Source organism: Gardnerella piotii (assembly GCF_003397585.1).
Lineage (GTDB): Bacteria > Actinomycetota > Actinomycetes > Actinomycetales > Bifidobacteriaceae > Bifidobacterium > Bifidobacterium piotii.
The window spans coordinates 173,014-634,386 of the sequence record NZ_QJUV01000001.1 but is presented as its reverse complement, the minus strand read 5'-3'; the positions used below and the strand labels follow the sequence as shown (position 1 = coordinate 634,386).

The 461,373-nt window shown below is 43.3% G+C and carries 389 protein-coding genes, 16 tRNA genes, 1 other RNA gene and 5 pseudogenes (2 of these 411 cut by a window edge); 108 read left to right on the top strand and 303 right to left on the bottom strand.

Going from position 1 to position 461,373, the window contains the following annotated elements; translation table 11 throughout:
* Positions 1–90, top strand: the final stretch of a protein-coding gene (locus tag D0T20_RS02940; RefSeq protein ID WP_016784782.1) for a DNA gyrase/topoisomerase IV subunit A. Its footprint begins 2,595 nt before the window's first position; 90 of the gene's 2,685 nt are visible here — the last part of the coding sequence; the start codon falls outside the window, past its left edge; the stop codon is at positions 88–90.
* Positions 91–156: 66 nt separating this feature from the next.
* On the opposite strand, the pseudogene D0T20_RS02935 reads toward D0T20_RS02940, so the two are convergent.
* The 5 genes and pseudogenes from D0T20_RS02935 to D0T20_RS02915 form a co-directional block, all read right to left on the bottom strand.
* Positions 157–2,089, bottom strand: a pseudogene (locus D0T20_RS02935) (InlB B-repeat-containing protein).
* A 197-nt stretch (positions 2,090–2,286) separates the two neighbouring features.
* Complete coding sequence (locus D0T20_RS02930) at positions 2,287–3,471, bottom strand: MFS transporter (RefSeq protein ID WP_020973678.1); 1,185 nt, start codon at positions 3,469–3,471, stop codon at positions 2,287–2,289.
* 69 nt (positions 3,472–3,540) lie between these two features.
* Positions 3,541–5,964 (bottom strand): DNA gyrase/topoisomerase IV subunit B, encoded by a 2,424-nt coding sequence (locus D0T20_RS02925; RefSeq protein ID WP_016784776.1) that lies wholly within the window; start codon positions 5,962–5,964, stop codon positions 3,541–3,543.
* 93 nt (positions 5,965–6,057) lie between these two features.
* On the bottom strand, positions 6,058–7,362 hold the full coding sequence (locus D0T20_RS02920) for an RNA polymerase sigma factor (RefSeq protein WP_020973680.1): 1,305 nt from the start codon (positions 7,360–7,362) through the stop codon (positions 6,058–6,060).
* Positions 7,363–7,497: 135 nt separating this feature from the next.
* A complete protein-coding gene (locus tag D0T20_RS02915) occupies positions 7,498–8,448 on the bottom strand; it encodes a hypothetical protein (protein ID WP_016635587.1) in 951 nt (316 codons plus the stop codon).
* A gap of 272 nt (positions 8,449–8,720) precedes the next feature.
* On the opposite strand from D0T20_RS02915, the gene D0T20_RS02910 reads away from it, so the two are divergent.
* On the top strand, positions 8,721–9,824 hold the full coding sequence (locus D0T20_RS02910) for a polyprenyl synthetase family protein (RefSeq protein ID WP_116438345.1): 1,104 nt from the start codon (positions 8,721–8,723) through the stop codon (positions 9,822–9,824).
* Positions 9,825–9,906: 82 nt separating this feature from the next.
* The gene (locus D0T20_RS02905) at positions 9,907–12,243 is read left to right on the top strand and encodes a protein kinase domain-containing protein (RefSeq protein WP_116438344.1); all 2,337 of its coding nucleotides are present in this window, start codon (positions 9,907–9,909) and stop codon (positions 12,241–12,243) included.
* A 1-nt stretch (position 12,244) separates the two neighbouring features.
* Here the strand turns inward: D0T20_RS02905 and D0T20_RS02900 are convergent, their stop codons facing one another.
* Entirely contained in the window at positions 12,245–12,949 is a 705-nt protein-coding gene (locus tag D0T20_RS02900; protein ID WP_116438343.1) for a lysophospholipid acyltransferase family protein, read from the bottom strand.
* A gap of 72 nt (positions 12,950–13,021) precedes the next feature.
* Here D0T20_RS02900 and D0T20_RS02895 point away from each other — a divergent pair, with 72 nt between their 5' ends.
* Positions 13,022–13,561, top strand: a complete 540-nt coding sequence (locus tag D0T20_RS02895) for a hypothetical protein (RefSeq protein ID WP_116438342.1) — start codon at positions 13,022–13,024, stop codon at positions 13,559–13,561.
* Positions 13,562–13,649: 88 nt separating this feature from the next.
* On the opposite strand, the gene secA is transcribed toward D0T20_RS02895, so the two are convergent.
* Both secA and hpf read right to left on the bottom strand, forming a co-directional pair.
* The gene (secA, locus tag D0T20_RS02890) at positions 13,650–16,421 is read right to left on the bottom strand and encodes a preprotein translocase subunit SecA (protein ID WP_116438341.1); all 2,772 of its coding nucleotides are present in this window, start codon (positions 16,419–16,421) and stop codon (positions 13,650–13,652) included.
* A 216-nt stretch (positions 16,422–16,637) separates the two neighbouring features.
* Complete coding sequence (gene hpf / locus D0T20_RS02885) at positions 16,638–17,312, bottom strand: ribosome hibernation-promoting factor, HPF/YfiA family (protein WP_016635580.1); 675 nt, start codon at positions 17,310–17,312, stop codon at positions 16,638–16,640.
* Between the two features lie 156 nt (positions 17,313–17,468).
* On the opposite strand from hpf, the gene rnpB reads away from it, so the two are divergent.
* Positions 17,469–17,840: RNase P RNA component class A (gene rnpB, locus D0T20_RS02880), an RNA gene on the top strand.
* A 50-nt stretch (positions 17,841–17,890) separates the two neighbouring features.
* On the opposite strand, the gene D0T20_RS02875 is transcribed toward rnpB, so the two are convergent.
* From D0T20_RS02875 to D0T20_RS02825, 11 genes are all read right to left on the bottom strand, one after another.
* Positions 17,891–18,523: an HAD family hydrolase gene (locus D0T20_RS02875; RefSeq protein ID WP_116438340.1), complete on the bottom strand. Its 633-nt coding sequence runs from the start codon at positions 18,521–18,523 to the stop codon at positions 17,891–17,893.
* A gap of 106 nt (positions 18,524–18,629) precedes the next feature.
* Positions 18,630–20,414 carry a DNA repair protein RecN gene (gene recN, locus D0T20_RS02870; RefSeq protein ID WP_116438339.1) on the bottom strand — a complete coding sequence of 595 codons (1,785 nt, stop codon included), beginning with the start codon at positions 20,412–20,414 and terminating at the stop codon, positions 18,630–18,632.
* A 9-nt stretch (positions 20,415–20,423) separates the two neighbouring features.
* Positions 20,424–21,476, bottom strand: coding sequence for an NAD kinase (locus tag D0T20_RS02865; RefSeq protein WP_116438338.1), 1,053 nt, complete (start codon positions 21,474–21,476; stop codon positions 20,424–20,426).
* 105 nt (positions 21,477–21,581) lie between these two features.
* The gene (locus tag D0T20_RS02860; RefSeq protein WP_116438337.1) at positions 21,582–22,364 is read right to left on the bottom strand and encodes a TlyA family RNA methyltransferase; all 783 of its coding nucleotides are present in this window, start codon (positions 22,362–22,364) and stop codon (positions 21,582–21,584) included.
* Positions 22,365–22,478: 114 nt separating this feature from the next.
* Positions 22,479–23,579 (bottom strand): HAD-IIA family hydrolase, encoded by a 1,101-nt coding sequence (locus D0T20_RS02855; RefSeq protein WP_116438336.1) that lies wholly within the window; start codon positions 23,577–23,579, stop codon positions 22,479–22,481.
* Positions 23,580–23,678: 99 nt separating this feature from the next.
* Entirely contained in the window at positions 23,679–25,220 is a 1,542-nt protein-coding gene (locus tag D0T20_RS02850) for a tetratricopeptide repeat protein (RefSeq protein WP_162862673.1), read from the bottom strand.
* Between the two features lie 81 nt (positions 25,221–25,301).
* Positions 25,302–26,621, bottom strand: coding sequence for a tyrosine--tRNA ligase (gene tyrS, locus D0T20_RS02845; protein ID WP_116438334.1), 1,320 nt, complete (start codon positions 26,619–26,621; stop codon positions 25,302–25,304).
* 65 nt (positions 26,622–26,686) lie between these two features.
* A complete protein-coding gene (argH, locus tag D0T20_RS02840) occupies positions 26,687–28,204 on the bottom strand; it encodes an argininosuccinate lyase (protein WP_116438333.1) in 1,518 nt (505 codons plus the stop codon).
* A 36-nt stretch (positions 28,205–28,240) separates the two neighbouring features.
* Complete coding sequence (locus tag D0T20_RS02835) at positions 28,241–29,455, bottom strand: argininosuccinate synthase (protein ID WP_116438332.1); 1,215 nt, start codon at positions 29,453–29,455, stop codon at positions 28,241–28,243.
* A gap of 265 nt (positions 29,456–29,720) precedes the next feature.
* Positions 29,721–31,127, bottom strand: a complete 1,407-nt coding sequence (locus D0T20_RS02830; RefSeq protein ID WP_116438331.1) for a sensor histidine kinase — start codon at positions 31,125–31,127, stop codon at positions 29,721–29,723.
* A gap of 6 nt (positions 31,128–31,133) precedes the next feature.
* A complete protein-coding gene (locus D0T20_RS02825; RefSeq protein ID WP_162862672.1) occupies positions 31,134–31,835 on the bottom strand; it encodes a response regulator transcription factor in 702 nt (233 codons plus the stop codon).
* 139 nt (positions 31,836–31,974) lie between these two features.
* Here D0T20_RS02825 and D0T20_RS02820 point away from each other — a divergent pair, with 139 nt between their 5' ends.
* The 3 genes from D0T20_RS02820 to D0T20_RS02810 are packed head-to-tail and all read left to right on the top strand — an operon-like array spanning position 31,975 to position 34,285.
* Positions 31,975–32,739 (top strand): ABC transporter ATP-binding protein, encoded by a 765-nt coding sequence (locus D0T20_RS02820; protein ID WP_116438329.1) that lies wholly within the window; start codon positions 31,975–31,977, stop codon positions 32,737–32,739.
* Positions 32,736–33,461: an ABC transporter permease gene (locus tag D0T20_RS02815; RefSeq protein ID WP_116438328.1), complete on the top strand. Its 726-nt coding sequence runs from the start codon at positions 32,736–32,738 to the stop codon at positions 33,459–33,461. Before D0T20_RS02820 ends, D0T20_RS02815 begins: the two co-directional genes overlap by 4 nt.
* A 59-nt stretch (positions 33,462–33,520) precedes the next feature.
* Entirely contained in the window at positions 33,521–34,285 is a 765-nt protein-coding gene (locus tag D0T20_RS02810; RefSeq protein ID WP_162862671.1) for an ABC transporter permease, read from the top strand.
* 384 nt (positions 34,286–34,669) lie between these two features.
* On the opposite strand, the gene D0T20_RS02800 is transcribed toward D0T20_RS02810, so the two are convergent.
* The gene (locus D0T20_RS02800; protein WP_240320592.1) at positions 34,670–35,431 is read right to left on the bottom strand and encodes a permease; all 762 of its coding nucleotides are present in this window, start codon (positions 35,429–35,431) and stop codon (positions 34,670–34,672) included.
* 76 nt (positions 35,432–35,507) lie between these two features.
* Positions 35,508–36,644: a hypothetical protein gene (locus tag D0T20_RS02795; RefSeq protein ID WP_240320591.1), complete on the bottom strand. Its 1,137-nt coding sequence runs from the start codon at positions 36,642–36,644 to the stop codon at positions 35,508–35,510.
* Between the two features lie 1,232 nt (positions 36,645–37,876).
* On the opposite strand from D0T20_RS02795, the gene D0T20_RS02785 reads away from it, so the two are divergent.
* Together D0T20_RS02785 and D0T20_RS02780 are read left to right on the top strand one after the other, a co-directional pair.
* The gene (locus tag D0T20_RS02785) at positions 37,877–38,080 is read left to right on the top strand and encodes a helix-turn-helix transcriptional regulator (RefSeq protein WP_116438323.1); all 204 of its coding nucleotides are present in this window, start codon (positions 37,877–37,879) and stop codon (positions 38,078–38,080) included.
* Positions 38,077–38,478, top strand: coding sequence for a DUF2178 domain-containing protein (locus D0T20_RS02780; RefSeq protein WP_116438322.1), 402 nt, complete (start codon positions 38,077–38,079; stop codon positions 38,476–38,478). The genes D0T20_RS02785 and D0T20_RS02780 overlap by 4 nt, the downstream gene beginning before the upstream one ends.
* 23 nt (positions 38,479–38,501) lie before the next feature.
* On the opposite strand, the gene D0T20_RS02775 is transcribed toward D0T20_RS02780, so the two are convergent.
* The 3 genes from D0T20_RS02775 to D0T20_RS06495 all read right to left on the bottom strand — a co-directional run bounded on the left by D0T20_RS02775 (position 38,502) and on the right by D0T20_RS06495 (position 41,186).
* The gene (locus D0T20_RS02775) at positions 38,502–39,146 is read right to left on the bottom strand and encodes a helix-turn-helix transcriptional regulator (RefSeq protein WP_116438321.1); all 645 of its coding nucleotides are present in this window, start codon (positions 39,144–39,146) and stop codon (positions 38,502–38,504) included.
* Positions 39,147–39,493: 347 nt separating this feature from the next.
* Positions 39,494–40,795, bottom strand: coding sequence for an MFS transporter (locus D0T20_RS02770; protein WP_116438320.1), 1,302 nt, complete (start codon positions 40,793–40,795; stop codon positions 39,494–39,496).
* 256 nt (positions 40,796–41,051) lie between these two features.
* Entirely contained in the window at positions 41,052–41,186 is a 135-nt protein-coding gene (locus tag D0T20_RS06495; RefSeq protein WP_275895744.1) for a hypothetical protein, read from the bottom strand.
* Between the two features lie 243 nt (positions 41,187–41,429).
* Here D0T20_RS06495 and D0T20_RS02765 point away from each other — a divergent pair, with 243 nt between their 5' ends.
* The 3 genes from D0T20_RS02765 to D0T20_RS02755 all read left to right on the top strand — a co-directional run bounded on the left by D0T20_RS02765 (position 41,430) and on the right by D0T20_RS02755 (position 42,780).
* Positions 41,430–41,729, top strand: coding sequence for a hypothetical protein (locus tag D0T20_RS02765; RefSeq protein WP_116438319.1), 300 nt, complete (start codon positions 41,430–41,432; stop codon positions 41,727–41,729).
* Positions 41,730–42,136: 407 nt separating this feature from the next.
* Positions 42,137–42,451 carry a type II toxin-antitoxin system RelB/DinJ family antitoxin gene (locus D0T20_RS02760; RefSeq protein ID WP_116438318.1) on the top strand — a complete coding sequence of 105 codons (315 nt, stop codon included), beginning with the start codon at positions 42,137–42,139 and terminating at the stop codon, positions 42,449–42,451.
* Positions 42,448–42,780, top strand: coding sequence for a type II toxin-antitoxin system RelE/ParE family toxin (locus D0T20_RS02755; RefSeq protein ID WP_116438317.1), 333 nt, complete (start codon positions 42,448–42,450; stop codon positions 42,778–42,780). Before D0T20_RS02760 ends, D0T20_RS02755 begins: the two co-directional genes overlap by 4 nt.
* Before the next feature lie 155 nt (positions 42,781–42,935).
* Here D0T20_RS02755 and D0T20_RS02750 read toward each other — a convergent pair whose 3' ends face one another.
* The 10 genes from D0T20_RS02750 to D0T20_RS02700 form a co-directional block, all read right to left on the bottom strand.
* Positions 42,936–43,895 carry a hypothetical protein gene (locus tag D0T20_RS02750; protein WP_162862670.1) on the bottom strand — a complete coding sequence of 320 codons (960 nt, stop codon included), beginning with the start codon at positions 43,893–43,895 and terminating at the stop codon, positions 42,936–42,938.
* 10 nt (positions 43,896–43,905) lie between these two features.
* Entirely contained in the window at positions 43,906–44,412 is a 507-nt protein-coding gene (locus tag D0T20_RS02745; protein WP_116438315.1) for a GNAT family N-acetyltransferase, read from the bottom strand.
* A gap of 404 nt (positions 44,413–44,816) precedes the next feature.
* On the bottom strand, positions 44,817–45,755 hold the full coding sequence (locus D0T20_RS02735; RefSeq protein WP_116438313.1) for an ABC transporter permease: 939 nt from the start codon (positions 45,753–45,755) through the stop codon (positions 44,817–44,819).
* On the bottom strand, positions 45,752–46,531 hold the full coding sequence (locus D0T20_RS02730) for an ABC transporter (RefSeq protein ID WP_116438312.1): 780 nt from the start codon (positions 46,529–46,531) through the stop codon (positions 45,752–45,754). The genes D0T20_RS02735 and D0T20_RS02730 overlap by 4 nt, the downstream gene beginning before the upstream one ends.
* Before the next feature lie 10 nt (positions 46,532–46,541).
* Positions 46,542–47,651, bottom strand: coding sequence for an ABC transporter ATP-binding protein (locus D0T20_RS02725; RefSeq protein WP_116438311.1), 1,110 nt, complete (start codon positions 47,649–47,651; stop codon positions 46,542–46,544).
* Positions 47,652–48,090: 439 nt separating this feature from the next.
* A complete protein-coding gene (locus tag D0T20_RS06380) occupies positions 48,091–48,525 on the bottom strand; it encodes a hypothetical protein (protein WP_162862715.1) in 435 nt (144 codons plus the stop codon).
* Positions 48,526–48,765: 240 nt separating this feature from the next.
* Complete coding sequence (locus D0T20_RS06375; protein WP_162862669.1) at positions 48,766–48,906, bottom strand: hypothetical protein; 141 nt, start codon at positions 48,904–48,906, stop codon at positions 48,766–48,768.
* 175 nt (positions 48,907–49,081) lie between these two features.
* The gene (locus D0T20_RS02710; RefSeq protein WP_116438310.1) at positions 49,082–49,636 is read right to left on the bottom strand and encodes a hypothetical protein; all 555 of its coding nucleotides are present in this window, start codon (positions 49,634–49,636) and stop codon (positions 49,082–49,084) included.
* Between the two features lie 425 nt (positions 49,637–50,061).
* Positions 50,062–50,358 carry a type II toxin-antitoxin system RelB/DinJ family antitoxin gene (locus D0T20_RS02705; protein ID WP_116438309.1) on the bottom strand — a complete coding sequence of 99 codons (297 nt, stop codon included), beginning with the start codon at positions 50,356–50,358 and terminating at the stop codon, positions 50,062–50,064.
* Positions 50,359–50,542: 184 nt separating this feature from the next.
* Positions 50,543–50,794, bottom strand: coding sequence for a restriction endonuclease (locus D0T20_RS02700; protein WP_240320590.1), 252 nt, complete (start codon positions 50,792–50,794; stop codon positions 50,543–50,545).
* A 250-nt stretch (positions 50,795–51,044) separates the two neighbouring features.
* Here D0T20_RS02700 and D0T20_RS02690 point away from each other — a divergent pair, with 250 nt between their 5' ends.
* Entirely contained in the window at positions 51,045–51,455 is a 411-nt protein-coding gene (locus D0T20_RS02690) for a hypothetical protein (protein ID WP_004128465.1), read from the top strand.
* A gap of 175 nt (positions 51,456–51,630) precedes the next feature.
* Here D0T20_RS02690 and D0T20_RS02685 read toward each other — a convergent pair whose 3' ends face one another.
* The 3 genes from D0T20_RS02685 to D0T20_RS02675 form a co-directional block, all read right to left on the bottom strand.
* Positions 51,631–51,954 carry a type II toxin-antitoxin system RelE/ParE family toxin gene (locus tag D0T20_RS02685; RefSeq protein WP_116438308.1) on the bottom strand — a complete coding sequence of 108 codons (324 nt, stop codon included), beginning with the start codon at positions 51,952–51,954 and terminating at the stop codon, positions 51,631–51,633.
* Positions 51,954–52,256: a type II toxin-antitoxin system RelB/DinJ family antitoxin gene (locus tag D0T20_RS02680; RefSeq protein WP_004133089.1), complete on the bottom strand. Its 303-nt coding sequence runs from the start codon at positions 52,254–52,256 to the stop codon at positions 51,954–51,956. Before D0T20_RS02680 ends, D0T20_RS02685 begins: the two co-directional genes overlap by 1 nt.
* A gap of 212 nt (positions 52,257–52,468) precedes the next feature.
* Positions 52,469–53,080: a CadD family cadmium resistance transporter gene (locus D0T20_RS02675; RefSeq protein WP_004120505.1), complete on the bottom strand. Its 612-nt coding sequence runs from the start codon at positions 53,078–53,080 to the stop codon at positions 52,469–52,471.
* Positions 53,081–53,512: 432 nt separating this feature from the next.
* On the opposite strand from D0T20_RS02675, the gene D0T20_RS02670 reads away from it, so the two are divergent.
* The 3 genes from D0T20_RS02670 to D0T20_RS02660 all read left to right on the top strand — a co-directional run bounded on the left by D0T20_RS02670 (position 53,513) and on the right by D0T20_RS02660 (position 54,822).
* Positions 53,513–53,785: a type II toxin-antitoxin system Phd/YefM family antitoxin gene (locus D0T20_RS02670; RefSeq protein WP_016837169.1), complete on the top strand. Its 273-nt coding sequence runs from the start codon at positions 53,513–53,515 to the stop codon at positions 53,783–53,785.
* A complete protein-coding gene (locus tag D0T20_RS02665) occupies positions 53,766–54,083 on the top strand; it encodes a type II toxin-antitoxin system RelE/ParE family toxin (protein WP_016837167.1) in 318 nt (105 codons plus the stop codon). The genes D0T20_RS02670 and D0T20_RS02665 overlap by 20 nt, the downstream gene beginning before the upstream one ends.
* 262 nt (positions 54,084–54,345) lie before the next feature.
* Complete coding sequence (locus tag D0T20_RS02660; protein ID WP_016837165.1) at positions 54,346–54,822, top strand: IS3 family transposase; 477 nt, start codon at positions 54,346–54,348, stop codon at positions 54,820–54,822.
* Positions 54,823–54,861: 39 nt separating this feature from the next.
* Here the strand turns inward: D0T20_RS02660 and D0T20_RS02655 are convergent, their stop codons facing one another.
* The 10 genes and pseudogenes from D0T20_RS02655 to D0T20_RS02605 all read right to left on the bottom strand — a co-directional run bounded on the left by D0T20_RS02655 (position 54,862) and on the right by D0T20_RS02605 (position 63,544).
* Entirely contained in the window at positions 54,862–55,137 is a 276-nt protein-coding gene (locus tag D0T20_RS02655) for a type II toxin-antitoxin system RelE/ParE family toxin (RefSeq protein ID WP_016837163.1), read from the bottom strand.
* The gene (locus tag D0T20_RS02650; protein WP_016837161.1) at positions 55,130–55,399 is read right to left on the bottom strand and encodes a type II toxin-antitoxin system RelB/DinJ family antitoxin; all 270 of its coding nucleotides are present in this window, start codon (positions 55,397–55,399) and stop codon (positions 55,130–55,132) included. Before D0T20_RS02650 ends, D0T20_RS02655 begins: the two co-directional genes overlap by 8 nt.
* A gap of 207 nt (positions 55,400–55,606) precedes the next feature.
* Positions 55,607–56,278 (bottom strand): ABC transporter ATP-binding protein, encoded by a 672-nt coding sequence (locus tag D0T20_RS02645; protein WP_116438307.1) that lies wholly within the window; start codon positions 56,276–56,278, stop codon positions 55,607–55,609.
* Positions 56,279–56,284: 6 nt separating this feature from the next.
* Positions 56,285–58,483 (bottom strand): hypothetical protein, encoded by a 2,199-nt coding sequence (locus tag D0T20_RS02640; protein ID WP_116438306.1) that lies wholly within the window; start codon positions 58,481–58,483, stop codon positions 56,285–56,287.
* A 535-nt stretch (positions 58,484–59,018) separates the two neighbouring features.
* Positions 59,019–59,102 (bottom strand): annotated as a pseudogene (locus tag D0T20_RS06525) (IS3 family transposase); the annotation flags it as partial.
* Between the two features lie 35 nt (positions 59,103–59,137).
* Positions 59,138–59,581, bottom strand: a complete 444-nt coding sequence (locus D0T20_RS06465) for a hypothetical protein (protein ID WP_240320589.1) — start codon at positions 59,579–59,581, stop codon at positions 59,138–59,140.
* Between the two features lie 424 nt (positions 59,582–60,005).
* Positions 60,006–61,484 carry an Lsa family ABC-F type ribosomal protection protein gene (locus D0T20_RS02620; protein WP_116438304.1) on the bottom strand — a complete coding sequence of 493 codons (1,479 nt, stop codon included), beginning with the start codon at positions 61,482–61,484 and terminating at the stop codon, positions 60,006–60,008.
* 107 nt (positions 61,485–61,591) lie between these two features.
* The gene (locus D0T20_RS06460; RefSeq protein ID WP_004114737.1) at positions 61,592–61,876 is read right to left on the bottom strand and encodes a hypothetical protein; all 285 of its coding nucleotides are present in this window, start codon (positions 61,874–61,876) and stop codon (positions 61,592–61,594) included.
* Between the two features lie 91 nt (positions 61,877–61,967).
* A complete protein-coding gene (locus tag D0T20_RS02610) occupies positions 61,968–62,561 on the bottom strand; it encodes a DUF4097 family beta strand repeat-containing protein (protein ID WP_004114736.1) in 594 nt (197 codons plus the stop codon).
* Positions 62,562–62,587: 26 nt separating this feature from the next.
* On the bottom strand, positions 62,588–63,544 hold the full coding sequence (locus D0T20_RS02605) for a recombinase family protein (RefSeq protein WP_032818478.1): 957 nt from the start codon (positions 63,542–63,544) through the stop codon (positions 62,588–62,590).
* Between the two features lie 518 nt (positions 63,545–64,062).
* On the opposite strand from D0T20_RS02605, the gene D0T20_RS02600 reads away from it, so the two are divergent.
* On the top strand, positions 64,063–64,335 hold the full coding sequence (locus D0T20_RS02600) for a type II toxin-antitoxin system Phd/YefM family antitoxin (RefSeq protein ID WP_016635625.1): 273 nt from the start codon (positions 64,063–64,065) through the stop codon (positions 64,333–64,335).
* Positions 64,316–64,633 (top strand): type II toxin-antitoxin system RelE/ParE family toxin, encoded by a 318-nt coding sequence (locus tag D0T20_RS02595; protein ID WP_016837167.1) that lies wholly within the window; start codon positions 64,316–64,318, stop codon positions 64,631–64,633. Before D0T20_RS02600 ends, D0T20_RS02595 begins: the two co-directional genes overlap by 20 nt.
* 242 nt (positions 64,634–64,875) lie before the next feature.
* Here the strand turns inward: D0T20_RS02595 and D0T20_RS06425 are convergent, their stop codons facing one another.
* A complete protein-coding gene (locus tag D0T20_RS06425; RefSeq protein ID WP_004110959.1) occupies positions 64,876–65,673 on the bottom strand; it encodes an LEM-3-like GIY-YIG domain-containing protein in 798 nt (265 codons plus the stop codon).
* 320 nt (positions 65,674–65,993) lie between these two features.
* Between D0T20_RS06425 and D0T20_RS02585 the strand changes: the two genes are divergently transcribed.
* Both D0T20_RS02585 and D0T20_RS02580 read left to right on the top strand, forming a co-directional pair.
* Entirely contained in the window at positions 65,994–66,269 is a 276-nt protein-coding gene (locus D0T20_RS02585) for a type II toxin-antitoxin system RelB/DinJ family antitoxin (protein WP_004110960.1), read from the top strand.
* On the top strand, positions 66,269–66,547 hold the full coding sequence (locus tag D0T20_RS02580) for a type II toxin-antitoxin system YafQ family toxin (protein WP_116438303.1): 279 nt from the start codon (positions 66,269–66,271) through the stop codon (positions 66,545–66,547). The genes D0T20_RS02585 and D0T20_RS02580 overlap by 1 nt, the downstream gene beginning before the upstream one ends.
* Positions 66,548–66,776: 229 nt before the next feature.
* Here D0T20_RS02580 and D0T20_RS02575 read toward each other — a convergent pair whose 3' ends face one another.
* Positions 66,777–67,016, bottom strand: a complete 240-nt coding sequence (locus D0T20_RS02575; RefSeq protein ID WP_004132045.1) for a restriction endonuclease — start codon at positions 67,014–67,016, stop codon at positions 66,777–66,779.
* A gap of 251 nt (positions 67,017–67,267) precedes the next feature.
* Between D0T20_RS02575 and D0T20_RS02565 the strand changes: the two genes are divergently transcribed.
* Complete coding sequence (locus D0T20_RS02565) at positions 67,268–67,678, top strand: hypothetical protein (RefSeq protein WP_116438302.1); 411 nt, start codon at positions 67,268–67,270, stop codon at positions 67,676–67,678.
* Positions 67,679–67,931: 253 nt separating this feature from the next.
* Here the strand turns inward: D0T20_RS02565 and D0T20_RS02560 are convergent, their stop codons facing one another.
* The 15 genes and pseudogenes from D0T20_RS02560 to D0T20_RS02490 all read right to left on the bottom strand — a co-directional run bounded on the left by D0T20_RS02560 (position 67,932) and on the right by D0T20_RS02490 (position 83,118).
* The gene (locus D0T20_RS02560) at positions 67,932–68,195 is read right to left on the bottom strand and encodes an integrase (RefSeq protein WP_116438301.1); all 264 of its coding nucleotides are present in this window, start codon (positions 68,193–68,195) and stop codon (positions 67,932–67,934) included.
* A gap of 157 nt (positions 68,196–68,352) precedes the next feature.
* Complete coding sequence (locus D0T20_RS02555; RefSeq protein WP_116438300.1) at positions 68,353–69,243, bottom strand: GIY-YIG nuclease family protein; 891 nt, start codon at positions 69,241–69,243, stop codon at positions 68,353–68,355.
* Between the two features lie 125 nt (positions 69,244–69,368).
* Positions 69,369–69,646, bottom strand: a pseudogene (locus tag D0T20_RS06455) (hypothetical protein).
* Between the two features lie 186 nt (positions 69,647–69,832).
* The gene (locus D0T20_RS06450; protein WP_116438299.1) at positions 69,833–70,012 is read right to left on the bottom strand and encodes a hypothetical protein; all 180 of its coding nucleotides are present in this window, start codon (positions 70,010–70,012) and stop codon (positions 69,833–69,835) included.
* Positions 70,013–70,501: 489 nt separating this feature from the next.
* Positions 70,502–71,908, bottom strand: a complete 1,407-nt coding sequence (locus D0T20_RS02540) for a class I SAM-dependent RNA methyltransferase (RefSeq protein WP_116438298.1) — start codon at positions 71,906–71,908, stop codon at positions 70,502–70,504.
* A 42-nt stretch (positions 71,909–71,950) separates the two neighbouring features.
* Complete coding sequence (locus D0T20_RS02535) at positions 71,951–72,724, bottom strand: DUF3159 domain-containing protein (protein ID WP_016797127.1); 774 nt, start codon at positions 72,722–72,724, stop codon at positions 71,951–71,953.
* A gap of 90 nt (positions 72,725–72,814) precedes the next feature.
* Entirely contained in the window at positions 72,815–73,612 is a 798-nt protein-coding gene (locus D0T20_RS02530) for a DUF3710 domain-containing protein (protein WP_016834664.1), read from the bottom strand.
* A gap of 69 nt (positions 73,613–73,681) precedes the next feature.
* Positions 73,682–74,560, bottom strand: a complete 879-nt coding sequence (locus tag D0T20_RS02525) for an exodeoxyribonuclease III (protein WP_162862668.1) — start codon at positions 74,558–74,560, stop codon at positions 73,682–73,684.
* A gap of 127 nt (positions 74,561–74,687) precedes the next feature.
* The gene (locus D0T20_RS02520; protein WP_016636269.1) at positions 74,688–75,230 is read right to left on the bottom strand and encodes an arginine repressor; all 543 of its coding nucleotides are present in this window, start codon (positions 75,228–75,230) and stop codon (positions 74,688–74,690) included.
* A 263-nt stretch (positions 75,231–75,493) separates the two neighbouring features.
* A complete protein-coding gene (pheT, locus tag D0T20_RS02515) occupies positions 75,494–78,112 on the bottom strand; it encodes a phenylalanine--tRNA ligase subunit beta (protein WP_116438296.1) in 2,619 nt (872 codons plus the stop codon).
* Between the two features lie 3 nt (positions 78,113–78,115).
* Entirely contained in the window at positions 78,116–79,183 is a 1,068-nt protein-coding gene (gene pheS / locus D0T20_RS02510) for a phenylalanine--tRNA ligase subunit alpha (RefSeq protein ID WP_032815474.1), read from the bottom strand.
* A 53-nt stretch (positions 79,184–79,236) separates the two neighbouring features.
* On the bottom strand, positions 79,237–80,226 hold the full coding sequence (locus D0T20_RS02505; protein ID WP_116438295.1) for a TrmH family RNA methyltransferase: 990 nt from the start codon (positions 80,224–80,226) through the stop codon (positions 79,237–79,239).
* Between the two features lie 95 nt (positions 80,227–80,321).
* Positions 80,322–81,323 (bottom strand): cation diffusion facilitator family transporter, encoded by a 1,002-nt coding sequence (locus D0T20_RS02500; RefSeq protein ID WP_116438294.1) that lies wholly within the window; start codon positions 81,321–81,323, stop codon positions 80,322–80,324.
* 151 nt (positions 81,324–81,474) lie between these two features.
* Positions 81,475–82,464 (bottom strand): tRNA (adenosine(37)-N6)-dimethylallyltransferase MiaA, encoded by a 990-nt coding sequence (miaA, locus tag D0T20_RS02495; protein ID WP_116438293.1) that lies wholly within the window; start codon positions 82,462–82,464, stop codon positions 81,475–81,477.
* 57 nt (positions 82,465–82,521) lie between these two features.
* Positions 82,522–83,118, bottom strand: a complete 597-nt coding sequence (locus D0T20_RS02490; RefSeq protein ID WP_128813736.1) for a CarD family transcriptional regulator — start codon at positions 83,116–83,118, stop codon at positions 82,522–82,524.
* Positions 83,119–83,264: 146 nt separating this feature from the next.
* Between D0T20_RS02490 and glgB the strand changes: the two genes are divergently transcribed.
* The 3 genes from glgB to D0T20_RS02475 are packed head-to-tail and all read left to right on the top strand — an operon-like array spanning position 83,265 to position 87,434.
* Positions 83,265–85,535 (top strand): 1,4-alpha-glucan branching protein GlgB, encoded by a 2,271-nt coding sequence (gene glgB / locus D0T20_RS02485; protein WP_162862667.1) that lies wholly within the window; start codon positions 83,265–83,267, stop codon positions 85,533–85,535.
* A gap of 41 nt (positions 85,536–85,576) precedes the next feature.
* Entirely contained in the window at positions 85,577–86,326 is a 750-nt protein-coding gene (locus D0T20_RS02480) for a response regulator transcription factor (RefSeq protein ID WP_004131998.1), read from the top strand.
* A 58-nt stretch (positions 86,327–86,384) separates the two neighbouring features.
* Positions 86,385–87,434 carry a sensor histidine kinase gene (locus D0T20_RS02475; protein ID WP_409256831.1) on the top strand — a complete coding sequence of 350 codons (1,050 nt, stop codon included), beginning with the start codon at positions 86,385–86,387 and terminating at the stop codon, positions 87,432–87,434.
* A 38-nt stretch (positions 87,435–87,472) separates the two neighbouring features.
* Here D0T20_RS02475 and D0T20_RS02470 read toward each other — a convergent pair whose 3' ends face one another.
* A complete protein-coding gene (locus D0T20_RS02470) occupies positions 87,473–88,210 on the bottom strand; it encodes a ComF family protein (RefSeq protein ID WP_116438290.1) in 738 nt (245 codons plus the stop codon).
* Between the two features lie 101 nt (positions 88,211–88,311).
* Entirely contained in the window at positions 88,312–89,124 is an 813-nt protein-coding gene (locus D0T20_RS02465) for an HAD-IIB family hydrolase (RefSeq protein ID WP_162862666.1), read from the bottom strand.
* Positions 89,125–89,242: 118 nt separating this feature from the next.
* Between D0T20_RS02465 and D0T20_RS02460 the strand changes: the two genes are divergently transcribed.
* A complete protein-coding gene (locus D0T20_RS02460; RefSeq protein ID WP_004131993.1) occupies positions 89,243–89,671 on the top strand; it encodes a metallopeptidase family protein in 429 nt (142 codons plus the stop codon).
* 23 nt (positions 89,672–89,694) lie between these two features.
* Here the strand turns inward: D0T20_RS02460 and D0T20_RS02455 are convergent, their stop codons facing one another.
* Both D0T20_RS02455 and D0T20_RS02450 read right to left on the bottom strand, forming a co-directional pair.
* Entirely contained in the window at positions 89,695–91,320 is a 1,626-nt protein-coding gene (locus D0T20_RS02455) for a DUF5719 family protein (RefSeq protein ID WP_116438713.1), read from the bottom strand.
* A 57-nt stretch (positions 91,321–91,377) separates the two neighbouring features.
* On the bottom strand, positions 91,378–94,689 hold the full coding sequence (locus tag D0T20_RS02450) for a glycosyltransferase family 2 protein (protein WP_116438289.1): 3,312 nt from the start codon (positions 94,687–94,689) through the stop codon (positions 91,378–91,380).
* A 100-nt stretch (positions 94,690–94,789) separates the two neighbouring features.
* On the opposite strand from D0T20_RS02450, the gene D0T20_RS02445 reads away from it, so the two are divergent.
* From D0T20_RS02445 to D0T20_RS02430, 4 genes are all read left to right on the top strand, one after another.
* Complete coding sequence (locus D0T20_RS02445; RefSeq protein ID WP_162862665.1) at positions 94,790–96,271, top strand: LCP family protein; 1,482 nt, start codon at positions 94,790–94,792, stop codon at positions 96,269–96,271.
* A gap of 133 nt (positions 96,272–96,404) precedes the next feature.
* A complete protein-coding gene (locus D0T20_RS02440) occupies positions 96,405–97,754 on the top strand; it encodes an LCP family protein (protein WP_162862664.1) in 1,350 nt (449 codons plus the stop codon).
* Between the two features lie 96 nt (positions 97,755–97,850).
* Entirely contained in the window at positions 97,851–99,626 is a 1,776-nt protein-coding gene (locus tag D0T20_RS02435) for an FtsK/SpoIIIE domain-containing protein (protein WP_116438288.1), read from the top strand.
* Between the two features lie 154 nt (positions 99,627–99,780).
* Positions 99,781–100,053, top strand: a complete 273-nt coding sequence (locus D0T20_RS02430) for a WhiB family transcriptional regulator (RefSeq protein ID WP_016636286.1) — start codon at positions 99,781–99,783, stop codon at positions 100,051–100,053.
* Positions 100,054–100,062: 9 nt separating this feature from the next.
* Here D0T20_RS02430 and D0T20_RS02425 read toward each other — a convergent pair whose 3' ends face one another.
* From D0T20_RS02425 to aroC, 9 genes are all read right to left on the bottom strand, one after another.
* Positions 100,063–101,547, bottom strand: coding sequence for a sensor histidine kinase (locus D0T20_RS02425; protein WP_004574649.1), 1,485 nt, complete (start codon positions 101,545–101,547; stop codon positions 100,063–100,065).
* 189 nt (positions 101,548–101,736) lie between these two features.
* Positions 101,737–103,764: a dipeptide ABC transporter ATP-binding protein gene (locus D0T20_RS02420; protein WP_116438287.1), complete on the bottom strand. Its 2,028-nt coding sequence runs from the start codon at positions 103,762–103,764 to the stop codon at positions 101,737–101,739.
* 23 nt (positions 103,765–103,787) lie between these two features.
* Positions 103,788–104,777 carry an ABC transporter permease gene (locus D0T20_RS02415; protein WP_162862663.1) on the bottom strand — a complete coding sequence of 330 codons (990 nt, stop codon included), beginning with the start codon at positions 104,775–104,777 and terminating at the stop codon, positions 103,788–103,790.
* Positions 104,778–104,789: 12 nt separating this feature from the next.
* Positions 104,790–105,716: an ABC transporter permease gene (locus D0T20_RS02410; protein WP_116438286.1), complete on the bottom strand. Its 927-nt coding sequence runs from the start codon at positions 105,714–105,716 to the stop codon at positions 104,790–104,792.
* A gap of 232 nt (positions 105,717–105,948) precedes the next feature.
* A complete protein-coding gene (locus D0T20_RS02405) occupies positions 105,949–107,580 on the bottom strand; it encodes a peptide ABC transporter substrate-binding protein (protein WP_116438285.1) in 1,632 nt (543 codons plus the stop codon).
* A gap of 561 nt (positions 107,581–108,141) precedes the next feature.
* Entirely contained in the window at positions 108,142–109,809 is a 1,668-nt protein-coding gene (locus tag D0T20_RS02400; protein WP_004131966.1) for a CTP synthase, read from the bottom strand.
* A complete protein-coding gene (aroQ, locus tag D0T20_RS02395; protein WP_032816848.1) occupies positions 109,802–110,284 on the bottom strand; it encodes a type II 3-dehydroquinate dehydratase in 483 nt (160 codons plus the stop codon). The genes D0T20_RS02400 and aroQ overlap by 8 nt, the downstream gene beginning before the upstream one ends.
* Positions 110,285–110,341: 57 nt before the next feature.
* The gene (locus tag D0T20_RS02390) at positions 110,342–112,045 is read right to left on the bottom strand and encodes a bifunctional shikimate kinase/3-dehydroquinate synthase (protein ID WP_116438284.1); all 1,704 of its coding nucleotides are present in this window, start codon (positions 112,043–112,045) and stop codon (positions 110,342–110,344) included.
* Positions 112,042–113,229, bottom strand: coding sequence for a chorismate synthase (gene aroC, locus D0T20_RS02385; protein WP_116438283.1), 1,188 nt, complete (start codon positions 113,227–113,229; stop codon positions 112,042–112,044). Before aroC ends, D0T20_RS02390 begins: the two co-directional genes overlap by 4 nt.
* A gap of 209 nt (positions 113,230–113,438) precedes the next feature.
* Between aroC and D0T20_RS02375 the strand changes: the two genes are divergently transcribed.
* The gene (locus tag D0T20_RS02375; RefSeq protein ID WP_116438282.1) at positions 113,439–113,942 is read left to right on the top strand and encodes an A24 family peptidase; all 504 of its coding nucleotides are present in this window, start codon (positions 113,439–113,441) and stop codon (positions 113,940–113,942) included.
* Positions 113,943–114,923: 981 nt separating this feature from the next.
* Here D0T20_RS02375 and mltG read toward each other — a convergent pair.
* The 12 genes from mltG to D0T20_RS02305 form a co-directional block, all read right to left on the bottom strand.
* Positions 114,924–116,081 carry an endolytic transglycosylase MltG gene (gene mltG / locus D0T20_RS02360; RefSeq protein WP_115761579.1) on the bottom strand — a complete coding sequence of 386 codons (1,158 nt, stop codon included), beginning with the start codon at positions 116,079–116,081 and terminating at the stop codon, positions 114,924–114,926.
* A complete protein-coding gene (gene ruvX, locus D0T20_RS02355; RefSeq protein ID WP_004131952.1) occupies positions 116,074–116,604 on the bottom strand; it encodes a Holliday junction resolvase RuvX in 531 nt (176 codons plus the stop codon). Before ruvX ends, mltG begins: the two co-directional genes overlap by 8 nt.
* Positions 116,605–116,667: 63 nt before the next feature.
* Positions 116,668–119,349: an alanine--tRNA ligase gene (gene alaS / locus D0T20_RS02350; RefSeq protein ID WP_116438281.1), complete on the bottom strand. Its 2,682-nt coding sequence runs from the start codon at positions 119,347–119,349 to the stop codon at positions 116,668–116,670.
* A gap of 52 nt (positions 119,350–119,401) precedes the next feature.
* Entirely contained in the window at positions 119,402–119,680 is a 279-nt protein-coding gene (locus D0T20_RS02345) for a hypothetical protein (protein ID WP_115756789.1), read from the bottom strand.
* Positions 119,680–120,114: a DUF948 domain-containing protein gene (locus D0T20_RS02340; RefSeq protein WP_004131946.1), complete on the bottom strand. Its 435-nt coding sequence runs from the start codon at positions 120,112–120,114 to the stop codon at positions 119,680–119,682. The genes D0T20_RS02345 and D0T20_RS02340 overlap by 1 nt, the downstream gene beginning before the upstream one ends.
* A gap of 141 nt (positions 120,115–120,255) precedes the next feature.
* Positions 120,256–120,930, bottom strand: coding sequence for a histidine phosphatase family protein (locus D0T20_RS02335; protein ID WP_116438280.1), 675 nt, complete (start codon positions 120,928–120,930; stop codon positions 120,256–120,258).
* A gap of 108 nt (positions 120,931–121,038) precedes the next feature.
* On the bottom strand, positions 121,039–122,367 hold the full coding sequence (galT, locus tag D0T20_RS02330) for a galactose-1-phosphate uridylyltransferase (RefSeq protein WP_162862714.1): 1,329 nt from the start codon (positions 122,365–122,367) through the stop codon (positions 121,039–121,041).
* 1,160 nt (positions 122,368–123,527) lie between these two features.
* Positions 123,528–124,154, bottom strand: coding sequence for a 30S ribosomal protein S4 (rpsD, locus tag D0T20_RS02325; protein ID WP_004113375.1), 627 nt, complete (start codon positions 124,152–124,154; stop codon positions 123,528–123,530).
* 253 nt (positions 124,155–124,407) lie between these two features.
* Positions 124,408–125,181 (bottom strand): ABC transporter ATP-binding protein, encoded by a 774-nt coding sequence (locus tag D0T20_RS02320; protein WP_162862662.1) that lies wholly within the window; start codon positions 125,179–125,181, stop codon positions 124,408–124,410.
* A 13-nt stretch (positions 125,182–125,194) separates the two neighbouring features.
* Positions 125,195–126,406 carry an ABC transporter permease gene (locus D0T20_RS02315; protein WP_016799959.1) on the bottom strand — a complete coding sequence of 404 codons (1,212 nt, stop codon included), beginning with the start codon at positions 126,404–126,406 and terminating at the stop codon, positions 125,195–125,197.
* Positions 126,407–126,427: 21 nt separating this feature from the next.
* Positions 126,428–126,862 carry a DUF4418 family protein gene (locus tag D0T20_RS02310; protein ID WP_116438278.1) on the bottom strand — a complete coding sequence of 145 codons (435 nt, stop codon included), beginning with the start codon at positions 126,860–126,862 and terminating at the stop codon, positions 126,428–126,430.
* 427 nt (positions 126,863–127,289) lie between these two features.
* Positions 127,290–130,337, bottom strand: a complete 3,048-nt coding sequence (locus D0T20_RS02305; protein ID WP_162862661.1) for an ATP-dependent helicase — start codon at positions 130,335–130,337, stop codon at positions 127,290–127,292.
* 397 nt (positions 130,338–130,734) lie between these two features.
* On the opposite strand from D0T20_RS02305, the gene D0T20_RS02300 reads away from it, so the two are divergent.
* The 4 genes from D0T20_RS02300 to D0T20_RS02280 all read left to right on the top strand — a co-directional run bounded on the left by D0T20_RS02300 (position 130,735) and on the right by D0T20_RS02280 (position 136,176).
* Positions 130,735–131,316: a xanthine phosphoribosyltransferase gene (locus tag D0T20_RS02300; protein ID WP_032816948.1), complete on the top strand. Its 582-nt coding sequence runs from the start codon at positions 130,735–130,737 to the stop codon at positions 131,314–131,316.
* A 358-nt stretch (positions 131,317–131,674) separates the two neighbouring features.
* Entirely contained in the window at positions 131,675–132,967 is a 1,293-nt protein-coding gene (locus tag D0T20_RS02290; protein WP_116438276.1) for a thiolase family protein, read from the top strand.
* A 313-nt stretch (positions 132,968–133,280) separates the two neighbouring features.
* The gene (locus D0T20_RS02285; RefSeq protein WP_116438275.1) at positions 133,281–134,687 is read left to right on the top strand and encodes a hydroxymethylglutaryl-CoA reductase, degradative; all 1,407 of its coding nucleotides are present in this window, start codon (positions 133,281–133,283) and stop codon (positions 134,685–134,687) included.
* Between the two features lie 151 nt (positions 134,688–134,838).
* Positions 134,839–136,176, top strand: coding sequence for a hydroxymethylglutaryl-CoA synthase (locus D0T20_RS02280; protein ID WP_116438274.1), 1,338 nt, complete (start codon positions 134,839–134,841; stop codon positions 136,174–136,176).
* 388 nt (positions 136,177–136,564) lie between these two features.
* Here the strand turns inward: D0T20_RS02280 and D0T20_RS02275 are convergent, their stop codons facing one another.
* The 10 genes and pseudogenes from D0T20_RS02275 to D0T20_RS02220 all read right to left on the bottom strand — a co-directional run.
* Positions 136,565–137,077 carry a Panacea domain-containing protein gene (locus tag D0T20_RS02275; protein WP_116438273.1) on the bottom strand — a complete coding sequence of 171 codons (513 nt, stop codon included), beginning with the start codon at positions 137,075–137,077 and terminating at the stop codon, positions 136,565–136,567.
* A gap of 73 nt (positions 137,078–137,150) precedes the next feature.
* Positions 137,151–137,235: transfer RNA gene (locus D0T20_RS02270), tRNA-Ser, on the bottom strand.
* Positions 137,236–137,320: 85 nt separating this feature from the next.
* The gene (locus tag D0T20_RS02265; RefSeq protein ID WP_032812822.1) at positions 137,321–138,082 is read right to left on the bottom strand and encodes a Bax inhibitor-1/YccA family protein; all 762 of its coding nucleotides are present in this window, start codon (positions 138,080–138,082) and stop codon (positions 137,321–137,323) included.
* Between the two features lie 379 nt (positions 138,083–138,461).
* Positions 138,462–139,268 carry a GTP pyrophosphokinase gene (locus D0T20_RS02255; RefSeq protein WP_116438271.1) on the bottom strand — a complete coding sequence of 269 codons (807 nt, stop codon included), beginning with the start codon at positions 139,266–139,268 and terminating at the stop codon, positions 138,462–138,464.
* Between the two features lie 255 nt (positions 139,269–139,523).
* On the bottom strand, positions 139,524–140,858 hold the full coding sequence (locus D0T20_RS02250) for a hypothetical protein (protein ID WP_116438270.1): 1,335 nt from the start codon (positions 140,856–140,858) through the stop codon (positions 139,524–139,526).
* A gap of 309 nt (positions 140,859–141,167) precedes the next feature.
* Complete coding sequence (locus D0T20_RS02245) at positions 141,168–142,328, bottom strand: class C sortase (RefSeq protein ID WP_116438269.1); 1,161 nt, start codon at positions 142,326–142,328, stop codon at positions 141,168–141,170.
* A gap of 296 nt (positions 142,329–142,624) precedes the next feature.
* Positions 142,625–144,361, bottom strand: a complete 1,737-nt coding sequence (locus D0T20_RS02240; RefSeq protein WP_322524484.1) for a SpaH/EbpB family LPXTG-anchored major pilin — start codon at positions 144,359–144,361, stop codon at positions 142,625–142,627.
* Positions 144,362–144,617: 256 nt separating this feature from the next.
* On the bottom strand, positions 144,618–149,738 hold the full coding sequence (locus D0T20_RS06370; protein ID WP_162862660.1) for a Rib/alpha-like domain-containing protein: 5,121 nt from the start codon (positions 149,736–149,738) through the stop codon (positions 144,618–144,620).
* Between the two features lie 1,539 nt (positions 149,739–151,277).
* Entirely contained in the window at positions 151,278–152,291 is a 1,014-nt protein-coding gene (locus tag D0T20_RS02225) for an Abi family protein (protein ID WP_116438267.1), read from the bottom strand.
* A 100-nt stretch (positions 152,292–152,391) separates the two neighbouring features.
* Positions 152,392–152,733 (bottom strand): annotated as a pseudogene (locus D0T20_RS02220) (ORF6N domain-containing protein); the annotation flags it as partial.
* Between the two features lie 370 nt (positions 152,734–153,103).
* Between D0T20_RS02220 and D0T20_RS02215 the strand changes: the two are divergent.
* Both D0T20_RS02215 and D0T20_RS02210 read left to right on the top strand, forming a co-directional pair.
* Positions 153,104–153,391, top strand: a complete 288-nt coding sequence (locus D0T20_RS02215; RefSeq protein ID WP_116438265.1) for a type II toxin-antitoxin system RelB/DinJ family antitoxin — start codon at positions 153,104–153,106, stop codon at positions 153,389–153,391.
* A gap of 94 nt (positions 153,392–153,485) precedes the next feature.
* Positions 153,486–153,764 (top strand): DUF6725 family protein, encoded by a 279-nt coding sequence (locus D0T20_RS02210; protein WP_116438264.1) that lies wholly within the window; start codon positions 153,486–153,488, stop codon positions 153,762–153,764.
* A 254-nt stretch (positions 153,765–154,018) separates the two neighbouring features.
* Here D0T20_RS02210 and D0T20_RS02205 read toward each other — a convergent pair whose 3' ends face one another.
* The 15 genes from D0T20_RS02205 to coaD form a co-directional block, all read right to left on the bottom strand.
* Positions 154,019–154,858, bottom strand: coding sequence for a ParA family protein (locus tag D0T20_RS02205; RefSeq protein ID WP_004121099.1), 840 nt, complete (start codon positions 154,856–154,858; stop codon positions 154,019–154,021).
* 63 nt (positions 154,859–154,921) lie between these two features.
* Positions 154,922–156,055 carry a tyrosine recombinase gene (locus tag D0T20_RS02200; protein WP_240320586.1) on the bottom strand — a complete coding sequence of 378 codons (1,134 nt, stop codon included), beginning with the start codon at positions 156,053–156,055 and terminating at the stop codon, positions 154,922–154,924.
* A 24-nt stretch (positions 156,056–156,079) separates the two neighbouring features.
* Positions 156,080–157,141: a prephenate dehydrogenase gene (locus D0T20_RS02195; RefSeq protein ID WP_116438263.1), complete on the bottom strand. Its 1,062-nt coding sequence runs from the start codon at positions 157,139–157,141 to the stop codon at positions 156,080–156,082.
* Complete coding sequence (locus D0T20_RS02190) at positions 157,135–158,196, bottom strand: prephenate dehydratase (protein WP_116438262.1); 1,062 nt, start codon at positions 158,194–158,196, stop codon at positions 157,135–157,137. Before D0T20_RS02190 ends, D0T20_RS02195 begins: the two co-directional genes overlap by 7 nt.
* 156 nt (positions 158,197–158,352) lie before the next feature.
* A complete protein-coding gene (locus tag D0T20_RS02185) occupies positions 158,353–158,787 on the bottom strand; it encodes an alcohol dehydrogenase (RefSeq protein ID WP_116438261.1) in 435 nt (144 codons plus the stop codon).
* A 55-nt stretch (positions 158,788–158,842) separates the two neighbouring features.
* On the bottom strand, positions 158,843–160,768 hold the full coding sequence (typA, locus tag D0T20_RS02180) for a translational GTPase TypA (RefSeq protein WP_004131886.1): 1,926 nt from the start codon (positions 160,766–160,768) through the stop codon (positions 158,843–158,845).
* Positions 160,769–160,834: 66 nt separating this feature from the next.
* Positions 160,835–161,611, bottom strand: coding sequence for a Fe-S cluster assembly ATPase SufC (sufC, locus tag D0T20_RS02175; RefSeq protein WP_020757535.1), 777 nt, complete (start codon positions 161,609–161,611; stop codon positions 160,835–160,837).
* Positions 161,612–161,620: 9 nt separating this feature from the next.
* Positions 161,621–162,997: a Fe-S cluster assembly protein SufD gene (sufD, locus tag D0T20_RS02170; RefSeq protein ID WP_116438260.1), complete on the bottom strand. Its 1,377-nt coding sequence runs from the start codon at positions 162,995–162,997 to the stop codon at positions 161,621–161,623.
* Positions 162,997–164,571 (bottom strand): Fe-S cluster assembly protein SufB, encoded by a 1,575-nt coding sequence (gene sufB / locus D0T20_RS02165; RefSeq protein WP_116438259.1) that lies wholly within the window; start codon positions 164,569–164,571, stop codon positions 162,997–162,999. The genes sufD and sufB overlap by 1 nt, the downstream gene beginning before the upstream one ends.
* A gap of 107 nt (positions 164,572–164,678) precedes the next feature.
* Positions 164,679–165,800 (bottom strand): tyrosine recombinase XerC, encoded by a 1,122-nt coding sequence (locus D0T20_RS02160; protein ID WP_116438258.1) that lies wholly within the window; start codon positions 165,798–165,800, stop codon positions 164,679–164,681.
* A 42-nt stretch (positions 165,801–165,842) separates the two neighbouring features.
* The gene (gene rnc / locus D0T20_RS02155; RefSeq protein ID WP_116438257.1) at positions 165,843–166,793 is read right to left on the bottom strand and encodes a ribonuclease III; all 951 of its coding nucleotides are present in this window, start codon (positions 166,791–166,793) and stop codon (positions 165,843–165,845) included.
* A 255-nt stretch (positions 166,794–167,048) separates the two neighbouring features.
* Complete coding sequence (rpmF, locus tag D0T20_RS02150) at positions 167,049–167,243, bottom strand: 50S ribosomal protein L32 (protein ID WP_004113441.1); 195 nt, start codon at positions 167,241–167,243, stop codon at positions 167,049–167,051.
* Between the two features lie 113 nt (positions 167,244–167,356).
* Complete coding sequence (locus D0T20_RS02145; protein ID WP_116438256.1) at positions 167,357–167,998, bottom strand: YceD family protein; 642 nt, start codon at positions 167,996–167,998, stop codon at positions 167,357–167,359.
* 1 nt (position 167,999) lies between these two features.
* The gene (locus D0T20_RS02140; RefSeq protein WP_020973228.1) at positions 168,000–168,971 is read right to left on the bottom strand and encodes a hypothetical protein; all 972 of its coding nucleotides are present in this window, start codon (positions 168,969–168,971) and stop codon (positions 168,000–168,002) included.
* 141 nt (positions 168,972–169,112) lie between these two features.
* Positions 169,113–169,667 (bottom strand): pantetheine-phosphate adenylyltransferase, encoded by a 555-nt coding sequence (gene coaD / locus D0T20_RS02135; RefSeq protein WP_020973209.1) that lies wholly within the window; start codon positions 169,665–169,667, stop codon positions 169,113–169,115.
* A gap of 168 nt (positions 169,668–169,835) precedes the next feature.
* On the opposite strand from coaD, the gene D0T20_RS02130 reads away from it, so the two are divergent.
* Positions 169,836–170,183, top strand: a complete 348-nt coding sequence (locus tag D0T20_RS02130) for a DUF3039 domain-containing protein (RefSeq protein ID WP_116438255.1) — start codon at positions 169,836–169,838, stop codon at positions 170,181–170,183.
* Positions 170,184–170,221: 38 nt separating this feature from the next.
* Here the strand turns inward: D0T20_RS02130 and D0T20_RS02125 are convergent, their stop codons facing one another.
* The gene (locus D0T20_RS02125) at positions 170,222–171,616 is read right to left on the bottom strand and encodes a nicotinate phosphoribosyltransferase (protein ID WP_116438254.1); all 1,395 of its coding nucleotides are present in this window, start codon (positions 171,614–171,616) and stop codon (positions 170,222–170,224) included.
* A 335-nt stretch (positions 171,617–171,951) separates the two neighbouring features.
* Here D0T20_RS02125 and cysS point away from each other — a divergent pair, with 335 nt between their 5' ends.
* From cysS to trmD, 7 genes are all read left to right on the top strand, one after another.
* On the top strand, positions 171,952–173,547 hold the full coding sequence (gene cysS / locus D0T20_RS02120; protein WP_116438253.1) for a cysteine--tRNA ligase: 1,596 nt from the start codon (positions 171,952–171,954) through the stop codon (positions 173,545–173,547).
* A 51-nt stretch (positions 173,548–173,598) separates the two neighbouring features.
* Positions 173,599–175,302, top strand: a complete 1,704-nt coding sequence (gene ffh / locus D0T20_RS02115; RefSeq protein ID WP_116438252.1) for a signal recognition particle protein — start codon at positions 173,599–173,601, stop codon at positions 175,300–175,302.
* A gap of 34 nt (positions 175,303–175,336) precedes the next feature.
* Entirely contained in the window at positions 175,337–176,422 is a 1,086-nt protein-coding gene (locus tag D0T20_RS02110) for an endonuclease/exonuclease/phosphatase family protein (protein WP_116438251.1), read from the top strand.
* 595 nt (positions 176,423–177,017) lie between these two features.
* On the top strand, positions 177,018–177,491 hold the full coding sequence (gene rpsP / locus D0T20_RS02095) for a 30S ribosomal protein S16 (RefSeq protein WP_116438250.1): 474 nt from the start codon (positions 177,018–177,020) through the stop codon (positions 177,489–177,491).
* Positions 177,492–177,493: 2 nt separating this feature from the next.
* Positions 177,494–177,727 (top strand): RNA-binding protein, encoded by a 234-nt coding sequence (locus D0T20_RS02090; RefSeq protein WP_016636230.1) that lies wholly within the window; start codon positions 177,494–177,496, stop codon positions 177,725–177,727.
* A gap of 8 nt (positions 177,728–177,735) precedes the next feature.
* Positions 177,736–178,320 (top strand): ribosome maturation factor RimM, encoded by a 585-nt coding sequence (rimM, locus tag D0T20_RS02085; RefSeq protein WP_162861497.1) that lies wholly within the window; start codon positions 177,736–177,738, stop codon positions 178,318–178,320.
* Positions 178,321–178,351: 31 nt separating this feature from the next.
* Positions 178,352–179,212 (top strand): tRNA (guanosine(37)-N1)-methyltransferase TrmD, encoded by an 861-nt coding sequence (gene trmD, locus D0T20_RS02080; protein ID WP_116438249.1) that lies wholly within the window; start codon positions 178,352–178,354, stop codon positions 179,210–179,212.
* Between the two features lie 15 nt (positions 179,213–179,227).
* Here trmD and D0T20_RS02075 read toward each other — a convergent pair whose 3' ends face one another.
* A complete protein-coding gene (locus D0T20_RS02075) occupies positions 179,228–179,818 on the bottom strand; it encodes an RsmD family RNA methyltransferase (protein ID WP_116438248.1) in 591 nt (196 codons plus the stop codon).
* Positions 179,819–180,060: 242 nt separating this feature from the next.
* On the opposite strand from D0T20_RS02075, the gene uriH reads away from it, so the two are divergent.
* Positions 180,061–181,008 carry a uridine-preferring nucleoside hydrolase UriH gene (gene uriH, locus D0T20_RS02070; RefSeq protein ID WP_004131838.1) on the top strand — a complete coding sequence of 316 codons (948 nt, stop codon included), beginning with the start codon at positions 180,061–180,063 and terminating at the stop codon, positions 181,006–181,008.
* Between the two features lie 123 nt (positions 181,009–181,131).
* Complete coding sequence (uriT, locus tag D0T20_RS02065) at positions 181,132–182,553, top strand: uridine transporter UriT (RefSeq protein WP_116438247.1); 1,422 nt, start codon at positions 181,132–181,134, stop codon at positions 182,551–182,553.
* Positions 182,554–183,239: 686 nt separating this feature from the next.
* Here the strand turns inward: uriT and D0T20_RS02060 are convergent.
* The 14 genes from D0T20_RS02060 to D0T20_RS01990 all read right to left on the bottom strand — a co-directional run bounded on the left by D0T20_RS02060 (position 183,240) and on the right by D0T20_RS01990 (position 199,080).
* The gene (locus D0T20_RS02060; RefSeq protein ID WP_004131834.1) at positions 183,240–184,388 is read right to left on the bottom strand and encodes a PfkB family carbohydrate kinase; all 1,149 of its coding nucleotides are present in this window, start codon (positions 184,386–184,388) and stop codon (positions 183,240–183,242) included.
* A gap of 108 nt (positions 184,389–184,496) precedes the next feature.
* A complete protein-coding gene (locus D0T20_RS02055; protein WP_116438246.1) occupies positions 184,497–186,908 on the bottom strand; it encodes an ATP-dependent DNA helicase RecG in 2,412 nt (803 codons plus the stop codon).
* Between the two features lie 304 nt (positions 186,909–187,212).
* Entirely contained in the window at positions 187,213–187,407 is a 195-nt protein-coding gene (gene rpmB / locus D0T20_RS02050) for a 50S ribosomal protein L28 (RefSeq protein WP_004105392.1), read from the bottom strand.
* 142 nt (positions 187,408–187,549) lie between these two features.
* Positions 187,550–190,003 carry a type 2 isopentenyl-diphosphate Delta-isomerase gene (fni, locus tag D0T20_RS02045; RefSeq protein WP_116438245.1) on the bottom strand — a complete coding sequence of 818 codons (2,454 nt, stop codon included), beginning with the start codon at positions 190,001–190,003 and terminating at the stop codon, positions 187,550–187,552.
* Entirely contained in the window at positions 189,996–191,150 is a 1,155-nt protein-coding gene (gene mvaD / locus D0T20_RS02040) for a diphosphomevalonate decarboxylase (protein ID WP_116438244.1), read from the bottom strand. Before mvaD ends, fni begins: the two co-directional genes overlap by 8 nt.
* 32 nt (positions 191,151–191,182) lie before the next feature.
* Entirely contained in the window at positions 191,183–192,328 is a 1,146-nt protein-coding gene (mvk, locus tag D0T20_RS02035) for a mevalonate kinase (protein WP_162862659.1), read from the bottom strand.
* A gap of 616 nt (positions 192,329–192,944) precedes the next feature.
* Positions 192,945–193,391 (bottom strand): 50S ribosomal protein L9, encoded by a 447-nt coding sequence (rplI, locus tag D0T20_RS02025; RefSeq protein WP_004112972.1) that lies wholly within the window; start codon positions 193,389–193,391, stop codon positions 192,945–192,947.
* Positions 193,392–193,406: 15 nt separating this feature from the next.
* A complete protein-coding gene (gene rpsR, locus D0T20_RS02020; RefSeq protein ID WP_004105399.1) occupies positions 193,407–193,655 on the bottom strand; it encodes a 30S ribosomal protein S18 in 249 nt (82 codons plus the stop codon).
* A 200-nt stretch (positions 193,656–193,855) separates the two neighbouring features.
* On the bottom strand, positions 193,856–194,497 hold the full coding sequence (ssb, locus tag D0T20_RS02015; protein ID WP_016806626.1) for a single-stranded DNA-binding protein: 642 nt from the start codon (positions 194,495–194,497) through the stop codon (positions 193,856–193,858).
* 162 nt (positions 194,498–194,659) lie between these two features.
* Positions 194,660–194,956 (bottom strand): 30S ribosomal protein S6, encoded by a 297-nt coding sequence (rpsF, locus tag D0T20_RS02010; RefSeq protein ID WP_004131822.1) that lies wholly within the window; start codon positions 194,954–194,956, stop codon positions 194,660–194,662.
* 196 nt (positions 194,957–195,152) lie between these two features.
* Positions 195,153–196,169, bottom strand: coding sequence for a ribose-phosphate diphosphokinase (locus tag D0T20_RS02005; RefSeq protein WP_115761538.1), 1,017 nt, complete (start codon positions 196,167–196,169; stop codon positions 195,153–195,155).
* A 67-nt stretch (positions 196,170–196,236) separates the two neighbouring features.
* The gene (locus D0T20_RS02000) at positions 196,237–197,259 is read right to left on the bottom strand and encodes a ribokinase (RefSeq protein WP_162862713.1); all 1,023 of its coding nucleotides are present in this window, start codon (positions 197,257–197,259) and stop codon (positions 196,237–196,239) included.
* Positions 197,260–197,402: 143 nt separating this feature from the next.
* Positions 197,403–198,767, bottom strand: coding sequence for a PFL family protein (locus D0T20_RS01995; RefSeq protein ID WP_116438242.1), 1,365 nt, complete (start codon positions 198,765–198,767; stop codon positions 197,403–197,405).
* Between the two features lie 19 nt (positions 198,768–198,786).
* Complete coding sequence (locus D0T20_RS01990) at positions 198,787–199,080, bottom strand: ACT domain-containing protein (protein WP_016836341.1); 294 nt, start codon at positions 199,078–199,080, stop codon at positions 198,787–198,789.
* Positions 199,081–199,540: 460 nt separating this feature from the next.
* On the opposite strand from D0T20_RS01990, the pseudogene D0T20_RS01985 reads away from it, so the two are divergent.
* Positions 199,541–208,464 (top strand): annotated as a pseudogene (locus D0T20_RS01985) (Rib/alpha-like domain-containing protein).
* A 433-nt stretch (positions 208,465–208,897) separates the two neighbouring features.
* On the opposite strand, the gene D0T20_RS01980 reads toward D0T20_RS01985, so the two are convergent.
* The 10 genes from D0T20_RS01980 to D0T20_RS01935 all read right to left on the bottom strand — a co-directional run bounded on the left by D0T20_RS01980 (position 208,898) and on the right by D0T20_RS01935 (position 216,087).
* Positions 208,898–208,970 (bottom strand) — tRNA-Val (locus D0T20_RS01980).
* 40 nt (positions 208,971–209,010) lie between these two features.
* Positions 209,011–209,082 (bottom strand) — tRNA-Val (locus D0T20_RS01975).
* 31 nt (positions 209,083–209,113) lie between these two features.
* Positions 209,114–209,184, bottom strand: a tRNA-Cys gene (locus tag D0T20_RS01970).
* 27 nt (positions 209,185–209,211) lie between these two features.
* Positions 209,212–209,284: transfer RNA gene (locus D0T20_RS01965), tRNA-Gly, on the bottom strand.
* A gap of 118 nt (positions 209,285–209,402) precedes the next feature.
* The gene (locus D0T20_RS01960; RefSeq protein WP_116438241.1) at positions 209,403–210,389 is read right to left on the bottom strand and encodes an acyltransferase domain-containing protein; all 987 of its coding nucleotides are present in this window, start codon (positions 210,387–210,389) and stop codon (positions 209,403–209,405) included.
* Positions 210,390–210,443: 54 nt separating this feature from the next.
* The gene (locus tag D0T20_RS01955; protein WP_116438240.1) at positions 210,444–211,970 is read right to left on the bottom strand and encodes a DUF4127 family protein; all 1,527 of its coding nucleotides are present in this window, start codon (positions 211,968–211,970) and stop codon (positions 210,444–210,446) included.
* 1 nt (position 211,971) lies between these two features.
* On the bottom strand, positions 211,972–212,814 hold the full coding sequence (locus tag D0T20_RS01950) for a carbohydrate ABC transporter permease (protein ID WP_016635532.1): 843 nt from the start codon (positions 212,812–212,814) through the stop codon (positions 211,972–211,974).
* A complete protein-coding gene (locus D0T20_RS01945) occupies positions 212,804–213,775 on the bottom strand; it encodes a carbohydrate ABC transporter permease (RefSeq protein ID WP_004131799.1) in 972 nt (323 codons plus the stop codon). The genes D0T20_RS01950 and D0T20_RS01945 overlap by 11 nt, the downstream gene beginning before the upstream one ends.
* Positions 213,775–215,058, bottom strand: coding sequence for an ABC transporter substrate-binding protein (locus tag D0T20_RS01940; protein ID WP_016635534.1), 1,284 nt, complete (start codon positions 215,056–215,058; stop codon positions 213,775–213,777). Before D0T20_RS01940 ends, D0T20_RS01945 begins: the two co-directional genes overlap by 1 nt.
* Positions 215,059–215,133: 75 nt before the next feature.
* Positions 215,134–216,087: an ROK family protein gene (locus tag D0T20_RS01935; protein WP_116438239.1), complete on the bottom strand. Its 954-nt coding sequence runs from the start codon at positions 216,085–216,087 to the stop codon at positions 215,134–215,136.
* A 278-nt stretch (positions 216,088–216,365) separates the two neighbouring features.
* Between D0T20_RS01935 and D0T20_RS01930 the strand changes: the two genes are divergently transcribed.
* From D0T20_RS01930 to D0T20_RS01920, 3 genes are all read left to right on the top strand, one after another.
* Positions 216,366–217,505, top strand: coding sequence for an ROK family protein (locus tag D0T20_RS01930; protein ID WP_016635536.1), 1,140 nt, complete (start codon positions 216,366–216,368; stop codon positions 217,503–217,505).
* Between the two features lie 99 nt (positions 217,506–217,604).
* A complete protein-coding gene (locus tag D0T20_RS01925) occupies positions 217,605–219,635 on the top strand; it encodes a family 20 glycosylhydrolase (RefSeq protein ID WP_116438238.1) in 2,031 nt (676 codons plus the stop codon).
* Positions 219,636–219,710: 75 nt separating this feature from the next.
* Positions 219,711–220,895: an SGNH/GDSL hydrolase family protein gene (locus D0T20_RS01920; RefSeq protein WP_230472059.1), complete on the top strand. Its 1,185-nt coding sequence runs from the start codon at positions 219,711–219,713 to the stop codon at positions 220,893–220,895.
* A gap of 303 nt (positions 220,896–221,198) precedes the next feature.
* On the opposite strand, the gene D0T20_RS01915 is transcribed toward D0T20_RS01920, so the two are convergent.
* From D0T20_RS01915 to D0T20_RS01870, 10 genes are all read right to left on the bottom strand, one after another.
* Positions 221,199–222,644: an MFS transporter gene (locus tag D0T20_RS01915; protein WP_116285565.1), complete on the bottom strand. Its 1,446-nt coding sequence runs from the start codon at positions 222,642–222,644 to the stop codon at positions 221,199–221,201.
* Between the two features lie 160 nt (positions 222,645–222,804).
* Positions 222,805–224,010, bottom strand: coding sequence for an iron-containing alcohol dehydrogenase (locus D0T20_RS01910; RefSeq protein ID WP_116438237.1), 1,206 nt, complete (start codon positions 224,008–224,010; stop codon positions 222,805–222,807).
* A gap of 2 nt (positions 224,011–224,012) precedes the next feature.
* On the bottom strand, positions 224,013–224,726 hold the full coding sequence (locus tag D0T20_RS01905) for an HAD family hydrolase (RefSeq protein ID WP_116438236.1): 714 nt from the start codon (positions 224,724–224,726) through the stop codon (positions 224,013–224,015).
* Between the two features lie 80 nt (positions 224,727–224,806).
* Positions 224,807–225,790 carry a nucleoside hydrolase gene (locus D0T20_RS01900; RefSeq protein WP_032813262.1) on the bottom strand — a complete coding sequence of 328 codons (984 nt, stop codon included), beginning with the start codon at positions 225,788–225,790 and terminating at the stop codon, positions 224,807–224,809.
* A 76-nt stretch (positions 225,791–225,866) separates the two neighbouring features.
* The gene (locus D0T20_RS01895; protein ID WP_018626217.1) at positions 225,867–226,835 is read right to left on the bottom strand and encodes a carbohydrate kinase family protein; all 969 of its coding nucleotides are present in this window, start codon (positions 226,833–226,835) and stop codon (positions 225,867–225,869) included.
* Positions 226,828–227,529 (bottom strand): phosphoribosylanthranilate isomerase, encoded by a 702-nt coding sequence (locus tag D0T20_RS01890; protein WP_116438235.1) that lies wholly within the window; start codon positions 227,527–227,529, stop codon positions 226,828–226,830. Before D0T20_RS01890 ends, D0T20_RS01895 begins: the two co-directional genes overlap by 8 nt.
* A gap of 5 nt (positions 227,530–227,534) precedes the next feature.
* A complete protein-coding gene (locus D0T20_RS01885) occupies positions 227,535–228,338 on the bottom strand; it encodes an energy-coupling factor ABC transporter ATP-binding protein (protein WP_004133370.1) in 804 nt (267 codons plus the stop codon).
* Complete coding sequence (locus tag D0T20_RS01880; RefSeq protein ID WP_116438234.1) at positions 228,335–229,207, bottom strand: energy-coupling factor ABC transporter ATP-binding protein; 873 nt, start codon at positions 229,205–229,207, stop codon at positions 228,335–228,337. The genes D0T20_RS01885 and D0T20_RS01880 overlap by 4 nt, the downstream gene beginning before the upstream one ends.
* Positions 229,204–230,025 carry an energy-coupling factor transporter transmembrane component T gene (locus D0T20_RS01875; protein WP_032815135.1) on the bottom strand — a complete coding sequence of 274 codons (822 nt, stop codon included), beginning with the start codon at positions 230,023–230,025 and terminating at the stop codon, positions 229,204–229,206. The genes D0T20_RS01880 and D0T20_RS01875 overlap by 4 nt, the downstream gene beginning before the upstream one ends.
* A gap of 91 nt (positions 230,026–230,116) precedes the next feature.
* Positions 230,117–230,773, bottom strand: coding sequence for an ECF transporter S component (locus D0T20_RS01870; protein WP_116438703.1), 657 nt, complete (start codon positions 230,771–230,773; stop codon positions 230,117–230,119).
* Positions 230,774–230,970: 197 nt separating this feature from the next.
* On the opposite strand from D0T20_RS01870, the gene D0T20_RS01865 reads away from it, so the two are divergent.
* Positions 230,971–232,863 carry a PfkB family carbohydrate kinase gene (locus D0T20_RS01865; RefSeq protein ID WP_116438233.1) on the top strand — a complete coding sequence of 631 codons (1,893 nt, stop codon included), beginning with the start codon at positions 230,971–230,973 and terminating at the stop codon, positions 232,861–232,863.
* A gap of 369 nt (positions 232,864–233,232) precedes the next feature.
* Here D0T20_RS01865 and D0T20_RS01855 read toward each other — a convergent pair whose 3' ends face one another.
* Positions 233,233–234,429 (bottom strand): hypothetical protein, encoded by a 1,197-nt coding sequence (locus D0T20_RS01855; RefSeq protein WP_116438232.1) that lies wholly within the window; start codon positions 234,427–234,429, stop codon positions 233,233–233,235.
* A gap of 651 nt (positions 234,430–235,080) precedes the next feature.
* Between D0T20_RS01855 and D0T20_RS06445 the strand changes: the two genes are divergently transcribed.
* Positions 235,081–235,251, top strand: a complete 171-nt coding sequence (locus D0T20_RS06445; RefSeq protein WP_223293480.1) for an ORF6N domain-containing protein — start codon at positions 235,081–235,083, stop codon at positions 235,249–235,251.
* 195 nt (positions 235,252–235,446) lie between these two features.
* Here D0T20_RS06445 and D0T20_RS01845 read toward each other — a convergent pair whose 3' ends face one another.
* The 4 genes from D0T20_RS01845 to trxA form a co-directional block, all read right to left on the bottom strand.
* On the bottom strand, positions 235,447–236,238 hold the full coding sequence (locus D0T20_RS01845; protein WP_016636371.1) for a DeoR/GlpR family DNA-binding transcription regulator: 792 nt from the start codon (positions 236,236–236,238) through the stop codon (positions 235,447–235,449).
* Positions 236,239–236,546: 308 nt separating this feature from the next.
* A complete protein-coding gene (locus tag D0T20_RS01840) occupies positions 236,547–238,205 on the bottom strand; it encodes an MDR family MFS transporter (RefSeq protein WP_116438231.1) in 1,659 nt (552 codons plus the stop codon).
* 229 nt (positions 238,206–238,434) lie between these two features.
* Positions 238,435–239,439, bottom strand: a complete 1,005-nt coding sequence (locus D0T20_RS01835) for an aggregation-promoting factor C-terminal-like domain-containing protein (RefSeq protein ID WP_116438230.1) — start codon at positions 239,437–239,439, stop codon at positions 238,435–238,437.
* A 254-nt stretch (positions 239,440–239,693) separates the two neighbouring features.
* Positions 239,694–240,071, bottom strand: a complete 378-nt coding sequence (gene trxA / locus D0T20_RS01830; protein ID WP_004133384.1) for a thioredoxin — start codon at positions 240,069–240,071, stop codon at positions 239,694–239,696.
* Positions 240,072–240,189: 118 nt separating this feature from the next.
* On the opposite strand from trxA, the gene serS reads away from it, so the two are divergent.
* Positions 240,190–241,476 (top strand): serine--tRNA ligase, encoded by a 1,287-nt coding sequence (gene serS / locus D0T20_RS01825; RefSeq protein WP_004131752.1) that lies wholly within the window; start codon positions 240,190–240,192, stop codon positions 241,474–241,476.
* Positions 241,477–241,618: 142 nt separating this feature from the next.
* Here serS and D0T20_RS01820 read toward each other — a convergent pair whose 3' ends face one another.
* From D0T20_RS01820 to pgi, 9 genes are all read right to left on the bottom strand, one after another.
* Positions 241,619–242,392 (bottom strand): HNH endonuclease family protein, encoded by a 774-nt coding sequence (locus D0T20_RS01820; protein ID WP_116438229.1) that lies wholly within the window; start codon positions 242,390–242,392, stop codon positions 241,619–241,621.
* Positions 242,376–244,949 (bottom strand): ABC transporter ATP-binding protein, encoded by a 2,574-nt coding sequence (locus D0T20_RS01810; RefSeq protein ID WP_162862658.1) that lies wholly within the window; start codon positions 244,947–244,949, stop codon positions 242,376–242,378. Before D0T20_RS01810 ends, D0T20_RS01820 begins: the two co-directional genes overlap by 17 nt.
* Before the next feature lie 330 nt (positions 244,950–245,279).
* Positions 245,280–245,963: a ribonuclease HII gene (locus D0T20_RS01805; protein ID WP_116438227.1), complete on the bottom strand. Its 684-nt coding sequence runs from the start codon at positions 245,961–245,963 to the stop codon at positions 245,280–245,282.
* A 76-nt stretch (positions 245,964–246,039) separates the two neighbouring features.
* The gene (gene lepB, locus D0T20_RS01800) at positions 246,040–246,993 is read right to left on the bottom strand and encodes a signal peptidase I (protein WP_016636362.1); all 954 of its coding nucleotides are present in this window, start codon (positions 246,991–246,993) and stop codon (positions 246,040–246,042) included.
* Between the two features lie 35 nt (positions 246,994–247,028).
* The gene (gene rplS / locus D0T20_RS01795) at positions 247,029–247,397 is read right to left on the bottom strand and encodes a 50S ribosomal protein L19 (RefSeq protein ID WP_004127473.1); all 369 of its coding nucleotides are present in this window, start codon (positions 247,395–247,397) and stop codon (positions 247,029–247,031) included.
* Between the two features lie 257 nt (positions 247,398–247,654).
* Positions 247,655–249,187: an ABC transporter ATP-binding protein gene (locus tag D0T20_RS01790; protein WP_116438226.1), complete on the bottom strand. Its 1,533-nt coding sequence runs from the start codon at positions 249,185–249,187 to the stop codon at positions 247,655–247,657.
* 138 nt (positions 249,188–249,325) lie between these two features.
* The gene (locus tag D0T20_RS01785) at positions 249,326–251,074 is read right to left on the bottom strand and encodes an ABC transporter permease (protein WP_116438225.1); all 1,749 of its coding nucleotides are present in this window, start codon (positions 251,072–251,074) and stop codon (positions 249,326–249,328) included.
* Positions 251,075–251,198: 124 nt separating this feature from the next.
* Positions 251,199–251,342: a hypothetical protein gene (locus D0T20_RS06365; protein WP_162862638.1), complete on the bottom strand. Its 144-nt coding sequence runs from the start codon at positions 251,340–251,342 to the stop codon at positions 251,199–251,201.
* A gap of 245 nt (positions 251,343–251,587) precedes the next feature.
* On the bottom strand, positions 251,588–253,282 hold the full coding sequence (gene pgi / locus D0T20_RS01780) for a glucose-6-phosphate isomerase (RefSeq protein ID WP_116438224.1): 1,695 nt from the start codon (positions 253,280–253,282) through the stop codon (positions 251,588–251,590).
* Between the two features lie 335 nt (positions 253,283–253,617).
* Here pgi and D0T20_RS01775 point away from each other — a divergent pair.
* Together D0T20_RS01775 and D0T20_RS01770 are read left to right on the top strand one after the other, a co-directional pair.
* A tRNA-Thr gene (locus D0T20_RS01775) sits at positions 253,618–253,690 on the top strand.
* Between the two features lie 36 nt (positions 253,691–253,726).
* Positions 253,727–253,807, top strand: a tRNA-Leu gene (locus D0T20_RS01770).
* Positions 253,808–253,877: 70 nt separating this feature from the next.
* Here the strand turns inward: D0T20_RS01770 and D0T20_RS01765 are convergent.
* The 3 genes from D0T20_RS01765 to D0T20_RS01755 all read right to left on the bottom strand — a co-directional run bounded on the left by D0T20_RS01765 (position 253,878) and on the right by D0T20_RS01755 (position 257,565).
* Positions 253,878–254,561, bottom strand: a complete 684-nt coding sequence (locus tag D0T20_RS01765; protein WP_032815653.1) for a non-canonical purine NTP pyrophosphatase — start codon at positions 254,559–254,561, stop codon at positions 253,878–253,880.
* Positions 254,562–254,636: 75 nt separating this feature from the next.
* The gene (gene rph / locus D0T20_RS01760) at positions 254,637–255,401 is read right to left on the bottom strand and encodes a ribonuclease PH (RefSeq protein ID WP_016805681.1); all 765 of its coding nucleotides are present in this window, start codon (positions 255,399–255,401) and stop codon (positions 254,637–254,639) included.
* An 85-nt stretch (positions 255,402–255,486) separates the two neighbouring features.
* Positions 255,487–257,565 carry an ABC-F family ATP-binding cassette domain-containing protein gene (locus tag D0T20_RS01755; protein WP_116438223.1) on the bottom strand — a complete coding sequence of 693 codons (2,079 nt, stop codon included), beginning with the start codon at positions 257,563–257,565 and terminating at the stop codon, positions 255,487–255,489.
* Between the two features lie 311 nt (positions 257,566–257,876).
* Between D0T20_RS01755 and D0T20_RS01745 the strand changes: the two genes are divergently transcribed.
* A complete protein-coding gene (locus D0T20_RS01745; RefSeq protein WP_116438222.1) occupies positions 257,877–259,031 on the top strand; it encodes a quinone-dependent dihydroorotate dehydrogenase in 1,155 nt (384 codons plus the stop codon).
* 43 nt (positions 259,032–259,074) lie between these two features.
* On the opposite strand, the gene D0T20_RS01740 is transcribed toward D0T20_RS01745, so the two are convergent.
* The 5 genes from D0T20_RS01740 to D0T20_RS01720 all read right to left on the bottom strand — a co-directional run bounded on the left by D0T20_RS01740 (position 259,075) and on the right by D0T20_RS01720 (position 267,814).
* Entirely contained in the window at positions 259,075–261,498 is a 2,424-nt protein-coding gene (locus D0T20_RS01740; RefSeq protein ID WP_116438221.1) for a transglycosylase domain-containing protein, read from the bottom strand.
* Between the two features lie 79 nt (positions 261,499–261,577).
* Entirely contained in the window at positions 261,578–262,297 is a 720-nt protein-coding gene (locus D0T20_RS01735) for a Crp/Fnr family transcriptional regulator (RefSeq protein ID WP_116285544.1), read from the bottom strand.
* Positions 262,298–262,327: 30 nt separating this feature from the next.
* Positions 262,328–264,904 carry a S9 family peptidase gene (locus D0T20_RS01730; RefSeq protein WP_116438220.1) on the bottom strand — a complete coding sequence of 859 codons (2,577 nt, stop codon included), beginning with the start codon at positions 264,902–264,904 and terminating at the stop codon, positions 262,328–262,330.
* Positions 264,905–264,999: 95 nt separating this feature from the next.
* On the bottom strand, positions 265,000–266,310 hold the full coding sequence (locus tag D0T20_RS01725) for an App1 family protein (RefSeq protein WP_116438219.1): 1,311 nt from the start codon (positions 266,308–266,310) through the stop codon (positions 265,000–265,002).
* On the bottom strand, positions 266,294–267,814 hold the full coding sequence (locus D0T20_RS01720; RefSeq protein WP_116438218.1) for a L,D-transpeptidase: 1,521 nt from the start codon (positions 267,812–267,814) through the stop codon (positions 266,294–266,296). The genes D0T20_RS01725 and D0T20_RS01720 overlap by 17 nt, the downstream gene beginning before the upstream one ends.
* 301 nt (positions 267,815–268,115) lie before the next feature.
* Here D0T20_RS01720 and D0T20_RS01715 point away from each other — a divergent pair, with 301 nt between their 5' ends.
* The 4 genes from D0T20_RS01715 (at position 268,116) to rpiA (ending at position 273,009) form a co-directional block, all read left to right on the top strand.
* On the top strand, positions 268,116–269,249 hold the full coding sequence (locus tag D0T20_RS01715; protein ID WP_116438217.1) for a diacylglycerol/lipid kinase family protein: 1,134 nt from the start codon (positions 268,116–268,118) through the stop codon (positions 269,247–269,249).
* A 30-nt stretch (positions 269,250–269,279) separates the two neighbouring features.
* On the top strand, positions 269,280–270,953 hold the full coding sequence (gene pgm / locus D0T20_RS01710; protein ID WP_116438216.1) for a phosphoglucomutase (alpha-D-glucose-1,6-bisphosphate-dependent): 1,674 nt from the start codon (positions 269,280–269,282) through the stop codon (positions 270,951–270,953).
* 126 nt (positions 270,954–271,079) lie between these two features.
* Positions 271,080–272,177 (top strand): ribonuclease H family protein, encoded by a 1,098-nt coding sequence (locus D0T20_RS01705; RefSeq protein ID WP_162862657.1) that lies wholly within the window; start codon positions 271,080–271,082, stop codon positions 272,175–272,177.
* A 133-nt stretch (positions 272,178–272,310) separates the two neighbouring features.
* Positions 272,311–273,009, top strand: coding sequence for a ribose-5-phosphate isomerase RpiA (gene rpiA, locus D0T20_RS01700; protein WP_016635466.1), 699 nt, complete (start codon positions 272,311–272,313; stop codon positions 273,007–273,009).
* 192 nt (positions 273,010–273,201) lie between these two features.
* Here the strand turns inward: rpiA and D0T20_RS01695 are convergent, their stop codons facing one another.
* The gene (locus tag D0T20_RS01695) at positions 273,202–273,291 is read right to left on the bottom strand and encodes a 30S ribosomal protein bS22 (RefSeq protein WP_004268639.1); all 90 of its coding nucleotides are present in this window, start codon (positions 273,289–273,291) and stop codon (positions 273,202–273,204) included.
* A gap of 170 nt (positions 273,292–273,461) precedes the next feature.
* Positions 273,462–274,094 (bottom strand): hypothetical protein, encoded by a 633-nt coding sequence (locus D0T20_RS01690; protein ID WP_032816110.1) that lies wholly within the window; start codon positions 274,092–274,094, stop codon positions 273,462–273,464.
* 91 nt (positions 274,095–274,185) lie between these two features.
* Here D0T20_RS01690 and radA point away from each other — a divergent pair, with 91 nt between their 5' ends.
* From radA to D0T20_RS01670, 4 genes are all read left to right on the top strand, one after another.
* On the top strand, positions 274,186–275,619 hold the full coding sequence (gene radA / locus D0T20_RS01685; protein WP_016796794.1) for a DNA repair protein RadA: 1,434 nt from the start codon (positions 274,186–274,188) through the stop codon (positions 275,617–275,619).
* A 19-nt stretch (positions 275,620–275,638) separates the two neighbouring features.
* Positions 275,639–277,195 (top strand): adenosylhomocysteinase, encoded by a 1,557-nt coding sequence (locus tag D0T20_RS01680; protein WP_116438701.1) that lies wholly within the window; start codon positions 275,639–275,641, stop codon positions 277,193–277,195.
* A 90-nt stretch (positions 277,196–277,285) separates the two neighbouring features.
* Complete coding sequence (locus D0T20_RS01675; RefSeq protein ID WP_116438214.1) at positions 277,286–278,707, top strand: amidohydrolase family protein; 1,422 nt, start codon at positions 277,286–277,288, stop codon at positions 278,705–278,707.
* Between the two features lie 51 nt (positions 278,708–278,758).
* Positions 278,759–279,295, top strand: coding sequence for a cupin domain-containing protein (locus tag D0T20_RS01670; protein ID WP_116438213.1), 537 nt, complete (start codon positions 278,759–278,761; stop codon positions 279,293–279,295).
* A gap of 1 nt (position 279,296) precedes the next feature.
* Here the strand turns inward: D0T20_RS01670 and D0T20_RS01665 are convergent, their stop codons facing one another.
* A complete protein-coding gene (locus D0T20_RS01665; RefSeq protein ID WP_116438212.1) occupies positions 279,297–280,148 on the bottom strand; it encodes a 5'-methylthioadenosine/S-adenosylhomocysteine nucleosidase family protein in 852 nt (283 codons plus the stop codon).
* Positions 280,149–280,533: 385 nt separating this feature from the next.
* On the opposite strand from D0T20_RS01665, the gene D0T20_RS01660 reads away from it, so the two are divergent.
* The 3 genes from D0T20_RS01660 to D0T20_RS01650 all read left to right on the top strand — a co-directional run bounded on the left by D0T20_RS01660 (position 280,534) and on the right by D0T20_RS01650 (position 283,354).
* Positions 280,534–281,403 carry an ABC transporter substrate-binding protein gene (locus D0T20_RS01660; RefSeq protein WP_020759301.1) on the top strand — a complete coding sequence of 290 codons (870 nt, stop codon included), beginning with the start codon at positions 280,534–280,536 and terminating at the stop codon, positions 281,401–281,403.
* Positions 281,404–281,579: 176 nt separating this feature from the next.
* The gene (locus tag D0T20_RS01655) at positions 281,580–282,530 is read left to right on the top strand and encodes an amino acid ABC transporter permease (protein WP_004131717.1); all 951 of its coding nucleotides are present in this window, start codon (positions 281,580–281,582) and stop codon (positions 282,528–282,530) included.
* The gene (locus tag D0T20_RS01650; protein ID WP_116438211.1) at positions 282,530–283,354 is read left to right on the top strand and encodes an amino acid ABC transporter ATP-binding protein; all 825 of its coding nucleotides are present in this window, start codon (positions 282,530–282,532) and stop codon (positions 283,352–283,354) included. The genes D0T20_RS01655 and D0T20_RS01650 overlap by 1 nt, the downstream gene beginning before the upstream one ends.
* On the opposite strand, the gene ribF is transcribed toward D0T20_RS01650, so the two are convergent.
* The 5 genes from ribF to nusA all read right to left on the bottom strand — a co-directional run bounded on the left by ribF (position 283,340) and on the right by nusA (position 290,664).
* Positions 283,340–284,620, bottom strand: coding sequence for a bifunctional riboflavin kinase/FMN adenylyltransferase (gene ribF, locus D0T20_RS01645; RefSeq protein ID WP_162862656.1), 1,281 nt, complete (start codon positions 284,618–284,620; stop codon positions 283,340–283,342). The genes D0T20_RS01650 and ribF overlap by 15 nt on opposite strands.
* Before the next feature lie 105 nt (positions 284,621–284,725).
* The gene (gene truB / locus D0T20_RS01640; RefSeq protein ID WP_162862655.1) at positions 284,726–285,961 is read right to left on the bottom strand and encodes a tRNA pseudouridine(55) synthase TruB; all 1,236 of its coding nucleotides are present in this window, start codon (positions 285,959–285,961) and stop codon (positions 284,726–284,728) included.
* The gene (rbfA, locus tag D0T20_RS01635) at positions 285,954–286,463 is read right to left on the bottom strand and encodes a 30S ribosome-binding factor RbfA (RefSeq protein ID WP_116438209.1); all 510 of its coding nucleotides are present in this window, start codon (positions 286,461–286,463) and stop codon (positions 285,954–285,956) included. The genes truB and rbfA overlap by 8 nt, the downstream gene beginning before the upstream one ends.
* 1 nt (position 286,464) lies before the next feature.
* Positions 286,465–289,362 carry a translation initiation factor IF-2 gene (gene infB / locus D0T20_RS01630; RefSeq protein WP_116438208.1) on the bottom strand — a complete coding sequence of 966 codons (2,898 nt, stop codon included), beginning with the start codon at positions 289,360–289,362 and terminating at the stop codon, positions 286,465–286,467.
* Positions 289,363–289,617: 255 nt separating this feature from the next.
* Entirely contained in the window at positions 289,618–290,664 is a 1,047-nt protein-coding gene (nusA, locus tag D0T20_RS01625) for a transcription termination factor NusA (RefSeq protein WP_004131711.1), read from the bottom strand.
* A 256-nt stretch (positions 290,665–290,920) separates the two neighbouring features.
* On the opposite strand from nusA, the gene D0T20_RS01620 reads away from it, so the two are divergent.
* Positions 290,921–291,862: a hypothetical protein gene (locus D0T20_RS01620; RefSeq protein WP_116438699.1), complete on the top strand. Its 942-nt coding sequence runs from the start codon at positions 290,921–290,923 to the stop codon at positions 291,860–291,862.
* A gap of 213 nt (positions 291,863–292,075) precedes the next feature.
* On the opposite strand, the gene D0T20_RS01615 is transcribed toward D0T20_RS01620, so the two are convergent.
* The 42 genes from D0T20_RS01615 to D0T20_RS01400 all read right to left on the bottom strand — a co-directional run bounded on the left by D0T20_RS01615 (position 292,076) and on the right by D0T20_RS01400 (position 323,602).
* Positions 292,076–292,161, bottom strand: a tRNA-Ser gene (locus tag D0T20_RS01615).
* A gap of 101 nt (positions 292,162–292,262) precedes the next feature.
* Positions 292,263–293,174 (bottom strand): tRNA pseudouridine(38-40) synthase TruA, encoded by a 912-nt coding sequence (gene truA, locus D0T20_RS01610; protein WP_116438207.1) that lies wholly within the window; start codon positions 293,172–293,174, stop codon positions 292,263–292,265.
* A 50-nt stretch (positions 293,175–293,224) separates the two neighbouring features.
* Positions 293,225–294,541: an Mbeg1-like protein gene (locus tag D0T20_RS01605; RefSeq protein WP_116438206.1), complete on the bottom strand. Its 1,317-nt coding sequence runs from the start codon at positions 294,539–294,541 to the stop codon at positions 293,225–293,227.
* A gap of 150 nt (positions 294,542–294,691) precedes the next feature.
* Positions 294,692–295,126, bottom strand: a complete 435-nt coding sequence (gene rplQ, locus D0T20_RS01600; RefSeq protein ID WP_004131707.1) for a 50S ribosomal protein L17 — start codon at positions 295,124–295,126, stop codon at positions 294,692–294,694.
* 78 nt (positions 295,127–295,204) lie between these two features.
* On the bottom strand, positions 295,205–296,200 hold the full coding sequence (locus tag D0T20_RS01595; protein ID WP_004131706.1) for a DNA-directed RNA polymerase subunit alpha: 996 nt from the start codon (positions 296,198–296,200) through the stop codon (positions 295,205–295,207).
* A gap of 79 nt (positions 296,201–296,279) precedes the next feature.
* On the bottom strand, positions 296,280–296,678 hold the full coding sequence (gene rpsK, locus D0T20_RS01590) for a 30S ribosomal protein S11 (RefSeq protein ID WP_004105468.1): 399 nt from the start codon (positions 296,676–296,678) through the stop codon (positions 296,280–296,282).
* 79 nt (positions 296,679–296,757) lie between these two features.
* Positions 296,758–297,135 (bottom strand): 30S ribosomal protein S13, encoded by a 378-nt coding sequence (gene rpsM, locus D0T20_RS01585; protein WP_004105472.1) that lies wholly within the window; start codon positions 297,133–297,135, stop codon positions 296,758–296,760.
* Positions 297,136–297,279: 144 nt separating this feature from the next.
* Positions 297,280–297,393, bottom strand: coding sequence for a 50S ribosomal protein L36 (gene rpmJ / locus D0T20_RS01580; protein WP_003842636.1), 114 nt, complete (start codon positions 297,391–297,393; stop codon positions 297,280–297,282).
* A gap of 21 nt (positions 297,394–297,414) precedes the next feature.
* Positions 297,415–297,633 (bottom strand): translation initiation factor IF-1, encoded by a 219-nt coding sequence (infA, locus tag D0T20_RS01575; protein ID WP_004105485.1) that lies wholly within the window; start codon positions 297,631–297,633, stop codon positions 297,415–297,417.
* A 147-nt stretch (positions 297,634–297,780) separates the two neighbouring features.
* Positions 297,781–298,341, bottom strand: a complete 561-nt coding sequence (locus D0T20_RS01570) for an adenylate kinase (RefSeq protein ID WP_115756918.1) — start codon at positions 298,339–298,341, stop codon at positions 297,781–297,783.
* A 66-nt stretch (positions 298,342–298,407) separates the two neighbouring features.
* Positions 298,408–299,748 (bottom strand): preprotein translocase subunit SecY, encoded by a 1,341-nt coding sequence (gene secY, locus D0T20_RS01565; protein ID WP_004131704.1) that lies wholly within the window; start codon positions 299,746–299,748, stop codon positions 298,408–298,410.
* Positions 299,749–299,959: 211 nt separating this feature from the next.
* Positions 299,960–300,415 (bottom strand): 50S ribosomal protein L15, encoded by a 456-nt coding sequence (gene rplO / locus D0T20_RS01560; RefSeq protein ID WP_004131703.1) that lies wholly within the window; start codon positions 300,413–300,415, stop codon positions 299,960–299,962.
* A gap of 2 nt (positions 300,416–300,417) precedes the next feature.
* Positions 300,418–300,600 carry a 50S ribosomal protein L30 gene (rpmD, locus tag D0T20_RS01555; protein ID WP_004131702.1) on the bottom strand — a complete coding sequence of 61 codons (183 nt, stop codon included), beginning with the start codon at positions 300,598–300,600 and terminating at the stop codon, positions 300,418–300,420.
* Positions 300,600–301,328, bottom strand: a complete 729-nt coding sequence (gene rpsE, locus D0T20_RS01550) for a 30S ribosomal protein S5 (RefSeq protein ID WP_004131701.1) — start codon at positions 301,326–301,328, stop codon at positions 300,600–300,602. Before rpsE ends, rpmD begins: the two co-directional genes overlap by 1 nt.
* The gene (gene rplR, locus D0T20_RS01545; RefSeq protein ID WP_004114376.1) at positions 301,325–301,696 is read right to left on the bottom strand and encodes a 50S ribosomal protein L18; all 372 of its coding nucleotides are present in this window, start codon (positions 301,694–301,696) and stop codon (positions 301,325–301,327) included. Before rplR ends, rpsE begins: the two co-directional genes overlap by 4 nt.
* Before the next feature lies 1 nt (position 301,697).
* Entirely contained in the window at positions 301,698–302,237 is a 540-nt protein-coding gene (gene rplF / locus D0T20_RS01540; RefSeq protein WP_004133436.1) for a 50S ribosomal protein L6, read from the bottom strand.
* A gap of 16 nt (positions 302,238–302,253) precedes the next feature.
* On the bottom strand, positions 302,254–302,652 hold the full coding sequence (gene rpsH, locus D0T20_RS01535) for a 30S ribosomal protein S8 (RefSeq protein WP_004131699.1): 399 nt from the start codon (positions 302,650–302,652) through the stop codon (positions 302,254–302,256).
* Positions 302,653–302,732: 80 nt separating this feature from the next.
* Positions 302,733–302,918 (bottom strand): type Z 30S ribosomal protein S14, encoded by a 186-nt coding sequence (locus tag D0T20_RS01530; protein ID WP_004114370.1) that lies wholly within the window; start codon positions 302,916–302,918, stop codon positions 302,733–302,735.
* Between the two features lies 1 nt (position 302,919).
* Positions 302,920–303,492 carry a 50S ribosomal protein L5 gene (gene rplE / locus D0T20_RS01525; protein ID WP_004114368.1) on the bottom strand — a complete coding sequence of 191 codons (573 nt, stop codon included), beginning with the start codon at positions 303,490–303,492 and terminating at the stop codon, positions 302,920–302,922.
* Positions 303,489–303,824: a 50S ribosomal protein L24 gene (rplX, locus tag D0T20_RS01520; protein WP_004114367.1), complete on the bottom strand. Its 336-nt coding sequence runs from the start codon at positions 303,822–303,824 to the stop codon at positions 303,489–303,491. Before rplX ends, rplE begins: the two co-directional genes overlap by 4 nt.
* A gap of 1 nt (position 303,825) precedes the next feature.
* Positions 303,826–304,194, bottom strand: coding sequence for a 50S ribosomal protein L14 (gene rplN / locus D0T20_RS01515; protein ID WP_004114366.1), 369 nt, complete (start codon positions 304,192–304,194; stop codon positions 303,826–303,828).
* A gap of 90 nt (positions 304,195–304,284) precedes the next feature.
* Positions 304,285–304,551, bottom strand: a complete 267-nt coding sequence (gene rpsQ, locus D0T20_RS01510; RefSeq protein ID WP_004114365.1) for a 30S ribosomal protein S17 — start codon at positions 304,549–304,551, stop codon at positions 304,285–304,287.
* 2 nt (positions 304,552–304,553) lie between these two features.
* Positions 304,554–304,805, bottom strand: coding sequence for a 50S ribosomal protein L29 (gene rpmC / locus D0T20_RS01505; RefSeq protein ID WP_004105502.1), 252 nt, complete (start codon positions 304,803–304,805; stop codon positions 304,554–304,556).
* On the bottom strand, positions 304,805–305,224 hold the full coding sequence (rplP, locus tag D0T20_RS01500; RefSeq protein WP_004114362.1) for a 50S ribosomal protein L16: 420 nt from the start codon (positions 305,222–305,224) through the stop codon (positions 304,805–304,807). Before rplP ends, rpmC begins: the two co-directional genes overlap by 1 nt.
* 4 nt (positions 305,225–305,228) lie before the next feature.
* Positions 305,229–306,044 (bottom strand): 30S ribosomal protein S3, encoded by an 816-nt coding sequence (gene rpsC / locus D0T20_RS01495; protein ID WP_004131698.1) that lies wholly within the window; start codon positions 306,042–306,044, stop codon positions 305,229–305,231.
* 2 nt (positions 306,045–306,046) lie between these two features.
* A complete protein-coding gene (gene rplV, locus D0T20_RS01490) occupies positions 306,047–306,406 on the bottom strand; it encodes a 50S ribosomal protein L22 (protein ID WP_004131697.1) in 360 nt (119 codons plus the stop codon).
* A gap of 16 nt (positions 306,407–306,422) precedes the next feature.
* A complete protein-coding gene (gene rpsS / locus D0T20_RS01485) occupies positions 306,423–306,701 on the bottom strand; it encodes a 30S ribosomal protein S19 (RefSeq protein WP_004114357.1) in 279 nt (92 codons plus the stop codon).
* 15 nt (positions 306,702–306,716) lie between these two features.
* Positions 306,717–307,547 carry a 50S ribosomal protein L2 gene (rplB, locus tag D0T20_RS01480; protein WP_004114355.1) on the bottom strand — a complete coding sequence of 277 codons (831 nt, stop codon included), beginning with the start codon at positions 307,545–307,547 and terminating at the stop codon, positions 306,717–306,719.
* A gap of 34 nt (positions 307,548–307,581) precedes the next feature.
* Positions 307,582–307,878 carry a 50S ribosomal protein L23 gene (gene rplW, locus D0T20_RS01475; RefSeq protein WP_004114354.1) on the bottom strand — a complete coding sequence of 99 codons (297 nt, stop codon included), beginning with the start codon at positions 307,876–307,878 and terminating at the stop codon, positions 307,582–307,584.
* A gap of 5 nt (positions 307,879–307,883) precedes the next feature.
* Positions 307,884–308,549, bottom strand: coding sequence for a 50S ribosomal protein L4 (gene rplD / locus D0T20_RS01470; RefSeq protein ID WP_004133440.1), 666 nt, complete (start codon positions 308,547–308,549; stop codon positions 307,884–307,886).
* A gap of 5 nt (positions 308,550–308,554) precedes the next feature.
* Positions 308,555–309,205 (bottom strand): 50S ribosomal protein L3, encoded by a 651-nt coding sequence (rplC, locus tag D0T20_RS01465; RefSeq protein ID WP_004116043.1) that lies wholly within the window; start codon positions 309,203–309,205, stop codon positions 308,555–308,557.
* Positions 309,206–309,220: 15 nt separating this feature from the next.
* Positions 309,221–309,529 carry a 30S ribosomal protein S10 gene (gene rpsJ / locus D0T20_RS01460; protein WP_003808013.1) on the bottom strand — a complete coding sequence of 103 codons (309 nt, stop codon included), beginning with the start codon at positions 309,527–309,529 and terminating at the stop codon, positions 309,221–309,223.
* Between the two features lie 320 nt (positions 309,530–309,849).
* Positions 309,850–312,555 carry a bifunctional acetaldehyde-CoA/alcohol dehydrogenase gene (adhE, locus tag D0T20_RS01455; RefSeq protein ID WP_116438205.1) on the bottom strand — a complete coding sequence of 902 codons (2,706 nt, stop codon included), beginning with the start codon at positions 312,553–312,555 and terminating at the stop codon, positions 309,850–309,852.
* A 376-nt stretch (positions 312,556–312,931) separates the two neighbouring features.
* Positions 312,932–313,420, bottom strand: a complete 489-nt coding sequence (gene rpsI, locus D0T20_RS01445; RefSeq protein ID WP_004131694.1) for a 30S ribosomal protein S9 — start codon at positions 313,418–313,420, stop codon at positions 312,932–312,934.
* Positions 313,421–313,440: 20 nt separating this feature from the next.
* On the bottom strand, positions 313,441–313,890 hold the full coding sequence (rplM, locus tag D0T20_RS01440) for a 50S ribosomal protein L13 (RefSeq protein WP_004131693.1): 450 nt from the start codon (positions 313,888–313,890) through the stop codon (positions 313,441–313,443).
* A 312-nt stretch (positions 313,891–314,202) separates the two neighbouring features.
* Positions 314,203–316,371 carry a 4-alpha-glucanotransferase gene (gene malQ / locus D0T20_RS01430; RefSeq protein ID WP_162862712.1) on the bottom strand — a complete coding sequence of 723 codons (2,169 nt, stop codon included), beginning with the start codon at positions 316,369–316,371 and terminating at the stop codon, positions 314,203–314,205.
* Positions 316,372–316,461: 90 nt separating this feature from the next.
* A complete protein-coding gene (locus D0T20_RS01425) occupies positions 316,462–317,154 on the bottom strand; it encodes an AbrB family transcriptional regulator (protein ID WP_116438201.1) in 693 nt (230 codons plus the stop codon).
* Positions 317,155–317,277: 123 nt separating this feature from the next.
* Positions 317,278–317,919 (bottom strand): IMPACT family protein, encoded by a 642-nt coding sequence (locus D0T20_RS01420; protein WP_116438200.1) that lies wholly within the window; start codon positions 317,917–317,919, stop codon positions 317,278–317,280.
* A gap of 136 nt (positions 317,920–318,055) precedes the next feature.
* Positions 318,056–318,349 (bottom strand): metal-sensitive transcriptional regulator, encoded by a 294-nt coding sequence (locus D0T20_RS01415; RefSeq protein WP_004131689.1) that lies wholly within the window; start codon positions 318,347–318,349, stop codon positions 318,056–318,058.
* 239 nt (positions 318,350–318,588) lie between these two features.
* A complete protein-coding gene (locus D0T20_RS01410) occupies positions 318,589–322,101 on the bottom strand; it encodes a peptidase (RefSeq protein WP_116438199.1) in 3,513 nt (1,170 codons plus the stop codon).
* 356 nt (positions 322,102–322,457) lie between these two features.
* Positions 322,458–322,544, bottom strand: a tRNA-Ser gene (locus tag D0T20_RS01405).
* A gap of 119 nt (positions 322,545–322,663) precedes the next feature.
* Positions 322,664–323,602 carry an EamA family transporter gene (locus tag D0T20_RS01400; RefSeq protein ID WP_116438198.1) on the bottom strand — a complete coding sequence of 313 codons (939 nt, stop codon included), beginning with the start codon at positions 323,600–323,602 and terminating at the stop codon, positions 322,664–322,666.
* Positions 323,603–323,732: 130 nt separating this feature from the next.
* Here D0T20_RS01400 and dinB point away from each other — a divergent pair, with 130 nt between their 5' ends.
* The gene (gene dinB, locus D0T20_RS01395) at positions 323,733–325,064 is read left to right on the top strand and encodes a DNA polymerase IV (RefSeq protein ID WP_116438197.1); all 1,332 of its coding nucleotides are present in this window, start codon (positions 323,733–323,735) and stop codon (positions 325,062–325,064) included.
* Here dinB and fdxA read toward each other — a convergent pair.
* From fdxA to D0T20_RS01345, 10 genes are all read right to left on the bottom strand, one after another.
* Positions 325,061–325,381 (bottom strand): ferredoxin, encoded by a 321-nt coding sequence (fdxA, locus tag D0T20_RS01390; RefSeq protein ID WP_004131685.1) that lies wholly within the window; start codon positions 325,379–325,381, stop codon positions 325,061–325,063. The two genes, dinB and fdxA, sit on opposite strands and share 4 nt — an antisense overlap.
* Positions 325,382–325,536: 155 nt before the next feature.
* A complete protein-coding gene (locus tag D0T20_RS01385; RefSeq protein WP_162862654.1) occupies positions 325,537–327,168 on the bottom strand; it encodes an APC family permease in 1,632 nt (543 codons plus the stop codon).
* A 211-nt stretch (positions 327,169–327,379) separates the two neighbouring features.
* Entirely contained in the window at positions 327,380–328,663 is a 1,284-nt protein-coding gene (locus tag D0T20_RS01380; RefSeq protein ID WP_116438195.1) for an FAD-binding protein, read from the bottom strand.
* An 87-nt stretch (positions 328,664–328,750) separates the two neighbouring features.
* Complete coding sequence (rpmG, locus tag D0T20_RS01375; RefSeq protein WP_004114322.1) at positions 328,751–328,921, bottom strand: 50S ribosomal protein L33; 171 nt, start codon at positions 328,919–328,921, stop codon at positions 328,751–328,753.
* Positions 328,922–328,971: 50 nt separating this feature from the next.
* Positions 328,972–329,045: transfer RNA gene (locus tag D0T20_RS01370), tRNA-Met, on the bottom strand.
* 4 nt (positions 329,046–329,049) lie between these two features.
* Positions 329,050–329,121: transfer RNA gene (locus D0T20_RS01365), tRNA-Thr, on the bottom strand.
* Position 329,122: 1 nt separating this feature from the next.
* A tRNA-Tyr gene (locus D0T20_RS01360) sits at positions 329,123–329,204 on the bottom strand.
* Between the two features lie 183 nt (positions 329,205–329,387).
* Complete coding sequence (gene hisC, locus D0T20_RS01355) at positions 329,388–330,482, bottom strand: histidinol-phosphate transaminase (protein ID WP_116438194.1); 1,095 nt, start codon at positions 330,480–330,482, stop codon at positions 329,388–329,390.
* A 182-nt stretch (positions 330,483–330,664) separates the two neighbouring features.
* Positions 330,665–330,958, bottom strand: coding sequence for a co-chaperone GroES (gene groES / locus D0T20_RS01350; protein WP_004131681.1), 294 nt, complete (start codon positions 330,956–330,958; stop codon positions 330,665–330,667).
* 156 nt (positions 330,959–331,114) lie between these two features.
* Complete coding sequence (locus D0T20_RS01345; protein WP_198684143.1) at positions 331,115–332,191, bottom strand: hypothetical protein; 1,077 nt, start codon at positions 332,189–332,191, stop codon at positions 331,115–331,117.
* Between the two features lie 181 nt (positions 332,192–332,372).
* Here D0T20_RS01345 and D0T20_RS01340 point away from each other — a divergent pair, with 181 nt between their 5' ends.
* Positions 332,373–332,549 (top strand): FmdB family zinc ribbon protein, encoded by a 177-nt coding sequence (locus D0T20_RS01340; RefSeq protein WP_016636054.1) that lies wholly within the window; start codon positions 332,373–332,375, stop codon positions 332,547–332,549.
* 368 nt (positions 332,550–332,917) lie between these two features.
* The gene (locus tag D0T20_RS01335) at positions 332,918–333,646 is read left to right on the top strand and encodes a CpaB family protein (protein ID WP_116438192.1); all 729 of its coding nucleotides are present in this window, start codon (positions 332,918–332,920) and stop codon (positions 333,644–333,646) included.
* A gap of 39 nt (positions 333,647–333,685) precedes the next feature.
* Here the strand turns inward: D0T20_RS01335 and D0T20_RS01330 are convergent, their stop codons facing one another.
* From D0T20_RS01330 to D0T20_RS01305, 6 genes are all read right to left on the bottom strand, one after another.
* Complete coding sequence (locus D0T20_RS01330; RefSeq protein ID WP_115756943.1) at positions 333,686–333,889, bottom strand: hypothetical protein; 204 nt, start codon at positions 333,887–333,889, stop codon at positions 333,686–333,688.
* Positions 333,886–337,755 carry a helicase gene (locus tag D0T20_RS01325; protein WP_116438191.1) on the bottom strand — a complete coding sequence of 1,290 codons (3,870 nt, stop codon included), beginning with the start codon at positions 337,753–337,755 and terminating at the stop codon, positions 333,886–333,888. The genes D0T20_RS01330 and D0T20_RS01325 overlap by 4 nt, the downstream gene beginning before the upstream one ends.
* An 18-nt stretch (positions 337,756–337,773) precedes the next feature.
* Entirely contained in the window at positions 337,774–339,192 is a 1,419-nt protein-coding gene (locus tag D0T20_RS01320) for an FHA domain-containing protein (RefSeq protein ID WP_162862653.1), read from the bottom strand.
* A gap of 198 nt (positions 339,193–339,390) precedes the next feature.
* On the bottom strand, positions 339,391–340,308 hold the full coding sequence (locus tag D0T20_RS01315; protein WP_198684149.1) for a class C sortase: 918 nt from the start codon (positions 340,306–340,308) through the stop codon (positions 339,391–339,393).
* A gap of 385 nt (positions 340,309–340,693) precedes the next feature.
* Positions 340,694–342,484 carry a SpaH/EbpB family LPXTG-anchored major pilin gene (locus D0T20_RS01310; protein WP_020973469.1) on the bottom strand — a complete coding sequence of 597 codons (1,791 nt, stop codon included), beginning with the start codon at positions 342,482–342,484 and terminating at the stop codon, positions 340,694–340,696.
* Between the two features lie 309 nt (positions 342,485–342,793).
* Positions 342,794–345,247, bottom strand: coding sequence for a hypothetical protein (locus D0T20_RS01305; protein ID WP_116438190.1), 2,454 nt, complete (start codon positions 345,245–345,247; stop codon positions 342,794–342,796).
* 355 nt (positions 345,248–345,602) lie between these two features.
* Here D0T20_RS01305 and D0T20_RS01300 point away from each other — a divergent pair, with 355 nt between their 5' ends.
* Positions 345,603–347,609, top strand: a complete 2,007-nt coding sequence (locus tag D0T20_RS01300) for a DUF6020 family protein (RefSeq protein ID WP_116438189.1) — start codon at positions 345,603–345,605, stop codon at positions 347,607–347,609.
* A 44-nt stretch (positions 347,610–347,653) separates the two neighbouring features.
* On the top strand, positions 347,654–348,760 hold the full coding sequence (locus D0T20_RS01295; protein WP_116438188.1) for a helix-turn-helix domain-containing protein: 1,107 nt from the start codon (positions 347,654–347,656) through the stop codon (positions 348,758–348,760).
* Between the two features lie 419 nt (positions 348,761–349,179).
* Here the strand turns inward: D0T20_RS01295 and rplA are convergent, their stop codons facing one another.
* The 20 genes from rplA to D0T20_RS01175 form a co-directional block, all read right to left on the bottom strand.
* The gene (rplA, locus tag D0T20_RS01290; RefSeq protein WP_004118314.1) at positions 349,180–349,875 is read right to left on the bottom strand and encodes a 50S ribosomal protein L1; all 696 of its coding nucleotides are present in this window, start codon (positions 349,873–349,875) and stop codon (positions 349,180–349,182) included.
* Positions 349,876–349,890: 15 nt separating this feature from the next.
* The gene (rplK, locus tag D0T20_RS01285) at positions 349,891–350,322 is read right to left on the bottom strand and encodes a 50S ribosomal protein L11 (protein WP_004112010.1); all 432 of its coding nucleotides are present in this window, start codon (positions 350,320–350,322) and stop codon (positions 349,891–349,893) included.
* Positions 350,323–350,724: 402 nt separating this feature from the next.
* Positions 350,725–351,108, bottom strand: a complete 384-nt coding sequence (rplL, locus tag D0T20_RS01275; RefSeq protein ID WP_004112006.1) for a 50S ribosomal protein L7/L12 — start codon at positions 351,106–351,108, stop codon at positions 350,725–350,727.
* 96 nt (positions 351,109–351,204) lie between these two features.
* A complete protein-coding gene (gene rplJ, locus D0T20_RS01270; protein ID WP_004112001.1) occupies positions 351,205–351,726 on the bottom strand; it encodes a 50S ribosomal protein L10 in 522 nt (173 codons plus the stop codon).
* Between the two features lie 438 nt (positions 351,727–352,164).
* Positions 352,165–353,559, bottom strand: coding sequence for an NCS2 family permease (locus tag D0T20_RS01260; protein ID WP_162862652.1), 1,395 nt, complete (start codon positions 353,557–353,559; stop codon positions 352,165–352,167).
* Between the two features lie 308 nt (positions 353,560–353,867).
* Positions 353,868–354,647 carry a phosphate ABC transporter ATP-binding protein PstB gene (gene pstB, locus D0T20_RS01250; protein WP_116438185.1) on the bottom strand — a complete coding sequence of 260 codons (780 nt, stop codon included), beginning with the start codon at positions 354,645–354,647 and terminating at the stop codon, positions 353,868–353,870.
* Between the two features lie 61 nt (positions 354,648–354,708).
* Positions 354,709–355,734: a phosphate ABC transporter permease PstA gene (pstA, locus tag D0T20_RS01245; RefSeq protein WP_060785846.1), complete on the bottom strand. Its 1,026-nt coding sequence runs from the start codon at positions 355,732–355,734 to the stop codon at positions 354,709–354,711.
* On the bottom strand, positions 355,731–356,717 hold the full coding sequence (gene pstC, locus D0T20_RS01240) for a phosphate ABC transporter permease subunit PstC (protein ID WP_116438184.1): 987 nt from the start codon (positions 356,715–356,717) through the stop codon (positions 355,731–355,733). Before pstC ends, pstA begins: the two co-directional genes overlap by 4 nt.
* Before the next feature lie 94 nt (positions 356,718–356,811).
* Positions 356,812–358,014, bottom strand: a complete 1,203-nt coding sequence (pstS, locus tag D0T20_RS01235; protein ID WP_116438183.1) for a phosphate ABC transporter substrate-binding protein PstS — start codon at positions 358,012–358,014, stop codon at positions 356,812–356,814.
* A 273-nt stretch (positions 358,015–358,287) separates the two neighbouring features.
* Positions 358,288–358,989 (bottom strand): 5'-methylthioadenosine/S-adenosylhomocysteine nucleosidase, encoded by a 702-nt coding sequence (gene mtnN, locus D0T20_RS01230; RefSeq protein WP_116438182.1) that lies wholly within the window; start codon positions 358,987–358,989, stop codon positions 358,288–358,290.
* An 8-nt stretch (positions 358,990–358,997) separates the two neighbouring features.
* Complete coding sequence (locus D0T20_RS01225) at positions 358,998–359,474, bottom strand: hypothetical protein (protein ID WP_116438181.1); 477 nt, start codon at positions 359,472–359,474, stop codon at positions 358,998–359,000.
* Positions 359,475–359,604: 130 nt separating this feature from the next.
* The gene (locus D0T20_RS01220; protein WP_116438180.1) at positions 359,605–360,789 is read right to left on the bottom strand and encodes a 3-deoxy-7-phosphoheptulonate synthase; all 1,185 of its coding nucleotides are present in this window, start codon (positions 360,787–360,789) and stop codon (positions 359,605–359,607) included.
* Between the two features lie 402 nt (positions 360,790–361,191).
* On the bottom strand, positions 361,192–362,526 hold the full coding sequence (locus D0T20_RS01210; RefSeq protein ID WP_116438179.1) for a C1 family peptidase: 1,335 nt from the start codon (positions 362,524–362,526) through the stop codon (positions 361,192–361,194).
* A 142-nt stretch (positions 362,527–362,668) separates the two neighbouring features.
* Positions 362,669–364,060 (bottom strand): coiled-coil domain-containing protein, encoded by a 1,392-nt coding sequence (locus tag D0T20_RS01205; protein WP_162862650.1) that lies wholly within the window; start codon positions 364,058–364,060, stop codon positions 362,669–362,671.
* A 106-nt stretch (positions 364,061–364,166) separates the two neighbouring features.
* On the bottom strand, positions 364,167–364,850 hold the full coding sequence (locus D0T20_RS01200) for a pyroglutamyl-peptidase I (RefSeq protein ID WP_016636472.1): 684 nt from the start codon (positions 364,848–364,850) through the stop codon (positions 364,167–364,169).
* A gap of 45 nt (positions 364,851–364,895) precedes the next feature.
* Positions 364,896–365,861 carry a purine nucleoside phosphorylase YfiH/LACC1 family protein gene (locus D0T20_RS01195; RefSeq protein ID WP_020757181.1) on the bottom strand — a complete coding sequence of 322 codons (966 nt, stop codon included), beginning with the start codon at positions 365,859–365,861 and terminating at the stop codon, positions 364,896–364,898.
* A 66-nt stretch (positions 365,862–365,927) separates the two neighbouring features.
* Entirely contained in the window at positions 365,928–366,791 is an 864-nt protein-coding gene (locus D0T20_RS01190; protein WP_020757182.1) for an aldo/keto reductase, read from the bottom strand.
* Between the two features lie 127 nt (positions 366,792–366,918).
* A complete protein-coding gene (locus D0T20_RS01185; RefSeq protein WP_116438177.1) occupies positions 366,919–369,678 on the bottom strand; it encodes a polyribonucleotide nucleotidyltransferase in 2,760 nt (919 codons plus the stop codon).
* A gap of 486 nt (positions 369,679–370,164) precedes the next feature.
* A complete protein-coding gene (gene rpsO, locus D0T20_RS01180; RefSeq protein ID WP_116438176.1) occupies positions 370,165–370,434 on the bottom strand; it encodes a 30S ribosomal protein S15 in 270 nt (89 codons plus the stop codon).
* A 120-nt stretch (positions 370,435–370,554) separates the two neighbouring features.
* Entirely contained in the window at positions 370,555–371,211 is a 657-nt protein-coding gene (locus D0T20_RS01175; RefSeq protein ID WP_032815353.1) for a hypothetical protein, read from the bottom strand.
* A 139-nt stretch (positions 371,212–371,350) separates the two neighbouring features.
* On the opposite strand from D0T20_RS01175, the gene D0T20_RS01170 reads away from it, so the two are divergent.
* Both D0T20_RS01170 and D0T20_RS01165 read left to right on the top strand, forming a co-directional pair.
* Positions 371,351–372,046, top strand: coding sequence for a DedA family protein (locus tag D0T20_RS01170; protein ID WP_016636020.1), 696 nt, complete (start codon positions 371,351–371,353; stop codon positions 372,044–372,046).
* Between the two features lie 95 nt (positions 372,047–372,141).
* Positions 372,142–372,214: transfer RNA gene (locus tag D0T20_RS01165), tRNA-Ala, on the top strand.
* A gap of 50 nt (positions 372,215–372,264) precedes the next feature.
* Here D0T20_RS01165 and D0T20_RS01160 read toward each other — a convergent pair.
* The 9 genes from D0T20_RS01160 to D0T20_RS01115 form a co-directional block, all read right to left on the bottom strand.
* Complete coding sequence (locus D0T20_RS01160) at positions 372,265–374,358, bottom strand: serine/threonine protein kinase (RefSeq protein WP_116438175.1); 2,094 nt, start codon at positions 374,356–374,358, stop codon at positions 372,265–372,267.
* A gap of 220 nt (positions 374,359–374,578) precedes the next feature.
* Positions 374,579–375,937: a UDP-N-acetylglucosamine 1-carboxyvinyltransferase gene (gene murA, locus D0T20_RS01155; RefSeq protein WP_050566871.1), complete on the bottom strand. Its 1,359-nt coding sequence runs from the start codon at positions 375,935–375,937 to the stop codon at positions 374,579–374,581.
* A gap of 99 nt (positions 375,938–376,036) precedes the next feature.
* Positions 376,037–377,482, bottom strand: a complete 1,446-nt coding sequence (locus tag D0T20_RS01150; RefSeq protein WP_116438174.1) for a metallophosphoesterase family protein — start codon at positions 377,480–377,482, stop codon at positions 376,037–376,039.
* 766 nt (positions 377,483–378,248) lie between these two features.
* Positions 378,249–378,320: transfer RNA gene (locus D0T20_RS01140), tRNA-Gln, on the bottom strand.
* A gap of 40 nt (positions 378,321–378,360) precedes the next feature.
* A tRNA-Glu gene (locus D0T20_RS01135) sits at positions 378,361–378,433 on the bottom strand.
* 181 nt (positions 378,434–378,614) lie between these two features.
* Complete coding sequence (gltX, locus tag D0T20_RS01130) at positions 378,615–380,177, bottom strand: glutamate--tRNA ligase (RefSeq protein ID WP_116438173.1); 1,563 nt, start codon at positions 380,175–380,177, stop codon at positions 378,615–378,617.
* Between the two features lie 27 nt (positions 380,178–380,204).
* Complete coding sequence (locus D0T20_RS01125; protein ID WP_116438172.1) at positions 380,205–381,176, bottom strand: hypothetical protein; 972 nt, start codon at positions 381,174–381,176, stop codon at positions 380,205–380,207.
* A 91-nt stretch (positions 381,177–381,267) separates the two neighbouring features.
* A complete protein-coding gene (locus D0T20_RS01120) occupies positions 381,268–381,900 on the bottom strand; it encodes a histidine phosphatase family protein (RefSeq protein ID WP_162862709.1) in 633 nt (210 codons plus the stop codon).
* 35 nt (positions 381,901–381,935) lie between these two features.
* On the bottom strand, positions 381,936–382,445 hold the full coding sequence (locus D0T20_RS01115; RefSeq protein WP_162862649.1) for a GtrA family protein: 510 nt from the start codon (positions 382,443–382,445) through the stop codon (positions 381,936–381,938).
* 137 nt (positions 382,446–382,582) lie between these two features.
* Between D0T20_RS01115 and D0T20_RS01110 the strand changes: the two genes are divergently transcribed.
* Entirely contained in the window at positions 382,583–382,930 is a 348-nt protein-coding gene (locus tag D0T20_RS01110) for a phenylpyruvate tautomerase MIF-related protein (RefSeq protein WP_016796989.1), read from the top strand.
* 268 nt (positions 382,931–383,198) lie between these two features.
* Here D0T20_RS01110 and brnQ read toward each other — a convergent pair whose 3' ends face one another.
* Together brnQ and argS are read right to left on the bottom strand one after the other, a co-directional pair.
* On the bottom strand, positions 383,199–384,713 hold the full coding sequence (brnQ, locus tag D0T20_RS01100) for a branched-chain amino acid transport system II carrier protein (RefSeq protein WP_116438169.1): 1,515 nt from the start codon (positions 384,711–384,713) through the stop codon (positions 383,199–383,201).
* A gap of 221 nt (positions 384,714–384,934) precedes the next feature.
* Entirely contained in the window at positions 384,935–386,731 is a 1,797-nt protein-coding gene (argS, locus tag D0T20_RS01095) for an arginine--tRNA ligase (protein WP_116438168.1), read from the bottom strand.
* 112 nt (positions 386,732–386,843) lie between these two features.
* Between argS and relB the strand changes: the two genes are divergently transcribed.
* Positions 386,844–387,083, top strand: coding sequence for a type II toxin-antitoxin system RelB family antitoxin (gene relB / locus D0T20_RS01090; protein ID WP_016840453.1), 240 nt, complete (start codon positions 386,844–386,846; stop codon positions 387,081–387,083).
* A gap of 159 nt (positions 387,084–387,242) precedes the next feature.
* Here relB and valS read toward each other — a convergent pair whose 3' ends face one another.
* The 4 genes from valS to D0T20_RS01070 form a co-directional block, all read right to left on the bottom strand.
* Positions 387,243–390,005, bottom strand: a complete 2,763-nt coding sequence (valS, locus tag D0T20_RS01085; RefSeq protein WP_116438167.1) for a valine--tRNA ligase — start codon at positions 390,003–390,005, stop codon at positions 387,243–387,245.
* Between the two features lie 69 nt (positions 390,006–390,074).
* Positions 390,075–391,658: an ABC transporter substrate-binding protein gene (locus tag D0T20_RS01080; RefSeq protein WP_116438166.1), complete on the bottom strand. Its 1,584-nt coding sequence runs from the start codon at positions 391,656–391,658 to the stop codon at positions 390,075–390,077.
* 133 nt (positions 391,659–391,791) lie between these two features.
* Entirely contained in the window at positions 391,792–392,418 is a 627-nt protein-coding gene (gene nth / locus D0T20_RS01075) for an endonuclease III (RefSeq protein WP_116438695.1), read from the bottom strand.
* A gap of 94 nt (positions 392,419–392,512) precedes the next feature.
* A complete protein-coding gene (locus tag D0T20_RS01070) occupies positions 392,513–393,328 on the bottom strand; it encodes a response regulator transcription factor (protein WP_116438165.1) in 816 nt (271 codons plus the stop codon).
* A 203-nt stretch (positions 393,329–393,531) separates the two neighbouring features.
* Here D0T20_RS01070 and D0T20_RS01065 point away from each other — a divergent pair, with 203 nt between their 5' ends.
* Positions 393,532–394,257: a hypothetical protein gene (locus D0T20_RS01065; protein WP_020759198.1), complete on the top strand. Its 726-nt coding sequence runs from the start codon at positions 393,532–393,534 to the stop codon at positions 394,255–394,257.
* Between the two features lie 187 nt (positions 394,258–394,444).
* Here D0T20_RS01065 and D0T20_RS01060 read toward each other — a convergent pair whose 3' ends face one another.
* On the bottom strand, positions 394,445–394,939 hold the full coding sequence (locus D0T20_RS01060; protein WP_004105658.1) for an inorganic diphosphatase: 495 nt from the start codon (positions 394,937–394,939) through the stop codon (positions 394,445–394,447).
* Between the two features lie 613 nt (positions 394,940–395,552).
* Between D0T20_RS01060 and D0T20_RS01055 the strand changes: the two genes are divergently transcribed.
* Genes D0T20_RS01055 through pgl form a run of 4 tightly spaced genes read left to right on the top strand, consistent with a single transcriptional unit; the run spans position 395,553 to position 401,322 of the window.
* Positions 395,553–397,832: an acyltransferase family protein gene (locus D0T20_RS01055; RefSeq protein WP_116438164.1), complete on the top strand. Its 2,280-nt coding sequence runs from the start codon at positions 395,553–395,555 to the stop codon at positions 397,830–397,832.
* 56 nt (positions 397,833–397,888) lie between these two features.
* A complete protein-coding gene (zwf, locus tag D0T20_RS01050) occupies positions 397,889–399,469 on the top strand; it encodes a glucose-6-phosphate dehydrogenase (protein ID WP_162862648.1) in 1,581 nt (526 codons plus the stop codon).
* On the top strand, positions 399,466–400,458 hold the full coding sequence (locus D0T20_RS01045) for a glucose-6-phosphate dehydrogenase assembly protein OpcA (RefSeq protein ID WP_116438162.1): 993 nt from the start codon (positions 399,466–399,468) through the stop codon (positions 400,456–400,458). Before zwf ends, D0T20_RS01045 begins: the two co-directional genes overlap by 4 nt.
* Positions 400,459–400,500: 42 nt before the next feature.
* On the top strand, positions 400,501–401,322 hold the full coding sequence (gene pgl, locus D0T20_RS01040; protein WP_116438161.1) for a 6-phosphogluconolactonase: 822 nt from the start codon (positions 400,501–400,503) through the stop codon (positions 401,320–401,322).
* 100 nt (positions 401,323–401,422) lie between these two features.
* On the opposite strand, the gene gndA is transcribed toward pgl, so the two are convergent.
* Entirely contained in the window at positions 401,423–402,883 is a 1,461-nt protein-coding gene (gene gndA / locus D0T20_RS01035) for an NADP-dependent phosphogluconate dehydrogenase (protein ID WP_116438160.1), read from the bottom strand.
* A gap of 426 nt (positions 402,884–403,309) precedes the next feature.
* Here gndA and D0T20_RS01030 point away from each other — a divergent pair, with 426 nt between their 5' ends.
* The 9 genes from D0T20_RS01030 (at position 403,310) to D0T20_RS00985 (ending at position 411,080) form a co-directional block, all read left to right on the top strand.
* Positions 403,310–403,561 (top strand): glutaredoxin family protein, encoded by a 252-nt coding sequence (locus D0T20_RS01030; RefSeq protein WP_016635882.1) that lies wholly within the window; start codon positions 403,310–403,312, stop codon positions 403,559–403,561.
* Positions 403,562–403,631: 70 nt separating this feature from the next.
* Positions 403,632–404,123: a class Ib ribonucleoside-diphosphate reductase assembly flavoprotein NrdI gene (gene nrdI, locus D0T20_RS01025; protein ID WP_116438159.1), complete on the top strand. Its 492-nt coding sequence runs from the start codon at positions 403,632–403,634 to the stop codon at positions 404,121–404,123.
* Between the two features lie 90 nt (positions 404,124–404,213).
* Positions 404,214–406,436, top strand: coding sequence for a class 1b ribonucleoside-diphosphate reductase subunit alpha (gene nrdE, locus D0T20_RS01020; protein WP_116438158.1), 2,223 nt, complete (start codon positions 404,214–404,216; stop codon positions 406,434–406,436).
* Positions 406,437–406,518: 82 nt separating this feature from the next.
* Complete coding sequence (gene nrdF, locus D0T20_RS01015) at positions 406,519–407,598, top strand: class 1b ribonucleoside-diphosphate reductase subunit beta (RefSeq protein ID WP_016635885.1); 1,080 nt, start codon at positions 406,519–406,521, stop codon at positions 407,596–407,598.
* A gap of 275 nt (positions 407,599–407,873) precedes the next feature.
* Positions 407,874–408,335 (top strand): hypothetical protein, encoded by a 462-nt coding sequence (locus D0T20_RS01010; RefSeq protein WP_116438157.1) that lies wholly within the window; start codon positions 407,874–407,876, stop codon positions 408,333–408,335.
* 34 nt (positions 408,336–408,369) lie between these two features.
* The gene (locus D0T20_RS01005; RefSeq protein ID WP_116438156.1) at positions 408,370–409,023 is read left to right on the top strand and encodes a response regulator transcription factor; all 654 of its coding nucleotides are present in this window, start codon (positions 408,370–408,372) and stop codon (positions 409,021–409,023) included.
* A gap of 34 nt (positions 409,024–409,057) precedes the next feature.
* Positions 409,058–410,230 (top strand): sensor histidine kinase, encoded by a 1,173-nt coding sequence (locus D0T20_RS01000; RefSeq protein ID WP_116438155.1) that lies wholly within the window; start codon positions 409,058–409,060, stop codon positions 410,228–410,230.
* A gap of 257 nt (positions 410,231–410,487) precedes the next feature.
* The gene (locus tag D0T20_RS00990; RefSeq protein ID WP_116438154.1) at positions 410,488–410,799 is read left to right on the top strand and encodes a type II toxin-antitoxin system RelE/ParE family toxin; all 312 of its coding nucleotides are present in this window, start codon (positions 410,488–410,490) and stop codon (positions 410,797–410,799) included.
* Complete coding sequence (locus D0T20_RS00985; RefSeq protein WP_116438153.1) at positions 410,793–411,080, top strand: addiction module antidote protein; 288 nt, start codon at positions 410,793–410,795, stop codon at positions 411,078–411,080. The genes D0T20_RS00990 and D0T20_RS00985 overlap by 7 nt, the downstream gene beginning before the upstream one ends.
* A 72-nt stretch (positions 411,081–411,152) precedes the next feature.
* On the opposite strand, the gene D0T20_RS00980 is transcribed toward D0T20_RS00985, so the two are convergent.
* Both D0T20_RS00980 and D0T20_RS00975 read right to left on the bottom strand, forming a co-directional pair.
* Positions 411,153–412,385 (bottom strand): sensor histidine kinase, encoded by a 1,233-nt coding sequence (locus D0T20_RS00980; protein ID WP_116438152.1) that lies wholly within the window; start codon positions 412,383–412,385, stop codon positions 411,153–411,155.
* Positions 412,379–413,119: a response regulator transcription factor gene (locus D0T20_RS00975; protein WP_116438151.1), complete on the bottom strand. Its 741-nt coding sequence runs from the start codon at positions 413,117–413,119 to the stop codon at positions 412,379–412,381. Before D0T20_RS00975 ends, D0T20_RS00980 begins: the two co-directional genes overlap by 7 nt.
* A gap of 192 nt (positions 413,120–413,311) precedes the next feature.
* Between D0T20_RS00975 and D0T20_RS00965 the strand changes: the two genes are divergently transcribed.
* Complete coding sequence (locus tag D0T20_RS00965) at positions 413,312–413,815, top strand: hypothetical protein (protein WP_116438150.1); 504 nt, start codon at positions 413,312–413,314, stop codon at positions 413,813–413,815.
* A 41-nt stretch (positions 413,816–413,856) separates the two neighbouring features.
* Here the strand turns inward: D0T20_RS00965 and D0T20_RS00960 are convergent, their stop codons facing one another.
* Entirely contained in the window at positions 413,857–414,204 is a 348-nt protein-coding gene (locus D0T20_RS00960; RefSeq protein ID WP_116438149.1) for a hypothetical protein, read from the bottom strand.
* 259 nt (positions 414,205–414,463) lie between these two features.
* Between D0T20_RS00960 and D0T20_RS00955 the strand changes: the two genes are divergently transcribed.
* A complete protein-coding gene (locus D0T20_RS00955; protein WP_162862647.1) occupies positions 414,464–414,700 on the top strand; it encodes a hypothetical protein in 237 nt (78 codons plus the stop codon).
* A 12-nt stretch (positions 414,701–414,712) separates the two neighbouring features.
* Here D0T20_RS00955 and D0T20_RS00950 read toward each other — a convergent pair whose 3' ends face one another.
* From D0T20_RS00950 to D0T20_RS00895, 11 genes are all read right to left on the bottom strand, one after another.
* Positions 414,713–415,336: an FMN-binding protein gene (locus tag D0T20_RS00950; protein WP_016635749.1), complete on the bottom strand. Its 624-nt coding sequence runs from the start codon at positions 415,334–415,336 to the stop codon at positions 414,713–414,715.
* 40 nt (positions 415,337–415,376) lie between these two features.
* Entirely contained in the window at positions 415,377–416,222 is an 846-nt protein-coding gene (locus D0T20_RS00945; RefSeq protein ID WP_198684147.1) for an ABC transporter ATP-binding protein, read from the bottom strand.
* A 75-nt stretch (positions 416,223–416,297) separates the two neighbouring features.
* Positions 416,298–417,611, bottom strand: a complete 1,314-nt coding sequence (locus D0T20_RS00940; RefSeq protein WP_116438147.1) for an ABC transporter permease — start codon at positions 417,609–417,611, stop codon at positions 416,298–416,300.
* Positions 417,601–419,025: an ABC transporter permease gene (locus D0T20_RS00935; RefSeq protein ID WP_116438146.1), complete on the bottom strand. Its 1,425-nt coding sequence runs from the start codon at positions 419,023–419,025 to the stop codon at positions 417,601–417,603. The genes D0T20_RS00940 and D0T20_RS00935 overlap by 11 nt, the downstream gene beginning before the upstream one ends.
* 12 nt (positions 419,026–419,037) lie before the next feature.
* Positions 419,038–420,309 carry a DUF2318 domain-containing protein gene (locus D0T20_RS00930; protein ID WP_116438145.1) on the bottom strand — a complete coding sequence of 424 codons (1,272 nt, stop codon included), beginning with the start codon at positions 420,307–420,309 and terminating at the stop codon, positions 419,038–419,040.
* 131 nt (positions 420,310–420,440) lie between these two features.
* A complete protein-coding gene (locus tag D0T20_RS00920; protein ID WP_060785822.1) occupies positions 420,441–421,073 on the bottom strand; it encodes an iron transporter in 633 nt (210 codons plus the stop codon).
* 74 nt (positions 421,074–421,147) lie between these two features.
* Positions 421,148–422,914 (bottom strand): FTR1 family iron permease, encoded by a 1,767-nt coding sequence (locus tag D0T20_RS00915; protein ID WP_116438144.1) that lies wholly within the window; start codon positions 422,912–422,914, stop codon positions 421,148–421,150.
* A gap of 328 nt (positions 422,915–423,242) precedes the next feature.
* Positions 423,243–424,277 carry an FAD:protein FMN transferase gene (locus D0T20_RS00910; protein WP_162862706.1) on the bottom strand — a complete coding sequence of 345 codons (1,035 nt, stop codon included), beginning with the start codon at positions 424,275–424,277 and terminating at the stop codon, positions 423,243–423,245.
* Between the two features lie 518 nt (positions 424,278–424,795).
* Positions 424,796–427,375, bottom strand: coding sequence for a leucine-rich repeat domain-containing protein (locus tag D0T20_RS06420; protein WP_205412667.1), 2,580 nt, complete (start codon positions 427,373–427,375; stop codon positions 424,796–424,798).
* A 288-nt stretch (positions 427,376–427,663) separates the two neighbouring features.
* On the bottom strand, positions 427,664–428,386 hold the full coding sequence (locus tag D0T20_RS00900) for a Fic/DOC family protein (protein ID WP_116438142.1): 723 nt from the start codon (positions 428,384–428,386) through the stop codon (positions 427,664–427,666).
* 28 nt (positions 428,387–428,414) lie between these two features.
* The gene (locus tag D0T20_RS00895; RefSeq protein ID WP_116438141.1) at positions 428,415–428,597 is read right to left on the bottom strand and encodes an antitoxin VbhA family protein; all 183 of its coding nucleotides are present in this window, start codon (positions 428,595–428,597) and stop codon (positions 428,415–428,417) included.
* 515 nt (positions 428,598–429,112) lie between these two features.
* Here D0T20_RS00895 and D0T20_RS00890 point away from each other — a divergent pair.
* Positions 429,113–430,396 carry an ATP-binding protein gene (locus D0T20_RS00890; RefSeq protein ID WP_116438140.1) on the top strand — a complete coding sequence of 428 codons (1,284 nt, stop codon included), beginning with the start codon at positions 429,113–429,115 and terminating at the stop codon, positions 430,394–430,396.
* 128 nt (positions 430,397–430,524) lie between these two features.
* Here D0T20_RS00890 and D0T20_RS00885 read toward each other — a convergent pair whose 3' ends face one another.
* The 9 genes from D0T20_RS00885 to atpB form a co-directional block, all read right to left on the bottom strand.
* Positions 430,525–432,402, bottom strand: a complete 1,878-nt coding sequence (locus tag D0T20_RS00885) for a hypothetical protein (RefSeq protein ID WP_116438139.1) — start codon at positions 432,400–432,402, stop codon at positions 430,525–430,527.
* Between the two features lie 298 nt (positions 432,403–432,700).
* Positions 432,701–433,015, bottom strand: a complete 315-nt coding sequence (locus D0T20_RS00880; RefSeq protein WP_004131539.1) for a F0F1 ATP synthase subunit epsilon — start codon at positions 433,013–433,015, stop codon at positions 432,701–432,703.
* Between the two features lie 2 nt (positions 433,016–433,017).
* Positions 433,018–434,505 (bottom strand): F0F1 ATP synthase subunit beta, encoded by a 1,488-nt coding sequence (atpD, locus tag D0T20_RS00875; protein ID WP_004133619.1) that lies wholly within the window; start codon positions 434,503–434,505, stop codon positions 433,018–433,020.
* Between the two features lie 6 nt (positions 434,506–434,511).
* Positions 434,512–435,516 (bottom strand): F0F1 ATP synthase subunit gamma, encoded by a 1,005-nt coding sequence (locus D0T20_RS00870; protein ID WP_004131536.1) that lies wholly within the window; start codon positions 435,514–435,516, stop codon positions 434,512–434,514.
* Between the two features lie 3 nt (positions 435,517–435,519).
* Entirely contained in the window at positions 435,520–437,196 is a 1,677-nt protein-coding gene (gene atpA, locus D0T20_RS00865) for a F0F1 ATP synthase subunit alpha (RefSeq protein ID WP_004131535.1), read from the bottom strand.
* Positions 437,197–437,212: 16 nt separating this feature from the next.
* Positions 437,213–437,794, bottom strand: a complete 582-nt coding sequence (locus tag D0T20_RS00860) for a F0F1 ATP synthase subunit delta (protein WP_004114200.1) — start codon at positions 437,792–437,794, stop codon at positions 437,213–437,215.
* Between the two features lie 78 nt (positions 437,795–437,872).
* The gene (locus tag D0T20_RS00855; protein ID WP_004133623.1) at positions 437,873–438,415 is read right to left on the bottom strand and encodes a F0F1 ATP synthase subunit B; all 543 of its coding nucleotides are present in this window, start codon (positions 438,413–438,415) and stop codon (positions 437,873–437,875) included.
* 60 nt (positions 438,416–438,475) lie between these two features.
* Positions 438,476–438,709, bottom strand: coding sequence for an ATP synthase F0 subunit C (gene atpE, locus D0T20_RS00850; protein ID WP_004105752.1), 234 nt, complete (start codon positions 438,707–438,709; stop codon positions 438,476–438,478).
* A gap of 100 nt (positions 438,710–438,809) precedes the next feature.
* Complete coding sequence (gene atpB / locus D0T20_RS00845; RefSeq protein ID WP_016635636.1) at positions 438,810–439,670, bottom strand: F0F1 ATP synthase subunit A; 861 nt, start codon at positions 439,668–439,670, stop codon at positions 438,810–438,812.
* 369 nt (positions 439,671–440,039) lie between these two features.
* On the opposite strand from atpB, the gene D0T20_RS00840 reads away from it, so the two are divergent.
* A tRNA-Met gene (locus D0T20_RS00840) sits at positions 440,040–440,113 on the top strand.
* A 97-nt stretch (positions 440,114–440,210) separates the two neighbouring features.
* Here D0T20_RS00840 and D0T20_RS00835 read toward each other — a convergent pair.
* The 3 genes from D0T20_RS00835 to D0T20_RS00825 all read right to left on the bottom strand — a co-directional run bounded on the left by D0T20_RS00835 (position 440,211) and on the right by D0T20_RS00825 (position 444,266).
* The gene (locus D0T20_RS00835) at positions 440,211–441,230 is read right to left on the bottom strand and encodes a tetratricopeptide repeat protein (RefSeq protein WP_016835943.1); all 1,020 of its coding nucleotides are present in this window, start codon (positions 441,228–441,230) and stop codon (positions 440,211–440,213) included.
* Between the two features lie 75 nt (positions 441,231–441,305).
* Entirely contained in the window at positions 441,306–442,325 is a 1,020-nt protein-coding gene (locus D0T20_RS00830) for a DUF8094 domain-containing protein (protein WP_162862646.1), read from the bottom strand.
* Positions 442,326–442,346: 21 nt separating this feature from the next.
* Positions 442,347–444,266 carry a hypothetical protein gene (locus D0T20_RS00825; protein ID WP_116438137.1) on the bottom strand — a complete coding sequence of 640 codons (1,920 nt, stop codon included), beginning with the start codon at positions 444,264–444,266 and terminating at the stop codon, positions 442,347–442,349.
* A gap of 261 nt (positions 444,267–444,527) precedes the next feature.
* On the opposite strand from D0T20_RS00825, the gene D0T20_RS00820 reads away from it, so the two are divergent.
* Positions 444,528–445,523: an FKBP-type peptidyl-prolyl cis-trans isomerase gene (locus D0T20_RS00820; protein ID WP_116438136.1), complete on the top strand. Its 996-nt coding sequence runs from the start codon at positions 444,528–444,530 to the stop codon at positions 445,521–445,523.
* A 587-nt stretch (positions 445,524–446,110) separates the two neighbouring features.
* On the opposite strand, the gene D0T20_RS00810 is transcribed toward D0T20_RS00820, so the two are convergent.
* Entirely contained in the window at positions 446,111–448,348 is a 2,238-nt protein-coding gene (locus D0T20_RS00810; RefSeq protein ID WP_004131519.1) for an RNA degradosome polyphosphate kinase, read from the bottom strand.
* 600 nt (positions 448,349–448,948) lie between these two features.
* On the opposite strand from D0T20_RS00810, the gene D0T20_RS00800 reads away from it, so the two are divergent.
* The 5 genes from D0T20_RS00800 to D0T20_RS00780 all read left to right on the top strand — a co-directional run bounded on the left by D0T20_RS00800 (position 448,949) and on the right by D0T20_RS00780 (position 452,291).
* Positions 448,949–449,680 carry an MIP/aquaporin family protein gene (locus D0T20_RS00800; RefSeq protein WP_016795912.1) on the top strand — a complete coding sequence of 244 codons (732 nt, stop codon included), beginning with the start codon at positions 448,949–448,951 and terminating at the stop codon, positions 449,678–449,680.
* A gap of 85 nt (positions 449,681–449,765) precedes the next feature.
* Positions 449,766–450,800: a glutamyl-Q tRNA(Asp) synthetase gene (locus D0T20_RS00795; RefSeq protein WP_116438134.1), complete on the top strand. Its 1,035-nt coding sequence runs from the start codon at positions 449,766–449,768 to the stop codon at positions 450,798–450,800.
* Between the two features lie 68 nt (positions 450,801–450,868).
* On the top strand, positions 450,869–451,141 hold the full coding sequence (locus tag D0T20_RS00790) for a hypothetical protein (protein ID WP_020757345.1): 273 nt from the start codon (positions 450,869–450,871) through the stop codon (positions 451,139–451,141).
* A complete protein-coding gene (locus D0T20_RS00785) occupies positions 451,138–451,446 on the top strand; it encodes a hypothetical protein (RefSeq protein WP_016636118.1) in 309 nt (102 codons plus the stop codon). Before D0T20_RS00790 ends, D0T20_RS00785 begins: the two co-directional genes overlap by 4 nt.
* A gap of 32 nt (positions 451,447–451,478) precedes the next feature.
* Positions 451,479–452,291, top strand: a complete 813-nt coding sequence (locus tag D0T20_RS00780) for a YggS family pyridoxal phosphate-dependent enzyme (RefSeq protein ID WP_116438133.1) — start codon at positions 451,479–451,481, stop codon at positions 452,289–452,291.
* A 49-nt stretch (positions 452,292–452,340) separates the two neighbouring features.
* On the opposite strand, the gene D0T20_RS00775 is transcribed toward D0T20_RS00780, so the two are convergent.
* Positions 452,341–453,156, bottom strand: a complete 816-nt coding sequence (locus D0T20_RS00775) for a fumarylacetoacetate hydrolase family protein (RefSeq protein ID WP_116438132.1) — start codon at positions 453,154–453,156, stop codon at positions 452,341–452,343.
* Between the two features lie 273 nt (positions 453,157–453,429).
* On the opposite strand from D0T20_RS00775, the gene clpB reads away from it, so the two are divergent.
* The 6 genes from clpB to D0T20_RS00745 all read left to right on the top strand — a co-directional run.
* Positions 453,430–456,024: an ATP-dependent chaperone ClpB gene (gene clpB, locus D0T20_RS00770; RefSeq protein WP_162861487.1), complete on the top strand. Its 2,595-nt coding sequence runs from the start codon at positions 453,430–453,432 to the stop codon at positions 456,022–456,024.
* Between the two features lie 179 nt (positions 456,025–456,203).
* Entirely contained in the window at positions 456,204–457,544 is a 1,341-nt protein-coding gene (locus tag D0T20_RS00765) for a DNA recombination protein RmuC (protein WP_116438131.1), read from the top strand.
* 58 nt (positions 457,545–457,602) lie between these two features.
* Complete coding sequence (locus D0T20_RS00760) at positions 457,603–458,451, top strand: type I phosphoribosyltransferase (protein WP_116438130.1); 849 nt, start codon at positions 457,603–457,605, stop codon at positions 458,449–458,451.
* Positions 458,452–458,508: 57 nt separating this feature from the next.
* Complete coding sequence (locus D0T20_RS00755) at positions 458,509–459,315, top strand: TrmH family RNA methyltransferase (protein ID WP_116438129.1); 807 nt, start codon at positions 458,509–458,511, stop codon at positions 459,313–459,315.
* A 118-nt stretch (positions 459,316–459,433) separates the two neighbouring features.
* A complete protein-coding gene (locus D0T20_RS00750; RefSeq protein WP_016810206.1) occupies positions 459,434–460,453 on the top strand; it encodes an ATP-binding cassette domain-containing protein in 1,020 nt (339 codons plus the stop codon).
* Positions 460,450–461,373 carry the 5' portion of an ABC transporter permease subunit gene (locus D0T20_RS00745; RefSeq protein WP_016810207.1) on the top strand. 66 nt of this gene lie beyond the right edge of the window, so the window shows 924 of its 990 coding nt (coding positions 1–924); its start codon is at positions 460,450–460,452; its stop codon lies off the right edge, out of view. Before D0T20_RS00750 ends, D0T20_RS00745 begins: the two co-directional genes overlap by 4 nt.

Genomic DNA, 461,373 nt, shown 5'->3' with positions numbered 1-461,373 from the left:
CGTGGAGCAAATGTAGAGCTACCTAAGCCAGATATGCGAAGGGATGCTTCGGGAACCGAGCTAGTCTCCCCTATTGCGCATATTGGTTAGTTACGTTGTGTAGTTACGCCATTTATGCCATTGTTTCAACGTATGCTATAGCTGCGATTTTCGTAACTAGTTTTTGCGAGCATGCTTGGAATAGCTACGAAGTGATTTTCTAGCTCCTACAAGTACGAAAATTCCTGCAAACACAGATGCAAACAAAGAATTCATGGCCATAGTCACTGAAGAGCCAGTTTCAGGCAAATGCTTAGCAGAATTAGCTTGAATCTGCATTTTCAATGGCGCTTCATCTTGTTTCTTTACATCAAACGAATAATCTTGATTCTTTGTATATTCTTGCACATGCGAAGGAACAAAATCTGTAATAGACGTAGAATCTGGAGCTGGAGTTTGCTCTTCATCTGTATCTGGCGTCGTATCTGGCGTTGGCGTTGGCATTGGCACAGGCGTTGGAATCGGAGCAGGAGCTGGCTTAGGTGTATAAATAGCATAAACCGTCATATCACTTTTTACTGGAGTTTGATCAGTAAATATTTTGCTTTTATCCTTACCTGTAGAGTCGGCATTCCACTCTACAAAAGTATAACCTTCTTTAGATGGTGCCGATGGCATCATCTGACCTGCAACACTGTTTTCACTTATGCTTTTGCCTTCCTTAACTTGCACAGAAGCATAATTAGAATTATTGCCATTTACAAAAGTAACAGTGTAGATCTTAGCCTTAGGAATAATGTTGTAGGTAAAGTGCGATCTACCAATCATCCTAGGCATATTATTAACAAAATCATAAAATATACACTGACCTTCAAGGGTGCCAGTCTTCACTGCTACATATTTGCCATCAGAGTTTTTCTTAAAATATGGCGAGCGGTCAATCGTTACGGGATTCCCATTCTCCTCAAAACCCTCCATAACACTGATTGTATGACCAGAGCTTTCTTGAGTAATTGTAATAGGGCGCTTATATTCCTCTCCTACCTCAATAGTAAAAGGTCCAGGATTTTGATTGTCAAACGGTGAATCATTTTCCCCTGAGCGAAACTTATATTGTCCTAAATTACCTTTTACAACAATTTCAGAAATTTTATTACCTTGGAAAGCAACACTACCAACTCCAGCAAGATAATACGGGTCAGCATCCGTATCATGCTCTTTGCCAGTTCCATCAATTACACCTTCAAACACAACTTTTTCAATTTCATTAGCAACAAAGGCTGCATTGCTTACTGAAATAACATTTTTTGGAATAACAACAGTTCCCTTAATTTTATTCCAACCGAAAGCGCCATATTCTATAATCTTAAGAGACTGCGGAAGAGTTACACCCTCAATATAAGTTTCGCCATCAATGTGTTCATGCTTATTCCCAACCTGCTTTGCACTTCCAGTAAAAGCACATTCATGAATAACTTCAATACCTTCAGGAATAACTATGTGATGATTTTTCTTAAGCTTTTCCTTGCCTTTGGCGCTAAGTCCATCCACATATTCATTTACTGTTTCATTCGTTTCAGGATGATAAACATCTTTCCTGCCACCAACAGTTTTACCATCGGCAGAAATATTAAAGTCGTCACGCGTCCAAGTTAAAGATGCATCATTTGTGCTACTTGAATCATTTGAAGCTTCCCTAGATTCTGCAGATTCATGTACATTTATACTTCCACGATTACTTGTTGGAAGATTAGTATTGCTTACATCTATAAGAGTTTGCGTAATCTTATTAGTTTCAAAATTTTCAGTATCAGTTACAGATTCAGAAGTTTTAGCAGATTTAGCATATTTTGTAGTTTCGTTAGTTTTTTCAGTTTCGTTAGAATTTGAAGAGTTAATACTTTCAGAAGGTTTTACGGAAGTGCTATCTAAAGCCCCCCCCCCCAATGGATGTTTTAGAATCTACCGCAGAAGAATTTACAGTCGTAGTAACACCAGAAGCAGTTGAAGTTTCAGCAGCATTCGCACTTTGCGCTACGCAAAAAGCACACGCAGCAGTAGCAATACCCATCATAGCGCTAGTCAAAATTATATTAGTTCTCTTACTCATTTTTTCCTCGTGCAAAACCAACTCTTCTAAAATTATTAGCGATTAAAACAAATATAATACATGTGCTTAACAGTATTAGTTTGAATCTTCACATATTCTACAACTTATACTTTCAATAGCAATAAAATGTAACTAAACTCACAATAATCTTAATAAATCTTAAACCAAAACCAGCAAACAATCACACAAAAATATTTTCATACTAAACTTTTGCAAGTCCGAATCAATTTCATATGCATAAACGCCATTATAGATAGCAAAATAATCAAATATGCTGGCAGCAAAGACATAGACACGTTTTGACCAATAAACCCAAAGATTGCAGGCATTAGCATTGATCCAATATATGCGCTAGCCATTTGCACGCCAACAATCGCTTGCGATTTATCAGCTCCAAAATAATGCGGTGTGGAATGAATAATGCATGGATAAATAGGTGCACAACCTAAACCAATAATCACAAATCCTGCAACCAATGCTATATGATTTGGCAATGGCAATAACAATACAATAATGCCTAAAATCATCACTAGTTGCCCAAGACGAATCATGGTTTCGTCATTAAAACGCATTGTCAAAAATCCGCTTATAAATCGTCCTGCTGTAATACCAACATAAAATAAACTTGCCCAACCCGCTGCAACAACGTGGTTAACGGACCCATGCAAAACCATGTAACTACTAGCCCATAATCCTGCAGTCTGTTCAATAGCGCAGTAGCAGAAAAACATTATAAAAATATTTTTAGCTCCAGGAATGCGCAAAACTTCTGCAAAAGATAGCGTTTTAGAATATTCTTTAGATATCTTAATAGGATTTAGTAATTTATGCGATTTACGATTATTCCACAATGGCAAACTTGCAAACAATATTACAGTTAATATAACTTGAACAATAGCAATATATTGATACCCTGCAGACCATCCAAATCCGCCAGAAAGCGCAAAACCCATAACGTAAGGCCCAGCTGAAGCTCCAATACCCCACATGCAGTGAAGCCAGCTCATATGACGGCTTTCGTAGTGCAAAGCAACATAGTTGTTAAGAGCAGCGTCTACTCCTCCAGCACCAAGTCCGTACGGAATTGCCAGAAAAATAAGCACAAGATAATTCGGCGCAAAAGAAAAACCCAATAATGACAACGCAGTTAAAGCAACAGATACAGAAGTAACTTTTCCTACGCCAAATCGCTTAGTTATTCTGTCACTCAATAGAGCAGACACAATAGTTCCTGCAGAAATAACCATTGATATTCCGCCAGCCCAAGAAATTTGCGCGCCAATATCGTGGCTCATAGTCGGCCAAGCAGATCCTAAAAGAGCATCTGGCAAACCCAAGCTAATAAATGCTAAATAGATAATTGCAAGAAGAAGGTTAATCATAAAATTCCCCAACCTAGTTCTTCATATTTGCAATGCGAACGCCCCTTCATAAAATAATACATAACAAAATCAGGTATCGATTTTGGAGCGATCAAAGTCGTCCGCATTATCAACAATAAACTGCTTGCGCGGAGGAACATCATCGCCCATTAGCAAATCAAATACTTCGCTCGCCTGCTGAGCATCTTCCATACGAATCCTTCTTAGCATTCGCGTTCTAGGGTCCATAGTTGTGTCTGCAAGCTGATCTGCATCCATCTCACCCAAGCCCTTGTAGCGCTGAATATCGCTGTTAAAATCAATACCCTTAGCTTGCAAGTCATCAAGCTTTCCAGCCAATTCGTCATCGGAATACGTGTAAATATACTCGCCTTTGTGCTTTCCAGCGAGCGCAATCCTGTGAAGCGGAGGCACTGCAGCATAAACGTGCCCGTGCTCAATAAGCGGACGCATGTAACGATAGAACAGCGTTAGCAACAAAATACGAATATGCGCGCCGTCAACATCTGCATCGGTCATCATAACAATCTTGTTATAACGCGCTTGCGAAATATCAAAACTTGCGCCCGACCCTGCTCCAACAACTTGAATGATTGCAGCGCACTCTTTGTTAGAGAGCATTTGCGCAAGACTTGCTTTTTGAACGTTCAAAATCTTACCGCGAATTGGCAAAAGCGCCTGGAAAGCAGAGTTTCGAGCAGCTTTTGCAGTACCAAGCGCAGAATCGCCCTCAACGATGAAAAGCTCTGCAACATCGTCGTTTCCAGGCTGGCAATCAGAAAGCTTCGGCGGCATAGAAGCAGACTCAAGCGCATTCTTTCTGCGAGTAACTTCCTTAGTTTTACGCGCTTGAATACGCGCGTGCATCTCGGAAACAATTTTCTCTAAAACTCTAGCAGACTGCTCTTTGAATCCTCGCTTAGACCCACTAATCATCTCGCCGAATTGAGCATCCGTCATTTTTGTAACGATTGGCTTAACTTGAGCAGTTCCAAGAACATCTTTAGTTTGACCCTGGAATTGAGGCTCTGCTATGCGAACTGTTACAACAGCCACCATTCCAGCTAGAATATCGTCTCGCTCAATCTTAGTGTTTGAATCTTTAAGATTTACTTTAAGCTTTCTAGCATTGTCTTCAACAGCCTTGCGGATTTGCTTAGTTAATCCTTGCAAGAATCCGTCTACGTGCATGCCTCCGCCAGGAGTTTCAACAACGTTCACAAAGCTAACAATCGTTGAATCGTAGCCGTTTACCCAGCGCATTGCAATGTCTACAGCGCATTTACGCGTTACTTGTTGAGCATGCAAATCTCCTGCAGCATCAACAGCTTGCGTTTCTTCCAAGTAAGTGTCTTGGCCTGTAATTCGCCAAATATCGGAGATTGCTTGACCTTTTGAAAGAAAGTCAACAAAATCTTTTACTCCACCATTGTGCAAAAATTCAACAACTCTAGGATGATGATTATTTTGCAATTCTCTAGCAGACTCACTATTTGCAACAGATTGCTCGGTGGATTCTTCTATTTCGCTATCGATTTCCCTATCTGATTCAGCTTCCGATTCAGCTTCCGATTCGTAATCTGATTCAGCTTCTTCTGACTCCGATTCAGTTTGATCTATCTCATTAGATTCACTATCTTCGGCTGCTTGCGATTCATCCTTAAACGTCAAATCATCTGTTAAATCGCTATCATTCGCATCAGCATTCGCATCAATATTCGCATCATCGCTAGAACTACTGTCAACTTCTTGAATATCGCTAAATTCGCCTTCTGGCACATGCTCGTCAATAACAGTAATTCGCAAGCCTGGAACCAAAAAGCTCGTTTGACGAACTCTATCAATCAACTGTTCGTAACTAAAGCGAGCTGTTGAATTAAAAATCTCGGGATCTGCCCAATATCGAACTCGAGTACCGGTAGTTTTTGGCGAAACTGTGCCAATAATCTCTAATTCAGTAGGCTTGTTCTTACGCGTGCGCTTAAACGGAGAAGCTGGAGACGGATTTTCTGGATCTGCATCGCTATACACACCAGGATGCCCCTGATGAAAAGCCATATGATGCGTTTTTCCGTCTCTATCTACTTCTACGTCTAATCTCAAACTCAACGCGTTTACAACAGAAGATCCAACGCCATGCAAACCGCCTGCAGCGTTGTATGAAGCGTTACCAAACTTTGCTCCAGCATGAAGCTTAGTTAAAACAACTTCAACGCCTGTAAGCTTTGTTTTTGGCTCCACGTCTACTGGAATGCCACGACCGTTATCTGCAACTTCAATAGAGCCATCATCGTGAAGAGTAACAACAATATGGTCACAAGCTCCAGCTAAAGCCTCGTCAACCGCATTGTCAATAATCTCCCAAAGGCAATGCATTAATCCTTGGCTGTCTGTAGTGCCAATATACATTCCTGGACGCTTTCTTACAGCATCCAAGCCTTCTAGCACTGTCAAACTGTCGGCATCATATTGCTCTTGCTCTTTAGAGACCACTTCTACCCCTTATATAAGCTAACTATTAAGCAATAAGTGTCGCATCTTAACTAAAGTAGAAACACGACACTTTTGCAATATAACGTTACAAAATCACTGATCTAAGAAGTCACGCAAGGTTTGCGACCTAGAAGGATGACGCAACTTAGACATTGTTTTAGACTCGATTTGACGAATGCGTTCGCGAGTAACGCCATACACGCGACCAATATCATCCAAAGTCTTAGGCTGACCATCTTCCAAGCCGTATCGCATTTTAATAACGCCAGCCTCCCGAGGAGCTAATGTTTCAAGAACCTGCCTGAACTGCTCTTGCAAAAGAGAGAATGCTACAGCATCAGATGGTGCAATTGCATCGGTATCTTCAATCAAATCACCAAACTCGGAATCGCCATCTTCGCCCAAAGGAGTGTGCAAAGAAATAGGCTCACGACCATACTTTTGCACTTCTTGCACCTTTTCTACAGGCATATCAAGCTCGCGTGCAAGCTCGTCTGGCGTAGGCTCGCGACCCAAGTCTTGAAGCATTTGGCGCTGAACTCTAGAAAGCTTATTAATAACTTCCACCATGTGCACTGGAACTCGAATTGTACGAGCCTGATCTGCCATAGCACGCGTAATCGCCTGGCGAATCCACCAAGTTGCATACGTTGAGAACTTAAAGCCCTTCTTCCAATCAAACTTTTCTACTGCACGAATTAAGCCAAGATTACCTTCCTGAATTAAATCAAGGAAAAGCATGCCCCTGCCTGTGTACCTTTTAGCAAGCGAAACAACAAGTCTCAAGTTTGCTTCTAGAAGATGATCTTTAGCTTTCTTACCATCTGCTGCAGCCCACTTAAGCTCGCGCTTGCGCTTAAACTCCATTTGGTCGATTTGCGTGTCAAGCAAATGCTGAGCATACAAACCAGCTTCGATTCTCTCCGACAAATCAACTTCCTGCTCCGCGTTAAGAAGGCTAACGCGACCAATCTGCTTTAAGTAGTCTTTAACAGGATCTGCCGTAGCTCCAGTAGCGATTACTCGACGCTTTGGGTTTCCAGAAGGAGTTAAATTATCGTCATCGTCGTCATCTCGAACAATAAAAGCGCCTTTTGCTTGAGGAACTTGCGGAGCTTCTGACTTGTTTTCGTCCGTTTCTTCGCCGTCTTCGTCTTCAGAGATATCGTCTAGATTATTAATGTCGTCAACATCGTCCAAGTTGTCTACGTCGTCTACATCAAGATCATCGTGAATTTCATCAAAATCTTCTAAATCCATGTGATCTTCGTCTGGATCCATTGGCGCATCAACATTAGCATCAACGTCTTGAGCATCAACGTCTTCATCAATCTTAAAGTCTTGTTGTTCTTCTTTGCTCGTCTTGGAATCGACACTTGCTTTATTTTCGCTCGCCAAACTTTTCCTCCTGTAGATTCCCCGCTAACACAAAGTAATCCGCCAAAATAGGGTATTTAATTTTGCTATACCCTAAAGGCACTCTACTATACCATAAAGGCATAGTTATGGCAAGGGCAACTTTTCATTAAGAAGTTAATCATCTTCTAAGGACGATTCCTTATTACTTTCTTCTTGCGGCGTGGCGAATTTTCTACACCACGCTGGCTCTACATGATTCCTATATGCGTTATCTACTATTCTAACCATTGAACAATCAGGGTCTATATCTAACGCCATTTCAACATATTTTTCAACATCACCTAGCCTAAACCACCAACTTATATAGCACATTAGAGCGTAAACTTGCACTTTTAATTCTGGTATTCCATCTACAACACAAGCCATAGCTTTTAGTAGATTTACAACGTCTAACGCTTTACAAATATCTGGAAGCTCGTGATCTTCGTTAAATTTTTCTTCTAGAAAACGTCTTAAATCTTTAGATATTTCTTTTGTTCTAGGCTCTAAAGCTAGAGTAAGCAACGAGTCGATATTGTAGTACTCTTCTTTAGAGTCCAGTAAAGCCACAAGCAAAGTGTCTCGAACGTTAATATTGTCAAACATTGCAATCGGCAGCATTATAAGGTCGTAACCTACAATGTTTCCTTCTTTTTTGCAAATCATATTATTCCAGTTGCGTATTGATTGATTTACAAAAATATCAAAAGCCGAGAATACTTCTTGCTTACATTTAACATCTAAATCTCTGTTTATGTAATCAATATACTTTTCAAAAAATTCTGGAGCTAAAGATCTAAGATTTTCAATCCAATTATCGTTGTAATCATGATGATTGTTAACATAATCTTTAGGAATGTCTAAAACTGCTATACACTCTTTTGGAAGATGATTAAGATCCACTTTTTCTATTGTTTTTCCAGAAGCATAACTCACAGCAAAATAGTCTTCGGATTTGTTACAAATCATACTTGCAGCATAAATATTCGTCATCTCTTTAAAAGTTGAATATTCATGATCTTTGTCTTCAAAAAATTGTGTCTCACTGATTTCGCAGCCTTTAGACTCGTTTTTTATTGTTTTCATAATTCCTCCCCTGTTTGTTTGTTGCTTGTTATTTGTTATTCGTTACTTGCTATTCGTTACTTGTTATTCGTTATTTGCTATTTGCAGTATTGATTTCGCTGTTTCTTTTAACTTTGTAAATAAGAGTTTTGCATTGCAAAAGCGATAGCGCAATAAAAACTAAGCAATGTGGTTAAAGGCTATAAATCCTAGAAAATACTGGAAAAGTCATATATAAATCCTAGAAAATACTCACTTTTATAATGTCTAAGGCATGTGAATAACTCGTAGATATGAGTTTAGATTCGCAAAAGTCATGCATCGATACGCGTATAGGCGAATTAATTTATAGTCAATTTGATTCTTTAGCTTGCATAAATCTTATTTCTAATTGCAATAAAACACTTAAAAACGTTGTTTCCCAAGCAATTTTGTCTAGCGAAGGCGGAAAACGACTTAGAGCTTTATTAGCACTGTATGCTTTTGACGCATCAAAAGAGAGCAACTCAGCTACACAAAGTGACGATTCTTACAAAAACTCAAAAAACACAATGCTAGACATTGCTTGCGCTCTAGAAGTATTTCAAACAGCAGCACTTGTTCACGACGATATAATCGACGAATCCGCTTTAAGACGAGGAAAACCAAGCGCATATTGCGCTCTATCTAAAGCCACAAACAGCAATCATATTGGAACTGGGCTTGGATTAATGCTCGGAGATATTCTAGCGTCTCAAAGCTTCGATATAGCTAGAAAAGCGTGCGAAAATTTGCAAAATCCTAATGAGGTTTTATGCGAGTTTGCAAATATGCAAAAAAACGTTGGAATTGGCCAAATTCTAGACCTTTCAATCGAAATGATGAGCTTAGATGATCCACAAAAACTTGCCGAATCTTCTATAAACGTTTTTAGGTGGAAAACTGCAAGCTACACAACTATTGCACCTCTTGCTCTAGGATTTTTGGCTGCTGGAATGCAAAAAGACTACGCAATCAACTTAGCAAATCAAATTGGAGATCCTTTAGGAATCGCATTCCAACTTGCAGACGATCTTTTAGATATTGTTTCGGATTCTGCTCACACAGGTAAGCCAATCGGAGGAGATATTCGAGAAGGAAAACGCGCTGTTCTTCTAGCAGACGCATTAGAACTTTGCACTCCCGAAGATAATCTCTTCTTAATAAACGCATACACTTCTAAAAACCGAAACGAAGATGACGTTAAAAGAATCATTGATATTTATAGTAAAAGTGGCGCTATAGGTAAGTCTAAAAAGCGCATTCACAATCTTTGGGTTGAATCGCAAGAAAAAATAGATACTAGTTCGCTAAGCAATCATAGTAAAGTCATTTTGCACAATATTTCTAGCATGTTTATTCCTAAAGAATGGCAATAAGCGCAAATTGCGACTATTCTTTACTGTATTACCTGTACACTTTTAAGTAGTGGGTTTAATACGCGTATAAGGGATTTACTACATGAGTGAAGTTCAAGCGCAACTGGGAATGTGTGTTGAAAATCGCTATCGCATAGTTAAAAAGATAGCGGAAGGTGGCATGGCCACTGTTTATAAAGCGCAAGATGAGCGTCTTAATCGCCCTGTTGCGCTTAAAATCATGCATACTCAGCTTGCTCAAGGAATCCACCGAGAACAATTTATTGCAAGGTTCCGCAGAGAAGCAACTTCTGCAGCGTCAATCGCAAATCCGCATATTGTTCAAGTTTACGATACTGGCGAGTTTGAAGGACTTGACTACTTAGTTATGGAATATGTTCATGGCGTAAATCTTAGATACGAGATGAACAAATACGGTACTTTTAGTGTAAAAGATACTTTGCGCGTGTTAGCTCAGACTTTAGATGGCCTTGCATCCGCACACCTTGCTGGCGTTGTACACAGAGATATTAAGCCAGAAAACATTTTGATTAACGACCGCGGAAACGTGCAAATCACCGATTTTGGACTTGCGCGTGCAATTTCTCAAGCAACTCTTTCTTCTACGGGTCTTCTTCTTGGAACTGCCGCATACCTTGCTCCAGAAATGATTGAGAAGAATCTTGCGACCCCTCAAGGAGATTTATATTCCGCAGGAATGATGGCTTGGGAAATGCTTGCTGGCAGAGTTCCTTTTAACGCGGATAATCCAGTAACTCTTGTTTTTAAGCATGTTCACGAAGACACTCCTTCTATAAAAACTGTTTGCAAAGATATCAATTCTTCGGTTGCTGATTTTCTTAGTTCGATTACTGCTCGAGAAATGGAAAAAAGACCAAGTGACGCTTCTAAAGCGCTTAATATTTTAAGAAGCGTGTGCTCTGGCTTAAGCGAAGAAGAGTGGCAATATAAGTTTGAAGTAGATTTAGACGCAGAAAATCAACCTCTTGAAGACTCAATAATCGCAAACAAGATTGAAGATAAAAACTCTAATCTAAAATCTCAAATACCGCTTCCGCCTAGCTTGAATAACAATACTTTGAGTGAAAATACTTTGAGTGATTCTGATTCGTCTAATGATGCATTGGCAAACAACACGCTTGCTAGTAACACGATTGCGAACACAGAAAAGCTAAATAAGACTACAAACATAGATAAAACTACAGACATAGATAAAACAGCTGATATTGACGCAACTCAAGCATTATCTACATTATCTACAAAAAGCTCCGATTTTAATGAAGTCTCTTCAAACTATTCAACTTCAACGAATAGCAATCCTCTAGAAGACTTTAACGATAACAATATGCTCACTGTTACAATGCGCGCACCGCAATTTATTAGTGAACGATTAAAAGCTAAAAGAAATAAGTCTAATAATGCAAACGACAATGGCAAAAAAACGCGTAAAAACATTATTATTATATCTGCAAGTTGCGCAGCGATCGCAGCAGCCGCAGTAGCATTTGGCGCGTACTGGTACTATTTAGGCCCTGGAAGCTATTGGTCTTTACCAAAACCAAACACGCAAGAATGCGCATCCCAAAGTGCATGCAAAATAACAAACGTTCCGTGGGCAGACTACGAGCGCACTCTTAAAATATCTAATATTCCTTATTCCGTTTCTAAAGACTTTAGCGACAACATACCCGAAGGAAACATTATTTTCACTAATCCAGATTTTAGTGGCAGCAAAATCTCTAAGCGAAATAATGGCCGCGTTAAAATTGTTGTTTCAAAAGGCGTACGCAAGTCAACCATTCCAGAAGATATTATAGATCCAACTTCCAACGCTGGAAAAGATCCTATAAAAGCATTAAAAAAGGCAGGATTTACTTCTATTACGCATAAACCAAGCGAAGACATTTATTCTTTGGAAATTCCTAAAGGATGCGTTGTTGAGATTTCGCCAACTCCTGGAATGCAAATGAATCACAATAAAAATATTACTGTGATTCTTTCTAAGGGGCCAATGCCTGTTTCTATGCCAGACGTTGTTAATCTTACAAAAGAAGAAGCAGATAAGGCGTTTAACGAAGCAAAATTAGTTCCAAACTACAGCGAAGAATTTAATGACAAAGTAGAAAAAGGCAAGATTATTAGCGCGTCCGTGCAAAAAGGAACGCAAATGCATTGGGGAGATAAACTCGATGTTGTTGTTTCTAAGGGACCAAAGACTATAACAATGCCAGATGTGCGCAATAAGAACGCTAATGAAGCTAGAAGAATACTTGAATCGCTTGGACTAAAAGTTAATATTTCTGCGCCTTTGGGCGATCTTATGCACACTGTTAGGTTCCAATCCGCAGCTCCTGGGTCTCAAGTTAGAGTTCTAGACGAAAGCGGAAATCCAACAACAGTAACGTTGACGATTATTTAGCTTAACGATTATTCGCTTTTGCTTGCGACTCTTCTAGCATGCGCTTTTTAACAGTTTGCGCATATTCGTCAACGTACTCTTGACCGCTCATTTGTTGGATTGCTTTTGTTACTTTATTAGTAAGATCTCGAAGAATATCGTGCGTAATTTCTTCTGGACTCATCTTGCTAACTTCAATCGGCTTTCCGTAAATCGCCTTAGTATTGCCCTTTGCAGGCATAATCTGGCCATGTTTTTGAAGTTCGCGAGTGCCAATAATCGCAACTGGAACAATCGGGCTTCCTGTTTCTAGAGCTAATCTTGCAGCGCCAGAATGACCCTTATATAGCTTTCCATCTGGGCTTCTTGTTCCTTCAATGTGAATTCCAAAAAGTTGACCTTTTTCTAGGATTTCTTTAGCATGATTCAGCGCACCAAGCGATTTTGATCCGCCAGAACGATCCACTGGAAACACGCCAACAGACGTAAACCACCACTTTTTAAAGCGGCCCTTTAACCCTTTGCCTTCAAAATACTCAGCTTTTCCCATAAAATGAATCATGCGCGGGCATGTAAGAGGCAAAAGCGCATCGTCAATAACAGCAAGATGATTTGCTGCAATAATCGCTCCGCCTGTTTTAGGAATATTGTTGACTCCTTGAGCAGTAGGATGAATCCTTAAGCGAGCAATGAATCCAAACCCCTTTACAAAGAACCAATACAACATGCTAATCCCCATTCTAGCAAGATTCACAAAATAGCATTCAAACTATCAAGCAGACTTGCTACAGTATAATTCATGACTTCTTCTAAGAATACCAACTCCCATAACCGTTTGTACAATAACGAAAACAGCAATGGTGACGATTCGTTTAGTCAAAACTTTAACGACGACTGGTCTCAATTCGTTAGCGAGCACAAAAAAGATTTTAATGATTTAGAAAAGTCTAAAAGCGCAAAAATCTTTAGAAAACGCATTAATCAAGCTGCAGAACCATTAAGAAACATAGCATTTAGCACTAAACCTGGTCCAAGAGATAACACAACATCAAGCTGGCTCGATGTTGATAAAACAATGGACGAATACGGAGACGACTTTGTTGCTCCAAACCCCCATTTTAAGAACGTTTCCATTACCCTTGTAGTTTTATGGAGCGTGTTTGTTTTGGGCGTTCTAGGCATGATTTTGAGCGTTCTAGTGCCATATTTTGCGATTTACACTGGCTCTGTTAGTGCTTTCCTATTTTTGATTGGTGGCGCAGGCCTACTTATGAGCAGAAAAAAGGACAATACTTCTAGCGAAGACTATAGCGATTTTGGAAAAGGCGCGCGAGTTTAGGTGTATTCGAGCAAAAAGAAAAGAATGAGGCTGATGCATTAACACCAGCCTCATTTTTATTAGACGTTTACTTTATAAAACGTTAACTTTAATCCTCATTTTGACCGTGGCAAAGCTTGTACTTTCTGCCAGATCCGCATGGGCATTCGTCGTTCTTATTTGTTCCAGGGAACGTACGACCATCGGCCCAAGGAGTCTTCCACTCCTCCGCCTTTGGACGCTTGCTTAATGGAACTTCGCCTTCTGCATGGCTCATAGGAGCAGGACCGACGATTCCAGAATGCTCGTCTTCTTCTTGCTCTTCTTGCTCAATGCTTTCGTCAATGTAAGAATCATCTTGATTTTCTGTTTCTGCAACAATCTGCTCAAGATTCATGCGGAACAGAAGCTGAATAGACTCTTCCTTAATGGCCTCAATCATAGAGTTGTACATTTGGAAGCCTTCGCGTTGGTACTCAACCAAAGGATCTCGCTGACCCATACCGCGCAAGCCAATGCCATCCTTTAAGTAATCCATCTCGTAAAGATGTTCACGCCACTTTCTATCAAGAACAGCCAAAACAACTCTTCGCTCAAACTGACGCAAGCTATCGGAGCCCATTCGCTCTTCAAACACTGCGTAAATAGTTGTTACACTATCTACAATCGTGTCTCTTAAAGTATCAACAGCTTTTTGACCCTTAAGAGGCTCAATTTGCAAGCGAAGCTGATCCCAATCAACAATAATTGGCATAACTGCGTTCACAGCATCTTTAAGGCCTTCCCAATCCCAATCCTTAGGCTTGTCAGAACCGTTCATTGCTCCACGAACGTAGCTATCTGCAGTATCTTTAATAAACTTTAAGATATCTTCGTGAATATCTTCGCCCTTAAGAACAGCTTGACGTTCCGAATAGATAACCGTACGCTGCTTGTTCATAACGTCATCGTACTTCAAAACGTTCTTACGCATTTCAAAGTTACGAGCTTCAACAGTCTTTTGAGCCGTGCGCACGCCATTAGAAACATACTTAGATTCGATTGGTTCACCTTCTGGCAAGCCCTTAGCCATAACACGCGCAACAAGCTGAGTGTTGAACAAACGCATTAAGTCATCTTCCAAGCTTAGGTAGAAGCGCGATTCGCCAGGATCTCCCTGACGGCCAGAACGGCCTCTAAGCTGATTATCAATACGACGAGATTCGTGGCGCTCAGTGCCTAAAACATACAAGCCACCAAGCTTCTTAACTTCTTCGTGCTCGTCTTTAACTTGTTCCTTAACTTCTGCCAAAACGCCTGGCCAACGCTTCTCGTACTCTTCTGGAGTATCGTCTGGAGAATAGCCTTCTGCTTTAAGCTTTGCATCTGCCAAAAACTCAACGTTTCCGCCAAGCATAATATCTGTACCACGACCTGCCATGTTTGTAGCAACAGTCACAGCACCCTTACGACCTGCAACAGCAACAACAGCTGCTTCCTTAGCGTTTTGCTTAGCATTCAACACTTGATGAGGAATACGAGCAACATCCAAAAGTGAAGAAACGATTTCGGAAGATTCAACCGATGCAGTACCAAGCAAAACAGGCTGACCCTTTGCATGACGCTGAGCCACGTCTCGAACAATCGCAGCAAGCTTTTCCTTCTTAGTGCGGAAGATCAAATCATCCTTATCCATACGAATAACTGGACGGTTAGAAGGAATTGGAAGAACGCCAAGCTTGTATGTTCCCATAAACTCGGCAGCTTCCGTTTCTGCAGTACCAGTCATGCCAGCGAGCTTGTCGTACATGCGGAAGTAGTTTTGCAAAGTAATAGTTGCAAAAGTCTGATTTTCTGCTTTTACTTCCACATTTTCTTTAGCTTCAATCGCTTGATGCAAGCCTTCGCTATAACGACGACCTGGAAGAACACGGCCAGTGTGCTCGTCAACAATCAAAACTTCGCCATTAGTAACAACATAATCGCGATCAAGAAGGAACAATTCCTTAGCTTTCAAAGCATTGTTCAAGTAGCCAATCAAAGCAGTGTTGCTTGGCTCGTAAAGATTATCAATACCTAAATAATCTTCAATCTTTGCAATGCCTGGATCCAAAATACCAGCAGTCTTGCGCTTTTCGTCAATCTTGTAATCAACATCGCGATCAAGCTTTAGAACAAGCTTTGCAAACTCGCGATACCAACGCGTAACATCGCCTTCGGCAGGTCCCGAGATAATAAGTGGCGTACGAGCCTCATCAATAAGAATGGAATCAACCTCATCGACGATTGCATAGTGATGACCACGCTGAACAAGATCGCCCTTTTCCCAAGCCATGTTGTCTCGCAAATAGTCGAAGCCAAACTCGTTGTTTGTGCCATACGTAATATCTGCGTTGTATTGCTTCCTACGCTCTGGTGGCTGCTGATCTGTAATAATGCATCCAACGCTCATGCCAAGGAACCTGTAAATACGACCCATAAGCTCACTCTGGTAGCTAGCAAGATAGTCGTTAACAGTAACAACATGAACGCCCTTGCCTTCCAAAGCGTTCAAATAGCTAGGCAGTGTTGCAACGAGTGTTTTACCTTCACCAGTCTTCATTTCTGCAATATTGCCCCAATGCAATGCTGCACCGCCCATAAGCTGAACATCAAAGTGACGCTGACCAAGAGTACGCTTTGAAACTTCTCGCACTGTAGCAAAGGCTTCTGGCATTAAGTTATCAAGCTTCGCACCATTGTCTAACTTTTGCTTGAATTTTGCCGTTTGTCCTTTAAGTTCCTCGTCCGAAAGCGCAGAAATCTGATCTTCAAGCGCATTCACAGCCTTCGCAACGTTCTCAAGGCGCTTCAATTGACGGCCTTCACCCATGCGCAAGGCTTTATCAACGATATCTACCACGTTTAGCTCCCTTAGGTCGTGTCTATTATTCGGCTAGCCAATATAGACGTAAACTGTGCCTATATTACGCGACGGCTACGATTTTTGCAGCTCGCGAGTCCAAAACAGCGTATAAAATGCCCGCCTAGCTTATTACTAGACGGGCATTGAACTCATATTAGTTATTCTATTTACCTTTATTTGCTTTTATTCTTTTATTATTTCTTTACTGTTTTGTTACTTCTTTTTAGCAACATTTTCTGGAGTATCAATCTCAAACACACCATAACTCCATCCATGCCTACGGTATACAACCGATGGACGCATGGTTTCTTTATTCACAAACAGGAAGAAATCATGACCAATAAGTTCCATCTCGTACAATGCTTCATCAATGCTCATTGGCTCGGCAATGTGGAGCTTACGACGAATCACAATAGGAGTATCTCCAACACTCACCTCTACAGATTCGCCAGGACCTAAGTCGGAAGCAACCGCAGCATCTGCGCTATTTGTTCCATCTTCTTGAACAACTTCTTCAACAGTTGTTTCAACTTCTGGCTCTACAACACCCAAGTCAACTGGAACCATCTGCTCGTAGCCACGACGATGATCCTTGCGGCGATCTCTAGTTCTACGCAAGCGAAGCGTCAACTTATCTAACGCCATATCTAATGCACTGTATTGATCTGTGCTAGACGCCTCTGCGCGAATAACCGTACTTCCTGCAACTACAGTAATTTCAACTCTTTTTGCAGTATCTGCCTGCCTTGGATTGCCCTCAGTGTTAAGCACAATCTGAATGCGCTGAGCATCTGGAGCAATGGCGGTCACACGATTCATCTTGCTTTCTACAACGTCACGGAATCTTTGCTTAATTTGCGTATGACGTCCAGTGATGACGATTTCCATGCGAACCTCCTTAAGTAATCCGATATAAATCGGTTTGTGTACACGTCAACGGCACCAGCGCCGCTGATACATCCATTATATCCGCTAAAAGCCGCCATTTTCTAGCGAGTCGTAAAATATGCGCAAAATTAAAACGTCTGCTATAATTGGGAAGGTTGAGGTTTCACGATGACCGCGGCTGCAATGTTCATTCGGAGTAGCTGAGGAACTTCCGGGCTCCGTAGAGCACAATGGCGGATAACGTCCGCCCAGGGCAACCTGAGAGATAGCGCAACAGAGAATAGACCGCCTAAACTTTTGTTTAGGTAAGGGTGAAACGGCGGTGCAAGAGACCACCGGGCTTCTGGTAACAGTTAGCCGCATGGCAAGCCTCATTGGGAGCAAGGTCAAGCAGAAGGTGTTTAAGGGCTGCTCGCCTAAGTCTTCGGGTAGACTGCTAGAGTTTGGCGGTAACGTCAAATCGAGATGGATGGTCATCCGTGTGCATTTTGCACGCGACAAAACCCGGGGTATGTGAAACCTCACCTCAACTTTTGGATTTTATTTAAGACTTTTACTTTGGCTTTTACTTAAGACTTTTACTTAAGACTCTTTGGCGCAAAATCAAAGTCGCCATTTATTAAATCCGCTACCCCACAAGTTTTCATTCCAGCTAAACAAGCTGACTTTAGTGCTGAATCAGAATCCTCAAAAACAGTGCAATCGCCTGGTTTTACGCCAATTTGCTTTGCTAAGTCAACGTAAGTTTTAGGACTATTTTTTGCATTACTTTCTAAATCTTCTCCAAAAATCATCAAATCAAAGTAATCATACAAGTCCGTACGCTTTAATGCAGCAACGCATAAAGACTTAGAAAGAGTAGTTATAAGAACTAATTTCGCACCCGTTTTATGCAAATAATCAACGTAATTTTTAGCGCCTTTTCTAAGTGGCAAATGCTTTGAGTATGCGTTAAAAGCCATGTCTTGCCACTCTTTCATTAAATCTTCGGGAGAATCCGTAAAACCAAAACGCTCAATAACGTAATCCGCAACTTGGCGAGGAGTCATTGTGGCAGTGGAATCGGCAAAATCGAGCGGCACTTTAATACCGCGTTTAGCAAAACTCTCTTCGTCTATCTTGTCCCAAACGTCTAACGAGTCAAGCAAAGTTCCGTCAAAATCAAAAATCGCAGCACAATTTGAATTATCAACTAATGCATTTTCGCTCATATTATTAATCCTGATTATCTTTGATATTAACCCTATTATTCTGTTTTAGAAAAATCTGTTTTAATCCTGTTTATAAAATTACTTTTAATTAGCTTAAGATTCTTCATTAAACTTTACTATTTTCAAGCAATTCTTTTGCATGATCCAAAGATGCTTGCGATTGGCTTCCCGAAAGCATTCTTGCGATTTCGCTTTGGCGACTAATTTCATCTAATTTGCTAACAGTTGTATCTGCAAAGCTAGAATTCTCGCCAGAATCCGCACTAGGATCAGCTTCAGAATCCGCCGCGCTTTTAATCTTTTTTCTAACAACAAATTGAACGTTTGCAAAAGCTGCTACTTGAGCCAAATGCGTTACAACAATCACTTGTGAACTTTTAGCAAGCAAAGCCAAGCGCTTGCCTAACTCTACGGCTGCCACTCCGCCAACGCCAGCGTCAACTTCGTCGAAGATAAACGTCATTGATTGATTATTGCTGTGGTTAAACTTTGCAGCAACAAGCTCCATTGCAAGCATAAGCCTACTGAGCTCACCGCCAGAAGCACTACTGCCCATTGGCAAATAGTTAGATGCAGGGAAAGGCTTAAAAAGAAACTCAACACTATCTAAGCCGTGCACGTTTAAATCAAATTTTCCGTCCTTGTTTTTAGCGCTCTTAGAAACATTAATCAAAAGTTGCGCATCTGGCATAGATAGTGATTCAAGCTCTTTGCTAACCTCGTCGCTAAACTTTTCTGCAACAACTTTGCGCGTGTTATAAAGAACTTCGGCAAGGTTTTCAGCGTCTTTATAAGTCTTTTCGCACAAGTCTTTAGCGCGCGAAATAGCTTCTGGCGAATCATCCAAATCTTCAAGCTCAAATTGCGCTTTTTTAGCCCACTCTAAAACATCTGCGATTTGCGGACCCCATCTGCGCGTTAAATCGCTTAAATCGTGAATACGATTGTTAATAGCGTCTAAATCTTCCTGACTCTCGTCAACATCTAACTGCTGCGCAAGTTGCATAACAATGTCGGAAATTTGGGAAGAAATATCGTCAAGTTGATTTGCAATAGCGCTATAATCTCCGTCAACTCGAATCGAACGAATTGCCCTAGCAGCATTGTCTACCAAATGCAATGCGTCAACTGAATCTATTGCGCCATAGTCAATTTGACTTGCGTCCAACGAAGAGATTGCTTCGCTAATAGCTCCAACGATTTGAGCAGCGTTTTCTATGCGATCTCTTTTAGCTTTAAGATTTTCATCCTCATTTGGTTTTGGATCAACTTGGCGAATTTTTTCTAACGATTCGCGCAAGTAGTCTGCGCGCTGCCTAGAAGACGATTGCTGATTTATAAGTCGATTATAGGCTTCAACAGCATTTTGCCACTTATTAAACGCTGATTCATAGTCTTGTAGTTCTTTAGAATTGCACGAGATTGAATCCAAGAATTCACGCTGTTTTGCGGCGGTTGCTATGCGAAGCTGATCGCTTTGACCATGAATTGTTATTGTGTGCGAGCAAACACTTTCTAGCAATGATTTTGGAACAGAATAACCAGAGATTACAGCTCTTGATCTACCATTTTTTGGAACAGACCTAGATACGTAAACGTCTTCTTTAGAATCGTCATCTTCACATTCTTCGGCATTAATCCCAGATTCTTGCAATATTTGCGCAACATCGCTAGATTTTGACACAGAAAACACGCCTTGAGCCCACGACTCATTTGCAAAAGATGATACTTTTGCCAAATCTGCTTTTCCTCCAGATATAAGCTTTATAGCGCTTAAAAGCATGGACTTTCCAGCACCCGTTTCGCCAGTTATTGCAGTCATTCCTTTAGAAGGAGTAATAATGGCATTAGAAATTGGGCCTAAATTACGAATCTCAAGTTCTTCAAGCACAAATACCCCCTATAGGTTTAGATTATTAGGGACGATTGGATAATCCGCGTTACAATCCGCGTTACCATCCGCATTTTTTACGCCTACACCATCTTCATAATTTCTATCGGTTTCATTATGAAGATTTGCTTCATAAATCTTAGGTCTAGCGTCCACTTTTCGGCGATTTTCACGCCATCCAACAACTGGCAAATCAAACTTTGTGACTAATCTTTGTGTAAACGGAACTCCAGAAAGTCGCGCTAAAAGCAACTCATCTTTAGATTGCCTAATTTGAATCCTAGAACCTTGCGGCAAAGCTCTTTGACGCCTTCCATCGCAGCAAATCCACCCACCAGAAGATGATTCTTGCAAAATATCAATCGTAAAAGTAGATCCTGCTCCAATTATTAGCGGCCTAGAAAATAGTGCGTGCGCAGCCAAAGGAACCAGTTGCAAAGCCTCAACGTTTGGCCACATAATCGGGCCGCCTGCCGAAAACGCGTACGCAGTAGAACCAGTAGGCGTAGAAACAATCACGCCATCGCATCCAAAAGACGACATTTCAACATTGTCAACGCGAATCGAAAGCTCCACCATTCGCCCGCGATCTGCCCTATCTAAAGTAATATCGTTAAGCGCCCAATCACTTAAAGGCTCGCTGGCTCCAGGAAGCCAAACGTCTACATGCGCTTCCATTCTATGCTCTAAGAAATAGTCTTTTTGCGCAATTCTTCGCACAGCTTCATCTATCTGGAAGCTCTCAAATTCCGCCAAAAAACCAACATGCCCAAGGTTTATTCCAATTATTGGAACAGGAGTGCAATGCACCAATTCTGCAGCCTGAAGCATTGTGCCATCCCCACCTAGCACAACAACAATTTCCGTATTTTTATCTACTCCTTGAGCGATTTTTTGCGCAAAATCCGACACTGCAGCACTATGAAACACGCTAACATTAAAACCAGCGTTTTTAAGCTGAGTAGTAACTTGATTTACAACAGCACTGTTGCCATCAAGACGCGCATGCGTAACCACAAGAGCATTGCGAGAAGCAGAATCACCTTCTAAACGTTCTTGCATAGCACCCCCTTTGTAGCTATTTGTAGATTAATCGTAGCTTATTTACAGATTAATCGTAGCCTAATCGCAGCTTTACAAACATTAATAGTTATTGTAATTGTTGCACTACATATTGCGATATTGCGCGTAAAGAAGATACTCAACGTTCCCGTGAGTTCCCTCTATAGGAGATTCATGAGTTGCAATAACGCTTAAACAATTGTTTTTAGCGCATTCTTTAATATTTTCTAAGGCTTTAAGTCTTAGATTTTTATCTGTTACAATTCCGCGCTTGCCAAGATTTCCCTTGCCAACTTCAAATTGCGGTTTTACAAGAAGAACAATATTCGCGTTATTTTGCGCAATACGTGCAATTACTGGAATAACAAAGCTAAGAGATATAAAAGAGACGTCGGAGACTATAAGATTCGGCTTGTATGGCAAATCTTGAGCGTAAACATTTCTAATATTTACGCCACTCATTTCAATAACGCGCGGATTGCTTGCGATTTTTGGGTGCAATTGACCATGCCCAACGTCTAAAGCTATAACGCTATTGACGCCATTTTGCAGCAAATAATCGCAAAAACCGCCAGTGGAAGCGCCAATATCTAATGCTTTAGTACTTGAATCAACTTTTAAGCCCAAATTATCAAATAAGCGGAATGCGCCTTCGAGTTTTAGCGCTCCTCTAGAAACGTATTTAATGCAAGAATTTTCTTCTTTTGATTCGTCAAGGCTTATTTTTTGCGATTTTTTCACTAAAAATGACGATTTTTTAACAATACGATTATCTACTTTTACTACTCCAGACTTGATTAAGCGTTGAGATGTAGTTCTACTTTTTACTAAACTGCGATTTACAAGCGCACAGTCTAAGCGCTGAGCTAAATCATCTTCGTCTAGCATTAAAAACCTCGCTTAAAGTCTAAAGTCGCAAAATCGTATGCCGTAAATCGCAAACTGTAAGCAACAAATCACAATCCACGAATGCACAAATCACAAATCACACAACGCATTACATCACAAAGAAAACTCTGGAAGAATGTAATCTTCAAGCGATTTTCCGCTATCCATTAAGCTCCAAGCAAGCGCACAAGCAGCTCGCAAAGCGTTGCAATCATTAGGATTGTTTACTTCAATAGTGTTGTTGCTAGCAACCTGCGCTCTAGAAGTTCCGCACGTAAACGTAGAATCGTCAACGCGCTTTGGAGCAACATGCACCTCGTTTAGTCCCCTTAAATCTTTAGAAACAAAGCTTGGTCGCAAGTGTTTTGAAGCTTCAAGCAACATGCGCGGATTTGTAACGCCCGTAAGCACTAGAAGAGACTCATACCCTCCTCTGGTACCTGCTTCAATGTCTGTGTCTAATCTGTCTCCCACAGCAAGCGAGCGCTCAATACTTATTACAGGATTTTCAAATTCGTCTTTTTGCGAATATTCTTTAACGTCTTCATCATTGTGCTTTGCGTTTGCAGCAACCAACAATCGCGCTTCGTCATACATTGCACACTCTGGCTTTCCTGCAGACGCAATAGGCTCTACTCCAGTGGCATTTACTACAGCTTGAATCATGGAACCGCATCCAGGAGCTATGCCAAACTCACGCGGAATTGTTAAATCGCGATTAGTAACAAAATACTTAGCTCCGCTCTCTACAGCAAAAGCGACTTGTGCCATTTCTTGCCAAGTCATTTGCGGATACCAGCCTTGAATTACAGCCTGCGGATTGTCTTTACAAGACTTTACTGGATTAAGACCAGCGCTACGAACCTCTTGCACAAGGTGATCTGCGCCTAGAACTAAAACGTTTGAACCGCTTGGAACATATCTAGCAACCATTCGAGCAGCTACAAGCGAAGACGTTATGATTTGCCACGGCTCTACTTTTAAGCCAAAACTTTCTAGCTGACTTGCTACAACTTCTTGAAAACGAGAAGAATTATTAGTTGTGTATTCAATAAACATGCCATTTTTTTGAGCATTTTCAATTGATTCAGCAGCGTATTCAACGGATTTTCCGCCTCTATACACTACGCCATCTAAGTCAAGCAAAGCTAAGCGAAAATCCTTGCTTAACGCAGATTTACTATTTGAAAAATTCGCTCGTTCATCAAGTTGCATAGAATATCCCCACATAATTTTAAAAATACCAAAGTAGAAAATGCCCAGCTTACTATACTTTTACAATACAGAAGCTGGGCTTAGAGAATGTGACTTGTACTATTCCTCTTTAGGCTTAACTGCATTCATCTCTACAGTTTCAGTATTATCTGCGACTTGCGAATCTTCATCCGAATCGTCTGAATCATCGTCTGAATCATCGTCCGAATCGTCTGAATAATCGTCCGAATCATCCGAGTCATCCAAATCATCATCTGGAGCAAATTGCGCATCATCTTCACTAATGCCAACTTCGTCCATAATCGCATCATTAAGATGTTCCAAATCGTAGTCAATCACAACATCTTCTGGATTTTCTTCGTCTTCAATATCTGCATACTGCTCTTCTAAGCGGTCAAGCAAAGAATCAAGCTCAATCGCTTCATCGCTTCGCCCAGCCTCCTCAAGGAAGTACTGCTCCGCTTGCACAGCGCGCATTCTATACTCGCCAGGCAAGCCCTTAGACCTGCCCATTGCGTGAACAAGCTCAATCGCCTTATCTGCATGGTTTGTATCCGCCAAAACGCCTGCATACACAAGGAACATTTCTGCCTTAACTTCGCCACTAACGCTTTTAGCTTCGTCCGACATGCAAATTTCCAGCGCTTTATCGAGGTTGCCCATACCGCGCTCGCAATCTGCAATAAATGGAAGATAATCCGTGTAACCATTCATTCGCATAGCCGTTCTAAACTCGCGCGCAGCAAGCTTATAATCGCCTTGGCGGTATGCAATAAATCCTAGCGTTTCGCGCGAAAAATCAATGCGAGATGCCTGCTTTGCAGCCCACTTTGCGTGTTCTAAAGCAAGCTCTGGATCTTCGTCTTGCAAAGCATAAGCTGCGAGAATATGCAAGCCAATGTTTTCGGAATGCTCCTTAGAAAGACCACGCAGACGCTCACGAGACTCCTTAGAAAGCATTGAATACTCTAGGCCCTTAGGCATTTTTGGCTCGCCCGGACGCCTATCTGTATACGGATTTTGAGATGGGTAAGAAACAGTTCCATCCGAGTTTCTACGAGGGCCATTCTCAAAGCGGAAAGACGACTTCGAATCGCGCTTTCTAGAATCGTTCTTCTTAAATCCACTCTTGTGGAATCCGCCGCGATTGTCATTATTATCGCGGTTAAACCTGCGCTCACCATCGCGATCAAACCTGCGCTCGCCACGTTCTGTGCGATTATCGCGATCAAACTTCTTGTATCTTGGATTTCCCGATTCTTTTGAATCAGACTCAAAACCACGATTCGTGCGCTTATTGTAATCGCTATGATTGTATCGATTATCGCGATTGCGCTTATCTTCGCGATTATACCTATCTTCGCGATTATCTTTTCTGTCAAACTTGCGATTATCGCGATCAAACCTGCGCTCACTATCGCCATTAAACTTGCGATCCGCGTTCTTCTTAAAACCGTTCTTCTTAAAGCCACTCTTGTGGAAACCATCCTTGTGGAAACCGCCGTGATTTTCCTCACCTTTATGGAACCCACCTTTGTGGAATCCTCCGCGATGTTCCCCGTTCTTACCGCCATTTTGACGGCTAAAATGGCCACGATTACCAAACGACTTACCACTACGCGATCCGCGTTCTTCGCCCATTATTGGCATACCTTTCAAAGTCTAAAAATACAAAATTATACTAAAATCTAATGCTAAAAACAAATCAAGCGCACTTAAAAACTACGCGTGCTCAACTGCACCAATAGCCTTCTTGCCTCTACGAATCAAAGCAAAACGACCGTGTAAGAATGAGCTATCGCTCAAAACGTCATCAACGCTTTCTACGCGATTATTGTTAACGTACAATCCTCCAGCTTCAATAGCTCTACGAGCCTCGGAAATAGTGCGGAACAATCCAGCAGCAACAGCGGCTTCAACAACACGATCTGCAACATGCGCTTTAGCAAATTCCAAAGTGCCATCTTGTGCTTTAACTTTAACACCATCCAAAGCAGCTTCAAGAGTTTGCTCGTCAATAGCGTATAAATCACCCTTACCAAAAAGCGCTCCAGAAGCAGCAATCGCCTGATTCGTAACGTCTTCTCCGTGAACAAAGCTTGTAACTTCCCAAGCAAGCACACGCTGAGCTTCACGACTTCCTGGATCTTCTTGAATCTGCTTTTCCAAACGCTCAATCTCGCTCTTAGGCAAGAACGTAAAAGCCTTAAGAAGCTTAACAACTTCATCATCTGGCTGATTAAACCAGAATTGATAGAAGCGATAAGGGCTAAGCATTGTAGGATCAAGCCACATTGCGTTACCCTCAGATTTTCCAAACTTACGACCTTGATTATCCGTAATAATTGGGCTTGTAAACACGTTTACAGAAGCTCCGCGAACCTTACGAATCAAATCCATGCCAGAAGTCAAATTACCCCACTGATCAGATCCGCCAAGTTGCAAAGTAACGTTGTAATTATCAAACAAGTACAAAAAGTCGTTTCCTTGCAAAACTTGGTAGCTAAACTCAGCGAAAGAAATGCCTTCGTCGGAGTTTAAGCGGCGAGCAACAATATCTTTAGAAAGCATTGTGCCAACTCTAAAGTTCTTGCCAACATCGCGCAAAAAGTCGATAGCAGACATTTTAGAAACCCAGTCGTAGTTGCTTACAAAACGAACAGGATTTTCTCCATCAAGAGGCAAAATACGGCCGATTTGCTTGCGCAAACGCTCCGCCCATCCAGCAACAATATCTTTAGAATTAAGCGTGCGCTCTCCGCTTTGGCGAGGGTCTCCAATCAAGCCCGTAGCACCGCCAACCAAAGCAATAGGATGATGGCCTGCAGCTTGCAAATGACGCATGTTAATAAGCTGAACAAGATTGCCAATATGAAGCGATGCAGCAGTAGGATCGTAGCCGCAATAATAAGTTAATGGTTCTCCGTCAAGTGCTTGAGCAAGTTGATTTTCGTCAGTAGATTGAGAAATCAATCCACGCCACTTTAGCTCTTCAAACAAAGAAGCAAATCCAGCTTCTTTGTAATTCCTCACCTGAGCCATTTATATCTCCTTATTATTGCAAAAATTACCGAAAGTATCGGGCGCATTTGCGCGCTACAAGCCTTTCAATTTTGGCAGCACATGGAGACACTCTTATAAGCTGTTCCGTCGCTTACAGATTCAGCGAATTTCTTATACTCGCTAATCGCAAGCTGAGCTTGATTAATTTGCTCTTTTACGCGCACAAAAGCTGTTCCACCTTTGCCGCATCTAGAAGAAACAGAGCCATAGCTAGAAAGAACAAGTCTAAGATCTGGTATTTTATTTGCATCAATAACGCCGTCTAAAATCGTTGCATAATCGTCGTTACTCAAATCGCTTAAATCGCATTTAATACTTTCGGCACGTTTTACGCATAATCCCGATAACGTATGCGCATTGCGGAAAGGAACGCCTTGTTTTACAAGCCATTCTGCAATGTCTGTAGCAAGAGCGAAACCAGTTGCAGACTGCTCAAGCAAGCGAGGCGTATTAAATCGCATTGTTCTAACCATTCCTGCAAACGCTGGAAGCAAAACTTCTAGAGTGTCGATTTGGTCAAAAACCGCCTCTTTATCTTCTTGCAAATCGCGCGCATAAGCGGTTGGAAGACCTTTAAGAGTGGCCATTAATCCAGTTAAATCTCCGATTAATCGCCCTGCTTTTCCTCTAGCAAGCTCCGCAATATCTGGATTCTTCTTTTGAGGCATAATCGAAGAGCCAGTCGAATAAGCATCGTCTAAAGTTACGAACGCAAACTCTTGAGTATTCCATATAATAATCTCTTCGCTTAAGCGAGAAATATCAACGCCAATCATAGATGCAATAAACGCAAATTCCGCAACAACATCGCGGCTTGCTGTAGCATCAATCGAGTTTGCACAAACAGCAGAAAAACCAAGCTCTTTAGCAACTTCTTCGGGGTCTAGTCCAAGAGTGTTGCCAGCCAATGCCCCTGCTCCGTATGGACTTTCGTTTGCGCGCAAATCCCAGTCCGCAAGGCGATTTACGTCTCGCAAAAGCGGCCAAACATGAGCCATTAGCTGGTGTGCAAGCAAAATAGGCTGAGCGTGCTGCATGTGAGTTCGCCCAGGCATTACAGCATCTTTTGCTTCTAAAGATTGAGCGACTAAAGCATTGCAAACATCTAGTACGAGTGCAGCTAACTCGCGCGCTGACTCACGTAAAAACATGCGTATTAAAGCTGCGATTTGGTCGTTTCTAGAGCGGCCAGCCCTAAGTTTTCCACCTAGTTCGCTTCCTGCAATCTCAAGCAGACCGCGCTCTAATGCTGTTGCTTCGTCCTCATCTTCTTCAATCGGCGCAAAAGTGCCATTATCTACGCGTTTTTGCAACTCGTCTAGCGCTTTGCAAAGATCTGTGTATTCTTGATTTGTTAATAAACTTGCACGATGCAATGCGTGTGCGTGTGCACGAGAGCCTGCAATATCATCATCCGCTAACCGCCAATCAAATTGCGTTGACTTGCTAAGCTTTGCGAGCTCTGCAGAAGGCCCCGAGCTAAAACGGCCGCCCCACAAGGCTATTGGATGGTTTGTGTTGGAATTTGCATCGGCGTTTGCATCGTCATTCGCATCGTGCATAGTTATTCTTCTTTCGCTTTCCTCTTTTAGTTGTTCTTAGTCGTTCTTTGCAACGCGCATATCTCGAGCCGCTGCAACCTTGCTAGACAATCCGTAGATTTCAATAAATCCGTTGGAAGCGTGCTGGTCGAAGGTATCGGAAGAATCGTAAGTAGCTAAGTTAAAGTCGTACAAAGACTCATTCGACTTTCTGCCTGTTACAACAGCCTTTCCTGCATACAAAGTCATGCGAATATCGCCAGAAACATGCTCTTGCGTTTCGTTTATAAACGCGTTCAAAGAACGCACAACTGGCGAGAACCACTGGCCGTCGTACACAAATTCCGCCCACTTTTTATCGAGATCACGCTTAAGCCTATGCTGTTCGCGCTCCAAGCAGCAATTCTCAAGCTCTTGATGAGCCGTAATCAAAGCTTGCGCGCCTGGAACTTCGTACAATTCGCGAGACTTAATGCCAACTAAACGATCTTCAATAATGTCGATTCTGCCGATTCCTTGAGCACCTGCCCTCTTGTTCATCTCTTCGATTGCTTGAAGCGCAGTTACGCTGTGGCCGTCAATTGCAACTGGCACGCCTTTTTCAAACGTGATTGTAACTTCGTCTGGAGTTGTAGCTTCCAAAGGATTCTTTGTGTAAGAGTAGCATTCTTCAGTTGGAGCGTTCCACGGATCTTCCAAAAAGCCTGTTTCAATTGCCCTTCCCCAAACGTTTTGGTCTATGGAATACGGGCTTTTCTTGCTTTGAGTAATCGGAAGATTATGGTCGTTTGCAAAAGCGATTTCCACATCTCTAGTAAGCGACAAATCACGAATTGGGCTAATTGCCTTTAATTCTGGGTCCAAAGACTGAATCGCAACTTCAAAACGAACTTGATCATTTCCTTTGCCAGTGCAACCGTGTGCGATTGTATCTGCGTCAAATTCGTGCGCTGCATGAACCAAGTGACGAGTAATAAGCGGCCTAGAAAGCGCAGAGACCAAAGGATACACGTCCTCGTACATTGCGTTTGCCTTTAGCGCAAGCATGCAATAGTTATCCGCAAATTCTTCGCGAGCATCAACTACATACGATTCAACAGCACCGCAAGCTAAAGCGCGGTTTTTAATCACTTCGAGCGCTTCTCCGCCTTGACCAACGTTTAGCGAAACAGCTACAACGTCTTGGCCTGTTTGCTCTTTAAGGTACGGAATTGCTACAGATGTATCGAGGCCACCCGAATACGCCAATACAATACGCTTCTTATTAGTCATAGCAACCTCCCACGGTCATATATTGAATAAATAATATTGAATAAATAAACAATACATAGTATATTATACAAGTCTAGATACATTCTCAACACGCGCAGAAATGCGCCATTTTTGAAGATTTGCGCTTAGAAGTATTTAATCAAAAGCCAAAACAAAGATAATACTTATACAGTTAACGGATATGATTATTAGGCATCATTTTTAAGGCATAATTTTATAAGCACAATTTTATAAGCACAATTTTATAAGCATCATTGCAAATGTGTTAGAAACATTTTTTACTAGGCAATGTTAACTCAACCTTAAACCCACCGTATTTGCTTCTACTTATATCAACTGTTCCATTATGAGCGCCAATAATCTGCTGAACAATCAGCAAACCCAAACCATGCCGTTGCTCTGCAGTACTTGTATCGCAAATCATATAGTGCGGTGCATGATTAAGCTTTTCGATTTTTTCATCTGAAACACCTATACCGTTATCTTCAACACAAATAATACAATTATTATTATTTGCAGCAACGGATACATAAATCGTACACCCATTTTCATTATGAGATATGCTGTTCTGAATAAGATTAGATATTGCTCGTTTTAATAAATCTTTGTCTACATTAATATTGCAAACAGTCAATTCTGCGTCCGTTTCCCATTTAATCGAAAACTCATCTTGCATACCCATATTCATAAAATCCACAACAACTTGCCTAACAACAGCAACAACATTTTCTTCTTTTTTCATAATTGGTTGCATATTGTATTCAAGTTTTGAAGCCAAATTAAGGTCATTAATCAAATTCTTCATTCTTGCACTTTGCTTAATAATCATCGTCGCTTTTTTACGATCTTCTTGCGAAATATGTAGAGAATTTTCTAACTGTCCCGCATATCCCATCACCATAGATAACGGCGTACGAATATCATGCGAAACCCCAGCTATCCAATTTGCTCTTGCAGTCTCTCTTTTTCTCAATTGTTCTTTTTGTATTTGCAAAATATCGGAAGCAGAATTTATGTTAGATGAAATTTCTGAAAGTGCTCCTGTTTCTGGAATATGCACGCTTTCTCCACTAGATAAACGTTGTATCCCTTTTGTAATCGGATTAATTGATTTTAGTAGTTTTATATTAGCTATTAAATAAATTCCAAGAATAAGCAAAATGTTGATGAAGAATACGCTTAAAACAATCTGCGGAAAATTTGAGATTAAACTGTAGTTCCAACTTGGTCGCGTATGTTTCCAAAAGCTGTTATGCGGAAATCCTACTACAACAACTCCATTCTTATTTTTGCCAGTGTAAGTTGGATAACCATCAATGTAGCCAACGCTCAAATTAGCTACATCAGACAAAGTATAATCGTTTGGAATAGTTGCAGGAACGTCCTTTGTTTTCCATACTACTCTTAACGTATTATTATCAATCAGAATTGCCCATGCGCCAGAATTTGTCAATTTGGAAGACATATTTTTTGATAATACATAATCCCCACTTGCGGATAATTGTAATGCTTCGCCTGTCTCTTTTGCTATGTTATAGGGAGACATCTCTTTATCGGGTGCGTAATTCCCTATAAGTACAACAAACGCAATAATATTCATTAATACTATTAGCACAGAGCTTAGTAGAAAAATACTTATAAAACGTTGTATTAGTTTTGGTATGCTTTTCATTCTGCTTTACTCCACAATCAGCTTGTATCCTAAGCCTTTTACTGTTACCAATGAAACAGGCTGCGATGGATTGAGTTCTATTTTTTCTCTGATACGACGTATATGTGCCATTAAAGAATTTTCATATCCAAAAGGATTATCACCCCATGCAGCTTCACATAACGCGTCAATTGTTACGATACGTCCCGCATTTCTATATAAAGCAGAAAGCAAATCGTGTTCTTTGGCTGTAAGCGGAATATGTTCGTTATTTTTTATTACTTGGGCAGAAGAAAAATCAATCTGACTATTTTTCAGTTTAACAATGGGATTTTCGCTCTTGTAGCTTCGTCTTAAAATTGCCATAATGCGAAAAGTTAGCTCTTTTGGAAGAAACGGCTTTACAATATAATCGTCTGCGCCTAAGTCAAATCCCTTAAACTTATCTTCATCTTCACCGCAAGCCGTAAGGAATAAAATAGGACAATCACTATATTGTTTTATCTTCTCCATTAACTCAAACCCATTACCGTCGGGGAGCATAACATCAAGGATTGCTAATTCTGGACGTAATGTTTGTGTTGCTTCTACGGCATCTTTCACGCTTTTTGCAGTCGTTATATTATAAAAACCGTATTCGTTTAATATGGATACAACCATATCTAGAAGTTCCTGCTCATCATCAACAAGTAGCAGATGCTTGTTCAATAAATAATCATTCCGATTCATGGAGAACCCCCTAACATATATTATGCCATGTGAATATTCATTTTTTGACCTCGCATAAAAATGTAAGGTAGATGTAAGGTGAAGAGAATGTTGTAGAAAGGTTGACGCAATATCATAAATCCCGAAAGGAGATATTGCCATGAACAATATTGTTACAACAGAACATTTAACAAAAAAATATAAATCATTTATTGCTGTTAATGATGTTTCACTTCATATTCGCAAAGGTAGCATTTACGGCTTTCTTGGACCGAATGGAGCTGGAAAATCTACAACAATGAAAATGCTCCTAGGACTTACAGCTCCAACAAAAGGCGTATTTACAATCGACGGAAAGCAGTTTCCAGCCGACCGCATACCTATTTTGAAAGAAATAGGCTCGTTTATTGAATCACCATCTTTCTATGCAAATCTAACAGGTAGAGAAAATCTTGACATTATACGTCGCATTTTAGAACTACCTAAGAGTGCAGTTGATGACGCATTAGAATTAGTAGGTCTTTCTGAGTTTGCAGACCGTCTTGCAAAAAAATATTCGCTTGGCATGAAGCAAAGGCTTGGTCTTGCTGGAGCATTGCTTGGTAGACCACCTATTTTGATTTTAGATGAGCCAACAAATGGACTCGATCCATCTGGCATACACGAAATCCGAAATCTGATTAAGTCGCTGCCAGATCTTTACGATTGCACGATTCTTATTTCTTCTCATATGCTATCCGAAATTGAGCTTATTGCAGATGATATTGGAATACTTAATCACGGACACTTGTTATTTGAAGGTAGTTTAGATGAACTACGACAGCATGCATTACAATCTGGTTTTGCTTCCGACAATTTGGAAGATATGTTCCTATCCATGATTGATGAAGACAATAAGATCAGGAAGCAGAGTTCAAGACTATGAAAACGCTTGTAATCGAACTAAAAAAATGCAAGAGAACTGGCTTTATAGCTCTTATGATTGCTATTGGCGTTATGGGAGCAGCGTACGCTTTTGTGAATTTTATTGTACGAAAAAATACATTATTAAACCTGCCTTTAGCTCCTATGGATATTCTTCTTACACAGCTTTACGGCATGATTATGGTGTTAAACATGTTCGGCATAATAGTCGCAGCATGCATTATCTACAACATGGAATTTAAGGGAAATGCAGTAAAAAAGATGCATATGCTTCCTATGAGTGTTCCAACTATGTACCTATGCAAATTTATGCTGCTGACCGTTCTGTTACTAATCGCTATTTGCATACAAAATTTAGCACTTGCAAAAATCGGTGTAACAGATTTGCCACAAGGCACGTTTAATGTAAGTACTCTTATATCTTTTGCCGCATATTCATTTATTACGTCAATGCCTGTATTGTCCTTTATGATTTTTGTATCATCGCGATTTGAAAACATGTGGGTAACGCTTGGAATTGGTGTAGCAGGATTTTTAAGCGGCATGGCATTGGCTTCTTCAGACATTGTGCTTTTTATGGCATCACCTTTTATAGTTATGCTAAAACCAGCAGTTGCCATGAGCGCGCAACCTAATACTACGGTCGTAATCGTATCCATAGTTGAAACACTTCTGTTTTTATGTTCTGGATTGTGGGCGGCTAAGAACCTGCACTATGAATAAAAACACGCACTATAAGTAAAAACTTGCACTATATAACTATGAATAAGGAGATTATGAAAATGAGATTTTTTGAACTTCTTAGAATCGAATTTAAGAAAGTAAAGCGTAGTAAAATTATTCCTTTGATTTTTATTGCGCCATTACTTGTGGTTGGATCTGGTGTAGCAAGCCTTCATAGCTACTTCACTCCAGAATATACACACGCATGGACTGCTATGTTTATTCAAAGCGCATTAGTCTACTCATATTATCTGCTTCCGCTTAGTATGATTGTTGTTTGCGTGATGATTGCAGGACGAGAAACAAGCAATAACGGCATATTAAAAATGTTGGCTCTGCCTGTTAGCAGATATGCGATTTCTGCTGCAAAATTTTGCGTACTGCTATTTTATTTGCTTATGGAAATGGTTGTATTTTTTGCCGTATTCGTTATAGCAGGATTGTTTGCAACCAGTAGCACGGGAGTTACAGAAACGCTACCAATTATGTATCTACTAAAATGGTGTTTAGATCTATTTTTGACTATGATTCCAAGCGTAATAGTCATGTGGGCGATTACTGTGCTTTTTGAAAAGTCAATGTTATCCGTTGGATTAAATATACTTCTTGTGATTCCTGGAGTATTAATAGCAAATACTCCACTTTGGATAGTTTATCCTTATTGTTACAGCGGATATATGGTTTCCCGCTCTCTACATGCAGTTACATCAACAGGATTAGGAAACGGATTTAATCTTATACCATTTTTGCCATGTGCAATTGCAATATCTGTGTTTGTATTTTTGATTGCAATAACACAATTTGGTAAAAAAGAAATGAGATAACAAGGGATATTAAATAACAATGCAGCGAAATAACAAATGCAGATATGACTTGCAAAATCGCGTATAAGGTTTTGGCTATACGCAAAAACGCGTAAAACGTTCAAAACGCAGTATGGAAACAAATAGAACAAAAACAAAAAGCTTTCGGTTTTGAATGCCCCTAGTAGCAAACAAAACCGAAAGCAACACACTCAAAGCTCTAATCTCTCAACAAGGTTCTAGCGACGAATGGATAAGAATAGCACAGATAATAACAGTAAAGACTAAATAAACAGAATTGAAGCCAATAAAACAGTGTTCCCGTGTATGCATAGCAACATGTTATGCATACACTGGAATCAAAGAACTACATAGCTATACTTAGCACGAACAACTTGCTACATTCTATAATAAACTAATAGAACTAATGCCTAATACAGATGTTAGGAATGTACAGAGCGCTGACATCATAAGATAATTCGTTTCCATTTCCTTATAATACTTTAAATAAGACTTCTTTTTAACAAGAAGTTCGCTCTCTTTTACATATTTTCTAATCTTAGAATACTTATTTGCTGTAGGCATATAGTCTATATCAATCTTAGTTAAAGCATATTTATTATTGTAAGATTTCACTTTAACACCAATACAACAAGTAACTAGCAGAATAACAAGTGCATTGATTTTAATATAATCATCTGACTTAATACAAGTAGATATAATACTCAATAAACCCACAAGTGTCGTTAGAATCAACATATATAAGTTATTAGGTTTTAAATCATCATAAATTTCTTTACATTCAACTTTTTCTGAATATGCATAAAAGCAAATAATAGTAATATAGGCAGCTAGCATAAAGAGAAGAATAGATAAACAACCAATAAAAGTATCGGTTTTATAAAATATAAATACCGCTGATACTGGTATAGCAGCTAAAAGCAAATAAAAGGATACTATCCAACAACTAATACTGTCTAAAGTTTTTTTATCTATGCACTCTTTACAATCGTCTATGCACTCTTTACAAGTTTTAACTTTAGAATCATTTTGCGAATTACGATTTTTAAAACACATAGGCCGCGTCGCCTCGATTCTAATAATTGTGATTAATTTATTGCAATTATTTATAAAAATGGTGGCTGCAGGAGAACCCACAACCACCATAAGTATAACATTAGCGTTTACAAAGCCACTACACTACAAGCGCTCGTAGCCGTGCATTAGCTAATGCGCGCAATGCTTAGTGACGAGCCTTGCGAACAGCAGCACCCATGCCAGCAAGCATGGTGGCAGCCAAAGCGGTCAAAGTTACGCCAACACCAGTACCAGTGTGGGTGTTACCGCGCTTGTCCTTGTCCTTCTTGTTCTCAACCTCAGCCTTAGCACCAGCAGCAGCGCCATTGGCACCAGCCTGGCCAGCAGCCTGACCTGGCTTGCCTGGCTTTGCAGCACCTGGCTTACCTGGCTGAACTGTTGCAGATGGAACAAAGTTGGTGCCATACTTGTAGTCAGTAGAAAGAGGAGCCAAAGAAGCTGGAGTTGCGTATGTAGAAACATCAGCCTTAGAATCCTGAGCATTCTTGTAAGCGCCAGCATATTCGCTCAAAGCCTTATTGAACTTAGTAGCAGCCTCATTGAAAGCCTTATCTGCATCAGCAAACTTGGTCTTTGCAGCAGCCAAAGCTTCCTTAGCCTCATTGATTACCTTCTTCAAGCTCTCAACTTCAGCATTGTAAGCACGAGAACCCTTATCCTTAGCATTCTCATCCTGGTAATCCTTAAGAGCACGCTGAGCCGCCTTTAAGTTATTCTCAGCCTCATGCTTAGCGTTGTAAGCAGCATCAGCCTCAGCAAAAGCCTTATCCTTGGCTTCCTGAGCCTTACCCAACTTCTCCTTAGCTTCATCCAACTTAGCAAGAGCAACACGCTTTGCATCCTTAGAAGGCTCAACTTTTGGAGTTGCAGCGTTTACAGCCTCCTCAGCAGTCTTTACAGCCTCAAGTGCAGCCTTGTATGCTGCAAGCTTTTCACGATAGGTATTTGCCTTAGTAGCTGCATCATCTTTAGAATCATCAGCCTTCTTTACAACTTCACCCTTATCATTAAGCTTGTAATCAGCTTTGTTCAAAAGCTCACCATTTTCATCTACAATAGTTGCATCAGCCTTAGCGTTCGTCTTTTCAGTTTCTGCAGTATCAGCATCATCATAAGCCTTCTTCAAAGCTGCCTTCAAAGTCTTAAGAGCAAACGAATCATCCTTAGCTTCATCAGTGCTGACAGGACGTGGAACCTTAGCGAATGCTGGGGTTGCCATTGCGAAGCCGGCAAGCAAAGTTGCGCCAGCAGCGAAAGCGGCGATAGCCTTCTTATTCATCATTTTAATTTCCTTTCTTCTTCTCCTATGCGTTAGGGGCGCATAGAAAAATTTGCCTTTGCGGTTTCCCGCGTAGTAACCGAGAACTAGGGATTCATCGGTAACTGACTTAAAAGATACAACATGCTCTACCTAAAATCAACTAAAACATTCAGCTAACATTAAGGTTTGTTCTAAATATTTTATTGTAATTTTACTAAACTAATACTATTTGCCGTAAATTTTACACATAAATTACTAACAAACCGTAAAAATACGCATTTCAAGGTTTTTGAAGAATTTTCCCAGGTTTTTTTAAGGTAAGCTTTTCGGGTGTGTCGTGTCGCTTGCGCGGTCTAAGCGCGAACGATTTTCCGCACTTTGTACCAAATTTGACCTAAATCACGTACAAAAAGCGGAACATAACTCCGCATTTTATACCAAATTTGAACTATAAAGCGGAAAACCTTCCGCTTTATGTAGTGCGTTTGTATCAAAAACACCGAAATTCGGTACAAACGCACTACAAGAAATCGGAATCTCGGCGATGGATGCTACGCAAAAGTTCAAGCACATAAGAGGGCTGGGTGATTCTTGGTCGAACAGTATAAGAGAGGCAGCCGATACCAAATAATCCAATGGCACACGCCTACAAACAAACTTCAACCAAAAACAAAATCAAAGCCAAATCGGAACAACCGCAACAACAATCAACACGTAAGAGGCGGAGCGTTGTGCGAATCGACGACTTCGAGCTGCATAGCGCGCGAGAAGTCACATCGATTCGCTGAGCTTGCTCAAAGTTGAAAGCACAGTGTGCTTTCAACGCAAGCGAGGGCGTGAGCGCGCTGTAACGCGCGAGCGTAGAATTAGCCAGCCCTCTAGCAACACCAAGCAAAGACGTGAGCTCGCGAAGGCAGGTCATATCGTTCGCGCGTTACAGCGCGCTAACGTCTTCGCCGCACGTAAAGTCCACTGGACTTTATGCCTTAAGCCAAATCACGCTTTGAAGGAGCTTGAAATGCGTTATGCAATTTCAAGCTCAGTCAAAGCGCAAACACACTACAGGTTTATCAATGCCAATCTCTTCATTTACTAGCAAACTATACTTTTCACACTCCTTCAGGCTTACCAATACGTATAATTCACATCCCACAAAATACATAAACCAATAATGGAAAGCTAACTTGACATTTGCTTTCAAAACAATTATCCTATATGTAAAGCTAGCTTTCCGTTAGGAAGGAGAATGTAATGTGAAAAATAGACTTGAACAAATTAGAAAAGAAAAAGGCATAACCCAAGAAGAACTTGCCGACGAACTCGAAGTATCAAGACAAACAGTCGGTTCTTTGGAAAATGGAAGATACAACCCATCAATCATATTGGCATACAAAATTGCTAAGTACTTTAATTTAACAATCGAAGAAATATTTATATACGAGGAAGATAAAAAATGAAAAAACAAAAAAACCAGAATTTTTGGTACATAGGATATGTAATAGGAATTTGCGGACTAATTCTTGCACTCACTCTTAAACTGAACGAATCCGTAGAAATTGTACTGTCAGTTGTTTTTGTTGCAACTATCTCACTTTCACACGTAAAGATCATGCACTATAAGATGATGGAAAAAGACCACACCTACAAAATAAATGTTAACGATGAAAGAAACGAGAAAATCAAAGATAAAGTAAATGCAACAATGGCATTCATACTAATGCACCTAATGGGAATAATTGCCATAATTGCATTTATCACAAAAGCATATTTGCCAGCTGCTCTTTTAGCTATTTCGATCGCCTTTTCTCCATTAATCATGTTTTTTATCAACAAATATTATGAGAAAAAATATTAAAACCAGACCCACCCACCCATTTACTACTTATTACGAAGCAAACCAACTTTCATAAATTCTTTATCTCCAATACGGAACTTTTTACTATTAAACGTCACTCCCATAATTCTGCTAATAATATACTCATCAGTTATAAGCACGAAATACTGCTTATCTTTTTTATCCACCAAATAATACTGATCAGCCCCAAGAGTGGAAACAGCTTTACTGAAATCATATATGCCAAACAATGGCAATCCTCCAAGGAGAGTAGAAAACCATCCAACAAAATTATCCACCATTTTCTCAGATGAACTGCTATAAGTCTTAACAACAGTTAGCATATTGATTTCTGAGTCAGGATATTCATCTAGGACAATCTGCTCTTTAATTTTCGACTTCTTAAAACCGCTCAACCTACCGTCGAAACCATATTTATTGAGATTAATAGGCTTCTTAATAATAGAAAAATCAACGCTATTGTTCTCATCCAAAAGATAATCAACACTCACGCTTAGAGCAGATGCAATAAATTTCAGATTCTCTATATCTGGCAAACCCCGATTCGTTTCCCATTTTGCTACAGCAGCACGAGATACCATCAATAATTCCGAAAGCTCCTCCTGCGTCAACCCAGCTTCCAGACGAGCCTTTCTAATTTTTTCCCCCAAAGATATAACACTACTCATGACACAACTCCTTTCAAATCACTTATTACACATCATGAAATTACTTGACGGAAACCAAAATAGTATTGAAACATTTGATTTATATACCGCCTAATTACAAACTAACAAATAATTTACAACGGAAAAAGAAACAAGGTGAAACACTATAGTTACCAACTGTAACAGCATGAGAAATCAAATAATGTAGGGAACTTTTTTACGATTATTTCACCGTTTTGTTCCCTAAAACATAAGCAACTAGAGCACGCAAATATGGATGCTACTATCTGACAATCACTATCTGGCAATCTTCAGATACTCTTCGATTTTGGCATCCAACCACTCTGCCCTACTACCAATCAACCCTACTACCAATATGCCCTACTGCTCTTTGCAATTAGCCCAGTGCTATATTCATAAGTATAGGTGTTCTGCATACAAGCATCACTCGGCGACCAGCTTCCATTTGAAGATTTTGAAGCCTTAAACAGAATATAAAGACCACATTTTCCATCCTGAGAGTCCCTGTTATACTGCAGATAAGTAATGTCCGAACGGCTTTCACTCAGAACAAAGTACATATCCCCCTTGGCGGTATAACTCTCCTTGAACGCAAAGCCTTTCGCCGCAAAATACTTATCAAATATCTTAAGCGCTGCATTTCTTTCCCTCTTTGATTCTAAATCACGCTCAGTGTCATCATGCAAATCGGAATTTTTCTCTGGCTCTTCAGCCTTTAATCTTGTATCTTTTAATCTTGTATCTTTCCTGTTATTGCGATTAATTCTGCTATACCATTCAGATTCACTTATTTTTGGATCAGTATCACTTGAATCTTTCATTGGTCGAAGATACTTAAGGAAAAATGGGCCTTCAGACTTATAAAGATAATACTCAAAAGGAGCATACATGTCATCCACGTGCTCTGTGTATGTACCATTATCATTTTGTTTCACAGAATATCTGCCAACAATAAACAAAACGTCAAAAAATCCAAGACCTAAGATAATCAATACACAAAGCAGAACATGTAGACAACGAAGTACAATTCTTATACCTATCTTCCGTACGAGTGAGATAAGATAAAGATTATAGAAGACACATACAAGAGAAATCGTAATCATCCAAACAACTGGCATTGCCGCGCATATAACATATACCCAAGTCTGCAAAAGCCACTGATTTGGAAGACGTACCGCAGTTATTCCAAAGAATGCAGTTAGAATACCACTTAACACAAAAAAGCAACAAAGAATCAGCGAGATTCTACCCTTCCACCGTTGCTTGCCATAGCTAAGAAAAGATTTGTTACAATCTACATTTTCACTACGAAAACGACTGTGTAGATTGCGTTGCCAAATAACACAAATAACCCAAATAAGAGAAACTCCAACAAAAAACAGAATTGCAAAACAATAGGTGATCCATCCAAAAAGCTGTAGCTTATTGGATGCCATAAAAGCAGTTCCAATAATCATTAAGATGGAAAAGATTTCCGCACTCAGCCGCAAAACCTTATACTTGGGCAATTCCTTATTTGCACTGTTAAGGTTTTCACACATTTGCTCATGTGATTCACAACATAGAGGATTTTTCTCATCTGTGGGAGTATGTTCCTGCTTTTCTTTCTCTTTCTCTCTTCTCCCTTGTAGATTATCTTTCTTTCTCAATTATTCTCCTTCAGCGCAAGTTCTATAAGTTTATCTGTATAATCAGTCTTTTCACGATTACTCACCTTTCATCTTGTATTACGCTATTAGATATTGCAGCCGTATTAACGCTTGGCTGTTTCCACGCTTAGTTTCACTGCTGTTCTGTTATATTTTGAGTTATCTTTTATCGCGTATCACATGTTTTGGTGCATTTAATCACATAATTATACATATTTTAGTGTTTTTTATCACATAATTCTACACATTGAACAGTTCACAACGCAGTGAGCACATCCATCTGTTTTGCACCCAAGATTATGCACCCAAGATTTACTCTATTCTTATCAGAAACCTCGGTAATACCATTTTCTAATTCATCATTCAAATCACCTGAGTTCACATCACTCAAGGTCTTATAAAACAATCTGCCTTAAGAAAATAAACCTCAAAAACCGTTTCTATGAACTTTTCTAATTAGATAGATTCTTGTTACGATCTTCAATACAATTGCAAATTAAATCTACAGCTTTAATACTTACAACATTTTAGCAACCCTCAATCATTTTCCCATCCACTCGCACCTGCTACATACCTACTTGTTGCCTTTGTTTCTACATTGAAGTATGTTATCAGCAATAGGAGGTACAAATTCATGGATAAAAATGAAAACATTAATTTACCTAAAACGGTCACCATTACTTTAGATCTTGACAAATTATACAATGAACTAAAAGAAAATGGTTGGAAACCTAATAGTACGGCTAAATACTACAAGCATTACATCCTTAAACATATTGACAAAGAAGATACTATTCTTGGGCCTGATGAAAGCGTGAGATATCTAATTGATCTGCTGACCACAATTTCATCCCGTCATTTCTTATCAATGATTGAACCAGGACCAGGTAAAGAAGCTCTTATAAAACGTGTTATACACGAATATGAAAAATAGGGATATACAAATATTATTTTCTTTCCAATAATGATTTAACGCGTAATAAATCATAGAAAACAATTCAAACTTATTCACAACTATTCCTCACGCGAATCATTATTTAATCCTGTCATATTATGCCCCCCATTAGTTTTTTCACTATGCTACTTCAATCTTCATATTCAACAAATTGAGTTTTCAAAAATATAGTTAATGAATGCCTTAATCATAATTGACAAATAAGCATATTAACAGCTCAAAAGCACGTTATTTGTTCGTCAATGCGCCTAATTACCGTCCTAAAAAGAACACCTATACCAACAACGGGAATCCATAATCTGAATAGTAGTTAAACTTTTGCTTTCATTTGCTTGCGTATGCTTGCAACTATTTTGTAAAATAAGGTCAGAAAGGATGCGAACACAATGACAAATACGAACGCTGTATATGCAAGAATCGATACAAATCTTAAAGAAAATGCTGAAAGCATATTGAACCAACTTGGAATAACACCATCTTCAGCAATCCAAATGCTTTATAGTCAAATCGTTTTACAAAATGGCATGCCATTTGAACTCCGCCTGCCAACTAATAAGCAGGAAAAGCCGCTTGCTTTAGGTAATTTAACTCGAGCCGAACTGGATGCAGAATTACAAAAAGGCATCGATTCACTTTCGACTGGAAAATCGTATAGTGCCAACGATGTTGATAAGTTATTCGCAAAGGAATACGGAGTATGAGCAAATCATACAGCGTCATTTATTCTCCACAAGCATTCCTTGATCTTACAGAACTATACAAATACATTCGCTTTAATTTACAAGTTCCTAAAACGGCGCAAAAACAAGTCAACCGCATTAAGAATGCTATACGTTCTCTTGAGACTATGCCTATGCGATATACACTTGTTAAGTGGGAGCCGTGGTGTTCTAAAGGAATACGCAGAATTTCAGTCGATAACTACACAGTTTTTTACCAAGTAGACGAAAATAAAACTACAGTTACTATTATTCGTATCTTCTACTCAGGCAGAAATATTGAAAACATTGCTAACGACTCAAACAACTAATGCGCGATTTGCGCAAGAATTGGGGCGAACAAAGTAGCATAATTCCAAACGTTACGAGATGCACCCACCTAATCAGCCCTAGACACCAACACGACACTCTCAACGTACGTAGAACCTTTTGCTCAAAAGAGAAGAAAACAGTCTTATAAAATCTTTTATGCAGATACTGCGGTTCTTCTCCATGGATGATGCTTTATAACAATAACAATATCGGTAAGCACAACGCCAACGACTACGCTTACCCATACTAAGCTCGGTGTAAGCAGCCAAGCGAGAACACCGAAGATAAGCAGTCGAAGCAGTACAACAATAACTAAGAAAGGCCAACTTTTTGTTAGGAATTTCTGTTGATCAGCCTTCAATGCGCCCATCAGAACCATAACCGCAGCCGCCGCGCAAGAAAATAGCATATTGCCCAAGAATATGACGAGTAGCGTGCTCCAGCCAACGATACTACCCAGCATCCACCATTGCAGTATCAGTGCAAGCAAAAATGTTGCAACATCGCATACTGCTTCAATCAGAATATTCGCAACAATTAACGAGGAGAATGTTAGAGACGTACCTCTAGGAGTGTCTGTTTTACCTTCGCTCGCATGCTGTAATGCAATTATGTTTCTCGCCTCGGCGCGCTTTACGCGCTCTTCTTCAAGCATTTGAACACCGAGCTCAACCGATTTCTTTGAAGCTTCCTGTAATTGCGCATCCGTCATACCTGGCTGCCAAGGCTTTTCAAAAACAAACAGCAACACACTAGTAATCGCTGCACCAATAATAATGCTTAGCAGCGTAGTATCAGAAACAAGCAATGAAGCAATACCAGAAGTCACCAGCAGCCTGAGCACAAAATCGATGATTCCTCTGAGTAAATCGCCAGACCTGTCATCTGGTCTACGATGCCTATTCCACTGAAGATACGCTGCACTTAGAAGCGAAAACACCACAACACTCAACGCGAGTATGACCACAGTTTCCCAACCTAGTACGCGGTGGCCTACGAACTGCTGTACAAGCAGCGCAATAATAAGCGTGCAAATACCAGCAACAGTTTCTGTAATCACATAACCCCAAAAAGCATGCTTGAAAAGCACTGGCCTTACATTCGTCTCACTCATCATCTTTCTCCTATATATTAATCCAATACCTTCTTGTTGTAACGTTTCCTCTTGATAAGCTATTTTTCACTTTGTTTTCCAAAACTCCACCATTATTTTCTATAACTTTTATCGATCCGATATTGTCATCATCGCATGTAATCAAAACCTTATGTAGATTCAAAGTCTCTTTACAATATGTAAGTGCCATAGAAAGCATTCTTGTTCCATAGCCCTTCATACATTCAGACTGTCTAATCTCGTACCCTATGTGACCACCATAGTTAATTAAAAAAGAATTTAATTCATGCCTAATATTAATTTCACCAATAAATTTTTCATTATCTATCAGCCAAAATGTAGTAGCTTTAACATAATTTTCAGGCAAATTTATACCATGTTCAATATTATAAGAACTCTCTATAATTGTCTCATAATTTCTAAAACGTCTTTCTGCATTCGGCCTAAAAATTTCATCTTCTTCATTTGCTTCTATATAACCTTGGATATATTTACTATCTGGTCTAATTAATTTCATAAGTTCCCCTTATTCTTAATATGTGATTCTATTAAAATTAGAGTCCATAATAGTCTGTTTAGCTTTAATAGTATTACTATTTAAAAAAAACCACACATACAAGCTTTATTAAAGAAAAATTTTTTTATTTTTCTAATAAGTGCAGGCTTTTCGCATCCATAAAATTTTTCTTCTCCATAAAGCACAGCTTCTACTAGAAAAATAATGTATGATACAGCCAAATATACAAACAAAAAGTGGGTGCACTTTTTAACGATAGGAAAAGCTATCGTTAAAAGGTTTAAGATTGGCTTAATAGCTTGCTGAACAATCTTACGCAATAATCAACATGCCACTAGTCTTACACCCACTATCCATACGCGAATTTAATCTTTATATAATTAACTAAATCCCATATTTATCAGCTAAAACCCTATATTTGTTAAAGTACCTTTACGCTGTTGAACCGCCACGCCAACATTCCATATTATTACACCAACAATTGCCCATAACATGCCAACAACAAGAATCACAAGTAGCGATACACCAACATTTACAGAACCATCAACTATACTACGAGATGCTTGAGTAACATGAGTTACTGGAATCACATATAACACGTATTGCATCATCTTAGGAAATACGCTAATCGGAGCAATCACACCACAAGCAATAGGAAGTATTGCACTAAGCGCGTTAGAAATAGTATAAACATCATTCATCATCATGCTTATAGCAGCTATAGCAATACCAAATCCCGTAGAAGCAACAGGAACAATAAGAAACAACAGCATCAACGCACTCATATTAATCATCAAGAAAGCACTCGGGCTTACTACAAGCATTGTTATGAACAAAGTCACAGCATCACTCACTAAAGAAATAGTAACGAGCGCAATAATACGACCAAACCATAATGGTAATGCAACTTTTGCGCTTGTAAGCACGAATGGTGTTGTGCCTTCAAAACGATCCCATGCTAGTGCTTCTGACACCGTCATACTTGTGGAAATAGAACACGCACCCATAACAGCAGCAAGAGTTGATGCAATCAAACTATGATTAAAACCCGCGCTAGTCGCATAACTAGCTGCTCCATTGAATCCTCCGCTTACAGCTCCAGCTAGAAAAACGTATAAGAACGTGGATAAAAGAGGCTCAACAATCATACGGATAACAGCAGTATTCCAACTATTTAAGCTAGGTATACTCTGTATACTCACTCTTGCACCAGTTCGTATACTAGATAAAACGCTTACGTGACCATACTGAGAATATTGATTATATTGATGCAATTCAGCGTACTTACTATTTTGAATAATTTTATTTCGCATAGTTTCAACCTGATTATTATTTCGTATCATATTATGTTCAAACTTCCATTAAGCGTTGCAAGTCGAATAGCATGACGTAACATAAAACCTGCAATAACAAGCAAAACGCTGGATAATACAACACATAACACAATCGCTAACACAGTAGTAGCATTAAACGCTTGCGCATGAGCCACCCACACTGCAGACGTAAGCGGATGAATAAACGCAATAACGCGAGCTGGCAATGGCATTGATTCTACAGGAATCACTATTCCACAAAGCATCCATACAGGAATTAAAATCAAACCTTCATAAACTGTAGCTTTACGGCATAATACAAAAATTCCAGATAATAATGCAGCAGAAGCTACGCAAGCAAGCATAGAAAGTAAGTATCCAACTAACTGCGTGAATGTTATCATAAAGAACCCATGGCAGAAAACAGCAACGGTAATAATCGCAAGCGGCATACCAATACAGCCAAGTAAAGCTGCGGATCCTACAATAGGAAGAAACACTGCAGAAGGTGAGATAACACTTAAAGTTAAATATTGCAATGTTCCTAAATAACGCTGGTATCCAATAATTCCAACAGCAGTAGTTGTAGCAGACCATAATCCAGCTATAGAAGAATCAACCCAAATATTATTAAGACAATTAGCGCAATCATGAGAAAAACCATAGTAGGCAACAATTTTCATCAACGCAAAACATACTGGAGCAAGTATCGCATTTTGCAAGAAAAACGTTGTTTTCGCTAAGCTTTTAAGCTGAAACCATAAGCCACGAATCACAGAAGCGTATGAATGAGTAGAAGTATTCATATTAAGCCTCCTACTTACTTAATGGGAGTGAGGACGGCGAAGAAGACGGCGTAACAGCAGAAGTAGAAGTAGAAGTATTTGACGCAGAAATATTATCATTTTGCACAATAGCAAGATACGTTTCTTCCAAACTTGCAGCGCGATCACCTAAACGCGTAATCCCATCAACAGGAATTTTAATATTTCGTTCTTGAGATAATGTTTTACTCCACGCGATAGTAATATTTAATACTCCGTGTGATTCAAAAACATCACACCACAACACTCCATCAAGTTTTTGCAATTCTTCCTTAACACTAGGAGTTCCACTTGATACTTCACCTTCATACGCGTACATTGTTACATGATCAATATGCTGCAAAGAAGCCAACTGCTGCACACTTCCCTGAGCGATAATATTACCGTGATTTATTACAGCAACAGTATCAGCTAATTTTTCAGCCTCACTCATCTCATGCGTAGTTAGCAAAATCGCTATTCCTTGATCTCGTAAAGCATGAATAATTTCACGTACTTTCCTAGCATTTTCAGGATCCAAACCAGTGGTAGGCTCATCTAAAAGCATAAGATCCGTTCTAGCAACCAGCGATCGAGCAATATGTAACCGCTGCCACATTCCCCTTGAAAAAGTTTGAACAGCATCATGAGCTTTATCAAGTAAATCAACTTGCTCAAGAGCATCGTGAATACGCTTTCCCTGCTCCCTATATGGAACAGCAGAAAGATCAGCAAAATAACGAAGATTATCTAATGCACTTAACTTTTGATAAAATCCTCGCTCACCTCCAAGAAGTAACGACACGTGCTTACGTGCTTCTCGAGGATTACTCACAGCATCAATATTGGCAATACGAACACTACCACTATCAGGAGCTAACAACGTGCCAACAATTTTCACGGTAGTTGTTTTACCTGCACCATTAGGGCCAAGCAAGCAAAATATTTCACCAGAATGAATATCAAAAGATACGTTATGTAAAACTTGGCGAGTTGTCTTCTTACGACCGAACCCACGAGAATAAGATCTTGTTACATTATCAATACGCAATATTAAGTTGCTAGCTGACTGCTTATTATTGTTATCGCGACTATTAGTTGCATTTTCTATATTATTATTCATTATTATTACTTCGTTCTTACGTGTTATTAAAGCTTAATTTTTACTGTTATTAAACCTTAATTCTTACTGTTATTGAATAAATTTCAACAATGAAAATCAGTTAGTCAGATAAGAAAAGATAACGCTTGCTTACAAGAACGATAAGAACGCGCAAAAACATGCAAAAAACGTGCAAAAACTAGCGCGCATGTGCAAACATAATGACAAAACATCATGCGCAATGCGTGTTTAATACTGCTAAAGAATATGTATCTTAAGCTGTTTTATGTGCTTTTATATGCCTTTCAAACCGTTCTTAAGACTAGCGATCATTTGGGCAGTCATAGCGCAACACCTCATAAACTTAAATGTGCTTTACGTGGAAAATTATATGAGCATTACGTCAAAAACTCAAATATAAGCAATCACAAAACATTTGTTTAACATTTGCAAAATACTACTATTTCTTCTTATAACCTATAGCAACATTACCTGCTTTATTAAGTCCTGGTACTTTAAGAACATCAGAACTTGACTTATCTTTTAAATCAAATTTTCCAACCAAAAATAAAGCTTTAAGCCCTGGACCAGGTAAATTGAACGATGAGTCAACTAACTTAATACGCTTATCTCCAAGAGTGACTTTAGACAAATCATAATGAGAATCCAGAATATCTCGTGACACAAAGAGATACAATTCATCCTTATTCATATAGTTTTCTGGTATACGAAACTCTTCTTGAGACACCGCTACTGTTTCCCAATGATACGACGCAAGCGCCGCCTTCTCATCATCATCAGCACATCCAGCAAGAGAAAAGAGAGTGCCTAGCAGCAGAAGCATAACAAGACAACTTTGAAAAATGGTTTTACAAAAAATAGTTTTACTTCTCATAACACTACTAGCCTCCTTTTCGTTAACACGACTCTGTATCAAATGATTATAAAACAGATTATTAAGCAAACAAGATCTACCATTCACTCTGATTACTGTAATAATCTTAATAAATATATTATTTTTTTTTATTAATTTGTCTAGATTATCGACACTAATCTCTTCATTTACTAGCAAACTATACTCTTTCATAAATAGCAAGATTCGCAGAGCCATAAGAACCAACACAATCGTGAGCGTTTAATGCTTCCAACAATATTCCCTCATAAACGAAGCAATCACCTGCGAATCTTCACCTTCATAATACTCAACAAGCAACTTCTTAAACTCAGGAACCTTATTTTCTGAAATAACCAACAAGCCATTACCATGAGAAATCAAACAGTGTATGGAACTTTTTTACAATTTCTACACCGATTTGTTACCCAAAACATAAACAACTAAATTAATAATCACTCGACAGCAAAATAGCCTTAATGCTCATTGCAGAATGAAAGTTAATATTGGAAATATTGTAGGAGTGTAAACATCCAAGACAATTGCAAACAGAGAGTTGTTAATTTTTTTGTTCAATAATCTTATCGGTAAATGCCTTTAAAAATTCTTTAGAATTGCTCCAGGAGAAATCAAACCCAGATATTTCATCTAAAACTTTACTACAAACCCATTCATACATTCCAGCCTGTTTGCTTTTATATATTATTAGGAACAATGGTTTCATTGCTTTTTTACCTAATAATATGACACTAATATATTGTTTAGAATATACTACATCGTTATACCATTGTCCTGTCAGCCAATAGAATTTATCTTTGCGCCCCTTTTCACCAATCTCATCGCATAGATTTTGTAATTGTTTAGCCACATACGTGAGAACCTTTTCATCTATGTTTTTTATTAGCAAAGTTTCATCAACACCATTTTTACTTATCTCTTTCCAGTCAACATCTTCATTATTTTCTGAGTGTATTTCATTCCTTGCAGACTTTTGATTTTCTGTTTTTAGTTCTCTATTATTATTGCTAAAACTATTCTGATTCTTACAACCTGAAATAAGTGATATAAGACAAACTACCATAGTCAAAAAAGCATAATGCTTGATATGCTTCATTTATACCTCCACCTACAACTTAATCTTTACCTAATTGCAGTTACGATTATCATGTTCAATCTTCACTCTGTTATTCACTATCATCTGCCCAATATTCATTCATCTCGTAGTACAAATCATCTTTGAGTCTAATAAAACTGACGGGATGTAAATTATGGACAAAGAATGCAGATATACAGCCTACAAAAATAACTATAGCTAAAAATCATCCGATAATCTACAGGATTTTATTTCCATACATAAACAAATGTGTGGCAAAATGAGTACACGCTTTAACGATAGAAGCGAGATATCGCAAAAGGTTTAATTGCCATTTATAACTTTCTCAATATCTCTTTTCCCATAAAGCACACGAGAAACCACAACTTCATACTTTTCTTCAAAAATAAAATAAAAAATAAGAAAATTATCACACGACACAAACCCTATGCCTTATGCAAGGACTCAAAAACCTTATCCGCAGGCTTCACATCACCAGATAAAACCGACTTATAACCCTTTTCCAACTCATCATTCAACTCACCTTGAGTCATAGAACTCACATCACGCGGCTCTCTATAACCCAATTTCACATCAAAAGGAAGCCCCTGCTGTAAAACAACCTGCTTATAAAACATGGTAATAGCACTCGAAGGAAGAAGACCCAAAGAATTCAATATATGCTCTGCCTGCTCTTTTAACTCTGGATCAATACGAGTATACAAGTTAGCTGTTTTCGCCATATAATCACCCCTTGTTTCTTACAACGATTACATGACATTGCATTGGCATTGCAATGTCACTGCATTAACATCAGCATTAACATCAGCATTTACACTTATACGTAATATTAAAAGCAAATTGCATTCAAAAACCGTAAGAAACCAGCTAATAAACTTAAAACATAACAAAATCAAGTCACAAAACTTACACAAAAACACTACTCATCTTGATATTCAAGCAAAGCATCAGTATCAATCGTTTTAATCTCAAACGTTTTCTTGTTGAAACACAAAAATTATGCTTAATCATAAGATTTGCAAGCTTCACACCATCAACCAAAATAATATGCTGATTGTAAGAATAATCTTTAGCTTTCTGCGAAAACCTAGACGTTGTAACAAAAAGACCATGCCCTTGCTTACCAGCTAGCCGAAAACCACGCTTGATTAACACCATTCTTCTTTTTCGGTGCCTTATAATTCGGCACATATCCAACCCTCACCTCATTGGGATATGTTTTCACGATATGATACTCAATGCCGTATTTATCCAGTTCTTTAAGTCCTGTCTGCCAATGACCGCTAGATTTTTTGGATATGATTATCCCAACTTTCCAAGTAAGATAAATTAACGTAAAATAAGTGAAAAATAGTCTGTCTATGACAGTAGGCATCCACTTGACTATATAAATTTAAGGAGGTTAGTTATGAAGAAATCTGTATATCAAGCTATACGATTATTCCTTTTTTCATTATTACTCCCTCTTTTAGGACTTATTATCAATTCTCTTAAATCACTCGATTGGGAAATTGTTTATGACTCACCCTTTTTACTCATTGTTATAGCTCATGCACTTGGTTTAACAAAAATTCTTCTTTACTCGATTGTTGTCAATCAAAAAACACTCGAAAACTTAGGAGTTTGTAAAACCATCGCTATCGCGCTTATCGCCCCTGCTATTGATTTATTGATATTACAAGAGTCTCCTCGGCAATTGGGTAGTAGCTGGACTTGCACGTACATTACATTTTTTATTACTCTTGAATGTATCCCAACTATAATTCCAATCATTGTTAAAGAGTTTTTACGAAGAAGAAACCAAAAGCATAAAGCCTAAAAATGCACCCACCTATTAAGCCCTTGACATCAAGACGACATTCTCCACGTGGATTGAGAGAACTCCAAATATAGCTACACTTTTTTGAGTGCACACTATGGATACTGGGTGCACTTTTTAACGATAGGAAAAGCTATCGTTAAAAAGTTTAAGATTGGCTTAATAGCGCGTTACATTACAATTCTTCCAGTTGTTTAGTCTGGTCTCTTCTCACGTAGATAACCGCGAGTATTTGAACTTCTTTTCTACTATCATCAACACAAAAATAAACGTAATAATTTTTTACGCGTATTCTTCTAAAACCAAGTTCACACCACGGCTGCTCACTAATTAACTTCACACAATAAGGCATCGTCTGCAAAGACATCATTTCCGACTTCAACAGCTCGAGCATTCTTTTAGCCACTATCGGTGCTTGTAACTCCGTGGCGATATATTCTCGAATAAGTGCAAGATGCTCTTTCGCCTGACGAGTAACTTTTATCTTATACTCATCCATTAAAGACCTCGTTCAAGATCTTCAAAAACATCATCTATCGGATAACTATCACCACGAACCGCCTGATCATAACCTTTAGCCATCAACGCGTTAAACGTTTTCTCATCCATATCATCTTGTGCTGGAAGAGACTTTGGAATAGTAAGCGAAAACGGAATACCCTTATTAAGAATGATTTGACGATAAAACATGTCAATAGCCGTAGCCCTAGGAACTCCAATCGTTTCCAGAATCTGCTCCGCCTGCTGCTTAATATTTTCTTGTATTCTCACATTCACATTCGCTGTCTTAGTAACTGCCATATAAACCAACCTCCATACACACATCATAAAATACTGTATCGCATATTGCAACACATTTGCACGAATAGGATTCCTCGACTGTCATACACGATTTTTATGTTCGCATTACTGCATCAGATAGCACAATCAAGCGCCGTGATGGTGGGAAGCACCACTTATTTTCTCGTTTGAGTTTGAACATAAAAATATCAGATAAAGGGAAGGAAATGAATTTACACCACTTTTAGGACTTGACCTATGAAATAATTAATCGTTCCATTTTCAATCAATATATAGAGACCGAGTCCAATAAACACGACAGGTACAATTACTTTTTCATACTTTTCCACAGTCTCTCCGATAGCAGAAATTGAGGCGAGATTTTGAGATAATTTGCATAGAATCAAAATCCCTAAAGCAAATATTACTAAACTTATACTAATCTCAATCAAACTCTTTCCTGTAAAATAGGGGATATAAATTCCTAAATTATCTCCACCCATTGCCACTGTTAAACTTGTAAATGCTAAGATTTTTGATCCATCTCCGGTAATTTTCCCCTCGATATCTTCTTCATCAATATCTTCATCCACAAAAATTGCTCTTATACCAAGACCTAGCGGAATTAGACCAAGGAGTCCTATAATCCAATCTTGTGGAATAAAATTTAAAAAGTAAGCGGCAATAAGACTAGCCAGTACAAGCAGTCCTGTACCTAAATACTGCCCCACATAAATTGATTTCAAACCTTTCTTTCCTTGACTAGCGAATAAAATAGTCAAAACAACTAAGTAGTCAATGGATGTAGAAACAAAAACTAATAAAGCGGATACTATTGTTTCCATTATTTCTCCTTTCAAAATGTTTAATGTTTACAGCCAATCAAAATTGACTGCACACACATTGTGCCTCGGCAGTTACCAATGGAGACATTTTAAGAAATAACTTCACAATTTTCCCACCTTTCCTTGAAATATTACTTGTGAAATTTACTTAAACTATATGATTTTGTCAAATATGCTGATAGATATCCACGCAAACTGTGAAGATTGAAAATATATAAAATTAGATAGACCAAACATTATTCATCTAAATAAAGCCATTGTTTTCAAAAGTCTTATAGTCTATTATTTTATTTTCTTGACAACAAACAAATTGATTCTAAATGGATTGAGAGAACGGGTAGTATAGCTACACTTTTTTGAGTACCAAGCCACTAATATAATTGTAATCTTGATAATATTATGATACTTTTTTGATAAAAGGAGGTTGATACTATGATTAATATTCGCCCAGTTTCCGACTTAAGAAATAAATTCCCAGAAGTAGAAGAAACAGTTATAAATTCAAATACACCAGTATTCCTTACAAAAAATGGTTATGGGACTATGGTTCTCATGAGCATCAAACAATACTCTGCCCTCACTGACAACATTGAAAGAAAACTCGACGAAGCAGATACTTTTGCCGCAAACACTTCTACGCGTCTTTCTAAAGACGATGTCTTTGATAGCGTAAGGAGAAGGATCAATGAGCAAGAACACGTATAAATTAACCTTTCTCCCACTATTCAAAGAAGATTTATTAGAAACAGTTGACTATATAACCAATACACTGCAAAATCCAAAAGCTGCTCACAAACTTGTTGACGATATAGAATCAGCAATCGATAAACGACTTGAATCACCCCTCTTATTTGCTCCTTACCAATCATCAACAACACGAGAACACCCCTACTACAGGATTAGCGTACGCAACTTTTCTGTTTTTTACGTTGTCATCGACGACACTATGGAAGTGCGCAGACTTCTATACTCAAAACGAAATATTGACGCACTACTGGAATAACTATTCTCAATAACTATCATTTATGTTAACGATTATTGAAAAAGCTATCGTTAAAAGGTTTAAGATTGGCTTAATAGCTTGATTCTTGAGCATAAAAAAACAGCCTAGAGAAACTCCCCCTAGGCTAGATTTGGTAACGTTTCAAACGCTCACAATCTTTTGACTTTTATGATGCCCTTTCAATATCCACACTAACTACTTTTAGTATTACCGTTAGAGCTTCTGATTAAAACACTTCAGATAAAACGTTCAAGTTATTACTATGCTAAAAATGCTCTTCAAAAAACCTGACAAATACGCACATATACGGGGTTGCATACACGAGATTGCAGAAGAAAACTTCTTTACTTATGGCTCTCTTAGAATATGGTTAGTGTTGAGAACTAAAGGTATTAAAGTATCTGAAAAAGTAGTAAGACGGCTCATGAAAGAAGAGTTAATTGAGGTTAGATATGCCAGGCGTAAAAGACGCTATTCAAGTTACATAGGAGAAATTACTCCCGCATGTAGTAACATTGTTAACAATAATTTTCATGCAGATTCACCTAATAAGATTTGGCTTACAGACATTACTGAGTTTTCAGTAAAAGAGTCAAAACTCTATTTAAGCCCTATGATTGACTGTTTTGATGGTAAAGTGGTCTCTTACGCTATTTCAAACCACCCAGATCAGTGTCTTGAAGATGAAATGCTAGAAGGGTCTTTAACTACGTTTGAAAATGTGATTCCTTTTGTATAACTATATTTTTAAGCAAGTTATCGTGGCAGTTTTTGCTATCTAGAATAAGTCGTCGTGAGATCCTAAGCGTAGGAATATAATGCAATCTTCTTTAACTTGATACAACAGTAGAACGTCTGCAGACACATGCAATTCATGCACGCCTTTGTATGAGCCTTTAAGAATATGATCTCTATAAGTTGTAAGCTCGCGAGAATCTGCACCATTGCAAATAAGTCTTACAATATTGATTACTTGCTCAATATCGTAATGCTTCTGCTTATATTTCTTAACATCTCGCAGATAGATTGGACTATAAAATGGCGGTTTAGGCATTGCGCATCAGCTCAGCAAAATCGTCAACAGTACCTGCAGCTATTGGTTTTTCTTTCATAGCTTCATCAAGAGCGTGCTCATATGGAGAACTTTCAAGTGAAAATGGGAAACGTTGCGTATTTACAATCTGATACAAAAATAGGTTGACTGCTGAACTCATATCAAGACCATAATGTTCAAGAACTTGCGATGCACTATCTCGTATTTCTGGATTAACTCTTACACTTAATCTGCCTATTCTAGCTGTTTTTGTAGAAGTCATGTTGTTTCCTTTAATCTTAAAAACATAAATTTGTTATTCATGCCTTGCTTTATTATAACAGACCTACAGCACCCAACGTAATACCAAAGTAGCACCATTGTGTACGCAATTATTACTAAATCACAAGTTATCGTGGCAGTTTTTGCCGATTTTGCGAATTTTGCCACGATAACCCGAAATTTAACGAAGAGAAGAGAAGCAATGCAACTACCGAGCTAACGCCTCAATATGCAACACACGATCACATCGCTGAGCAATCAAAGGATCATGTGTCACTACAAGCAATGTCTTGTTATATTCTTTATTCATCGCTTGCAATTGCGCAAACACTTTATCAGCAAGATCTCTATCAAGTGAACCCGTCGGCTCATCTGCCAAAATCAACGAGCCAGGTTTCAGCATTGCGCGAGCAATCGCAACTCGCTGCTGTTCACCACCAGAAAGCACAGCAATACGGTCATTTTTAGCATACTCAATATTGAGTTCAGCAAGAACTGCATCAATCATTTGGTGTTTAACAGACTTTGACTCTTTATTATATGCCATCGCAATCCACAAATTATCAAATACAGTTCTATTATTGAGCAATGCAAACGATTGAAATAAATAGCTAATATGATAACGACGTAACTTAGTAGCAGCAACAGAATTAATAGCTGGAAGTTCTTTGCCAGCAATCTTTATCTCACCTTTATCATAGGTTTCAAGCATGCCGAGAATGTTTAGAATAGTGGATTTTCCAGAGCCGGAAGCCCCCATGATTGCTAACGATTCTCCTTGTTGCACACTAAAACTAAGATTATTTAAAACCGGTCGATTCCCATATGATTTATAAAGATTGTGTACGCTTATTAAAGGTTCAATACTGTTATTTTGCATTATCGACTACTCCTTTACCATAGAAGTAATGTGTTTATTACTCAAATAATATGTTTGTATCGTTAATAATATGAGTTCAATAATTGCCGAAATCAGCACATATATCATGCCAGAACGAGTCCGTTCAATCGAAGCAATAACAAAAAGTACTCCTTGAACGAGTCCCACAAGCAAGAACGGCATAGAGAATATGCGTAATAGCGAAAAACCAAGCAATCGTTTCACCGCAATACTTTCTTGATAGCATGCTGCAAACATAGCAATAACTGCTATAAGCAATATCAACATAAGCAGAGTAATAAGCAGAATTACACTACCAAACAATTGCAACGTCTGCATAATCGTCTTTTGATAGCCTGCAATGCATTCTCCTACTTGTAAGAATTGAAGATGATTATCATCAAGATGATACCGTGCAGTATAAGCGTCGCTCAGATATCTAGCTGCTGCTTGATCATTCAATTTAATGTAGCTATTGTCAAGACCGCCAGCAAGTAATGATTCACTTTCAGACGCATTCAAATTATCACTCGTCGCATAAAAAATAATAGGATCTTTTACCATAACTTTATGATGAATATCCGTAGACCAGTTAAACCACTCACGAGAAGGATGATACGTGCGGAATGCGAATTGTGGATGCGCAGTAAACTTGGTCGAAACATCAGTAGACGTTAAGTTGTCTGACTCTTGAAGCCACTGCCTCATCAAAGTCTGCTCTTGAGGATTATACGTGTCGGGAATGAAGTAAATGCGCACACCCTGACGAGCAAGGTTTTTGACATCGCTATCTACAGTAAACCCTTGATCTTGCAAGTACTTAGGCGACGCCACAAACGACCAGAATGGCTTAGAAGGTACATGCTTATATACGCTACCATTGCGCCAATCTTGTAGTATATCCGCATCAAAGAAGCTTGTGTAAATAAGCCTTACTCCTGGCTTATCCTCAATAGAACGATACCATGCAAAAGCATCTTTGGCATACTGCGTCGATTGACCAGATACCGAAGCACCATCTTGCCCTACGAGGTGGTGATACATAATTCTCTGGTTTAATACAGGATGCCACATACGAGCAACTTCCACACTTTTCGCCAACTCGCCTATTGGCCCATCTATGCTATGCACACCTTCTAATACGCATGTTGATGCAATAGCATAAACGAGTGCAAGAGCAATAAGCATACCACGTTTGGTAATACGATTACGAATTGCATCTACTGGTTTTACAGAAATAATCATCAAAATGACTAATGCGCTGAGAAGCAACACAACTGCAATAACTGGCAACGCTATAATCAGCGCCTGCATTAACAATTGAATATTCCATATAAATCCGCGAGTAAATGAACTCATCACGATACAAACAAGAGGATATACGGCGAGCTCTGAAACAAGTATCGGCATAAGATGACGCAAAGCAAACGATGAACGCGACCAACCCAACAATAGATAGCTTCCCAATGTTCTATACGAAAGATACCCATCAGCGATTATCGTAATTCCAAGAAGCAACACTGTTACAATGCAGACAATAATAAAAGTAAGTTGATTAAAACTATTGGATCGTGCTATTCCAGATTTTCCACGTTGAAAATCTTGGTAGGTTGTACCAGCAATGCGAGCAGCTTGAGTAACTAATGCATGGTAGTCTCGGCTAGAAAGTCCCACAATCCTGTAATCGCCAAGCTTTGTTTTACTATTGTTGACGAGGGCATCTAATTGACGAACAACTAAACGCGAACCCTCAATGGAAATAGTGGGAAGATCAGCAAGCATATCTGCTTTTGCCATATCAAGTCCGAGCGTTTTGCTACTTTCGCTGTGCAATAATTGCGTAAAGGCATGCGATGTCAGAATCGGCGTTCCGAGATACGACAAAGTAAGCAAATCATCTTTACCTCGAGGATTGCCAAATATGCCAAGCTCAAAACCATCTACACCGGCGTCACTCGCTGCCAAGCGCATATCATTACGAACCACAAAAGCATTATGCTGAGCAACAGTATTCTTGAGTAATGCATAAATTTGATCAGCTTTGTCTTCTGTCACACCGCGTAATGAAAAAAGGCGACTCGTTTGCGGATATATAGCAATACAATCACCCAAGGAGTCGTTCATTTTTGTCAAACCTAACAGCGATGCAAATAATGCAAGCAGAAGAACAAGTGCGCATGACAATGAACGCAATAATCGAGACATCGCATACCCCTATAATAAGTTATTCATGCATACAGATTATTTGCAATCCCAATAGGCAGTAGCACATGGCACCAATGCCATGGAAACTACTAGTACTACTGTCGATGCAATACGTGAAATTTTTCTTCATCGTAAACCTCCAACTTATTTATTGGGGGGGGGGCAATGTGCCTCCCACTAACATGATAGATTTACTTGTTTGTTGCGTCAACAAGAAATGTTAAGGATGCGTTTTAATCGAGTATTTGGACGAAGCTTTGCGCAGCAGATGTAAGTAGGCGGTTAATCTGTGATACATAGTGCTGTTTCGTTGTTATTTTTGTGTTTTATAAGTCCCGTAACGCTATTCTTTTATCTTCTGCAGACTGCTTAGATGACGTATCGTCTTTCTTAAGAGAATGCGCATATCGAATAAGACTTCTTGCAATAAAGAACACCAATACACATATAACAGGTGCAATAAGAATGTCAATTATCGGACCAAAGGGGCTTAGGACAATTTTTTAGACATTTTGTGCAATCGTAGTACGATGTTTCATAATTGTCTTTTAAGCCCCATTTTAATTCTGTGATTGTTGTAAAAATCAATATAAGTATGAATAGCTTGACGTAACTCTTCTGTACTACCCCAGCTCTATGTTGCAAGAAGGTTTTCTATTGACAGAAGAAGACTATCTCCTTGATATTAAAAACCATAAATAGATTCAAAAATGCATGTTTAGACCATTTGAGCCAATCTGTTTCATTATTACTATTCTCTTTAACTACTCTAATCTTGCGCTCTAAAAGACCAATACGTTGCTTAAGTGGAATTATTTTGCCAGTTGTTGCATTATAACGACTAACTAAATAAGGAGCTTCTCCGCACGTTATTTCCATTCGACGTTCATCTACATATGTCATCCAATTTGTTGAGCGTTTCTCTGAAAACTCAATTTTTTCTGTGGTAGAAATCCAAATTTTATCTTTACTATGATTAAAAACACCTTTTCTACCAAACCACTCTTCTTCCCCCCCCCCATACAATACAGTACATTTCCTTCTGAGTAAATTTTCCCACTTCACAGGGTGGGTGCAAAGTGGCGAATCGACTTGCATGAGCGATTAAATATAATTCGCGAATGCACTTCGATTCGCTGAGCTTGCTCAAAGTTGAAAGCACAGTGTGCTTTCAACGCAAGCGAAGTACGTTAACATCCTGTGCACTCGACCCTAGAGCGTTGATATCTTCCCTCATACAGAAAAATAGCACTCAAAAATCACGCCAAGCCAGCCTAAAGCAGCCACACGCTAAACCTTTTAACAATAGCCCTCACTAAGCCTTGCTGCACAAGGGCAAAAATGCACCCACCTATTAAGCCCTTGACATCAATACGACAGTCTCACATGTTTCAAGACTACCCTGATGATAACCATGCATCAAAAAAGAGCCTTAACGTTCGTTGCAGTAAAGAAGCTGGCAAGGGTAATGTCGTATGATGATAAAAGTCTAAGGCACTACAAACTGGGATTTGGATCTTACTTAAAATTGTATTATTTTATTAGCGATATCTTCTACAAATCGCTTATCGTGTTCCACAAATATGAGTGTAGGCTTTGCTTCTTTTATAATTTCCTCAATCTGTATTCTTGATATTACATCTATATAATTCAGTGGTTCGTCCCAAACAAATATATGAGCTGGTTTTGAGAAACTTACAGCAATTAAAACTTTCTTTTTTTGTCCATCACTATAATTCTTCATATCCATTTCAAATAATTCTCTTGAAAAATCTAATTTTCTTAGAATTGTTTTACACAATGTTTCATCAACATCTTGCTTGTGAATATATTCATTTAGGCTACCTGTTAAATTAGATGTGTCTTGAGGAATATACGAGATTTTTAAATTACCTGCTAATTTTATCTCACCTGTATACTCGTGATTTATACCTAATAAAATTTTAATCAAGGTTGATTTTCCGCTACCATTACCCCCATATATAGCCACTATGTCGCCTTGCTTTATCTCGAAACTTACATTATTTAGGATCTGTCTCTCTCCATAGCATGATGATAAATTGCTAACCGATATTAGAGGATTTTTATGATGATGTAGCGGATGCAGTAATAGGCTTTCCTTTATTTCGATATCTTTTAGTAAACTCTGTTTTTCTTCTATTGCCTTGTTTTGTCTATTCTCCAAATTCTTAGATTTTTTCATCATCTTGGCTGATTGATGACCTATATGTCCTTTGTCTGGTTTTACACCTGATACTTTTACACCATTTTTAGTATTTTCAATTTTATCAGACCAAATTTGACTTTGTCTTGCAGACTCTTTTAATCGTTTAATATCTTTTCTTAATCTCTCATTTTGACTAATTTCAAATTGGTCTTTCATCACTTTGTTTTCATACCATGATGTAAAATTTCCCGATTGGACATCAATAGAATTCCTGTTAATAGAAATAACATGATTGATACAACCATCTAAAAAATCTCTATCATGAGATATAAGCAAAAATCCTTTTTTACTTTTCAGATATTCACTTACAATTTTTCTTCCGTCCATATCTAAATGGTTTGTTGGTTCATCAATAAGTAAAAAGCCATCTTCTCTTGTAAACAAAATAGCTAAAAGGATTTTTGTTTGTTCCCCTTTAGAAAGCGTTTCAAACTCTCTGTAAACAAGGTTCTCATCTACATTTAGCAAACTGAGTTCTCTAAATAACTTCCATTCTTCATCATCTGATATTAGTTCTTTATATAACTCAATTCCTAATTTTGAAGTATCGCTTATATTTGGTGGAAATTTAATAAATTCAACATCCTTGCTTATTTTACCTTGATAAGTTTCTTGATTTAAAAGTAACTTAAATAGAGTTGATTTACCGATTCCATTTCTTCCTATCAATCCCGTTTTCCAGTTTGTATCAAAGGAAAACGATACATTTTTAAATATGGGTTTTACATATCCATAATATGAGAAAGTGAGGTTTTCAATTTTAATTACTGACATAAAACGCCTCCCTAAATTATCATTTACCGCCCGGGTGCAAAGTGTGTGCACCTTTTAACGTTTAGTTTTTCATGTATTACTACGGTTATCACTGCTTTGCTTTTCAGTCATTTCAATTCTCGATTAGGCAATTTTCCAGTTCTCAAAGCGACAGTAACAAACTCAACCTCTTGCAAGCACTTCTCGCAAAGTTCATAACCTTCATTAAAGTTCACTCTTGACCTAAATGTGCTAGCAATGAATTCGCATGGTGAGGTAATCCTTTCAACCACACCGCACCGTTCGCACTCAGCATACACATTCCCATCCTTAATCGGAATAAACATTCCATGATCTTTCTCATTTCCCATGACGCTAACATCTTCGAAATCATCAAATTTTACATAGAGCATATACAGCTTCCTCCTTTATCGGTATGTCTATATACGCTCTAATTCCAACTTATATCAAGTTTTATTGCTTCTTTTTTGATCTATATGTCTGCTACTTCGCAATAGCTTTCCCATTAAGACAGTGCACCATGTAATGCGCAAATCCATCGTTTTTACAATTTACCTTCTTCTTATCTGAAACCTCGGTGACACCATTCTCACAATCTACTTCAAGGCTTGCATCCTTGGTGATTGTTCCTTCTAAAATACTCATGCCATTTAACGTATCAAGCGTACAAACATGAGTTACTTCTACGTTTGTTGCTGAAGCCAACCCATTATAACATTTAAGAAAGACATCATCCGCCTTCAAATTAACAACTTCTACCTTGCCATTGTTCACTTCTACATAAAGCTTACCAATCTCAATATCCGTGATGAGCACTTGATTAGAATCAGATTCAACCTCACAAACTTCCACATCATGTGGCAAACTCACAACAATTTCAGGCATACCCTGAGTAAACCACCTCAACCAATTCGAAGCTGAGACTTTTTTAGTTTGAATAAGCCTTATAACATTTTGCGCTTCCTCAACCCTCAATATATCTTGTTCACAGTTAACAAAGCTCACGCCAAAGGTATCAGCACGTTTCACCGTTAAACGAACATCTTTCGTCTCTGCGATAAACTTCTTATTATCCATTCCTTAAGCACCTCCTAGTGCACATACTAATAATCAGGTTTCATTTTACCTTTTGAGCTATATTTCTTAGACTTGCGTTTGACCGTTCCGTCCTCTCCAACTTCCAAATTACTCCGAGCCGCCATCTCAAGCTCAACCGCTTCAAACTTCTCTTTAGAAATAATGCCTGCATGATGATCTGTATTCAAATACTGACAATCCGCATTTCCCGGAACAGCAATCGCCACATCGCCTGTATATTTACGCCTAGTCAAAGTGCTCTCAACAGCCCGTTTACTCCAAACGTCTTTTCCCTTTGGAGACTTAACACCTTTACTTTTTAACCTTTTAATAATACCGCCGATACTTAATCCTTTTAAATACCAGTCAAAAATATCTCTTACCACTTGCGCTTGGTCTTCATCAATAATAAGCATTCCATGTTTATCTTTTTTATAACCATAACAAACTCTGCTATAAAGACCTGATGTGCCATCTTCTGCTCTACGTCTTAATCCCCAAACAATATTCTCACTACGCCAATCATTCTCTGCTTGACTACAAGCTTGAACCACACTGATTAAAAGTTCATCATCGACAGTTTCCGTATCAATTTTATCTGTCTCAAAAATAATTCTCGTGCCACATGATCGAATCTTTCTAATAGCCTCTAAGCCTTCTTTCGTATCACGACCAAAACGGCTCACACTTTTAGTAAGAATAATATCAAGATTACCTTTCTCGCATTCTTCAATCATTCGATTAAACTCGTTTCTTGAAGATCCAACCTTAGCTGAAGCAACATCAAGAAAAATATCTGCAACAAACCAAGTCATGTGAGCAGCAGCAAGACGAGTAAGACCAGACACCTGAACAGCAAGACTATCCAACTGTTCTTTACGATTTGTGCTCACACGAGCATAAACCCCAACTGCATAATCCTTAATTACACGCTGAGGATGGATGACTATCACATCTTTATTTAGCTCATCTATCTTATCCATAGCCATCTCTCCTTATTATTAGACTAACGAAACTTAGATTTCTTCTCCATGATAATTAGCCTAAACCTTATTTTCCCACTTCACCAGCTGGGTGCAAAGTGGCGAATCGACTTGCATGAGCGATTAAAACATAATTTGCGAATGCACTTCGATTCGCTGAGCTTGCTCAAAGTTGAAAGCACAGTGTGCTTTCAACGCAAGCGAAGTACGTTAACATCCTGTGCACTCGACCCCAGAGCGTAGACATGTTCCCTCATACAGCAAAATCGCACTCAAAAATCTCGAGAACACAGCTTAAAGCTGCTTCGCATTAAACCTTTTAACGATAGCCCTCGCTAAGCCTTGCTACACAAAGCCTTCAATGCACCCACCTATTAAGCCCGTGACATCAATACGACAGTCTCGACGTGGATTGAGAGAACGGGTAGTATAGCTACACTTTTTGAGTGCCAAGCCACTAATATAATTGTAATCTTGATAATATTATGATACTTTTTTGATAAAAGGAGGTTGATACTATGATTAATATTCGCCCAGTTTCCGACTTAAGAAATAAATTCCCAGAAGTAGAAGAAACAGTTATAAATTCAAATACACCAGTATTCCTTACAAAAAATGGTTATGGAACTATGGTTCTCATGAGCATCAAACAATACTCTGCCCTCACTGACGACATTGAAAGAAAACTCGACGAAGCAGATACTTTTGCCGCAAACACTTCTACGCGTCTTTCTAAAGACGATGTCTTTGATAGCGTAAGGAGAAGGATCAATGAGCAAGAACACGTATAAATTAACCTTTCTCCCACTATTCAAAGAAGATTTATTAGAAACAGTTGACTATATAACCAATACACTGCAAAATCCAAAAGCTGCTCACAAACTTGTTGACGATATAGAATCAGCAATCGATAAACGACTTGAATCACCCCTCTTATTTGCTCCTTACCAATCATCAACAACACGAGAACACCCCTACTACAGGATTAGCGTACGCAACTTTTCTGTTTTTTACGTTGTCATCGACGACACTATGGAAGTGCGCCGACTTCTATATTCAAAACGAAATATTGACGCACTACTGGAATAACTATTCTCAATAACTATCATTTATGTTAACGATTATTAAAAAAGCTATCGTTAAAAGGTTTAAGATTGGCTTGATAGCTTGATTTTAGGCATGATATCCATTCCTCTAACACCATGCCCATGCAATATTAAATTGTTGGCTGGAAGCCGTGGTGTTCTAATAATGGGCGTAAATTTCAAGTACAACTTCAAAACAAACGCATTTTCTAATAAATCATTTCCTACAATAAACTATAATTTATCTCACTTCTGCGGATTTAGGTATGTAATCGGATTCTGCGCCGACTGATTCAATTTCAATCTGATTATAGATTTCCCTAGATAAAAAGCTTCATTTTCATCAAGTGTAAATCCTTGTTCATATCTATCATCCACAAAAAATAATCTATTCGCCTTTTTTGGCTCAAGAATGATATCCTGCCTTGGAAGTCTGTCCTTTGCCTCTTTGCAAACAAACCACTTTGACGGCTTATATACAGCCACAATCAAAGAATTGTATACACCAAAAACATATTCAACGGTTTTTACTTTTTCTTTTGATACTCTCCAGATACCACGAACAGCATCATACAATACATTCTCATCCATGCATCTCCGATAAAGCCTATTTATTTTTATAACAAGAATTCTGTGCTTTATGTCTTTTTCTTCAAGTTCGACCGCGCCATTTATTCTTTCGTATTCATCAACCGATAATGCCTCTGCAGAATGATGCCCGGCAACAATATTAGTGAGGCCTGTGTCACTGACGTAATTAAATGCATTGATTAAAGACGCCTCTGACGCAAACGCCTCTTCTTCAGTAAGGTTTGAATTAATGATAATCTTTTCAACTTCAAGTCCAGCAGCCTTAATTTCTGATATTGTCTTAAGTTTCAGGTTCTCACTTTCAGAACTACCCAGGATTTTTTTCTCGTGTTCAAATACTCTGTTTCCTGCGCCTTTCCCAATATAGAAGATTCGCTTACTACGTGGATCGATAAGTCCATACACATAATAATCTCCAAGTGAAAGAAGACTTTTCTCTGAAAATCTATCCATCGTTTTCTCCTAATGAGCAGTTTCCCATTATTCGTATACAACTAAAATACGACTTAACAAAATCCAATACAATCATCTTCATCTGTTGATATAGCATAACTCTACATCCGTTTTTCTCTGAAATATTAAAGTCGAACAGCGTTTTTATCATAAAAATCAACAAATTGCATGATGTACTTCAAATTGTAATTTCCCATTGCAATTTTTTACTCTTTTAACATTAACACTAATCATTGAGTGCAAAATATTACTATTCCATCTTTATTGCTTGACAACGTATACTGATTGTATCATAATCGTCTTAAAAAGGAGCTAATACTATGGCAACAAGTCCTACTCAAATTCGTATCGATAGTAATGTAAAAACAGAAGCAAATGAACTGTTTAGCGAACTCGGCATCGATATGTCAAGTGCCGTAAACATCTTCTTACGCCAATGCGTTTTACACGGCGGCCTTCCTTTTAAAGTAGAAATCCCAAAGTTTAATACTGAAACACTGGCTGCTATGCAAGAAGCCAAAAGAATTTCCAGAGACCCTAACGTACCATCGTATTCTTCTATGGAAGACCTTAAGAAAGCGCTGTTGCAAGACTGATGTACAACGTTAAGTTCACGAATGCTTATAAGAAAAGCTATAAGCGTATGGCTAAACAAGGAATCAATCTTTCTCTTTTGGATGAAGTAGTAGATAATCTAAGACAATGTATTCCACTTGACCCTAAATACAAAGACCATATACTCAAAGGAAAATTCAACGGTTTTCACGAATGCCACATCAAGCCAGACTGGTTACTTGTTTATCTGCTAGAGGATGATATTCTCACCCTCACACTTATCGATACTGGTAGCCACGCAGACCTCTTCAACCTGTAATCGTAAAAAATGTACGATTAACCAATATCCACAACCAAAGCCAAAAGTAAAACAAAAAACAAACCAAGACTTTTCACCGCACACATCGCTTATAAGTGAAATTTAATGGCAAAATCGATAATTTATAATTTATAACTGATAAAATAGCAAATTCATATCTAAAATCTAAAAAAACTCAGTAACAAACTCAAAATCAACAAAATCAAGTCACAAAACTTACACAAAAACACTATTCATCTTGATATTCAAGCAAAGCATCAGTATCAATCGTTTTAATCTCAAACGTTTTTCTTGTTGAAACACAAAAATTATGTTTAATCATAAGATTTGCAAGTTTCACACCATCAACCAAAATAATATGATGATTGTCAGCATAATCCTTAGCTTTCTGCGAAAACCTAGACGTTGTAACAAAAAGACCATGCCCTTGCTTACCAGCTAGCCGAAAACCACGCTTGATTAACACCATTCTTCTTTTTCGGTGCCTTATAATTCGGCACATATCCAACCCTCACCTCATTGGGATATGTTTTCACGATATGATACTCAATGCCGTATTTACCCAAGCTCCTTAAACCCTGTCTGCCAATGACCGCCAGATTTTAATCGGATATGATTATCCCAACTTTCCAAGTAAGATAAATTAACGTAAAATGAGTGAAAATAGTCCGTCTACGACAGTAGTCATCTGCTTGGCTATATAAATTTGAGGAGGTTGTAATGAAGAAATCTGTGTATCAAGCTATACGATTATTTCTTTTTTCATTATTATTGCCTCTTTTAGGACTAATCCTTAACTCACTTAGATTGTTTAATCCAGAAATTGTTTATGACTCACCTGTTTTATTGATCGGTATAGCTCACGTATTTGGTTTAACAACGCTTGTCCTTTACTCAATCGTTGTCAATCAAAAAACACTCGAAAACTTAGGAGTTTGTAAAACCATTGCCATAGCGCTTATCGCACCAGCCATTGATTTATTGATATTACAAGAGTCTCCTCAACAATTGGGTAGTAGCTGGATTTACTTATACATTACGTATTTCTTAACCACTGAATGTATTCCAACTATAATTCCAATCATTGTTAAAGAGTTTTTACGAAGAAGAAATCAAAAGCATAAAGCCTAAAAATGCACCCACCTATTAAGCCCTAGACATCAACACAACACTCTCCACGTGGATTGAGAGAACAGGTAGTATAGCTACACTTTTTTGAGTGCACGGAATGGATACTGGGTGCACTTTTTAACGATAGAAAAAGCTATCGTTAAAAAGTTTAAGATTGGCTTGATAACTTGGTTTTTGAGCATAAAAACAGCCTAGAGATGATTCCCCTAGGCTGACTTTTGTAACATTTCAAATGCTCACATTCTTTCGGCTTTTACGATGCCCTTTCAATATCCACACTAATCTCTGATTTAAAAGTTATGCTGAACTTGTCCTCGTAAACTTTTATTTTCTTGATGTACTTTCTTACCAGCTTCTCGTCATACTCACTAATATCGTGACGCTCACTTTTCAGAAAATCTTCCATTTCTCTGATTCGTCTTTTAGCATCTTCTTGACCTGATTTTTCTATAAGAATCTGCTGTTTCTTACCTTTAAGCTCATCAATCTCGTTGGCAGTTTTCGTATATAGTTTCATAACGTATTGAATACAATGAAACCTTAGCCTTGAAATCTGAAACCTTGCACTTAAACTCTGGATTATAGGAATCCTGAATAGCTTAAAACTCTGAAACCTTTTTAGGCATCAAAAAAGACGGTATTACTACCGCCTTAATTATTTACACATAACGCTTTTAGATTTCCATTTCTTCTAAATCTTTAAGCGATTTGCCATCCTCCATTTTCCAGTCGGTCTTACCGTTTGTTGTCATTCCTAAAACAAATGAAGCGGCATAAGACGGGCTCTTAAACAAATAATTCTTGGTGAGCACGCCGTCTTTAATTTCGTTATTTTGTTTGCACCGCTGTCTTAGCTCTTTGATGGTATCTGGGATAGCATCAGAATCTGTTTCTTCAATCTGGCTTCCCATCAATACCACAAAACCCTCGTTCGTTCGTTTGCAATGTGCTTCTATGGTTTTATGCGATCGCTTAATCTTTCGAGAAAGACTTAATAACAGTTCATTATCGTCTTGCTCTTCAACTACAGATACTTGCGTTTTTACTAAAGGTACAAAAATCTTATAGCCTAAAACACCAAGCATCATCTTAAACTGATCAACGTAAACCTCTAACTCCGCTTCTTTTTCTTCCGTCACATTGCCAGGGTTAGGATCATTTCCATTTCTTACTTTATAACGATCAGTATCAATAGCAAGGTTAGTGAATTTGTTTTCTAGATAGCTTATTTCCGTTGGCCCCCACGAATTGTCACTCGTCGTAAACATAACCGCTTCACTAAAGTAAAAATCGTCTTTTAGGTGTTCATTAACTCTAAAAAGAACACCTTCACCGTTTTTTCTGATGCCAGCTTGCCCGATGTATACTTCATCTTCGTCATTGTCATTCTTGCCAAACAAAAAATAAACGCCACACTGCTTGAGTTGCTTTCTATCCTTACATTTATCTAGATAAGTTCTAGGAACTTTATAAGCTAAACCACTCCAACTAGGAAGCGTGCATTTAATACGCCCTGTGACCTCGCCGTCCATTAAAAATAGGTTAAAAGTTTTACTATTACTCATAGGAAATTCTCTCCATCGATACTCAACTAATCCTATTATACTCAACATGTAACTCTTTTAACAGAAAAAGCACGTCAGCACTTGCTGATGTGCTTTTATTTTGCCTTGCCACATTTCCTGTAAGATTAACGCTTTAGTTCTGTCTTGCTCCCATCAAGGAAAGTAAACTCAACCTTTCCATCTTGATGCACGGTTAGATAGTCAACCATGCTCAGCCAGACGTTTTCATCGAACGCTGTTAACAAGTCCTGTTTTTCAAATCCTCGGTAAAATATTCAACCTCATCATGTCTTGCTTGCTTGTCAACAATGATAGATTTGACTTCTTTAAGGCTTGATTCTCCAGTATTAAACCTGTTCACTAGACTCGCATATTTTTTCGCATACTCATCCTGATCCTGCAATTTCCGTGCATTTTCATTGATACAGTTGTTAACCTTTTAACGATTACCCTAACTAATCACCGGCTAAACAGGACGGACATTGAGCCTGACTTTAAGATTCATAAAAAGAAGTGACTATTACTGACAGAAATCAGTAATAGTCACACAACGTGAGATATTCAACTATTGACTTGAACCAAACAAAATTCAATCAGTCTTTCGAAGGACAGTCTTAAGCAAGATCACTGTGACACCAATAACAAAAGAGGTAAAACCAATTCTAATAGCAAGTGTGCCACCCCATATTAAGGCAACCAGCATCGCGATTAAGGCAACCGTCAAGCCGAATGTCACTACTTCACGGCAAAAACGAACGAGCTTGTCCATTTCCTTAAACACCTCCTCGTACACATACTAATAATCAGGCCTCATTTTAACTTTTGAGCTATATTTTACCACTTCACCAGCTGGGTGCAAAGTGGCGAATCGACTTGAATGGGCGCTTTGACAGAGCTTGAAATTGCATAACGCATTTCAAGCTCCTTCAAAGCGTGATTTGGCTCAAATGTAAAGTCCAGTGGACTTTACATGCCAAATCAGCCGAACGGCTACTAATAGCCGTGAGGAATAACATAATTCGCGAATGCACTTCGATTCGCTGAGCTTGCTCAAAGTTGAAAGCACAGTGTGCTTTCAACGCAAGCGAAGTACGTTAACATCCTGTGCACTCGACCCCAGAGCGTTGACATGTTCCCTCATACAGCAAAATCACGCTCAAAAATCACGAGAACACAGCTTAAAGCCACTTCGCATTAAACCTTTTAACGATAGCCCTCGCTAAACCTTGCTACATAAGGGCAAAAATGCACCCACCTATTAAGCCCTTGACATCAATACGACAGTCTCCACGTGATGAGTGTTGGGATATATGTCGAACGCGCGCAAAGACTGAACGCTGTATCCAAGCTCCTTAAACGTGCCAACATCGCGAGCAAGACTAGTAGGATCGCAAGCAACATACACAACGCTTCTAGCCCCAGACTTCGCAATCTGCTTACAAACTTGAGCTTTAGCACCAGCGCGAGGAGGATCCAACACAACAACATCTGGATGCGCAAATCGGCGCACAATCTTAGATGACTTACTCGCCTTAAACACCTGCGATTCAAGCGTTTGTGCAACATCACCTTGCAAAGCTTCAACAACATCCCTGCTAAGCCCTGCGCGCCCAATGTTTCGCCTTGCGTTCTTTACAGCAATCGGCGCACCCTCAATGCTAAGCACGCGAGCTGGCTCTGCAGCTCCAGCGAAACCTGCAGCACCAGCAGCATCTCCGCCAACATTAGCCAAAGTCGCAAGCGGAATCGTAAACAAACCCGAACCAGAATACAAATCCCACAAAACCGTATTCTTAGTGCGACCACCAAGCGCAGAACGAACTAATCCCAAAACGTAGTTCACTAAATGCTCTGGAGCTGCGCGATGAATCTGCCAAAAACCGCGCGCGTCAACATCGTAGTCAAAAGTGCGCATACGCGACGAATCGCAAGCAACCGCAACGCGCACGCGCTCGCGCAACAATGCCGAGCCTGCAATCAACTCATCATTTACTATAAGCGCATAATTTTCGCCAATCGCATTAAGTAGCGCAGCCCTGTCACTAAAATCCAAACCCTCAACCCGAGGCTCTGGAACAGCAAGACGAATTTGCGCATTTGGCGAAAAAGAACGATTCCACAAGTCCAAAGAATCCGCAACAGACAAAACTGCGCGCGACGCAAGTGGCATAGTATCAATCGCAATGCGATCATGCGACTCGCGCTTACGCATAGACAATCGCCCTTCATCATCTGCAACCAACTCCATGCGCGTACGCCAGTTAAATCCGTTAAGCTCCTCGTCCCCTGGAATGCGCTCAACACTAACATCGCTATCCGCAACATCCATATGCGCTAAACGTTGGAATTGATTGGCAATTACGGAAGCCTTCCAACGAATCTGACCAGGCAAAGAAACGTGAATTAAATCCGCGCCGCCAACTCCGCCGCCCTGAGACAGCGGGCCAGCAAGCTTCCATTGCGGCTCCACACGATCCGCGCTAGGCTCCAGAACTTCTACAACTTCTCCAGTAAAAAAGTGCGCTTTTGCACGCATCGGCTCATCCATGCGCACAACAACCAGCTCACCAGGGAGCGCAAATCGCACGAATACAACGCGTCCTTCGAGATGACCTACGCATCTACCTTGATCCGCATATCGCTCGATTCGCATCGTTACTTGCATGTACTACCCCTTAGTTTTGCGTTTTGTTAAGCTGATTTTTTGTTAAGCTGATTTTACTTCGCTAGAATTTGCTTCGCTAGAATTTACTTCACTCTGCTCTACTTCGCTCTGCTCTACTTCTCGATTTTTATGATGAAGACGCATAAATGGCGTTGCAATAATCAAGTAAGAAACCCAAATTGCCAGCGCCCAGAACGGCAATCCCATAAGCAATCGAACAGTGCCAAGCCACACAACGTGATTCGTCAAATATAATGGCACTTGCAAAACAAGCCTCAGCGCAAAAACACCAATCCACAATCCAGTAACATACATATACGCACGCTTAAGTGGCCTGTAATCAAGCCATTCGTGCAGCCACGCGCCAAAATTTTCCGTAGGCATTTTGCGAATCGACTCAATCACAAGCCCAAGAGCTGGCACGCGCGCAATCAGCGAAATCGCAAGAAGCGCACCATAAACAGCGTTTGTAATAAAGCCCATCATGTAGTAGTCGCGAGCTTGATGACTCGTCCACACCCAAATAAGGCAAATCCCTACAGAAACAAGCCCACTTAACGCGCCCATAATCGATTGGCGTTGAATAAGTCGCGCCACCACTTGCAAAACTGCAAGAGCTGCAGACGCAATAACCGTTGTTTGCACGTTTCGCGTTACAACAAAGCAAATAACAAACAGTAATCCTGGAAGCATGGATTCGATTACGCCTCGAACTCCGCCAAGTGAGTCAATCACAGAAAACGCTTTTCCATCGGATCCAATGGAAGCTAAAGAGGCTAATCCTGAGCGTTTTTTGCTGCTCGCATTTTTTTCCAAGACAATATCCTTTGCTACATGACTTTTGCTAACGACTTTTGCTATTCAACTATTCGACTTTTGCTATTCGACTTTTACTATAAAGCTTTACTAACGAACTTCAGAGAACATTGGACCGCGAGTTAGCGTAGTTTTGACTTCTACCTGCTGATCTGCGCCAAGTGGCCCCTTTGGACGGCCTGGAATTTCACCAGAATCGCCAGAACCACCATTGTCAGAATCTCTAGGAACCGAAACATCATGCATTGGAATCATATCTCGAGGAGCTAATGGCTCACTGCCTCGGTCTACAACAATGTCGCTAAACCACTTGTTAAGCAAAACTGCTTCATCACTCGCCTTTTTTGAATCGCCAGCAGCTACACCAGAAAAGACTCCGCGAAGCATCCAACGCGGACCGTCAACTCCAACAATTCGCGTATCTACAGTCTTATCTTCAACTTTAACTGGTAATATAATCTCTTTGCCAAAAACGCCATTCACTTCCCTGGCATCAGAATTCCCCTTAAGCAAATCCGCGCGAACTTCGCTCCAGATTCCTTCTGTTTTAGGAGCTGCAAACGCTTCAACTTCTACACTAGAAGACCTATACGTAACTGTTATGCCAAGAACTTGGTTAGACTCGCGCTGCTTTTTTACGCGCAACTCTATTCCTTGCAAATACGGAATACGAATAGCTCCGAAGTCAATATATGTACTTAAATCAGGAACTTTTTCGTCTGAAATATTCCAAGGACCTCTAAGATTTCCTCGACCCAAATACGTGTCTGCGCTGTATCCGCCTTCAATAAGCTCGTTTAAGGCCGAATTTTGGGATTGCAAATCCGCAAGATTTCCAGCATTTTTACTATCAGCTTTAGCCTTGCGCTTCGACTTAAACCATCCCATGATTCCTCTTTTCTAACGGCCAATGCCACTTTTACTCAACTTCACAAGATTACCACAAGCAAAGCAAAATCACACATTGTATCTTATGCTTAGCGCAGCATGATCCGACCAACGCGAATCGTAGCTTGGCGCGCGATCAATCACGAATCCGCAAGCAGTTTCCGCAAGCTCTGGAGTAGCAAATTGATAGTCTAAACGCCATCCAACATTGTTATCAAAAGCTTTGCCTCGCTGACTCCACCACGTGTATGGCCCTTGAATATTGCCAGCAAGCATTCGCATAACGTCTACAAACTCGTATTCGTTAATCCAGAGGTCGATGTACGCGCGCTCCTCTGGCAAAAATCCAGCACTTTTCTCATTCGCTTTAGCGTTTTTAATGTCTAGAGGAGTGTGAGCAATATTAAAATCACCACACAAAATCGCCTGATTTCCGCCACTTGCAGCAATATCTCTAAGCTCCCCTAATCGCGTAAGCATAGTGTCTAAAAAGCGGAATTTTTGATGCATTTTCTGCGGATCGTCAACATTTCCAGCGTGAACATACACGCACGCAACAGTAATATCATACCCTTCAGGCGTATGAACGTCGGTTTCTATCCAGCGGCCAGAATCCACGTCTTCGCTTAAACCAGGCAAACCGTAACGCTGCTCTACAACTGGCAAAGATGTTACAAGCGCTACTCCAGCACGCCCTTTTATATCGCAAATCTGATTTGTAACGCAAAATTGCTTGTCATCTTGCACAGATTCATCTTGCACAGATTCACCACTTTTAGACGCATACAAATCCTTGATTTTGCTCATAATCGGGTCAATCGCATCTTGCGGAGCGCGAACCTCTTGCATACACCACACATCTGGAGTGTGATTTTGCACCCAATCAAGCATCCCCTTGCGTTCGGCAGCGCGAATACCATTCAAGTTTGAAGTTGCAATAGTAATCATAAAATCCACTCTAATCGAATATGCATATTACAAATGAATATTACAAATGCATATTACAAAATAACGAATAATTGTATATTTATATCAATAATTGTATCTTTGCGCGCCACTTGCTACAGATTTTCAACTACCGTGACGCAACAGAAAGCATCCAATTTGCACGATTTTCCGCTTCTTCGTTAGAAACACAAACCATAAGCACGGTATCATCGCCAGCAACCGAACCTAAAATCCCCTTTAACGGCTGTCTATCAATAACACTAGCAACATATTGAGCAGCGCCCGAAGGAGTGTGAATCACAACAATATTATTAGCAAATCCAACTTCTGTAATAAGACCAGAAAGAGTTCTTGCAACTTGCTGATCAATCCTAACCGTATCCATTGCGTGACGGTTGCCAGTGCCATCCCCCAAGACGTACGCAATTCTGCCATCTGTAAGACGAATTTTAACAGCATTTATCTCGTCTAAATCGCGACTCAGAGTTGCTTGCGTAACATCAAAACCATTACGAGCCAAAACAGAAGCAAGCTGCGATTGAGAAGTAATAACCTCGCTTAAAAGCGCCTGCTCAATGGCGTTTAATCGCGCAGCCTTAGTTGCAGGACGCTGTTTGCCAGCAGAGTCATTATCATCAAAATTCCCAAAATTCTTCTTTGCATGAACCATAGCTGACAAACCTTTCTAAAAAAACTATTCCAATCTAATATACATGCATATATGCATAACTTTCCGTATATTTACCAAAATTGGCCAATATTTACTAATATTTATTGATATTTATTAATATTTGCATATTGGATATAACGAATATACTGAATAAAAATCACAATAAAATCACAATAAAATCACAATAAAATCACAATAAAAAATGCGGCCAAACAACTAAAGATAGTTATTCAGCCGCATTAATCAAAAGCTAGCTCACGATTTTACACGCGCAAAGTTGCATGCAAATCTTTAGCAGCTTTTGTAATAGCTTCTCGAACCGCTTCCATTTCTTCGCCAGAAAGCGTACGATCTGCAGCTCTAAACGTTACCGAATAAGCAAGAGAGCGCAAACCATCTGAAAGCTGCTCGCCTTCATAAACATCGAACAACTCTATAGACTCAAGCAAATCGCCAGAAGCTTTAACAATAGCTTTCTCTAAGTCGCTAGCACTCAAAGAAGAAGGAGCAACAAACGCAAAGTCCTGCTTAACAGGTGGGAATGTAGAAACAGGCTTTGCTTGAACAGGCTTAACTTGCATAGCATTAAACAAGGCGCTCAAATCAAGCTCGAATGCTGCAGAATGCTTTGGCAAATCCAAATTCTCATTCACGCTAGGGTGAAGCTCGCCAACAATGCCAATTTCCACATCGTCGCCGCCATCAACAGCAACAAACACTTTGGCAGTACGTCCTGGATGCCAAGAAGCAGGAGCATCGTTTGCACTAAGCTGACGAATCTTAAAATCAACGCCGATGCGCTTTCCTAAACGCTGAACAGCTTCTAGAGCATCGCTGTAGTCAACGTCTCGATGCGTACCAAGCCAACCAGTTTCTTCTGCTTTACCAGTAAAAAGCGCTGCAACGTGCAAAGGCTGCTTAGGCAAACCAGCATCCAAAGCTGCAAGTTGAGCATCCGTAGGACGAACCGAGCCAGGCAAAGCAGGAATTGCAGGAGCATTAGGATCTGCAAAATACACGTGGCCAAGCTCATAAAGCGAAACATTGCTCAAACCGCGGCGAATATTTCTGCGAACAGTTCCAGCTAAAGTGGTAAGAACATTCCTGCGAAGCCAAGGACGATCACCAGCCAAAGGATTTGCGATTTTTACGCTAACTTCAGCAACAGAATCAACATCTTCGCGGAAAGCATCAAAATCTTCCTTACCAACAAACGGGTAGCTCAAAGATTCAACTAAGCCCATTTCTGCAAGCTCGTAAGCAATAGCTCTACGAGTTGCTTGTTCCTGCGTTAAACCAGTTTTGCCAGTAACAGGAACAGCTGGAACCTTAACAGGAATCTCATCGTAGCCAACCAAGCGCGCGATTTCTTCAACCAAATCGCATGGATCATTCAAGTCTGGGCGCCAAGTTGGAGGCAAAACAGAGAACGAACCATTTCCGCCGCCAGCAACCGAGCAACCAATATCCGTAAGAATATCGCTAATGCGGTTCAAATCAATGCTTAATCCAGAAACGCGCTCTACCTCGCTAGCTTTGAAAACAATAACGTTTCTATCAACAGTATTGTTTACGTCTGTAGGCGTATTAGAAGGCTCTCCAGAGCCAAACTCGCTAAGCATTGTAACAGCCATTTGCGCAGCTGCAGGCTGAAGCTGAGTATCTACTCCGCGCTCAAAGCGGCGAGAAGCCTCGGTTGGAAGCTTGTGTCTACGAGCTGTACGCGCAATAGAAACGGGATCAAAGTGTGCAGCTTCAACAAGAATATTCTTTGTTTCGCTCGTCACTTCTCCATACATTCCGCCCATTACACCAGCAAGTCCAAGAACACGCGAACCGTGATTTCCCTTTGGAGAATCGCAAATAAGCAAGTCCTCAACGTTAAGCTCTCTATCTTTGCCATCTAAAGTTGTTAAATGCTCTCCAGCTTTAGCGCGGCGAACAACAATAGGACCTTCAATCTTATCTAAATCATAAGCGTGAAGAGGCTGACCCAAGTCAAGCATTACGTAATTTGTAACGTCTACTGCAAGAGATATTCCACGCATTCCAGCGCGAGTCAAACGCCTACGCATCCAATTAGGGCTTGCAGAATCTGGATTAAAGTTTCTAACTACACGCGCGTAGTATCGATCGCATCCAACAACGCCGTGAATAGGGTTTGTATCTTCAATGCTAACTTCAATATCTGTAGACGCGTTTTCAACAGAAACTTGACTTGCCTTATTATTAAGTTCCACTACAGGATCCGTGTATGCAGCACCAGTTGAATGGTGATATTCGCGCGCAACACCCCTGTACGAGAACGCGTATCCGCGATCAGGAGTGATGTTAATCTCTAGCAAAGGCTTGTTTAAGTGAAGAAGCGACATTGCGTCATCTCCAGGCTTTAACGCCTCATATTCTGCTTTAGAGAATCCATATTCGCGAAGCAAAATAATGCCATCGTGACTATCTCCCAAACCAAGCTCGCGCTCGGACGCGCACATTCCATTAGAAATGTGGCCGTAAGTTTTGCGAGGCTCAATCTTAAAATCGCCAGGCAAAACAGCGCCAGGAAGAGTTACAACAACCTTTTCTCCAGCAGCCATATTTGGAGCGCCGCAAATAATACCACGAGGAACCTTATTGCCATTTTCATCTACCTCGTTGTATTTATCTCCAACATCAACATGGCACCAATTAATAACCTTGCCATTCTTTTGTGGCTCTGGAGTAGCATCAACAACGTAACCTACAACAATAGGACCTGTAACTTGAGAATCGTGAATCTCTTCTTCTTCTAAGCCAACTCGCACCAAATCTTTAGCAAGCTGATCATAAGTCAAACCTTCTGGCACTTCAACATGATCTTTAAGCCAGTCAATATCTACCATTGGCATGAGTTACTCTCCCATCACAAACTGTTCTGCGAAGCGCTTATCGCCTTCAACCAAATCGTGCATATCGTTAATATCGTGACGAAGCAGCAAAGTGCGCTCCAAACCAACACCGAAAGCAAATCCCGTATAAACATCTGGGTCTAAGCCTGCAGACTTAAGAACGTTCGGGTTAACCATTCCGCATCCGCCCCATTCAATCCAACCTGGGCCACCCTTTTTATCTGGGAACCAAAGATCCAACTCCGCGCTAGGCTCCGTGAACGGGAAGTAGCTTGGGCGCAAACGGCTTTTTGCATCTGGGCCAAACATTGCAACAGCAAGGCGATCGAGCACACCCTTTAAATCCGCCATGCTTAAGTGCTTATCTACAGCCAAAGCTTCGCATTGATGGAAAACTGGCGTATGCGTTGCATCAAGCTCATCCGTGCGGAACACGCGGCCTGGGGATGCAATGTACAGAGGAACGCCTCGCTCAATTAACGCGCGAACCTGGTCGGAGGAAGTTTGCGTACGCAAAACCATGTTAGATCCAACAAATCCTGCAGCATCCTTTGCCTGATTTCCCTGCACGTAGAAAGTATCTTGCATTTGGCGAGCAGGATGATCTGGGCCAAAGTTCAATGCATCAAAGTCGAACCACTCTGTTTCAACTTCTGGACCTGCAGAAATCTGCCAACCCATAGACACAAAAAAGTCTTCAAAATCTTCAATAATACGCGCAATCGGATGGCGAGCGCCAAGCGGCTTACGATTTATTGGCAAAGTCATATCGACTGTTTCTTTTTGAAGCATATTTGCTTCTTCTTGAGCTTTAATACGCTCTTGAGCCGCCGCAAATTCCCTACCAAAATCAGCACGCAAAGCAGACATTACTTTGCCGGCTTCTTTCTTTTCTTCTACTGGAAGACTTCCAATAGCTTTGCTAGCAAGTGTCATTGCAGACTGAGCGCCAGCATACTTAGTTTTTGCCGCTTTTAGATCTTCCATTGTTTTAGCGGCTTGAACACAAGCAATGCCCTCTTTTACTACCTTTGTAATTGACTTTGCGTCAAATGGCTGACTCTTTGCCACAGCACCCTTCCTATCCGTGTATGCGTACTTTTGTGAAGCATTCAAAAAACGTCTCAAATCCCCATTTTTCGCTCATGACTAGACATAGCCAAGCCCATTAGCATTACCGCTGCACTGGTTGCTAAGTTCATTGATTCTGCTTTTCCGTAGATTGGTATTACCGATATTTCGTCTACTTTATTTAAGACTTCTTGCGGCAATCCTCTGGCTTCGTTTCCAAATAATATTGCGACATTAGAGGCATTATTAGAGGTGATATTATCGGCGATATTAGACTCATTTCTAAACGAATCTAAAACACGCGCAAACGACTTTGGCTTTTTATTTTCCGTTCCATAAATATCAGCAGCAATCACTTTAATCTTTGCATTTTTTGCCCAATCAAACCATTCGTTTTCGCTCATTTTTACTACTGGCAAATGGAATAACGATCCTGCACTAGATCGAACAAGCTTTGAGTTAAATCGACTTACACAATCGTCAACAAAAACAACAGCATTGCATCCAGCTACGTCTGCAACGCGAATAATCGCACCAGCGTTGCCTGGGTCTCTTACTTGCCAACATGATGCAATTAATATGTTTTTGTTTTTGCAAGATTTAGTATCATCGCCGCTCTCTAGCCCAGCTTTATTAGCCTCACTAATCTTATTAAATTCTTTACTAAATTCTTCGTCTAAAACCTTAGAATCACAAAGTGCAACAATCCCCTGGCAATCCGTGCTGATTTTGCGCATAACTTCTGCCGTTGCAGGGTGCACATAGCAATTATTTTTTAATGATTCGTCAACGATTTTAGCGATTACTTCTATAGGTCCGCCACTGGTGGCGCCACTATAACTACGATTACTGCCACTATTAACGGCATCTTGCAAAACATAAATGTCTAAAATCGATTTACGCGCGTACCTTACAGCTTCCCTAACGCTTTGCGGGCCTTCAACTAAAAAGCGCCCATCCACTCGCGATTTTGCGCGACTTATTGCACAAATGCGCTTAACGCGATCGCTATGCGCGTTGTCTATTAACTCTTTTAACGGCATAATATCACTCTACTTTACATGTATTTACATTTACATGTATTTACAACACGCGTAACTGTTGCAATACAAAACTACTCAAAAACTACTCAACAAAACTACTCGTGATGCTCCGACGAACTTTGAGTAGTATATCCCTCCGGCTCCAACTGGAACGTTGTATGCGAAACAGAAACTGGAAAATGCTCACGCAAACAATCTTGAAGCTGGCTCAAAATATCTGCACACTGCCCCATCGTCAAATCGCGCTCAACAACAACATGCGCCATAAAAATAGGCATTCCTGTAGAAACAGTACTTGCATGCAAATCGTGAACAGCAAGAACGTGCGGAACGTGCTCAAGATGGTCTCGAACTTTTTCTATATCCAATCCTTCTGGAGTTTGCTCAAGCAAAACTTTTACAGCATTTTTAAGCAAGTGCAACGCTCTAGGAATCATCAAAATTGCTATAATTCCGCCAGCTACAGCGTCGAAACCGCTCCAATTTGTAGCTATCATAACTAATGCAGAAACAACTACTGCTACAGAACCTAAAGCATCATTCATAACTTCCAAAAACGCTGCTCGCATATTCATATTGTCTTTAGATTGAGAAACAAGAATTATAAGCGAAGCAATATTTGCAAGAAGACCTAGAATACCAAAGAAAAGCAGCTGATTTACACTGTGAATTTCATTATGACTTGCGCCAAAAAGACGCATCCCCGACTCCACAATCGCATAAACGCCTACAAAAAGAAGCACAAGAGCGCCAGCTGCAGCAGTAATCACTTCTAGCCTTGCCCACCCCCAAGTGCGCTTTGCATTAGGCTTTCTGCGCATTAAAATCGCAGTAACCGTAGATGCAGCTAAAACGGAAATATCCGTTAGCATATGGCCAGCATCAATTAGCAAAGAAATCGAATTAGTTAAAATAGATCCGATTACTTCTGCCAAAAACACAATTGACGTTAACGCTAGCGTTAGCGAAAGCTTATGCTGATGCGCGTGACTTGCGCTAATAGCATCTTGCAAAGAAGCGGCATTAGTTCCAGAAGTACTTAAATCATTCTTCTCTAAGATTTCACTGGAAGAGTTTGACAAATGATGATTATTCACACAAATCTCCTATGTTCATACAAATAAGTATCTCGATATCGTTTCTCAATATCATTCCCAATATGCCTTATACGCAATGAACCCCAGCCTAAGCTAGGGTTCACGCATAAACATCTAAAGATTAATTATCTAAAAACTTATTCTATTATTACTATTCGACAATTAACGCGCCGAGATGATGGGAAGTTGATTCAGCAATCAAATCATCTTTAAAATTACCATTATCCGCCGCGTCGATTATTTCCATAGCATCGTCAACAACATTTGATTTCAAAGCATTAATCCAATGAATACGCGAGTCTCTTCCAAACCAGCCCATTTGCTTGCGCGCAAGCCGCCTAGTTTTTTGCGCAATATCATCAAATGCTTCGTCTTCACTACACAAACCGTCTAAATAGTCCATTATTTGCTTGTATCCCAAAGCCCTTATAGCAGTAACACCAAGCTTTGAGCGAATCTCTTTAACTTCGTTTACAAAACCATGCTCGCGCATCATTTTTGTGCGAAGATCCACTCGTGCATCTAAATCTTCTCTACTTAAGTCCAATCCGATTTGCACGCAATCAATCAAATACTTGTATTTTGGCAAAGTTGCAGAATACGGTTTGCCTGTTAGCTCAATAACTTCTAGCGCGCGAATTGTTCGGCGCGAATTTCTTGGATCCATATTTTTAGCAGCCACTGGATCCAGCTTTTGCAATTCTTCAAAAAGCGCCATTGCTCCTTGCGATTTTTCGCGCTCTTCCAAAGCCTTGCGAACATCAGGATTTGTGCCAGGAAAAGTTATATCATCTACAGCAGCGCGAGCATATAAACCAGATCCTCCAACAAGAATCGGGCGAATACCTTTTTCTTGCAAATCGCGTATGCATTGGCGCGCAAGCGTTTGAAACTTTGCAACGCTCATAGATTCTTGAGGATCAATAATGTCTATTAAATGATGCTTAACCGCGCTTTGCTCTTCTTTAGTGGCTTTTGCTGTACCAATATCCATATAACGGTACATTTGATATGCGTCTGCGTTAATAATTTCCGCTTTTACACCACGTTCAGCAAATTTCTTTGCAATCGCAATACCAAGACTCGTTTTGCCAGATGCTGTTGGTCCTACAATCGAAATCACTTTCGGCGGTTTGCACACAATGCGCTCCTACGTAGCAAATTTAAGCTAATAAAATTTAAGCTAATAAAAATAAACTTACTTCTTCTTAGCTTTTTTAGACTTTTCCGCAAGCAATCTAAGAGTATCTGCAGCTGCTTCTTCTGGAGCATGAGTATGGTGTTCCTCGTCTCCAGGCAAAGGATTAGCATATCCAAGATTCACATTAAGCAAACGTTCTGCTTGAGTCTCGTCAATCTTTTCCGATAATGCGATTTCCGATATAAGAATACTGCGAGCGCGCGCAAGCATGCGCTTTTCTCCAGCAGAAAGTCCGTGTTCGTCAACGTCTCGCTGCGACAAATCGCGAACAACCTCCGCAATCTTATTAACATCGCCCGTGGCAATTTTCTCAACGTTAAGCTTGTATCTTCTAGACCAATTCATTTCTTTTTCAATGATTGGCGTACGCAAAATCTCAAAAACTTTAGCAACTTCTTTGGCGCCAACAATGTCTCGAACGCCAACTTTTTTAACATTATCTACAGGAACGTTAATCTCTAAACCATCTGAAGACAATACGACTAAGCGCAAATATTGCCTAGTAACACCCTTAACAGTACGTTCACTAATTTCCTCGACTCTAGCCGCACCATGACGAGGATAGACGACCATATCGCCGACTTGATAACCCACAGAACCCTCCGTATGCACAGAAAAACTCATTTCAGTTTCCCATAAGGCAAAGACTTGAACGCTATTAAATTATTTTTTTGACTTATTAGTCAAACTTTGCTCAAAACACACAAGACATACGCAAATAATGTTGTATGATAGACAACATGAGTACAGTATCTAACATCAATGAAGATGCAATCGCAGTTGCCGTTCGTCAAGACGTGCTTGCTGCGGTGAGCAACGCAGAATATTACAATCCTCACGAGGTCCTTGGTGGACATCTCGGAACTGGCAAGGGCGCTGGTACTGCCACGGTTCGCGTTTTGCGACCAATGGCCAAGAAAGTAACAATTCTCACTAAGAGCGGCGAGTACGAAGCTCAGCACGAATACAATGGCATTTTTGTTGCCACTATTCCTGCAACTAAGCACGCTAAAAGCAAAGAATGGTCTGTTCCTAGCTATCGCATTCGTACCGTAGAAGTAGACGGCACAGAGTCTGTAGACGACGATCCGTACCGCTACTTGCCTCAAATCGGCGACATGGACATGTACCTGTTTGGCGAAGGCAGGCACGAAAAACTTTGGGAAGCACTTGGCGCTCATGTTAAAAGCATTACTGATTCTTGGGGTCTTGTAAGCCCAGAAACAGGCAAAATGGTTAAAAAAGTTACTGGAACATCCTTTACTGTGTGGGCTCCAAATGCTCGCGCTGTAAGAGTTGTTGGCAACTTTAACTATTGGAATGGCCGCCGTCACGCAATGCGTTCACTTGGCTCTAGCGGCATTTGGGAGCTTTTCATTCCAGGAGTAGGCGCAGGCGAGGTTTACAAGTTTGAGATTATGACTCAAGCTGGAAACTGGATTATGAAGGCAGACCCAATGGAGCGCTCGCACGAAGTTCCACCTAACACTGGTTCTGTTGTTGTTGACTCCGACTTTAAGTGGCACGATAGCGAGTGGCTTGAGCATCGCGCAAAGACGAATGCGCATGATGGCCCTGTTAGCATTTACGAAGTTCAAGCAAATAGCTGGAATCGCGATTACGACAATTATCGCGAGCTTGCAGATCACTTGGTTGATTACGTTCAGCAAGAAGGCTTTACTCACGTTGAGTTTATGCCTCTTACACAATATCCATTCTCGGGATCTTGGGGATATCAAGTTACTGGATATTATGCTGTTGATTCCAGACTTGGAAGTCCAGACGACTTTAAGTACTTAGTAAACAAGCTCCACAAGGCTGGCATTGGTGTGATTATGGATTGGGTTCCAGCACACTTCCCTAAGGATGACTTTGCTTTGGGCAGATTCGACGGCACTGCGCTTTACGAAGACCCAGATCCACTCCGCGGTGAGCACCCAGATTGGGGAACGTACATATTTAACTTTGGCAGACACGAGGTTCGCAACTTCTTGGTTGCTAACGCGTGCTTCTGGCTTAGCGAGTATCACGTTGATGCTTTGCGAGTAGATGCCGTGTCTTCTATGCTCTACTTGGATTACAGCCGCGAAGCTGGCCAATGGCGTCCAAATATGTATGGCGGACGCGAAAACCTTGAAGCTATTGACTTTATTAAGGAAGCAAACGCTACTGCATACAAGAATAATCCTGGAATTATGATGATTGCAGAAGAGTCCACTGCATATCAAGGCGTTACTGCTCCTACAGACATGGGCGGCTTAGGCTTTGGCTTAAAGTGGAACATGGGCTGGATGCACGACACTTTGCAATACCTTAAAGAAGAGCCGATTAATCGCCGTTGGCATCACAACGAAATCACGTTCTCTATGGTTTACGCGTATTCCGAGCATTACGTGTTGCCTCTTAGCCACGATGAAGTTGTATATGGCAAAGGATCTCTTCTTGGAAAGATGCCTGGAGACGAATGGCAACAGTTTGCTGGCCTTCGCGCACTCTTGGCGTATCAATGGTCTCACCCAGGAAAGAATCTTCTGTTTATGGGTGGAGAAATCGGCCAGTCTTGCGAATGGAACTTCAACAATTCGCTTAATTGGCACGAGCTTCAATGGCCATTCCATCAAGGAGTTCAAAAGCTGGTTGCAGATCTTAATGCTTTGTATAAGAGCTCTAGGGCATTCTGGAGCCAAGACTTTACGCCAGATGGATTCCAGTGGCTTACTAGCGACGATTCTGACCACAACACATTAAGCTACATGCGAATCGGAGACAACGGCGAAGAAATCGTTGTTGTTGTTAACTTCTCTGGTCAAGCTTGGCAAGATTACCAAGTGGCATTACCTAAGGGCGGAAAGTGGCAAGAGATTCTTACTACTGACGACGCTAAGTATTGCGGATCCGATATTCACAACGGCACATTTACTGCTGCCGCCGAAGAGTATCATTCCAGGCCGTATTCTGCAAGGATTACTGTTCCAGCACTTGGAGCTGTATTCCTTAAGCCACTAGATTAAGGTAATGATTAAATAGCTAAAAGGAATCTAAACTAGGTAAAATGTTGGACACTCCATTGCAAACAAGTGCTCCTCGAACAATTCTTGTTGTAGAAGACGAGCCAGATTTAGCTACAGCTATAGCACAAAGAATTGCTGCTAGAGGTTGGAAAGCTAGAGTTGTTTGCGATGGAGTGTCTGCTGTTAAAGCAGCGTTAAGCTTAAAACCAGACCTTATAATCATGGATATTATGCTTCCGCTTATGGATGGCATAGAAGCAACGCGAAGAATAGTATCTAAATGCCCGATTCCTGTTCTTATGCTTACAGCAAGAGACTCAGAAGCAGATAAGTTGGCTGGATTAAGCGCAGGTGCAGACGACTATGTTACAAAGCCATTCTCCCCTAGAGAGCTTATTGCAAGATGCGGTGCGCTTTTAAGAAGAGTTGAGCGCGCTGCAATAATCGCAAAAAGAGAACAATACAACACTTTAATTAAGTTTGGAAACTTGATTATTGACACAAAGCAAAGACTTGTTACGATTGGCGAAAAAGCAATCCACTTTACGCCTACAGAGTTTTCTTTACTTACGACTTTTGCAAATCACCCTCACGAAGTGTTAAAAAGAGAAACACTTTTAGAAAAAGTCTGGGATTGGCCAGATGCTTCGGGAACGCGCACAGTTGATTCCCACGTTAAATCTTTAAGACATAAGATTGGATCTGATTGGATTCGCACAATACATGGAGTAGGCTACGCTTTTGAGCCACCTAAAGAAGATTATGAGCCAGAATTTGATTCTCAAAAATAGCAAAGATCATAAGAACATAAAAAATAGCAATCTACTAAAGAGTTCATTAAAAAATTCGATGAAGAACACTCTAAAGAATCCACTGCCTCATCCTAAAAGCGCAATAGGATTTTTTACGTCATTAAAAGGCGAATTGTCTGCGATTATTGTTTTTGCAACAGCTATAGCATTTGTTATGGCATGGTTTTTACTAAAAGTTGGATTAAGTGGTTGGATTGCAATGCCACTAACTCTTGCAGTTGCATTAGGAATAACATACGCATTTTCTAGAGGATTAACTTCCCCACTTAGACAAATGCGCGATGCTGCAGAGACTATGGCAGATGGCGACTATTCTGTACGTGTTCAGATCGAAAGCAGAAAAGACGAAGTTGGAAAGCTCACTCTTGCTTTTAACGAGATGGCAGAAGAACTAGAGCACGCAGACAATATGCGCCGAGACCTTATAGCAAACGTTAGCCACGAGCTTAGAACGCCTGTTAGCGCTTTGCAAGCAATGGTGGAAAACCTTGCAGATGGAGTTGTGGAGCCAACGCCATCAAATATGGAAGCAATCGTAAATCAAACACATAAATTAGCTGATTTAATCACTTTTCTTCTTGACTTATCTAGAGTAGAAGCAGGCGCAGAGAGCCTTGTTATTACAAGCTTTGACTTTAAAGACTTTATTAACAACATTGTAGAAACAGTAAAAATCGCAGACGCGGGTCACAATCACAGCATAAGTCTTAATATTGAAAACAACATTATGCTTGTTGGAGACAAAAATCGCCTATCTCAATTGTTTACAAACGTAGTATCTAACGCAATCAAACATTCTGCAGACAACACAAAGATTCTTATAAGCGCTAAGTCGAATCACGAAAAAAATATTTTAGTTTGCAATGTTATTAATTTTGGAACGCAAATTCCTGAAGAAAATCGAGCAGACATTTTCCGCAGATTTGTTAAGGGAAATCAAGGAATTGGAACAGAGTCTGGCGGAACTGGATTAGGACTTTCGATTGCAAGATGGGCCGCGCTGCTTCATCACGGAAACGTTAGAGTTGTAGACGATAAGCGCGGAGTTAATTTTGAGATAACATTGCCGCTTACATACAGCGAATAGAAAGATTGCGCGAGTTTTAAGAGCATAATCACGCAAATCTAAGAGTATAAAACGCTTTCTTTAGACCACACTCCAGCCAGCGCAAAACACGCAAAAACAGCAACACCGCTTTTATTTAGCTCTTTAACACAGTTTTTTAGCGTAGACCCCGTAGTAATAATGTCGTCTATAATAATCACTTTGTACCCGTTTTTAATGCCACTTGCATCCACCAATAAACCTTTAGACGTGCGCAAAGATCTTTGCCTACTCCCCCTTAGTTGAACAGACTTTCCCCTTACATTAATCATTTTAATTGCTTTAACAAAAGTAGCATCGATGCCTTGTTTTTTAAGACTTTTAACAACATTTTTAGCTATTGGATCCATATGACTTCTACCACGCTTTCTTTTAGACGCAAAAGACGAAGGAACTGGAATAATGGCCACTTTGCTTGAGCTTCCAACAACACTAATAATCAAGCTAAAAAGCAAGTTAGAAAAAGGCTTATCTAAAAGTTGGTTTCCATGATCTTTCCATTGCAAAATACACCTTCTTACAGCCCATCCGTATGTTGCACAAGAATAGATGTTTTTGCAAAATACGCCACTAAACGGGTCTCTATGCCATTTACTAAACTTTGATTTGCATTCGTTGCAAAGCACGCAATCTGCCATTGAGCAGCCAGCGCAGCAAATTGGAAAAGCAAGATTAAAAATAGTCTTAAGCACATTTACCCAAGAAACGTTGGAAATAAGCCGATTTTGTTTGCTTTTGTTAAGGTTTTTGTAAATCATAAAAAGACGATAGCAACGTTAAAAACAAATGGCAATAAAATTAGAGCAATGTGGTTAAAGGCTTTTTACTTAAGACTTTAATTAAGTATTTACTTAAAACTTTACTTAAGACTTTCTAATAGCTTAGAGCACAATTCAAAAGTGTTACTAGGATTTTTTACGCAAATCGCAAGCGCTCCTGTTAAAGAAGTTGGATAATCGTTGCCGCCTTTGTACATGCGATCTCCCACAAAAGCAACAGATTTTAGCGAAATCCCGCAAATGTTACAAAGAGAATCAAGAGCATAAGCCTTGTTGTTTCCTTTGCAAACAATATCAACACTTGTCTCTCCGCCAGCTCGCACAGAAAAGTCGGGCAAATATGCAGAAATTTGTTCAGCTAGCTGCTCCTTTAGCTTGCCACTAGGATCCCAATCCTTTTTAAGTTCGATTGGAGCAAGCTGACCTAGTGCAGAAAAAGTGATTTGAGTACCACGATTTTCTATTTGACTACCCCAAAGATCTTTGTCTCCAACGCTTTTTAGCAATCCCATTTTTTTAGCGCAATCTTTAACAACACTAATAATTCGATTTGCGTCTTTTACGGAAATCGTGTGAGAATACACGCATTTAAGACTGCCATCAACAATTCGATAATAGCTTGTTCCATTAGTTGGCATAATGTGAAAATTGTCTAGATTTGTGCTCTTAGGCAAAACGCTTAAAACTTGGCTTTTGACTAATCGCAAGTCTCCACCCGTAATTAGCGCAACAGGAATTTTATTGATTAAATCGCCAAAAACCTTGCACATTGGGCTAGTCATAGGCTTTTTAGAACATGCAAGAGTGTTGTCTAAGTCAAAACCAATAAGTGAACACAAAGCAAGACGCTCACAAAGCCCCTGCTCATTGTACTCATAAATATTTGGCTCCAACGCTTTCCTCCTGTACAAACTATGCAATTCAAGTATTCCATATTATCAACATATTTACTACACCGTTTTGTGTTTGCACATTAATCAAATGCCCTAGCATACAAATAAAGTTAAGTGTATGACGTCTTTAGTATGGGAACAAAAAAGATACAGAAACCGCCACGGACGCGGCATGCGCGCGCCAATGTTTGGCACGCGACTTCCTAGATACAGAACAGCCAGCGGAATGTTCGATTCAATGGTAGCAGCTCAAATTAGAAGACTTAACAGTGCTTGGTCAAATCTTATAAAAGACGTTCAATTTGCTGTAGAAGATGTTCCTCCAAGCCAGCCAGTTTTGTGGGAAAGTAATAAAAGAATAATGTCTCAAGCTTTTCCTGCATCTAAAGGAATACCACAAAGAATAGTTTTATACAGACTTCCACTATGCACACACGTTACTAGCAGAGCGGAGCTTCAATACGCGATTAGAGACGAGATAGTGCAACGTTTAGCAGAATTGTACGGAAGAAGACCAGAAGAAATCGACCCGGATTGGGGATTGTAAATAACAGCCTAAAAGCCCTAAGTCTACTTTACAATCGAAGGATTTGAGCGAACTTTAACACTTATGCTATTAGGGTCAAGCGACTTAGAAGGAAGCCACGCAACGCTTGCAAAACCAGCGTCGTTTACTGCTTTTGACTGAATCCTAGATGCAAACGAAACTCCAGATTTAGACTTAAGAGTAAACATAACAGCTTTAGGATTAATATCTTTCGCTAAAATCGTGGAAACAGTATAAGACTTAACTTCAATAGTCTTAGACGCTACTTTTAAGCCAGAAGAATCGTAAGCACTAAGCTTTACATTGGCATTATCAACAGATCCGTTTGCAATATGTAGCGAAGTTTCGTCTGCAGAAAATGGGGAAACAAGCGCACTATTTGTAATAGAGTGAACAGCATTAACAAAAGCAATATCGCTTTGACCATCTTTGCCACTTTTTTCAACAGAAGCCATAGCAAAAATCGGAACGTTACTTTGAGCAAAAATCGCTCCAACGCCCTTAGGCACTTCTGGTAAATCAACAACTTGAATCTGTCTTGCACTAAAATCTACTTGCTTTATGCTCTTTTTTCCAGAATCATCGAGCCAATACAAATCGACTTTTCCGCTTTTATTAGACCAAATATAAGCTTTGGCTTGGTCACCTTCACTAACTCCTGGCAAAACAGGCTCTAAAGATGCTGATTCTTGCGGAGAAATAATATCCACGCCTTTAGAAACAAGACCAGATGAACTAATAAACTTAACAAACGACGAAACTGGAGCTTGCTCGCTTAAAACTTGAATATAAAGGCCATCCGACTTTGATGCAGCTGCAGAAATGTTAAAGTAAGCGTCACTATGCGCTAGAACAGTAAAAGTGCTTCCTGTAGAAAGATTTAGCTGCGCTCCCGATTTATTAGTTGACCATGCTTTAACGCTTACAACTGTAGGCTTAGACGAAAGATTAACAGAGTTTAATCTTACAGAAACACCTTCCGCTATTCTTGGAATAATAAAGTTTTGGCGCATTGAAGGAGATACGCAAGAAGTGGCAGATAAGCCTTTTAAGTCGCCGTTTGTAGCCCAAGACGCAACAGATGCAGCAGACCCAGTTCCAGATTGCGCACTTAAAAGACTACTTTCCAAAACTTGAGCGTCTTTATCTACATTACTTTCTGCAAAATAAGCTCTATCTTGGCTTTCGCTTGAATCACTAGGATCGCTAGAAGAACTAGAAGGATTGTTAAAAGATTTGTTGACTAAATCTTTAGAATCTCCAGCATATTTTACGCCGTTAAAAGTGGACTTATAAACGTTGCCAAAAGACGCATATCTGGCTATTGACTTTAAGTCTCCTTCGGATTCTTGAAACTCGCTATCGCCATATTTTGCTGAATCTGGTAAAGCTATTCTGCTAGGGCAAACTGTTTGCAAATTTGTAGAACTAACACGCTTTTCTACGCTTCCAATAGGAAAAATCGGGTCGTCTGTTAGCTGTTTGAGTGGGCATACGCAAGAAGCAACAACGGCGCAAGAAACAAGTATTGCAGCGCTTAAAATAGACAAAGACCACAGTTTGAATCTTCTAAAACGAACAGAAGCGCTAATTGAAGCAGCATCTTGTGCATGACGATGACTATTTTTAGAATTCGTATTTGACTTCATTAATCTACCTGCCATTTATCCGTCTAATCAATCATAGCTTCTAACTAATCATCCTAATTATTCACGCTCTATTACGTTATTGCTGTTAAAACGAGGCAAAGCAACCAGGCAATACAATAGCAGCACTAAAGCAAAAACAACAATCCATGGAATTCTCCAAGAAAGCGGACGCGAATGACTATAAATCGAAGTTTTAGAAGAAGACATGTCTGCTACATCGTCGAATCTGCAATACGTTCCATGACTAGATGAAACAACAAGCTGAGTTCCTTCCGAAGCGTTTACGTTTGCAATCAACTTTTCTGTTGCGTCTTTATTTGCGTCTCCTTCTAAGCTAATCATTGAATTATTAGCCGCTAAATCGTTTTTGGCTTTAGAATCATTAACAATGTAAATTCCGCCAATACCAAGCTGCTTTAAGGTTACAATCGACTCATCGCTTGCGTGAGAAAGAAGCTTAGAAGCCGCGTAATAAAGCGTATTCGTACTAGGAGAATGCCCATATAAAACATCTCTAACTTGTAAAGATGGAGATAAGTCAACTAAATCGCCACGAGCGGTACGCATAAGCGAAATATTCAACTCACGACTATTCACAGCTTTAATCGCAAGAACGCGATTTGCACTATTCTTATTTAAGTAGTCCGAAACAACCATCGGCAGGCCACTATCGCTTGCGTAAACGGAGGTTACAGGTCCGCTAATAATCGCAAATAATCCAAGCAAAGCAGCAACTGCAAAAATTCCAAAAGCTAAAATTCCTCTTGCAAGATGAATAAGCTTTTTCATCATTGCTTTAGCAGAACGATTCATAGCTGCACGCTTAGAAACTCGCGTAGTGTAATCGTCTGGATTATTGTCTTGATTAGCAGAATTAGATTTTCGCAAAGGTTCAAACCTACGAACAGCTTTTCCTGCAACCATGCACATGCATGCAAGAACACCAAGAGCGCTTAAGCTTACGCCTGGAAGAATACTTGCACTAATAGGACCGTCAAAATCGGATGCAACAACAACGCGGCAAGCGACTAAAGAAAGCACCATTCCACTAACTATTACAACCCACATCATTCTTGAAGCTCTTAAAGCAAACGGAAGAGCAAGCGCGCATAAAGCCATTAGTACAGCTAACGCAGCAAACACAATCATGATTATTCCGCGAAGTTGCAAAATTAACATTGAACCCGAAGAAAAATGATTCAAATCAATGTTAAACGCTCGAAGCAAAACGTCTATATAACTACTAGCCCTAGGAGCGCCATTTATTTTTTGAGAAGGCAAAGCCATACTAGCAAAAATTTGACGCCACATTCCAGTTCCAAAATAGCGCACAACGCTACCAAGAGTTGGCAAAAGAACCAAAACAGATGGAACAGGCATTAGCGCAAGCATAAAACGATGCGAGCGCACCATAATTATTGATGCAACAAAAATAACAAACATTGGCAGCAAAAGCTGAGGACTTGCCGCAAGCGGAACCATAAAGCACAAAGATGCGCAAGCTGCGCTTTGGATTGACGCAACTGGAACAACAGGGTCTTCTGTAACATACATTCCTACAGCGTGGAAAGCGAACGCAAATGCAGCTGGCAAAAATACCATTGTTAGAATCATTGGCAAATCGCCTCTAGCAAAAACGCCAAAAGCCATCGCAATCATTGTCCAACAAAGACCAGAGCACACTCGCACAATGTCTGATCTAGTAAAGACGCCTGCGAGCGCCCAAAAACTTAGTAGCATAGCGGGTGCAGCAAGGAAAAATATGGCGTTTATTGCAGCTAACGTATTTCCACCAAACACAATGGAAGCTAGCATCCAAATCATAAGAAGCGGAGATGGAGGAAGAGGAGACGCAAAACCGTCGTCTGGAATATATGCTCCAATCGCAGACTTAAACAAATCACTAAAACTTGTTCCAGTAGAAAGAAGCTGGCTTGAATAAAGCGATGATCCAGAAAGAATCTTATTAATTGGCGCTCCGTAAAGAAGTATTACGGTTGCAAAAACAAGTAGAGATGCACAAATTGCGGCGCTCCACCTAAACAAAACTCTTCTATGCAAGTGTTTTCTTGCAAGCGGACTTAAAATAACACCCTTTTTTTGAGTCTTAAAAGCAATAGTTTTGTCTTTCCAACGCGTAATTTGACTACGACTTGCTATAAGAGAAGTGAGTCGTTTTAAGGAAACTTTTGAAACTCTAGACACTCGTCTTCTTGCAAAAATAGCGCGAGGCAATTGCGCTAACGCAATCCAAGGAAGCATAAGACGCATAAACGCAACATACGGCTGCTTAGCAAACAAAGATTGCAGTGCTCGGATTATTGACATTGGAACAGAGCAAAGCCAAATAAGAGGCCACATAATAACGCTAACATCTGTATACATGTATCTTTGCTTTGCCATAATCGAATAAGCTAGACCGTAGCAAACATTGGTTTTTTCTGCATCGCGCTCTTCGCCGCTCCTAGTGCGAAGACCGTCAAAACGCGCTCTTCTATGCGCGATTCTGGCTTGTGGTACAACAACAACTCGCCCACCGCTTAAAACGACTCGCCTACAAAAATCGTTAGACTCTTCAAAAGTGGTAAGCCAAGGCTGAGTTCCTCGCATTGTTTGCCAAGTGCTAAGCGAAACTAAAGCGCCTGCAAGAGAAACAGAATAGACGTCTCCCCTAAAATCGTATTGCTCTTGATCTGGCTCGCCTTCTACGCTAAGCGAATGCACTTTATGCTTCCACGCATACATGCCAACGTTATGAAGAATTTTTCCTTGCCAATCAACTTGTTTTGCACCAAGAACGCAAGCTGTTGGAGTGTTTCGCCAAGTCTCTCTTAAAGCTTCCAAGCATTTTGAATCGCAAGGTTTTGAATCGTCGTGCAAAAGCCACAGCGACTTAACGCCTTGCAATGGCAAAAGTTTTCTTAAAGACTTTTCTACAGCATCGCCGAATGATTTTGCAGACTTAATTGGAAGAATAACAACTTTTACTTGCTTATATTGTTTGTAGGAATCAGCATTATTGCCACTGTACGCATTGCCATACGCATTACTAAAAGCTTGATTTCCGTTGGAAAAATCTGCACTAGAAATTAATCCCGATAATTGAGTTGGCTCTATTTGAACGTTAAAAGACTTTACTAACTCTTTTTGTGTTCTACTAGCACAATCAGCTACAACAATAGTTCCAGGAAGAACACTTTGATTTATAACCGCTTGCAAAGTTTCTTCGTAAAACCGCGTATCTTGCTCAACGCTCATTATTGAAACAATAGAAGAATCAACCTCGCGAGGCTTTATTCTATTCATAGCAGAAAAGACTTGTAAAACATCGTTTTCAAAAGTGCAAGTTTCAGCGGTTATTGAATCCATACATAACAGTTTACGCAAGGGGTATGTATTATGCATGTTAAAATCTCAATAGAATACACTATAATAGTGATTTATATGTGCATTTACGAAAGAAGGAAGCATGGCAGCCTCTCGGTATAATCAAGACCGTCGGTACCAAACTAACTATTGGGACTCATCTGCACCACACCATACTCTCAATAGTCAAATGCTTAATAATACTCGTAAAATCATTTGCATGGCAATTATTGCCGTTCTAGCCTTTTTAACTACAATAATCGCATCCGTATGGCTTGACTTTTCTTCTACTATTAGTTCGCGCGTTATAAAAACCATCTCAACAAGCACCAAACAGATTCAGTCAATAGACCCTAATGCTGGTAAAACTATTAATATTCTTGTTCTTGGTCAAGATACTCGAGAAGGTAAGAATCGCGCTTTTCAGGGCGGCGGAGAAGACGAAAATCATCAATCAGACACAGCAATGATTGTTCAAATCAGCGCAGATAGGTCTTATATAAACATTGTTTCAATTCCAAGAGATTCAATGGTTAAAGCCGCATCGTGCAATACGTCTAGAGGCAGAATTCCAGCTAGACGTAAAGTTATGTTTAACTCGATTTTCGCACTTGGCTACGCTAAAGGAGGCGACTTAGCAAGTGCAGCATCATGTACGCTTGCAACAGTAAACGAGATTACTGGCTTAAATATAACAGATTTTATTGTTGCAGACTTTAGCGGTTTAAGCGATATGATTAACGCGATTGGCGGAGTAACCCTGTGCATTCCTGTAAACACCAGGGATTATTACACGGGCGTTAACCTAAAGCGCGGACTCCAACACCTTGATGGCGTGCAAGCAACACAATATGCAAGAATGAGGCACGACAGCGCAAGCGACGGAAGCGATATTATGCGAACAACGCGCCAGCAATATCTTCTTAAGCAACTTATTCATCAAGCGCTATCTAAGAATCTTCTAACACAGTCGGGCCAGCTTTATCAACTTGCAAAGTCAGCTCTAAAGTCACTTAATATGAGCCAGGGTCTTGCAAACCCTACAACACTGGTTGGTTTAGCTGCAAGTCTTCGTAATCTAAAGCCTTCGCACATTTACGCACAAACAATACCGATTGCAACCGACCCATACGATGAAAATCGTGTTATTTTAGACGAAAGTGCTCAAGACGTTTGGGATTTAATGCAAGAAGATAAGCCGTTAACTAAAGATTTAGGCGAAAAACCAAGTAAAAGTAAAAAGTCTTCAAAAAAGAACGCAAAAAATGGCAAAAAGTCTGATTCTAAAGAAAACTCCGATTCTTCTAGTGCAGATTCTAACGACTCTGCGGAGTCTACAAATTCTGGCGAAAATAGCCTTAATTCCTCTAATTCCTATGCAGATCCAAATGCAGTTAAAATTGGGCGCGTGGATCCAAAAACTGGATTAGCAAAAGACAGCTTAGGCAGACTTATTGATCCAAATAGCGGCGGAATCGTTAACCCAGAAGACGGAACAATAAGAAACCCACAAACTGGTCACTACATGGGAATTGCAGATAAATACCTAAATAATACAATATGCGCTGTTCCAAAAGGAAAATAATACACTAGAAAAAGCACGTTGTTAAATAGTTTATAACTACGTTGTTTTATAATGCCATTGTTAGTTTTCACTAATAATTATGCATACATATAGACGCCATCAATATTGCAAACGCGTGGCTTAGGGAGGATAAATGAGCCAGCAACGTCCAGAAGACGCTTTGGGGAATCAAAATAATCCACCTAGCTTTGCTCCATCGAATAAACATAATAAAAACGCGAATTCAATACCGAGCTTTCCGCCTAAAAACGCACACAATAACGCGCATAAAAACAGCGAATTAAACAAGCAAGAGACTGTTCAGCGTGCACCGTCGTTTGAGCCAAAGCCTAGAAAAGTAAGCCAAAATTCGCAAAATTATCGCACGCAAAACACTGGCACACAAGCATATAGCGAGCAGTACTACCCCGAACAAAGTCAGCGTTTAAGCCAAAACAATGCAAGTGCATCTAGTTTTACTCCAAAAAGAATCCAAAACTTTAGTCAAAACGAAGTTAGACCAATAGCAAGTAATTCTTCTGTTGGAGCTCTTGCTTTTAGAAAAAAACATCGCTTACTAAAGTACTTATCCCTGCTTTTAGTAACAATATTGATTCTTGTAGGAGCACTAGGCGTTTTATCTTGGAACTGGGTTGACTCTCAAATTAAGCGAGATAATTGGCTAACGGATACTCCAGATACTCAAGAAACAACTTGGCTAATTTTAGGATCGGATCAACGAGAAGGCGAAGAAGCAAAAGAAATAACTGGATTTAGAACAGATACGATTCTTGTTTTAACAAAACCAGTAAGTGGGCACAGCTCCTTAATATCCATTCCAAGAGACTCGCTAGTTTCTGTAAACGGCCAGCAAATGAAGATTAACACAGTTGCACAAGATCTTGGAAATAGAGCACTAACAAAAACCGTTGAAAAAATTACTGGCCACAAAATAGACCACGTTGCAGAAATAAAATTCGCAGGACTTACAAACGTTGTAAACTCGCTTGGAACAATAGACTTATGCTACGATCGCACAGTTAGCGATGCCTACAGTGGGCTTAATTGGACTGCAGGATGCCACAGTGTAGACGGAAACGTTGCATTAGCATTTTCTAGAATGAGATATGCAGATCCTCAATCTGATTTTGGAAGAGCTGCAAGACAGAGAATGGTAATTAGCGCAATAATGAAAAAAGCTTTATCTAGCAGCACGCTTACAAACTTCTCGAAAGTAAAAGGTTTTGCAAAAGCATCGCTTGATTCTGCAATATTAGACGAAAACTCGAATCCTGGAACACTGCTGAACATGGGTCTTGCTTTTAAGGAAGCAACAGGAAAAGACGGCGTAACAGGAACAGTCTATTGGACTAATCCAGATTATTGGGTGTATTCAGTTGGATCATCCGTTTTGTTAGACGATGCTAAAAACATTGAATTATTCGATCAATTATCTGCTGGAACGCATGCGCCTGGAAACGTTGGAACGCTTGCAGAGCAATAAACATAATTTTAGCTAATCATATTTAGCCAATTTAGCCTTTAACCACATTTGTGGTTTTTACTTGCATATTTCTTAATCGCAATACACTATTGCGTTATGGAATACAAAAACAATGCAAACAATACTAAAAGCATAGCTTCAAAACCAATGTTTTGGATGCAAATAATGGCAAATATTGTGCCTATTTTAGCCAATGTTGCTCTTGCTATAATGGCGTTTTTGCAAAAAAGTTGGATGATGCTTGCAATGATTGTTCCTAGCATAATGATGTATATTGCTTGCTTAATACCGCAAATTGTTCAATACAATTCAAACAAAAACAACAAAAGTTTAGTAAAGAATAATACGAATCAAAGCGTTCACTTTAGCAAAACAACAGTCGACTCTCATATTAAAGGTGTTCCAGAAACTCTTGTTCCAATAAACCTGGAAGCAATGCTGATTAATAACGCAAATCAAATCGTTTCTACAAATTACTCTAAAAACATGCAAAATCGTGTTCCTCCATGGAAAAATGTTGTATACGCTTGGCTAGTGTCTTCTAAAAACTCTTTAGAAGCTCCAATCGGAATAAACAGCAGCGGTTACTTTTGTATAGATCTTGTTAAAAATGGCCCGCACGCGCTTGTAGCAGGAACAACTGGGTCTGGAAAATCCGTTTTACTAACATCTTTGTGTTTGGCTCTAGCTTTTAGATATTCACCTAAATTATTGCAATTTGTGTTTATGGACTTTAAGGGAGGAGCTACATTCGATTCTCTTTCCACACTTCCACACAGCGTTGGAAACGTTGGAGACTTAAATCTTAAGCATGCTGCAAGAGCATTGCGCGGATTAGAAATGGAATTAGACAGGCGAGAAAGATTGGTGGCAAATCAAGGCTGCCACGATATTAGTCAAGTAAAACCAAGCGAGCCTTCAATGGTGATTGTTATAGACGAGTTCCATGCTCTTAAAAATCAACTACCCGATTACATGAATCGCCTAATACGCATAGCTTCTGTTGGAAGATCCCTAGGAATGCATCTTATAGCGTGCACACAAAATCCAATGGGACAAGTAAATGCAGATATGAAAGCAAATATGTCTATAAACATTTGTTTAAGAGTTAGAGACGCAATGCAATCGCACGAACTACTTGGGTCTCCTGCCGCTGCAAGCATAAACCCGAATAATCCTGGAGCAGCATATTGCAATACGGGAGACGGAATAGTAGCGTTACAATGTTCACAAAGTCAAAACAAAAATTCGCTTATAAAAGCAATCGAATTGGCTGGAAAATTCTATTGCTACAAAACTCCTAAGCAATTGTTTAGCGCTCCCCTACCAAAATACTTAAATAATTCAACACTTAATAAATACTGCAAAAACACAAAAGATAGCGAGTTTGGACTTTTAATCGGCTTAAAAGACGACGGAATTAACTTAAGCGAAGCAATTTTGCCAACAAATCTTGGAAACATAGCAATTATTGGTGGAAGCAAACGAGGAAAGTCTAATCTTATAAATGTGATTAAAAATGCTATTAGTGTGCAAAATCTTGATTCAAAAAACATTCACATTCAAGACAACGCAGACTCACTTTTAGAGCCTTTTAACAGCGACGAAAAGTCTAAAGAATTGCAATGCAAACTAAAAGACACTAAAACAGCAGTAATATTTTGCTCTCAAAACGCAAGACACATACGCATACCAGAGCAAGCGCTAGTAAGAATAATCTTCCCAACAGGCGATGCTGCAACAGACTCAATGCTTGGAATACCTACCGACTTACTAAAAACACTAAGCGCAGAAGATTATCAAACACCAGGAAGATGCATAATGGTGATTCCTGGAAAAGCTAATTTGCTGCAAATATTGAGTTTTACATAAAAATATGACTTAAATCACTCAAAAAGATTAAAAAAATTTTGTAAAAGTCTTGAAAAAAAGTTATATTCATGCTTTCCTGGAGTGCGGATAGTTTTATACAAAATCTAGCAAATTTAGTAAAAATATACGCGTATTAAAAAGAGGTTATTTACTTATGAGTAGCGCATTCGACTGGCGTGCAAAAGCAGCTTGCCGAGATAAGGATCCTGAACTTTTCTTCCCAGTAGGAAATAACAGCTCATCCAATCAGCAAGTTGAAGAAGCCAAAGCAGTGTGCAGAACTTGTAATGTTGCCGACAATTGCTTAAGATGCGCTCTAGAAACAAGCCAAGATTACGGCGTTTGGGGCGGTCTTAGCGAAGATGAAAGGCGCTCGCTAAAGCGTAGAGCAATGCGAGCGCGCAGAAATCAAAACGCTGAATTTTAGTTAGATAGACTACTCTACTCCAGGAACGCGCAGCTTAATATCCAGCAAAACGCGAGTTCCGCCTTCTCTTCGCGATTCCCACTTAACAGTGCCACCAAAATCGTTAGTAACAAAAGTGTTGATTAGCTGAGTGCCTAATCCAGATCCAGAAGACTTTGCCATTCCATGCAAGGATTCGCTTTCGATTCCGCCGCCATTGTCTTCTACAACAATACTAAGATTGTCTCCTCCACGACCAACAGAAATCTTAATATGACCTTCACTCATGCCTTCAAAACCGTGCTCAACAGCATTTGTAACAAGCTCGGTTAAAACAAGAGAAAGAGGCGTTGCGTCTTGAGCTGCAAGCTTGCCGAATTTACCACAAAAATCAACTGTAATATTTTGATTTTGCGAAGCAAGTTCAATCGTCATTTTAAGCAAGCTAGAAATCACTTTGTCGAAGTCAACAACCTCATCGGCTGTCTGGCTTAAACCTTCGTGAACAAGAGCAATAGTTTGAACTCGCCTTTGAGCTTCTTCTAGCTCTTTTCTAACTTCGTACGACTTAGTTTTTCTAGCTTGAAGACGAAGCAAAGCAGAAACAGCTTGAAGATTATTCTTAACGCGATGATGAATCTCGGAAATAGTAGCGTTCTTAGTCTGAAGCTCCTTTTCTCTTCTAAGAACCTCCGTAACATCTCGGCAAAGAACAACTGCACCAGTTCTATCGTTAGGACCATAAAGCGGCAGCGAGCGCATAGAAACAACGGAATTATTTACTTCTAACTCGCAATCAACATCTGCTTTACCGCTTAATACCAAAGGCAAGCTTTCGGGAACAACATCGTTTGTGTGAAGAAGACGCGCTCCAAACTCGCACAAGAACTCGCCTTGCATAGTGTTTAATCCGCCAAGTCTGCGGAAGCAGCTGATTGCGTTTGGAGAAGCATAGCGAACAACACCGCTTTCTTCTAAAATAATAAAACCATCTGCAACTCGAGCATTGTGGCGCTGATTTAGCATTGAATCGTGGTACGGAAACTGCTCGCGCGCAATCATGTCGAACAACGTTTTGCCAGCATTAATGCTTTCCGTCTCGTACCTACCGTTTGATTCTCTTGTTGCAAGATTTGTTTCTCTAAGAACAAGACCAAGCGTTTTGCCATTGTGGCGAACTGGAGCGTAAACATTGCAAACAGTAGCTCTTCCAACAGTTCTTAAAACCGAAGAGTGGAAACTTGTTTCTTTACTCATTGCTGCTTCTAGCTCATTATGCATTGATTCGTCTAGCTTTACGCCGAGTAAATCTTCGGTTCTAAGCGTGATTGCTGTAGATGGACGGCATTGTTCTGCTACAACGTAATCTCCATTGCCATTTTGAATAACCAAAAGCAAGTCTGCAAAACTTAAATCTGCTATTACTTGCCAATCTGCTACAAGGTGATGCAACCATTCGCGATCCGACTCGTCAAAATCTGGACGTGTTGCAAGAATATGAGAAAAATCAGCCATGATTTAATAATATAAACACGCGAATATAAACACGCGAATATAAACAGACTAAATAAACAGACTAAGATTCTAAAGTCCATTAAAGCGCGTTATAAAACAAATAATTATAGACCAAAACAAAAGTGCAGAAGTTTTATCTCCTGCACTTTTATCTACATCTAATAGCTTGCACTAATACGAGTCTTACGACTAATCCAATCCAAGCTCCAAGTTTCCACCAGGAATTGCGTCGAGAAGATCGCGAGTATATTCCTTTTGAGGATGATCAAACACTTCGTCGGTTGTAGCATGCTCAACAAGCTTTCCGTGCTGCATAACAACAACCTCGTCCGCAATCTGACGAACCACTGCCAAATCGTGAGTGATGAACAAGTAGCTTAATCCGCGCTCTGCTTGCAAATCGTTAAGCAAGTGCAAAACCTGATCTTGTACAAGCACGTCTAATGCAGAAACAGCTTCATCGCAAACGATTACGTCTGGATCCAACGCCATTGCACGCGCAATCGCAATGCGCTGACGCTGACCGCCAGAAAGCTCGTTCGGGAATCGAGTCATAACAGAAGCAGGCATGCGAACCATATCTAAAAGCTCGCGTACGCGATTCTGTCTGCTCTTTTTACTTCCAATCTTATGGATTCGCAAAGGCTCTTCAATAGAACGATAAATCGAATACATTGGGTCTAGCGAACCGTAAGGATTTTGGAATACTGGCTGAACATGACGACGGAAATCAAGCAAATCCGCGCCCTTTAAGTCAGCAATATTCTTGCCCTCGTAGGTAACAGTTCCACTTGTTGGCTTTAGTAATCTCAAAACCATGTTTGCAACAGTAGACTTACCAGAACCAGATTCACCCACAATTGCCAACGTTGTTCCGCGCTTAATAGAGAACGAAACATCGTCAACAGCTTTGAAAAGTTCCTTCTTGCGCGGAAGCTTAAACTCGCGAGTTAAGTGGTCGACTGTAATAATATGCTCGCTCTTTTCAAGAGTTTGCTCACCTACTACGTGATGCTCAAGCAAATTATCCGCGTTGCCGCCATGCTCCTTAACGGAGATGATTCGCTGAGAAGCAAGGCTTGGAGCGGCAGCAACAAGTCGCTTAGTGTACGGATGCTGTGGATGTTGCAAAACGTCCAAAGATGGACCAGACTCAACAACGCGACCCTTATACATAACAACAACGTGCTGAGCACGAGCTGCAGCCAAACCTAAATCGTGAGTAATAAAGAGCACAGAAGTGCCGAGAGAATCGGTAAGCGTATGCAAATGGTCAAGAATACGCTTTTGCACGGTTACATCTAGTGCGGAAGTTGGCTCATCTGCAATAAGCAAATCTGGACGGCAAGCCAAGCCAATCGCGATTAACGCGCGCTGACGCATACCACCAGAAAACTCGTGTGGGAACTGACGTGCGCGAGTTGCAGCATCTGGCAAACCAGCTTCATCAAGCAAACCTGCAATGCGGTCTTCAACGCTTGCACCAACAACATACTTTTTGGCTATTTCCCAAGCTTTGTCGTCATCTACGCCATACTTGATTAAATCGTCTGCAACGCGCCAACGAGTTTCGGAACCTGGAACCCACTCTTTTTTGTAGTATTCCATAGCTTCATTAAACTTTTCGGCATTCGTTTGCTCGCTAAGACCAGCCTGTGCCAAAGCTCGCTTTGCTTCGTCCAATAATGCGCTCAGTTCTTTAGAGCCAAGGAAGATTTCGTCTTCGTTGCTTTTAACTTCTACAGCGTCTCCCGCTAAAGCTTCTGCCAAAGCGGAGCGCTTCTCATGGCTAACGTCAACGCCATTTGCAAGAAGAGCTTCTTTAACTTGAGTTCCAATTCGCCAAACAGGGTTCAAATTACTCATAGGGTCTTGCGGAACCAATCCCATTGCCGTTCCGCGCAAAGCCGCATAATCTTTAGGCTTTAGATTGCTTATTTCTTGACCTTTAAGCTTAATAGAACCACCTGTAACGTGACCTGTTCCAGGAAGTAAACCAAGAACCGCCATTGCAGAAGTAGACTTTCCAGAACCAGATTCGCCTACGATTGCAACCCACTGACCTGGGTAAACGTTAAAGCTTGCATCGCGAACAGCGTGTACGGCCTTTTTAGAATCCGTTGTAAAGTCAACTTGAAGATTTTTAACTTCCAGCAAAGGACCCTGCTCGCGTTGCATTGCAATAGTATCTACATTTTTACGTGTTGCTGTGTTCATAATCACTATTCCTCCACGCTAACTTACGCCTTACGGCTCTTTGGATCCAACGCATCTTTTACGGCGTCGCCCATCATAATAAAGGCGAGCACGGTAATGGCGAGCGCAATGGATGGATAGAACAAGACTTCTGGATTTGTAGTAAGAACATTTCTAGCGGTAGAAATATCTACACCCCAGCTAACTGTTGTTGTTGGCAAACCAATACCCAAGAAGCTAAGTGTTGCTTCCAAAACAATGTAAGAGCCGAGAGAAGTTGTACCTACAACAATGATTGGAGCCAGCGAGTTTGGAATAATGTGCTGGAACAAGTTTCGCATTGGAGTAGAACCTAAAGCGGTAGATGCTGTGTTAAATTCAAGATTCTTGGATTCCATAACAGCACTTCTTGCGATTCGAGCAACGCCTACCCATCCAAAGAGAACCATAACAAACACGATTTTCCAAATGGACTTAGATGTGCGGAACATTTGCAAAACTACGATTGCACCTAGCAGCATTGGCAAAGCCAAGAAGATATCGGTGATTCGGCTAAGAACCGCATCAATCCATCCTCCAAAGAATCCAGCCAAAGCTCCAATTAGCGAACCAACTAACACCACTAAAGCCGTTGCTAGCAAGCCAACGCTTAAAGATGTACGTGTTCCGTACACAACTCGAGCATAAATATCGCATCCTTGCATGTCGAATCCAAACGGATGCGCAGCAGAAGCTGGCTCAAGCGAGTGCTCCAAAACACAGTAATTAGGATTGTGCTTTGTAAGAGCGCCTGGGAAGAGCGCAACAAAAATAATCGCAATAATCAAAATTGCAGAAACAATAAACAATGGATTTCTGCGCAAAGATCGCCAAGCATCAGCCCACATGCTTGTAGCTGGAGCGGATTCGTCTACAGAATCAACTTCTTGAAGAGGCGTATCGTCAAGAGGAGCAACATAGCGTTCCTGACCTGGCAATGTATTGTAATTTGCATTATTTTTAATCAAATTATCTTCCATCAAATTATCTTCCATAATGTGCTCTCCTTACGCGTAACGAATGCGCGGATCTAGAGCCGCGTACAACATGTCAACAAGAAGATTGCTGACTACAAATATCAACATAAGAAGCGTAACTATAGAAACAACAAGGTTTCCTTCTCCCTTTAGAATTCCCTGATATGTAAGGAATCCAACGCCATGAATGTTGAAGATTGTTTCCGAAATCATTGCGCCGCTCATAAGAGTGCCCAAATCTTGACCTAAGAATGTAACAACAGGAATAAGCGAGTTACGCAAAATGTGTCGAACAATAACGGAGCCTTCTTTTAAGCCCTTTGCACGAGCCGTGCGCACGTAATCAAGCGATATGTTTGACGAAATTTCCGACCTTGTAAGTCGAATAATATATGCCATTGAAACAGATCCAAGAACTATTGCAGGAAGAAGAAGATCGTAGAATCCAGGATCATTGCTTGCAGTAACAGGCATAATATGCCACTTAACACCAAACAAATATTGGCCAATAAAGCCAGTAACAAATGTTGGCACAGAAATAAGAAGGAGTGATACAACCAGGATTACACTGTCGTACCACTTTCCTTTCTTTAAGCCAGAGATTATACCGAAAGCTACGCCGAACAAGGCTTCAAAAGCGAACGCCATCAACGCAAGCTTAATGGTTACAGGGAATGCGCGGCCAATCTCGTCAATTACTGGCTGGCCAGCAAAAGTATGACCAAAATCAAGAGTAAGCGCATTCTTTAAGAACAACAAATATTGAATAATAAATGGCTTATCCAAGTTATACTCGGCACGAATTTGCGCTTCTACAGCATGGTTAATTGGCTTATCGCCAAACATTGCTTTTACTGGATCTCCAGGCAAAGCAAACACCAAAGCGTATACCAACAATGTTGTGCCGAGAACCACAGGAATCATCTGCAAAACGCGGCGCAGAACATATTTACCCATTGGTTTCTCCTTATATATTTACTTAAAAATTCGCATAGCACACACCCAACTTGTGGCTTGCATATTGATTTAACCCAACCTAAGTAAAAACACAAAGTGCTGCCTCGAACAGCGGATAGAATTTTGTAATTTTATTCGCCATTCGAAGGCAGCAGCACGTTTTTACATGCTATTTAATTATGATTTATTTTTTAATAGCTACTTGATTTTAATAGCTACTTGATTTTGATCTTTACTTGTGGAGCTTGTAGTAAAGTGGCATATTCTGCCAATCCATTACAAAGCCCTTCAAGCTTGGAACCATAACAGCCTTAGCGTTCGAGTAGAACAGTGGGACGTATGGAAGATCCTCAAGAAGAATCTCGTTAGCCTGCTGATAAAGCTTAGTTGCCTCAGCTGGCTGAGAAGAAGAAGCCTTCTTAAGCAAAGCATCGAACTTAGGATTCTTGTAATCAGCTTCGTTGGAACCATTGCCATCCGCAGCAACGGAAGCAAATTCCTGAGTCAAGTAATTTTCTGGGCTTGGGTAATCTGGCATCCAGCCTGCACGCCATGCACCCTTAACCTGACGCTGTTCGCATGCGTTACGGAACTCTTGGAATGTTGGAACTGGAGTTGTTTCAGCATTGATTCCAAGATGATTCTTAATGGAGTTTACAACTGCGTCGAACACAGACTTAGCGTTGCCATCGGCGTTGTAAGTAAAGGTAAGAGGACCATCATACTTAGAGATCTTATCTGCCTTTGCCCAAAGTTCCTTAGCCTTTGCGGCATTAAACTTAAGGTTTTCATGTCCCTTAAGATCTGCCTTGTAGCCTGGAGTCAAAGGAGAAGTGAACTCGTTTGCAGGAGATGCAGTGTTGTTAAGAACCTTCTTGATGATGGTTTCGCGGTCGATTGCCATAGAAACAGCTTGACGACGCAAGCGGCCTTCTTCGGTAGTTACATCGAAGTGTGGCAAGGATGCAGGAATACCAAACTGCTGGATTACAGAACCTGGACGGTTGTATGCCTTAACAGTGGTGTCCTTTTGGAAAGTCTTTGTTTCGGTATCTGGAATGTTATCCGTCATATCAAGATTGCCAGACTGAACATCGCGGTAAGCAGCGGTGCCGTCGGTGTAAATCTTAAAGGTAACGCCGTCATTCTGAGCCTTACGTGGGCCATCGTAATCTGGGTTCTTTACAACTTCAATCTGCTTGTTGTGATCCCAAGACTTAAAGAGGTATGGACCAGAAGAAACTGGCTTTTCGCCATAAGCCTTTGGATTCTTGTAGAAGGATTCTGGAAGAGGAGCGAATGCAAGGTAACCAACCTTAATAGCAAACACAGAATCTGGCTGGTTCAAATCAACAGTAAAGGTGTACTTATCTACAACCTTTAAGCCAGAAAGCTGCTCGTCGCCCTTAGTGTCATTCTTCTGCAAGTCTTCGTAGCCCTTAATGGTCTGGAAGAAGGAAGAGCACTTCTGAGCATTCTTAGCGTTTGCTACAAAGCTCCAAGCCTTAGTAAAGCTTTCTGCGGTGATTGGAGTGCCATCGCTGAACTTCTTATCTTTTTTAAGCTTAACAGTGTATTGAGTTGCATCGGCGTTTGGAGTTACGCTCTCGGCATCTTCGTTTACAGTGTTGCCCTTTTCGTCAAAAGTGACCAACGTGGAGTTGACCAATACAGCAGGACGAGCACCAGCATTCTCGTTAATATTTCCTGGAACAAGCTCGTTCTGAGGCTCGGAGTCGTTTACGGTAATAACAACCTTGCCACCATTTGTTTGAGCGGTCTTCGAGGCAGAAGAACCGCATCCACCGAGCAGCATAGCAACCGAGCACGCAGCTGCGGCAAAAAGTAATGCCTTATTCTTCATATGTTTTCTCCTAACGTTGGGTATGGCAGGATTCCATTAATTATCACGAAAAAGTCTCATTACAAGCTTTGCAAAGCCTTTACGCTTTACAGGCTCTATAGGCTTAATAAATAAAATCCACCTAGTATTTATTGCCAGATGGATTCTTTGCAAAGCCAATAAGGAGGCCTCTTCGTTGATTAAAATTCAATCATACGGATTTTATTAAACAACGCAAGCTCAAAGTCTAAATGTAAAATTTACTGTTATTTTGTCTATAAACAGTAAAAACAACTATTGTAATAGAAAAATATTAGATTAAATCGTATTCTATGCGATATTTTGCCAAGTCTTTTACATCTGCAGTGATATTACAAAAATGTAAATTTGCATCTGGAATATGTAACAATCATGTTAAACGATGCAAAATATGCAACAAGATGATTAAGTATTAATCAAAATAAAAAGTGGTGTAAAATCGCACCCAAAGTCACGAGTTTACACCACTTAATAATTTAAGTCAAGTAGATAATCGAATCTAGTCAACTAGTTCGATTTAATCAAACAGCTAGTTTGATTAAATCACTTAGCGTTATTTGTTTGATGCTCAAGAGCAGCCGCCACTAATCCAGCAAACAAAGGATGAGGCTTAGTTGGACGAGACTTAAACTCTGGATGAGCTTGAGTTGCAACATAGAATGGGTGAACACTCTTTGGAAGCTCCACAAACTCAGTCAAATTACCGTCTGGGCTTTGGCCGCTAATACGCAAGCCAGCTTCGCGCAAACGATCCTTATAAGCCACGTTCACTTCGTAACGGTGACGATGACGCTCGGTAACATGCGTAGAGCCGTAAAGCTCAGCAACAATAGAGCCTTCTTCAAGAGTTGCAGGATAAGAACCGAGTCGCATTGTGTGACCCATATCTCCCTTGCCAGCAACAATATCTTTTTGCTCTTCCATAGTTGCGATTACTGGATCTCCACAATCCTTTTCGAACTCTGTGGAATTAGCATCTTCAAGCCCAAGCACGTGACGAGCATATTCAATAACCATAGATTGCAAGCCAAGGCAAAGACCAAGCGTTGGCAAGCCATGCTCGCGAGCGTAACGAAGCGCGCCAATCTTACCTTCAATGCCGCGAATACCAAATCCGCCTGGAATAACCATGCCGTCCATCTGGTCGAGAGCTGCAGCAGCGCCTTCTTGAGTTTCGCACTTATCAGCAGCAACCCATCGCACGTTTACCTTAGCCCAGTTTGCAAAACCGCCAGCCTTAATGGCCTCCGTAACGGAAAGATACGCATCTGGTAAATCAATGTACTTTCCAACAATTGCAATGTTTAGCTCATGCTTTGGATGATGAACGCGTTCAAGCAAATCTTCCCACTCGTTCCAATCAACATCGTGGAATGGAAGCTCAAGCTCGCGCACAACGTAAGCATCCAAGCCCTCGTTGAACAAAATCTTTGGAACATCGTAAATGCTTGGAGCATCCACGCAATTCACAACGCCTTCTGCATCAACATCGCACATAAGCGAAATCTTGTCTTTAATGCCTTGATTAAGAGGGCGATCCGAACGCAAAACAAGCGCGTCTGGAGAAATACCAAGAGAGCGAAGCATCATTACGGAATGTTGAGTTGGCTTAGTCTTCAACTCATGAGCTGCAGCAATATAAGGCACCAAAGAAACGTGCACAAACATGCAATTTTCTGGGCCCAAATCGCGGCGAACTTCGCGAGCAGCCTCCAAGAATGGCTGCGACTCAATATCTCCAACAGTACCGCCGATTTCCGTAATAATAACGTCTACATCGTCGCTAGCTTGCGCACGCATACGCGACTTAATTTCGCCAGTAATGTGTGGAATAACTTGCACGCACTGACCCAAATACTCGCCAGCGCGCTCTTTTCTAAGCACGGATTGATAAATCTGGCCAGTTGTAACATTAGCTTTTTGGCTAAGAAAAACATCGAGGAATCTCTCGTAGTGACCAATATCAAGATCTGTTTCTGCGCCATCTTCTGTAACGTAAACCTCACCATGTTGGAATGGGTTCATTGTACCTGGGTCAACATTGATGTAAGGATCAAGTTTTTGTTGCAAAACGTGAAGACCGCGGCTGCGCAAAAGCCTACCTAAAGACGATGCAGTAAGACCTTTTCCGAGGGACGAAACAACGCCACCAGTAACAAAAATATGCTTTGTAATATGCTCCTGAGAGTTACCATGTTTTCTTCTAACCATGGAACTCCATAGTATCTTCGAGCCTCGACTCGGGTGTTACACAATGAGCAACAGCTTCTAGTGCAAGCTTGTATCCATACAGACCCATGCCTGTAATAGTGCCAGTTGCAACAGCGCTAATAACGCTAATTTTACGAAAAGCATCGCGCGCAGAAGGATTAGAAATATGCACTTCCACTAGTGGCACTCCAGCATCCAAAACCATGTGAGCAGCATCCGCGAGCGCATAACTGTAGTGCGTAAAAGCAGCAGGATTCATAACAACAGGAGTATGCGTATCAGCTGCTTCGTGCATCCAGTGCACCATTTGTGCTTCGTCGTCGCTTTGGCGTACTTCTACTTGCAAGTTAAGCTTTTGCGCCCACTTTTTGCAAAGCAAGCACAGTGCTTCAAAATCTTGACTGCCATAAACGTCTGGCTGGCGAACGCCTAATCGCCCCAAATTTGGGCCGTTTACTACCAAAACTTTGCGCATATTTATAGCGTTTTTTGAATTTTCTGAATTTTGCGCGTTTTCTGCATCTACCATTTTCTAACCTCTAATCTTATTAAATGATTCGCGAATCGCCTCCAGCGGCGGATTATCTAAGTGAATCGGGTTTCCAATCCCGTCTAAAACAACAAATCGCAAAGTGTTGCCTCTAGCTTTTTTATCTTTATGCATTAAGTCAAGAACCTTGGCAAAAGCATCGTCACTACTGCCGCCGCCATTCCAAGATATTGGCAATCCAAGTGACTTTAAAAGTGAACGATGATACTCAACGTCTTCTGGACTTAAATAGCCCAAAATTTTCGCAAGCTCCGCCGCAAAAACCATTCCAACAGCAACTGCGTTTCCGTGACGCCAAGAAAAATGCTCTATTTGCTCAATTGCATGACCAAGAGTATGGCCGTAGTTCAAAAACTCGCGCAAACCTTGCTCTTTTAAGTCGTTAGAAACGTGGTACGCCTTAACGCGCACGCTTTTTTCTATTAAATCGCAAACCATATTGTTCAAGTGTGAATCGCTTAAAACAGAAGAGCCATCGAGAGTGCATAATTTGCTAGCATTTTGCGGATTTTCCAGAATTTTTAGGATGCTCGTATCGCCAATAAACCCTGATTTTGCAACCTCTCCTAAGCCTTCAACAAAAATATCGTTACGAAGCGTATAAAACGCGCAAGTATCTGCCAAAACACCTGCAGGCGTGTAAAAACTACCAACCAAATTCTTGCCAAACGCAGTATTTACGCCAGTTTTTCCGCCAGTCGAAGCATCTACCATAGCAAGAAGCGAAGTTGGGCAATTTACGTAGCGGATTCCGCGCATCCAAGTAGATGCAACGAATCCAGCCAAATCTGTGGCTGCTCCACCGCCCAAGCCAACAATCGCATCTGAACGCGTAAAACCAGCATTTGCAAGATGCGACCATACAAAATCCGCAACCTTAACGGTTTTGCCAGCCTCTGCGTCTGGAATAAGAATGTCGAAAACATCGTAGCCAGCAGCGCGCAAAATAGTTCTTGCTTTATCGCTATGCCTTTGAACAGGCTGAGTGTGAATCAAAGCTACTCGAACAGGCTCTTTTCCAAGCATTTGTGGCAAAAGACTCATAGCACCAGCGCCAATATGAACATTATAGTCTTCAATATCCTTGCCACTTACATGCACAATTCGTTGCATAATCATATCTTTCAGCTTTCTTGCGGCAGGTTTTGGCGTTAATCCGTAAACGCGAGCGTGCAAATTCGCTACTTTACAAAACACGGGGTCTCTTTTAGCAAACAAATCCAACCACCGTTTTGCTCCGTCTTTGCCGCTTAGCATAGGGCGATTTGAATTCCAGCTTACGCGCTCAATTGCATCGTTTGGATCCACTTGCAAGTAAACAACGCGGCCACCGAGTTTTGTATATTTTTTTAAGACTTCTTGCGTTTGTGGGCGCATTGGGGAGCCGCCGCCGAGGGCGATTATTGGGGAGGATTGCTCAGAATCTGCAAAAATAGCATCTTTAACAATTTGAGCTTCAATATCTCTAAAAGACTCTTCGCCAAAATCCTTAAAATATTGAGCAATCGGCATATTGATTTTTTGCTCAATTAAATCGTCTGTATCTATAAAAGGAACATTCAAAATATGCGCTAATTCCTTGCCAACACGCGTTTTTCCAGCTGCAGGCATGCCGATTATAACAGCTAACGGCATTTTGTATTTAGGCACACCTTGAGCAGCGCTTTGCAAAGATTCTTCGCTCATCTCATATGCTCTTTCCAAGATTGAACGTAATTCTTAGCATTCCTAGCAGTTTCTTCTAGCGAATCTCCACCAAACTTTTCTAGCGCATACTTTGCAAGCGTTAACCGAACCATTGCCTCTGCAACTACAGAAGCAGCTGGAACTGCCGTAAAATCGGAGCGCTGATTAATTGCCTGCGCTGGCTGGCCAGTAAGCACATCTACCGTTCGCAAAGCACGCGGAATGGACGGAATAGGCTTCATTGCAGCGCGCACGCGAATTGTCTCTCCATTTGACATTCCGCCTTCAATTCCTCCAGAACGATTGCTAAGGCGCGTAATGTTGCCATCTTCGCCTGTTACGATTTCGTCGTGAGCAGCCGAACCAGGGCGATTTGCTTCTTCAAAACCGTCTCCAATTTCCACGCCTTTAATGGCCTGGATTCCCATAAGCGCCGCCGCCAACGCCGCATCTAATCGGCGATCCGACTCAACATACGTTCCAACTCCAGCAGGCATGCCGTATACCAAAACCTCTACAACACCGCCAAGCGTATCTGCATTGGCCTTTGCTTCATCAATGCGAGCCATCATGCGCGCTTCGGCATCTTTATCTAGAGTACGAACAGGCGAAGCATCCAACGCCTCAATATCATCTGGTGTTGGCAGGGCTAAACTTTTGCTTACATATTCGCCGCCGATCCCAACAACGTGCGCAACTGTGCGCACACCCAACGCTTGGTGCAAAAACGCATCAGCTACAGCGCCTAAAGCCACGCGAGAAGCCGTTTCCCTGGCACTCGAACGCTCCAAAACCTCGCGCGCGTCACTAAAACCGTATTTACGCATGCCTGTTAAATCCGCATGCCCAGGGCGCGGCCTAGAAAGAGGCGCGTTACGGCCTTCTTTTGGCAAATCATGGTCTAGCGGATCTGCACTCATCACTTCAACCCACTTTGGCCACTCGCTATTTGCGATTTCGATTGCAATTGGAGACCCAAGAGTAACACCGTGGCGAACGCCTGTAAGCAAACGCACTTTGTCTTGCTCAAACTTCATTCGCGCTCCGCGACCATATCCAAGTCGTCTACGCGCAAGAGCAGAAACAATGTCTGCGCTAGTAATCTTAACTCCTGCTGGCATGCCTTCAATCATTGCCACCAGCGCTTCACCATGCGACTCCCCTGCCGTTTGCCATCTAAGCATGCCTTCTCCAATCGCGTTGTGCGTTATATTTATTGTTATACTTCTTGCACTTAATACTGTTCTTTATTTTAAATCAATACTCGATTCTAAATCTGTATTCTACTAACCACTAAGTATTGCTCACAATCCACGCAATCTATCACACAAGCCTTTAACCACATTGAGCAAAATTTGTTGCAATGCAATTTTCGCTTATTTAGCATAATCGAATGAGTAAGTTTATTATGGCGTGTTTATTTGCAACGCCAACTCTTGTATGCACGATTGCAGTGTGCGTAACGGATTTAACAAGCCGCATTGTGCCTAGACTTTGGGTTGCGCTAGCTGCTTTTGCGCAATCTGCAGCGAACCTTATTTTTTCGCTGATTACTTTGCACAATGTTAATTTTCTTTTGCGCGGCTGGCTTTGCGCAGTAACAGTTTTTGCATTCTACGTTTTGGTGCAAAAACTTTGCGTGCGCGGAGCACTCGGATTTGGCGACGTTACGTGCGCTTCTATGATTGCTCAAGCTTTGGCGCTATTTGGATTCGGCTGCATAATCTACTGGTTTGCATTAGTTGGAATATTTGGATTAATTTGGATTTTAGTGTGGAAAATCTGCTCTAAAGTCTGCTGGCGATTTTTCCGTGAGCATCTTGTGCAAAATGAACAAAATAAAATCCCGTTCGTACCCGTATTAGCTGCATCTGCAATCATCGCTGTTATGCTTTGAACTTTTTGCTGCGATTTTATAGCGTTAAGTAAGGTGGAGATTCGAGATTTTTCGCAGCGAATGAAGCGAACCTCAGCATGAAATGGTGATTCGCTGAAGTAGCAAGAAAAATCGAGAATCTCGGCGATTAAGTGATACGTAATTGTTCAAGCACGTAAGAGGGCTGGGTAATTCTTGGTCGAACAGTATAAGAGCGGCAGCCGATACCAAATAATACAATGACTCACCCTACAAACAAACTTCAACTCAAAAAACAAAATCAAAGCCAAATCGGAACAACCGCAACAACAGACTGCACGTAAGAGGCGGAGCGTTGTGAGACAAGAATTACCCAGCCCTCCTACAACGCTAAATAGGAAAGCATTGCAACAAATTTTGCTCAATGTGGTTAAAGGCTTTTTGTAATTACACAAATACGTCAAGCGAGGTAGAGATTCGAGATTTTTCGCAGCTATCGAGGCGAGCCTCAGCGTCGCTAGATGGTGACTCGCCGAGAGAGCAAGAAAAATCGAGAATCTCGGTGATAAAAACCACGCAAAAGTTCTAGATATTCAGAAGGTTTGATGTATTTCTCTACGAGCAATAAATAGCGCCAACCTGAAGCCTTAGAATATTAACGTCCATAAGCTATACGCAAAAGTGTTTCGTTCGCGCGGTCTAAGCGCGCGAACGTCTTCGCCGCACGTAAAGTCCACTGGACTTTACGTTTGAGCGGCTCAGCGCGCCAAATTGCCTTCTCGCGCTACGCTCTAAGCTCGAAGGCAGGTTGGCGCGCCTGCGAGGAGAGAAATACTCAAACCTCGCACAACGCTAAATAGGAAAGCGCACTACGCTTTAAGCGAAAAGGCAGGTCCTGTCGTTCGCACGGATTAGCCGTGCGAACGTCTTCGCCGCGCAGAAGCAGTGCTTCTGCTCTAAGCGGCTCAGCGCGCCAAATTGCCTTCGCACGCTACGCTTTAAGCGCTCCGGCAGGTTGGCGCGCTAGTTAGCGTTTTCGTTGGAACGCTTATACTCGTCGCGAATCTTTAAGAAATCGTCGTAGTTATCCGCAAACTTAGTTTCGCCTGTCTTTAAGTTAGTAGTAACAAAATAAATCCATGGACCATTTGCAGGATTAAGAGCCGCCAAAATCGCGTTATCTCCAGGAATGCTTATAGGAGTAGGCGTCAGCCCCTTGTGAATCCTAGTGTTGTACGGGTTGCTTGCATCGTCTAGCTGCGATTGCGTAAGGTTAATCGCCTTAATCCCAATTCCGTACGCAACCGTAGTATCCATTCCCAAAGGCATGTCTTTAGCTAAACGATTTAAGATTACGCGCGAAACTTTGCCGTAGTATTCACGATTATTGACTTCTGCTTCTGCAATGGAAGCAATTTTAAGAACTTTTTGACGCAAATCACCCTTAGGAACGCCTAGAGAATCAAGCTTTTCAATGCGCTTATCTACCATTTTTGCCAATATCTTGCTAGCTGATTTAATGGCTTTTACGTTGTAAACTCCAGGCTCCAACCATCCTTCAAAGCTTCCGCCCGCCTCTGGCGGCAAAATCCCCTCGCCGTCCGCTTTTTGAATCGCGTTAAATTGAGCAATGTCAATTCCCGAGATTTGTGCAGCCTTGCGAATAACCTCCGTTGCGCGCTCCCCTGCTTTAACGTCTAAGAATCCACCAGCCTTGCTTTGGTCGGAAAGAATTTCCACTACGTCCATTGAATTCATGTGTTTTTTAAGCGCGTAAATTCCTGGGTACAAAATCTTGTTATTTGCTGCAACAATATTAGAAAAAGTGGATTGCGACTTTACAACCTGCGCCTTAACAAGGTTATTTCCCACTTCTACAGATCCTTGACCTGGTTCAATCGTAAATTCAACGAACCCACTTCCAGGACCTGGCCAGTCTTCCATAATTGACGACTGACTATTGTTTCTTACATAAACTGCAACTCGATATAAGCCGTATCCAACAACAAATAGCAACGCAAAAACTAGCGTAAGAATAAATGCGATTATGCGATTCCGCTTGTTTCTGCGATTTTTACGCGCAGTTCTTGCTTTTCGCGATTTTGGCGGAACAGGAGGATTGGATGAATTGTGACTCCATTTAGCGTTTTGATTGAAAAAATCGTCTATATTCTCACTCATTAAACGCTTCCTTTCTGATGGAGTTACTTTGCGAGTCACTTTGCGAGTCGCCTTTTACATTTTTGCAAGCATTTCTGTAATCGTCAATCGCAGATTGCAAAATCAACACTGCCGATTGCTGATCAACCATTGGACGATGCTTTTTAGTGGAAAAATCAGCATCTAACAATTGCCTATGGGCAGTAACTGTTGTTAGTCGTTCGTCGTTAAAAACGATTTCTGGAATAAAATCAAGCGACCAATCGCCATAATCAAAAAGCGATTTAATGCGCTTGGCTAAATTAGCACCCCATCTGCGCGCTTTTTTAGCAGACTTTCCTTCGGATCCATCTAACTGTAAGGGCAAACCAACTACGACTCGGCTCACACTATTGTCTTCTATAACGTTAATAACGTCTTCAATCGCATTAAATGAGTCGCCATAAGCTTGAATATTACCGATTGGGTGCGCAAAAGTCAGCTCAGGGTCGGACTTAGAAAGTCCAACCCTGGCATCTCCTAAATCAACGCCAAGCCAAATCATACGAAAACTCTAACTTATTAATTCGGCTCGAGTGTTAAACATCTTAAACATTCAACCTTTTGACTATAGCTTCAAAACTTCGGCTTTCACGGCCTCGAGTGCTTCATCAATCTTAGAAGCATCCGCACCGCCACCTTGAGCAAAGTCTGGCTTGCCGCCGCCACCGCCGCCAAGCACCTTGGAAGCTGTACGCACCAAGTCGCCAGCCTTAGCGCCAGCCGAGCGAGCTGCATCGTTAGTAGCAACAGCAACCATTGGCTTATCGCTCTCGTTTACACCGCACAAAGCTACAACTACTGGCGCATCTTCGCCCAAGCGAGAACGAACGTCAAGAACAGTCTTGCGCAAAGCGTCGAAGGAACCGAAGTTTCCAACATTCTTTACAGCAAGCTTAATCTTTGAGCTGCTTTGCTTAGCTGCATCAACTAATTCTGGAACAGCCTCATTAAGCTGGGATTCGTAAACAGAAGCAAGCTTGCGATCGGAATCCTTCATCTTGTTAAGCAAAGACTCTAAGCGCTCAGCCAATTCGTCTGGACGCGCATTAACCATGTCTGCAAGTTGCGCAACCAAAGCATGCTCGCGAGCGCCATATTGGTACGCTTCTTCGCCGCAAAGCGCGTCGATTCTGCGCACACCAGAGCCAATAGAAGACTCAGAAAGGATTGTAACCATGCCAATCTTGCCAGTGCTCTTAGCGTGAGTACCGCCGCAAAGCTCGCGGCTCCAGCCATCGCCAATCTCTACAACGCGAACAATATCGCCATACTTTTCGCCGAACAAGTGCATTGCGCCAAGCTTAAAAGCGTCGTCAATTGGCATTTCCTTTGGAACAACTTGCAAGTCTTCGCGAATACGCTCGTTTACGCGAGCTTCTACGCGCAACAATGCGTCTTTATCAACAGCCTTTGGCCATTGGAAGTCAAAGCGCAGACGGTCTGGATCTACCACAGAACCGCGCTGAGTTGCCTGTGGGCCAAGCTCCTCACGCAAAGCCTTGTGAAGAGTGTGAGTTGCAGTGTGGCTTCTAGCCAAAGCAGCTCTACGAACCTGATCAATATTGGTGTTTACAGGAGCACCAACGCTAAGAGTTCCTTCAGTAAGTCGGCAGCTGTGAACAATCAAATCCTTGATTGGTCGCTGAACATCGTCAACTTCCAAAATTGCGCCGTCATCGGAAATAATCTCGCCCTGATCAGCAATCTGGCCACCGCGCTCAGCGTAGAATGGCGTGCGATCAAGAATAACTTCAACGTTTGCAGGAGCGCTAACGCTTTTAACGGAGCCTTTACCTGCTTCAACAATTGCCAAAACGTTTGAACGGCTGGAGAAGTCTGTGTAACCGAGGAAGTCGATTGGCTTTTCGAGTGCCTTCTTAATGTCGTCGTAAACGCTAACGTCCACATTGTGACGCTTCTTCAAAGCATCCGCGCGAGCGCGACCTTTCTGCTCGCTCATAAGCTCGCGGAACTTAGCTTCATCAACCTTAACACCCTGCTCAGCAGCCATCTCTAGAGTCAACTCAATTGGGAAGCCGTAAGTATCGTGCAAAGTAAATGCGTCGGAGCCACCAACAATAGGGTCATCCTTGTGTTCCTTCTTGGCTTTTTCAACAGCCAAGTCAAGAATAGTCGTGCCCTTTTCTAGAGTGCGGCGGAATGCATCTTCCTCACCGTATGCAGCTTCGCTAACCTCGTGGAAAGTGTTGTTAAGCTCTGGGTAGCTTGGCTCCATAGCGCCCTTAGAAACTGGGAACAAGGTTGGCAAAACTGGGTCTTGCACGCCAAGCATGCGCATTGCGCGAACAGTTCTGCGAAGAAGACGGCGAAGCACGTATCCGCGGCCAACATTGCTTGGACGCACGCCATCGCTCATAATCATCAACGCGGAACGCACGTGATCTGCCACAACGCGGAAACGAACATCCGCATCGGCATTGCTGCCGTACTTTACGCCGCTAAGCTTTTCTGCAGCTTCAATAACTGGATAAACTTCGTCAGTCTCGTAAATGTTTTCCTTGCCTTGCATAAGGTAAGCCAAACGCTCCAAACCAGCGCCTGTATCAATATTCTTTTGATCAAGCTCACCAACAATGTGCAAATCGGTCTTAGACTTTACGTTGTCTACCTGGAAGTTCTCAAAAACCAAATCCCAAATCTCAATAAAACGAGATTCGTCTGCAGCAGGACCGCCATCCTTGCCGTATTCTGGGCCACGATCCACGTAGATTTCGGAGCATGGGCCGCCAGGGCCAGGGCCACCAGTAGTCCAGAAGTTATCTTCCATGCCAAAAACTTGCATGTGCTCTGGGTCGAAGCCCTCATTCTTCCAAATTGCGCGAGCTTCGTCGTCATCTGTATAAGTAGTTACCCAAAGTTTTTCTGGGTCAAAACCATAGCCGCCCTTATCTTGCGGAGTTGTTAAAAGCTCCCAAGCGTAGTGGATTGCTTCTTCCTTAAAATAATCACCAAAGCTAAAGTTTCCAACCATTTGGAAGAAGGTGCCGTGACGAGTTGTTTTACCAACTTCGTCAATATCGAGCGTACGCACGCACTTTTGATTAGACGCCATTCTGCGAGAAGGAGGCGTTTGCTCTCCCAAAAGATACGGTATGAATGGAACCATGCCTGCAATCGTGAAAAGCGTCGTTGGATTTGGAGAAATCAGCGATGCCGAAGGTACAACCATATGGCCATTCTTGGCAAAATAATCAAGATAACGCTTTGCAATTTCTGCTGTGCGCATGGGTACGAACTCCTTTTTATTTATTTAGACTTAGTATAAGACTACTTAGTAACTACTTAGTATAAGACTTATTTGTAAACGAATCGTCACGCTTATCGGCATACTTACTAGCATACTTAGAGTTAATCTGCGACTCGTGGGCTTTTCTGCTGGAATTAAAATCATTGTACAAAGACAAAATCGTGCTTAAAGTAAGATTTTTTGGATCTTTATCGAAGAAGAAATTCCTAGCGTTTTGTGGGAACTTTTCCTTAACGTACGCGCGAGCTTTTGTAACAGACATAACTCCCATTACAAAACCGACGCAAATCCAAAATAAACGCTTAAACATCACTCCCCCTTAGGCGTAAACGACTCGCCAGAATTTGCCGCATGCCTAGCGGAAGATTCTGCAGCATCCGTTGGAACAGTAGCCTTATTAAAGAACGCATTAAAAGTGTCTTTAAGCGCATAGCAAGCAGATGCAATTTTAACAACTGGCTTTCCAAGAAAAGCGCCATACAAATCCGTAAGAGCGCCAACATTTGTAGCTGTAGTGCGAGCAGCATCTGTAACAGCATTAACGTCTTCAAGTGTTTTGTTCACTTGTTTTACTGTTGTAACAGATTCGTCGATAGCAGGCAAAGCGTGCTCGCCCGATTCCTTAACAGTTTGAGAAATCTGATTAAACATTTTACCCAGCCGAATAAGCGGATAAATCATAAATCCCGAAAGCACCGCAAACGAAATCGCTGCAATTAGAGCAGCAATGTCTCCAACGCTCATCGTAACCTCTTTCCTGCTGTTTTACACACGACTACCCACGCAATGTATTAAAAGATTAACGAAGAGTCAAGACTCTTTTTGTAAATTTAGCGAACATTTAGTGAACACTTAACGAACATTTTTTGCGCAAACTAATCGCATTTACTCGTTATATCCCTTAATTGTTATAGCTTGGTCAATCGGCTCTGCTGTGTTGAAATCAAGGCGAGTTACACTTCCATTTTGCGGGCGCTCACTCAAATCGTAGCCAACAGGTGCAAAACGATGCATAAGGCTTAAAAGCGTGTTTCCGTGGGAGATTTGCAAAACGTTGTCTCCATCTTTTAACTCTGGATTGCTTGCGATTATTTTAAAACTGCCTTCAACGCGCTTCCAATATTCAATATCTGACTCTGCATCGTGGAATGGGTCGGCCTCTTTAAGCATGTCTCGAGTTGCAGCAAGACCAAATTTTTCAACGATTTCGTTATACGTTTTTGCTCCATGAGGCGCACCTGCAGCCCACCAAGCCATATTCATATCTTGGCCTTCAAAATAGCCGTAGCATTGTTCGCGAAAATGCATATCGCTTACAAGATGCGGACGAATATGCGTATTCTTTTCGTTTTCGCTTAAAATACGATCAGCTGTGATTTGCGCGCGAGTTGTATCGGAACAATATGCGGCAGCAAAAACAATGTTCTTAAGCTTTTGAGCTGCTAAATCGGCGTCTTTAAGCCCTTTTGGAGTTAGTGGAGAATTGCTCCATCCTTGCAAGCGATTGTAGCAATTAAACATGGTTTGGCCATGACGAACTAAATAAAGATGCAACAACATAACTTAATCATCTCACTTTTTAAGTAAAACGCGTAAAAATCAGAGTAATTAAGACGAGACTAATCAAATTAAGGCAAGTCTAATCAAGCATGACTAATCCAAGTCAGATTAATCCAAGTCAACATCTCCTAATTCTTGGAATCTGCTTGCAATCAACTCTGGAGTAGTATCGGAAATCCAAGATGCCATCCCTGCTTCCGACCCAGCCAAATACTTGATTTTATTGGCATCTCGCATAAACGAGAAGAATTGCAAATTAAGGCGATAATGCGAACGGCGAGAATCATGCACAGGAGCTTGATGCCACGCTGCAACGTAAGGCAAATCGACGAAATCGCTGGAATTTGCATCACTCGCTCCAGAAGATAAGTCGAAAGCAGCCGAACTTGCAAACGATTTAGCACTCGAATCGCCCGCGTTTGAAGACGATAATCCAAAGAACTTATTAGCACGCTTAAGAAGTGTTATGTAGATTTGCGCCAAATCCCAACGCTCTTGATCGTCAAGCTGATCCAAAGTAAGAACGTCTCGAACAGGAGCAACATGCACCTCTAGCGGCCATCGAGCAGCAGCTGGAACATACGCAACCCAACTGTGATTATGCATAATCACGCGCTTTTTAGCCTCAATCTCTGAATTCATCAAATCCTTAAGAAGATTGCCGCCAGTGCGCTCAAAATAAGCCTCCGTGTGGCGCAACTCCTGCTCTAACCTAGGAGCAATAAACGGATATGCGTAAATCTGACCATGAGGATGATGCAAAGTCACACCGATTTGACTGCCGTGATTTTCAAACGGATAAATCTGCTCAATTCCTTCGATTTGGCTAATTTCTGCGGTTCTAAACGCCCACGCTTCAACAATCGTGCGCATGCGCAAAACAGAAAGATTAGCTGGAAGCATGTTCTCGTTGGAACTAAAGCAAATCACTTCGCATCGGCCAGCTGCAGGAGCCTGCTTCCATAATGGATTTCCGTCAACGTATGTTGTTGTATTTGGCACGCCTGCAACCTGAGCCATAGCTGGATAGCGGTTTTCAAAAACAACAACGTCGTAGTCTTCATCTGGTATTTCGCCATCTTGATACTCGCACTGCGCTTTTCTGCCAGCAAATGGGTCGATTCTTGATGGCGAAGAATCTTTCGCAGAACCATCCGCAGAACCATGATTATTTGAATCCTCACCAAGAATCGCAGCTGGCCGCTTTGCCCACAACCTAGACATTGGAATCCAGTCTCCTGTAAGCGGATCTTGGCGCATTTGCGGAACTTCACTAGGAACTTCGTTGCCTTCGCTATCAACATGCGAAGTAAAACGATACGCCAACTTTCTAGGGTCAATCAGCTCCCTTGTTTTGTGGCCGCTAACGTATTCTGGATTGTCATCTATGTAGAAAAAGTCGCGCCCGTCGGAAAGCTTTGTTGCCGTAATGCGCATATGCTCGCGCGCGTAAGTTCCAGGGCGATACAACTTATACGGATACTCGCCACCAAAATCGCGAATCGGAGATTGCGTTGCACGCGGCGGCTCTTGCGGCGTAATACCACTTAAAACCGCAGGCATGGCAGGCATTTGCTGAGTTACATACAACGAATCGCGCACATCGGCAGCAGCTTCTCCTTCGGCTTGAGCTACAAGGCTACTAAGAGACGAATCCCCAACACCCGTGCTTGTAATCTTGCTCATAACCGTTTCGTTTGCACCGCTAGCTTTGCTTCTAGCGCGAATCGCGTTAACGTCTATTGCGTCAAAAGCATCTGTGTCTTCTAAGCTTTTTTCAACTTCGCGTTCATCTGCCTTCTTATGCTTAGATGCGTCGTCAATCTCGAATCCTGCAGCAGCACCACCTTCAAAGCCGCCGCCTGGGCCAGCAAATCCAGCTGTAGTTGGAATATTGTGCAACCCGTCAATCTTTTTAGGCTCTACCACAAGACCACCCCTTCAAAAGTGTTATTGTTTAGCGCGTCTTTTGCGTGTTTGTTGATTGCGCATGCGGCAAGTTGTTGTGCTTTTAGCGCATTCGCTTTGGTATTTTGTTGAGACATCTTTGACTCCATCGTCTCTTCTACTCTCTAGTCTTCTTTTTATTGCGTATTCTGTTTTACTTGTATTTTGTATCTTCTTTTATTCTTTTGTATATTCTTTTATATCTTAATAACACGCTTTAGACGCTTAGTTATCTATTATATATTTTCTGATTCAACACTCGCACAATGTTATATTTTGTAACATAACGGGCATTGTTGTAATGATTATATGTGATTTTGTTTTATTATTAAAGTGTTTTGTTGCATAATGTTCGGTTGCTTGCGACCCTTCCCTAACAAAAGTTAATGCTCACCAACACGTAACCAGCTTTTAGCATAACTCAGATTGCTTTTATGCAAGCGCACTACAGCTTCCTGCTTTTGTTTACCATTTGACCAAAAAAGGAACAAACACGGGCAATCGTTCCTGCTTTTGTTTACCATTTGACCCAATACGTAAACAAACACGGGCAAAATTACAGCAAAAATCGCAAGCAAAACGCATTGACCCCCACTATGCAATGCACAGCAGGGGTCAAGCGGTATGTCCTTAAGAATGAAATCCAGAATTTAGCGAGCGTAGTACTCGACGACGTACTGGATGTTGACTTCAACTGGAATCTGATCAACTTCCGGCTTACGAGTCAAAGTAGCCTTCAAAGAGGCAAGATTCACATCGAGGTAACCAGGAACTGCTGGCAAAACGTCGCGATGAACGCCTTCCGCAGCCATCTGGAATGGCACCATTGTCTGGCTCTTAGCGCGAACCTGAATGGTCTGGCCTGGCTTAACACGGTAGGATGGGCGATCAACAAGATTGCCATCTACCAAGATGTGACGATGCACAACAAACTGGCGAGCTTGAGCGGTTGTACGAGCAAAACCTGCGCGCAAAACCAAAGCGTCAAGACGGGTTTCCAAATCGGTGAGCATTGCGTCACCAGTCTGACCTGCAGTGTGCGTACCCTTTTCGTAAGCTGCACGAAGCTGCTTCTCGGAAAGACCGTACTGAGCGCGAAGACGCTGCTTCTCGCGAAGACGTACTGCGTAATCGGACTCGGTACGACGACGAGTGCGGCCGTGCTCACCTGGAGCATATGGACGCTTCTCGAAAATACGCTGAGCCTTTGGGGTCAAAGCGATGCCGAGGGCGCGAGAAAGACGCACCTGACGGCGAGAACGCTGAATATTAGTCATTACTAATCCTTTATTCTGTCGTTATCTGAACGGAACGTGAACCAAACTTTTACGATTATTCACGCTGAGCCGGCCTCTCCAGTGCTTCTTCGTGTAAACACACGAACGCGAAAGCATTAAAACGCTGAAATAACGCCATAATTCTTGCGCGCCGACCCACTGATGGGCTAAGGCTCCAGATAATGCCTACGAAAATAGGCATCGTTTCCTATACTACTCCGCACTGTAGATAGTTGCGCTCGCCTCAACATCATCATTTTGCGCGAAGCACGCCAGAGTCCATTGTGTAAACACAGTCAGCGCTTGCAGCAACTGACTCATCGTGAGTAACCACTAAAACAGCCGCGCCAGAAGCCGCACAATCGCGCAGCAAAGACACAACAGTTTGAGTATTTTGCGAATCCAAATCGCCAGTAGGCTCGTCCAAAATCAACAAACGCGGCTTATTAATCAAAGCGCGCGCAATCATAACGCGACGCATTTCTCCGCCAGAAAGCTCGCGCGGATAGCAATGCGCAAGATCGTCCACGTTAAGTCGCTTAAGCAAATCCATAGCGCGTGAAGTCAAACTAGCATAATCATTCAGCTCAAGCTTTTGCGCTGAATCGTCTACTCGCTTAGAAGATGTGCGCGCAATCATAACAGGCAAAATAACATTATCTAGCACATTCAAATTAGCAAGAAGCGTTTGCGATTGCGTAACAAAACCAATGTTTTTTGCGCGAATCGCAGAAGTTTGCTCGTCGCTTATAGAAGGAAGCGAAATATTGCATCCAAAAATCGTAACGCTTCCACGAGTAGGCTTTAGAAGCCCTGCAATCATGTTTAATAGAGTTGACTTTCCATTTCCAGACTTGCCAACAATCGCAACAAAATCGCCAGCTTTAAGCGAAAAATCAACATTATCTACAGCAATAAACTTGCGATTTTTGCGCTTAAATTCGCGAGTAACATTTTTAAGATTTACGACTGAATCGACTGAATTAACTGAATCGCCTAAATCGTTGCCAATTACTTTTTTTGCCATATCGCTCGCCACTTCACTCGCCATCTCTTAAAGTCAAATACGCTTCCCTGCTTGCGATTCGCCCCACAATAATCGCAGAAGTTACCAAAACACTAGCGAGCGAAAACGCTACAGAAATCGCAGCAAGCGCGCACACAAGCCAAACATTCGACTCCAAATACGGCAATTGCAACTGACTAGAAATCGCAATATTGTATGGGAACAAAATAAGCGAAGCAAACGCAACACCAATCACGCCGCCTGCAACGCCAATCACAGCAGATTCACGCGAAATCATGCCAAAAAGCATGCGCTTATTTGCGCCCAAAATCCTCAATGAAGCAAATTCCCTCTTGCGCTCCGATGTAGATGCCGCAAAAACGCACACAAGAATCAGCACGCCCACAGCCCAAAACGCAAAAACGCCAAGGAAAATCGCCTTGTTTAGCACCTCTAAGCTCTTTTTAGTCTGCTCGGTAATTCCGCCAGGAAAAACCATTCCAAGGCTTTTAATTCCGCTAGTTTTACGAATATTTTCCGCAACGCTCTTAGCGCTAAAACCCTTACGCACTTTTACAAGAACCGCACTAACGGCCTTGCGCGCGTATTTTGCAGGAATCGCAGTGTGCCCAACTTTCGACGAATACTTAACAACCGCTGGAATCGTGTCTCTGTTTACAAACACCGAGTTATCTAAGCTAGTGCCCGTTTTAGCAAGTTGCGCAACAATCGGCCATTCGTGCCCATACAAGCGAACCGTGTTTTGGTAAGACACAAGCACGTTTGCGCCTGCAATCATCTGCCCTTTTTTAAGCTCGCTTTTGTGTTGCGAATAAATCCATGGCGCAATTACAAAGTCACTCGTAGGGTCAAAACCTATGATTTGCAGCTTTTCCGCGCAGCATCCAGCAGATAAAGAAGATATGTAAGTTTGTACGCTTGCTTTTTCAACGCCTTTTGATTTTCGTACAAAATCCTCAATATTATTCGTAAAATAAAACGTGCTAGATCCGCCATTAGTAAGCAACGCTTCCGCACGATTGTAAGTATTTTGCGGAATCACCATAATATCCGCGCCAAGGCGAGCGCGCATACTATTTAGGCCGTTTGAAAGATTCAGGGAGATTAGCGAGCCGCCAAAAAACACTGCAGCTAAGCACGCGGAAACCACGATTAACGCGGCGGTTCTTAGCGGCTTTTGCTTTAGGTTTTCTAGCGGCAATCGCTTTAATGTAATAGTTCGCATAGTAAATTACTTAGATGCGCACTAGCGAGCAGATTTAGTGTCAAGATACACGCTAACAGATGCAAACACCAACGCGAGTACAGATAACACAATCAACGTTGGACGCATAACAGATGCGCAATGCATCATTGGGCTTTTGCAAACACCAATAAGGAATGTTGTAGTAGCGATCATAAGCAGAGAGCTAGCGATTACAGCAATATTTAAGCCAGCGCGAACGCGCTCTTTAACAAATAGTGCAATAATGCCTAAAATCGCAATAACTACGCCAATTCCAATAGCCACGCGGCTTGTGTAGTAGCATGCCATAGGTTGCATCATCATAGGCATTTTAGCCATTTTAGACATTTTGTGCATTCCACCAGTTGAGCATGGTTTTGCAAATGTCAATGGCGCTATAGCAATAAGAATTCCAAACACAATTGCATGAAGCGATGCGAATAATTTGTTCTTCATAATAAATACCTCATTAAAACTAGTTATTATTTTTTAGTGTTGCTTTTCTTTAATGCAACACGCTTTACGGCACTCACGTTTGCAAGCGCCACGCCTTTTAAATCTCGTATAAATACAACTGCAAAGATTCAGAACTTAATCGACTTCCCCTTGAGTCACAAATCTTACACATTTGCAGTTTTTACTTTTATTCTTTTTTACTTTTATTCTTCTTGCGCTTATATTTTTCTTACACTTATATTTTCCTACTTTTATATTTTTTCGTATAGCTTAATAGAAAACAAGTCTTGAATATTTTGTTTTAGTGTATATAATCACGCACTAGTTATAACAACATCACAATTAACAATTTAAAGTAATCTTCAATAAGGTTGTATTATTTTGCATACAACATCTATAAAACGAAAAATTTTACAATTTTACAATTTTACAATTTCTCGATTGGTGCAACTCTTAGCATAAGTCGCTTTACGCCATCCGATCCAAAGTCAACTGTAATAATCGAGTTTCTGCCCTTGTCTTGTGTTTTAAGAACAGTTCCAAGTCCGTATGTGTCGTGCGAAATTTTATCACCTTCATGAAAATCGTTGATGTTTAGGTGATTATCTTTTTCTTGCAAACTTTGTTTTTTGTAAGATAATGACGATGCGGACGATTGCAAATTTGAGGTGGACGATTGACTCTGGTACGATGCGCTTGATTTTCTTGCGATTCGCGTGGTGACTTTGCCAGATTTTGAGCCATACGACTTGCCGTATGAGCTGCCATAAGACTTGCCGTATGAGTTGCCATACGAACTAGAGCCATACGACTTTGAGCCATACGACTTGCCATAAGACTTTGAAGAACCATACGAGCTGCCATAATGCGATTTGCTGTAGCGAGATCCGCTGTAACTCGAGCCTCCGTAAGTTGTGTACGAATCGTCACCCCAAACGCCGTCGTTGCCAAAATCGTCGGAGAAATCGCCAGCAAAATCGCCAGCAAAATCACGGTCAAAATCTCTGCCTGCTCCCCTTAGTCCAGCACGCATAACATCTGCTTCCGTGCGCTTCCAGCAAATCAAATCCGCAGGAATCTCGTCCAAAAACTGGCTTTGAATCATCTCTGCAGACTTTCCCCATTGAGATCGCTCAGCTGCCCAAGTAACGTACAAAATCTTCTTAGCGCGAGTTATGCCAACGTATGCAAGACGACGCTCCTCGCAAAGCTCCTTTTGATTGTCAACACAGCGCGAATGAGGGAAAGTGCCTTGCTCCATTCCAGTCAAAAACACAACAGGATACTCCAAGCCCTTAGCTGTGTGAAGCGTCATAAGCGTAACTTTTCCAGTATCTTCGCCCTGGTCTGGAAGCTGATCCGAATCCGCAACCAAAGCAGTAGTCTCCAAAAAACCAGCAACATTAGCATCAGGCGTATTCTGCTCATACTCGGCTGCAACCGATTGCAATTGAGACAAGTTATCTACTCTAAATTCATCTTGAGGGTCCTTAGATTCTCGCAAATCTTGCAACAATCCGCTTTCGTTAAGCACGTTCTCTACAACCTTAGAAGGCTTGGAATCGTTAGCTTTCATAAAGTCAATAAGCGAAGTCATAAGATCCCTAAAACTCTTAAGCGCGTTAAAAGTTCTAGATGAAATACCAATTTGCTCCGCAATCTTATCTATTTGACTAAGAGCAGACCAAAAACTTATAGAATTTTCTTTTGCATAAGACGTAATCTGCGACTCAGCACGCGCTCCAAGACCACGCTTTGGAACGTTCAAAATTCGGCGCATATTAACATCGTCATCAGGGTTTGCAATCGATTGCAAGTAAGCAAGCGCATCTTTGACTTCGCGGCGCTCGTAGAACTTAGTTCCGCCAACAAGTTGATAAGGCAAGCCAGACTTAATAAGCGCATCTTCTAAGCTACGCGATTGCGAATTTGCGCGATACATAATCGCAATATCCGAGTAGTTTACGCCATCTTCACTTGCCAAACGCGCGATTTCTTGAGCAACCCACATTGCCTCGCCTTGCGCGTTATCTGCTACGTAGCCGACGATTGGCGAACCTTTGCCTAAAGATGTCCACAACTTTTTAGGCTTGCGATTAGTGTTGTTAGAAATCACAGCATTTGCAGCATCCAAAATGGTTTGCGTAGAGCGATAATTCTGCTCCAACATAATTGTTGTAGCGTTTGGAAAATCCTGCTCAAAGTCTTGAATATTGCGAATATCTGCACCGCGGAAAGCATAAATCGACTGGTCGGAATCGCCAACAACCGTGATTGAAGATTGCGGAAGTTGAGTGGAATCTGGTGAAGCTGCGAAATCTGGTGAAGCTGCGGAAACTTGTGGAACTGCGGAATTATCACCCACACCTGCATCACCCACACCTGCAAGCTGGCGAATCAAAACGTATTGCGCGTGATTTGTATCTTGATACTCGTCAACCAAAATGTAGCGGAACTTTCGCTTGTAATACGCGCTAACTTGCGGATTTTGGCGCAAAAGCTTAACCGTTAGCATAATCAGATCGTCAAAATCAACAGCATTCGAAACGCTAAGCCTATTTTGGTACTCCGCGTAAACAGCGGCGTAAAGCGCATCGGCATTGCCAGCAGCATTAAAGCTAGATGCGCCAGATACAGACGCGCCTGGCTTATAATCTGGTGCGTAATTTTTAAGATTTTCCTGCCATGTAACCAAATTATTTTTGAAATCAGATATCTTAGACAATAAAAGTTTAGGCGTAAACTTTTTAATATCTATGTTCAATTCGGAGGCAATGATTTTAACAAGACGCTCGCAATCGGAAGAATCATAGATAGAAAAGCCTGATTTTAAGCCGATTGAATCGCCATGAGCGCGAAGAATTTTAACGCAAGCAGAATGGAAAGTAGAGACCCACATGCTATTTGCACTATTGCCGATTAAGCTCGCCAAGCGCTCGCGCATCTCCGCTGCCGCCTTGTTTGTAAACGTGATTGCAAGAATTTGGCTCGGCCACGCTTTGTGATTAGCCAAAATCCACGCGATTCGGCGCGTAAGAACACGTGTTTTGCCGCTGCCTGCGCCAGCTCCGATTAAAAGCGCGGGGCCAGTGTATTGGACTGCCTTGGATTGCTGGGGATTTAAGCCTTCTAACAGTGTTTGAGGGTTGATTTCGGGGAGGTTGGAAGATTGTGCGGATGTTTGAGCGTATTGGACAGCGGCAGAAGATTGAGCTGTTTGGGAAGATTGTGCGGAATTTGAATATTTTGCGGAAAAATCGAAAGCCGCCGTAGAAGCAGAAACTTCGCTCGTCATATCTTCATTAATAGGAGCATCACTAATAGGGGTATCACTAATAAGAGCATCACCAGTGAAGGCATCGCCAATGGGAGCATCACTCTGCTCGTCGAAAACTTCATTAATAGTAGCATCGCTCTGCTCGCTGGCAGCTTCTGGATTGCCAAACAAATCAAAATCGTAACCGTACTTGCTCAAAAGCCACTCTCCCCCGTGTTCCAAATCGCAAAAATTAAACTCTAACCAATTTTAACGGACGGCAGCCAAACACAAATCGTGCGTTTTGCACTGTACGCATTACGCAAATCTGTAGTGCGATTGCGCTTTGACTGAGCTTGAAATTGCATAACGCATTTCAAGCTCCTTCAAAGCGTGATTTGGCTCAAATGTAAAGTCCAGTGGACTTTACATGCCAAATCAGCCGAGCGGCTACTAATAGCCGCGAGGAATACACGGCTAATCCGCGCGAACGACGACCTGCCTGAGCGCTCAAAGCGTAGCGCAAAAAGGCAGGTCGGAGCGCGGTCAAAGCGGGGGGTAAGCTATACAGATACCGCTGCACACGCAAAATACGCGCAATTTGAAAGGAATAATCGTGCAAGAACTTGAAGAACGCATCCAAAAAGAAGGCATTGTTAAGCCAGGAAATGTTTTGAAAGTCGACGCATTCCTTAACCACCAGTGCGATTGCGCGCTTTTTGACGCAATGGGAGCCGCTTGGGCACAGCATTTTCAGAACACGCAAATCAACAAAATCCTAACAATCGAGTCTTCGGGAATCGGAATCGCGTGCGTTGCTGCGCGTCATTTTGGAAACATTCCAGTGGTTTTTGCAAAGAAAGCGCAATCAATCAACTTGGATGGCGATCAATACGTGTCTACCGTATTCTCGTTTACAAAGCAGCGCGAGTTCCCTGTAATTGTGTCTAGAAAATATTTGAGCGCAGACGACCGCGTTTTGATTTTGGACGATTTTTTGGCTAATGGCAAGGCTTTGCAAGGGTTGATTGACATTTGCGATCACGCTGGAGCCACGGTTGCTGGCATTGGCATTGCTATTGAAAAAGGCTTCCAAGGCGGCGGAGACGCGTTGCGCGAAGCTGGATATGACTTGGATTCGCTGGCGATTGTGGAGTCGATGGATCCTAGCGATGGCTCAATCACATTCCGCAAATAGCCATACTTTCGCATTTTATACCACACGATACTTCCGCATTTTGTACCAAATTCAGGCCAAAACACGTACAAAAAGCGGAAAAAATTGACGCACTTTGTACCAAAATCAACCCAAAACACGTACAAAAAGCGGAAAATGCGAAAAATGCGATTGTGCGCAAATTGTGAAAAAATTAAACATAATTCTTCACAAATCGCAATTTTGCGTAAAAATACGATAAAGTAGTTCGGTTGGTGTTTGAAACCTATTACTCTAAATGTGCTAGTTTTCAACATGCAATTTTTAATAATTTTCAATAAGATAGCTTGATCAAGATAGCTTTAATCGGCTAGTTTTCAACTGATTGGCGGCTAAACGTATGAGTGATGTTGTGATTGTAAGCGCAGCGCGCACACCGATAGGCAAATTCGGAGGCGCGTTGAAGTCGCTCACATCTGTTGAGTTAGGAACAATCGCAGCAAAAGCCGCAATCGAACGCGCAGGAATCAGCCCAAAATCCGTAGATCAAGCGATTTTTGGCAACGTACTTCAAGCAGGCAGCGGTCAAAACGTTGCGCGCCAAATCGCCCTTAGATCGGGGCTTGACGAGTCAAGTTGCGCAATGACAATCAACGAGGTTTGTGGGTCTGGTCTTAAAGCCATTCGCCTTGCGCAGTCGGCGATTTGCATGGGAGACGCACAAGTCGTAGTTGCTGGCGGCACGGAAAGCATGAGCAACGTGCCGTTTTACGCGCAAAACATGCGATTTGGTGGCATTCGCTACGGCAACAGCGCGCTGGTTGATGGACTAAAAAAAGACGGTCTTTGTGATGCTTTTACTGGCAAAGAAATGGGCGTTACTGCAGAAAACGTGGCTGCAAAGTTTGGAATAACGCGCGAGCAGCAAGACGCTTTTGCGCTAAAATCGCACCAGAAAGCCGTTTTTGCGCAAAACAACGGCGATTTTGACGCGGAGATTGCTCCCGTGCAGCTTGCGGATGGAACTTTGATTAGCCGAGACGAGCATCCTCGAGCCAACACTTCTATGGAGAAATTGGCTAAGCTTAAAACGTTGTTTGAGGCGGATTTTGGAACGCGCGAAGCTGATGGAATGCGTGGAGCGAACTGTGGCTTGAGTGAGGCGGATTCTGGCAGTCGCGAAACTGGTGGAATGAGCGAGGCAGATTCTGGCACAAAACACTCGCCTACCGTAACCGCTGGAAACGCAAGCGGCATCAACGACGGAGCAGCAGCACTCGTCTTAATGAGCAAAGACTACGCAATCGCGCACGGAATCGACTATTTGGCAGAAATCGTGGGATTTGCCGAGGGCGGAATCAGCCCAGACCTTATGGGATACGCGCCAAAACACGTTATGGAGCGCATGCTAAAAAACACGGGCTACACCGTTGAAAACATTGACCTTTTTGAGATTAACGAAGCGTTTGCTGCGCAAAGCATAGCCGTTTGCCAGCAGCTGAACATAAGCGAAAGCAAGCTGAATGTAAGAGGCGGCGCGATTGCGCTCGGTCACCCGCTTGGCGCTAGCGGAGCCAGGATTTTAACAACACTTCTTTACGCGCTTAAAGACAATCACATGCAAAACGGCGTTGCGGCGCTGTGCGTGGGAGGCGGAATTGGAGTGAGCATGCAAGTTAGGATGCGAAAGTAGACGTGCGATTGACTTGCGCGGTTGACGTGCGTGTGTTGCAACTGGAGTTGTGACGACTGAAGGATGCGTGTTGCGACACGCACGGAGTGTGCGTATACGAATGACACCACTTGCGGAGTGTCGCAAATCGCGCGGTTGCTGGCGACTTTGCGGATGCTTACAACACGCGCGACTGGTCGCAGTTATGCGGCTGCTAGCGAATGTGGCGGCTACTGGCGACTTGAAAAATGGCGTCAATGGCGTCAAAGAAACATTGCAAAAGTGAAAAACGTAAAAATGAAAATCGTGAAAATAGCGCAAAAAATGGAGAAACATGGCAGCTTTTCGAGAATTAAGCGTAGAACAGCGCATAAAAACGCTGGAATCAGAGTGCGCGCTTAGCGGCGATTTTGCGCAACTTCTGCTCGAGCAACTCGCGCAAAGCAGCGAAACAAACATTCCTGCAAGCGTTGCAAACAGCATGATCGAAAATCAAATCGGGCGATTCAGCCTGCCAGTAGGCGTTGTGCGCGGCCTAAAAGTAAACGGCGTTACTCGAAACGTGATGATGGCTACGGAAGAGCCGTCCGTAATCGCTGCCGCATGCAACGGCGCAAAAATCGCGTCGAAAAGCCTAGAAAACGGCGTTGTTGCACGCAACGAGCATTACGTTACGCGCGCGCAAATCGTTTTTGAAGACGCGGACGGAAGCGTAGCCCAAAAACTAGATAGCATAATGCGAGACGAGTCAAAACGCGCGGCGATTAGTGAGATTGCGCGCTCCGCGCACCCATCAATATACCAACGCGGCGGCGGATTAGAACGCGCGCAGGCGGCGGCGTTAACAGGCTTCGCCAAGCTAACACTAGACATAAACGCGTGCGATGCAATGGGCGCAAACATTGCAAACACCATTGGCGAAGCTGTTAAAACCCAGCTGGAAAGCTGGGTTGGGCGCAAGGCGCTGGTGGCAATTCTTGCCAACTCCAGCCGCGCGGCAACAGTCGCCGAAGTGCGCATACCCGTAGAAGCGCTTGTGCCTAGCGCAAAAACTGCCGCGGCTGGAGATGCCGACGAGCGCTGCGAGCGCATAGGCAGTGCTTGCGAGCAACACGAAGAACAGACCGCGGAACAGCACACCTCGCAGCGCACCGACGGCATGCGCCTTGCGCGCCGCATCGCCGCCTTAAGCTCCCTGGCCGCCGTAGACGCGGAGCGCGCTGCAACCCACAATAAAGGAATCCTAAACGGAATAGTGGCTGCAGCACTCGCATCGGGCAACGACACGCGCGCATTGCAAGCCGCCGCGCACGAATGGGCCGCAAAATCTGGCCGCTACATGCCTCTTTCAACGTGGACCTTGCAAAATAACGACCAAATCCTTTACGGCCGCATCGAAATCCCATTGCAAATCGGCACAGTGGGCGGCGCAATCGCCTCGCTCCCAATGTCAAAAATCGCGCTGCACCTTGCTAAAGTCAATAACGCCAACGATTTTCGAAACGTTCTAGCAGCCGTAGGACTCGTGCAAAACCTGGCGGCTCTTCGCGCACTCGCGGGCCCTGGAATCCAGGCTGGTCACATGCGCCTTCAGGCCGCAAACATCGCTATATCATGCGGAGCGCGCGGGGACGAAATTCAAAAGGTTGTGCACGCGCTTCTAAACAAAAATTCTTCCGATTTGAACACGAATTCTGCAAGAATAATTCTTGATGATTTGCGCAAGCGCAGGAACACGTAAAACCATAAAAACGCGCGGTTAATGGCCATTTTTCCGCGGAAAAGTCGCAAGCATCCGCGCCGTAAAATTTACACCACTAAAATCGTCCTTAAAAAATTTACACCACTAAAATTACACTTAAAAAATCGCAATTAAAAAAAAATAGGAAATCATGAGCAATACTTCACAAAACACGCCAGGCAACACGCCCCAAATTCCGCCAAAAGTTGGCATCGACCGCATAACTTTCGCAACCCCAAATTGCTACCTAAGCATGAAAGATCTTGCGATTGCGCGCGGAATTGACCCAAACAAATTCACAATCGGAATCGGCCAAAGTCAGCAAGCGGTGCCGCCAAATCATCAAGATATCGTAACGCTTGGCGCTCAAGCTGCGCTGCCACTGATGCCATACATCGATAGCAACCGCCTCAAAATGGTGATCGTTGGCACAGAAAGCGGCGTCGACGCCAGCAAATCCAGCGCGCTCTACATTCACAAACTGCTGAACCTTAGCGCTTGGGTGCGATGCGTGGAAGTAAAAGAGGCGTGTTATGGCGGAACTGCGGCGCTTATGATGGCTCGTGATTACGTTTTGGTGCATCCTGGCGCGCAAGTTTTGGTGATTGCTGCAGACATTGCGCGCTACGGCGTTGGAACTCCTGGCGAGGTGACGCAAGGCGCTGGCGCTGTGGCGATGCTTGTAAGCGAGAATCCGCGCGTGTTGCAAATCAACGATGACAGCGTTGTAAAATCGGCGGAAATCCAGGATTTTTGGCGGCCCGTATATCAAAGCACGGCTTTGGCGCGCGGAAAGTTTTCGACCGAGCAATACATTCGCATGTTTTGCGACGTCTGGCAGCGATACAGTGCGGAAAACGCCTGCAATTTCAACGATTTTGAGGCGATTTGTTTCCATCTTCCGTACACAAAAATGGGGCTTAAGGCGCTTCGAGCTGGGCTGGAGGAAAATTCGGGCGCGCCGCACTCATGCGATGGCGCGCCTACTACTGACGATACTCGCGAACGTCTTCTTGCGCGATACCAAGACAGCACACAATACAGTCGTCGAATCGGTAATATTTACACTGGCTCACTCTATTTAGGCTTAATTTCTTTACTTGATTACGATTATTTTAGGAATTCTTGCGATTCATCAGAGTCTGCTTGCGACTTATCTTCCGCAACGCACTCAAACGAATCGCCGACGCGCCCGTCTCCCCTACTCCCAGGTCAAAAAATCGGCTTATTCTCTTACGGTTCGGGCGCTGTAGCGGAATTCTTTAGCGCAACACTTGTTCCAGGATGGCGAAGCGCGCTGTTTTCCAATCAGCACATAAAAACATTAAACAATCGCACGCAATTAACCGTTTCGCAATACGAGGAGATGTTCAACAGCGCAGCGCCTTATTCTCCGCAAGATTTTGTAAGCAGCCAGAAGAATCGAAGTGGCGCGCGATTCGTGCTTGACTCCATCAAATCTCAAGAGCGCAACTATCGTTCTATCTAGCTGTAGTGCGATTGTACCTTAAAATACGGCAGGTCATGTCATTCGCGCGGTCTAAGCGCGCTATTCCTCACGGCTATTAGTAGCCGTGAGGCTGATTTGGCGCATAAAGTCCACTGGACTTTATGCCTTAAGCCAAATCACGCTTTGAAGGAGCTTGAAATGCGCTATGCAATTTCAAGCTCAGTCAAAGCGCCTTTCACGCTACGCTCTAAGCGAAAAGGCAGGTCGTCGCGCAAACACACTACACATACACACAAAATATTGAACAAAAAAGCAAAATAAACAGCAAGAAACAGAAAATGACACTGGAATATTGCTTGCTCGCTACAACACACGTGTTAACACCGTTGTGCGATTACATCATTCCAAACGAGAGTATCATACTTGCTCATGCATCACCAAGAATACGCAAAGTATTAGGATACTGTTTTTTCACAGCATCTACAGCACTGATAAACGTATTTTGCATAGTAGGATACGAAGCTATATCAGATGATTGAAGAATATCGTTAACTAAAATCGGTTTTTTCTGTGCAGAATCGTATACGTTATGCCATGCACCACCAAGGCGATGCGCATAGTTTACTAAATCGAACGCACTCATCCAACCATATTTTTCAACAACAGACTCTACAATCTGCGAAGCATACTGACTTGTTTCATGATTAGGCGCATGAGTAATGCGATTGCGACCAAATTGCTTAAACGCGTTATATACACTAGGTTCTACAGGACCATATTCCCACGCTTGAATCTCATCAGTAAATAAAGGTTTACTAGGATTATTACGTAAAGCCTCAACTTGCGCAAAATACACAAGCTTGTTCAAAGCGAGATTTGTTAATGCTAACGTCTTGCCATGCTTTTCAATGAAGATTGCTGCTATATCTAATGCTTTCATGTTCAATCTCCTTTCAACATATACAAGTATGTAAAAAGTCGCTAACACTTAACTTTTAATAGAATTCTAAAGGCGGATGAGGCGAGATTCGAACTCGCGGTAGGTTTCCCTACAACGGTTTTCAAGACCGTCTCCTTAGACCGCTCGGACACCCATCCATGTGTGCTCGCTACGCAATATGCACATCAATCACACAAGCGAATAGCCTACCATAATCCCTAGGAAGAACGCGCAGGCTCGCACCTAGTCGCGCCTATTTCCAAGCAACTCCAGCAAGTACACAAACATGTTGATGAAGTCCAAATAAAGATTAAACGCGCAAATAATCGAAACGCGCTTAATCATTTCTGGCTGATTAGCATAGGCTTCAAAAATCGCACGCGTTTTTTGTGCATCGTAAGCCGTAAGACCTGCAAAAATCAACACTGCAATCGCAGCAATAAATCGCATAGTTCCAGCGCTTGGAGCAACAAACATAAGAATTACCTGGCTCACGCACAACACCAACAAAGCCACCATAAGAATCGGGCCAGCCTTAAGCATATTCACTTTTGTAGTAAGCGCAAGCATTGTAAGACACAGGAAGAATCCAGCAGTTAAAGCCAGAACCATTGCAATAGAGCCTAGGCTAAACACAGTAAAGATCGTGCTAAGTGTAAAGCCTGTAAGTGCCGCATATGCATAGAACATTGCACGCGCAGCAAAAACGCTCATTTTCATAACGCGCATTCCAAGCACAACAGCAAGCACCACTTGCGCAATAATAATGCCGAAGAAACCAAACCTACCCGTAGCATACAAGTAAGAGTAAAGCGCACCCGTGCTTTGCGTAAACATTGCAACAAGCGTTGTAACTATTAAGCCAACGGTCATCTCTGCGTAAACGCGACGCACACTCACTCGCTCCGCCTGCTCGCGCACATAAGTAGCCTGCGAGTCTACAATTGTTGGGTTTTGCGCAAAATCGCCAGCATAATTGCCGTTAAAACTTCCAAAATCTCCCATATATCCTCCTAAATCCTTATAAAACACTATAAAACATTATAAAGCCCTATAAATCCTTAAGTATCTAATTATAGTACATTTGTACGACTATGCGTGTCGTGCTACAAAAAGCGGAAATGTAGGTCGTGTCGTTCGCGCAGATTAGCTGCGCTCACGTCTTCGCCGCCGTAGAAGCACACCGTGCTTCTACGCTAAGCGGCTCAGCGAGTCGAGGTGATTTCTCGCGCATTATGCAGCTCGAAATCGTCGTTCGCGCGGTCTACGCGCGCGAACGTCTTCGCCGCACGTAAAGTCCACTGGACTTTACGTTTAAGCGGCTCAGCGCTCCGAATTGCCTTTTCGCGCTACGCTCTAAGCGCGAAGGCAGGTCGTCGCGCGCTCACGACTCAGGCGCATCCTCCACTCGCGGCGCACCATTAATATCGCGATGAATCCCCTGCATCTTCGCCTCAATTGCCTGCAAATTCTGCGCGCACTCAAGCAGCGTCTTAGAATGCTCCGCCAACTTTGCGTCTGGCAAATCCGCCTTATAGCGCAACGCATGCTCCAAACTCGCCCAATAATCCATTGCAATTGTGCGGAATTGCACCTCAACAGGCGTGTAATGCGCGCCCGACGACAAAAACACTGGCACAGCGTAAATCACATGCAAACTGCGGTACCCATTCGGCTTTGGGTTTTTAATGTAGTCCTTAACTTGCAGCACCTGAATATCCGTTTGCTTGGAAAGGTATTGCGCAACCGCGTACACGTCGTCGCGATAGTTGCAAATCACGCGGATTCCAGCCACATCGAACAGGTTGTCGCGAATCGAACGCGTTGATATGCTTAGGTTTCTGCGTCGCAGCTTCTCAAAAATCGAGTGCACGGATTTTAGTCGCCGCTCCATGTGATGCACGGGGTTGTGCGAAAATCGCACCTGAAACTCGCCGTCCAAAATCTCCAGTTTCGTGCTGATTTCGTACATCGCGCCTTCGTACACTTGCATCATGTTTACGAATTCGTACATTTGCTCGGGCGGAAGATGCGGCGTTTCGCTTTTTATAGGTGATTTTTGCGCGGACTTTTCGTCGGCGGTTGCTTGCGACTTTTCCGCGGAAGCGTCTGGCGATCCACCATCGCCAGCCCCTTGCAAGCTGGCGTAAAGTTCGGCCAAATTTAAACGATTATGACGATCAAGTATCACGTCTTTTTATTTTACTCGCAATTTTGCTATAAGTCTGATAATCGCCTGAGAATATGCACAAGTGACAACATATAGTGCGATTGCGCGACGACCTTCCTTCGCGCTTAAAGCGTAGCGCGCGAACGACTTTCCGCACTTTGTACCAAATTTGACCTAAATCACGTACAAAATGCGGAAAAGATTGACGCACTTTGTACCAAAATCCGCCTAAAACACGTACAAAACGCGGAAAAGATTAATCGAGAATGTTGTAAATCACGCAACGGCCACAGGAACTCCCGCAGAAAGCAGCTTCTTCTTAAACTCAATCGGCTTCAAGATATCGCAATAATCAAATCGCACAACCCTAACAACTCCGCAATCCATAAGCCACCGCTCTCTATTGCGTTCTTTCCTAACTGCATCACGATTATATCTATATAAGTTATTTGTGCTGAAGTTGTTGATATTTTCAACACTTCCGTCAAAATCCTCAGTACGCAAGTCGTAAGCAGCCGAGCGGTTATCAAACAAAGTTCTATCTTCAATCAAATATTTATCAGTGCCATCCAGCTCGCCAACAATAATTTTTCCGTTAACTTTCCACATAAAATCTGCGCGATATGGGCTCTGTGGATAATTCGGGTTTGGAAACTCGTGCTGCAATTCTGGTTCCACAAAACCAAGCTCAAGCATTATCGCCCGCGCAAGTGACTCTCCGCCGTTCTCGCTCTTAGGGTTCGCATAGTTTACCAAAGTCTCCATTCGCGACAAAACATCAAATTCATCGGTGCCAAGAAAATTTGGATTGTTAATAGGCGAATAATTTACACCATAAAAATCCGCGTTTTTTGGATTCTGAACACTGTTCAAGAACTGCGGCGTATCGCTACAACAATCCATGGAGCCGTAAAATTTACGACAAACACGCAAAATTTTGTTAAGATCTTCACCTTTTCGAGCAGCAGAATCGAAAGTTGCTAGCGACTCGGCGAACGACCCCTTCCAAGCGCACACGTAGAGAACGTTGTAAATGCTGGCAACATGACTAATAGCAAGTTCTTCATCAGTCGCAATATGCCCAAATGACGACGCCGTCAAAAGATTCGTATTTTTTACTGTGCCGCTATTAGCGCTTGTGCCCTTGCCAATAATTGTGCCGTTGCTCACATTTTTATGTCTATTTTTAGTAAAATCATCTAGCCTTATACCAGATTCATCTTCTATTATGTTTGGAAGTTTTAGTCGGCTATATTTGTGTCTAAATGCACTTCGCACCGATTTTTTCCGCTCTAAATCAGATTTTTTCTTGTTCGAAGCAAATTTTTCCGCATAACTAGACGACACGTATATTTCGGTAAGCGAATGATGTATGTAAGGCAAGTGAACCACCTCCAACCCCAGGAGCACGGCGGCAGTTTCGCCAGTAAAATTCCACTTTTTTATCTTTATCTTGTTTGTAAGAGTGACTGCAATACGCTTAACTTTATCTTTGTACAGCAATTGATCCCAGTGATCACGAATAGCGTAGAAGCCGTAATATGGCTCGACTAATTTTCCTGATTCTAAGCAGCGTCGCAAGTCTGTTCGAGAATTGCTTTGAGAAGCCATAAGACATGACTTAGAATTCTCTGACTCAATAAGTTTTTTAAATAATTTATCGGGTATGCCGTTAATATTTATTTTCTTTGACATATGTTGATAATAAATAACGTTGTTTTTGTATGTAAAGAATTTTTTATCAATGTGGTTAAAGGCTATAAAACGTTGAAAAATCAGGAAAAGCGACGCACTTTGTACCACATTTGATCTAAATCACGTACAAAAAGCGGAACACAACTCCGCACTTTGTACCAAATTTGACCCGAATTACGTACAAAAAGCGGAAGTATCGCTCGCGCGCGGCCCACGCGCCGCGCATCACTTTGCGCGCAGTTTAATCTCGCCGCGCCCAACCCATAGTATATGCTTGCCGCGAATATCCCACTTGCGCCGCCTCTTACCAGCCGCCGCCGTAATCATCATGGAAAGAATCGCCGCCGAGAATATCATCGCTATAACAAACAGCGTCATCCAAAGCGGCCACTGCACATGGTCTTCTGGCGCCGCAACAGGGTCTGGCAGCACGCGATACCCCGTAACCAGCAGCCTATGCGAGTTAATTCCGTACGGCGTGCACGTAAGCAGCGTTGCCAAATCTCGCCCAGGCTCGCGCTGCAGCAGGCTTATATCGTGCGGATCCACCACGTTTATGCGAAACACCTTGTATCGCAAGGTCTCGCCCTGCACGTCTAGGTAAAAGTAGTCGCCCTTTTTAAGGTCGGTTAGCGAGTCGAACATGGTTGCGTTCGGCAAGCCCGTATGCGCGGTGATCACGGTGTGCCGCCCTTTGCCGCCCACTGGCAAATCCGTGCCGTACAAGTGCCCCGCGCCTCGCGCCAGCGTCTCTTGCATCGTGCCGTGGTAAATCGGCAGCTTTACGCCAATCTTCGGGATCTTAACAATGCCAATAATGCCCATCGGCTCCTCAAGCGTTTTAAGGTAGCGCTTGTAGCCAGGCGTATTGGTTATATCTTCCTGCCCATCGCCGCCGTACGGGTCTCGCGTGAGCATATCTTTGCGCGTTGCGTTGTAGCGCTTTGCGTCGCGAATGTGCGCGCGCCGCACGTCGCCAGCCTGGTCGTGATTGTACTTATCGTATGCAGTGGAAATCTCCTTAGAAACGTGATTGTTCCACAGCGTTGAGCACACAGGGTAGCTAAAGCACAGAATGCCTGCAAGAACCAGCGCAATCGGCTCTATAATGCGCATCAGTGCGCTTTTCTTTTTAGTTATTTTTTTAGTTGTTTTTTTAGTTTTAAGTGTATTTTGGTTTATATTTTTGTTTATTTTTTGGCTTGAGATTGAGCGTGGAGTTTGCTCTTCGGCTGCTTGCGATTCTTCCGCAGCCAAACCACTCGCGCCAGCCACATTGCTAGTGCCAGCCACATTGGAGGTACGCTTCGCCTTATTCTTAAACAATTTAGCAACCGCGCGCTCGCTCAATGAGCGGCACCAATTGCTAATATCGGCTAGCTTCATAACTCCTCCAAGCTCAAGCTATTGAATTAAATAACTCCGCACTTTGTACCACATTTGACCAAAATCACGTACAAAAAGCGGAAAAACTGACGCACTTTGTACCACATTTGACCTAAATCACGTACAAACTCGGGAAAGATTAGAGCACTTTGTACCAGAACACGCCAGCGTAGAAACAAAATGCTCAACGCATTTTGTTTTAAGCGCTGCAGCGTGTCTTCTGGTACAAAGTGCCTAAATCTTTTGCATGATTAAACCAAACGCCACCTAATCCAGCGTTGGCTAATCACGCACAATCACGCAGCCTGCTCTTCTTCCTTCTTGCGATTCTTAAGGAATACGAACATACCAGAGCCAACAAGACCGAGGCCAATAAGCGCAAAGATAATCACGCCAGCAGCACCAGTCTTTGGAAGCTTGAACCAGTTATCGCCACCATCAGGACCACCATTTGGAAGATCCTTAAAGGTGTAGGTAAAGGTAGCTTTGTCAGCATCATAATGACCACCATCAGTACTACCACCTGCAGGGTCAGCCGTATTTCGAGCAACAACCTGCTCAACCTTTGGAGAAAGAACAAAGCCCTTTGGAGCCACGGTCTCAACAACGTAGAATGGCTGTTGAGCATTTGTAACCTTTACCTCAAAAGCACTATTAGCGGCTGCACCAGTAGCAATACCGTCAGTTCCAGTTCCATTCTCAGCATTCACAAAGTTAGCAGTCGCACCAGTGCAATTAGTGCGGTCATTAGCCTTCACGCAAGCATCTGCCTGGTCTTTATTAGCGAAGATTGCAAACTTAGCGCCAGAAAGAGGAGACTTACCGTCGGTTCCATTAACCTTCTTAATCTGGAACTTAACAAACTTAGTTGTTTCGCTTCCGCCAGGAGTTGGCTTTGGTTCTATACCCTTGCCGTGACCTGGAATAAAGCCAGACTCGTTCTTAAGACCTTTTGCAATAAAGCTGCTTAAATCTTTTGCTAATGTAAACTTTACCGTAACATCAATTTCTACTGGTTTTGTATTAAGCGTATTTGCTTTTGCAGCAATAGCTTTAAGGCCTTTATCCTTAAAAGTAACCTTATAACGCGTACGACCATTCTCAATACCATTCGTACCAGTTCCAACTTCCGACGAAACGACATAATCTTCATCATTACCTTTCGTCATATCGTTTTGCTCACCATTAATTTTTACTTTATTAATGATTGCGTCACTAACATTTTGATATGCTGCAGTTTGAACATCATCGTAGATAGCGAAGTCCAGAAGATCATCTTTAGTAAGATCCTTACCATTAGTAGCCTTTGTCTTATTCAACTTAGCTTTAATAGTGTAAGTGATTTCATCTCCAGAACCAACCGTCTTAGTGGTATCTGCTGTCTTAGTAACATTATCCTTAATGTACGCGTTCTTTGGCTCGACCTTTACCTCATACTTGTAGCTGTTGTTCGTTGCCTTTTCAGCACGAGTGATTTCTGGAACAGTCATGAAGAATGGAGCAACATCGTTAGAATAATTCTCAGCAGCAGCAACTTCTTCAACCTTATACAAGCCGATTGGAAGATTGCTGATGGTTACTTTACCATTGGAGCCAGTTGTAAACAGAGTCTTATCAGTTTCACCAGCAGCTGGCGCAGGATTTTGTACTGCAGTTCCTAAATCGCCGTCTGACAAAGAACTAGGATTTGCATTAAGAGCTGATACTTTAGCAGCAACTTTTAACCAATCATCATACTGTTTAAGATTAATATCTGTGCCATTAATTTTGTTAACTGGAGTCACCCTAAACTTAGCGCCAGCAACACCAGTTTGTTTCGCCTGTTTATCTTGGCTATTGAGTTCATCCTTGTACTTATCAATCTCGATGGAACCAACGCATTTCTGATTTGTCTGATCCCATGGTGCCTTAGAAGCATCACATGCAGCTGGAGTCTCAGCCCAAGCGGAGCTACCAGCAACCACGGCGCCAGCAACGCACAGCGTGCCAGCCATCGCGAGCGAGGCCACCGCGGCCACGCACTGCTTTGTTATCTTATTAATAATTTCTCCTTGTTTGTTTTGTTCTTGCGAACACTTTGAGAGATATATGTTATGTTTTGTGTTTATATTAACTAGTTTCGTCAACCAACTTCCGCCAATCACAGCTTGCAACCAGCATCCGCCAGTTAAGCCAACTTGCAATTAACTTGCACTAGCTAATCTGTTTAGTTATCATTTTCAGTTTTGATTGAGCACAATCATGCGCCCAAACCCTCCCGCAGGTTTTACGCTGCAGAAAATATCTTCATCAGCATCGCCACCTTTCGGTTATCCACCATTCGATGCGCAGCATTACGCCGCCACACCACTCGGCAGTTTTGCGGATAAAAACTTTAATCAGTGCTTTGCGCAACAACACCTCAAGCATCGCGCGCCCCCACTTGGTCTGGTCAAGGAAGAACCCAGCCGCCATGGCGCCCGTGCCAATCACGCACACAACGCTCATAAGCATGTTCCAGTTCACGCAATCTTCCCCGCCCGTCTTTGGCAGGTTAAATGGCTCCACAACCTTAACTGGGAAGAACTTTGCGGCGTAGTCAATGCCCTTCGTTCCTTTAAACTTCATAGCGCTAACAATATCGCTGCCACTCGGAACGCTAATCGTAGTTCCATAGTTCATAGCAGCTTTATACTCGCCCAAAGCTTTTAACTTCAACGCAAACACTGCGCAATAGTACTTTCCAGTATCCGTAGGCGCTTTGGAGTTTGAAATAAATCCGCGCGAACGCTCCATAGTGTTGGCAGTGCTATCGAAAAGCAAAGGGTTCTTTAATACATCAGTATCGCAACCATCACCATTATTACTACCCTTACGGCATTTCTCCTGCTGCTGGAAGTTCGCTCGCCCCCACACCTTCTGATTATCGCCGCCGTTAAGCTTAAAGAACAACTTGTCGAGATTTTCGCTCCAAACCTGAGTTTGGTTCTTGCTGTTCGCATCCCTGCACAAAGTTCTTAGCGTAATGCCGTCGCGCTTGGCCGTAGACCACGAGTCAACACCAAGGTCGTGCAGCAATCCGATTCCGCGCATAACAGTAACGCCAACCTTTCTGTCAACATTTGCAATGTTATCTGTGGAGTCAACTTGGCCGTTATTGGTATCGGAATTATACACACTATGGTCAAAATACTTGTAAACGTTAACATGCAAATCGTTGTTACCAATAGCTGGTCTAGTAACCTTCACCTTTGCATAGATAGGGTGATCCTTGTTGATGGAGCCTTCGCCGTCCGAAGTAGAGCCGTCTGGGTAGTGCACAACAACCTCGGCCAAGTAATCGTCAGCGTCTTGCCACTTATCTGGGCGGAAGGTGACGGAGCCTTTGCCAGTGGCGTCCGCGCTGGCTTGCTGCTTCTTGCCATCTTTCAACTCTGGCTTGCCGTCTTTCATCTTAACGTTGTCTTCGCCATCCTCGAAGTTCGCCCAAGGCAAATTGGTTGCTTTCGAATTTGTAATATCGCGAGCCTTAACAAAGCGCTTAATCTCGTACCAAGTGCCTTTAGGCAGAGCGCCTTCCTTAACGTTTTGCAAGTCGTAATCAGGAACGCCGTTAGCATTAACCTCAGTGCTGCCTTCGGTAACCTTCTTCTTGCTTTGCGGCGCACCCGAGCTTATATCAGCCTTGTGATTATTAAGATTCTTGTCAAAAGTACTACCAGCCTGAATTTCTGGAATCTTCGTATAAGTAGGGTTATACAGCTGGTTGAGGTTATGAATACGCACATAGAATGTGTCGATTTTGTAGCCCTGGCCGTCTGTGCCGTATGGATTACCCTTAGCGTTCAGCACGCTTGGAGCTGGATCTTCGTTCTTCTTAGACTTGAGTTTAGCCTCAACAGCCTTCTTAAACTCATCAGACTTCTTATCGCCCCTTATAGCGTAGACCTTGCACTGGTAGTCTCCAGTCTTCTGAGCCTTTCCGCCAAAGAAGCCGCGGGTGCGCTCAGAAGTATTATTACTATTGCCGCCAGGAACCCAATCGTCATACAGCAAGTCATCAGGCTTGCAGTTGTTACGATCTTTGATACACGACTTTTGCTGATTGAAAGTAGCATGTCCCCAAATCGTTTGCTTCTTAAACCTTAAGCCGTCTTTTTCGATATCTTTCGCATTCTTAACTTTACTATCAACATGACCAGGCAGAGTGTTGTAAGTATAGTCGCTATACTTGCCATCCTTGCCCTTCTTGGAGCAGATTACGTGCTGATGAAGTTTGCCAACAGACTTAGTCATCCACGAGTCGAAGGTTGCATCGTTAGGTAACGACTCGCCTACTTTAAGGTCGTAACCATTGCCCATATACGCATTAGGGTAATTCTTATACAACGTAAGGCCGAACTGATTATTCTTGTCGTCGCGCGTAACCTTCACCTTTGCATACACAGGGTGCTTGTAGTTAATAGATTCTGGCTGATCCGTAGATGTGCCGTCTGGGTAGTGCACAACAACCTCGGCCCAATACTCGCCAGCGTCCTGCCACTTATCTGGGCGGAAGGTGACGGCGCCGTACTCGCGAATTGAAGTGGTATCATTTGGTTGAATCTTGTTATCTTTCTTAACAGGATTGCCTTTATCATCGCGCTTAACGTTATCTTCGTCACCCTCTAAGTTAGCCCAAGGGTACGTCTTGGCCTTATTGTTATCTTTATCTGCGCTCTTTATCAGCCTCTTAATCTCAAACCACGTGCCCTTTGGGAGTCTATCCACAACAATGTCATCTTGATCTTTCGTTGGAACGCCGTTGCCGTTCTTAATGCTCGTAGGCTGCTTCGAAGAATTGCCATTGCTATCAACAAAATCGCCAATCTTAAACTTACCAGCCTCAATAGTGCCAGTCTTCACATAAGTCGGGTTGTACTTTTGGTTGTCGTTAAGCTTTATCTTAAAGTGGAAGGAGTCTACAGTCCACTCTGTGCCCCTAGTGGATGCAAAAGTGTTGCCAATATCAAAAGCAAAGCCATAGTTTGCGCCTTGCTTAACTAAGCCATCAAACGTTTTAAGCGCATCATTATATTGCTTCCCTGCTCCAGTGTGAGCCTCGTGGAACGCAAACACCTTGCACTCGTACTCGCCCGCTTTTTTAGGCGTGCCGCCAATCAGCGCGCGAGAACGCTCCATAGTGCTGCTGTTCCACTCTCCCTTAGAAAGGTATTGATTGCCATCTGTGCAGTTACCATTCGCACACTTAGGGTCATTGTCTCGAATCCACTGGCGGAAGTCCTGGAATTGCAAGCCGTCAACGTCGCCGCTTGCTTTGTTCTTGCCCTCGGCAGGCTTAAGCAGCGTGTACGGAGCCTTAGGGTCATCCTTCTTATGGCACACGGCGCGGAAGGTAATAGGACCCTTTGCGTTAGTGGACCACGAATCCAGCACAATGCCGTCATCCTTGGCGCCTTTACCAATCGACTGGCCTTTTGTAAGCTCGCGCGGCTTTTGGCTACTCGCATTGTGGTAGTTAATATCGCCGCCAAATGCGTTATTATTTATGCTCTTGCCGTTAAGAAGCTTAAGATTCAAATCCTGCGGATTACTAGTAACCGTAAGGTCTTCCACCTTAACTGGGGCATACACTGGATTACCACCATTACCAGAATCAGGATCTGCCGAAGTAGAACCATCAAGATATGTAACTACAACAGGTGTTTTATAATCACCCGCATCCATTGGCTTTTCTGGACTAAAAGTAACTTTACCTGTTTTATCTCCACCGTTTGTAAGTGAAGACCACTTAAGAGGATCCTGACCCCATTTACCATATTTATTAAGCGTAAACGATTTAGCAGGCAACTTCTTTGCATACTTTGTGCCGCGCCTATCATCTTTTTTACTGTGAGGTTCAGTAGATTGTTTTGACGACCCAGCAGTAACAGTAGTATTATCCCACTCAGGATAGTAGAAGCGAGACATTGGTTCGACTTTGAATTTTGCTTGCAAATGCTCTATAAGACGATCGTTTGGGCTACGTTTACAGTTATACAGCGAAGGGTCAGGATATTTTACTTGCACATGGAAAGTTATTGTATGACGCTTATGTTCTGGACCAGGGTTAAAAGATACATGACCAGTAAGTGGATCTAGCCAAGCATGACCTGGCGAAAGGGTATGTGCAGTACCATAATTATCATCGTAAGTAACTTTTACCTTATTACCTTTTTCGTCTGTTGGCTCGCCTTCAAAGCTATATACAAGTCCAGCCTTAGTTGGCAGTTTATATGTCTTGCCACCATCTTTGACGAAGTGACCGTTTACTGTATCGCCATCCCAAGTACCAGTTTCAAAATAGTTTTTTGATTCAAAACTACTGAATGGTTCTACATTCTTAACCTCATCGTATTTCATACCACCTTTAGTAGTTTGGTCTACACCGTGATCAGGCCTATCTCCTATATTGTATTCCTCAAAATCTGGAATACCATCACCATCAGTATCATATGGACCTGAAACTGTATAATGTCGAACAGAACTTGCATTTTCTACATTTTCATTCATATCATCCGTATAACCCATTGCAAAGAATAACTGATAAGGGTCATACCTAGGATCAACATCAGCAGTTACTGTCCAACGATATACTGCCTCTTTTTCTTTCTCCCAAGACTGAAATATTCGCCCGATTTCTCCTCTATTTTTCCACGCATACAATTCACACATTGAAGTTCTATTAGAACCGCAGCCTTTATCTCCGAGCGTAATATCCCAAAAATGATTATATTTATCGCCATCGCTAGGAAGATAAGTATAGCGTTGCTTACCAGGATTATAAAACTGTCCTACTGTTTCGCTGCCGTTACTTTTATTATCCCAATTGTCTTGAGGCTTATGTACAAGAACAATTTTCCCATTATTATTTTCTCTAGCAATACTAATCCATTTTACTTCACGCGTTATTCTTATAGTATCGTCAACAAGACCACGTGGAGTAATCAAATAAAATACAGGTCGAGTATTAAACCTGTTTTTATCGAGCAAAGGATTAAACACACCACGAAAGGTAATTTTCGTACGTCCATCAGTACCTTTTCCAGGCTCGACAAGCGGATAATATTCATCTTTGCAAGTTCCTTTATCAAGCTCATACTTTGTGCAATCGCCAGTTTTCATGTTAACAAAAGCAGAACCAAGATTAGAATGATCAGCCGCAACAACTGCATTGCCAAATTTATCCCAATAAACTTGACCAGCACTTGCCTTCTGTGCAGGAACAACAAAAGTCGCGAGAAGCGTGGCGGCGACTACGAGCATTGCAAAGAGCGCGCGAAGTAGGGTGCGGGCTGGACGTGCGACGGCGCCACCCTTATTCCAAGCAAAAGCGCGCAACGCAAGACGCCCCACGCGTGATGCGAATCCACGTAACCCTGCTGGCAACATAGTCTACTCACCTTTCCTGGCACCGCGAATATCGTGGCAACCCCCAACAAAACTGCATGAAACCATTCCATGCGGCTTGTTCCTCGTTATTCTTAAGTTACTCTTCGCTCACTTGTTTTATGCATTTGCGCGCAACTCCCAAAACGGGCAGAGCACCAGACAAATCCAATACTCAAAAAGCGTTAAGCGCAACATGCCGAACGTTCCAACCAGCACCTGTACAAGCAAAGCCAGGTGACTCCCACTGCCCAACGCAGCATAAACGTTCAGCAATCACTTAACGCAGCGCTAAATGCGCGATTAACTCGGGTGTTAACTTCGCAATTAACTCTGCGATTAGCCCGAATATTAACCCGCGCGCAAAAACAAGATAGCAAAGCGCAGCTTTAACTAAAGCCTTTAGTATTTATACCCCCCCCCCCCCAGAACGAATTGCAAGTTAAAACCTCTACAAATTGCGGAGTGCGTAAAAGTTTTTATAATGATTGACTTTTGCAAAAAAATCTATTGAATACTAGATAATAACCGAATACTTTTATGTAGCAGGTGGAGTGTTTTTTGTGACCCGCGTGTCGCAAAAACCACAACATCTTGTGGTTTGGGTGTGCGCGAACCACAAGCGCATGCAAATCGTAAGGCTAAATCCAGTGCCCGAGCGCAAACATCGCAGCTAATCCGCGCTCAATGTAGTGCGATTGTACTGAATTTCAGTATTTTTTAATACAAACACACTACATCAAAGCGCGAAGACAGGTCGTCGCGCACATTTGGAGCAAAACACTAGAATATTATAAAACCCTAAAACTCTAACTCAGGATTCTTTAACAACTCATTAAACATCGCATTATACAAACGCAAAGGCAGGTCGTGTCGTTCGCGCGGTCTAAGCGCGCTCACGTCTTCGCTTGCGTTGAAAGCACACCGTGCTTTCAACCCTAAGCAAGCTCAGCGCTCCGAATTACCTTTGCGCGCTACGCTTTAAGCGCAAAGGTAGGTCGTCGCGCCCACGTTTGTTTACGTTTTGGCCAATTTTGGGAACAAACTCAGGCACACCTCCCCGCGTTCGTTCCATTTTCAGCGTGTACAGCTACATTTTCGGTAAATCGTTCGTGCGTTACACCGCGCTCACGTCTTCGCCGCGCAGAAGCAGTGCTTCTGCTTTGAGCGGCTCAGCGCTCTATTCCTCACGGCTATTAGTAGCCGTTCGGCTGATTTGGCGCATAAAGTCCACTGGACTTTATGCCTTAAGCCAAATCACGCTTTGAAGGAGCTTGAAATGCGTTATGCAATTTCAAGCTCAGTCAAAGCGCCTTCGCGCTACGCTCTAAGCGAAAAGGTAGGTCGTCGCGCCCACGTTTGTTTACGTTTTGGCCAATTTTGGGAACAAACTCAGGCACACCTCCCCGCGTTCGTTCCCTTTCCCCCACGTTTGTTCCCATTTCAGCGTGTACAGAAACATTTGGAGCAAAAAAAATCGGGGCAGATGCGCTCTCGCACTTCCGCCCCCCAAAACCCTAAGGTTTTCAAGCACTTTTAATTCTATCTTTCACATATCCAACTGTCAATAACAGTACAAATAAAAGCAAGCAATGAGTTAAATTTACTCGCTTTATCGTACTCTTTTGTGTACTCAGATGACTTTTTTATAAAACACCCTGCAATGTATTCAATAATGCTTTTTTGATCATTCACGCATTCATCACACTGATAATTCCTATGCAGAAATTTCTTATACATATATGCAGTTATCACTATTTCTTTCATCTTCGCATTACACATATTTGATCGCCTAGCACGCTTATTGAACCCTACAGTTTCAATAGCTTTACTTACTTCTTCAAGCACAAGCACGTTGTCAGAACTTTTTTCAGTAATTCCATCCAATATTGAATTAGAATGAGCACAAGCATTACGTACAGATTTTACCCTGCACAATAAGTGATGTTCCTTCTGCATCTCTCTACTACCCCATCTTTTTGCACAAAAACGATAAAATCTTAGCAATGTTCCAAATGTAACACCTTCAACAAATACCCAAATTGGCATTCCAACTGTATACTTTTCTGCCGATTCTCTGCTATATTTTCCATCTTTAAGTCGTTCTAATTCAACAATTAGTATTTTGCGGTCATCATTATCAAGACTAAACATATAATCTTCAACAATGGAGTATCCATCTTCTTCAGGATTTTCAGTAAACATTTTCATTAACTTAACTTTTGACTCATGCTCTATAATTAGAGTTATTAGAAGTAAAAGTTTTTGAAACATTCTATTAAGCTGCTCTATTTTGCATAATTGATCAAAATCCAAGTCAATATACTGGCCATCTCTAGACCCACCAACTCTCTTGTTAAACAATTTCTTATATGAACAAGTTTCAAAATAATATGAGAAGGTTGAAAGGTAGGAAATTGCAAAATCTTCAGATCGTTTGTTAAAAGTTATACCTTGCTTCTTAAGATGTTTTATCTGATCTATTGACGAAAGCTTCACGGGCAATTTATTAATTGCACATGTTTTCTTTGCACAAGAACAGTATCGATTATCCATTCCCCTATTCCTTCCCAACTATGGATAAATATCGTTTATTTTTGCGAATACTACCCCAATAGCATTCGATAACTATATCCGCGTAATAGTCAAAATTTTGCACCGTCATGAGCATATAGACGCCCTGCTCCGTAAAAGCATATGGAAGTGACCTGCTTTTAGAACTAATATTTGCGGTCAAAAAATTTGATTGCAAATATTCCAACTCAGATTTATTTAATTGAAACATAAAGTCGTTATCAAATTTTTCTATGTTATTTTTTACTTGTTGATTGAACGCTCTTGTACTGTATCCATATATCTCAGCTAAATCCACATCAAGCATGACTTTTTGATTGCGAATGTTATAAATTTTTTCTTTTATCGTTTTAGCGTCTATAAGCGCTTTAGATGGCACGCTTCTAGCGTCCGTGATAATTAAATTTTTATTCTGCTCTACCATAAGACACCTCCTAAAAATGTACGTAAAACCTAGCGCCGTGCAACAAAAACTACACTTCTGACACAAAACCCATAAATCACAAGCAAAATTACAAAATCAATCGCAAGCCATATAACATCTAACAACTAGCAAAACTAGCATGCATCAGCGCATAAATATAATTCTACAAGATTTCACAAATAAGAATCAACAAACTCGGATTATGATACAAACACACTACAAAAAGCGGAAATGTCCTTCGCGTGTTACTGAAAATCATCAACAATTGCTTGCATAATTAATGACATTTACGTTACATCATATATAATTGTCGTATATATTTATGCAAAAGTACAAAACTCCCCACTAAAACATAAGAGTAGGAACCAAGATGACTACAGTAACAACAGACGTGGTAAACGTAAACTTTCGAGCAAAGAAAGAAGACAAACTCAACGCTGAACGAGTTTGCAAAGAACTCGGAATCTCTATGAGCGCCGCGCTGAACGTGTTTATCAAAACGATTGGTCGCGAAAAGAGAATACCGTTAGATTTTTCGCTAGACCCATTTTACTCGCCGTCAAATCAAGCATATTTGAAATCGCAGATTGACGGAGTTAAAAATGGCACAATAAAGCTTGAAGAGCACAATTGCAAAGGCCACTACGACGATAAATAACGCAAAGACACGAATAACGCGGAGGCGCACTACGATTAGCTTAATTAGGCGGCAGATTCTACCAGAGTTTATACCAGTTGGCGCGCGAATTGTTGTGCGAACGTACAAAATCGCGCAATTAGGCGGCGGCGAAAGATTACAAAACGCTGGCAGCGCGCAAGCAAACAATGACAATGCTCAAACAGACGACGCCAGCACGCAAAAAATTGAATACCACGACGCGATTGGTCACGTAATCAGCTGGGACGGAGCAACATTGCACCTTATGCGCGATGCAGCAGCAAACGGAAGCCGACCCGAGCAAGAAATGTTCATTGACGCGCACACAATCGTAAGACTAAAGCCAATACCCGAGCGCAAACATCGCAGCTAATCTGCGCGAGTGTTACATATGTCTCATCACCGAGACAAATATAACGAATCTTTGGCAAAAATCGTTACATATGTCTCATCACCGAGACAAATATAACGAATCCAAGCCAAAAAACGTTACAAACGCCTCACGCGCGAGACAAATGTAACACGTATACGCGCACACAGCAGCGCCGAAGTGCAATCGCACTACATTGCAACACTCAAGCAGATCATCATTCGCGCGCTACGCTCTAAGCGAAAAGGCAGGTCGAATCACGCAACCACGCCGTTGGAAATCAGCTCGCGCGCAACCTCGCGATACTCCTTAGCAGTCTTATGCTCAGGAGCAAAAATCGTAATCGGAACCGCTGCAACAGTAGAATCCGGCAGCTTAATCGAACGCGAAATCACAGAATGCAACACGCGCCCCTGGAAAGCCTCGTAAATCCTTTGCAAAACCTCTTCGCTGTGCAAAGTGCGCGTAAACATAGTAACTAGCACGCCAAACACTTGCAAATCTGGGTTAATTCTGTGCTGCACTTTTTCAATCGATTGCATAAGCAGCGCCACGCCTCTAAGCGCAAAGAACTCCGCTGCAACAGGAATAATCACGCCATCTGCCGCCGTAAGCGCGTTGACGGTAAGCAAGCCAAGCGAAGGCTGGCAGTCAATAATAATAACGTCGTACTCGTTACGAACTTTGCGCAACACGCCAGCCAAAATCTGCTCGCGACCAACCTCGGTAACAAGCTGCACCTCGGCTGCAGAAAGATCAATGTTTGCAGGCATAACGTCAATATTTTCTGTGGCAGTGTGGCGAATCACATCGTGCACGTCTACAGAAGAATCAAAAAGCGCCGTGTAAACAGTGTTATCAAGCGCGTTCGCATTAATCCCAAGCCCCACCGTTGCAGCGCCTTGCGGATCGAAGTCAACAATTAAAACGCGCCTACCGTATTGACTCAGCGCACCAGCGATATTTATGGAGCTGGTAGTTTTACCAACGCCACCCTTCTGGTTACACATAGCAATAATGCGCGCAGGGCCGTGCGTTGTAAGCGCATCTGGCGCGCGGAAAGTCTCATATTCGCGTCCAAGTAAATCAGTAGGCATACGCTCCAGTTTATCAAAAGGTATGTTCAGTGGATTTGCGCGATGCGGCGGCGAATAAAACACCTACCTTGCGCGCGGATGACTCATAACATACGCCTCCATAAGCGCGTCTGGGCTTATATGCGTGTAAATTTGCGTTGTTGTAACAGACGCATGGCCAAGCAGCTCCTGAACCGTACGAACGTCGGCTCCACCCGAAATTAAATGCGTTGCAAAGGAGTGACGAAGCGTGTGCGGATGCAATTCTTTGCCGATTTTTGCCATCATGCCAGCGTGCGAAATCGCCTCCCACGCGGATTGACGAGAAAGCGCTTTGCCGCGTTTGTTTAGGAAAATCATGTGAGAATTTGCGGATTTTGATGCGGATTTTGAAGATGAGTTTAATGGCGATTTGAGTTGCAATTCTGCGGCTGCTTGCGACTTTGCGGTTGCTTGCGACTTTTGCGCGCGGCTTTCAAGAATCGGCCTAGCTTTATCTAAATAATCGCGCAACGCACGAACCGCGCACTTTCCAATCGGCACAAGCCTCTGCTTTTGCCCTTTTCCGCTAAGCCGCACAACCGATTCCGCTAAATCAATATCCTCAAATTTTATGCCAACCGCCTCGCTCACGCGCGCGCCCGTAGCGTACAAAAATTCCACAAGCGCACGGTCTCGCAAAGAGACGGCATCCGTACTACCAAAGCCGCCAGCAGCATCGATTACGCGCTCCACTTCGCTAATGCTGAGCACGTCTGGAAGATGCTCCGCTTGCTTTGGCGCTTTGACTTCTGCAGAAGGGTCGCTTGCGATTTGCGCGTTGGAAAGCATGAATTTGTTCCACTCGTGGATGCTTGCGATTCGCCGCGCAATCGTGCGAGGCCCTAAGTTTTGCGCTGCCATTGCTTGCGCTGCCATTGCTTGTGATGACATTGCGCGCACGTATTCTTCGATGTCTAGTTGCGTGATTTTGTTAACATCGTTGATTTTTCGGGCTTCGCGCAGCCAGTTCGTGTATTTTGTAAGATCCGACTCGTAAGCTTCAACGGTTTTTGGCGAAAGCCCGCGCTCCACGCTTATGTGGTTTAGAAATTGCTGGATTTTTGGAGAAAATGGCGATTCATGCGGTTGATTTGCATGCGATTGTTGCGATTGATTAGTGCTCGGCTGATGCGGTTTCTGCGATTGGTTCATGCTCGGCTGTTGCGATTCGGTCATATGTTAATTATATGCCGCTCGAATCTACCAGTTCGAGTTGCGCAAATCGCAAGTAACCGCAGAGTCATTCAGCGCAACCCCAACAATCTGCTCGCCACTTTGCGCGCTTTGAATCAGCTGACTTTGCCAATCGCCTGGGCAATCAATCGCAAATCGAAGCTCGCGCAAATCGCCAGCTGACTCATCGCAAGCAACCGCGCGCTCTTTATACTTGTATTCGCGCCAAGAATCAGCCTTAGCAAAAAACGCGCGCTCATCGCACTCATTGCACTCATCGCTCTCCTCAAGCATCTTCTTCGCAAAACTCAACTCCTCAATCACGCTACCCAGCAAATCCGCCACATTTCGCCGATTTTCCACAACCATCGCACGCGTGCGATTCGGGTCTGTAAGCGCCACTCGCGTCATATCTCTCCAAGAACCAGCCGACATTTGCAACGCAACATTGCGATTTTCGCTTCCGCACAAAACGTTCGCCAGCGCTGTAGAAACAACGTGCGGCATGTGCGAAATCAGAGCCGCCGAAGCATCGTGTATGGAATCGTTCAACACAAGCGCGCGATTGCCACACAACGCCACAATAACGCGCAAAACCGCCAAAAATCGCCAGAAATCGCTGCTCTCATCAACACTAATTGCCCAAAGCGCGCCGCGCAGCAACTCCGCACTCGACGCCTGCCAACCCGTAAACTCGCTGCCAGCCATAGGATGCGCGCCAATATAACAATCGCCAAGCCCCGCAGCCTTAACCTGCTCGCGCACAAGCCCTTTAACGCTGCCAACATCAGTCAAAGTTGTGCGCTGCTTGTTGATTCCGCGCGAAATCTCGCCAAGAACTTCTGGCATAGCAGCAAGCGAATTACACAAAATCAAAACATTTGGCTGCATACGCGCAAGCTCCGCAACGCTTTCAACGCAAGTGATTCCAAGCGCGCGCGCCTCGCTGTACATTGTTTGATGGCGATTATACGCGTACACTTTGCAAGAGCCCGCATCCACCAAACGCTTTGCGATTGATCCGCCAATAAGTCCAAGTCCAACAATACCAACAGAAAATTTTTGAGAAAATTCAGCATTTTCTACCATAATAATTCTCTTTCTGCATGCATTACGTTCAAAGTGCGCAAAGCGCCCGAAGCATCAACTGAAGCATCGCCTAGAGCCTCAACCGAAGCCTCACCTGCAGCATCAATACACACTCCACCATTAGGCAGCATCCAATCATTCATAATCGGATTATTGCGATTATTAGAAGGATACACCGCTAAAACTCGCACCCAATCACCATGTTCAACAACCTCTTGAATCATAGCTTTGCACGTAGAATCCCAAGGAGCAGCATCAACAGTGGCAATAAAACTATATAAACCATCTTGACCTTTAATCGGCCTAGACATAAAAGAAGTCATATTAAGACCATGATCGCGCACAACATCAAGCAAATTTGCTAGCACTCCAGCACCTGTACAACGCGGAATAAAAGCAATAATCGAAGAAAAAGATGAATAGCATTCGCGATGCATACTAACAAAACTTAAAGCCTCATCTCTAGGAGCTAACACTAAAAACTCAGTGCGAGCGCCAGAAAAATCTTCAACGCCTTCACTCACAATTTGCCTATTGTATAAATCAGCACAAATTTTAGGGCACAAAGCAACTTCGCCATTAACTAAATCCCTACAAGCAGCAGCGTTTGAAGACGCAGTTTTTTCTTTCAATCCATGCTTTTGAGCAAACTTACGACATTGCGCCAACGCGTGAGGATGAGCAACAATAGTCGAACAGTTATCGATTGAATCCGACTGGCAAACAACAGCATCAAAACTTATATCAACGCCCACGCGCGCAATGCCAACCATATTTTTTGCATCAATTAATAAATCTAAATTAGGTATTACTACGCCTTCAATATTGTTTTCCCACGCAATAATACCCAAATCGTAGCAATCTTCAATTTTGCTAGCAATATTACGAACATTCTCACACGCAGTTGGAATAAGACGCAAAGTATCTAACGATTTACATTGTTCTTTAACTTTTAAAGCAGCTTGATGAGTAAAAGAACCTTCTGGCCCTAAATAGCATAATTTGCGGTCACTACTGCTGTTCTTATTACTATTCATGACTATATTGCTATTCATGACTATTCCTCAAACTACTTTAAGACTATAAGACTAAGACTACTGTAAATAAGACTACTCTAAGACTATAAGTAAGACTACCTTACACTGATTTGGCACCACTTATTTAGCGCCACTACCACTTATTTAGTGCCACTACCACTGATTTAGCGCCACTTATTTAGCGCCAGAAATAACAAAAAATTTATTAGGCATACAAAGCAAAACTGCGTGAGCAATAATCACGCCATAAAGCCAAAAATATCCAGCATTTTGCGCAATCCACGGAAGATTATCCACGCCAAAGCCAATGGCAACTAGCACGCCGCGAAATGCGCCAAAAACTCTAAACCATCCAAGCGCAATCATCCACACAACCGAACAACACACAATTGCGTGCAAAATAAAGCCAAACATGCCACAAAGCATGCGAGCAAAACACGCGCTCAAAGTAACAAGCAAAAGCGCGATTACAATACCGTACGGAAAGCCGTACATAGCGCCCATTCGGTGCGCAAACGTGCCCAAAACCGCGCAAAATGCCGCCAAAACGCATAAAGCCGCACACTTGCTAGCCAATAGCACAGAATGCGACTTTATGTTAAACATCATTTTAAGGAATATTTTAAGCGATATTTTAAGAAATCACGCTAAATTTACGCAGCAATCACGCAGCGTTGTTGTTCTGCCTACGCTGCTTAGCGCGCCACTTATACCATTCATCACGGCTCAAAATAATCTTGCGCACGCGAATCGACTCAGGTGTAACTTCCACGCACTCATCTTCGTTAGCAAAGTCAAGCGACTCTTCCAAGCTCATCTTAATTGGTGGAGTCAAAGTCTCAAGCACATCTGCTGTAGAAGAACGCATGTTAGTCATATGCTTAGCAAGCGTAATGTTAACATCCAACTCGTCTGGCTTGTTGTTAATACCAACGATTTGACCTTCGTACACAGGGCTTTGCGGATCCACAAAGAACACGCCACGCGCCTGCAAACGCTGCATAGCATAAGGAGTTGCAACACCCTTACGATCACAAACCATGGAGCCATTCTGACGAGTTACAATCTGACCAGCCCAAGGCGCGTAGCCTGCAGAAATAGAGCTTGCGATTCCCGTTCCGCGAGTTGCAGAAAGAAGAGCCGTGCGGAAGCCAATAAGACCGCGAGAAGGAACAGTAAATTGCAAGCGAATCCAGCCAGATCCGTGATTGCTCATAGAATCCATGCGACCCTTGCGATCCGCCATAAGCTGCGTAACAGTACCCATGTATTCTTCTGGAACATCAATCGTAGTGTTTTCCATAGGCTCGTTAATTTGGCCATCAATTGTCTTAGTAACAACTTGAGGGCGGCCAACTGTAAGCTCATAGCCTTCGCGACGCATTTGCTCCGCCAAAACTGCCAACGCCAACTCGCCACGACCCTGAACTTCCCAAGCATCTGGGCGGTCTGTTGGAATAACCTTAATAGACACGTTACCAATAAGCTCGCGATCAAGCCTATCTTTAATCATGCGCGCTGTAAGCTTGTGATCCTTGCCTTCTGTGCCAGCAAGCGGCGAATCGTTAATGCCGAAAGTCATGGAGATAGCTGGGTCGTCAACGTGAATCAATGGAAGAGGCTTTGGATCGTTCTGATCCACAATCGTCTCGCCAATCATAATGTCGTTAACGCCTGCAACTGCAACAATATCTCCAGGACCTGCAGATGCAACAGGAGTGCGCTCCAAGCCTTGAGTGCGCAAAAGCTCGGAAACACGGAAGTTTTCAATCGAGCCGTCTACACGAGAAAGCCCGTAAGTCTTGCCCTTTTCCAAAATGCCATTGTAGATTCGCACTAAACCTAAGCGGCCAAGGAAGTCGGAAGAATCGATGTTTGCAACGTGTGCCTGAAGAGGCGCGCCTTCCTCGTATTCTGGCGCTGGAATGTTGGAAATAATGGAGTCAAAAAGAGGCTCCAAATTATCGTTGTCTGGCAAACCGCCGTTTTCTGGCTGATTCAAGGATGCATAGCCAGCTTTTGCAGCGCAATAAATAACAGGCAAATCAAGAAGCGAATCAATATCGAGGTCGATTCCTTCTTCAACAACGTCTTGTGCAAGACCGAGAAGCAAATCTGTAGCCTCGCTAACAACCTCGTCAATACGCGCATCTGGACGATCCGTTTTGTTAACGCACAAAATCACTGGCAACTTTGCCTCAAGAGCCTTGCGTAGAACGAATCGAGTTTGTGGAAGTGGACCTTCGGAAGCGTCAACAAGCAGCACAACGCCATCAACCATGGAGATGCCGCGCTCTACCTCGCCACCAAAGTCGGCGTGACCTGGGGTATCAATTACGTTGATTGTAATTCCCTCTGGATGACCGTACTTTTCTGCGAGCGGGCCAGTGTATTGCACGGCCGTGTTCTTGGCAAGAATGGTGATGCCTTTTTCGCGCTCGAGGTCGTTGGAGTCCATTACGCGGTCTGGCACTTCTTCTCGCTCGGAGAATACGTGCGACTGCTGAAGCATGGCATTTACGAGCGTTGTTTTACCATGGTCAACGTGCGCTACGATTGCCACATTTCTGATATCACCGCGAACAGTCATTACAAACCTCTTCCATTTGATTTAGCCAAACCTAAACGAGTTTACTCGCGGCTTTAGACACGCCGCTCATGCAATCGCAGACTCGCTGGCACCTTCTGGCAAATACTTGTCGTATCCTTCTTCTTCCAACTCGTCTGCAAGCTCTGGCCCTGCCGTCTTTACAAAGTGACCTTGCGCAAAAACGTGCACAATATCTGGCTTAATGTACTTTAAGATTCGCGTGTAATGCGTAACCATCATAATGCCCAAACCAGTGCTTTCTTTAGCACGATTTACGCCTTCCGAAACAATTCGCAAAGCATCCACATCTAGACCAGAATCCGTCTCGTCTAAAATCGCAAACTTTGGCTTTAGAATCTCTAGTTGCAAAACTTCCGCGCGCTTTTTCTCGCCGCCAGAAAATCCCTCGTTTACAGAACGAGATGCAAACTTTGGATCCATTCTTAAGCGCTTCATTGCTTCGTTAAGCTCTTTAACCCACGAGCGCAAAGTCGGAGCCTCTCCGCTCACTTCTGTTTTTGCTGTGCGCAAAAAGTTCGTCATCGAAACGCCAGGTACCTCTACAGGGTATTGCATCGCAAGGAACAGCCCAGCTTTTGCGCGCTCGTCTGGAGTCATCTTCAAAATATCTTCGCCGTCTAAAAGCACCTGGCCCGAATCCACTTCGTACTTTGGGTGACCTGCCAAAGTGTATGCGAGAGTAGACTTTCCAGAGCCATTCGGACCCATAATCGCGTGCGTTTCGCCAGAATTAACTGTAAGATTTACACCCTTTAAGATTTGCTTCTTGCCTTCTTTTGTTTCTACAGACGCGTACAAATCCTTAATTTCTAAAGTTGACATGTTTATCTCCTATTCTTCCGCATATTTCGATTCGCCGTCATTTACAGATTCGTCGGTTGCTTGCGACTTTTCGGTTGCTTGCGATTCGCGTGATGGTGCGACTGCTTGCGATTCTTCCGTCTTAGCTAAACGCCTCTCAATCGCAGCCATCAAATGATCTACGATTTGCGGCACGCCAATCTCATCAATAAGCTCGTTAAAGAATCCGCGCACAACAAGCTTTCTAGCATCCGCCTCGCTCACACCGCGAGATTGCAAGTAAAACAGCTCCTCGTCGTCGAATCTGCCAACAGAACTTGCGTGACCTGCGCCAATAATATTTCCGTTTTCGATTTCTAGATTTGGCTCCGAATCGGCAATCGCGCCAGGAGTTAGCACCAGATTTCGGTTCAACTCGTACGAATCCGTGCCTGGAGCTTCTGGCTTAATAAGCGCGTTTCCAACCCATGTAGAATGCGCTCCTTTGCCGTACAGCGCGCCCTTATACACTACTCGCGACTTGCATTCTGGGTGATTATGAACAACCATCGTACGATGCTCAACATGCTCGCCTGGGTCCACAAAATACATGCCAAGCATGTTCAAATCGCCCTTTTCGCCGCCAAAATCCTGGTCCATGCGGATTCGCACAACGTCTCCGCCGAGCGTGACCATTGTGTGACGTAAAGACGCGCCCGCACCCACGTGAATCCTATGATTTCCAACGTGTTTGCTGCCTGAATCCCACTCTTGAATAAACGTTGTAGAAACGTGCGCGTTCTCTCCAAGAATGATTTCTACGCCTTCAGCAAGCTTTGCAACTCCTGTGTGTTCTACGATAATATCCGCGTTTGTGTAAGAATCGGCTTCTATCACTAAGTGCAATGCGTCAAGTGGCAATGCGTCTAATGGCAATGCGTCTAGCGATTTCGCAGCGTCTAGTGATTGCAAGTTGTTTCCACGAATTTGCAATATTATTGGCTTTGTAACTTCGCCACAAACATGCAAAACGTACGCCGACTTTGCAGAATTCCACGCAACAGCAGCCACGCGATCCGAAGGCTTCATCTCTGTGTGCGGAGCCTCGTTTTTTGGCAAAATTTGTAGAGTTGCATGCGAATCGCCATCAGCGCCTTTTAGCACTACTGTAACGTTGTTAGACGGCTCAAAGCTATCAAAAAACTCATCGATTCGCTCAACTGGAGTGTATCGCCAATCTTCCTGCTTGCGCGTTGGAATCGCAAAGTCTTGCACGTTAAAAGAGCGCACGGATTTATCTGCACTAGAAGGCATTGCGGCAGGAACCGCGTAAGGATCGTTAGGGTCTGCTATAGGAATATTAATTTCTTTTTCCGTCATTTTATTGCCTAGATTATCGCTCAAATTCTTTTTCAGATCTTCGCTCATCACCCCACGGATCCTTCCATTTGCAATTCCACAAGACGATTAAGCTCCAGAGCATACTCCATTGGCAGCTGGCGACTAATCGGCTCCACAAAGCCGCGAACAATCATGCCCATAGCCTCTTTTTCTTCAAGCCCTCGACTCATCAAATAGAAAAGCTGATCTTCGGAAACCTTGGAAACAGTGGCCTCGTGAGCCATCGAAACGTTATCTTCGCGAACGTCAACATGCGGATAAGTGTCGGACCTAGAAAAATCGTCAACAAGCAAAGCGTCGCACACAACCGAAGAGCTGGAGCCACTAGCGCCCTTAACAATCTTCACAAGACCGCGGTAAGCCGAGCGACCGCCACCGCGCGAAATCGACTTAGCAACAATCGTGGAACTCGTGTGCGGAGCCAAGTGAATCATCTTCGCACCCGTATCTTGGTACTGACCGCGGCCAGCAAAGCTCAAAGACATGGTTTCTGCTTTTGCGTACGGCTCAGCAAGAATGCATGCAGGATACTTCATAGTAGCCTTGGAGCCAATGTTTCCATCAACCCACTCCATTGTGCCGCCTTCGCGCACGTAGGCTCGCTGAGTTACCAAGTTGTACACGTTATTTGACCAATTTTGCACGGTTGTGTAGCGCACGCGCGCATGCTTTTCTACAACAATCTCAACGTTTGCAGCGTGGAGCGAATCCGTGGAATAAATCGGAGCTGTGCAACCTTCAACGTAATGCACGTACGAGCCTTCATCTGCAATAATCAACGTGCGCTCAAATTGACCCATGTTCGGCGTGTTAATGCGGAAGTAAGCCTGCAGCGGAATATCCACATGCACGCCTTTTGGTACGTACACAAACGAGCCGCCACTCCAAGCCGCTGTGTTAAGAGCCGCAAACTTGTTGTCGTCAACTGGAATCACAGTTGCAAAATACTTTTTTACAAGCTCTGGATACTTTTGAACTGCCGTATCCGTATCAACAAAAATCACGCCTTGTGCAGCCAAGTCTTCACGAATCGAATTGTAAATAACTTCCGACTCGTACTGTGCTGCAACGCCCGAAACTAAGCGCTTTTTCTCCGCTTCTGGAATGCCAAGCCTATCGTAAGTTTTGCGAATGTCTTCTGGTAAATCGTCCCAAGTTTTCGCTTGATCGTGGACTGGGCGAACGTAATACTTAAAATCGTCTGCGTCAAAACCGCTTAAATCCACGCCCCAATCTGGCATCGGCTTTTGCAAAAACGCGCGGTAGCCTTGCAAACGAAGGTTTAGCATCCATTCTGGCTCATGTTTGTCGGCGGAAATTGCGCGAACAACCGACTCATCAATGCCTTTTTTCGCGGCCTCGCCTGCAGCATCCGAATCGTGCCAACCGTAATTGTATTCGCCAAATTCGGCAACGATTTGCTCGTCTTGGCGAATTTTATCTTCGTTTACGCGAGCGCGATCTGCTACGTATTGGCTCATTTCAACGTCTGCTGCGCTGGAGTCTGGAATACTGGAGTCTGCCGCGCTGAAGTCATTTTGATTCGCTACATTCTTATTCAATGATGCGCTTGATTCAGGCTTATTTGAATCATCAACCACTGTTTTACCCTCCTATCAAGCTTATAAGTCGATTATACATTTAGCCACGCGGCGGCATTAAGTGATTCAAATCACATCTTTTCATTCTCTGCATAAACCTTATTTTTCTAGGCACGAGGGAAGGCTTGCGAGTAGCGCTGCTTAAGAGCTTGAATAGAAACGTGCGTGTAGCGCTGCGTTGTGTTAAGCGACGAATGACCCAAAAGCTCTTGAACTTCGCGAAGATCCGCTCCACCGTTGAGCATATGCGTTGCAGCACTGTGGCGAAGCGCGTGCGGTGCAACATCTGGCACGTTTGCAGCAGCTGCAGCCTCGTGAACAATGCTTCTAACAATGCGCTGATCGATGCGCTTTGCTCGCGCGCCCAAAAACAACGCTTGCGAGGTTTCTGCGTGCTTTTCTAGCAGCTCACTTCGACCATGCTCAATCCACTCTTTGCACGCGTTTGCAGCAGGAACGCCAAACGGCACCACGCGCTGCTTGTTCCCTTTACCTGTAACTTTTACAGTGTGATTTTCAAAATCCATATCTTGCACATTAATGCTTGTAAGCTCCCCCACGCGCATGCCCGTTGCGTATAAAAGCTCTAGAATCGCAGCGTTTCTAAGGGCTAGCGCATGTTCTTGAGGGGATTTTTGGGGCGATTTTAGTGGCGTGTTTTCTTTACGATCGGAAGTTTGCGACTTTTGCGCGCGAGGCTTTTTTTGCGTGCTGCTTTGCTCAGTTGAATCCTGCGCAAAGTTATCGGCGCAACTATCCGCGCAACTATCCGCACAACTATCCGCATAATCAAGCAACTTTTGCGCTTGCGCTTCGTCTAAAACAGTAGGAAGCTCATTAGCAATCTTAGGAGTTGAAAGAATTTGCGCAGGATTTGCGCTAATCAAACCAACGTGCTTAGCCCACGCAAAAAAGCCGCGCACAGCTACCACTTTGCGCGCCAAACTTGAGCGCGCGTGATTCTTGTTAAGCCAATACATCCATTGGCGCAAAACACCCGTGGAAACCGCGCGCAAATCGCAAAAACCGTTGTTACTACACCACTCTAAGCATTGCAAAACATCCGCGCCGTACGCGCGCAAAGTGGCCTCTCCAAGGCCTTTGTTGGCACGCAAATAGTCAACGTAGCGCGCACAGTGGTAGCGTAAGTCGCAAAAGTCGCCAGCAACCGTTGATGATGCTGAATCATCGTCAAATAATAAATCATTATTATTACGACTGCTAGCCATAGAACCGCCTCAAATCGCCTATATAACAGCAATCAGAAAGACCTAATTACCGCTTTCTTCGCTCGCGCTCGATTTACGCCTTCTATCCAACACATGCCAAGCTTTATCTGCAGCAGCAAGCTGAGCCTTACGCTTGCTAGAACCAACCGCCTCGCCCAGCAGCTCATCACCGTTTTCGTGCGCCAAAACCGCGCGCGCATGGAACACGGGTGCGTAATCTGGGCCAGAAACCGACATTCTATATTGCGGCTCGTCAAGCCCCATCTCGTGCGCCAGAACCGTAAGCGAAGTCTTCCAATCCAAAGCTGGGCCTTCCGTAAGAACCTCCGCCAAAGTGTCGTCAATCAAGCGATGCACTACAGCGCGCGCCTCGTCAATTCCATGCTCAACAAAAGTCGCTCCAATAAGCGCCTCAACAATATCGCACAAAATCGAGTCTTTTTGAGCGCCGCCATGCTCCATCTCGCCATGACCCAAAAGAATATACGGCCCAACATGCAACTTATCTCGCGCAACCGCGCTCAAAGCCCACTCCGAAACAGCCTTAGCGCGAAGCTTAGCCAACTGACCTTCCGTCATATCTGGGTGCGCAGAAAAAAGCGTTTCTGTAGAGACAAGCTCCAAAACAGCGTCTCCCAAAAATTCTAGACGCTCGTAGTTTTTAGTGCCTGGATGCTCGTGCGAAAAAGATCGATGAGTGAGAGCCTCAACAAGCAAATCTGGCGAAATCGTAGTGCCGAGCGCGCGCAAAAGCTCCTGAGTGGGGTCACCATTTTGCGTGTGGCCATCTTGAGTGCGCGCAACGCCAATGCTGCCAGTTCTAGTATTTTCTGGATGATTTGTGTTCTTGTACGCGCTATTTTGAACGTCATTTTTGACGTCACTTTGAACGTCATTTTTGTCATTACTTTTGACGTCACTTTTTACATCATTATTGCCATAATGCTGATCTTTTGTATTGTTCCCACTCATATTTTCAACATTATAGCGCAAGCATTGAAGTCGTTGATTTGCGCTATATGCTTCCCGACTTTGTTGCTATAATCAGCGTGCAAAACAACAAAACCCGTCAACTTTTCCCGACTTTGTACCAAAAAACACCTAAATCACGTACAAAAAGCGGAACAAACTGACGCACTTTGTACCAAATTTGACCTAAATCACGTACATTTTCGGGAAACAACACAAACTAGTAAAAACGCAAAAACCCTGCCACCCGTCGATGGCAGGGTTCTCTTAAAATACAACCTACTTGGTGTGCGCAGAGCGAATTGCTTCGCGATACACGCGACCGCGGAAGTTACCGCAGGTTGGGCAAGCCATGTGAGACAACGCTGGCGAACCGCAGTTCGGGCAGGTAATAGTCTGCACGGCAGAAGCCTTCCAATTGGCGCGACGCGAATGAGTATTAGCGCGCGAGGTCTTGTACTTTGGCAGTGCCATAATCTTTCCTCTATTTCGTTCAACCGATTGAGCTTAAGCGTTCTGTATATTACAGCAAGCGCCATACATTATGTAAAAACGCACTACAATTTTGTGTGTTTATGTAGCGCAAATCAGTCGCGATTTTGCGAGTTTTCAAGCTTTTCCTTAAGACCTTCAAGCGCCGCAAAACGAATATCCGTAACGTCGTGATGATGCTCTGGATGCTCATTCAGATTCTCTCCGCACTGAGTGCAGAGACCCTTGCAATCTGGCTCGCACAAAGGCTTAAGTGGCAACTCGCTAACCATTGTGTCTCGAATCAGCGCCTCAATGTCGGCAAAATCGCCACCACCAACCAGCGGATACACATTTCCAGAATCGTCGCCTTCGTCCCAAATATCAGCATCTTCTAAATCATCATTAGAGTTATTAGAACGCGCGCCGCCATTTGCACCCTTGCTGCCTTTGCCGCTTTCCACGCGCGCAAAAAACGCGCACACATCAACAGGCCAATCCCTATGCAACGGCATCAAGCATCGCGAGCACTCTGCATGCACTCGCGCTGTAATCGTGCCCTGGAACATAAGCCCGTCCACAACGGAATCAAAATTGCCGTCTACTGTAACATCGCTCCCTGGCTGCACGCCAATAACACTGTCTCCAATGCCCTCTGGCGCTGGGAATGCGCGATGCAACTGCATGCTACTTCCCGCTCGCGCCGCCATTTGCGCAACTGGTACCGCCCACAAAGACTGGGAGGGATGCGATGTCATTTTAATTCCTTTCGTCACTTTTGCTTATTTCGCTGCTCTCGCTGTCAAATTCGTCATCTATCTTACTAGCAGCCTCATTTTGAACGTGTGCAGCAGCGCGTCTACGCTCTTCCAAAACGCGCTGACCTGCTTGAACGTCTTGCTCAAGCTTGTCTAATTGCTGCTTTAAGCCTTCCATAACCGTGGCACTGTACTGATCCGCACCGCGAGTAAGCTTTTCGGCCTTTGCTTGCGCATTGTTTACAATCTCGCGCGCTTGGTTTCTTGCAATCGCAACAACATTTTCTTGACCTGCTAAGAATCTGGCTCGCTCCTGAGCTTCCTCAACCATTTGCGCAGCCTGACTTTGAGCCGAACTCACAACAGAATTTGCTTGAGCTTGAGCCGTGCGCAAACGCCTCTCCGCCTCTCGCATTAACGCACTAGCGCGCTCCAGCTGAACAGGCAGCATGTCTTTTAATCTAGACAAGTAATCGCCAAATTCTTCGCGATCCACCTTTGCCATTCCAGCAGCAAAGAGAACTCCCTTTGCGCTGTTTAACACCGTTTCCATCGTGTCGATTATGTCGTACACAGTGGTGAACTCTTCGCGCGACTTTGTGCGCACTTCCTCACTAACGGTTTGCGGATCTGCTGCCTTAAACACGTTTTCTTCTTCGTCGTCAAACGCTATTGCACCGCCGTCTTCTCGCTCGCGCAAATCTGGCATTGGGAACAAGTTTTGCACATTATCGCCAGCCGCCGCAGAATCACCAGAAGAGTCGCTAGCCGCCGCTGAGTCGCTAGTAGCACCACTAGCAGCATCACTAGCATCATCATCGTTAGTCTTGCTTGCAGCAGGCACAGCGTCGTAAGCTTCAAAAGCAGCACTAGGCGAATCGTCACTGTTTGCAATCACTGGATTTAATGGCAACTTTTGGCTGCGATTTGCCGATACCTGGCTTTCCATTGTGTCATCTTCGTTTTCGCTCATTTGCGCTCCTTCGCTAAGTAGCTGCTCTCTTATCTCTTAACAATTTTATTGTACGTATTTTAGTACGTATTTATTTTAGTAATATTGTACTTATTTCGGTGATATTTAACTTGCCATTATAATATTTCGCTGATTTTATGATTACGATATTGCATTTGTTTTAGAAAAAACGCTTTGCAAAAGTGGTATCACATTATTTGGCACCATTCCCGAAACGTCTCCACCATGACGAGCCACATCTTTTACAACAGAGCTAGAAACATGCTCCAAAATAGGATCCGCTGGCAAAAACATGGTTTCAATGCCAGCCAGCTTGCGATTAACCAGCGCCATTCCAAGCTCCGCCTCGTAGTCGCCGTTTTGTCGCAATCCCTTAACGATTACGGTTGCGCCAACTTTTTTGCAATAATCTGTAATAAGACCATCTGTAGAAGAAACAACTATTTTACATGCTGGCGATTTAGCTGCACCGCGCAAAGGTGGCGCAAACTTGCCGATTGGCGAATCGTCTTTTAAGTCTTCCAGCGCCTTGCGAATAATATCCACGCGCTCCGACTCGGAAAACATGGGCGTTTTGGCCGCATTAACCGCCACTAAAACATGCACTTCGTTAAAAAGATGCGTACAACGTTGTATCACGTCTAAGTGCCCGGCTGTAACGGGATCGTAGGAGCCTGGGCAAACAGCTATAGTCATGCTTTTAGGTTACCACGTGTCTGGCACGAGCTAGACGTGAGCGCGCTGTAACGCGCGAGCATTTGTTGCGATTATGAATTATGCTTGTATAAACATAAATCGCAAGCAACAAAACACGATTTATGCAAACATGATTTGTGTGAAAAGGATTTGTACGAAAGGGATGCAATGACGTTTTCAAATGATTCAAAATATGGCGATAGCTCAAACGCTGCTAATTTGAACGCTGTTATGGAAGACGATTCGCAAAGCCTCCCAGATTCTGGGTCTAGCACAAACACAAGTGTGCTCGAAAAACCAGAAGTAGACGAATCCGCAAAAATGGACGATGGCGGCGACGCAGACCGCTTTGCGCACTATGTTTCCAAAGATCGCGTAATCGAATCGCGCTTGACTGGCCGCCCTGTTGTAGCACTGTGCGGAAAAGTGTGGATTCCAAAGCGCGAAGCAAATGACTACCCTGTTTGCCCAGAGTGCAAAAAAATCTACGAAGAGATGAACAATCTGGGCTTTTAGAGTAACTCAAATTAAAGCTGATTTATAAACTAGCAAAACTAGCCTAAAACGCTGATTTCTGTAGGAATCGCAGGGTCGCCGCGCATAAGACTTTGAGCAGAAATCGGAAGTCTGCTAAGCGCTTTGGCGCAATAATCCTGTGCGCGCATAATCGCGTCATGACCCATAAACTCCGTATTAAATTCGCCATTTTGCACGTAGTCAACTAGCAAATCTTCCCAAGAATCTTGCGGCTTAAAGGCGGCGAGCGCACTCTCCGATCCAGAAATCACGCGCTCGCAGTCAGCTACGCCATTGCCAGCAGCGCCACCATTCGCTCCACTAAAATCGTAGGAACGATACGCAAGTTTACGCCCTGGAACAGTCGCCTTATTCTTAGACTTCTTAGCAACAGGTTGCATAACGCCATCCGCGCCCTGGCGCTCCGTAAGCTTATAAACCATTGCGCAAGTAGGCGCTCCCGAACCTGTAACAAGCATTGTGCCAATGCCGTAGGAATCGACTGGCGCGTTTTGCAAAGACGCAAGAGCGTACTCGTCCAAATCGTTAGTAACTGTGATTTTAGTGTTTTTAGCGCCTAACGCATCGAGCTGCGCGCGCACGCGACGAGCCATAGCGCACAAATCGCCCGAATCAATGCGAACGCCGCCAAGATCCGCGCCAGCAACTTGCACGGCGGTTTTAACAGCCTCTTCTACGTTGTACGTGTCTACAAGCAACGTTGTGCCTTTGCCGAGCGCTGCAATCTGCGACTCAAAAGCATCGCGCTCGCGGTCGTGCACAAGCGTAAAGCAATGCGCGGCCGTTCCAATCGCCTTAAGACCGTAAAGCTTTGCCGCAAGCAGGTTTGCAGTGCCCTTAAAACCGCCGATTACCGCCGCGCGCGAGGCAGCCACCGCCGACCACTCGTTTGTGCGCCTGCCGCCCATATCCATGCACGGCCTTCCAGCAGAAGCGGAAACCATGCGAGCCGCAGCGCTCGCCACCGCGCAATCGTAGTTAAGCACGGAAAGCAGCAGCGTTTCTAGCAGAGTGCATTCGCCAAAAGTGCCTTCAACTTGCAAAATCGGAGAATCTGGGAAGAACATTTCGCCTTCTCTGTAACCGCGAATTTTGCCGCTAAAATGGTAGTTTTCTAGCCATTTAATGGTGTCTTTGCTTACGATTTTGCGATCTTGCAAAAATCGCAAGTCCTCGTCACTAAAGTGGAATCGCGCCAACTCCTCTAGGATTCTGCCTGTGCCTGCTACCACTCCGTAGCGTCGTCCTTGCGGAAGATGCCTCGTAAAAATCTCAAAAACGCATTTGCGGTCTGCTGTACCGTCTTTTAGCGCCGCGTCGAGCATTGTGTACTCGTACATGTCTGTCATGAGTACGGAAGAGTTTGTATAAGACTTTACTTCAGACTTTGCGAAATCAAAAGAATCAAGCATTTTTAATCCTTTCTTGCGATTTTAGTGGCGTGCATTCGGCGGGCGGTTAGTGGCCATTTTTCCGTAGCTGCGCTTGCATTTTCTATCTGCTTGCAATCATAGTCCTACGCCTATCTACGACCAAAGCTACAAAGTGCGTCGAATCGTTCGCGCGGTCTAAGCGCTCAGGCAGGTCGTCGCGCCCGAAAATGTACGTGATTTAAATCAAATCTGGTACAAAATACGGAGTTATTTTCCCGAGTTTGTACGTAATTTAGATCAAATATGGTACAAAATGCGTCAAATCGTTCGCGCGGTCTAAACGTGAGTTATTAGCTAAACATATAATTGAGATTATGCTTGAAAATACGAACAGAACTCTTACAGCAGCAGCCGCGCGATTGCGCTTATACAACACGGCAACTCACAGCACTAGCGAGTTTACAACCGTTACTCCTGGTCACGTTGGAATGTACGTGTGTGGCGCAACTGTGCAAAGCTCGCCGCACATAGGTCATATTCGCGCAGCAATCGCCTTCGACGTTGTTCGCCGATGGCTTTTGCGCCTTGGCTACAACGTTACTTTTGTTAGAAATGTTACCGATATAGACGATAAAATCATCAAAAAAGCTAGCGAAAATGGCCAAACATGGTGGCAGCGCGCCTACATTTACGAGCGCGAGTTTACTGAAGCTTACGATACGCTTGGCGTTATGCCGCCTACTGTGGAGCCGCGCGCAACCGGTCACATAAACGACATGGTGGAGCTTATACAGCGCTTGATTGATCGCGGCCACGCGTACGAAATAACGGATGCGAATGGCAATCCTACTGGAAACGTGTATTTTAGTGTTCCAAGTTGGCAAGATTACGGCGCGCTTACGCATCAAAATGGCAATTCAGATGGCAGCAATAGCGACGACAAATCCAGCAAAGACAGCAAATACAATCCGATTGACCCTGCCGACGCAAGCCCAGATAAGCACGATGCTCGCGATTTTGCTCTTTGGAAGGCACCTTGCGATTTTGACCAAAAAGACGCACGTTGGAACACGCCGTTTGGAGCAGGCCGACCAGGATGGCACATTGAATGCTCGGCGATGAGTCACCGCTATCTTGGCGATTCCTTCGACATTCACGGCGGCGGACTAGACTTGCGCTTCCCACATCACGAAAACGAGATGGCACAAACACTCGCTGCTGGATGGAAAAGCGCAAACGTGTGGATGCATTCCGCTTGGGTTACATCTAAGGGCGAAAAAATGAGCAAATCCCTTGGAAACGGCCTTTCTGTTCCATCGGTTCTGGCTCAAAAATCCGCGTGGGTTGTGCGATACGCGCTAGGCGGCGTGCAATATCGCGCAATGCTGGAGTGGTCGGATCAATCTTTGAACGAGGCACAATCTGCTTATGATCGCATATCTAACTTCCTCGAGCGCGCTGGCCGCGTAATCGAAAATCAGCCAGATTATGCGGAAGTTCAGGGCGTTGATGCAGATAATATTCCAGAAGATTTTACTAAAGCTATGAACGACGATATTAACGTTTCGGGCGCGCTGGCCGCGATTTTTACTGCGATTCGCTCTGGCAACGCGCTTTTGGACGACTATGCGCAAAGTCAAGATAACAGTCAAAACGATAGTATTAAAAACCTTCTTAAGACTTGTGTTTTGCAAGTTCGTGCAATGCTAGACACGCTTGGATTAGACCCTTACTCTCCACAATGGCGCAGTAACGCGCAAAAATCGCAAGATTTAGGAGAAGACGCAGATAATGGCGCAAGCGCAGAACACAAGGCTCTTGAATCTTTGATTACAAATCAGCTGGAACAAAGGGCGATTGCGCGCGCTGCTAAGGATTTTGCACGCGCAGACGCGATTCGCGACTCTTTAACTGCCGCTGGAGTTGTAATCGAAGATTCCGCACAAGGGTCATCGTGGCATTTGTCTTAAGCAAAAACAATATAACAAAACATTCCAAACAACCTGTAGAATAGAGCAATTATGGCAGCATTTAGTTCGTTAACAGAAAGACTTTCTGGCGCATTCAAGCACTTGCGCAGAAAAGGCAAATTATCCGATTCCGACATAGACGGCACGATTCGCGAAATCCGCCGCGCACTTTTAGACGCAGACGTGGCTCTAGACGTTGTGCGATCTTTTACCGCTAAAATCCGCGAGCGCGCACTAGGCGAAGAAGTTTCTAGCGCACTAAATCCTGCGCAACAGGTTGTGCGAATTGTAAACGACGAGCTTACAAACGTTTTGGGCGCAGGCGTTGAGCGACCGCTGAATTTTGCAAAATACCCTCCAACCGTAATCATGCTTGCTGGCTTGCAAGGCGCTGGTAAAACAACGCTCGCAGGAAAATTGGGCTACTGGCTTAAGGATTCGGGCCATACGCCTTTGCTTGTTGCGGCGGATTTGCAGCGCCCTAACGCCGTTACGCAGCTTGAGGTTGTTGCCGAGCGCGCAGGCGTGGCGATTTTTGCGCCAGAACGAGGCGTGCAAAGTGATGGCGGCAGCGAAGTCGTTTCGGCTGGTTTAGCAACTGGAGACCCTGTTAAGGTTGCGCGAGATTCCATCGACTACGCGCGCGCAAAAATGTACGACACGGTTATTATCGATACCGCTGGTCGCCTTGGCGTGGACGATGCTCTTATGCAGCAGGCGCGCGAAATTCGCGATACTGTTAATCCGCAAGAAATCCTGTTTGTTATAGACGCCATGATTGGTCAGGATGCCGTTCGCACGGCTCAAGCGTTTAACGAGGGCGTTGACTTTACGGGCGTTGTGCTTTCTAAGTTAGATGGCGATGCGCGAGGCGGCGCTGCGCTATCTGTTGCAAGCGTAACTGGCAAGCCGATTTTGTTCGCTTCTACTGGCGAAGGTTTGAAGGATTTTGAGATTTTCCACCCAGATAGAATGGCCTCCAGAATCCTAGATATGGGCGATATTCTAACGCTTATTGAGAATGCGCAAAAACAGTTTGACGAGGAAGAGTCTAGAAAAGCGGCCGCCAAAATATCTGAAGGAACTTTTGGACTAGATGACTTTTTGGATCAGCTTCAGCAGGTTAAAAAGCTTGGTTCTATGAAGAAAATTCTTGGCATGATGCCTGGAATGGCGGCGCACAGGCAAGAGCTTGAGCAGTTTGACGACCGCGAGATAGACCGCACAGAGGCGATTATTCGCTCGATGACGCCTAAGGAACGCAAAGACACCAAGATTATTGATGGTTCTAGGCGCGCGCGAATCGCAGCTGGCGCAGGCGTTTCAGTTTCCGCGGTGAATGCGCTTTTGCAACGCTTTGAGCAAGCAGCTAAGATGATGAAGCGCATGAGCAATGGCGGCGGCGCAGGAATGCCTGGAATGGGCGGAATTCCTGGGTTTGGCGGCGGAGCTGGAAAGTCTAAGCGTAAAGACAAAAAGAGCAAGAAGAAGGGCGGAAAGTCTGGCAATCCTATGCGCCGCGAGGCCGAAGAGCGCGCTCTCAGAGACCGCTTGTCTGGAAATTCTTATGCAAATAATGCAAATGATGGCGATGACGCTGGCGAGTCTGCCTTTATGAAGAAGAAGCAGGATTTGCCTAATAATTTGCCAGAAAATCTTCAAAATCTTATGAGTGGCGAAGGTGATTTTGCTGGCGGAATGCCTGATTTGCCGCCTAATTTGGGTGGCGGACTCGCAGGACTTTTCGGCAGATAATGCAAATAATGCGAATAATCCATATAACCAGTAGATGATTTACTCGATTTTACTTGCGATTTTATTTATTTCGCTTGTTTTGCTTCTAGTTTGGCAGCTGCTTAGGTGGCTGCCAGCTGGAGCGGATAAGCTAAAACCATTGCCATATGTTATTGCGCTGCTTCCGATTGCGCCGTTTTGCGCAGGGTTTGGGCTAATCGCCAGCGCTGTGGCTGCAGTTGCAACACGCTCGCAAAATGAATTTTATAAATCTTACGTATTTTTGTGCGTTGCATATGCACTGTTATTCTTAATCTCTTTGAAATCGTATACGCCGTATTTTGCAAGAAGATTGATGCGAATAAAACAGGAAAAATCGCCAGAACCATCACTAGAAAAATCACTAGAAATCCGCGTTATGACGCTTAATTGCAGATATGGCCGCGCAAACGCAAGTCAAATAATAAAACTCGCAAAAACGCATAAAATCGACACGATTCTTTTACAAGAAGTTAGCGAAAAACTTGTAAAAAACCTTGAAAAACTTGGGATTAGGCGCGATTTTGCGCATGTACAATTGGGAAATACAAACAACCACGAAAATGGCGGATTTAACGCGATTTATACGCGACTAAGCAATATTAAGGAATCTTTTGGCAAGTCGATTAAGATTGATGCAGCAAACGTGCCAATTGTTACGGCGGTTGCTTGCGACTCGTCTTTAGAAGCTGGCGATTCTTCCGCGGAAAATCTTCTAATAACATTTGCCTCAGCGCATCCAAAGTCGCCTATGCGCGGATGCGATGCTTGGAGCAGCGGAATAATGTCGCTTGCAAAAATCGGCGAAAATCACAATAAAAGCGGATGCAAAAAAGTCACAATAATCGGCGGAGACTTAAACTCTACTCCAGACCACCCAAGCTTTAGAAAGCTACTAAAATCAGGCTTTTTAGACGCATCAATGCAAATCGGCAAGCGACTAAAGACTTGGCCAACGTGGCAAAAATGGCCGAATCTTGCGCTTGACCATGTGTTAGTAAAATCAAGCGGATGCATCGCTATAGCCACAGAGCAACGCGCGATTCGCGTGGACGGCAGTGACCACTTTGCGCTAATCGTTTGCGTTTCAATCCTCCTCTAGCTCCTCCTCTATCTCCCCGCTTATTCGCCCGAATAACAATGCTCTTTGCGTACATTACTCCACTAAGCAAGGTAGAGATTCGAGATTTTTCGCGGCGAATGAAGCGAACCTCAGCATGAAATGGTGATTCGCTGAAGCAGCAAGAAAAATCGAGAATCTCGGCGATGAAAGATACGAAAAAGTTTAAGCATGCAAGAGGGCTGGGTGATTCTTGGTCGAACAGTATAAGAGCGGCAGCCGATACCAAATAATCCAATGACACACGCCTACAAACAAGCTTCAACCAAAAACAAAAAATTAAAGCCGAATCGGAACAACCGCAACTCTATACTACACGTAATAGGCGGAGCGTTGTGAGACAAGAATTAGCCAGCCCTCTCGCAACAGTAAATAGGAAATAGGAAATATCGTTCGCGCACTACGCTCTAAGCGCGAAGGCAGGTCGGAGCGTATAGTCCACGCAATCAGTCATAATAGAAAAGTTATTCGCGTGAATCGAAGCCCTCTTATCGACCACGCGAGGAACAGTGGAACTCGCAAGGAGTGCCCCACACCCGAGCGAAATTCTACGACTCTAGTTATAAGGAGAGCCATTTTGGCAACCAAGATTCGTCTTAAGAGATTGGGCAAGAAGTTCTACGCCTTCTATCGCGTTGTAATTTCTGATTCGCGCAACAAGCGTAACGGCAAGTCCATCGAAGAGATCGGCATCTACGATCCAAACAAGCAGCCATCTTTGATTCAGATTAAGTCTGATCGCGCACAGTACTGGCTTGGCGTTGGCGCACAGCCAACCGAACCAGTGTTGAAGCTGCTAAAGATTACTGGCGATTGGCAGAAGTTCAAGGGTCTTGAAGGTGCAGAAGGCACTTTGAAGACTTCCGAAGCTGGCCCAGATGCTCAGGCTCGCGTTGAGGCTGTAGAAGCCGAAGCTCAGAAGCTTAAGGCCGCTAAGTCCGAAGCCGCTGCAAAGGCTCAGGCTGCTGCAGAAGCCGCTAAGAACGAAGCCGAAGAAGCCACTGAAGAAGCTCCAGCAGCAGATGCTGAAGCCGAGGAAAAGGCTGAGTAATTATGCTGGCTCAAGCTGTGGAACATCTCATTAAGAACATTGTGGATTTTCCAGATGACGTATCCGTGCGTTCTCATTCAAACGCTCGCGGCGAACTTTTGCGCGTGCGCGTAAATCCAGAAGACATCGGTCGCGTTATTGGAAGAAACGGTCGTACCGCCAATGCTATTCGTATTGTTGTGCAGGCTCTAAGCCATCGCAACGTGCGCGTAGACATTATGGACGTACGTAAGTGAGATTGAACGTGGCTAAAAACCAACTTTTTGACAACCCTCAGCAAGGTGCAAACACCCTACTGAGGGTTTGTCGTATTGGAAAAGCGCAAGGATTAAAAGGCGAAGTCACGGTTCAAATCTTTACAGACGAACCTTATAATCGCTTTGAACCAGGCAATGTGCTTTACACGCAAGATGGCGAGCGCGAGTTTACAATCGAAGCTTCTCGCACTTTCAAAAACCGCTGGATTCTACTTTTTGAACAAAGCCTAAATCGTAACGACGCAGAGGCATTAAACGGCTTGGAGCTTTACACTAAGGCTCAAAGCGCGGAAGAGTTAGAGCAAGAAAACGCCTGGTATATTAAGGATTTAGTAGGCCTTAGCGCGCGCATTTGTAAGAATAATTCACTTGGTGTTGCTCCTCGCGAAATCGGCAAAGTCGTAGACGTTGTGGACGGCGCTCAGTCGCTGCTTAAAATCCGCCTTTTGGAGCCAGTTGGCGATGATAAAATTGCGCTAGTTCCTTTTGTTCAAGCGCTTGTTCCAGAAGTAAATCTTAAAGACGAATATTTAACTTTAGACCCTCCAGGCGGCTTAATCCCTGGGCTTTAATGCGCAGGATTTAAGCTTAAGGCTTATAAAAATGCAAATCGACATAATCTCCGTATTTCCAGAATATTTTCGCATGCTTGATTTAAGCTTGCTCGGCAAAGCGCAAGATAATGGCCTGCTTAAAATCAACGCGTACAATCTTAGAAGATGGACGCACGACGTTCATCAATCGGTTGACGATACACCAGTTGGCGGCGGCGCTGGAATGGTGATGAAGCCAGAGGTGTGGTCGGAGTGCCTGGATGAGCTGCTTTTTAGTGGCAATAATATCGCAGATAACAGCGGCGATGTCTGCGATGTCTGCGACGACAATAACTGCATCGCAAACAATAGCGTTGATAACGGCACAATTCTAATCTTCCCAAATCCTTCTGCACCACTGTTTTCGCAAAAAGACGCAACGCAATTAGCAAACGCAAAGCGACTCGTGTTTGGATGTGGCCGCTACGAAGGCTACGACGCGCGAATCCCAGAATACTACAAATCGCGCGGCTTAGATGTGCGCGAGTACTCTATTGGCGACTACGTTCTTAACGGCGGCGAAGTTGCTGTTAGCGTTATGGTAGAGGCCATTACGCGCTTGATTCCAGGCTTTATGGGTAACCCTGAGTCGATTGTGGAAGAGTCGTACACGGGCGCGGACGCGATTCTTGAGCATCACCAGTACACGCGTCCAACAACTTGGCGCGGCATTAGTGTGCCTGCGATTCTTACTTCGGGCGACCACGCTAAAGTGGATCGATTCCGTAGAGATGATGCGTTGGAGCGCACAAGTCAAATTAGACCAGATTTGATTGAGAAACTTGATTGCAAGTCGCTTAGTAAGCAGGATAGAAAAACGCTGATTAGCCTTGGATGGGAGGTTTCTGGCGATTCGCCAAAACGCCTATAGAATTTGCACGGTTTCTTATTTGCTGTTGCGCGAAGTTTGAATAAACATAACTGCAGTCTCACCATAGTTGCGCGTGTCGAAAATCTCCCACCCCGCGCAAATCTTAGGCACAACGCTGCGCGCGCTACGCTCCAAAACAATCAACGTATCTGCAGCAGCGCTCACAACGCCCCTATTAACCATGTTTTCAATCAAAAGCTCAACTTGTGCCGTCTCCAACGCGTACGGCGGATCTATAAACACCAAATCGAAAGCCTCGCCGCTGTAGTCTTGCACAAACTGCTCCGCACGCTTTTTATTTACGCGCACGCTTAAATCCTGGCTCCACGCGCTTTGACTTTCTAGCACTTTAACGGTTTTTGCAATTAGTGCCGCCGCAGCCGCGTTAGCCTCTACACACACCAGCTCGTTTGCACCCCTAGAAATCGCCTCTACACCCAACGCAGCGGTTCCAGCGAATAAGTCGAGTACGCGCGCTCCCCCGCACACTCCCCACGAGTCGAGTCTAGAAAAAATCGCCTCTTTTGTGCGGTCTGTTGTTGGTCTTGTACATGACTTTGCGGCGCATAATGGCGTGCCTTTAAATCTTCCTGCAATTACGTGCATATTTTAAGCATATCATTTTAATTTATTTTGCCTTATGCATCTTTTTTACTTGTGTCAAATTTTATCCTTGTTAAAATTGTATTGGTCATTTGTTTATTAACATCAACAAATGTTGCTTAGCACTGGTTTCTGGCGATTTATCCCAAACTACGCTAAACAATGAAGTTTGCTAAAAAGCCTAAGCATAAAATATCTAAATCCCAAATACAACTGACATACAACTAAACAACTAAGGAGCAGCAATGACTTCAATCATTTTAGATTGCGACCCTGGCCACGACGACGCGATGGCAATTCTTCTAGCGCTTGGCAACCCAAACATTGATTTGATTGGCGTAACAACAGTCGGCGGTAATCAAAGCCTCGAAAAAGTTACGTACAACGCGCGAGCAACGCTAGAAATGGCTCACGCAACAAACATTCCAGTTCACGCAGGATGCGATCGCCCAATGATTCGCCCGCTAGAAGTGGCTGCATCCATTCATGGCGAAACTGGCCTAGACGGAGTAACTCTCCCAAAGCCAACTCGCCCATTAGACGAAGGCCACGCAGTAAACTGGATTATCAACACGATTATGAACAGCGAGCCAGGCACGATTACACTTGTTCCAACTGGCCCACTTACAAACATTGCAATGGCTGCGCGAATGGAGCCGCGAATCGTTAGCCGCGTTAAGGAAGTTGTGCTTATGGGCGGCGGCTACCACGTTGGAAATTGGAGCGCGGTCGCAGAATTTAACATTAAGGTAGATCCTGAAGCCGCTCACGTTGTGTTTAATGAAGATTGGCCTATTACAATGGTTGGTCTTGATTTAACGCACCAAGCACTTTGCACACCGCAAGTACAAGCTAAAATCGACGCAATCGGCACACCTCTTTCTGCGTTTGCAAGCGGCTTGATGGACTTCTTCCGCAAAACATACCAAAACAATCAAGATTTTATTGACCCACCTGTGCACGATCCTTGCACGGTTGCGTACTTGATTGACCACAGTGTTGTACAAACTCGCAGATGCCCTCTAGACGTTGAAATTAAAGGCGATTTAACACTTGGAATGACGGTTGCAGACTTGCGCGGACCAGAGCCATCCGCAAGCGAATGCCACACGCAAGTGGCCACTAAGCTTGACTTTAACAAGTTCTGGGATTTGATTATCGACGCTCTAAAGCGAATCGATGGAATCAAATAAGTCAAGTAAGTCAAATAAACCAAATAGTCAAACAATATACATCAAACAAATAAATAAAAGATAATAGAGAAAATCCCTAACAAGAGAAGATCCCTAATAACCAAACAATATATAGGAGTTATTATGACTGAGGTTTCATCTCCAGCTCCACACATGTTAGACAAGGGCGGACGCTCAATCGTAGCACTTATGACCGCACTTCTAGTGGCCATTTTTGCGTTCCAGCTAAACGCATCCATGCTCTCCCCAGCACTCGCCACTATGACGCACGAGCTTAAAACAACGGATACGCAAATCGCGCTAACACAAACTGTGTTCTTTACTGCAGCAGCGCTGTTTTCGCTATTCCTACCTCGCTTGGCAGACCTTGTTGGCCGCAAAAAAGTACTTACAGGCATTCTGATTTCAACCATTTTAGGATGCGTGATTAGCGCCATTGCACCAAATGTTACGGTTCTTATGATTGGCCGAATCCTTCAAGGCGCAAGCGGTCCAGTTGTGCCAATGTGCTTGATTATGCTGCGCGTGCGCGTTAGCGAAGAAAAGCGTTACGCAAAGTTGATGGCAATTTTAACGTCTGTAAATGGCGGAATTGCAGGCGTTGACGCACTTGCAGGCGGCTGGCTCGCAGGCAACTTTGGATTTAGATCCGTGTTTTGTACTATGGCTGTAATCGGCGTGATTGCAGTTCTTTTGGTTATATTCCAGACCGAAGAATCGCACGCTCAAGACACTCCTAAGATGGATTGGGTTGGTGTTGTAACGCTTGGCATCGCGTTCTTGGCTGCATATCTTGCGATTAACGAAATCGGCAAGCTTGCTAGCGCCAACTTGACTCTTGTGGCAGTTCTTGTAGTTCTTGCAATCGTTTTCTTTGTAATCTTCTGGAACGTAGAGGGCAAAAACTCCGCTCCGCTTGTTTCTACAAAATATATGAGCCAACGCCGCACTTGGGGATTGCTTTCTTGCACACTTCTTACAATGACGGGCGTTTTTGCAATCATGAATGGCGTTGTTCCACAGCTTGCACAAGATGTTAAGTCTGGAGCTGCAATGAGCGCAAGTGTGGTTAGCTTTGCAACTCTTACGCCTTACGCAATCATTGGCTTTGTGTTTGGTCCTGTTGCTGGCATGCTTGCTGCAAAGTTTGGATACCGACTCGTTTTGCGCGCTGGAATCCTTGTAAGCGTTCTTGGCGTTGTATTTGGAATGTACGTTGCCGAAATGCCTTCTGTTTTCGCTCTTGTAGTGCTTTCTTTGTGGCTTGGAATTAGCTACGCAGGTGTTGCAAACATTATGCTTAACGGCCTTGGAATTGTGCTTTCTCCTAAAGATAATCCTGGATATTTGCCTGGCATGAATGCTGGCGCGTTTAACCTTGGAGCAGGATTGAGCTTTGCAATTCTTTACGCTGTTATGACCAATTTTGCGCAGAACGCTGGAGCCACCACTGGCTACGTTGCTTCGATGATTGCTGGAATCGTGCTGCTTGCGCTCGCGTTTGCATGCTCGTTCTTGATTCCTAAGCCAGAAGATTGCGAATAATGCTCGCTTTGACTGCGTTACAAATGTCTCAGCAGTGAGACATTTGTAATGTTTTTGGGCCAAAATTCGTTATATTTGTCTCACTCATAAGGCATTTGTAACGTTTTTTGGCCATTTTTCGTTACATTTGCATCATTGATAAGACAAATATAACGTAAGTGTAGCGCTTAGGCCACGCGAACGGCATGATCGATTTTCCGGGTTTTGTACCAAATTTGACCTAAAACACGTACAAAGTGCGGAAGTTTTTCCGCCAAGTGAAGTAGAGATTCGAGATTTTTCGCAGCGTATGAAGCGAACCTCAGCATGAAATGGTGATTCGCTGAAGTAGCAAGAAAAATCGAGAATCTCGGTGATGAAAGATACGAAAAAGTTCTAGATATTCAGAAGGTTTGATGTATTTCTCTACGAGCAATAAATAGCGCTATCCTAAAACCTTAGAATATTAACGTTCATAAGCTATACGTAAAAGCGCGCGTCACTTGCGAGGAGAGAAATACTCAAACCTCGCGCAACACCAAATAGGAAGCCGCGCGATATGCTCTAAGTGAAAAGGCAGGTAATCGTTAGCGCGGTCTAAGCGCGCTAACGTCTTCGCCGCACGTAAAGTCCACTGGACTTTACGTTTGAGCGGCTCAGCGAATCGAGGTGATTTCTCGCGCATTACGCAGCTCGAAATCGTCGATTCACGCGCGCTCATGAATGCTTTGCATACGCTCCTCAACAAGCTCTGGCGTCATCGCCTCGTGCACCGCTTCAACAGACTCCATGTTAAGCGCAGCAGCAGCAACCGCAAATCGCCCAGTCTTAGAATTGTCAAAGTGGTTGTATCGCGCGTAAATCAAAGCAGCAGTCGCAGTATCGCTAGAACCGTTGTCGTTGCCAACAGCCTTAGCGCCTTCGGATCCGTTTCCTCTAGAAACAATCATCCTTTGAACGCGCCGCAAAGGCACAGGATAAAACGCAATGCCTTCCCCAAGAATTCCATACGCAACGCCTTCTCGCCCAGAATTAACAAACACGCGCTTTACTCCGCGCTTAAGCAGCGCCTTTGCGCATTGAATGGCAGACCTTTCGTCTACAGCGCAAATTCCAGTAAGAGCTTGCGATTCTGCAGTGTCTAAAACAAGAGTATCAATGCAATTTAAGCGCGAAAGTATTCTCGGCGCTTTTGCATCCGTTATTGCGCGAACCATAATCGGCTTCTTGTAGTTATCGCATACCCATTCAAACGACTTTTGCGAAATGTTGGTGTCGAGCGCAACAATATCTGCGTTTTCTATGATTGATATTCTTTCACGCAAAAAGTCTGGCGTCATGTAATCGTAGATACTCATATCGTCTAGTGCCAAAAGCCTTTGACCAGAAGCGTCTCCAACGTACATGTAAGACGCTGTCATTGCGTCTGGCAGCTGCTTTGAGTAGCCTATGTCTAGTCCGTTTACAGATGCGTCAATTTTGAACAGTTCGCCATTATGGTCGCCTCCGTACACAGAGACCAGACTTGCGCGCGTGTTCATCCTCTCTAAAGCAACTGCGATATTTCGCCCAACTCCGCCAAGCGCGTAGCGCACTTTTGCAGCGTTCGACGTGTAGTCCATAAGATCTCCGCACGCGATTCCCAAAACATCCATGCTTATTCCGCCGATTACAGTCACGTAGCTTGGTGGCGTAACAATGTAACCTTTGCCTCTAAGGTATCCCTTGCGAATCAAATTAGAAATGTGCGCGGCCACGCCCGATCGCGTAATGCCAGCTAAATCTGCAAGCTCCTGCTGACTAATCATAGGATTCTGCTGAATCCACGACAATATTTGTTGTTCGCGTTCAGTCATCTTTGCCTCGTCTCTCGCGTTTTTACCTTATACTTCTAGAATATTCAAAAATTGTCTTTTTCGCACGTAAATTGTAAAAAATTGTGCGATTTTCTTCTCGATTTTCTTCTAATTGCTCAAAATCGCCGTGCTGCTTCCACGAGTAAAGTCTAAAACCGCTCCAGCGAGTTGCGTGTGATTTTGCAAAGTTGGGTCGCTTGCAAGAATCGAAGTTGCGCATTGCCTTGCGTCTGCAATAATATGCGCGTCTTTAACAACTCGAAGCAACTTTAAGCTTGATTTTCCGCCAGATTGACTATCTCCTAAAACGTCTCCAGCGTTTCTAAGCTCCAAGTCTTTTTGCGCTATTACAAAGCCATCTAGCGATTCTTCTACAACTTGCAAACGCTCTGCTGCCAACTCGTTGCCTTGAGCTGCAGATACCAAAAAAGCCCATGATTGCGTGCCAGAGCGCCCCACTCGTCCCCTAAGTTGATGAAGCTGCGCAAGCCCGAATCGCTCTGCGTTAAAAATCACTATGCAACTTGCTTTTGCAACGTCTACGCCAACTTCGATTACGGTTGTAGAAACCAAGATTTGCACTTTTCCGCTTTCAAAGTCGCTCATAATTTTGCGCTTCTCGTCGTCGCTTGTGCGGCCTGTGAGCTCAGCAAAATTGACGCCACTAAATTGAGCGAGGTTTTTAAGGCGGGTTAAAATTTGCGATACCGTGTGAATTTGTGAGTTTACTTGCGAATTTTCTTGCGAATCGTTTAGTGGATTAGATTCGTATGCGCCAAAATCGCCAGCAACCGCGCAATCGCCATTATCTCCGTTATCGTCATTATCTCCGTTATCGTCATCGTCTATTCGCGCACAAACAATGTACGCGCGCTCCCCTGCATCGATTCTAGAGCGAATGTGACTAAACATTGCGGCCATTTTTGCAAAGTCCATCTCGTTTATAACAAACGTGCGAATCGGCTTTCGGCCGCCTGGAAGCTCCGTTAAGTAAGACGCGTCTAAATCGCCAAACCAAGTCATTGCAGCGCTTCTAGGGATCGGCGTAGCCGTCATAACAAGAAGATGAACATCCGCATTATTGCTCATTTTGCGTATAAGCGAATCGCGCTGCTCAACGCCAAATCTGTGTTGCTCGTCTATAATCGCAAGCGCAAGGTTTGTGGGCTTAAAACTAGCGGAAAATGCGGCATGAGTGGCCACAATAATCGAAGGCTCGCCGCTTGCTACTTTTGCCAAAGCACTTCTTCGATCCGCCAGCTTCATTCCGCCCGTCACAAGCGTAATTTCAACGTTTATATGCGCGCGCGCAATCATTTTGCGCAAATTTTCGGCGTGTTGATGAGCCAGCACTTGAGTTGGCGCAACAAGAACCGCTTGGTAGCCCGAACCAACAGCTTGAAGCATTGCGCTCATTGCAACAACCGTCTTTCCAGAGCCGACTTCTCCTTGCAAAAGGCGACGCATTGGTTTTAATGGGGACTCTGCGGCTGCTTGCGATTCGCCCTGCGCATCTTGCAAGTGTTTGAGCGAATTGCCTTGCATATCTTCCGTAATCTCGCTAATAACGTTTTTTTGGCCTTCCGTCAACGCAAATGGCAAACTTTCTTCAAACTGCTGCCTTAAAGCGCCATTGTTGCATTTATAAGCAGATCCTAGACGCGAATTTTCGCGCGATTGCAAAACAGCAATTTGAGATATAAACGCCTCTTCAAAACGCATTGTGTTAATTGCACGCGCAAAATCCTCTTTGCTTTGCGGATTGTGGATTGATTCAAACGCATCCGTGCGGTGCATAAGATTTTTACTTGCGATTACGGATTGTGGAAGAATGTCTGGCAGGGATTCTGGCAAGGATTCAGGCGCAAAATCGCCACTATCACAACTCTTAAAAAGTTGCAATAATCCTAAAATCGTCTCGTGAATATGGTCGCTAGAAATACGCGAATTTGCGTGATAAATCGGCTGCGGAGCGCATAACTTTTCAAACGCTTCTTCAACACTTTGCGCAGCAAAATCGCCAGAAGATGTTCCAACAGACGCGCTAGATTTCTCATCGTTGCTCGACTCGCCATCATTGCTCACCGCCGCCAAAACGCTTATAACTTGCGGATGCGTAAATTGCAAAACGCCATTAAACGCGCCGCTCGTGCCGCCCACAACAACGGTTTGACCAACGCTCATGCGGCTGCTAACCCATTGCGCGTATTGCTTGCTTTTTGAAAAATAGACGATTTGAGCGCGCGACGTATCTTGCGCAACGTTTACATCTAGGCGATACCCTCTTCGCGCATTCATTTGCACTAAGTTGATGGACTGTATAATCGCACAAAACGCCACTTCTTGACCTGGCAAAATTTGGCTTAAATGCGCACGTTTTAGCGGATTTGTGACTCTAAACGGGTAGTACGTTAGCGCGTCTTTTACTGTGACTACACCTAGCGATTTTAGGGCAGACACGCGGCGCTTGTTGCCTACGATTGAAGATATTGCTGTGTTAAGTGTTATGCGTGCTGCCATACTTCGATTATAATCGTTGCGCTAAGATTTAAGCGCGCCGTAACGCTCGCACAACTTTCCGCACTTTGTAGCTCAAAACAGCATGTAGGACTACAAAACCCGTCAAACAACTCCGCACTTTGTACCAAATTCGACCCAAACACGTACAAAAAGCGGAACCAATTGACGCACTTTGTACCAAAATCGACCCAAAACACGTACAAAAAGCGGAAATGTCGCGAGCTACGCTCTAAGCGAAAAGACAGGTCGGAGCGAACAAAAAAAGCCCCGAGCACTGCTCAGGGCCTTACATTTAACACGCGATTCACGCTTCAACACGCTGAACCTTGCCTGCCTTAATGCATTTTACGCACACACGAAGGCGAACATTTTCGCCATCAATGGTGGTGCGAACTGGCTGAAGGTTCGGGCGGAAGGTGCGCTTATTGCGAATGTGCGAATGTGAAACACTGAAACCGGTCTGCGGTCCCTTGCCACATACTGCGCAACGAGCTGCCATAATGGACTCCTATTTTCTTTGACTTGCAAGTCTTGCGTCGCTCATCCATGCAAATCCAAACGCGACTAACCAATGTTAAATCGCATAAACAAATAAGCATGCCTGAACGCACAACTACACAAGTATATCACTACGCCAGACATTACAGCGAGAACGGCTTGCCATCAATCAAGATGCGCGAATTTTGGCGCAAATCCGCAACATTCTTGCATCCAAGCAACGCCATAATCACGCGAATCTGCGCCTTCCAATACTCAATTTGATCAACAAGCGCATCCTGTCCACAGCAAGTGAGCGTATGCAAGAACTCGCCCGCAACTCCAACCGCACTCGCCCCAAGCTTTAGCGCGCGCACAACATCAAGCGGCGTACGCACTCCTCCGCTTGCAAACACTTGCATTTGCGCACTATCGCAAGCAGCCGCACAATCGCAAGAATCGCGCAAAATCTCATCACATTGCGCTATGTCTAGTAACGATTCAACAGTGGTAAGCCCCCAGGAATCTAGGAACTCGTAGTCGCGCACACCCCCACGTCTTGCATTTTCAATCGCAACAAAATTCGTGCCTCCGCGTCCGCCAACGTCCACCGCACGCACGCCCACATTTTGCAACCGCAAAACATCTTTTGCGCTCATTCCGCATCCAGTTTCCTTAACAACAACTGGCACTTTCATTGCATCAAGCGCGCGCACAACAGCCTCAATATTGCTAAGCCACGCGCTAAAATCGCGGTCGCCTTCGCTCATAACAAGCTCTTGCGCCGCATTAAGGTGGATTTGCAACGCGTTTGCTTGCAAAATTTCAACAGCTTTAATCGCCTGCTCAACGCTTGCGCCTGCGCTCACATTCGCCATAACAAATCCGCGCGGATTAAAGCGCCGAATCACGCTAAAGGTTTCTGCAAGATGCGGATTTTTAAGCGCTGCGCTTAGCGAGCCACACGCCATTGCTACACCAGTTTTTGCTGCCACTCTAGCTAGCAACGCGTTTATATTTTCGCCATTCTTGCTGCCACCCGTCATTGCGTTAATGTACAGCGGAACGTCCCATTTTTCGGCGACACAAAACACACTCACGCTTGTATCTACGTCGCTTAGCGCCAATTGCGGCAACGCGTTTGGAATAAATCGCACTTGTTCAAAACCAGATTCCGCGTGCGATTTATATTGTTCGCACGCAAGTTTTATGTGATCGTCTTTGCGCTGCTCGATAAGCGAAGAGTCGCGATTTTCATCAAATTCCGCGACTTTCAGATTAAGCGCCTCAATCCCACTTTTTTGCCATTCGTCTTTAATTCGATTAGCCACTGCATCAAAATCTTGTGCGCGCGCAATCGCGATTCCGCAATCTCCTCCGCCTGCTCCACTTGTTTTGGATGGCAATCCTGCACTGTTGGCAACTTCGATTAGCTGCGTAAGTTTTTGTGTTTCGATTAGCGTTCCCGTGATTTCGCCAAGATCTTTTAGCAACGCACGATTTTGCGCGAATCCGCTTAATAACGCGTTAAAATCCCCATTTTCTAGCGCATTTGCGATTTTTTGCACACATTTTTCGCTTTGCACGCAAAAATCTTCGTATGCTTTAGCGTATGTTTTAGCGTATGTTTTATCAATATTATTCACGCTTAAAGTGCCGCTTGCCTCAGATTTCACGCCAGATTTTACTCCAGCTTTTACGCTTCCAACAAGCTCCGCGCTACTGGCAGGGCTCCCAGTCCACCCAACTAAAAGTCGAAAGCCTGCGCCCACTTTTAAGCGTTTTACAACAAACCGCGGCCACTTTTTTTGCAACAACTCGTGTAGGCTTGAGTCGCCGCTTTCAATCATTTCTACTTCTGCTTTAAGCCATTCGCGATTGTACGCGCGGTACAATACCCATCCGCCGTATGCGCTGGCTGCCACGTCTCCGCCGCTTCCCGACTTTTTTACTAGCGAAGACGCAATTATGGCTAATTTGCACAATTCTGACGTTGCAAGCGCCAATCCGTACCATTCGCACAGTGCGCGCACAGCCGCCACCGTTACTGCAGCCGAAGATCCAAGCCCGTATTTTTTGCCCGTTTTTTTATCGTCTAAATCGCTTTCAATGTGTACGTTGTATTCGCGCGTGTTGCCCAGTGCTTCCGCCGAACCCAACGCGCCCACCTCGCGCGCATATTCGTCCACTACGTTCATTGCGGAAATCACGTACGCGTAGTATTTTTTAATTTTTTCTACATTAGTTTGTTCTAGCAAATCGTTGGTTGCTGGCGATTCTTCCGCTGGCAAATCGCAAGCAGCCGCGCGATCACCGCATCCGCATCCATCATTTTTATCTAAAATAAATTCCTTGTTATTGCCAAAACGCGCGCCGCCAAACTTCCAATATAATGGCTCAAAATTTTTATCCTCACACGCAATTTTTCCGTAAAAATTCCTGCTGTAAAAATTCCTGCCACAGTCGGCATCTTCAGAAAAATCGCAAGCTCCAGCCGCGTCAACCGTAACTTTAACATAACGATTCACAGCTGCTACGATTGCCGCTCTTCCATCCACAACAGCGTATTCGCCTGCAATATAAAGCTTTCCAGGAGCTTCCGCTTGAAACTTAGTCATGATTTTCTCCGTACGCCGTTACGCTAACCGCATCGCCTGTGCGCGCAATAACAAACTGCGGATTGGATTGCGCTGATTCAACAGATTCCGCAAAATCCGCATGAGGCAAATCCGCCAAATCCGCCGATTTCTGCGACTCGCGCAAACTCTTAATCTCACTCAACACGCGCAGCCTCAACTCGTTTTTAACGCGCAAAACTTGCTCCGCACTAGTTAAAACCTTAACATTTGGACCTGCGTCCATTGTAGCCCAAACAGGCCACCCCTCGCCGCGCATTTGCAGCACAACTTTAAGCACGGCGTGCGATTCTTCGCTAAGGTAGTCAACGCTAGGATTGGCCGCGCGCATTGCAGCATGCATTCCTAAAGCGTTTCGCTCCGAGACCTCGCCCAACGCCTCTAAATCGCAGTTTTTAATCGCTTGCAGAGCCGTTGCAATGTCATCTTTACAACTTTCAATCCAACTTTTATAAAGCGGCGATGTTTCAACCGTTTGCCGCATTGCATTGCGGCTCGAAATCTTCTTTTTGCTTGGATTCAAAACAACAGCCACCATTGCAAGATTCAAATCTTTTGGCGATTCAATTGGCTCCGCGTAACTTGTTTCGCTACTCACGCCCGCGTTCCACAACACCAATCCGCCATAAATCGACCTGCATGCCGACCCCGACCCTTTGCGCGCTAAAATCGAAAGTTCGCGCGCGTTTAACCTAAGACCAGACGCATACGCTGCAGCCGCAGCCAGCGCTGCAAAACCCGAGGCGCTAGACGCAAGACCTGCAGCCGTTGGAACCGTGTTTTTGCTTACGACTCGCGCATGGATTTCGATTCCAGCCATTTTCCGCACCATGTCTAGCATTCTTACGATTCGCGCGCGCTCTTCGCTTTGCAATAAATCGCCACTAAGCTCTGTGTTGTTTAAGCAAACGGAGTCTTCTTTTAGAAAATCGTCAAAATGCACGCTAGTTTTAGTGGAAAATCCTCCTAAAGTCAAAGATAGCGAGGAAGAATACGGCAAAATAAGCTGCTCATCGCGCTTTCCCCAATACTTGATTAGCGCAATGTTGGCGTTTGCTTCCGTGATTGCGCAATGCGTTTGCATCGACTCGTCAAACGCTATTTTTGGCTCAATTTCAACGTTTTCCACAATAACCTTTCTAAAACCTTTCTATAACCTTTCTAACTGCCAATTTCCACAATCCACGTTTTGGCAGCACCTGCACGCTCTAAAGCCAGCGCCACTTTAAGCGCATCCTCGTAGTTTTGCGCAAGCGCGATAACGCATCCGCCGCCGCCGCCTCCAGTCAGCTTTGCTCCCAAAGCACCACTTTTGCACGCAGCACTAACCAACTCGTCTAATAGTGGCGTGCTCACGCCTAATTGCGCAAGAATCTTGTGCGCGCGGCTCATCTTAAGCCCAATTTCCAGCGGCCGCCCAAGCTCTAAATCATCTTGCGCGCTAATAGCGATTTTCCCAAGCTGCTCTAGCATCGCATCAACCGCATGCGGATTCAAATCGTGCTTTTTGCGCAATGCTTCAACCGTATCGCGCGTTTGACCCTTGCACCCCGAATCAGCCAAAACAAGCCACGCGTGCAATCGTATATTTATATTGCTAAATTCGCCGCGCAAAAATCGCACCGCACGCGCCGAAGCAGTAGCCTTAGCGTCTAATCCAGATGCCTTTCCATGAGCAATATTTTCTGCCTCCTGCGTAAGCGCAAAAAGCTGACCCTCGCTGGCTTCAATCGCGTAATAGTCTAGAATCGCGCGAATTACAGCACCTGCAGCTGCAGCCGACGACCCCAATCCTCGCTCTGGCGGAAAATCGCAAGCTGTTTCCACTTGTAACGCTTCGCCGTGCCAATTCGCAAATTGCAAAGCCTTATAAATCGCGGTTTTAATGGAGTTCAAACGCTTTGGTGCATTTTTTAATGGCCCGCAAAAATCCAACGCTTTAAGCGTTACGTAACTTTGAGCAAGCTCTTGCAAGCTGTTTTTATTAGGATTATTTTCGATTTGGGTAACTAGCTCGTCGGTTGCTTGCGACTTTTGCGCACCTGCGTTTAATTCGTTTTCTGCGTTTTGTGCGTTGTATGCCTTTTCTGCGTTTGCGCTACTAACTGTTGCGCGCATCTTAAGATTTTTCAGCGGAAGAGCCACTGCACTGTAGCCATAAACAACCGAATGCTCACCAAAAAGAATTACTTTTGCGCAAGTCTGCCCAACGCCAATGCGATTATGTACGCGATTTTTTGTGCGCTCATTATTGCAATCGCACGGATTAGACGCGTGGCGATTCGCTAAAGTATTGCACTCAGTCACTAATCCTCCTTTGCGACGCACTGGTTCACTTATTGGCATTGCTTAATTATTAGCATTGCATAATTGCGCAAATGCTCGCTTTTGCATGTTAAGTCTATTTATCAACTTTTATAATTTAGTAGCTAAAACGATTCAACACCACGATTTGCGCAATACGCACACAACACATTCACATTTCCGCTTCATGTAGTGCGTTTGTATCACAACACGCCATAAATCAGGTACAAACACACTACAGTTCTGCGTGTTTATGTAGTGCGATTGTACTAAAAAACACCAAAATCAAATACAAACACACTACATGACAGGTAATCGTTCGCGCGGTCTAAGCGCGCGAACGTCTTCGCAGCGCAGAAGCAGTGCTTCTGCCTTGAGCTGCTCAGCGCTCCGAATTACCTTTTCGCGCTACGCTTTAAGCGAAAAGGCAGGTCGTCGCGAATAAAAAAGCTCTGCGCAAATCGCAGCAAGTAAAACTCACCACAATTCGCACAGAGCCAATGCTTAAGATCAATCCAAATGGATTGCCTCCCATCGCAAATTCCGCAAAATCACAAGCAATCGCAAGAAAACTTGCAAGAACTCACAAAACCCACGTGGGAAGCTGGAACACGTTTAACTACTCAGCTACAACCTTAACAGTAAAGGAAGCGCTAATTTCTGGGTGAAGAGCCACAGTTGCTGGGAATTCGCCAGTGGTCTTGATTGCAGCAACGCTAATAGCGCGTGCTTCAACGGCGGCCTTTGGTGCCAAAGCAGCAGCAATCTTATCGGCGGAAATACCACCGAAGAGCTTACCAGACTCGCTCACCTTAGCGGCGATTTCTACAACAGTGCCTTCGATTGCGGCCTTAGCTGCAACAGCCTCTTCGCGAGTGGCAACAGCCTTAGCCAAGCGTGCGCGACGCATCGCTTCAATCTGGGAAGCAGCGCCCTTATTCCACGCAAAGGCCAAGCCCTGTGGAATCAAGTAGTTACGTGCGTAACCAGCCTTAACAGTAATAACGTCACCAGAGTGACCCAAGTTTGCAACGGTCTTGGTGAGAATAACCTTGGTTTCTGCCATGTTCTATCCTCTCAATCAGCGACCAGTAGTGGCGTATGGGAGCAAAGCCATCTCGCGAGCGTTCTTAACGGCCTTCGCGATCTTGCGCTGTTCCTGTACGGTTACACCAGTAATACGACGGGAACGAATCTTGCCGCGGTCCGAAACGAACTTACGCAACAAAGCAACGTCCTTGTAATCAATTTCAGTAATCTTGGCAGCCTTCAAAGGATTTGGCTTCTTCTTAAAAGGCTTGACCGGTGGTTGCGGCCTCTTACGTGACATAGGATGTCCTCTCTTAAATGCGTTAAACTTTTTGTTTTTGTTTATACGCTAAACTGATGTTTTTAATTGTAAAGTCGTATTTAGATTTTTACCAGCATTAGTTTTACAAGCAATAAGTCATATTCGCTAAACTATCTGCCCTAAAGCAGCGGCGACTAGACGCCATTAGCGCGCGCATAAAACTAGAAAAACTAGAAAAACTAGAACTCTGGCTCTTCGTCTGTTCCACCAAAATCGGAGCTAGCTCCAAACGTTGCAAATCCGCCGTTTGATGGAGCAGAAGCACTCCACGGGTCTTCAACGTTTACGCCCTGATTAGCGCCATTTTGCGCATTCATTCCAGCACCAGCAGCCGCACTATTCGCATAATTCGCGCCGCCAGCATAACCGCCAGTGTATCCACCAGCATTCATTCCAGCTCCAGCACCAGCGCCCTGATTGAATCCGCCATTGTTCCCAGCAAAACCGCCCTTCGAGCTCAAACGATTAACCTGAGCGGTTGCAAAACGCAAGGATGGCCCAATCTCATCAATCATCAAATCAATGCTGTATCGTTTTTCGTTGCTGTTTTTATCAACGTAGTTGTTTGCACGCAACCTACCCTGAATAATAACGCGCATTCCCTTAGTAAGTGTTTGTGCGCAATGCTCAGCTAAGTCGCCCCATGCAACGCATCTAAGCGATAATGGCGTGCCGTTAACGTAGCTGTTTGTTCTTCTGTCAAAAGTAGAGGAATTAGAAACAATCGTAAAAGACGTTCTAACACTACCGTTGGAACTGGTAGCAGTTTCTGGCTCTTTAGCCAAATTACCAATCACGGTTATAACAGTTTCTCCAGCCATCGTAGCCTCTTTTCTATTAAGACTTGGAACAATTTCGTGGAACAATTTAGAGCAAATCCAATTTGGCTATTTGACTATTTGACTATAAATTAATCAAACTAATCTAAATAAAATTTTGGATATTGTCCCTAAACTTTTGACTTTACTTTGCTTTACTTTGCTTTACTTTGCGTCCTTGCGAAGAATCTTCGTGCGGACTACAGATTCGTTAAGGTTCAAAACACGGTCAAGCTCGTCGCTAAGTGCTGGCTCGGCAGTGTAATTCACTACAACGTAGTTACCTTCGTTCTTGCCATCAATCTCGTAAGCAAGCTTACGGCGACCCCAATAGTCGGTACCATCAACGGAACCGCCCTCTTTGGTGACAAGCTCAAGATACTGCTCGGTCAACTTCTTAAGACCGCGCTCGTCAAGCTCTGGATCGGCAATGAACATCAGTTCATACTTGTGTGCAGACATCACCCACCTCCTTCGGACTATTCGGCTGCGGGCTTTCCACAGCAGGAGTGTGTTTGCAAAATCGTTCGTAAATCAAGTTATTACACAATTTATTACGCGATTATTACGCAATAATTTTTGCATATTTAATTTTACGAACAACCTACTAAGTCTACATCATGCTTGCGACTCACCGCCGCGCAGCTAATCAACAACACTAATGAGCGTAAATATTCCTGTGCTTCATGTCTTCTGGAAGCGCGTTTCTAAGCGAAACAAGCGATCCGGACCTAAACACAGACCTAATTCCAGCAGCCAAAAGAGGCGCAATCGAAAGAACCGTCATATTTTCTAAGCGCTTTTCTTCGGAAACAGGAACTGTATCCGTTAAAATGATTTCGCGCGCGCCACAACTCTTAAGTCGCTCTACTGCAGGGCCAGATAGCAGCGCATGAGTTGCAACCAAAGTAACGGATTTTGCACCAGCGCCTTTAAGTGTGCGCACAGCTTCGCAAATCGTGCCAGCCGTATCAATCATATCGTCTACAACAATGCAATCGCGGCCTTGAATATCTCCAATAATTCCATGCGCTTCCGCGTGATTTGGCCTTGTTATATCGCGCGTTTTGTGAATAAACGCTAATGGCAATCCGCCAAGCTTTGCAGCCCATTGCTCCGAAACCTTGATTCGCCCTGCGTCTGGAGAAACAATCGTAGTGTTTTCTAGGCTCATAGTATTGCGAACGTAGTCAATCAAAACTGGCATAGCTGTTAAGTGATCCACAGGACCGTCGAAGAATCCCTGCTCTTGAGCCGCGTGCATGTCTACAGTCAAAATACGAGTAGCTCCAGCAGATCGGAACAAGTCAAACATAAGTCGCGCTGTAATTGGCTCGCGGCCTTGATGCTTTTTGTCTTGACGCGAATACCCAAAGAAAGGCGCAACAACGTTTATGCTTCTAGCGGATGCTCGCCTTAAAGAATCCACCATAAGCAGCTGCTCCATAATCCAATTGTTGATTGGATCGGTGTGCGCTTGCAAAACAAAAACGTCTGCGCCTCTAACTGGCTGCGTAAAGCGCACATACATCTCCCCGTTTGCAAAATCGTAGGCAGTTGTTTCCAGCACGTCTATTCCAAGGTAGTTGGCGGTTTCTTCCGCAAGTTGTGGATACGCTCTACCCGTTACAAGCATCATTTGCTTTTTTGGAGTGCCTTCAAGAATTGTTGACATATTTGCCTTCCCGTTTGCAAAATCTGTAAAAACGCATACGCGACTAGTTTAGCAGCATACAACGCCACTACTCAAATGCGCGAACAACCTGCTGCGCACTTCCATACGAGCTTTGCGCTCCAAATCCCATTGCTGCATACGCCGAAACGTAAGTGGCAACTTGTGCGCTTTGCGCTAGACTAAAGCCAGCGGCAAGTCCTGCTAAAACGGTTCCCATAAACGCGTCTCCGCAGCCCGTTGTGTCTACTGCTTTAACGCGTTGAGGGCAAATTCGCACAGCCTTTTTGCCATCTTGCGCAGCGTAGTCTAAAACAACCGAGCCTTCTGCGCCAAGCGTTACAACCGCCTCGTCAAAACCATACTCGTGCATAATGCGCGCAGCATCGTGCCAGTCAAAATCATCCCAATTTCCGTCTTCTGGCTCGCTAATTTTAAGCAATTGCGCCATCTCGTGCTCGTTTACAAGAAGTATGCTTGCGTTTTCAATCAACTCGCGTGGCAGCTCGCTTACAAAAGGCGAATTATTTAGCAAAACTTTTACGCCAGCCGCACGCGCAATTTTTGCCGCCGCCGTTACGGTTTCCATTGGGCTTTCTAGGCATAATCCTAAAACGCTTGCGCTGCAAATTGCTTGCTTAACATCGTTTTGGCTAATGTATTCCACGCTCACTTTTGCATTAGACCCTGGAGCGTAAACGATTGTGTTTTCGCCACCTTTTGCGTCTACTGTTATTACTGTTGCGCCACTTTTTACGCCTTCTACGCGCAAAATTCTAGACGTGTCTACTCCAGCAGATTCTAGCGTGTTTAGTAGGAATTTTGCATTTTCGTCGCTGCCTACCGCGCCAAACATTTGCACGTTCGCGCCGATTTTCGCTGCAGAAACGGCCTGATTCCCCGATTTTCCGCCTGGAAGAACGCGCAAATCACTGCCATTTACGGTTTCTCCAGGATTTGGAAGACGATCTGCAACTATTGTGTAATCTGCGTTCATGGAGCCTACTACAGCAACGTGATTGCTTGATTCGCCTATCTTTTTTAGCGCGCTAGCAAGCATTTCGCCACTTAGTGGCGTAGTCTTTTCCATAATAAATCCTTTCGTAAAACTCCATTAATTCGTTATTTAAAAGTAATTAAGCAGTCATTCAAGCGTGACTTAAATCGCAATTTAAGCGCTAGCTAAGTCACAATTAAACCGTGATTAAACCGCGATTAAACTTACGATTAATTCGCCTAATTCTTAAAGCTATGTACAGGCGCTGGAATTCGCCCACCGCGCGAAACGAATTCCTCGCAGCTTTCGGTGTTTACCGGCATAATCGGCGCATATCCCATTAAACCGCCAAAATTGGCCATTTGCCCAACGCTTTTGCCTTCCACAGGAATTATTCGCACAGCAGTTGTTTTTTGATTTATCATGCCGATTGCTGCCTCATCCGCAATCATTCCAGATATTGTTGCAGCAGTTGTGCTTCCAGGAATCGCAATCATATCTAGGCCTACGGAGCATACGCACGTCATTGCTTCTAGCTTTTCTATTTTAAGGCAGACAGACTTTGCAGCAGCAATCATGTTTGCGTCTTCTGAAACAGGTATAAACGCGCCAGAAAGCCCACCAACGTAGCTGCTGGCCATTATTCCGCCCTTTTTAACTTGATCGTTAAGCATTGCAAGAGCGGCTGTTGTGCCAGGCGCGCCAACAGTAGAAAGTCCGATTTTTTCTAGGACTTCGCCTACGGAATCTCCCACGGCTGGTGTTGGCGCAAGCGACAAGTCGATTATTCCAAACGGCACACCAAGCCTTCTAGATGCCTCTTGCGCAACCAACTGGCCAACTCGCGTAATCTTAAAAGCTGTGCGCTTAATCGTCTCGCACAAGAACGCAAAATTCTTGCCACGCGCCTCGTCTAGCGCGCGCGAAACCACGCCTGGCCCAGATACGCCAACGTTTATTACAGCGTCTCCTTCGGTTACGCCGTGGAATCCGCCTGCCATAAATGGATTATCGTCTGGAGCGTTGCAAAATGCAACGAACTTTACGCATCCGTACGAATCACGGTCTGCAGTCGCGCGCGCGATTTGCTTGACTACTCGCCCAAGTAACTCCACGCAATCCATGTCGATTCCAGTTCGCGTAGACCCCACGTTTGCGCTCGAGCACACAATATCCGTCTCGTTCAAGGCTTTTGGCAGCGATTCTATAAGCATGCGATCGGCAGCTGTCATGGATTTTGCAGGCAGAGCGGAGTAGCCGCCAATCAAATCTACTCCAACTTTTTTAGCCGCTTTATCTAGCGCGTGCGCAATTTGCACAAAGTCGTCTGGGCTTTTGCACGCTGCTGCTCCAACTAGGCTTATTGGCGTTACGGTTATGCGCTTGTTTACAATCGGGATTCCGTAGTCGCGCTCAATCGCGCAGCCCGTGCTGACTAAGTCTTTTGCAAGGCGCGTAATCTTGTTGTATACGTTTTCGCACACTTTTTGCACGCTTGCGTCTACGCAGTCTAGCAGATTTATTCCCATTGTTATGGTTCTAACGTCGAGCTTTTCTTGCTCGATCATGGAGTTTGTTTCGCTCACTTCCATAATATTTAGCATGGGCTTCTCCTACTAATCCCTAGATTCTGTGCATGTTTGTAAAGATTTCTGCGCGCTGGCAGTGTATACTAACGCCTATTTCTTCGCCTAGCTTTGCCAATTCTTCGGCCAGCTCTCCAAACTCTACGCTTATTTCGTTTACGTCTACAATCATCATCATGTTAAAGAATCCGTTGACGATTGTTTGAGATATATCTAAAATATTCGCCTTGCTATTTGCTAAATGAGTCGTAACTTTTGCTATGATTCCTACAGCATCTTTGCCCACTACGGTGATTACGGCTTTGTTTTCATCATTATTAGTGGTGTTCATAATCACTCCCTATTGGCTATATGTGATTTTTGCTGCGCAACAGCTGTTCTATCTATTCTGCTTGCCATTCGCGCGCGTTTTGCTCCTTATTTATACTATTGCCCGCCGCGTATAATCGCCTAGTTGTGCAACACGCCAAAGTAGCATCTGAATAAATTTTCATAAAAGGTTAAAAATTTATAATAAAATCCTCCATATATTGTTATATCAACATAATATGCATCAAATACCCCCCCCCCATCAGTAAATTTTACACTTGTAGTCAACATCACGCTTAAAAAATTTCACTCAAAAAACAAAAATACGATATAATATCTTGAATTGATGAATATTTATCTGTTCATGTAATTGAGCAAAGCTTGAATGCATACATGTTAAGCACACATTAGCAATCGCAATGCATCGCATGCTCCACAAAGCGGCCGAATAAAAGAAGAACACAAAAAGAATGGGGATTATTATGGCAAAGAACACTCGCCAAAAGCACGCACGCAATCAAGAGTATCGCTCATTTGCAAATGTAAGCGCCGATTTTAACGCATCAACCGCGCGCAAACTGTCACTTAGCGCGCTTACAACAGTTCTTACTGCAGCAACCTGCTTGGGCGGTCAGCCACTACTCGCATCCTCTAATATTCTTCTTCCTCCAACTACAGCGGCTTTTGCATCTCAAGTGCGTAGCACAAGCGATGATCCTACTCCTTGGCTACATACACCAAACATTCTTGAGTATCAGCGCTACCGCTACCAAAATAGCAATGGTGACGCAGGTTACGTGAACACTGACGAAAATCATGATGACTACAACAAGGGCAACTACGACGACTTAAAGAACAAGACGGATATGTATGCGCATGTTAAAACGATAGGAAACGACCAGTACCTAGTCTTCGACGTGTTCTTTAACAACGACGGCAAGTCCATGCTTACATCGTCTAAAAAACAGCAATATGTGTGGCTAGTGCCTTATGCTGTTGCAGATTTAAACAATGGTGCTTATAAAGGCGATACCGTAACTGATTTACGATTTGATTTCTACAAGCGCAATGGCAGTTCACCTCAAACGTATGCAAACCTTTCTCATGATATTAAATTGTTTAATCATGAGGCAAGCAAATCGTTCGATCAGAATTTATTTAACAATGACCATGATTATAATGGCTCTACTTATAAGAATTCATTGAACGTTCGTAACGGAGGAAGTAGAGGACGAGATATATCCGATAACTTCCACGTTAACGAAAGAGATTTAGATGACGCTATTAAGAAGGCTATAGCTCCTGGACCAAGCCCTTATAGCGGATACAATTACGGCATTGGTATAACAACTGTTAATGTTGATTACGCTGTACGCATGCATTGCAAGGTAAAGCTGCGCCAAGGCGTAACAACAGACGACATTCAAAACGCTTTTACTTACGCAAACACAAGCTCTTACGGAAGAAATACACATTCTGCTTACACCTTCATTTCCGGACGAACTCACGACGAAAACTTCCCTCGCACAAAAAGCGATAATTTGCCTCCAAAGCTGTATTTTAATGGCAAGGAGCTTACAGACGACTCCAGTAGCATTACCGTATATCAGGGCGATAAGCAAAAGATTACTTTCGGCACTTCTGACAATAGCGAAAAGGTGACTAGTTTCTCTGTAAAGGGATTCCCGGATAGCATAAATGGCGCAAACTTTGAAAAGAATACAAAGAATAACGAAGACGGTTTTGACGCGACTGAAAAGAATCCTTACAAACACGAAATTAAAGACGTTAAGTTTGAGAACAAGAACGGCAATACGCCAGTAAACTCCGACTACACGATTACTGTTTCCGCAACCGACGCTTCTGGAAACACAGCAGAAAAGAAAGTCACTGTACATCTTAAGAACCTGAACCAGAAGTATCCATCCCCAACAGCCGAGGCACTTACTGTTGATTGGGGTCATAAGCTTACTGAAGCTGATCTCACGAAGCAGATAAAAAATAATGATGGACAAGGTAACAATGGCAATGGCAAGGTGACCTTTATTGAATCACCTTTGCCAAGCACGAATTTGGGTGACGATTATTACAAGTATCCTAATGCTAATAAAGTAAACGTAACTGCAAAAATTACGTATACTGACGGCTCTTATCATTTAGTGCCAATACCTGTAACAGTTAATAAGCCGCTTTCTTTGCAACATAAGCTTAATGGAAATACCGTTAATGCTACTGTTGGCGAAGATCTTAAAAAGGTAAGTGGCAGCAACAAGGTTGACGCTAAGGAATATCTTGGCAAGCTTGACGATGCTGCTAAGAAGAAAATCAAGAGCGCAGAGTGGGTTAATGGCGATCCTACCACGAGCGTTGCAGGAAAGAGAGAGTACACTGCTAAAGTCACGTTTAGCGATGACAGCACAGCGGAAGAAAAGGTCACTTTCACTGTGCGCCCTCAAAAGCCTAAGATTGAGACTGATTTGACTGGTGTTGCAGGCGTAAAGGGCAAGGAAGTTGTAGTTAATGCAGGCCCTGGCACCGAAGGAAGCACTGTAACTCTTAAGGATAACGGTAAGAAGGTAATCGGCACTGGAAAAGTTGGAGCCGATGGCAAAGTTACAATTAAGGTTGCTGACGGCATTCCTGCTGGAAATGTAACTGCCGTAACGTCTACAAATCCTGCAGATCCAACTAAGGAGCAGTCGGTTCAGTCGCCAGTAAGCGACCCTAAGAATGCTACTAAAGACGACAAAGCACCAACATTAACTGGTCCTGAGAATGTTACCGTAAAAGTTGGCGAAGATCTGAAGATTGAGCTTACAGCAAAAGATGATGTAAAGATTGACGACTTCAATATTGCAGCTCCATTATTACAACTTGTAAATAATGATTTTTCACGTTTGAAGATTGAATACCAAGGCAAACAAGATGATCCAAAAAATCGCAAAGTAAAAATTACGATACTCGGCATGAAAGAAAGCGAAATTGGAGAACACGAACTTAAGTTCTCAGTTACTGATGCTGCTGGTAACAAAGTAGAAAAAACTGTAAAGGTAACAGTTAAGAAGAAAGAGGAACTTAAGTCAAGGACGATTACTGTTGACTTAAAACACACGCTAAACGAAGAAGATGCCCAAAAAGCTATTGCCAGCGGAAAAAGCTTAAAAGAGCAGGTGCAAAGTTTGCATGGAGCACTGAAGCTGGCGGCACTCCAGACACTTCCACTGTTGGCAAGGAAAAGGATGGAACAGTTATTGTAACTATTCCTACTAAAGACCCAAAGAATCCTAAAAAGACTGAAACTGTTGTAGTTGACGTTAAGGTAACTGTTAGGGATAACGAAAGTCCTAAAGTTGCGATTCAGCAAAAAGACGGCAGTGACTATAAAGATATTAATATTGAAACTGAATCTGAATCTGGAGGAAAAACATTTATTCAAGTAGCAACTATTACTACGTACCGCGGCGATAAGAACGATATTAAGATTACTGCAACCGATAATAGTGGCAACGTTACAACTCTTACTTTAACGCCTAAAACTCCAGGAGAGACAGAAAAAGCTCCTACTGGAACTGGCACAACTGCAGCTCCTAAGACTTTGACGCTTGACGGCACTACTCCACTAGACATTAAGCCTGGCGAGTATACGCGTACCTTAAAAGCTGTTGATCCTTCTGGCAACACTACTCAGATTACTGTGAAGTTTATTGTTAAGACGCAGGCAAAGAAATATAGCAATATCACAAGCACGCCTGTTACTTACAAGATGAGTAGCGGCACAACGCATCCTAAGCCAGAAGATGGCATTGCGCAAGAAAGCAAGAATAAACTACCTAAGGACGCTACGTATTCTTGGGCTAAGGAGCCAAATTGGAATGAACCTGGCAAAGATACAGCCGCTAAAGTCCGCATAACTTTTGCAGACGGTTCCACTACGGACGTAGATACAAAAGTTACCGTTAAGGACGATATTGCGCCTGTTATTGAGAATCCTGCTACAAATCAGGTAAAACATAACGATAACCAAATGTACTACCAATTTAAGGTACATAAGGGCAATACTTTTGATATTGAAATTAAGTCTTACGATAACAGCGGAAAGATCAAGAGCGCAACAATACCATCATCATTCCCAGGTCATGATGGCAATATCGTTATTGACAATAAAGACGGGAATTCTGCTAATAATCCTGCTACTATTCATATTAATGGCACTGCACAGCGCACAGATCTTAATGTGCCAGAAAATAACAAATGGTCACGCATTCTTACTGTTACCGATAATGCAGGAAAGCAATCCACACTAAATATTCAGATTTCCGTGTACACGGATGCTGAGGAGCACAATGCTACTGCATCTAAAGTTGATAATCCTAAAAATAAAGATGCCATTAAAAATGCTATTAAAATCACTAAATACGACAATCCAAATACGCCAATCAATAAAGACGGCATAACATTTGATGTTGGCGATATTCCTACTAAGGATGGGAATTACACTATTCCTGTAACAATTCATTACAAAGATGGTTCTTCCAGCAAGATTGAAGTGCCTATTGTCGTTACTAAAGAGTCCAATAACTATGACCCTGTTGGTAAGACCATTACAGTTCAATGGAATTCCAAGGAAGATCTTGCAAAGAAGATTAAATCCTTCGGCAAAGATGGCGGACTTACCTGGAAAGACAACAATTCTCCAGCAGGTGCTCCAACAGTAGAAATCGTCAACAAAAACATTCCAAGCACCGATAAGCCTGGCGAAAGCCAAGTGCAGGTTAAGGTTACGTATTCGGATGGCTCTAGTGACGTTGCAACAGTAACTGTTAAAGTTTTGGATCCACAAAACAAGGATTACACGCCAGAAGGCCAAACTATTAAGGTTGACTACAATAAGACGAAGAACACTACCATAGAGGATAGCGTAAAGAAGAATGGCATTAAGCTAAAGAAGAATGGCGCTGACACGACTTTGCCTACTGACGCAACAGTGACCATTGACAGCAATAACACTATTCCAGATGGCACTCAGCCTGGCGATTTTACTGTTCCTGTAACAATCACCTATGGCGATGGTTCAACGGATCACGCAACTGTAACCGTTAAGGTTGGCGAGCCTCAGAATAAGAAGTATGAGCCAAATAAGCCTGATGGAATCAACGTTGGTTATGGTAAAACCAAACCTTCTCATGAAGAAATCACAGCTAAAGTCACTGTTCCAAACCAACCAACTGGTACAACAATTACAGTTGACGATGGTCAAACACCTATCGACACTAAGACCCCTGGAACCGTAAACGTTAAGGTTACTGTTACCTACCCAGACGGTTCAACGGATCACGTGGAAGTTCCTGTAACAGTTGGCGAACCAGATAACGTGACTCACAAGGCTTCTGCAACTCCTATAGAGTTGCATAAAGGCGATAAAAATCCAACAGAGCAACAAATCAGAGATAAAGTTAATACTGGTGTTAGCAGCAGTGAGGGTCAGCCAACCATTACTGTAGATACGGGTAAGATTCCAACTACAGATAAGACTGGCACAACTAACGTTCCTGTTACAATCACATATAAAGACAAAACGTCCACAACTGTGCAAGTACCTGTAATTGTTAAGGATTGGAATAAAGACGAGTACCCTCCAAGCGCTGATCCTGTTGAGGAGCCGTATGGCACTAGTAAAGAAAAGACCAAGGAAGCTATCAAGAATGCTGTGAATGTTGATTTGCCAGAAGACAAAAAGAATGAGTTGACTTTTGAGATTGTTGATGAGAAAACAATCCCAGACGGCACTGAACCTGGCACGAAACCTGTTAACGTTAAGGTGACTTATCCAGACACATCAACAAAAGAAGTTACTGTTTATGTGACTATTAAAAACAAGCAGTCGGATACTTTCGAGCCGAAGGTAACACCTGTTGTTAAGCCGTATGGCACTGATAAAGAAAAGACCAAGGAAGCTGTTAAGAAGGCTGTAACTGTTGATTGGCCAAAAGATTCAAAGAAACAGCCAACAGTCACCATTACCAGCAAAGATGACGATATTCCAGACGGCAAGACTCCTGGAAACTACCCTGTTGAAGTTAAAGTCACCTACCCAGATGACACGACTGACACTGTTGAAGTTCCAGTAACTATTAGCAACAAGCAGTCTGAACTTTACCCACCTAAGGCAGATAGCATTACCAAGAAGAATGGCGAAAAGCCTTCGGATGAAGAAATTATCGGCAAAGTAAGCGTTCCTACTTGGCCAGATGACGAAAAAGATAAGCCAACTTACTCTATTAGCAAGGAAGATGCTAAGAAGATTCCTACTGGAGATAAGGCTGGCAAGTTTGAGGTGCCTGTAACAGTTACGTATCCGGATGATGGATCAACAACTGTTATCAACGTGCCTGTAACTATTAATGCTCCAAAGCCACAAGCGAAAACTGGCATGACTGTGCCAAAGGGCGTGGAACCTAAGCCAGAAGACAGCATTGCTAATAAGGATAAGTTCCCTGATGGCACACAGTTCGAGTGGACCGAAAAACCAGACACGAACACGGAAGGCAACGACATAACAGGCAAAGTAAAGATTACTATTCCTGGGTCTGATACTCCTCAAGAAGTTGACGTAACTGTTAACGTGGTTGACCCAAGTGCATCTGAAGTCAACGTGCCACAGGGCACGAATTTGCCAGACGCTAAGGATGTTATTAATAACACAAGTGGAGACGGAAACAAGTATCCTGATAACACTAAGTTCGATTGGAAGGCTGAAGATAAACCAGTCACCAATAATCCGGGCACAAAGAATGGCAAGATTATTGTTACGATTCCAGGTCAATCCCCTGTAGAGGTGCCTGTAACAGTAAACGTTACGCCAAATCCAGAAACGAATGTTGTTAACGTGAAGGTTGGCGACAAACTTCCAGACGCATCGAAGGGTATTGCTAATAAAGATAAGTTCCCTAAGGGAACCACCTTCGACTGGAAGGATGGCGGGCCAAAGACCGACAAGCCAGTCACCACTACTGGAACTGTGCTCATTCATATCCCAGGTGTGAAAGATCCAGTGGAAGCCACAGTTCCTGTGAACGTAAACCCTGCGCCTATAGCGCAGGACACCACCGTTATTCAGAACAGCGATCCAGATCCTAAGAACAGCATTAAAGACAACGATAAGTTACCTAAGGGAACCACCTTCGAGTGGAAGAAAGATGCTGCTCCAAAGACCGACAAGACTGGTCCTACTACTGGCACTGTGATTGTAAAGATTCCAGGTCAAGATCCTCAAGAAGTGCCTGTAAAAATTACTGTTACAGCATCTCCTGAAGGAAAAGACGTAACCGTGTTGCAAAATACTGACGGCAAGGACAACACTCCTCAGCCAAAGGATGTTATTAAGAATCATAGCGATTTGCCTGAGAATGCTGAGGTTTCTTGGAAGAAGAAGCCTGATACATCAAAGACTGGCAACCAGCCAGGAATTGTGACTGTTACAGTGCCAGGCGAGCCAGCTGTTGACATTCCAGTCAACGTGCTTGTTGTGCCAAATCCAAAAGTCAAGACGGTGAGCGTGCCAGTAAACGCCAATCCAAAGCCAGAAGACAGCATTGCAAACAATGGTGACTTCCCAGATGGCACTACTTTCGAGTGGGAGAAAGGTGCTGCTCCAAATACTGACAAGCCAGGCAATGTTGACGGCACTGTGCTCGTCAAGATTCCAGGCCTAAAAGAACCAGTAAAAGTCAAAGTAACTCTAAAGGTTACAGACAAGCCATTTATCAACGATAGTAGCGCAAAGAATACGCCAGAAAAGCCTGGTAAAACCACTATTACGGGTAATGCAACACCTGGAGCAACTATTACGGTTCAAGATGATAGCGGCAAGACCTTGAAGGACGATAAAGGCAAAGACATAACCACTAAGGTGGACGATAATGGCCACTTTACAGTTGATGTTCCTAAGCAGAATCCTGACACAAAGCTCAAGCTTGTTCCAAGCAAGGACGGCAAGAGTGGCACTCCAGTAGAAGTAACCGTTATTGCAAAGCCAAAAGCTCCTACAATCACCGTTCCTTCGGAAAATAAAGACGGAAAGCCAGGAGACGGAAACGTAACAGTAACGCCTACAAGCGGTGACAGCGCAACAGTTGTTACGATTGTGATTACTGCTAAGCCAAATCCTCTTAACGGCCCAGAGCAGCCAGTTCGCACGATTGTTGTTAAGAAAGGTGACACCGACGGCAAGTGGAAGATTGACGGCCCTTATCCTAGCGGCGTAAAGGTTGATGAAACCACTGGCGAAGTTAAGATTCCAGCAAAAGACTTGGAGGACGGCAGCACGATTACTGCTGTTGCTAAGGATAAGGATGACCACTCTTCGGATAAAGCGGAGAAAACAACTGGCTTTAAGACTCCGCAGATTACCGGACAGTCTATAGCAGACGAGCCAAGCGGCAGCGGTAGCGAAAGCGGTGGAGATCAGGGCGGAAGCCATGGAAGTCAAAAGATTACTGGCAAAACCGATGTTCCAGGCGCAACTATTACTGTTACCGACAAAGATGGAAAGCAAATCGGAACCGGTAAAGCAGATAAAGATGGAAACTTCACTATTACTATCAACAAGCAAACGCCTGGCGCGATTGTAAACCTTACGCCTACAAACGGCGAAGGTGATTTTGCAAAGACTGGAAACACTGTTGAAGTAACGGTTGGCGGAGATATTGCCGTTCCACGCATAGACACGCCTGCAGACGGAAGCGCCACAATAACACCAAATCTTACGGATACGCGCGTAGATAAGGTTGTTATTACGTATACGCCTGAAGGCGACGGAAGCACGCAGCAAACTGTTACAATCACCGTTATCGCCGAGGGCGATATGCGCGTGTGGAAGATTGACGGCACTGCTCCTAACGGCGTAACTGTTGATCCAAAGACTGGCGTTGTTACGATTCCAGCTGCAAACGTTAAAGACGGAAGCACGATTACTGCTGTTGCAAAGAAAAGCGGAGATAGCACTGCTGGAGGCTCGTCTAGCACCGTTACAGGCACGATTGCGCAGCCTGGAGGCAGCGGTAGCGGTAGCGATGATGGTAGCGGTAGCAGCGATGATGGTAGCGATAGCGGCGAAAGCGATAGCGGCACAAACGAAAGCGGAAGTCACACCAATAATGGCAGCAACGCAAACAACACCAACAACGCAAACAAGAATGGCAACAAAAATGACGTAAGCGGCCACAATGGCGGCAATAATCATGGAAACCAATCTCGCAATAGTGGATCTAATAGTGAATCTAGAAGAGGTAAGGGTGCGCTAGGTAATACTGGCGTTGGTGTTGCATTAAGTGCTCTTGCGTCTGCGATGCTTGCTGGCATGGGTGCTGCAGGAAGGGCTGTATCTCGCCGCAAGAAGCGCAACTAGCTAGCACGCGCTAAGTAACTATAAACCAACAAGCAAAGGCCTGGAGCGATTGCTCTGGGCCTTTTCTTACCCGCTTTTTTGAATTCTGCAGCTAACCTGCCTGGGCGCGACGACCTGCATTCGCGCTTAGGTCGCGCTCACGACACGACCTGCCTTTCCGGGTTTTGTACCATATTCCACCTAAATTACGTACAAAACCCGGAAAAAATTCCGCATTTTGTACCATATTTGACCTAAAAATGGTACAAAGTGCGGAACAGCAAGTCGCGCGTGGTTGCGCCAAATGAGGTAGAGATTCGAGATTTTTCGCAGCGGATGAAGCATTTCGCTCGCGCGTTACAGCAAATAGAGAATGTCGTTCGCGCAGCCTAAGCGCGCTAACGTAAATGAGTAAAAAAAAACGCGGTAAAATACCGCGAAAACAAACATATTGTGGGTGATATAGGAATCGAACCTATGACCCCTTCCGTGTGAAGGAAGTGCGCTAGCCGCTGCGCCAATCACCCAAAATTTTTTTAATTATGCGTGAAAGGCAATCCTTTCGAGTGGGCGATACAAGGTTCGAACTTGTGACCCCTTCCGTGTCAGGGAAGTGCGCTACCACTGCGCCAACCGCCCAGGTTGTTTATTAAGCTAACACGCTCAATCGAGGTGGGTACGAGAGTCGAACTCATCTATACGGCTTTGCAGGCCGCTGCCTAACCGCTTGGCTAACCCACCACAAGGCCGATAACTCACCAGACCTAGAGCGGACAACGGGACTCGAACCCGCGGTCTCAACCTTGGCAAGGTTGCGCTTTACCAACTAAGCTATGTCCGCAATGCTTTCTCGCTAACTAATGCCAGTCCGAAGCACGAGTAACTACTATACCAGAAATATTTATAAATTCAAGTCCGCCGCCCGTTGGCGTGTCGAATAGCAAACACTGTTAAATTTTCTACCTAACATTCTTTAAAACTCCGTACCCAATCGCCATCCTTCCCCCATTTTCAACATATTCCCTAATATTTTTTTGCAAACTTGTTTCCGTTGTGACGATATCCTTGACACCATCCTTGGCGCCTTCATCGCCACTTTCCTTGCTACTCTCCTTGTGCACTTCCTTGCGCACTTCCCCACACGCTTCTACATTGTTTTCCTTGCCACAATTTACACCATTTTCACCACGCCCAAAAATCTTGCAATTTTCTCCAAAAACCCAACGCTTATAGTCGTCAGAATACGCAATTCCAAAAACTCGAAACATAGATCTAAATACTCGAATATTCGACTTTTCTGGTAGCAACTTATCTAAAGCAGGATCAAGCAGCCATGATATGCAATAAAAAGTGCAATTCTTTAACTCAGGAATGTACTTATCTATAAACTCATTAGCCAACATAAAACTTATCGTTAAATTTTCTATGCTTAACTTTGCATCAGACGGAATATGTACGCTTACCAGATTTTGCCTTTTGCAAAACTCAAATTCTAATTCACCTAATCTAAATATTTTCATAGAAAGAAGACGTGGAAACCAAAATTCTTCACTAAAAACAAAAGGATACTTGCCAACACGAAACTTCTTAACAAATCTTTTAATAAAACCAAAAGTACTTAAAAAGACTTCATCTTTAATTCCAGCTTGTTCATATCTTCTACGCACCAAAAGAACGCATACCATAAATATTGAAAGAATCCGCATTCCGCTATCATCAGCACAATATTCATTCAATTTTGCAACTGCTAGCTCTTGATTAAACCCGTCATTAAAAAGGTCTTGTATGCAATCCATCAAAACAGAAATATCTATATTTTTAAAAGATTGTACTATTATGCGCGTTAGGCAATCATCAAAATGCAATTCGTTACACAGATTTTCAACATCTTCTGCAGTCTGCGAAATCAGGTATGACTTTTCATCTTCTTTTAACAAATCACACATTTTTACCTCACAATAAGCCTCACAATAAGCCTCACAATAAACTCACAACAAGCCTCACAACAAATCAAAATTAACTTCAAACATCCTTTTCCATGGAAAATCTACATTATTGATTTTCAAAGGAAGCGCTTTTGATAAATTCAACTTGCTATACTCTTTCTGCAACAAGTTTTTAGCTTCGCACTTAGCCCACGCTTCGCATGGCTTTACATCAAAATAATTACCACCATAATTATCAATCCTATTAGCTATATTCCATCGAATATTTGATTGATATAACGCATCTTCGATTATTCTATATGCAATATTTTTCTTTATACTTTTTGAATCAATGCCTAAAATTGCTTGAGATAAAACTGTTCCCAAAGTATTGCAATTTGTATTCCATCCCGCATAACTAATAATTCTGTCTAAAACGTTATTATCATCTAGCAAAGTTAATAATTGCAAATCCCCACCGTTTGAATACGCACTATCGCATAACGCAACTTTCTTACCAGATTCAACTAGCGTGCAGATATGATTAGTAAAATAATTTAAATTTCTATACGTGTCATACGCTACATCATGATTAGATACAGAAAATTCTGCTTCTTGCATAACTTTTCCAGGAGCATTAATCATCAAACAAATGTTGTTTAGTCCACTTAAACCGCTTAAATCACCTAAATCGCTATCTTCCCAATTTTCTAAAAGCCTTGCTCCACAAGCTAAAACATGAGATTTTAGGCTTTCAAACATAGGCCTATCTTCGTAAGAAGGAACTATTGTTGGCCCTAATATAGACGAATACTCAACACTTATAGCAGGCTTTATTCTATGCGATTTACAAAACGCTCTTGCAAGCAGAGTCATGCCAACTTCATCTGATCCAGGATACATAGCAACTCTACTGTTTAACCTCTTAGAATAAACAGCTGATTGAAGTCTTCTTTGAGATACTGCAGTATATCCGTATGGACTAGAATCGTCTTGTGGAAAAATAAGATAATCAATAGTATTATTTGCTACTAAATCAAGAATTGATATATTAATACTAAGATTTTTATCACGACGATTTTCATAATCATCAATAACATATTGAGGAATATCAAAAGATTCTAACTCTTTCTCCTGCGATTGTGTTAGATCATTGCATCTAATCTTTTTATCACTCAGATATGCTCTTAAATAAAGACTCCTGCCATATTCTGCGTAATAATCAGGCTCCTCATCGCTGCTGTTATACGCAGGCGCGCGCATAACAGTGCAAAAAACAAATAAAGTCATATTTGGATTAACTTTTTTGAGCTTTTCTAATACGCGCAGGCGACTTTGCAAACAATCGCTTTGTAAATTATGTACTCTTGAAGGAACCAATCCCCCATACACAAGCATGTCTGCAGATATTATAGCAATATCACATTTTTTGGCGTTATCCATCAAGAAATCAACTATTCCATTAATATCTGCAGACTGTTTTTTATTACCTAATAATTCTAACGGCACATTTACAAGGTCAAAATCACTACTTTTAGCTAAAAGCTCTGGGAACTTATAGTTACAAGGTCGCTCGTCTAATGGAAGAAATAAGACTTTCATTTTAACCTTTCAACCCACCTTCTTGTAATCCTTTGTAAAGATGCTTTTGGAATAAAGCAAAGAATACAACTATAGGAACAAGCGATATTATTGCACCAGCCGCAACTAATCTAGGATCCGTATAGAACGTTCCTTGTAAACGATTCAAGCCAACAGTAAGCGTATATTTATCGTCATCGCTTAATGCAACCAATGGCCACAAGAAGTCGTTGTAGCTTCCAACAAATGATAATATTCCAATAACAGTAAGCGTTCCTTTTACCTGTGGCAATGCTACATACACGAATCTTTGCCAAATATTCGCTCCATCTACTTTTGAAGCTTCTAGTAAATCTTGCGGAACAGATTTAAACGCATTTACCATAAGCAATACGTTTAACGGGCCAATCAAACCAGGCAAAGCCAAACCAAACAGAGTATTCGTTAATCCCATACCTTTTACTAGAAGGAATGTAGAAACAAGAATACCTTCGCATGGCATGATGATTGCTGCAACAAAAAGCAAATAACCGATTTTACTAAACTTAAACTTTAAGCACCCAAAAGCATATCCAGCCATTGAGCATCCGATTATATTCCCCAAAACATTCATTGCTACAACAATCAAGGTATTGCACAAATAGTGAAGTATAGGAACTGTTCTAAATGCTTTTACAAAATTTTGCACTGTAAAATCATGCGGAATCAAATACGGAGGCATTGCAAAAACATTGTCATTAGGGCCCTTAAATGCTAGTGCAATTTCCCATACTAATGGACCAGCTAGCAATATGAACACTAATACAAGAATGCAATATTGAACTATCGTTCCGATTCTAACGCGATGAGTGTTATTAGTTTTCATCTCCAGCACCCCTGTGAACAAATATTTGCTGAATAACTGTTATAAAACCAACAATAATTAACAGAACAACGCTTATTGCGCTAGCATAGCCAGTACGAGCACTCAATCCTGTTCCTTCTTGCTGAATCAGCATTGTCATTGTTATGTCTTTTCCGCCTATTCCGCCTGTACCACGAGTAATTACATACACCTCGTTAAACACTCGGAATGCTGCTACAGACGAAAGCATCATTATTAGAGTCATTGTGGATCTAACTCCTGGTACTGTAATGCAGAAGAATTTGCGCATTATTCCAGCTCCGTCTATATCGGCAGCTTCGTACAATGATTTATTTATGTTAGCTAAAGCTGCTAAATAAATAATCATGTAATATCCAAGACCTAACCATATTGTTACAAACATTGCACTAAAAATTGTTAGCCATCTGTCTGTAAGGAATGGCAATGGCCCTGTTACTACGTGAATCATCTGTAGAATGGAATTAACTAATCCCCTTGTATCGAGCAAGTTAGTCCAGATAAGCCCTATTACCACTGCAGACAACACTACTGGGAAGTAGTAGGTTGTTCTAAAGAATCCTATTATTTTTGAATCTTTACTCACTAAAGCAGCAAGTATAAGAGGCAAAATAATCATAAACGGCACAACGCATACTGTGTATAAAGCAGAATTGAAAATAGCAGTTACAAAACGACTATCGCCAAATAGTTTTACGTAATTTGCAAATCCAACATTGTGCCCAGGTATAAGCATTCTAGCGTTTGTAAAAGATCTTAAGATGGTGTTTATAAACGGATAAATGCAAAACAATATAAGTATGATTAAAGCTGGCAGAACAAATAACCAAGATATGCACCCATCTTCGTTAAATTTTTTACGGAAGATGCCCCGAGGGGCAGGAGCCGCATTACTGCGACTCACTGCCGACTCGGTTTGTGGATTATTCATAGGAGAAATCATTACTTTAACCTGTCGTTTAGTGCAGCAACTGCTTTATCAAGTGCTTCTTTAACTCCCTTTTCTCCTTGAATTGCCTGAGTTAATTCAGGAGATAGATAGTTTACACCGTCAGTATCGGAAATCTCTGGTGGGAAGTTTGCAACAGTACCATTGTCAATTTCTTCCTTAGCAACTTTAAGAACCTTGCCTTCTATAGTAGATTCGTCAATGCTCTTAAAGAATGGATCATCCATTGCGCCAGCTGCAGAAGGATAAGTATTTGACTTCTTAGAAAACTCAACTTGATTCTTCTTGTTTGTTAAGAAGTTAGCGAGTTTCAAAGCCATTTTCTTATTCTTTGTTTGAGAATTTACTGCCATTAGCATTGGGTTAAGTGTATTCTTCTTGTTTGTTGCCAATGGTGCTACATCAAGTTGCTTATAGACTTGCGGAGCATTTGCCTTAAATGCGGCAACAGAAGAAGTTGAATCAAGCATATACGCTATGTTTCCTTGGAAATATAGTTTCTCTGCGTTAATTATGTTTGCGTTCATTCCATCTTTAGGAATAGCACCCTTCTTATAAAGATTTGCATAATGCTGAATATACTCAACACCCTTGCTAGAGTTAAAGGTAAACTTTGATCTGTCTTTACTCAAGAAGTTAACACCATACTCTTCAAACTGCGAAGGGAATACGTATGGAACAGCAATCATGTAGCTCTTACCACCGCATTTTTCATTAACCGTATTTGCCTGATCGAATAAATCATTGTAGGTTTTTGGCGGCTTATTAATGTCTAGACCGCAGTTAGCAAAAACATCCTTGTTCAAATAAGCAACATCAATATTTAAGTACCACGGGAATCCATAGACTCCTTCGTCAATACCATTGCCCGAGAATTTAGATCCATCCCAAACCTGAGGCAAATAGTCCTTGGCCATTCCTGCAGCTTCTTTACTAAGATTCAGCAACGCTCCAGACTTTGCAAGATTGTATGCTTGCTGTTCGTTAACATTTACAATATCTGGCAATTGACCAGCTGCAGCATCCGTAGATAACTTTGAATCATAGTTTTCTGCAGGCTGATCGACCCACTTGACTTTTACTCCAGGATTTTCTTTTTCAAACTCACTAATAAGTTTTGTAAAATATGGAGTGTAAGTATCGTTCTTAAGGTTCCAAGTTTGGAACGATACTGTAGAAGATTCGGAATTATTTGCAGAAGAACCGCATGCGCATAACGATAGTGCGGCTGCGATTGAGACGCATCCAGCAATAACACCTTTACCAATAGCATTCATAATGTTTCTCCTTTGAAATCAATTTATGTATTAACAGTTACGTATTAGCAATATCTAGTTGGAAAATGTATGTAATTAATTATTTCCCTCCTTTTTTATATCGTCATTGTGATTGCCGATAAGAGCTGCTCCTAACGCACCAAAAAACACCTCTTGATCTGCAATCACTAGACGATTAGATATATTTAATGAGGACAAAAATGGCGATTTTGTCTCAAGTCCACCAATAACTTTTTGTATATCCTTTAATAAAATTGTTCCTATCTTGCTTATGCCACCGCCGATAACAATAATTTTTGGGTCAAAAGTTACTGTGAGCATTTGTATTGTGCTTACAAGCGTGAATATGAATTTATGCCAGACTTTTTCAGCCTTTTCATTTTTATTGGAGACTTCTCTTAGTAACGATGCAATAGGATATCCATTTTTGGTAGGCCACATTTGCGCTAAAGCGCTTCCAGATATTATTGTTTCTACACACCCACGCTGACCGCATGGGCACATTGCACCATTTTTGTCTGCAACTATGTGTCCTATCTCTCCCGCAATCCCAGTTGAACCGTGGAAAAGCAACCCATTAATAACTACTCCTGCCGAAACACCAGTGCCTAAATTCAAGAACACTAAGCTGCTTGAATTTGCTCCATAATAATGGTATGCACCAAAGGCTGCAGCATTAACATCGTTATCAATGTAGGCATTTATTCCAAATCTATTTAAGATTTCAGATTTGAAATCTAGATTATGCGATCCCAAATTCACCGATTCACATACGCAACCAGTGTTTTGATTCACTAATCCAGGTACTCCAATACCGATACTTAAATCAACTTCCTTTCCATATATATTGTTAACTTGCTTAATCACTTTTGATATGAGATTACACACCTCATCAACGATTTCTTTTTCTCCTTGATGAGTAGACACTTGAGAATACGCAATAGGCTTATTGTGCGTGTCGAAAGCTGCACACAGCACCTTTGTGCCACCAACATCTACACCTATACGTATTGGCGAATCAAGTGCCATAATAAACTCCTTACAATTACCTCTACCTTGAAGTAAAGTCCATATTTATTGGATTAAGTACAATTATTGCACTAAAAAATAAAAAAGCAATACCGTTTATAATATTTATCAAAAAACATTGAAAATAAAGGCGTTTCGCAATATAACTTATTAATACAAAAAACGTAAATTCAAAAAAATAATTTCTAAAAACATCTTTTAGTATATGTTCCAAACTATATATTTATCTGATAATATGTAACATATAAAAATAAAAGGGCTTGAAGATGGGATGCAATATGGAAGATACCCAAATACCCCAGTCGATGATAAATCAGCTGATGACGGTTTCTCAAAAAACAATACCCGCAGACGCAAGAATAAATAATAGAATGTTAGTATTCAATTATTTATTCCCAAAGCAAATACTCTCTAGAGCAATGCTTGTAAGAAAGACCGAACTTTCAAAAGCATCAATCTCTACCGTTGTATCTGAAATGCTAGATGACCACATGCTTATAGAAAGTGGGCATGAATCAAAAATAGAACGTGGTAAAAGAGGAACATTACTAGAAGTTGATGCAACTTATTGGAATATTATAGCTATTGACATTTCTCAACCATGCTTAATACAAGGCGCAATCCTCAACCTATGCGGAGATATATTAAAACGATCAGAAATATCACTATACAAAAACACAGATGTTAGCGCAGACAAAATAGTTGAATTGTGCAAAACTCTTATAAAGCAATCAAACAATAATATATTAGGGATAGGCATTGCTGTTCCTGGAATTGTAGACAACAACGGAAAAGTTATACGTTCATTAAATCTTAAGTGGGAAAATATAAATCTTAAAGAAGAATTAAACAAATATTTTGACTGCCCTATTATTATTGACCACGATACAAATAGCGCACTTCTAGCAGAAAGATTTTTCGGCAACGGAGTATCAAACACTATATTTATACAATTATCACTAGGCGTTGGAGCATCTATATTAATAAATGACGCAATAATTACTGGCATAAACAATTCTGCAGGAGAAATCGGTCATATAACCATTGACCCTAATGGCCCAACTTGCACATGTGGAAAAAAGGGATGTTTAGAAACATATATATCTGCAGAAATATTGCATAAAAAAATGTTCACATCTAATCAAGCAAGAATAGACATACTAACAGAAGCTGGACATTATTTAGGAAAAGCTCTTACAACAACTATTAATCTTTTAGACTTAACAGATGTTGTTATTTATGGACCATCCGACATTGTAAACAAAGTCTTTATAAGCGCCACGGAAGAAGCCATACAAGAGTACGGCCCTTATAATCCAAAACATTCGTGCACAGTAAGACGCTGCACATGTAATAACGACATAACTCTTATTGGAGAATGCATTTCTGTTATTCAAAACAGAATTATGCATCTTTAATATACGAAAATATACCAATATTCACCAATAAAAATCTTTAATCATATTGTATGTATTAAAAGATAAAACTTAAACAAAAATAGCAAAGAAGCATTAATCATGGATATAAAAGAATCAACAATCATACTTGTGCCTTATCCACAAAAATTAGAAATTACAGGAAATGACTCCACAACTCTTCCAGAGTCAAGCTATATTAGTTTCAAAAATATTAAACCAGATACAAGAATTACTACTGCTGGAAAACAGTTATGCGTAGACTTAAAAAATCAATTTAATTTTGATTGGAATGTTAGCTACGGGGATGGCTATAAAAGCGCCATAAATGTATCAATAAACAAAGATCTTTGCGCACAAGAATATAAAATTTATACGTCATTAGCAAATAATCAACCAAGAATAAATCGTGCAATAATCACTGTAGAAGCTAAAGACATTCAGAGTATTTGTTTTGCAATACAAACTATAAGACAGTTAATTAAACAATTTGGAACAAGTATGCCTTTAATAGAAATTGAAGACTTTCCAAAAATACCAGTCAGAGCATACTCTTACGACGTTTCAAGAGGTAGAATACCTAAGCTTTCTTGGCTAAAGATTTTGGTAGATCAATTGTGCTTATACAAATATAACCAACTACAGCTTTATGTTGAGCATACTATTGATTTAGAAAATACTATTGAATCGTGGATTAAGCATACCCCACTTACATGCAGTGAAATTATTGAACTGGACGAATATTGCTACAACCGAGGAATTGAGCTTGTTCCTACTATGGCAACTTTTGGTCATATGTACGAAGTTTTAAGAAGTACGTCTTATAAAAATCTTGGCGAATTCCCTAGCCAATCACAAAGGCCGTTTAGCTTTGTAGAAAGAATGCTGCATCACACATTTAATCCTGTAAACCCACAAACAATACCATTCATAAGTAAAAGAATTAAAGATTATGCAGCATTATTTAGATCAAATAAATTCAACATTGGTGCAGATGAAACCTTTGATCTTGGCTGCGGAGAAAGCAAAGAAATTGCGCAAAAAGATGGCGTAGCAAACCTATATTCATCTTACGTTCAAAAATTATGCAATACGTTACAAGAAATAGGATCACAGCCAATAATGTATGCAGATATTGCATTAAAACATCCAAATATGTTATGCGCCATTCCAAAAAATGTTATTTTTGCAAACTGGAATTATGCAGCAAACGTTACAGAAGATAGTGTTAAATTAATACGTAATCAAAACGCACAGCAATACGTATGCCCTGGAACACAAACATGGAATAGGCTAATACCAGATTTTGATTGTGCAATTAGCAACATATCCAAAATGTGTAAATATGCTCACAAAAATAATGCTTGTGGATTATTACTCACAGACTGGGGAGATTATGGTCATATAAATGACCCAATTCTCTCTTTGCCTTATTTGATTATGACTGCTCAATACTCATGGGGATCTAGCAAGATAAGTAAAAACAATGTAGAACACGATTTTGCAGATATCAATTCGCTAAATACCTTATTAAAAGATATAAGCAATATTCTTACTGATAATGTTTGCCCTCAATTATGCAATATTCTTCAAGAATCATCACACTCACAAGCATTTAGCTGGTCAGACGCGGTGCAGTTTAAAGAGCTTGATGATAATGGCAATTCAAACAAAGATGTTTTATTCTTATTAGGATTCAAAAAAGACATATCTCTAAAAGAAGCAAGAAAACAGTTTTTGACTGATAGAAATCAACAAATATTAAATGCAGAAAAATACAACAACACATTGTACAAATGCATAAATGATCTTTATAAAACGTACTCTTGCTCCAAATGCTACACACTCAAAGAAAGAATAAATAAAGACTTTATAAACACAACAATTTTAAGCATTCAAGGCCAGCAAATACTTAACAGCCTTGGATTGTATATTCTTAACGCAAGCGCAGAATATTCAAATAGCAGCAGTAAAATAAGCAAAGACCAAGTAGCTTACTTTGTACAGACTATAAACAATTGGTTTGTTCAATATGCAAATAGGTGGAATTCTATAGGAAAATCTGCAGACTTGTACAGGATTCGACAAGTTTTTGATTGGCACATAGATTGGCTGCTAAAAAATTCCAATTAAATATATTACTTTTTATTACTGTTTATTATCCTATGACTATTTTATGAAAATTATAAATACAAGATGAAGGCTTTTATGAATAACACAAACTGCTCAATCAACGAACAAGCAATTCTAGACTCTGGATTAAAAATATCTAACATATTCGATGTAAAACATAGAGTTTTAGGAAGATATAATAATGTAAAAAATCCTTGTGGAAACAAAAAATACTATTCAACTTATTGGACTGGAAGCGGCGTTGAATTTTTGTATTCAGGAAACTCACTAAAACTTGTAATTGAGTCATCTTACACACAATATGAACCTTGGGTAAGCGTAGACATAGATGGATGCCAAATAAGCAAACAAGCACTTAACAATGGCATTAACTTAATCCAATTGTCTAACGATTTAGAAGATAACAAATATCATAAAATACGTTTGCTAAAAGAAACACAGTTTATGCACGAAGACCCAACCCAAACTTTTGTTATAGAAAAAGTCATATATGATGGAACTTTTAGGAATCCAGAAAAACCATCTTTAACCCTTGAATTTATAGGAGACAGTATAACAAGCGCAGAAGGAGCATGCGCGAATGCGAGTATACAGAAATATTGCTCTGCCATTTTTAGCGCTTGGAATGGATACCCTAGAATAGTGTCAGACGCCTTAAATGCAGATTTTAGCGTAATATCTCAAGCAGGCTGGGGAATAGTTTGCAACTGCGAAAATAATCCTAATTGCACATTAACAAATATATACTCAAAAATTTGTAAACCTGCTCAAGGGAGAAACATTGAATTTGGTTGCAACGATAGCTATAAACCAGTAATCAACACTGATTTTATTGTTATAAATCTTGGAACAAACGACGCCACAGCTTGCCTTGCAAACGAGTGGGAAGACCCGAAAACGCATAAAAAATTCAAGTTAAGTTTAGATAAAAATGCTCTAAACTCAAGCGAAAATGACTTCTTAGATAATGAGTCTGCAAAGATAGTTAAAAACGGCGTAAATAACCTATTAGAAACAGTTAGAAAGATTAACCCAGACTCAACAATAATTTGGTGCTATGGGATGCTTGGAAATAGGCTGGAGAATCTTATTAAACAATCCATTAATGATTTCTGCAATAAAACGAGCGACAAGAAAATATTCTATATTGAATTACAAAATACTAGCGATAATAATCTTGGCGCATGCAGTCACCCTGGAAAAATAGCACATAAAAATGCTGCGCAAATCTTAATCAATAAAATAAAACAGTTGATGTAAAGGATGACAATCAAAAAAGAAAGTATGCATTACAGGTTTATGTAGTCGCTCCGACCTGCCTTAGCGAAAACACACTACATGAAACCGCAAATCTTCCGCATTTTGTAGTTATAATCAGCGCATTAAGCAACAAAATAAAAGCCGCAACGAAAAATCCACTGCGGCTTTTATTACTTATAAACCTTTCTAAAATTTTCAACAATGCCTAATACTCTGCAATTTAACAATTACATAACAATTACAGTTAAATACGGCAATAAATAATTTATTTACTAAAATACCTGACTACAATACCTAACTCTACTACGCCTCATCTTTCTCAACGTGCGAATGGCTATAAATCATCTTCATAGAGAAGATGAAAATAACCATAGCTGCAAGAACGATAATTCCGCCTATCATAAACACGTTTGCATATGTGGAAGCAAGGCCGCTTGCTGTTCCAAACATAGATCCTCCGCTCATCGAGCCATTGGCCATAAGCTGTCCGAATAACGATACACCAATCGAACCAGTAATAGCTTGAAGCAAATCATTAAATCCTAAAGCTCTACCAGATTCTTCAGGTTCTACTGTCAAAGTTGCAGTATCAACAATTGGCTGGTAGAAGAATGAAGTGCCAAAGTAGTAGATGCACGGAGCAACAGCAAGCGCCCAAACCTGGCCTGCAGGAATCAAAATAGCTATCGCAATCAAGCCGCATCCCATGCACGCAAGAGCAAGAATTACCGAAGCTTTGCGTCCAATCTTTTGAATAATAGGACCAGCAACAAATCCCATAATCGCAGCTAAGATGATTGACCAAACAAGCCAATTAGACACTTGGGAAGAATCAATCTTATAAACATTTAATCCAATAGCATTGCATCCTGCATTCAAAGTGTAGCTAAAGAAGTATCCAACAAAGATTACAACCATAGTCATTGCAAATGCTGGATTTGTAAGCATCTTAGGTGTAATGAATGGGTTCTTAGCCTTATTTATATAAACAACAAATGCGATTAACGTCACCACGCAAGCAGCAAGCCAGAAATAATTCATATCTGTAAAGAACATAGTTACAGATGCTGCAAATAGACCTATAAGCGCAAAGCCAATAACATCAATCCTTGCGCCCTTGCAATGTTCATCTGGCAGATTCTTACGCAATACTGGCAGCAAGAACACTGCCAACACGCCAATGCCAAACAGAATTCTCCAATCAACTAGGGTCATATATCCTGCAAGGAACACACCTAAAGCGGCAGCAGCACGGAATACTGCAACAAATATTCCGTACCAAATAACTCGCTTCTTCTTTTCTACATACTTAGAAACCAGCACCAAGAATATAGAGCCAGAAACTTGCCATCCAGCAGATTGTAAAATCCTAGCAATAATTACAATCCAAATATTAAGATGACCAAAGCATCCAAGAACCGATGCAGCAACAAACACAACAGTTCCTAATGTCATCATCTTCTTTAGCGACACAAAATCACCAAGCGAACCATAAATAACGCACACAATACCCAAGACAATTCCTGGCAAAGACGTGATTAATGGAGCAAGGTTTGCTTGTTTTAGCTGGTCTCCAATATTTACGTAAATCATTCCAAAAGCCTGCTGCTGCAATACGCCAAGAGTAAAAATAGCGAGCACAACAGGAATTGCAACTTTTGCCATTTTATTCATTTTTGCGAACTCTTCAGTTCCCTCTTCAGGAACTGGAATGCCATTAGTTCGCTCACTGACTTCAACTTTAGTCATGGCTATTCCTTTCTTCTATTCTTCCAATTAAATGGAATATTTTTGCCACGCCTATATTTTTGACGCAGCATCGCTGGCACAAATCTTCATTTGACTTATGTCAACAACATTTACTTATAAATCAGCTAAATCAGCAATAACCCATTAAAAAACGAATTTTCTAACAGATTTCCCTATGCATAGAAAGCTGATATATTTTTTTACAATCATCTGGATTTAGCCTTGCAACGGAACCTATAGAATTATCTTCACCAAAGAACTCAATTTGACTCAGCATCTTATCGATTCCATCTTTCGGCAAACCAGCATCTTCAAAACTCGTAGGCATACCTAAGGATTTGAAAAACTTTTCAGTTTCCAAAATTCCCTTATTTGCTAAATAAGATTCACTATCTACAGTGCTAACATTTGCTTCAGTAGAAATGCCAAACACTTCTTTTGCGTATCTAGCAAATCTCTTAGCATTCTTGCTAGAAGCGACCTTCATCCATGAACACATGATTATAGATAATGTTGCACCATGAGGAGTGTTATATAGAGCACTAATCTCATTCGCTAACGTGTGCGTAGACCAATCTTCATTGCGACCAATACTAAAAGTATTATTCTGAGCAATTGTTGAAATCCACATAATCTGCGCACGCAAATCATAGTTTTCCAAATTTTCCAAACAGCGCGGACCTATGGAAATTAGAGTGCGCAGAACTCCCTCGCACATTGAATCCACTACCCCGAAATCGTTATCATCGCTAAAATATCTTTCGCAAATATGACTAAACATGTCTACTATTCCGCATGCTGTTGGATATGCTGGAACGCTAAGAGTTAGTTCTGGATTCATAAAAGCAACAACAGGTCTGACTATTGTATTAGATATAAGCAGCTTAAGATGCTCAGAGTCATTATTTATAACCACTACTTTGCTTGATTCACTACCCGACGCAGGCAAAGTAAGCACAGAAAACACTGGCAAACTAGACTTTACTTTCGCAAACCCAGTAAAATAATCCCATACATCACAATTACCAGCAGCTCCAATACCTATAGCTTTAGAAGAATCAATTACCGAACCACCTCCAATTGCAACGATGCCATCAATGCAATTATTTTTTACAATTTCAATACCTTTTCTAACTAGCGATAGCTTAGGATTTGGCTCAACTCCACCAAGATCAACAAAATCAATATTGTATTTATGCAAACTATTTTTAATATCAAAAAGAATATGTGAAAGGTATTCTCCCTCATCATAATGAAGAAGAACCTTAGATACACCTCTATCTTTTAATTCTTTTCCAACTTTACATTGAGCATTCCTGCCAAACACAAACTTAGTTCCAATACAAAGATCAAAATTATTAATCATGATTACTGAACCTCCAACAAAGAGTTTCTTTCTTCATTTGCAATATCAGAAGAAAATAGAACTGAAGAAATATCATTTACGCAGTTAGCTAAATACTTTGGCCTGGCCAACTTCAATGCAGAGATTTCACCGTCTCCATAAGATACAGCAATACAATCAACACAATTTTCTCTAGAAGACTCAACGTCGCTATAGGAATCTCCAATATATACACAATCAAAAGGGCTAATATTATATTTACTAATCATTAAAGAAATCATTTCTTTCTTGCTCATATAAACTTTCGATTCAGAATACAAAGAATCTGGAGAAATCCAACTGTCGAATAGCTCAATCCATTTTTTTATATTCAAAATCTTTTCCAATGCATCCAATGGCTTATTCGTAACTATTGCATTGATTACTCCGCATTTTTTAAGTTTCAAAATAAGCCGAGCAATACCCGCATACATGTGCGTACTATGAAAATTATTTAAATTCCTATAATGATTACTAATATCTGAATCGAATTTTTTATAAAATTCAAATCCAGGATATGGGATGAGGCACTTAAATATTTCTAATGTTGACTTACTCAAATTAGAACTATTAGATATAAATCCTTCAGGAAGCTTAGACCCACAAGCGCATGCGGCATAGTTTATGGAACGCCACACGTCTTCGCTTGTACTGGCTATGGTTCCATCAAAATCCCAAAGGATTAATTTATACCTCATCCCAAGCCCTTTCTTTATAGATTGTTAATAATGAACAATGTTTCTAAATAGCGCTTCTTAATACTGTTTCTAAAACTAAATTAGTTATAACTTTCAAGAGTCTTGTAAAGCATATCTACAAATCCAGGGAAATCTAGCTCAAGAGCTGCTTCTGCGTTAGGTTCCTTACCTCTTGGCTCCATAGTTGGAGTACGCTCTAAATCAACAGCTGGATTTTCGCCACGTAGATGTCTGTAATCACATACAGTCATTCCTCTTGTTAGCTTTCCATCAAGCTCAACGTCAATATGCATTGGCACAGCCTTAATAAGTTCAGGGAAAGCAACCCATGTTACAGCACAAGCATCATGCATTGTTGCGCCTGTTAGATTTGTTTCTTCAGCACATGTTCCTATAAAGAATTCAGTTAAATCAGCAGCTAACATTGCTGCTTTTGTTCCAATTTGCCTAAATTTAGCAACATGCTCTGCTTTAAGATCGCATTGACGAGTTAAATTAATTCCAGTCATTTTTACATGAATTCCAGAATTAAACACTCTAGATGCTGCTTCTGGATCAACAAAAATATTGAATTCTGCCGATGGAGTCCAATTTCCAAAAGTAACAGACCCACCCATGATGCATATTTCTTTGACTCTATCAACAATTCTAGGTTCTCTATTTATTGCAGATGCTATGTTTGTTAACGGACCTGTAGCTATAAGAGTTACATCATCTGTGCTCATAACTGTGTCAACAATAAAATCTACAGCATGCTTATTCTGTGGCTTATGAACAGGATCTGGAAGAACTGGACCATCTAAACCAGTAACACCGTGGAATTGAGGCGCAGTAACAAGAGGCGCAACCATAGGACAGCTATGCCCAGGGTAAACACCAATATTATCTGCCTCTCCTAAAACTTCAAGAATTTTAATTGCATTAGTCGTCACATTTTCTAATGGGCTATTGCCGCCAATTGTTGTAATTCCTAGAACATTAAGATGCTTAACCGCAATCATTATTCCAAATGCATCATCATGACCTGGATCACAATCCAAAATTACTTTCTTTTTATTACTCATTATTAATGACTTCCTTATCATATTGTTTGGTAACTTATTATTTATTGCATTATTTATTAATCAATAACCTCAATTGTTATTTGAAAGTTTTTACATCATAATGCAACAAAAATTCATTAATTTGATTGATATTAGGAGAATTCCTAGCACCTTTATGCGCTACTGAATACGCAGCAACAGCATTCCCATACAGTAAGGATCGTTCAATATTAGAACAATCCAACATAGATTTTATGTAACCAGCGTTATAAATATCGCCAGCACCTATAGTATCTACAACATCAACATTGAACGGTGGAGCAGATATAACGCTACTATTCTTAAATCCTATAGAACCGTTCGCACCATCTCTTGCAACAACTGTACGTCCGTTAACAGATAAATCTTTTGCATTATTTTCCCATGTATCATCTCCTAAATAAGAAAACTCGTCTGGACCAGAACCTAATAAATGAGTTACATATGGCATTATTCCCATCAAAGCATCATAAAAATCAGGATTTAATACGCCATTATCAACTCGTAAATTCAAATCGAATGAAGTAGGAATTCCGAGATTATAAGCCTCTCTAAATATGCGCGTAATGGAATCTCTTGCAGAAGTGTTATACACAAGGCACATACCAGAAGAATGAATCCAATCAGAGTTTCTAACAGCATTCATAATGCGATCATCAAGATCTAGCACCTTAAAGGATTGGCTCTCTCTTGGCCAGCCCCACAAATACCTTTCACCAAACTCATCTACAAACGCAAACACTCCAACGGTATTTAACTCAGCATGCGTGCGCAAATAGGTTGTGTCAACGCCTTCCTTAGCAAAATCATCTAAAACAAAACGACCATATTGGTCATTCCCTATAGAACCAACAAAAGATGTATTAACTGCTAATCTAGAAAGCGCAACAGCAGTATTGGCAGAAGTACCTCCACCCTGAATAGATACATCAGGATACTTAACAATAGTTCTTTGCTCATTCAAAAATCGCGGATAAGGAACTATAATATCTACATTTGCATCGCCAACAACAATAACATTATGCATTTAACGCCGCCTTAATAAAAGCTTCCACTTTTACAGGATCCTTACATCTTAACGTATTTGCACGCTCGTCTCTGTAATTTGTAAGACTAAATGAGTCAACACCATACGGGTTAGTATCATGAATCGCATCAGCAACGTTAGAAGCATCAAGGCCTCCAGCAATAATGCATTTAACAGATGTAGAGTCAATAATCTCCTTATCGATAGACCTATCGTGCTCAATTCCAGTTGCACCTATGTCGTTAGCATCTGGCGATTTTGTGTCTATTAAAAAGAAGTCGGAAACTTTTTCATAATCTTTAACATATTGGAGAACTTTTTGCTCTTCTAAAGGAACGCCTTTAAGAACAGGTATAGCTTGCATAATAAGAAGCTCAGGAAACCTACTTTTTAACTCACCAACTTGTTCAGGAGTTATACCTTCTATGTTTCCAGATAAATGCAAAACATCTGGCATTGCTAAATTTAAGTCTTCACTAATTTCGTCTATATTCTCTGAACATGTTAAGCCAATTCTTACGGCACCTGGTTGTACGCCATTAAAAATCTCTTTTGCTTGCGAGCAAGACAACTGACCTGGAGTATGTTGAATATGCCCATAGCTTACGCCAATATGCTTAGCGCCAAGACTTACAACCATACGCGCATCTTCCACAGTCCTAATTCCATAAATTTGTACAATAACGTCAGCCATATTATTCACCTTTCACTGTTAAACAATTCAACAAACGCTGGCACAGTAAATGGAGTGCCATTCATACCAACTTTTTGCGCAACTCTTGTAATCGGTGGAGGAGTTACAAAAGATAATCGCAAGATATCCGTTTGAGAAAACACCTTCTCTGCTGGCCCATCTAACAAAACTCTTCCAGACTGCATAACAATTATTCGACTAAAATTCTCCGTAACAAACTTCATGTCATGCGATATTGTTATGCACAATTTTCCTTGAGATTGCAGCGTCTTTATAATCTTCTTAAGACGTAGATTTCCTAAAACATCTTGACCACATGTAGGCTCATCAAAAATAATGACTTTTGGATCCATCATAAGTATTGCGCCAATAGTGCAGAATTTTTTCTCTGTTAAAGATAGGTCAAAAGGATGGATATCTAACTTATTGTTAAGACCAACAAGATTTGACACTAATTCCATGCGTTCTTCGATTAATTTTGAATCCATTTTTATTTGTTCTGGACCAAACGAAAATTCTTTACGAACACTCTCTAAAAACAGCTGGTCATCTGGATTTTGGAATACATACCCAACTTCGCAAGCCCATTCAGAGGTATCTTTAGTATCAACATTTATCCCATCAATTAAGACTTTGCCCGAAGTTGCTTTAAGAATACCGTTAAAATGCTTAACAAGCGTTGTTTTACCAGCGCCATTTTGACCAATTATTGCAACAGGCTCGTTGCCGCTAATGCTAAAAGAAACACCATCAAGCGCTTTGTGCCCCGATTTATATTCGTGCACAAGATTGATAACATCTAACTTCATGAGTTAACCTCACTTTTATTAGAACGTATGCTACTTTTAACAAGATCAACTGCCTGATTCTCGGCGATAGGAATTTTAGTCACATTTACTCCGCAATTAGCAATAGCAAAACCGAGTTTTACGTAATCTGGAGGTTCAATTCCGTGATTAGTAATATCTGGATTTGTAAATACTTCATAAGGCGATCCACTTGTAAAAACTTCGCCATTATCCAGCACCATAACAGTATCAGCGCACCTTGCAACGCGCTCCATATCGTGATCAACCATAATCACAGTTACGCCACTATTATTAAGACGTTTTACAATGTCAAAAATCTCCTCACTGCCAAGTGGATCAAGTTGTGTTGTACACTCATCTAAAACCAAAATCTTAGGTTCCATAATAAAAGTTGATCCAAATGCAACTCTTTGAATCTGTCCACCAGAAAGCTCAAGAGGATTTCGGTCTAAAATATCACTTATACGCATTAATTCTGCAACTTGAATAACTTTTTCAGTCATCTCCTTACGAGCAACACCTTGATTACATAATCCATATGCAAGCTCTTCTGCAACAGTGCCCGAAGTGTAGCTAAGCTGATTAAACGGATTTTGAAATACTAGACCGATTGTTTTAGAAAGTTTAGCTACACTAGAAGAAGAAACATCATTGCCGTCAACAACCACTTTCCCACGCGATTTGCCAACAAAATAATGCGGTATTAAACCAACTAATGCATTACATAATGTTGATTTACCAGATCCATTAGCGCCTATGATACATAAAAAGCTTCCCTCTTTAACATCAAAGCTTATATGTTTTAATGCACTTTTCTTACTACCGCTGTATCTATATGAAAAATCTTTTACGGAGAGAATATTATTCATTTTAGACCCCCATAATAAGGAATAATTCCAACATAGAAACAGGTAGACAAGACTAAAGAGATAGCAAGAATTAGTAATAACATGTAAGTCAAAACTGAGTCATAAACTCTCCATTGGACTTCTACTATGCTTGTTCTTTTTACTCCACTTACACCAAAGCCACGCGTTTCTAATGTCATTCCTCGCTCTTGAGCATCAGTCAAAGAGCTTAAAACAACAGGCCCAAGTAAAGGTATTAGCGCACGCAATCTGCCAATCGCACTTCCAGACATTTTTAACCCTCTAGCGCTTTGAGCCTGGCTAATAACAGACATTCGTCTTTGCATTTGCGGAACAACATTTAAGCTTGCTAAAACTAAGTAACCTATTTTTGCAGGAAGACCTATGCCAGTTAAAGCAGCGACCATACTGCCTATATAAGTAGTTTTATTCATAATGTAAAAACTGCCCAAAAATACTAGAACAGTAACTACTACTCTTCCCGCATAAATCATTCCTTCAAGGCCAAGTTTTGCAAATCCAAAATCCGCTATAAAGGTTTTATTACTGGGACTATATAGCCCTTGTATAAACATAAGCATTAATGTCATTGGTATTCCAAAGCCAAACATAAGTTTTACATATGGAACAACAATCCTTGCAATAATTGCTACAACAAAAAGAACTACAATAAATGCAATTCCTAGACAAGGATCTGGCCATGCCATAGATGAGATTCCTAAAGTAAAAATAGCAATTATTTTTGTTATAGGATTCAGCATAGAAACAGGATTATTATCGCAACGCTGCCATGTTAAACAACTTTTATTATCACTCATTGCAACATAACTCCCTCGTTAAACTTATGAAACCATAAAACCATGAAGCTGATTCAAGATTGTTAAATCAGCTTCTTCGCCAAAAAACTAATTAATCAACAGAATCTTCATCACATTCATCTGATTCATCAGAATTATCCGAATCATCTGAATTGCCTGCAGCATATTGACTTAAGAACCTCTTAGGCACCTTTTTAACAATAAAGTAGGAAACAGCAACAGCAATTCCCTTATCTAATAGGTTCTCAATAATTGATGATGAAAATACAGAAGCAAAAATATTTTTCATTGCTACAACAAGCGTTGCAGTAAGCACCGAGGTTCCATTAATGCCAGTTGCTCCACTAAAAACAAATACTGTTATAAGTGATGCAGAAACGGCGTTTACTAAGGTTACAACAACCCAAACAATTAGAACACCCCACCACTTTTTGAATAAACCTGCCTTAACCATATAACCAACAACAAGACCACATAAAACGCTAACTACCGCATAAGGTAAATTAACTGGATTTGCCACCAATGCTAAAAATACATTTGTTAAGAACCCAGTTAAGGCAGCAACCCACGGTCCCGATAAGCAGGCAACTACCATAGTTCCAATCATATCTAGAAACAGAGGGAGCTTTAGAGTTGAGCACAGAGTGCCGCCAATAAGATTTATACCTACTGCAATAGGAATCAAAACTAACGATTTAGTTGAGAATTGATTCTTAATATTCTCAATAAATAATAGCTTCTTTGCCATCATGCACCACCCTTCAACAAAATGTTGATAAGTCTTGCAAAGTTGTTAATTCTTTCAAAATTTCAACAAAACAACACTGTATGAAAATTGTTTCCTAAACAGTTTTCATAACTTATCTTAGAATAATAAATACTTATTGTCAATAATGCACAGTTATGAATAAACTATATCTTTGAAAACACAAAAGAAGGAATCAAATGAACATTAAAGACATAGCTCGCTTATCCAAAGTCTCAGCATCAACTGTGTCAAAAATTGTTAACAGTAAAGATGATTCAATCAGTTCTGAAACTCGCGAGCGCGTCTTATCTGTAATACGACAATATCACTACACTCCATATGCAAAAATATCGTCGCAATCAAAAACTTGGCATATTGCAGTAATTCTTAGATCTTCAATATCTTTTGATACAACTTTAGACGGAATAATACAAACAGCCCAACAATCAGGCTATGGAACAGTAGTTTTCAATAGCTATTCAAACATAGAACAAGAAAGTAAAAATATAAGCGCGCTTAGCAAACACAAAATAGACGGTGTTATATGGGAGCCAGTAAGCAAAGAAAGCTTTAATAAATTAAAAGGAATTGAACACGAAATACCATGGCTAACTATTGGATCAATAGGAGGCGACGAATCACTATTATTGCCCTATTCAGATGCAGCATATAAACTGACGGAACAACTAATATCGCATGGTCACACATCAATAGGATGTTTAATGACAGATGGAAGAAGAACAAAAGATTTTCTTAACGGATTCAAATCATGCTTATTTGACCATCACCTCGATTTTGACGAAAGCAGAATATTTTTTGACCTCAACGACAAATTAGTAGAAAAAATAAGCGATCACTCTATTACTGCGCTCGTGTCTTCTCATTATAGAAAAGCTTTAGAATTTCAACAGTTAATGACTTCTCTAAATAGAAGCATTCCCGAGGACGTGTCACTCGTATCCATAAAAAACGACACAAACGAACAGCCTATATTGGCAAAAAACTCTGAAATATCTACATATACAATCCGCAACGCTGATTTTGGGTCATACTTGTGCAGCAAGCTTATAGACGAAATAGAAAAAAGACATGAATCAAAGACTTCTTTCGTTCAAGAATTCCATCTGGACAACACAAGAACTATAGGATCACCATCTCAGCTAAGAAAACAAAAGATAACAATTATAGGATCTATTAACCTAGACACATGCCTATCTGTACAAAATTTGCCAAGTAAAAATGAAAGCATTAATGTTCAAACTTCTAAAACTTATCCAAACGGTAGCGCAATAAACCAAGCTATAGCAGTATCTAATCTTGGCCAACGCGTAACCCTAATAGGAAATGTTGGATACGACTTAGATGCAGACAAAATATATAAAACACTTTCACAATGGGCAATAGATTCATCTGGCGTAATACGCAAACATGAATCTCACACTGGAAAAGCGTACACATTAGTAGACGCTTGCGGAGATTCAATAACATCTGTAATATCTGGCGCAAATAGCACATTAAATCAATCAAACATACAAGATAGAGCTAATTTGTTTGAAAACACAGCATATTGCATAATTCAATCAGATATACCTGTCGATGCAATAATATCTGCGTGCAAAATCGCTAAAAAAGCTGGTGCAAAAATCATATTCAATCATGTTTCATCCGAAAACATACCGAAAGAAATAATAGATAAAATAGATATTTTATTTACGAATATAGATAGTAAAAACACTGATCGAATTGAGGAAATAGCAAAAGAAAAATCCTCATCTTTTATAAATAAAGGCGTAAAAACAGTAATTATAAATATGCTGCATAAAGGATACTTACTATCTGATTACAAAGAAGAAAAAATAGTAAAAAGCAACGAACCCAACATCGAGAAGTATAGCAACTGCAGTGATGCTTTTGTATCAGCACTAGCAGCATATATGCTATATGGTTACACTACAAACCAAGCAGCAGAAATTGCGGCCTACGCTGCAAATTATTCTAATTCCAGAGAAGAGATAACACCATCTTTTATAGACAAATATACTTTAGAAACAAGTATAACTATGCCTAAAAGCAGTTTGATAAACCAGTAGACGCTTCTTGTTGTTAGACACGCAGTTTAGAGCTACAAAAAGCGTAAACAGCCTATGCGGGAATATCACTAGCGCATCCAAAGCTCGAAGGCAGGTCGGAGCGAGAAAAGAAAAAGGCTTGTTAGAAACCTAACAAGCCTTTAATACTAAAGAATAGAATCCCGTCCCTAGCGGAAAACCATCTCTAGCAACAAGCATTAAGCACTTACAAGCAGAATAAAGAACCTACACGGTAAGAAAAGGAAATTTCGGCAAACCAAGCAAACTCTAAACCCCGCGTGCAAGCTGCAGCACAAAACACGCGCCGCCGCCTAACGCAAGCATAAAAAACGCGCACTCACACACTTAGCATAAGTGCGCGCGCAATGCTTAGTGACGAGCCTTGCGAACAGCAGCACCCATGCCAGCGAGCATGGTGGCAGCCAAAGCGGTCAAAGTTACGCCAACACCAGTACCAGTGTGGGTGTTACCACGCTTGTCCTTGCCATTCTTGTTCTCAACCTCAGTCTTAGCACCAGCAGCAGCGGAGCCATTGGCACCAGCCTTACCAGCGGCAGCGCCGTTAGCACCAGCCTGAGCACCATTCTTACCAGCTGGAGCAGCACCATTGGAGGTGCTTGGAAGATCAAGGAAGTCATTATCCAATGGATCTGCAGCAGTAGAAACAACTGGAAGCTTGGTTGGATCTACATCAAGAGACACAGCATGATCGTAAGCAGCGTGATACTCTTTTACAGCAGCCTTCCAAAGAGACTTTGCATCCGTAGCCTTCTGCTTAGCTTCCTTATACTCTCCCTCAGCCTTAGTCTGCTTGGTTTTAGCAGCAGTAAGCTTGGCATTAGCACGATTAAGAACATCATTAAGATGGTCTTCACGCTTAGAATCAGTTTCACCGCTCATCATAAAGTCATTCAAAGCATCCTCAGCAGCCTTAACAGCTTCCTTGCAGGCAGAAACCTTTTCCTTAGCTGCATTGTAAGCAGACTTCTTCTTGAGATACTCAGCATAAGTCTTCTGCTTCTTCTCAATCTTAGTCTGAAGATCAGCTGCAGCGGTACGAACACGAGCAATAGCAGCATCCTTCTGCTCATCGTCAGATGGAGTTGTAGGATCATCAGCAGCATCAGCTTGTTCACGAAGAGCCTTGTTGTAAGCATCCTCAAGCTTCTGAACCTCGTCAGCCTTCTTAGTGTAATCAACATGAGCATTGAATTGATTAATATAAGCAGTCACCTTAGGACCGACTGCCATAGTGAGCTTAGCAATTTCTGTATCAACAGGAGTAAGCTTACCATTCGCTTCCTCTTTGTAGCATTTCTTCAAAGCGTCAGCAGCTATATCAGAGGTAGCTGGTGCTTTTGCCTCTTCTTTACCTGCTTCTAAAGCCTTAAGCTCGCCCTTAGCCTTATCCCAATTGTCCTTAGCAGTCTTAACAGCCTTAGCAGCCTCAGACTTAGTAATCTTAGGAGCGGTTGGAGTCTCAGCGAATGCTGGGGTTGCCATTGCGAAGCCAGCAAGCAAAGTTGCGCCAGCAGCGAAAGCGGCGATAGCCTTCTTATTCATCATTTTATTTCCTTTCTTCTTCTCCTATGCGTTAGGGGCGCATAGAAAAATTTGCTCCACAATCCAAAAGCGAATCGTGGCACACGGCCAAACTAGGTGCGGCCATGTTTGCTATTAACATACCCCCCCCCCGTTTGAAAAAGTCAAGCCCCATCCACACATGCTAAACCGAAAAAAATGATGTTATACACAAACTAATCCACAATAAAGCCACACTCGCCGTAAAATTTGTAGATAAACAACACTTAAACCGTAAAAATACGCATTTCAAGGTTTTTGAAGAATTTTCCCAGGTTTTTTTAAGGAAATACTTTTCGTGCGTGTCGCGTTGCTCGCGAGGTCCAAGCGCGCAGTCTCGTCACTGCGGTCTTTTTTGTATCAAAAGCAATATCACTTTGCCGCGCGACGACCTGCCTTTTCCGCTTTTTGTACCAAATTTGACCTAATTTGGTACAAAGTGCGTCACATCTGCTGCGTCAATCGAGACGCAGCAGACCCCGCTTGCGTTGAAAGCACGGTGTGATTTTAACCTGAGCAAGCTCAGCGCTCCGGTCATAATTTATTGCAGTAAGTATGTTATTTTGTGCTTGATTTTGAGCTTGCTGAAATCTATGGGTACAGTACAAGAGAGTTCAATCAGCAAGTAAAAATAACATAGAAAAATTTGATAACAACTTTATGTTTCAATTAAACAAATCTGAGTTGAAATATTTGCAATCAAATTTTTTGACCGCAAATATTAGTTCTAAAAGCAGGTCAACACCTTATGCTTTTACTAATCAGAGTATTTATATACTAACGGCATTACAGAGTGGTCAGAAGTAGACTTCCAACTTGCGAAAGGCAGATCGTCGCGCGTACAAAACCCAGAAAATAACTCCGCACTTTGTACCAAATTTGACATAAATCACGTACAAAGTGCGGAGTTAATTTACTCGAGAATCGTTAGCGCAGGTTAGCTGCGCGAAGACAGATCGCCGCGAGCGTAGTCAAAGCGCACGCAAGCTATTCTTATGCAAGCTATTCACCAGTAACCGTTGGCGCAAGAACCAGATTCTTAACCAACTCGCGAGTGCGAAGCTGCGAATCCGCATCTAAGCAATCGTCTGTAATAACCGTGTCAACCTGGTCAAATCTCGCAAAAAGCGAAAGCGACGTGCAAGTCCACTTAGTATGATCCGTTAATATAATCGTGCGATCCGCAATATCCATCAAAGCCATATCTGTAGCGGCTTCCAGCGAATTTGGCATAAGGAACCCGCGAGGCAAACTAACGGAATGCGTGCCCAAAAATACTGTGTTTACGCGCAAAGACGAAACAACTTTATCGGCAATAGGCCCAACCAACGAGTTGGAACGCGTAATCACACCGCCCGTAACAATAACCTCAATATCTTTGGATTCAAGCGCTTGAACAAGCTCCGCAACTGGAATCGAATTTGTTAGAATCGTGATTCCAGACGCCCTGCGCGACTCAAGAAGATGCTGCGCAAACACGTATGCGGTTGTGCCGCCACCTATTGCAATCACATCCCCTGGCTGAACATAATCCACCGCCTTAGTAGCGATTGCATCCTTAAGACCCATATCCATCTGCGACTTTACGGAAAACAGCGGCTCTGAAAGAAGCGTGTTAGTTGTAACAGCACCACCGTGCACGCGTTTTAGAAGACCGCGATCCGAAAGCTCCGCAATATCCCTGCGAATTGTCATTGCAGAAACGGCGAGTTCCTTAGAAAGAGCAGTAATACGCACGGCTCCCCTGGTGCGAAGGCGGCTCAAAATCAATTGTTGACGCTGTGAAGAAATCATGTGAACATTATCGCACAAGTAAACGCAAAAAACAAACGCAGATGAGCGTTTCTAGGCTCAAAACGTTAGGTATTTAACAAAAATCACGTAAAATCTGGCAAAACTCAACAAAACGAACAAATGCTTGTAATAAAACAAACTAGGCTGTTAAGTGACATGCCGGTAAATGTACGTAAATTAGGCGGATTTTGGTACAAAAAGCGGAAGTTTTTTCCGGGTTTTGTACCATTTTTAGGCAAAATTTGGTACAAAAAGCGGAAATATCGTTCGCGCGGTCTAAGCGCGCTCATGCAAGCAGCAAGCGAATATCAGTATTGATGATGCGTATGATCGTGCATTACGTCTTTATGCTCCGATGCGTGCGGAATGTGCAAAACGCGCATACGGTCAATCGCCCTGCGCGCAAGCTGATGAGCAGAGCCAGCGCCTTCTCCCTTAACGCCAAAAATAACAATCAACGCCATAATAGCCGTAATAATCGCGCTAATTCGCAAAGTCCATTGCACGCCAAAAATACTAGCCGCAACATTATCCGCGCTTCCAACACCCGTAAGCACGTGATGCCATTGCGTAAAAGTAGCCATTGTTACAACAAGCACAGGCGCACCAATCGCACCCCAAAGCTGACGCATTGTATTAGTCACAGCCGACCCGTCGCCAAGCTCGCTTTGTTGCAAACAGTTTAACGACCACGTTGTAACAGGCATAAGCAAGAATCCCATACCAATTTGACGCGTAAATTGCCAAATAGAAATCCACCAAATCCATGTGTGCATGTCTATAAGGCTCATCATGATTGTGCCAAAAAGCAAAATCAATGAGCCAGCCATTGCCACTGGCCGCACGCCAAAACGATCGAGCATACGCCCGCCAAAGTATTGCGAAATGGCCATTCCAAACGCGCCAGGCAAAAGCACAAGGCCGCTCATAGTAGCAGAAAAACCGCGATCCGACTGAATATAAAGCGGAATAACAACCATAATCGAGCTAAACGCAAAGAACGTTAAGCATGCGCAAGCCGTTCCAATTGTAAAATAGCGATTTTTCAAAACGTTAATGCCAAGTAGTGGTTGCTTACCACTCGCGTGCGCGCGCAACTGCCTAGCAACAAACCATGCAACTCCGCACGCTCCAACAAGCATAGGCGCCCAAGAAAACGCGCTAGAAATTCCGTACGCTTCAATGTTTGTAAAGCCAAACATAACGCCGCCGAAGCCAATAATCGAAAGTCCAACGGAGAAAAAGTCGGCTTTTGCGCTGCGATCTTGCTCGCCAAAATTGTGCAAGAAGAACGCAGAAAGAACAATAGAAATTACGCCAATAATGCTAAGTGACAAAAAGATTGAACGCCACCCGTTGAAATCGGTTTGCATGCCACCAACAGTTGGTCCGATTGCCGGCGCAATGCTCATAGCCATGCCAACGCTGCCCATAGCCATTCCGCGCCGCGTTACTGGATACACAGAAAACACGGTGATTTGCAACACGGGCCACATAACGCCAGTGCCAATCGCCTCTAAAGTGCGGCCAGCCAACGCCATAATAAAATCATTGCTAAGCCACGCCATAATAGAGCCAAGCGTAAAAAGAATCATAGACGATATAACGATTTGACGCGTGGAAAATCGCCTAGTTAAAAACGCAGTAAGCGGCACCATAATGGCCATAATCAACTGAAAAATAGACGTAAGCCACTGACCTGTAGTAACGCTGATGTTAAATTCGCGAACAATCGTTGGCAGCGCGGCCGTAAGTTGCAATTGAGCAAAATTACCAATAAAAGTTATAAAAGTTAGAATTGCCAAAGAAACCAAGGCTGCTCGCGTAAGACGATTGTTCTTATACGCTTGCTCACCAACAAGAGCATGGCTAAGTTCACTCAAATTCCCAAAAGGCTTGCATTTATAAGACTTGCTAACAGAGTCACTACTCTTATTAAACCATGATTTTCTAGGCAATATTGTCACTTAAACTTCCTTCCATATTCGCAAAACACGCATAAAATAATCAGCGATTATTGCAAAACCAAGAAACATACTCGACTCTACAATAATCGCCTTAAAACAAGCCTATAAGTCTACTCCGTGAGTTTGTTGTTTACAAAGCTACAAACTACAAACTACAAACACACGATTCTCAAAAACCAACGATTCTCAAAATATTCATTACACGCCAAATCAGTATCTACGCGCCAAATCAGTAGCTTCTGTGCGATAGCCAATGCCTGTAGGCGCCTTGAATTGAGCCATAACGACCATTGCAATAATTCCAGAACCAACGAAGCTGAGTTTGATAATTAGTTGCCCAATCGGCTCCCATAGAAGACATCTTTCTTCCAGGCAAAGCTTGAGGCAAACCGTATGCGCCAGAAGGATTCATAGCGTTTACGCGCCAACCAGATTCATGCGAAATAATAAACACGGTAGCAGTAAAATCAGCCTCGTTGTACCCATTTGAAAGCAACCACGAATGAGCCCACTCTTGCATCTCGCCTGCTGGAACGGTGGTTCCAATCGAAGCAGCAAAATCAGAATCTACACTAGCGCCGCCAGTTCCAACAAGAACAACCCTATCTTTTGGAGCTTGCTTAACAAAAGACACAAAAACGTTGGAAGACACAATCTTTTTACCAGCGCGCGTAACGATTTTGCTCGTTTCCATAACGCCAGGTGCACCCTGCTCTTTAACCTTTTCCGTACCTTTTGGAAGAGCAGATGTCTCTTTTTTAACCGTATTAAACGCAATAGGCTCGTCGGAAGTTTCTAACTTTGCTCCCGCACGCTTAATAGTTATAACTGTAGACTCGCTAACCTTTGAATCAAGAGACGGCGTAACAACGTCGTGCGAATCCAAAGTTATGTCTCCCGCTTCTAAAACGGACTTAACATTTGTAAAATCTGTTCCAAAAACCGCGCGATGATGGCCATTTATATTTACAGTAATATAAGAAGTTGCGCCCTTTTTAGATGGTTTAAGCGAGTTTCTGTATACACCACGAGAAACCTGATTTTCGCTATCTGTAGCCGAATAGGCGGTTACATAAGACTTTGCGGAATTTGATTTGGAACCAGAATAAAAGTTTCGAGAAACAATTCCAAGAACTACAACAGCCACAATACTAACAAAAATCACTGCGACTCTTGCCCATTGACGCATGCTCAATGAAGTAAGCGTAACAGTTTTCTTTCTGTGACTTGTCATAACTCTCCTTGATAGAAGTTAGTGCAAAGTGTAAACCTAAAACGTTATACGACTTTTCGTTATATAACTTTTAGTCATACGACTTTTTGCACAAAGTATATATAATTGTAGTCTTACGTAAAGAGAAGCCCTAAAAATCAAGGTTTTGTGTGCTATTCGCGAATCGCCTATTGTCTACTTTGATTTGCTACTTTGCTACAAAACATAAAATGAGCGGTTGCTTGCGACTATTCCCCGCAATCCTTAAATTCGCTTTACTCGCTTACAGAATCACCTTCATTATCTTTATTATTTTCATCATCTTTACTAGGATCATAAGCCTTAGCTTGATTAACTAAATCTTCTAAATCAGCTGGAAGCAAAGCGCCAGCTTGACGATAAATAACATCTCCGCGCTTAATAACCATAACTGTTGGAACCGCTTTAATCGCAGCTGCACTCGCCAAATCTGGAGACTGATCAATGTCTACCTTAACAAACGGAACATCTTCAAACTTTGCGCTTACTTGCTCAAAAATCGGCCCAAAAGCACGGCAAGGACCGCACCAAGTGGCCCAAAAATCAACAACAACTACCTCGTTGGTGCTTGCAATCTTCTCAAAATCTTCTTGAGTAGCGTGAATAAGTGCCATTTTTACTCCTTAAAACAATATTTAATAAATTTTACACGCACACATGCTCATTTGCGTATGCCATTCGCACCATGCTCATACGCATTATCTGTCGCCTTACGGCACTAGGCTAGAAAACATGCTTGATATCCAATTTATTCGTGAACATGCCGACGTAGTTAAGGAGTCGCAACGCAAGCGTGGCGAGTCCGTAGAACTTGTCGATGAAGTGCTTCGCGCAGACGATTTGCGCCGCACAAGCTTAAAGGCATTTGAGGCAGCTAGAGCCGATCAAAAAGCAATTGGCAAAAAGGTAGCTGCCGCAAGCGCAGACCAAAAAGCCGAACTTATTGCACAAACAAAAGAGTTAGCGCAAAAAGTTGCACAGTTTAAGGCTCAATCCGAGCAAGCTACTGCCGACTACACAACAGCAATGTGGAAGCTTTCTAACATTGTAGAAGACGAAGCTCCAGAAGGCGGAGAAGACGACTACGTTGTTGTTAAGAAGGTTGGCACACCTCGCGACTTTGCAGCAGAAGGCTTTGAGCCAAAAGACCACTTGACTCTTGGAACTGGCGTTGCTGGAATCGATATGCGCAGAGGCGTTAAGGTTGCAGGCTCTCGCTTCTACTTCTTGCGCGGAGCTGTAGCTCGCTTGCAAATCGCAATGCTTACAATGGCTGTAGACCAAGCAGAAGAGCACGGCTTTACGCTTGCGATTACGCCAACACTTGTGCGTCCAGAAGTTATGCGAGGAACTGGATTCTTGAATTCGCACGCAGACGAGATTTATCGCCTTCGCGAGCCAGATGATCAATACCTAGTCGGCACATCCGAAGTTGCTCTTGCTGGCATGCATGAGGATGAAATCCTTGACTTAAGCAATGGCGCTTTGCGCTACTGTGGCTGGTCGAGCTGCTACCGCCGAGAAGCTGGTGCTGCTGGAAAAGATACTTCTGGCATTATTCGCGTGCATCAATTCGATAAGGTAGAAATGTTCGTTTATTGCAAGCAGGAAGATTCTCGCGCAGAACATCAAAAGTTGCTTGGAATGGAGCAAGAGATGCTCGCTAAGGTGGAAGTGCCTTACCGCATTATCGATACCGCTGCTGGCGACCTTGGCTCTTCTGCTGCGCGCAAGTTTGATTGCGAAGCTTGGGTGCCAACTCAGGGTCGCTACCGCGAGCTTACTTCTACTTCTAATTGCACTGAGTATCAGGCTCGTCGCTTGAATGTTCGCGAGCGCATAGAAGATGGCGGAACTCGCCCAGTTAGCACGCTTAATGGCACTTTGGCTACTACTCGCTGGCTTGTTGCTATTTTGGAAAATCATCAGCACGAAGATGGTTCGATTGACATTCCAAAAGCTATGCAAGCATACATGGGCGGCAAAGAGGTTATTGAGCCTACTAAGTGGGAAGCCTAAAAGCCTAACATAGCTTTAAGCCTTTAATATTAACTTTGATTAATAAGTGTGCAAATCAGTTTTGGTTTGCACACTTTTTTATTTGCACAGCACAACAACGCAACAGCGCAACAGCGCCACAACGCAACAACACAGCGCCACTCTACTTTGTAGGCAACTCTTGCGCAGAACACCCGTGCAAAACAGACGCCATACTCTGCTTTTCGGCGCTTGTAACGCTAAGATCGTACTTATACTTAACAGCAATCTGCCTAGCTACATAACCGCATCTAAAAGACTTATTAGATGGAAGCCAATAGGCTGCGGAAGCAGAGCCTTTTTCTTGATTTGCTGCTCCTTGCACGGCAAGAAGGTTTAGCATATCGTTACCAAACTTAAGTCGCTTAGCACGATTCCACTTCCAAGCACCCGACTGCCAAGCGTTTTCTAGAGCCACAACGTGATCAATTTGAACAAGCGCGCTAGTTTTTCTGCCTCGCACAAAGTTAATATCTAATCCTGTATATGGGTCGTGTAAAAGCCCAGACGCCACTTTGCAAGATCCCGCATACTTAAAGCGAACATGCGTTAAATCACGCGCAAGAACGTCTTCTCGAACATCACAACCGTTTTTATCATCGTCTGTTGTTCTATACCCAAAAACGCTTCTGTTATATCCAGAAGCATGCGACTTATCTACTTTTAACTTGCTAAGCTTTTCTGCAGCATCTCCACTGGCAACGTATTCTCCAGTGATATTTCCAACATCTTGGTTGATTTTAGGCAAAACTAAGCCAATAACAATTCCTACAAGAATCGCGAGCGCAATAAGCCATATAAAAGACGTTACGCTCCTAGAGATTGGAGCGTTGCTATAGCGCGCATCACCTACTCTACGGTTACTACGACCGCTACGGTTACTACGATTGCGCAGCATGATTAATATCTACAACCCAAGGAATACGACGTATAACAATGTTGAGCACTTGCTGAATAAGGCTAATAAGAATAATGATTGCCATAACTGCGTGCACAACGTTCCATTGTGGATTCTTAGTTACAAGTGGGTGGATTGTACTAGAAACAAGCATTATTGCGTTTGCGATTCCAATAAGAGAAACCGACATAAGAATCGCTTGCATTCTGCCGACTTTGCGCGATAATCTTACGCGTTGCTGAGCCAACTTCCGCATTGAGTCAACAACTCGCTTAACGCAATAGTCTCCTTGACGGAATGCCAATACTTCTTGCAAACCAAGTTCCACATCGTCTACTTCTAGTTCAACCATTTTTTGATCTAGATGAACTTTATTAATAAAGCTTTTAAGGCTCAAACTAAACAATCCTGGGATTACAAACACGATTAGCAAACAAATCACAGACGCAAAAATCGCGATTTGAACACTAAAATAGCTTAGCAAAACGATTGCTGGAATAATCGAAAGAATCATTCCAACGCTCATACTAAGACCTGCCTTGTGTAAGTGAGCGTGATGAAGGTCTAGTCCTGCAAAAGACGCAACAAGCGTTAAGCATCTTAAGCATGCGCAAACAACTACAACAAGAACGTAGTCTTTAACACCTAAGCCAAAAAGCGGCCTGCTTGCTATAGCAAACATTGCTGCGATTGCGCAAACAGGAATCAGCAAAGCACAAACAATGTTTATTACAGTTGAGAAGGCACTGAGAATGGCAAATAATGCTTTCTTTAAGTAAGACACTTTTGATTTTTTGCCACTATTATGCGCAATATTCTCACGCTCATTTTCACGCTCATCGCCACTTAAATCGCCATTTGAATCGCCACTTTGCGCGCGCAAATCGCCATTTGAATCGCCACTTAGTGTGCCTACAGATGCAGCTCGCGCACGCGAATCACTAAACACACTAACTTTAACTAAATTGTCTGCACTAGTGGCGTAGCTATCGCTTGGAAGGAATACAAGAATAGTTGCTTTTTTGGCAATTTTGCGCAAAATATCGCATAAGTTTTTAGCTTCTTTAGCGCTAATGTTTTTAGAAGAATAGTCAAAAATGTATACAGGCGTGCGGCGAATCAACGCGCGTGCCATAACAAGTCGCCTAAGAATGTCTTGCTTATTTTCGGCATGAATATTTTCTACGCGCAAGTCTAAACCGTTGTAATCTGCATAAACAACACCATCCGCGCGAGCGGCTCCAAGTGCCTGCCACATAGACGTTGTAGTAGCATTTTTAGACGCCATCAGTAAGTTTTCTCGCAAAGTGGCAGAAAACATGTGACTATTCTTGCGAACAATCGTTACAAGATCCGCCAATGCACCAGGATCTACGTTATTTAGAGTTATATAAGAAGGATTTCCCACAATATCGCCAAAATCAGATGCCACAAATGGCGAATCCGCACCCAAATCAGGCAAAGCGTAACTATCACTGTAAGATAGCGCAACGTTTGATTTAGAACTAAAAGTAACGCCATTAAGAACGTTATTCGCAACTAAATCGTAATACTCGCTTGGCATTACATTCAGTTTTCCACTAGAAACATTAAAGGAAGCTCGCAAAGGACGATTATTCTTAACAAAATTACAACGAACATGCAAAGAAACGTTGCTAGCGCCATCTGGAATACTCAAAGACGACTTATTGTCTATTTTTTCTAGCACGGATTGTGAATATTCGGAATCCAAAGTAGATGAATTATTGGAAGAACCACCATTAGCAGCAACACTTTTGAACAAATCGCCAATATTATTTAGCCCCAAAACAGCACGATTTTTAATATGCATGCAATTAGCAACTCTGCGAATTGGATCCACACTTAACATAAGCAGCGGCAAAGTTAGCATTGCTGCAGGAAGACCAACAGACCTAACCGAAAGAAGCCAAACCGTGCAAACAACAGCAACAGCAACCATAAAATACGTCAAAAAAGCGCACAAACAACGCAACAAAACACGAATGTTATAAAGCGCAGTACAAAGAGCTAAAGCAGAAAAAACGGCCGCAACGAGGCAAATACTCGCTAGATAAGTGTTGATTGAGAACAACGCAATGCTAACAGCAAAAGGCATAGGAAAAGCTGCAAAAATTTGCGGCAAAAGCAAACCAGCCCAACGCTGAACCCAAGCAATATCTTCATTTACGCAAATCGAAGAATATTCAACAGAATCATTACGGTTAGCCGAACTGAGCGAAATCATAGATCGCAACATCTTCGGTCGAAGCTTCATAGCTACGCGAGTGCCAATCTCGGTAGAAAAAATACAAGATTGATGGAAAGCAATGTATTTTATAATCAAAATACCAACAAGCGAAATCAAATAAGACGTTAACTCAACGGAGCTAAGCAAAGATTTACCAGTATATTTTGCTGGAATCAAAATAGGCGAAAGAATACCAACACAAACATACACAAAACCGATGTTTGCAAGAGAAGATATAGCAAGACACGCCGCTCTTAAGGCAACCAGATGTTTAACACCTGGAACAAAAGCAAAGAAACGACTAATCATTTAACTATCCTTTTCTTGTTCATAAAACCTACAAAATCAACGTAGTTATACTATGCATAAGAGCGAACACATTTAACCAGTGCAAACAAACACAAAAGCAGACAAACATCTAAATATCTAAACATCAAACATCAAACAAATCTAATACTCACAGCACATCTAACATCTAAACTCTTAAAGCACTATAAATCACTTTTCAAACCCGTAAAATGCACTTTTACAAGCACTCTCTAACACACAGATTCGCTACCTATTACAACACATAAGATTACGCTAAACGCCAGGCATCAACACGCCGAATTGTAGATTGCTAGCTACACAAAATGCGCACTACCCCAAATGCCAACTCAAACGGTGCAAATCGCTAGCGCCGTGCTCAAGAATCGCATCCCTATGCGCTTTAGAACCATAGCCCTTGTTATGCGCCCAATCGTAAACAGCATATTTTGGATTTTGTGCTAAATCAATCATCAACGAATCTCGAGTCACCTTTGCAATAACAGAAGCCGCCGAAACACTAGCACACTTTTGATCTGCCTTAACTAAAGTGTGAACTTTTACAGAAAATTGCATACTAGGTGCATCAAAAGCACCTAAAGCTTTGCCAACGTAATTGAACGGACCGTCCAAAATCGCAGCAATCCGCGCATCTTTAAGGCTAGAGCACATGCGATTTTGAACATCGTTAATTGCATTAATCGCAGCAACACCAAGAGCGTAGCTAATACCCCACTCGTCAATTTGACGATTTGTGCAAGAGCCAACAGCAAAAGCATTGCACCAATTTTCAATAGGATCCAGCAAACCCTCCCGCTTATGCGCATTAAGAAGCTTAGAATCCGCTAAACCTTGCGGAAAACTACCCGATTTAATCTTTTGCGCACTAAAAAGCGCTGCACCAACCATAACAGGACCAGCAAGACTACCGCGGCCAACTTCGTCTAAGCCAATAACCCAGTCAAATCCGCTGCTTATAAGGTTTTGTTCAAAGTCAAAAGATGGAATAATTGCCAAATTTGCCTACTCTTAACTACTTATTTGCACTACTTATTTGCGATATCTACTTATGCTTAATTACGTCTACTTACGTCTACTTATTTGCAGATTTAGCTTTTACATCGTCAAAAGCATCGCTGTGGTTTTCAAAAATACCCATACGATTAAGTGGCCAAAAACGCATAAACGCAACGCCTTCAATTTTAGAAATTGGCACTAAACCGTCGTCTCCATCGTTCTTATGGTACCTAGAATCCGCGGAATTAGCGCGATTATCTCCAAGAACAAAAACGTGACCTGGCTTAACTTTTACCTTAAACGCAAACGCGCTCGGACTTACGCCTGGTCTAATGTAAGCAGATTCAAGAACTGGAACGCCATTAACCAAAATCGGGTCGCCATCTCCCTTGCATTCAACTGTATCTCCAGGAAGACCAATAAGACGCTTAATCAAATCTTTGCCTGCAAGAATGCCACCACTGCTGCTTTCTCCACTTAGCCAATTAGCGGGATCTTCAAAAACAACAATATCCCCACGATTTAGCGGAAAAACCCTAGGAGTTAGTTTAGATGTAACAACGTAATCGCCTATATGAATTGTGTCTAGCATAGATCCCGACGGTATAAAATACACGCCAAGAATAAAAATACGCAAAAGAATCACAACAATAATAGGAACAAGATACCAAGCAATAAGCTCTTTCCAAGAAGTTTTGAAAAGCTTTACTGTTCTTGCTTTAGAGCCATTTTGCTCTTGAGAATTTTGACGATTATTTTGCTCCGAATTATTACCACGCAAAGCGTAATTCGTATAATCGCGATTATTCACGCAATTACCAGAAACGTGATTTCCCCTGATTTTGCAATGTTTAGAGTGCATACCAGCCCCAGCACTCTTAGAGCCAAAATTAAAAACGCTCATAACACCAAAGCCAGAAGCAAGATTACGCTTGACTTCTGGCTCGGGTGGAACAGGAGAAGGATTCAAGCCGTGACCTGCTACATTAACAATATGATTATCGCTATTTTGCAAGTCTTCGGAATGCATATTAATCCTTATGTAAATCCTTAACCTAAATAAATTTACTTAGCAGCGCTGTTGTCACGACGCTCGGCAATACGAGCAGCCTTGCCACGCAAAGCGCGCAAGTAGTAAAGCTTAGCGCGACGAACGCGACCACTACGAACCAGCTTAATCGAATCGATAGCTGGAGAATGAAGTGGGAAGCGACGCTCAACACCAGTACCAAAGCTAACCTTACGAACAACAAAAGTCTCGCGAACGCCAGCACCCTTACGAGCAATAACTACGCCAGTAAAGGTCTGAATACGAGTGTTGTTGCCTTCCTGAATCTTAACGTTAACGTCAACAGTATCTCCAGGACGGAAAGCTGGGATTTCTTCTGCAGCCTTAAGATGCTTAGCATCAAATGCTTCTACAGCATTCACCATAATAATTCCTCCATCGCCGCCGCATATCAGCGCAAGTTTTATCAAAGTAAATTGTCTAATTTTAATTTTGACTTTTTAACTTTACTTTGAATAATCTTTCCCAAAAAGTTTGCTTTTTGGGGCTTACATCCGCCAATCTTCAAAAGCTGGCTAGACTACTAATAAGCAGACTATGCGGCATCCGCTTATTGAAAGCATACGAACATAAATTTATGCTCAATAATGGACATTATTTAGCACTATTTCGCACTATTTTATCACGCAACGCCATTAAGCGGCGCTGTTTCAACAGTACGCGTTAACTCGTCGTCGTCTGCATCGTAGTCAAAAAGCTCACCATAACGGCCCCAGCTAATCGCAATATCAAATTGCTGACGAGCCAAAGCGTCCGTATGCTTACTGCGAAGCAAATCCAAAATCAACTCACCGCGAAGCTTGCCGTTGCGGTTTCGACTCAAAGCCTGGTCAATCGCGTGAACAAGAGGCGCATGCTCAATCGCAAGTCGCGCAAACACCTGCTTGCTGTGCAAAATGTCGGCATTATGCCACTCTTGACCAGCTTGCGTAATCGTAATATGGCCATTTTCTGCTGTTAGCAAATCAAGCATTGTTCCAGCATCCACAAGCGGGAACAAGTCATCGATTTCAAACGACAAATCCGCAGCCAAATCAGCCAAATCAATGCCATCTGGCTCTTCCGATATAACGTCTAGCAAACCAGCCATGCCTCCTGGCGTTGCATTAGGCAGCAAGCGCACAGCAACTGGCTCTGGCTTTTGCTCGCCCGCATCCGCTTGCTCTTCGTTTTGTTTAGCTTCCACTTCTGCATCGTGATGCTTTTGAATAAGCATATCTGCGATTGCAGCAGCCTCAGTTTCTTCCGCATCCGCTTGCTCCGCAGGCAAAGAGTCGCTAGCAGCACTAGACGAATCGCTAGCAGCCGACGAATCCGCATTCTGCGATTCAAGATCGCTTTCTGGATTCGAGCCAGTCAAAATAGCATAAAGATTATCTACCATCGCCTCAAATTCAGCACTATGCTTGTCTCTTGGTCGAGGCAAATCAACTTGCACATCTGCAATCAAATGACCTGGATGAGAGCCCAAAACTACCACGCGATCCGCCATTTGCACAGCTTCTTCAATATTGTGCGTAACGATTACAACCGACTTAATATCGCGTTCTTCGCTAGACCAAAGCTTAAGCACTTCTTGGCGAAGATTTTCTGCTGTAAGAACGTCGAGAGCCGAGAATGGCTCATCCATAAACAAAGCGTCTGGGCGCAAAACAAGCGCGCGAGCAATACCTACACGCTGGCGCATACCGCCCGAAAGCTCCTTTGGGTACGCTGTTTCAAAGCCGTCCAAGCCGATTGCATCTATTGCTGCGAGCGCAAGCTCCGTGCGCTTCTCTTTACTAACGCCTCTAGCGCGCAAGCCAAGCTCCACATTGTCTTGAACTGTAAGCCATGGCATAAGAGCAAAGGTTTGGAAGACGATTGCAACTCCTGGGTTTGGACCAGTAAGCTCGCGTCCGCGATATGTAACTGTTCCCTCTGTTGGCTGAATCAAGCCTGCCATTGTTCGCAAGAAGGTTGACTTTCCCGCGCCAGAACGCCCTAGAATTGCAACGATTTCGCCTTCGCGCAGCGTAAACGATATGTCGTGAAGTACGTGCTGAGTAGTGCCACTATCCGAAGTAAAGCTCTGGCTTATGTGCTTTGCGTCAATAATGTCGCTTGTAATTGAAGACTGCGCAGCCTTTTGCGCGTTTTTGTTCAAAGTGTTCATAATTTTGCCAATCTTTTCGTAAAGTTTGTAAGTTTATAAGTTTAATTTTTGAATTTATTGATTTTATTTATATTGATTTAGCGATTAATGGCAACTAACAAGCAACTAATCATCGGTTACTTGCGATTAGCCAATCGCTTAATTCAACACGAATCTTTTTGCGGAGTACCTTTGCAAAGGCGCCCAGAACAGTCGATTACTTAACACAACTATTAAGCTCATAACAGTTACTCCCACAAGCGTTTTTACAGAATCACCAACGGTTGTTGCATTCGTAATATACGCGCCCAAACCTTGAGTTGCCATGTGATTCTTGCCGTATTCAACAATCTCTGCAACAATCGAAGCGTTCCAAGCGCCGCCAGCGGCCGTAATTCCGCCGGTGCACCAAGATCCAAAAATCGCAGGCAAAACAAGAGTCTTCCACTTAAGTACACGATTTAATCTAAAGCTTCTTGTCATTTCTCGTAAATCGTCTGGAATCGCACTAGCGCCTGCAATAACGTTAAACAGAATGTACCATTGCGTGCCAAGTGCCATCAAAATAATACTTCCCCAGCCAAGGTCAATGTGCCAAGCCATAAACCACATCATTGCAAATGGGAATATAAAGTTTGCTGGGAAGCTAGCCAAGATTTGCACAACAGGTTGCATAACGCGAGAAATCTTAGGATTCATGCCAATATACACGCCTACTGGCACCCAAATCAGCGAGCTTACAAAAATCAACACTGCAACGCGCACAAAAGTCAAAGCGCCTAACGCTCCAGCTGTAACAAACTCTTGCAAACCCGTACGAGTTGCTACAAAGTAAAGCATTTGCGCAGCCGCAGCAATAATTAGAACAATCATTACAACGTTAAAAACTAAATCGCCAAGCTTGCGGGCAGACGCTTTACGAGGCCATTTTGCACCCGTGCGTCCGAATGGGCGCGTAGCCAATTCCAGCCACTCGCGAATAGGCGAAAACAGCTTGCTAATAACTTCGTCGGCATGCGAATGACGAATCAGCGTTAAAATCGCACTCTTTCGCTCTTCATCGGACGCGCTTTGCGTTATGCGGAATCGCTCTGCCCACGCGGTAAGCGGCTTCCAAAGGAAGAAGTCGATTGCAAGCACAACAATAATCATGGATAAAATGGCCCACCAAATATTTCCAAGCTTGTTTTCTGCAGCAGATTGCGCAACAAAGCTACCTACTCCAGGCAGCGCATAAGTGTGATTGTTTACGGAAATCATCTCGGAAGCAGTAAGGAAGAACCATCCGCCGCCAACGCTCATCATGCAATTCCAAAGCAGCGGAATCATTGCATTTGGCATATCCAGCACCCAGAATCTCTGCCAATGCGTAAGTTGCAAGCTGCGCACTGCCTCGTCTAACTCCTTAGGCTCACTTAAAAGCGAACGGTGGAATGAGAAAGTCATATTCCAAGCCTGGCTTGTAAAAATCGCAAAAATCGAAGCGGCTTCAACGCCCATCATCGATCCTGGGAAAATAACAAGCCAAATCGTTACTGTAGCCGAAAGGAAGCCAAGAATTGGAACGGATTGCAAAATGTCTAACAACGGAATAAGCACCTTGCCCAAGCGACGGCTGCGCGCTGCAAGAGATCCGTAAATAATCGTAAAAATCAGCGATGCTATAAGCGCAAGCATCATGCGGAACACGGATCTAAGCGTGTAATAAGGCAAATTAATAAGGTCTGTTGAAACCGCGGAAGGTATGCCACTAGGTCCAATCGGCTGGCTAATGCGCTGCAAAAGGAAAGCGCTTACTCCAAAAAGTGCGATTATGCCAACGCACACAATAATGTCGGACCAAAAACGAGTGTTTTCGTCTACTTGCGCGCTGGCACTACTTTTTCCAGATGTTGTAAATATTGTCATGATAAGTCCTCTGGTAACGCGTATTTTCTTTGAGAGCCGCTTATCACCACTATTTTGCGTAATACTAATAAGGCTAGTAAGCCCAATAAAGCTAGTAAGCCTAATCAGCTAAATCACTAAATCACTAAACGCAAGTATTTTGGCGGCGATTGCTGGCTTTTTTATATTCAGGAGGAACGTCCGTACTACTACTAACACTGTCTGAATCGTCACTAACAGCGTTAACAGTATTAGAACTTTGATTACAACCCGTACTGTCATGTTTCACAGCAATCACCTCCTTAAGTTCGTGCTAATTATAAAATATCGCCAATCTTGTGTCAAGCAACAAACTTTCCGCATTTTGTACCATATTTGGCCTAAAACACGTACAAAAAGCGGAACCAATCGACGCACTTTGTACCATATTTAACCCAAATCACGTACAAAAAAGCCCCTTGACAAGTAGACGCCAAGAGGCTTTTCAACAAGATGCTTTAAATCAACAATCAAATAAGATTGCTACTCGCTCACTTACTTGCGATGAGCGCGGTAGAAGCGAATCAAGCTCTGCGTAGAAGCATCTTGAGCTGCCAAAGCGCTATCATCCTTAGAGATTGCAGGAGTAATCTGCTTTGCAAGCTGCTTGCCAAGCTCCACACCCCACTGATCGTAAGAATCCAAGCCCCAAACAGTGCCTTCAACAAAGGTGATGTGCTCGTAGAGAGCAATCAACTCACCCAAGCTAAATGGAGTCAAAGCATCGCCAAAGATGGAAGTGGTTGGACGGTTGCCACTAAATACGCGAGCTGGAACAATCTCCTCTGGAGTGCCTTCAGCGCGAACTTCGTCTGCAGTCTTTCCAAAAGCAAGAGCCTTAGTCTGTGCAAGATAGTTGCCCAAGAAAAGCTCGTGCACATCTTGATCGCCATCTTTAGTAGGATTTGGCGTGTTTACAAAGGCAATAAAATCAGCTGGAATAAGCTGAGTGCCCTGGTGAATCAACTGGTAGAAAGCGTGCTGGCCATTGGTGCCTGGTTCGCCCCAGAAGATTTCGCCAGTTTCGCTGGTTACAGGAGTGCCATCCCAGCGAACCGACTTGCCGTTGGATTCCATAGTGAGCTGCTGCAAATACGCTGGGAAGCGATGCAAGTACTGATCGTATGGAAGAACAGCGTGGGAAGCAACCTTGTAGAAGTTGCGGTACCAAACGTTGAGCATACCAAGAAGAACAACAACATTCTTCTCGAATGGAGTCTCAACAAAGTAGGTATCGATTGCGTGGAAGCCCTTCAAGAATTCCTCAAAGCGCTCTGGTCCTAAAACAACAGCCAAAGAAGTGCCAACAGCGGAATCAACGGAGTAACGGCCGCCAACCCAGTTCCAGAAGCCAAAGGCGTTGGTTGGGTTAATGCCGAACTCTTCAACCTTCTCGAGGTTGGTAGAAACAGCCACAAAGTGCTTTGCAACAGCTTCTGCCTTCTTTGCGTCACTGCCGTCGATAGCACCGCTCTCCTGAAGCTTGTTAAGCAACCATGTGCGAGCGCTACGAGCGTTAGTCAAAGTTTCCAAAGTGGTGAAAGTCTTGGAAACGATGATGAAGAGCGTGGTTTCTGGATCCAAATCCTTGGTCTTTTCTGCCATATCGTTTGGATCAATGTTAGAAACGTAGCGAGCGCTAATACCAGCGTCAGCGTATGGCTTTAAGGCTTCGTAAACCATGACTGGACCCAAGTCGGAGCCGCCGATACCAATGTTTACAACAGTCTTAATGTTCTTGCCAGTAACGCCCTTCCAAGCGCCAGAACGAACTTCGTTAGCAAAATCGTAAATGCGACCCAAAACCTCGCGAACGTCGGCAACAGTATCTTGGCCGTCTACAATAAACTTGCCAGCGTCTTCTGCTGGGCGGCGCAAAGCAGTGTGCAAAACTGCGCGGTCTTCGGTGTTGTTAATGTGCACGCCAGTGTACATTGCCTTAGTGCGCTCGTCGAGCTTAACAGCCTTAGCAAGGTTTGCGAAAAGCTTAAGCGTTTCTGGCTTAATCAAATTCTTAGAAAGATCGAAGTGGAGATCTCCAGCTTCGAAGCTCAACTTATCCACGCGATTTGCATCTTCAGCAAACCACTTCTTCAGGCTCACGCCTTCGGATTGCAACTCATCATAGTGCTTTTGCAATGCAGCCCATTCTGGGGTCTTAACGGCGTCAACTGGTGGATTGATGGCCATTTCTAGGTCCTTTCATCTTTATTAAGTGATGTGATGATTTATAAATGTTTTATATAAATGTTTTAAGTCTAAGCACAATCTTTGGCACACTTAAACACAATGCAAAATCATCATGAATCGTAAGCAAAAATCATAATGTAAACAAGTGTAAAAATGAGCTAAAGCAAGGCGCTTGCATCACATCTTCCAATTGCCAAGATACTCACAAAAGCGGACAGAAATACACTTTGACTAGAACACATGCGAACATTACGGCGCGGCGCACTAGACAAAATCGAAATATTCATATATAGTATTTGATTTGTGCGCGAGTCGCGAATGCTTCTCGGGCAATTGCCACTTTAGCTCAGTCGGTAGAGCGTCTCACTCGTAATGAGAAGGTCGACAGTTCGATTCTGTCAAGTGGCTCTTAAAAACCCATTTTTTGCCTGTTTAGGCGATTTTGCGCGAGTGGCGGAATGGTAGACGCGCAGGATTTAGGTTCCTGTGTCTTACGACGTGTGGGTTCAAGTCCCATCTCGCGCACATTTTGTAGTTTAATCGCAAGCTAAAATCGTGAGTTTATCACCACTACTAATCGCAAATTAAATCGCAACTACTCAATAAACATCGCCTTTAACTCAGGCAAAATCGCCCTCAAAGCGTTGCCGCGATGAGAAATCGCATTTTTTTCTTGCTGACTAAGTTGCGCGCTAGTTAAATCGTGCATTTGAACGCCATCCCTAACGGGCTGATTATTTGGCACAAAAAGCGGATCGTAGCCAAAACCATTGCAACCTCTAGGCTCACGAATCAAGCGCCCAACCATCTCTCCCACGCGAACAGTCTCAAAACCGTTATTTTTCCACATAGCGTTTTCCAGATCCGCATCAACGCAGTCTTTAGGAACAGCAAGAGCCGCCGCGCATCTAAATCGCGCAGTTCGGCATTCGTCTGGAATATCTTCCAGCTGCTTAAGCAAAAGCGCATTATTTGCTTTGTCATCTCCATGAACACCGCTCCAGCGAGCAGAAAGTATGCCTGGAGCCGCGCCCAAAACGTCTACAATCAAGCCAGAATCGTCAGCAACCGCAGGTAATCCAGTTCTTTGCGCAACGTCTCTAGCCTTGATTAGCGCGTTTTGCTCAAAAGTCACGCCTGTTTCCACTGGGTCTGGAAGCCCCAAAGAGCCAGCAGTAACAAGCTCAATATGCTCCGATATTTCCGCAAACTCTTCGTTAAGAATCCGCTTAATTTCAACGAGTTTACCCTCATTATGCGTTGCCACAACAAGTTTCACGCTCGCCACTCCTTAGTAATTTATCGAATAAACAGACATAAATTTTTATAAATTTTATTTAATTTTGACTTTTATTTAATTTTGACTTAAAGCTGCACGCTGAGCCGCTTGAAGCTCACGATTCCCCTTAGCTGCCAAATCAAGCAAAACGTTAAGCTCATCGCGATTAAACGGGCGATGCTCCGCTGTGCCTTGAATCTCAATAAAATTGCCCGAACCAGTCATAGCAACATTCATATCTGTCATAGCTTGACTATCTTCTACATAAGGCAAATCAAGCATTGGAGTGCCATTAATCACGCCCACTGAAACAGCAGAAACAGAGTCTTTAATAACGTTTTTAGCGCTGCGAATATGCTTGTGCTTTTCGGCCCAATTTAGCGCATCCACAAGAGCCACATACGCACCCGTAATCGAAGCTGTACGCGTGCCGCCATCTGCTTGAAGAACATCGCAATCGATTTGAATAAGGCACTCGCCCATTGCCTTCATGTCTATAACGCCCCTAAGGCAGCGACCAATAAGACGACTAATCTCGTGCGTGCGTCCGCCGATTTTGCCCTTAACAGACTCGCGATCGGTGCGTTCGGCAGTGGCTCTTGGAAGCATTGAGTATTCGGCTGTAACCCAACCTAAACCAGTGTCTCGCCTCCAGCGCGGAACTCCAATAGTAAAAGTGGCAGTGCACATAACGCGCGTATTTCCGCACTCAATAAGAACGGAGCCTTCTGGAACGTTTGTAAAATTGCGCGTGATTTTTACTGGCCGCAACTCGTCCACGTCTCTGCCATCAAAGCGAATAGGTTTTACAGATTCCAACATATCCTTAATTTGAGCCATAATTCAACAATTTAGCACGCGGCATTAACTAGCACGCGGCATTAATCTTGAGCAAAATCGATCTGCAAAACTGTAGACTTTTGCATCAAATTTGCTCGCTAAGCGTAAGCCACTCTTCTTCTAACGCGCTAGATTCGCTTTGATTCGCCTGCAACTTCTCGTTAAGCTCTTGCAAGCCAACAAAATCGCTAGGATCGTGGCTTGCCATTTTTTGCTCAATCGCGCTTTTTTCTTCTTCAAGCTTTTCTAGCTTGCGCTCTATTGCAGCAACTCTTCTTGTAGCATCGTAATACGCTTTTCCGCTTAATTTTGCTTCATATTTTTGATTGGATTTTTGATTGGATTTTTCCGCAGAATCCGCATCTAGCAAATCGCCAGCAACCGCGCTGGAACCATCACTGGAACTCGCCGCAAAATCTGCCTTAGACTCTTGCATATTTGCGCGCTCATAGTCTTCCATAATATTTAAATACTCGTCAACTCCGCCTGGAAGATGGCGAATCTTGCCGTCAATCAATGCAAACTGCTGATCAGTCACGCGCTCAAGCAAGTATCTGTCGTGAGATACAACAATCAAAGTGCCTGGCCATGTGTCTAGTAAATCTTCCATAACTGCAAGCATGTCGGTGTCTAGATCATTTCCAGGCTCGTCCATTATCAACACATTTGGCTCGTTTAGAAGAATCAAAAGCAATTGCATGCGGCGTTTTTGGCCGCCCGAAAGGTCTGCAATCGGCGTCATAAGCTGCTCTGGCTTAAAACCAAGCCTCTCCATAAGCTGACCAGGAGTCACTTCTTTGCCGTCAATTATGTAGCTTGGCTTGTATCGGCTCAAAACCTCTTTAACCTTATATTTTCCAAGCTTTTCCAGCTCTTCTAAGCGCTGAGAAAGCACAGCAAATTTTACAGTTTTGCCAATATTTACATGACCTTTAGTTGGACGCAAAGATCCGTCGATTATGCTTAAAAGCGTTGATTTTCCAGCTCCATTAGCTCCGACTATACCGAATCGGTCTCCAGGTCCTATTAGCCACGTTTGATTGTCTAAAATCATGCGGCCGCTAATCGTTTTTTGTAATGCTGCACACGTTTCTTTTAATGACGATTCTTCTTGCGATAATTGCGATTCTTGCGACAAATCGGCAGCTGCTTGCGACTGTACGGCTGCTTGCGATTCGTCTACAGAAATCGTAACGCTACCATCATGCGTAGGCTGGGAAAATGGCGATTTTACAATATTTGCATCGGATCCAGCAGGCTTTGACGAATCCTCAAAAATTTGCGTAACGTCAATCAAATCAACAACTTGCTTGCCAAGTCGAGAAGTGGCCATTCGCTTTAACTCAAGCGTATCTCGCATTGGCGGAACGTCTGCTATAAGCTCGCGAGCTTGCTTAACGTGGAATTTTTGCTTTGTAGAACGAGCACGAGCACCTCTAGAAAGCCACGCAAGCTCTTTACGAGCCAAATTCCGCCTGCGCTCCTCGCGAACATCCGCCTGGCGTTCGCGCTCAACGCGCTGCATCATGTAAGCGCTGTAGCCGCCTTCAAACGGGTCGATTGCACCATCGTGAACTTCCCACATAGAAGAGCAAACTTCGTCTAAAAACCACCTGTCGTGCGTAACAAGCAAAAGCGCGCCCTGACCATCTTGCCATCTGTGCAAAAGATGCTCCGCAAGCCAATGAATTGTAAGCACATCAAGATGATTCGTAGGCTCATCCAAAGCCAAAATATCCCAATCATGCAGCAGAAGTCTTGCCAAATCCGCGCGCCTGCGCTGGCCGCCAGAAAGCGTACCAACCTTAGCTTCAAGGTTGATTCCACCCAAAAGAGCCTCCACAATTTCTCGCTGCTTTGAATCTGCAGCCCACTCGTAATCCTGGCGATTTTCTAGCGCAGCCTGGCGAACCGTAGCATTATCGTCTAGCGGGTCTCGCTGGCTTAAAATGCCAAAAGTTAGGCCATTTCTACGCGTAACTCTTCCCGAATCTGGGTCAATCGCGCCTTGAAGAAGCTTTAAAAGAGTGGATTTTCCATCTCCGTTTTTGCCTACGATTCCTATGCGGTCGCCTTCAAAAACACCTTGAGTTACGTCTTTGAAAATCGTTTTTGTTGCAAATTCAAGGGAAACATGTTCTAGTCCCAAATCATAAGTAGGCATAACTCACAAATATAGCCGTGCTGCTATACCATTCGCGACGACCTGCCTTTTCGCTTAAAGCGTAGCGCGAAAAGGCAATTCGGAGCGCTGAGCCGCTCAAGGCAGAAGCACTGCTTCTGCGCGGCGAAGACGTTCGCACGGCTAATCCGTGCGAACGACAGAATCTGCCTTGTAGTGCGATTGTACCGAATTTCGGTGTTTTTTGATACAAACACACTACATAGACTTCCGCATTTTGTAGCTCAACACACCAAAATCAACAACGAAAAGCGGAAAGTCGCATAATATTGGATGTTGTATAGTATTGAATCATGAGTTACGTATCTGAAAATTCTTTACACAATGCTGTGAATCTTGCTGCAACAGACTTATTTACTTTTAGCTACAAGCACATTATTAAGCCACACTTAGTGTTTAACATTCCTCCAGACGAAGCACACGACCGCATGATTGCATTTTGCAAAATAAGCGAACGCGTTCCTGGATTAATGTGGCTTTTGCGACAAATGCTTGACTACACGGATCCAATTTTACAAACGCAAGTTATGGGAGTGGATTTTGCGAATCCATTTGGCTTAAGCGCAGGACTCGATAAAAACTGCGACTTGTGTACAGTTCTAGATAACGCTGGTTTTGGATTTGAAACAGTTGGCTCCACAACCGCTCGTCCATGTGCAGGAAACGCTAAGCCTTGGTATCATAGGCTTCCGCAATATGATTCACTTCTTGTTCATGCAGGTCTTGCAAACGATGGCAGCGAATTTGTGATTCCTAGAGTAGAAAAAGCATGGACGAATGCTAAAAGCATGCAAATTTCTGTAAGCATTGCGCGAACTAACGATAATCTTGTTGGCGATTTAGACGAAGGCATTGAAGATTATCGCATATCCATGGAGCGCGCAAGTGGCAAAAGCTCGATGATTGAGGTTAATATTTCTTGCCCAAATACTATGGCTGGCGAGCCTTTTAGCAATCCAGATGCTTTAGATAAGCTTTTTAGTGTTTTAGACAAAGTTAGCAGGCCTCAGCCAACTCTTGTAAAAATGCCTTTGAACTTAAAGGGCGAATGGCCTCAATTTAAGTCTTTGCTAGACGTTTTAAGCGAGCATAAGGTTGATGGCGTTAGCATTGCAAACTTGCGCAAGAATCGAGATGGGCTAGACATTCCTGCAGATTGGCAAGGTGGAATCTCAGGGGCTCCAACTTACAATGCAAGCAACGATCTTATTAAGCGCACTAGAAGCGAGTTCGGGTCTCGCTTTGCAATTGCTGGAATCGGCGGAGTATTTACCACTGAACAGGCGTATCAAAAGATTAGAAACGGCGCCGACTTAGTTATGTTCGTTTCTTCTCTTATGTACAGAGGCCCTCAACAAATTACAACGCTAAAGCGCGGTCTTGCAAAAATGCTTAGAAAAGACGGCTTTAATAGTGTTAAAGATGCTGTTGGAGTAGACGCGCTCTAGGCGACGAGTCACACTAGTAACAACACACACTAGCGACCACACACTAGCGAGTTCCGCCAGAATACGAGCTGGAGGTATCTCCACTGCTGGCGTTACCAGAATATTGGTCTTGCCTTCCGTCGCCCGTTGCGTAGCGTCCGTTTGTAGCAGCATCTTGTTGCGAGTTTTGATCACCTTGCGAATCCTGAGAGCCTTGCGCACTCTGGTCGCTTTGTGAATCCTGGCTTTGCTCTTGAGCTGCCTGCCTGCGCGCTTCTTCTTCCCTATCGCGCTGCTGTTGCAACTCATATTGCCTGCGCATCTGCTCGCTAGTCAACGGCATTTTTCCGCCAGCCATATACTTTGGATCTGGTTTTCCGTAATCATTATCCATAGGCGTGTTAGATGCCTTTAGGTACGTATCCATAAACTTTTTCCAAGCAGGCATAGCAATGTAAGTACCATACCATGTGCTGTGGTAGACGCCATTAATGCGCATGTTGTTAAAGCTCTTTTGAACTTCCGCATTTCCAACCGCAATAAACGCAGACACCTTATTTGGCACAAATCCAGCTGTTGCCATGTAAAAGTCTTCGTTAGTACCAGTTTTAGTAAACGTTTTTCGTCCACCTTCTAGCTGAGCCATGTGCGCAACACCAGTTGGCTGAACAACGCCTTGATTAATGGCGTATGCTGCTGTTTGAGCAACCTTCTTTGGTATTGCTTGATGGCAATTAGCGCTAGGAACACGCAAACGCTTACCATTCTTGTCTACTACGCGCTTAATGGCTATAGGATCGCATTGAACGCCATCAGCTGCGATTGTTGCATAAACATTTGCCATTGTAAGCGGCGAAGCTTGCACAGCACCAATCAACATAGGAGGATTGAACGAGTTCTTAGAAAACACATCTTCTTGACCCAATGGCGAATTGTGATACCCCAACGTTTTAGCTGCCTCCGCAACAGCGCAAAGCTTAAGCTGGGTTCCCATTGCTGCCTGAATAGTGTTATGAGAATGAACAAGACCCATTAAAGGCGTTTCTGGGCTAACACTACCGCCACCAGAGTTTTGAACAGACCAGCGACCAATTCCACGATACCTTGCGCAAGAAAAATCAGTGTTGTTATAAAGCATGCTTGTTCTTAGAGGCTGATTAATCGACTTTCCAGCAAGCAACCAAGCAACAATGTTAATTGGCTTCCACGTAGAACCAATCTGCCAGCCTAAGCCTCCGCCGTCTCGCTCGTCTACAGCGTAGTTAATCGCAGTGTGCGTAGGGTCTGATTTTGCTGCATCTGTAGCATCGTAAATACGGTTGCTTCCAAATCCAAGTACTTCTCCAGTTCCAGGTTTAATAGCAGCAATCGAAACTTCAAAACCGCTTGGATCGTGTATTGGAACAGTAGCCCTAGCTGTATCCATTGCAGAAGAGTTTGCAAGAATATCCATTGTTGTGTAAATGTCTAATCCGCCTTCGTTAAGAAGCTTTTGACGCGCAACAGTGGTTTTACCAAACTCGCGTGAATTCAAGATTTTCTTAGTAACATAATCGCAAAAGAATGCAGCATCTCCAGCAGCTTGGCATCCAACATTTGCAACTTCGTGCTGAATATTAAGTGTATCTTTAATTGGAATTTTTACAGCATCATCATGTTCTTTTTGGGTTATAAAATTCTGCCTAAGCATTAAATCAAGAACAATATTCCTCTGCTTTTGAGATTCTGGCCAATTTTCTTCTATAGAAGGATCATACCTAGAAGGATTTTTTGTAATTGATGCAATCGTTGCAGACTGAACAAGATTAAGCTTTGCTGCCGTAGTGTTAAAGTAGCGTTTTGCAGCAGTTTCTACACCATAAAGGTTATTACTACCGAATTGTGCAACGTTTAAGTAACCTTGTAGAATCTCTAGCTTTGAGTATTTTTTCTCCATTTGAATTGCGATTAGCATTTCTCGCAATTTTCTAGCAACAGTACTTTCTGCAGCATGATATTCCGATATAGGATCGTTATCTTCCCTAGCTTTAATCATAAGAACGTTTTTAACGTACTGCTGCGTTAAGGAAGAACCACCTTGCATATCTGACTTTTTAATAAACGTTTGCACAAACGCACGCATAACGCCTTGAACATCTACGCCAGAATGTTCAAAGAATCGTCGATCTTCTCGAGCAACCATTGCTTGTTGCATATATTGCGATATTCGCCTAAGCGGCACAACAGTGCGGTTTTGAGCATAAAAAGTGGCAATAACAGTTTTGCCATCGGAAGCGTATAATCGCGATTTTTGCGGCAATGCAGTAACGTCAAAATCAATGCCATCTACCCTAAGAGAAGGCACAACAGACTTAACAACGCTGTTTATGCTCATTACCCCTGGAACAAATAGAATACTAGAAGCTACACCACCTGCAACACACAAAGTGATGTACGTAAGAAACAGTGCGAGTACTCTACGAGTTGTTAGGGATTTCTTTTTAGGCATGCGTACTATTCTAGAGGCTTGCCTCTACGTTGCGGCACGCAAAAATCGCAATTTATAAGATTTGCGCGATTTGTGCGATTTATCTTTCTGCTCGGCGAATCAACATTCCAGGCTCATAAATAATAATCGACCTTCCGTGCCTTTTAATCCAACCTCTTTGCGCAAAATCCATCAACGCTTTATTAACTGTTTCTCTAGAAGATCCAACCAATTGCGCAAGCTCTTCTTGAGTTAAATCGTGAGGAACTAAAACGCCTTCTCTAACAGGCTCTCCAAATCTAGAAGCAAGATTCAAAAGCGTTTTTGCTAATCTTGCTGGAACGTCCATAAAAACAAGATCAGAAATATGCTCGTTATTTGCCCTTAAACGCGCTGCCAAAACTTGAAGCATATCTACAGCAACTCGAGGATGGTGTCCAAGCCAGTTAAAAAGTACTTCATTTTCTAGCCACAGCACGCGAGTTTTATCTGTAATAGCAATCGCAGAAGCCGTGCGCGGCCCGCCATACGGGTCAAAAACAGGAATCTCCCCAAGAATTTCCCCATGCGTGTGAATGCTAAGCAATTGCACACGATTATCCCTTGAATGACGTACAAGCTTAACGCGTCCGCGCTCCAAAAGATACATGCGGCGATCCGTATCTCCTTCGTTAAAAATCGCCTGCCCCTTAGAAAAAACCGACTCATGCAAGTGTTCTAGCAGCTCCCTCGCTTGGTCTAGCGGCACTTGCTTAAATAACGCTGTATGCGTTAACGGAAGGTCTTCCACGTAGGGCTTATCTGGCTTTACTATTACCACAATCAGCCTCCAATGTGTTTTAAAAATATTCTACGAAATACCCATGGCATCTAAACACCACGCGTTTTCATAGCAAACTTCTTCCCACTTTTTATACCTGCCAGAGCCTCCGCCGTGGCCGCCTTCTGTTTCAATGCGCGCAATCGCATCCGCTCCAGCCGCCTGCAATCGCGCAAGCCACTTAAGCGGCTCCGTAACAAGAACGCGAGTGTCGTTAATCGAAGACGTTATAAGAATTTTTGGAAACTCTCCCTGCTCAATATGCTCAGGCACATTCTCGTAAGGCGTGTAAGACTTTAGATACGCGTAATCTTGCGCATTGTGCAACGGGTCTCCCCACTCATCCCACTCGGTAACAGTAAGCGGCAACGAGTCGTCTAGCATAGACGTAAGCGCGTCTACAAAAGGAACATCCGCTTCGATTCCTGCGTAGCATTGCGGAGCCATATTTGCCACAGCTCCCATAAGAAGGCCGCCCGCGGAACCGCCATTTGCAACAGTCTGATTCGCATCAGCATACCCTGCTTGTTGCAAAGCGCGAGTAACGTCTACAAAATCCTCAAAAGTGTGTTTTTTATTTCGACGCCTGCCATTCTCATACCACGCGCGACCCATTTCTCCGCCGCCTCGCACATGAACTTGCGCAAAAAGCACGCCTCTGTCTAGCATGCTTAAACGCGCAACAGAAAAATACGGATCGCTGCTAATCTCGTACGCTCCGTAAGCTGTTATAAACATTGCGTTCGTTTTTGCAACAGCGTCTTTTTTCCAAACTAGCGAAACTGGCACGCTCTCGCCATCTCGAACTTTAACCCACACTCGTTTTTCTGCGTAGTCGTTTTCGTTAAAATCGCCTAAAATTTTTCCGCGCTTAAGCAAAACGCTTTTACCTGTTGCTGGGTCTAGTTCTTTTAACGCTCCAAGAGTTGCGTAACTTGAGCAAGAATAACGTATTTTTGGCGCTTCATAACACGGATTTCCCGTTGCAACAATAAGGCTGATTCGACTATTTTTGGCTTGTTCAAGACTTATTTTAGACAATTCTTTGCGAGCGCTTGCGGAACGGAAGCTTGCGACTTTTGCGCAAGAATCGCTAGCCTCCAACGAATCGTTAAGATCCAAAGAATCGCAAGAAACCGCGCAATCGCAAGAATCTCCTACAAACCCATCTTCTTTTACAAGACGGAATCTCCATGGACAGCCAGTCTTAAAATCTTCAACGGCATTGCTTTTAGTCATAACTGCCAATTGAGGCAAGCCGTTTGCACGGAAAGAAAGAGCAACGTAGTTTTTATAAACGCTTAAACCATCCACGCTTAAGCCGCGTAATCCTTGCAAAATCTTAGGGTTCTGGCTGTTGTAATATGGCGCACTAATGGCTTTTTTGCTCGCACCTTTTTCTATTAAATCACCATTTTGGCATCCGTATGGAGACCCTTGCGCAATGCAATAACCTTCGCCAATGTTAAATGGCATTGAATCCGCAGAGTATTTTCGCAAATCTATAACATCAATTTGAAAATTAGGATTTTTAAGATTGTGGCTTACAAACATTAGTGGAATATCTTTGCCATCTTGCCCAGCATTTTCAAAGCACGCAAACGAAACGTCGTATTCTACGTTTTCTATAGGCTTAAGCACCATTCTAAAATCGCCTTCTGGTGTGCTTAGAGGCAACATTAACACGCGTGAAGTGGTTTTAGAGCTGCTGTTTATAATAACGCTTCGCTCGTCGAAGCTTTCGTACACGCTAACAAAAAAGCGTTCGTCTAAATCTTCAAAAACTTTAACGTCATTTTCTACACTTGTTCCAACCTTATGCCTAAACACTTGGTATGGCCTCCAAGCACTATCTAAAGTTACGTAGAAAACCCATTTTCCATCTGGCGTTAAAAGCGCAGAAGATATGCCTTTTATGCAATCCGAAAGTGTTACAAAGCTATTGTTATAGCGAGTGATGTAATCGGCGCTTTCGCTACCATTTTCTTCGATATTTTCGCCATTTTTGCAATCAAAATCGCCACTTTCCTCCGCGCAAAAATCGCGAATATAAAAGTCAAATCTTTCATCGCCCTTAGAATCAACTCCAAACAGCATTCGCTTACCGTCTAAGCTAATATCCATTCCGCCAAGCTGAAAGAATCCGCCATTAAAACGGTTAGCTTCTATATTTGCGTCAAAAATAACCTCTTCGCATGGCGTTTGACCAGCATGAGCGCGCTCATCTATAACAGGTGGATTCCAATCATCTTCGCTCTTAATTTTCATACGGCATTGAACGCCATATTGTTTGCCTTCTTCGGTTCTAACGTAATACCAATAGCCATCCATGCGAGTTGGAACCGACATATCTGTTTCTTGAACACGACTTTTTAGCTCGCTAAACAAATGTTTACGTAAAGGCTCTAAACTAGAAACGCGTTTGCTAGTGTACTCATTTTGAGCATCAATATACTCGCGCAACTCCTTGGATTTAGTGTTACTCATCCACGCATATTCGTCTACAAACACATCGTTGTGAAACTTACGAACGTAGTCAACTCGTTTTGCAAGAAGTGGCTTTTTAGCAGTATTAAAATCACCAACTTTTAGCGAATTATCTTCCATTTATAACCTTTACAATCTTTATAATCTTTACAACACTTAAAACACTTACAACACTTAAGACACTTAAAACACTTAAAATCAGTCTTTGATTAAAATCATTCTTTGCAATTAACAGAATCCATAATAAACGGAATCATAATATCTTCTAGCAAATTGCCATTTTGAGCAGCAAAAAACGGAACACCTTCAAAAGTACCAGCTGCACCCTTAGCTTCAACAAAAATATCATTGCAAGTTTTAGCAACTCTAGAAGATGCAAGAGTCACACCAAAATTCTTAGACATGCTTCGCCTAAAATCAACCAAAGTTGCGTCTTTTTTAAGCTGACGTATGCCAACAGCAAGAACTCGATTTGGGAATTTTTCAATGATTTTTGCATAAGTCGAAGGGTCTTTTTGACCGTCATCTCCAATAAGAACAAATCGCATGTCTGGAAAATCATCCATAAGCTGTTGAGCAAACTCAAGCTTGTGCTGCGGGCCAGTTGGAACAAAAGTCTTAGGACGCGGGTCTAAATCCCTAAGAAGAAGAGGTCCCGCAGGAAAACCTTCGCGCAAAATAAAGTGTCGGATTGAAGCTTCCACATTCCAAGGAGAAGTGGAAAGGTAGAAGAAAGGAGTGCTAGGAATTGAATCCTTAATACGCCTAAAAAAGTGGCTCATTCCATCAACAGCATGCCTATGCTCTGGATTCATAATAAGCAAATTGTAAGCAGCTCTAAGAGGAGAAGGCGCTTGAGTGACCATAATAGTATCGTCAACGTCGGAAATAATACCTAAAGGCGTTTGCTCCGATATAACAAACATGCTTGCTTCAACAGCATTGCGATTATCGACCTTGTACGAAACCTTGTGTTCACCTGGCAAAAGCGACCTTTCGGTAACCAAATCCAAGTAACCCGAACAATCCGAAACGCAATATTCTGCGCTACTGTTATACGCAGAATCTGGCTTATCGTACACGGAAGAATCGCCAACCTGCGCCCATTCAACAGCAACATTATCAATACTTAGAGCAACCTTAACGCGAATCGCAGGAACAACAAGCATTGCGTAAATACCGCGCTTTAACGCGGAATGATGTCCATTTTTAGGCGCTAGAACAGTTCGGCAAATCAAGCGTGCGTAGCGATCGGTACCGTAACCAATGTATGGCTCAACGCTAGGGAACCAGCCAAAATGCCGAGCGATTTTGCCACTTATGCGCACCCAAAGTCCAAAGCTAGACGTTGCAAACTTTCTAGCAAATTGAACAATCGGAGGCTTTTTATCTAAGCGCTCTTCGCTAGAAGGAGCATCAAACAGCGTTTCTGTAACACGAACCTGAATCGGAGTGCTACTAACTCTTCTAGATGCAGCAGGCAAATCGCCCTTCAAATTCGCTGCTTTATTAGCGGACTGGTCCATCTGGTTGTTCTCCAACAACTTCCACAACTGTTCCGCGAGGGCAGTTTTCAAACACCCACTTTGCATCTTGCTCATACATGTTTATGCATCCATGAGAACCATACTTTGCAGGGTATCCTTGAGATATACCAACATTGTTCCAAAGAGCGGTGTGGAATGAGATTCCGCCGTTAAAGTAGCTAACCCAAGTGATTCCAGGCAAGAAATACCTAGAGCCGTTTCGGTTAAATCCGCGCATATCTTGCACTCGGTAGCGCAAGTAAATAAAGTACGTTCCGTTTGGCGTTTCGTAATAACCGTTTGAGCCACTGCAAACTGGGAATGTTTTAAGAAGCTGATCATCTTTGTAAACGCTTATTGTTTGGTTTGACTTGTTAACAACAACGCGCATGTCAACAGTCTTTTTTTCGATTCCAAACTTAACAACGTTTGTTGGAACACTAAGCTTTGCATCTGCCGACTTTTCTACAGCTTGAACAACCTTGTTTGCAAAGTCTTTAGAATACTTAACTTCTATACCATTTTCACCCTTAAGCGTTGTTAATATAAACTTTCCTTGCTTGTTATAGGTGTCTTCTTGGTCTACTTTTTGTTGATTAAGATTCTTAGCAAGCTCTTTAGAAAGCCATGCGTCGGCAGCAGAGGCATCAACCTTGTACGAAATCTTCTTTTTTGCACAATCTGCATCAATCTTAATCCAAGATGCTAAAACAGCCTTTGAAAGCGTAAAATCTTTTGAATCGCCATTGTCTAACGTAATTTTTTTAGATATCAAATTATTGAGTTGATCAACAGTTTTCTGCGCTACATCACGTTTAATTGGAGCTTCTACCTTACGAGAGCCAACTGTAACTTTTACTGTTTTACCAGGATTTTCTAGAACGCGCTTAATAGCCTCGCGAACTGGCAAAGTTATAATCGTACGCCCTGGAACACCATCTTCTACAACATAAGAGTTAGAAGAAGAATCGAACTTAGCAGTATAAGGCATTGCCCTATCTTTTTCGCTAACAAACTTTTTAACAATGTACGCGTCCATGCTTTCGTTGTCTAGCTTGGCTTTAAGTCCAACGTTTTCTTGCAACCAAGGCATAAGCATTGTAAACACGTTATTGTGCTTTGCGCGCATAATGTTTTGCACAGTTGCGCTTTTATCTACACTTACCGATAAGTCTTTAAGTGTTTCAACAGAGCTTTTTCCAGAATCGTCTTTAATCTCAATCTTTGTGTTTTCAATCGCCCTATTTACAGCATCTGTGACTTTTTCAATCTGCGCGCCCGAAACTTCACTGCTGCCAGCAAAATGCACTCCAGGAGCAACACGGTCACGGAAGTATGCTTGCGACCCTACAAAAGCAGCAACCACAAGTATTAAGAAAATAATAAACGAGTAAAGCAATACAAGCGCAGACTTATTGCCTTTAACACGTTTTTTCGATACTTCAAATTGTTCAGTATCGTCGGATTCAAAAACGCTCATATTATTTTCTTGCGATTCAGACATAACCTTAAACCCCTGCTAGTTCTACGCGCAAACGCACGTTGTAAGTCTATCACTTGCTTAGCATATAAAAATCATATAAATGGCACTAACTAAGCGAACATGCCAGCGTCAAAATGTAATTAAACGCATAATCAAGCTCATAATCAATGCGCTAATCAGATGTAGCAATCAGGCGCTTAATCAGATGCATCAACGCGTAAAATAACGCAATAAGTGATGAAAATGTAAAGAAATAATCAAATTTTATAAATATTATCAAAATAATGTCCATATCTTAAAGATGTGTGCAAGAATAATAAATATGCCAGATATGCCAATTCAAGCAACAATTGCGTTAATGGTGATTGTTTTTGCGCTAGTTTTTGCGCCATTCGTCATCATGATAGTTACGCGTACCCTGAAGAAGCATCATTTAGCAGAAAAACTGGCAGAAAGGCATGGAGACAGCGTTCACTACGCTTTTATACTAAATCCTTCTAAACCGCAAGCCGAAGAATACCGAAAAAGCATTAAAGATTACTGTGCTTCTAACAATCTTACTTACGAAATAATAGATACACAGCTTAATAAAGACGGGCGCGAATGCGCGCTAGAAGCTTTGAAAAATGGCGCAAATGTTGTTGTTGCTGTTGGCGGAGATGGCACTGTTAGAACGGTTGCGAGCGCAGTTAGCGGAACAAACCACGCAATGGGAATAATTCCAATTGGAACGGGAAATTTGTTCGCGCGAAACATGGGGATTCCTGTAGACGATGTTCAAGCTGCGCTAAAAGTGGCAACTAGCCATGGATCTAGGTTTGTTGACGTTGGTCGCGTTTTTATACTCGACAAGCCGTACGAAGATCACGGTCATGCGTTCTTGATTATTGCGGGAATTGGATTCGACGCGCTTATGATAGACGACACTAATCCTGCGCTTAAAAAGAACATAAGCTGGCTTGCGTATTTTGTTGCAGGCGTTAAGCACTTATTTGCGCCAAAATACCGCGGAGACGTTACTTTTACACGCAAAGATGGAACGGATTACACATCTAAGGCAATATCTTTCCGCACGCTTATGGCTGGAAATTGCGGCCAGATTCCAATGTTTTCACTTATGCCAGATGCAGCTTACGACGATGGCATACTCGACTTTGAGGTTATTGACACTTCTGGCGGATTAATTGGATGGGCTAACTTATTTGGAGATGTTGTGCACCAAACCGTTACAGGAAAAGCGCAACAAAGCCCACTTTCTACAAACTCCAAGATTGACCAATCGCAGGGGCTGGCAGCTACTGTAAAGCTTGAGAGATCGGCTCCCGTGCAGGTTGATGGAGATATTTTAGGCTACACAAAACACTTGCGTTTTAGTGTAGATAAACGAGCATTATGCGTGCGCGTGCCACAGAGTTTGCAATCTTCTTTAACTCAAAATACCGCCGACTTACGTTAAAATACCGCCGCCGTGGCAAAATAAAAAATTATGGTAGCAAAAAATGCGGGAATGCCCGCCACCCCAGAAGATCTAGTAGACGTTGACGCTTTGATTGGCGCTTACTACGATGAAGTTCCAAATTCCAATATTCCAGAACAGCGCGTTATTTTCGGCACGTCTGGTCACCGTGGTTCCGCTTTAAAAACTTCGTTTAACGAAGCTCACATTGTTGCAATCACACAAGCCATTGCCGAATACCGCAAGAAGGCTGGCGTAACTGGCCCTCTTTATATTGGTAGAGATACGCACGCTCTTTCGGAGCCTGCTCAAAAAACGGCAATCGAAGTTTTGGTTGCTAACGGCGTTCGCGTTCGTGTGGACTCGCGAGGCGACTTTGTTCCAACGCCTGTTGTGTCGCAAGCTATTTTGACGCATAACCGCGCAGCAGATGGCACTCAGCGCTTTAGCGGAGACGGCTTGGCAGATGGCATCGTTGTAACACCTTCGCACAATCCCCCAACTGACGGCGGTTTTAAGTACGATCCTGTAACTGGCGGCCCTGCCCCAGCAGACGTAACTAATGCGATTGCAAACCGCGCAAACGAATTGCTCGACAATTACAAGTCCATTAAGCGCGTGCCTTTCGAGGAAGCAATCAAGTCTGATTTGGTTGAAGGCTTCGATTACCGCGAACACTACGTTAGCGATTTGGCAAACGTTATTGACTTCGATGTAATTCGCTCTAGCGGCGTGCGCTTGGGAATTGATCCACTCGGCGGTGCAAGCGTAAACTACTGGCCACTTATGAACGAAAAGTACGGTTTGAACATTGGCGTTGTGCGCCCAGATGTTGACCCAACTTGGCGATTCATGACAATCGATCACGATGGAAAGATTCGTATGGATCCAAGCTCCCCTTACGCAATGAAGGGCTTAGTTGATCAGCTTAACGCTGGCGCTTGGGATAAGTACGATCTGGTTGGCGGCACCGATCCAGATGCCGACCGCCACGGAATTGTGTGCCCTAACTGGGGTGTTATGAATCCAAACCACTACATTGCAGTTTGCGTGGAATACTTGTTCGGCGGCGCTCGCCCAGATTGGCCAAAGAATACTGCAATCGGCAAGACGCTTGTGTCTTCTTCTTTGATTGACCGCGTAGCTGCTTCTATTAACGCAAAGCTTGTGGAAGTTCCTGTTGGCTTTAAGTGGTTTGTTGAGCCTCTCTTTAGTGGCGAAGTTGCTTTCGGCGGCGAGGAAAGCTCTGGCATGAGCTTCTTGCGCAAGGATGGCCGCGTGTGGACCACCGATAAAGATGGCTTGATTCCTGATTTGCTCGCTGCAGAAATCACTGCAAAGACTGGCAAGAATCCTGCTCAGCTTCATCAAGACCAGGTTGCTCGCTTTGGCGAAAGCTGGTACAAGCGCGTAGATACGCCAACAACACTTGAGCAAAAGCAAAAGTTTGCAGCTCTAAGCGGAAACGACGTTGAAGCGACTAAGCTTGCTGGCGAAGATATTACAGCAAAGCTTACGGAAGCTCCTGGAAACGGCGCTAAGATTGGCGGTTTGAAGGTTACAACTAAGAACAATTGGTTCGCTGCTCGCCCATCTGGTACCGAGAACATTTACAAGGTTTATGCTGAGTCCTTCGTTTCTCCAGAAGCGCTAGATAAGGTGCTTGAGGAAGCTACTGCTGTAGTAGACAAGGCTTTAGCGTAACGCTTTAATTGCGATTAGTTAAAATTGACTGAGATTAGTCGAAGTTGATTTACGATTAGTCGAAGTTAACAGCTTCTATATGCGCTGGTTGCTATGCTGCCAGCGCATTTTTTGAAAGGTTTTACAATGATTGTTGTTTCTACAGACGGATCTGCTCTGGGAAACCCAAACGGATCAATGGGATGGGCTTGGGCAGACCACATAGACGAAGCGGGCAACGCTCACGAGCACAATCACACTGGAAACGCAGATGCAGGCGGAGCTACTAACGGCACGAATCAAATAGGCGAATTATGCGCAGTTCTAGAAGCTTTGCGAGCACACCCTGGAAGCGAGCCTTTAACAATCGAAAGCGACTCGCAATATGCGATTAATTGTGCAACAACCTGGATTCACGGTTGGAAAAAGAACGGTTGGAAAAACTCCAAAAAAGAGCCTGTAAAAAATGCAGAACTTATTCGCGCAATCGATTCGGAGATTTGTAAGCGTAAAGGCTCCGTTAAGTTTGTTTGGGTTAAGGGACACGCTGGAAACGCGGGAAACGAGAAAGTTGACGAGCTTGCTAGAACTTATGCTGAAGATTGCCGAAGCAAATTGAAGGATGGATATTTGCCATTAGAAGGATGGAAATCGTTGATTTCTTCTACATATTCAGATGGCGTTGACGTTCCGCAAGACGCAAAAATGCTATTAGACGGCACAATTTCTAGTAGCGAATACCACATTGGCAGATGCGTTGGAGAAGATATTAATCCTGATTTTAATGGCGATAATACGCGCGAAACAAGCCGTGAAACAGAGTGTGAAACATTTAGCGATGCTGCCACCACTCACTACGCAAATAACAACGCTGCTTGCGATTTAACTACAAAAATCATTAATACAAATGATGAATCGCCAGCCACAGAAGAATCAAAAGACACATACAAACCAAAAGGCACAGACGAATCGCAAGCAACCGAAGATTTGCATGAAAATAACGAATCACAAAATAACGAATCACAAAATAAATCAGAACAAAAATATAAAACAGTTCCAGGATTACGCGTATGCGGAACATTGCAATTTACGCCTGCTCCAAACACAAGCCCAAGTTTTAACGGGAATCCACGATTTATAACAGGCACAATACAGTTAAGCGGATACGTTATGCCAGATGGCACTTTTAACCTAGAGCCAAGCGAATTTTATATGCAAACAAACGCAAACAAATGCGAAAAATAACAAAACAAAAATCTTAAAGCAGACTAATATGTAATATGTATGGAACAGATGCGATTAGCAATCGCTAAAAATCGCACATAATCGCGCAAAATAGCGTGGTAACAACCTGCCAAAAGCAAGAAAGTAGGCACAAATGGATAAAGCACAACAAGACGCGCTAAAGAAAGCAGCTGGCATTGAGGCCGCAAAAATCGTACAAAATGGCATGATGGTTGGACTTGGCACTGGCTCTACAGTGCGCTTCTTAGTAGACGAGCTTGGCCGCAGAGTTAAAGAAGAAGGCTTGAGCTTTACGGGAGTTACAACTTCTCGTCGCACGCAAGAGCAGGCAGAAAGCTACGGAATTAAGATTCTAGATATTAACGATGTTGACCATATTGACGTTACAATTGACGGATCAGACGAAGTTGATAAGAACTTTAACGGCATTAAGGGCGGCGGCGCAGCTCTTCTTTGGGAAAAGATTGTTGCAATCAACTCCGACCGCATTGTGTGGATTGTTGACGCAAGCAAGGTTGTAGACACAATCGGCAAGTTCCCACTGCCTGTTGAAGTGATTCCATTTGGTTCTGCTCAAGTGATTCGCAAGTTCGAGAAGCGCGGATACAAGCCAGTTTTGCGCTTGGATGCAAACGGCAAAGAAGTGCGCACAGACGAGAACAACTTTGTTGTTGACTTGCACTTGGAGCGCATCGACCACCCACAAGAGCTTGCTAAAGACTTGATTGAAACTGTTGGCGTCGTTGAACACGGACTGTTCCTTAACATGGTTGATACTGTGATTGTTGGAGATCCAAACGGCCCACGCACGCTTACAAACCCAAATAAGTAAACGGCATATCTAATATTTAACCAATAATTTCCCGAGAGTGTACGTAAAATCCACTGTTTTACGTACATTTTCGGGAAATTTTTTACATTCTTCAATCAGGGTAATTTTCAATCGTAATAAAAAAAAGCGCTGGAAAAATCCAACGCTTTCAAAAGTATTACGTGCCCAAACGGGCAGGCGCGCCAAACAGCATTACTTACGCTGATGACGAGTCTTACGCAGCAGTTTGCGGTGCTTCTTCTTGCTCATCCGCTTGCGGCGCTTCTTGATGACAGAACCCATCTGAAGCCTCCATTCATATGTAAAGTGTGCAACTTGCCTAATGTTACACCGTTTTGACGACTTTGGAAAATCCTAAAGCAAAGTTTTACAAAAACACATGCAAAACATGCGCAAAACCATACGTTAAACACATACAAAACACATGCAAAACAGCTTATATTTTGCAAAGTTTACATTGGAAATTGCTTATAGAATCTTTCAACAGATTGCTTTGATCCGGTTAACTCAAACACAGCTGTGTCGTTTTGCCAAATGGCACTAGCTTTAGCTTTATTGCCCGACTCAGTCTTTAACACATAGCTGCCAGTGGTTTTTCCAGAAACTTGAATTTTTCCAGAAGCAACATCTACCCCACTTAATCCATCTAGCAAAAGCTCATATTGCTTATTCGCTAGGTCGCGACTGCTCCATTGAGCAACAACAAGCGAAACATCACTTCCAGATTCTCCAGTTGAATACTTAACTGTGTATTCTTCTAAAGGAGAAGCCGAAGACCATTTTGCGCTAGCAGAAGCATCAACACGCGCAAAATCAAGAACAGTATCTGGCATAGCTTTTAACAGCGCAGTAGACGTGCTAGGCAAATCTTTAGCCTTAATAGATGGCGTTTTTGCAGAAGGCACTTGCGTTTTAGCGGGTTGCGTATTTTGCTGGTGATTTAACGCCCAACCTGGCCAAACAAACGCGGAAACAATTGCCAAAACAACAACTATTAATGCAACAATAAGCACTTTTCGTAAATTGTTATGAGACGCAGAAAATCCTTGCGAAGAAGTAGAAGAATTATTTGTATAAGAATTCATTTTTTACCCCACATAACACTGTTAAACATACTTGGATTATCTCACAAAAGTATGACGGCAAAATGTCTATAAATGCAGCTAGCGTCAAATCATGGCTGCAAAATCTTCTACTTATTACTTGTGCTCCGAATGTGGTTGGAGTGGGTCAAAATGGTACGGCCGCTGCCCAGAATGCGGCGAATGGGGTACGCTAAGCGAGTTTAGCGAGCCAAAGTTGCAAAGTGGCGTTTCTAAAGCTTTAAGATCGTCTAGAAATTCAAGAAGCGCAAAAACAAACGCGATTGCCGCATTAAACATCGATTCCAGCGTAGACGCACAGCCGATTAGCAGCATTCAAGCAGATAATGGAATTAGAATACACACGGGATTTAGCGAATTTGACCGCGTTTTAGGCGGAGGCCTTGTTCCAGGGTCCGTAACGCTTATAGCAGGCGAGCCAGGAATCGGAAAGTCTACTCTGCTTTTAGAAACCGCTGGAAAAGTAGCTAAAAATGGCGGCGAATCCAAAGAAAGCATAGTCCTATACATTTCTGGCGAAGAATCAAAGTCGCAAGTAAAATTGCGCGCATCACGCATAAACGCTATAAGTCAAAATCTTCTTCTTGCTTCTACAACAGACTTAAACACAGCTTTAGCATTAATCGAAAAGTATAAGCCAACACTTGCAATTGTTGATTCAGCACAAACTATTGTTTCTAGCGATGTTGATGGCATTACAGGAGGCTCCACTCAAGTTAGAGAAGTAGCTAGCGCGCTTATTGACGTTGCTAAAACTTGTAATATTCCAGTGCTTTTAGTTGGTCACGTTACAAAAGACGGCTCGATTGCAGGTCCGCGCACGCTTGAACATCTTGTAGACACAGTTTGCCAATTTGAAGGAGATAGTCAAACGGCATTGCGCATGCTTCGCGCTGTTAAAAATCGTTTTGGACCTACAGACGAAGTTGGATGCTTCGATATGAGCGGATGTGGTATTGAAGAAGTCCCCGACCCTTCTGGCCTGTTTTTGTCTTCTAACGAGGATTGCAAAAACGAAGGCACATGCGTAACGCTTACTTTAGAGGGCAATCGAAGCCTTGCTATTGAGGTTCAAGCGCTTGTTACAGACTCTGTTCTGCCTGCTCCTAGACGTGCAGTTTCGGGAGTAGATACAAATAGAATCGCTATGCTTACAGCAGTTTTATATAGGCATGGCGGATTAAATCTTCTTGCTAAAGACATTTACGTTTCTACGATTGCTGGCGCTAAAGCAAAAGAGCCTTCTTGCGATTTAGCAATAGTGGCGTCCCTTGCAAGCGCTGCAAAAAATAAGCCAGTTTTACCTTTTACATGCGCAATTGGCGAGATTAGCTTGACTGGCCAAGTTCGATCGGCTTCTAGAATGGAAACTAGACTTAAAGAAGCTGCAAGAATTGGCTATAAACGTGCGATTGTTTGCCATTTGCAAAAAAAGATTCACGTTGCAGGAATTGATGTAGTTGAAGTAAATAATCTTAAAGAAGCGTTGAGCGCGCTGGGATTGTAGGAGATTAATGGAGATTAATATGGTTGACTTTAGCAAATGGGCTGCTTTTACATCACAAAAAACTAATCGCTCGCTTGCAGGTTCGCGAGTGTTTATTGAAGATGAAAATAAAGAAAACAACAACATTAACATCAACAACATCAATAGCGACAACAATAGCAATGTGCAAAAATTCTTGCAAAATGCGCAATCTTGGGGAATAATTCCCGTAAATTCTAAGGAAGATGCTGATTTTTGCGTAAAAATATGCGCAAAAAACCTAGAGACCACTGTAGACGCGCCTAATTTAAGCGGAAAAGATGCCATTGACTACGCGCAAAGCCACATGCCAGTAATGCGCACGTTACTTAACAATTTACAAGAAAATGGCCTTAATCTAGAAGGCGTTAGAATAGCTGTTTGCCTTGTGCTAGAGCCAAAAACAGCCGTGCTACTGAGGGAGCTACACGCTCACGGAGCGATTGTTGGCGTTTTTTGCAGCCCAGACGAAACCGACCAGAGAGTGGCAGATCAACTTAAAAAAGAGGGCATTTTAGTGCAAGCAAACCGCGATTGGTCTCCTGAGCAAACGCACGAAGGCGCTCTAAAACTTCTAGACGAAATACAGCCAAACATAATAATCGACGATGGCGCAAGCTTTGCGCGCCTAGCAAGCCTAGAACGCCCACAAATCGCAGCAAATCTAATAGGCGTTGCCGAAGAAACAACAAGTGGAGTGCGCGCTTTTGAAGCAATGCAAAAAGCTGGGCACTTGCACTACCCCGTAATCGCAGTAAATAATAGCGCTCTAAAAACCGATTTTGACAATCGTCATGGAACTGGAGAAACATGCGTTACAACAATGCAACAAATTCTTGGAAGCGAATGCTTTGAAAACGCTAAAGTAACTGTTGTTGGATACGGACCAGTTGGCCGCGGATTTGCATTAAGAATACGCGCATTGGGTGCAAAAGTTACGATTTGCGACACAAATCCTGTTCAAGCTTTACGCGCAGTTTTCGACGGATTTGAAGCTAAAAATCTTGAATGCGCTGTTAAAGAAAGCAATATGATTGTTTCTGCAACAGGCGTTAGACACACGATTACATTGCAAAATATGCAAAACATGCAAGAAAACGCAATTTTGGCTGTTATTGGTGGAATTGCAAACGAGATTGCATTAGACGAAATCCCTGATTTTAAGCCAGTTGTTGGAACAGCACAAAGAAAAATCCAAGTTCCACTAGGTCCGCAGATCACGCTAATAAGCGAAGGAGACGGCACAAATTACACTACAGGCGGCGGAAATCCTATTGAGATTATGGACTTTAGTTTTGCTGTTCAAGTGAGCGCAGTTGCGTATTTGCTAGAGCACAATGGCAATAAAGACGGCAATAAAGACGGCAATAGCAATAAAAATGGCAATAAAAATAACGAAAATCGACTTGATTCTGGAATCTACCAATTGCCAGAAAGCTCCGATAATCAAATAGCAAGAATCGCACTAGAAAAACGCGGATATAGCGCAAGCGAAGCCAATAAAAACAACGGATATAAGTGGGATTTAACGCGATTTGCAGAAGAAGCAAACATTTAGCATAAATCAATTAACCAAAACATAATAAATCTGAGCAATAATAGAATAAATAAAGCAAAAATAGTACAACGTAATTCCTTAAGGAACACAATGCTTACAGACCCAATACGCAAACTTGCACACCCAACACCACTTAGCGAAGTCACACTATACAGTGCATCAATGGTTATTCCAGTAACGGGGCCAATAATCCCCGAAGGTGCCGTTGCTGTATCTAACGGACGCGTTGTGCACGTTGGAACGCGTCAATGGGTTCTTAATATTCTAAAAGACGAGATGCCAAGCGATTCTTATATGCAAATGTTTAGAAACGAGAAGCATTGGCACGGTCTTATGACGCCAGGTCTTATTAATGCACACACGCATTTGCAATACACAAATATGGCAAGCGTAGGACGCGGAGAATATAGAAATTTCCACGATTGGGAGCAAGGATTTAACGTTGTTTACGACAAGTTGCAAGAAGATAAACAAAAAAATCCATCGCTAACAACTTGGAAGACTTCTGCATACGAAGGCGCAAGAATGATGGTGGAATCTGGCACAACAGCAGCTGCCGACATTGTAACCGATATTGAAGCGGTTGGAGCGCTTGCAAGCCAGGGAATGCACGGAATTGCCTATTGGGAGGTAATGGGCTGGAAAAACGTTGATTGGAAGGAAGAAGGCTACGCTAAGCTGCTAGAAATGCTTGGGCAAATGATGAACAACGGCAGCATACCGAGTATAGGTATTAGCCCACATGCGCCTTATAGCCTAGAAACAGAGCCGTTTGTGGATTTGCCAGACATTGCGCGGCAGCTAAACATGCGCTTGCACATACACTTGGCCGAAACGCCGATGGAGGCAGGAAATCACGCAGATACGCTAACTACGTATTCTGCGCCAGATTGGAATAGCAATGTTTGGGAAAGCTATAGCGAACTTAAATCGCACGGAATGACGGCATCTGCAATTCAGTTTTTGGATCAGCTTGGGTCTTTGGGGCCAGACGTTCATATTGCGCACGGCGTTTGGGCGGATGGCGAAGACCGCAGGATTTTGCGCCAACGCGGAGTTGGAGTGGCACTTTGCCCAAGGTCCAATCGCATTACTGTTACAGAGAGAGACGCGCCAATTCGCGACTATATGGAAGAAGGAAACTTACTTGCGATTGGTACGGATTCCCTATCTTCTTCTCCATCTTTAGACGTTTTAGACGATGCTGCAAAAATCTACGACTTAGCAACAGCACAAGGATATAGAAAAGATGATTTAACACATCGAATTATTCGCATGCTTACTTTAGGCGGCGCAAGCGTTATGGGCTTGCACGTAGGGCCGCACAGAATTGGCCAAATTAATGCTGGAGCCACGGCCGACCTTGCATTCTTTAACATTCCAACAGACACAAGCTCGCCGCAAGGAGTTGAAGAGACTTTGCACAATTTTGTTCGTCACGGCGCAGGAAGCGCAAAAGCAACAGTAATATCTGGAAATCTTGTGTACAATAATGGCGCCTTTGCGCAATAAGTCTTGACTAATAAGTCTCGCAAAATAAATCAGAAAATATCAGGAGATATTATGAGCATTAAATTAGAAGATATGAGCGATTACGCAAAAAATCTTGTTAAAGAATTGCACTTAGAAGCACACCCAGAAGGCGGATGGTACGCTCGCGATTGGCAAGCAGCACAGTTATATAGCGCAAATAACAGCGCAGACGCGAGCGCAAACGCGACTAATACACAAGTTGACGAAAACTTCGCAGCCAGCGCTCCAAGACCACTAGCATCGCTTATTTATTTTCTTTTACCAGCTGGCGATTCAAGCGCGTGGCATAAAGTTGATGCAGACGAGATTTGGCTTTGGCATGGGCCAGCAAATCTTACGATTGAACTTGGCGGATGCAGCCAAAATCCTTGCGCAGAGGCGGATTTGCAACGTTTTACGCTTGGAAACACTAAAGATGGTAACGACTTACTTACGCGCGGTCATCTTGTGATTCCTGCTGGAACATGGCAGCGAACTGTGCCTAGCAACGCAGATGTATTGGTGTCTTGCGTTGTAAGCCCTGGCTTTACTTTTAGCGGATTTAATTTAGCAAATCAAAACGATTAAGCTATTTAACAAGCGCGTTCAAAACGCTCAAAGTCAAGCTTCCAGCGCGATTTGCAGCAAGAACTAAATCGTCTTTATGCTCATCAAGCGATTCGTAAGATTCTCCGCAACGGTTGCTCATTGCACGAATCGCAAGGAACGGCACGCTATTTTTAGCTGCAATATGCGCTACTGCAGCGCCTTCCATCTCTTCGCAATCGCCAAAAACCTCTTCGCGAACTGCATCTAGAACCTTTGGGTCTGTGTTAAATTGGTCGCTTGTTGCTATGTTTCCACAAACGTATGCAACTCCATTTTCGCTCTTATTAGACGCGCTTTGCTTAGATCCCGCGGAAGAATCGCAAGCAGCCGAAGATGATTCTTGCAAAGACTTTTCAAGCCTAAAGCCTAATAGCTTCGCTTGATTTGCTGCTAAATCACATAACTTTGAGTCCGATTCAAAAACTTCTGTGTATGGAGCACAATCTGCAATAATTTGCGTATTTGTTTCTAAATAGTGAAGATTCTTGCCTATAACAATGTCTCCAACATTAAGACGCGGATTTAATGCGCCTGCAATTCCGCTAAAAATCAACACTTGTGGCTTAGCTTCGATTATAAGAGCCTGAGCCGCAGCAGCTGCAGCACACTTTCCCATTCCAGCAATGCATATTGTAAGAATCGCGCTATTTTCGTTGTTGTTAGACGCGATTTTACCTTGAATAAAAGTAACGCCGTAATCTTGCCAAGACTTATATTCACCACTAAACGCTTGCAAAATAGGCTGAGCCTCTTTTTGAAGCGCCACTATAACCGCGAGATTTGAAAGATTGCTAAAATCGCTAGAATTACCGATTGAAAATTCCTTTTGCATAGTCTCCCCTAAAATAAGTTCGATAAATCTAATCTAATAAAATCTAACGAAATCAAATATAGTCAGATACAGTTAAATACAATCAAATGTTTATGATTCTAAAATCGTAAAGACACACCGCAACACACAACACGCCGCAACACACCGATTGTAACTGTTGCTTAACAATCACAAAATTTAACATAAGTAGAGCAAATTTACGCCATTAAATCAACAAAATATAGCACGTTATAAACAATCGCGATAACAATTCTGTAACAATTAAGCCTTAAATACGCCTATCGTCTTATAAACTATCAAATGTACGGCCGCAAAACCTACTTAAATCGCTTAAAAAACGAATAAGCGAAAAATTTTAAGGTTTTAGCAAAAACAAGGAGAAAAAATGGCTATTTTCGTACATAACAACTTGCACACTAACCGCGTAGCAATCGCAGCTACTAAAATCGCTGCAGCAGCATTAGCAGTGGCTGCAATGGTTAGCACAGCGGCATGCGGAAGCCAAAACGCACAAGATCCAAATCAAAAGACGATCACTCCAGGCGTTTTGACAATCGGCACAGCTCAGCCAACTTACACACCTTGGATGTACGATAACAAGCCAGAAAACGGCAAGGGATACGAATCCGCAGTAGCATACGCTGTTGCAAAGAAACTTGGCTACGGCAAAGACAAGGTTAAGTGGGTTCGCACAACCTTCGACTCCGCAGTAACTCCAGGCCCAAAGGACTTTGACTTTAACCTTCAGCAGTTCTCTATTACCGAGGAACGCAAGAAGGCAGTAGACTTTTCGCCAAGCTACTACAACGCAACTCAAGGCGTTGTTGTTAAAAAAGACAGCAAGTTTGCTAACGCAAAGACTTTAGCAGATCTTAAAACCGCGCAGATTGGCGCAATGGTTGGAACAACAAGCTACAGCTTTGCTAAAGACAAGATTAAGAGCGATATTCAAACCTTTAACGATAACGACGCTTTGGTTCAGGCTCTTGACTCTAAGCAAATTGACGCACTTGTTATAGATACTCCATCTTCTGTAAATATTGTACGCAGCAAGCAGGTTAAAGATGGCGTTGTTCTTGGACAGATTGCAGGATCGGAAGATAAGGAAGGAACTGGCCTTGTTCTTCCAAAAGGATCTAAGCTTACTGCAGACGTTACTAAGGCTGTGAATGCTCTAGAAAAAGATGGCACTTTGAAGAAGCTTCAAGAAAAGTGGCTTGCAGAGTACACAACTGATGTGCCAGTTCTTAAGTAAATTGATCTAAATTAAATCAAACAAAATAGATTAAAAATAGATCAAAATAAATAAAAATCGTACCAACGTCATTACCAATACGCATTATTGTAAGCAATTTGTAACCCAATCGTCACATAAAAGTGCTTACAATAGTGCGTATCATTCATTATGTCGAAAGGCTCAGGCTACCGCCAATGACAGTACTTAACGGCAGTACAACAGATTCTGCAAGCAACGAATCAAATAAGTTACTCACTAATGCGTCGTCACTATCTAGCGCTAATACGGCATTAGATGAAGGAACGTGCGCTTTAAGCAATATCGAGCTTGAGCGCAGAGCAATACGCAAAAAACAGAATCTTAAATCTGTTTTAACAAGCATAATAAGCACTTTAGTATTGCTTGGCGTGTGCATTGCGGCGCTTGCAATGAGCCCTGGTTGGCCAAGAGTGCGCGAAACGTTCTTTTCTGGCAAATACTTTATGCTATCTTTGCCATCTGTTTTGCAAGGCTTAATGCTTAATTTGCAAGTGCTTGTGTTTGCTGTAATAGGAGTTGCAATACTTGGAACTTTAATCGCAGTTATTCGCACAAGCGTAAGTCCAATGCTTTTCCCTTTGCGCGCTATAGCGCAATTCTACACAACCATTATGCGCGGCATACCAATGCTTGTTGTGCTTTACTTAATCGGCTTCGGCATACCAGGATTGCAGCTTTTTGGGCGCATTCCACCAGCAATACTCGGCACAATCGCCATTGTTATGAGCTACTCCGCATACGTTGGAGAGGTATTGCGCGCAGGATTTGAAGACGTACACCCTTCTATGCGAGCATCCGCAAGATCACTCGGCTTAACATCTGGTCAAACTGTGCGATTAGTGGTAATTCCTCTTGGCTTAAGAAAAGTGGCTCCTGCATTAATGAACGACTTTATATCTATGCAAAAAGACGCAGGGCTTATATCTGTTTTGGGAGCTGTAGACGCAGTTCGAGCCGCTCAAATATCTGTTGCAACTTCTTATAACTTCACTCCATACGTTGTAGCAAGCGTTGTGTTTATAGCGCTAAGCATTCCGTTTATTGTTCTAAACGATTGGTATACAGCAAGACTTCGCAAGCGCGAGCTAAACGGAGGAACTGTGTGATGAATAACGTAACAAATCAAAAGGTAAATCAACAAATGAGTGATTACACAAACACAAGCAATCAAACAAATGCAAGCGACAATACGGATTCAACCCCAGTTTTACGCTTAAGCAATATTCGAAAATCGTATAACTCAACACCTGTTCTTAAAGGCATTTCTTTTGATATTGCGCCTCACGAAGTGGTGGCTCTTTTAGGGCCTTCTGGAAGCGGCAAATCTACTCTTATGAAGTGCATTAATTTGCTTGAGCGAGTAGACGACGGCCAAGTTTGGCTTGGAAACACAGATATTACAGACCCACGCATAAATCAAGATCAAATTAGATCTCAAATCGGAGTTGTGTTCCAGCAATTCAATCTTTTTACACATATGAGTGTTTTAGATAACGTGACTCTTGCTGCGCGAAAAGTTCATCATTGGAGCAAAGATCGCGCAGAAAGCCGCGCAATGGAGCTTCTATCTAGGATTAAGCTAGAAAATAAAGCAAAATCCTACCCAGATCAGCTTTCGGGCGGACAGCAGCAGCGAGTGGCGATTGCTCGCGCGCTTATGACAAGCCCACAACTCCTGCTTTTAGACGAGATTACTTCTGCTCTAGACCCAATGCTTGTTGGCGAAGTTCTAGACATGGTTGCGGAGCTAAAGCAGCAAGGAACAACCATTTTAATGGCCACTCACGAGATGCATTTTGCGCACGAAGCTGCCGATAGAGTGGTTTTGCTTAGAAACGGCGTTGTTGCAGAAAACGGCACGCCGTACGAAGTTATGGACGCTTGCAGCGACCCAGAAACGCAAAACTTCTTTAAATCATTCCGACACTAGCGCGCGCGTTTGCTCAACGTCTTTGCTAATAGCGTCTTTAAGCTGCTCTTGCGAGTCAAATGCTTGCTGAGGGCGCAAGAAGCGCGCAAACTCAATGCAAACCCTGTGCCCGTATAAGTCTTGAATCTTATCTGTTAACGCATATGCTTCAACAGTTCGATTAGACGATTGCTCTTCTAGAGTATTGTCGTAAGCATCCGCGCTATTTGATGCGTTTGATGCGTTTGATGCGTCATCTTCAAAAGTAGGATTAGTGCCAACTGAAATCGCAGCAGCCCAACGCCAAGGAGAATGCGATCCAAGATGAAGCTCATCTTTACGCAAAACACCCACGCTAGGAATGTTTCTGCCAGAAGAAGCGCCATTTTGCTCGTCTGCATCTAAATCAATAATCCAGCCAGCATACACACCATCAACAGGAATATATCCGTCAATTCGCTCCCCAAGATTTACAGTTGGGAAGCCAATTTGATGGCCGCGACCAGCTCCGTGAATAACAGTGCCTTCTACTCTATGCGGCTGTCCAAGAATATCTCCAGCATCTCGAACCCTACCATTTGCAAGCATCCATCGCACATTTGTAGAGCTCCAAGCACGAACCTTTTTATTCGGCATACCCTTGCTCCAAGCGCGATATTCCGCCTTATTCATGCCACTTGCAGGATCTTTTGGCTCTCCGCCTTCTAAAGGAACCTCTGGAACAATCGGGTCTGGAACTCGAACATCTCCTGGACCAAAATCATCTACAACAACAAGACTGAAAACGCCTGTAGCTTGAGAAAGCTCTTTAATAGCATGAACGTTTCCAGCTCTTTTAGCGCCCAAAGCTGCATCCGAGCCTAAAACAAGCGCGCGCATACCTAGCTTACCAACTAGCTGGCCAAGGAAGAATCTGTACGATTTTGCCGCAAAAGCAAGGCTATATCGAACTATAATAACGTGGTCAACGTCTAACTGTTGCAAAACTCTAAGCCGCTGGCGAACGCTTGTTAGCGCTTGCGAATCTACTGGAATTTGCGCGTCATCGCCAAAATCGTCGAATAAATCTGGATTTTCGTGTACAACGCTTGGACGAGGGTCAAACATTATAACAACCGAGAACGCGTTGTTTTTGCGCGCAATCTCTACTGTTCGCTCAATAACTTTACGATGCCCAAGATGCATTCCGTCAAATACGCCTATTGTAACAACTGACTTACGTTGAGCGCTCAACGTTGGCCAACTAATCATACCGTTGGCATCTGGTCGAATGTCGATGACCTTCATTATATCCTTACTGTTCGCAAGAGCTGCAAATATTGGTATCGCTTTATTTCAGACGCCACTTTGCCGCAACCCCATTTTCACACTAATATCTATTTTACCAGCAAACTAGCTTTGTACAAATACTACAATTGGTTTAGCTTCTATTTGATTTGTATTTTTTTCGATTTTTTCGTTTGTTGTTGTAATTTTGGCTTGAGATATAGAAACCGTTCTGCTTAAATCTGCGGTTGCTTGACGCTTTTGTGCGGTCTGCAAAACTGCAACAACGTCGTTTTGCTCATCTTTTGCAGCTTTTACGTATGCAATCGCGTTTTTTGCGCTAATCGTAGGAATTGTGATTTTTCTGCCAAATCGCAAGTCTTTAGCTTGATTTTCACTTACTTCTACTGTTTGCATTGTTAATTTTGCAGATTCAAACATGCTTAGCAAGCGTTGATTAAGAGTGTTTTCTAGAGGCGATGAAGCTGGCAAAGCAGATGGCAAATCGCCAGAAACCAGCGAATCGCCAGCAGCTTGCGATTCGCATGAACCTTGCGAATAGTATGAATCGTCTAAAACAGCCTTCGCGCGAGACTGTACAACACCATTTTTGTCTGTAAATGTGCGAATAACACTTTTAAGCTTAAGTACGCGACTATCTTCTATAGAAAAATCGCCAATTCGAGTTCGCCTAAGACTTGCTAAATGTCCTCCTACACCAAGAACACGCCCTAAGTCGCGAGCAAGTGCGCGAATATACGTGCCACTAGAGCAAGAAACGCTTGCGCGCACATCAATAACTTTCGCGCCGCTTACGCCCACACTAAAATGCGCATCCAGCAAAGAAAAATCGTAAATAAAAACTTCTCTAGGCTCTAAATGAACATCTTTACCTTCACGCGCTAAGTCGTAAGCGCGAACGCCGTTTACTTTTATAGCAGAAAAAGATGTTGGCGTTTGCATAATCGAGCCAGTAAAATTCTTTGCTATTACAACGCGCAATTCTTTAAGAATTTCATCAATATTTGCAAAGTTTATAATGCCATTTTCATCATCCACGCTTGAAACAACATCACCATCTGCGTCGTCCGTATTAGTTGACTCGCCAAGACGAATCACAGCTTCGTACGTTTTATTGTGACCAAGCAAATAGTTAAGCAAGCGCGTGGCGTTACCAAAGCCAAGAATCAGCAAACCTGTTGCCATTGGGTCTAAAGTGCCAGCATGACCCACTCGTTTAGTGTGCAACAGGCCGCGCGCAAAAGATACAACATCGTGACTGGTAACGCCTTTTGGCTTATCTACTAGCAAAATGCCAGAAGATGGTATCTTGCTAGAAGATTGCATTTGAAAATTACTCATTGCCCTCTATAAAGTCGTCGTCAAAGTCGTCGTCTTCGTCAAATTCCTCGCCGTCAAATTCCTCATCTTCACGCGGCTTTTTATACGGATCGGCTTCTCCAGCGTATTGAGCTGTTTCTCGAGCTTTAGCTAGCTCCTCGTCACGCTTACGCGCAGCAACCAAAATGTCTTCAATCTCGTGAGCTTCGCTAGGAACTTCATCGTAAACAAATTGGATTTGAGGCGTTAATCGCAAGCCTGCTTTAGCTCCAACTAAAGTGCGCAAACGCCCCTTAGCCTGCTGCAAAGCCTGGTTTGCTCGCATTCGCTCACCCTGCTCTTTTCCAGCAGTGCCAAGCTGAGTCCAATACACTTTAGCGATTTGTAAATCGTTAGTAACTCTCACTTCTGTAATCGTTACGTTAGCAAGTCGCTTATCGTGCAAATGCGATTCCATATTGGACGCAATCACTCTGTGAATCAAAGCCGCAATTCGCGCGGCTCTAGGGTTTGTTCCAGCCATATTACTTGCGCTCAATCTGCTTCATTTCAAAGGTTTCGATTACGTCGCCAAGCTCAATGTCGTTAAAGCTTCCAAGGTTAATGCCTGCCTCGTAGCCTTCGCTAACGGATTGCACATCATCCTTAAACCTACGCAAAGTGGAGATTTCAAGATCGTTAACAGTAGCAACGCCGTTTCGCAAGATACGGCACTTGGTTCCGCGCTTAACTTCGCCATCTTGAACCATAACGCCAGCAATATTGCCAAACTTGGACGAGCGGAAGATTTCGCGAATCTCGGAATGAGATGTAACAACCTCTTCAAACTCTGGCTTAAGCATACCCTTCAAAGCAGCTTCAATATCTTCGATTGCCTTGTAAATAACCGAGTAGTACTTAACTTCCACGCCTTCGCGATCTGCCAAGTCTGCAACCTGGCGATTTGGACGCACGTTAAAGCCAATAATAACGGCCTTATCAACTGTTGCAAGGTTCACATCGTTTTGAGTAATTGCACCAACGCCGCGGTGAATAACCTGAATTCCAACTTCGTCGGAAACCTCAATCTTCATTAAGGAGTCTTCCAAAGCTTCAACTGAACCAGAAGAATCACCCTTAATAACAATGTTGAGCATATCCACTTCGGACTTAGCAAACTGTTCCTTAAGGCTTTCAAGAGACACAACCTTACGACGCTTTGCAAGCTGAGCCGCACGCTCTGTAGCCTGGCGCTTTTCGGCAATTTGGCGAGCAGAACGATCGTCGGAAGTAACCAAGAACAAGTCGCCTGCAGTTGGAACAGAAGTCAAACCAAGCACCTGAACTGGCGTGGAAGGACCTGCCTCTTGCAAGTGGTTGCCATTTTCGTCGAGCATTGCGCGAACGCGACCATAAGACGTGCCTGCAACAATGGAATCTCCGACTTTAAGCGTACCTTGCTGAACAAGAACGGTTGCAACAGCACCGCGACCCTTATCCAAGCGAGCTTCAACAGTTGCGCCACGAGCATCCATGTTTGGATTCGCCTTAGGATCAAGCTCCGCATCTGTAGTCAAAAGAACAGCCTCAAGAAGCTTATCTACGTTGGTCCCCTGCTTTGCGGAAATATTCACAAACATGGTGTCACCGCCGTATTCTTCTGGCACAAGACCGTACTCTGTAAGCTGACCGCGAACCTTATCTGGGTTTGCTCCAGCAACATCAATCTTGTTTACTGCAACAACAATAGGCACGTGAGCAGCTTGAGCGTGGTTAATTGCTTCAACAGTCTGAGGCATAACGCCGTCGTCTGCTGCAACAACAAGAATTGCAACGTCTGTAAGCTCCGCACCACGAGCACGCATAGCTGTAAACGCTTCGTGGCCTGGGGTATCCAAGAACGTAATCTTGCGCTTGTCGCCATCTAAGGTGACTGTAACTTGGTAAGCGCCGATGCGCTGAGTAATACCGCCAGCTTCGCGCGCTACAACATTCGACTTACGGATTGTATCAAGCAAGCGAGTTTTACCGTGATCAACGTGGCCCATAACAGTAACAACTGGAGGGCGAGTTACAAGATTATCGTCTTCTTGAAGCTCTTCTTCGTCTAAGTCAATATCGAACTGCTGAAGAAGCTCTTTATCTTCTTCTTCTGCAGAAACAAGGCTAATATTCCAGCCGATTTCTTCGCCAAGAATCTGGAATGTTGTTTCATCCAAAGATTGCGTAGCTGTTGCCATCTCTCCAAGATGGAACAAAACAGTAACCAAAGCTGCTGGATTTACATCAATCTTTTCTGCCAAATCCGAAAGCGTTGCGCCTTGACGAAGGCGAATCGTAGCGCCGTTACCCGAAGGAATACGCACGCCGCCAATAACTGGTGCTTTAAGCTCTTCGTATTCCCTGCGCTTTGCAAGACGATTCTTACGAGCTTTAGAAGACTTTCCACCTTGGCGACCGAATGCACCTGCAGCTCCTGCGCGACCACGACCACCCCTGGATGGGCCTGCATTTGGAGCACCTGCAGCCGCTGCTTGGAAGCTTGCAGCTTGATTTGCGTTAAAGCGCGATTCTGCCGATGGGCGCGATCCTGCGCCACCATTGCCGCCGCCTGAACGATGCGAGCCTTGCCATTGGGAACGATTTGCTCCGTTACCACCATTGCCATTGCCGCCGCCTTGACGGTTTCCGCCGCGACCACCGCGACCGCGACCACCACCGTTGCCGCCGTTGCCATTGCCAGATCCTGGCTTTGAGCCACGAGCGTTCTCTGCAGCTGCGCCTGGGCGCGACATTGGGTGTGGGCGTGGAATGTCTCCAGGTGTAGGCGCGCGCATACCCTGCTTTCGACTAAACGGATTGTTTCCTGGACGAGGAGCGGCTCCCGAGCCAGAGCCTTGGTGTGGTCTAGGGCGTGGAGGCATTTGCGCAGAACGCTCTTGCTTAGCAGATTTAGATTCTACACCACCGCGCTTTTCCGCGCCGCGCTTTGAATCGCCAGACTTAGAAGAATTATTAGGCTTTGCGTTTCCAGCCGAAGGCTTAGGAGTTGCAGTGGTAGCAGCATGCGCATTAGAAGTCTTAGATTCGTGATTGTCATGCACTTTTTGCGCAGAATTCTGCTTTGCAAAAGACTTTTGTTCTGGCTTTTGATTAGCCTTCTTTTCTGCATTTTGACCATGAGATTCTGGCTTGCTATTAGACGCAGAATCCGCAGATTTATTAGATGCATGATCAACATTCTTAGACGCAGAAGGCTTCGATTCGCTCTTTGCAGCAGAATCCGCAGGCACAAATTCCGTCTTTAGACGACGCACTACAGGAGCTTCAACGGTTGAAGATGCGGACTTTACGAATTCGCCCATGCTCTTCAAACGTTCCAATACGGTTTTACTATCTACGCCAAATTCTTTGGCCAGTTCGTATACGCGCTTTTTTACCACTCAGTGTTCTCCTCAGTCTGTGGCAGCGTAAAACGAACGCAGCCACTTTATATTGTTATAAGATTCTTACTCTTATGCTTTTTATTTAGATATCTCATAATGCGATATCTCATCGTGTAACCATGATTTCAACCATGATTTTGTACCTCGTTCCCTAGGCAAAAAGCTGTTAATAAGCCCAGATTGCAGCTTTCAGCTTACTCGAAACGTTGGATTCTCGGGAGTGTCGCAAGTTTGCTAAATGCTAGCAAAATCTTATTCCGCCGAATTAGAATCAGCGTTCATTGCTTCTTGCTTTTTAGCATGCTCTTCCGCAGACTCAATTCCAATCTTCCAACCAGTCAACTTTGCTGCAAGTCGCGCATTCTGTCCCTCCTTGCCAATGGCAAGCGAAAGCTGAGAATCGTGAATAAAAGCAACAGCAGTCTGACTTTTCTCACTAACAACATGAACTTCAGTTACTACTGCTGGAGACAACGCAGCGGAAACAAACTGTGCTGGATCTTGCGACCAATCAACAATATCGATTTTTTCTTGACCAAGATTTTCCAATACAGCACGAACGCGCGAACCACCAGGACCAATCAAAGCACCCTTTGGATTAACGCCATCTGTGTTAGCGCGAACAGCAATCTTAGTGCGAGCGCCAGCTTCTCGAGCAATTGCCATAATCGAAACAGCTCCCGAAACAAGTTCTGGAACTTCTCGCTCAAAAAGTCTGCGAACAAGATCTGGGTGAGACCTAGAAACAACTATTTCTGGTCCGCGCAAACCTCTAGCAACGTTTACAACATAAACGCGAATACGCTCGCCGTGACGATACCTTTCGCCAGGAACTTGCTCTCTTCTAGGCAAAATGGCTTCAACATCTCCAACAGCAACGTGAATATTAGAAGGATCTTTAGAATCCTGCTGCACAATGCCGTTAATAAGCTTTCCTTTTTGACCAGAAAAAGCTCCAAATACGCGGTCATCTTCCACTTTGCGGAAAAGTTGAGTAATAACTTGGCGAGCTGTTGCTGCAGCAAGACGCCCAAAATCTCTAGGCGTATCGTCATACTCCTCGCCCAAAGTAAATGCTGGGTGAGGATTATCTTCTGTAGGAACACCTGGAATCTCATCTCGTGCCCATACAGTAAAGCAGCCAGCACGCTCATCTAGCTCAACTCGAGCATGCCTTGCTGGGTGGGAAGTCTTCATGTATGCAAGACGCAAAGCCTCGGCGAGTGCCTCGTCCAGCTCATCGGCATTAATCCCCTGCTGAGCCGCAAGCTGATGCATTCCCGCCAAATCCAATTCCATCGTGCACGTCCTCCTGTGATTCATTTATAAATTTTCACTTATAAAATTAACTTATTCTTCTTTTATACGTTTTACGCATAACAAAACGCTAAAATCTAATTTTAACAAGTACGTAAAGCGCAAAATCTTATGACTATGATTAAAAATGTTAAGCATAAAATGTTAGACACAAGGCAAGCCAACATTGGTCACAGTCACGGACTATTTTAGTAGATTATGCAGACACGTTTTGTTTTGTTCTAAAGCCTTGCAAGGCGTGCAAAATATTATCAAACGCGTAGCAAAAGGTGTTCTAATGCGCAAAAAAAAGTTTGTTCTAGTATTTGCATCACTTATTGCTGTATTAATGGCTTTTAGCGCTTGCTCGGGATCAAGGCAATTTAATAACGTTAACAACACTGCGGTTAGTTCATCTAAAAGCAATAATGAGTGCTACCAAGTTCTACAAAGCGCAAAGCACAATCAAAAAATCGTAGATAAACAAGAAGCAAACGTAACTAGAAACGACTTGCAAAATGCTGCGGATTCTTGGAAAAACGTTGCAATACAATGCAACGCACGATTTGCTCAAGGCGTTGTTTTTAGCGCGCAAAACACCTGGAAATTGGCCAACTTAAGTCAAGGTAACGAAAGTGGAGCAGCAAACGCCTCTAAAATCGCAAATCAAATGGAATCAAGCGTTTACAAAAAATTGTATGACTTTGCAAATAATACTAGTAACTTGTATTGGAATCACGACCCACTTGCAAAAGCGGCATTAGAACAAGACAAACTAGCTTTTATGTTACAAACTTTAGCTGCAAAAGATGTTGATAATGTTTCGCTAAGACAAAGCGATATTACAGCTACGATTGCTAACACGCTTATGCACTTTGCTTCAAGCGGAAGCGACTTGCGACAAAAAGTATACGAAATACCGCAAAAGAATCTGGATTCTGGCATTGCAAAAGACGAAGCTAGCGCAAAAGACTTGCCAATAGTTGCAATAGCGTATATGGATTGCGCGCGCGGAGAACTAGATGCGCTAAATCAAGCCATTTTCCCTACAAACAAAGACGGTAGCGTAAATCATAGCGCACTTTCTAGCAGAACAAATCAAGAGTTTATTGAGATTCTTGCAAACATTACTATTTCGCATATTATGAGCGCGTACGCTTATGGATACCCTAGCGATGTTTCCGCGATTTATGCGCTTTGACTGAGCTTGAAATTGCATAGCGCGTTTCAAGCTCCTTCAAAGCGCTGAGCCACTCAAGGCAGAAGCACTGCTTCTGCGTGGCGAAGACGTTCGCGCGCTTAGACCGCGCGAACGTAGAAACACCCAGCCCTCTAGCAACACCAAATAGGAAATAGGAAATATCACTCGCGTAAGTAAAAAGGGTTTCTAGCGATTTGCTAGAAACCCTGCTTGCGGATGAAGCGAGATTTGAACTCGCGGAGGGTGTAGCCCTCACACGCTTTCGAGGCGTGCTCCTTAGACCGCTCGGACATTCATCCTTTGCGCTAATCGCAAATACGCAAAACGCAAATGCAAAAAGAAACGCAACTTTTCAATTGTAAAACAACCCTAGAATATACAAGCGCATGGCGCGTTGAACTCACCCAAGCTCCTCGATAGTGCGCTTAGCACGAATCGCGTTTGCTCGCGCACCAAGCTCCTCGTCTTTAGGGTATTCAACATATTCCAAAGTCAAACCGTTAGCTGCAATCGGCCCAGTAGAGCCTTCTCGAATCGGATTTTCAATCTTATTTTTGAACCAATCAACAGAACGCTTTGCACACCCAACTTGCACGCACGCTCCAACAAGCGAACGAACCATGTTATGCGCAAACGCGTCTGCAACAATAGTAAACTCAAGCAAACCGTTCTCAATGCAAGGAATTTTTCCAGTTGATTTAGATAAACAGCTCTCCACGCAAACGCGATTCCAAACAGCCTTTTTAACGCAGCGAATCGTAGTTCCACCAGGATTTGGCCGCGCAAAAGAGCCAAAATCATGCAAACCAACAATCAAAGACGCCGCCTGATTCATGGCATCAACGTTTAAGTCGTAGTCAAGCTGCAACACAAAGCCACGCATGCGCGGATCCAAATTCGCGCGATTTGCAGCATCACTAATCCGATACACGTATGTGCGATCCAACGCAGAAAAACGCGCGTCAAAACCGCTTGGCGCAATGCTTACGCTGTGAATTGAAATGTCTTTAGGCAAAACGCCACAAAGCCTATATTCCAAGGCTTTTACTGGCGTAAGATTTGTGTGACCGACGCAATTTTGCAAAACGGATTCCGAAACGTCTAAATGGCAAACTTGGTAAGATGCGTGAACGCCCGTATCTGTGCGGCCAGCAACGCTAAGACGCAAAGGTTCGCTAGCATCGCTTTTATTCACGCGCAAAACCTTGTGCAATGCGTCTTCTAAAACACCTTGAACGGTGCGCAAAGTAGGCTGTTTTGCCCAACCATAAAAATCGCCGCCATCATACGCTAAATCCAAACGAAGACGCATTCAAAACCTTTCCAAACAGACTTACAAACAGACTTACAAACAGACTTCCACTAGTTTTTCTTATCTGAACCGCCAGCGAGCGCAAAAGCACTCATAACGCTACGAATCAACTCATATGTCTTTGAATCCATATGCATTGCAATCTTCAATAATGCAGGAACAACTTCCGACCAATGCGAAGACATCTCGTCGAAAGTCGAGTACCCTAAACTGCTAAACATGCTGTAAACACTATCAATTCTGCGTTTTCGCTCTTCAAATGGCAAACTCATCATCCACTCGTTTGCAGCCTTAGAAACGGCCAGAGCGCGCGAAGTTACACAATCGCAGTAGTCAAAATCACCATCTTTAACTTGCCAATACATGCCAAAATGTTGCATTAATCCAATCGAATCAGCAACCGTAACCTTATACGGCACTCCCGTATCCATAATCAATCCAATAAAAGCAGATTGCGGAACAACTTTTTCGATTCTGGAAACAACGCGAGAAAAAACCTTTGGATCAACAACATCCGAGCCAAAACTAGGGCCGTCCATTGAATAGATTTTATTAATATGGTTTCCAAGGCTTCGATCTTGCGCGTCTAATCGCATTGCCGCGTATGCAGCCATATTTCCGCCTTTTGAATGACCCACAACAAATATTTTAGGATTATCACTTAAATCGCAATCATTGTTATTTTCTAGATCACTATTCTTATTATCGCTATTTTCTAGATCGACCTTATCCAGATCGACCTTCTTAAAATCACTCTTCTTATTAAACAAATTCGCAAAATAATCACCAACACTGCTAAAAATCCCACGAATACCGCCACTTTTGCAAGAATCTTTACACGCGCGCCTAGATATAGAGAGCAAATACTCCGCTGCCGACTCCTGCGCTGGCACTGGGCAACGAAACGCCATGTTAAAGTCTTCCTTCCAGCCAACAAGCGTATTGTCTGTTCCCCTAAAAGCAACAACAAAGCAGCTAGACCCAATGCAATCTGTTAAATCAAAAGTAACAGCCGCAAATTGCTGTTCGCAAGAGTCATCAATATTCGACTCATCAAAACGTTCAAGAACCTCACCAACACGCATGCCCCTATAACGCGGGCTAGACTCAACAGCCAAAAGTAGATTCTTGCGAAACTCATCTACCTTAGTAGAACCAGAGCTAAACATTGAAGAAAAATCCTCGCCGCGAAGCAATTCGCTTAAAGGAACGGTTGCTAGTGCGTTAGAATCGTCATTATACTTTGGAATCGATTCAGGCATGCAAATATACGCCAACTCGCATAAAATAAGCGAATCTACGGCGTTGAATTTTCGCTCTTTAAAATTAGTAAAATCGTTATTCAGTAAATCGAGAATATTTGACATAGTTCAATAATAATTGATACCAGATATAGAAAATATATGTCAGATATAGAAAAACGGGCTGGAGATATCTCCAACCCGTTTAATAAACCTTTATACTTGCGATTAATCGCAAAAGATTTACTTACCGATGCATCAAGATGCTAATCTCAACTACTCGGCTGCTTCTTCTTTAGCAGCAACCTTAGTAGCGGACTCAGCTTCCTTAACAACAGCCTTCTTTGGGCTTACTGGCTCAACAACAAGCTCGATAATAGCCTGTGGAGCAGTATCACCACGACGAGGGGCCATCTTAACGATGCGAGTATAGCCACCTTCACGCTGCTTCATCTGCTCAGCAATCTGAGTGAAAAGCATGTGAACAACGGACTTATTGCGAATTACGCGCAACACGCGGCGGCGCGAATGCAAATCGCCACGCTTAGCGAATGTTACCAAACGCTCAGCAAGTGGACGAAGACGCTTTGCCTTTGGCAAAGTAGTCACAATACGACCGTGCTGGAAGAGGCTTGTAGCCATATTGGCCAGCATCAGGCGCTCATGCGCTGGGCTAGAAGCCAGACGAGGCCCTTGTTTCGGTGTAGGCATTATTACTCCTTATTGCCGCGGAATTCAGGTGGGCAAAAACCCGAACATCCAAAAACCGCGACGATTTGCGGTGGTTGTTTACTCGTCTTCTGGCGAGAAGAATGTGCCACCTTCGAGATTATTGGCGTCAAAGCCAAGCGGTGAAGGCTTAAGAGACAATCCCATGGATTGCAACTTTTCTTTAACCTCATCGATGGATTTCATGCCGAAATTACGAATATCGAGCAAATCCTGCTCAGTGTGAACTACCAGCTCACCAACTGTGTGGATTCCTTCACGCTTCAAGCAGTTGTAGCTGCGCTGCGTTAGATTCAAATCCTCAATTGGAGTGGCCATTTGGGAATCAGCTTCCGCCATGACTGGAGCTGGACCAACTTCAACACCTTCAGCATCGACGTTAAGCTCACGGCAAAGACCGAAAAGCTCAACCAAAGTCGAACCTGCGGACGCAACTGCGTCGCGTGGCGTAATAGCTGGTTTAGTTTCCACATCCAGGATGAGCTTATCGAAGTCCGTGCGCTGTTCCACGCGGGTAGCTTCGACCTTATAGCTCACCTTCAAAACTGGCGAGTAGATCGAATCCACTGGAATGCGACCGATTTCGCTGTTTTCCTGCTTATTCATTTGAGCAGGCACGTAGCCACGACCACGCTCCACAGTGAACTCAATTTCGAGCTCGCCATCTTCAGCAAGTGTAGCGATATGCATCTGTGGGTTGGCAATAGTGACGCCAGCAGGAGGAGTAATATCTCCAGCTGTTGCCTCACCCTTGCCGCTCTTGCGTAGATACATCACTACTGGCTCGTCATACTCACTTGTAAGTACGATGCCCTTGATGTTCAGCAGGATTTCAGTGACATCCTCTTCAACACCTGGCAGAGTCGTGAACTCGTGTAAAGCACCAGAGATGCGAACCGAAGTAACGGCCGCACCTGGAATGGAGCTCAACAAGGTACGACGCAGCGAATTGCCGAGCGTGTATCCGAAACCTGGTTCCAACGGCTCAATAGTAAAGCGAGAACGCTGGGGATTCAGTGATTCCTCGGTAAGTGTTGGACGCTGTGCGATAAGCACTTTTGTATCCTTTCAGCTTCTGGTCGGTGGTGCACTCGCCGCCCATAAGCGGGTTGGATGGATGGATTCGTAAGAGTGCTCAGACGCGGCGACGCTTTGGTGGGCGAACGCCGTTATGCGCTTGTGGGGTGACGTCGGTAATAGAACCGACCTCAAGACCCGCGGACTGAAGGGAACGGATAGCGGTTTCGCGACCGGAACCTGGACCCTTAACAAACACGTCGACCTTTTTAAGGCCATGTTCCATTGCCTTACGAGCAGCAGACTCAGCGGCCATACCTGCAGCGTAAGGAGTCGACTTACGGGAACCCTTAAAGCCGACATCGCCACCAGAAGCCCATGAGAGGACTGCACCCGATGGATCGGTGATGGAAATAATCGTGTTATTGAATGTTGATTTAATATGCGCCTGCCCAACCGGTACCGACTTGCGGTCCCGGCGACGCGGCTTGCGCGAGGCTTGCTTTGCAGCTGCCATTGACCCTCGTTTCCTATGACGAATTAGTTGGTATGTCTAGGCGATGAGAATTAACTCGTGGCCTAGAGCCGACCACCGACTATCGGGTGGCCTTCTTCTTCCCGGCGACAGTACGCTTTGGACCCTTACGAGTACGAGCATTAGTCTTAGTACGCTGACCACGCACAGGAAGACCCTTGCGATGACGCTGGCCTTGATAGCAGTTGATCTGAATCTTACGACGGATGTCAGCGTCGATTTCACGACGCAAATCGCCTTCAATCTTATAGTTGGCCTCAAGATAATCACGCAAAGTGATTAACTGTTCATCCGTAAGATCCTTGACGCGGGTATCCGGATTAACACCGGTCGCGGCAAGCGTTTCCTTAGCGCGAGTGCGGCCTACACCAAAAATATAGGTGAGGGCAATCTCAATGCGCTTCTCATTGGGAATATCTACTCCGGCAAGACGTGCCATTGTAATTCCTTTACTATTACGCAGGTCGTGCACCAAGTCTCCCGCAATAATATCGATTATTTGCGGCCTGGGCCTGCGCACCCAGGGTTCAGCTTAAGCTGCGACTTAGCGCCTTATTCCTTTATATTCGCGGTGGAGATCCACTCAGCCCTGACGCTGCTTATGACGTGGGTTGATGCAAATCACCATGACGCGACCGTGACGGCGGATCACGCGGCAGTTTTCGCAGATCCTCTTCACGCTAGGGCTGACCTTCATGGTTTTCCTTTGCTTGTACCTTTACTTATAACGGTACGTAATACGTCCGCGGTTCAAATCGTAAGGACTCATCTCCAGCACAACACGATCTTGCGGAAGAATGCGAATGTAATTCTTACGCATTTTTCCCGAAATCGTCGCTAGTACGATGTGCTCGTTCTCAAGCTGAACGCGAAACATCGCGTTAGGCAGTGCTTCTACTACCGTGCCTTCGACTTCAATCACACCGTCTTTTGCCATGAGCCTCGTTCCGTTCCTTGGATATACTACTTTGCGCATCCGAAGACACGCCAATCTTCTATGATACAGTAAATGCGCCCAATACAACACTCGGCGTGTCGCAAGGGCGCATTATTAATATGAGAAAATCTAAATCTTAAATAAATCTCATACCAAGGATTCAACTATGCGATTGCTGATTTCGGCAATATCTCCAACGCCATCAACTTCAACAAGCTGACCGCGGCTTTCGTAAATATCCAGCAAAGGAGCTGTTTCCTTCTCGTAAGTTTCCAAACGCTTAGCAATAACTTCTGGAGTATCGTCGGAACGACCCTGCTCTACAGCACGCTTTTGCATGCGCTCAAGCAAAACCTCACGCTCTGCTTCGAGAGCAACAACATGATCTAGTGGAGTACCAAGCTCTTCCAACATGCGATCAAGCGCCTGAACTTGAGAAGCGTTTCGAGGGTAGCCATCTAGAATCCAGCCATTCTTTGCATCATCTTGAGCAAGACGATCTTTAACAATGCTATTTGTTAATTCATCTGGAACAAGCTCTCCCTTATCGAGATAACCTTGAACCTTCTTGCCAAGCTCCGTTTTATTCTTTAAGTTGTAACGGAAAATGTCGCCAGTGGAAATAGCAGGAATATTGTAATGCTCTGCAAGCAAAGCGGCTTGAGTGCCTTTACCTACTCCTTGCGGACCCATAATTAACAATCGCATATTAATCTCCTAGTTTTATGCCAATGCAAATCCAATACAAATATTAAACAAAACCTATCTGAAATACTACTTAGCAACCTGCTTATTATTGCTGTGATCAAACAAGAATCCAGCATACTGGAATTGCTCAGTTTGAGCCTTGGCTTGACGCAAAGTATCCAAACCAACACCAGCAATAATCAGAATTGTTGTACCACCAAATGGAAGCTTCATATTAAGATGCAAAGACATAATCAAAACCGTTGGAATCAAAGCCACAAACAGCAAGTAGATAGCACCAACTGTGTTAAGTCTATTCATAACGTAGCTAAGATAACGGCTTGTAGCGCTACCAGCGCGAATACCAGGAATAAATCCGCCGTATTCCTTCATGTTGTCTGCAGTCTCATCTGGATTAAAAGTAATCTCGGTGTAGAAGAAGCAGAAGAACACAATCATAACGGTGTACAACGCTATGTACCAAACAGAAGTAGAGTTTGCTAAATTGGCATTAATCCAACGCACCCAATCCTTACGACTATCTCCAAACTGAGCAAGAAGTGTTGGAATAGCAAGAATCGAAGACGCAAAGATTGGTGGAATAACGCCACTCATATTCACCTTAAGAGGCAAGTATGTGGAAGAGCCGCCATACATCTTGCGACCAATCATTCTACGCGTGTACTGAACAGGGATTCTACGCTGAGCAAGCTCCACAAAGTCAACGAAAATAAGAATCACAAGGAAAACGCCAGCAACAATGGAGAACTTAGTCCAATCTCCATTAAGGCCATTCGTACCCCAACCGATTTCCCACAACTTTGGAAGGAATCCAGAGCAGATAGACATAAAGATTAATACAGACATACCCTGGCCAATACCCTTATCTGTAATAAGCTCTGCCATCCACATTATGAGGCCAGTGCCACCAGTCATGATTAAGACCATTACAATAAGGCTCCACATAGAACCGTCTGGAATAACCTGGCCGCATTGATAGTTAAATAGCGCGCCAGAACGAGCCGTAACCAAAATGGTAGTTGATTGCAAAACAGCCAAACCGATAGTTAAGTAACGGGTGTACTGAGTAAGCTTTGTTTCTCCAGATTGACCTTCTTTGTGAAGAGCCTCAAAGCGTGGAATCACAACTCTAAGCAACTGAATAACAATGGACGCCGTAATGTATGGCATAACACCCAATGCAAAAATCGAAAGCTGCAAAAGAGAACCGCCAGAGAACAGATTCACCAACCCAATAAAGTTCTCGCTAGAAGAAGCCAGCTTAGCGGTGCAAGCTCGAATAACTTTGTAGTCAACTCCAGGAATCGGAATAAATGAGCCGATTCGGTAGATAATAATCATTGCGAAGACGAAGAGGATCTTATTCCTCAACTCCTTCGTCTTGAAGGCCTGGATTAACGTTTTCACCTGGGTCTTCCTCCCTTTTTTGCGCTACGATCTAGGCGCACCAGTAAAAAAACAAACTCTGAGGCAATAGTTTATATCACGGTACATACTGAAACAATAATTGAGTGAGTTTTGCAATAGAATAATCCCCCCAGCGCAAACTAGGGGGATTATTAAACAGTTAAATCACTGCGTTAATTAGCATTACTAGCTTAAGTATTACTACTTATTACTACTCTTCGCTAACAGAGCCACCAGCAGCTTCGATCTTGGCTTTAGCGGATGCAGAAGCCTTAACTCCCTTAAGAGTCAAAGCAACCTTAAGATCGCCATCGCCCAAAACCTTAACTGGGTAACCATCACGCACAGCGCCCTTAACTACCAAATCAGCAACAGTGACTTCACCACCCTTTGGGAAGAGTTCTGCAAGGGCTGCAACATTAACAACCTGGAACTCCTTCTTGAATGGGCTCTTAAAGCCACGAAGCTTAGGCAAGCGCATGTAAAGTGGAAGCTGGCCGCCTTCAAAGCCTGGACGAACTTGGTAACGCTTCTTCGTACCTTTGTCTCCACGACCCGAAGTCTTACCCTTAGAGCCTTCACCACGACCCACGCGGATGCGATCCTTCTTAGCTCCTGGAGCTGGACGCAACGTGTGCATGTGCAACATTGGTTCTTCATTAGCCATAATCAGTCAACCTCCTCAACGCTCAGCAAGTGGCGAACGGCCATAACCAAGCCACGATTGACTGAATTGTCCTCGCGAACAACGCTTTGACCAATCTTGTGAAGGCCAAGAGTCTTAACGTTAGCGCGCTGACGCTCGGTGGAATGAACCAAACCGTGCACCAGAGTGATCTTTAAGTTAGCCATCACTCACCATCCTTTGCCTGGGCAGCCTTAGCAGCCTGAGCTTCTTCACGAGCCTTGCGTGCTTCGGCAATGCCAGCAGCGCGCTCACGAAGCAATGCGTCTGGTGCAACTTCCTCGAGGGAAAGTCCACGACGAGCGCAAATTTCTTCTGGCTCTTCAAGCTTCTTCAAAGCATCCACAGTAGCGCGAACCACGTTAACAGCGGTTGCGGAGCCCATGGACTTGGTGAGGATATCGGTAATGCCAGCGCACTCCATAACAGCACGCACAGCGCCACCAGCGATTACACCAGTACCTGGAGCAGCTGGACGAAGCAAAACTGTACCAGCAGCATCGTGACCCAACACAGGGTGAGTCACGGTACCACGAATGCGTGGAACAGTAAACATATGCTTCTTAGCGTCAAGCTGACCCTTAGCGATAGCTGCTGGAACTTCGCGAGACTTACCGTAACCAACACCAACAGTGCCCTTACCGTCGCCAACAACAACAAGTGCTGCAAAGCTAAAGGTACGGCCACCCTTGTGGGTCTTGGAAACACGGTTAATAGTAACTACGCGATCCAAAAGCTCTTCGCCGCGGTTTTCTTCACGACGGCTACGACGTTCGCTACGCTTACCTTCGCCCTTAGAACGACGGGAACGACGATCGTCGGTACGCTCCTCAGCGGATGCCTGAGTGTTCTGAGTTTCTTCAGCCACTTGGGTTTCCTTTTCGTTATCGCTCACAGTGCTAGACCTCCCTGACGGGCGCCTTCAGCTACGGCTGCGACGCGACCATGATACTTATTACCGCCACGATCGAAGATAACAGCGGTGATTCCCGCTTCCTTCGCCTTGGCTGCGATTAACTCGCCAACCTTGGTAGCAGCTTCAGTCTTCGTACCAGTAAAACCAGCGAAGTCAGAAGTCAAGGTGGAAGCGCTTACAAGGGTAAGACCCTTAGTGTCATCCACAATCTGAGCAACCATGTGACGGTTAGAACGAGAAACTACCAAACGTGGGCGCTCTGGAGTGCCAGAGATGCGCTTACGAAGGCGGGCGTGACGACGCAAACGTGCGACTTTGGTACCCTTACCGAAAATCTTAACGCTCATATCACTTACCAGCCTTTCCAGCCTTGCGCAAAATACGCTCATCGCTGTACTTAATGCCCTTGCCCTTATAAGGTTCTGGAGCACGAAGCTTGCGAATGTTAGCGGCAGCCTGACCAACGGCCTGCTTGTCAGTACCCTTGACGATTACCTGATTTGCGTTTGGCAATTCAAACTCAATGCCCTCAGGTGGCTGAACGGTAATAGTGTGCGAATAGCCGAGCGAGAACTCAATGCCCTTGCCCTTCATTACAGCACGATAACCAGTTCCAACAATGTCTAGAGTCTTGGCGTAGCCTTCGTGCACACCCTTAACCATAGACGCCACGATTGCGCGAGCCAAGCCGTGCTTTGCACGAGTTGGACGCAAATCGTCAACTGGGGTCAAAACGATCTTGCCATCAGCAACTTCAGCGGTAATACCTTCTGGAATTACATAGGAATCAGAACCCTTAGCACCCTTAGCGCTAAAGGACTGACCTTCAATCTTAACTTCCACGCCTGCAGGAATGTCGACGGGGAGCTTACCAATATGCGATGCCATTTTCAGCTCTCCTTTCTCACCATACGTAGGCGACGATTTCGCCGCCAATGCCTCGATCGAGGCATTCCTTCTGAGTCAACAATCCCGAGCTGGTCGAGATAATAGCGATACCGAGACCGCCAAGAGGCATAGGCAAAGAATCAGACTTTGCGTAACGACGCAAGCCTGGCTTAGAGATGCGCTTAATGCCCTGGATGGAACGCTGACCATTGGAGCCGTACTTTAACGTAACTTCCAAAGTCTGTCCAACCTTAGCTTCTTTAGCAGCAAAGTCTTTAATGTAGCCTTCGCGCTTAAGAATCTCGGCGATATTCGCCTTGAATTTGGAGTACGGCATTTCCACGATATCGTGCTTTGCCGCGCTCGCATTACGCAGACGTGTCAACATGTCTGCGATAGGATCTGTCATTGTCATGTTGGGCTAACGCCCTTTCTCGCCGTGGTTTCCACCGCCTGTTTGTTATTTATAAAGCAGTGGACCTTCAGCGTCGATATTTACCAACTGGACTTCGTAACACCCGGCAACTCACCGCGATGTGCCTTTTCACGAAGGCATACACGGCACAGACCGAACTTGCGATACACGGAGTGAGGACGACCACAAACCTGGCAACGCGTATAAGCGCGCACCTTGAACTTCGGCTTAGCGGCCGCCTTGTTTTTCAGAGCGGTTTTTGCCATATCAGTTCTCCTTGAATGGGAAACCGAGGTGCTTAAGTAGCGACTTCGCTTCCACATCGTCCTTGGTGGTGGTCACCACGGTGATGTCCATACCACGCTGATGATCAATCGAATCAGGATCAATCTCGTGGAACATTGATTGCTCCGTAAGACCGAAGTTGTAATTACCCTGACCGTCGAACTGGTTGCCATTAATACCACGGAAATCGCGGATACGTGGCAAAGCCAGAGTGAGCAAACGATCCAAGAATTCCCACATACGATCGCCACGAAGAGTTACGTAAGCGCCAATAGCTTGGCCTTCGCGCAAATGGAACTGCGCAACAGACTTCTTAGCCTTAGTAACCTTTGGCTTCTGACCAGTGATCAAAGTGAGATCCTTAATCGCACCTTCGATGAGCTTGGAATCGCGAGCTGCAGCGCCAACGCCCATAGAGACGACGACCTTCTGCAAACGAGCCACCTGCATAGGATTAGTGTGGCCAAATTCCTTTTCCAAAGCTGGAACGATTTGATCATTGTATTGCTGCTTTAAGCGCGGAGTTGCCGGCGCCTCAACTGTAGTATCGGTCATGCCAGCTCCTTTCCGGACTTCTTAGCTACACGCACGCGCACGGTCTTTACTTTGCCGTCGCGAGCTTCTTGCTTAACAATCACGCCCACGCGGGTTGGCTGCTTTGTCTCTGGGTCAATCACCATAACGTTAGAACGGTGAATTGGAGCCTCAACAGAGACGATGCCTGCCTGCTGACCCTGCTGGGTAGCACGCACATGCTTCTTAACAACCTGAACACCCTCGACGATCAAACGGTCTTCGGCGAGTACACGAAGTACTTTGCCTTCCTTACCGCGATCCTTGCCGCGGATAACCTTTACCTGGTCGCCGGACTTAATCTTGGCTACCATCTCAGATCACCTCCGGGGCGAGGGACACAATCTTCATGAAGCGCTTATCGCGCAATTCACGACCGACTGGTCCAAAGATACGAGTGCCCTTTGGTTCACGGCCGGAGCCGAGAATAACAGCGGCGTTCTCGTCGAACTTAATATAGGAACCATCAACACGACGATGTTCCTTGACAGTACGGACGACGACAGCCTTAACTACGTCGCCTTTCTTGACCGACCCGCCAGGAATAGCATCCTTAACGGAGGCGACGATAATGTCGCCGATGCCGGCATAGCGTCGCTTCGATCCACCGAGCACGCGGATGGCAAGTAATTCCTTAGCACCCGTGTTGTCGGCGACATGAAGCCGCGTTTCCTGCTGAATCATTGATTCTCCTTAGTCGAGCTGGTTCTCCCCGCTCACCCGTACCGCTCAAATAAGCAGCACAGGTGAAGCGCGGAGCCTTGCTGAACTTGTTTACTTGGCGCGCTCGATAATCGAGTCGAGACGCCAACGCTTGGTCTTGCTCAAAGGCCGAGTTTCCATAATACTCACGAGGTCGCCAATATGCGCCTCATTGTGTTCATCATGGGCCTTGACCTTTCGGGTGGAGCGGACGACTTTACCGTAAAGTGGGTGTGTCGAACGCTGCTCCAGCTCCACGGCAATCGTCTTGTCCATGGCCTCGGACACGACGTAGCCGCGACGAACCTTGCGGAAGTTGCGCTCTTGGTTCTCAGCCATGCTTACTTCTCCTTGACCTCAGTGGCGCCAGGCTCTTGGCTGATGCCGAGTTCACGCTCACGCAGGATAGTATACATCCTGGCTATGTCGTGCTTGACCGCCTTGAGGCGAGCGCTGTTTTCAAGTTGACCAGTTGCTGCCTGGAAGCGCAAGTTAAAAAGCTCTTCCTTAGACTTCTTTAAGAAGCCTTCGATTTCAGCATTAGTCTTCTCGTTTAAATTCTTGATGGTGTAGTCTGCAGTTCCGACTGGCATCAGATGTCACCGCCTTCACGCGCAATAACACGGCATTTCATTGGGAGCTTGTCGATGGCGCGGCGCAAAGCCTCGCGAGCGACGTCCTCAGAAACACCACCGATCTCGAACATTACACGACCTGGGTGAATGTTGGCAATCCAGAATTCTGGAGCACCTTTACCAGAACCCATTCGTGCACCAAGCGGGTGCTTGGTTAATGGACGATCAGGGAAAACCGTAATCCACACGCGACCACCACGCTTAATATAGCGGGTCATTGCGATACGGGCTGCCTCGATCTGACGGTTAGTGATGTACGCCGGAGCCAGCGCCTGAATACCGAAATCGCCGAAAGCGATAGCGGTTCCACCCTTAGACATGCCGCTACGGGTAGGACGGTGCTGCTTGCGATATTTAGTCCTTTTTGGGATAAGCATCTGCTCACTCCTTCGTTTCCGTTGCGGCAGGAGCTTCAGCAGCTACAGCCTCGGCTGGCTTTTCAGCCTGTGCCTCGGTAGCCTTCTGCTGATTGGCAGAGCGTGCTCCACGACGTGGACGACGATCGCCACGGCGACCTTCACGCTTACCCTGCTGAGCCTGCTGCTCTTCAAACTCACGCTCAGTCATATCGCCCTTGTAAATCCAAACCTTTACGCCAATACGGCCGTAAGTGGTCTTGGCCTCAAAGAAGCCGTAATCAATAAGGGCGCGCAAGGTCTGCAGTGGAACGCGACCTTCGCGGTAGAACTCAGAACGGCTCATTTCGGCGCCACCAAGGCGACCAGAGAGCTTAATACGGATACCCTTGGCACCTGCACGCATTGCGTCTTGCTGTGCCTTACGCATAGCACGACGGAATGTAACGCGGTTAGTCAACTGTTCCGCAATTCCCTGAGCAACTAATTGAGCGTCAAGTGCAGCGTTCTTTACTTCAAAGATGTTGAGCTGTACTTGCTTACCAGTGAGCTTCTCAAGCTTTGCACGAACACGCTCGGCTTCTGCGCCACGACGACCGATAATAATACCTGGACGAGCGGTGTGAATATCCACACGAACGCGGTCACGGGTACGCTCGATAACAATGCGGGACACGCCTGCACGTTCGAGGTCATGGCTCATTTCCTTGCGAATCTTGTCATCCTCAAGGACGAAGTCACGGTAACGCTCGCCGGCTTTAGTAGAATCGGAGAACCACCTAGAGCGATGATTCTCGGTAATGCCCAGGCGATAGCCGAAAGGATTGATCTTCTGACCCATCTTTAGCGATCCCCTTCCTTAAGCGAGACGATAACAGTGATATGGCTTGTGCGCTTGTTAATGCGCGCAGCGCGACCCTGTGCACGAGCGCGGAAACGCTTAAGCGTTACACCCTCATCCACATAAGTTTCCTTGATGACCAAGTTTTGCTCGCGGAATGGTTCTCCAGCTTTCTCAGCCTTAACGCGAGCATTAGCGATCGCGCTTTCAAGAACCTTGCGCACCGGCAACGATGCGTCTTGAGGAGCAAACTTCAAAATGGTAATAGCTTCGCTTGCACGCTTGCCTCGGATGAGGTCGACCATGCGGCGAGCCTTGCGCGGCGTCACACGTACGTGACGAGCGATTGCTTTAGCTTCCATGTGTCCTAACTCTCCTTTAGCGGCGTGCTTTCTTGTCGTCCTTCACATGACCCTTGAAGGTCTTGGTTGGGGCGAATTCACCGAGCTTATGACCAACCATTGCTTCGGTAACGAATACCGGCACATGCTTGCGGCCATCGTGTACGGCAAAGGTGTGTCCAATGAAATCAGGAGTGATCATCGAACGACGCGACCACGTCTTGATGACGTTATGCGTGCCCTTGTCGTTTTGTTCATCGACTTTCTTCTGTAAGTGGGCGTCGACGAAAGGGCCCTTCTTGATGCTACGAGTCATCTGTTCGACACTCCCTTACTTGCGGTTCTTACCATTCGGACGACGACGAACAATCATCTTGTTCGAAGCCTTCTTCGGACGGCGGGTACGAACCTCGCCCTTGCCCCATGGAGAAACAGGTGGTTTACCACCACGGGTACGACCACCATGAGGGTGATCAACAGGGTTCATAGATTCGCCTCGGGTGATTGGCCTGCGACCAAGCCAACGAGCACGACCTGCCTTACCAAGCTCGATATTAGCGTGGTCGGAGTTGCCAACCTCGCCGATTGTAGCGCGGCAACGAGCGTCCACGTTACGAATTTCGCCAGATGGCATACGCAACTGAGCGTAAGCACCATCCTTAGCTACGAGCTGAACGGCAGCACCTGCGGAGCGTGCAATCTTTGCGCCACCAAGTGGACGAAGCTCGATTGCGTGAACCACGGTACCAGTTGGGATGTTCTTAAGAGGCAAGTTGTTGCCTGGCTTAATATCAGCCTGGGCGCCAGTCTCAATAACATCTCCCTGGGAAATGCCTTCAGGAGCGATAATGTAGCGCTTCTCACCATCTGCATAATGCAACAATGCGATGCGAGCGGAACGGTTAGGGTCATACTCAATATGAGCGACCTTTGCTGGCACGCCATCCTTGTCCCAACGCTTAAAATCGATGAGACGATACTGACGCTTGTGTCCGCCGCCGCGATGGCGGGAAGTCATGCGACCGTAAGAGTTACGACCGCCAGTTTTGCTGAGTTTGCGTACCAACGACTTTTCAGGAGTAGAACGCGTAATCTCGGAGAAGTCCGAAACCGAAGCGTTACGACGTCCTGCAGTCGTAGGCTTATAAACGCGGATAGCCATAATATAGTATTCCTTTACTTTTCTCGGCTAGCCTTCAGTTACCAAAGATATCGATTGTCTGGCCTTGTGCCACGGTGACAATAGCGCGCTTTTGATTCACACGACGACCGAAGCCGGTGCGAGAGCGCTTGAGTTTGCCAGCGCGATTCAAGGTGTTAACATTCGTTACCTTGACTTTGAAGATTTCTTCGATAGCTTGCTTGATCTGAACCTTGTTAGCGTTTGGAGCTACGACGAACGTGTACTGGCCACGATCGGAAGCTGCATAGCTTTTTTCAGAAACAACTGGCTTTAAGATGATGTCATGTGCTGGGTTATGGACTGCGACCATTTGAATCAGGCCTCCTTAACTTCAGGCTCGGTCTTAGCTGCAACGAAGGCTTCGAAACCTTCCTTGGAGAAGACGACGTACTGAGCGGTGATGACATCGTAGGTGTTGAGCTGATCAGCGAAGATCACATGCACCGTAGGAATGTTACGAACAGACATCCACTCGTTGATGTTCTCGCGAGAGAGAACAACAGTGGTGAACTGATCCTTAGTTACTGGTGTGAGTGCTGCAACAGCTGCCTTTGTGGATGGAACATCCTTAATGCCAAAGTCCACAATTGCAATGCGACCAGCATTTGCACGATCCGAAAGAGCATAACGAAGAGCAGCTGCCTTCATCTTCTTTGGAGTACGCTGATCGTACTTGCGAGGAACTGGTCCGTGTACAACGCCACCATGTACCCACTGTGGAGCACGAATGGAGCCTTGACGAGCACGACCAGTGCCCTTTTGCTTCCATGGCTTCTTACCGCCACCAGATACGTTAGCGCGATTCTTAACCGCGTGAGTACCCTGGCGAGCAGCAGCAAGCTGAGCAATAACGACCTGATGAACCAATGGGCCGTGAGCTAAAACGTCTTCGTTGGAGATGCCGAAAATCTCGGCAGGAGCTTCAACAGTGCCGTTTGCATTACCCTTGGTGTCAGTTACGTTCAGAGTTACGTTTGCCATTTAAATCAGGCTCCCTTCACTGCCGAACGGACTAGAACGATAGCACCCTTAGGTCCTGGAATAGCACCCTTGATAGCTAAAATACCGTTCTCAACATCCGAAGAAACGATTGTGAGGTTGAGCGCAGTAGAAGTCACATGACCCATGCGACCAGCCATACGCTTGCCCTTCAAAATGCGGCTTGGAGTTGCACATGCGCCCACAGAACCTGGACGACGTTCATTCTTGTGCGAGCCGTGAGTACGACGGTAAGACTTGAAGCCCCAACGCTTGATTGTGCCAGCAAAGCCTTTACCCTTTGTAGTACCCGTTACGTCAACTTCTGCACCTTCAGCAAACACTTCAGCGGTCAATTCCTGACCTGGCTTGTAATCTGCTGCATTTTCAGTGCGCACCTCAGCGAGGTGACGACGAGGAGTCACGCCAGCCTTTGCAAAGTGACCAGCCAATGGCTTGGTAACCTTGGTAGGATCAATCTGGCCATAACCGAGCTGTACGGCGCAATAACCGTCAGTTTCTTCGGTCTTAACAGCGGTAACTACGTTGGTAGCAACCTCAACCAGAGTTACGGGGACAAAAAGGCCGTTTTCATCCCAAACTTGGCTCATGCCCAGCTTACGGCCGAGCAAAGCAGTGCGATTCTTATTTTGCGACATTATTTACCCCCCTTCCTACAGCTTAATCTCGATATTTACATCCGCAGGCAGGTCAATGTGCATCAAAGAATCCACAGCCTTTGGCGTTGGATCAACGATGTCAATGAGGCGCTTATGAGTGCGCATCTCGAAATGCTCGCGAGAATCCTTATATTTGTGAGGAGAACGGATAACAACAAACACGTTCTTCTCGGTCGGCAGAGGAACCGGACCCACTACTGTGGCGCCCGCGTTCGTCACCGTCTCGACGATTTTCTTCGCCGATTGGTCGATGACCTCATGGTCATAGGACTTAAGCCTGATGCGGATTTTCTGTCCCGCCATTGCCGTCCGCCCTTTCTAGCGATTCGTTTACTGTTTACCAACCTGTATTAAAGGGCACCGGGAGAATAGACACTAAAGGCTATTCCACATCAGTGCGCAGCCTACAAAAATCAACAAAAAACTGCGATTTCTGTTTCTGCGCTCGCTTTTTTGAATTACAATATGCGAGCCTTAAAAACAGGCAACTAAGTAATTAAACCATCAACCTTGGATTAACAAAAATCGGGCGTGTCGGCTATTTTCCAACGAAAAATGGCAGAAACTACAGCTAGTGCAGCCTCTGCCATTTGTAACTAAATATGCAATAAATTATGCAATAATCACTTAGATTCACGCTGTAGGCGCATACGATGTCCTTCTTCTTGAGAAACACCATAATACGCTGCAATCGCAATATCCTTCATATCTTCGATTTGAGGAATACGCGGATTTGCAGGAGCGCACTGATCTTCGTAAGCACGCATACCAATCTGATCCAACAAAGACCAATAGTATTCTTCGTCCACACCGCACGCCTTAAACGATGCGTCCATGCCAAGAAGATTATCGCGATAATTTTCAACAGCGCGCGCCAAATTCTCAACGCCCTCTTGAGGAGTTTTACCAGGATTTACGCCAAGATTCTTAGCAAGCTGCTGGTAGCGCTCTGGAGCAATGTAGCGATTGTACTTTGGCCAGCTTGTAGGCTCTTGTGGAATTTGACCATTGTAGCGAATCACATAAGGTAGCAAAATCGCATTTGTGTGGCCGTGCACAACATGGCACAAAGCGCCGATTGTATGCGCCATTGCGTGGCACATTCCAAGGAACGCCGAACCAAACGCCATTCCAGCCATAGTAGCTGCGTTATGCATCTTTTCTTGCGCTTGAATCTTGCGCTCGGAATCGTTGGAATTCACAGAATCGTTAAGATTCTCCCAAATCAACTTTGCTGCATGCAATGCCATTGCATCAGTAAAGTCGTTAGCATAAACAGATGCAAAAGCTTCCATAGAGTGAGTCAAAGCGTCAAAACCAGAATCGCAAGCAAGTTTTCTAGGCTGCGTACGCGCCAAAACTGGATCCACAATTGCAACCGAAGGCGTAATCGCGTAATCCGTAATCGGGTACTTATAGCCAGTCTTATGGTCTGTAATAACAGCAAACGGAGTCACTTCCGATCCTGTTCCAGAAGACGTTGGTACGCAAATCAAGCAAGCTTTTTTACCAAGAGGCGGAATCTTAAACGCGCGCTTTCTAATATCGAAGAACTTTTCGCGCAAATCAGCAAAGGAAATTTCTGGATGCTCGTAAAGAAGCCACATAATTTTTGCAGCATCCATAGGAGATCCGCCGCCAACAGCAATAATCGTGTCTGGCTGGAACTCTTCACGCATCATCTCCGCGCCACGCTCAACAGTTTCAACGCTTGGCTCTGGCTCAACGTAGTCAATAATCCTAAACGTTACACGGTTGTCTCTAGCGCGAAGCTGATCAATCACCTTGTCTATAATGCCAAGCTGTTCCATCACTTTATCGCACACAATAACTGCGCGCTCAATGCCATACATGTCTCGCAAATAGCGAACAGCATTCGGCTCAAAATACGTTTTGGCCGGAATCTTGAACCATTGCATATTGTTATTCCTTCGCGCTATGCGCTTTATATTAATAAGATTTACCGCTTGAACGTTTCCAGAAACAGAGTTTCCGCCATAAGAACCGCATCCCAAAGTTAAAGAAGGCGCGATTGCGTTGTAGATGTCTCCAACGCCACCCAAAGATCCTGGGGAGTTCCAAATGATTCGGCAAGCATGCATGCGGCTGCCATATTCGCGAGCAAGCTGCTGATTGTTGGTATGAATCACAGCAGTGTGACCAGCTCCGTGCACAAGCATTTTCTCGCACATTTCAAAGCCTTGTTCCTTGTTATCTGCGCGAAGCAAAGCATGAACAGGAGCCAACTTTTCCATTGTTAGAGGCTCCATCTCGCCAACTTCTTTGCACTCAGCAATAAGAATCACAGCATCTTCTGGAATCTCAAATCCAGCCTGTTGCGCAATAAATTGAGGAGACTTTCCAGGAACAACAGAATTAAGCTTTGGAGTTTGGCCACTATAAGACGTGCAACCAAACATGTACTTCTCGAGCTTTGCTTTTTCTTCTTCGTTTACAAAGTAAGCTTTACGGCGCTTTAATTCGAGCTTCAAAGGAGCATACACGTCTTTATGTGCAATAATCGCCTGCTCTGTTGCGCAAATCATGCCGTAGTCAAAATGCTTTGAAAGCACTAAATCGTTTGCAGCGCGCTCAATATCTACGTCTGCATCAACATACGCTGGAGCGTTTCCTGCACCAACGCCCAATGCTGGCTTACCCGAAGAATAAGCAGCTTTAACCATTCCTGGGCCGCCCGTTGCAAGAATTGTTGCAACATCTGGGTGCTTCATTAAAGCTCCCGTAGCTTCGATTGATGGATGCTCAATCCATTGAATGCAATTTTCTGGCGCACCTGCTTCTATTGCAGCATCGCGCACAATCTTGGCCGCTTCTGCGGAGCACTTTTGAGCAAATGGGTGGAATCCAAAAATAATTGGACAGCGAGTTTTAAGTGCAATTAGCGACTTAAAAATGGCTGTAGACGTTGGATTTGTGACTGGTGTAACGCCTGCTACAATGCCAACTGGCTCAGCGATTTCGTCGATTCCAAGAACATCGTCTTCTCTAATAATGCCTACTGTGCGCTGACCTGCAAGATAATGCGTAATATGTTCGCACGCAAAGATGTTTTTTGTAGCTTTATCTTCAACTAATCCTCTGCCTGTTTCTTCAACAGCCATTTTTGCTAAGACTAAATGCTTGTTTAGAGCTGCAATCGATGCTTTTGCTACGATTCTATCTACTTGAGCTTGATTTAACTTTTCAAATTCATCTAAAGCGACTTTTGCTTTTTTAGCTAACTCGTCAACTTCTTGTTTTGCAACTAATGCCGCTTGCTCTTTTTCATCGAGCACATTTTCTTGCGCTGTTTCTTGCGCTTGCGCCATTTGGTCCTCCTTGATCTTTAGATTCCTTACGTACTTCTACGCTTTTGGCACATCAACATTTACATGCATAATCTTCTATGAAAGACGCATCATAATGCTGGTATGTGATACATTTCACAATTTACTTGAATTACTGTACTATTTTGAGTTTGCAGCGAGTTGCGCTATTTATGAGCGAGGTTTATCCCCTAATGTTCGTTATTTGTTCTTATTTGTAATGATTTATGTGCGATTTGCTGAAAAATTTTCTAGAATGTTAGATTTAGCTGTTACTTACAAACGATTAATAACATTTAACTTAATTCTCGATTACACATGAACAAAAAATGGCTCCCAGCATAAGCCAGGAGCCATTGAAGTTGTAATTCTTCGCAGCTTAACGCTTCGAGAACTGAGGTGCACGACGTGCCTTGTGCAAACCAGCCTTCTTGCGTTCCACAACGCGAGCGTCGCGAGTCAAGAAGCCAGCCTTCTTCAAGGAAGCACGGTTTGCATCGCGGTCAATAGCGTTCAAAGCGCGGGCAACGCCCAAGCGGATTGCGCCAGCCTGACCAGTGGTGCCGCCGCCGTCTACCAAAACGACAACGTCGAACTTACCTTCAAGCTTTAGAAGCACGATTGGGGAATTAACTTCGCGCTGCAATAAGCGAGATGGGAAGTATTCCTCAAGAGTGCGGCCGTTAATAGTCCACTTACCAGAACCTGGAACCAAGCGAACGCGAGCAACGGCTTCCTTACGACGACCAGTGCCATAGCCTGGAGCGATAGCGGAAGTGCCAGTGCCTGCACCAGCGTTGGTTTCGGTGGTGTAGCTAGTCAGTTCTTCTTCATTCTCAAGAACCGCGGAGTTGTTGTTATCTACCATAATCATATTCTCCTTACGATTCACTTAGCCTGCTGGCTAACCTGAGAGATCTCGAAGACCTGTGGCTTTTGCGAAATATGAGGATGCTCAGCGCCAGTGAACACACGAAGGCGATCAAGCTGAACCTTAGCAAGACGATTCTTTGGAAGCATTCCCCTAACAGCGGAAACAATGATGCGCTTTGGATTCTTCTCCAAAAGCTCAGCATAGCTATCGCGGCGAAGTCCGCCTGGACGGCCAGAGTGGGAATACAATTCCTTGCTCAACTTATTGCCAGTCAAAGCAATCTTATCTGCGTTAATAATAATAACGTGATTGCCAGAATCAGCGTGAGGAGCATAAGTTGGCTTATTCTTACCACGAAGCAAAATAGCTACCTGGGAAGCCAAGCGACCAAGCACCACATCAGTGGCGTCGATAATGTACCAGTCATGAGTTAAATCTGCTGGTTTCGGTGTGAAAGTCTTCACAATCGTACCTTTTCTCTATTGTGTTTCGAGCTTTATATCTTCTTGGTTTTAGAAAACACTCTACTCATAATCCGTGGGCTCCCTGAAAGTCCTCGATGGCGAGTGGGAAAAGCGCTTTGAAGGACCCCTTAGGGAAACACAACAATCTGCAAGTATATCGCCACATGACGACTATTTGCAAACTTCTATTTTACATACAGCGCGGACTACAACGCGGACTACAACGCAAACTACAACGTTATACAATTGCGGACTACAACGCTCGCTAGCAAAAACAAACGCTGCAGCCCGCAATTAATAACGCATCTACCTCTATTTATCCATGATTTGCACTAAAGACTTAACTCTAGGCAAGTCAAACAAATCATCCAAAAGAACAGGATTGCAATCAGCATCCGCCAAAGGAATACGCCAATTTGGATATTCGTCGTTAGTTCCAGGCTGATTTTGCGCTCTACGCTCGCCAGTGGCGTCAACAATCGACGCAGCAAGCAACTTAGAAGGCGCAGCTTTAAGCGCTTTATACAACGCTTCTACAATCTCCTGCTCATGCTGCGACTCGTCTTCTAGCGCACTTTCGCTTAAGAAACCACCAGAAACAAGCATCTTAAGCATTGCATTATGCTCTTTAACAGCATCAGCGCGGAACTCTTCTACAGATCCAGAAAGAAGATTCAAACGCTCGCGAATATTAACGTGCTCGTAGTTTAAGTATCCTGCAGCAGGTGGCAAATCGTGAGTATTTACAGAAGCAAGCGTCATTTCGCGCCACTTCTTAGGCTCGCGGAATGCGCCATCACTCTGTTCAAACCACTCAACCGTGCATCCAAGAACCTTGTTTTTAGCCAAAACTTCCAAAGTTTCAGCTGGCACAACGCCAAGGTCTTCTCCAACTACAACGCCATTTGCGCGCGTAGCTTCAATAGCAAGAATGCCAAGCATAACGTTTGCATCGTAGTAAACGTAAGCTCCGTCTCCTGGAGTAGATCCTTCTGGAATCCACCAAAGGCGGAAAAGCCCAAGAATATGGTCAATTCGTACAGCTCCAGCGGAAGCAAACATGCCATGAACCATATCTCTGTATGTCTTAAAACCTGTGCGCTCAAGCTCAAATGGATTAAGCGGAGGCTGGGACCAGTTTTGACCTTGCTGATTGAAGTAATCAGGAGGCGCACCAACGCAAGCGCCATTGGCGAATCGCTCTGGATTCCACCAAACTTCGGAGCCTGCAGGATGCACGCCAACAGCCATATCCGACATAATTCCAATGCGCATTCCTGCTTTTTTAGCTGCCATTTGCGCATCGTGCAACTGGCCGAACGCAACCCACTCAAGCCAGCGATAAAACTCTAGCGTGTCTGGGAATTGCTTTGCTAAAGCACTAATCTCATCGGAATCTTTAGTAAGATGCTTCTCCCAGCAGTCATCGCCATTAGGCGCACCCCACTTGTCGTAGCAAAGGCACCACGTTGCGTAGGATTCAAGCGTGTCTCCCATATCTTTCTTAAACGCTTCAAACTTTTGCGCGCGCTTATCTGACATGCCCGACTTAAAAATAATCCACAAAGCGTGCATTTTTACGCGCCACATTGCGTCGCGATCAATAATTTGCGCATCATTATTAAGCGGCTCTACTTGATTATGCAAATCGTCAACGCTTTTGCGATCTTGCTCGCTAAGAAGATTATATTCTGGAATGCTTTCTGGTCGAATATACGTAACGTTTACCATAGACCTAGCAACAGGCAAATATGGCGAAGGCGTTAACGGAGCAACTGGCTCTCCAGCATGAAGCGGATTTATAAGAACAAAGTCCGCTCCCGACTTTTCTTTAGCTTTAACAAGCAAATCCGCCAAATCTGCGTAATCGCCAACTCCCCAAGACTTAGAGGAGCGGATTGAATAAAGCTGAGCCATCCAACCCCAAATTTGCTTGCCATCTTTTTCTAGTTTTTCAATCGTATCAATGCTTTCTGGCGCGCTAATAAGAGTGGCCTCTTCTACGCGGTCGGCAACACTAACGCGCAAAGTATGATAGCCCATTGGAACGTCTGCAGGAATCTTAAGCAAAGACGTTGCTACAAACTTTCCGTCTACTGGGATTGCAACATCGTTTTTAGAAGGAGAAATTTGCAAATCACCCTCGTATTCACTGCCATCTTCCAAAATAAGTGTTGCTGTAGGATACTCCAAAATCCCAGTGTTTACGCTTACTTCGCTTTCTTCACCAACAGTGTGCAAAACTGTTGGAGCAACTAAGCGAGTGTGACGCTCATTAAGGATTTTTTGAGTTGCTTCTTCGATTTGTTTATCGTTTTGAGCTTCTACGCATAGTGACTGCAATACTTTTACAAGCACGCTATCTGCTATTTTGTGCTCTACGCCATCCGATCCAACGAATTTGGAGCGAACGCCCATTAGTTCAGCCAATCGCCTTAACGGACTTGTTGGTTGCACTGTTTCTTCATTTTTAGTGTTCATATTTTCCATCGAGTCTATTTGTGGGGTTTTAATGCAAACGTATGCAATTATTATTCATTTTACTTTTATACTCAAGACTTATTTTTATATTTAAGACTTATTTAAGACTTTTGACGCAGCAAGCGAGACATCCGAGTCCTTATCTTTAGACAAAGCAATCAAAGTTGGCTGCGACACACCTGGATTAAGCGCCACTGCTCTTCTTACCATTGCAGAGAGCACAGGCGAATCGTTACTTTCTTCGCTTGCACCAAGAGAAGCTAGATAATCCAACGTTTTTGCGCTAACACCATTTGTCTGCGCGCCTTCTAATCGCATTTTCCAAGATGTTCGCGGATTGCACAAAGCAGCATCTCTAACTTCTGCGCAAGAATCTTTAGTAAGCCTTCCAACTAGCCAATTCTTAGCATTTTCGTTCTTTGCAACAGCTAAGCGAACATTACTTGATTCGTCTTGAGAAAGCTTAACCAAGATATTCGGGAATGGCATTACTGTTGCTAAGTGAATGCGATCTTCTTCTGGAGTGTTTGAATTGCCTGCTACAGCTTCCAAGAGTGCAGTCGCTCTAGAAAATCCTGCCTGATCAGACCTATCTGGCAACTCTTTTACAGCAAATTCATGCAATTCTTTAGAATCACTGGAATGCCTTAAATGCTCATACACCGCGGTTAACGGCTCATATGAATTGCTAGAATCATTAGATTCAATAGATAAATCGCGGCTTGCACCATTGCCTAAATCATCGTTTTGCTCAACGCCATTAAGCTTTTGCGTATCATTCATAAACGACTCACCAACCTTTGCTTAATCACTTATATAATCTATCAGCTTTGCAACACAAATCTTAAAACCAAGAATCAAACAAGTGTCAAACAAGAATCAAACAAGAATCACTAAAAATAAAAATCAGCAAATTCTAGTGCAAACACCGCAAAAATCTGGAATTATTACTCCAGAAAACGTATTTTTTACTGCTTCAAGGAATCTATCTGATTCTTCACGCGGCAAACTCACTGTTAATTCAATAGAAACGCCGTATTCTTCGCTTATAATTTCCGCATTATTTTTTAACAATAAATGCTTAAACATTCTTAAATGCGAGTACTCAACTTTGCAAGAAAAACAATTGCACTCTACAATATCCGCTATTTTACTAGACTTTATAGCACCTGCAGCCGAAGCAGAATACGCTCGTATTAATCCACCAGATCCAAGTAAAATCCCACCAAAATAGCGCGTAACTGTTACAACTGTGTCTACAACATTAGAAGACCTAATAACATCTAAAATTGGCTTACCTGCAGTGCCAGATGGCTCGCCGTCATCGCTCATGCGCTCGCACAATCTGCCATTTTTATCTGCGTAAATCGCAGCGTACGCAACATGCCTTGCTTTTGGGTGAATCATCCTAATCGACTCTACAAACTCAAGCGCTTCTTCAGCACTTGAAACGTGGCAAGCGTCCGAAATAAATTCGGACTTCTTCTCTACAAAAGCAAAGTGCGCAGGATTTTCACATAAATCAGTTACGGTTCGCATATTCTTCATATTCGATATTTAATATTATTCGACATTCGACATTCGATATTCAATATTCAAATCGTTTTCAATTCAAACAGTCTTAAAGCTACAAAAGATTATATGCAACCGCTAGAATTACAAATCACAAATCGCAAATCGCAAATCACGACTTATCGTAACGCATTAAGTGATCTACAACGTCTACAAGCTCTGCAACTTTCTTATCTGTAACCTTTTTATTTCCAGCGTCTTGTGCTTCTTCTAATGCCTTTGATATTTCTTGATGAGCAACTATAAGAGCAACCGCTCTAAGAGCTGCCGTAGATGCAGAAAGTTGCATAAGAATGTTGTTGTAGTCTTCTCCCTTTTCAACCATATTTTCAACAGCGTGAACTTGCCCGCATACTCTATGTAAGCGAACCAACATCTTTTCTTTATCTATGTTGTAGTCACTCATAAAAAAACCTCGTTTGAAAACAGTGCTTTTATATACTATTTACATAATAATTGTGCGTTGTATAGTACGCAAAACTATAAGCGCCAAAAAGCTATGTTTATAGAATAAATTATGCATATTATACAACGCAACTATTTTTATCTGTTTTAATACTTTATTAATATATACCAATTAATATATCTCAACATACATGTTTTACAAATTTATGCACATATGAATCAAATATTTTATGAGAGATTTTATGCAATGTAACTTACGCGTTTTGCCAAAATCACAGATCCTGCAATAAGCAATATAGCCAGAGAGAACATTAATGTTGTTTCAACTTTTACGCCAGTTGTTACTAGATGCCCAACATTAGCACCTAGACGAGCATGACGTCGTTTTGAATTCTTTGTTCCACTTGCATATTGATTATTTGACTGCGAATTCTGCTCTACATTAGAGTCGCTTACTTGTTGATTATCTACATACTGAGAATCTCCCTGTTTAGAATCTCCCTGCTGAGTAGCACTTTGGTAAGTATCAACCTTCTTAGAATCGCCTCGCTGAATAGTACCTGATTTAGTAGCTGTATATTTACCTTCCTTGCTATCTTCCTTACTTGCAATATGCTCAGATTTATGCTGAGAATCCTTATTAACATTACTTTGATCATCTTTTTTATTGTTTTTTTCATTAATTTTATCGTTATTAGCATTACTCTTGGCATTACTCTTAGGATTACTCTCGCCAGTCGCATCTGCATTTTGATGAACTGTATTATTGGTTCCAGCATCTACTTGCGCACCGAGCGTATTATTATTCGCTCCAGCGTTTACACCAGATTGCGCATTGTTGCCAACTTGCGCGCTGCCAGACTGTGTGCCAGCAACTTCATTCTGCGCACTAGAACCTTGTGTACCGCCAGGCTTTTCACTAGAACCTCCAGGCTTTTGCACACCAGGCTCACTCTTCACAGGATTCGCATTACCAGACTGCTCTTTTCCAGGATCACCCTTACCAGGCTCACCCTTTCCAGGCTCTTGCTTACCAGGATTATCTTGCTTACCAGAACCTTGCGGATTCTGCGGATTCTGCGGATTCTGCGGATTCTGCTTTGAAATAATATTATCTACAACGCCACCACTAGGAGACGTCTTTGGATCAACTTCACTACCCGTAACATTTCCACTACCAACAGGCTCGCTCTTACCTGGATCTTGCTTACCAGGCTTCTCACTAGAACCACCAGGCTGCTTCTGATTACCAGGCTTTTCACTAGAACCACCAGGCTTTTGCACATCAGGCTCACTCTTCACAGGATTCGCATTACCAGGCTGCTCTTTTCCAGGATTATCTTGTTTTACAGGTTCATGCTTACCAGACTCGCCCTTTCCAGGCTCACTCTTTCCAGGATCTTGCTTACCAGGATTATCTTGTTTTCCAGGCTCTTGTTTACCAGAACCTTGCGGATTCTGAGGATTCTGAGGATTCTGCGGATTCTGCTTTGAAATAATATTATCTACAACGCCACCACTAGGAGACGTCTTTGGATCAACTTCACTACCCGTAACATTTCCACTAACACCAGGCTCCTGCTTACCAGGCTTTTCACTAGAACCACCAGGCTTTTGCACACCAGGCTGCTCCTGCTTACCAGGATTCACATTACCAGGCTGCTCTTTTCCAGGCTCCTGCTTACCAGGCTCGCCCTTACCACTAGCATTCTCCGCCTTATTAACAGTCACAGTAACAGGCTTATTTCTATCAAAGAAGCTTCTACTATCTTCGTTATTAAACGACGTCTTAAACTCTTGCGCTCTAGAAGAACCTGGGAATTCATAAACAAAAACATACATTCCACTTTTAGCCGTATTGCCGTCTAAAAGATCGATCATATCTCCAACTTTTTCAAACTTTTCTTTTTTATTCTCAGCACTTCTGTTCTCTTTGTTATCTTCACTGTCCTTGTTATCTTCACTATCGCTATCTTTGCCAGATTCTTTGCCAGCTTCTTTGCCATTAGACTCGTTATGAGTAAGAATTATCTTGCCGTTCCCAAGCGTGTAAGTTCCATTACGCAATGGAACATCCCATGAATCTATTTTCTTATGATTTTCGTCTTCTTTAGGCTCTTCTACAGAGCTGGAAACAAGCTTTACCATATTTTCGTTGCTCATTGAACCATCTTTGTTTCCAACCCACCAAAGACGAATGTTCATCTTTGCATCTTTACTAAACCCATAATCGGTATTTCCATCAAATTTTCCGTAGTCTTTTGGAACACCACTAACAACTATCGCATCCGAAACGTCATTTGTATCTTTGTTTTTTAGATTCTTAACATGTTCAATCGATATTTTTGCCTTATGCGAAACTGTTGAATTTACGTTTCCAAATTCTTCAACAAACTTTCCTGGAATAAACTCTCGAACGTCGTCTTTTTGATTTCCGGGATCAATAAACCAAACCCACGTTCCAAATAATCCTGCATCGTCTTTGTTCACTTTATAAACTTTTGCGCTAGCAAGTTCATCTTTAGATAAGTCACCTGTTGCTTCGTGCGCAACCGCCTTAACCTCTTGATTTTCTCCCGAAAAATAAACATCAGCTGCAGCAACTTGACGAATATTCTTATCTTCTCGTAGTTCCTTTATATACTCTTCTACTTTGTCTTTTTTATTTTCGCGTTTTTTCATAATATCGTTATAAGAACCAACAAAGTAGTATCCGCGAGCACGAACGTCTTTACCACTTACCCACTCACCTTCAGTAGGATTCTTTAGCGACGAAGTAACAGTATCTTCTACAGAATCGCCTACTTTCAACTCTTTTACAGTCGACTTAGAAGAAAGCGAGGGCTGGAACTTTCTGTGTGCTCTCTCTGTTAATACATTTGTAAATTCTTTGACTTTTTCATCTTTTGCTACTCGTATTAAAGCTGCTCCATTCCCTATATCTTTTCTTTGCAAATATGGAATGTAGTATTCACCCTTAATTTCTGCTTCACCTTCTCCTGTTGCAACCCAATCAATTCCATACAACGTACTATAAGATCCAATGTGATCTTTAACCTCTTTAACCTGTTTCTTATCTTTTATAAAACGCAACTTATCGCCTACTGCAGTAACTTTAAATTTTGTATTTTCGCTGTCATATGTAACATTTCTTTCATCAACACCCTGTGTATCAATAACTACCCTTCCACTCCTTGCATAGTAGGTAGCATAAGGGTCAAGTATTTTGAATCCCATACCCTTAGGCGTTTTTTGGGTTACTTCGTTCCATAGTTTTTCTGCATCTTCCTTTAAGTTAGACGCACCATCAAATCCCCTACGCTTCGCTTCTTCCCACCCGCGTTTATCTTCATCATAATGTTCATGAATTAAATATGCTGCAGCCTCCATTCGGGATGTAAAATCATTTTCAATAGCAGACTTAGCTATTCTTGCTGTGATTTCATTAATATTGTTAATATCAAGCGGAATATCTCTCCAATCGGAATCAGCTTTTACAGTTGATCCCGTATTAATGCAAAATACGTAATTACCATCTTCATCTTTTTTTACAATTTTTCTGCTCGGACTCACTTTTGAACAGGCATCACTATACGTATAGTATTGAGCAAAAATATCCGCAGAAGCAGCATTTATTGCGCCATTCCCAACAACAATTGCAATAGTCGCCAGCAACGCTGTCAGTAAAGAGAACATTCGCGTGCGCTTATTGCGTAAAAAGATTGGAATCCCTTTACATCCATGTTTTCCCATATCAACTCCTTAAAACGTTGTTTTCTCTAACGTGACAAACGTTTTTGCTAGCCACGATGAACGAAAAATTCGCTCATGCTCTAACTATGATTTAGGAATTTCAATCTGTAAATAAAAAACTTTCAATGTGGTTAAAGGCTATTTTAGAGGATAGTTATCCACATTGTTATACACAATTGTGCACAATTACACACAGTAGTGGTGGTTGCTGGCGATTCGCGTTTATAGGGTTATAGGAATATGTTGCAATCAGAAAAATAGGGGTTATAGGCCAAAAATAGCAACCATGGTGCTATTTACAAAATCAAAACAAAAAGCTCTAAACCGCTGATTTTCAACGATTTAGAGCTAAACCGCGGAGTCAGAGAGATTCGAACTCTCGAGCCGCTTACGCGACTAACACCTTAGCAGGGTGCCCCTATCGGCCACTCAGGCATGACTCCACTTTGTAACTATTCAAGATAGCAACAGATTCAGACTATATCACCTCTTGAGGACGTGCACAATGCTTAAGCGACACACCAAAAGCGCGAAAGTGGATTTAATAGCCAAACAGCAATATTTATGCGGGATTATGGTCTCCCGAAAATGTAATCACAACAGCCAACATAACTAAAGCCATTCCGCAAACATCAATCAACGTTGGCATTTCGCCAAATCCCATGCCAACAAGCGCTGCAATCGCAGGGTAAAGCGCTTGCATAACTGAATATCTTGCCGAAGATACACGCTTTAGCAAAACCTGGTCTAAAAGCGTTGGAATAAAAGACGCGCAAATCGCAATAACAACCATTAATCCAAGAAGTTTCAAAGATCCGTAAGACTGAGCAGCCCAAGTTGCACTCGATTTAGGATGCACAACATGCAAAATTGCAGGAACACCAAGAACACTCGATTGCAAAAGCCAACCAATTAAAATAGCTATACTAACTCGGTCAATTGCATTAGAGCCTCTTGCAAGCATGCGCCCAGAGACGATGTACATTCCCCACATTGATCCGCCAATAAGAATTGCCACTAATCCAACAAGAAAATGCGGACTTTCGTTAGACCCCATCGATGCGCTTGCAAGAAGCACTATTCCGCAAGCTGCAATAACAATTCCAACGCGCTCACGCCATGTTTTACCCGTTATAACAGCAACCATTAAAGGCCCTACAAACTCAATAGTTACAGCCACTCCAACAGCCATGCAACTAATAGCTAAATAAAACATTGTGTTCATAAGAACAACAGAAATGCCTACAGCAACAACAATTGCCCATTCTTTTAACGTTTTAGGAAGAGAGTTGCGAGCGCGCTTTTTACGCGAAAAAGGTCTTCTCCAAGCAAGCAAAAACAAAGACATAAACCCAACGCGATACCATACAGAATATAGAGGATCGAGCTGGCTAAACGCGACTTTTGCTATAGACGTTGCTAGATAGACCATTGCAGCTTCTGCAACAACGATTAGCAAAACAGGCATGCGATTTAGCGCGTTTACTATGATTTGTTTCATACAGCATACCCTACACGGCAGTAGTTATATTTACCAGTAGTTATATTTGCGTATTTTTACATTGATTTTTCGTAAAATTTATTGCGACACACTATTGTACAAAATCGAACGTTTGTTCTACTATAAATTCATGAGCACAGCACCGCGAGTTAATGCAGCTAAACGCGATTGGGGGCGCAATGCGTCTGGCTGCACAATACTTCATATCGATATGGATGCATTTTATGCATCACTCGAGGCGGCGCGTAATCCTAGGTTACTTGGCAAACCTGTGATTATTGGTACAGGCTCGCGCTCCGTAGTTTCGGCAGCCAGCTACGAAGCACGTAAGTATGGCGTGAATTCAGCCATGCCTACAGCGCGAGCACGAAGCTTGTGCCCTAATGGCATTTTCCTGCCGGTAGATATGCCATATTACGTTTCCATTTCATCTAGGATTTTTAAGGAGGTCTTTTCAAAGATCACAGATAAGGTTGAACAGGTTTCTGTAGACGAGTGTTACATGGACGTTAGCTCAGCGTTATTACGCTGGAAAACGCCTATCGCCATAGGCGAGTGGATAAGAAGCGAAGTCGCGCGCAAGTTTCACATCACTTGCTCTGTGGGGATTGCATCAAATAAGCTGATTGCAAAAATGGCGTCAACGAACGCAAAGCCAAACGGAATGTTGATTATCCCCCAAAATCGCAATGCCGACTTTGTTTCAATAATGCCATTACGAGCAATACCAGGAATAGGACCCGCGCTTGCTAAAAAACTAGCTACGTGGGGAATAAACAGCATTGAGATGCTTAGAAGTGTAGATGAGAAGACTTTGGAACGAGTTGCTGGGTCTAAAGTTCTTGCACGAATGCTTTATAACACTTCGCGCGGAATTGATGCACGGCAAGTAACGCCCCACGTTCCAGAAAAATCCATTGGTACAGAAAGCACTCTTGATAAAGACACCACAGATATTGCAGCAGTGAAAAACCTGATCAGGCACTGCTGCAACAAAGTGGCGCAAGAATTACGCAATCGCAACACAATGGCAAAAACAATAACGTTAAAATTGCGATTTAGCAATTTGCACTATGCAACAAGATGCAAAACATTAAGAAACGTAACCGATTGCGCACCAGAGATCTATAAGCATGCTTGCGATTTACTAGAATCAGTAAATCCAACAGTTCATGACCATAAATTAGGCGGAAGTCATATTTGTTTACTAAGCTCCGTTAGGCTTGCTGGCATTAGCGTAAGCAATCTTGTAGATAAAAGCAAAGCGCTTGTTCAGCCTACGATTAGCGACATATTAGAAGAGAACGAAAGAGAAAACGCTATAAACAGTATGCGTAAAAATTCAACAGAAATTGCGCAAAACGCAATAAAAAATACGCATGCAAGAATAAGTCACGCAGAACACGTATTAGATGAAGTAAGAAAAAAGTATGGTAAAGATGCCGCTCAAATGGGCATTTAGGCATCTTTTTTAGGAAGAGCAGCTACGCGATCTTCATCCCAACCAGATGGACCAGCTTCTTGCGCTCCGCCTAAATCGCCAAGCTTGTTAAAGTATTCAACAGCAGCGTCTTTATACCATTCCCACTCTTCTGGAACATCGTCTTCGTAAAAAATGGCTTCTACGGGGCATGCAGGCTCGCATGCGCCACAATCAACGCATTCGTTAGGGTTTATGTAAAGCGTGCGATCGCCTTCGTAAATGCAATCAACAGGGCACTCGTCAACACACGCTTTATCTTTAACGTCAACGCATGGCTCTGCAATAACGTAAGGCATAGCAAACGCACCCTTTCACACTCAAAAATAAACTAACTCTTCTATTATAGTTCACATTGCGAGTGCAAAACGCATTGAGTCGGCATACGTAATCGCATACCGACTCAACACAATCAAATCAACGTCTCAAGAAATCAACGTCTCAAAGCAAAAGCCTATTGAGCATCCCCTTGAGCAGACCCAACAGCCGCCTCTTGAGCAGCTTCAGCTCGCGCTTGGTCTTCCGACTCGCCTTCCGCAACTTTTTCGGCTGCAGCAGCATCTTGTGCAAACAAGGTTTCTACTGGAACGCCAAGCTTCTTAGCTTTACGAAGTTGCCTTCCAAGCAAAGAATTGCGGTAAGAATAGCCAAAGTACACAGTAAAGCCGATTGCAAGCCAGATTGCAAAACGAATCCATGTAAGCACAGAAAGGTTTAGCATAAGCCAGAACGTAGAAAGCGCGGCGAAAATAGGCAGAACTGGATTCCAAGGAACCATAAAGGATCGATGCAGATCAGGCCTACGCATACGCATAATAGGAACGCCTGCAGAAACAAGCAAGAACGCAGAAAGCGTACCAATATTCACCATGTCGGAAAGAATTCCAATATCTAATGTAGAAGCGATTATTGCAACAACAATGCCAGAAACAATCTGAATACGTGCAGGAATTCCGCGCTTGCTAACCTTAGAGAAGCTACGTGGAAGCAAACCATCGCGGCTAACAGCAAACACAATACGTGTAAGGCCCAAAAGAAGAACCATCACAACAGTTGTTAAGCCGATTACAATGCCAAGAGAAATAATCTTAGCAGCCCAAGTTGCTCCTACAAGCTCAAAGCTCGTAGAAAGCGAAGGAGCGTCTTGCTTAGCCAAATCCTTGTAAGAGACCATACCAGTTGTAACAACAGCAACAAGAATGTAAAGAACAGTCACAATCAAAAGACCAAGACCAATGCCCCTAGGAATGTTCTTGTGTGGGTCTTTAGTTTCTTCTGCCGTAGTTGCAACAACGTCGAATCCAATGAATGCAAAGAACACAAGTGCTGCGCCAGAAAGAATACCAGTAACACCGTAAACAGCTGGCTGCATGCCAGTTACCCACTGCCAAAGCGGCTGGCTCATAGTGCCAGAAACGTGAATACCCTTAACGCTAGCAACGTCTGTTGCAGGTGGAACAAATGGAGTGAAGTTAGAAGCCTTAATGTAGAAGAATCCAACAACAACAACGAACAGAACAATACCAATCTTAAGAATTGTTAAAGCACCGTCAAAACGAGCAGAAAGCTTTGTTCCAACAACAAGCATAATCGTAAAGAACGCAACAATAACTACTGGAGCAAGATCAAAAGTAAAATTACCAAGCTTTACCGAAGTAGACATGTTAATACCAAACAAGTGCATTAAATCGTTAAGATAAACGCCCCAATATTTAGCTATAACAGATCCTGCCATAAGCATTTCCAGAATCATATCCCAGCCAATAATCCAAGCAATAAGCTCGCCTACTGTGGTATATGTAAACGTGTATGCAGAACCTGCAACAGGAATCATCGAAGCAAACTCCGCGTAGCACATTGCAGCCGTTCCGCAAACGATTCCAGCAATAATAAAGCTAATAATCACTGCAGGACCTGCGTGGAATGCTGCTGCTTGAGCGCCAACGGAGAAGATTCCAGCGCCAACAGCAACAGCTACGCCCATAACAGCAAGATCCCAAGCATTTAATGTGCGTTTAAGATGGCGATCACCATCCATTGTTTCTGCAATAGTCTGTTCAACAGACTTTTTTCTCCATATTTGCATAATCCAACCTTCTCTAAAACTACGTCTAAAACATTCCATATAAGGGTATATATGTTATAAATCGCAAAAAATACGGTTCAACACACATTAAGCGTCATCAAACAATAATTTTTACGATATTAAAAGAGCATAGTACTTTGTCTATCGGAAAATCACAACACAAATCGCAATTTATTATGTTAAATTATGCTAAATTTGTGTTAACAATGTCTTAACAATCCACGCTAACGCCGATTAAAACAGGTTCTGGAACAAGTTTTACGCCGAACGAATCGTAAACACCATCTATGATTTTGCGCGCTAAATCAACAATATCTGCGCATTTTGCACAACTGCGATTAGTCAACGCCAAAGTATGTAAAGAAGATAATCCAGCTTTACTCTTTTCGCCATCACTTTGCGTAAGTCTAAATCCCTTGTGGAATCCAGCATGGTCAATAAGCCAAGCTGCAGAAGTCTTAACTCCTTTAGATCCATCTGGCAAAGTGGCGTCAAATCGCGGAGCGTCTTCTGGAAGCAAATCTGCTTGAGATTTAGTCAAAATCGGATTCATAAAGAAGCTTCCGCAACTATGGCGGTCCGCATACTTGGAATCGCCCTCTTGCAAATCACCACAAACATAGTCTTCATTTTGAAGCCTAATCGAAGACTCAACGCCCTTTTCGCTTTTTGCGTAGCACATCCACTTATTTGCGTAGCGCATAGCATCTTCGAGCATGCCCTTAGATGCTCTAACGCGCAAAACTTCGCGACGAATCTTAGACGTTTCCATCCTATCTCCAACTTGCACACCAAGCGCGTGAGCAAGCTGCGAATGAGCCACAACACCTGTTTTTGAATGCTTTAAGCAAAAAGTAACAGACAAAACAACGTATCTAGGCGTTGGGAAGAAGCAATCAGCAGCAACACCAGGCGCCTTATACATGCTTTTTTTGAGAACAGACGTGCGATAGCCAAATTTAAGATCCGCAAGATTCATATAAAAAGTGGTTTTGTCTTTACGATCCCAAACTTCTACAGAATCAACACTTTGCGCCACTTCCGCACCGTATGCGCCAATATTTTGCACTACAGACGCGCCAACCGTTCCAGGAATCCCAGATAGCGCTTCTACGCCTTGCAATCCAAGCTCAATAGTGTGAGAAACAAAATCATCCCAATTGCAACCAGCTTCTGCACTAACGTGAACCAAAAAATCTCCGCTAGTTTTATCAACGCCGTCTATTCCAGGAGCAGCCTCATCTAAAACGCAAATCTCGCGACGAGCATCGCGCACAACTACTCCGTTAAACGGTTCATCGCTTACAAGCATGTTAGATCCGCCGCCAATAACGCAAAGAGGCAATCCAGCGCAATCTGCATCTTCTACAGCTTCAATAACAGCCACTCTGCTAGTAGGCTCTACAAAACGAGCAATAGAGCCTCCAACGCCGATTGTTGTAAGATTTGCAAAAGTTGGATTATCAGATTCCAATAAGGATGATTGCATACTCATACGATTAATCCTAACAGCAATAAATAACAAAAAACCCCGCAAAACGCGGGGTAATAAAGCTATAAAACTTCGCCGAAGTTCACGCTTTTAGCGAGTCTCGCGATGGAGAGTGTGCTTGCCGCAGCGTGGGCAGAACTTGCTCAACTCAAGGCGATCAGGCGTATTACGACGATTCTTCGTCGTGATGTAATTACGCTCCTTGCACTCCGTGCATGCAAGCGTAATGCCTGGACGGATGTCTGCGCTCTTACTTGCCATTTTGTTCACCTCTAGAATATTGTATGTTGACCAACTCCTGCTGGCCATTGTAGCGAGGAAGAGACTCGAACTCTTGACCTTACGATTATGAGTCGTACGCTCTAGCCAGCTGAGCTACCCCGCCAGAGAGCCTCGAGTGAGAATCGGACTCACGACCTCTTCCTTACCAAGGAAGTGCTCTACCACTGAGCTATCGAGGCGTGGCGGGTAGTGGATTTGAACCACTGAAGCACGAAGCAACTGATTTACAGTCAGTCCCATTTGGCCGCTCTGGTAACCCGCCAACGTTTCCGCGCGGAGAAGAACATCTCCAAACGGCAACTTTGTTATTTTGCCACGAACGCGCGACTAATGCAAGTTCAAGACACGCCGAAAGCAAAAATCACATCTAAATGCATCTAAAAAATGCGATTATTTATATGCTATTTATCCGCTATTTATATGCTCTTAAGCGATTATTAAGCAATTATTTAAGCGAAAAACCATCTTTCTTTAAAGATTCACACACTTTAAGTACGCGATCATTTGCCTCAGTCTCCGCAATCGTAATGCGAATACCTTCTCCAGCAAACGCGCGCACAGAAAGACCTGCATCAACAAAACGCTGATTAGCTCGCTCTGTATCTTCACCAAATGGCATCCAGAAGAAGTTTGCGTATGGCTCGGCAACATTCCACCCTTGCTCACGCAAACCGCTTACAACGCGCGCACGCTCCTTAACAAGCGCATCTACGCGATTGCGCATTTCTACAAGCGCTTCATTCTCCAAAGACGCAAGAGCTGCAACTTGCGCAATTTGGCTTACACCAAACGGAACAGCCACTTTTCGCATGCCTTCTACAACATCTGCTGCAGCAATAGCGTAGCCAATGCGCAAACCAGCCAAACCGTAGGCTTTAGAGAATGTTTGTGCAACAACAACGTTTGGATATTCGCGGTAGAGTTGCATGCCATCTGCCGTTCCCTTTGCGTTGTTAAATTGCACGTAAGCTTCGTCAATAAGCACTAAAACGTTGCTTGGAACAGCATCCAGCACTCGTCTAGCTTCCTCGTCTGAAAGCGATGCAGACGTTGGATTGTTTGGATTGTTCAAAATAACAAGACGAGTGCGCTCATTAATCGCATCAATCATTGCGTCTACATCGTGCGACCCATCTGCGCGATTAGGGATTTTAACGCTTGTAGCGCCAGCACCCGTAACAATAATCGGGTACGCTTCAAAGCTTCTCCACGGGTATATGACTTCGTCTCCAGGGCCTGCAACAAGATTCACAAGTTGCGTAATAACCTCTGTAGAGCCGCATCCAAGAACAACCTCTTCTGGAGTAACGTTAAACTTTTTAGCTAACTCTTCTACGACTTCTGTTCCGCGCATGTTTGGATAACGATTAATAACACCAAGCGCACGGCTAGAAATGGCGCTTTTCACACTTTCTAACGGCTCAAATGGGTTTTCGTTGCTAGAAATCTTATATGCGCGAATGCCGTCTAATGCGGGCGCTGGTTTACCTTGCTTATAATTTGGCAAAGTATCTAAAATACTGCGATGTTTGTAATCCATGATTTTATAATAGTCGCGTCTTAAACAAATTAAATAAATTATTAGACGTATTAAAACAAATCAGACACACTAAACGATTAAACAAAAACGCTGAAAACAGCGATAAGCCGCCATTTTCAGCGCTAAATAGCTTTAAGATTATTTGACTAATTACAAGTGATTAACCAAGTGATTAACCAAAATCAGCCAAGGATTGCAAGAACGTCACGAGACGAAACGATTAAGTAATCTTCGCCTTCGTAATGAACTTCTGTGCCACCATACTTGGAGTAAAGAATCTTGTCTCCAGGCTTAACATCCATAGGAATGCGCTCACCCTTATCGTCTCTGCGGCCTGGGCCAACAGCCAAAACCTCTCCCTGCTGTGGCTTTTCCTTAGCGTTATCTGGAATGTACAAGCCAGAAGCAGTCTGAGTTTCTGCCTGAGCTTGCTTAACAATAATCTTATCTTCCAAAGGTGTGAGTTTAATCGACACTTCGGTACCTCTTTCTAGAGAAATGTAACCTTTGCGCGAATAATGTTGACGAGGCTGACGATCACGTCAAAACTATCGAGCACTGAACCTTATAATAGCGCGTTTTTAGCACTCTACCAACTAGAGTGCTAAAATTTTAGAAAATTTTTACAAACTTTAGGCAGCGCGACGAGCCAAAACATCCCTTAAATCGGCTTTACCAAGCGAGTCTTTTGTACTAACTGGAGGCTCTACAGTAGATTCAGATACTTCAGAGACTTTGCTTGAATCGAAAGCCGCCGCCGATTCGTTTGAATCGTCTGCTGCAATCGCTTTAGTAACTTGCTTTGTAGACTTTATCTCTAAGCTTTGCGGACCCGCATTTTTGCCATTAGCACCAAAATCACTAGAATCATCGCCAAACGAGAACGATATAAGATCTTGATTTGAGTTGGAGATATCGGCTTGCGAGCGTGCATCATTAGCAGCGGAAAAATCGCCAGCAACCGCGCTTTTTGCCACCTCTTGCCTATTTGCTCCTGCTAAAGCCATGCTTATATCTCGCTGTTGCATAACTGAAGTCTCTGTGTTGTCTGGATTTTCGGCATGCTGGGCATTTTCAGAACGGTCAACAACTGAGTTTACGGCAGCGTCAAAAATTGGCTCCACAACAGAATCATTAAAAGCTGCAGAACGCTTGTTATACAAAGCAACTTTTGCTTCCCACTTGCGCGCTTGCTTAGCAGCCATAGAGCCAAAGTAGAGAACAGTGCAAACAGCAGCAAGAGGAATGATTGCAAACCATGCGCTATAGAGTCCAGAAAGACCCGCAACAAACACAACAAGAGTTAAAAATGCTAGAGAAAGCACCAACGCACGGCGACGGCGGATTGCTGCACGGCGAAGCGCGCGAATACGAGCAACATGTTCAGGCGTAAAAGCACCATTAAACTGCTTAGCGCACTTATGTTTATTAGCGTTCACGCCATTGCGACTGGACTTTCCATTATTAGGCTTTGTATTCGCTTGCATCTTCGACGGCTGCATGCCAACCCCTTTCGCCATCGTGCCGCTACACGCGTGGAAAAGCGAATCACTGCTATAATCCACAATGTGCAACGAAGGTGAATACCTATCTTCGCTGTGTTCCAACATCGACTTCATGCTGTTTTCAGTGCGTTTAGGCAACCAACCAAACATTAAGGCTACGATGATGATCAATACTGTTAACGCGCTCACCGATTCATAACCCATACGTACAAATATAAAGTGCATTAAGGATGTAAAGGCTAAAAATAAGTCGGCGTGTCGGATTTTTTGCGATTGTTTCGCAAAATTTTACAAACAAAAAGCGTTTACGATTAGCGATTAGCCGCTTTAACGAGGCGGTATTATGAGCTAGGATATGTGATGGAATTATAGATTGGAGGAACCGTTGCCTACTTATCATTACCGTTGCAAGCAATGCGGATATGATTTTTCACAACATCAATCGTTTGAGGATGAGCCAATTACCGTGTGCCCAAAGTGCGGAAAGCAAGAAGTTCGTAAGGTTTTTAGTGCGCCGCCAATCAACTTTAAGGGCAGCGGATTTTACCGCACCGATAAGTAACGTGCAAATAACCTATTAAAATTTGTGCATATGTGCATAAGTGAAAAAATATGACGCAACTTATGTGTGTATGTGAATAAATTGAAAATTTATGACGCCACTTATGTGCTTATGTGCGTAAGTGGCGTTTATTTTGCTACATATGTGTGCGTATGTTAGTAATCACTTATATTGATATATGTTTATATGTGGATTAATACCAATCAAAAATGGCCATTTATGTGAATATGTGTATAAGTAGCTATTAAGATTCATCAAAAATGTTTATATGTGCGTAAAATCCTCGTAAAATCCCCATCTAAGCTAGCCTTTAACCACATTGCACAAAAAAGCTTGCAAAAGCGCTCCGCGCGATAAATGATGCTTATATGCGTACATCATTTTTACTAAAAACAGTTGGCTACAACACGGAAAATAAGGTGCCAGTAGAGCTTATAAAGCGCAGAAAAAAGGCGCAAACCTTAAACATGCTTTCAATATTTTTTATAAGTGTTGCAACATTGTTTTCAATACACCTTATTTCAACGTTTCAAGCTACTCAAAGTGTGCCAGTAGCCGTTAGAAACATAGCAAAAGGCAGCGTAATTAAGCAAAGCGACCTGCATTACGTTAATGTTCCTAAAAGTAGCGTTTTTAACAATGTTCTTAACTACACTTCTATAAGCAATTCCACTAAAAACGCGATTATTGCTGCATGCAACATTAAATACGGAACGCCGATTTTTAGCAATCAAGTTACAAAGCAAACAAAAATTCCGCCTGGCTTTACAACAATTTCGGTTAATCTTGCAAGCAGCAGCGCCAGCCTTGCACCAGGAGACGTTATTTCTATAGCGTTTAGCAAAGTTCCAAACAGCTTAAATACAGCCAATCATTCAACAAATCCAACACAAATAGAAACATCTAGCGACGCCAGTTTTTCCGATAACATTACTTTGCAAGACAAAAACGTTTCGCTTGTTCACAACGTAATCGTTGTTAACATAAACAATTCTGCGCAAAGCGCACTGCTGGCAATGCCAGCAGAAAACGCGTTGCAAATCATAAACACGCAAGCGATTATTCCAAACCTTGCAGTAATAGCTGTACAAAACTAGCAAGCAATAAATAAACGCATGCCAGCCGCTATGCAAAGTTTATCTACCGCGTTCGCTAAAAACCGCCCAATGAGGAGGAAGCTCGCTAAGAATACGATTATCGTCATCTTTTGCGCGCTGCTCAATCGTTTGAGCGTCGCCCGACTCTTGCTTTACGCCGTCCGCGTCAAAAAGCTCCGACCCTTTACGAACCACGCGCGAATGGCCCCTAGAACACCTGCGATTAGCGTTGTATTCGCTCATTGCTGCTCGCCGCTTTTATAAAGCTCGCCAATTCTAGAAACAATTCGCTCAACTTCTTTTTCGGGATTAACGAATGCTCCAACGCTCCAAACGTTCATAACAGACCAGCCAAGATATTCCAAATCTTGAGCGAGTATGCGATTGCGCTCACGAGTAGACTCAAGGCTCATAAAACTCGCGTCGTCGGTTAGAACAGCCAAAGCAAACGGCTTATCTGGCAAGCCAACAACAAGAGGAATACTATGATCTTCACTAAAACCGTAGTTTACTGCAACATTAAGGCCGCGAGAGCGAATTCGTTCTGCCAAATCAGCAAACAAAACGTTGCTAAAGCCGTTTGCGGAAAAATCGCCAGCAGCTTGCGATTTAGTAGGCTCGACCTCGCTACCCTCGTCTCCAGTATCTCCAGCGTCTCTAGCGTCTCCAGCATCTCCAGCATCGCTAGAATCGCCAGCAACCGCTGTATTTACTTTATCAACTGGATCATCGTCCAAATTCTGCGCCCAAGTAAGCAAATCCTTAAGAAGCTTAGGTCCGTCTTGATGCAAACGATCATCTTCCATATCGCTAGACTTAAATGCGCAAACAATGTCCAAGTTTCTGCGAGCCAAAGCCAAGGAGTCAAGAAGCATGGACTTTCCGCCCTCTTCTTCCAAAACTCCAAACTGCTGCAAAAGCCTTCCGTGCGAAGTCTTTGCGTAGCACAGCGAAAGAATAACATCCGTTGCATATGCACCAACAGCTTCATTTACGCTTACAAGTCGTACATGCCTAAGGAATCTACCCATATTTTCGTCTTTAACAGCCAACGCCTTAAGCTCCGCTCCAAGCCTGTTTCTAAACACGCTTGTAAGAGTCACAACTGCAAGCACGTAACTAGAAGGAACAACGCTAAAAGTCTTAGCGCGCTGCTTAATCAAAGACACAACTTCGTCAATCTCGCGCTGGCTGCTTTCAATAAGACCAGTTGCCATAACTGGAACGCCAGCGGCTTCTACTTGATGAAGCTTAACATTGCCTTGCATTTTTTCTACAGGAACATCGTGTCTAAGCACGCCGTAGCCGTGATTTTCAAGGAAATCGGCAAGATACGCGGAACGCCTGGTTGCTCGCGACTTAACGCAAACAGTAGGCAAAACACTAATAAGGTCACTTACGCTTTGCGAGCTAACAGTTTGCTTGTGCGCAATAACAACGACTTGGCGTGCGCGCGCAAGAATGCTAAGCAGCTCAATGTTGTTAATATGTTCTGCAGAATCAATAATCACAACGTCTACAATCGGCTTAAACTCAGTCATCATAGTTAAAGTAGACGGCATTGCAACAAGAATCGGCTTAGCAGCAAGCAGCAAATCTGGGTAGGAGTTCATCAACTTAGCAAAAGTTACACCCGAACCATTGCTTGCAAGAGCAGTGTGAAGCTGATTTGCCTCTTGAGAACGCGCAAAAAGCAAGTCGCAAAGCTTTTTAAGTGCTTCTTGCTGGACCATTGGCCCTACGGAACGCACGTGCTCTGTGTCTACTTGCACAAAACGATCGGAAGCGTCTTGCAACGCGGAACCGTCTTGATTAGATATAATCTCGGAAGAATTAACAATATCTTCAAAAACGGTAGTCCACCAAGCTAGATGAAGCTCGCCATCTAAGGCCTGGCCCGTAACTTTACGCCTACGCAAGTCGCAAACAAGATCTTCTAAACCAACGCCGCGCAATTCACGCTCAATAACACACCTACCTGGTAGCGTATCTAAGGATTCGCGACTATCGTGCAAAGCTTGTAAGCGCTCGTCAAGCTTAGTAAACTCAATGTTTTCAAGGTCTGCGCCAAGGCGCGTTGTAGAAAGCACAGCGTTAAGCGCTACAAGATTACGGTCTAAAAGCTCCTGCGTGCTAACGATTTCGTCTAGCTTAGGAGGCAATACTGGCCAACCACCATGAGGCACAAAAGTACGCCATTGCGCAGCTTGCGCGGCAACAATCTTTAACGCTTCGTGAAGATCGTCTACCTTTGCACCAACACGCAAAAGGCTGCGCGCTTCTTTAATATGATGCCTGCGCTCCCAAAAGCCCATTGGCGTGCCTTCGCGCTTGCGAACAGCTTTAGGTTTGCTCGCTTCAATCATTGCGTTAAGATCGCGCTCAAAAATATCTGGCTGGAAAACGTCTAAAACGCGGCGAAGATTCTTTAGAACCGTAACCTGCCTACCCCATTCTCGCGCCGTAGAAGGAATAGGGAAACCGCAATTTTGCACAGTTGACTTAACGTGCTCGCGCGCGGCTGGCAAAAGCTTTGTAAGAACGTCTACAACGCGCTGATACACTGTTACAGCCTCGTTCTCGCTAAACAGCGAAGCACCAAACCACGGCGTATCTTCGGCATTAGTAGTAAATTCACCAAGAGAATCTACCTCGTGCAGCTTTTGCGCCCACTCGTCTAAATGACCAGAAAGCGAGCGCGCAGCATCTACACTAAGACGAACATGCGTGCAAGGATGCGTAGGCAGCATGGCGATTCCTGCAAGATTTTGCATCGTCTGATAAGCGGATACGCCCCATCGCTCGTTTACTCCGTGCAAATCTCCCAAGTAGCGGTTTAATCGCGTTTTAACGCCAACAAGCTCGTCGCAAACTTGCTCAAAGCGGCTAGAAGCAACGCTTTGGCGAGACCCAACGGCCGCTATAAGCTGCGCATCAACGTGCTTTGCAAGATGCGAATCCGAAACGTCTAGAGAAAGAGAAGAAATCTCGTTTGCGCTAAGAGCGTGGCGGAATCTGCGCTGCTGCTCCATAACGTTTGGAACGTACAAAACGGACTTTCCTGCAAGAACGCAGCGCGAAGAGATTGCAGCTGCGATTAAAGCGGAATCACATCCAGCATCTGCGTCTATTGCCAAAGAAGAGCCATTTGCCGCCATTCCTGCAGCGTATCGCACAGCGTTACTAACATCGCCAACTTCGTATTCGTAGTGTGGGTCTGCATCTAGTGGAGAATAGTCGGAAGTAGCTTTTGCACCCAGCGATTCAACGGCAATATCATCTCCCGCAATCGCGTCAATCATTGTATTTCCAACGTTCCCCATCTTAAGCGCGCGCAAAATCTGGCCGCTTTCTGCTAAGAATCTAGATCCCGAGTCCGTAAAACAACCGAGCACAATATCTCGCTCAATGTCGAAATCTGGGAAGACTCTTTGCGCAGCAGCACAAATCGCGTCAAAAACTGCGGATGTTTCTGGCGTGCCGCTCTGGTAGTTTGAGCCATCAAAAAGCGCGTCTTCGCTAAGGTGTACGCCTCTTTCTTGCAATCTAAGAACAAGAGCGTGGTTTAGGCGAACGTTTCCCGAAAAGTAAATCGTTGCAGCCGTCTCGTCTTTTCCAGCTTCTCGCAAAACGCGTACTGGGTATGTTAAAACTGGCACATGATTTCCACTCCAAGACGCAACTCCAACAACAAGCGAAAGCTCCGAAACGCCATTTTCGTGCGCTTTGTTGTCTCTGTCTTCAAAAACTCTGTCTAGCCTTCTACCTGCCGCGCGCAGCATTCCCGAATCACGGAAAAGCGCTTGAAGAGCGGCCTTTCCACTGGCAAACAGCTGAGCGATTCCCGAAGGATGCGCGTGAGTCAACTCTAGTTGCGCACAAAGTTTTGTTATGTCTTCTAGCGGAGATGGAGCAAGCTGCGACTTGTATTTTTCATACCATTTATTCATGCGCTCGAGCTTCTCGGCGCGCAAAGATTGTGCAGATTGGCTAGGCGCAGCCTGGTCTGCCTGGTCTGGCTTGTCTGAAAGATTTTGCTGATTTTGCTGGCTTAACTGACTTGCCTGGCCTTGCTGGCTGTGCATAAAGTCATTTTGATTATCGCTCATACTACTCAACTCCCTTGTTTACAAGCCGATTGCATTGCGATACGCGCTGTATCCGCTATTTTGCGCCAACGCTTGATCCACGTCTGCGTTCCCCTGCGCCGAAAGCCACGCATACAAATCGTCGTACAAATTTGTGTTCATTGCCAAGAATGGCAGCAACTCTTGGTACTTTGCCATCTCAAATTGCTCGGCAAAATCGTCTGTTTTTTGCGCTTCTTCCGATGTAAATCCTCCAGCGGAAACCACTTCTTTGCGAGCGCTAAATTCGCCATTTGAAACTTTTTCAAACACGGATCCTGGCTCAAAAGCTGGTGTAAATTGCGCGGAATCGCTTGCGATTGTAGCGCTTACATCGCTTATGTTGTTAGCGTCACTTACATTGCTAGAATTGCTTACATCGCTAGCATCATCGTTAGTAGCATCATTGTTAGTAACAGCATCGTTAGTAGATACATCATTATCTACAGAATCGTTAGTAGCAGCATCGTTACTAGCATCATTGTTACTATCAACATCATTACTAGCAACATCGTTACTAGATACATCATTACTAGCAACATCGTTACTAGATACATCGTTATTTGCAGCATCGTCAAATAAATTGCGCGGTTCCACAGGCGATTTAAACTCATCTCGAACAACAGGCAAAACAACCTGACCTGCAATAACAGGCTTAATTTGCTCTGCAACGCTTTCTGCAACGCTTGCAACATCTAGAACGCTTGCAACATCCGCAACACTTGAAGGCGCAACACTTGAAGGCTCAGCAGAAGTTACAGCAGAATTATTATCCGCATTATCATCCGCATCCGCACCAGCATCCGCCGCCGAAGCACTACCAAGGTCATCCGCCGCAGCAGCATCATTAAGCCGCTTTTGACTATCCCAAACCAAATCAGGCCGCGAAACCGACTGCGCATGGAACACTCCCGTTGGCTCCCCCGCGCGAATGTCAAGAATATCATCTACCGACAAATCCGCAGCGTCTGGCTCCTTAATATCATTATCTGGCGCGTAAGAGAACAAATCGCGCACTGGCTGCGCACCCGCATCACTTCCCTGCGGCGCCTTTTCTTCAATGCGCACAAAATCAACTGGAACGTCGCCAAATTGCATGCGAACAATGCTGTCTGGCATGTGGAAATCAACGCCTGGGTCTAGTCGCAGCAAGTCGCCGCTTTCGCTAACCAAGTAAGTTCCGTTTGTAGAGTTTAAATCGCGAATCGTAGCCGCGCCGCTTGCATCAACAATAAAAAGCGCGTGCCTTTTAGACATAGAGCGCTTATTGTCTACAACGTCTACGCGCATAAAACCATCTTCGCGCAAAGGGCGTATAGGCTTCCTGCCAATCTCCACAGACTGACCCGCGCCAACGCGTGCCTGCTCCACTCCACCTACCGTAATCATCCAGCGCTGCAAGGTTTGTTGAACACTCACGGAACCTGCTCCCTTCAAAAAACACACTACACACTATTGTGTCATGCTTTGTGTATATTGCGCTAATGGCGATTGCGCAATCTTTCCCGAAAATGTACGTGATTTGGGTCAAATATGGTACAAAATGCGTCGACTATTTCCGCTTTTTGTACGTGATTTGGGTAAAATATGGTACAAAAAGCGGAAAATAAAGCAGATTTAAGCAAGAATCGATAAATGCTTAGCGTGTAAATCAAGCTTGCCGCGCTTTCTTTTAGCATCTGTAACAACCATAGTCGCAAGAATCACCGCGCACCCAACAAGCGCAATAACAAACAGCGTCATCCAAAGCGGCCACTGCAACTTGTCGTCTGGCGCCTTAACAAGATCGGGCAGCACGCGATACCCCGTTACCAGCAGCCTTTGCGAGTTCACACCGTACGGCGTGCAAGTGAGTAAAGTCACCAAATCACGCCCCTTCTCGCGCTGCAACAAGCTGATGTCGTTAGGTTCTACAACGCTAATGCGAAACACCTTGTATCTTAAGGTTTCGCCTTGAATATCCAAATAGAAAAAATCGCCTTTTTTAAGGTAAATTAAGTCGTCAAACATAGTGGCATGCGGCAAACCCGTGTGCGCCGTAATAACCGAATGCCTGTTTTTGCCGCCTACTGGCAAATCCGTGCCATATAGGTGACCCGCGCCGTACGCTAAAACATCTTGCGAACTGCCGTGATAAATCGGCAGCTTAACGCCAATCTTCGGGATTTTCACGATTCCCATAATGCCCATTGGCTCATCCAGCACGCTATCATACTTTTTATACTCGGGTGTTTTCTTAAAATCTTCCGTTCCGTTATACGGATCCGCCGTAAAAATCGCGCTGCGATGCGCGTTATACTTGCGAGCCTTATCTAAGCTAATCGCACGCGCATCTTTAGGCTGCTCGCGACTAAGCTTGTCGTAAATTGCAGAAAGCTGCTTCGAAGCGTGATTGTTCCAAAGCGTAGATGCCACTGGGTACGTAAAACATAGGATTGCGGCGACTGCCAAGACCACTGGCTCTAGCGCTCGACGCAAAGGGCTTTTCTTTTTCTTAGCTTTCATTCCTACTCCAATGCGCGAATCTACTTGCATGGGCGCTTTGACTGAGCTTGAAATTGCATAACGCATTTCAAGCTCCTTCAAAGCGTGATTTGGCTCAAATGTAAAGTCCAGTGGACTTTACATGCCAAATCAGCCTTACGGCTACTAATAGCCGTAAGGAATAGCGCTCAGACCGCGCGAACGGCACGCCTCGATAGCGGCGAAAAATCTCGAATCTCTACCTAGTTTGGCGTATTTGCGCAATCTGCATAGCGGGCAAAAAGATTAGAGCACTTTGTACCAGAGCGCGCCAGCGTAGAAACAAAATACTCAATGCATTTTGTTTCAAACGCTGCGGCGTGTCTTCTGGTACAAAGTGCCTAAATCTTTTTAACGCTAAACCGAACGTTTAATCAACGCTGGTTATCTAAGCCAATCAGGCTTTTGCCTGCTGTTCTTCTTCTTTGCGATTGCGCATGTAGAGGAACACGCTTGCTGCAATCAAGCCCATGCCAGCAAGCGCGAAAATAATCACACCAGTAGCACCAGTTGCAGGAAGGTTGAACCACGCCCAATTGCTTTCAGAGCTCTTCTTTGTGTTAGAGAACTCTACAGTTGTGGTCTCACCTTCTTTTACATTCACAGCCTTAACTTTAGGCAAGCGAATGTAGCCTTCTGGAGCTTTAACCTCAACAAGGTAAATGTTTGTGCCAGCTTGAACCTTAACAGGCGCATTCAATTTACCAGTAGTTTCTTGAGTTGTAGCCTCATCACCCTTAAACGTAGAAGAAGCAGCGTTGCAATTAGTAATACTATCAACGCTAGTTTTCTCAACAGTAAGTGCCTGAGCGCAAGTTTCCGCCTTCTCCTTGGTGTTGAAAAGCCTAAACTCAGCACCCTTAAGGCCAGTCTTGGTATCCTTGCCTTCGTCTGCTGCATCGTACTTGAACACGTCAAACCAGCCGTACTTAACAGTAGAAGTGCCTTCATCATCACCAGAAACAATTGGGTCTGGCTTATTTGCATCTGGTGTGCCCTTAGGGCTTGCTGGGAAGAAACCAGACTTATTTACGACTGTAGTATTTTCTGTACTCTTTTGATCCTTAGCAGGAGCATTGCCGTTCTTGTATTCATCGCTAAGCGTAAGCTCAATGTTCACCTTTACGTCAGGATCTCCATTTTTTGCTCCGTTCAGTTTAGTGGCAATCTTCGTTAAGCCAGGATCCTTGAACTTAACTAAGATACGATTTCGGCCAGATTCAAGATTCTTGCCGTCGGCTTCAGAGCTAGCTTTCACGATAGAAACTTCATAGTCAGTATTTGAAGTAAGTTCAGCATCATCACCATCACCAAAACTCACAGACTTAACAGCACTGCTCTCAACATTTGTTCCAAATGCAGCAGTAGGAAAATCATCAAACACGGCAAAGCCACTGATGTCGTCTTTAGTTAAATCGCCAGACTTAGTGCGGTTTACCTTTGCTTTAATTGTGTAGTCAAGCGTACCATCTTTTGCAAGAACAGAGTTGTGACCTTTACCGTCGTCTAGCTTCTTGCTAAAACTCTTAGAAAGATCCTTATTCTTTGGACTGATTTCTGGACTCCAATTGAAGGTGGTAGCCTTAGTAGCACCAGCCGAAGTCATAGACCCAATCAAAGGCATTGTTATGTAGAACTCTGTCATATCCGCAGCACCATAGCCTGCAGGAGGAGTTTCAACAACCTTGTACAAGCCAACTGGGAGGTTTGCGATTGTTGCAGTACCACCATTTTTGGTTTCTGCATTATAAACATTGCCGTCACCAGAACCAAAACTAAGCTTTGCGCCAGTAGCATCACCGCGGTTCAGCTTGTCAACTACGCCAGCAATCGTAGACCAGGCGGAGAACTCACTGTAGTTAAGATCAACATTATCAATCTTAGTCACCTTAGTAAGCGTAAACTTTGCACCATCAAGACCATCACCCTGGTGGTTGCCGTCAGTGGACTCCTTGTACTTATACTTTTTAATCGTTAAAGTACCTTCGGTCTTTAGATTATCGCATGCGCCACCATCCTTCTTCTTACACCACGGCGCATCTGCAGGATCACCAGTTGCTTGTTTTAATGGAGGCTTAGGCACACCCCACGCAACGCTTGCCATTGTTACGGCGCCAGCAACGCACAGCGTGCCAGCCATCGCGAGCGACGCAATCGCCGCAACGCACTTTTTTGTTAGTTTATTCATATTATCTCCTTTACTCGATGCTTCTAAGAGCAGTTGAGTAAGTTACTTGTGTTTTGTGTTTTTGTGTTTACTGTGTGTTTGCGTACCGATTGAGCCTTATTTGTACTTGCTAAGCACTTATTTGTACTTGCTAAGCACTTGTTTGTACCCATTCGGCACTTGTTTGTGTTTGTGTGTTTGTTTTGTTTTTGACTACCTGGAATATCTGCTAGAATATCTTGGTTTAGTTAATCTAATTATGTTTTTATTTTTGCTACGCGCACTGCACTAATACGCGCGCACAACTTTATTACGTAGGCAGCTTTCACATTAGCATCGCCGCCTTTCGTAAAGTAGCTTTCTGCATGCTTCACTTTGACTTATAACAAATCCAGCAGCGAGCACGCTCACCATTACGGCAGCAAGAGCGCCCAGCTGCAAGTTCCAATTCTGCCCACCCGTATGCGGCAGAGTAAATTTTTCTGGCACGTGAATGTTAATAGCCAACTTTGCGTAGTCTACGTCTTTATTTTTTTTCTGGGCGAATAAAGCTTTTTCCATATCATCTGGCGTAATCGCCTTGAGAGTCCCATCTGGTTGAACAATAGTAGGAGCTTTAATATCGTCTTTATATGCGTAAACAATACACTTGTAATCTCCAGCTTCCGTTGGCTTAAAGATTGCGTAGCTGTCCGTCATAGTCGTGCAATCAGAAGTGCCATCATGCGCGTCGCAAGGCGCAGTTGTGCTATCAAAAAAGCGTTTACGCTGCCCATTGGCTGATGTGCTATTATCAACATCTGGAAAAGTAAACGGCGCAGAATTCATCCAATTTTTGTATTCAAGTTTCTTGGTAGAAGAATCAGGCTGTCCCTTTGAACAATACATAGAAAGATTAATACCTGTATTACCAGTACTACCGTAACCAGTACTACCGTTATACGTAGCTTCAACAAGTGGCCTAAGTTCGACTCCCTTCATCAAAGAAATAGTGGAATCGTTATCAATTGGGACTAAGGTACCTGTTGCGTCAATAGCGTTATTACCTGCTTCATCAAACGGATACACCTTTAGACTAAGCTTTTCTTTAAATCCCTCTTTCTTTCTAACCTTAATCTTAAGTGTCTTAACGTCCCAGTCGATGGTTTTTTGCTTGTCTTTATATCCGTTTTCAGCGTCCGCATAAAAAGCCTTCACTGGATTTTCAAAGATAGACCGTAGTTTACTATCATCAAGATTTTCAGTGTTTAACTTAAATAGCTTTACATAGCTACCAACTGAAATTTTATTTGGAGTAAAATCGGCATCATTAAAAGCAAACACTCTGCATGTGAAATCACCAGTCTCATTAGGAGTGCCAGTAATCCAGCTTTGGGAGCGCTCCGTAAAAAGATCACTCTCGTACACTGTATAGGGTTTAGCTGATTCTTCACCTGGGCGCTCACCCAAAGCATGATCCCACTGCTTTTGGAATGTGTAACCTTCCGCGCTTTCATCATCTTCATCGAGTAGTGTTGCATCGTTTGTATTTCTAAGCTTCAAACCATCAACATTATTTAAGGTATAGCCAATCTCTGGCCTTTGGTCGTCTCTATGGCAAATCATGCGATGATAAATAGGATTTGGCTTTTTAGTAGATTTAGTGTCAATAAAAATCGGAGTTATTGAGCTAAAGTTCCCTTTATCATCCGAAGTAAAAGTAACACCGTTCGTGTCTTGCACTTCGGAACGACCTTTAGAGTCCTGGTGATTGTAAACCTTTAGAGATAAGTCTCCTTTTGCGCCTTCTATACGAGCAACCGAAAATGAAAGTCTTACTTGTGGTCTAGTAACTTTAACACATTTTGCGTCATCAGTAGGGCAATCAAAATTAGTAGTGTACGAGCCATCCGAATACATCACTTTTACATACGCATAATAGTTTGAATCCTTCAACCACTTATTGGCATATACAGTAATTTTGCCAGTTTTAGAATCTAAGGTAACAAGACCATTATTTTTTGCTTCTTCGCTTCTAGAAACCATAAGTTTCTCTAGCTCAAATCCTGTAACGAAATCTTTTTTAGCCTTTCCTTTTATTCCCTTTACATACTTAAAAGTCGGATCTACAGAAAACTTTTGACCGCGTACAGATATCTTACCGCTATCGCTAAAATGAGGCTCGTACTTGACTTTATAACATTTTGCGAGAGATCCAACCTTTTTGCACTCTGCTGGAAAATCATCACCGCCAGCGGCGGCGCGAGTGTTGCCCAGCTCACGCTTTTGCCGACGCAATTTATTTGCAGATTCTTCTTTTTGGGCGCGTTCAGCAGCGTCTTTTTTAACGTCTTGATTAGGGTTCTTATTTGCGTCTTCCTTGGCAGCGCCTTGCTTTTTCTCTGAGTCAACGTTTTGGGCGTGGTCTGCATTAGAGTCATCTGGATTGGTAGAAGGTTGCGGATTTACAGACTCCACAGCTCTTAGGTCGGCAGATTTAGACTCACCATTTTCGCCGCTTGCAGAAGCCCTGTCTTTTGCATCAGCTTTGCTTTCAGCCGTATTAACATCCTGCTCAACCTTAGGCTCAGCATTTTCGCTCTTAGTTTGCGACTGAGTTTGCTCCTGATTAGATTCATTTTGCGAGCTAGCGCCCATAGAGGCGGATGGCATAATCATAAATGTGGCAAGAATAGTAGCAACAACAACAAAAAGCGCAACAATCGCGCGGCGAGCGCACGCTGTTTTAGCGCCAATTGAACGCAAAAATCGAAGGAAACGGCCACTGCAATGTAAATTACGCATCGGCACACCTCCCTCTCCGCGTATTTACTAAGCTTGCAAAGCAAAATGCAAAACTTACAGATTAAATAATCATCTGCTAACTACGGCCAGTAAATGGGCACTTATCATAAACCTTTAACAATATACCCCCCCCCCCTATGAAAATATCAAGTGCGATCCACTCGCAACACACCGTAAACTCAATACAGAACCCGTCAGCTTTCCCGCATTTTGTACGCGATTTAAGCCAAATTTGGTACAAACACCGTCAACTTTTCCAGAGTTTGCGCGAAGGCAGGACGGAGCGAAGCATAGCGGGTATAATTAGAGTGCAAACAAAACACAGACCAAACAAAACACAAGCATTAGGTGAAACATGAAACGAATTAACACGAGCACAAACGCGGCAAGCAAAATCGCCGCAAACTCGCTAATCGTTTTTACATGTATCTTCCTTGCAACCTGCACAAGTCTGGGCGTAATCTACCGCGCGCAAGGATCTTTAACAGATTTTAATTGGCTAAATGCGCTGATTTTTGTAATCACATTTTGCGCATATTACGCAATTTTGAGGGTTCTTATTTATTTTGGCAAAAACGGAGTTATGCCAAAAATCGTAAGATTTATGCGCGCAGAATCATCGCCAGAATTATCGCAAGCAGAATTATCGCCAGAAAAATCAAAAACAAAACAATCGAAATCAAAAACCGCAACAACCCTACGCGCCGCATTTTTTAACGCAAAATGCGCCCTAAAGTGGTGTTTTTACCACTCAACCTGCCGCAAGCGAAACATTTTTCTAACGCTGATTATCGGCTGGCTATGGGCGCCCGTAACGCTGCTCGCCGCATACGGAGCCGACATTTGCTCACAAATCCGAGAATACAGCTGGGCGTGGAATCAAGTAACTGGCCTAAAACAGCCATACATTGGCTTCTTTAGCTTTGTTCCAGCAGACATTTACCCTACGGCGCACTACCTTTGGCCCGCAAAACCAACGTACTTAAGCGACCAACACAACATTGTTTTAACGCTCATTTACGGCGCTACAGCCGCAATATCGCGCTATTTTACAGAGTCGAACGACGCAGGAATCGTGTTACTTGCCGTTATGCAATTTGTGCTCGCGGCATTTTGTTGCGCTGCAACCGCAAACCGATTCTTAAACACGCCGTGGGCTATTGCTAAAACAGGCGAATCGCAAGCTGGACATGCGCCATGTGCAACAGCATCAATCCAAACAACACCAATCGCCTTGCGCGCCGCCGTAATAATCACATTTTTATTCAGCCCACTCGTAGTATTTTCAACAATTTCGCTTACAAAATCGCCGCTGTTCGCGTTTGCGTTTGTGTGGTGGTTTGGAATAATGTACGAGCTTAATTGCCTGGAATTCAAGCAAAAACCCGCCGCACACACAATCGTCGAATTAATAATCAGCGTATGCATTATGCTGATTGCCGCAAAATACGCGTGGTACATTCTTGCGATTCAATTTGTGTTGATGATTATATCTAGCAGAAAACGTTGGAAAATATGGGTTTTGTGCATTCTGCTACCAACAATTCTTATACACGGCGCAATTATGCTTGCCATTTCTAGCGGCTCGATTATAAATGGCGACCCAATCGAAAGCCGCGGAGTGCAACTTCAGCAAATCGCCAGAATCGCAAAGCTAGACCCCAAAAGCATACCGCATGCAGCAAAGCGCGCAATATCGCCAATTTTCAATCTTAGTCAAACTGCAGAAGCGTACACTCCTCAAGACGCGGACCCTGTAAAATCTTCTGGCTTGCAATCTAAAAAAGTGAGCTACCGTTGGCGTTATATTACAAAAGACAACATGAAAAAGTTTAATCACGCATGGTTGCTTATGATTACACACAGCCCGATTGTTGCAACGGATGCGCTGCTAGCAAAGTCGTACGGCTACTTCGACATTCTAGACGTGCCTTATGTTGGCCCCGAATACTATGTAAACACCGAGAATATAAAGAATTCTGAGTGGATTCGCTACTGGCTGCCCGAGTGGCGTGGCGCTGTATCGAGCAGCGCGGAAGCGTGGAGCAATACGCCGATTTTTGGGTGGATTATTCACGGAAACTTGTATGTTGTTGCAACGTTGCTTATTGGCGTTGCCGAAATAGCATTGCGCAGGTGGAAAACGCTGGTTTTGCACGCGCCTCTTGCGCTTTTGATGGGCGTAATGGTGTTGGCTCCTGCAAACAATTTTGAGCGACACATGCTGCCGATTGCGTTTGTGTTCTTCTTTACGGTTCTAATGTTTGTAAGGGATAGCGTTTGCATCTCATGCCGTAACACATGCCGTCAAAGTGATAAAATAAATTGCGATTTGGTGCATGATAGTACGCGCGAGGATTAGCACAACAATACACACAAGGATTCGCACAAGAATTGAGGGAGTGAATGGACGAAAACGCTGACTTTCTTACAATTCTTACAGGCGTAAAGCCAGATGACGAACGCAGCGAAGCATGCGAATCTGCTGAAGAATCTAGCGCACAAGGCTTTACACCAAGTTCCACACCAAGCTTTACGCCAATGCCATGCGCTCCAAAAAGCGAAGATGCACTCGGAATTTTTGACATTCGAGACGGCAAAATTTTTGACGCGGCAACACGCTTGCGATTGCACGCGCTAATCGGAACGTGCCTTATGAACGGCATTGCAGACAGCCGCGTAAGTGCGCTAATGCACCTCTTGCAATGGCAAGAAAATACGCGATTTGTGGCGATTGCAGGCACGTATAAAACGGAATCAAACTCAAACGACGACAACCCAAATCCAACACCGCAAAACGCGGGCGCACATGCGGCGCAAAACAACACAGACTCTTTAAGACGCGTAATATGGACGCAACTCGGCGCATGCGGAGCATACGATGCGATAGTTGACAGCGTGCAGCTAGACGCCATTAGCGCGCGTGCAAAAACGTGGAAAATCGGCGGAAAATCGCAAGAAAGCGTCGACGCGAGCAAACGCAAAGATGCAGCGCCTTCGCACATAATCATTCTTGCGCTAAGAGAAAACCCAAATCCAACAGCATTAAACAAGATGTGCGAAGTGTTTGCAAAGTCGGGAAAACCCGTTTGCATAAGCGAAGTTGTAGTCGGCGCGCAAAAAATATGCAAAGAAATCACAGCAACACTTGCAGCGCTTGCCGTTGCGCCGTCTGTAACGCATTTGCCGCAAATAATCCGCTGCGACGACGTTCTTCCAGAGCGCGCACTTATAGGTGATGAAACCGCCGTAGAAACCTTATACACTAAGGTGTATCAAAGCTTGGCGCCGTACAATCCAGACGACCCGACTTTGCAAACAGTCGACGCTTTCTTGCGATTTGGCGGCGCGCTGGATCAAACTTCGCACAATCTTAACGTGCATCCAAACACAATACGATACCGCTTGCGCAAAGTTGCGCAAACAACAGGTTGGGACGCCACTGACCCTAGAGAGGCATACGTTTTACAAACTGCGATTACGATTGGGCGCATCCGCGATTCTGCGCTCTAAAGCATTGACGTATTTTGTTGAGATTTTCGGCGCGCCATGCAATACACTCAGCAAATACTTACATGATTGCTTTCCTCGCTTGGTATTGCGCGAGGTTTGAGTATTTCTCTCCTCGCAAGTCCCGTCGCTACGCTCCTCTTTTATTGCTCGTATAGAAATACATCAAACCTTCTGAATGTCTAGAACAATTGCGTAGCGTTTATCACCGAGATTCTCGATTTTCCTTCTTCATTCGATGAATCACCATCGAAGATGCTGAGGTTCATCTCATTCAGTGCGAAAAATCTCGAATCTCTACCTTGCTTGGTGACGCTGTTTGAAAAGAATATAAAAAACAAAAGCGCCGAAAACAACGCATTCTAAAAAGAACACACTATTTTCAGCGCTAATAAAATTACTCAGCTATGCTTAGCTAAAAATCACGCAGCAATGCTTGCAATATCCACTGGAACGCCAGGAGCCATTGTAGAGGTAATCGTTACCTTAGTGATGTAACGACCCTTAATGGTTGTAGGCTTCAAGCGGCGAATCTCATCGGCAACAGCCTTGAAGTTCTCTTCAAGAGCCTTATCGTCGAAGGAAAGCTTGCCAAACAGGAAGGAAAGATTGCCCTGACGATCAACGCGGAACTCAATCTTACCGCCCTTAATATCGGCAACAGCCTTTGCAACATCCATTGTAACGGTGCCAGTCTTAGGATTTGGCATCAAGCTACGAGGACCAAGCACACGACCAAGGCGACCAACCTTGCCCATCATGTCTGGGGTTGCAACAACGGCATCGAAGTCAAGGAAGCCACCGGCAACCTTCTCGATAAGCTCGTCATCACCAACAATGTCTGCGCCAGCTTCTTGAGCCTCAGTAGCCTTTGGGCCACGAGCAAACACCAAAACCTTAGCGGTTTTACCAGTGCCATTAGGCAAGTTCACAACGCCACGAACCAACTGATCTGCCTTGCGAGGATCCACATTAAGGCGCATAACGGCCTCAGCAGACTCGTCGAAAGCGTGCTTTGGCATGCTCTTAAGCAAAGCAATAGCCTCAGCTGGGGTGTAAAGGTTGTTGCGGTCGATCTTCTCAGCCGCTTCACGATACTTCTTAGAACGCTTCACCATTTTTTCCACTCACTTTCAGTCGGTAACGGTAATACCCATCGAGCGAGCAGTGCCCGCGATAATCTTCATACCAGCTTCAACATCTCGTGCAGAAAGATCTGGCATCTTGATTTCGGCGATTTCGCGCACCTGAGCCTTGGTTACAGAACCAACCTTGTGGGTCAATGGGTTCTCGGTGCCCTTAGGAATGCCAGCAGCCTTAAGCAACAAAGCAGCAGCTGGTGGAGTCTTAAGAATAAATGTAAAGGAACGATCTTCGTAAACAGTAATTTCTACTGGAACGATCTGACCCATCTTGTCCTTCGTCTGGTCGTTATAGGCCTTGCAGAAGTCCATGATGTTTACGCCGTGGGAGCCTAATGCAGGACCCAGTGGTGGGGCTGGATTTGCTTTACCAGCCTGAATCTCGAGCTTAATAAGCGCAGAGACTTTCTTTTTTGGAGCCATAATATGGTTCTTCTTTCTTTTGAAGCGGTTAAATCGGCGCCCTAAAACGTTGATATTAAGCCGTTTTAAGGATCCTCCCGCAACTTATATTGCTGTGCTGTGCTAGCGGATTACTCCTCCAGTCACAAGCTTTCCTATTATGCCACTTTGCCGCGACGATTTGGTGAAATGTTTTCCCGACTTTGTACGCGATTTAAGCCAAATATGGTACAAAAAGCGGAAATAGCACTAGCACGGATTAGCTACGCAGATAAGCAAAAGCGGCAAGGAATTCGTGATAACCACAAAAACCTTGCCGCATTCAAAACGCATCCGCGACTAATGCGCTAGCAAATCACTAACTAGCAAATCACGCTAGCAACCAGCCGCATGCGTTAATAAAGTTAACAAAAGAGCCTAGAACTACTTAAGTTCAACAGTTGCGCCGGCTTCTTCAAGAGCAGCCTTAGCCTTGTCGGCATCTTCCTTCTTAGCCTTCTCGAGGACTGGCTTTGGAGCATTGTCAACAATGTCCTTAGCTTCCTTCAAGCCGAGGCCAGTCAAAGCCTTAACAGCCTTGATGACGGCAACCTTCTGAGCGCCTGCAGAAGCGAGGACAACGTCAAACTCGTCCTTCTCTTCCTCAGCAGCGCCAGCGGCAGCGGCTGGAGCAGCAGCAACAGCAGCTACAGGAGCAGCAGCCTCAACATCGAACTTCTCTTCAAAGGCCTTGACGAACTCAGAAAGCTCGACGAGGGTCATTTCACCGAAAGCTTCAAGAAGCTCTTCGCTAGTGAGCTTAGCCATAATGGCTTCCTTTCTTACTTGGCCAGACACACCTTGTGCCTTAGAGCCATAACATTTTTATTATTTTTTGGTCTCATGCAGCAAGCTGCAAGGGAATCAAGCGGCCTTTTCCTGCTTCTCGCGCAAAGCGTCGATAGTGCGCACTGCCTTGGTTGGCAAAGCGTTGAACAGGTAGGCGGCCTTGGACATGGTGCCCTTGAGCGCGCCAGCCATCTCGGAAAGCAATTCTGGGCGAGACTTGAGGTCTGCCAGCTGCTTGGCGCCTTCGGCATCGTAAACGGTTCCATCTGCGAAACCGCCCTTAATGACGAGGGTCTTATTCTCTTTGGCAAAATCACGCAAGGTCTTAGCAGCCTCAATGAAATCGCCCTTTACAAAGGTGATTGCAGTTGGGCCAGCAAGAAGCTCATCAAGACCTTCAATGCCCGCTTCCTTAGCGGCAATGCGAGCAAGCGTATTCTTAGCCACAGAGTAGGAAGTATCGCGGCCTAGCTTTTCGCGCAGAGAAGAAATCTGCGGAACTGTAAGCCCGCGGTACTCGGTAAGGTAGACAGCGTCGGCGTTACGGAACAAATCCGTAAGCTCTGCAACTACCGCTTCCTTTTCGGGCCTCTTCATGGCGTTCCTTCCTAAATTGGCCGCTGGAATGGAAATAACATATCAAAAAAGCCCTGCGCACGGCAGAGCATCCAAAAAACACATAGTGTTAAAAAGTTTGTGAAAAATCGCAAATCAACTGCAACAATCACTGCTCAACCTGTGCTGGCATGACACATCATTTTCAGGAATCTTGCGACTCCACCAACGGTCTGTGGTTTACGTTGGGCAAGTTTAATACCCACGCGCGACAATGTCAATATTTTTTTCGCAAACTTTATAATTTATTTTTATTTAGGATTATTTAAGAGCGCACTCAACACGCGCGGTTGCCAGCGACTTATCCCAAACTAACGCGGAAAAATCGCAAGCAACCGTACGCATCAAATACGCTCTTAAAATAATTAATTAAATTAATATCTAACTAATATCTAACTTAACTAATACAAACTAACAGATTTACAAAACTGCGTTAGCAACAAAGTCAAGAATGAACAAAAGCGAAACAATCCAAAGCATTGGATGAACGTCTTTAGCACGCTTCTTGCAAGTCATAACTAAGCAGTACATGATGAATCCAGCGGCAATGCCGTAAGAAATCGAGTAAGAGAACGCCATAAACACGGCAGCGAAGAACGCAGGAATTGCTTCGGAAATATCGTCCCAAGCAATCTCCTTTAACGAGCTTGCCATCATGCAGCCTACAACTACAAGCACGCCAGCCGTAGCAGCTGCAGGAACAGCGCTAGCAAATGGTGCAAGAACAATCGAAAGCGCAAAGCACACGGAAACAACTACAGAAGTCAAACCAGTGCGGCCACCAGCACCAATACCAGCAGCAGACTCAACGTAAGTAGTTGTGTTAGAAGTACCGCAAATTGCGCCAACCGAAGTTGCAATCGAATCAGCAAACAGCGCACGATCCATCTTGGAACTAAAGCCAGAGCCGTTTTCCAAAGCCTTCTCATCTGCCTCCGAGAAAATGCCAGTTCTGCGGCCGGTACCAATAAACGTGCCAAGAGTGTCGAAAGTATCCGACATAGAGAAGGCAAAAATAGTTACCAAAACAAGCGGAATGCGTGCTGGATTAGAGAAGAGAGCAGGGAAACCTTGCGAACCAAAAATAGCACCAAAGGTGGTTGGAAGCTGGGCAAAAGCGTCTGTAACAGAAACAGCATTATTTAACGAAGTTAAGCCAAGCGGAATACCAATCAAAGATGTTGCAATAATCGTAATAAGCAAGCTTGCGCGAACCTTAAGAACGGTAAGAACAATAGCCAAAACAAGTCCAATAAGGAATAGCCACAAAATAGGATTATTAATAACAGCAAGGCCTGGAATAGCAGCGGTTGGCTTACTCTTAGCGGCAGCGGCAGGATCTTTAGAAGTAAAGGTGATTAAGCCAACGCTCATAATGCCAACGTATGCAACGAATAAACCAATGCCACCACCAATCGCGTGTTGCAACGAAGTTGGGATGGCACGAATAATCATCTTACGAATCTTGGTAACGGTAATAATAATGTTAATTAAACCGCACAAGAACACCATACACATGGCTTCTTGCCACGTAAAATGCAAGCCAAAGCACACTGTGTATGTGAAGAATGCGTTAAGACCCATGCCAGCAGCTTGAGCGTAAGGCACGTTAGCAAACAAGCCCATAACAAGTGTGCCAATGATTGCTGCAATGATTGTAGCGAGGAAAACGCCACCTTTAGGCATGCCAGTTTGGCTTAAAATCATTGGGTTTACGACGATAATATACGACATTGCAAAGAATGTAGTGAGACCTGCAGTGATCTCCGTTGATACATTCGTGCCGTTTTCTTTGAGATGGAAGAACTTTTCCATAAACTCTCTGTTCCTTGGTTTTACAGCGCAAAAGACCATGAAAAGCGTGGCGATAGCACTTGAGCAATCGCGGACGCAATTACATTTGGGCATTCACGCAGAGGTTACTGCGACTCGCTCGGCGCGCAAAGCACAAGCCGAATAAACACGCTAGAAAACTCGCGAGAATTAGAAACGACTTATAGAACTTTGAACAACCGAACAGCTTCGACCTTACGCGCACGTGCTGACCAAAGAAAAATCGCGCAAAAATTATGCAAAAATCACCTAAAAACCGCGCAAAAATCACCCAGAAACCGCGGCAAAAATCACCCAAAGCGGCCAGAAATATAACGTTCCGCCTCCGCATTGCGCGGATTGTTAAACATAGTGGTGGTATCTGCAAAATACTCAAGATGACCTGGTTTTCCAACAGCCTTAAGGTTAAAGAACGCTGTGTAATCGGCCACGCGCGCAGCCTGTTGCATGTTGTGCGTTACAATCACAATCGTGTAATCGCGCTTAAGCTCGTTAATCAAATCTTCTACAGCAAGAGTAGAAATAGGGTCAAGAGCAGAGCAAGGCTCGTCCATAAGCAGCACTTGCGGATGCACAGCTACAGCTCGCGCAATGCAAAGTCGTTGCTGCTGGCCGCCAGAAAGCCCGATTCCTGGCTTATCGAGTCTATCTTTGACTTCGTTCCACAAATTCGCGCCACGCAAAGCCCACTCAACTAGGTCGTCGGCATCTTGCTTTGAAATATGACGATTGTTTAAGCGAACTCCTGCAAGAACGTTTTCTCGAATAGACATTGTTGGGAAAGGATTTGGGCGCTGGAACACCATTCCAACATCTCGGCGAACAGCTACAGGGTCCACATCTTTTCCATACAAATCGCGGCCTTCAAGCAACACTTGGCCTTCCACGCGAGCACCTGGAGTAATCTCGTGCATGCGGTCTAAAGTGCGCAAAACCGTTGATTTTCCACATCCCGAAGGCCCGATAAAAGCCGTAACCTTGTTTGGCTCAATGCTTATGTTAACGTCTTCTACTGCTAGAAAATCACCATAGTAAATGTTCAAATTCTTAACATCAATGCGCTGACCCATTTGCGCCTCACTTTCTAAAATCTATTTCGCTCTATTTCGATCTACTTCGCATTATTTCGCTTTATTTTGCTTTTACTGAAAACACGCGAGCCACAACTCGCCCAACAATATTCAGCAGCAAAACAATCACAATCAACGCAAGCGCCGCTGCCCACGCGCGCTCCATCGGAATCGTAGTAACGCACGAAGATGGCGCGTTAGCTGGGCAATTCGCCGAAAGCTTTGAATACTCCTGGTAAACGTACACTGGCAAAGTGGTCATTTGCCCGTCAAAAAGATTGAAATTCGTGGATGCAATAAACCCAGCTGCCATTAAAAGCGGAGCCGTCTCTCCAATCACGCGCGCAACAGCAAGAATACAGCCAGAAACAATGCCAGGCAAAGCGGTTCGCAACACGATTTTTGTAATCATGCGCTGCTTTGTAACGCCTAGAGCAAGCGCCGCTTCTCGCAAATCGTTCGGCACAATTTTTAACATTTCTTGACACGACTTAACAACAGTTGGCAACATAAGCAGCGAAAGCGCAACAGACCCTTCAAAACCGTTGATTGTTCCAGGACCCACAAAAATCGTAAAGCTAGAAAACGCAAACAAGCCAGCCACAATCGAAGGAATTCCGCTCATAACGTCTACAACAAGATTAATCACCCTAGCTAAGCGACTTCCACGCGCATACTCAATCAAATACACAGAGCACATAATTCCAATCGGAATCGAAATCAGCATTGCGCCAAGCGTAATCTCCAAAGTTCCAATAATTGCGTGCAAAATACCGCCATAACCGCCTGTGCCAGTAGCAGCGCCACCAACTACATAAGTCATATTATGCGTTAAAAAGTCAAGATTTAATCGCTTAATGCCGTTTGCAATAGTCGTAAAAAGCAAAGAAAGAAGCGGAATTAGCGCAACTATAAAAGACAGGAAGATTAGAACGCGCATAAACGCGTCTTTTCGCTTGCGACTTGCGATTCTAGAGCGCGTTGGGCGGAACTTGTTAAAGTCGATTTTTGGAGATTCGCAGCTATCTTCAATAGTCTGATCAACCCCAACAACCCCAGCTTGTAACGATTGCGAATTTTGCATCATGCACTCGCCTTTCCCGTGATTTTGCGAGCAATAAGGTTTACAGCGAATGAAATAACAAACAGCACCAAACCTGTAGCAATAAGCGCACTAACACCCAATCCGTTTGCTTCTGGGTATTGCGCTGCTATGTTTGCTGCAATAGTTTGGTTTTGTGAAGCTTGCAAAATGTTGAATTTAAAGGTGAATCCTGGAGACAAAATCATAAGAACTGCCATTGTCTCACCAAGCGCGCGACCAAGACCAAGCATAGATGCGGAGACGATTCCCGACTTTGCAAACGGCAAAACCGCTAGCTTTATCATCTCCCACTTTGTTGCACCAAGCGCGAGCGCGCCTTCTTGTTGCAATCGCGGCGCTTGCTGGAAAATGTCTCGCGCCATAGAGGTTATAATCGGCAAAATCATAACTGCCAGAACAATGCTAACGGTTGCAGCACTACGAGAAGGGCTTGCAGCAGGGCCTGCAAAAAGCGGAATCCAGCCAAAGATGTGAGAGATAAACTTCCAGAACGGGTATATTGATGGCACTAGCACCAATCCGCCCCAAAGACCGTAGATTACGGACGGAATCGCAGCAAGCAAGTCGACTACACCACTTAAAAGCGGCACCATTTTTGGCGGAGCATAGTGGCTTATAAACAGCGCGATTCCAATCGAAACAAAGAAAGCAAGGAGCAGAGCGAGCGCAGACATAAGAACAGTTCCAAAAACCATTGGCGCTACGTAGCCTAGAAAATCGTGCGCTTTGCCGCCAGTAAAGTCCAAAAATACTTGACTTACTTGGTTTTTGTTTGCGCCTATAATAGGCCACGCTTGAAACAGCAGGAACAATGCAACAGCTGTAAGCACCATTAAAATCAGCAATCCGCAAGCAAGAGCTACGCTTTTGAACAAGCGGTCTGCAAAACCACCTGCAAAACCACCTGCAAAATGGCCACTTTTGTGCGCATCTTTACTGATTTCAGTTCTTTGTTTAGAACTCACTCATGCTCCTTTTGTAGTCATTATATAAATGCTATCAGCAGCAATATATTGACTACTATATTAACTACTCTAAAATCTTTGCAAAATGCTATTTTTACTTGCCTATCGACTGAATCGACTTGTTAATCCTTCCCATAAGCTTTTCTGGCAAAGGCGCAGTTCCAGCAGCATCTTGAGCCGCAGCCTGGCCATCTTTGCTAGTAACGTAGCTAAGCCAAGACTTTGCAAATCGCGCTGTTGCAGCATCTTTGTAAGCGCCGCACACAATATCGTAAGAAACTAGCACAATAGGATAAGCGCCTTTTTCTTCCGTTTTGTGGTTTATTTTAACAACAACGCGGTGCTTTGATTTTGCTGCAGCATCTTCGTCAACCTTTGAATCGTTAATGGTTATAGAGCCACCTTCTGGGCTAATCTCGTTGTAAGAATCTCCCACTTTTACTGCCACAGTTCCAAGCTTTCCAACTTGCGAGAAGTCCGCGTATCCAATCGCTCCGTCTGCCATGCGGATTGTGGAAACAACGCCAGACGTGCCTTTTGCGCCCTGGCCTACGCTATTTGGCCAATTTTCGCTAAGATCGTAGGCCCAATCGCTTGGTGCAACGTCTTTTATGTAGCTTAAGAAGTTCTGCGTTGTGCCAGACTTATCGGACCTGTGAACAACTGTAATCGGCTTATCTGGTAGCTTTAGCTTTGGATTTTGCGATTTAATAGCATCGTCATTCCAACGCGTAATCTTGCCGTCGAAGATTTTTGCGATTGTAGAAGCGTCCATATTTATGTGTTTTCCAGCATCCGAAACGCCTTTTAGATTAAAGATTACTGCGATTGGAGAAACGTATACTGGAACGTCGAAAGCCGTAGTGCCATTTGCGCAAACCGACTTTGATTTTTCTAACTCGTCGTCGCTTAGCGATTTATCGGATCCAGCCCAAGCTGTTGCGCCCGTCATAAACGTTGTAACTCCTGCACCCGAGCCAGTTGGATTATATGCTATTTTTGCGCCAGGATTTTTGGATTGGAATCCTGCAATCCACGCTTCTACAGCAACCTGCTGGGAAGACGCACCCGAGCCTTGGAAGTTTCCTACGATTTTTGCGCTAGTATTTGCGGACGATTGCGAACTACTTGCAGGAACATTATCTCCGCAAGCCGCAAAGCTCACTAAAGTTGCGGACGCTAACAATCCTGCTGCAATCGCGCGCATATTCCACTTTGTGTTAGACTTTATTGATTGATTTTCTACTGTATTATTTTCTACTGCATTATTTACTGCATTTTTACGCATATTCTTCATTCCTTTCAAGAAGAATTGCCATTATGCCAGCCAATCTGCGTTTCTCGTATAACCTACCGCAAATTTTCCTCTTAAATTAATTAAACTAATGTTCAAAACTGGCATCTTTTATTTCTTATTACCTTTTTCTTCTATTAACGATGCCAATATTAAGAGGGGGGTAAAAACCTTGCCGCCAAAATCTGATTGAGCTTAGAAAATGGCGGCATTTAGCGCTACTCGCCTTTTGTTTGGCGATGCTGCGCGTCGGCGACCACATCGGCGTGTTGAATTCTACAAATTTCTAGCAATATTTACCGTCATTTTTGCAGCTGTATCCGCGTATTCGGATATGTCGAAAGTGTGAAACTCCTCGTATTTTGTGTCCGCGTTGTCGCTCATTGCGCGCACAACTAACGCTGGAATGTCGTTTCTTGCAGCAACGTGAAGAATCGCAGCGCCTTCCATTTCTACAGCATCCGCTTGAGTCGCCTCAATAACTTCCGCCACTTTTTCGGGCGTGTCTACAAAATATCCACCAGATGCGATTGTTCCCAAAATGTGATTAATGCCCATCTTTGTTAAAACACTGTCTGCTGTTTTAAGAAGATAATCGTCTGAATGGTACTCGTTTGTAAACGGTTTCCACTGACTAATCATGCGCATGTCGGTGTCTAAATATCTTAATGTTTTTCCAAGAACAACATCATTCGTATGCAAATTTTTATTGAGATTTCCTGCAATTCCCGAAAAGATTACAGCCTGCGGCTTGTACGCATCAATTAAATACTGTGCGGTTGCAGCGGCATTTACAAGTCCCATTCCGCCAACTGTTGCAGCCACTTCGATTTTTCCACCATCCTCGCATTCAAGCACGCCGCAAGATACGTCAAGGCTAGCGGCATTATCATGTTTAACATTGCTAAGCGAGGCAGCAATGTGCGCAACTTCTTCTTCCATAGCGCCAATAATGGCAATTTTTGTAAACTTAGGCATTCGTCAAATCATCCTTTAATCTTGTGCATTGCATTGCGTCTAATCAAAAATACGCTTACACAACACATAATAACAAAAGACGCGGTTGCAATTTTTAGCAAAGCGCTGCACGTGAATTCAAACCAAGGATTTGTAGCGGGAACATTCAAAAACTCCATGATTTGATTTTGAAGCGCAATAAATCCAAAGAAAGACGCTATTAGCAAAACGCAAATTATAGAGCCAACAACAAGACGCCATCCGCGCACAAAAACGCAAAGCACAATCAGCGTAATAAACGGAACAATAACGCTAAACCATAATGCAGAACAGGTAACAACAGTGTAGCCTTTGCTGTGAGTGCCGCGATACCACGCAAACGCAAGAAGAAACGCACCAGCAAGCAGAAGCGCAAAAATCGCGTATCGTGCAATCGGCAGAGCGCGGCTTAAAACGCTTTTATCTTGGGGAAGACTGTTACGCTCGGGGGCTAACGATTCACACATTTTGCACTCCTTTGTTCAAAAATGCTGACTATTTGAGGATTTATTGTAATAGTTTGCACCTAAAAAAAAACACGGCGTGTCGCGCCGTTAGCGCGGTCTAAGCGAAAAGGTAGGTCGTCGCGCGCGATAATCAAGACTTAAGTCGGCGAGCAGAAACAGACTGAGCAAGAGTGTTAAGCAAGCGCTCGGTATCTTCCCAAGAAATGCATCGATCCGTAATCGACTTTCCGTACTCAAGCTCACTCAAAGGCGCAGGATCTTGGTTTCCGCCTTGCAAGAAGCTTTCCATCATAACGCCTTTAATGCCTTTTTCGCCGTGCGCAAATCGATCCGCAATATCTTGCACGACTTGAATCTGGCGATTCTCATCTTTGCCCGAATTTCCGTGCGAGCAGTCGATTACAACGCCATTAGACGCTACGCAATTCGTGCCAAGCCTCAATCGAACCGACGCAACAGCCGCTGCAACAGAAGATGCATCGTAGTTTGGCCCCTTGCTAGAGCCGCGCAAAACAACATGGCAATCAGGGTTTCCAAGCGTTTGTACAGCGCAAGCGCGTCCAAGATGGTCAATTCCAAAGAAAGTGTGATGCTGGCTAGCAGCTAGGCAGCCATTGACGGCAGCCGTAACAGAGCCATCTGTAGCGTTCTTAAATCCGACTGGCATAGAAAGACCACTAGCAAGCTGGCGATGAATCTGCGATTCCGTGTTGCGCGCGCCAATCGCCCCCCAGCTAACCGCATCCGCAATAAACTGCGGGCTAGTCGGCTCCAAAAACTCGGTTGCTGCAGCCAAACCAGCATCTAAAACGCCAAGAAGCGTGCGGCGCGCCAAAAGCAAACCCTTGTGAATATCGTGCGTGCCGTCAATATCTGGGTCGTTAATCAAGCCCTTCCAGCCAACTGTTGTGCGCGGCTTTTCAAAGTAAACGCGCATAACAATCAAAAGCTCGCCTTCGAGCTTTGCGCGCAAATCAGCCAAACGAGACGCGTAGTCAAGAGCCGCGGCGGGGTCGTGAACTGAGCAAGGCCCAACGACTACAAGCAAGCGATCATCATCTCCGTTAAGGCATCCGCGAATCTCATCGCGCGACTCGGCAACAATATCTTGAGCATACGGAGAAAGTGGCAACTCGCCAAGAACTTGAGCAGGAGTGGGAAGCGGCTCCAACTCCAACACGCGACGGTTGATTATGCGATCTACGCCAACCTGGTCTTCCCAGCGCTCGAATTTAGACGAGTCAAGCGGATTCATGCCGTTTTCAACAGCTTGCTTGACTGCGCTTGAAATGCGCTGATCAGGCGTAGATTCCATTTGTCACCATCCTATAAAATAAGCTGCGCTTGATGTGGAAGCGTTTGACGCAATTACAAAAACACTACAAGTTTATGTAGTCGCTCCGACCTGCCTTCGCGCTTTGACTGAGCTTGAAATTGCATAACGCATTTCAAGCTCCTTCAAAGCGTGATTTGGCTCAAATGTAAAGTCCAGTGGACTTTACATGCCAAATCAGCCGAACGGCTACTAATAGCCGTGAGGAATAGCGTAGCGCGAAAAGCGCTTTGGAGTAACGCGAAGCGCGCTATGCAGCTTCGCGTTAGGCCACTGCATTCGCGCGGTCTACGCGCGCGAATGTCCTCGCTGCAGCAGAAGCAATGCTTCTGCTCTAAGCAGCTCGGGCGCGCTCGAGTAGGCTAATTTCCTAGTGAAATTAGCCTAGGCGAGCGCGCCCATTGGGTCCCACGCTGGTAAAACAATTGCTGGTTCTTCCAGTGCTTTCTTATATTCTTCTGGCAAAAGCGCCTTAGGTACAGCCACCTCGTACACGTACTCAGTGAACCAATCGTCACTCATCGTAAAGTAACCCTTGTCCGCAATCTCTGGCCCCCAAGAGTTCTCCACGCGCCAGCGGCGAGTAGTCGTGCCGTCATCCGCAACATCAACTCCAGCAAACGCCATAGCATGATTCATAGCCGAATCAGCAAAACGCACGCGCTGCTCCTTGTTCAAGTCAAAATCAACGCCATAAACGCGATCGTACTCAAACAAATCCGTAGCCCACGCGCCATTATCGCGATCCATCATAGGGTGGCAATCCGCACCAAACCAAACTGGAATGCCCTGCTCAACAAGAATCTTACGCACGCAATCCTTCATAAACTGGTTTGGCACGTTCAAATATTCCGTAGCATCTCCGCCAGCAACATTACCCAAGTGCTCAATCGCAATCTTCTTGCCCTTTGGATGCTCCGCACGTGGATCGTCCACCAAGCAAACATATTCTTCCAATCCAGCAGTAACGTACTTCTTCCAAAACTCAACTGGCGTAATTTCGCCATCGCGATGGAACTTTCCGTCCTCGTCTGTCCACTCCCAATCGAAGCTCTTTGGCGGCTCACCCAAGTGAATTGTAAGAATCCTATGACCTGCAGCCATAGTCGTCTCAATAATATTGTCAATGTCGGCAGCGTTGGCATACATATGAGCCACAGCCGTGTGCAAAAGCTTTTTAAGCTGAGTATTCATATCGCCAGTGTCTTTAGAAGACTCTGTTTCTGGATACAAATCCTTAGGAACAGCACCATACTTCTTGTAGACGTTCATAGCCATAGTCCACTGGCCGCCGTCGCCCATAACGTCACTGAGCAAATGCTGCAACAAACGCGAATCAGAAGGCTCGCCAGAGCGAACAAGAGCCGCAACATCCTTTAAGAAGTAGTTGATTCGCTCAAGCTTGTCGAAGTACATTGCGTAGTTCTGCGAGAACTCAAAATCCTTAACTTTAAGCGATTTTTTAGCAACAAATCGCGCAACATTCAAAGAGCTAAATAGCCAGCAGCGACCAGAATGATCCTGATGCCTTGCGTCGCCATTATCCACAACCGTTGAGAATCGGCGCTGCAGCAGGCGAGCGCGGTCGTAGTTTCGCGCCACTTTATCGATTCCAGCAGCCGTAACGCCGTTCATTGCCAAACGATTCAATGGATTTGCGTCAAAATCGTCACGCAAACCTTGCAAAGCTTCGGCACTTAATTCAGAGATCTCAGTCACTGTATAACCTTTCTTGTTTTTCTTGTTTTATGTTTATTTTTTATAGTTTATTTTAGCTTTTTTCGTAAATCTTGCGTCTGCTTGCGACTTTTCCGCGCAAATCACGCCACGCGCATCTACGCCAGCAACTCACGCCAGAAGCTCACGACTCCTGCGCAATTGCCTCTTCAACTTGAGCTTGAGCATCTTTTCTAGCCTGCTTTTGAGCATCCGCATCTCTACGCTCCGAAGCATCCGCATCTGCAGAATCGCCAGAATGCCCCTGTCCAGAAGCAGCATCTCCAAAATCAAATCCCGAGAATGCGTTTGCAAACAAAGACCTAAGCTCGGTAACGCGCTGCGTGATTTGCGCTTCCCTATGCTGCAACTGCGTTAAGCGCGCCGTCATGCCGTCAAGCTCCTTTTGAGCCGCTGCCCTGCGCTCTTCCACCTGAGCCGTAGCATCTTGCATAGCTTTACGAACGATTTGCGCAGCTTGTGCGTCCGCATCTTTATGCGCTTGAGCTGCATAATCATCCGCATCTTGATGCACCGTTTTGGCGCGTGCAACAAGCGCATCCGCCTCTTCTTGCGCAGCACGCTCGCGCTCTTTTAGACCAGAAATAAGCTCATTCACCTTTTTTGTGGCCTCTTCTTGCTGAGCTGCAATGTCGTTTCTAATTTGCTCAACTTCTGCACTAACTTGGCTCAGTGTACGTGTGCGCTCAACTTGCGCTTCGTCCGCAATCTCCTGAGCCTTTGCAGCAGCCGCATCCGTGATTTCTCCAGCCTTGCGCTGAGCGTCCGCCATCATCTTTGTTGCGCGCTCTTGCATATCTGCAAGCTTCTTATTCGCTTCTGCTAAAGCAGACTCAATTTGATCATTCGTTTCTGCTTTAGCATGTGCGATTTCCGCGTTGGCGGCCGACCTTTGTTCTGCGATTTTTTGCGCTGCATCCGCCTTCAGCTGTGCGATTGCGCGCTCTTGCTCAGATTTTTCAGACGCCATCTTCTTTGCATGCTCTTCGCGCGCATTGTTGATTTCTAGCGTTGCAGCATCTTTTTGTGCATTAACATCTTTGCTCGTTGTTTCACGCAAACGCTCTGAATCCTCTTTCGCAGCACTCGTCATCTGATTTGCCTTATTGCTGGCTGTAGAAAGTAGCGTATCTGCCTTGGTTTGCGCCTCTTGAAGCAAATGCTCCGCGTCTAATTTTGCGTTATTCAGCAAAGTTCCTGCCTGCGCTTGAGCCGTTTTTTTAATCGACGCAGCGTCTTGCTTTGCGCGCTCAATCAATTGCGCACTCGTTTGTTCTGCCGAAGCAAGTAATTGTTGCGCATTTGCGCCCAAAGATGCAAAAGTATTACCGCTTTTTGCACGTTTTACATTATTTTTTTCTTCTTGCAATTGTGCTTGCAATTGCAAAATTGACTCGTCACTAGATCGCACTTGTTCACGCAACCGCGATATTGTGCGCTCATAGTTGGTAAAGGCTTCGTTGACTTTATCTTTGTCGTACCCTCGCAAAGCAGTTGGGAAACGATCTGGCACCATGTTTATTCCTTTCACAAACCCCCGCACGACTCTACTTATCGTGCACACTCCATCAGCAATAACGCTATCACTTTAGTTGCTAAAACACTCGAGCGTGTCGCGCGAATTACTTGAGCAATATTCCCGAAGACGAAGGTTTCATATAGTAATTTACAGCTTCGCAAATTATGCTTTTTCCAGCTTTTATTTGCGCGTCTAATGGCAGCCCGTGGCGTGCATCATGCAACGCAACCACTGGCGGAAAACTTACAAACCCTGCGATTATGCGCTTTTTAGAATTATTCGACGCCCAATCTAGCAATCTATAAAACAGCGAATTGCAAACATATGTTCCTGCATCCGAGCTTAGCGTAGACGCAATCCCACTATGAGCAAAATCGTTTAGAATCATTCTTAGCGGCAGCCTAGTCCAGTACGCAGCAGGCCCATTTTCAACGATTTGCACGCTTTGAGGAGTGTGGTTATCTACGTCTGGCTTATTCGCATCCATTATGTTTGTAGCGCATCGTTCTAGTTGCACTCCACGAGCCGCGTGTTTTACACCTGTTGCAATCACAATATCCGCGTCTTGCGCGTTAATCGTTTCTAAAAGATGCGGCCAAGCGTTTGCAAAACTGATTGGCAACATTACAGACGTAATTTTTACGCTAACATCTTCTGGAAGATTAAAATCCGATGCTAAATCGCCATTTTTGGCGTGTTCAAGCGCTAGTGGCACTTCGTGCGACGGATTTATTTCTAAATCCTCGTATGGCCCAAACCCAGAAATCACTACGTTAATTTGATTCATAACAATAGCTTTCTATAGCTTTCAATAGCTTTCTAACAATAGCTTTTACTTGTCTTTAACTACAAGCGCAAGCAATCGTCCTTCGTGAGATTTTCCTGCAAGACCAGCGCGCCTATGAGAATACCATAATGGATTTTCCAGCGTACACATTGGGTTTTGCAACGCCTTAAGGCGACTTTCCAACACTTCGCCTTCGCCGTCTACCTTACAAATTGTTTGCAACTCTTCGTCTTTAGCCAAATATTGTGTGGCAGCAGTAACGCGCGGCAAAGCGTCAACAATATTTGCAACTCCTGCAAGCGCTAAATCAATGCGAGCAGCTTCTGCAATATCAATTCCAAGTCCACCAAAACGCGTTTGCGTTACAGTTTGTGGGTATCGGCGTTCAAAGTCGCGCGCGATTTCTTCGCCAACTTCGTAGCAATCACCACAAATACATGGCCCTAAAACAGCTGTTATATTCGAGCGTTCGGCTCCCTTTTCGCACATTGCTTCAATAACAGAATCAAGCACGCCAGCCATTAAGCCTTTTCTGCCGCAATGTGCTGCAGCAATTACACCAGATTCACTATCTGCAAGCAAAACTGGCAAGCAATCTGCAGCAAACATTCCTAAAGCAAGCGAGCAAGCAGTTGAAACTTGCGCGTCTGCTTCGATTCTAGCGTGTGAATCTGCAAAACCTGTAGCATCAAAACCGTACGGAGTGTTCCACGAATCAACTATTGGATCTGCATCAAATACGCTATTTCCGTGAACTTGGCTAACAAGACACAAGTCAGATTTAAGCGCGCGTTGCAAAGCACAACGGTTGCTAAACACAGATTTAGCATCATCGCCAGCTTTGCCTCCTAAATTAAGCGAAGCAAACGCACCTTCGGAAATTCCACCTAATCGCGTTGTAAAAACGGCGTGAGCGCGCGCTCCAAGTGGCACTGGAATCGTCACTGGAATTGGCAAGCCATCTTCGTCTTCGTGTGCAAGTGGCATTCCTGCTACGCTAGTTTCTTGCATATTATTCGCTTTCGTTTTGTCTTATTCGTTTTGTCTTATTCGCTGTAAAAGTTAATCAAAATTAAACTAACCCAAATAAGCTAATTCTTCGTCGCTTAATTGCAAATCTGCAGCCTTTAAGCTATCTAAAATCGTAGCTGGCCTATGCGCGCCTGGAATAACAAAAACATTGCTGCCCTTGGCAAGCTCCCAAGCCAAAACAACCTGCTGATAGCTAACGTTGTGAGCATCCGCCACTTTACGGAATGGGTCAAAAAGATGCTCGTCGTACGGGTGACGGAACCCTCCAAGCGGACTCCAGCAAACAAACGCAATTCCAAGCTTCTTGCAATATTGCAATGTGTCTTCGTTTTCTAAATGCACTGGCGAATACTGATTTTGAACAGCAACAAGCTTTTCTCCCAAAATCTCACGCGCAATGTCAATCTGCTCAACAGATGCGTTAGAAATGCCGATTTCTCGCGCGACTCCCTCATCAAGCAGATGTTGCATTGCTTCAATCGACTCATTGTATGGAACTTCTGGATCTGGCCTGTGGAAGTAAAGCAAATCAATCGTATCTACGCCAAGAGCCATTGCCGACTCTTTAGCGTGCGCAATCAAATGCTCTGGCTTTCCATCTTTACCCCACGTTGGCTTACCATCTGTAAAGTTGCGGAAGTGGCCGACTTTTGTTGCAACAAGAATCGAGGACTTGTCTCCATTCCAGCTATCCAACGCCTCGCGCACAAGCTTTTCGCCAGTTTGCTCCTCACCGCCCGAGCAATAATACGCCCATGCCGTATCTATATGCGTGCATCCAGCGTTTAGAGCCGCGTGGATTGTTTCAATGCCCATACTGTGCCCAAGATTGTTTTCAATCGTTAATGGCATCTCACCAAAGCCAATAGCTGTAGTGTTAAACGATCCTATAGTACGATTCATGGCCATTTTGCTCCTGTTCAAATGTTTCAAAAAATGTTTCAAAATGCCCCCAAGCGCAAAAGCAACTTGAAGGCATTTAGATTTTTTATTTTATATGACTAGGCGCTTATGCGCTTGCGTCTTTATCTTGCGATTAGTCCTCGTCAAATGGGTCAAAATCGCGACGGATCCTGCGACGAGGGCGTTCTGCGCGCTCCTCGCGAGCAGCGCGATACTCATCGTAGTGGTCGTCGTCTGCAGCGTAGCGCAAATTGAGGTCGCTCACTCTGCGATCCGATCCACGGCGAGGACGCTCTGCGCGGTCGTCGGAACGATCGGAACGCTCTGCGCGCTCACTTGCACTATCATCTCGCTCGTCGTATCGGTCGTCGCGAGGAGCGCGGCGGCGAGGACGATCTTCATAATCGTTGTTATCGTAGCGATCGCTTCTGCGATCATCTCTTCTAGAAGAGCGTTCGTCGTAGCGGCTTGAACGATCCGAACGATTTTCCCTATCGTCATAACGCGAATCGCGATCATCGCGAACGCTACGGCGGCGAGGACGATCATCTCTATCTCCTCTGTCTCCACGATCATCCCTATCGTCGCGTGGAGCACGCCTACGGTCACTTCTGCGATCATCCCTATCTTCACGATCTTCGCGAGATCCACGACCACGGTTTTCACGAGGCGCTGGCGCCGAAGACTCTTGATTTTCAAAACCTGGAATTGCCAAAGAGATCTTGCCGCGCTCGTCTACGCTTTGCACGATTACTTCTACGGTATCTCCCTCTTTAAGCACATCTTCAACAGTGTCGATGCGCTCACCGTTAGCAAGATTACGAATCTGGGAAATATGCAACAGGCCGTCGCTTCCAGGAGTCAAGTTTACAAAAGCACCAAAGCTCGTAGTCTTAACAACCTTGCCAGTAAAAGTCTCGCCAGCCTTTGGAATACGTGGATTTGCAATAGAATCAATGATTTCCTTAGCCTTTTGAGCAGCTTCGCCACCTTCGGAAGAGATGTACACAGTACCGTCATCTTCAATAGCAATCTCGGCACCAGTTTCTTCTTGAATCTGGTTAATCATCTTACCCTTAGGGCCAATTACTTCGCCAATCTTATCTACAGGAATCGTAGTTGTAATAATGCGTGGAGCAAATGGGCTCATCTCTGCTGGGCAATCAATGCACTCGTTAATCACTTCAAGAATAGTCGTGCGCGCCTCGTGAGCTTGCTGCAAAGCAGCAGCCAAAATGTCTGCTGGAATGCCATCAAGCTTAGTATCAAGCTGCAAAGCAGTAATAAATTCAGACGTACCAGCAACCTTAAAGTCCATATCTCCAAACGCATCTTCTGCGCCAAGAATATCGGTCAAAGTCTTAAAGATGTGCTTGCCATCAACGTCTCCCGAAACCAAGCCCATAGCAATGCCAGCAACTGGAGCCTTCAAAGGAACGCCAGCAGCGAGCAAGGAAAGCGTAGACGCGCACACGGAGCCCATAGATGTAGAGCCGTTGGAACCAATAGCTTCCGATACTTGACGAATAGCATATGGGAACTCTTCGCGACTTGGCAAAACTGGCACCAAAGCCTTCTCTGCCAAAGCACCATGACCAATCTCGCGGCGCTTTGGAGAACCAACGCGACCCGTTTCACCAGTGGAGTATGGAGGCATCTCGTAGTTGTGCATGTAGCGCTTAGTTTGTGGGCCAGAAAGCGCATCCACTTGCTGTTCCATCTTAAGCATGTTCAAAGTAGTTACGCCCAAAATCTGGGTTTCGCCGCGCTGGAAGAGCGCCGAACCATGAACGCGAGGAACAATATCAACTTCTGCACTAAGCGTACGAATATCGCGCAAGCCGCGGCCGTCAATACGGTAATCTTCCGTCAAAATACGACGACGAACAATCTGGCGCTGCAACTCCTTGAACGCATTGCCGAGTTCCTTTTCTTTCTCGGCTTCGTCCATATCAGTAAACTCTTGCGCAATCGCCTCGCGCACGCCTTCTTTAATTTCCGCAATGCGGTCTTGGCGTGGAAGCTTTTCTGCAATAGAAAGAGCCTCGTTCAAATCAGCATGAGCAATCTCATCGATTCTTGCATAAAGCTCATCCGTATACTCTGGGAACAGCTGGAATTCCTTGGTTTCCTTAGACGCAATTCGCTTCAACTCATTTTGCGCTTCGCAAATAACCTTAATGAACGGCTTTGCGGCTTCTAAGCCTCCAGCTACAACTTCCTCATCTGGCTTAATTTGACCCTCATTATAAATCAAATTCCAAGCATTCTTACCAGCGCCAGCTTCGATCATTGCAATCGCAACATCGCCATTTTCAATAACGCGACCAGCAACAACAATCTCAAATACAGCACGCTCACGCTCACTCCAACGAGGGAATGCAACCCACTGGCCATCAATCAAAGCCAAACGCACACCAGAAACTGGGCCTTCAAATGGCAAACCAGAAATCATAGTAGAAGCAGATGCAGCGTTCAAAGCAATAACGTCGTAAGCATCATCTGGATTAATTGCCAAAATCGTTTCTACAACTTGCACTTCGTTACGCAAAGTGTGTGGGAAAAGCGGGCGCAATGGGCGGTCAATAATACGGCACGCAAGCGTTGCCTCATTTGACGGGCGTCCTTCTCTGCGGAAGAAAGATCCTGGAATCTTACCAGCAGCGTACATTTTTTCTTCCACATCAACAGTCAGTGGGAAGAAGTCGTAGTTTTCTTTTGGACTAGATCCTGCAGTCGTCGTCGACAAAATCATGGAATCGTCATCCAAGTATGCGGCAACAGCACCATCCGCCTGCTGAGCGAGGCGACCTGTTTCAAAACGCAGCGTGCGCTTTCCAAATGAACCATTATCAATAACGGCTTCTACAGCCTTAATTTCGGGACCCTCCACGGGTTCCTCCTTTTCTTAACTTACCTAATCAACCAACATGCGTCGTCATTGGCAGACTCGCTTTTTTGTTACCTTTGCCTAACATCCGCGCGAATCTTTGCAAAATGCATAACCAACATTTCGTAGTTTTTTGTTTCGGTTACTTCAATCATCCATATTCAATTATGTTTTATTCTTCAGTTATAAATCCTGCAAACTTAAGAACTTGCTAAAACTAAATCGCTTAAATCTTAAATCACTTAAATCTTAATCGTTTAACCTTAAATCAATTATTCTTAAATTATTTAGCTTAGAATCTAAATCGTTAATCCTAAATCTTCAAACTTAAATCTTCAAACTTAAATCTTCAAACCTCAAATTCAGCCATTTAATCAAGCTTTTTAATTCTACTTCAAACACACTAAATTCACTAGAATTGCATAAACAATACGCATAAATACAGATGCATAAATACAAAAGCCCGAGCTTATGCTCGGGCAAAAAGACTTATCGACGCAATCCGAGTCGATCAATCAAAGAACGATAGCGATTAATGTCTACGCGCTTCAAGTAATCAAGAAGACGACGACGGTCACCAATCATGAGCATCATACCACGACGAGAGTGGTGATCATGCTTGTGCTCCTTCAAGTGATCGGTAAGGTCGGAGATGCGCTTGCTGAGCAAAGCAACCTGAACCTCTGGGGAACCCGTGTCACCATCGTGCGTTGCGTATTCGTTGATAATGTTCTTCTTATCTTCAGCCGTTAATGCCACGGCGTCCTCCTTATGTAGTTACTGCGCGGTGCCGCATCCTTTAATACAGCGCTTGCAAATCCGCGGGCGTTACACGCCGAGTTTCAATGTTACAACTATGCCCAAACAAGCTTATAAAGCCTACATAGCAGTCATAAATCCACCAAAAATCACAACAAGAATCGCAAGAACTTCAATAGCGTAAAACATTATTAACGAAGCCCAGCTGCGAGTCAAAACGTTTAATCGCGACTTTTTAGGAACCGTTACAAGCAATCCAACAAATAAAATCGCATAAACAGCAACGCCAAATCCAGCAGAGATTATTCCAAGATTTGCTGCATTTGCAAGCCCACTTGCTGGTCCGTAAACTACGTATGTTGAATACCAAAAACTTAAGCGCAATAAGCATAATCCGCTAATAAATTGTTCAATCGCTAGAAAAACAACAAACAAAAATCGCCAAAGCCATCTACCAGACTCAATTAGCGCCATTGCTAAAACTGTAGCAGTTGCAACTGTTGTAACCCAAGCAATAAACACAACTCCTTGTGCAGATAATCCAGAAAAATTCTTAACAACCCAAGCAGTATGCTGAACTGCCAAAGTTCTACCCGCCCAATAAGGAACAACAACCGCTACAAGAAGAATCGCAAAATAAAGCACCCAGCGCTTAGGATTTGAGTGGCGTTTGGAGATATCTGCTATAGAAAGCTCCGACTCCAATTCGCCAGGCGACTCAAGGGGTTCATCTGCGTTAGCATTAGCAGCATTAGCGTTTGCTTTACACTGAGCCATCTCTTGCATTCTCCTTTAACGTGCTAAATTCTAAATGAATACCTTACCAGCCACATTCCCCTATCTAAAGCGTGCAATATAATGATACTCCACGCGATTGCAACAAAATTCGCAATCACAAACAGATTTAGGTACACACATGGGTTTTATTCACTTTATTCTTAACCTTCTTAAAGATCCGCGCTCCGCTATAGCTGGCTGGATTGCTATGGGAACTGCTCCTGCTTTAGCATTGATTTTTCTAATCATTTTTATTGAAACAGGCGTTGTATTCTTCCCATTCTTGCCTGGAGATTCCTTGCTTTTTGCAGCTGGATTCTTTGCAGCTCCAGATGCACAAACTGGTAAAAGCTCGCTTCCACTTGCGATTTTGCTCGTAGCTGTTTGGCTTGCACCAATTATTGGCGACCAATGCAACTACTTTATTGGCCACTTTTTCGGCAGGCGAATCGTTGAATCAGGCAAAGTTAAGGCCCTAACGCCAGAACGCATTGCTAAAACAGAGCAAATGATTGATAAGTGGGGGCCAATTGCAGTGTTCTTAGGCAGATTCTTCCCATTTATTCGCACATTTATGCCTTTTATTTCTGGCATTTCTGGCATGCGTTGGACTCGTTTTACTCCTTTTTCTGTTCTTGGCGGAATAGTGTGGTCGTCGCTTTTTACTCTTCTAGGCTACTTCTTTGGCAACATTCCTTTTGTTCAAAAGAATTTTGAGCTTGTTATAGTGGCGATTTTGCTTATTTCTCTTGTGCCAACTTTTATTGGACTTTATAAAGCTCATGCTGCAAACAAAGCTAAAAAGCAATCGGAAGGCAAATCGCAGCAAGATTAACTAAAGAATTAGCAACGTTTTACAACACTCCAACGCTGTTAGCGTTGTACTTTTACGCATTTTGTAGTACAGTGTGCAGAGTTGTGTAAAACATTGGGGCTATAGCTCAGTTGGTAGAGCGCTTCGTTCGCATCGAAGAGGTCGTGGTTTCGATTACCATTAGCTCCACTAAGCCCACTGCATTCATTCCACCGCAGTGGGCTTTTTCTTTGCAAATCTTAAACGCCGCTGTTATCAAACGTATTTTCAATCGAATCTATAAGCGGATCCGCCTGACTCATTATGCTCTTAACTCTGTTATCAACGTTTTTATTTTGCGACTTCAAAGACCGTGCTAAATCCAACGCATCGTCAAAAATCTTTTCAACAATATCTTGATTTACGCCATCTGCCTTAAATTGCGCACTCCAAGAGTTCAGTGACTCAAACACAATCTCACTTGCATCTATTTTTACAATCTCATTTTCGTTTTTCTTTGCATTTTCAACAAAAGCGCGCAGCTTTCCAGCATACTCTCGCACTTTAGGCATTGGCTTACCTTGCGAATAGTTTGTAAGATCTAAGTAGCCTTTGCCAAGCGTAGAATACATTAACCCCGACTCATAATCCTTTGCTTTAACACCCTTTAACGCCTCTTCAAACCACTTTACAGACTGTTCAATTCGTTCCTTTCTATTCGCACTACTTGATTCTTCTTTATCTTTAACTCCGTAATACCAATACGCTTTTCCAACAGATAAGCATAATTCATACCAATCTTCGGATTTTTTAAGATCCGACTTGTACTTATTAACAAACGACGTAAAATCTTCTCTTTCGCTTGCGCTCCACCGAAAATCTTCAATCTGGTTTACTAAAAGTCGCAACGCTGGCTGAATAGACATAGGCTGAACATTTGCGTTAAAAAGCTTTACTTGTAAAAACATAGCTTTATTAACGTATTCAACAATCTGCTTAGAATCTGTTGATTTTGCAGCCTTAACCATGTATTTTTTATACTCTTGCGCACTGCTTGTTATATTGCTCGCATGCTTGTTTTTTGTAGAAATATTTCCGCTTTTTACATATGATCGCGGCTCTATTACTTTCACTCTGCCTGCATTTGTTATTACAGATTTACAAGCAAATGCAAAAACAACACATCCAATAAATGCCATTAAGACGCAACAAACAATCTTAAAAATATTTTTCTTGCCATTTTTAACACCATTTTTAACACCATTTTTCTTGTGTCTTTTGCCAATATTTTGATTACCACTTTCTACGCGCAATCGCGCTCTAGCACGGCTGCTACGACTTGCATCATATTTTTTGCGCGTTTGCGCACCTCTTGCACGCCTTTTATTGCGCAAAACAAGACCAGATTCTCCCATATTTGATTCAACTTTTTCGCCAAATTCTAAATCTTCTAAACAATCTTTTAGCGCTTGAGAAAACTCCGCACAATCTTCGTATCGATCCTTTGGATTATGCGCCAATGCGCGCATTAACACATAGCGCACACCACTATCGCAATCGTCGCAGCTCAAGTCGAAGTTAGTAAGCGGATGAGATTTATTAGAATCCTTAAAATCTAAAGTCTGATTACTAGAAAAACTAGAAAAATTGGAATTGTTAAAACTTAAAGAGGAATCAGAATGATTGGAACTCTCGCAATAGCACGTACCCGTAAGCGCGTAAAACAACGTTGCTCCAAGCGCATAAACGTCTGTAAAAACGCCGATTTTAGCATCCTGCTCAAAAAGCTCGGGAGCTGCAAATCCACATGTTGCAAAACGCGCATCTTGCTTAAATCGACTTGGTTGCACCAAAACACCATCTTCGCCTTTAAGCTCTAATGCAGAGCCAAAATCAATTAGATGCACACTAGAATCATTAGAAATCATAACGTTAGAAGGTTTTAAGTCGCAATAAACAACAGCTGGATTTAACGAGTGAAGATATTGCAATAATTCGCATAGCTGGATTCCTAAAGCGCATACTTGACTAGGAGTAATAACTCCGCTTTGCGCAATAATCGTTTTTAGCGAACTTCCCTCAACATAGTCGCGGACTGCGTACGCTCTGCCATTTTCTTCAAAAAAATCAACGATTCTAGGAATGCTAGGATGATTGCAATGATTCAAAACCTCAACTTCTGCTCGAAGCGATTGCAAAATCAAAGCTTTTTTATCACTATCTAAATTCTCATTAGACGTTTCTTTAACAGCCCATTTTTTGTGTAAAACATTGTCTACTGCAAGATAAACGCTAGAAGTTCCGCCCGAACCAAGCTTTCCCAAAAGCTGATATTTTCCACCTACACAAACCATATTTACCGCACTTTCATAAAATCAAACCGATAATAATCCTGTGCGCTAAACTCTATGCACTAATTCATGCAAAGAAAAGACTTAATGGAAAATGTGTACCAAAGCCATCAAAGCCCTAGAAAAATAAGGGAAAAGTTATCCACATTGCTTACATTGCTTACATTGCTTACATTGCTTACATTGCTTACATTGCTTACATTGCTAGCATTAATAACACTAATCAATCAATGTCTGCACCAAGAGCAGTGAGCTTTCCTCTAAAATCTGCATAACCGCGGTCAATAAGCGAAATGCCCTTAACATTAGACGGTCCTTTTGCTGTAAGAGCTGCAATAAGATGACTAAAGCCGCCACGCAAATCTGGAACATCAATATCTTGACCAGTAAGAGGCGTTGGCCCAAAAATCACAGCAGAATGCTTGTAATTGCGCTGCTGGAATCGGCAAGGAAGCGAGCCAAGGCACTCGCGATACAGCTGAATCATTGCGCCCATTTGCACAAGCGGCTTTGTAAAGCCAAAACGATTCTCATACACTGTTTCGTGCACAATGCTCAAGCCTTTAGCTTGCGTTAAAGCAACAACAAGCGGCTGCTGCCAATCTGTCATAAAACCAGGGTGAACGTCGGTTTCAATAGCAACTGGATGCAAGTCTCCACCTGGATGCCAGAATCGAATACCGTTATCTGCAACGTCAAACTGGCCGCCAACCTTGCGGAACACATTTAAGAATGTCATCATTTCTGGCTGAGTTGCGCCTTTAATAAACACATCTCCGTGAGTTGCGAGCGCAGCGGAAGCCCAAGATGCTGCCTCAATCCTATCTGTTAAAGCAGTGTGATTGTAACCTTGAAGCTTATCTACGCCCTCAATCCTAAATGTGCGATCAACGTCTACAGAAATGATTGCGCCCATTTTTTGCAAAACGGCCACCAAATCCATAATCTCTGGCTCGATTGCTGCACCCGAAAGTTCCGTTTTTCCTTCTGCAAGAACGGCTGCAAGAAGAGTTTGCTCAGTGGCACCAACCGAAGGGTAAGGAAGATGGATTTTAGTTCCGCGCAAACCGTTTGGAGCAGTAATATGAATACCGTCTTCGTGGTCTTTGTTTACATTTGCGCCAAGCTTGCGCAAAGTTTCAAGATGGAAGTCTATAGGACGGCCGCCAATATTGCACCCACCAAGCGCTGGAATAAAAGCCTCGCCAAGCCTGTGAAGAAGCGGGCCAGAAAACAGAATAGGAATACGAGAAGACCCAGATAACGTGTCTACGTCGGCAACGTCTGCAAGTTGAACATTGCTTGCGTCAATGCTAACAACGCCTGCAGCGCCATCAACGTTTACGTTTACGCCGTGCAATCGAAGCAAATCCGAAACAACATGAACATCTCTAATCTCTGGAACATTCTTTAACACGGATTTTCCAGGAGCTAGCAGCGCTGCAACCATCGCCTTGCTAACAAAGTTTTTTGCGCCACGAACTTTAATCGTTCCGTTAAGCGGCTTGCCACCTTCTACATGTAAAACGTCTGCAGCGTCGATGCCACTTTCGTTATGTTCAGCCGTGTTTTGCGCAGACACATTTACCTCTTTCGTTTGCAACTAAAACTAATTAACTATAATACCGATACGCGTGCCAATCGCATGTAAATGACGTTGCAATCGCACAATAATCGCGCGCTATTTTGCAACTATAGACCGCCATCTTCTTAAAATCCTTGCAAAAAGTGAAGGCTTTTGCAATAAGTCCACTTCTGGCAAATCGTGACTACAATCAGCATTTAATCCATATGTGTACGCTTTTTTAGACGATGCTTTGCCAACTAAATCGCCAAATTCCAGCATTTGCGTTCTAGGCTCGTAAGGGTGACGAATGTCGAACTCAAGAAGCCTTGCTCCGCATTTAGAAGCCACTGGCCCATAAGATGCAAATCCGCACGTTGCAGTGGCCATTAGAAGCATTCCAGAATCCTTGCAACGCCCCGCAAACGCGTTTCTGTGATCGTGCCCTGCGCAAAAAGCAAAAGCACCAATCTTTTGCAAAATATTGTATTCCCCACTGTCTTTATCTGGGCAGCTCACGCCTTCTCCAAGATACCCATCTGGCAAAACGCGATTATCGTCTAAAGCGTAGTATTTTCCAGCAAAACGCCTGTAACCTTCGATTGCGTTTTCTTTAGCAGCACAATCTTTAGGAACTTCGCGTAGTAAATCGTAGTATTGCGGAAGCGGAAAATGCTGAAAAACGCAGAATTTTGGCGGCAAAAAGTTTGGCAAATCCGCTAAAAAGTCAAGTGCATTACTAGAAGGACTTCCGTAACCACCACGCTTTTCGTAATCGCCAGAATCTACGAGCACAATAGAAAATACGACTTTTTCTTGATTTACGTCCATAACAGGCAAAGCAAAAGTTCCTGCTTTGCAAGGAAATATGATTTGCTTTGGCAAAATACTTTTTGGAAGAGACATTGCGGATCCGCTAGAAAATTCCCCATCGGTTTGCTGGCGATTCAAGCATCCCGAAAACTCTTGATACAAAGAATCCAGCTCCGCGTTACTTAATCCGCACTGAAAATCGTGATTCCCATACGTTAGTGCCCAAGGAATTGAGCGATCTTCTAAAGGCTTTACCATTCGCTTAATATGCTCTAAGACTTTTTTGCGCGTATCTTGCAAATCTTTTTCATGAGACTTGCGCGCATCTGCTCCACGGTCATCTGCTCCACGGTTATCTTGCGACTCATCCCAGCGTCTTCGCACAAAAGTGTTCGCAAAATCTTTAGCATACCCTGCAATTTGATTTCCGCTAAAAATCACAATATCTGGCTTAACTGCATCGCAAGCAGACTCTATTAGCTTAATCGTGTCTTTGCTGATTTTTGGCGCATCTTGAACATCTGCAAACTGTAAAACACGGAATTTTCCCGAAAGATGAAATTGCAACTTACCTAATCTTGCAGAGACGGATGTTGGTAGCTTTGACGAATCAGATGCATTAGATGACTTAGACACATTAGATGACTTAGCAAAACTTGACGACTTAGCGTTTGTAGAAGTCGCCTGCCCGTTTAGACTACTTTCCAAAATCTTAGAGTCGCTTTTATCAGATTCTGCAATTTCTAACATAGTTCAAGCATACGGCACAGCATCTGGCGTATCAACAAAACACGGAAAAACACGGCAGAAGGCCGCAAAACACCGCAAAAATAGCGTTTTTTTACAATATTTTAAGATAACTTTAAGCTAATAACCTATTCGCATTAAGAAAAGAGTGGTTACATATAAAGCATAGACGAAATAAATCACAATAATCAGTGATTTAGAACTAATAACTGAACCTCTCTTCTTCTCTTCTTTCAAACCCCCGAGCCAATCACTCGGGGTTTTGTTTTGTGTAAGCTTTGAGTGGGATTCGGGTTAGCGGCAAAAAGAAACCAATTGACGCACTTTGTACGTGATTTAGGACAAATTTGGTACAAAACCAGTCACATCGTTCGCGCGGTCTAAGCGAAAAGGCAGGTCGGAACGCACATTTGGGGCAAAACACTAGAACATTATAAAACCCTAAAACTCTAACTCAGGATTCTTTAACAACTCATCAAACACCGCATAATACAAGCACAAAGGCAGGTCGTGTCGTTCGCGCGTTACAGCGCGCAAACGTCTTCGCCGCACGTAAAGTCCACTGGACTTTACGTTTGAGCGGCTCAGCGAATCGAGGTGTATCGCTCGCACGTTACAGCGGCTCACGTCTTCGCTTGCGTTGAAAGCACACCGCGCTTTCAACCTTGAGCAAGCTCAGCGCTCCGAATTACCTTTTCGCGCTACGCTCTAAGCGAAAAGGCAGGTCGTCACGAACAAAAAAAGCCCCCGCGATTACGAGAGCTATTCGCTGGGGTACCTGGACTCGAACCAAGAATGGATGAACCAGAATCACCTGTGTTGCCAATTACACCATACCCCAATTGGCAGGCTTCGCGGCTCTTGGAACCGTTCAGTCTTTGTACCCCCGACCGGATTTGAACCGGTGTTGGCGCCGTGAGAGGGCGTAGTCCTAGGCCGCTAGACGACGGGGGCTTAATTTATTTGCTACGCCTCTAGACGCAACAAATGTCGACTTTACAACATAACGCAAGTATATGCAACTAGCGGCGTGTCGCACAACAACCAAATCAACAACAAATCAGCTACAAAATACCCCCATGCAAGTCAAAAATCAACAAGCATGGGGGCAAATCGCGTTAAAGCTTAATCATTTTTACAAATGCTCACGCAATCCAGCTAAACGAGCCAAAGTCACGTCTTTGCCCACAATTTCCATGGACTCAAACAGTGGCGGAGAAACGCGGCGGCCAGAAAGAGCCACACGCACAGGACCAAACGCCAATCGCGGCTTATATCCAGCTTCTTCAACAAGCTTCTTGTTCAAAAGCTCGTGCAAGGAATCAGTATGCCAATCAGAAGCATCAACACCATTCAAAGCAGCGAGCGCAGCATCAAGAACCTCTCCAGCGGATTCCTTCAACTGTTTACGAGCATCGTCATCTGGCTCAATGTAGCCATCTTCGCTTAACAGGCTACCGACCATGCCAGCAACTTCGCCAAGCAAGCGCACACGAGGCTGAACAAGAGGAGCAGCAGCGCTAAGCACCTCGCGCTCGCGGTCAGTTAACGCATCCCAAGAATCCGCGCTAACTACGCCATCCTTATGCAAGTAAGGCACAGAACGATTCAAGAAGTCTTGCGGATCTAGCATGCGAATATGCTCAGCATTAATGGAAATTGCTTTGTCTAAGTCAAAGTGTGCAGGGTTTGCTTTAACGTCTCGAACGTCAAACTTTTCAATCATCTCGTCCATAGTGAACACATCGCGATCAGGCGCAATCGACCATCCAAGCAAAGCCAAGTAGTTCAGCAAGCCTTCTGGAATAAAGCCGTTATCTCTATGCAAGAACAAGTTGGACTCAGGGTCTCTCTTAGAAAGCTTCTTCTTGCCTTCGCCCATAACATAAGGCATGTGGCCGTAAAGCGGAGTTTCCTTAGCAATTCCCATTTCCATAAGATAACGGTAAAGCACAATTTGGCGAGGTGTGGAGCTAAGAATATCTTCACCGCGCAAAACCACATTTACATCCATCAACGCGTCGTCAACAGGGTTTGTAAGCGTGTAAAGTGGGTCTCCATTTGGTCGAACAATCACATAATCAGGAACAGAACCCGCCTTAAAAGTGATTTCGCCACGAATCAAATCATTAAAAGTAATGTCTTCATTTGGCATCTTTAAGCGAAGCGCAGGCTTGCGGCCTTCATCGCGGAAAGCTTGCTTCTGCTCCTCCGTAAGGTTGCGATCGTAGCCATCGTAGCCAAACTCAGCTGGTCGACCTGCAGCAATATTACGCTCCTTAATCTCTTCTGGAGTAGAGAAGGATTCATAAGCGTATCCTGCTTCAAAAAGCTTTTTCGCTACATCTTTATAAATTTCCATACGCTGGGACTGGCGGTACGGGCCATTTTCTCCGCCAACATCAATGCCTTCGTCCCAATCAATATTGAGCCAACGAAGAGCCTCAATAATCTGCTGGTAACTTTCCTCGCTATCGCGCTCATTATCTGTATCTTCAATGCGGAAAAGCAACTTGCCATGAGTGTGGCGAGCCTCCGCCCAGTTAAACAGAGCGGTACGAACCATACCTACGTGAGGCGTACCAGTTGGCGAAGGGCAAAAACGCACGCGAACATTCTTTGGAAGTTCAGGCTTTGTGGATTTTGTTGCATTATTAGCAACTTCTTGAGTTTCCTCTGTATCAGTCATAGGTTCCATTGTGCCGCGCGTTACGGACGTGCCTATCTAGTCAAGAGCTTGCGTTGATTCCTTATTACCTTCCACATGCGCAAACTTTGCTGCCAACGCTTCTCTGGACTTTCTATCGTCTTCTTCTTTTGCAAGCTTCTTAGCCTCTTCTGGGTCCCAAAGAACGTCTTCCTTATGCTTTGACCATTCACGCTCAAGCAATGGAGCCGCAAATTCAACCAGCGCGCTCATATTATTTTCGCTATTTTCGCCATCATCGCCATCATCGCCACTTTTTGCGCAATCAACAAGCGCACGCCACTGATCGTCCTTAAACATCATTCGCGGAACTCCAGCGCACTCGCACACTTCGTTAATATATAGGAATATAGGCAAAGTTTCGTAAATGTTGCCGGTTTTTTCAATAAGACTTTTAAGAATAGATAGTATTGCCGTAATTTTTTGCGATTCTACAGGATTAATCCCGTAAAAATCGCGCTCTTGTTCATATGATTGTTCACACTCTTGTTTTGCGCACCTAAACGCATCTTGCAAGCTCTCAACGCTCCAATTCCCTGCAACGCTTAAAGAATCCGCAGCACCGTTGATTGCGTTAACATCGTTAGAAAGATTGGATTCAAGCTTGTTAAAAATAGCGCTAACATCATTCGTGTTATTTTCTAGCTCTTCTTGCGCTTCGCTATAGTCTGGGTCGTAGCATAAATCCATATCGTCGTAAGCGTTTGCTGCTGCCAAAAGCGCGTCAACTATCTCTTGTGGGCGCCCTGGAATCACATCCGCACCCTCATACACAAACTCTGCATCTGGAACAGTAACGTCTAAATCCGTAATAATTCGTGCAATAGCGCGAATCGCCCTAACCTCTAGGTTTTCCGCATATTTTGCGTCATTATCTAAATGGCGAGCCTCGCTTAAAGGCCACAATTTAGTTAAATCCGCGGCCTTCTTTGCAGCAGACTCAAGCAAATCTAAAGCCTTTGAATCCAACTTTTCTACAGAATCACCCATAATAACGCTCCTTCGCATTAGCCGTAAAAAACACGGTTTCTACGCATCTTTTATGCATATTTAAAGTCTACTGCTTATTATTCCACACGTTCTACTGCACACGCGCCGCAGGATCCACATATGTGATGGAAAGCACATTCATATTTGTGCAATCGTATGTAATCGACGTAATCGACGCCAAAGCCGTCTTGCGCAAAAGCATATTGTGCTCCGCGTGACCCGTTTCTAGTAAATGACGATAAGACCATATTGGCGATTCATGCGTTACAGCTACGATTTGTTCTCCTGGGTGATTTTTCACTTGTTCGCGCGCAAAATCGCCAACGCGAGCCGCGATGCTTTTGTAGGATTCTCCCCAACTCGGCTTCCACAAGTTAGATACAAGCTTCCAATTGTTGTTTTTCCACAAAGCGCCTTCGCCGTAGCCGATTCTTTTTCCGCGAAAATTGTTTTCCGCTTCGATTAGACGATTGTCTAAAATAATCGGGCCTATTTGCAAAGCGTTTGCGATTTGTTGCGCCGTTTCTTGCGTGCGCTCCAAAGGAGACGAATAAATAGCACTAATTCCGCGCATTTGTGGAACAGTCGCAATGTATTTTGCTGTAGCTTGAGCCATTTTTAATCCGCGATTAGATAAGTGAAATCCTGGCAATCTCTCGTAAAGCACGTGATTTGGATTTTCCACTTCTCCGTGGCGCACAAAATGAATAGTCGTAGCTGGCATATTTTCTAAACCTACTTCCAAACCTACTTCCACACCTATTTCCAGCCTTTTGGAGTGTTGCTTAACGACCACTCGCCCAACTTGTGAGCAAAAGTATTGTCTTTAGCGGCATCATAATCAGGTTTTTGTGACTTTGTGTCATCTAAAAGCCATTTTCTAATAACAAAATTCCACACAGCTACAACAACTGTTGCAATAAGCTTGCCAATGTTTGTGCGAAGCATGTAAATCGCAGTACCGCGCAGAGCTTGCGACATTCCAAGCGTGCTAAGCCAAATAATCGCATCGTTAATAAGCAAACCAATAACTGCAGAAATAACAAAAATCAGCAATTCCATCCAACGAGCCATGTCTTCGCGATGCTTAAACACGTACTTCATGCTGGCAATGTAGTTAAAAATAAGTGAGATTATAAAAGATATTGTTCCAGCAACAACGTTATTAAGATGCACAAGAAGAAGCAGATTTAGCAACACTACGTCAATAATCAGCGCAATGATGCCTACGATTCCAAACTTAACAACCTGTTCAATAAGTTTTTTCATACATTCAATTAAACACGCGGAGGTTAACAATTCACTATAATTATTGCGTAGCGCAAGTTTATTATTGCGTAACACAAGTTGCGTAACACAAGTTTATAAAACTTAGCAAATTTATAAAATTTAGCAAAGGAGCGATTATGCCAGTTATTCACACTCACGTTTCTGTAAGCACTACACCTGCTCAGCGCGATGCCTTAAAAGCAGCGTACGGCAAGGCGATTAGCGCGGTTCCAGGCAAAAGCGAGCATTGGCTTATGTGCCCATTTGAAGACAACATGCCAATTTATTTTGCAGGAGATAATACTAAGCCTGCAGCTTACGTTGAAGTGAACGTGTTTGGTTCTAGTGTGCCAGGATCTGCTTGGGAAAAGTTGACAGAGCAGATTATGGCAGCTTTGGAGAGCGAGCTTGGAGTGCCACAAGACCGCACTTACATTCGTTACACTGCAACTACCGACTGGGGCTGGAACGGCGGCAACTTCTAGTCGCAAGCTGCAAGTCAAAAATCTCAAAAAAATCGCGTCAAAACCCTAAACAAAAGCCTACCGCAAACAAGCACGGTAGGCTTTGGTTTTTAATTGTTCAGCTTTGGGAGATGGTATTGATTGAATAATGCGCAAAATTCCTTGCATACCAGCGGCATCTGTCTCATATTTTTTCCCGTCAGACGATGCAAGTTTCAGCTGTCGACAAAATGTCGACAACTGACTTTTTTCTTATCTGTTATGCGCTTTTACACAATACCAATAGTCACTAGGATTGATTGCCAAAATTAGGCTCGTCAAACTCAGAGCTGCTTGAAGAATAATCATCGCTACTAGCAACGCTGCCTTCAAGATCTGGGCCAGCAGCTGCACGAGCAACCTCTTCCATACCTTTGTTGTCACATAAAACCATGCGAACATAGCCAACAACAAATCCAACAGCAGCTGGGCAAACCCAAGCCATTCCGAATTCCGAGAACGGCAGCCAGTTTTGAGCAACAATCAACATATCATTCATATGCAATGCGTTGCGCAAAGCTGTTGGCAAACTATTCAAAAAGTCAAATACAGCTGCAACACCAGTAAAACCAAGCGTCCAAGCGTACACGACCTTGGAATTTCCAAAAAGTCGACCGCACAAAGCCAAAAGAATCAATACGATTGAAAGCGGATACAAGAACATTAATACTGGAACCGCATATTCGATGATTGCGCTCAAACCAAAGTTTGCAAGGCCAAACGAAACAAGCGTAATCAATACAGACCAAACTCTGTAGCTAGGACCCTTAGGGAATAGCTTAGAGAAAGTTTCCGAACAGCTTACGATTAAGCCAACTGCCGTCTTTAAGCATGCAAGAGTTACAGTTGCAGCAAGCACAAATAAGCCAACGTTACCAAGATGATAGCGTGCAACTTGCGCCAAAGTCACGCCACCATTTTCCGCAGGTGGGAACAGCGCGCGGCTACGCACACCAACAACAACAATCGCAACGTAAATCAACGCCATAAGCAAGCAGCTAAAGAATCCAGAGCGAGCAGTATTTACTGCCACATCTTTAGGATCTTTTACACCAAACTGACGAATGGTGCTAACAACCACAATTCCAAATGCCAAGCTAGCTAAAGCATCCATTGTGTTGTAGCCATCTAAGAATCCTGTAAAGAATGACTTATTAACATAATTTCCTATAGGAGCAGCATCCGAAGAAGCACCACTTATAGGAGAAAATAGTGCAGTAAATACCAAAACCGCTAGGAACACAAGGAAGATTGGCGTAAGAACTTTGCCAACCCATGTAAGTATGCCGCTTGGCTTCATAGCAAAGAAGAACGCGAGCGCAAAGAACACTACAGAGAACAAGAACAAGTACAGTTGTCCGTTTCCGTCTTGCGGAATAATTCGCTCCAATCCAACAGTGTATGAAGTTGTTGCGCATCGCGGAATTGCAAAGAATGGGCCGATTGTTAAATAAAGAACGCACGTAAAGAACATGCCGTATTTTTTGCTAGCTTTGCTTGAAAGCTCAAAAAGGCCATTTGCGCGGCTCATTGCAAGAGCTGTAACGCCTAACAATGGCAAACCAACGCCAGTAACAATAAAGCCGATTGTTGCAGGAGCAGAATTGTTTCCTGCGTTAGCACCAAGAAATACTGGGAAAATAAGGTTTCCAGCGCCAAAGAACATGCCAAACAACATGACCGCCACGTATGCGGACTCAATAATTGTCAAGTTCCTTTTTTTCGGGGCACTGTCTGTGCTGACACTTTGTGTTGTGACGCTCATGCTACACCTCCTATATGGTGAAAAATTGTTTAAGCATATTATTTAACGCATTTAATAACAAAACTGAAACCGAAAAATAATATTAGGGGGTATATTAATAAATCGCATGTACTTAATCGGAAAAAGTTATAATCCGCGCGTGTCTCCTAATTAAAAATAAAAGGACGCTAGCATAAAAACTAACGTCCTAAATAAAGCGTAAATGCGCAATAATAGTAAAACTACATCTTTTCTGGAGCAGAAACTCCAAGCAAATCAAGGCCAGAGGCGATTACCGTGCGCACAGCAGCGTTAAGCTTAAGTCGAGCTGCCGCGCGCGCTGGCTCTGGGCACTTTGCAATGCGAATAGCCTCGCGCTCTGCTTCTGGCAAGCGATTTTCTGGGTCGCTCAACTCCATTGGCACTACGCGCTCAAGGTTGTACCACTTGTGGTAGCTTGCAGCCAAATCCTCAAGATAATGCGCAACTCTGTGCGGAGCGCGCAAATCGCCAGCTTGTGCAAGAGCTGCAGGCCATTGCGCCAAAGCAGCCAACACTTCTCCATCTGCCTCGGTATTAAGCAAGCTTAAATCGGCTCCATCTGCACTAATTCCAGCATCTGCAGCGTTACGAGCCACATTGCAGCTGCGTGCGTGAGCGTATTGCACGTAGTACACAGGATTATCGTTGCTGTGAGAAGCAAGCAAATCCAAATCAATATCAACGCTTGTGTTGTAGTCGGTGCGCGCAAGCGAGTAGCGAGAAGCATCAACGCCAATTGCATCAACTAAATCGTCAATCGTAATAACGTTTCCAGCGCGCTTGCTCATGCGCACTGGCTTGCCGTCCTTCATAACGTTTACCATCTGACCAATAAGAATCTGCATGTTTTCGCCTGGCTTATCTCCAAAAGCCGCGCACATTGCCATCATTCTGCCAATGTAGCCATGATGATCCGCGCCAAGCATGTAGATTGCTACGTCTGCAGGATTCTGTTCGCGGTGACGTTTATTGCGATAATACGCAATATCTGCAGCAAAGTAGGCGTAATTGCCGTCGGACTTAATAATTACGCGATCCTTATCGTCGCCATGCTTGGTGGATTCAAACCAAGTTGCGCCGTCTTTTTCAAAAATATCTCCACGCTCACGCAAGTCTGCAATAGCGCGCTCAACTTCGCCGTCCTCGTACAGGCTGTTTTCATGGAACCACACGTCAAAACCAACACGAAAATCGCGCATTGACTTGCGAATTTCCGCAAACATCATTGGAACTGCGCGCTTGCGGAACTCTTCTCGCTGCTCGGAATCACCTTCGCCAAGTGGCAAGCCTTCTTCATCTTTTCCAAGATCGACTCTAGGCAAAGAAAGAATATCAACGCCGTCTGCTTGCGCTTCTTTTATAACAGCGTCCGCGATTTCGTTAATATACGCGCCTTTGTAGCCGTCTGCAGGCGTTTCTTCGCCATGAGCTGCAGCAACTAAAGACTTAGCAAAACGGTTGATTTGCTCACCGTGATCGTTGAAGTAGTATTCGCGCACAACTTTTGCGCCGTTCGCTTCCAAGAGTCGAGCCATAGAATCGCCAACTGCAGCCCAGCGAGTTCCACCAATATGGATTGGACCAGTTGGGTTTGCGGAAACAAACTCAAGATTCAAAGTTTTGCCACTCAAATGCGTATTCTTGCCAAAATCAGCACCCTGATTTAAGACTTCGTCAACAACAGCCGCGGCAGACGCAGAATCAAGCGTTATGTTAATAAAGCCAGGGCCTGCCACTTCTACGCGCGCAATACCTTCCGCATCTTGCAAACGCTCGGCAAAAAGTTCAGCTAAATCGTGAGGCTTCATACCAGCTTTTTTAGCGAGCTGCATAGCAACGTTCGTAGCCCAATCGCCGTGTGCGCGATCTTTTGGTCGCATAACTGCAAGTTTTTCGGCAGCAGGAATCAAATCTTCTGTTAGATTGCCAGCTTTACCGCTTGCTACTAAATCTTTAGCAATTTTTTCAATTAATTCACTTAAGCTTTCTGGATTCATGGTTTACAGTCTAGCGTTACCGCGCGATGCTTCGCGATTATAACGTATTGGATTGCGTTATTCTGCATATAAGGTAATATATGTTTTACATGTTTTACAATGGAGATTAGAAATGGCTGCAACAATTACAGGATTAAGAGTACCGTCTAACGTTTTAGATCGTTATGATCAGCTCGCTAAAACCACTCACCGCACTCGTTCATTTTACATGAATCAAGCGCTAGAAGCTCAAATCGATGAACTTGAACATGAATATGGACTAATGGCAGATATTGAAGCATATAAACGTGGAGAATTAGAAACATCTCCACTCGACGACGTGGTGAAGCGCCTTGACTTGGAAAAGAAATAAGTGACGATGCTTAGTTATTAAATACACAAAAAGCGCTGAAGTCGAAGATTGACTTACAGCGCTTTTGTTTTGCAATTAATCGCGAAGCAGCTTACGATTAGCTACTTTAGTTACTTGCGATTAATCATTTGCGACTAATCATTTTTAATTATTTGCAAACTACTTCTTTTTTGCAGGAGCTTCGCCGAGTTCGCTTTGAGCAACAGAAACGTTTACGTTAGCTGCATCAGATTCCGCAGATTCAGATTCAGAATCAGAAGAATCTCCAGCATCCGCAGCCTTAACAGCGTTAAGCTTTACTTCTCCAGTAACGCGTCCCGCTTCCGCAACGTCATCCAAAGTCTCCTCAACAGCCTTGTAAGCATTTTCTGCAACGTTCAAAGTCACTTGCAAAATAGGAGTCTTCATAGAAACCTTTGCTTCAGACTTAATCTTTCGCAAAGTAGCCAAAGCCTCGCCCGCGTAAGCCAAAGTGTCTGCAGAAACTCCGTTTGCAGCAGCCTCATAAGCCTTAGCGCATGGCCAGCTTGCGCGATGCACAGAACCTTCGCCGTCGTGCATCCAACTCCACACTTCTTCCGTAGCGTAAGGCAAGTAAGGAGCAAGCAGGCGAGCCAAAGCGTCGAGTGCAAGGCCAAGAGTTGTACGAGCAGACTTTACAGCAGCTTCACTTGGAGTACGTCCAGTAGATTCTGCAGTACCGTAAGCACGATTCTTTGCAAGCTCAATGTAATCGTCACAGAACTCCCAGAAGAAGGTTTCGATTGCTTCCAAAGCCTTGGAATGCTCGTAAGATTCAAGCGCATCAGTTGCGGTACGAATAACGGATGCAAGCTTTGCCATAACGGAACGATCCAAAACTTCTGTAACGTTTGCAAAATCCCAATCCGCGCTGGCAGACTCAAGAACCTGATGTTCCTCATCTTCGCGGCCGATTGCGAGCGCAAACTTTGTAGCATTCAAAAGCTTAATCGCAAGGCGGCGGCCAATCTTCATTTGGCCTTCGTCGTAAGTTGCATCCAAGCCAAGCTTTGCAGAAGTTGCCCAGTAACGCACAGCATCCGCACCAAACTCTTCGATTGGCTTATTTGGCACAACCACGTTGCCCTTAGATTTAGACATCTTCTTGTGGTCTGGGTCTAGAATCCAGCCAGAAAGCGCAGCATGCTTCCAAGGCAAGCAGCCGTTTTCAAGATGTGCACGATCAACCGTACTAAACAGCCAAGTACGAATAATATCCTGGCCTTGTGGACGCAAATCCATTGGGAAAGTAGCCTTAAACAAAGCTTGATTTTCCTCACCTGGCTCTTCCCAGCGAGTCACAATTTGTGGAGTTAAGGAAGATGTAGCCCAAGTATCCATAATGTCTTGCTCAGCAGTAAAGCCGTTTGGCTGATCTCTCTGAGATTCGTCGAATCCTTGCGGAACGTCAATAGTTGGGTCGATTGGCAAACGATCTTCGCTAGGAGTCAAAGGATGCTCGTAATCCACTTCCCCATTTTCGTTTACTGGGTACCAAAGTGGGAATGGCACACCAAAGAAGCGTTGGCGAGAAATAAGCCAGTCGCCATTCAAGCCATGAACCCAATTCTCGTAGCGCACGCGCATAAAGTCTGGGTGGAAGTTAAGCTCCTTGCCGCGCTCAATAAGCTCAGCGTTCAACTTTTCGTCCGTACCGCCGTTCTTTAAATACCACTGGCGAGAAGTGACGATTTCCAAAGGCTTATCGCCCTTTTCGTAGAAATTCGTCATACGCTTTGTTGGCTTTGGATCGCCTTCCATATCTCCAGCTGCTTGCAAAGCTTCAACAACTTCCTTGCGAGCAGAGAACGTGGTTTTGCCAGCAATTTTCTCAAACATTTCGCGGCCAGACTCATCCGTAATCCAATCAGGAGTGGTCATAACAATGCGGCCGTTTCGCTGAATAATTGGTCGAGTTGGCAAACTCAAGTCGCGCCACCACTCAACGTCTGTTACGTCGCCAAAAGTGCAGCACATTGCAATGCCAGCACCCTTGTCCATTTGAGCTGCAGGATGCGCCAAAATCGGAACCTTCACCTTAAACAGCGGCGAGTAAACTTCTTTACCAAAGTACTTCTTGTAACGCTCATCGTCTGGGTGCGCAATCAAAGATGTGCAAGCAGCAAGCAATTCTGGGCGCGTAGTTTCAATATAAATTGGCGTACCATCTTCAAAGCGGAAAGCAATCTTATGATAGAAGCCAGGATATTCGCGCGCTTCAAGCTCTGCCTGGGCAACTGCAGTTTGGAAAGTTACATCCCATAAGCCAGGAGCATCCTTTTGATAAGCTTCTCCGCGAGCAAGATTGCGCAAGAATGCTTTTTGCGCAACTCGGCGAGGCTGCTCGCCAATAGTGTGGTAGGTTTGCGACCAATCAACAGAAAGACCAAGTCTGCGCCACAAAGCTTCAAAAAGCTTCTCATCTTGGGAAGTTAGGCGCTCGCAAAGCTCAATAAAGTTCTGCCTGCTTACAGGAACCTGGTCTTTTGCCTCAATCTTCTTGCCTTCTGTGCCTTCAAATGGCGGCTTAAAATCAGGGTCATACTTAAGCGAAGTATCCACGCGCACGCCGTAATAGTTTTGCACGCGGCGCTCTGTTGGCAAGCCGTTATCGTCCCAACCCATTGGGTAGAACACATCAAAGCCTTGCATGCGCTTATATCGCGCGATAACATCCGTATGCGTGTAAGAAAATACGTGACCAACGTGCAAGTGGCCACTAACTGTTGGAGGCGGTGTATCGATTGAATATACGGCCTTACGGTCGCGAGAATTGTGGAACGCGTAAGTCTCAGCTTCGTCCCAATTGCTACGCCATTTGTCTTCAAGACCATCAACACCAACCTTATTAGGCAATGGTGTTAAATGTGCGTGTTTTACTGTGTTATCCTGTTCACTCATGAACTGAATATTAGAAACTCACTGAGACATCGCACTATAACAGAGCACTAAGAACTCACTAAGCCAGCACTATTTAACAGTCACATCATGCAAAGGAAGCAGCTGATCAGTCATGTTAGTAGGGTATCCACTCACATTTGACTTTGCAACAACAACGCTATTCCTTGCGTACAACCATCCCGAAACCGCGTAATCGCACAATTCTTTAGCGTACTTTTTAATGTTTTCTTCGTACTCTTGCGGACTTGTAGACTTCATTGCGTCTGCAAAATACTTTTGCGAAGCGTGATCTTGGAACAAATAGTTAGACTTAGTGTCTGCATACATTCCAGAATCCAAAGTGTGATTAGTCCAAGTAAGAGCTAAGTCGTATTTGCCTTCGCGTATTCGTTGATCGATTACACTTTGGTCTAATTCTTCTAGTTTTACTGGGAATCCACCTGCATAGCTTAAGTTTTTTGCCATTTGATCGCAAACACTAGCCATCCCAGTCGGAACAAGCATTGTGATTCCGCGCAAATATCCTGCAACAAAGTAGTGGTACATACCGTAAGCTTTTTGAACGTCGTGAGGATACGTGTTACTAAAATCTTCATATCCTGGAGACATAGGGTCGATTGGACCGCCAACAAGCTGGCCTCCAAAAGGATCGGAAGCAAGAATAACATTTGGCTCAATCACGTGTCTTGCAGCTCTACGAATTTGCTGATCGCAGAACATAGATGACATTCCCGTGTTAAAAGCAAACATTCTTAATCTTGTGCTTTTTCCCTTTACCAACTTAGTGTTTGGCATTGCAGCCATTCGCTTGTTTTCATTTCCGTCTAGTGGAATTGCCATTTGCACGCTGCCATCTTTAACAGCGTTTGCTAAAGACGTGTCATCGTTAAAATACTTAAGAGTTATGCTTTGGCATCCAGCTTGCCCTGCCCAATAATTGTTGTTTCTAACAAGAACGAGATCCCCACCCTTGTTATATCCCTTTACTGTAAACGGGCCCGTTCCAATAGCATCGGAAGCGTAGTTAACAAAAATGTTTGTGTTGTAAACAATTCCAGCTCTTCCAGCTAATCGCCTTGGCAAAAGTGGGTCTGGAGTTTTAAGAGTTATATCTAGAACGTTAGGCCCAGAATTAGAAACGCTTGTTATGTTTGTTAGCTTTTCGTAGCCAGGATAATTCTTTGTAATGCCTTGCTGAAGCGATTTAAGAACAGAGCTTGAGTTCATTTGGTCTCCGTTAGCAAACTTAATTCCGCTGCGGAGCCTAAATTTATAATTCAATCCATCGTTCGAAACGCTCCAAGATTGCGCAAGCCCTGGGTGTAAAACATTGTTTTCGTCTCGTTTTACAAGTGTTTCGTAAACGTTCTCCAAAAGTGCCTGTTGTAAGGAATCGCTATCGTCTGTTCTAATATCTAGCGAAGCTGGAGCCGTGCGTAATCCTATTGTTAAAGTTGAACTTGGCGCTGGAAAGATGTTTGTAGGTATTAAAGATCTTCCATCTATAAACCGCCATCCGCCCCAAATTATTGCAGATAGAATGCCGATTAAAACAATAAATACAACCCATGGTTTAGCGCTTCGTCTAGTTCTATGCGCATATCTTGCACTACGCACATGCGAAGCAGATGAGTATCTTTCAAATTCAGGCATGATTAAAAGTTTATATCACCGTTTGAATTTGATTGCCGAATTTATTCACAAAATAGTCTAAAAATATCCTAAAAATATTCTAAAAGAATTTCCTAGATGCCATTAATCTTGTAATCTTGCGAAAATTGACTTGCTACAATCTAACAGAAGGGCACAAAAACCTAAGCGGGCAATCGCCGCAGCGGGGGTTTCTAGCAGTGCAAAACATTCTTCCGTGCAAAATAAGACGATGCGAAAGATTCGTCCATTCTTCTGGCGCAAAACAAGCTGTGACTTCTCTCTCGATTTTCGCTGCATCTTTAGCCTTAGCGCTAGAGTCACTCACCCAGCCAAGTCTTGACGTAACGCGCATAACATGCGTATCTACTGGAAATCCTGGAATCTTAAAAGCGTTTCCTAAAACAACATTTGCTGTTTTTCTTCCTACTCCTGGTAGCTTTGTAAGATCGGCCATATTATTTGGAACAATGCCATTAAAATCTTTAACAAGTTTTTGCGAAAGCTCAATAATATGTTGCGATTTTACTCTATAAAAGCCAAGCGAATGAATTATTTCTTGTACGTTGTATATTTGCGCTTTTGCTAAATCGACTGACGTTGGGTATTCCTTAAAAAGCTTACTTGTAACAAGATTCACGCGCTTATCGGTTGTTTGCGCGCTAAGAACAGTTGCGATTAAAAGCTCAAATGGGTTCGTAAAATTTAGCGCACATTTTGGATTTGGGATTTCTTCGCATAAAATCCTGTATTCTTCGCGCATTTTGTTTTTATTTATCACATTTACCGCATTGATTTTATTTGTGTTATCTATTGTGTTATTTATTTTATTCGTGTTATTTGTAGCCAATATAAGCCTAGTCTAAATCGTTGGAAACACTTGAATCCTCGGCACGCGAATCGCCAGAATCCGCGCGATTAGCGTTTTGTGCGTAATCGTCATTTTCAACTTCGTCAACTTGAGCTTCTAATGGGTCGAAACGATATCCAACGTTTCTAACTGTTCCAATAACATGCTCATATTCAACGCCCAACTTTGCGCGAAGCCTACGAATATGAACGTCTACAGTTCGCGTTCCGCCGTAATAATCGTAGCCCCAAACCTCTTGAAGCAAATGCGCACGCGTAAAAACTCTACGAGGATGCTGAACAAAATACTTAAGCAGCTCAAATTCTTTATACGCTAAATCAATAGGCTTTCCGTGCAAGCTAACTGTATAGCTTTGCGTGTCTACAACTAAGTCTCCAGAGCACATTTGACCATTGCTGTTAACATCAACGCTAGTAGAATCGGCAACAGTAGAGCCATCAGCAGAATCTGCAGATACAACTTTTTTAGCAGCTAAGCGCAATCTTCCTTCTACTTCGGCAGGAGAAGCGGTTGTTAACATAACGTCGTTAACGCCCCAAGATGGGTTTACAACTGTAAAACCGCCCTCTGTAAGAATTAGAATAATAGACATTGTTAAATTAGACGCGCGCACAAGAGAACACAGCGATTTTGCTAAAGATAAGTCTTCTCTAGCATCAACAAGAAGAATAGTATCTTCTGGCATTTTAAGCATGCTAGAAGGTTCCATTGGCACTACGCGCACGCGATGCGAAAGAAGCGTTAACGATGGCAAAACTTTTGCAGGCGCGGCACAAGAGGTCATCAATGTAATATCCGTCATATTGACACCTCCATAGCGCATAGAATTGAATTAAAATTCAAAATCAAGCTGTTATAAAAAAGAATTGTAATCCATGCTTAAGAAGAATCAAAAAGCGCAAGTGTACGCTTGCATATAAAATGGTGTAAATACATGATTAACAAATTAAATACACGGATTGAATACACAGATTGAATACTGCGTAAACGCGATAGGAGCGTACAATGAGCAACACTATTCAGCGCAACAAAATGTATGATCACATTACGATTGTTGTAACTCAATTTGTTGCTATAGTTCTTTTAGCATCTGCTGCAATGCTTCCATTTGCAACAACAAAAGCAGTTTTAACGGTTTGCATTCTTATTCTTCTTGCTCTAATAACTTTTTGGCCACTCAAAGGCTCTACAGCAGATAAAGCTATTCCTTTTCTTGCATCAGTAGCGTCTATGTGGTGCGCAACGTTGGCCTTAAAAGGATGGCTGCCAAGCAGCGTGATTGATGGCGAATCAGAAGTTAGTATTCACAAATTTGTTGCTGCTATTAGACCATACGAGCGATGGGCAGTAAACTTTGCGCTAATTCTTGTTGCAGCAACATTTGTTAGCTTTGCTAGACAAATGTTTAGAGAAGATAGGTCTAATCTTGTACGAAACCTATCTCATTGCCTTACTGCAAGCATTGCATGCGCAGCTTTGCCTGGATGGCTTTTCTTGCCGTCAATTATTAAATTCACTTTTTCTGTGCGCGTATTAGAACTTGGCGTATTAGTGGCAATTCTTGGATTGTTTGTTGTGATTGTTTTGGCTGGTCTTTCTCACCTTTGGATTAAAGACGCGCAATACAATGCTGGAACAGTTTTTCCGCAAATTGGAACAGCTTTGATTCCAATTATGATGTGCGGAATGGTTGTTTACGGAGCTGGATTGGCAATGTTGCTTGTAGCATAAGCGATTAAAGTTAATGCTAGTTGTTTCACGCGTTGTTTCACACACTGTTTCACGCAATATGTTTTATAGATAGCAATTACTTATTAAGATATTAAAGATATTAAAAAGTGTCTAACACATAAAAATGCGTTAGACACTAATAAATACGTTGTTAAAACGCTTGGAAGCTTGCGACTAATCGCAAGAACTACTTTTCGCTTTCTTCCAAACGCTTGCGAGCTGCAACGATTTCCTTTTCGGCCTGCTCTACACCAGCCCAGAAGTCTCCAGGAAGAACTTCCTTGCCTGGCTCCAAAGCCTTGTATTGCTCAAAGAAGTGCTTGATTTCTGCCTTGTGATACTCGTTAACGTCATCAATATCTTTAATATCGTCAAAGCGAACATCTGCTGGCACGCACAAAACCTTGTCATCTCCGCCAGCTTCGTCAACCATGTGATACAAACCAACAGCGCGGCATTCAACAACGCAACCAGGGAATACGGAATTTGGAATCATAACAAGAGCGTCAAGTGGATCGCCATCTTCGCCCAAAGTGCCATCAATGTAGCCATAATCATCTGGATAGCCCATTGCAGTGAATAGAGTACGATCCAAAAATACGCGACCAGTTTCGTGATCAACTTCGTACTTATTCTTAGAGCCGCGTGGAATCTCTACCACAACGTTAAATGTTTCTGCCATTTTTACTCCTTAACGTAAAACTTAATGCTTAAGCACATTAGTCATTTAAGCATTTGTTTATCAATCTAACGTTTGTACATCTAACTTAGACTGTTCAATCTAACTTTAGCGCGCAGCAAAGAGTATATAAAAACACTATGCGCACGATAGCGATTTAGAACAAGTTCGATATGTGGAATATATGCGAGATATACGTGGGTGACATATGAGCTGGCTGCGGTAAATGTGAGCGCAATACGCTTGCGATATACGCGCAAGTAAATCGAAGCAAAGCGCAATAATGCACGATTTAGATAAGACACAGAAAGTGTCAACTAACCGATGCGAAAAAACACAAAGAAAAATATTAATAAAAAATATTAATAAAAACAGTAAAACATTTGAAAAATATTTTAGCTCACATTAAAAAAACTCTCGTGAATCAGGCAAAAATACGCGAAAAATCAAGGAAAAACTAAGACACGCTATAGGCGTCTTTAGTGTCTTAATACATAGATAATATGACTACGTTTTGGAGCGATACTAATGGAAAAAATCGAACATAAACACTTGTAAAACTGAACAAAAAACTGAATACAAAAACACAACAAACACGTATTAAGTTGTAGGCAAGATGAAAGAATTGAACAACGCAACAAACGCTGCAAACAAACGCAACGCTGCAATAGACGGCATGCGCGCGATCGCAATTATTGGAATTGTAGCGTTCCACTTGCGTCCAATTGTATTCAACGGCGGCTTTTTAGGCGTAACAATGTTTCTTGTTATGGCAGGATACTTTAGCACCGTATCTTTGCTAAAAATGTTCAGCGAGAAAAACGATAAAAATTCGCATTTAGATGGCAACCAAGAAAGCCAGAAGAAAAAATCAAAACTTATTGCCTACTTTAAGTACCTGCTTAAACGCATAAAACGAATATGGCCTTCTACGCTGGGCATTATTGCACTAAGCGCACCACTTATGTGGCTGTTTTCGCCAAGCCTTTTAACAAAGTTGCAATCAGATGCTCTAACTGGAGCAACATTTAGCAGCAACATGGCGTATATTTTGCGAAAAGTCTCGTATTTTGAGCAATCGGGGCTGCCTTCTCCTATTAAGCATTTATGGTACTTAGGTCTTATTATGCAAATGTTTATTTGCTGGCCAATTATTCTATGCGCAATTCTTAAAATAGTTAAATCAAAGTTTGTGCGAATGCTTGTTACTGCAACGCTTGCGATTGTTTCTGCGCTTACAAACATTGCAATAACAATTCTTTATGGAGAAGGGCAAACTATTGCACGCGTGTACTACTCTTTAGATACGCGCGCATGTGAATTCTTAATCGGCGCACTTCTAGCAATGTATTGCACATGGTTTAGTGGAAAATCTGCTATAAAAATCATTTCGGACGCGTGCCGCTACATTGTTGGAAGCAAAAGCGAAAAAGAGCAAATTGAAAATCAAGAAAACGATTCGCAAAATGGCAAAAATAAAGGCAGACAGCCAATTTTAGAATCCATTGTAGGATTTGCTGCACTAGCGTTTATTTTGTTCTGCTTTATTAAACAAGACGGACTAAAAACGTGGATTGTGTACGGCGGTTATGCACTTTTTGCAATAGTTTGCGCGATTTTAATGCACGCTTGCATGATAAAAAACAACATTTGCGCAAAGATACTTGGCACTAGCGTGTTAAGCTACTTAGGCAAGAGATCTTTTGCGATTTATCTTGTTCATTTTCCTATACTCGAAATCTTAAATCCTGCAACTAGAACAACGCATATAACGCTGTTTGAGCAGATTTTGCAATGCGTGATTGTTGTTGCTGCAGGTGAAGTATTTTACAGAATTTTTGAAATGCCATTTGCAAGTAAATATATGACTTTTAGCGTCAGCAGTGTTAGCGCAAAATCAGAAGATGCGAAAGATAATTCAAAAGATGACTCAAAAGATGATTCTATAGATGACTCGAAAGATAAAAATAAAAACCTTGATCTTTCTAGCGATACTTTAAGCGTTAAAAGCAAAAACATTAAGCTTCCATTTGTTCTACGAAGAGTTGCAACTACTGTGTGCGCAATAGCGTGCATAGTGCTAATTGCTGCGCCATTAAACTGGAACAGCATTGCGCAAGCGCGAGCAATACAATTGAGGCCAGAACTAACAAGTCAAGAACAAAACAATAAAACTCATTCGCAAAATGGCAATCAAAAGCCAGAGTCAGGCCAAAGCTCAAAGTCAAACAATAACTCAAACAATAAGAGAAACACAAAGTCAAAGCAAAATCAAAAAAGAAGAGTGGGCGGAAAGCGCCAAAATATAACAAAACAAATGCTTCCAACAAAGCCAAGCGCGCATAGAGTTCTAAACCCAATCGCAGAAAAAGTGCCAGCAAACATAAACACAAAACCTTGGAAAATTGACTCAAAACAAGACGTTTGCACAGCAGACATAACAATGGTTGGAGACTCCGTAACCGAAGGCGCAAAGCCGTACCTTATAAAAGCTCTACCAAACGCTTGGATTGACGGAAAAGTTAGCAGGCAGATTTTCCACGGAGCCGAAGACTACCAAAAAGACATAGCCGAAAAACACCCTGGAAGTGTTGTAATCTACGAACTTGGAACCAACGGGCCGCCTAGAGACGAGTCAGTTTTACAAAACATGGTGAATATTACTGGCGGAAAGCCCGTGTACTTTGTAACAACTCGCGTGCCGCAACCTTGGCAAGACGAGACGAACGCAAAATTGCGCACATTTGCATCAAAGCGTAAAAACGTTGGAATTATTGACTGGAATGGCACGAGTGCAGGTCATAGCGAATTTCTAACAGATGACGGAATACACTTAACGCCTATTGGCGGGCCACAATACGCACGAATGATACGACTAGCAGTGTGCGGCGGATGACTTGCGCATAGCAAAACAAACCGCCCAAATCACGTCAAAATATTACGATGGTACATATGAGTGAGTTAATAACCCCATTTTCCCAAAGCAATAAGGGCGATTCGATTGCAGATTGGAAGAATCCTCTGCGAGACCCGCGCGACTTGCGACTAGCCAAAATCGCAGGCCCGTGCAGCCTTGTTATATTTGGAATCACGGGCGATTTAGCGAGAAAAAAACTAATGCCAGCCGTATACGATTTAGCAAATCGAGGACTTTTGCCTCCTGGCTTTGGCCTTACGGGATTCGCCAGACGCGACTGGACAGATGAGCATTTTGTAAACTTTGTTAGAGAAAATATTCAACAACATTGCCGTACGCCATTTTGCGAATCCACTTGGATTAATCTTGCAAAAGGCATACGTTTTGTTCGAGGCACATTCGACGACGCAAGCGCGTTCGAGCGATTAAGCAAAACCGTAGGCGAGTTAGACAGAGATCGCGGAACTCGCGGAAATCACGCGTTCTACATGTCTGTTCCACCATCCAGCTTCCCTGTTGTAGCACAACAATTGGCTGCATCTGGGCTTTCGCACTCCTCCGAAAACGCATGGAGACGAGTAATAATCGAAAAACCTTTTGGCCACGATTTAGCAAGCGCGCAAGAGTTAGATCGCGTAGTTTCCGAGGTTTTTGACCCTAATTCCGTGTTCCGCATAGACCACTATTTAGGCAAAGAAACTGTGCAAAATCTGCTTGCATTACGCTTTGCAAACGCAATGTACGAGCCAATTTGGAACGCTAATTATGTTGACCACGTGCAAATCACTATGGCAGAAGATATTGGCATAGGTGGCAGAGCTGGATATTACGATGGCATTGGCGCTGCTCGAGACGTTATTCAAAACCACTTGTTGCAACTAATGGCGCTTACTGCTATGGAAGAGCCTGTAAGCTTTAGTGCTAGCGATTTAACAGCGGAAAAAACTAAGGTCTTGTCGGCTATACGATTGCCTAAAGATTTAGCTGCAAACACTGCAAGAGGCCAATACGCAGAAGGCTGGCAAGGGTCGTATAAGGCTATTGGATATTTGCAAGAGCAAGGAATTAGCCCAGATAGCACTACAGAAACATACGCTGCTGTGCGATTAGACGTAGACACTCGCCGATGGGCTGGAGTGCCATTCTATTTGCGAACTGGCAAGCGCTTAGGCAAGCGAGTTACAGAGATTGCTGTGATTTTTAAGCGCGCTCCACACTTGCCTTTTGAGACTACTGCTGTGCGCGAACTTGGAAACAATGCTATTGTGATTCGCGTTCAGCCAGACGAAGGCGTAACAATGCGATTTGGCGCAAAAGTGCCAGGCGGAACGTCTATGGAAGTTCGCGATGTTTCTATGGACTTTAGCTATGGAAGGTCTTTTACAGAAAACTCTCCAGAAGCATACGAACGCCTTATTTTAGACGTTTTACTTGGCGAGCCGCCACTTTTCCCAACAACGCAAGAGGTTGATTTAAGTTGGAAGATTTTGGATCCGATTGAAGATTTTTGGGCTTCGCTTAACACGCGTCCGCAACCATACCGCGCTGGAACTTGGGGGCCAGCGGAAGCTGACGCTATGCTTGCTCGTAATAATCGCCATTGGAGGCTGCCATGATTATTAATCTTCCTAACACAAACACGTCTAAAATCTCTGCAAAAATCGACGAGCTTCACGAAGAACGAGGCGAATCAGCTACTGGACGCGTGCTCACTCTTCTTATTGACACCACTCTTAAAGAGCTTGAAAACGCACTGGGCGCAGCAAACGCGGCTAGTCGCGAGCATCCTTGCAGAGTTATTGCGATTGTTCGCGATTGGCAAAGCGCTAATGCAAGTTTACATAATCAAAATCAAAATCAAGAAAATCAAAATCAAGAAGAAGAAACGCCAAACTTAGACGCTCAAGTGCGATTTGGAGCAGATGCTGGCGCAGGCGAAATCATTATTCTCTATCCACATAATGACCTTGTTCGCCACCAAGATACGCTTGTTATTCCTCTGCTTGTTCCAGACGCGCCGATTGTTGCATGGTGGCCTACAAACGCGCCCGAAAATCCTGCTAAAGACTTGCTTGGAGCTATGGCAAGCAGCAGAATCACAGACGCTCAACGGGCCAGCAACACTCTTGAAACTGTACAAAATCTGCGCAAAAATTGGTCTTCTAAAGACGTTGATCTTTCTTGGACGCGCATTACGTCTTGGCGCGCAATGCTGGCTTCTATGCTTGATCAGCCGCCGCACTTACCAATTCTTAGTGTTAAAGTTAGCGGCCCTAAGCATTACGTTCCGTTGCATTTGCTCGCGCAATGGCTAAAAATCTCACTTAATGTTCCTGTAGAAATTGTTGAAGATTCAAGCGCACATGCAATTACAGAAGTAAGCCTTAAGAGGCAAGATGGCGAGCTTTCTTTAACGCGACCTTCTGGCAGCAGCCAAGCAATAATAAGTCTTCCAGGGCAAGCTTCTCAGCCTATTTCTATGCCTATTCGTTCTTTGCAAGACTGCTTAAGTGAAGAATTACGCAGAATTGACCCAGATGAGATTTATGCACAGCTTATTCACGAAAATTGTTGCACAATGCAAAATAACGAACTTGCAATGTAACGAACTCTAATACAACAAGTAAAAATAATAAAAGGATTCATTATGGCTAAAGATTTTAGATTTGCGCATAACGCAACAGTGTACGGCTACGATAATCAAGATATTATAGCTGCTGTTGCTGCACAAAAACTTGTGACTTTGATTATGCAATGGCAAAACAATGTTGAAAATCTTAATAAGCCATTCCATCTTTTGCTAACAGGTGGAACAGATTCGATTCGCATGTTTCAAATGTTAGCTAGCAACCCATTGCTTCCAGCAATCAATTGGTCCAATGTGCATATTTGGTGGGCAGATGAGCGTTTTGTAACTTATAACAGCGAAGATCGTAATGCGCGCAAGGCTCGCGAGTTGCTTCTTAACATGCTTAGCGATCACAAAGTTTTGCAGGAGTCTCATATTCACGAAATGCCTGCAGATGAGCGTAATGCGGAGGAAATTGCAAAAGCCAGCGACGCTGAAAATGACGCTATTTTAGACGCTGCTGCACGCGAATACGAAGAAGAAATTATAGGATTACTTGGCAAAGAGCCAGTGTTCGATTTGGCGATTCTTGGCATGGGACCAGACGCGCATATGGCTTCACTTTTCCCAGGATTGCCGCAAATTCATAATCGCGATCGCATAGTTTTAGGCGTGAACCACTCCCCTAAGCAGCCGCCAATGCGATTAACGCTTAGCGTTCCCGTGCTGGCTCATAGCCGCCGCACTTGGTTCTTAACTGCTGGCGAGCAAAAAGGAAAAGCTTTAATGAACGCGCTTTCTGGCAACAATAACCCAGATTATCCTGCGTCTTTTGCTAACGGCACAGAAGAAATCGCTTGGCTAACCACCGCCGAAACTTTGCAAGCTGCAATCCAGTAATCTGCATAGCCTTCTAACATCGTGCATAATATTTAGAACAATAAAATACAGGCCTATGCATAATAACGCAAAGGCCTGTTATTTCTAAAGATTATTTGATTTAATCTTGCTTTACTTCTGGGCGATTAGGCTCTGCCCACAAAGTGTGGAAGACGCCTGGCTCGTCAATGCGACCGTAAGTGTGCGCTCCAAAGAAATCGCGCTGAGCTTGAATAAGCGATGCTGGCAAACGCTTAGAACGCAAGCCATCATAATATGCAAGCAAACTGGAGAATGCTGGAACAGGCACACCATGCTCCACCGCGCGCGCAATAACACGGCGCCAAGCAGCTTGCGACTTTTCAATAGCATCCTTAAAGTACGGTGCAAAAAGCAAAGAAACGCTTGCCTGCCCAGATTCAAAAGCCTCAGAAACGCGGTTCAAGAACTGAGCACGAATAATGCACCCGCCGCGCCAAATGCGAGCAACAGCAGCCTGGTCAATCTTCCAATCATGCTCAATTGCAGCAGCAGCAATCTCGTCAAATCCTTGCGCATAAGAAACAATCTTAGAAGCGTACAAAGCTTGGCGAATATCCTCAATAAATGCCTTACGCTCAGAATCATTCAAATCAAAATGCATATCTGGGCCAGTCAATCCCTGGTTTTCTGCAGCTTCACGCAAAGCAACTTGGCTAGAAAGTCCGCGAGCAAACACAGCTTCCGCAATACCCGTTACAGGGATTCCAAGCGAAAGCGCAGATTGCACAGTCCAAGTACCCGTGCCCTTCATTCCAGCGTGGTCCACCATCATCTCTACTAAAGGCTTACCAGTCTTAGCATCCTTCTGGCGCAAAACATCCGCAGTAATCTCAATCAAATAAGAATCAAGATCGCCCTTGTTCCACTCGCTAAACACATCTGCAATGTCTTCGGACTTCATGCCCAAACCGCGAAGCATTAAATCGTAGCTTTCGGCAATAAGTTGCATATCTGAGTACTCAATGCCATTGTGAACCATCTTCACAAAGTGACCAGCGCCATCAGTGCCAATATGCGTTACGCAAGGCTCGCCTTCTGCAACAGCCGCAATCGACTTTAAGATAGGGCCGAGCGTCTTCCAAGATTCCTCCGTGCCACCAGGCATCATCGAAGGGCCGCGAAGCGCGCCTTCTTCTCCGCCAGAAACACCGCAACCAACGTAATGAAGGCCGCGCGCGCGAATATTACGCTCTCGGCGAATCGTGTCTTCAAAGTAGGAGTTTCCGCCGTCAACGATAATATCTCCTGGCTCCATAGCATTTGCAAGCTCTTCAATAACAGCGTCTGTAGGAGCACCAGCTTTTACCATAATGATTGCTGTGCGTGGGCGCTTAAGCGAAGCCACAAACTCTTCAACAGTTTTAGCTGGCACAAAATCGCCTTCGCTGCCATGCTGATTCATCAAAGTTTCTGTGCGCGAATAATGACGATTATAAACAGCAACTGTATTTCCGTGATGCGCAAGATTTCGCGCCAAATTCGATCCCATTGCAGCCAAGCCAACAACACCAATATTTGCTCTAGCTTGAGTTTCCGCCATTTTGCACCTCTATCTTTTAATATTTATAACAGTAATATTTATAACCGTTTTATTATTTTATGATTGTTTTATCTTTAACACTTAACCAATCAAAACACACTTTCTTAAGTTTATCGTTTTATATGCACAAGCGTTTTTGTTGCGCTCACACGTAAATTTTGCACTATCGCAATAGTGGCAATTTTGTGATAAAGATTACATTTTTACTTTTATTCATCGCTATTTAGAAAGCATAAATACCGCTTAAATCTTATAGACACGCGTTCTGGCTCAAATTTGGAGACACTAGATATAGGGATTAGCTATACAACACGCCACTACAAATAGTGTTAAGTGGTAGTAGACTGTTAAATCGTGCCAAAAGCACGAAATTAAATAATCATAAAGCAAAAAACTTAAACACCACATAACGAAGGGAGACGAACCGTGACTATTACAGTTTTCACCAAGCCACATTGCCCACAGTGCGATGCCACAAAGCGTCAATTCACTAAGCTAGGCGTGAATTTTGAAACAGTAGACTTAACTCAAAGCCCTTCTACTTTAGACCAGTTGCGCGCTGCAGGATATCGCCAAGCGCCAGTGGTGATTACTCCAAACTCGTCTTGGAGCGGATATCGTCCAGATTTGATTGCACAAATCGCAAGTCAATTAGAAGACAACAATCAAAACGATTAAAGCAGTCAAAAATCAACAATCAAAATATGCAAAGCAGTCAAAATAATCAAAGCAATTAAGAAGCATAAAAATGTGTGATCAAGAAAATATGTCACAACCAAGCGAGCCAGAAGCGCGCGCACAAGGCGAATCAATCGGAGCTGTAGTTTATTTTTCTTCCGTCTCCGAAAATACACTACGATTCGTAAAAAATTGCGATTTTCCAAGCAACAATGTGAACGTATATCGCATACCGCTTCGACCAAAAGAGCCAGAATTGCACGTTCGCGAACCATACGTTTTGATTGTGCCAACTTACGGCGGCGGAAATATTAAGAAAGCAATACCAATGCAAGTGCGCAAATTCCTAAACAATCGCGAAAATCGTTCGTTTATTCGCGGCGTAATATCTTCTGGAAATACGAATTTTGGAGACGCATATTGCGCTGCAGGCGGTCAAATCGCTGGAAAATGCGCAATTCCAAACATGTATTCGTTTGAGCTCACGGGAACTGCAGAAGACATAGAAAAAGTAGCGCAGGGAATACCAAGATTTTTAAGGCAATTAAAAGAAGCAGAATAAACGAAATAAACAAAAACAACAAATACAGAAAAACAACAAAAAACAGCGTTTGAAAAGCAAAACTAACGCACGAGGAAAGGAATTAATCAAATGAATAGCACGGATCCGATGAGCGAATCCACTTCGCTTAATCTTGATCACACTGACGATGCCAGCACTGCTAGCAGCACAGCAGAGCGCATTCGCAACAGCCGCGACTACCATGTTCTTAACGCTATGCTCGGCCTTTTTGACCCAGAAAAGGGCATTCAGTTTGATAAAGATCAGGAAGCAGAAAAGCTTTACGTTTCGGGTTACGTGCAAGAACACAGCATGAAGTTTGCTTCCACTCGCGAGCGCTTGAATTATTTAATTGACAACTATTACTACAACGGCAACGTTTTCCACAAATATAGCGACGAGTTTTTAGATAAGTTCTATGAGCACGCTGAGTCCGCTCACCACACTTTTGGCACGTTCTTGGGAGCTTTTAAGTTCTACACTTCTTACGCTTTGAAGACTTTTGATGGCAAGCAGTATTTGGAAAACTTCGCTCAGCGCGCGGCAGCCGTAGCTTTGGAACTCGCAGATGGCGATGAAAAAGCAGCACTCAACTACTTGGACGAGATGCTCGCAGGCCGCTTCCAGCCAGCTACCCCAACGTTCTTGAATCTTGGTAAAGCTCAGCGCGGAGAGGCTGTGAGCTGCTTCCTCGTGCGCTTGGAAGACAACATGGAATCAATTGCGCGCGGAATCAACTCTGCTTTGCAACTTTCTAAGCGCGGCGGCGGCGTGGCTCTGCTCCTTACAAACTTGCGTGAGCTTGGCGCTCCTATTAAGCGCATTGAGAATCAGTCGAGCGGCGTTGTGCCCGTTATGAAGCTTTTGGAAGATTCGTTCTCTTACGCTAATCAGCTTGGCGCTCGTCAGGGTGCTGGTGCCGTGTATATTAGCGCGCATCACCCAGATATTATGCGTTTCCTCGATACTAAGCGAGAGAACGCAGACGAAAAGATTCGCATTAAGTCGCTTTCTTTGGGTGTTGTGATTCCAGATATTACTTTTGAGCTTGCTAAGCGCAAGGAAAAGATGGCTTTGTTTAGCCCTTACGACGTTGAGCGCGAATACGGAAAGCCTTTTGCAGACATCTCCGTTACCGAGCATTACGATGAGATGGTTGCAAATCCTCGTATTCACAAGAAGTACATTGATGCTCGCGAATTCTTTATGACGCTTGCGGAGATTCAGTTTGAGTCTGGTTACCCTTACATTTTGTTTGAAGATACTGTAAATCGCACAAATCCTATTGAGGGTCGCATTACTATGAGCAACTTGTGCTCCGAGATTTTGCAAACTCAAGAAGCAAGCACTTATAACGCCGACTTGTCTTATAGTCACGTTGGTCGCGATATTTCTTGCAATCTTGGCTCTCTTAATATCGCTAAGGCAATGGACGGCGATTTGGGCGCAAGCGTTGATTTGGCTGTGCGTGCGCTCACTTCTGTCTCCGAGCACACTTCGATTGATTCTGTGCCTTCGATTCGTCGCGGTAACGCGGAAGGCCACGCTATTGGCTTGGGTCAAATGAATTTGCACGGTTTCCTTGCTCGTGAACACATGCAGTACGGAAGCGAGGAAGCTCTTGACTTTACAGACATGTACTTTATGACTGTTGCTTACCACGCTTATAAGGCTTCTCACGCTTTAGCTGTGGAGCGCGGCCACGCTTTTGCAAGCTTTAAGACTAGCGCTTACGCTAAGCCTGCAGGCAAAGGCAACTACTTCGATAAGTACACAGATGGCAGCCGCTCGCTTGAGCCTAAAACTCAAAAAGTTCGCGATTTGTTTGCCCGTTTTAACGTTGCAATTCCAACCGCAAACGACTGGGCGACTTTGCGCGATGAGATTTTGCGCGACGGAATTTACAACGAGTATTTGCAAGCTGTTCCTCCAACTGGCTCAATCTCGTACATCAACCATTCCACGAGTTCGATTCACCCGATTGCTTCTCGCATTGAGATTCGCAAAGAGGGCAAAGTTGGTCGCGTCTACTACCCTGCTGCATACATGACGAACGACAATATGCAGTACTTTAAGGATGCTTACGAGATTGGTTGGAAGGCAATTATTGACACTTACGCAGAGGCAACTCAGCATGTGGATCAAGGATTGTCGCTTACTTTGTTCTTCCCAGACACTACAACTACTCGCGATTTGAACAAGGCTCAGATTTACGCGTGGCGTAAGGGCATTAAGACTCTTTACTACATTCGTATTCGCCAGAAGGCTTTGGAAGGTACAGAAATCGAGGGTTGCGTAAGCTGCACGCTGTAAGTCGTAACGCTGAAAATCTTTCGAAAATTAAATCAAAAACTTAAAAATTTTATAAAACGTAAACACAAAATCAGGAGTAATTATGACAGAACTCAGCCCAACCGAGCTTAGAAGTAGCCTCGATAAGCCTTTCGGCACAAATCGCGTAATCGCAGACGACGCTATGATGGCAGCTTCTATCACACCAGCTCAGTATCGCTACCATCACGGATCTCGCGTGCGCCCAGTTAATTGGAATAATATTGTTGACGACAAGGATTTGGACGTTTGGAATCGTCTTATTGCTAACTTCTGGCTTCCAGAAAAGGTTCCGCTGAGCAATGATATTCCTTCTTGGCGTTCCCTCACCGATCTTGAACGCAAGACCACTACTCGCGTTTTTACTGGCTTGACTTTGCTTGATACCAGCCAGGCAACTATTGGTGAGCTTTGCCAGATTGAGCACGCTCGCACTGAGCACGAGCAAGCTATTTACACGAATATTGCTTTTATGCAGTCGATTCACGCTCGCTCCTACTCCTCTATTTTCTCTACTCTTTGCTCTAGCGAAGAGATTGACGAAGCTTATCGTTGGGCTGTTGGCAACGACGTTTTGCAGCAGCGTGTTACCACCGTGCTTTGCGAGTACGAGAGTGAAGATCCGCTTAAGCGCAAGATTGCAGCGACTATGCTTTCTTCGTTGCTTCTTTACGCGGGTTTCTATTTGCCACTTTACTTTGCTTCTCGCGGCAAGATGATGAACACTGCAGATATGATTCGCTTGATTTTGCGCGATAAAGCTATTCACGGCTACTATTCTGGCTACAAGTTCCAGCGCGGATTGGAGCTTAGAAGCGAGAACGATAAGAAGAATCTTGAAAAGTTCACTATGAACTTGCTTGATACTTTGTATGATTTGGAAGTTGAGTATTCTGGTCAGATTTATGAAGGATTTGACTTCCACGATGACGTTTTTGACTTCGTGCGTTACAACGCTAACAAGGCTTTGATGAACCTTGGCTATCCTGCTAAGTACAGCGAAGAAGAAACTCACGTAAGCCCAGAAATTCTCGCAGCTCTTTCTCCTGCAGCCGACGAAAATCATGACTTCTTCTCCGGCTCTGGTTCCAGCTACATTATGGGCAAGTCTGTTGAAACCGATGACGACGATTGGGACTTCTAATCGCTAGTCGCTAACCACTAATCGCTAGCCGCTTTACTAATTAATTAGGTTGCTTATGCACTTTCATAAGCAACCTTTTTTATTTAATTATTTAAGAATATTTCCGTTTTGTAACTATTCTTAAATGTTGATTGTTGAGAACATGCAAACTGCTAATAGTAAAAGTTTTCTAAAAGCACTATCGTTAAAAATAGGTACGCCTATTTGTGTAGATAAAATCTGCACGTTAGTATGTTGGTAATTTACAAAACAAGAATCACAAGGAGGTGCTTATTATGACTAATCCTTTGCGCGGTATAAGAGAAGATGATATTGTTAAGTACTTTAAAGCGCATAATCTTTCAGTTGGTAAGACGTATGTATTTACAATGAAATACGACCCTTGGTGGAAAGATTTAATCAAACTATTTTTGTTACCTAAATTATTCTATGTAGAGCAAGGCGTTGATGCGCGTATTGTTGCTGCCACTAATAATGAGTTTATTGTTATTAATCCGAATGTCATTTTAGGCTCGGGTAATCTAGCTAAATTAGACGATAAGCATCTTCGTCGCATTCCGTGGAATCAACTCACTAATTTTGAAGTTATAAATAAGCCAACAACTCAAATAATTCGTTTTACTGCGAATGGTAAAACCGAAGAATGGAGTGTGCCAACGGAAAGTGCTAGCGTATGGCACTTTAATGTGTACAATCTTGATAATTTGAGAAAAACAATACAATCGCACATCTCTTGATAAGTGGATTCCAAAACAAGATACCATATATTGTATGAACACTACTTACGCAATTGTTGATAATGACACGCTTGTATTGCGATATATGCAACTTCTTCTGAAAAGTCGTTTGCCTGAAAACTTTGTTTGTGCATGGATGTGTTCTTCTGCAAAACAGGCTATTCATCGTTGCGTTACAGAAAATACTCCTGACGTACTTTTAGTAGATATGTCAATGAGAGAAATGAGTGGTGTTGATGTAATTAAAGCAATTCGCGAGCGCAATAGCAATATTGTTTTAATTGGCATTACTTCCTACATGATGGATGAATACGTATTGCCAGTCGCTAAGTCGGGTGGTCAAGCGCTAGTGCATAAAGATAATTTAGCAGACGTAGTTGCAGCTATCCAATCGAGCACAACAAGCTACGGTTGCCCAGAATTGCCACAATATATTGACTATTTTCACACTCCGCAAGAATCATTCAATATGATTTCTCAACTTCCGAAGACTTCAGTTTTGTCTCCTCAAGAATCGGAAATTATGCGATTGTGCAAACAGGGGTATTCTACGAAAGAGATTGCAGATCAGCTTAATGTGAAAGTTTCAACAGTCAACACGCATTTACGGCGTATTTATGGAAAACTTCAAGTTAAAAGTCGCATGCAGGCGCTCGCTGCGCTCGCAAAATACTCGCATGACATATAACGTGTAAGAAATTAACGTGTAAAAGTAGGTAGTTATGAAATTATTAACGCGTATGATCAATTTTTTGCCGCATGATGCTTGGCGGAAAATTGGAATTGGTGCAATCATAAGTTGTACTTTGATTCTTGAAATTTGTTCCTATAATAATCTTCATTACTACTCTAATTGGCATGCAATTACAGTTGAAATAGTATGGATCGTAATCTGCTTATGCATTGCAATATGGCCGCGTAAGGCATCTTTTATTGTGCTCATTTGGATGCCGTTGGTAATTGTTGCACCCAATATCAACTATTCATCTATGATGCTTACCATATTGATTTGTTTGGCAATTGCTGTAATTACTCAACCTTGGTACACCGTGCTTTCTTCTTGCGGAGTATCTTCATGGTTTTTTATTATCTGCGATTTTCAAAACGCTTATGTGTTGGCGTGGTGGCTTCTTATAACTCTTATCTCTAGCGCAATCTTAAAATACTATATTTCTACTATTCACCAGCAACAGGAACAGTTATTTGCGCAACGTTACAACGTTTTTCAAAAATATGCCACTATTGCGGCAATTCGCATGCACGATGAAGTAACTAATGAGCTTTCCAGCATTATGATGATGGCCCAACAATCTATTGAACCTCAAACAACTCATGACCAAGAGCATGAAAATTCGCGAGAGATTCTTCAATGTGCTACTACAACTATTCATAAAGCACGCAATATCATTTCTCTTCTTGACAATGCTACAACTGCAAGCACTAGCGATGTTATGCAATCGACTACATGTTATAAAGATTTTTGCACAGGCTTACGCGCTCTATTTGACTGTGAACAAAAGTCATTTGAAAAGCTTGGCTATATTGGTTCCATTGACTTGAGTAGTGATTTAACTGCTGAAGATTCTCAATCAATGCGTTTGCCTTTTGAAGAATGTGCTCAAATTGAATATATTTGCAGAGAACTACTTGCAAACGTAAAAAAGCATGCTGCAAAGCCTAAAGAATACGCTATGAATGTAATGCTTAATGACAATGAATGTCATATTACGTGTATAAATAGTGCGCAACGCGGTATTCTTGCTAACTTGCAATTAGGATATGGACTGCGTTTTCATAAGATGCTTGCGGAACGAGTTGGCGGAACTTTTAAAGTTATTGAAGATGACGATTCGTGGATTATTAATGTACACGTTCCTATTCATGCAGAGAAATAGCCATTGTGCAAGAATAAATTATTGTGCTTTCTTGCGCTTTAATCGAGTGCTTGGACGCTTTTCAATCGAGTATTTGGACGAACCTTTGCACAGCAGATGCAAGTAAGCGGTTAATCTGTGATGCAGAATGCTGTTTCGTTGCTATGTTATACACGTTATTGTGGCAGTTTTTGCTAATTTTACGATTTTTGCCACGATAACTGATATGATTGCTTACTTATATTGCAAAACTGTATCCTACAGGATAAAATACTTTTATGGAGATACTTCAAACAGTTGAGTATCGCAATTGGATGAAAAAACTTCGCGATACGCAATCTAAAGCTCGAATTAACGCGAGGCTGAGATTATGTGAGATTGCAGGCAAACCAGTAGGTGATTTACATCCAGTTTGCAATGGTATTAGTGAACTGCGTTTCACTTTTGGACCAGGGTATCGTGTGTATTTTGCACAAAAAGGCTCAAAACTAATGCTATTACTTGCTGGTGGAGATAAAAGTAGTCAAAGTAAAGATATTAAGCAAGCGAAGATACTTCTCGCACAATTAATTGAGGAGAAAAAATGGTAAATATAAGTAAATGGGATGCGAGTGAGTATCTTGAGGACGATGATGATGTTATTGCGTATCTAAATGCTGCAGCAGAACTTAACGATCCTCGCTTGCTGCAAGCTGCTATAGGTGATATTGCAAAAGCTCGAGGCATGAAAGAGATTGCTCAAAAAGCCGAGGTTGGAAGAGAAAGCCTTTACAAAAGCCTAAGACGAGACGGCAATCCTAGCTTTCAAACTATTGTAAAGGTTGTTCAAGCGTTGGGTGGACGTATTGCAATAGAACCAGCAAATGCGTGACATACCTAGTTATCGTGGCAGTTTTTGCTAATTTTGCGATTTTTGCCACGATAACGCATGATTTGAGTGATGCTAGTTTAGCGGAATAACAACATTGACCAGCCAAGTGTCGTCATCTTTTTGCGCGCTTAAAGATCCACCTAAACGTTCCACAGATTTTTTGTGGAATAGTAGCCCTTTGCCAAAAACAAGTCTTTCGCCAAACTTATTCAACGTCGAAATCGAATTCATACACATTATTTTGCATTCGCGCTCATCAACCGTAACATTCATAGAAAAATCAACGCTAGTATTGCAATGCTTGCGAATATTAGTAAGCAGCTCGCTGCACATGCGAATAGCACATTGAGCTTTTTCGGCATCAACTATTGCAGATACAGCAAGATTGCCACTCCCCGAACTTTCATCATTTACTGTTATAGAGCCATAATACCCAAGCTGCTCACAAATCTTACGCTCAGATTGCAATCGTGCGCGAATATTGCATAGAAAATCAGCCAAAGTCATGCAATTATTACCATTAGAACCATAAATAAACTGCGTGCCAGCAATACTAGCAATATTTGAATCTAAAGAATCATCATACTTATGCTCAGCTTGCTCAAGTAGATTAATAACAAGTCGCGTTTTAGAAAGCGCATTACGAGAATGCTCAACAATCTGCTCTAGCGACTCTTTTGTATGATCACTTTTCTCGGCATACAAAGCATCAGTCGCAAGCAATGTAATATCCGTAATCTCATTGTTCACATCGTCGTGCAATTGCAATGCAACAGAAGCAATATAAGAATGGAACTCACTGCGCACAATATCCATTTTTGCGCGATTATTTTCTTCCAACATGTTCAAATACTTGCGCAAAACGTAACCGCAAATCATGGAAATAAGAATAAAACAAGGAAAAGTAAGCGGAATGTACGCCATTTTTGCAAAGTACATAATATTCAGCGAAACTATGTACGCACAAAGCAAATACTTCCACGAATCGTAAAAGCCTGCAACAAACATACTAGCGATCAATGAAAAAAGAAAGCAAGTTGCATTTACGCCTGGTACTGCCAGCGTTACGCAATACAAAATCGGAGTTACGAGGGATATTTGACGCGAAAAAGCAATCAAAAGAAATATTGCAAACATCCAAACGTATTGGCACACAGATTGCTGCGGATTATGCCACAGACCAGCCGTATTACAAGATTGCACATCCATTGACACTACAAGAATCGCCAATATTATGAATAAAGTTCGCTGAATTTTCCAGCTTTTAACCAACTCAATAACGCGCGAAAATGTTTTCATTAACATGCATTATCCGTTTCTTGCAAAAAATTCGGATGATTCTGCGGCGAATCATTAAAATATTGCATATTGCTATTTTGCTCACGATTTTGCATTGCAGCAAACGCGGATATTGCTTGCACTCGGTTAGAAACATGCAACTTTTTGTAAATCCTATGAATATGCGTGTTAATAGTGTTTGGCATAAGACCAAGTTGAGCCGCAATCTGATTTGTTGTGTAGCCTTTAGCGAGCAAATCCATGATTTTTAGTTCTTGAGGAGGCAAAACGCTACGCGACCTTGATTTAGAAAGCCTAATAAAAGATTCTTGCGGAGTAGCAAAATCGTAAGCAACATCTTTAACACAACGGCAGCCATACACGTGCTGATTATCGCAATATTGCAAAGCTTCTGCTAGTCCTTTGAAGTTGTCTTTAGCAACCATTGCTTGCCCACCAACTTGCGAAACCATAGAAGCATAGGATCTACAATCGTACGAAGTCATGCCAATTAAAACAATATTATTGTTTTGCTCACGAATTGCACGTATTACCTCTACTCCAGACATGTCTTTCATTGACATATCTATCAAAATATAATCCGGAGTTGTTTTTGCTACTTGGCAGTATTTCAAAGCTTGCGCTCCAGATTTTACGCACCATTTGCACACGTACTCACTCGACAAAAGCTTGCTGAGCACGTTTCGCATAACCGCTAAAACTAGTGGGTCGTTATCTACTATTGCATACGTTTTTGGCATAATGGCTTTCTTGCAATCACACGCTACTTTTCTTATATTCTACTTTATAAACGCGCGCAAAGTAGGGCAAATTGTGTAGTAATAAATGATTACAAGTAATGCATGTAAGTCAAATTTGGTTATAATAAGTAACAATATGTGACTTTTGGTTGCGTTGAAATTCATCTTTAATAATGATTGCAGCAGGATTATATGACAAAACGACTAGTAGTATTGCACTCCGCAGAAGTAGCTGCGATGGCGCTTGCCTCAACAGCTGCTTTTATGCGTAGTTTTGGCTTTTTCGTTTTGTGGCTTGTTCCAGGACTTCTTTCTGTTGCAATGTATTCTTGTGCATATTTTTTCTTGCTCAAAAGCGTTATTAAAGCAAAAAATGCGTATATAGAAAATAATATATCTAAGCTTAGCGGCGCGGGCGCTAACAGCATAAGTAGTGACGTTGAGAATACAGAGAACAACAAAGATTACATAATGACTCTTGAGCGAGAGCGCAAAAAAGTCGAATCACAAAATAAGCAAATACTCAACAATTACTCAAATAATTTAATAAATATTATTTCATGCTTTATTTGTGGGCTTATTCACGTTCCTTGGATTTATTACTATGGAATTGCAAATGGCGTTTTAACATTGGTGATTTTGTGGCGAGTAATAAAGCGCCCACAAGGTCACCCTATTGATGAAAGCGATTTTTAAAGATTTAAGACTTTAAGGATTTAGACTTTAAGGATTTAAGCTTATTGCTGATCTTCCATTGAAAGATTTAATCCTTTTGCAGCATTGCGAAAATATTCTATGTGATCGCCATAACCGTCTGCAATAATAGCATCCTCTTTTACAACAAAAGAGCCATTTTCTAGCACAATATATTTTGTAAAGAATTCTTCTAATTGCTTAGCTAATTCATCAATTTCATCTTGTGAAAGCTCTTCGCTACTATTTTCCGCAAGGTTATCTTCCTGCTTTTGAATTTGATTAATGCCATTTTCACTAACGTTTCCTATTTTGTTTACGTTATCTTCTGGCTGCCAAGAGTTTATACCAAAATCACTCATGCTTACATTACCCATATTTGCGCTACTCATGTTTGTATCTCCTTGTATTTGTAACATATTCACAACTTATATTCGCAACACATATTTTCAATATATTTGTGCGTTGCTTTAAGTCTAATTACAAACATTTTCCGCGCAATCTTGAGTACTGAGTTCTAAGTACATCGTATTGCTCGAGGGATTGCAACATTTATACTAGAAATGCAAAACGCATACGAACGAGAAGCAATGCACATGAATTAGCTACAATACTCACGAACAAAACAGCAAATTGGAAGGGAAACAACTCATGAGCAAGTACTATATAAAACTTATTAAAGAAACGCTTATTTGGATTCTTAAGTGGGCAATATTTACAGCATTCGAATTCCTTATTTTGTACGTTGCGCTTATTTCTTGGGATCATGATTTTATACAGTTCATGAACGAATACAGAAATGCGATTATTCCATTTATGGCAGCAACTGGAGCTATGGCAGCAGCGATGATTCGCGACGAAGGCACTATTCTTGAAGTCAAAGATTAAGGTAGTTCAAGATTATTTTGCGGATGCGATTGAAGCCTCTTGGCGAGCAACGTCAAGCGCTTTGTTGAAGGCATCACTAGTCCAACTTGCTCCAGCAACAACCGAAATATGCAAATCTTTTAACGGTTTTCCAACGATTTTTCCTGGAATAGCCTCACTAAAAGCGCTCATGTGTTTTTTGGAGATTGGCGTAAACGGATGAGACGTTATTTGCACACTGCTAATATTTCCATTTGCAACGCTTAAATTCACGTCAATACTATCTTCTGCAACTGGCCCATACTTAGCTTTGATTTTGTAATCGCCATCTTTGTAATTGCCAGTGTCTGTTTTAGGCGAATTTTGCTGATTTTGCTGATTTTGTGAATCCTCACTTTGTGCAGAAGCGTGCGATTGTTGAGCGCCAGAATCGTAAGATTTTGAAGAATTGCCACTATCGTTTTCGCTTTGACCAGAGTTTCCTGCAAACTCATCATTCATTGGAACAGCGCTCGGCTCACCGCAAGATGCAAGAAACGCACTTGAGCTAGCCAAAACCGCAATCGCAGCAACCGTTTTTGCAATTTTTTTAGACTTCAAATCATCACGCAAATTATTGCAGCGTGAAACATTGTGAAACATATTGTCTAAAATCATAAATCATCGCCTTTAAATCTTAAATTAAAACTATACGCAACTAATCATCTAAATTCGCTAATTTAGGCGACTTAGTAGGCTCATGATTTTGCAAAGATTGCGCAACGCTTTCATCAACATGCGCACTCGTAAACGCAGGCTTGCCACCAATCGCCTCGTACGCTTTGCGCGCATCCTCATTATTCCAACGCTCCCCAACAAGCACACCGTGGTTGAGCATAATTTCACGATCCGCGCATTGAGCTACCAAAGAATCGTGCGTTACAACAATAATCGTAGTGCCCTGGGAATGAAGCTGCTTAAACAAGTCGAGTACAATATGCTCATTCTTTTCGTCCAAATTACCAGTCGGCTCATCCGCAAGAAGCAACTTCGGGCAGTTAATAAGAGCACGCGCAACACACACGCGCTGCTGCTCACCGCCAGAAAGCTGGCTTGGCAGATGGTGAGCGCGATCCTTTAATCCCACGCGTTCCAAGGCTTCCATTGCTTGCGATTCATCTACAACTGAATGATAATATTGCGCAACCATCACGTTTTCAACTGCTGTTAAATGTGGCACAAGATAAAACTTTTGAAACACAAGGCCGATTACGTTTTTGCGAACGTCTGCAAGTTGGCCCGCGTTCAAATCCTCGAGCTTTCGGCCTTGCAAAGCAACGGAGCCTTTAGACGGCGAGTCCATGCACCCAATAATGTTCATTAGCGTAGTTTTGCCAGAGCCGCTCGAGCCAACAATCGAAAGCCACTCGCCTTGCGGCACAGTAAGCGACAAATCGTCAACAGCGCGAAGAGAGCCGTAAATCTTGGAAACATGGTCCAAAGTCAACAGCATTTCTGGCTTGGAATCTGTATTTTCCTGCCTATTTTCTACATTCTCTGCCATATCAAATCCTTAACTAAAATCCTTAACTAAACACTCTAAAAACATTCTAAAATCATTCTAAAATCACTATAAAAGCTATTCTTCTCGAAGCACAATCGCAGGGTCGATTTTTGAAGCGCGCAAAACAGGCGGCAATGCAGCAACGCAAGACGCTGCAACGCTAAACACAATAGAAAACGCCACCAGCCACCAATTCACGCTCAAATCTCGCGCAAACACCATTGACGCAAGCAATCGCGCAAATCCATACCCCACTGCCGTACCAGCGATTCCGCCAATAAAGCCATAAAGCCCAGATTCCGCAGTGAACTCAACACCAATGCTCTTAGCGCTCGCACCCAAAGCTTTGCGCAAACCAATCTCATTTCGGCGCTGTTGCACAATCGAAGAAATCGTAGTGCTTACACCAACCATCATCAACGCAAGAACAACCAGCGAAACAATCCAAAATAGGCTGCGAAGCATAGCAATAATGCCAGTATCTGCCGCTGTAACTTTAGTAACTTGTTGCGCACGAACACGCATAGAAGTCATATCGTTAATGCTGCGCACAACAGCATCTACGTTCGGCGCAGAAGACGAGTAAGCAATCACGTCCGCACCGCGCTTAACGCCTGTAAGCACACGCAAATCAGCGTTAGTTGCGTAAAGCATGGAATCTTCGGCGTCTCCCGTATCTAAAATGCCGCAAACGCGGAAAGTTGTGCCGTGAGTATCCATAATATCTGTGGAAACTCTGCCTTCAACAAGCTTTTTTGAGGAAGATTTATCTGTTTGATTATCTGTTTGATTATCTGTTTGACTATCTTCTTGATTACCTTGCGACTTACCTTCCAACTTTTGCGCGGGCTTGTGCGAATCCGAGGAATTATCGCCAGCGCGATACGCGATTGCAATGCGCGAACCAATCTTCAAGCCCATAGCCGAAGCAACATCTCGCCCAACCATAACGTTGCCACTGCTAGGCCAAGCGCCGTCCACGTTCCAATGCTTATTAAGCGACTTAACAGCGGAAACATCCACTCCAGCAAGCACGTACGGAGCCGCATTAATGCGCACATTTTCGTAACGGTAGGTAGCAGATCGCATAGCACCTTTTGCAAGAACCATGTCGTTAGTGTGCAAAACCATTGCGCGATCAATGCCATTTTTCCACTCACCTGCAAGCGGCGTCACAATAATATTCGCTCCGTACGTGCGCATTTCGTCACTCATTTGTTGAGGAACAACAAGGCAGATTGCAGCCAAGCAAAATAGCGTAGCGGCACCAACAAGAGTGGCAACTACTGCCATAAGCGCACGCGACTTTCGGCGAAAAACCGCGCCAAAAAGCATAGTCGCAAACATTGCGCTATTAGAAGTCATACCCGAACCAGATTTAACGCCCATGAAGCACCTCCGCAGGACGCACATGCAAAATAGAGCGAATAGAAGAGCCAGCAGCAGCAAGAACAGTAATCGCAAGAAGCACAAACACCAGCACAAACACCATTGGTCGAAGCGAAATCGCAGAACCAAACACGCCAAATCCAATCACTTGCGCAACTCCAAAGCCTGCAATCATGCCAATAATCGCACCAAAGCACGCAATAACCGCTGTTTCCATAAGCATTAGCCGCGCAACAGCGCCATCGCGCGCACCCAGAGCCTTGAGCAGCGCAAGCTCCCCCGAGCGCTCCGAAATCGCAGCCGCCATAAGATTCGCAACCGCAACAGCCGCCGCAACCAAGCTAAGCGCCGTCATAAGCACCATCACAGCGCGCGTCTTGTTAAGCACACTGCCTTGCATAGCCGAAACTTGCCGCACTTGCTTTGCAACAGCTCCTGGAATCACTTCTTCAATTTGGTAAGTAATCGAGCTTGGGTAGGCTGTGCAATACCACGTCTCCCACTCTTCTTGGCTAAGAGCCGCTGGATTCTTCGCCGCTTTACGCGCTAAATCGTTTTCTGGCGTAGTCAATGCTTTAACTTCAATCGCCTCAACCATATTTGGCTTGTTTGAAAGGCGTTGCGCCTGGCTGGAATCCACGTAAATCGCGTTATTGTCGCTATCTCCAGAATCGTAGATGCCAACAATTTTAAGTGAGATTTGCCTGCCAGAACGAGTTAGTTTTATTAGCTGACCAACTTTTAGATTATGACTTTTAGCAAGATTTGTGCCAACAGCGGCCTCGTGCTTAAAATCGCGCGGGAATCTACCTTCAAGCATCTTCCACCAAGACCGCATTCCTTGCACTCCAACAACTGTTGTCTCTCCAGAAGCGAGCGCAAGCTTGCGATTAAACCACGTGCCAACAATCGGAACTACTGAATTAGCAGATTTAGCGGAATTAGTGGATTTAGCAGAAGAAGAATTAGCAGAATTAGCAGATTCAGCAGAAGAATTTGCTTTAAGATTTGCTTTAAGATTTGCATAAATCGTTAGTTTTGGCGCAAAATTCGTTATGTTAAACGCCCAAAAAATCATTTTGATTTTTGCAGCATCCGATTCCTTCAAAAAAGCGGTAGATTCTTGACTTTCAGCATCCGCCAAAGTTTGAGAAGTTTGCAAAGCTTGCGAATTACTATAGTCCGACTTTGTGCGAGACGCATACAAATCGTTCACAACAGCATTCGACTTAGGCTGAACAATAATATTGGATCCGTAAGAGCTAAGTTCCGCGTTAATTTTGTCTCCAACGTCGTAAACAACACTGAGCATTGCCACGCTTACACACGCACTCAAGCACACAACAATCGCTATAAGAACTCGTTTTTTAATCTGCCTTGCAAGAGATCGCGCAACCATTCGAATCATAAACATTTGCAAGCACTCCTACTTAAAGTGCGAGCTAAGCACGTCTAAATCGGCTGTGTGAATGGTAATTTTACCGCCACCAGCCTTGTATGGGAATGGAATCGGGTTGCATCCGCCCTTAAAACCAATAGTCGCCAAATTTATTGCAACATCGCATTTTCGGCATATTATCTTGCCGTCTTTTTCGTAGTAGCCTGCGTCTCCGCAATTTTCGCAAGCATCCAAGCCCACTCCATACGCTCCACCATTTTTCTTGATGATTATAAAGCGCATAACAGTGCCATCTTTAGCTTTGTATTGGAATCTATGCAAGTGGCCATCGCTAATTTGAACAAAGTTGATTGTTGCTACGCCATCATGCAACTCGTACGGTTCTGGCGGCGTAAGCGTTGGCTTAATATTCATAATAGACACGCCAACTGTAAGCGTAAGTATTACTACGATTGCAGCCATTAGCGCCGCAAGCGCAGACCTTCTAGACTTGCGCTTAAACGCTCGCTTTGCGCGGATTTGTGCAGGATTTTCTCCATCTACAGGCGTCTTAAAACCAATTACAATAGACGCAAATGCAGGAATCAAAAACACGCAAATTTGCGCCATAATCATAAGCGGAGCGTTGTTTATAAGCCAAACAAGAATGCTAAACGAAAAATCGTCTATATACAGCAAAATACTTCCTTGCATAATTTGCAGCAGGGATGTTAAATGCTGAATTAGCAAAATTATTAAGCTTAGAATAATTGCGATTTTAAAGGCGCCAATACTCGCAGTTGTGCGCAAAGATCGCACCATAAGACTTATGCAAATCGCAGCAGCCGCGCCAAGAATAAATCCTAGCGCGCGAAGAAGCATATCGGAAGTAAACGGAGGCGTGCTGGAGTCAACGAAAATCGTAAGCTGCAAAATAACGTCTGGGAGCGCGTAAAACACTGTAAACGCTAGGCAAAGCGCGCCAATTGCATTACTTATGTGCAAGGGCAGCGGATTTTTGCGCCATTTTGCAACCATTTTGCCAGATGCGCCAACACAGGCGATTGTTGCAACATCTAGCGGAACTGCAATGCAAAGCGCTGGAAGATTCACAAAATTGCGCTGATTAATCACCACGCTTGCGCGCAAAAATGCAAAAACAAGAGCCGCAACTGTTCCAAAAATCAAACCAAAAAGTCGCCAGCGGCAGCTGATTGGCTTATCTCGTCCCTCACCAACACTTAGCGTTGCGCTTAATCCCATTGTAAGCAGCGCAAGAGGGAGCAGCCCTGGAAGTACTGTAACGAACATCCTGAGCATGTTCCCTCCTTTGCTGTTTACATGATTTTTGTTTTTTATTTATGCATTATGCATTATTTATACATTATGCATTATTTATTTGTTGTTTTTATTCTTAAAAACTACCACTGGCAAAACTACCACTGGCAAAACTACCACTGACGTGGAGTGTACTTCCAATCGTCGAATGTAGCGGTAATTGGCTCAGTCCAGAATCGACCAGTCACGCCCGTAGCAGGATCTACGTGAAGCATCCAACCCTTCTTTTCTGGCGATTCAACAGAAAGCACTAACTTGTAGTTTCCAGCCTTATCGAGCTTAACATTTGCGCCGTAGTGTGGACCGTCGGAAGCGTTCATTTGCATAAACGTGCCCTTTACAACAGCGTCACCGCTCGCCTTATCAATAATTTGATAATTCACAGTCAAATCTGGAATAAACTCGCCCTTGCCGTAGCCAAGCTGTGTACCTTTCTTGTTTGCGTGAATATCTGCCTCAAGGTGGAAGCTTGCCTCGCTTGCCTTTAAGCCCATGCCTGCTGGAACCATGTCGACTGGCTGGAAGTACACAGCGCCAATCGTAAGCGGGCCAATGTTCTGGTCTTGGTGAGGTCCAACTGGAACCTCTTCAAAGCCCTTGTCTCCGCCCTTGTCGTCGGCCTTCTGCTCAGATGATTGTGGCTTTGATGCAGACTTTGCTGCATTTCCGTTTGCGCCACAGCCAGTGAGTGTTAGCATTCCTGCAAGCGCTAAGGCTGCAATTGCCATCATCTTTTTATTCTTCATATCTAACCTTTTCTATTAGTTATTGTTTATTATTGCTTGATTTTTAGTTTTGATTTTTAGTTTTGACTTATCCGTTAACTGTTGCCAACGGTTGCTTGCGATTTGCGCGCGCGCACAAAACTCACACACAACAGCGCAACAACTACGATTGCAGCTACGACTTGCGCCGAAATCGTTTCAACGTACGGATAGAATCCAAGCCAATCGTTAGTTGGCAAGCCTTGAATATACGCGCCAGCGAGCGCATCGCCCTCTATAAGCGCATGCACACCTCCGCCAGCAAAAATCACCACTAAAATGCACATAAGCGCGCTTGTTCCTGCAAAGAACGGGCGAATCGGTATGCGCACAGACGCAAAGCGAATCAGTAAGAAAATTACAACTAGAACAGCAGCTGCAGCCACGAATCCGCCCCAAATCATGGAGTCAGCTCCGCTTGATACAGCAAAAATCGCTTGGTAGAAAATCACAGTTTCTGCGCCTTCGCGAAACACTGCTAGGAAGCTTAGCAACGCTAGAGAAATCAAGCTGCCTTTAGAAACAGCTGCCGTTGTTTGGTTGCGAATATACTCGTTCCAAGCTTGCACAGAAGATCTTGAAATCATCCAATTGCTTGTGTACAGCAGCATAAGCATTGCAAACAGCGCCACAACGCCTTCCGTAATCTCTTGCTGCGGTCCAGAGCCATTGAACAACAATCCAAATAGCGCAGCAACAACAAGCGACGCCGCAATTCCAGCAACAAGACCCATGTAAATGTACTTAACCATGTGCTTGTGCCCAGATTTAATAAGATACGCGATTATTGCAGCCACAACCAGCATAGCTTCCAACCCTTCGCGAAGCAAAATTATAAAAGCCTGACCAAAGGAGCTTGTTATAAATTGCATAAACACATTGGCATTAGCCGCCGCTCCGCCGTCTAGCTTGGATGCATCTTCAATAAGCATTGACTTAAGATCTGTAAACAGCTTTTTTGTTTGCGCAAATGATTTGCCACTGTTCATAGCCTGCCTGCACTCTTTGAATTGATATTCAACAGTGCTTACTCGGCTTCCGCTTATTGCGTTCATAACATTCTTCTCGAAACCGAGCTTTTCATAATATTGGTAATAGGCTTCGTTCACTAAATCAACAGCTTTGGCAACTTCTTGCTTATTTGCTTTTGCTGCTTTATACGTTGATGCAGATTTGTCGAGTATAACGTTCATTTCTTGCGCTACTTGACTCCAAGTTCTGCCGTTTCGTCCAAGATTCTTCTTTTTTGCAGCATCGAGCTTTTTGCGTTCTTTTGCGATCTGCGCGCGCAATTTGGATGCATAAACATTCGGCTTATCTAGATTTGTGTTTGAGTCTAATTGAGATGCTGTTTGCGCAACGTCTGCTTCTAGAGCAGATACGACTTCACTAATTTGCGCGGACTGATTTTGTTGATACACCAACGTTTGTAACTGTTGGAATTGATCACTTTGCGATTGAACTTTATTCTGACTAATCGTATCTCGCACAACTGTAATCATGTTTGAAGCTACATAAACAGAGTTGTATGCAGCTTGAAACCTGGTTGCCGCTCCTGCCATATTTGCGTTTGCATACTCGCTTTTGCCTTGTTCTAGCTGACTTTTAATAGCTAAAGAAACTTCCGACCAAGTGTTGTATGTTTTATTGGCATCCGTAGCATAAGCAGGCGTTGGAGCTGCGATTAGTCCAGCAAACCCAGCAATTCCAGCAAACCCAGCAATTCCAGCAAACCCTATTGCGCAACTTACAAAAACGCATATAGCAAGTAAAAATGCATACACTTGCCGTGCTTTTTGGCGCGCTTTTGCACACGCGTGCATAATGTCTCCATATCTCCTTTGGCTCTAATCCCCATCGAGCGCACCCAACTTCTTTTATTTTCGTTCTATTTTTTAGTTTTGCTGGAGCTTTTATCTTTAAGTTTTAGCTTCAGTTTTAGTCTTCAGTTTTAATCGTTCAAATTTTTTGGCGATTTCTACGCGGTTGTTCTGTTTTGCTAGAACTTGTTCCGTTTTGTTATATTTGAAGTCGCCTCGCAAGTAACCCCATCAACATAATATCGATATATCAAGTAGATTGATATAGTTCAGAGCAAAAAACTCGCAAATATTACAAAAATGATATTGATAACGATAATTATCAATCTTTTTAAATTGATTCAGCAAAAAAGTGCGCTGGGAATGCACGCGTTTTGCTAAGCGTTTTATTAGGCAGCATTACAGCAAACTCAGCGCCAGTAGTTTGCACGATTTTTTGCAAATCGCTTTCTTGCGATACAAACAACGCAGTTGCGAGCGCATCGGCATAAGCTGTTGGAAAATCGCAAGTTTTGCTAGGCACATACGCCCAGCTTGCGCACAAATCGCAAGCAGGAATGCCATCAAGCGCATTAATCAAGTGAGTCGCAATTAAATTAGACTCAAAGCCACTTGCATCTTTGCCTAAGTAACTTGCTTCTTTTACTTTCCAACGCCTTCTTGCGCTAGACGACGCACACAACGCTCCGCTTGCGATTGATGCAACTCCAACTGCTTGAGTTGTGTCAAACGGATTTTCCAGAGCAACTTTTATTTGATCATTCTCTTCGCTAAAACAAGCGCGCATATCTCCGCCAGCGTTTACCAAAAAATCAAAATCGGCAGGCGAATCACTATTCGAAGGCATCTCGCCACCAAGCTCCTCTTTAATAATCTGTGTTACAAGATCTACAAAATATCCCTTTCCAGCTGCACCAAAATCAAGCTGCACTGGCTGATTTGTGCGAAGCGTTGCACTGCCGCTATCTTGCGAAATATCCGACCACGTAACTGGAAGAGCTCGACGATAATTAGCCCAACTGCCTATATTAGAACTCGCGCTAGCTGCCGACTCTGGAACGAACTGCACAGAATTGTTGTAGCCAAGCGCAAGCAGATCCGCGCCGATGCACGCGTCGAAAGCTCCGCGAGCAGCAGCGTAAAACTCGCCATAAAGTGCAAAAAGTGGCCCAGCCCATGCTGGAAACTCAAACTCACCGCCATGCTCCGCACGAGCCATACGCGAAACTAGCGAATCTTCACGAAAGCGCGAAAGAGTCTGCTCATACTCTTCAACAAAAGCGCGAATCCGCTTCTGCACGCGCTGCGAAATCGGCACGCTGCTAGAGATAATAATCCCCGTTCCAAGCGCACGCTCAATCGCCACAACGTTCCTAAACATCGCTTGCCTCACTCCCAATATCAAACACTCTATCAATCATCAAAAACCACAACAATATCCCCCAAAAGCCACAAAATAGCAAAATGTCGTCATAGTTTACAAAAAGTCGCATTCTATACCTACATTTTGCCAAAATGAAGGCATAGCGAGTAAAAAACATTCGTCTATACCGACATTTTCGCAAAAACGCACTATAGAAACATAGGTAGCATCGACAACATCAACATAACGCCACTCGTTTCGGCGTAGCATGATTTACGCGCTTTAATGCCAAGCAAACCTCACTTCGCAAAACCAGCCAAACCTCACTTCGCAAATTTGACAATTTTTTAATTTTGCGAAGTGAAACAATATTCACATAAGCCGCAAAACATAATAAACAGAACACAATAAGCAGAATACAAAAAGGGCCTTCGAGTGTGAACGCAAGCAAGCAAGAAAACAAGCAAGCGAACACACGCGAAAGCCCTAAAACACTAGCGCTAACACGTAGCAAACAAAACTTAGCTACGCACCTTACGCAACACTGCACCAGAAGCCGCAAACATCAAAGCAGCAAAAGCCACTAAAACGCCAGCAACACCAGTAACAGGCAAAACACCCTTACCATCACCCTGGCCAGACGTACTATTCGCAACAGTAATATCCGTCCAAGCAAGCTGATTGCCCTGCTCATCCACGAGCACAACCGTATGCTTACCAGAATAGCCAGCAGGGAATTGCGCATCAAAATAAGGAACACCATCAGCGCCAAGCTTAACAGTCACGTAATCACTACCATCCACGCCACGCAAAAGCTTAGGAGTAGAATACATGAACGCATAAGCCTTTGCAGAACCCTTTTCCTTCAACTCCTTATTAAACTTAGCGTTATCAGAATGAACAGTAACCTTATTAGACGCACCAGCCTTAGCAACATTATTATTACCAACAGTAATCCCGCCCTTAACCTCTGGATTAAGATCATTAACAGTCTTAGGAGCCGCAGGAACCTTAGGCGAATCTTTCTTAGAATCATCACCATGCTTTACAGCAGGAGCAGGCTTCTGACCCGCCCCCTTGTTATCAGCAGGCATTGAAGTTGGCTTCTCGTTATCCTCAGGCTTCTTGTTACCATCAGGATTCTTATTACCATCAGGATTCTTATCACCCTCAGGATTCTTATTACCATCAGGATTCTTATTACCCTCAGGAGTCTGGCCAGACTTCTGGTCATTATCAGGCTTATTACCTGAATCAGGATTCTGATTACCACCTGGTGCAGGTGCTGGAGGCGTTGGCCTTTCACCTGGATTGCAGAATTCATAACATTTATAAGCTTGAACATCTGGATGATTAGGATGTTGCTTTATCTTTTTTATCGATTCATTATTTTCTGCTTTTTTATTAACCCACAGAGAGTCAACATACTGACTTTCCAGCGGAGTATAGTCACTAATATTCTCACAACATTGAAGATCTATATAACGAATTGATGATTGGTCACTTCCCCTTCTTAGTGGAGTTATATCCGTCAACTTAGGCGAAGCCAACTTAAGATCATAAAGAGATGTAAAGTTTTTTAAAGCAGAGATATCGTAAATGTTACTACCAGAGATATGCAATTCCATTAAATGCGTCAAGTTACTAATAGAACTAAGATCAGTCACATTATCAGCAGCTTTAACATACAAGCGTTGAAGTCTACTAATACTATTTAGAGGGGAAAGATCGGAAATCTTGCCACCTTCTAAAGATACGCTTCCTAGGCCTGACATTGTTGTAAGTTTACTAACATCTACACCATCAGCAACACCAATATCTAAATCACCGAGTTTAGAAAGTCCGCTCAAAGGCGAAAAATCAGAAATCCTAGAACCACCTATTTTCAAAATTTTTAAACCACTAAGACCTTTGATAGCATCAAGACTCGTAACCTTATCCATAGCAGTAATATTCAACGAAATAAGATTAGTAAGCTTACGTAAACCAGAAAGATCAGAAATCTTAGAACCATACATTGTCAGATATTTTAGACTCGTAAGATTACTAATAGCATCAAGACTCGTAACCTTATCCGTAGCACGAATACTCAAATCAGTAAGCTTAGTAAGCTTACTAAAAATCGAAAGGTCAGGAACCATAACCCTATTATTTACCAAAGATAATTCTTGTAAATTCACAAAATTTTTAATAGCATCAATATCACTGATATTATTGATATTATTACCATCAAGTTCTAACTTTGTTAAATTAGTAAGATTCTTCAATGCCGAAATGTTGGAAATATTAGCATTATACAGATTTAATTTTTTCAAACCAGTTAGTTCACTCAAAGGGGAAAGATCGGAAATCTTACTAGTACTTTCAATACTTAACTCTTCAAGATCTCTCATATTTTTAAGAGGAGTTAAATCAGAAAGTTCAGGAGAGACATTCTTCACTATTATTTTTTTGAGTTTTGTAAGACTGGAAAGAAAATTAAAATCTTTTACTGCAATGTCACCTTCTAATTCCAAGGTCTCCAGATTAGGCATTTTTGATATAAAACTCAAATCACTAATCCTATTACTTACTCTTGGGAAGTATGTAGACGCATTAAGAGTAAAGTTCTTAACTGAATCCATTTGCGGAAGGCTGGATAAGTCTTTCTTTCCGTTATATAAAGAAATTTTCAAGATAGTCAATTTTGTTAAATGACTTAATGGTGAAAAATCAGAAACATTATTAAATTCGCCAAGTTCTACACCAGTCGCATTTGGGAAGTACTGAAGATCAGAAATATTAGACACAGATTTTGAAACGTCAGTATATCCAAGTCTATGATAGAAAAACTCTAACTTACCAGTAAAGCTTTTAGCCTGACCATAAGTAATTTTTGTATCGTCTGGCCCAATAACATGCGCTTCTTGCGACGAATGTATAGCCCAAAGTCCAAACTCTTTATCAGCAAACTGAATAGCATCATTATCATTATGCCCAGTTTGACCAGACGTATTACCACCAGTACTTGCGAGCGCAACTGGTGGAAGCGACGCAAAAGCAAAGCCACTAAGCAAAGTGGCAGCAGCTACAAAAGCACCTATAGTCTTTTTGTTTAGCATGCTTATCCTTTCTTCTTCTCTCACACGCATCTGCGCGTGAAACAACAAATTGTAAAACAGCTGCAACTTAAACAAAAGCGCAGCTATACAAAGCATTTACAAACAAATCTACCCCCCCCCCCACGGCAAAAATCAACAAAAACCTTGCAAAAACCTTGCAAAAATCCATCAAAACCACAACGTTTCGAGTACACGCAAAAGTAAAGATTTGTGATTTTGCGCAAAAGAAAATATGCATCAAAAAGAAATAACCAAGACACCAGCGTTAGAAATATGCAAGCGCTAAATTCAAACTATGCCGTAACGCGTTTTATATGCAGCGTAATCCTTATCTTGCAAAACACTAGCAACATTCGGCGCATATTCGTATTCTTCTTCAACAAGATGCGTAAACTGCTGCTGAGCTAAAAGATCAACCTGCAGAGGCTTTGTAATAATGTGGAACATGTCTTCAAGAAGCTTCGTATCGTTAGCATCTTTAGCCTGGATTGAAGCCTTGTCGTTAACGCGCTGAGTTATTAATCCCCAATCAAAATGATACCCAGCATCTCGCGCAACAATATCCCAAAAAACGCGCTGCGTTCTACCATTGCCCTCACGAAATGGGTGCAAAACATTAAAATTATTGTAATTTACGCTTAGCTTGCTAATAAAATCATCAATAGATAAACCTTGCAATAAATTATCATTTTTAAGCGTTTGCTCACAGTAACGAATCCCAACGCCCATGTATTCAAGCGGATGAAACGGCTCGCCACCACCTTTAGTCATGTCTATAGTGCGAATCTGACCAGCCCAATCGTAAACATCTTGAAAAAGATAATGATGGATCCACTGCAATTGCTTAACAGTTCCTTCAGCATGCGGCAAGTTTTCGTACAACTTATAGCTGCGAACTGAAACTAAATCGTTTTCAAAGAAATCAAGATCTTCCTGAGTTTGTACATTAAGTTTGTTCTTCAGCACTCGCGTATGAGGAATAAGATATGGGTCAAAAACTTCATCAACCATCATTAATCCTTAAACAAGTTAAGATTAATTATTCCAGACCATAACGCTTACGAGTTAGAGATATAAGCTCATCCGCACTTATAGAACCTCTAATATATTTTCTTGTATCAGCCAAGCATGCAGAAGAGACAGTACCACCTTCTAATTTTGCCGAAGATAATGCTATTGCAACATTTTCTAGTCGTAACTTTTGCGTTTCTTTATCAATCATTTCTACTCCCTGCCAGCACCCGCGCTAAAATCAAAAACAACTACGCACTATTTTACTATTCGCAATGCATTTTAATTACCGCATATTTTTGTTACGGCACACTTTAGTTACGGCACATTTTACTTACGGCACATTTTTCGATTTGACGAATCCAGCATCGGCAACATAACACCACTCGTTTCGGCGTAACTTATGATAAGCAAAAAATCAGGCGACGCATAAATGCACCTCCGCAAAACTTAGCTACGCACCTTACGCAACACTGCACCATAAGCCGCAAAATCCACTTTTTACAAGTTTAAGTCATCAATAACCTAAACTTTTATTTTTCGTAAGTTTAAGTTGTGCGCTATAACAAACACCACTTTCAAAACTTAAAAAATATTACAGTTTTGAAAGTGAAAATGATATAATACTTTCAAAAGTAAAATAAAATTAAAGTTTTGAAAGTAGAAATACATGTTTGCTTTCAAAAGTGAAAAATACTACGATTTTGAATACAAAAGGTGATTGCAATGAAACTCATTGAGAGAACAGATTACTTAAATCGCCTAAAGCGACTTAAAGGCACTCCAGATATAAAAATCATTACTGGTATTCGACGCAGTGGAAAATCGGAGTTGTTGCGAGCTTATAGCAAATATTTAGAAAACACTTATAGCAATCAAAATAGCAAACTTTACGCATCAGCCAAACACGCACAGCAGCCAAACAAGCTACAACAGCAAAACAACTCAAACAATCAAGAACTTAACATAATCAGCATTGACTTCAATAACCTAAATTATGAAAATTTGAAAAATTACAAAAGCCTTTTTGCATACGTTGAAAGCCGTTACATACCCGAAGCGTACAACGTTCTTATGATTGACGAAGTGCAATTATGCCCAAAATTTGAGCTTGCGATTAACAGCCTTCACAATAGTAATAAATACGATATTTATTTAACGGGATCTAACGCATTCTTACTTAGCTCGGACCTTGCAACACTGTTTAGTGGAAGATTCATTGAAATACCAGTATTCCCGTTTAGTTTTGCAGAATATTGCGAATACTTTGAAGTAAAAAACAACTTTAACAATGCATTGCAAAAGTATTTACAACACGGCGGACTTGCAGGATCATACGTTTACGCTAACCAAGACGATGCGCAAGCGTACATAAAAAACGTGTATACAACTCTTGTTAAACGCGATTTAGTAGACAAATACGCAATATCGGAAGTGTCACTTCTTGACTCAATATGCGAATTTTTAATGGATAATATTGCAAATCTTACAACCGCAAATAATGTAAGCTCAATACTTAAGAAGAATCATATTGAAACAACGCACATAACAGTTGGCAATTATCTAAAATATTTATGCAATGCATTCATGTTTTATAAAGTAAAACGTTACGATATTCGTGGTAAAAAATATTTAGAAACAAACGAAAAATACTATTTAGCAGACACCGCGCTACGCTACGCAATTCTAGGAACACGCAACATGGATTACGGTAGAGCGTACGAGAATATTGTGGCACTTGAGCTTATGCGAAGAGGATACGCGATTTATGTTGGTAAACTTTACCAAAAAGAAGTAGATTTTGTGGCAATAAAAGCGAGCGAAAAGTTTTATATTCAAGTTTCAGACAACATTAGTGACAATGCAACGTTGGAGCGCGAACTTTCGCCGCTAAAAGCAATAAAAGACTCTTACACTAAAATCCTGCTTGCAAACACTCGCCATGATTCTTACGACATTGAAGGAATACGCGTAATAGACATAGCACAGTGGCTACTTAACGCAAACTAAGCAAAACAACAGCATGCAATATAAAAGGGCCTTCGAGTGTGAACGCAAGCAAGCAAGAAAGAAAACAAGCAAGCGAACACACGCGAAAGCCCTAAAACACTAGCGCTAACACGCAGCAGTAATATTAATTAGCTACGCACCTTACGCAACACTGCACCAGAAGCCGCAAACATTAAAGCAGCAAACGCCACTAAAACGCCAGCAACACCAGTAACAGGCAAAACACCCTTACCATCACCCTGGCCAGACGTACTATTCGCAACAGTAATATCCGTCCAAGCAAGCTGATTGCCCTGCTCATCCACAAGAACAACAGTATGCTTACCAGAATAACCAGCAGGGAACTGAGCATCAAAATAAGGAACACCATCAGCACCAAGCTTAACAGTCACAAAATCACTACCATCCACGCCACGCAAAAGCTTAGGAGTAGAATAAATGAACGCGTAAGCACGCACAGAACCCTTATTTTTTAACTCCTCATTAAACTTAGCGTTATCAACATGAACAGTAACCCTGTTAGATGCACCAGCCTTAGCAACATTATTATTGCCAACAGTAATCTTGCCCTTAACCTCTGGCTTAAGATCATTAACGCTCTTAGGAGCAGAAGGAACTACAGCTTTAGTTTGATCTGGCTTTGCAGAAGAATCAGTCTCAGCAGAAGAATCTTGAGCAGCATTAGAATCGGAAGCAGAAGGAGCAGATGGGGCTTTTTCTGCAGGGTTATCTGCAGGCTTATCACCAGACTTATCTGGGAGAACATCACCAGAAGCTCCTGGATTCTTTTCACGCTCACTATTCTTGCTCTTCTTAGCTTCTGCAAGAAGATTCTCTAAAGAAACCAATCTAGACTTCTTAGAGTTGCGAATCAAATTAGCAATAAAGCGGAAGCCTTGGTTCTCTGCTTGCTTAGCTAGATCTTCCTTTTCGTCCTTGTAGTTTTTAATAGCTTTCTTAAGATTTGCAGAAATCTTATTATTAAATTCCACGGCGGCAGCGCCTGCTTTATTTGCTTCAGCAGTAGTCAATTCACTAAAAGGCTTATTGTCAAAACTCTCTACAACTCCAAGGAACTTTGCAATAGCAGCTTTCTCTTCTTCAGTAACAGTAAACATTCCTGTGTTAGCTAGCTGCGCTGATTCAACAGCGTTAGCATAAGGCTTTTCTTGAACATTGCGATGTTCCTGCGCTTCTTTTCTAAATAATTCAAGCTGAGAAGGAGTTGCACTTTTGCCGTTTTCCTTTAATGCCTTCAGAAAATCTTCCTCTGATATGCCAAGATCTGCCATACTTTTAACCAGAGTATCTCTAATTGTTTTTTGAGCTTCATTAAACAAAGCACGAGCGCCACTAAAAGTCGCAGATTTGCTAATCAGCGTAGCAGTAAAGTGGAAACCTTTAGCATTTGCCTGCTTAATTAAATCTTCCTTTGCATACTTCTCTGATTCATTAAGCAAATTTTCCAAAGAATCTAAAGAACTGTAATTAGACTCTTTAATTTTGTTAGCAACTAAAGTAAGACCCTCATCTTTAGCTTTTTTAACTAAAGCAGCTTTGCCATTAACGTATGCGCTTTGAGCCTTATTACGCTCATCTTTACTACCGTAGAAAATTTGACTAGCCGACTGGAAAGTAGTAGCTTCACGCATCTTATTAGCAAGATCATGCAAACCAATAACGTCAAGATGCATAGCACGATATTTAACAATCTTGTCGTTTACGTATTTAAGAACAGCAGCATTCTCACTATCGTTATTACGACCGGTAACCTTCGACTTGTTTTTGTTTACATAATCTAAAATCTCATCAATTTCACTTTTTAGAAGACGAGAACCGTTAACGCGTTTTTTAAGTGTCTCTAGAGGAGAGAGTTCAGCAGATTCTCCAGTGCTATTCGTTTGAACTGGAGTCGCATTACTAGCCAACGCTGGCATTGCAAACGCAATTCCCGAAACAAAAGTCGCTACCGCTGCAAATGCGGCAATCGCTTTTTTACTTAACATACTTTTCCTTTCCTCTCATCACGAATCATCGTGCGAAGAGCCTATTTGCTAAAACAGCACAATAAGTGATTCAACTTAGGCTTAAATTAAATCATTACAAAGTATACAGATACCCTACCCCCCTAATGTATTGTTATAACCTTTCCATAACAGATAAACAGGGATAAAACAGAAATAAAACAGATCAAACGCTAAAACAGATAAAACACAAATAAAACAAAAGCAGGAGTCGCGATAAATAATCGCAAACTCCTGCAATATATGAAACTTAGGTCTTATAAAACCGTAAGAGTTAGGCTTAAATCACTTTTGCATTGGGCAAAACGTTGCCGTCTTTATCAACATTGCAACTATGCTCAACAGCAATCGTAATGTGATCGTTGTCAACGGAATAAAAGCCGTCAGTCACCTTAAAAACGTGACGAACGCCTTGCAAATCGTCAACCTTTACAAATCCGTGATCAATCAACGCAAGCACAGCCTCATGCCCAGGAAGAACACCCATTGTGCCATTCACAGAAGGAATAACAACAAACTTAGCATCGCCTTCCCAAACAGGATGCCTGGCTGCAACCACACTAACGTGCAGCGTTTTCACTTGCTTTTCTGCCATAATCACGCACCAAACTCTTGCTGCATATCGTGCCAACGACGCTCAAGATCGTCAATGCCACCAATGCCAGAGAACGCCTGCTCAGGAATCTCGTCGTAAACGCCATCGCAAATGCGCGTAAACGCCTCAATCGTCTCGTCTGCTGGAACATAAGAACCTGGGCGGCCAGTAAACTTTTCGGCCACGTAGAAGTTCTGACCAAGGAACTGCTCAATCTTACGAGCGCGGCTCACAGTGGTCTTATCTTCCTCACCAAGCTCATCAATACCAATCAAAGCGATGATGTCTTGAAGCTCCTTATTACGCTGCAAAATGGCCTTTACGCGGTTAGCGCAATCGTAGTGAGCCTGGCCAACATAACGAGGATCCAAAATTCTAGAAGTAGAAGCCAAAGGATCCACAGCTGGGTAAATACCCTTAGCTGCAATGTCTCGCGAAAGCTCGGTAGTTGCATCCAAGTGCGTAAACGTTGTTGCAGGTGCAGGATCGGTGTAATCATCTGCAGGCACGTAAATAGCCTGAAGCGACGTAATAGAATGGCCGCGCGTAGAAGTAATACGCTCCTGCAACGCACCCATCTCGTCTGCCAAGTTTGGCTGATAACCAACTGCAGAAGGCATACGACCAAGCAACGTAGAAACCTCGGAACCTGCCTGAGTGAAGCGGAAGATGTTGTCGATAAACAGCAACACATCCTGATTCTGCACATCGCGGAAGTACTCAGCCATAGTCAAAGCGGTAAGAGGCACGCGAAGACGAGTCCCAGGAGGCTCATCCATCTGACCAAAGACAAGCGCCGTTTTCTCCAAAACGCCAGCCTCTGCCATTTCGCCAATCAAATCGTTACCCTCACGAGTACGTTCGCCAACGCCAGCAAACACAGACACACCGCCGTGATTCTGGGCAACGCGCTGAATCATCTCCTGAATCAACACGGTTTTACCAACGCCTGCACCGCCGAACAGACCAATCTTTCCACCCTGAACGTAAGGCGTAAGCAAATCTATAACCTTAATGCCCGTTTCAAACATTTGAGTCTTAGACTCAAGCTGATCGAAAGCAGGTGGGTTGCGATGGATTGGCCAGCGCTCAGTCACCTCAATGTTCTCGCCTGGCTTAGCGTTTAAGATATTGCCAGTAACGTCAAAAACGTGACCTTTTGTAACATCTCCAACAGGCACAGAAATTGGGCCACCAGTATCTCGCACTAAAGCACCACGAACCAAACCGTCCGTAGGCTTAAGCGCCACTGCTCGCACAGTTGAATCACCAAGGTGCTGCTCAACTTCCAATGTAATCTCGTGGACGGTATCTCCTTCCGTGTTTCCAACGGTGTTGATATCAACCTTGAGAGCATTGTAAATATCTGGAAGATAGCCAACTGGGAACTCAACGTCAATCACGGAACCCTGAACACGGGTTACGCGGCCAGCCGTTGGGTCGCTTTCCTTTGCATCTTCTGGAGGTGCTGTGGTCTGATTTTCAGCCATATGCTCCTATTCCTCCTCATTATTCAGCGCATCAGCGCTGCCGATAATCTCGGTAAGTTCTTGTGTAATGGAAGCCTGGCGAGAAGCATTAAGCTTTCTCGTTAAATCATCCACCAAATTGCGGGCGTTGTCTGTAGCCGTGTGCATAGCATTTTGCCTACTAGCTGTTTCGGAAGCTGCAGATGTAAGCAAGCATTCGTGAATACGCGACTGAATATACTTTGGCAAAACTGCATCCAAAACTTCGTCTGGGCTAGGCTCAAAGCAATATTCCACAGCATCTGGATTGCTGCGACTAACAGCTTCTTCACGCGCCGAAACCGCACCCGTAGACGAAAGCGAAGCAGAAGGGCCAGAAGCCGCCTCGTAGTCAGGCCTATGCATAGCAAACTCTTCGCCGTCTTTTAACGGAACCAGCTCAACTGGAAGCATGCGTAGCGTACGAACCTTTTGCCTCACCATGTTTATAAACTCAGTGAACACAATGTAAAGCTCGCTAACACCGCCATCTTCTTCGGGAGTCATGTAGGCGTCCATTAAAGTATCGGAGATTCGCTCTGCGATTGTTACATCAGGATGATCCGTAGACCCTTCCCAAGTGCCTGCAACGTCGCGATTACGATACTTGTAATAGGTTGCACCTCGGCGACCATACACATACAACTCTGCGTGCTTTCCTTCGGCGTCTAGCTTTGTAAGCAGCGCCTCGGTTTCTCGAATAATCGAAGACGTAAACGCGCCCGCCATTCCGCGGTCGGAAGTCAACGCCAGAACGGCTACGCGATTACCCGCACGCTCTTTTCCAAAGATTGGATGCTTAATGTTTGCTTCGTGATGAGCTACCAACGCCTGCACGGCATCGAAAATTGCGTCGCTGTATGGCTTAGCGTTAAGCGCAATATCTCGCGCTTTTGCAATATGCGAAGACGCAATCATTTCCTGAGCCTTAAAGATTTTACCCAAAGACTGTGTGGAAATAATTCTCGATTTCAATGCAAGTTGGGAAGACATACGCTACTTCCCCTCAGACTCGTTATTGCTTGAATCGCGACCATCCGACTTTGGCTTTGCAACAAGCTTTTCCTTCTCAACAGGAGCAGGATTCTCGGCAGGAGGCAAAGAATCCTTAACAATCAAAGGCTTTCCTGCAGAAGTCTTAAACGACTTACGGAAATCTTCGATTGCGGCATCAAGCTTTGCTTCTGTCTCTTTTGTAAAGTCCTCGGTATCGCGAATCACTTGCAAAATGTCGGTTCCCTTATCTAGATAATCCAACATTTCGCTTTCAAAGCGAAGCACGTCTTTTACAGGAATGTCGTCTAACTTTCCATGAGTACCAGCCCACACGGAAACAACCTCTTGCTCCATGGAACGAGGCGAGAACTGCTTCTGCTTAAGCAACTCGGTTAAGCGAGCGCCACGAGTGAGCTGAGCCTTGGAAGCTGCATCCAAATCGGAAGCAAACATTGCAAAGGATTCCAAAGACTTGTAACGAGCCAACGAAATCTTAAGCATGCCAGAGACCTTCTTCAAAGCCTTGGCCTGAGCTGCGCCACCAACACGAGACACAGAAATACCAACATCAACTGCTGGGCGCTGACCTGCGTTGAACAAATCGGACTGCAAGAAGATCTGGCCATCTGTAATAGAAATCACGTTGGTTGGAATGTATGCAGAAACGTCGTTTGCCTTGGTCTCAATAATTGGTAAGCCAGTCATTGAGCCGCCGCCCATATCGTCGGAAAGCTTTGCGCATCTTTCTAGCAGACGAGAGTGAAGATAGAACACGTCGCCTGGGTAAGCTTCACGCCCAGGTGGGCGACGAAGAAGCAAAGAAATCGAACGATATGCTTCTGCTTGCTTAGACAAGTCGTCGAAAACAATCAAAACATGCTTGCCGTTGTACATCCAATGCTGTCCAATTGCAGAACCAGTGTATGGAGCAATGTACTTAAAACCTGCAGAATCCGAAGCTGGGCTGGCAACGATTGTTGTGTACTTCATAGCGCCTGCTTCTTCGAGGCTTTGACGTACAGCAGCGATTGTTGAACCCTTTTGTCCGATTGCTACGTAAATGCAACGAACTTGCTTCTTTGGATCTCCACTTTCCCAGTTTGTGCGCTGGTTAATAATCGTATCGATTGCGATTGCGGTTTTACCAGTTTGACGATCGCCAATAATCAGCTGACGCTGACCGCGACCGATTGGCGTCATTGCGTCAATGGCCTTTAAGCCAGTAGACAAAGGCTCATCCACAGGGTGACGATGAATCACGTCTGGAGCCTGGGCTTCAAGAATACGACGCTCCTTGCACTCAATCGCACCAAGACCATCAATCGGATTACCCAATGGGTCTACTGTACGACCAAGATAGGCGTCTCCCACTGGCACAGATAACACTTCGCCAGTGCGGTAAACTTCCTGCCCTTCCTCAATGCCCGTAAAATCGCCTAGAATAACCACGCCGATTTCGTGAGCATCAAGGTTAAACGCTAGGCCCAGGGTGTCGTTCTCAAAGGTGAGCAGCTCGTTTGCCATGCAGCCAGTCAATCCAGCTACGTGCGCAATGCCGTCACCAGCCGTAACAACATAGCCAACTTCTTGCGTTGGCATGTCTGCTGGCTTGTACGAGTCAACAAACCCGTCAAGTGCCTTGCGTATAAGGGCGGGATCAATAGATAGTTCCGCCATAATTCTCCTTAATTTATTACTTCACTGCCTGTGTCCAAGCGCCATTGCGCGCAGAACGCTGCAGCTGCTTAAGCTGCATTAACATTGTGCGGTCTGTTACTTGATCGCCAATACGTATACGCATTCCACCAAGCACGTTTGGATCTACGATTGGGTTTATGTACGCACGATGACCCAACTTATTGCTGTAAATCTCAATCAAACGCTTGATTTGCTTATCCGTAAGAGGCTGAGCGGTTGTAACAGTAACCAAAGTTTCGCCTGCTTCGCGCTCAAAACCAGACCATGCGCCGCCAAAGCTGCCCGTCTTGCCACTTTCTGCGCCACCATGCCAAGTTCCTACCAGGTAGTGCATAATGCGCAAAACAACGGGATGCGCCTTACCTCCAATAAGCTCGTCTATTAAGCGAGATTTATCTTCCGAAGACCTATTTGGATCGGTAATGGCGTCAGAAAGCTCTGGATACTTTTCTAGCGTATCCATCATTGTTGAAAGCTCATCAGATATGCGCTGAGCTTCGTCATGAGCATCTGAAATGGCTTGCGCAAGCGAAGAACGCGATAAGTTTTCGCTTACTCGCGATGCCTTTTCTGGCATCCGTACCTCCTCATTTATGCAAAACTAAGTAGCGATTAGCAACACTAAGACATAAAACTTAGTGAAAGCTTGCGTTAACTACTTGTTTTGCGCCGAATCCTTAACGTCTCCTACTTCATCAATCACATGATCAATGATTTTGGAGCCTACGGTATCGTCATCTAGCTTAGAAGCAAGAATCTTTCCGGCTAACGCCGCAGCGAGTACCGAGACTTCTCCTTGGAGGCTAGTCATAGCGTGCTTATGCTGAGCTTCAATGGAATGCTGAGCTTCACTAATAATCTTCGCAGCATCTTTTTCTGCACGCTGTCTTGCTTCATCAACAATCTTGGAAGCTTGTGCTCGAGCCTGTTCGCGAGTCTTTGCAGCATCTGCTTGAGCATTAGAGAGTTCTTCTTCCATCTGGCTCTTTAACTCATCAGCTTCACGCTGCACGTTTGCTGCTTTGGCCATTCCGCCTTCGATTTTTTCTGCGCGCTCATCAAGAATTGCCTGGAATTTAGGCATAACGAACTTGTAGAAAAACGCTGCAAGAACAACTAAAATAACCAGCGACCATATAACGTCGTAAGGCTCCGGCAAGAACAACGCCAGTTTATTAGTTTCGGCTGCATATGCCATGGCTTGTCCTTTCTATTCTTTCAACACTTGTATGCGTTGGAACGAGTTGTTTCGTTCGGTTCAGCTTCCCATAATGTAGGCAACGAATCCGAGCAAGCCCAGAACCTCGATGAATGCCAAGCCAATAAACATGAACAACTGAATACGGTTGCCGACTTCTGGCTGACGTGCAGTGGATTCCATAGCCTTGGATACAACCATTGCCATTCCGATAGCAGGGGAAAGAGTAGCAACGGCAAAGCCGAGAATGCTAAGGTTGCCCGTCAATCCTGCGAGAGCGATGATACTATTCATTGGTTTCCTTTCTTTAGGAACAGTAACCAGTTATAAACCCTAAGATTATTAAACCTGATTTATCTGTTTATTTTAACTAGATTTAACTAGATTTAACTATTTATGCAATAGCAACAGCAGATTTTTCTTCTTTCTCGGGGTAACTTTCCGAAATATACACAGATGCAAGAACGGTAAAAATAAATGCCTGTAAGCCTGCAACTATTACTTCGAATACTGTAAACAGAATGCCACCAAGCAGCCATAATGCACCGCCTAAGGCAAGGAGTTTATTGCTGGAATCCACCACAAAGAAGTTGGTGAATACTAGGCAAGTGGCCACCAGCAAATGGCCAGCAATCATATTCGCAAACAAACGGATTGTAAGCGAAAGTGGTCGCACAATCAACAATTCCAGCAGCTGCAATGGCGTAAGAATAAAGTAAATCGGCCATGGCACGCCAGCTGGGAACAATGATTCGCGGAAGAACGTTAGGAATCCTTTTTCTCTAATTCCAGTGATTAAGTATTGGCATACAACCCAAAGAGCAAACACTAATGGCCCTGTAATAGTTGCTGTTGCAGCCATGTTTAAGCCTGGAATAACTGAGCAAAGATTAAAGAAGAATATTGTTATAAAAAGAGTTGTCATCATTGGCACATAACGCTTTCCGCGCTCTTCGCCAATCATTTCGTACACAATGTTGAATCGCACAAAGTCCATTAGGATTTCTAGCACGCTTTGGAATCTTCCTGGAACCACTTTTGCACGAGCTGCACCAATGCCAAAAATAATCATAACGATTACGGCCATAATAAGACGCACCATAACAATTCGATTCATGGCAAAAGGTGTGCCTTGGAATAAAATCTCTGGCGGCAAAAAGTCATTAATGCTTGGCATCTCTGGCTTTGCTGAAGCTAGCAACGCCGCAACATTTATATGCGCAGCTTTCGCTAAAACTTCGATAGCTCCACTCATTCGTGCCTCCTTGTAGGACTCTTTTACAATACAGTTGCGTTAAGTATAAAGTTATTCACAAGCTAGTTTGTAAAACCGTAAATCCTGTAAATTCATTCGTTGACATATGTGCGAAACGAAAATATATCTCTAAAAAGCTGATTCTACTCTTAGTTTGTACATTTGAGTTATATTGCTGATTATTAACGAGTGTTGCGATTATAGCAAGTACGCAAATTATTAATAACTCGCTTTAGTCACTTGTTTATTATACTCCACATTTGTTTAGAATTAAACTAGTTACGCGATAAACTTACGCTAGAAACACGCCGAAGACTTGACAAATCCAAATTTACACCTATCGTAGATAGAGCTGCTAAAAGCAGCCGACGCGGGGTGGAGCAGCTCGGTAGCTCGCTGGGCTCATAACCCAGAGGTCCATGGTTCAAATCCATGCCCCGCTACTTAAGCCAAGAATCGCATATTTCTCACGAATGCGCTCTTGGCTTTTCTTTTAATCTTTTTATTTGGCGCAGTCTTTAGCGTGGTATATCTGATATATCAATAGAGAAGAATCGCTAGGCGGCGGCGAGCGCGATTCAAGCGCTCATCGCCAGCAGGAAGCATTGCAAAATACTCAAGCATGCGGTCTTTAATCACCTCTGCGCAATCTTTGTGAGAAGCAAGAAAATCAAGAAGCCTGCCAAAAGCATCATCAATGTGGCCATCAATCATATCTACATCTGCTACAGCAAGCTGAGCGGAAACATCGCCAGGATTATCGCCAGCAGCCTTGCGCACAGCCTCCACATTTGTATTCGTATTTCTGCTAAGAAGCAAAGCCTTTGCACGCTCACGAGACGCCAAAGAATCATTCGGATTATCTTGCAATACTTTTTCATACTCGCGCGCAGCAAGAGCATAATCGCCATTCATAGCTGCATCGTGTGCAATTTTGTGTTCAGGGGGAATGCTGGATGAATCGCCAGAATCCGCAGAATCGCCAGAATCCGCCGCATTATCATCTACGCCAGAATCTGCCGAATCAATATAAGGAGCCGTTCCAGCAACACCAGACTTTTCTGCAACCTTAACTAATTGCGGCAAAATGGCACTACAAATCTGATTCAACTCATCTTCGCTAGGCAATCCTTGGCAAATAGGCATTGGCCTGCCCCCAACCAATCCATATACAGCTGGAAGCTGCTGCGCGCGCAAAGCTTGAGCAATCGATGGGCTTTCATCCGCATCAATTCGCGCAAGTTGCATTCTGCCATCTAAGGCACTAACGGAATCCGCAAGTTTTTGCGCTAAGTCGTAAGAAGTTTCGTCACTTTTTTGCCAAACAAGCAAAATAATTGGAAAACTTACGGAAGTTTGAACCATTGCTTGGAAAGTTTGATCGTTAACATCAATCACGTATCCGCCTGCAAGTGGAATTTTAGACTGCGGTTTGCCAGATTTTTCGGCAGCTTCGCGCTTTGCAAGAGCCTCCGCCTTGCGCTTTACGCCTTCTAGGTCTACTGCACCAGCAAGCGAAAATCCGCCTGGGTTCATACCCATAGATTGTGAATCAACCATATTTCCTCTTTTGCTTGTATTGCTTTACAAATATCTATAAAGCGCTAAACGCATTACAGAAAGCCTAAGGCGCTTCTACAACGCTTCTACCTTTATAGGCTGACGTTCTGCTCCAACTGGAATAATCTTTGCGTCCGAGCCAGCAGGAGGCACAACCATCGCAATAACGTTCACATAAGTTACGCGCATTGTAGAAGTGGCCTTAGAATCCCCAAATAACGCTTTTTCTTCGTCGGAAGCTGGCCTAGATTCGCGGCCTTCTCCCGCTTTTCTAGTCCAAACTGAATCAATGCGAGCAATAACCAAATCACTCCCATCGCTTGCGCGCATAACGCTAATCTGGTTTGTTACAGGAGTAAAAACTTGTTCTTGAGATCCCTTATTTCGCTCCATTCCAGCTTGAACTGTTTTAGAAAGCTCGCTTAGTTTTGATCGCAAGTAATCATTAGCAAAATACTTTGCAAACTTGCTCGATTCTCCTCTTTGCAAAACATCCGCATACGCTGCAGCAGCCGCGTGTGGAGACATAACAAGTCCCGAATCATTAGCTTTACCCATAGAAGCTCCTATTGAAGGAACTGGGAATTTTGGCAAATGCACGCCAGGGAAAAGCCTTGCAACAGCCCAAAGCTTGTAGTTTGAGCGCGCACTATCTTGGCGAATAACCAACAATCGTTTAGACTGCTGGTCTTTTGTTGTTGTGGTAATTGTCATTAAATCGCGCGGCCAACTTGCGTTTGTTGGAACAATTGTTTGAGCAACTTCACGCGGAATAGTGGTTTTTGCATCTAGCTTGCCCATTTTTGCAGCAATCGCCAGCTCGCTTGCGCGCACAAGAGCCGAAGGTCCGCTCATGTATTCTGCAAGATTACTTGCGTTTTTCTCTTCGTTAGCTTTTTCTAAAGAGCGCAAAACTCTTAAACGTATATCTTTTTCTTTGATTGGCGTTACATCTGGAAGCTCTTTAACGCTAGAGCCTTCTGCAGCCTTAGGAACTTGGCCTTCGCAAGCGCAAAGCGTAAGGCACATTGCCGAAGCAATTACCGAAGCACACGCAAAACGCGCGTAGTGCTTAATTTTATGCGCATAAAACATAGTCACACTTTCCAAAATACGTTACTTTTTGCGGTTTTTTGAAGGTTTTGAGGAGCCATTTTGGGAACCATTTTGGCGGCTGGCATTTTGATGGCCAGCATTATTAAAGCCATTTGCATCATGATTGGCGTTATTACTGGCCTTATTTCCGTCCTTGTTGCCGTTGGTATTTCCGCCACTTGCATAGCCACTCGTGCGATTCTCTGAGCCTTTATACTTGCGACTTTTGCCACGATTTTGGCTTCTGTAGTCACGCTGGTTAAACTGGTTGCGCGACTTGCGCCTTGCTTCACCAGGCTTCGCGCTACTCGAATCGCCAGCCTCCAACGATTTGCCAAGATTTTCGCCAATGCGATTATCGCGCTTACGATTATCGTCGTCTTTACGAAACTCTGCGTCCATTATGCCATCTCGATTTTTACGCTCACCGCGATTGGCTTTCTTGGAGCCTCCAGCAGAATTTTCTTTGCGATCGTTGCGATCTTTGCGATCTTTATACGATTCCTTCTTGTAGCGCTTTTTTGCAAATCCATCTTCTGATTTAGATGCGCCTTGTGATTTTTGAGATTTTCCAGACTTCCCTGCAATTCCCGAATTTCTAGATTCGCTAGATTCCGCAGATTCATGCAAATCCTTCGATTGCTCCGACTGATTCGCGCTAGACAAGTCGAAAGACTCCGCTGCATTATTCTCCGACGCATTATTCCTTGCCGCATTATTCTCCGCCGCAAAATCGCCCTTAAAATCAGAACTCGACTCGCTCGCAAGCCTTGCAAAATAAGCTTGCAAGTCATCTTTAGAAATAACAGTTGTTTCGTCTAAAGCGGCAGTCTTAGAAGAATTTAGACCAGACTTTACGCTTATAGAAGAATCTACAGCGGCTTGCGACTTTGTTGTACGCGTTCTTGCGTGAACTCCATGACGCGCATGCGCACCAGAACCCACTTTGTGCTTAGACTTTTTGTCTTTGTTGCTACCAAAAATGCCAGCTATTGTTCCAGCCAAAGCCTCCGAGAACTTAACTTCTTCTTGACTATTGTTTTCAACACTAATCAAGCCCGTTCTGCTTGCAACAAGTCGCTTGTTTCGTCTGCGATGCGGAGCCATTGCAAACACAGAAGCCGAAAGGCCGCATAGCAAAATAAACAGCGCTCCTACAAAATACATAGGAGTAGCAAAATCAGGAAGATTATGCCTGCGCCAACGCAATTCAACGAAAGCTTCGGGAGAATTCTTGCCAAGATCGATTATAAGAACCCTACGCGCAATTTTTGATTGCAACTCCGACGACAATTTTTGATGAGAAGTCTGCGATTGCGCGCCATTTTGAGCATCACTTTGCACGTTATTTTTCGCTTGCAATCCCTCTTGCGACTCCTGCTTTAACGCTAAATCCGCCGCATTCCCCACTTGCTCAAAGTCGGCAGCATTTACAAACAACTTTGCCAAACCCATTTGGCAAGTGGCGTTAGTCCATAAATCGGAATCCTTAAAATCAACGTCTTTAGAAGCATCTTTAGAAACGTTTTTAGAAACCTTAGAATCGTCCGTTTTTGCACTATCTACGCGCGCGTTATCGTCTGCATTCATAACATCGGTAGAAAGACTATTCCAATTATTAAGACCCGTTATTCGCTGAACGGAATAACCCTTAGTCCATCCACGAACATCTTTAGCTAAGCCAACTGCAACGCAAATCGGCTTGCGACTATTTAGTGCCGCAACGCTAATTTTTACCCTATAGTCAACAAGATTCAAAACGCCTGGATCTGTAACAATGTATCTAGACCCATACACGTTTGCATGCGCCGAAACAATAGAGCTTGGCTTCCAAACAGTTGCATTAAGCACACCAAGAACAATACTAAGAGCAGCAAGAAGGCCAAAAATTGGGGCCACTACTCCTCGCATAAACCTAGCTCGTTTTGTAGGACGTTGCATCAAACCTCTTTCTTAAGCTTGGCACGCCGCCAATTAGGCACCCCGCACGCGCACAAACTTATTAACGTAATTCTAAATTCGTTATATTGTATCCACTGCTATCTATTCTACAATCTTTACTAATCTTTTATAAGGTTTGCTGTTTTGCGCAATAAATCACACTGAAATCGCGACTAAATTGCTCTTAAAGCACGCTAAAATCGCTAGTTAAATCGCTAGTAAATCACACCAAAATCACATGCAAGTTATAGTCTTAAACTTATGACAAAAACCAAATTAAATTTGACTAAATCAGTTATAACTCGAGTAATTTGTGCTGCGAGCGCAATTGCCATGTGCTTTGGATTAGCATCTTGTAGCGCAAACAGCGAGTCAAGCAATGGTGCAGCAAGCAGTGAAGCAAACGCTGCTGGAATGAGCGTTTTAAGCGGCGTTAAGGCTAGCGGAGCTTTAGGAAAGCAGCCAAAGGTTGAATTAACAGCGCCTATAGATGTTAAGCCAAATTCTTACGCCATTTTGCAAGACGGAAATGGCGCTAAAATCCCAGAAAATAGTCGCGTATGCGCTAATGGCATTGTATACAACGCTAAAAGCGGCAAAGAGCTTATGAACACATGGAAGCAAGGAAAGCCAGACTGCTCAATTGTTGTTAAAAAGGGTGTTACTAGCAAGTCTTACTACACGCTGCTTAAGGGCAGGAAGATTAATTCAACGATTGCGTTTGGAATTCCTGCAAATCCACAAACTAAGCAAGACGCGTACGTAATGGTGTTAACTCTTGTTTCTGCAATGAAAACTCTTGATCGCGCAACAGGCAACAAAGTTAAGGATATTCCTGAAAATCTGCCAAAGGTAACTCTTGATAAGTCTGGCGCACCGTCATTAGATAAGAATAACTACGTGCCAAATGGAAAGCTAATTTCTCAAACTTTGATTGAGGGCAACGGCAAAGTGGTGAGCGAAAAAAGCACAGTAACTGCTCACTACACTGGATGGACTACTGATAAAGACGGAAAATTGTATCAATTTGATTCATCATGGAAGCGCGGTACTCCTGCAGACTTCTCGCTGGCTGGTCAAGTTATTCCAGGATGGACTAAAGGCTTAGCTGGAAAGAAAGTTGGATCACAAGTTCTTTTGGTAATTCCGCCAGAAGATGGATATGGCAAAGAAGACAAGAAGGACGCAAAAGGAAACGTAACGATTCCTGCAAATTCAACGCTTTACTTTGTTGTAGATATTCTCTACGCTTCATGATTAGTAGCGATTTAACTCGCGATTAAACTGCGATTAATGTTATGCCGCGCTTGAATAAATCTTGCGCGGCATTTTTGTACGCGCTCCGACCTGCCTTTTCGCTTAGAGCGTAGCGCGAATCGACTTGCATGAGCGCTTAAAGCGTAGCGCGCGAATGCACTTCGATTCGCTGATCCGCTCAAAACAGAAGCACTGCTTCTGTGCGGCGAAGACGTTAGCGCGCTTAGGCCGCGCTAACGATTTTCCAATTCGGAGCGCTGAGCTTGCTCAAAGTTGAAAGCACGGTGTGCTTTCAACGCAAGTAAAGCGCTTTGACTGAGCTTGAAATTGCATAACGCATTTCAAGCTCCTTCAAAGCGTGATTTGGCTCAAATGTAAAGTCCAGTGGACTTTACATGCCAAATCAGCCGAGCGGCTACTAATAGCCGCGAGGAATAGCGCGCTGTAACGCGCGAACTATTTGCCAAATTTGGTACAAAGTCGGGAAACCGCCAGCGTTACAAACGTCTCGCGAGCGAGACAAATGTAACGAATTCGGAGCGCAAAAAAGCCAGAGCTAAACGCCCTGGCTTTTTGCTAATAGTAAGTTAATTAACGCCGCGCGGCTTACGCGTATGCGTGCGAATCAAGTATTCCTGGCTATCTACCAATGGCCTGCCTTCTGCATCGCGAGAATGCAACGTGTAAGTGCCGTCGCCATCCATCCACCAAGAAACCGTTGAATCCGCCATTTGCAAATCAATGTATTGAATCAACGCTTCCACCTGGTCTGGAGCGCTTATGCGAACCAGCGTTTCAACTCGCCTATCAAGGTTGCGGTGCATTAGATCTGCCGAGCCAATCCACACTTCTGGGCCACTTGCAGGACCATCGCCAATTTGCGGACCGCAAGAATTAGCAAAAGCGTAGATTCGGCTGTGCTCAAGGAATCTGCCAAGAATAGAGCGAACGCGAATATTCTCGCTCAAGCCTTCAATGCCAGGCTTTAGCGAGCAAATTCCACGCTCCACAATGTCAATCTTTACGCCAGCTTGAGCTGCACGATACAAAGCGTCAATCGTCTTTTCGTCAACAACAGAATTGACTTTAATCTTAATCCAGGCTTCTTTACCAGCAAGAGCCGCCGCCTCTTCCCTGCGAATTCGCTCAATAATGCCAGTCCGAACTGTGCGAGGAGCTACAAGCAAACGATGGAAGCTAGACTTTGGAGCATAACCCGAAAGCTGATTAAACAAGCGAGTCAAATCTTGACCAACTACAGGATCGCAAGTAAGCAAGCCCAAATCTGTGTAAAGGCGAGCCGTCTTAGGGTTGTAGTTGCCAGTTCCAACGTGGCAATAGCGGCGTAATCCTTCGGCTTCTTGGCGAACCACAAGCGAAAGCTTGCAATGCGTCTTCAATCCAACAATGCCGTAAACAACGTGAACGCCTGCGCGCTCAAGCTTACGTGCCCAAGCAATGTTGGCATCTTCGTCGAATCGCGCTTTAATCTCAACAAGCGCAAGCACCTGCTTGCCAGCGTGAGCCGCGTCTACAAGAGCGTCGATAATCGGCGAATTACTAGACGTGCGGTACAGCGTTTGCTTAATTGCAAGCACCTTTGGATCTGCTGCCGCTTGCGCCAAGAACGCCTGAACAGAAGTAGAGAACGAATCATATGGATGATGCAGCAAAATATCGTGCTCGCGAATCGAAGCAAAAATATCTTGCGCATGGCTGGTTTCCACTTCTGCAATCTGACGATTTGTAGTAGGAATAAACGGACGATACTTCAAATCTGGTCGATCCAGCGCTTGCAATTCAAAAAGAACCGTCATATCTAGCGGCGAAGGCAAACGATAGACTTCCTCTGGGCTTACGCGCAATTGATTAGCCAGCAGCTGCGATAAGAATGGGCTAGCTTCGTCGGAAATCTCAAGACGAATAGGCGGTCCAAAACGACGACGCAAAAGCTCCTTTTCCATAGCGTTAAGCAAGTTTTCTGCATCGTCTTCCTCAACGTCAATATCTTCGTTACGCGTAACGCGGAATGAGCGAGCTTCCTTAATAATCATGCCTGGGAAAAGCGATTCCAAATGCGCTGCAATCAACTTTTCCATAGTAATAAATCCGTAGCGCTCTTCGCGACCCTCTTCGTCTGTTAAATCATCAACTGGAACAAGACGATTCAAATTATCTGGAATCTTTACGCGAGCAAAATGCGACTTTCCAGAATTTGGATTTTCTACAATAACAGCCAAGTTGATTGACTTGCCAGAAATATATGGGAACGGGTGTGCAGGATCTACCGCAAGTGGCGTTAATACTGGGAAAACCTGCTTGCGATAATAGTCTGAAAGCCTATCTTTTTCGGATTGAGTGAGCTTATCCCAACTGAGCATAACAATGCGCTGCTTAGCAAGCTCTGGCAAAATGTGGTCAATAACATAATGAGCATGCTCATCTTGACGACGATGCGTAACCTCACTAATTGCGCGCAATTGTTGACGTGGACTAAGCCCACTTGCAGCGGTTACTGCGATTCCTGAGTCGATTCGGCGCTTTAAGCCTGCAACTCGAACCATAAAGAACTCGTCTAGGTTGGAGGCAAAGATGGCTGCAAAGTTAGCGCGTTCAAGAAGTGGTAAATCGGTATTTTGCGCTAACTCAAGCACGCGACGATTGAACTTTAACCAGCTAAGCTCGCGGTCAAAGAAGCGATCTTTTGGCAACGGTAGCTCGCCCTCACGAGCTTCACGCTTTTCTGCCTTTTCGTCTTCGGCGATGTGCTCTGCAATCTGGCCGCGCAGAATCGCCTTTGAGGGAGCGTCAAAAATTTGTACCATACTCCGTAATTGTATGCGCTGTAAGGGATGTGCGCGACTGAGTGTCGGCGGCGGCTAGTGCTCGACACGCCGACATCTTCAATATGTGAACGCATTTGAACATGACAACCATTGCATGTTCACAAAATGATGCAAAACCATCTATTTTTTATGTGCGAATGAACACTAATTACAATATGTTAACAAAAGCAATTTTGCACTTTACTCTTGAGTAAAAAGTTGTGATAATAATAATCACAAGAACAAATTAAAAGAGCGGTAACCCACAAAAATGTATGGATGTTAGATTCCAATTACGTTGGACGGATACTTAAGACTTTTACCGTTGCAACGAGGATGTTGTGCAGATGAATCCGCAAGATTGTTTTTGTAAACAAGAGGCTCGCCAAGGTGGTGAGCCTCTTTTGATGCTCGGGAATTTTAAGTACTGGCGAGCGCTGGTTAGCTACTCCCCGCACCATGCTCCTCACACTGTCTGGCTCTTAGGGGAAACTATCAAAGAACAATTGCTGAAACAATATTGTTGAAATTCATTTTCTTAGCTTCTTTGAAAATGATTTATTAGGTAGCAGCAAAACAATTAAGAAGGATCGAAGGACCATGCAACATTCATTTACAGTAATGTTGGCAGCCGAGTTTATTGGAACTGCCATTCTTATGATTTTTGGCAATGGAGCTGTTGCCAATGTTGAACTTAAAAACACTAAAGGTCATCACGCAGGCTGGTTAAACATTGCTATGGGCTACGGTTTTGGCGTTATGTTCCCAGTGCTCATGTTTGGCGGAATTTCTGGCGCACACATAAATCCTGCTATGACAATTGCGCAAGCTGTAAATGGCATGTTCCCTTGGCAAAATGTTGCACCTTATATTGTGGCTCAGCTTTTGGGCGCGTTGGTTGGTCAACTTATTGTGTACGTAACTTATTTGCCACATTACAACGAGACAGAAGAGCCAGAGGCGATTCTTGGCACGTTCTGCACTACGGATGCTTACAATAACAAGCTTAACTACTTCCTAAATGAATTCTTTGGCACGCTCGTGCTTGTTTTGGCAGCTCTTTGCTGCCTTACTTCTCCTTGGGGAGAGAAGAATTTGGCAGGCGCTTCAATTGTAGTTGGCTTTGTTGTTTGGGGATTGGTGACTTCTATGGGCGGCCCTACTGGTCCTGCTTTGAATCCTGCTCGAGACATTATGCCGCGTTTGCTTCACGCCATTTTACCAATTCCACACAAGGGTTCTTCTCGCTGGTGCGAAGCGTGGATTCCAGTCGTAGCTCCTACTGCTGGCGCAATTTTGGGCGTGCTTATGTTTAAGTCGCTATTTGCGTAAATTAGATTTATCTTAAATTAGACTTATCGTAAATTAGCATAAATTATTAGCGTAATTTTATAAGCACAATTTTAGAGCATAATAAATGAGCGTAATTGGTAGATTCGCACCCACTCCTTCTGGGCGTATGCATATTGGAAACATGGTTGCTATGCTTGCGGCTTGGCTTTCCGCAAAGTCGCAAGGTGGAAGCATGATTTTGCGCCTGGAAGATCTGGACATTGCTAGAATGCCAAAAGATGCAAGCGCGCAAATTATTGACGACTTGCGTTGGGCTGGTCTTGATTGGGTTTGCGAGCCGATTTATCAACATAATCGCAATGCAATCTACCAAGAAGCTCTGGAATCTCTGGAATCTCTGCAAGACGGCGACGGAAATTCGTTGATTTACCCATGTTTTTGCTCGCGTTCCGATATTCGAGCGATTGCAGCTCCGCAAGAAGGCGACGGTTTTATACGCTACCCAGGTACGTGCAGAAATCTGCGCAAAACTGCGGAAGGCCTGGCACAAATCGAAAAGCGTTTGCAAAATCATCAGCAACATTCTTTACGACTTGCTGTTCCCTCGGCTGATTCGCCGCAAGCGAATGTGAGTTTTGAAGACGCGATTTTTGGGGAGCAATCGTTTAACATTAATCGCGATTTGGGAGACATGGTGATTCGCCGCGCGGATGGCGTTTTTTCTTATCAGCTTGCTGTTGTTGTTGACGATGTTTTAAGCGGAGTAAATGATATTGTGCGCGGCCGCGATTTGCTTCGTTCTGCTGCGCTTCAGATTTGGATTGGCGAACTGCTGGAAAAATCGGGATTTTTTGCGACTCATGGCGTGCATTATGTGCAGCCAAAATTTGCGCATTTGCCACTGATTGATAACGCTCAAGGCGAGCGACTCGCAAAAAGTAAGCACTCGCTAGACGTTGGCGCGCTTCGAGAATCTGGCTGGAGCGCCGAGCGCATGATTGGCTATTGCATGTATCTTTTGGGATACAGGAATCCTGGTCAAACTCGCCCAGTAGACATGAGCACAGCAGATGCACTTGCGTTGTTTGAAATCGACGAAACGCCGTGGAATTCTGTTCGCGCAAACTTAGCAGACAAATCCGTGCCCTTCCTTGACTAATGCATACCACTACAATATTATTTGCCAATATTTGACGGCAACATATATTGGCATGTAATGTTGTATGCATGAATCAATATGAAGAGCCAATTATTTTGCCATCAGCTTTGAAGCATGGAGTTTCAGAAAACGACATACTTCATGCGTATCGAGAATCAAGAGGCCCTGTGGATGTCAATTATGATAGAAATCCACCAACAATAATGTATGTGGGACCAGGAGTTTCTGGCGCTGTTTGGTACGAGATTGGCACAGCAAGAAGACGAGGATTTCCGCAAGAACTTATAGTTCACGCGATGAAAGCAAGAAAAGGATATTTGGAAAAGGAAGGGTTGAAATGAAATTTAGTGAATTGAGTAAAGAAGAGCAAAAAGATCTTGCGGAATATGGTGAGATTATCTCAAAAGAAATGGAAGCAAAATCGGAACCAAATCCAGGAGATCCAACTTTGGATTCTCGTTGGGATCCATCTCGTGAATTGAGCAGATTGAATTATCGCCGTCACGCAATTGAAAAAGAGATAAATAACGCTGTGTACAAAAGCCGCAAAAATGGTCAGTCTTGGAATAAGATAGGTCGCGCACTTGGAGTTACTGCAGAAGCTGCACGTCGTAAATATAGTGATAAAATTCCTCAATTAGTGTGACTATTTTTTATAAGATTAGATTGGGGCAATAAATGGCATACATGACGCAAAAAGATTTGGCGAATACTGAGGTCGATTGTGTTCGCGCGCGTCAAATTGCCGACGGTGTGCACAGCGTGCAAGACGCCATTGCTCAAGCCGAATCGCATTATGGGCGCAAACCTGAGTCGGTTACGCTGCTTGCTGCAACTAAAACGCGAGATGTTGGCGAGATTATGGCGGCGCTTAAAGCTGGAGTGCGCGTAATTGGGGAAAATCGTCCGCAAGAAATTGTTGCAAAAGCCGAGATTTTACGCAAGGAAGCTGCTCGCGAGAATTTAAGCGTTGGTGTAAATGGCAGTATCAATAGCGAAATTCCGCTCTACTTAATCGGCCAATTGCAAAGCAATAAAATAAACAAAGTTTTGCCACTTGCAAATGGTATTCAATCAGTTGATGGCATTGAACTTGCGCAAAAAATATCTACGCGCGCGCAAAATTTGGGACTTTGCACAGACGTTATGTTGGAAGTGAACGTTTCGGGAGAAGTTACAAAATCGGGGTGCGCGCCAGAACGCGCAATTGACGAAGCGCTCGCTATATCTAGTTTGCCATCGCTTAATTTGTGCGGATTTATGACGCTTGGAGCGCGCGTGAATGATGAAAAAATAGTTAGAAGCGGTTTCGCTGCATTGCGAGAAATCAGAGATTGTGTAAGTGAGCAACTTGCGCAAGATTATGATGGAAACTCTGCAAAATTAGAGCTTTCGATGGGAATGTCTGGCGATTTTGCGTGGGCGATTGCCGAAGGATCTACTATGATTCGAATCGGTTCGGCAATCTTTGGTCCACGTGCATTTGTGTAGTATTAAGTTTCGTCTAGCTTCTGATTTTTATCTTTTACTTTTATTGCTGTTACGCATGCATAATCACATTGCGAAGCGAACCAATGCCATCTACATGCACAATCGCTTCGTCGCCAGCGTGCAAAGTTCCTGCAGGATACGGCGTTCCAGTCAAAATAACATCTCCTGGAAGAAGCGTTGAGAAGCTTGAAATTGCAGCGATTTGCTGTGGAATGCTATGAATCAATCGTGCTGTAGTGCCGCTCGCCTCTGGCACATCTTTGCCATTAAGCGTAAAGGATATATGGGAATCGCGCCAATTTAGCTCGGTTGTAATCCATGGACCAAGTGGGCAAGAAGTGTCGAAGCCCTTTGCGCGCGTAAACATTGGGTCGCTACCTGCGCAATCGCGCAAAGTCACGTCGTTTACACATGTAAAGCCAAAAACGTAGTCCATTGCAGCATCTGCCGACACATTTTTGGCGATTTTGCCCATAACAACAGCCACTTCTGGCTCAAAATTCATATCGTTTGAAAAAGCAGGAATAACAATTGGATCGTCAGGTCCTATTACAGATGTGCTCGGCTTTGTAAAAATCACCATGTCTGCAGCCGTATGCGACGCGGCCGCAGCAGAAGATGCGCGCTCTTCGGCAGAACGCGTATCGTAGTTTTTTGCCAATCCGTAGACTTTTGAAGGAATCACTGGCGCAAGCAGACGCACGCCGTCGGCGTCTAACTCGTAGCGCTTACCTGTTGGTTTAACTCCTTGAGGGCTTAGTGGATGGCCTTCTAGAGCTACTAAATAATCCTTGCCGTCTGCTTCGTCTTTTTGAACGAAAGCGTATTGAGGAACTTCATTATAGGAAAAACGTGCAATTCTCATATTTTTAAGATTACGACATATTTGATACTTATTTATTTTTGATACTTATTTATTTTTGATACTTGACTGACGACTTTGCGATTGATGACTTTGCTGCGGAAAAGTCGCAAGCAACCGAAGATTTAAGGAAACGCCACAAACATCTTGAAAACAAAACTTGAGTGTAGTAGACTCAAGTTTTAGAAATTGACAGAATGTGGTTTGAGTGTAATTGCAAAAATTGCACGCAAATCACCTAAAATCCGCTAGATAGCGGTGCAAATGGGGGTAAATATGGAACAAAAGTTTACAACCTTAGCGCAAGATGCATTAAGCGATGCCGTACAAAGCGCGGCGGCGGCTGGCAATGCGCAAGTAGATACGTTACATTTGGCAGATGCCTTACTTCGCCAAGAGCAAGGTGTAGTGCGCGCGCTTATTGCTCAGGCAGGGGCGGACGCGCAACAAATCGGAGCCGAAATTCGCAACGCATTAGTGGCATTGCCTTCATCTACTGGCTCAACTACAACTAAGCCAGATGCAAGCCGTCAGCTTTTGGCTGCCTTAAGCCAGGCAGAAAAAGAAATGCGCACAATGGCAGACGAATACGTTTCTACAGAGCATATGCTTATTGGCATAGTTGCAAGCGCGCCGAATGCTGTTGCAGATATTTTCAAAAAGCACAATGTTTCTGCAGATGCGTTGCGCAAGGCTGTGCCAACTGTGCGCGGAGGTGCGAAAGTTACCAGCCCAGACGCGGAAGGCAACTACAAAGCGCTTGAAAAATATTCGGTTGATATGACTGCGCGCGCTCGCGAAGGAAAGCTCGACCCAGTAATTGGGCGCGACCAGGAGATTCGTCGCGTGATTCAGATTCTTTCTCGCCGCACAAAGAACAATCCTGTGCTAATTGGCGAGCCTGGCGTTGGTAAAACAGCAGTTGTAGAAGGATTGGCTCAGCGAATTGTTGCAGGAGATGTGCCTACAACTTTGCAAAACAAGCGTCTTATCAGTCTCGATTTGGCTTCGATGGTTGCAGGTTCGAAGTATCGCGGCGAGTTTGAGGAACGCTTAAAGGCAGTGTTGAAGGAAATTCAGCAATCAGACGGTCAAATTATTACGTTTATTGACGAAATTCACACTGTTGTTGGCGCAGGATCTGCAGAAGGTTCAATGGATGCTGGCAATATGCTTAAGCCAATGCTTGCGCGCGGTGAGCTGCGCTTGGTTGGTGCAACTACGCTTAACGAGTATCGCGAGCATATTGAAAAGGATTCGGCGCTTGAGCGCAGATTCCAGCAAGTGTTTGTTGGCGAGCCGTCTGTTGAAGACACGGTGACGATTTTGCGTGGACTTAAGCAACGTTACGAAGCGCACCACAAGGTGACGATTAGTGACGATGCAATCGTAGCCGCAGCAACGCTTTCAAACCGCTATATTACTGGTAGACAACTTCCAGATAAAGCGATTGATTTGGTGGATGAAGCGGCAGCTCACTTGCGTATGGAGCTTGATTCTCAGCCAGAAGAAATCGACGAATTGCAGCGCAAAGTTACGCGTCTTGAAATGGAAGAAATGCAATTAAAGAAGGCGGAAGATGCTGCTGCACGCGAACGCTTAGAAAAGTTGCAGGAAGAATTAGCTAACTCACGCGAAAAGCTTACTGGTTTGAAAGCGCGTTGGGATGCGGAAAAGGCTGGTCACAACAAGGTTGGTGATTTGCGAGCGCAACTCGATGCTAAGCGCGTAGAAGCCGACAAATTCACGCGTGAAGGCAACTTGGAGCAAGCAAGCCGTATTTTGTATGGCGAAATTCCAAGCATTCAAAAAGCTTTGGAAGAAGCGGAATCGCAGGCTGCTAATGCTAAGAGTGAAGCGAAAGAGCCGATGGTTCCAGACCAGGTTGATGCTGATTCTATTGCTGGAGTCGTTAGCGAATGGACGGGCATTCCTGTTGGCCGCTTGATGCAAGGCGAAAATGAGAAGCTGCTCAACATGGAAAAGGAGCTTTCTAAGCGCGTTGTTGGTCAAAGCGAAGCAATTCAGGCTATAGCGGATGCTGTGCGCAGAAGCCGCGCTGGAATTGCAGACCCGAATCGCCCAACTGGTTCGTTCCTATTCTTGGGTCCTACTGGCGTTGGTAAGACGGAGCTTGCAAAGGCTCTTGCTGACTTTTTGTTTGACGACGAGCGTGCAATGGTTCGCATTGATATGAGCGAGTACATGGAAAAGGCTTCCGTTTCGCGTCTAATCGGTGCTGCTCCTGGCTACATTGGCTATGAGGAAGGAGGTCAGCTTACTGAAGCCGTGCGACGCCGCCCGTATTCTGTAGTGCTTTTTGACGAAGTTGAGAAGGCACATCCAGAAGTATTCGACGTTTTGTTGCAGGTTTTGGATGATGGTCGTTTGACTGACGGTCAGGGTAGAACGGTTGATTTTACGAATACGATTTTGATTATGACATCAAACTTGGGTTCGCAATTCCTTGTGCAAGAGGGCTTGGACGATGCTGCTAAACGCAAGGCTGTTATGAACGCTGTTCACGCTGAGTTTAAGCCAGAGTTCATCAACCGTTTGGATGAGCTTGTTATGTTCCATCCGCTTACTCGCGAAGAGCTTGGTGGAATTGTGGATATTCAAGTTCGTCAAGTGGCTGCACGCTTGAGTGATCGCCGTATTAGCTTGGATGTGAGCGATTCTGCTCGCGCTTGGCTTGCGGAGCATGGCTATGATCCAGTTTACGGTGCTCGTCCGTTGCGTAGATTGGTTCAAACGGAAATTGGCGATCAACTTGCGCGATTGTTGCTTTCTGGCAAGGTGCATGATGGCGCTCGCGTAGTTGCGGATTGTGAGAATACTAGCGACCATGTAACTCTCAAGATTGCGTAATATATGCACTATTTAATGTAGTCAAATAATGTAGTCAAATAAAACAAAGCGTGCTGTTTATTGGATTATTTTCCAGTAGACAGCGCGCTATTTTGTTGCATAACACTTATTTTTCTATGCAATAATGCGCGTGTTTAATTATGTTTTAAAAGTCAAACCAATAGTGTTTAATAGAACGTATGTTCGATAATATTGTGATGTTTGTTTTAATGGTGGTTGCTGTTGTAATAACCGCCATTGTTGTGCTGGCTATTGTTAAGCACAACTATGGAACGCAAGGCGCTAATGGCGTAAACCAGCGCGAATTTAACGAATTGCGCTCTCAGTATGAACAAGCGCGCGCTCAATCGCAAGAAAATGGCAATCAGGCTATACGATATCGCACGCAAGCAGAGCAGCTTGCTGAGCGATTAAAGTTTGTTGAAGCAGAACTTGCTAAAGCGCAGCAAGCAGAGCAATTGCGAGTGAATCGCGAAGAGCAATTGCGCACAGAGCGAGAAGAACGCGAACGGTTAAATCGTGAGAAAACTTTGAAAGAGCAAGGCAAAGTCTTGGAAGCGCTTGCTCCAGTAAAAGACAATCTCGAAGCTTTGAAGAATAAAGTTTCGCAGATTGAAGAAGGGCGTAAGCAAGAAATGGGTGCACTGAACACTCAGCTTAAAGGCTTAAGCGATCAGCAAGCAAGGCTTGACCGCGAAACAAGTTCGCTTTCTGCAGCATTGCGAAATAATAAGGTTCGCGGAGCTTGGGGCGAGGCTCAACTAAAGAATATTGTGGAATCTGCAGGTTTGCTTGAGCATGTTGATTTTGATACGCAAGTTGTTGTAACGGGAGTAAATGGCGAACAGCAGAGGCCAGATATGGTTGTGCATCTGCCAGGAGGCAAAACAATTCCAGTTGATGCAAAAGTTCCATATGCGGATTATCAGCGCGCTTGCGAAATCCCAGATAACGCAAGCGACGAAGAATTAGCTAGAAGAAGTGAGCTTCTAAAAGCGCACGCTAAGGCTTTGCGAGAGCACGTTAGAGCATTAGGAGCTAAAGCATATTGGCAGGCTTTTGAAACAGCACCAGACTTTGTAGTTGCATTTATTCCAAACGAAGCATTGCTTCAGGCGGCCCTTGAGGCGGATCCAACACTTATGGATGATGCTTTTGCGCAAAAAGTAGCCCTCACTTCCCCAGTTACTTTGTGGGCCGTGCTTAAGTCTGTTGCATACGCATGGCAGCAGCAAAGTCTTACAGATGACGCAAAAGAACTTTTCGATTTATCTCGAGAATTGTACGATCGCTTTGCTGTTCTTGGAGAAAATGCTTCAAAGCTTGGCATATCTTTGGCAAGAACAGTCGCAGCTTACAATAAGTTTGCTTCTTCGCTTGAGTCTAGAGTGTTGGTAACAGCGCGTAAACTTCAGAAGTTAGACCAAAGTAAAGTTATTGCTTCAATAGATCTTATAGATTCCGATAAAGCTGATGTTAAAGAGCTGAGCGCTCCAGAAGTATCAGTAGAAGATCATTAAGCGTAAAAACATTAAAGCATAAAAAATTGAAGAACTCTAAACGCTAAGGAGTGCAAAAATGACAGAATTACAAGAGGAACGCGCGGAACTTAAACGCATGCTTTGTGCAGATATGAGTGCGAAACCATTTAGCGAACTGTTTTCTGTTACATTTGCTCAGCGCGGCTCTAAGCTAGTTGGTGATGTTCTTTTTGATGCAATTGAGAAAGCTGGGTATTCGTTAGAGCGCGATGTTGACGCTGTTGGTGCGTTAACTGCTGCTGCAGTGCCAATGGTTTTTGCGCTTATTCATGCTGCAGAACGTAAAGGAATTGCGCTTGACGGCTTTGTTATGGATTTTGTTTTTCCTGCAACAAAAGGTCCGTCAGTTAAAGGCAAGCGAGTATTGTTGCTTGATTCTTGGCTTTCTGAAAAATCGTATGTTCAAACTTCTTCGCTTGTGACTTTACGACACGGCAATGAATTAAGTCTTGATTTTAGCATTGTTAATCAGCAAGGCGCGCAAATTCTTGCTATAGTTGCATTAATTGGTGGTGTTGACGCCGACGAACAAGGCACGAGGCATCTTCAATTAGTAAATCCAATAAGTGAGGAGAGTACTAAAATGGCATTTGTTCAAGCTTTCGGTGAAGAAGAATTACGTGCAGATGCAGATCACGAAGATTGCTGCAACGACAACTGCTGTGGCGGTCATTGCGAGGTTAAATGCACGGGAGATTGTGCTAACGATGGTTGCACGGAGCCTTGCTGTGAAGACAATTGCTGCGGCGGCCATTGCAAAGTAGAGTGCACGGGAGATTGCGCTCATGACGGTTGCACTGAGCCATGCTGCGAAGACAACTGCTGCGGAGGTCACTGCAAGTCAGGTTGCACAGGAGATTGCGCAACAGACGGCTGCCAAGACTAATTGCAAATACTAGCTGCCAATACTAAGCAAAAGTATTAAACGGAGCAAAACTCACACATGCACGAACCGAATCCAATTACTTTGGCTGCAAAAGCTTCCGATGAGCCAGAATTCCGACCTATAGGAGTTGGCCCATGGGAAGAAGAACATCCAGGTGAGCCTCGTCCAGATAATCCAGAATCGCCAAATTACGATGCGCGGTTTAGCACTGAATTACTAGACGAAGGCGACCAGCGTAACGTACTAGACCGCTACCGATACTGGAAAGTAGAAGCCATAAAAGCGGATCTCGATTCTAAAGGCCGTCACGAGTTTGAAGTAGCTGTAGAAAATTGGACTCACGATTTCAACATAGGCTCTATGGTTCGCACTGCAAACGCATTTACAGCGAAAAAAGTGTATATTGTAGGGCCTCATAAATGGAATCGTAAAGGCTCGTTAATGACTGAGCTATACCAATACGTTGAGTGTTGCCCTACGATTGAAACTCTAGTGACTAATTGGCGCGAAGATATGCTTAAAGAAGCAGAAGAAGCGCATCAACTTTTGCTTAAAGCACAAGCAGATGGCAATAAAGAAGCCGAAAAAATCGCAAATATCAAGGAACAAGACGCTAAAAACGCGCGCGTTATAGCGCTCGATATTATTCCAGGCGCTGTTGCTATGGAAAACTACAAGTTCCCTAAACGTTGCCTTATGCTTTTTGGCGCAGAAGGTCCAGGTCTTTCTAAAAAAGCGCTAGAAATGGCGGATGACGTTGTTTACATTTCGCAATTCGGCTCTGTTCGCTCGCTAAACGCAGGAGCTGCTGCGGCTGTTTCCATGCACGCGTGGATTGCGCAGCATGCAGCACCAAATTGCTGAATCTTAATTAAAATCTCAACAGAAAAATCTCAACAAATATTAATCAAAATGCAATAGCTTGTACTCATAAACACTTACATTTTAAGTGTATTTTTTTTATTTGTGATATTGTTAATTTATGTTAGAATTTCAACATATCACAAAGCGTTTTGGCGAAAAAACAGCGCTTAACGACGTTTCTTTTATTGCCGAAGACGGTAAAGTCACAGGCTTTTTAGGACCTAACGGCGCTGGTAAATCTACCACCATGCGTTGTGCGTTAAATCTTATTCATGCCAATAGTGGCACTTCTCTTATTGACGGCAAACCTTACGCAAAAATTGCCTCTCCAATGACGGAAGTTGGAGCAGTTCTTGACGCAAAGTCTGCTCACAGGGGCCGTACGGCTTACAATCACCTGTATTCATTGGCTTTAACTCATGGAATATCAAAAAAGCGCGTTGACGAAGTGATTGATATTACTGGATTATCAAGTGTTAAAACCCGCAAAGCAGGGTCCTTCTCGCTTGGTATGAGCCAGCGTCTTTCCATTGCGGCGGCTCTTTTAGCAGATCCACACAATCTTATTTTGGACGAGCCAATTAACGGCTTAGATCCAGAAGGCGTTAAGTGGGTCCGTGAATTATGCAAGTATTACGCAAGCGAAGGCCGCGCAATACTACTTAGCTCGCACTTAATGAGCGAAGTTGCGCTTACTGCAGATAACCTTGTGATTATTGCGCATGGCGAAATTTTGAAGCGCACAACAGTGCAGGATTTTGTTGACGCACATTCGCAGCACGCTGTGCGACTTGTAACTCCAGAAGGCGAAAAGCTAAAGCAAGTGCTTGCTCAAAATCATCCTGAGTGCAAGATTTTGCCAGATAATCGCACACCTCAAGACGTTCAAGAAGGCGAACTTTTTAGAATAACAGATTGCGAACTAAGTCAAATTGCGCGAGAAATTGCGGATAATCAAATTTTGGTATATCAGCTTAATTACGAGCACGCGTCACTTGAGGAAGCATATTTGGCTCTTACACACGGTCAAGAGCAGTATGTAACGAAGGCTGTTCCTAGCAGCGGCTCGAAGCCGAGTGAACAAAAGCCGAGTGAGCAAAACGTAGAGCAATCTAATAATGATGGGAGTGCAAAATGAGTGAGCAAGTAGCAAATCAACAAGTGCAATCTTCTGAGTTCAACGCACACCAATCCAACGCGTACAAAACAGGCCGCAGCATGAACGCTCAACACTTGCGCCTAACATTTATGCACACGCTTAAATCCGAGATTGTTAAGTTGCGCGGGCTTGCGTCAACATGGTGGTGCATGGCATTAACAATTGTTTTGCCAGTAATCTTTAGCTTTATTATAGCGATTGTGCAAAAAGCAATGTCTAAAGTTGACATTAAGAATGGAGCAAATCAAGGCAAATCAAGCGCTGCAATTACTGTTGGGCCGAGCAATAAAAGTAGCCTTATTGCATCTCAAGATAGCATTTTCCACTTAGTTATTAGTTTTGCTTCTGTATCTTTGATTGTTCTAGCGATTTTTGCAGTGCTTGCTGTAACCGCTGAGCATTCTACAACTTCGATTCAGGCTTCTCTTACAGCTGTACCTAGAAGGGGCATGTTCTTTACTGCTAAATTTGTTGCAGTTGTAATCTACGTTTTTGTAGTGCAACTTATTGCAATGGCAGTTTCGCTAGGCGCTGCAGAATTAGCTTTTATAGGAGACAGCACTTCTGGATTATCTGGAAGTAACGCGTGGAAATTGCCTCTTACGCTGTTCCTTGGCTCTCCTGCAATTATGGTTGTTGTAGCAGCAATGGCGTACGGCTTTGGCATGATTTGCAAGTCAACTGCTGGCGGAATTATGTGCGTTATTGGAGCCGTGATGATTTTGCCTAGTGTTCTTAGCATTATTATGTTTGCAAGCAATTTCGCGAAGTGGAATTCAATACTTATACAGCTTTTGCCAGCCACAGCAGTGGATAAATTCTTGGGCGGCTCCCCTAATTCGGGTGCACAGCTTCCACCAAACGCATATATTTTCACATGGTGGCAATCAGGCTTGGTG

Bases quoted from the DNA above. Each gene is read 5' to 3' on its own strand.
- D0T20_RS01705 (WP_162862657.1), top strand. From the start codon at position 271,080: ATGATTGTTGTTTCTACAGACGGATCTGCTCTGGGAAACCCAAACGGA.
- pgl (WP_116438161.1), top strand. From the start codon at position 400,501: ATGGCTAAAGATTTTAGATTTGCGCATAACGCAACAGTGTACGGCTAC.
- hisC (WP_116438194.1), bottom strand. From the start codon at position 330,482: ATGGATTACAAACATCGCAGTATTTTAGATACTTTGCCAAATTATAAG.
- D0T20_RS02400 (WP_004131966.1), bottom strand. From the start codon at position 109,809: ATGGTTAGAAGAAAACATGGTAACTCTCAGGAGCATATTACAAAGCAT.
- D0T20_RS02670 (WP_016837169.1), top strand. From the start codon at position 53,513: ATGATTAATATTCGCCCAGTTTCCGACTTAAGAAATAAATTCCCAGAA.
- D0T20_RS01335 (WP_116438192.1), top strand. From the start codon at position 332,918: ATGCGTACATCATTTTTACTAAAAACAGTTGGCTACAACACGGAAAAT.
- D0T20_RS01115 (WP_162862649.1), bottom strand. From the start codon at position 382,445: ATGAAAAAACTTATTGAACAGGTTGTTAAGTTTGGAATCGTAGGCATC.
- D0T20_RS02225 (WP_116438267.1), bottom strand. From the start codon at position 152,291: ATGGATAATCGATACTGTTCTTGTGCAAAGAAAACATGTGCAATTAAT.
- rplL (WP_004112006.1), bottom strand. From the start codon at position 351,108: ATGGCTAAGCTCACTAGCGAAGAGCTTCTTGAAGCTTTCGGTGAAATG.
- D0T20_RS01930 (WP_016635536.1), top strand. From the start codon at position 216,366: ATGGAAGATACCCAAATACCCCAGTCGATGATAAATCAGCTGATGACG.
- D0T20_RS02195 (WP_116438263.1), bottom strand. From the start codon at position 157,141: ATGGTAGAAAATGCTGAATTTTCTCAAAAATTTTCTGTTGGTATTGTT.
- D0T20_RS00755 (WP_116438129.1), top strand. From the start codon at position 458,509: ATGCACGAACCGAATCCAATTACTTTGGCTGCAAAAGCTTCCGATGAG.
- D0T20_RS01425 (WP_116438201.1), bottom strand. From the start codon at position 317,154: ATGAATGATACGCAAAAGCTTAATGGCGTTGAGCAAAACGATGATTTA.
- D0T20_RS02800 (WP_240320592.1), bottom strand. From the start codon at position 35,431: ATGGTGGTTGTGGGTTCTCCTGCAGCCACCATTTTTATAAATAATTGC.
- rpsK (WP_004105468.1), bottom strand. From the start codon at position 296,678: ATGGCAGCTGCAAAGCAAGCCTCGCGCAAGCCGCGTCGCCGGGACCGC.
- D0T20_RS02245 (WP_116438269.1), bottom strand. From the start codon at position 142,328: ATGAAGCTAGCCGATATTAGCAATTGGTGCCGCTCATTGAGCGAGCGC.
- rplX (WP_004114367.1), bottom strand. From the start codon at position 303,824: ATGGTAGCCAAGATTAAGTCCGGCGACCAGGTAAAGGTTATCCGCGGC.
- mltG (WP_115761579.1), bottom strand. From the start codon at position 116,081: ATGAGTGAGAATATAGACGATTTTTTCAATCAAAACGCTAAATGGAGT.
- D0T20_RS06460 (WP_004114737.1), bottom strand. From the start codon at position 61,876: ATGCTCTATGTAAAATTTGATGATTTCGAAGATGTTAGCGTCATGGGA.
- D0T20_RS02575 (WP_004132045.1), bottom strand. From the start codon at position 67,016: ATGGTGTTAATCAAGCGTGGTTTTCGGCTAGCTGGTAAGCAAGGGCAT.
- nusA (WP_004131711.1), bottom strand. From the start codon at position 290,664: ATGGAATTGGATTTGGCGGGAATGCATCAGCTTGCGGCTCAGCAGGGG.
- D0T20_RS01150 (WP_116438174.1), bottom strand. From the start codon at position 377,482: ATGTTAGAAATTGCAGAATCTGATAAAAGCGACTCTAAGATTTTGGAA.
- D0T20_RS01960 (WP_116438241.1), bottom strand. From the start codon at position 210,389: ATGTGTGATTTGTTAAAAGAAGATGAAAAGTCATACCTGATTTCGCAG.
- D0T20_RS02780 (WP_116438322.1), top strand. From the start codon at position 38,077: ATGAAAAAACAAAAAAACCAGAATTTTTGGTACATAGGATATGTAATA.
- D0T20_RS01905 (WP_116438236.1), bottom strand. From the start codon at position 224,726: ATGAGGTATAAATTAATCCTTTGGGATTTTGATGGAACCATAGCCAGT.
- D0T20_RS02140 (WP_020973228.1), bottom strand. From the start codon at position 168,971: ATGAGCGAAAACGAAGATGACACAATGGAAAGCCAGGTATCGGCAAAT.
- ssb (WP_016806626.1), bottom strand. From the start codon at position 194,497: ATGGCTGGAGAAACTGTTATAACCGTGATTGGTAATTTGGCTAAAGAG.
- D0T20_RS01950 (WP_016635532.1), bottom strand. From the start codon at position 212,814: ATGAAAACTAATAACACTCATCGCGTTAGAATCGGAACGATAGTTCAA.
- rpmG (WP_004114322.1), bottom strand. From the start codon at position 328,921: ATGGCAAGTAAGAGCGCAGACATCCGTCCAGGCATTACGCTTGCATGC.
- D0T20_RS00830 (WP_162862646.1), bottom strand. From the start codon at position 442,325: ATGTTTTATGCGCATAAAATTAAGCACTACGCGCGTTTTGCGTGTGCT.
- D0T20_RS00985 (WP_116438153.1), top strand. From the start codon at position 410,793: ATGGTAAATATAAGTAAATGGGATGCGAGTGAGTATCTTGAGGACGAT.
- D0T20_RS01170 (WP_016636020.1), top strand. From the start codon at position 371,351: ATGGGTTTTATTCACTTTATTCTTAACCTTCTTAAAGATCCGCGCTCC.
- D0T20_RS02125 (WP_116438254.1), bottom strand. From the start codon at position 171,616: ATGCTTGATTCTTTTGATTTCGCAAAGTCTGAAGTAAAGTCTTATACA.
- atpD (WP_004133619.1), bottom strand. From the start codon at position 434,505: ATGGCTGAAAATCAGACCACAGCACCTCCAGAAGATGCAAAGGAAAGC.
- D0T20_RS02265 (WP_032812822.1), bottom strand. From the start codon at position 138,082: ATGGGAGATTTTGGAAGTTTTAACGGCAATTATGCTGGCGATTTTGCG.
- D0T20_RS01880 (WP_116438234.1), bottom strand. From the start codon at position 229,207: ATGAATAATATTCTCTCCGTAAAAGATTTTTCATATAGATACAGCGGT.
- D0T20_RS00860 (WP_004114200.1), bottom strand. From the start codon at position 437,794: ATGCCAGAAAAGGCATCGCGAGTAAGCGAAAACTTATCGCGTTCTTCG.
- D0T20_RS02815 (WP_116438328.1), top strand. From the start codon at position 32,736: ATGAAAACGCTTGTAATCGAACTAAAAAAATGCAAGAGAACTGGCTTT.
- D0T20_RS00920 (WP_060785822.1), bottom strand. From the start codon at position 421,073: ATGAAGAATAAAAAGATGATGGCAATTGCAGCCTTAGCGCTTGCAGGA.
- adhE (WP_116438205.1), bottom strand. From the start codon at position 312,555: ATGGCGCAAGCGCAAGAAACAGCGCAAGAAAATGTGCTCGATGAAAAA.
- D0T20_RS02185 (WP_116438261.1), bottom strand. From the start codon at position 158,787: ATGATGTTTAACATAAAGTCGCATTCTGTGCTATTGGCTAGCAAGTGT.
- alaS (WP_116438281.1), bottom strand. From the start codon at position 119,349: ATGCGCACAGCAGAAATTGCAAAGCGTTATCTTGATTATTTTGCCAAG.
- relB (WP_016840453.1), top strand. From the start codon at position 386,844: ATGGCTGCAACAATTACAGGATTAAGAGTACCGTCTAACGTTTTAGAT.
- rpsM (WP_004105472.1), bottom strand. From the start codon at position 297,135: ATGGCACGTCTTGCCGGAGTAGATATTCCCAATGAGAAGCGCATTGAG.
- D0T20_RS02130 (WP_116438255.1), top strand. From the start codon at position 169,836: ATGACGTTTTCAAATGATTCAAAATATGGCGATAGCTCAAACGCTGCT.
- D0T20_RS01175 (WP_032815353.1), bottom strand. From the start codon at position 371,211: ATGGCTCAGTGTAAAGCAAACGCTAATGCTGCTAATGCTAACGCAGAT.
- D0T20_RS02555 (WP_116438300.1), bottom strand. From the start codon at position 69,243: ATGAGTAATAGTAAAACTTTTAACCTATTTTTAATGGACGGCGAGGTC.
- D0T20_RS00975 (WP_116438151.1), bottom strand. From the start codon at position 413,119: ATGCCAAAAACGTATGCAATAGTAGATAACGACCCACTAGTTTTAGCG.
- D0T20_RS02480 (WP_004131998.1), top strand. From the start codon at position 85,577: ATGTTGGACACTCCATTGCAAACAAGTGCTCCTCGAACAATTCTTGTT.
- D0T20_RS02710 (WP_116438310.1), bottom strand. From the start codon at position 49,636: ATGAAGCATATCAAGCATTATGCTTTTTTGACTATGGTAGTTTGTCTT.
- D0T20_RS02765 (WP_116438319.1), top strand. From the start codon at position 41,430: ATGGATAAAAATGAAAACATTAATTTACCTAAAACGGTCACCATTACT.
- D0T20_RS00750 (WP_016810206.1), top strand. From the start codon at position 459,434: ATGTTAGAATTTCAACATATCACAAAGCGTTTTGGCGAAAAAACAGCG.
- D0T20_RS02310 (WP_116438278.1), bottom strand. From the start codon at position 126,862: ATGAAGAACAAATTATTCGCATCGCTTCATGCAATTGTGTTTGGAATT.
- D0T20_RS02405 (WP_116438285.1), bottom strand. From the start codon at position 107,580: ATGAAGAATAAGGCATTACTTTTTGCCGCAGCTGCGTGCTCGGTTGCT.
- D0T20_RS01745 (WP_116438222.1), top strand. From the start codon at position 257,877: ATGAGTTACGTATCTGAAAATTCTTTACACAATGCTGTGAATCTTGCT.
- D0T20_RS01665 (WP_116438212.1), bottom strand. From the start codon at position 280,148: ATGCAAAAGGAATTTTCAATCGGTAATTCTAGCGATTTTAGCAATCTT.
- rplE (WP_004114368.1), bottom strand. From the start codon at position 303,492: ATGACCGATACTACAGTTGAGGCGCCGGCAACTCCGCGCTTAAAGCAG.
- D0T20_RS02565 (WP_116438302.1), top strand. From the start codon at position 67,268: ATGAAGAAATCTGTGTATCAAGCTATACGATTATTTCTTTTTTCATTA.
- D0T20_RS02055 (WP_116438246.1), bottom strand. From the start codon at position 186,908: ATGGCAGCACGCATAACACTTAACACAGCAATATCTTCAATCGTAGGC.
- rpsC (WP_004131698.1), bottom strand. From the start codon at position 306,044: ATGGGTCAGAAGATCAATCCTTTCGGCTATCGCCTGGGCATTACCGAG.
- D0T20_RS02875 (WP_116438340.1), bottom strand. From the start codon at position 18,523: ATGAGCGAAAATGCATTAGTTGATAATTCAAATTGTGCTGCGATTTTT.
- nrdE (WP_116438158.1), top strand. From the start codon at position 404,214: ATGAATAGCACGGATCCGATGAGCGAATCCACTTCGCTTAATCTTGAT.
- rpsH (WP_004131699.1), bottom strand. From the start codon at position 302,652: ATGACAATGACAGATCCTATCGCAGACATGTTGACACGTCTGCGTAAT.
- D0T20_RS02460 (WP_004131993.1), top strand. From the start codon at position 89,243: ATGACGTCTTTAGTATGGGAACAAAAAAGATACAGAAACCGCCACGGA.
- D0T20_RS00890 (WP_116438140.1), top strand. From the start codon at position 429,113: ATGAAACTCATTGAGAGAACAGATTACTTAAATCGCCTAAAGCGACTT.
- D0T20_RS02905 (WP_116438344.1), top strand. From the start codon at position 9,907: ATGAGTGAAGTTCAAGCGCAACTGGGAATGTGTGTTGAAAATCGCTAT.
- D0T20_RS01125 (WP_116438172.1), bottom strand. From the start codon at position 381,176: ATGGGTGATTCTGTAGAAAAGTTGGATTCAAAGGCTTTAGATTTGCTT.
- D0T20_RS00965 (WP_116438150.1), top strand. From the start codon at position 413,312: ATGACAAAACGACTAGTAGTATTGCACTCCGCAGAAGTAGCTGCGATG.
- D0T20_RS01855 (WP_116438232.1), bottom strand. From the start codon at position 234,429: ATGATGAATAAGAAGGCTATCGCCGCTTTCGCTGCTGGCGCAACTTTG.
- D0T20_RS02110 (WP_116438251.1), top strand. From the start codon at position 175,337: ATGATTTACTCGATTTTACTTGCGATTTTATTTATTTCGCTTGTTTTG.
- D0T20_RS02475 (WP_409256831.1), top strand. From the start codon at position 86,385: ATGAAGAACACTCTAAAGAATCCACTGCCTCATCCTAAAAGCGCAATA.
- D0T20_RS01530 (WP_004114370.1), bottom strand. From the start codon at position 302,918: ATGGCAAAAACCGCTCTGAAAAACAAGGCGGCCGCTAAGCCGAAGTTC.
- D0T20_RS06420 (WP_205412667.1), bottom strand. From the start codon at position 427,375: ATGCTAAACAAAAAGACTATAGGTGCTTTTGTAGCTGCTGCCACTTTG.
- D0T20_RS01420 (WP_116438200.1), bottom strand. From the start codon at position 317,919: ATGAAGAATATGCGAACCGTAACTGATTTATGTGAAAATCCTGCGCAC.
- D0T20_RS00930 (WP_116438145.1), bottom strand. From the start codon at position 420,309: ATGCTCAGGATGTTCGTTACAGTACTTCCAGGGCTGCTCCCTCTTGCG.
- D0T20_RS02340 (WP_004131946.1), bottom strand. From the start codon at position 120,114: ATGAGCGTTGGAGACATTGCTGCTCTAATTGCAGCGATTTCGTTTGCG.
- tyrS (WP_116438334.1), bottom strand. From the start codon at position 26,621: ATGGCTCAGGTGAGGAATTACAAAGAAGCTGGATTTGCTTCTTTGTTT.
- D0T20_RS01925 (WP_116438238.1), top strand. From the start codon at position 217,605: ATGGATATAAAAGAATCAACAATCATACTTGTGCCTTATCCACAAAAA.
- D0T20_RS02540 (WP_116438298.1), bottom strand. From the start codon at position 71,908: ATGCAAGTAACGATGCGAATCGAGCGATATGCGGATCAAGGTAGATGC.
- D0T20_RS01740 (WP_116438221.1), bottom strand. From the start codon at position 261,498: ATGCCTAAAAAGAAATCCCTAACAACTCGTAGAGTACTCGCACTGTTT.
- D0T20_RS01870 (WP_116438703.1), bottom strand. From the start codon at position 230,773: ATGGCAAAGAAGCTATTATTTATTGAGAATATTAAGAATCAATTCTCA.
- D0T20_RS01220 (WP_116438180.1), bottom strand. From the start codon at position 360,789: ATGGAATCTACGCCTGATCAGCGCATTTCAAGCGCAGTCAAGCAAGCT.
- rplA (WP_004118314.1), bottom strand. From the start codon at position 349,875: ATGGTGAAGCGTTCTAAGAAGTATCGTGAAGCGGCTGAGAAGATCGAC.
- D0T20_RS01410 (WP_116438199.1), bottom strand. From the start codon at position 322,101: ATGGGAAAACATGGATGTAAAGGGATTCCAATCTTTTTACGCAATAAG.
- brnQ (WP_116438169.1), bottom strand. From the start codon at position 384,713: ATGAGCGTCACAACACAAAGTGTCAGCACAGACAGTGCCCCGAAAAAA.
- trxA (WP_004133384.1), bottom strand. From the start codon at position 240,071: ATGGCACTTATTCACGCTACTCAAGAAGATTTTGAGAAGATTGCAAGC.
- D0T20_RS02725 (WP_116438311.1), bottom strand. From the start codon at position 47,651: ATGAATAATAATATAGAAAATGCAACTAATAGTCGCGATAACAATAAT.
- D0T20_RS02335 (WP_116438280.1), bottom strand. From the start codon at position 120,930: ATGTTGTTGCATCTTTATTTAGTTCGTCATGGCCAAACCATGTTTAAT.
- D0T20_RS02560 (WP_116438301.1), bottom strand. From the start codon at position 68,195: ATGAAACTATATACGAAAACTGCCAACGAGATTGATGAGCTTAAAGGT.
- D0T20_RS02520 (WP_016636269.1), bottom strand. From the start codon at position 75,230: ATGGTTCATGCAAAGAAGAATTTTGGGAATTTTGATGATAATGACTCT.
- D0T20_RS01915 (WP_116285565.1), bottom strand. From the start codon at position 222,644: ATGACTAAAGTTGAAGTCAGTGAGCGAACTAATGGCATTCCAGTTCCT.
- D0T20_RS02645 (WP_116438307.1), bottom strand. From the start codon at position 56,278: ATGCAAAATAACAGTATTGAACCTTTAATAAGCGTACACAATCTTTAT.
- D0T20_RS02415 (WP_162862663.1), bottom strand. From the start codon at position 104,777: ATGGAAGATAATTTGATGGAAGATAATTTGATTAAAAATAATGCAAAT.
- D0T20_RS01995 (WP_116438242.1), bottom strand. From the start codon at position 198,767: ATGCTAAATATTATGGAAGTGAGCGAAACAAACTCCATGATCGAGCAA.
- D0T20_RS02440 (WP_162862664.1), top strand. From the start codon at position 96,405: ATGAGCCAGCAACGTCCAGAAGACGCTTTGGGGAATCAAAATAATCCA.
- D0T20_RS01810 (WP_162862658.1), bottom strand. From the start codon at position 244,949: ATGATTAGTCGTTTCTTTGCTTTTGTTCCAGGTGTTAAACATCTGGTT.
- serS (WP_004131752.1), top strand. From the start codon at position 240,190: ATGCTTGATATCCAATTTATTCGTGAACATGCCGACGTAGTTAAGGAG.
- D0T20_RS02910 (WP_116438345.1), top strand. From the start codon at position 8,721: ATGAGTTTAGATTCGCAAAAGTCATGCATCGATACGCGTATAGGCGAA.
- aroC (WP_116438283.1), bottom strand. From the start codon at position 113,229: ATGCTTAGATGGCAAACGGCAGGGGAGTCGCATGGTGAAGCGCTGGTG.
- nrdF (WP_016635885.1), top strand. From the start codon at position 406,519: ATGACAGAACTCAGCCCAACCGAGCTTAGAAGTAGCCTCGATAAGCCT.
- D0T20_RS02775 (WP_116438321.1), bottom strand. From the start codon at position 39,146: ATGAGTAGTGTTATATCTTTGGGGGAAAAAATTAGAAAGGCTCGTCTG.
- D0T20_RS02760 (WP_116438318.1), top strand. From the start codon at position 42,137: ATGACAAATACGAACGCTGTATATGCAAGAATCGATACAAATCTTAAA.
- D0T20_RS01190 (WP_020757182.1), bottom strand. From the start codon at position 366,791: ATGGCCATGAATCGTACTATAGGATCGTTTAACACTACAGCTATTGGC.
- rpsR (WP_004105399.1), bottom strand. From the start codon at position 193,655: ATGTCACGTAAGAGGCCGCAACCACCGGTCAAGCCTTTTAAGAAGAAG.
- D0T20_RS02005 (WP_115761538.1), bottom strand. From the start codon at position 196,169: ATGTCAACAATTCTTGAAGGCACTCCAAAAAAGCAAATGATGCTTGTA.
- glgB (WP_162862667.1), top strand. From the start codon at position 83,265: ATGAGTACAGTATCTAACATCAATGAAGATGCAATCGCAGTTGCCGTT.
- D0T20_RS02620 (WP_116438304.1), bottom strand. From the start codon at position 61,484: ATGTCAGTAATTAAAATTGAAAACCTCACTTTCTCATATTATGGATAT.
- sufD (WP_116438260.1), bottom strand. From the start codon at position 162,997: ATGAGCGAAGATCTGAAAAAGAATTTGAGCGATAATCTAGGCAATAAA.
- D0T20_RS00950 (WP_016635749.1), bottom strand. From the start codon at position 415,336: ATGATTTTAGACAATATGTTTCACAATGTTTCACGCTGCAATAATTTG.
- D0T20_RS00940 (WP_116438147.1), bottom strand. From the start codon at position 417,611: ATGGGCGTTAAATCTGGTTCGGGTATGACTTCTAATAGCGCAATGTTT.
- D0T20_RS01380 (WP_116438195.1), bottom strand. From the start codon at position 328,663: ATGAGTATGCAATCATCCTTATTGGAATCTGATAATCCAACTTTTGCA.
- D0T20_RS02585 (WP_004110960.1), top strand. From the start codon at position 65,994: ATGGCAACAAGTCCTACTCAAATTCGTATCGATAGTAATGTAAAAACA.
- D0T20_RS00960 (WP_116438149.1), bottom strand. From the start codon at position 414,204: ATGAGTAGCGCAAATATGGGTAATGTAAGCATGAGTGATTTTGGTATA.
- D0T20_RS02530 (WP_016834664.1), bottom strand. From the start codon at position 73,612: ATGGGATGGTTTAAGTCGAAGCGCAAGGCTAAAGCTGATAGTAAAAAT.
- rplV (WP_004131697.1), bottom strand. From the start codon at position 306,406: ATGGAAGCTAAAGCAATCGCTCGTCACGTACGTGTGACGCCGCGCAAG.
- D0T20_RS01890 (WP_116438235.1), bottom strand. From the start codon at position 227,529: ATGGCTGACGTTATTGTACAAATTTATGGAATTAGGACTGTGGAAGAT.
- coaD (WP_020973209.1), bottom strand. From the start codon at position 169,667: ATGACTATAGCTGTTTGCCCAGGCTCCTACGATCCCGTTACAGCCGGG.
- D0T20_RS02285 (WP_116438275.1), top strand. From the start codon at position 133,281: ATGGCAGCTTTTCGAGAATTAAGCGTAGAACAGCGCATAAAAACGCTG.
- D0T20_RS01330 (WP_115756943.1), bottom strand. From the start codon at position 333,889: ATGAGCGAATACAACGCTAATCGCAGGTGTTCTAGGGGCCATTCGCGC.
- D0T20_RS02430 (WP_016636286.1), top strand. From the start codon at position 99,781: ATGAGTAGCGCATTCGACTGGCGTGCAAAAGCAGCTTGCCGAGATAAG.
- D0T20_RS01695 (WP_004268639.1), bottom strand. From the start codon at position 273,291: ATGGGTTCTGTCATCAAGAAGCGCCGCAAGCGGATGAGCAAGAAGAAG.
- D0T20_RS02810 (WP_162862671.1), top strand. From the start codon at position 33,521: ATGAGATTTTTTGAACTTCTTAGAATCGAATTTAAGAAAGTAAAGCGT.
- D0T20_RS00990 (WP_116438154.1), top strand. From the start codon at position 410,488: ATGGAGATACTTCAAACAGTTGAGTATCGCAATTGGATGAAAAAACTT.
- rbfA (WP_116438209.1), bottom strand. From the start codon at position 286,463: ATGGCTGGAACAAACCCTAGAGCCGCGCGAATTGCGGCTTTGATTCAC.
- D0T20_RS02750 (WP_162862670.1), bottom strand. From the start codon at position 43,895: ATGAGTGAGACGAATGTAAGGCCAGTGCTTTTCAAGCATGCTTTTTGG.
- D0T20_RS06425 (WP_004110959.1), bottom strand. From the start codon at position 65,673: ATGGATAGATTTTCAGAGAAAAGTCTTCTTTCACTTGGAGATTATTAT.
- D0T20_RS01295 (WP_116438188.1), top strand. From the start codon at position 347,654: ATGGACGAAAACGCTGACTTTCTTACAATTCTTACAGGCGTAAAGCCA.
- rpmF (WP_004113441.1), bottom strand. From the start codon at position 167,243: ATGGCACTGCCAAAGTACAAGACCTCGCGCGCTAATACTCATTCGCGT.
- D0T20_RS02145 (WP_116438256.1), bottom strand. From the start codon at position 167,998: ATGACATCGCATCCCTCCCAGTCTTTGTGGGCGGTACCAGTTGCGCAA.
- D0T20_RS02655 (WP_016837163.1), bottom strand. From the start codon at position 55,137: ATGCCTAAACCGCCATTTTATAGTCCAATCTATCTGCGAGATGTTAAG.
- D0T20_RS01570 (WP_115756918.1), bottom strand. From the start codon at position 298,341: ATGCGATTGTTAATTATGGGTCCGCAAGGAGTAGGTAAAGGCACTCAA.
- ffh (WP_116438252.1), top strand. From the start codon at position 173,599: ATGGCAGCATTTAGTTCGTTAACAGAAAGACTTTCTGGCGCATTCAAG.
- sufC (WP_020757535.1), bottom strand. From the start codon at position 161,611: ATGTCAACTTTAGAAATTAAGGATTTGTACGCGTCTGTAGAAACAAAA.
- D0T20_RS02705 (WP_116438309.1), bottom strand. From the start codon at position 50,358: ATGGCGAAAACAGCTAACTTGTATACTCGTATTGATCCAGAGTTAAAA.
- rplJ (WP_004112001.1), bottom strand. From the start codon at position 351,726: ATGAAGAGGCCCGAAAAGGAAGCGGTAGTTGCAGAGCTTACGGATTTG.
- D0T20_RS01260 (WP_162862652.1), bottom strand. From the start codon at position 353,559: ATGGAAAAGTTCTTCCATCTCAAAGAAAACGGCACGAATGTATCAACG.
- radA (WP_016796794.1), top strand. From the start codon at position 274,186: ATGGCTGCAAAATCTTCTACTTATTACTTGTGCTCCGAATGTGGTTGG.
- D0T20_RS01070 (WP_116438165.1), bottom strand. From the start codon at position 393,328: ATGACGGATATTACATTGATGACCTCTTGTGCCGCGCCTGCAAAAGTT.
- rpiA (WP_016635466.1), top strand. From the start codon at position 272,311: ATGGATAAAGCACAACAAGACGCGCTAAAGAAAGCAGCTGGCATTGAG.
- D0T20_RS02680 (WP_004133089.1), bottom strand. From the start codon at position 52,256: ATGGCAGTTACTAAGACAGCGAATGTGAATGTGAGAATACAAGAAAAT.
- rplO (WP_004131703.1), bottom strand. From the start codon at position 300,415: ATGGCTAATGAAGAACCAATGTTGCACATGCACACGTTGCGTCCAGCT.
- D0T20_RS01315 (WP_198684149.1), bottom strand. From the start codon at position 340,308: ATGCAAGTAGATTCGCGCATTGGAGTAGGAATGAAAGCTAAGAAAAAG.
- D0T20_RS01650 (WP_116438211.1), top strand. From the start codon at position 282,530: ATGAATAACGTAACAAATCAAAAGGTAAATCAACAAATGAGTGATTAC.
- D0T20_RS06465 (WP_240320589.1), bottom strand. From the start codon at position 59,581: ATGCAAGTCGATTCGCCACTTTGCACCCACCCTGTGAAGTGGGAAAAT.
- rpmC (WP_004105502.1), bottom strand. From the start codon at position 304,805: ATGCCAGTCGGAACTGCAGACTACACCATCAAGAATTTAAACGAGAAG.
- fni (WP_116438245.1), bottom strand. From the start codon at position 190,003: ATGACTAAGTTTCAAGCGGAAGCTCCTGGAAAGCTTTATATTGCAGGC.
- D0T20_RS01195 (WP_020757181.1), bottom strand. From the start codon at position 365,861: ATGCAAGAAACTAGCGTAGCAGGAATGCCACTTGCACACGAAGACGAA.
- D0T20_RS01655 (WP_004131717.1), top strand. From the start codon at position 281,580: ATGACAGTACTTAACGGCAGTACAACAGATTCTGCAAGCAACGAATCA.
- D0T20_RS02200 (WP_240320586.1), bottom strand. From the start codon at position 156,055: ATGACCGAATCGCAACAGCCGAGCATGAACCAATCGCAGAAACCGCAT.
- rph (WP_016805681.1), bottom strand. From the start codon at position 255,401: ATGGCTCAAATTAAGGATATGTTGGAATCTGTAAAACCTATTCGCTTT.
- D0T20_RS01415 (WP_004131689.1), bottom strand. From the start codon at position 318,349: ATGAGTGACTACAACATAGATAAAGAAAAGATGTTGGTTCGCTTACAT.
- D0T20_RS01875 (WP_032815135.1), bottom strand. From the start codon at position 230,025: ATGAGTGATAATAAAAGTTGTTTAACATGGCAGCGTTGCGATAATAAT.
- D0T20_RS01385 (WP_162862654.1), bottom strand. From the start codon at position 327,168: ATGCAAATATGGAGAAAAAAGTCTGTTGAACAGACTATTGCAGAAACA.
- pgm (WP_116438216.1), top strand. From the start codon at position 269,280: ATGGTAGCAAAAAATGCGGGAATGCCCGCCACCCCAGAAGATCTAGTA.
- D0T20_RS02640 (WP_116438306.1), bottom strand. From the start codon at position 58,483: ATGTCTCGATTATTGCGTTCATTGTCATGCGCACTTGTTCTTCTGCTT.
- D0T20_RS01820 (WP_116438229.1), bottom strand. From the start codon at position 242,392: ATGCTGCGCAATCGTAGTAACCGTAGCGGTCGTAGTAACCGTAGAGTA.
- trmD (WP_116438249.1), top strand. From the start codon at position 178,352: ATGCAAATCGACATAATCTCCGTATTTCCAGAATATTTTCGCATGCTT.
- rpsF (WP_004131822.1), bottom strand. From the start codon at position 194,956: ATGTCTGCACACAAGTATGAACTGATGTTCATTGCCGATCCAGAGCTT.
- D0T20_RS02445 (WP_162862665.1), top strand. From the start codon at position 94,790: ATGGCAGCCTCTCGGTATAATCAAGACCGTCGGTACCAAACTAACTAT.
- D0T20_RS02610 (WP_004114736.1), bottom strand. From the start codon at position 62,561: ATGGATAATAAGAAGTTTATCGCAGAGACGAAAGATGTTCGTTTAACG.
- D0T20_RS01065 (WP_020759198.1), top strand. From the start codon at position 393,532: ATGAGCAACACTATTCAGCGCAACAAAATGTATGATCACATTACGATT.
- rplS (WP_004127473.1), bottom strand. From the start codon at position 247,397: ATGGTGAATGCTGTAGAAGCATTTGATGCTAAGCATCTTAAGGCTGCA.
- D0T20_RS00855 (WP_004133623.1), bottom strand. From the start codon at position 438,415: ATGGCATATGCAGCCGAAACTAATAAACTGGCGTTGTTCTTGCCGGAG.
- D0T20_RS01900 (WP_032813262.1), bottom strand. From the start codon at position 225,790: ATGAGTAATAAAAAGAAAGTAATTTTGGATTGTGATCCAGGTCATGAT.
- D0T20_RS02060 (WP_004131834.1), bottom strand. From the start codon at position 184,388: ATGACTGAACGCGAACAACAAATATTGTCGTGGATTCAGCAGAATCCT.
- D0T20_RS02755 (WP_116438317.1), top strand. From the start codon at position 42,448: ATGAGCAAATCATACAGCGTCATTTATTCTCCACAAGCATTCCTTGAT.
- D0T20_RS01920 (WP_230472059.1), top strand. From the start codon at position 219,711: ATGAATAACACAAACTGCTCAATCAACGAACAAGCAATTCTAGACTCT.
- rpsJ (WP_003808013.1), bottom strand. From the start codon at position 309,529: ATGGCGGGACAGAAAATCCGCATCAGGCTTAAGTCCTATGACCATGAG.
- ribF (WP_162862656.1), bottom strand. From the start codon at position 284,620: ATGAAGGTCATCGACATTCGACCAGATGCCAACGGTATGATTAGTTGG.
- D0T20_RS02660 (WP_016837165.1), top strand. From the start codon at position 54,346: ATGCTAAAAATGCTCTTCAAAAAACCTGACAAATACGCACATATACGG.
- D0T20_RS02860 (WP_116438337.1), bottom strand. From the start codon at position 22,364: ATGCTAGACGAAGATGATTTAGCTCAGCGCTTAGACTGTGCGCTTGTA.
- D0T20_RS02215 (WP_116438265.1), top strand. From the start codon at position 153,104: ATGACTACAGTAACAACAGACGTGGTAAACGTAAACTTTCGAGCAAAG.
- D0T20_RS01940 (WP_016635534.1), bottom strand. From the start codon at position 215,058: ATGAATGCTATTGGTAAAGGTGTTATTGCTGGATGCGTCTCAATCGCA.
- D0T20_RS02090 (WP_016636230.1), top strand. From the start codon at position 177,494: ATGCTGGCTCAAGCTGTGGAACATCTCATTAAGAACATTGTGGATTTT.
- D0T20_RS00800 (WP_016795912.1), top strand. From the start codon at position 448,949: ATGCAACATTCATTTACAGTAATGTTGGCAGCCGAGTTTATTGGAACT.
- pstB (WP_116438185.1), bottom strand. From the start codon at position 354,647: ATGGGTCAGCGCATTGATGTTAAGAATTTGAACATTTACTATGGTGAT.
- galT (WP_162862714.1), bottom strand. From the start codon at position 122,367: ATGCGCATTACGGCAACAAAGCTTTCCGACGGGCGCGACTTTTTCTAC.
- D0T20_RS00915 (WP_116438144.1), bottom strand. From the start codon at position 422,914: ATGCACGCGTGTGCAAAAGCGCGCCAAAAAGCACGGCAAGTGTATGCA.
- D0T20_RS01400 (WP_116438198.1), bottom strand. From the start codon at position 323,602: ATGAAACAAATCATAGTAAACGCGCTAAATCGCATGCCTGTTTTGCTA.
- infA (WP_004105485.1), bottom strand. From the start codon at position 297,633: ATGGCAAAAGACGGTGTGATTGAAGTCGAAGGCACGGTAGTAGAAGCA.
- argH (WP_116438333.1), bottom strand. From the start codon at position 28,204: ATGCACGATGCGAATGACGATGCAAACGCCGATGCAAATTCCAACACA.
- D0T20_RS02190 (WP_116438262.1), bottom strand. From the start codon at position 158,196: ATGAATAGCAATATAGTCATGAATAGTAATAAGAACAGCAGTAGTGAC.
- D0T20_RS01885 (WP_004133370.1), bottom strand. From the start codon at position 228,338: ATGAAGTTAGATGTTATCAATCTTGTGCACGAATATAAATCGGGGCAC.
- rplW (WP_004114354.1), bottom strand. From the start codon at position 307,878: ATGGTCGCAGTCCATAACCCAGCACATGACATCATCTTAAAGCCAGTT.
- rplF (WP_004133436.1), bottom strand. From the start codon at position 302,237: ATGGCATCGCATATTGGTAAGCTCCCCGTCGACATTCCTGCAGGCGTG.
- rpmD (WP_004131702.1), bottom strand. From the start codon at position 300,600: ATGGCTAACTTAAAGATCACTCTGGTGCACGGTTTGGTTCATTCCACC.
- D0T20_RS02470 (WP_116438290.1), bottom strand. From the start codon at position 88,210: ATGATTTACAAAAACCTTAACAAAAGCAAACAAAATCGGCTTATTTCC.
- rpmB (WP_004105392.1), bottom strand. From the start codon at position 187,407: ATGGCAGCTCGTTGCGCAGTATGTGGCAAGGGACCGCAGACCGGTTTC.
- rpsQ (WP_004114365.1), bottom strand. From the start codon at position 304,551: ATGGCTGAGAACCAAGAGCGCAACTTCCGCAAGGTTCGTCGCGGCTAC.
- D0T20_RS02410 (WP_116438286.1), bottom strand. From the start codon at position 105,716: ATGGGTAAATATGTTCTGCGCCGCGTTTTGCAGATGATTCCTGTGGTT.
- rplC (WP_004116043.1), bottom strand. From the start codon at position 309,205: ATGTCGCAAAATAAGAATCGCACTGCTTTGCTCGGCCGTAAGCTGGGC.
- rplK (WP_004112010.1), bottom strand. From the start codon at position 350,322: ATGGCTCCAAAAAAGAAAGTCTCTGCGCTTATTAAGCTCGAGATTCAG.
- D0T20_RS01605 (WP_116438206.1), bottom strand. From the start codon at position 294,541: ATGTCAAATATTCTCGATTTACTGAATAACGATTTTACTAATTTTAAA.
- D0T20_RS00825 (WP_116438137.1), bottom strand. From the start codon at position 444,266: ATGCAACGTCCTACAAAACGAGCTAGGTTTATGCGAGGAGTAGTGGCC.
- D0T20_RS00955 (WP_162862647.1), top strand. From the start codon at position 414,464: ATGAGCAAGTACTATATAAAACTTATTAAAGAAACGCTTATTTGGATT.
- D0T20_RS01835 (WP_116438230.1), bottom strand. From the start codon at position 239,439: ATGACAAGTCACAGAAAGAAAACTGTTACGCTTACTTCATTGAGCATG.
- D0T20_RS02700 (WP_240320590.1), bottom strand. From the start codon at position 50,794: ATGGTGTTAATCAAGCGTGGTTTTCGGCTAGCTGGTAAGCAAGGGCAT.
- typA (WP_004131886.1), bottom strand. From the start codon at position 160,768: ATGACTGTTCGCGGTGATATCAGAAATGTGGCAATCGTAGCGCACGTT.
- D0T20_RS02600 (WP_016635625.1), top strand. From the start codon at position 64,063: ATGATTAATATTCGCCCAGTTTCCGACTTAAGAAATAAATTCCCAGAA.
- D0T20_RS02160 (WP_116438258.1), bottom strand. From the start codon at position 165,800: ATGGCTAGCAGTCGTAATAATAATGATTTATTATTTGACGATGATTCA.
- nth (WP_116438695.1), bottom strand. From the start codon at position 392,418: ATGCGCGAAGAATACAGGATTTTATGCGAAGAAATCCCAAATCCAAAA.
- rpsD (WP_004113375.1), bottom strand. From the start codon at position 124,154: ATGACTAATATTCAGCGTTCTCGCCGTCAGGTGCGTCTTTCTCGCGCC.
- D0T20_RS01955 (WP_116438240.1), bottom strand. From the start codon at position 211,970: ATGAAAGTCTTATTTCTTCCATTAGACGAGCGACCTTGTAACTATAAG.
- mtnN (WP_116438182.1), bottom strand. From the start codon at position 358,989: ATGCCTAAGTTTACAAAAATTGCCATTATTGGCGCTATGGAAGAAGAA.
- D0T20_RS02930 (WP_020973678.1), bottom strand. From the start codon at position 3,471: ATGATTAACCTTCTTCTTGCAATTATCTATTTAGCATTTATTAGCTTG.
- D0T20_RS02730 (WP_116438312.1), bottom strand. From the start codon at position 46,531: ATGAATACTTCTACTCATTCATACGCTTCTGTGATTCGTGGCTTATGG.
- uriT (WP_116438247.1), top strand. From the start codon at position 181,132: ATGACTGAGGTTTCATCTCCAGCTCCACACATGTTAGACAAGGGCGGA.
- D0T20_RS02685 (WP_116438308.1), bottom strand. From the start codon at position 51,954: ATGGATGAGTATAAGATAAAAGTTACTCGTCAGGCGAAAGAGCATCTT.
- rplI (WP_004112972.1), bottom strand. From the start codon at position 193,391: ATGGCAGAAACCAAGGTTATTCTCACCAAGACCGTTGCAAACTTGGGT.
- D0T20_RS01225 (WP_116438181.1), bottom strand. From the start codon at position 359,474: ATGTGTGAATCGTTAGCCCCCGAGCGTAACAGTCTTCCCCAAGATAAA.
- D0T20_RS02675 (WP_004120505.1), bottom strand. From the start codon at position 53,080: ATGGAAACAATAGTATCCGCTTTATTAGTTTTTGTTTCTACATCCATT.
- D0T20_RS02375 (WP_116438282.1), top strand. From the start codon at position 113,439: ATGAGTAAGTTTATTATGGCGTGTTTATTTGCAACGCCAACTCTTGTA.
- D0T20_RS02290 (WP_116438276.1), top strand. From the start codon at position 131,675: ATGAGTGATGTTGTGATTGTAAGCGCAGCGCGCACACCGATAGGCAAA.
- D0T20_RS01055 (WP_116438164.1), top strand. From the start codon at position 395,553: ATGAAAGAATTGAACAACGCAACAAACGCTGCAAACAAACGCAACGCT.
- rplP (WP_004114362.1), bottom strand. From the start codon at position 305,224: ATGCTTATCCCAAAAAGGACTAAATATCGCAAGCAGCACCGTCCTACC.
- D0T20_RS00820 (WP_116438136.1), top strand. From the start codon at position 444,528: ATGACAAAAACCAAATTAAATTTGACTAAATCAGTTATAACTCGAGTA.
- D0T20_RS01845 (WP_016636371.1), bottom strand. From the start codon at position 236,238: ATGATTTCTTCACAGCGTCAACAATTGATTTTGAGCCGCCTTCGCACC.
- rpmJ (WP_003842636.1), bottom strand. From the start codon at position 297,393: ATGAAGGTCAGCCCTAGCGTGAAGAGGATCTGCGAAAACTGCCGCGTG.
- D0T20_RS01300 (WP_116438189.1), top strand. From the start codon at position 345,603: ATGAAACGAATTAACACGAGCACAAACGCGGCAAGCAAAATCGCCGCA.
- D0T20_RS06380 (WP_162862715.1), bottom strand. From the start codon at position 48,525: ATGAGAAGTAAAACTATTTTTTGTAAAACCATTTTTCAAAGTTGTCTT.
- D0T20_RS02250 (WP_116438270.1), bottom strand. From the start codon at position 140,858: ATGGCTTCTCAAAGCAATTCTCGAACAGACTTGCGACGCTGCTTAGAA.
- pgi (WP_116438224.1), bottom strand. From the start codon at position 253,282: ATGGCCATCAATCCACCAGTTGACGCCGTTAAGACCCCAGAATGGGCT.
- atpE (WP_004105752.1), bottom strand. From the start codon at position 438,709: ATGAATAGTATCATCGCTCTCGCAGGATTGACGGGCAACCTTAGCATT.
- D0T20_RS01790 (WP_116438226.1), bottom strand. From the start codon at position 249,187: ATGAACACTTTGAACAAAAACGCGCAAAAGGCTGCGCAGTCTTCAATT.
- D0T20_RS02280 (WP_116438274.1), top strand. From the start codon at position 134,839: ATGAGCAATACTTCACAAAACACGCCAGGCAACACGCCCCAAATTCCG.
- D0T20_RS00760 (WP_116438130.1), top strand. From the start codon at position 457,603: ATGACAGAATTACAAGAGGAACGCGCGGAACTTAAACGCATGCTTTGT.
- D0T20_RS02795 (WP_240320591.1), bottom strand. From the start codon at position 36,644: ATGATGAATAAGAAGGCTATCGCCGCTTTCGCTGCTGGCGCAACTTTG.
- D0T20_RS02850 (WP_162862673.1), bottom strand. From the start codon at position 25,220: ATGGGCGAAGAACGCGGATCGCGTAGTGGTAAGTCGTTTGGTAATCGT.
- D0T20_RS01060 (WP_004105658.1), bottom strand. From the start codon at position 394,939: ATGGCAGAAACATTTAACGTTGTGGTAGAGATTCCACGCGGCTCTAAG.
- D0T20_RS01670 (WP_116438213.1), top strand. From the start codon at position 278,759: ATGAGCATTAAATTAGAAGATATGAGCGATTACGCAAAAAATCTTGTT.
- D0T20_RS01200 (WP_016636472.1), bottom strand. From the start codon at position 364,850: ATGAATCAAATTAACGTAGTGATTTCTGGGTTTGGGCCATACGAGGAT.
- uriH (WP_004131838.1), top strand. From the start codon at position 180,061: ATGACTTCAATCATTTTAGATTGCGACCCTGGCCACGACGACGCGATG.
- D0T20_RS02390 (WP_116438284.1), bottom strand. From the start codon at position 112,045: ATGAGCGAAGAATCTTTGCAAAGCGCTGCTCAAGGTGTGCCTAAATAC.
- D0T20_RS02580 (WP_116438303.1), top strand. From the start codon at position 66,269: ATGTACAACGTTAAGTTCACGAATGCTTATAAGAAAAGCTATAAGCGT.
- D0T20_RS01205 (WP_162862650.1), bottom strand. From the start codon at position 364,060: ATGGTGCCAGATCGTTTCCCAACTGCTTTGCGAGGGTACGACAAAGAT.
- gltX (WP_116438173.1), bottom strand. From the start codon at position 380,177: ATGGAACCTATGACTGATACAGAGGAAACTCAAGAAGTTGCTAATAAT.
- D0T20_RS01120 (WP_162862709.1), bottom strand. From the start codon at position 381,900: ATGCCAGCTACGACTATTCATTTTGTGCGCCACGGAGAAGTGGAAAAT.
- D0T20_RS02420 (WP_116438287.1), bottom strand. From the start codon at position 103,764: ATGAACACAGCAACACGTAAAAATGTAGATACTATTGCAATGCAACGC.
- D0T20_RS02690 (WP_004128465.1), top strand. From the start codon at position 51,045: ATGAAGAAATCTGTATATCAAGCTATACGATTATTCCTTTTTTCATTA.
- D0T20_RS00895 (WP_116438141.1), bottom strand. From the start codon at position 428,597: ATGATTGATAAAGAAACGCAAAAGTTACGACTAGAAAATGTTGCAATA.
- D0T20_RS02830 (WP_116438331.1), bottom strand. From the start codon at position 31,127: ATGAAAAGCATACCAAAACTAATACAACGTTTTATAAGTATTTTTCTA.
- D0T20_RS00795 (WP_116438134.1), top strand. From the start codon at position 449,766: ATGAGCGTAATTGGTAGATTCGCACCCACTCCTTCTGGGCGTATGCAT.
- D0T20_RS02650 (WP_016837161.1), bottom strand. From the start codon at position 55,399: ATGACTTCTACAAAAACAGCTAGAATAGGCAGATTAAGTGTAAGAGTT.
- D0T20_RS01755 (WP_116438223.1), bottom strand. From the start codon at position 257,565: ATGCCTACTTATGATTTGGGACTAGAACATGTTTCCCTTGAATTTGCA.
- D0T20_RS02315 (WP_016799959.1), bottom strand. From the start codon at position 126,406: ATGCGAACTATTACATTAAAGCGATTGCCGCTAGAAAACCTAAAGCAA.
- D0T20_RS01725 (WP_116438219.1), bottom strand. From the start codon at position 266,310: ATGGACCAGTCCGCTAATAAAGCAGCGAATTTGAAGGGCGATTTGCCT.
- lepB (WP_016636362.1), bottom strand. From the start codon at position 246,993: ATGCATTCCGAAGACTTGCAAAATAGCGATAATCATATTGTTAATGTA.
- D0T20_RS00765 (WP_116438131.1), top strand. From the start codon at position 456,204: ATGTTCGATAATATTGTGATGTTTGTTTTAATGGTGGTTGCTGTTGTA.
- pheT (WP_116438296.1), bottom strand. From the start codon at position 78,112: ATGCCAATGGTAGATATTGACTGGCTTAAAGATCATGTTGAAGTGCCA.
- D0T20_RS01160 (WP_116438175.1), bottom strand. From the start codon at position 374,358: ATGGTTTGTGTAGGTGGAAAATATCAGCTTTTGGGAAAGCTTGGTTCG.
- hpf (WP_016635580.1), bottom strand. From the start codon at position 17,312: ATGGAAATCGTCATCACTGGACGTCATACGCAAATTAAGCAAAGATTC.
- D0T20_RS02820 (WP_116438329.1), top strand. From the start codon at position 31,975: ATGAACAATATTGTTACAACAGAACATTTAACAAAAAAATATAAATCA.
- D0T20_RS06370 (WP_162862660.1), bottom strand. From the start codon at position 149,738: ATGTTGCCAGCAGGGTTACGTGGATTCGCATCACGCGTGGGGCGTCTT.
- D0T20_RS02900 (WP_116438343.1), bottom strand. From the start codon at position 12,949: ATGTTGTATTGGTTCTTTGTAAAGGGGTTTGGATTCATTGCTCGCTTA.
- dinB (WP_116438197.1), top strand. From the start codon at position 323,733: ATGAGCACAGCACCGCGAGTTAATGCAGCTAAACGCGATTGGGGGCGC.
- D0T20_RS02745 (WP_116438315.1), bottom strand. From the start codon at position 44,412: ATGAAATTAATTAGACCAGATAGTAAATATATCCAAGGTTATATAGAA.
- rpsI (WP_004131694.1), bottom strand. From the start codon at position 313,420: ATGGTAGATAACAACAACTCCGCGGTTCTTGAGAATGAAGAAGAACTG.
- fdxA (WP_004131685.1), bottom strand. From the start codon at position 325,381: ATGCCTTACGTTATTGCAGAGCCATGCGTTGACGTTAAAGATAAAGCG.
- D0T20_RS02320 (WP_162862662.1), bottom strand. From the start codon at position 125,181: ATGGCAAAAAAAGTAATTGGCAACGATTTAGGCGATTCAGTTAATTCA.
- D0T20_RS01675 (WP_116438214.1), top strand. From the start codon at position 277,286: ATGCTTACAGACCCAATACGCAAACTTGCACACCCAACACCACTTAGC.
- D0T20_RS00880 (WP_004131539.1), bottom strand. From the start codon at position 433,015: ATGGCAGAAAAGCAAGTGAAAACGCTGCACGTTAGTGTGGTTGCAGCC.
- D0T20_RS01990 (WP_016836341.1), bottom strand. From the start codon at position 199,080: ATGAACACCACTAATAATGATGAAAACAAAGCCGTAATCACCGTAGTG.
- pstA (WP_060785846.1), bottom strand. From the start codon at position 355,734: ATGATGCAAAATTCGCAATCGTTACAAGCTGGGGTTGTTGGGGTTGAT.
- D0T20_RS02915 (WP_016635587.1), bottom strand. From the start codon at position 8,448: ATGAAAACAATAAAAAACGAGTCTAAAGGCTGCGAAATCAGTGAGACA.
- pstS (WP_116438183.1), bottom strand. From the start codon at position 358,014: ATGAAGAATATGCGTAAAAATGCAGTAAATAATGCAGTAGAAAATAAT.
- D0T20_RS02665 (WP_016837167.1), top strand. From the start codon at position 53,766: ATGAGCAAGAACACGTATAAATTAACCTTTCTCCCACTATTCAAAGAA.
- D0T20_RS02855 (WP_116438336.1), bottom strand. From the start codon at position 23,579: ATGCAACTTGATGAACGAGCGAATTTTTCAAATAGTAAATCTGCGTTA.
- D0T20_RS02425 (WP_004574649.1), bottom strand. From the start codon at position 101,547: ATGGCTGATTTTTCTCATATTCTTGCAACACGTCCAGATTTTGACGAG.
- nrdI (WP_116438159.1), top strand. From the start codon at position 403,632: ATGTGTGATCAAGAAAATATGTCACAACCAAGCGAGCCAGAAGCGCGC.
- truB (WP_162862655.1), bottom strand. From the start codon at position 285,961: ATGAGTAATTTTCAAATGCAATCTTCTAGCAAGATACCATCTTCTGGC.
- D0T20_RS02865 (WP_116438338.1), bottom strand. From the start codon at position 21,476: ATGCAAGAACGTTTAGAAGGTGATTCTGCTTCTCGCAATGCTCTTGTG.
- rpsS (WP_004114357.1), bottom strand. From the start codon at position 306,701: ATGACTCGTAGCATCAAGAAGGGCCCTTTCGTCGACGCCCACTTACAG.
- D0T20_RS00885 (WP_116438139.1), bottom strand. From the start codon at position 432,402: ATGTTAAGTAAAAAAGCGATTGCCGCATTTGCAGCGGTAGCGACTTTT.
- D0T20_RS02455 (WP_116438713.1), bottom strand. From the start codon at position 91,320: ATGAAGTCAAATACGAATTCTAAAAATAGTCATCGTCATGCACAAGAT.
- D0T20_RS00790 (WP_020757345.1), top strand. From the start codon at position 450,869: ATGAATCAATATGAAGAGCCAATTATTTTGCCATCAGCTTTGAAGCAT.
- cysS (WP_116438253.1), top strand. From the start codon at position 171,952: ATGCTTGAAAATACGAACAGAACTCTTACAGCAGCAGCCGCGCGATTG.
- D0T20_RS01305 (WP_116438190.1), bottom strand. From the start codon at position 345,247: ATGCGTAATTTACATTGCAGTGGCCGTTTCCTTCGATTTTTGCGTTCA.
- rplQ (WP_004131707.1), bottom strand. From the start codon at position 295,126: ATGCCTACACCGAAACAAGGGCCTCGTCTGGCTTCTAGCCCAGCGCAT.
- D0T20_RS02735 (WP_116438313.1), bottom strand. From the start codon at position 45,755: ATGATACGAAATAATAATCAGGTTGAAACTATGCGAAATAAAATTATT.
- argS (WP_116438168.1), bottom strand. From the start codon at position 386,731: ATGAATCCAGAAAGCTTAAGTGAATTAATTGAAAAAATTGCTAAAGAT.
- D0T20_RS00870 (WP_004131536.1), bottom strand. From the start codon at position 435,516: ATGTCTTCCCAACTTGCATTGAAATCGAGAATTATTTCCACACAGTCT.
- rplN (WP_004114366.1), bottom strand. From the start codon at position 304,194: ATGATTCAGCAGGAAACGCGGCTTCATGTCGCCGACAACACGGGTGCT.
- malQ (WP_162862712.1), bottom strand. From the start codon at position 316,371: ATGAACACTAAAAATGAAGAAACAGTGCAACCAACAAGTCCGTTAAGG.
- D0T20_RS02525 (WP_162862668.1), bottom strand. From the start codon at position 74,560: ATGATTACTATTGCAACTTCAAACTTGAATGGTATTCGCGCTGCCGAA.
- D0T20_RS01345 (WP_198684143.1), bottom strand. From the start codon at position 332,191: ATGGGTTATGAATCGGTGAGCGCGTTAACAGTATTGATCATCATCGTA.
- D0T20_RS01895 (WP_018626217.1), bottom strand. From the start codon at position 226,835: ATGCATAATGTTATTGTTGTTGGCGATGCAAATGTAGATATTATAGTT.
- D0T20_RS01690 (WP_032816110.1), bottom strand. From the start codon at position 274,094: ATGAATTCTTATACAAATAATTCTTCTACTTCTTCGCAAGGATTTTCT.
- D0T20_RS02825 (WP_162862672.1), bottom strand. From the start codon at position 31,835: ATGAATCGGAATGATTATTTATTGAACAAGCATCTGCTACTTGTTGAT.
- D0T20_RS01045 (WP_116438162.1), top strand. From the start codon at position 399,466: ATGATTATTAATCTTCCTAACACAAACACGTCTAAAATCTCTGCAAAA.
- D0T20_RS01660 (WP_020759301.1), top strand. From the start codon at position 280,534: ATGGCTATTTTCGTACATAACAACTTGCACACTAACCGCGTAGCAATC.
- D0T20_RS02075 (WP_116438248.1), bottom strand. From the start codon at position 179,818: ATGCACGTAATTGCAGGAAGATTTAAAGGCACGCCATTATGCGCCGCA.
- D0T20_RS01910 (WP_116438237.1), bottom strand. From the start codon at position 224,010: ATGATTAATAATTTTGATCTTTGTATTGGAACTAAGTTTGTGTTTGGC.
- rplD (WP_004133440.1), bottom strand. From the start codon at position 308,549: ATGGCAAACGTAACTCTGAACGTAACTGACACCAAGGGTAATGCAAAC.
- D0T20_RS01110 (WP_016796989.1), top strand. From the start codon at position 382,583: ATGCCAGTTATTCACACTCACGTTTCTGTAAGCACTACACCTGCTCAG.
- D0T20_RS01715 (WP_116438217.1), top strand. From the start codon at position 268,116: ATGCCAGATATGCCAATTCAAGCAACAATTGCGTTAATGGTGATTGTT.
- truA (WP_116438207.1), bottom strand. From the start codon at position 293,174: ATGCGTCTTCGTTTGGATTTAGCGTATGATGGCGGCGATTTTTATGGT.
- D0T20_RS02835 (WP_116438332.1), bottom strand. From the start codon at position 29,455: ATGACTAATAAGAAGCGTATTGTATTGGCGTATTCGGGTGGCCTCGAT.
- clpB (WP_162861487.1), top strand. From the start codon at position 453,430: ATGGAACAAAAGTTTACAACCTTAGCGCAAGATGCATTAAGCGATGCC.
- D0T20_RS01730 (WP_116438220.1), bottom strand. From the start codon at position 264,904: ATGGAAGATAATTCGCTAAAAGTTGGTGATTTTAATACTGCTAAAAAG.
- D0T20_RS02605 (WP_032818478.1), bottom strand. From the start codon at position 63,544: ATGGATAAGATAGATGAGCTAAATAAAGATGTGATAGTCATCCATCCT.
- D0T20_RS01010 (WP_116438157.1), top strand. From the start codon at position 407,874: ATGACTAATCCTTTGCGCGGTATAAGAGAAGATGATATTGTTAAGTAC.
- rplB (WP_004114355.1), bottom strand. From the start codon at position 307,547: ATGGCTATCCGCGTTTATAAGCCTACGACTGCAGGACGTCGTAACGCT.
- gndA (WP_116438160.1), bottom strand. From the start codon at position 402,883: ATGGCGGAAACTCAAGCTAGAGCAAATATTGGTGTTGTTGGCTTGGCT.
- D0T20_RS00785 (WP_016636118.1), top strand. From the start codon at position 451,138: ATGAAATTTAGTGAATTGAGTAAAGAAGAGCAAAAAGATCTTGCGGAA.
- D0T20_RS02895 (WP_116438342.1), top strand. From the start codon at position 13,022: ATGACTTCTTCTAAGAATACCAACTCCCATAACCGTTTGTACAATAAC.
- D0T20_RS00775 (WP_116438132.1), bottom strand. From the start codon at position 453,156: ATGAGAATTGCACGTTTTTCCTATAATGAAGTTCCTCAATACGCTTTC.
- atpA (WP_004131535.1), bottom strand. From the start codon at position 437,196: ATGGCGGAACTATCTATTGATCCCGCCCTTATACGCAAGGCACTTGAC.
- D0T20_RS01945 (WP_004131799.1), bottom strand. From the start codon at position 213,775: ATGATTTCTCCTATGAATAATCCACAAACCGAGTCGGCAGTGAGTCGC.
- D0T20_RS00810 (WP_004131519.1), bottom strand. From the start codon at position 448,348: ATGGTACAAATTTTTGACGCTCCCTCAAAGGCGATTCTGCGCGGCCAG.
- D0T20_RS00780 (WP_116438133.1), top strand. From the start codon at position 451,479: ATGGCATACATGACGCAAAAAGATTTGGCGAATACTGAGGTCGATTGT.
- D0T20_RS02205 (WP_004121099.1), bottom strand. From the start codon at position 154,858: ATGCCTACTGATTTACTTGGACGCGAATATGAGACTTTCCGCGCGCCA.
- D0T20_RS01680 (WP_116438701.1), top strand. From the start codon at position 275,639: ATGGTTGACTTTAGCAAATGGGCTGCTTTTACATCACAAAAAACTAAT.
- D0T20_RS01935 (WP_116438239.1), bottom strand. From the start codon at position 216,087: ATGGCACTTGATTCGCCAATACGTATAGGTGTAGATGTTGGTGGCACA.
- atpB (WP_016635636.1), bottom strand. From the start codon at position 439,670: ATGAGTGGAGCTATCGAAGTTTTAGCGAAAGCTGCGCATATAAATGTT.
- D0T20_RS01785 (WP_116438225.1), bottom strand. From the start codon at position 251,074: ATGACAATATTTACAACATCTGGAAAAAGTAGTGCCAGCGCGCAAGTA.
- ruvX (WP_004131952.1), bottom strand. From the start codon at position 116,604: ATGATTTGGCTTGGCGTTGATTTAGGAGATGCCAGGGTTGGACTTTCT.
- D0T20_RS00945 (WP_198684147.1), bottom strand. From the start codon at position 416,222: ATGGCAGAGAATGTAGAAAATAGGCAGGAAAATACAGATTCCAAGCCA.
- D0T20_RS01005 (WP_116438156.1), top strand. From the start codon at position 408,370: ATGAACACTACTTACGCAATTGTTGATAATGACACGCTTGTATTGCGA.
- D0T20_RS00935 (WP_116438146.1), bottom strand. From the start codon at position 419,025: ATGTTTATGATTCGAATGGTTGCGCGATCTCTTGCAAGGCAGATTAAA.
- valS (WP_116438167.1), bottom strand. From the start codon at position 390,005: ATGAGTGAACAGGATAACACAGTAAAACACGCACATTTAACACCATTG.
- D0T20_RS02505 (WP_116438295.1), bottom strand. From the start codon at position 80,226: ATGCCGTTAAAAGAGTTAATAGACAACGCGCATAGCGATCGCGTTAAG.
- D0T20_RS02275 (WP_116438273.1), bottom strand. From the start codon at position 137,077: ATGAAAGCATTAGATATAGCAGCAATCTTCATTGAAAAGCATGGCAAG.
- D0T20_RS01000 (WP_116438155.1), top strand. From the start codon at position 409,058: ATGAAATTATTAACGCGTATGATCAATTTTTTGCCGCATGATGCTTGG.
- D0T20_RS00835 (WP_016835943.1), bottom strand. From the start codon at position 441,230: ATGGTTGATTCACAATCTATGGGTATGAACCCAGGCGGATTTTCGCTT.
- D0T20_RS01720 (WP_116438218.1), bottom strand. From the start codon at position 267,814: ATGTCTGAATCGCAAGAAAATAATATGAGCGTTTTTGAATCCGACGAT.
- D0T20_RS01865 (WP_116438233.1), top strand. From the start codon at position 230,971: ATGAACATTAAAGACATAGCTCGCTTATCCAAAGTCTCAGCATCAACT.
- D0T20_RS00900 (WP_116438142.1), bottom strand. From the start codon at position 428,386: ATGGTTGATGAAGTTTTTGACCCATATCTTATTCCTCATACGCGAGTG.
- D0T20_RS02450 (WP_116438289.1), bottom strand. From the start codon at position 94,689: ATGGATTCAATAACCGCTGAAACTTGCACTTTTGAAAACGATGTTTTA.
- D0T20_RS01080 (WP_116438166.1), bottom strand. From the start codon at position 391,658: ATGCCTGAATTTGAAAGATACTCATCTGCTTCGCATGTGCGTAGTGCA.
- D0T20_RS02595 (WP_016837167.1), top strand. From the start codon at position 64,316: ATGAGCAAGAACACGTATAAATTAACCTTTCTCCCACTATTCAAAGAA.
- D0T20_RS00980 (WP_116438152.1), bottom strand. From the start codon at position 412,385: ATGTTAATGAAAACATTTTCGCGCGTTATTGAGTTGGTTAAAAGCTGG.
- aroQ (WP_032816848.1), bottom strand. From the start codon at position 110,284: ATGCGCAAAGTTTTGGTAGTAAACGGCCCAAATTTGGGGCGATTAGGC.
- rplR (WP_004114376.1), bottom strand. From the start codon at position 301,696: ATGAGCGTTAAGATTTTCGGTAAGGGTACCAAAGTCGCACGTTTGCGT.
- D0T20_RS06450 (WP_116438299.1), bottom strand. From the start codon at position 70,012: ATGGACAAGCTCGTTCGTTTTTGCCGTGAAGTAGTGACATTCGGCTTG.
- D0T20_RS01325 (WP_116438191.1), bottom strand. From the start codon at position 337,755: ATGAGCGATAATCAAAATGACTTTATGCACAGCCAGCAAGGCCAGGCA.
- D0T20_RS01310 (WP_020973469.1), bottom strand. From the start codon at position 342,484: ATGAATAAACTAACAAAAAAGTGCGTTGCGGCGATTGCGTCGCTCGCG.
- zwf (WP_162862648.1), top strand. From the start codon at position 397,889: ATGAGTGAGTTAATAACCCCATTTTCCCAAAGCAATAAGGGCGATTCG.
- D0T20_RS02435 (WP_116438288.1), top strand. From the start codon at position 97,851: ATGGAATACAAAAACAATGCAAACAATACTAAAAGCATAGCTTCAAAA.
- D0T20_RS02345 (WP_115756789.1), bottom strand. From the start codon at position 119,680: ATGTTTAAGCGTTTATTTTGGATTTGCGTCGGTTTTGTAATGGGAGTT.